Raw genomic sequence first — 461,373 nt, forward strand, 5'->3', positions numbered from 1 at the left:
AAAAGCTCTTTAACAATTTAAACCTATCAATCTGTGTGGGCACTCGTTGATGAAAATCAAAGTTAAGTCTTTGTTCTTGTAACAAAGCAACTTAGGTTTCAATGAACTGAGTGACCAATCAAGACTTCGGTCTTGGCACAGTCAATTCATTACCATTCTGTTGGAATGGTAATAGCTTTAAAATTACGTCTTACTTTCGAGTAAGAGCAGTTTTGAAGTCAGTATTCGTTGAGCCGACAAAATCTTAAATTGAAGAGTTTGATCATGGCTCAGATTGAACGCTGGCGGCAGGCCTAACACATGCAAGTCGAGCGGCAGCACAGAGAAACTTGTTTCTCAGGTGGCGAGCGGCGGACGGGTGAGTAATGCCTGGGAAATTGCCCTGATGTGGGGGATAACCATTGGAAACGATGGCTAATACCGCATAATAGCTTCGGCTCAAAGAGGGGGACCTTCGGGCCTCTCGCGTCAGGATATGCCCAGGTGGGATTAGCTAGTTGGTGAGGTAATGGCTCACCAAGGCGACGATCCCTAGCTGGTCTGAGAGGATGATCAGCCACACTGGAACTGAGACACGGTCCAGACTCCTACGGGAGGCAGCAGTGGGGAATATTGCACAATGGGCGCAAGCCTGATGCAGCCATGCCGCGTGTGTGAAGAAGGCCTTCGGGTTGTAAAGCACTTTCAGTCGTGAGGAAGGTGGTAGTGTTAATAGCACTATCATTTGACGTTAGCGACAGAAGAAGCACCGGCTAACTCCGTGCCAGCAGCCGCGGTAATACGGAGGGTGCGAGCGTTAATCGGAATTACTGGGCGTAAAGCGCATGCAGGTGGTTTGTTAAGTCAGATGTGAAAGCCCGGGGCTCAACCTCGGAATAGCATTTGAAACTGGCAAGCTAGAGTACTGTAGAGGGGGTAGAATTTCAGGTGTAGCGGTGAAATGCGTAGAGATCTGAAGGAATACCGGTGGCGAAGGCGGCCCCCTGGACAGATACTGACACTCAGATGCGAAAGCGTGGGGAGCAAACAGGATTAGATACCCTGGTAGTCCACGCCGTAAACGATGTCTACTTGGAGGTTGTGGCCTTGAGCCGTGGCTTTCGGAGCTAACGCGTTAAGTAGACCGCCTGGGGAGTACGGTCGCAAGATTAAAACTCAAATGAATTGACGGGGGCCCGCACAAGCGGTGGAGCATGTGGTTTAATTCGATGCAACGCGAAGAACCTTACCTACTCTTGACATCTACAGAAGCCAGCGGAGACGCAGGTGTGCCTTCGGGAACTGTAAGACAGGTGCTGCATGGCTGTCGTCAGCTCGTGTTGTGAAATGTTGGGTTAAGTCCCGCAACGAGCGCAACCCTTATCCTTGTTTGCCAGCGAGTCATGTCGGGAACTCCAGGGAGACTGCCGGTGATAAACCGGAGGAAGGTGGGGACGACGTCAAGTCATCATGGCCCTTACGAGTAGGGCTACACACGTGCTACAATGGCGCATACAGAGGGCAGCGAACTTGCGAGAGTAAGCGAATCCCAAAAAGTGCGTCGTAGTCCGGATTGGAGTCTGCAACTCGACTCCATGAAGTCGGAATCGCTAGTAATCGTGAATCAGAATGTCACGGTGAATACGTTCCCGGGCCTTGTACACACCGCCCGTCACACCATGGGAGTGGGCTGCAAAAGAAGCAGGTAGTTTAACCTTCGGGAGGACGCTTGCCACTTTGTGGTTCATGACTGGGGTGAAGTCGTAACAAGGTAGCGCTAGGGGAACCTGGCGCTGGATCACCTCCTTACGTATAGATTCTCTTGGTGAGTGTCCACACAGATTGATTAGGTTTAGAAAGTAAAGAGACGATACTGGGTCTGTAGCTCAGGTGGTTAGAGCGTTCGCCTGATAAGCGAGAGGTCGGTGGTTCAAGTCCACTCAGACCCACCAATCTTTCCTTGTGAAGATTGAACAGTATCGACACCTGATGGGGTTATAGCTCAGCTGGGAGAGCGCCTGCCTTGCACGCAGGAGGTCTGCGGTTCGATCCCGCATAGCTCCACCATCTTTAAGTGTTCTTGAAAAAGAATCTTTAAAAATGGTTCATTTCTTTAAATAGAAAACAGAATCTTGCTCTTTAACAATTTGGAAAGCTGACAAATAACGATTTGATTAATCGTTATTTATTAAAAGTTCTCAAATCCTAGATGACATAGTCATTTAGGTACCAATACACATTCAAGTGTTCTTGGGAATCTTACTTTATAAGTAAGTATTCATATTTGAGTCCGGCAAAATCGAAAATGTCTCTCGCTCATTCAAATAATGAGAGACAACTAAACCTTGGTTGTTTGCCATACATAAGACCTCTTGGGGTTGTATGGTTAAGTGACTAAGCGTACACGGTGGATGCCTTGGCAGTCAGAGGCGATGAAGGACGTATTAACTTGCGATAAGCGTAGATAAGGCAGTAAAAGCCACTTGAGTCTACGATTTCCGAATGGGGAAACCCACTCACATAAGTGAGTATCATTAACTGAATACATAGGTTAATGAGGCGAACCGGGAGAACTGAAACATCTAAGTACCCCGAGGAAAAGAAATCAATTGAGATTCCGAAAGTAGCGGCGAGCGAAATTGGATTAGCCCTTAAGCTTTTAATGACACAGGTGAAGGCTCTGGAAAGTGCCGCGATACCGGGTGATAGCCCCGTAACCGACATGTCATTTTAAGTGAAAACGAGTAAGGCGGGACACGTGATATCCTGTTTGAATATGGGGGGACCATCCTCCAAGGCTAAATACTCCTGACTGACCGATAGTGAACCAGTACCGTGAGGGAAAGGCGAAAAGAACCCCTGTGAGGGGAGTGAAATAGAACCTGAAACCGTGTACGTACAAGCAGTAGGAGCCTCTTCGTGGGGTGACTGCGTACCTTTTGTATAATGGGTCAGCGACTTATATTCAGTGGCAAGGTTAACCGTATAGGGGAGCCGTAGGGAAACCGAGTCTTAACTGGGCGTTCAGTCTCTGGATATAGACCCGAAACCGAGTGATCTAGCCATGGGCAGGTTGAAGATTGAGTAACATCAATTGGAGGACCGAACCGACTAATGTTGAAAAATTAGCGGATGACTTGTGGCTAGGGGTGAAAGGCCAATCAAACTCGGAGATAGCTGGTTCTCCCCGAAAGCTATTTAGGTAGCGCCTCGGACGAATACTACTGGGGGTAGAGCACTGTTAAGGCTAGGGGGTCATCCCGACTTACCAACCCTTTGCAAACTCCGAATACCAGTAAGTACTATCCGGGAGACACACGGCGGGTGCTAACGTCCGTCGTGGAGAGGGAAACAACCCAGACCGCCAGCTAAGGTCCCAAATGATTACTAAGTGGGAAACGATGTGGGAAGGCTCAGACAGCTAGGATGTTGGCTTAGAAGCAGCCATCATTTAAAGAAAGCGTAATAGCTCACTAGTCGAGTCGGCCTGCGCGGAAGATGTAACGGGGCTAAGTAATCAACCGAAGCTGCGGCAATGCAATTTATTGTATTGGGTAGGGGAGCGTTCTGTAAGCCGTTGAAGGTGTGTTGTAAAGCATGCTGGAGGTATCAGAAGTGCGAATGCTGACATGAGTAACGATAAAGGGGTGAAAAACCTCCTCGCCGGAAGACCAAGGGTTCCTGTCCAACGTTAATCGGGGCAGGGTGAGTCGACCCCTAAGGCGAGGCCGAAAGGCGTAGTCGATGGGAAACGGGTTAATATTCCCGTACTTCTTACAATTGCGATGGGGGGACGGAGAAGGCTAGGTGGGCCTGGCGACGGTTGTCCAGGTTCAAGTGCGTAGGCTTGAGAGTTAGGTAAATCCGGCTCTCTTTAAGGCTGAGACACGATGTCGAGCTACTACGGTAGTGAAGTCATTGATGCCATGCTTCCAGGAAAAGCCTCTAAGCTTCAGATTGTAAGGAATCGTACCCCAAACCGACACAGGTGGTCGGGTAGAGAATACCAAGGCGCTTGAGAGAACTCGGGTGAAGGAACTAGGCAAAATGGTACCGTAACTTCGGGAGAAGGTACGCTCTTGACGGTGAAGTCCCTCGCGGATGGAGCTGATGAGAGTCGCAGATACCAGGTGGCTGCAACTGTTTATTAAAAACACAGCACTGTGCAAAATCGTAAGATGACGTATACGGTGTGACGCCTGCCCGGTGCCGGAAGGTTAATTGATGGGGTTAGACTTCGGTCGAAGCTCTTGATCGAAGCCCCGGTAAACGGCGGCCGTAACTATAACGGTCCTAAGGTAGCGAAATTCCTTGTCGGGTAAGTTCCGACCTGCACGAATGGCGTAATGATGGCCACGCTGTCTCCACCCGAGACTCAGTGAAATTGAAATCGCTGTGAAGATGCAGTGTACCCGCGGCTAGACGGAAAGACCCCGTGAACCTTTACTACAGCTTGGCACTGAACATTGAACCTACATGTGTAGGATAGGTGGGAGGCTTTGAAGCGCAGACGCTAGTTTGTGTGGAGCCGTCCTTGAAATACCACCCTTGTATGTTTGATGTTCTAACTCAGACCCGTCATCCGGGTCGAGGACAGTGCCTGGTGGGTAGTTTGACTGGGGCGGTCTCCTCCCAAAGAGTAACGGAGGAGCACGAAGGTGGGCTAAACACGGTTGGACATCGTGTGGTTAGTGCAATGGCATAAGCCCGCTTGACTGCGAGAATGACAATTCGAGCAGGTGCGAAAGCAGGTCATAGTGATCCGGTGGTTCTGAATGGAAGGGCCATCGCTCAACGGATAAAAGGTACTCCGGGGATAACAGGCTGATACCGCCCAAGAGTTCATATCGACGGCGGTGTTTGGCACCTCGATGTCGGCTCATCACATCCTGGGGCTGAAGTCGGTCCCAAGGGTATGGCTGTTCGCCATTTAAAGTGGTACGCGAGCTGGGTTTAGAACGTCGTGAGACAGTTCGGTCCCTATCTGCCGTGGGCGTTGGAGAATTGAAGGGGGCTGCTCCTAGTACGAGAGGACCGGAGTGGACGAACCTCTGGTGTTCGGGTTGTTACGCCAGTAGCATTGCCCGGTAGCTAAGTTCGGAATTGATAACCGCTGAAAGCATCTAAGCGGGAAGCAAGCCCTGAGATGAGTTCTCCCTGGCACTTTAAGTGTCCTAAAGGGTTGTTCGAGACTAGAACGTTGATAGGCAGGGTGTGTAAGTGCTGTGAGGCATTGAGCTAACCTGTACTAATTGCCCGTGAGGCTTAACCATACAACACCCAAGGGGTTTTGTGGGCTCAAAGCAAGAACAGAATTGAATGTGTAGAGAACATTAACAGCTTTCCGAATTTTAAAATTTTGCTTGGCGACCATAGCGATTTGGACCCACCTGATTCCATGCCGAACTCAGAAGTGAAACGAATTAGCGCCGATGGTAGTGTGGGGTCTCCCCATGTGAGAGTAGGACATCGCCAGGCTCATATTCATGACTTGCTTACTTATTAAGCGAGTCAACATAGAGTTCTAAAATGTTTAGAATTTTATGTTGACTTTCAAAGCATGAAGCGTAATATACGCGTCCTGCCCAAGTGCTAAGGCACTGAAAGCAAAGCTCTTTAACAATTTAAACCTATCAATCTGTGTGGGCACTCGTTGATGAAAATCAAAGTTAAGTCTTTGTTCTTGTAACAAAGCAACTTAGGTTTCAATGAACTGAGTGACCAATCAAGACTTCGGTCTTGGCACAGTCAATTCATTACCATTCTGTTGGAATGGTAATAGCTTTAAAATTACTTCTTGCTTTCGAGTAAGAGCAGTTTTGAAGTCAGTATTCGTTGAGCCGACAAAATCTTAAATTGAAGAGTTTGATCATGGCTCAGATTGAACGCTGGCGGCAGGCCTAACACATGCAAGTCGAGCGGCAGCACAGAGAAACTTGTTTCTCGGGTGGCGAGCGGCGGACGGGTGAGTAATGCCTGGGAAATTGCCCTGATGTGGGGGATAACCATTGGAAACGATGGCTAATACCGCATAATAGCTTCGGCTCAAAGAGGGGGACCTTCGGGCCTCTCGCGTCAGGATATGCCCAGGTGGGATTAGCTAGTTGGTGAGGTAATGGCTCACCAAGGCGACGATCCCTAGCTGGTCTGAGAGGATGATCAGCCACACTGGAACTGAGACACGGTCCAGACTCCTACGGGAGGCAGCAGTGGGGAATATTGCACAATGGGCGCAAGCCTGATGCAGCCATGCCGCGTGTGTGAAGAAGGCCTTCGGGTTGTAAAGCACTTTCAGTCGTGAGGAAGGTGGTAGTGTTAATAGCACTATCATTTGACGTTAGCGACAGAAGAAGCACCGGCTAACTCCGTGCCAGCAGCCGCGGTAATACGGAGGGTGCGAGCGTTAATCGGAATTACTGGGCGTAAAGCGCATGCAGGTGGTTTGTTAAGTCAGATGTGAAAGCCCGGGGCTCAACCTCGGAATAGCATTTGAAACTGGCAAGCTAGAGTACTGTAGAGGGGGTAGAATTTCAGGTGTAGCGGTGAAATGCGTAGAGATCTGAAGGAATACCGGTGGCGAAGGCGGCCCCCTGGACAGATACTGACACTCAGATGCGAAAGCGTGGGGAGCAAACAGGATTAGATACCCTGGTAGTCCACGCCGTAAACGATGTCTACTTGGAGGTTGTGGCCTTGAGCCGTGGCTTTCGGAGCTAACGCGTTAAGTAGACCGCCTGGGGAGTACGGTCGCAAGATTAAAACTCAAATGAATTGACGGGGGCCCGCACAAGCGGTGGAGCATGTGGTTTAATTCGATGCAACGCGAAGAACCTTACCTACTCTTGACATCTACAGAAGCCAGCGGAGACGCAGGTGTGCCTTCGGGAACTGTAAGACAGGTGCTGCATGGCTGTCGTCAGCTCGTGTTGTGAAATGTTGGGTTAAGTCCCGCAACGAGCGCAACCCTTATCCTTGTTTGCCAGCGAGTCATGTCGGGAACTCCAGGGAGACTGCCGGTGATAAACCGGAGGAAGGTGGGGACGACGTCAAGTCATCATGGCCCTTACGAGTAGGGCTACACACGTGCTACAATGGCGCATACAGAGGGCAGCGAACTTGCGAGAGTAAGCGAATCCCAAAAAGTGCGTCGTAGTCCGGATTGGAGTCTGCAACTCGACTCCATGAAGTCGGAATCGCTAGTAATCGTGAATCAGAATGTCACGGTGAATACGTTCCCGGGCCTTGTACACACCGCCCGTCACACCATGGGAGTGGGCTGCAAAAGAAGCAGGTAGTTTAACCTTCGGGAGGACGCTTGCCACTTTGTGGTTCATGACTGGGGTGAAGTCGTAACAAGGTAGCGCTAGGGGAACCTGGCGCTGGATCACCTCCTTACGTATAGATTCTCTTGATGAGTGTCCACACAGATTGATTAGGTTTAGAAAGATAAGAGTATCTTAGTGTCCCGTTCGTCTAGAGGCCTAGGACACCGCCCTTTCACGGCGGTAACAGGGGTTCGACTCCCCTACGGGATACCATCTTTAAGCATTCTTACGAGTGTGTTTAAAAATGGTTTTCGTTAGAAAATCTTGCTCTTTAACAATTTGGAAAGCTGACAAATAACGATTTGATTAATCGTTATTTATTAAAAGTTCTCAAATCCTAGATGACATAGTCATTTAGGTACCAATACACATTCAAGTGTTCTTGGGAATCTTACTTTATAAGTAAGTATTCATATTTGAGTCCGGCAAAATCGAAAATGTCTCTCGCTCATTCAAATAATGAGAGACAACTAAACCTTGGTTGTTTGCCATACTAAAGACCTCTTGGGGTTGTATGGTTAAGTGACTAAGCGTACACGGTGGATGCCTTGGCAGTCAGAGGCGATGAAGGACGTATTAACTTGCGATAAGCGTAGATAAGGCAGTAAAAGCCACTTGAGTCTACGATTTCCGAATGGGGAAACCCACTCACATAAGTGAGTATCATTAACTGAATACATAGGTTAATGAGGCGAACCGGGAGAACTGAAACATCTAAGTACCCCGAGGAAAAGAAATCAATTGAGATTCCGAAAGTAGCGGCGAGCGAAATTGGATTAGCCCTTAAGCTTTTAATGACACAGGTGAAGATTCTGGAAAGTATCGCGATACCGGGTGATAGCCCCGTAACCGACATGTCATTTTGAGTGAAAACGAGTAAGGCGGGACACGTGATATCCTGTTTGAATATGGGGGGACCATCCTCCAAGGCTAAATACTCCTGACTGACCGATAGTGAACCAGTACCGTGAGGGAAAGGCGAAAAGAACCCCTGTGAGGGGAGTGAAATAGAACCTGAAACCGTGTACGTACAAGCAGTAGGAGCCTCTTCGTGGGGTGACTGCGTACCTTTTGTATAATGGGTCAGCGACTTATATTCAGTGGCAAGGTTAACCGTATAGGGGAGCCGTAGGGAAACCGAGTCTTAACTGGGCGTTCAGTCTCTGGATATAGACCCGAAACCGAGTGATCTAGCCATGGGCAGGTTGAAGATTGAGTAACATCAATTGGAGGACCGAACCGACTAATGTTGAAAAATTAGCGGATGACTTGTGGCTAGGGGTGAAAGGCCAATCAAACTCGGAGATAGCTGGTTCTCCCCGAAAGCTATTTAGGTAGCGCCTCGGACGAATACTACTGGGGGTAGAGCACTGTTAAGGCTAGGGGGTCATCCCGACTTACCAACCCTTTGCAAACTCCGAATACCAGTAAGTACTATCCGGGAGACACACGGCGGGTGCTAACGTCCGTCGTGGAGAGGGAAACAACCCAGACCGCCAGCTAAGGTCCCAAATGATTACTAAGTGGGAAACGATGTGGGAAGGCTCAGACAGCTAGGATGTTGGCTTAGAAGCAGCCATCATTTAAAGAAAGCGTAATAGCTCACTAGTCGAGTCGGCCTGCGCGGAAGATGTAACGGGGCTAAGTAATCAACCGAAGCTGCGGCAATGCAATTTATTGTATTGGGTAGGGGAGCGTTCTGTAAGCCGTTGAAGGTGTGTTGTAAAGCATGCTGGAGGTATCAGAAGTGCGAATGCTGACATGAGTAACGATAAAGGGGTGAAAAACCTCCTCGCCGGAAGACCAAGGGTTCCTGTCCAACGTTAATCGGGGCAGGGTGAGTCGACCCCTAAGGCGAGGCCGAAAGGCGTAGTCGATGGGAAACGGGTTAATATTCCCGTACTTCTTACAATTGCGATGGGGGGACGGAGAAGGCTAGGTGGGCCTGGCGACGGTTGTCCAGGTTCAAGTGCGTAGGCTTGAGAGTTAGGTAAATCCGGCTCTCTTTAAGGCTGAGACACGATGTCGAGCTACTACGGTAGTGAAGTCATTGATGCCATGCTTCCAGGAAAAGCCTCTAAGCTTCAGATTGTAAGGAATCGTACCCCAAACCGACACAGGTGGTCGGGTAGAGAATACCAAGGCGCTTGAGAGAACTCGGGTGAAGGAACTAGGCAAAATGGTACCGTAACTTCGGGAGAAGGTACGCTCTTGACGGTGAAGTCCCTCGCGGATGGAGCTGATGAGAGTCGCAGATACCAGGTGGCTGCAACTGTTTATTAAAAACACAGCACTGTGCAAAATCGTAAGATGACGTATACGGTGTGACGCCTGCCCGGTGCCGGAAGGTTAATTGATGGGGTTAGACTTCGGTCGAAGCTCTTGATCGAAGCCCCGGTAAACGGCGGCCGTAACTATAACGGTCCTAAGGTAGCGAAATTCCTTGTCGGGTAAGTTCCGACCTGCACGAATGGCGTAATGATGGCCACGCTGTCTCCACCCGAGACTCAGTGAAATTGAAATCGCTGTGAAGATGCAGTGTACCCGCGGCTAGACGGAAAGACCCCGTGAACCTTTACTACAGCTTGGCACTGAACATTGAACCTACATGTGTAGGATAGGTGGGAGGCTTTGAAGCGCAGACGCTAGTTTGTGTGGAGCCGTCCTTGAAATACCACCCTTGTATGTTTGATGTTCTAACTCAGACCCGTCATCCGGGTCGAGGACAGTGCCTGGTGGGTAGTTTGACTGGGGCGGTCTCCTCCCAAAGAGTAACGGAGGAGCACGAAGGTGGGCTAAACACGGTTGGACATCGTGTGGTTAGTGCAATGGCATAAGCCCGCTTGACTGCGAGAATGACAATTCGAGCAGGTGCGAAAGCAGGTCATAGTGATCCGGTGGTTCTGAATGGAAGGGCCATCGCTCAACGGATAAAAGGTACTCCGGGGATAACAGGCTGATACCGCCCAAGAGTTCATATCGACGGCGGTGTTTGGCACCTCGATGTCGGCTCATCACATCCTGGGGCTGAAGTCGGTCCCAAGGGTATGGCTGTTCGCCATTTAAAGTGGTACGCGAGCTGGGTTTAGAACGTCGTGAGACAGTTCGGTCCCTATCTGCCGTGGGCGTTGGAGAATTGAAGGGGGCTGCTCCTAGTACGAGAGGACCGGAGTGGACGAACCTCTGGTGTTCGGGTTGTTACGCCAGTAGCATTGCCCGGTAGCTAAGTTCGGAATTGATAACCGCTGAAAGCATCTAAGCGGGAAGCAAGCCCTGAGATGAGTTCTCCCTGGCACTTTAAGTGTCCTAAAGGGTTGTTCGAGACTAGAACGTTGATAGGCAGGGTGTGTAAGTGCTGTGAGGCATTGAGCTAACCTGTACTAATTGCCCGTGAGGCTTAACCATACAACACCCAAGGGGTTTTGTGGGCTCAAAGCAAGAACAGAATTGAATGTGTAGAGAACATTAGCAGCTTTCCGAATTAACAAATTTGCTTGGCGACCATAGCGATTTGGACCCACCTGATTCCATGCCGAACTCAGAAGTGAAACGAATTAGCGCCGATGGTAGTGTGGGGTCTCCCCATGTGAGAGTAGGACATCGCCAGGCTTTTATTTAGCACCAAGCGCTAACCAATGCGGAGCGGTAGTTCAGTTGGTTAGAATACCGGCCTGTCACGCCGGGGGTCGCGGGTTCGAGTCCCGTCCGCTCCGCCACTATTTGAAGCCTCGTCAGAAATGACGGGGCTTTTTTGCGTCTGAAGGAAAGTGACCAATATGAAGCGGCAGCTCAGTGGGTGGCACTTGTTTAACAAAAAGCCGACCTGTCACACTGGGGAAGTACAATAAGGTGTATAAATTACGGTAGGGTCTTTTGAGGAATCATGAGCTTGTTACGTTTGAAGACATCGTTTTAGCAGGGCTAGTCCATATTGACTGAATTCTTTGTCTCCTTTTCATCCCACTCTTCAAATGTTTTACCATCTCAAAAAAACAGATATAAAAAAGCCGATGCAGATGCATCGGCTTCGAACGTATTACGCTTAAGCTCTTTTGGCTGCTTTTAGTTTAAGCGCTTCTTTTTCTGAGCCAGACAAAAATGCCAGTTCTAATCCGTTTATCTGAGCTTGGCGAATTTGCTCTTGAGACAGACCCGCTTGAGGTGCTGCGACTTCATACTCGTGTGGCAGTTCTATACCCTCTACTGCTGGGTCATCGGTATTTAGGCAAGCAAGCACACCATGCTCTAAGAATTGCTTAAGAGGGTGGCTATGTAAGCTTTCTACCGTACTTGTCTGTATGTTTGATGTTAAGCAAGATTCAATACCAATCTTATGCTCCGCAAGGTAGTCCATCAATTTTGGATCTTGAATAGCTTTCACACCATGTCCAATACGTGTAGCACCAAGATCTTGGATTGCCTGCCACATACTTTCTGGACCAGCCGCTTCACCAGCATGAACTGTGATATTTAAGCCTGAGTCACGAACTTGCTTAAAGTGGCTAGTGAAAAGCTCACCAGGTTGACCCAGTTCGTCACCCGCTAAGTCCACTGCAATAATGTTATCTCGTTGAGATAGGATTGCGTTGAGTTCTTGCTGGCAGGCCTCTGTGCCAAACGTACGGCTCATGATGCCTATAAGGTTAGCCTTGATGCCAAAGTCACGAATACCAGCTTTCACGCCATCAACGACGGCTTCTACGACACCTTCAACCGGTAAGTTGTGCTTCATCGCCATGTAATAAGGAGAGAAGCGAAGTTCAGCGTAGTCAATCTGAGCGTTCAGTGCATCTTCTACGTTTTCATAGGCTACGCGTTTGCACGCATCTAAATCGCCTAATACCGCTACACCCCAATCGAGTTTTGATAGGAATGCGACCAATGAGGGTTCTGCTTCTACTATCTGCACATGAGGTGTTAAATCGATAATGTTATTCGCGGGTAATTTCACACCAAACTTTGTGCCTAAATCTAGGATAGTTTGAGTGCGTATATTGCCATCTAAATGACGGTGTAAATCCGTTAATGGTAAGTTCTTGGTTATCATTATCTATCCCCATTGTTATCTGGGTGAAGTATAAGAACCAATGTCGCAGCTGTCAGTAGCTGATCGAGGCAAAATAAACCTAATTTGCTGTTTTTTGCCTCATGTTAACTAAGTTTGTTGGCCATTCTTGGTAAGGCATTGGTTTACTGAATAGAAAGCCTTGACCTTGTGGGCAGTTTAGCTGATGAAGCAAGTCTACTTGCTCCTGAGTTTCTATCCCTTCTGCGACAAGCTGTACTTTAAAACCTTTCATCATGTTGATAATGGCCGCAACGATACTTTCTTCAAGATGATCATGATTAAGCTGAGTAACAAAGGCTCTATCTATTTTCAAGCAATCAAAGGGCAGCTTATGAAGGTAAGATAATGAGCTGTAGCCAGTACCAAAATCATCGATAGCAATGTGTATCCCAAGCTTTTTCAACGCAAGCATGTTGCTCAAAATGATAGGGTCGTTATCCACGATTTTAGATTCGGTAATCTCTAACGCTAGATTGCTTGGGCTTAATTTGGTGATACGTAGTATTTCTTCAAGTTGCGGTAGGAAGAGATAGCTGGAAAGCTGACTTACAGACAAATTGACGTGCATACGAAAATCGCATGCCCATTTCCCTTCTTCAATCCCTTTTACTGTGTCGATACAAGCTTGAAGGAGTATCTGTTCACCAATAGTGTTGATCAGCCCACTCTCTTCAGCCACAGGAATGAATTCGGTTGGCGGAACCAAGCCAAGTTCAGGTGAAATCCAACGAGCAAGAGCTTCTGCGCCTAGAACTTCACCACTGTTTAAGTCAACGATCGGCTGATAGAACGGAACAAATTCATGCTTCTCGATGGCGACTTTTAACAGGGTAACCATCTGCGTTCTTTTACGAGATATTCCCGCCATTTCCGGTGCGTAGTAACTGATTCGTGTTGAATCAGATTTGGCATTGCTTAAAGCGATACTGCCATTTCTCAGCCAAACGGTCATATTGGTTGAGTCAGAGTTATGCACGATGCCGATAGATACGTTGACGGCTATAGGTTCGTTTGGCATTGAGTAAGGTGTCGCAAATAATTGCAGAATACGGTTCGCTTCATCTTGAATTTCCTGCTCGTCTTTTACGAGAGGAAGATATAGCGCAAATTCGTCGCCGCCAATTCGAGCGATATAGGCATCGGATGCATAAATGTTTTTAAGCCGTTGTGCGATAGCAATAAGCAGTTGGTCTGCCAATTGGTGACCCAAGCTATCGTTGATATCCCTGAATTTATCAATACCAATAAGGAACAAACAGCCGTTGAGTTTTTTTAGGTTACTGCAACTTTCAACTAAACCTTCGCGACTATATAGTTTAGTGAGTGAGTCATACACCAACTGAGTTCGCAGTGCTTTAAACGATGCTTTCAGGTTGTTGGCCATTTCATTAAACGCGTGAACCAGTAAGCTGGTTTCATAGATGTTGCCTGATTTTGGCATTGGCGTTGCCCAGTCACCACGTGCCAAATGTTGAGCGGCGGCGGCTGTTGATGTAATTGGCGCAGTAATACGGTTAAATGCGATGTAGCCGATACCGATACCAAGCATGCTAATTAACAGGCCTATATACCAAGCATTACGTTGATTGTAGGGCATTTCACCTAAGAGCTTGGGTTCAGAAATTGAGACACCAATAAACCAATGCAATCCAAATTCGTCTTCAAAAGGAGTGACTTTGTTGAAATAGCGATCACTGTTGACATATGTGACAAAGTTTTTAGTCGCAATACTTGTAGGCACATCAAGTTGTTTGAAGTGTTCAGCACTAGCTTTAATAACAGGACTGGCGTTCTCTGTAGCCATGAGACGCGTTCCTTTTGGTGATAAGCTGGTTCCCCAAGAAACCACGCCTCCAGCACTTGAGTGAGCAACTAATCGATGCTCATGATCAAAAATATAGACATCAGCTTCAGTCTGAAGCTTCATTTCGCGTAGAAAAGCATTAAAGGTATCGATTTTGACATCGGTAACGGATACACCGACAAACTGTTTATCTTGGAAAACCGGGCTTAATGAAGAAAGAGTGATTTCTTGTCGTTCATCGGCGTTGGTATAAATTGAAGACCACATTGGTTTATGGTGTTCAGCGACAGGAACATACCAAGGTCGCTCTCTTGGATCGTAGTTTTCAATGACAGTTCGAATATTATTGCTGATGATATCATTTTGATAAATAACGAGCTTATTTTGGGTTCTCTTGTCTTGAACCATCAATGTGTAGTTGTGATCGTTCTCTTTCCTGAACCCGACATACTCCGCGTTTATTCCGCCAAAACCAGCAGAATCTATTTGCGGGATAGATTTGTAGATCTGGGAAAAATTGAATCTGAAGAAGTCCTCTATTTTTTGCGTATCACCTTTTTGAAAGAGGTGACTGAAGCCAAGGTTGTGGCTCAGACTTAAGTTGGCTAAAAAAGGTTCTTCAAGAAAATTATAGAGGCGCTGCTCCACATTATTGGTCAGGTAGGTCAGTTGTTTGCTACTGATATCCTGAACCATTTGTTCGTAGTTGGCTTTTTGGACAAAAGCAATGACTCCGAACGTGACCGAGAAGATGATCACGAACGGTAGCAATACAGCGGTTTTTAATTTTATTTGCTTTTTAAAAGGCATATCCCTGATCTTAATAAAAGCACTATCCCTATGCTTACAGGAAAGGATCCTTCAAATGCCTGATAAAAATAAAATCAGTACAGTTCTTTGAGTTTCCTTGTAAGCGTGTTACGACCCCAGCCTAGTACTTTTGCAGCATCTTGTTTATGACCATTCGTATGATGTAGTGCTGCTTCTAGAAGTATACGTTCGAATTCAGGTAATGCGTACGAAAGAATTTCCGTTTCTCCCGATGCCAATGCTGATTTAGCCCACGACTCCAACTGCTTTTGCCAACTGGTGTCATTTTCAAAATCGACACTCTTCTTCTCTGAAATCAATTCTGATGGAAGATCACTTGGCAGAACCTCTGAACCGCTTGCCATGACCGTTAACCAACGACACATGTTTTCTAGTTGGCGAACGTTACCCGGCCAATCTAGACGGTTAAGGATTTCTACAGCTTTAGGATGAAGAGTTTTCATCTCGACACCAAGTTCTTTAGCGGCAAGTGCGAGGAAATGTTGAGTGAGCTTCTCGATATCTTGACGGCGTTCACGTAAAGATGGAATTTGAATACGTATTACATTCAAACGATGGAACAAGTCTTCACGAAACTTACCTTGGTGAACCAGTTTTTCTAAGTTCTGGTGAGTCGCAGCTACGATACGTACATCAACCTTTATCGCTGAGTGACCACCCACACGGTAGAACTGACCATCTGCCAATACCCGTAATAAACGAGTCTGAATATCGAGTGGCATGTCACCGATTTCATCAAGGAACAGTGTACCGCCGTTTGCTTGCTCGAATCGGCCTTGGCGCACGTTGTTTGCCCCTGTAAAGGCACCTTTTTCGTGACCAAAGAGCTCAGATTCAATCAAATCTTTAGGAATCGCAGCCATGTTTAGAGCGATAAATGGTTTTTGAGCGCGAGGACTGTGACGATGCAGAGCATGCGCGACCAGCTCTTTACCCGTACCGGATTCACCGTTAATCAATACAGAGATGGAAGAACGAGACAAGCGACCGATAGCGCGAAACACTTCCTGCATAGCCGGAGCTTCACCAATGATTTCTGGTGAATCATATGACTGCTCTAGTTGTTTTGATTGTTCTTTACGTTGCTCTTGGCCGTGCGCAATGGCTCGTTCAACCAGAGTAAGCGTTTCATCCACATCAAACGGTTTTGGTAAATATTCAAATGCGCCTTTTTGGTAGGCGTTAACCGCCGCGTCCAAATCAGAGTGAGCGGTCATGATGATGACGGGCAGTTCTGGTGAACGTGAATGTACTTGGTTGAGTAACTCGATGCCGTCAATCCCCGGCATACGAATATCGGAAACTAACACATCAGGTGTTTCTCGCTCTAACGCCATTAAAACGCTTTCGGCATCGGAAAAGGTTTCACATTTGATATTGGCTGATGAAAGAGTCTTTTCCATAACCCAGCGGATAGAACTGTCGTCATCGACAACCCATACGTATCCTTTACTCATAGTTTTAATTCCTTAGCAGCAAATCTTGTGACTAATGTGTCTAAATTGGTAAATAAATGGTGAATGTGGTTCTGCCTGGCCAGCTTTCTACTTCGATTTTTCCATTATGCTGGTCGATCAGGTTTTGAGAGATTGATAGCCCTAGACCGGTACCGCCTTCGCGTCCACTGACCATCGGGTAGAACAAGGTGTCTTGCAGTTCCATAGGAATGCCCGGACCATTGTCTGTAATCTCTATTCTGGCCACTAACTTATGTCGTTGGCCTTGAATAGTTGCTTGATGAACGGTTCTGGTACGCAGCGTGATTTGTTGATGTTTTTGATTAGATAAGATTTGTGCTGCATTACTGACGATATTAAGCAGTGCTTGTTCAATTTGGTCTGTGTCCATCACGATGTCAGGTAGGCTTGGGTCATAGTCACGTTCGATGACTAATTCAGGCCCACCTTCGAGTTCAACAAGCTGACGAACCTTTTCCAAAATAAGGTGCAGGTTTTCCGATTTCTTTTTGCCCGGTTTTTGCGGACCCAGTAATCGGTCTACCAGAGCCCTCAGGCGATCAGCTTGTTCAATAATAATTTGGGTATATTCGGTGAGGCTTTGATCGGGCAACATTCGCTCTAAAAGCTGCGCAGCGCCTCGTAACCCGCCTAGAGGGTTCTTAATTTCATGAGCCAATCCGCGAACCAGTAATTTGGCGGCTTGTTGCTGTGCATGTTGGTTGAGTTCTTGAGTTAGGCGTCTTTGCTGACCAATACGGCGCATTTCGACTAACAAATACAACTCTTTTTCCCACGACATTGGGCTAACCGTCACTTCAAGCATCAATGGTTTACCGTCGACAACAAAAGTCACGTCACTATCAGTAATGCTCTGGCCACTTTGCAAAGGTTGAGTCAGTAATGCTAAATCCATTGATGCGTGTTGAATCAGCTTGGAAAGTGGTTGGTTGGTAATACGTTTGGCGCTTTGTGAGAACAGTTGCTCGGCTGCTGGGTTTGCAAAACGTACGCACAACAATTCGTCCAACATTAAAGTGGCCGTAACGACGTTGTTTAAAATGGTGTGACTCAGTTCTGCATTCACAGTTTTTTTCCTTGTCCGTGTTCCAAAATAATGCAACGCACCTTTTTGGTGCATTGAAATGTCAAGTATGGCGCAACGGTATGCAAAGAAAAAGAAAAACTCTTTGTGATATCAGGCTAATTAGTGGCTTATCGACTAATTCACGGACGCCCGATGAAGATACACCGTTACTCCAGAGGTAGATGCAATAACCTTGCCGCTTCCAACTGCCTGAATTGAAAAGTGATGAGTGCCTCGCTCGATGTTTTTTAGATGCCACACTGTTTTGGTGCTAGGTGCACTAATTGGCTGTCCATTCATCAACAATTGTAGCTGTTCGGGGTCAGTTAGTTCTCTGTTTAAGCCGATAGTGATGCTTATGTTGCCTGCATTGCTGCGAATGGTTTCACCATCACTGGGCGACAAGATACTGATACTGAGTGGTGTTAAGGTTTTCTCAATGCTTTGAGGTTTTGGGGGGTTAGCCGCGGTTAATAAGGGGGCGTTATTGGGAGTTTTGAAACTCGATATTGCGAGAGGCGTTGCTTTTGGTTCTGGGGTATCACTGAAATGCTGTACACCGTTGTCGTCTAACCAAGTGTAGATCTCTTGGCTTATTGCTGAGTTACTTATACTCAGCAGAAAAAATAGAAGTAGAGCGTTTTTCAATGTGAACTCCGATACGAAGTGGAATCAAATGGTGCTGATTATGCTAATGAGAAATTCGTATCTGAGAATAGAAAAAAGGCCCGCCTGCGAGGCGAGCCTGATATATCGTGAAAGCGAATTCTTATACTGAGTAGTACAGTTCGAACTCTAGTGGGTGAACGGCTACGTTCACACGTTGTACGTCTTTAGTCTTCAGCTCGATGTAAGAGTTGATGAAGTCATCAGAGAATACACCGCCAGCAGTTAGGAACTCACGGTCTTGATCTAGACATTGCAGAGCTTGTTGTAGAGACTCTGCAACTTTTGGAATCTCTGCTTCTTCTTCTGCTGGTAGGTCGTACAAGTCTTTATCCATAGCTTCGCCTGGGTGGATCTTGTTCTTAATACCGTCAAGACCAGCCATCAGCATTGCTGCGAATGCTAAGTATGGGTTTGCTGCTGGATCTGGGAAGCGAACTTCGATACGACGAGCTTTAGGGCTTGGTACCACTGGGATACGGATAGACGCAGAACGGTTACGTGCTGAGTAAGCAAGCATAACTGGCGCTTCGTAGTGAGGAACCAAACGTTTGTACGAGTTAGTTGCTGGGTTAGTCAACGCGTTCAGTGCACGAGCGTGTTTGATGATACCACCGATATAGTAAAGCGCCATTTCAGATAGGCCGCCGTACTTGTCGCCTGCGAATAGGTTAACACCGTCTTTCGCTAGAGATTGGTGAACGTGCATACCAGAACCGTTGTCGCCAACGAGTGGTTTAGGCATGAAAGTCGCTGTTTTACCAAACGCGTGAGCTACGTTGTGAACAACGTACTTGTAGATTTGAATTTCGTCAGCTTTTGCTGTTAGCGTGTTGAAACGAGTTGCGATTTCGTTCTGACCCGCAGTTGCAACTTCATGGTGGTGAGCTTCAACAACAAGGCCCATTTCTTCCATGATTAGACACATAGCAGAACGAAGATCTTGAGATGAATCCACTGGAGCTACTGGGAAGTAACCACCTTTAACGCCTGGACGGTGACCTTTGTTACCATCTTCGTAATCAGAACCAGTGTTCCACGCAGCTTCTACGTCATCGATCTTGAAGAAAGAACCAGACATGTCAGTTGAGAACTTAACATCGTCAAATAGGAAGAATTCTGGCTCTGGACCAACAAGAACTGTGTCTGCGATACCAGTTGAACGCATGTACTCTTCAGCGCGTTTAGCGATAGAACGAGGGTCGCGGTCGTAACCTTGCATTGTTGCAGGTTCTAGGATGTCACAACGGATGTTTAGCGTTGATTCTTCTGTAAATGGGTCTAACACAGCAGATGCAGCATCAGGCATCATCACCATGTCAGATTCATTGATGCCTTTCCAGCCAGCAACTGATGAACCATCGAACATTTTGCCATCTTCGAAGAAGTCTGCATCGATTTGGTGAGCAGGAATCGAAATGTGTTGCTCTTTACCTTTTGTATCTGTGAAACGTAGGTCCACAAACTTAACTTCGTTTTCTTGAATCAGCGATAGTACGTTTTCTACTGACATCTCGGATAACCTCCAGTGTTAATAAAGCGATTTGGGCTCGAATCAAAATTAGTTTCTTGCATCAATCAGTGCTTAAACCCATCTTAATCGATGTTGGTCACATGCTTGCGATATTCGTGCCAAACATTTTAGCCTATATAAATCAATGCATTACTTGCATTATGTTTTTTTGGTGCTTACTGTTGCACCAAAAAGATCCTTTAATGAACTGAAATGGTGCAACTGCTTGTGCAGTGCACCAATTTCTATCAAAGCGTACACTATTCACACAATGATTCACTCAATTTTTTTAAGTGTAATTAACTATAATTTGTCACTGTTTGTTTTAAATCAGATTAACGACTAGGCTCTATAGAGTGAAAATCAGCGTGATAGATCACATATTCCTAGGTTTTTCGTCAAAATCTGGTACATTATTGCCCGTTTTTTGAACCAAATTAAGGCTACGTTTTTATATCCCATAAAGGCGGGCTATTTTGTGTATATAAGTGAAGCAAACTCCATGGCTACTCCACAGATAGATAAATTAAGAAATATCGCGATCATCGCGCACGTTGACCACGGTAAAACGACTCTTGTTGATAAACTACTCCAACAATCGGGTACGTTAGAATCACGCGGTGACATCGAAGAGCGAGTCATGGACTCGAACGATATCGAAAAAGAACGCGGTATTACAATTCTTGCTAAGAACACAGCAATTAACTGGAACGACTACCGTATCAACATCGTAGATACTCCGGGACACGCGGACTTCGGCGGTGAAGTTGAACGTATTATGTCAATGGTTGACTGCGTATGTTTGATCGTTGACGCTGTTGACGGCCCTATGCCACAAACTCGTTTCGTAACGCAAAAAGCGTTTGCTCACGGTTTGAAGCCAATCGTTGTTATCAACAAAATCGACCGTCCAGGTGCTCGTCCTGATTGGGTAATGGACCAAGTTTTTGACCTATTTGATAACCTAGGTGCAAGTGATGAGCAGCTAGATTTCCAAGTGGTTTACGCTTCAGCTCTTAACGGTTGGGCGACTCTGGAAGAAGGCGTAACTGGCGAGAACATGGAACCATTGTTCCAAGCTATCGTAGACAACGTAGAACCACCACAAGTTGACCCTGCTGGCGCATTGCAAATGCAGATCTCTCAGCTTGATTACAGCTCATACGTAGGTGTAATCGGTGTTGGTCGTGTAACTCGCGGTACGGTAAAACCAAACCAACAAGTAACAGTAGTTGGTGCTGATGGTAAGAAACGTAACGGTAAAGTAGGTACAGTTCTTGGCTACCTAGGTCTACAACGTTCTGAAACTGAGCAAGCAACTGCTGGTGACATCGTTGCGATCACTGGTCTTGGCGAACTTAAGATTTCAGATACCATCTGTGACGTGAACACGGTAGAAGCACTTCCACCGCTAAGCGTTGACGAACCAACGGTAACCATGACTTTCCAAGTAAACACTTCTCCGTTTGCTGGTAAAGAAGGTAAGTTCGTAACTTCACGTAACATTCTTGAGCGTCTTGAAAAAGAATTGGTTCACAACGTAGCACTACGTGTTGAGCAAACAGACGATCCAGATAAATTCCGTGTTTCTGGCCGTGGTGAGCTTCACCTGTCAATTCTTATCGAGAACATGCGTCGTGAAGGTTTTGAGCTTGCTGTATCTCGTCCAGAAGTAATTCTGAAAGAAGAAAATGGTCAGCTAATGGAACCGTTTGAAACTGTGACTATCGACGTTCAAGAAGAACACCAAGGCGGTATCATGGAGAAAATCGGTATGCGTAAAGGCGAACTGAAAGACATGTCTCCAGACGGTAAAGGCCGTGTGCGTCTTGACTTCATGATGCCTTCTCGTGGTCTGATTGGTTTCCAAACAGAGTTTCTAACGCTAACATCTGGTTCAGGTCTTCTTTACCATACGTTTGATCATTACGCACCGCACAAAGGCGGCGAAATTGGTCAGCGTGTAAACGGTGTATTGATTTCAAATGCTACTGGTAAAGCATTGACTTATGCGCTATTTAACCTTCAAGAGCGTGGTCGTCTATTTACAGAGCACGCTGACGAAGTGTACGAAGGTCAAGTAATTGGTATCCATAACCGTTCAAATGACCTGACAGTTAACTGTTTGAAAGGTAAACAGCTAACTAACGTACGTGCATCTGGTACTGATGAAGCTCAAGTTCTGACTCCAGCTATCAAGTTTACTCTAGAACAAGCTCTAGAATTCATTGATGATGATGAACTAGTGGAAGTAACACCAGAGAGCATCCGTATCCGTAAGCGTCACCTAACGGAAAACGATCGTAAACGTGCATCTCGCGGTTAATTAACCCTATTCGGTTAACGTTTTTAAAGGCCCCTAGCTGTGTAAGCTAGGGGTTTTTTGTATCTAAATAGTGAGGCATTTATTATGTTTCCAGTGATTATCACGGGCGGTCCCGGCGCAGGTAAGACAACGCTGATCAACGCTTTGTCAGATAGAGGATTTACAACTTTTCAGGAATCTTCTCGTGATTTGATTGAGCAGCAAAGCCAGTTAAAAGATGGCATTCTTCCATGGGAAAATATGTCTGGGTTCGCCGCTTTATGTTTTGAAGTTATGAAACAGCAAAAGAGTAAAGCGAGTGAACATTCCATCGCCTTCTTGGATAGAGCTATACCGGATATATGTGGATATTTGAAAGGTGCTGGAATAGAGCCTGACAAACAGTATTTATTGGAAAGCAAGGGATACTTCCGTAAGGTTTTTGTTTGTTGCCCTCACCAAGATATCTATGTTCAGGATGAAATTCGTCCTTATCCTTTTGAGGAGGCTTTAGATATTCATTACAGGCTGGTGGACATTTATCAACAGTTTGGTTACAGCTGTATTGAAGTTCCGTTTAAGACGGTCAACGAACGAGTTGAATTTGTCTTGAATAATATTTCAACAACCTGATCAGGGAACATTGTTTGGTTTATCTATCAAAGTTAACCTTGAACTAAGCAAGTTGAGTTCCACTCTATTAAAATTAGTACGTTACAGACATACAAACTCTCACATCGTGAGTTTGTCCGGGTAAAAATAGTCAGGAGAGTGCAATTGGACTTACAGCACTCGGTCAAACAAACCTATGCATTTGGCCGATATTTAGTTTTAAGAATGAAACATGACCGTGTGAATGTTAACGCAGGGTATCTGGCGTATATTACTTTGCTTTCCATCGTGCCGATGTTCACAGTTTCACTCTCTATCATGTCGTCATTTGAGATCTTCTCTAATGTGGGTGAAACTCTGCAAGATTTTGTGATTGAACACTTTGTTCCCGCTGCTGGCTTAGCGGTACGCACTGCGCTATCAGAGTTCATTACCAATACGGCGAAAATGACAGCTGTTGGTGGTGTATTTCTGTTTGTGGCTGCTTTAATGCTGATTTCCAACATAGATAAAAACTTGAACTACATATGGCGGGTGAGAAATAAACGACGTGTCGTTTTTTCTTTTTCTATGTACTGGATGATTTTGACGCTGGGGCCTCTTCTACTGGGCGCGAGTATTGCGATGACGTCTTATATCACTTCGTTGAAAATTATTGATAGCGAGGCTCTGGTTGGCGTTTACAACCTGTTTTTGCGTTGGCTGCCGTTCCTGCTTTCTTTTTCGCTTTTGCTGGCTTGTACTTACTGGTTCCGAATAAAAAGGTCTATATTTATCATTCTCTTGTTGGAGCGCTGGCCGCTGCCATTCTCTTTGAACTGAGTAAGAAAGCCTTTGCCGCCTATATTACCCATTTCCCCTCATATCAGCTTATTTATGGGGCGTTGGCAGCGATACCCATTCTTTTTGTCTGGATATACCTGTGTTGGATGATTGTCTTGATCGGTGCAGAAGTCACGGCAGCTTTGGGTGAGCGTGAGTGCTGGAGTGAGGAAGAAGACGTGATAAACTCGAATGCCCTTTCAAAGAGTGACAAGGAAGAGAATTCCAGTGATAGCGTTGATTCAACGAGTAAGTGAGGCTGCAGTACGCGTCGACGGTGAAGTCGTCGGTGAAATTGAAAAAGGTTTATTGGTATTACTTGGTGTTGAACGTGAAGATGACGAAGCAAAAGCTAAGCGTTTGATGGAGCGCGTGACTTCCTACCGAGTATTCGAAGACCAAGCTGGCAAAATGAATTTAAGTGTGAAAGATGTGGGTGGCAGCGTGTTGGTTGTTTCTCAATTCACTCTGCCCGCTGATACAAAAAAAGGGACGCGAGCGGGGTTTTCTCGTGGTGCTCATCCACAAGATGCAGAGCGTCTGTATAATTACTTTTCTGACTTATGTGAAGAAGTATTGCCAACGGAGCGAGGACGCTTTGCGGCAGACATGAAAGTCTCACTGGTCAACGATGGTCCTGTGACATTCTGGTTGCAGGTATAATGTTTAGGAACGGAATCTATGTTTAAACTTATTACGCCGACTACGGATAATCAGCTCAATAAGTATTACCACTTCCGCTGGCAGATGTTGCGTGAGCCTTGGCGAATGCCTATCGGCTCAGAGCGCGATGAATATGATCCTATGAGTCATCACCGCATGATTGTTGATGGTAGAGGAAGACCTATCGCAATCGGCCGTTTATACATTACTCCAGACAGTGAAGGTCAGATTCGCTATATGGCAGTGAAAGCGAGTCGCCGCAACAAAGGGATGGGCTCACTAGTATTAGTCGCTCTAGAGTCGCTCGCGCGTCAGGAAGGGGCAAAGCGTCTGGTATGTAATGCTCGTGAGGACGCGATTTCATTTTATGAAAGAAACGACTTTGAACGTCGTGGTGAACTGAGTGATGAGCGTGGGCCTGTTCGCCATCAACAGATGGTGAAACATCTTGATCCAATGGCGAATGTGTTACGCAAGCCTGAATGGTGTACAGAGCTACAGGAACGCTGGGCAACGCAAATCCCGATCAGCGATAAAATGGGCATCAAAATTCAGCAATATACTGGCTATCAGTTTCAATGCTGCGCGCAGATAAACCCGAACCTCAATCCACACAATACTATGTTTGCTGGTTCTGCCTTTACGTTAGCAACGCTGACTGGCTGGGGAATGGCGTGGTTGTTGATGCGTGAACGTGGTCTAGAAGGTGATATTGTGCTGGTAGATAGCAATATTCGCTATCGTCACCCCGTGGTGCATAATCCAGTTGCTTCCACATCCTTAGACGGCATCAGTGGTGACTTGGACCGTTTAGCGTCTGGCCGTAAAGCCCGAATCGTGGTGAATGTGAACATATCAAGTGGTGATGTTGACGCTGTAGCTTTCGTTGGAACCTACATGCTTATCCCGAACTATCAAGAGATCCTAACAAAAGCGGGTGCGAGTTAACGCCGTGCTTTAGTTGGGGCAAGGCAGTCGTTGTTGTGTATTTCTGATCAAATCGTAGCTGACTTTCTCACATCCCTGAGTTACATCAATGCTAAATTGCCCTTCTTGAGGTGAAACCAAATCAAGTTGGGCAACAATATCTGCTTTCAGACCAAATCCTTTCAACGGCGTTTTCGCGAGGCTGATACGGCCTCTGTCGGCAGTCAGTTTAAGGTTATCAACGTCAAACGGCTGAACAACCAGTGAGTCTGGAGTTTTCAGAACGATAATGCCGTCACGCATACTACCATTCAGTTCCCCAGTGATAGAGTGGGAAAGCATGGAATAGTCACCTGCCAACCCTTCAGCATTGATGTCAAACTCAGTAATTGCGTCGATTTTTACTGGCAGTTTGACGAAGTGGTTTATAAGAGCAAATGGCAAACCATCAGCATGCGCCGTCAAAGACCAAGGTGCGCTGGGCTGAGTGAAATCCCAATTAGCGTTTGCTTCTAGATATCCTTTTTCAAGCGGAATAAAAGTTCTATCGAGTTGCCATTTACCGTTATCACTGTGCATTTCAATGACACCTTGAGTGCTCACCAGCTCTCCAATGCTTGCGCTATTAGCACTGACAGATAGTTTTCCGTCCCACAAGCCCCACTGAGCGTTTTTAACCAGATGAGTATTTGTTCCTTCAATGGTTAATCCGGACAGTTGCCAGAAAGGTTTGCTGATAAGCTGAATCAGTTGCAGATTATTGATAGCCAAGTTATCTATGGCAAGCTCATTGAGCTGTGGCCATTGTTCTGGTACCCAAGCTAAATCTTGCTGTGTTTCAGCAAACCATTTAATGCCTCTCGCATTAAGCTGTTTCAAGTGGATACTGGTTGGTGTCACGGTGCCTGATAACTGAACACTACCTTGTAAAACTTCGGTTGAAAAATCGCTGATCGAAATGGTTTGGTCAGAAAAATCGAGTTTGATACTTGGTTCGACCCATTGTAGGCCTTTCCATGAAATCGAATCAGCGTTTAATGATAAGTAACCTTTATCTTGTTGCCAGACAGATTGAGTGAGAGAGAAGTTCTCTAACGAAGCGGCAGTGTTTTCAAGTTCAAAGCCAGCGACCGTGATCTGACTGTTAAGAATATCCAGACTGTTGATATGTGTGATGTATTTGATCGCTTGTTGCCACAGTTTATCTGCCGTGCTGCTTAATGATTCTGGTAGCTTTAAGTGGCTGACGGTGGTGTTAATCAATGACCATCCCGAATCAAACTGTTCAGCTTGACCTGAAAAATCCGCGCCTCGCCATTTAAATGATGCGCCATAAACTGTGCTGTCATTCGCTTTGTAATCTGCATCAATCAAAACTTTGTCGAAAGCTTCACCATCCCAATAAAACTGATCTGCGGAAAGCTGAAATTCACCATAAGGCAGTAGCTGTTCGTGGTCTCTCCATTGAGGGTGTTTCACCTGAAGGTTAACACCTCGGGCAATTAGCCCTTGATGCGAGAAGTCCACATTGTGCAGCGCAAGTTGGTTCAACTGTAGGTTTTGAAGGAAGTCTGAAGACGGCAGACCTTGAGAAAAGTTCGCACCATCGAGCAACAAACTATCAATGACGAGCTTGTCTTTTTTGATCAGCTTTTCGTTTAGCCAGATATCAACTTTGGAAAAAGAGAGTGGTTGTTCTTTCGTCTCAATACTGACGTTGTGTAAGGTGAAGTGAGCTGGATATGCGTAATCGAGCTCAGAAAATGAGAGCTTGTCCGGCCATAACTGTTGAGTTAACCATTGCGCTGAAGGGGTAAAATAGCGGGTGTGCATAACACCAAATACCACCAACGTTAACGTAAGTAGTAAGGCTATAACTCCAATCCCTAGTGCTAACAGCTTTTTCATGGTTTGTATCGGCTAAACGGAACAAGCTAACAGCTTTGATCAAATATCGATTCGCTTCAACAAAAAAGCCCCTAAAAATAGGGGCTTGCTAAGTTTTTAAACGTCAAATGCTGAGGTGACCGTTTTAGTCTAGTTGCGGACCCGCTGCGACTAGTGATTTACCTTCTGCATTGTCTGTGTACTTATCGAAGTTGTTGATGAAGCGAGTAGCAAGATCTTTTGCTTTGCTTTCCCATTGTAGAGGGTCAACGTAAGTATCACGCGGATCTAAAATTGAAGGATCAACGCCAGGCAGTGCGGTTGGAATTTCTAAATTGAAAATCGGCACATGTTTAGTTTCTGCCTCTTCAATAGAACCATCCAAAATAGCATCAATAATGCCGCGAGTATCTTGAATTGAGATACGTTTGCCTGAACCGTTCCAACCTGTATTCACGAGGTAAGCTTCAGCGCCTACTGCTTCCATACGTTTTACCAGTACTTCTGCATACTTAGTTGGGTGTAGCGTTAGGAACGCCGCGCCGAAACAAGCAGAGAACGTTGGTGTTGGTTCGGTAATACCACGTTCAGTACCTGCTAGTTTCGCAGTGAAGCCTGACAAGAAGTGGTATTTGGTTTGTTCTGGAGTCAATTTAGATACAGGTGGTAGTACACCGAACGCATCCGCTGACAAGAAGATAACTTTATTCGCGTGGCCGCCTTTTGAAACTGGTTTAACGATGTTATCGATATGATAGATAGGGTAAGAAACACGAGTATTTTCGGTTTTCGAACCGTCATCAAAGTCGATAGAGCCATCGGTACGAACAGTCACGTTTTCTAGTAGAGCGTCACGACGAATTGCGTTGTAGATATCTGGTTCTGCTTCTTTAGAAAGCTTGATAGTTTTCGCGTAGCAGCCGCCTTCGAAGTTGAAAACACCGTCATCATCCCAGCCGTGTTCGTCATCACCAATCAATGCACGTTTAGGGTCGGTAGAAAGCGTGGTTTTACCTGTGCCAGATAGACCAAAGAAAATCGCTACGTCGCCATCTTTACCCATGTTCGCAGAACAGTGCATAGACGCGATGCCTTGAAGAGGAAGGAAATAGTTCATCATTGCGAACATACCTTTCTTCATCTCACCGCCGTACCAAGTACCGCCGATAAGTTGCATTTTTTCAGTTAGGTTAAACACAGTGAAGTTTTCAGAGTTCAGACCATGTTCTTGCCATTTGGTGTTGGTGCACTTAGCACCATTCATGACAACGAAATCAGGTTTGAAGTTCGCTAATTCTTCATCGCTTGGGCGGATGAACATGTTTTTCACGAAGTGTGCTTGCCAAGCTACTTCAGTAATAAAGCGCACACATAAACGCGTATCAGCGTTAGCGCCACAATAACCGTCAAATACGAACAGACGTTTGCCAGAAAGCTGTTGGTTTACTTGAGCTTTCAAGTCATTCCAAATTTCTTGGCTGATTGGTTTGTTATCGTTTTTCGCTTGTTCTGATGTCCACCATAGCGTGTCACGCGTGGTGTCATCTTTAACGATAAACTTATCTTTAGGTGAACGACCAGTAAAGATACCAGTGTCTACTGCGACTGCTCCCAGTTCAGTAACTACGCCTTTCTCGTAGCCTTCTAAATCTGAGCGTGTTTCTTCAGCGAATAACGTTTCATAACTTGGGTTGTGTATGACTTCAGTTACGTTGGTAATTCCGTATTGGGTTAGGTCTAATTGTGCAGCCTTTGTATGTTCCATAACGGTCATAGGTGCTCCTTATAAGGATTTTTGTAGGGATTTTGTAATAATGTTTTTAATTGTTATCTGCTAACCATGCTATCAACGGGCTGGGGGGAAAACAGGGAGATAGTTCAAAAAATACCCACTTATTTCCTATGGTTTTAGGTAACTCGTCACATATCTTAGCCAGAGTATTTTATCTTGTAGTTGGCAAGAGATACCAGAGGAAATCGTTAATAATTTTTAGAAATTAAGTATGCTGTACGGCGCTTGCGAGCCTTGATTTTATTGGGTTTTGATCACAAAAAAAGCCAGCGTTAGGCTGGCTCTTGCGGGAGAATGATGTGCTTGTTAATCCTAGTGAATTAATGCAGCGTTTTTGAGTCACTTTGTGCTTGTGAGTACAACTCAGCGACTTGCGCTGAATCGAAAGAATACGTTGTACCACAGTAATCACAATGTAAAGAAACCGATCCTTCTTCTGCCAAAATGTCGTTTATTTCATCTCGGGAGATAGTCACAATAGCCGCACCGCTACGATCACGCGAACAACCACAAAGGAACTCAACTTCTTGAGGTTCAAACAATTTCACTTGTTCTTGGTTGTATAGGCGGTATAGCAACTCGTTCGCTTCAAGAGTGAAAAGCTCTTCGTTTTTCACTGTATTTGTTAGTTGCTCTAAGTGCTCAAAATCTTCTGGTGAACCAGTGCCGTCTGGAACGACTTGCAGCAGCATACCAGCAGCATGACGTTTGCCTTCATGCTCGCCCGTGCGAATCCACAAACGTGTTTTTAACTGCTCAGAGCGCAAGAAGTAGTTCTCAATCACTTGAGCGATGTTGTCACCTTCAAGACCTACCACACCTTGGTAACGTTCGCCTTTTTTCGGTTCGATGGTAATGACCAGATGACCTTTACCCATCAAATCGTGTAAACCAGCGTCGTCGGCGATGTCGCCTTCCCAGCGCGCAACACCACGGATGCGTTGGTTATTGTCGCCATTGATTACCGCTAAAGATACAGGACCATTACCTTGCAGTTGCATGGTAATTGAGCCTTCAAATTTTAGTGTTGCGGTTAACAGAGTAGTGGCTACCAGTAGCTCGCCCAACAGAGTTTGGATAGGCGCTGGGTATTCCTTGCTAGTGATAATTTGTTGGTACGCTTTATCTAGCTGTACGAGCTCACCGCGTACTGATAAGTCTTCAAATAGGTAGCGATTTAATACGTTGGTCGCCTTTGCGCTTGTAGTCATAAGGAATAATCCGGCTATTTACTGATGTTTAAATTTTAGAAGATCTCGACGCTGTTTTTTATCTGGGCGGCGATCTGGGCTTGGGTTGTGAGCATTTAGCTTGCGTGCTAACGCTTGACGCTCACGTTTTTCTATACTCTCAGGCGTTTCTGAATAGAGGGTTTGCGCTTCCGGTGCACCGCGCCTTTGATCCGAAATCCTGTCAATGGTAACGGTTTTTTCTTCTTGACCTTGGCGCAGGGTTATCACTGCACCAAGCTCGACAATCTTGCTTGGTTTTGAACGTTGGCCATTATAATGAACTTTGCCACCATCGACCATATTTCGTGCAACTGAACGAGTTTTATAAAATCTCGCGGCCCAAAGCCATTTATCGAGCCGAACTTCTTCGTTAGTGGAACTCATTTCGTTTAATGACCTCTAATCAATGCTCTTTACTCTTCGATTGGGAATAAAGTGGTGCTTAAGCATCATATTTTCAACCGAATCGAAAATTTAATAATAGAAAAAAACATGCTCTGTTGTTTAATGTTATATTGTTCGACTGCTGTTTATTCGGCGGTAGCGGGTAGGGATTTAATAAAATCAAATGATTAATCAAGGAAAGCGAGAAGAATGCAGTTAAGCAAATTAAATTTCGACTGCGTGGCAAATTAATATGTTGAAAAATATCTCTCAATGGCAGAACCCAGCCAGTGTCTTCTTCACTCTTGTATTGCTTTCTGCTTCTGCATGGATGCTGGGAAAAATGGTCTGGACGCTTCAAAGCGAGCCAGCTCTTATCTCTGCTTGGAATCCTTCCAATGTCGGTTCCGCTCAAACCAAATCTAGCACTATTGATATTAGCACTTTGCAAACCGGCAGCCTGTTTGGCCTGTATTCAGAATCAACACCTGTGGTTGATACGCCGAAAGTTGTCGATGCACCAAAAACTCGTTTAAACCTAGTCCTTGTTGGTGTTGTGGCAAGCAGCGATGTAAACAAAAATTTGGCTGTTATTGCAAACCGAGGTGCTCAGTCGACCTACGGAATTAACGAGGTTATAGAAGGCACAAGGGCAAAACTAAAAGCAGTATTTGTTGATCGCGTCATTATCGACAATTCAGGTCGAGATGAAACTCTGATGTTGGATGGTATTGATTACTCAGCGAGAAATTCGGCTTCCAGTACTAACCAACCTAGAGCTCAACGTCCGGCAACCAATGATGTAAGACAAAGTGAAGACAAACTGGATGCGATTCGTGAAGCCATTCTCAAGAATCCACAAGAAATTTTCCAATATGTTCGTCTTTCTCAAGTAAAAGAAGACGATACCATCGTCGGGTACCGAGTTAGTCCGGGTAGAGACACGGCGTTATTTGAGTCTGTTGGCTTGCAAGATGGTGATATAGCGATTGAATTTAACGGGTTTGACCTAACCAAACCAGAAGTAATGAATGAATTAGCATCTGCGGTGTCAGAGATGACAGAGATTAATCTGTCAGTTCTTCGTGACGGTCAACAGCATGATATCTATATACAATTGTAAGACTGATGCATCAGCTTCAGCCTAGGGAGTATTTGTGAAACATTGGCTTAAAAAAAGTGCGTGGCTGATTGCCAGCAGCTTATTGATTTCACCTGCAGTATTAGCCAGTGAATTTAGTGCGAGCTTTAAAGGCACTGATATTCAAGAGTTCGTCAACATCGTTGGTCGTAACCTTGAAAAAACCATCATTGTTGATCCTTCGGTGCGAGGGAAAATCGATGTGCGCAGCTATGACACACTCAATGAAGAACAATATTACAGCTTCTTTTTAAATGTCCTTGAGGTGTATGGTTTCGCCGTGATCGAAATGGATAACGGTGTCCTTAAAATTGTCAAAGCAAAAGATGCCAAAACATCGCCAGTTCCGGTTTTAGGGGATAATGACCGAGCATCTGGCGATAGTGTTGTGACTCAAGTGGTAGCGGTTAAAAACGTATCCGTTCGTGAGCTTTCGCCACTTTTACGTCAACTGATTGATAACGCTGGTGCTGGCAACGTAGTGCATTATGATCCTGCGAATATCATTTTGATTACAGGTCGTGCTGCGGTGGTGAATCGTTTGGCTGAGATAGTGCGCCGTGTTGACCAAGCGGGAGATAAAGACATTGAAGTGGTTGAACTCAAAAACGCTTCAGCGGCTGAAATGGTTCGTATTGTCGAAGCGTTGAATAAAACCACCGATGCGAAAAACACACCTGAATTTTTACAGCCTAAGCTGGTGGCTGACGATCGTACCAACTCGATTCTCATTTCTGGCGACCCTAAAGTTCGTCAACGCCTAAGACAATTAATCAAGCAGCTTGATGTTGAGATGGCAACCAAAGGCAACAACCGCGTTGTGTATTTGAAATATGCAAAAGCGGAAGAGTTGGTTGATGTTCTTAAAGGTGTTTCCGATAACCTTCAAGCGAAAGATCAAACTGGCAATAGCAGCAGTTCAAAAAACAAAGATGTTATGATCTCGGCTCATGCTGGCACCAACTCACTCGTTATTACTGCACCGCAAGACATTATGAATGCGATGCTGGATGTGATTGCCCAATTAGATATTCGTCGTGCACAGGTACTCATTGAAGCCTTGATCGTAGAAATGTCAGAAGGTGACGGCATCAACCTTGGTGTTCAGTGGGGTTCGCTGGAAAGCGGTTCTGTTATTCAATATGGCAACACTGGTGCTTCAATCGGTAATGTAATGGTTGGTATAGAAGAAGCGAAAGACCAAACCACTACGGAATATTATTACGATTCAGCGGGTAATCGTCGTCCTTATGACTCAACAACTTCTGGCGATTACAGCACATTGGCGTCAGCTCTGTCGGGAATTAACGGTGCTGCCGTCAGCATTATGATGGGCGACTGGACGGCTTTACTCAGTGCGGTATCAAGCGATTCCAACTCCAACATTCTGTCATCTCCAAGTATTACTGTAATGGATAACGGTGAAGCATCTTTTATCGTTGGTGAAGAAGTGCCGGTATTGACAGGTTCGACATCAAGTTCAAATAACGAAAACCCATTCCAGACGGTTGATCGTAAAGAAGTTGGTATCAAGCTTAAAGTCGTTCCTCAGATTAACGAAGGGGATTCTGTTCAACTGAAGATTGAGCAAGAAGTCTCTAACGTTTTAGGTGCGAATGGTGCGGTAGACGTGCGTTTCGCAAAGCGTCAGCTAAATACCTCAGTAATGGTTCAAGATGGTCAGATGTTGGTACTGGGTGGCCTGATTGACGAAAGAGCCTTGGAAAGTGAATCCAAAGTGCCATTTCTGGGAGATATTCCAGTTCTGGGCTATTTGTTTAAATCAACCAGTACTCAGGTTGAAAAGAAAAACCTGATGGTGTTTATCAAGCCAACCATCATCCGCGATGGCATGACGGCGGATGGTATTACTCAGCGTAAATACAATTACATCCGAGCCGAGCAGCTATTTAAAGCCGAAGAAGGCTTAAAACTGATGGATAACAATAATATTCCGGTATTGCCTAAGTTTGGTGAAGATCGCCGCCACCCAGCGGAAATCCAAGCATTTCTTGATCAAATTAATTCCGGACAGATGGAAGCGAAGCAATGACAGAGGTAGTGGCGTCTATTGTTCGACGATTGCCGTTTAGCTTTGCCAACCGCTTCAAGATGGTTTTGGAGTGGAGCCAGACTTCGGCTTCAGTCTATTACGTCGCGCCAGTTTCGATCTCTGCTCTCGCGGAAGTGAAGCGTGTTGTTCGTGGTCATTTTCAGCTAATAGAACTGAATGCCAGCGAGTTTGAAAGCAAACTCACTCAGGTATATCAACGAGACTCTTCTGAAGCTCGTCAGTTGATGGAAGATATCGGTGCCGACAGTGACGATTTCTTCTCATTGGCGGAAGAGCTTCCTCAAAGTGAAGACTTGCTCGAATCAGACGACGATGCGCCTATCATTAAATTGATTAACGCGATGCTGGGTGAGGCAATCAAGGAAGGCGCATCCGATATCCATATCGAAACGTTTGAAAAATCATTATCGATTCGTTTCCGTGTGGACGGTGTGCTGCGTGAAGTATTAAGTCCGAGCCGTAAATTAGCACCGCTGTTGGTTTCTCGTGTGAAGGTCATGGCGAAACTCGACATTGCCGAAAAACGTGTTCCTCAGGATGGTCGCATTTCCTTACGTATCGGCGGCAGAGCTGTGGATGTTCGTGTTTCGACTATGCCGTCTTCCCACGGAGAACGTGTGGTGATGCGTTTGTTGGATAAGAACGCTACGCGTTTGGATCTGCATAGCTTGGGCATGACACAAACCATCCAAGAGAGTTTCCGCAAACTGATAGAAAGGCCGCATGGCATCTTGCTGGTTACAGGTCCTACAGGTTCTGGTAAATCGACGACCTTGTATGCAGGTTTGCAGGAGATTAACTCAAATGAGCGCAACATCCTTACAGTAGAAGACCCGATTGAATTCGATATTGACGGCATTGGGCAGACACAGGTAAACCCTAGAGTCGATATGACCTTTGCTCGTGGTTTGCGGGCGATTTTACGACAAGACCCTGATGTGGTGATGGTCGGAGAAATTCGTGACTTAGAAACAGCTCAAATCGCTGTTCAAGCCTCGTTAACCGGTCACTTAGTGATGTCCACTTTGCATACCAATACCGCAATCGGTGCTGTTACGCGCTTACGTGATATGGGTATTGAGCCTTTCTTACTCTCTTCTTCGTTGCTTGGCGTAATAGCACAACGTTTGGTGCGTACATTGTGTCCTGACTGTAAACAAGCCTATGAAGCGGATGAGTCGCAGAAAAAGCTGTGTGGTGTGAAGAAAAAGTCTCAACTGACACTCTATCGAGCCACTGGCTGCCCACATTGTAATTACAAGGGATATCGTGGACGAACCGGCATTCACGAGCTGTTGCTGGTGGATGACAAAGTACAGGCACTAATACACGACGAGGTCGGTGAACAAGCGATAGAAAAACACATTCGCGATTACACGCCAAGTATTCGTCAAGATGGTTTGGATAAAGTGATCCAAGGTATCACATCACTGGAAGAAGTGATGAGAGTGACCAAGGAGTCATAATGGCGGCGTTTGAATATAAAGCTCTTGATGAGAAAGGGCGAAACAAAGCCGGAGTCATTGAAGGTGACAGTGCTCGTCAGGTTCGCCAACGTCTGAAAGAACAAAACTTAGTGCCGGTTGAAGTGGTTGAAACCAAAGTGAAATCACAGCGTGCACGAGCCTCTTCTTTCAGCTTTAAAAAAGGTATAAGCACTGCAGATTTAGCGTTGATTACCCGCCAGCTTTCAACTCTGGTTCAGTCAGGAATGCCATTAGCTGAGTGTTTGATGGCTGTGTCTGAGCAAGCCGAAAAGCCGCATATTCGAAACATGCTTTTGGCTGTTCGCTCAAAAGTGACCGAAGGTCACACATTGGCAGACAGTTTCAACGACTATCCTCACGTGTTTGATGATCTGTTCCGCTCTATGGTGGCGGCTGGAGAAAAATCAGGTCATTTAGATTCAGTTCTAGAACGCTTGGCGGACTACGCCGAAAACCGCCAAAAATTGCAGTCGAAACTTCTGCAAGCCATGATTTATCCAATTGTGTTGGTTGTGTTCGCGGTAGGTATTGTTGCCTTCCTTTTAGCGTCGGTAGTACCGAAAATTGTCGGCCAATTTGTTCAGATGAATCAACAGTTGCCAGCGTCGACTCAGTTTTTGCTCTCAGCGAGCGAGTTCGTACAACACTGGGGGCTAGCGGTACTGTTCGGGGGCATTGCGATCTTCTCTCTGTGCAAGTGGATGCTGCGTAAGCCGGATGTACGCATGGGTTGGGACAAAAAACAGATGCATTGGCCAGTGATTGGCAAGATTGTGCGAGGTTTAAATGCCTCCCGTTTTTCTCGCACCTTGTCGATATGCGCTTCCAGTGCCATTCCCATTTTAGACGGTATGAGAATCGCGGTGGATGTGATGCCAAACCACTATGCTAAGCAGCAGGTCACTATTGCGGCAGACAAGGTTCGAGAAGGCATTAGCCTTAGAAGGGCACTAACGGAAAGCAAACTTTTCCCGCCAATGATGCTGCATATGATTGCCAGTGGTGAACAAAGTGGTGAATTGGAGAGCATGCTGACTCGGGCAGCAGATAACCAAGATGCCAATTTTGAATCAACGGTGAACATCGCATTAGGCATATTTACACCGGCGTTGATTGCTGTGATGGCAGGGATGGTGTTGTTTATCGTTATGGCGACATTAATGCCTATCCTAGAAATGAACAATTTAATGACGAGATAACACTTTCTTGGCTTTTGATGAGTAGCTGAGTGTTATTTTTAGCAAATACAAGAATTTCAAATTTGCGAAACGGAGCAGAAATGAAAAAACGTAATAAAACGCAGGCTGGTTTCACCCTTTTAGAAATCATGGTTGTTATTGTGATCTTGGGTATTTTGGCAAGCCTTGTGGTACCCAACTTAATGGGCAATAAAGAAAAAGCGGATCAGCAAAAAGCTGTTACGGATATTGTCGCATTAGAGAATGCTCTGGATATGTATAAGCTCGACAACAGTGTTTATCCAACTACAGACCAAGGTTTAGAGGCGTTGGTGACCAAACCATCTAGCCCTGAGCCTCGTAACTATCGCGATGGTGGCTATATTCGTCGTTTACCAAAAGATGCTTGGGGTAACGATTACCAATATTTAAGCCCAGGTGACAACGGTGCTATTGATATTTTCTCTCTAGGTGCCGACGGTCAGGAAGGCGGAGAAGGCGCAAACGCCGATATTGGTAACTGGAATATTCAGGATTTTCAATAACACCGATAACTAAGGACAGGGGGCGGTAGCCCCCGCTTTTCTTTCATGAAGCAATCTCGCGGCTTTACATTACTGGAAATAATGTTGGTGCTCGTACTGATATCGGTCAGTACCGTTGCCGTTATTGCCACATTTCCAGTTTCGCAGAAAGATGAAGCCAAGCTGGCAGCGCAGAGCCTGTTTCAGCGAATTCAGCTTATCAATGAAGAAGCCATTTTAAGTGGCCGCGATTTTGGTTTGAGAGTGGATGATCTAAACCGTGCTTTTCTCTTTGTTGAGTTATCTGAGGATGGCTGGAAGACGCTTGAAAAACGCCAGTTTGGTTCCGAGTTGAAGCTCCCTTCTGAGCTAGTGATCGATTTTCAGTTGGGTGGTAATGCTTGGGTCAAGGATGAGCGAATGTTTGATCCGGAACCTTTGTTTGATCAAGAGATGTTTGCCGAGAAAAAGCAGCTTCCGCCGCCACAAGTCTTCATTTTATCGAGTGGTGAAGTGACGCCATTTGTTGTGAGTATTCATCCAAAGCAGTCACCTACGGAGAGCTGGCGTATTGTCGTTGAAGAAAATGGGCAAATACGTTTGTTCGCACCGGGAGAGCAAGATGAAAAAGCATAAAGGCTTTACTTTGCTTGAGGTACTGGTGGCGCTAGCCATTTTTGCTACCGCGGCGGTCAGTGTGATACGAGCGGTGAGTCAACACATTAATACGGTTCAATATCTGGAAGAAAAGACGTTTGCTTCCATGGTGATAGACAATCAAATGGCGTTGGTGATGCTGGCTCCAAACGAACTGCGAGCAAAAAAAGGCACAGAGTCACTGGCGGGACGAACTTGGTATTGGAAAGTCACTCCTATCGATACTTCCAGCGGCTACTTACGAGCTTTTGATATCAGTGTATCGGCAAATGAAACCGCAAGCCCTATAACAACGGTGAGAAGTTATGTCGCGAAGTAGAAGAATGCGAAATAACGGTTTTACGCTGATTGAAGTGTTGGTGGCTATCGCTATTTTTGCCAGTTTGAGTGTCGGTGCTTACCAGGTTTTAAATCAGGTACAACGCAGCAATGAGCTTTCACAACAGCGAACAACGCGGCTGAATGAAATCAATCGAGCTGTGGTGCTTATGGATGCAGATTTTCGCCAAATTGCGGCGCGTCAATTTCGTACTCAAGGTGATGAACCAAGTAGGCAGTTTTTGATTTGGCAAGATGCCCTATTGGGATCGGATCAAAAGGGAATCATATTTACCCGTTTAGGTTGGAGTAATCCACAGCAACAGTTTCCCCGTGGTGAAGTAGCTAAAGTTGCTTACCGAATCAGAGACGGAGTTTTGGAAAAAATTTGGTGGCGTTATCCGGATTCGCCAGTAGGACAAGAAGGTATTGTTATGCCAATTCTGACCCAAGTAGATAGCTGGAGCATGCGTTTCTATTACGACGGCAAATGGAGCGATACTTGGGAGCAGAAAATGGTGTTACCGAATGCCATTGCAGTGAAATTGACATTAAAAGATTATGGTGAGATTGAGCGTATCTATTTAGTGGCTGGCGGCGTTGTGCTAGGGGGCGAAGATGCTTCGTAACGGTATGCCGCAAGCCCATGCACCACAAACCCATGTGCAGCTAAATCGAGTGCAACGAGGTTTTTCTAAACATTGTCGCTCTCAACAGGGCGTTGCACTGATTGTTGTATTGCTACTGCTGGTTATTATGGTTTCTATTGCGGCAACCATGTCTGAGAGATTGTTTACTCAGTTTCAACGAGCTAGCCATCAAGTGAATTACCAGAAAGCCTATTGGTATAGTGTAGGCGCTGAAGGTTTGGCGACGGTCGCGATTGAACAAAGTTACAAGGATAGCGATACGATTAACCTGAGTCAGGTATGGGCGTTAGAAGAGCAAACGTATCCGTTGGATTATGGTCAGTTGCGCGGGCGCATTTACGATAAACAAGCCTGCTTCAATCTCAATGTGCTAGGTTCGGTTGAATCCAGCTCAGGTGCCACCAACACTAAGCCCTATCCGCTGCGTGTTTGGCAGACACTGCTTGAGACGCTAGAAGTGGATAATTATTCGGCGGAAGTGATCGCAGATTCTACAAGAGAGTTCATTGACAGCGATAACCGAGTACAAAGCACTTACGGCGCAGAAGACAGCTACTATGAGTCAATGTCACCGGCTTACATGAGTGCCAACAGCTTGATTGCCGATAGCAGCGAGTTACGTGCTATTCAACAAGTCAGTGGAGATGTGATGCTGAAAGTGGCTCCTTATGTGTGCGCATTACCCAGTGATGACTGGCGATTAAATGTGAATACATTGGCTCCTGAACATGCTCAGTTATTAACGGCGATGTTCAGTCCGAATTTATCTGAATCGAATGCGGAAGCGGTGCTGAAAAATCGTCCTTTTGATGGATGGGCCAGTGTTGATGCATTTTTAGCTGAGGCTCAAATCGTTGCGACAGGCGAGAGTGTCATCGATCAGGCTAAAGGTTATTTAACCGTCGATAGTCAGTATTTTGAATTAGATGTACAAGTGTTAGTGGATGAGGCGCGCGTGAGACTTCGCAGCCTGTTTTTTAGTGATAATCGAGAAACTGCAACGGTGGTTCGCCGTCGCTTTGGAGGGATCAGTGAGCGAGTTTCTGACCGTTCGACTGAGTAGTCAAAAAGAAGCCATTATTCCTTGGTTGGTGTGGTCTTCAGTACAGCAAGAAGTGATTGCGAGCGGAGAAATATCAGGTTGGGAACAACTTGAACAACTGAGTTCATATGTTGAACAGCGTTCAATCATTGTCTTGATGTCGGCCAGTGATGTGGTTCTGAGCCAAGTGGAAATTCCCGCTGGTGCAAATCGCAAAATTGAATCCATGCTGCCTTATCTGATTGAAGATGAAGTGGCTCAAGATGTTGACGATATGCACTTTAGTATCCTGAAAAAGACAGGAAATATCGTCGAAGCGGCTGGTATTGACCGCGATTTCTTACAATCTTGCATTGATGAACTTGCTTCGTTGGGCATGACGGTTAAACGCGTGATTCCTGATGTGCTTACCGTGCCTGTCCAGCAAGGGTTAGCGGCAGTTCAGTTGGGAAAAGAGTGGCTGATCCGCAAAGGTGACTCTCAGGGGATTTGCGTTGATAGCGAGTGGCTGGAGTTATTTAGTCAATCTGACTGGGTCAAAGAGGGCGACAACTTTTTACCTTTAACTGCTTACACGCCCCTACCAGAACTTGGCTTAGCTGATGGTCAAGATTGGCATTTCACACCTTCGCCATTAGTCATGCAATTGCTGACTGAGCAGGCTCTGCAAAGCAAAGTGAATATGTTAACGGGCAGCTTCAGAGTGAAATCTTCCTCTATGAAGTATTGGCGCATTTGGCGAAAAGCGGCCTACGCTGCGCTTGTGTTCCTTACTGTGCTTATTGGCTATAAGCTTTTAGAAACTCACCGCCTTGAGCAACAAGTTCAGGCCTATCGTGCGGAAAGTGAACGCATATTCCGTGTTGTGTTTCCTGAACGAGAGAAAATCCCTACGGTGAGCTATTTAAAGCGCCTTATGAATGATGAGCTGAATGCTCTGCAAGGTGGAAGTGCTCAAGGTTCTGTTTTGCAATGGTTGACACCACTGCCAGCAACGCTGAGAAGTATTCAGGGCATGGAACTACAAAGCATTAAGTTCGATAGCAATCGTGGTGAAGTTCGATTAGAAACCACCAGTAAAGATTTCCAAAGCTTTGAACAAGCGAGAGTGAAACTGGCTGAGCAGTTTGTTGTTGAACAAGGTCAAGTGAACAAAAATGGCGATGTGGTTGCGGGTTCATTTGTGTTGAAGCAGAAGTAGGTGTTGGTAATGAGTGAGCAAATAGCGAGTAAAGTAATAGCGGCACTTCAACACTGGTGGCAAAGCATTAATCATCGTGAAAAGGTGATGGTATCGATCTGCGGATTTTTAGTGACCGTTGCGATTATTTTTTGGGGAGTATTACAGCCGCTCAACGAGCGAAGTGTACAAGCCCAAAACCGAATTCAAACTGAGAAGCAACTGCTGACTTGGGTTACTGACAGTGCAGATAAAATAACGGCTTTGCGTAAACAAGGTGGTGTGGTGCGAACTTCTACGCCGCTGAATCAAGTGATCACGACCTCTACTCGTCAATTTAAGATTGAGCTAATTCGCATGCAGCCTCGCGGAGAGATGATGCAGGTGTGGATACAACCTGTTCCGTTTACTCAACTGGTTGCTTGGGTTGCCTACCTTAAAGAGCAACAAGGTGTGGATGTGGACTTTATGGATATCAAACGCGGCAAACAAGCCGGCGTGGTTGAAGTGCAGCGCTTACAGTTAAAACGAGGCGGTTAAGTTGAAAAAAGTTGTTGGCTACGGGATGGTGTTTGTTGCGGTATTCGTCACCAGTGCTTTCGTTCACCTTCCCGCACAGTTTGTGTTTAAGCACCTGCCATTACCTTCGCAATTGCAGGTAACTGGAGTTCAAGGTTCTATATGGCAAGGTCGAGCGGAGCAAGTACGTTGGCAGAATCGCAACTTCGGTGAGGTGAGTTGGCAGTTTAAGCCTTCGGCTTTGCTTGGGGCAAAAGCTGAAGCAGAAGTCCGCTTTGGTCGCGGCAGTGAACTGAGCTTACGTGGCAAAGGTACGATTGGTTACGGCTTAGCAGGTCTTTATGCTGAGAATACTCTGGTTTCTATTCCAGCGGATGTGGCTCTTCAACAAATGCCGATGGCTGTTCCTATTGTCGCTCAAGGCCAGTTGGAACTGTCGATCAAAGAGTACCTTTATCAAGCGCCATTCTGTTCAACTGCTCAGGGCGCAATCGCGTGGAGTTCCGCAAATGTGGAGTCGCCACTAGGCTCGTTAGAGTTGGCACAAGTGATTGCGGATATAGAGTGCAGTGGGAATACGTTGAAGCTCAAGGGCAGTCAAGAGAGTGCTCAAGTGAACAGCGAATTTTCAGCTCAGTTGAATCCTGACCGAACTTATCAGTCTGATGGCTGGTTTAAGGTGGGTGCAGAATTTCCTCAGCAGTTAGCACAGCAACTTAAATGGTTGCCTAAGCCTGATGCACAAGGTCGTTATGCGTTTAAGCGTCAAGGTCGCTTATAGCTAACCTAAAATGTATTGTGGCAAATGTGCAAAAGGCGAGAACTGGGTTCTCGCCTTTTTAACTTCAAACTCGCTTGATTAGCATTTCAATATTTTATCCCAAGGAAGGTCCGCATCGCCTAACACGATGAAATTCGGATTCTCCAAGGTTTCTCTCTCATTGTATGAAAGCGGTTTTAGGTTGGTATTTAAAATACGTCCGCCAGCTTCTTCAACAATACATTGTGTCGCTGCGGTATCCCACTCACCGGTTGGACCCAAGCGTAAGTAACAGTCCACTGCGCCTTCCGCCACTAAGCACGCTTTTAGCGCGGCAGAACCCAAAGGTACTAAATCATAGTTCCAAGCACTGCTGAGTTTGCTGGTGATGCGGTTGATGTCCTGACGACGACTGATAGCAATCGCAATCGACTGGTTAGGCAGTTCATGGGTGTGAGTACGGATGCGCAGGCTTTCAGACATATCAGGAATTTTCCATGCCCCTTTGCCAGCATAAGCGTAATAAGTCACGCCTGAAACCGGGCCATAGACCACACCCATCACTGGTTTGTTGTGTTCAACTAAAGCAATAATCGTAGCGAAATCGCCGCTGCGAGCGATGAACTCTTGAGTACCATCTAACGGATCTACCAGCCAGTATCTCTGCCAAGTCTCACGAGTTTGCAAACTGATATCTGCGTCTTCTTCAGAGAGAATTGGAATATCCGGTGTTAACTCTTTCAAACGTTCCATCACCAGTTTGTGTGCAGCTAGGTCTGCGCTGGTGACAGGGGTTTCGTCTTTCTTCGTAAAGGCTTGGTAAGATTTTTTCTCGTAGATATCGAGGATCAGTTGACCGGCAGAGCGAGCAATTTCGATGACGTCTGGTAATAGATGAGAGAGATCTTTGGCTGTTGGCATAATCTTTCCTATAACTCTGGCGGTAATTATTGTAAGTAACGCAGAGTAAGCATCAGGGCGGTGATACTGCGAGCTTCACAGAAATCTAAATGAGTAAGCAGCTCTTCAGCTTGGGCTAAAGGCCAGCGAACCACTTGAAGAGGCTCGGGTTCATCACCTTCCAATTGTTCAGAGTATAGATCTTGTGCAATAAAGAGCGTCATTTTGCTCGAAAAATAAGAGGGAGCCAGTACCACTTCTTTTAACGCGGTAAGTTTGTGTGCGCCGACGCCAACTTCTTCTTTCATTTCACGGTTTGCTGCTGCTTCGGCAGTTTCTCCCGGATCAATCAGACCTTTTGGAAAGCCTAATTCATAGCGCTCTGTTCCGGCACAGTATTCGCGGACTAATAACAGGTCACCTTGTTCGGTCACAGGAACCATCATCACAGCATTCCGGCCGCTGGGTTTCATTCGTTCGTAAGTGCGTTGTTCTCCATTTGAAAAACGAAGATCGAGTGCTTCGATAGAAAATAGCTTTGACTTAGCCACTACGTTCTTGGCGAGAATCTCCGGTAATTTGGATGACATTCACTTACTCCTTCACTGCATTAGTTTTCTTACTATATGAGAAAATGTCTCAACTTAAAATATCACTTTCATCGCTGACAGAAATAAAACCTGTTGGAAAGAAGAAACCGCTGGAAATAAAAAAAGCTGATGCTTGTTGGCATCAGCTTTTCTGTCGTGACTCATTAGTAGTATGAGTGGTCACCACGGTCATGCTCTGTTGCGTCGCGAACGGCAGTAAGTTCACCTTCGAACTGAGCCAGTAGCTCTTTCTCAATACCTTCTTTTAAGGTGACATCGACCATTGAACAGCCGTTACAGCCGCCACCAAAGGCAACAATTGCAACGCCTTCATCGGTGATTTCAACTAGGCTAACGTGGCCGCCGTGACCTGCAAGTTGTGGGTTCACTTGAGTTTGAATCGCATATTCAACACGCTCAATCAGACTTGCATCGTCAGACACTTTACGCATTTTCGCGTTTGGTGCTTTAAGCGTTAGCTGTGATCCCATTTTGTCGGTAACAAAATCAATCAGCGCATCTTCAAGGAAAGGTAGGCTTAGCTCGTCAACATAAGCAGAGAACTCGCTAAATGGAATCTCAGTATCAGTAGCTTCAACCGCTTCTGGTGGGCAGTAAGAAACGCCACATTCAGCGTTTTGTGTTCCTGGGTTTACGACAAAAACACGAATGTTTGTGCCTTCAGGTTGCTGAGAAAGCAGTTTTGCAAAGTGAGACTGAGCTGATTCAGTGATAGTTATAGTGTTAATATTTGACACGACGAATACCTGAGTGCATTTGTAGGTTATTTGGTCACCATTCTACTCCTGTGATTAGAAGAATCCAGCCCTTTTGATTTCAAGCTAGGGCTTTACCTATGATCTTCTGGCTCTGGAGTGCGGCATATGCAGTAAATATCAATCCTTTCGACGCCCACTTCAAGTAGCAGTTGACATAAATGCTGCACAGTACTCCCTGTGGTGACAACATCGTCTACGATTCCAACATGAAGGCTGTTGGGATGAGAGTTGAGACGAAAGGCCTTAGTTAAATTACGTTTACGTTGAGCCTTGCTTAGTCCCTGCTGTGATTGGGTGTTGAGTTCTCGGCAAAACAGTTTCGTTTGATGTTTAACTCCCAGATATGCTGCCAAGTGCTTGGCAATCAGGTCACTTTGATTAAACCCTCTGCGCAGATATCGCTGCCAATGCAAGGGGACACTGGTTATCACGGGAGCCGGAGTATCAATACATCCAGAGAGACGTTTCGCGAGCGGTTGCGCTTGCCAGAACTGACGCTGATATTTGAGCTGATGGATACTATTGCTTAACGGGAACTGATAATCACCGATACAATATAATCTGTGCCAAGGTGGTGGTTTTGAAAGGCATTGACCACACATGTCTACGGGTGTCAGCGTCGCTAAACCGCAACGTTGGCAGCGAGGTGTAGAGGCATACCAAACCTCACAGGCAGAACAGACACCGTAAGGATCTGCGTTATTTAATGGCAACTTACAAATGGGGCATTGCGGGAATAGCCAATGGGCGGTCTTGCTCTTGAATTTCAACAGCGTAGCTTTTTGAAACCAATCGGATAACATGCTTTTTGCCTCAAAAAGAAGGAATCAATACCTTGTGCCTTCTGTAAAATGGATTGAATGAATAAAGTAGGAGAGAGTGTGACTATGACTTCAGAGTTGTACTGGCAAGTCAGTGGTAGTGGGACAGACATCGTATTAGTGCATGGCTGGGGAATGAATGGCGCAGTTTGGCAACAAACAGTAGATGTTCTTGAGACTCAGTTTCGTGTTCACGTTGTCGATCTACCGGGATATGGTCACAGTGCAAATTGTCATGCTGAAAACCTTGAAGAGATCGCTCAGGCTCTGATGGTTCAGGCACCTAAAAGTGCGATTTGGATTGGTTGGTCACTTGGTGGACTCGTCGCGACCCATATGGCGCTTCATCATAGCGATTACATCAGCAAGCTGGTGACAGTTGCCTCTTCACCAAAGTTTGCAGCAGAAAAACCATGGCGTGGTATTCAACCCAATGTGCTTGCGGCATTTACGGATCAGTTGGTTGAGGATTTTCAGCTCACCATTGAACGCTTTATGGCTTTGCAGGCAATGGGCAGCCCATCCGCAAGACAAGATGTGAAGACTCTGAAGCAAGCGGTGTTGTCACGTCCAACACCGAATCCTAAAGCTCTGTTGGCTGGGCTGAAAATGCTCGCTGATGTCGATTTACGTGAACAACTGCCTCATATTTCTGTTCCTATGTTGCGCTTATACGGGCGTTTAGACGGTCTGGTACCAATTAAAGTCGCGCAAGATTTGCAGCAAGTTGTACCACACAGCGAACAATACATTTTCACCGAATCTTCCCATGCGCCGTTTATGACCGAACTGGATGCTTTCTGTCAGCAGTTGATCACATTTGCCCGTAGTTAATAGTTAAAAAGAAGCTAGCTATCTGATATGAATATGTTTTCTTTTTGTGCTAAATATTTACACGAATTGGTCGATAAATAAGCTAACCCGATGAAACAAAGTAAAGCTCTGTTTTATTGGGCTGGGCGATACTGAGGAGGTTTCGGCTATGATTGTGTCACCGACTAACGTTAGTGTGCCACTTATCGCCCCATCAGTGAACGTTCAGACTGAACAGGTTGCTCGAGATAATAAAGTTCGAGAGCCTGTGATGCCGACCGTTGAGCTGGTTAAAACCAACTCGGAACGTAATGTAAGAGCTGATGATAAAAGGCGAAAGCGGGCGTCGTGGGATCCGTCAGAGCATCCAGATTATGATGTGGTGACTGAACATGAAGCACAATCCTCTTATCAAGAAGAGCGACACAGCGAACTAGATAGGCTATTTGAGCTGTTAGCACTCGCCACATATAGTGAAGAGCAGGGTAAAGGCTATGCAATGCGGTTTCGTTTACCGAAACGTGTCATTGATGATGCGGTAACTGCTGGAAAAATGGCTCGAAGGCGTACTGTAATTAAGTATCACTATGGTCACGCTGTAGCGCCAAATATTCCGTCAGAAGTGATCGCGATATTATGAATATCGTCATTTCTCAGCAGACAAAATAAAATCCCCATAGCAAATGCGATGGGGATTTTTATTTGTAGCGATAAATTCTTTTGTTTTGAAATGAAGGCTCGGGGTTCACTTAGGAGCGTTAGCGCTTCGCTTTAGCAAAAGCGTCTGCAAAGGCGCTATTAAATCCACCACCTTGAGATCTATTTCCTTGGGAAGAACGGTTGTTTCCGCGTGGTTGATTGCCTCTAGGTTGATTCCCCTTAGGTTGATCTCCCCTTGACTGAGCGTTGTCAGAATGTGCTGGACGACTGTCTTGACCCGGTTCATCGTTCAGGCGCATAGAAAGCGCGATACGTTTACGCTGGACATCTACTTCCATCACTTTGACTATAACGATATCGCCAGCTTTCACCACTTCACGTGGATCGGATACATAACGATCGGTCAGCGCAGAGATATGCACTAAGCCATCTTGGTGAACACCAATATCCACAAAGGCACCAAAGTTCGCCACGTTAGACACGACGCCTTCCAGCACCATACCCGGTTCAAGATCAGAAACTTTGGTAACACCATCAGCAAAAGTGGCTGTTTTAAACTCAGGACGAGGGTCGCGTCCCGGCTTATCAAGCTCTTTAATGATGTCGCTAACGGTTGGCACACCAAAGTTTTCATCGGTGTAATCCACGGCACGTAAACGACTGAGGAAATCACTGTTACCAATCAAAGCTTTAATGTCTTGCTTGTTTTTTTCAGCAATGTTTTTCACCACAGGATAGGCTTCAGGGTGAACAGCTGATGCATCAAGCGGGTTTTTGCCATTCATAATGCGCAGGAAGCCAGCACACTGCTCAAAAGCTTTTGGCCCTAAACGCGCGACCTTCTTAAGATCAGTACGAGCATTGAAACGACCATTTTCATCACGGTAGTCGACAATGTTCTGCGCTAGCACAGTTGAAAGGCCAGCAACACGAGTTAACAGAGCTGGAGAAGCGGTATTCACATCCACGCCGACGGCGTTTACACAGTCTTCAACAACCGCGTCCAGACGCTTTGCCAACAGAGATTGGCTCACATCGTGCTGATACTGACCGACACCGATTGATTTCGGATCAATTTTCACCAACTCAGCCAGCGGGTCTTGTAGACGACGAGCAATTGATACTGCACCGCGCAAAGACACATCCATATTCGGAAATTCTTTTGCTGCTAACTCAGAGGCCGAATAAACCGAAGCGCCCGCTTCGCTGACCATGATTTTTTGCACTTTCAGGCCATCACGTTTGATCATCTCAGCCGCAAAGGAATCGGTTTCACGAGAAGCAGTACCGTTACCAATCGCAATCAAATCTACGTTATGTTTTTTGACTAATGCTGATACCGTCTGCATTGCACGGTCATATTGGTTTTGCGGTTGGTGCGGGTAAATGGTATCTGTCGCAAGCACTTTACCGGTTGAATCAACCACCGCCACTTTACAGCCAGTTCGTAAACCCGGGTCTAAACCTAAGGTAGCGCGAGGACCAGCAGGTGCCGCCATGAGCAGGTCTTTCAGGTTAGTTGCGAAAACGTTGATGGCTTCGATTTCAGCACGCTCTTTCATTGTGCCCATTAGCTCGGTTTCCATATGCATAGAAACCTTGATACGCCATGCCCAGCTAATGACTTGCTTGCGCCAAGCGTCTGCTGGTGCTTGGCTTAAGTGAATGCCGTAATGTTCCGCAATAATGGTTTCACAATGAGACTGACGTGCGATTTCCTCAAGCTCTGGATCTGCATTTAGAGTCAGGGTTAAGAAACCTTCGTTACGTCCTCGAAGCATTGCCAACGCGCGGTGAGACGGCACTTTGCTCACAGGTTCTTGGTGCTCAAAGTAGTCTTTGAATTTCTCACCTTCTTGCTCTTTCCCTGCAACCACGCGAGAAACCAGCTCAGCATTACGAGTCAAGTGACGGCGGATTTTCTCCAGCAAGTCTGCATCTTCAGCAATACGTTCCATGATGATGGCGCGAGCACCATCCAGAGCCGCTTTGGTGTCTTCGATACCTTTGTCTGCGGCAATATAGAGCGCAGCTTCAGATTCTGGATCTGTCTGTGGCTCATTCCACAGCTTGTCTGCTAAAGGTTCTAAACCTGCTTCGATCGCGATCTGACCTTTGGTTCGACGTTTTGGTTTGTATGGCAGATACAGGTCTTCAAGGCGGGTTTTGCTGTCAGTTTCAGAAATGGCTTTCTCTAATTCAGGTGTCAGTTTGCCCTGATCCTGAATCGATTTAAGAATGGTTTGACGGCGGTCTTCAAGTTCACGCAAATAAGACAGTCGACTATCCAGAGTACGCAGTTGGGTATCATCCAGACCACCAGTCACTTCCTTACGGTAACGAGCGATAAAAGGAACTGTGTTGCCATCATCAATTAGGTTGACGGCTGCGATGACTTGCTCTGAGCGAACGTTTAGCTCATTGGCAATCAAGTGGCAGATAGCTTTGCTCATCCGTAGATCTCTTTAATTCATTGGTACTAATAGGGCTATATGGGGCTGTGAAACCGAAATTTCCAGTCTTGAACTATATGCGGCTTCACTGTTTGAAAATATTAATCTTGGTATCGAATAGAGTTGACGAACCACTCTTTCGGTCCTTCAGGTGTGTGAACAACAAACTCATCGTCCACCTCTTTTTTCAGCAGTGCACGAGCCATTGGTGAGTCAATGGAAATATAACCTTTCGCATCGCCGTAGATTTCATCAGGACCGACTATACGAAATGCTTTTGAATCGCCATTTTCGTTTTCAATTTCTACCCAAGCGCCAAAGAACACTTTGCCTTCTTGCTGTGGTGAGTAGTCTACGACTTTTACCTGCTCAAGACGTTTGCGCAGGTAACGAACACGACGATCTATTTCACGCAATCGTTTCTTGTTGTACTGGTAGTCAGCGTTCTCGCTGCGGTCACCTAGGCTGGCTGCCCAAGTCACTTTTTTGTTACTTCAGGGCGTTCTTCGCGCCATAATGTATCCAGTTCTTTTTTTAGACGATCAAAGCCTTCACGTGTAATAAGGTTTGTCTTCATGTTCCTGACTTATGGTAATTGCAACTGGCTGCTACATTAGCTAAAAAAGAAATAAACGTTAACAATTCTTTGAATTACTTTCGTCAGAACGGTGTTACATTTCACTATCCCAGAAGTGTATGGGGTCGAATAACGAAATAGGTAGGGCGTAAATGCAAGAAAACTTTAAAGTCTTAGTGGTCGATGACGATGCACGTCTGCGTGCGCTGTTGGAACGTTACTTATCTGAGCAAGGCTTCCAAGTTAGAAGTGTTGCGAACAGTGAGCAAATGGACCGCCTATTAACTCGTGAAACCTTCCATATCATGGTGCTGGATTTGATGTTGCCTGGGGAAGACGGATTATCTATCTGTCGTCGTCTGCGCAATTCAAACAATATGATTCCTATTCTGATGCTGACAGCGAAAGGCGATGAGATCGACCGTATCGTTGGCCTAGAAATCGGCGCGGATGATTACCTGACCAAGCCTTTTAACCCGCGTGAGCTATTAGCGCGTCTTAAAGCGGTATTGCGTCGTCAAACTATTGAAGCACCGGGAGCGCCAAGCTCTGAAGAGTCTTTGGTGGAGTTCGGTGAGTTTCGCCTGAACCTAGGTACTCGTGAAATGTTCCGTGGTGAAGAGCCAATGCCTTTGACCTCAGGTGAATTCGCCGTACTGAAAGCGCTGGTGATGAATGCACGTGAGCCGTTATCTCGTGATAAGTTGATGAACATGGCTCGTGGTCGTGAATACTCGGCAATGGAACGTTCAATCGACGTACAAATTTCTCGTTTACGTCGTATGCTGGAAGTTGACCCAAGTAAACCACGCTACATTCAGACTGTGTGGGGCTTAGGTTATGTATTCGTTCCCGACGGTAAATTAAACTAAGCGTAAGTTTAACTTATGCTGCTGTATCCACGCGTCGGCTGATTAAACTCAATGGCGCGTGTTATCTCTCTTCTCTACGCGCGCCTTTATCTGTAATTTTCATTGACGGTAAACCTCTGTCTGCAACAATCAGTATGTGACTTCGGGCTGTAGGTCACACTGGTCTGTCAAAGCAGTTTGAACAACTCGTCGATAAAAACATAGGCAAAATATGCGTATTCGTAGCTCGTTTACTCAATCCATTCTTCTCTTTTTAAGCCTGCTCATTGCCAGTCAGGTTTACTCGTATTACGCCGTTTTTAATTACGCGCTGATGCCAAGCTTAAAGCAGTTCAACAAAATCCTCAGTCATGAAATCAATCTGATGCTTGATGATACGGTCAATCAAGATACGGGCGTGCCGATGGATGCACTTTTACGTCGTCGTGTTCTCGAACAACTTGGGGTGACCATTCATCCTGAAGACAGCCCGATTGCCAGTGAATTTGAGCATGCAGTTAGTATTGATCTAATGAGCGAAGATATGAGTCTGGAACTGGGTTCGCCCACGGAAGTTCGTATGATGTCTGGTGCAGAAAGTTATGTTTTGTGGATGAAAATCGAGGCGATACCGGGACAATTACTTCGAATTCCTTTATCTGAGTTACGTGAAAAGGATTTTTCTCCTCTATTCCGTAACAGCATTATCATGGCATTAATGATTATTTTTGGCGGCTGGTTGTTTATCCGTATGCAGAACAGGCCGCTAATCGCTTTGGAAAAAGTGGCACAAGCTGTTGGTCGCGGGGAGGTTCCACCGCCATTGCCTGAAAGAGGCGCTTCTGAAATTCGCTCAGTAACACGAGCATTCAATCAGATGTCAAAAGGCATTCAGGCTTTGGAAGAAGACAGAGCCTTGTTGATGGCGGGTATCAGTCACGACTTACGTACGCCACTAACTCGTATTCGTCTTGCCACAGAAATGATGTCACCGGAAGACAGCTATCTGGCAGAAGGGATCATTAGTGACACTGAAGAGTGCAATGAGATCATCAGCCAGTTTATGGATTATTTAAAGCCAGTGAATAAGCAGACCTTCGAAGTCGTCAACGTGAATGATATTGCGCAGGACGTGGCAAGCTCTGAAGGGGGATACGAAGTGCAGATCGAAGTTGAACTGCACAAAGGCAAAGCGAATGCGTTTGGTAACCCCATCGCGATTAAGCGTGCGGTCAGTAACTTGGTGGTGAATGCCGTTCGTTACGGTAACGGCTGGGTGAGAGTCAGCTCTGGCGTGACTGCGGACAACAGTATGGTTTGGGTGTGTGTTGAGGATAACGGTCCCGGTATTGAACCAAGTCAGGTGAATAAGGTGTTTGAACCATTTACTCGTGGTGATACGGCTCGGGGTAGTGAAGGCACAGGTCTGGGGTTAGCCATTGTTAAGCGTATTATCAGTCAGCACAGAGGCTCTGTGGTGGTGAGTAATCGCAGCGAAGGCGGCTTACGAGCTCAGATTAGTTTTCCAACTAAATAGCTAATTAACTGAATATACAAGAAAAAGGCTCGCATAAACGCGAGCCTTTTTCTTATTTCAAGATTACAGATTACTAATCTAAAGCTTGTTCAAGTTCTTGTTCTGGCTGTTCTTTTCTTGCCGGTTTCGTTTCTGGTAGCAAAAGGTTCAACAAAATTGCTGTGATACCGCCAGCGGCAACACCTGTTGAGAAAATGCTTTTCACAAAGTCAGGCATGAACTGCAGAATTTCTGGCTTCTGAGCAATACCAAGACCCATAGAAAATGACAGAGCCATGATCAGAATTGCTCGGCGATCTAAATCCACACGAGCGATGATGCGAATACCCGCTGCGGCGATAGTCCCGAACATTACGATGGTAGCTCCGCCTAATACCGGTTCTGGAATCAGTTGTACAAAGCTAGCCACTCCTGGGAACAAACCTAGCAGCACTAACATACCAGCGATAAAGTAACCTACGTAGCGGCTAGCAACGCCAGTCAGTAGAATCACACCATTGTTCTGACTAAAGGTTGAGTTCGGAAAGCTGTTGAATACCGCAGCAATTGCAGAGTTGAGACCATCTGCCAATACACCACCTTTGATACGCTTCATGTAAACTGGACCTTTTACTGGCTCACCAGAAACTTCAGATGTAGCGGTAATATCTCCGATCGCTTCCAATGCCGTGATGAGGAAAATCAGCACCAATGGAATAAACAGCGACCAGTCGAAACTTAAGCCATATTGCATTGGTACAGGCAGAGCGATAAGTGCTGTCTCACTCATTTTGCTGGTATCAACCATACCCATGAAATAAGCCAAGGCGAGGCCAACAACCATCGCAATCACAATAGACGCTACGCGAATGTATGGGTTGCGAGCGCGATTAAGCAGAACGATGATGGCAAGAACGGTTCCCGCAAGGGCAAGTTTATCTAGGCTGCCAAAAGTGCCGTCACCCATCGCTGCGTAACCACCACCCATAGAGACTAAGCCTACTTGAATCAGTGTCAAACCGATCAATGTCACCACAATGCCTGATACTAGCGGAGTGATAACGCGCTGAGCGAATTCCAATACACGAGAAAGCAGAATTTCAGCAGAGGAAGCAACAAGGATGGTACCGAAAATAGCGGCCATCATAGTTTGAATATCTGCGCCGCCAGCTTTAAGCGCTAAGCCAGCACCAATGATTGGACCTAAGAAGTTAAAGCTGGTGCCTTGAATGGATAACAAGCCAGAGCCGATAGGACCAATGGTTCGAATTTGAATGAAAGAAGACACACCTGAGGCAAACAGTGACATGCTGATGATGGTGTTTGTTTCTGCTGCTGGTACGCCTAAACTTTGGCAAATAATAAGGGATGGCGTGATAACAGCTACAAACATAGCTAGCAGGTGCTGAAGAGCAGCGAATAAAGTGTGTGGCAAAGGTGGTCTGTCATTGAGTTGATAGACAAGATCGGACTTACGAGCCGCGTTTTCGGTTGTCATTTTTATTTTCCTAATTGAGTCGTACACAAAAATGCGCTGAATGGGCATTGCTTGTGGAGCAGAATGGTTGTCTGTGATTGCTGTTAATCAGATTCCGCTCTGGAAATTAGTCTTAAAAAAATAAGGCTAAATTTTGCGGCGATTATAGAGTAATAACTGTAAAAAGCAAACGTTTGCTTTAAGTTGGTGCAAAGGAAAATATGATGAATAAATTCAATGACTAAGCTTTCGCGTAAACGTCTCGTTCGCCAAGCCAACGATCAATAATTGCGGTTGCGTTTGTTGGATAATTGTCGTGAATATGACGAGCTATGCGCTTAACTTCTGGAATTAAGCGTTGATCTCGCACTAAATCTGCAATTTTGAAGTCAGCCAAACCGGTTTGCTTGGTACCGAGTAGTTCACCGGGACCACGAATTTCCAAATCTCGTTGCGCGATAACAAATCCATCGTTACTTTCGCGCAGTACACCTAGGCGTTTTTGCGCTGTTTTTGAAAGTGGCGCGTGGTACAGAAGTACACAATGACTGGCAACAGAGCCTCGGCCAACACGACCACGCAGCTGGTGGAGCTGGGCTAAACCAAGTCTCTCTGGGTTTTCGATGATCATCAAGCTTGAGTTGGGAACATCAACACCCACTTCAATCACAGTGGTGGCGACCAGAAGGTGCAGCTCATTATTTTTGAATGCCTGCATGACCTGTTGCTTCTCGGCTGGTTTCATTCTGCCGTGCACTAAACCGATTTTGACATCAGGCAGTTTGTGTTGCAGCTCTTCCGCAGTGTCTGCTGCGGCTTGCGCTTCTAAGACTTCTGATTCATCAATCAGAGTACATACCCAGTAAGCTTGCTTACCTTCATTCAGACAAGCATTACGTACTCGTTCAACGATATCATCGCGTTTGGTATCCGGAATTGCGACGGTTTGAATCGGTGTTCTGCCCGGAGGAAGTTCATCGATAATTGAGGTTTCCAAATCCGCATACGCTGTCATCGCCAGCGTTCGAGGAATAGGGGTTGCTGTCATGATCAATTGATGCGGATACGCACCTTGTTTAGCGCCTTTTTCGCGTAGTTCCAAACGCTGGTGGACACCAAAACGGTGCTGCTCATCGATAATCACCAAGGCTAAATGATCGAATACCACGTGCTCTTGAAACAGTGCGTGAGTACCCACTACCATTTTTACTTCGCCACTGGCAATACGCGCGAGCTCGGCTTCTTTGGCTTTGCCTTTGAGTTTGCCTGCTAACCAGCCAACCTTGATACCCATAGCTTCAAACCACTGGCTGAAGTTAATGGCGTGCTGCTCTGCGAGCAACTCTGTTGGTGCCATCAAAGCGACTTGGTAGCCGTTTTCAATCGCTCTTGCTGCTGCTAGTGCCGCAACCAGTGTTTTACCTGAACCCACATCCCCTTGGACTAAACGCATCATTGGATGAGGTTTCTCAAGGTCTGCTTCTATCTCGTTAACCACGCGAGTCTGGGCATTGGTTGGTGAAAAAGGTAATTGTTCCAGCAATTGATTTTTCAGCGTGTCTGACGCTTTAAGAGGAAGGGCAACATCTTGCTGTCCTTTACTGCGAACCGCTAGCATTGAAAGGTTCTGTGCCAGTAGTTCTTCCATAATCAAGCGAATCTGTGCTGGGTGGCGACCATCATCAAACAGACTTAAATCGATATCCGATGGCGGACGATGAATGGTATGCAGTGCCTGAGCCAGAGTAATTTGATGATCGTATAAACCGGATGGAAGCAGTTCTTGCACTGCTGCTTTATCAAGTAGAGATAGCGCCTGATCAGTCAGGCTACGTAGAGTGAGCTGACGCAGACCTTCAGTGGTTGGGTAGACTGGCGTCAGGTTTGCTTCAACATCGGGTTTTTGCTCTGGGAAATAGAACTTGTATTCAGGGTGGATGATTTCCAACCCTGTATTGCCACGCTTAATTTCGCCGTAAGCGTGTACTAACTTACCTTCGGTAAAGTTGTTTTTAATCCCTGCGGTAAAGTTGAAGAAGCGCAGAGTCAACGTGCCGTTTCCGTCGCTGATTTTTACTGTCAGCATTTTACGACGGCCAAAGGTAGTATCGACCGCCATCACTTTACCTTGCACCGCCGCCCAAAGGCCAGGATGCAGTTTTACAATCGGGTAGATTCGAGTGCGGTCTTCATAACGCAACGGCAGGTGGAACAGCAAATCCTGTACGGTTATAAGCCCAACTTTCTCCAGTTTTTCGGCCACTTTTGCACCCACTCCGGAAAGTGAGGTTAATGGAATTGCTGATAAAAGCTGAGACATAATCAACCATTTAGCTGTTTGAAATAAGGGTTATTCAAACATTAAGCTGTGTTTTTGTACAGGGAAATTATTTGCTCTGCATCGCTTTCCACCAAGATTCATCCGCCACAATTTGGCCTTCATCATCCAGAGGTGGGTAAGGAAGCTTCTTGCGTTTAGCCACTTTGGCTAATACAGGATGACCACGTTCAAACAGAATTCGGTGAATGGTTTCTTCAGGAAGCGGGCTTTTTTCTTGCTGATACATGCCCGCAGCTTGGCGTTGACGTTGTGCTTCATACAGAATCAGTGCGCTAGCAACAGAAACGTTGAGTGATTGCACCATTCCGACCATAGGGATAACGATGTCTTGATCGGCCAGCTCAAGAGCTTGCTTTGAGATGCCCACTTTTTCGCTACCCACGATAATTGCTGTCGGTTTGGTGTAGTCGATTTCACGAAAATCCACCGCAGTTTCTGAAAGGTTGGTCACTAATACCTGCATGTTCTGCGCTTTTAGTGCTTTTACCGCATCTTGAATATTGTCGTGAGTGTCCACTTCGACCCAGTTACGAGCGCCTGCTGAGGTATGTCCAAGAGTTCGCATTTGCTTACTCGGCCAAACCGCATGGATTTTGTGTAATCCAATTGCATCTGCAGTACGAATGACCGCAGAGACGTTATTCGGCTTGTGTACTTCTTCTAAACATACCGTCAGATCAGGTTGGCGTGCTTTCAGCACCTCTTGAATTCGAGTGTAACGTTCTAAGTTCATAATAAATTTTCTATGCTTTATCCCTTTCCTACTTGAAGCTGCAGTGCTTTATGTTTTTGTATGGGGTCTACGTTCGTTCACCCCAATCACATAGTTTATTATGCTCATGGAGATTCACTCACTTGCCGCCTACCTGCAAATTTAAATAGTTTGGGTATAGTCTGTGGCTGGGAAAGGCTTACCACATTAAATAAAAAAGCCCTTGATAGGCCATATCAAGGGCTACATCGTTAGGTTACTTGAGCATCGGCGCTATTAGTGCCTTCTGCGTCTCACCTTCGGTGCATTTGGCATAGCACGAATCTTCTTCATAATACCAGCAAGATGAACACGATCTTTGGTGGTCAATACCACCGTCACAGTGTACAGACGACCATCACGTTCTTCTGTCGACAGACCATGAATATTGGAGCCTGTCTTGGAAATCACATTAGTCAACTCAGCTAGCGCGCCTTGGCGGTTTTGCATATCGACTTTCAGTTCAGTGATGAAGTCCTGATCGTAATCTTTGGTCCATTCCACTGCCATGTACTTATCAGGCTCTTTCTGATGCCCGCGTACGTTAGGACAGGTTTCACGGTGCACGACAAGGCCACGACCCGGAGAAACGTGTGCAATAATGTGGTCATCCGGAATTGGGTGACAACAGTTCGCAAAGGTTAACAGAATACCTTCTGCACCTCGGATCGGCAGTTTCTTCTTAGGTTGGCCGTCTTTGCTTTCTACTTCTGTTAATTCATCAGCATTGCCTAGCAGACGACGGGCAATCACGATACTCATCAATTCGCCAAGACCAATCGCGGCTAACAAATCATCAACGCTGGACAGTTTCAGATCGCTGAGAACATGCTGAATGCTCTCTTGGCTGATAGTAGTGATCGACTCTTCACCCAAGGCATGATTAAGCAGACGACGACCCAAGCTGACCGATTCTTCACGACGCATGGTCTTCAGAACCTGACGGATCTTAGTACGAGCACGTGAAGTCACTACGTAGTTGAGCCATGCTGCGTTTGGACGAGCACCCGGAGCACTGATAATTTCAACGGTCTGACCGTTTTTCAGAGGCTTACTTAATGGGTACGGGTTGCGATCAACACGAGTACCTACACAGGTGTTACCCACGTCGGTATGTACCGCATACGCGAAGTCTACAGCGGTTGCGCCAACAGGCAGTTCAACGATACGACCTTTAGGAGTGAAGACGTAAATCTCATCCGGGAAGAGATCAGACTTAACGTTTTCGATAAATTCGAACGAGTTACCTGCGCTTTGTTGTAGCTCAAGTAAGCTTTGCATCCAGCGCTGAGCTTTAATCTGTGCAGTGGTGCCAGTGCGGTCACCATTGGCTTTATATGACCAGTGTGCTGCCACACCTTTGTCTGCCATTTGATCCATGTCTTCGGTTCGAATCTGAACTTCAACCGGAACGCCGTGTGGACCTACCATCGAGGTATGCAGAGACTGATAGCCGTTCGCTTTCGGAACCGCAATATAGTCTTTCATGCGACCCGGACGTGGTTTATACAAGCTGTGTACTTGACCGAGTGCTCGGTAACAGGTGTCAGCGCTATCAACCACAACACGAAACGCATAGATATCCATAATTGTGTGGAAACGCTGCTCTTTGGTCTTCATCTTGTTGTAGATGGAGAAGAGGTTTTTCTCACGACCAAACACACGAGCCGGTAAGCCAACTTCTTGTAAGCGGCCTTCGATCTCACTGTGAATACGTTGGATCATCTCTTTACGGTTACCACGTGCCGCTTTTACGACTTCTTTCAGAACCCGATAACGGTTTGGATATAACGCTTCAAAACCCAGTTCTTCTAACTCAGTTTTGATGTTGTGAATACCTAAACGGTGGGCGAGTGGTGCGTAAATCTCTAGGGTTTCTCGGGCAATTCGACGTTTTTTATCCGGACGAAGAGCGCCTAGCGTGCGCATGTTATGCGTGCGGTCGGAGAGCTTAATAAGAATCACGCGGATGTCTTGCACCATAGCAAGAACCATTTTGCGGAAGTTCTCTGCTTGAGCTTCTTTGCGATCGCGGAATTTTAGTTTGTCGAGCTTAGATACACCGTCAACCAGTTCAGCCACGGCTTGACCAAATTGAGCTTCTAAATCTTCTTTGGTGACATCACAGTCTTCGATAACGTCGTGAAGGAGGGCTGCTTGTAGTGTTTCCAAATCCAAGCGCATTTCAGCCAGAATTCGAGCTACTGCCACTGGATGGATAATATAAGGTTCGCCGCTTGAGCGGGTTTGCCCTTCGTGGGCATCTCTTGCCACTATATAAGATTGGCGCAGAGCCTCAAGTTGAGGCTCTGTGAGATATTCCTGGGCAACGTCTTTGAGGCTATCGAATAGATACAAATTATAGGCCCGAGAGTTGTCTATTTTCTTACTTGCAGGGATTAACGGTTGTGAACAATGCTGCTCACTGCTGCTAATTCAGCTGCTTCTTGCTCTTGCTGCTCTTGACGCTCACGAGCGTCAAGTACGTCTTTAGTGATAAGACCTTCTTCGATTTCACGAAGAGCGATAACCGTTGGCTTATCGTTCTCTTCAGGCACAAGTGAATCTTTACCACCAGTTTGCATTTGACGAGCGCGGCGAGCCGCAATCAGAACTAGGTCGAAACGGTTGCCAACTTTTTCAACAGCGTCTTGAACAGTTACGCGTGCCATGAGAACTCCAATATAAACAAAAATGTTGAATGACGAGAAAGTATACAACCTTACGGTAGCGGTTTCTAGCTAGTAGGGTTGTTAATAATACGTTTAATTACTCTGCGAGTAGTGCTTTAAGCATACCTTTGTATTTTTCAGCTTGCTTATCTTGCTTTAATCGCTCTGCACGAATGATCGCTCTAAAATCGGTTAGGGCGGTATCGAAGTCATCATTAATGATGATGTAGTCGTATTCGTGGTAGTGAGAAATTTCAGATTTAGCTTCTGCCATACGCTTAGCAATAACAGCTTCGCTGTCTTGGCCACGTGCATTCAAACGACGTTCTAACTCACCGTTTGAGGGCGGAAGAATAAAGACACTCTTCGCTTTTGGCATTTGCTCACGGATTTGGCGAGCACCTTGCCAGTCGATATCTAAGAAGACATCAATACCTTTATTAAGGGTCTCTTCAATCCAGACACGTGAAGTACCGTAGTAGTTACCAAAGACTTCTGCGTATTCCAGAAATTCGCCTTTTTCGATCAACGCTTCAAAGTGTTCCTTCTGCACAAAATGGTAGTGAACACCATCTTGCTCACCCGGACGCATACCACGAGTAGTGTGCGACACGGATACTTTCATCGCATAGGCTGGGTTGTGTTCCAACATTTCTGCGATCAAGCTTGATTTACCTGCGCCGCTTGGTGCAGAGACAATATACAGAGTACCTTTGCCCATTTATTTGGTTCCACTTTGGTTTGGGATTGCGTGATCGGATTGTGCTCCGACACTCTTAAAGATAGCACTAGCTTAATTATTTCATCGAATTGACGAAATTTAGGCTAGAAAAATGGAGCGGAAGATTAGCATGATCTTGTGGATCTTCTCAAGGAAAAGGTCAAAAGTGGCGCAATTATTGACCCGTCAACGTCATTATTTCTAAGCAAACCAAGCTTATATATTTAACGGCGGTTGGAAAACGTTTGCTATTTTGTGAACTATTGCAGGCAAAATTGATTAATGTATAATCGCCGCCCTTAGCTCGGGAGAGCCAAATCTTCCGAATGACAATCAGTGAGAAGCGCAAGCTTCATTTGGGTTCCCTCGCCCCCAAATCAAACTAAAAAGGTACAATATGAGTAACTTTACCCCTGCGCAACAGCGCAAAGCCCTGACATTTCTGGTTCTGTTCCACTTAGTGATCATTGCATCAAGCAATTATCTGGTACAAATCCCGTTTACCGTATTCGGTTTGCATACCACTTGGGGCGCTTTCACTTTTCCATTTATCTTCTTAGCGACTGACTTAACGGTGCGTATTTTTGGTGCTGGCCTTGCGCGTAAAATCATTTTTTACGTAATGCTGCCTTCACTTGTGGTTTCGTATCTGCTTTCCGTAGTGTTCTATGAAGGTCAGTTCCAAGGTTTAGCCCCATTAAGCGAGTTAAACATGTTTGTCGCGCGTATCGCGATTGCAAGTTTCATGGCTTATCTACTTGGTCAGATCATGGATGTACATGTGTTTAACCGCTTACGTCAAATGAAGCAGTGGTGGGTAGCACCGACCGCATCAACACTATTTGGTAATGCTTTAGATACTGTCGCTTTCTTCGGTATTGCATTCTACCAAAGCCCAGATCCATTTATGGCAGAGCACTGGACGGAAATCGCTTTAGTCGATTACGGCTTTAAACTGGTGATCAGCCTTGGTTTATTTGTGCCTATGTATGGTGTGTTACTGAACTACCTGATCCGCAAACTGACTACAGTAAATCCAAGTTTTACTGCGGTGGATGCTAACGCTTAATTTGCACCGAACGAAAAAGAGAAAGCCCAAAGCAATGCTTTGGGCTTTTTTGTTATCGCTAGAGTTGAGACGCTTTCGCCCAACCTTTTTGCGTATTAATGGTCGTGAGCTGTGCCTGCACCTTTAGGGAAGCGGATTGACTCAACCATGTCTTGTACTTCAGTTGGTACTTCTGCAGTGAATTTATTCACCACGATAGAGACCACAAAGTTCAAACACATACCTAGAGTACCGATACCTTCTGGGCTGATGCCGAAGAACCAGTTGTCAGGTGTACTTGCTGCTGGGTTAATGAACTTGAAGTAGATGATGTACGCCGCTGTGAACACGATACCTGCAACCATACCTGCGATAGCACCTTCTTTGTTCATCTTCTTGTAGAAAATACCTAAGATGATGGCAGGGAAGAAGGATGCCGCGGCCAAGCCGAAGGCGAAGGCGACCACCTGCGCTACGAAGCCCGGAGGGTTGATGCCCAAGTAACCTGCGCCAACGATAGCCACAATTGCAGCCAGACGAGCGGCGAGCAGTTCTTGTTTATCGGTCATGTTTGGCTTGAAGCCTTTCTTCAACAAGTCATGAGAGATAGATGTAGAGATTACTAGTAGTAGACCTGCTGCTGTAGATAGTGCTGCAGCTAGGCCACCTGCTGCTAGTAGACCAACAACCCAGTTAGGAAGTTTAGCCAACTCAGGAGAAGCCAGTACGATGATGTCGCGGTTGATGTTCATCTCGTTACGAGCGTCACCAGAGTAGAACATACGACCATCGGCGTTTTTATCTTCCCATTTAACTAGACCAGTGCTTTCCCAGTTTTTATACCAGCTTGGTGCTTGTTCAGCAGGAACACCTTGCATATCAGAACCGTTAATCGTTTCGATTAGGTTTACGCGAGCAAACGCAGCAACACCCGGTGCAGTAGTATAAAGTAGCGAGATAAACAGTAGTGCCCAACCCGCAGAGATACGCGCATCACGTACTTTTGGTACTGTGAAGAAGCGAATGATTACGTGTGGAAGACCCGCAGTACCCACCATCAGTGCAGCACAGATGAAGAATACATCCACCATGCTCTTACTGCCTTCAGTGTACTGAGTAAAGCCAAGTTCTTGCGTTAGACCATCTAGTTTATCAAGCAGATAAACATCGGTTCCTGCGATGGTTGAACCCATACCAATTTGTGGTAGTGGATTGCCTGTCATCATGATTGACGTAAAGATTGCAGGTACAAGGAAGGCGAAAATGAGAACACAGAACTGAGCTACCTGCGTATAAGTGATGCCTTTCATGCCACCAAGTACAGCGTAGAAGAACACAATCGCCATACCGATAACGATACCAACGTTAATGTCTACTTCTAGGAAGCGAGAGAACACTACGCCTACACCGCGCATTTGGCCTGCAACGTAAGTAAACGAAATGAAGATCGCACAGAATACTGCAACCATACGAGCTGTTTTCGAGTAGTAACGCTCACCAATGAAATCTGGAACAGTGAACTGACCGAACTTACGTAGGTAAGGTGCTAAACATAGTGCCAACAGAACGTAGCCGCCTGTCCAACCCATTAGGTAAACCGTACCATCGTAACCGATGAATGAGATGATACCTGCCATTGAGATGAAAGATGCTGCTGACATCCAGTCTGCGGCTGTCGCCATACCGTTCGCTACAGGGTGTACACCGCCGCCAGCGACATAGAATTCACTGGTTGATCCCGCTCGAGCCCAAATGGCGATGCCAATGTAGAGAGCAAAAGAGAGACCAACAAGAATAAACGTCCAAGTTTGAATATCCATTTCTAAAACCTCTTAGTCTTCATGCACGTTATATTTCTTGTCGAGCGAGTTCATGCGCGCAACGTAAATAAAGATTAAAGCGACGAATGTGTAGATTGAGCCCTGTTGTGCAAACCAGAATCCAAGCTTAAAGCCGCCTAAATGAATGCTATTTAGCGCATCAACGAATAAAACGCCTGCGCCATAAGACACCAAGAACCACACTGCGAGCAGTGATCCCATAATCCCCAAGTTTTCTTTCCAGTAGGCTTGAGCATGTTCTGTAGATTCGAACGCCATGGCCTTCTCCTTCCTGTTAAGTGTTGTGTTAACGTAATGTTACGATTTATACATTAGCAGTGTTGAGGCAAGAGATCTGTGCAACTTTAGTCTGTAAATTTTTATTTATAACTTATTGTATTTATGTGGTTTTGGTTTGTTTCGGTTTGCTTTTTGAATGTTAATTAACTGTTAAATTAGCCGAAAGTATAAGGTCGGAGTGCAGAAGTGGGGAAATAACTGTGTAAGTAACAGGCATTGACGACTAATGATAATGAGGGAGAAAACGTTGCAATTATTTACACAGACTTTTCTGACGTAGGTAATAAAGATGTGCACAATGGAGAGCATAATAAATATGTATCTATAAACGTTTGAGTCAGTTGGAAAGGTGAAAGATTGGATGCGATAACGATAAACGGTTTTTTTCTGGTTGGTGCACTGTTGATCGCGCTGAGTGTACTGCTCAGTCCTGTATCTTCGAAATTGGGTATTCCGATTTTATTGGTGTTTCTTGCCGTTGGCATGCTTGCGGGTGAAGACGGGCCCGGAGGAATACTATTTGATAATTATCCGTTAGCGTATTTAGTCAGCAACTTGGCTCTTGCAATTATCCTCCTTGATGGTGGTATGAGAACGCGAGTGGCGAGTTTTAAAGTTGCTTTCTGGCCCTCGGTTTCGTTAGCGACCTTCGGTGTCGCTTTGACCACTTTAATTACAGGTGCATTAGCCACTTGGTTGTTTGATCTGTCGCTGATGCAGGGCATTCTGGTCGGCGCTATTGTAGGCTCGACCGACGCTGCCGCTGTATTCTCCTTGCTCAAAGGACGCAGTCTTAATGAACGTGTGGGGGCTACTCTAGAAATAGAGTCGGGAACTAACGATCCGATGGCGGTGTTTTTAACCGTGACAATGATTGCCATTCTGGGCAGCGTTAGCGGTGATTTCAGTGTCAGTTTCTTAGCGCTTAACTTCGTTCAGCAGTTTGGTGTGGGAGCGCTATTAGGGCTATCTGGTGGTTGGTTACTATGGAAAGTTATTAACACGACTAAGCTCCCAGAAGGTCTGTATTCCATTCTTACCGTGAGCGGTGGACTGATCATTTTTGCTCTGGCGAATGCACTTGGTGGCAGTGGGATTCTGTCCATTTATCTGGTGGGCTTACTGCTAGGAAACCGACCAACCCGCAGCCGCCATTCAATTTTAAACGTGTTGGATGGCATGACATGGCTGGCACAAATTAGCATGTTCCTTGTGCTTGGTTTGTTGGTTACTCCGACAAACTTGTTAACCATTGCACTGCCGGGCCTCGCATTAGCGTTTGGTATGATTCTGTTTGCTCGACCGATTTCAGTTTGGATAAGTTTGCTGCCGTTTAAAAGCTTCACCTCAAGAGAGAAATGGTTCATTTCATGGGTAGGATTGCGCGGCGCAGTACCGATCATTCTTGCGGTGTTCCCTATGATGGCGGGTTTACCGGATGCTAAGCTTTACTTCAATTTGGCCTTCTTCGTAGTGATGGTATCGCTGATAGTTCAAGGTGGCTCTTTGACTAAGGCAATGAGTCTGGCGAAAGTGGAGCTGCCTTCGAAACCTGAACCCATTTCGCGCTCTGGGCTTGAGATCTTTCCAACCAGTGAGTGGGAGCTGTTTGTTTATCAGCTAAAGAAGGAAAAATGGTGTATCGGCGAGCCAATTCGTAATCTCTTTATGCCTGAGGGGACGCGTATTGCGGCATTGTTCCGCGACAAAGCCTTACTTCATCCTTCCGGTAGTACTCGATTAGAATCCGGCGATATTCTTTGTGTTGTTGCTCAAGAGAAAGATTTGACGGCGTTGAGCCAGCTGTTTAGTGAAGCGCCGATGAAAGAGTCCTTCGCACGCTTCTTTGGTGATTTCTTCCTAGATGTAGACTCGAAACTGGTTGATGTTGCGATGATATACGGTCTGGAATTAGGTCCATTCCGCGCTGATATGACACTAAAGGATTTAGTGACAGAACATTTGGGTACAACCCCAGTACTGGGTGACCACTTTGAGTGGTATGGATTACATTGGGTGGTTGCAGATGTTGTCGACTGGCAAGTAACTAAAGTAGGTTTGCGTTTGCCAGCCGAGGAAGACGTTGTTGAGTCAAGCGAGTAACGTTGGACACGTGATTAGTTGTTCAGCTCTTTGAGTAAAATAACCGCCTGAGTCCTACTTTTTACTCCCAGTTTTCGGAAGATCGCTGTCATATGAGCTTTGATAGTGGCTTCCGAAACATTCAACTCATAGGCAATTTGCTTATTCAGCAGGCCGTCAGAAAGCATACCAAGTACCTTATACTGCTGAGGTGTTAAGGTGGCAATTTTACCCGCCAGATCATCACAGGCTTCGTTGTTGGTAATCAGGCCTTCAGGGAAGTAGGGTTCACCGTTAAGTACCTGATTTAAAGCGCTGATCAAAGCGCGCATGTCACTGGATTTAGGAATAAAACCGAACGCACCATGGCTCTTCACCTGTGATACCACAGAAGACTCTTCGCTGGCAGAGATCACTACAATCGGTAAATCCGGATATTCCGCACGTAATTGAATAAGGCCAGACATGCCGTTAGCGCCGGGCATTTTAAGGTCCAGCAGCAGCAAGTCCGGTTCAGGATCTTTTTCAAGTAGTTTGAGTAAAGCATCTAAAGAGTCTGCTTCAAGCAAATTTGCACCGCTTATCGCCATATGAACGGATTGAAACAATGCGTTTCGAAACAGCGGGTGATCATCAGCGATGATGATGGTGTATGTCGAATCCATGACGTTAAACACTTTTAACAATTACGTTAAATAAATTATTGTCTGGTTTGAGGTTTGGAACAATGTCCATAGACTAAAAGTCTGAACTATATCCAGTTTTTATCTGCATGAAGATGAATACCACAACAAGGTTTGACGTATAGGGTCAAACCTTGTCGCGTGAGGAGATGAAAATTTAGATCTGATGGTCTTTTAGGTGTTGTAAAAAACGCTCTGCTTGCATGAAACCTGTTATTCGCGCATTCGGTACTCTCTCGCCCTTATCGTTCCAAAACTCGATGGTGGGTAAGCCAAGTACATCCATCTGTTTAAGCAATTCAATGTCTTGTGGCTGATTACGTGTGACGTCGGCCTGTAGCAGTACGATGTATTTCAGTTTTTGTTCAACATCTGGCTGGTGGAAGGTGTATTTTTCGAACTCTTTACACGCTACACACCAATCGGCGTAGAAGTCGAGCATCACAGCCTTACCCGCTAATTTGGCTTTTTCCAGTTCAGCGTTCAGTTCATCCACATTCGCAATGCGCTTGAAGCTGATGGTTGATTGCTGCTGCTCTGTCTGAGCACCATTAAACCAGTAATTCAAAGCAGGCTGAGCTGAGGCCAGTAATCCAAGAATCGCAATGATACCGAGCGTACTCTGTTTCCAGCCACCAAAAGGTAAGCTGTTTTTAACATGATATAGCCAAGCAAAAGCTGTGAAGCCCAGAGCAGACCAAAGCGCTGTTGCCCAGATTTCTGGCAGTAATCGTTCCAGTAGGAAGATAGGTGCAGCAAGAAGAATGAAACCAAACGCGGTTTTTACTTTGCCCATCCAAGCGCCAGCTTTCGGCAACAAGCGGTTGCCAAAGACGGCGACCAGAATCAGTGGAATACCCATCCCAATAGCCAGTGCATAAAGCGCGACACCACCGGTAAGTAAATCACCACTTTGCGCCACATAGAGTAAAGCACCAGAGAGCGGTGCAGTTGTGCATGGTGAACACACTAAGCCAGAAATTGCGCCCATAGCAAAAACGCCTGCAAGACGGCCACCTCGTTGTTGATTGCTCAGATTGCTTAACCAAGTTTGCAATGAGCTTGGCAATTGAAGTGTGTACAAGCCAAACATTGACAGTGCGAGTAACACAAACATTACGCTCAGGCCAACCAAAACATAAGGGTGTTGGAGCGCAGCCTGAAACTGCAAACCAGCAGAAGCAACAATCAAACCTAATAGAGTGTAGGTCAGCGCCATACCTTGAACGTAAACCACGCTCAATAACAAGGTTCGCTTATGAGTTAACTGCCCATTACCTAAAACGATACCCGTCAAAATCGGGTACATAGGCAGAACACATGGTGTGAAAGCCAAACCAACGCCTAATGCTAAGAACAGTAATGGTGTCCACCAGTTTTGTGACAGTTTGCCTGCTAACGAGTCTTGTTCTGAAATCGGTGCATTTTTAATGCTCGCAGGCTGTGACTCGTTTTGTGTATTGTTGTTTTGCCCGGCGGCCGTTTTCTCAGAATCAACAGGTTGTGAAAAGTCGAACTTACTGATTTCCACCACTCGTGTTTCTGGTGGATAGCAGAAACCTGCTTTAGCACATCCTTGATATTGAATGATAATACGTGCACCAAGTTGGTAGTCACTCAGTGGCAGCTCAATAGAGAGCGGAGTGGTGTAGATGGTGACATCACCAAAGAATTCATCATGATAAGGCTCGCCATCAACCAGTTCATAGTCACCTAATATGACGTTTTCAGCACTGATTGTGATGCGATCTTGATATAAGTAGTAGCCATCTTTTACTTGCCAGTCAACGAAAAGGCGATCGCCTTGCTGGAAGGTATTAAACGGGAAAGCTTGATCAACAGGAACAAACTTATTGCCGTCATTACTCACCGAAAGTGTATTGTTGTTACCAAATACAGCAAATGCTGAATGGCTAAATACAGATAGTGTCAGTAGCAAAAAATAGAAAAATTTACGTATCATCTAATCAATTTCTGGTTGAGAGTGAATGGCACAGGCGACAACTTATTGTGCCATATTAACTCAATCAGACCGATATGAGAGCGAATAAGTTTCATCGAAGTAAAACAAAACCCGCGAATTCATCCAACTTTAGGTCGTTCGAATCTCGCGGGTTATTTCTTATCTGGCTTTTAATGGATTAATCAGAACTAGATGAATAGTCCGCCAAATAGGAAGCCGAATGTTACTGCTGAAGCAATTGTCGCCACACCTGGAATGAAGAATGGGTGGTTGAACACATATTTACCAATGCGCGTTGAACCCGTGTCATCCATCTCAACCGCAGCAAGTAGCGTTGGGTAAGTCGGCAGAACAAACAGAGCACTAACCGCTGCGAAAGATGCGACGGCTGTAAGAGGAGCCACACCGATTGCTAACGCCGCAGGCATTAGTGCCACTGTGGTTGCACCTTGTGAGTAAAGCAGCATAGAAGCAAAGAACAATACGATAGCCAGCATCCATGGATTTTCAGCCAATAGTGCGCCAGCCACATCTTTGATGTCTGCAACGTGAGCATTTACGAAGGTTGAACCTAACCAAGCCACACCCAGTACACACACACATGCAGTCATACCTGAACGGAATGTTGGTGCACTTGAAATTTTCGCTGCATCAATCTTAGTGACTAATACGATCAGTGCCGCTGCTGCCAGCATTACTGTCATAATTGCTTCGTTACGGCCTAAAGCTGGGTTTTCAATCAAACCAACAGATTTAGAGATTGCTGCTGCGTAGCAAACAACGAAACCAATAGCCGCTAGGAAAATATAAGTCGCTGTTTTCGCTGTTGGCAAAATAGTACGTTGCTGTTTGTCGGCAAGTTTAATCAAGCCTTTCTCTAAACGGTCTTGGTAAACAGGATCATTTTTCAACTCACCGCCCATGAAGTTAGAAACAAGCGCACCAACCATACAAGCCGCAAACGTCGTTGGAATACACACAGCTAAAAGCGTTAAGTAATCAACGCCAAACGGAGTAAGCATTGCTGCAAAAGCAACAACAGCCGCAGAGATTGGTGAAGCTGTGATCGCGATTTGTGATGCAACAACTGCAATAGAAAGAGGGCGTGATGGACGAACCCCTTGTCCTTTTGCAACTTCAGCAATCACTGGAAGAGTTGAGAACGCGGTATGACCTGTACCAGCCATCAAAGTCATGATGAACGTTACAATTGGCGCATAAAACGTAATACGTTGTGGATTTTTGCGCAGGAAGTTTTCTGCAATCTGTACCAGCCAATCCATACCACCAGCCACCTGCATCGCAGCAATCGCTGTGATTACAGACATGATGATAAGAATTACATCAACAGGAATATATGCTTGGCTAGTTGGTACACCAAGACCCAGAGAAAGTGCAATAACACCTGCACCACCTGCTAAGCCAATACCAATGCCGCCAATGCGTGCCCCTACAAAGATGAAGAGAAGAACGACTAATAGCTCGACCCAAACCATAGTGATACCTCGTTTAGTAAATGAAAAAGAAATATTGGTTTGCAGTCCGTTGCAGTTATTTTTATCAATTTGTTTTTACGTTTTTTTACTATAAAAGGTTCTTTATCAGAACCCTTTGTTTGAATCACTGACTCGTAGCGCTTCGCTTTATACTGTGGACGCATCAGGTTTTCAATAAAGAATATGTTATCTAGCTCTTTAACTGTCAGTAATCCGCAATCTAGTACAACTTATTGGGCACTCTTACCTGTTTTGGCGCAGACTTTTCCTACAACACTCTCGTCGCTAAGACGCGGAAAGTAATCCCAAACGTTCTCTAACAACCGTTTCGCATTTCTCTATTTGTGTTACGTCTCTGGGAATAATCAGTACCGTATCGTTTCCACCTATTGTGCCTAGTATTTCGTTATGAGGATCTATATCAACAAGACGAGCGACCAGTTGAGCACTGCCAGGATGCGTTTTGACAATGACGTTAGATTGATTATGTGTAATTAACTCGATTTGCGAGGAGATAGAAGATTCGATGCGAACAGGAGCGGTTTCAACGGTAATACAGTAGACCTTTTTACCGCAGGCGTTTTGTACCTTTACAACACCTAACTGTGATAGCAGACGAGATACCGTAGATTGGCTGATACCTGTGTAACCGATTTCGACAAGCTTCTCACGTAACTCATTCTGGTTGGTGAAGCTTTGTTGATGTAATAAACGCTTACAAGCATTAGCTAATGAGTCATCTTCGGATTCATAAGTAACTAATGGAATGTGTCTATTCACGGGTAACTCCTCATCTAACTACGCTCTCGCGTGAAAAATAGTGGTCATCCCTTTTCTGTTACACACTCAGATCCTTAGAGTGACGATGGCATCTAACGAGAGATTCATTAGGTCCAGATGTATCCTTATTCAAAGAAAATTGCTTTCGCATATTATTTTGAAAACTAATCGATGAGCAGAATAGCATCGATAAATAATTGGGTTTTTGAATAAGATCACCAAATAAAAAACTATTAATTTAATAATATTTTGGATAATTATGTTGATTTTGAAAGATTATGCATATTAGGGAAAAGAGAAAAAACACACAGTGTTTAGCGTCGGACTGAACACTGTGTGGTTGTGGGTACTATTTTGATTCAGTCATTATTTCGCGAGAGAATACTTTTTCACAATAATGGCATTTTAACTGCACATTTTTTCTTTTTTAAAGACGTTAAATTGACTATCGACCGGCTCTCCATGCGAGATACAGTTACTGTTTGGGCAGCTAAATATTCCCGTAATCTGTTCAGGTAGAGTCAACTTTAGTTTATTGACCACCATATAGTTCTCAATTTGATTGACGGTGGCATTAGGGGCATAAAGAGCCAATTGATTTGCCTGACTTTTGCTAAGGTAAACATTTTCAATTTTTATCAGGTCTTTTTGTACAAGCTCTGATGAAGGCAGGTTCAAACCAATGGTAATACGTTGATTTGTTTCATTGATCTTGAACAGAGATAATATTTTGATCCCCAGATTTGCAGGGATATGGTCGATGACAGAGCCGTTGCGAATGGCTTCAACTTGCAATTGATGTTTCTTAGTCATGATGGCGTCTCCTGCATTTAAATCGTTTCGTTGAGAACTAGAGCTAAAAGGGCTTCGCGAGCGTAGACCCCATTTTCTGCTTGCTGAAAGTAGTAGGCGTAAGGTGTTTTATCGACATCGGTAGTAATTTCGTCGACGCGTGGAAGTGGATGCAGAACTTTCAAGTTATCACGAGCTTCTGCTAACGTATCAGCCGTCAAAATAAACGCAGACTTGATGTGTGCGTATTCAGACTCGTCAAAACGTTCTTTTTGCACGCGGGTCATATATAGGATGTCTAACTCCGGAACGACGTCTTCAATACTGTTATGCAAGCTGAACTGTATTCCTTGTTCTTCCAACTCCTGACAGATGTATTCAGGCATCGCAAGTACTTCTGGTGCGATGAAGAAGAACCTTACGTTATTAAACTTCGCTAGGGCTTGGGTTAGAGAGTGAACGGTACGTCCGTACTTTAGGTCCCCAACAAGAGCGATATTTAGGTTGTCCAGATGCCCTTGGGTTTCATAAATAGAAAACAGGTCTAACAGTGTTTGAGTCGGGTGTTGGTTTGCTCCATCACCACCATTTACGATTGGCACACCGTTAGAAAACTCTGCAGCTAAGCGTGCAGCACCCTCCTGGGGATGACGCATAACAAATGCGTCCACATAAGAAGAAATGACTCGTACTGAATCTGCAAGCGTTTCCCCTTTCTTGGCCAAAGAAGTATTCCCTCCATTGTCGAAACCAATCACACTTCCTCCCAAGCGCTCAACGGCTGTCTCAAAAGAGAGGCGTGTACGAGTTGATGGCTCAAAAAAACAGCTCGCGACGACTTTATTCTTTAACAATGTAGGATTGGGCTCAGCTTTTAATCTTGCTGCTGTGTCCACGATGAGTTCCAGTTCACTTCGAGTAAGCTCTGGAATCGAGATGATGTGTCGGTTAAATAACGAATGCGCCATAACGTTTGTTCCTTTTTGTGTTTTATACGCTTCATCATGAGAGCGAAATTTAAGTAAAAAAAAGCCTCCTAAAATAGGAGGCTAGAAATTGGATAAAAACGGAAAAACAAAACAGGATATCCCGTCTGATTCAGACGAGACTTGCAACGCGATGGTAAGAAAAAGTTGCTCATGTCATGCCTCCGATTAAAAATTTTTGAGGATTATACGGACAAAAATAGCGCTTTCAATGTTTTGGCGAAAATATCCAGAAAATGGATTTTTATGCGAAAATGCCTTCATGTTTGAAACATATGAACGCACATTGATGCTACTAGTCTCTATAACAAAAACTTGTATTTAGGCTTTGGAAAATAATGCGAGCTTTATTCAGCTCGCATTGGGATAAGTGAAATGGCTCACTTGGGCATTAATCACCCAAAGTTGAAACCATCACTGCTTTTATGGTGTGCATGCGGTTTTCTGCTTCGTCAAACACAATAGAATGATCAGATTCAATGACCTCGTTGGTGACTTCAACACCATCTTTTAAAACAGGGTATTCACGCGCTAGTTCTTTGCCGACCGTTGTGTCTTCACCGTGAAATGCTGGTAAACAATGCATAAATTTCACATGTGGGTTACCCGTTGCTTTAAGCATTCCCATATTGACCTGATAAGGGAGCATAAGGTCAATACGTTCAGCCCATGCTTCTTTGGCTTCACCCATAGAGACCCAAACATCTGTGTAAAGGAAATCACATCCCATAACGCCTTCATTAACATCGTCTGTTAATGTAATTTTTGCACCGGTGTCTTTAGCAATAGAACGACAGGTTTCAACAAGTTCTTCCGTTGGCCAGAACTGTTTTGGTGCGACAAGGCGAATATCCATACCCATTTTGGCCGCACCAACCATGAGAGAATTACCCATATTGTTTCTAGCATCACCAAGATAAGCGAACTTAATTTCATGAAGCTGTTTACCGCGTCCATGTTCTAGCATGGTCATAAAATCAGCAAGAATTTGGGTAGGATGGAATTCATTAGTTAGCCCGTTCCACACTGGAACACCGGCATATTTGCCAAGTTCTTCCACAATACTTTGGCCAAAGCCTCTGTATTCAATACCGTCGTACATACGGCCCAGTACTCGAGCTGTGTCTTTCATTGACTCTTTATGACCAATTTGTGAGCCTGAAGGACCAAGATAAGAGACTTGCGCGCCTTGATCGAACGCGGCGACTTCGAATGCACATCGTGTTCTGGTTGAGGTTTTTTCAAAGATCAGAGCGATATTTTTTCCTTTTAAACGCGGTTGTTCATAGCCGTTATATTTGGCTTTTTTGAGTTCCACGGCTAAATCCAACATGTGTTGAATTTCGCGTGGAGTGAAGTCGAGTAATTTTAGGAAGTTACGATTGCGTAGGTTAAAAGCCATGATGTTATCCTCTTGTTCGGCTGTTACTTGATTGAAGTAACCGCTCGAATAATCATTAAGTTATCTTGTTAATTTGTTTTTAGTCGCGAGTAATATTGGTTCCCGCTTCACCTTGTAAAATTCGAAGGCCATCTTCTAAAGCGCCAATACCTACGACGGTGCCGCCTTGTTTGATGAATTCACAAGAGGCTTCAATTTTTGGACCCATTGAACCTTCATCAAATTGGTAATGAGATAGCTCACTTGGTGTTGTACTGCGTAAGGCTGTTTGAGTTGGCGTCCCCCAATTCAAATAGACAGCATCTGCATCGGTCAGAATTAACAGCGCATCAGCGCCAATCTGTTTCGCAAGGAATGCAGCAGACATATCTTTATCAATGACGGCCTCTACTCCTATCAGCTTTCCGTTCTCTCGTTTGACCGGAATACCGCCGCCGCCAGTGCAGATGACTAAGTGGCCTTGGTTAATTAATTGAGTGATGGCTTCATGTTCAATGATTCCAGTTGGTTTTGGACTTGGAACCACTCTGCGAAAGTGGCTACCATCAGGTTTCACTGTCCAACAGTATTTTTCTGCTAATTCACGGGCTTCCGCTTCTTGGTAAATAGGGCCAATAGGCTTCGTTGGGTTAATAAATGCAGGATCTTTGGGATCAACTGTCATCTGAGTAAGCATGCAAGTGACATTTCTCTCTGGTAACCGATTTTTGAACTCCTGCATTAGCATGTAGCCAATCATGCCTTGTGTTTCACTACCTAAAACATCAAGTGGATAAGGGTTTACTTTCTTGTATTCCAGTCCCTGTAGCGCTAGGAGCCCAACCTGAGGGCCATTGCCATGCACTAATACCACGTTATATTCCTGAGCTATTTCAGAAATCGTTTTGACGGCGATTTCAATATTGTGGCGTTGAATGTCTGCTTCTAAAGGCTCACCCCGACGGAGTAAGGCATTGCCACCTAAAGCGACGACGACTGTTTGTTTAGTCATGAGTTATTATCCTTGTGCTTAGGTTGTGGTAGGGATAAACGCACCACAACCCGAATTTAATGATTAGATATCGTCACGTTCAATTGGGCAGCTCATACAGCGAGCGCCGCCACGACCACGGCCTAACTCATCTCCAGGAATAGGCAACACTGTGATACCTGCTTTATCGTATTTCTCATTGGTATAGGTATTTCGTTCGTAACCAATCACAACACCAGGACGCACGGTTAGAACATTGTTCGCATCGTTCCACTGTTCGCGTTCTGCTTCAAAACTGTCGCCACCTGTAGTGATCATGTTTAACTTGTCGATGCCTAACGCAATTTCAATGGTGTGAATGTAGGAGTCTTTCTGAGTTGCTTTTACTCTTCCTGATTCATCGCCTGTTAAGCTCCAGCAATTCACATCATCAGGAATTACATTGGGATACACAGAGAATGTATCTTCACGCATGTGTGTCATTACCGTATCCAAGTGCATGCATGAGCGATCTTTTGGCAGTTCTAGAGCAATCACTTCTTTCGCTTGTCCGTGTTTAAATAGGGATGATGCTAGTTGTTCAACCCCTTGAGGTGTCGTGCGTTCTGACATACCAATCAAAACAGCGCCACGACCAATAACGAGAACATCACCGCCTTCAATTGTAGATTTGTCGTAGCTATGTTCTTCATCACCGAAGTACTTAACAAAATCTTGACCTGCGAAAGTTGGATGCCAGCGATAAATTGCGCGTAAGTGATTCGTTTCTCTTTGACGAGCGACTTTAGCCATCGGGTTGATTGAAACACCGCCATAAACCCAGCAAGAGGTATCACGGGTAAACAAGTGATTTGGCAATGGCTTAATAATGAAGTCATTGGTTTTATTCATTTGCTGAATAAAGGAAGATGACTTCATAGGCATCTCACCGAATGAAAGTCCACCCGTGAGTATTTTGGCTAATTCGATAGTTGGAAGATCATTTAGATAACAGCGAAGGTCGTTGGCAAACGTTGGACCGAAGCGATAGTCAGAAATTTGCGTGTTGAGTAGCCATTCTTTGGCTTCAGGAACGTCCAATGTTTCAGCGAGCAAATTAGTGAGTAGCAGTACTTCAACACCTTCGTTACGTAGAGTATTGGCAAAAATATCGTGTTCTTTACCCGCACGTTCGATATCCAATACATCATCAAACAGTAAATCATGGCAGTTTGATGGAGTTAAATGACAGAGCGCACGTCTTGGGCGATGAATTAATACACGACGTAGCTGACCGATTTCTGAACCTACATATAACTTACTCATAATCGTATCTCTCTATATTCTTTGTTTCCAATCCTATTAAATACATAATTATTTAATAGCGTTTATAGGGTGTTTATAATTAGTTTTTTCTTTGTTCTGATATTTATATTACGGTGGGCTTTCTACCTTTCTTGGATATTAATCACAAATTGTTATTTATGGATTTATTGTGGTTGAAAAGTGTTTTTAACAAAAATTATTCATTTTGTTTTTCTATTTTTGTTTGGGTAAATGAAGTGATTTAATGAAAAATAAGTCGATTTACTCATTGGCGAACACATGTATTTATCTATTGTGTATATGCGTGCGGTGAATCAATGGGAATTTTATTCACTGTTCTAGACGTCTTTTGCATGGTTTTTTTATTTTTATATGCAGGAAATCAGAGTAGCTAGTTACTTCTTTAGTCTTTATTTTGTGTTTGTTAACAAAATAAATTGATGAAATTTGATCTAAAGCAAGTTGTTTTTTAGGTGTGTTTTAGAGTGGTTTCTATCTTCGGATTACATTTTGTATTCTATTAATTATAAAAAGTAATCTCACAATTATTGTGATAAATATATTTAGAATAATATTTCCGATATGTGTGCTAATTATCCCGAATATCAAATTTTCTTTTAAAAAAGGATGGAAGTGAATGAGCGACGTTGTTGGGCAGATGGAAGCTGCCTCGTTGGAAAAGGGGCTATCAGCATGATTGATATCTGAACGACAGGAGTCGTATTTATTTGAGCCGCCTTGTTTAAGAGAAATTGCGGCAATAAATATAAGTGGGAGTGTTGGAGGAGGGCGCTAACGCATTGACGTGAAGTCTACATTCGGCAATAAAAAAGCCGCGCTTAGCGCGGCTGATGGGGCAGGAAAGCTCTACAGGAAAACACCAATGCTTAGTGTAGCCATAATTAAAATACACAGAATACCCAATAAAGGTGCAACCCATTTTATCCAACGAACATAAGGAACACGCGCAATTGCTAAACCACCCATAACAACAGCTGAGGTTGGAGTTATGAGGTTCACAATACCCGATGCTGATTGGTAAGCGGTGACTACCAACTCTCTTCCTACTCCAGCAAAATCGGCTAGTGGAGCCATGATTGGCATGGTTAGCACCGCTAAGCCTGATGATGACGGGACGAGGAAAGAGAGTAGAATTTCTAATAAATACATTACGTTGATGAAAATTACTGAAGAAAGCCCTGTCACTGCTTGTTCAGCAGAGTTTAGGATAGTATCGGTAATCATTCCCTGATCCATTACTACGACTATTCCTCGAGCAATCCCAATAATTAATGCAACGCCTAGTAAATCTCGAGCTCCGTCTATAAAGCTACTAGTGAACTCTTCTTCACTCATGCGTGCTACCAAACCAATGATGATAGTTGCACCTAAGAACATGGCTGATATTTCTGCCATCCACCAACCTGCAACGGAAACACCATAAATCATCACACCGAATGCAGCGGCAAATATCGTTAGGATAAGCTTTCGAGTGCCAGTGAATTCGATAGACTCATCGCTTTGGCTCCCGAGGAAGTGCGCTTTGTTTTCCTCAAATTTGTCAAACACAATGGATTTTGTTTGGTCAGCTCGAACCATTTTCGCGTAACGCATAACGTAGAGCACGCAAACAATCCAGCCAATGATAAGCATGGCGGCTCTTAACAAAATGCCATCAGTAAACGGGATTCCTGCCGCATTGGCGGCAATAACCGTTGCAAATGGATTAATGGTTGAACCGAGAGTGCCAATGCCCGCGCCAAGTAGCACTGTTGCTGCAGCGACAACGGGGTCAAATCTTGCAGCCATCATGACAGGTACTAACAGGGTATAAAACGGAAGTGACTCTTCTGCCATGCCATAGACAGTTCCTCCTGTGGCAAATAGGGCCATTAGGATTGGAATCATCAGTTCTTCTCTGCCTTCAAGGCGCGCTGTTACTCGTGCAATGCCCGCATCTATAGCCCCTGTTTTTGTCACAAGGCCTAGAAAACCGCCAATAACCAAAATGAACAGTGATACGTCAATAGCCGCTGCTTCGTAGCTATTATGATTGTAGAAGCCATCAATCGGTGCCATTAAAACATCAATGATTCCTTGAGGGTTTCCTTCGGTAGGTTGATATGTACCAGCAATAGGTACTTCTCGGCCTAAATCTTCGTTCATTGTGCGCTCGTATTGTCCGGCGGGAACAACCCAAGTAAGGGCTGCTACGAGAGCAATTAATAAAAATAAGATTGTATAAGCAGAAGGAAATTTAAAGTTAGAAAAGAATCCACCTTTAGGTTCCGTAGATACTGTTTGGGTTGTCATAGCTATCTCCTTACATTTGGACCTATAATCCCAATGTTTTCAGTGGCTAAAATTATTATTCCCTATTTCAATAAATTGGATATTAAAATCTTATGAAGTAGTGAATTAATTACTACGCATTAGAAAAGTATTATTTTTCATTATAAAAATAATAAGTTTATTTAGTTGTTAGGCTTTCGATTTAATTCTTATTGGGATTTTAATTTGGCTAGATATAACTAACTTTGCATTTCCTCACAAAACAATGGAGGGGGATTTTGGAGAGAATAATTGAAAAATAATTTCGGGGTATTTTGTTATATTTAATGAAATTCTATTCTTTAGTTTTGTTTGCTCTCTTTTTCTTTTGGCTGTTATTGTTTTCTTTTAAGATTTTTATGGAATTTTATTCAAGAGTATGTAGTTAAAGTTATTAGTGATTTTTTTGATATGAATCAATTTAATTGTTATAGAAGAGAAAAAAGGAGCCTAAGCTCCTTTTTTATATCAACAATGAACAGAGAATTACTCGTAGCGTTTAGCTTTATATTGCGGGCGCATTAAGTTCTCTACAGAGAAAATGTCATCAAGCTCATCTTCCGTAAGTAGTCCACGCTCTAAAACCACTTCTCGGACACTCTTACCTGTTTCGGCGCAGATTTTGCCTACAATGTCACCTTCGTGGTGACCGATGTATGGGTTCAAGTAGGTCACGATACCGATAGAGTTAAACACGTAGTTTTCGCAAACTTCTTTATTGACTGTAATACCGTCAATACATTTGTCGCGAAGGTTTACACACGCATTTGAAAGCAGTGAGATTGACTCAAACATCGCTTGAGCAATTACTGGCTCCATTACGTTCAACTGTAATTGACCGCCCTCAGCTGCAAAAGACACAGTGTTGTCGTTACCAAGTACTTTAAAGCACACTTGGTTTACCACTTCTGGAACAACAGGGTTTACTTTCGCTGGCATGATAGAAGAGCCTGCTTGAAGTTCAGGAAGGTTTATCTCATTTAAACCCGCGCGAGGCCCTGAAGAAAGCAAACGTAGGTCATTACAAATCTTAGACAGTTTCACTGCTAGGCGTTTTAACGCACCGTGAGCCATTACGTATGCACCACAGTCTGACGTTGCTTCGATAAGATCTTCAGCCGGTACAACTTCTAAACCTGTTACTTCTGCTAAGTGTTTTACTGCCAAAGCTTGGTAACCCGGTGCTGCGTTTAAGCCAGTACCGATTGCGGTTGCACCTAGGTTAATTTCAAGCAGTAGCTTAGAGGTGTATTCCAGAGCACGAATTTCTTCGTTCAATGTTACCGCCCAAGCGTGAAACTCTTGGCCCACAGTCATTGGTACAGCATCTTGCAGCTGTGTACGACCCATCTTGATTACAGTGGTGAATTCTTGGCTCTTAAGTTCGAACGCGCCTTTCAAATACTCAATCGCTTCAATCAGTTTTAGCACGCTGTTGTATACAGAAATGCGGAACCCCGTTGGGTAAGCACAGTTGGTAGATTGGCTGCGGTTTACGTGGTCATTCGGGTTAATGAACTGGTATTGGCCTTTTTCTTTGCCCATTAGCTCTAGCGCTAAGTTGGCAATGACTTCGTTGGTATTCATGTTGACTGAAGTACCAGCGCCGCCTTGGAATACATCTGTCGGGAATTGATCCATGCACTTACCTGTTTCAAGGATCACATCACACGCTTGAATGATGTAGTTTGCGACATCTTTTGGAATAACGGCTAACTCTTTGTTTGCAAGAGCGGCCGCTTTCTTGGTCATTACCATGCCACGAATGAACTCAGGAACATCAGATATCGTTGCACTGGAAATGTTAAAGTTTTCAATTGCTCGAAGTGTATGGATACCGTAGTAGGCATCAGCAGGGACGTGACGTTGACCTAGTAGATCTTCTTCAATACGATTGGCTGGTTGAGCTGTTTGTGTAGCTTCAAATAGAGTAGCCATAGTTGGATCCTTAGAGAATAATTCTATTGATATTGATTACAGTAAGCCGTATCTGTATTAAGAATCCATTCATCAGAATAATTGGCTGGAAAACCGTCCTGATATAGCAACGTATGATACTTAAGTTGTAATTAAAAAATAGTAACTTCGTCACCTTTTATGTCAGTAAAAATCAAGTTTATGGAGAGTGTGACTCTAAAACGTTCAAAGTTTCTTGGCCGTGAATAGAAACACAGTTCTTTCCTTTGCGTTTAGAGCGGTACATGGCTTGGTCTGCGTTTGAGAAAGTCTGGTTCGCATCGGATGTCACTTCGGCCAACCCAACGCTGATTGTCACATCATAAAGTGTCCAGTTTCTAATATCTGTAGTGACACGCTGCATAAGTGCTTTGGCTTTTTCAAGATCCGTGTGTTGAATCAGAACGGCAAACTCATCGCCACCAATTCGTGCAATAAAATCGGTATCGCGCAGTACCATGCGCAGTTGATTGGCGATATACAAAATGACCTCATCGCCAACGGTGTGTCCAAATGTGTCGTTAATTTGCTTGAACGAATCTATATCCAGCACAGCAAGGCAGCAAGTTGGATGATTGGCATAGCGTTGTTTTAAGCGACTTTGATATTGGATGTTCTGGTCGAATTTCTTCTTGTTCCACAAAGACGTCGCTGGGTCGCGTTCTGTGCGCTCCTTGAGTGTGATAATGGTGTTGTGATGCTCGGAAATGTCTGTAAAGGAATAGACATAGTATTGAATGTTTTTCAGTTTACCCAAAATCGCGTGTATTTCCGTTTGGCAAATGACTTCTTTATTATCAGTCGTGTGTAAGGATAGGTGTCCTTGCCACATCCCGCGAATCGAAAGCTGCCTTTGAATCAGACTTTGTTTCGTTTGAGACTCAAAGAAATCGATGATGTTGCCACCATGCAATAAGCTTACATCGCTGTTTACCAAGTTACAAAAGCCAGTATTAACCCTCAGTATTCTCATATTCTTATCGGTGACCACCACTGCCATACTGTTTTCTATCGCATATTCAGCATAGGTTTGGTCGGCCTTAATGCGTCGAAACGCATCCATAAACATCGCAATTATAATTGAGAGAAGCCCCAGAAATAACCAAATAACCGTGGCTTCAATTTTGAGCTGTTTGGTTCTTTCTGAAAGTAGCCCTGAAATGGCAGACGGTGGATACATGGTCAGCATGGTTAAAGTATTCTGTGAACCAAATAAGGGACTGCTAAAGCGCTGGAAAATATATAACCCTCTGTCTGTTAAGACGCTATTACCGGAACTTTGGTTCTGTTGAATGGCTCGCCAAACCTCTCCGTTTTTTAAGGATAAATTGTTATCTGAGCGAGACTGAATTAGATCACCAAACAATTTATTTTTGTCGCTGCTAATGATGTAGTAACCGTGATTATCGATGAAATCGACATTCAGGTTTTGGGTGTTGCTGGTGATTTGTTCGATGATGGTCATAACATCTAGATTGGCAACGAAGTACCCTTGTCTGACTGAGTTGGCAATAATTGGGTAAATGATTCTGTATCCGGGTTTGTAGGGAATGATGGGTTTATCGTTCTCAAATTCTAAGTCAATACCGAAATGCCCTTGCTCTCCATTCGCCAGTTTTTGGGCGTAAAGGAAATAGTCGCGATTGCTTTTGTTTTGTAGTCGGTCATTGGGTACCACATAGGGATGGGACATGTTGGGCATGTAATCAACCCGAATTACCTCGTAGCCTCGGTTATCGATAAAACGCAATTGGTAAAAAAGCGTTGAGTTGAAGGCTGCCAGATACCACTGGCTTTCAAGATAATGACGAAATTGAGGATTTCTGTTCACGGCAAAATCATTGAGCAGAGACGAATGGCTTAATTCATAAAAAGTCTGTTGAATTTGCGAGTGTGTACGTCGAGCTTTGGAGTCTACATACGAGAGGAACTGCAGCCCTTGTGCTTCTAAGTGAGCGATAAAAAACTGATGAGCTTTGTCTTTAAGATGAAAGTAATAGGCGAGCGGAACGAGTGACAACACAAGCCACAACACAATACCGGTTTTGATAGTGCTGGAAATTCGCTTCATAGTTATAGTTCTGGCTCAAAATCTACTTAAAAGGTAGTTGAGCCTAAGACGCTTTTCCATTGCGCTGGCGAATTGTTGGCGCTAAGGTGTAGCAAAATAAGGAGGAGCCGTGTTTCCGATTTTACTAATTCTATTTATTGCTGTGCCTATTATCGAGATTGGCTTGTTTATTCAAGTCGGCGGTATGTTGGGCTTGTGGCCGACGATTGCTTTGGTTTTGATTACCGCGTTTGTCGGGGCTTCCTTGGTCAGAAGCCAAGGTTTGCAAACGCTGCTTACTGTTCAACAACGCATGCAACGTGGTGAAATGCCAGCACAGCAAATTGTTGAAGGTGTGATGCTTGCTGTTGCGGGTGTTTTACTTCTTACTCCTGGCTTTATGACAGATGCGATGGGTATGTTGGTTCTATTACCAGCGCCGCGCGCGATGATTGCCAAATACCTAATGAGCAAAGTGGTGGTGTCAAATCTGTCAGGTGGTTTTCATTCCAGCCATTTTGAGCGTGATCCGTACCGTCCGCATGATTCCCATCAGGGACAGACCTTTGATGGTGAATTCGAGAAAAAAGACGATGATGATGAGCAGAATTCAAATCATCGCCTTCACTGAGTATTGAATACCCAATAAAAAAGCTCTGGTCTGTGCCAGAGCTTTTTTGATCTATCATTTTTTACCGCTATGAGCAGAGTACACAGAGATTACAACGCTCCTTCAAATCCCATTTGTCGCCACGCTTCAAACGCAATGATGGCAACAGCGTTAGACAGGTTCAGGCTGCGCGCATCTGGCATCATTGGAATACGGATGCGCTGTTCCATCGGTAAGCTCTCGATAACTTCGGCTGGAAGGCCGCGTGTTTCAGGACCGAAAAGTAGCACATCACCTTTTTGGAATTTGGCATCCACATGATGCCCTGTTGTTTTGGTGGTACAGGCGAAAATGCGGTAGTCGCCACGCTCAGCTAGGTAGTTCAGAAAGGCGTTATAGTCTTTATGGCGAGTCACTCGTGCTAAGTCGTGGTAATCCAGACCGGCGCGACGTACCTTTTTTTCTTCTAAATCAAAGCCAAGAGGTTCGATTAAATGAAGGTTCGCACCACAGTTTGCGGATAAACGAATAATGTTTCCTGTGTTAGGGGCGATTTCTGGCTCGTACAGGGCAATATCAAACATAACGGTTAATTTCCTTACTAGGTTTGTGAAGTCACAAGACCTAATCTTTTGTGGTAGGACTGTTAAATAAGGGGCGAGTATAAATCTCTCGCCCCATAAATCACAAGTTACAGTAAATCTTGATTAGATTGGCAAAGTGAACTGAACTTTTAAGCCATTGAGTGAGCTGCGGCTAGCTTCAATCACACCACTGTGCTGACGAATCGCACTTTCGGTGATGGCTAAACCTAAACCTGTGCCGCCACTGTGTCTGTCTCGCGCTGTTGAAACGCGATAAAACGGGCGGAAAATTTGCGACAACTCGTCGTCGGGTACACCATCTCCGTCATCTTCTACCGATACTGTTAACTGATTATCTGTGGCAGAAAAGTGCACAACGATGTTGTCTTTACTGTAATAAATAGCATTGCGAACGATGTTTTCTAAGGCACTCATTAATAGTTTTGGGTTACCAGAAATAGTGACATTAGGAATATCATCAAAATGCAGCTTTTTATTCATTTGCTCTGCTTCAAACTGAGCATCGCTAAGCAATTCTTCCCACAGGCTACGCAGAGGTTGCTCTTCACTACTCAGGTGACTATTCGTCTGCATTCTCGACAGTTCGAGCAATTCACCAATCATCTGTTCTAAGCGCTGAGCTTCGGTGTCTATTCGCTCAAGTTCGCTACTGGTACCTTGTTTGCGGGTTGCCAGTGCGTTAGCCATACGTAAGCGGGTAAGTGGAGAACGCAGCTCGTGGGAGATATCAGACAGTAGTCTCTGCTGGCCAGAGATCATTAGATTTACGGCTTCAACCATTTGGTTGAAGCTACGGCCAGCCTGACGAAATTCCATAGTACCTTTCTCAAGATCTGGGTCTGCTTCAAATTGTCCACGCGCCACGCGCTGAGCGGCTTGTGCCAGACGTTGTGCTGGCTTACTCAGTGCCCAGGCAAGCCATAACAGAAGCGGAGTACTGACTAACATAACGGCTAACAGTAGTTGTACTGGTTTATCAAACAACTGAAGTAACAAAGGTGGTGGTAGATCCCAGCGGAAACCGACATAGAGCAACAGGTCTCGTTTGGCTAAAACAACTGGCACAGGCCCAGCAATCATGTATCGACCATATAGGCGTTGCTGCGGCTTATCGATGGATTCAATACTGGTCGCAAAGTTTTGCAGTGCCTTGTATTTGAAATCTGGGTGCTCGCGGGCGGTTAACACGTTGCCATCCAAGTCAGTGACAAAGAAACGTGGTCGCTCATCTCGGTTTTCATTATGTTTCATCGGCCCGAAACCACGGTTTCCATTTCCCTCAAGGAACATCAGAATACGCGTGAGATTGGTTTCGTCTCTAAAATGCTCTTCAAGCATCTCTTTCTGCACGATGATGCGTTGATGCATCTCTGGCGGTAAGTCGCGAGATTTTCGCGGATCTAAATGGGGAATGGCCAATACTGCCAGCAACACCAAAAACATGGTGAGCCAGAATATGGCAAAGATACGTCCATAGAGATTGTTGAATGTTGGTAAACGCATTAATCCTCCAACACCATTAGGTAACCTCTCCCTCGAAGCGTTTTGATTCTCGCTTTTCCATCTGCGCGTTCAGGCAGTTTTTTACGAAGGTTGGAGACATGCATGTCTATGGCGCGGTCAAAAGCGGCTAACCTTTTGCCCAGTACATCAAGACTCAAATCTTCTTTGGTGATGGTGTTGCCCGGGTTTTGAACAAAGTGGGTTAATAGGGCGAACTCTGTGGACGTGAGATCGAGCAATTCACCTTGGCAGTAAGCTTCTTGCTTACCCGGAAAAACCTGAATGTCTTGGCATTCAATCATGTCTGAATGTTTGTTTTGATGTTGCTGAGTACGGCGCAGTACTGCACGAATTCTTGCCAATAATTCTCGGTCACTAAACGGTTTTGGAAGATAGTCATCAGCCCCCAGTTCTAAACCTATCACGCGATCAATTTCTTCACCTTTGGCGGTGAGCATCAGCACGGGTGTCTGCCATTTTTCGCGTATTTTTTTCAGCGTTTCCATGCCGTTGAGCTTAGGCATCATGACATCGAGCAAAATTAAATCGACACTGTCATTGACCGCGTGTAGCCCTGCTTCTCCATCGTTAGCTTCGGATACGTCAAACCCTTCATAGCTTAAAACTTCTTTCAGCAAGCCGGTTAATTCTGTGTCGTCATCAATCAGTAGGATGTGTGCCATGGTTACCTCAAAACATTACGAACTGCCAATCCATCGTTTACTGCCAACAGTCGTTCAATATAAACCGTTCAATCAAAACGGTGGTTGCTGAATATAGTGTACTGTGAATTAAGCTTTGGGATCATAGCTAAACTCGCCCTTTACGATTATTTACGCTTCTTAAACACTGCTTTACATGCCAAGTCGTATTATAAATTTAAGCGCTGCACAGGCAGCCGATTCAAGTCCCAACGAGAAGGAAAAGATTATGAAACTGGCAAAAAAAATGATCCTTGCAGCTATTGTTCTACCAATTACTTTAGGCTCAGCCGCTGTATTTGCAGCTGGTGGGGGTAAAGGTCCGGGTCGCGATTTTGGTGGTGACTGTGGACGTGGTGGCATGATGAACCCAGAAATGTTTTCTCAATTGAATGTCACTCCTGAGCAGAAAGCAAAAATGGCAGAGCTTCGCCTAAAACAACGTGATGCGATGCATGCACAACGCAGTGGCAAACACTCTGAAATGCGCGCTTTGAAACAGCAAGAACGCGATTTGGTGATGTCATCAAACTTCGATGAAGCCGCAGCGAAAAAACTGGCAGAACAAATGGTTCAACTTCGCGCAGAGCAGCGTGTGGCTATGATGCAGCACCGCAACGAGATGATGAACGTGTTAACTGCAGATCAAAAAACAAAACTGGCATCTATTCAACAAGACCGTATGAACGAATGTGTGTTGTTTGGACAAGGTGGTCCTAACGGTCAAGGTGGAAAAGGTGGTCAAGGTCCACGCGGCCAAGGCATGATGCGTGGAGGCCCTCAAGGCCAATCCATGGCACCTATGATGCAATAAGTCACGTATTGAATGCGTGCAGTGATTCAAAGGCAGCTTAGGCTGCCTTTTCTCTTCTGGTTAAACCTGTGACTAATTTTATTCTCAAACAAGCATCCTGAGAGCTTTTAGGTATAATCAATGCATTGTTTGTTAAGGTAAGACGTTATGAAAAAGGAATACGCACGTTTAGTCACCATTGCTGCGTGGACAGCAACCTGTGTTGCTACCTTACTTTTGATCATTAAAGTTGCGGCTTGGTGGGTAACCGGGTCGGTCAGTTTATTGGCATCTCTCATCGACTCAATGTTGGATATCGCCGCTTCTGTGGTAAACCTTGTGGTGTTGCGCTATTCCCTTCAGCCGGCAGACAGAGAACATGCATTTGGTCATGGCAAGGCGGAGTCTTTGGCTGCGCTTGCTCAAGCTATGTTTATCTCTGGTTCGGCCTGTTTCCTCATTCTTAATGGTGTCGATCGCTTTTTCCGCCCGCATGAGTTGCAAACCCCTGAGTACGGTATTTATGTCAGCTTATTGGCGATCATCGTGACCTTTGGTCTGGTGCTTTTTCAGCGTCATGTGGTTAAGAAGACAGGCAGTCAGGCCATTGCTGCGGATTCACTGCATTATCAGTCAGACTTATACATGAATGGCGCGATTATGATTGCATTAGGCCTAAGCTGGTTTGGTGTGACACAAGCTGATGCGGTGTTTGCAATTGGTATCGGCTGTTTTATCCTATTCAGTGCTTACAAAATGGTGCAAGAAGCTATTCAAACGTTACTCGATAGGCAACTTCCTGAAGAGGAAAGAGAACAGATACGTCAGATTTCTCTATCTGTAGAAGGTGTTATGGGGGTTCATGACCTGCGAACTCGCATGTCAGGGCCAGTGAGATTTATTCAGCTACACTTAGAACTGGATGACAAGATGCCTTTGATTGAAGCGCATCGGATTGCAGACGTTGTCGATGACAAATTATGTAAGGCTTTTCCGGGGGCGGATGTCTTGATTCACCAAGATCCGTACTCGTTAATGTTTGGCCCTGAGAGGAAACAAAAACTTCAACCGTGGTAGCGACAAAGCTTGTCAGATCGACTATATTTTTTTGCGGTATGAATAAAATGCATGAATCTGATGTGAATCAACGATGGGATAGTGCAAAACTGTAATACTGTTTCTGGGTAAAAAGCTTTATAGCAGCGCATGCTAAGCAAGTTAGTTCTTCTAACATACAAACATAATTACAAGATTCTGCTGTTCGAATACAATTTCGGGCAGCGCCAAAAATAGCTATACAAATTTCAAAAAATTGAGGGTGATCATGATAAAAAAGATCGGTGTTTTGACTAGTGGTGGCGATGCTCCGGGTATGAACGCGGCAATTCGCGGTGTAGTACGTACAGCGTTAAGCGCAGGCATTGAAGTCTATGGTATCTATGACGGTTACCACGGTCTATATGAAGACCGCATTAAGAAACTTGACCGTTCAAGTGTTTCTGATGTAATCAACCGTGGTGGTACTTTCTTAGGTTCAGCTCGCTTCCCTGAGTTCAAAGAAGTCGCAGTACGTGAAAAAGCTATCGAAAACTTGAAGAAGCACGGTATCGAAGCGCTTGTTGTTATCGGTGGTGATGGTTCGTACATGGGTGCTAAGAAACTGACTGAAATGGGTTACCCATGTATCGGTCTTCCGGGCACAATTGATAACGATATCGCAGGTACTGATTACACTATCGGTTACTTAACAGCACTTAATACTGTTATCGAATCTATTGACCGTCTACGTGATACTTCTTCATCTCACCAACGTATTTCTATCGTAGAAATCATGGGTCGTCATTGTGGTGATTTAACTCTGACATCTGCAATTGCGGGTGGTTGTGAGTACATCATTACTCCTGAAACAGGCTTAGATATGGATAGCCTGATTTCAAACATTCAAGACGGCATCAAAAAAGGTAAGAAGCACGCAATCATTGCTCTTACTGAGTTGATGGTGGATGCAAATGTACTGGCGAAAGAGATCGAGAAAGCAACTAAGCGTGAAACTCGCGCAACCATTCTTGGTCACATCCAACGTGGTGGTAAACCAACAGCGTTTGACCGTGTATTGGCTTCTCGTATGGGTAACTACGCAGTTCACCTATTAATGGAAGGCCACGGTGGTCGTTGTGTTGGTATCCAAAAAGAAGAATTGGTTCACCATGACATCATCGATGCGATTGAAAACATGCGTCGTCCAGTTCGTACAGATCTTTACAAAGTGGCTGAAGAGTTATTCTAAGCAACGTTTGAAGACAAAGATTAAACACAAAAAGACCGCTAGTGCGGTCTTTTTTTATGCTTAATTTTTAGAGAATAATATCGCGAATTTCTGCGTCTTTACGTTCTAAGTAGTGAATCGATTTGATACGACGAATAGTACGGCAACGCCCACGAACCAACAGAGTTTCGGTTGTTGCAATATGGCCTTTACGCGAAATACCTTCTAGCAGATCACCTTTAGTGATACCTGTCGCTGAGAAGATAATATTGTCACTGCGCGCCATATCTTCCATCTTTAGAACTACGTTTGCTTCAACACCCATTTGTTTGCAGCGTTCAAGCTCGCTTGCGCCCCAAATACGGTTGTCTTCTGTGTCACCTTTCACTTGATGACGAGGAAGCAGACGTCCATGCATATCGCCGTCAAGAGCACGAATAACAGCAGCTGAAACCACACCTTCAGGTGCACCGCCGATGCAGTACATTGCATCCACTTCGCTATCTGGCATACATGTCAAAATAGAAGCTGCTACATCGCCGTCTGGCACAGCAAATACACGAACCCCCATTTGCTGCATTTCCGCTATTACCGCGTCGTGACGAGGTTTTGCAAGCGTTGTAACAACAAGCGTATCAAGTGATTTACCTAAAGCTTGAGCAATGTTTTCTAAGTTTTCTTTTAGCGGTTTATTCAGATCGATACAACCTTTCGCACCCGGACCAACAACCAGTTTTTCCATGTACATATCTGGTGCTTTCAAGAAACTGCCTTTTTCGCCAGCCGCAAGTACCGCTAGTGCATTCGATTGTCCCATCGCCGTCATACGAGTGCCTTCGATTGGGTCAACGGCGATATCGACTTCATCACCACCTAAACCAACTTTTTCACCGATGAACAACATAGGAGCATCGTCGATTTCCCCCTCACCAATAACAATTTCGCCTTGGATTTCTGTTTGATTCAGTAGTGTACGCATGACTTCTACGGCTGCGCCATCAGCAGCGTTTTTATCGCCGCGACCAAGCCATTTATAACCTGCTAGTGCAGCACCTTCTGTGACTCGGGAAAAAGCCATTGCTAAATCACGTTTCATTTTCACTCCAACTCAGAACGATAGGGGATAATTTTGGGCGGCATTCTAACATAATAGTAGGAAAACGTTTGCTAATTAGCCTAGCAGAGAGTTGTATTGGATCAAAAGATAGTGAGATTTAACACGTTACTGGGCGTATTCCGATCGAGCTGTAGTCACTTTCTTAGATGAAAGTTAGCGTTAGGTAAAATTGCGCTGTTTTTTTAAGCGAATAGCGAAAAAGATCGAATATAGTGAGTGTTTCTCTGGGCTGGGCTGAGTAGAATGGGGCAATCAGTGACGTTTTGTCCATTGCAACCGAATCAATAAAGGGTAAGTACCATGTCTTTTGAAGTACTAGAACAACTAGAAGCAAAAATTCAAACTGCGGTTGACACAATCGCTCTACTGCAAATGGAAGTTGAAGAGCTTAAAGAAGAGAAGCAAAAGCTAGTTGAAGAAGCGAATGAGTTAAAAGCAAACCACGAAGCTTCTATTCAAAAAGCACAACAAATTCAACAAGAGCACGACCAATGGCAAGAACGCATCCGTAACCTGCTTGGCAAAATGGATGATGTGGAATAAGCCTGCGCTTTTCACAAACAAAAAAACGCCGAAGATTATCGGCGTTTTTTTATGTTTCGAATATCCAGTTAGAACAGCTTTGTTTGATGTTAGCGAGTAGGGCGAACACCTAAAGTATGGCAAAGCGCATAAGTCATTTCTGCACGGTTTAGCGTATAGAAATGGAAGTCCTTTACGCCTTCGCGTGAAAGAACACGAACCATATCGATTGCCTGACTTGCACCTACTAGCTGGCGTGTCACAGGATCATCTTCCAAACCTTCGAATTGTTTTGCCATCCAGCTTGGTACTTTCACATTGTTTTGTGCAGCAAAGCGAGACGCCTGAGCAAAATTAGATACTGGCAGAATACCCGGTACGATTTCCACATCAATGCCAGCCATGACACAACGATCACGAAAACGCAGGTAGCTTTCTACATCGAAGAAGAACTGAGTGATGGCACGGTTCGCACCTGCATCGACTTTGCGTTTCAGGTTCAGTAAATCCGCTTGAGCACTTTTTGCTTCAGGGTGTACTTCTGGAAAAGCCGCTACTGAGATATCAAAATCGTGGCGAGATTTCAGTAACTCAACCAGATCGGATGCGTACATTTCAGGTTTGCCACCGCCAGGAGGAATGTCACCTCGCAGTGCCACAATGTTTTGGATGCCGTTTGCCCAGTAATCATCAGCGATGTTGATCAGTTCTTCACGAGAAGCGTCAATACAGGTCAAGTGTGGCGCAGAAACAAGGCCAGTTTGTTCCTTGATTGCTTTGATGATCGAGTGGGTACGGTCACGTTCACCAGAGTTTGCACCATAGGTTACAGAGACAAACTTTGGTTGAAGAGTTTTTAGACGGTGTACAGAGTTCCACAAGGTTTCTTCCATTTTTTCTGAACTAGGCGGAAAAAACTCAAAAGACACATTAATGTTAGAAAGTTCAGAAATATTCTGATTTAAAGCGTCGATATGGCCTGCGTGTGTGTATCCCATCTTTTTTCTCCTTGTAGCTTGCACTACAAACGCTGATATTCGTTTAAATTAACGTTTAGACGTCTATATGGCTACAGGATGTATTGAATACGTTTTAATGTCAACTTAACTATTATGAATTTTTCTCATGTTGATCGTGAAGCCAATTCAACTCTTTTAAACTCCAAAAGGTGATATTTCATATCAAAAGCCGACAACTTCGAGTGATATTCTGGCTTGAGATAGTTTGCTAGCTATAAACAATAAAACTCGCCAGTTACGGCGAGTTTTATAAAGTTATAAGAAGCTGGAAAGTAGGTTGAGGTCAGACTGAATCGCTCCAGCAGTCACTTCTCGACCTGCCCCAGGCCCGCGAATGACCAGCGGATTGTCTTTATACCAGCGGCTTTCGATGGCGAAAATGTTGTCACAAGGCAATAAGTTCGCCAGTGGGTGATCTTTTTCCAGAGCTTCAACGCCGACGCTTGCTTTACCGTTTTTTTCCAGACGAGCAACATAGCGAAGCACTTTGTCCTGCTTTTGCGCTTTAGCCAGACGCTCAGCTAATCGTTCATTGAGTAACTGACTGTTGTCGAGGAAATCATCCAACGAGATATCGCGCAGTTCTTCTGGAACCAAAGACTCAACGCGAATGCTCTGAGGCTCAACGTCTAGACCGGATTCTCGGGCAAGGATAACCAGCTTACGCATGACGTCTGAACCGTCTAAGTCGTTACGTGGGTCCGGTTCAGTCAGCCCTTGCTGCCATGCGAGATCAACCAGTTCACTAAACGGAATAGAGCCATCGTATTGTTGAAACAGCCAAGACAAAGTGCCAGAGAAAATACCTGACAAGGCAGTAATGTCATCGCCACTCTCTCGTAAATCACGAACAGTGTGGTTGATAGGTAAACCAGCGCCTACCGTTGCGTTGTACAACCAGTGACGGCTGATTTTTGCAAAGGCATCTTTCACTTGGTTGTAGTATTCAGTCGATGCGGAACCCGCTACTTTATTGGCAGAGATAAGGTGCATGCCTTGTTCTGCGATATCCAGATACTGGTTAGCCAGAACTTTACTTGCAGTCACATCCAGCACAATAGCATCGTCGTAGCCTTGCAGTTTGCCAACTTTGTACAGCCAGCTATTGTCCTCATTCGGGATCGCTTCATCGTGGTAACGATTCAGCACTGTCTCAGGGTCTATGCCTTGTGGGTCAAACCAGTAAGTCTGACTGTCCACGACCGCGACCAGTTCAAAGTTCATTCCGCGACGCTTTTCGAGTTCTTCTTTCTGTTCTGCAAACAGCTTCAGCCAGCTAGAACCGATGTTGCCTTTCCCGCATAGAACAAGTGCTACGCGTTTCTGAGCTTGGAAAATCTGGTTGTGTACACCGACGACGAGTTTCTCTACTGGCGCTTGGCGGAGTACCGCCACTAAGCTCAGTTCTGACTCGGCTTCGCAGATAAATTCAACGGGTGCATTTTTCAACTGTTGGTAGAAACCGTAACTGTGATTAGGATTTTTGGTGACGCCAGCACCGACAGCACCGACTAAGGTGTAGCCTTCTCTCAGTTTTATATCTGCAGCAGTCGCAATGTCTTGCAGGTATGACAAAGCACCCGACGCGATCTCTGCGGTATAAGCCAAACGGAGTTTGTGCTGGTCTGCTTGGGCTTCAAATGCGAGAGGTTCAAGTTGCTCGCGTTTTAGCTTCTCAAGTGTCTCATCGTAAATGCGGGCGAAATCATGTCCGTGACCGAATTCCAGTTCAATCAGCAGCACTTCATCCAATGAGGTGATGATTTTAGCACCACGGCCAGAGGCTAATACACGTTCAATTTTGGTTGAACCGGACTCTGGCTTATGGCTACAGCGCAGTTGAAGATCCATTGCACTTTGAGCTACCGGTTGTAATGTGCGGCTGTGTAGCACAGGAGCGGCAAGGCGAGCCAGTTCATTCGCTTCATCTAAACGCAGCAAAGGCAGCAGACAAGCATTCGCTACGATGCGAGGGTCTGCGCTATAAACACCGGCAACGTCACTCCAAATTGTGACACGAGAAACATCGGCTAAAGCACCAATGACTGTTGCTGAGTAGTCAGAGCCATTACGTCCAAGCAGTACAGTATCGCCATTGTCATTCTGCGCCATAAAACCGGTAATCACGATACGATGATGTGCATGCTGCGCCAGTACTTTCTTAATAAGTGGATAAGAGCGTGAGCGATCCACTTCTGGTTGCGTACCTGCTTCTGCACGAAGAAATTCACGAGCGTCTTGAGAAACTGCAGGTAAGCTGTTCTGGTTGAGTAACGCCGCTAACAGACGAGCAGACCATACTTCACCGTGGCCGAGAACAGCGGCTTGCTCCGCTTTTGACAACGGAGCCGTCAGTTCGCCTAAGCGAATGAATTCGCCATTCACTTGCGTCAACAAGTTATCTGCGACTTCACCTTCCAGTAAGTCTTCAACCAATTTGCATTGAAACTGACGCAGTGATTGCAATGTTTCATGGGCCACACGGCCGTCTTTGTTCAATGCTTCTAAAAATGCAATCAAGCGGTTGGTTGTTTTGCCTGCCGCTGAAACAACCACTAAATCTTCAGGTTGTGAGTACTCTTTAAGAATGTTCGCTACGCGTAAATAACATTCAGGATCCGCTAAGCTACTGCCACCAAATTTATGTAGTTGGCGTGAAACCGTCATTAAAACTTCTCCTTAGCTTTGGTAAAGGCCTGATCCAAATCAGCGATGAGATCAGAAGCATCTTCTAAGCCAACCGATAAACGCAATAACAGATGCGAAATACCTGCTTCAGCAAGAGCAGCTTCGCCCATAGCGCGATGAGTCATACTCGCTGGGTGACAAATCAAACTTTCCACACCACCAAGAGATTCAGCGAGTGAGAAGAGTTTTAATTCTCCCACAAAGAATTTTAGTTGATCGAAGCTACCTGCAAATTCAAAACTGAGCATTGAACCAAAACCAAGCTGCTGTTTCTTCGCAATCTCATGCCCTGGGTGCTCTGGTAGGCTAGGGTGGTATATGGTTTTAATCAATGATTGAGATTTCAAATAATCCAAAATTTGCAGAGAGCTTTCTTCATGCACACGCATGCGTGCACCTAGGGTGCGAATACCACGCAGTGTCATATAGCTGTCAAACGGTGTTCCCGTAGCGCCAATACAGTTCCCCCACCAAGCAAGCTCTTCAGCATGAGCCTTGGTTTTACTGATCACGACACCACCAATCACATCTGAGTGACCATTGATAAATTTAGTCGTAGAGTGAATGACAAAATCAGCGCCCAGTGTCAGGGGCTGTTGGTATATAGGGGTTAAGAAAGTATTGTCTACCGCCACTAAAGCACCAACCGCTTTTGCTTGCTGGCAGATTTGTTCGATATCAACCACTCGCACTAGTGGATTAGAAGGTGTTTCTAACAACACCAGTTTTGGTTTTTTCGCCAATGCTGCTGCAAGTGCTTGCTGATCCGATTGATCAACAAACTGAACTTTGAAGTCGCCTTTATTCGAACGGGTGTTGAATAAACGGTAAGTTCCGCCATAGCAATCATGAGGAGCGATAATTAAGTCGTTAGGACTAAGAAACGTTGACGCAAGCAGGTTTAAAGCTGAAGTGCCGCAGTTGGTCACCACTGCACCTTCACCGCTCTCTAATTCGTATAACGCTTTTTCTAGCAGACCTCTGTTAGGGTTGCCAGAGCGGGTATAGTCATATTGTGGAACTTCGCCAAACGCAGGAAAGCCGTAGTTAGTCGAGAGATAAATGGGTGGAACGACCGCGTGGTATTGAGTATCTGATTCGATTCCGGTACGAACTGCGATGGTAGCTGACTTACGTTTGGTCATGAGTGTTTCCTTTCCTAAGACTCTTAAATATACCCGTCCTATTTGAAGCTGCATTGTTGCTGACTCGCTTGTCACTTAACTGCAACTACAATTAGTTTGTGTATAGACATCCAAATTTACAGTAAGAATACATGTGTTCGTCTATATTGGGGAATTGCATCATACTTTACTTATCTTATTTAAAGACGTCAACACTTCTAGACGTCTATATGTCTTTGCTTATGGCGGTAAATCCCGCTAAAATCTAGCCTTTGGAATTATTACTCGAATTCGAACAATGAAGGTGCGCAATGGCAGACTGGAACGGTGAATATATTAGCCCCTATGCAGAGCATGGGAAGAAAAGTGAGCAGGTGAAAAAAATTACCGTATCAATTCCTCTTAAGGTATTGAAAATTCTCACAGATGAGCGTACTCGCCGCCAAATCAATAACCTGCGTCATGCGACCAACAGTGAGCTTTTATGTGAGGCGTTTTTGCACGCATATACAGGCCAGCCGCTACCAACGGATGAAGACCTGCGTAAAGACCGTCCGGATGATATTCCAGCTGAAGTGAAAGCGTTAATGACTGAAATGGGTATCGAATTCGAGGCTTACGACGACTAATTGTTGTCGATAATCTGTTTTTACGCCTAATTGTGCAGATAGATATAAAAAGCCCTGATACGAATCAGGGCTTTTTTGATGCAATGCATTAGCAAGTGGCATTAGCGAGTAATTAAACCACTAGGCTCAAAACTAGTTCGCCATGTAGTTTTCTGGCATCTCGATACGTGCAACACCAGAATCAATAGCCGCTTGAGCCACAGCTCTTGCCACACGAGGAAGTAAGCGTGGGTCCATTGGTTTAGGAATAATGTATTCTGTGCCAAAACTTAATGTATCAACACCAGCGGCTTTTAACACTTCTTCAGGCACAGGCTCTTTCGCTAACTCGCGAATGGCTGCAACTGCTGCCAGTTTCATTTCATCGTTGATCACTTTCGCGCGCACGTCTAACGCACCACGGAAAATAAATGGGAAACAAAGCACGTTGTTAACTTGGTTTGGATAGTCGCTTCGGCCTGTACCCATAATCAAATCGTCACGCACAGCATGGGCCAGTGCAGGTTTGATTTCTGGATCTGGGTTTGAACAAGCAAACACTACAGGTTTATCCGCCATCAATTTGAGTTCATCAGCCGTCAGTAGGTTAGGGCCTGAAACGCCTAAGAACAGATCAGCGCCTTTAATCACATCTTCCAACGTACGTTTGTCTGTGTTATTGGCAAATAACTGTTTGTATTCATTGATGTCATCGCGACGAGTGTGGATGACACCTTTACGGTCAAGCATGTAGATTTTTTCACGCATAGCACCACATTTAATCAGCAGCTCCATACACGCGACGGCCGCTGCACCTGCGCCTAGACAAACAATAGTACATTCGTTGAGTTCTTTGCCTTGCAGTTCAATAGCGTTAAGCATGCCTGCGGCCGTAACAATCGCAGTACCGTGTTGGTCATCGTGGAAGACGGGCACATCACAACGTTCAATCAGGCGACGTTCAATTTCAAAACAGTCAGGTGCTTTAATATCTTCTAGGTTGATACCGCCAAAGGTATCGGCAATGTTGGCTACGGTATCAACAAACTCATCGATAGTGCGGTGTTTTACTTGGATATCGATGGAATCTAGGTTTGCAAAACGTTTGAAGAGCAAAGCTTTACCTTCCATAACAGGCTTTGAAGCCATCGGTCCAAGATTACCTAAACCAAGAATGGCGGTACCGTTAGAAATAACGGCGACGGTATTGCCTTTTGCTGTGTATTTATAAACGTTATCAACGTTCTGTGCGATTTCGCGAACAGGTTCTGCAACACCAGGGCTGTAGGCTAGTGCTAAGTCTTTTGCTGAATCTGCTGGTTTTGTGAGAGCGATGGCAATTTTGCCTGGAATTGGCAGAGCGTGGTAGTCGAGGGCTTGCTGACGAAAAGCTTCTTCCTCGTTGAGTTCATGGCGATCATTATTGGACATTTGGTGGAGCCTTATTGTTTTTGTTAAGGCCACTCATTCTAGAGTATGTCAATGGATCTTCATAGTTATGATAAGTGAGAAATATAGCTCCTAAGACCAGATTATTGAGTTCGACATGTGTCTGGTTGAAGAAAGCGAAAACTAAAAAGGACGCCGTAGCGTCCTTTTTTAAATCTTTGCGTAAAGTAAAATTACTTCTTGCTAGATAGAGCGCCGAAACGCTTGTTGAAGCGATCAACACGACCACCAGTATCAACGATACGTTGCTTACCAGAGTAGAATGGGTGGCATTTGTCACATACGTCTAGGTGCATTGAATCTTTACCTAGAGTAGATTTGAAAACGAAAGAGTTGCCACAAGAGCAAGTCGCGTTTACTTCTTTGTATTCTGGGTGGATACCAGTTTTCATGGGATAACCTCAAATTAGGCCGTGTCGCTATCCGAATCTGAGCCGGACACCACACGTAAATTAATAAATAATTGGTGACACTTGAAGAGCGTTCTTACAAGCGTCTCGTCAAGGCGCGATATATTAATGAATCCTGAGTTACTGATCAACCGCTTTCGCTGTTATTTTCACCACTTTAGTTGCTCGAATTTAACGGCGTCATCCAGTAGACTGTATTTTCTCTGATTTTTACCCTCTAAAGTAATTATGCGCCCAACGATAGCTCGTGTTGCACTACCTGTACCGTTAGACAAACAGTTTGATTATCTCATTCCAAGTCATCTGTTTCCGATTATTGGTGGGCGAGTATCTGTGCCTTTCGGCCGTCAAACATTGGTGGGGGTTGTAACGGAATTCGCGCAGGAGTCGGGGTTCTCAGCAGATCAGCTTAAATCGATCAAAGAAGTCTTAGATTCTCAACCGCTGTGGTCAGATACACTCTATTCACTCTTAAAGTGGTGTAGTCAGTTTTATCAGTTTCCTCTGGGCGACACTCTTGCTAATGCGATGCCGAGCGCGTTACGAAAAGGAAAGCCCGCAGATTTTGCCAGTAGTAAAGAGTGGCAGATAACCCCTAGCGGTCGAGATCAAATGATGCAAGGCTTTGGCCGAGCCTTCAAACAGGCTCAGGTGATGAATCTTCTTGCATCTGGTCCTGTGTCTCACTCTACACTGCTAGAAGAAGAAGTCAGTGCAACCACGCTTAAAACTTTGCAAGAGAAGGGGTGGATAGAGGTTAGTGAGCATAAGCCGCAATTCAAAGCCTGGCCTAAGCAGATTGAAGCGGATGTTGAAAAGCCGAAATTAAACCAAGAACAAGCTATCGCGATTGCTTCGGTTAATAGCAATAAAGGTTTTGGCTGTTATCTGTTGGAAGGGGTTACTGGTTCAGGTAAAACAGAGGTTTACCTCAATTTGATTAAACCTGTACTGGAACAAGGAAAACAGGCTCTAGTGCTTGTGCCGGAGATCGGTTTAACACCACAAACCATCAACCGCTTTAGAAAGCGTTTTAATGTGCCGGTTGAGGTGGTGCACTCAGGGCTTAATGATACTGAGCGTTTGAATGCGTGGTTATCGGCGCGGGATAAGGTCGCTGGGATTGTGATAGGTACACGCTCAGCGTTGTTAACGCCGTTCGCTTCACTTGGCATTATTATTGTCGATGAAGAGCATGACAGCTCGTATAAGCAGCAGGATAGCCTCCGTTACCATGCTCGCGATGTCGCAGTGATGCGTGCCAACCAAGAACAGATTCCGATTGTATTAGGCTCTGCAACGCCAGCGTTAGAAACATTACATAATGCGTTAACGGGTAAATATCATCATTTGCAACTGACTGAACGAGCAGGGGTGGCTGTACCCACTCGCAACCGTGTACTGGATGTAAAAGGTTTATATTTGGAAAGCGGTTTATCTGCCCCTTTGATTGCAGACATGCGCCGTCATCTGTCGGCAGGTAACCAAGTTCTGCTGTTTCTCAATCGTCGTGGTTTTTCACCCGCTTTGATGTGCCACGAATGCGGCTGGATTGCAGACTGTCAGCGTTGTGACGCTTATTACACCTTCCACCAGTACAGTAATGAAATGCGCTGTCACCATTGCGGCTCACAGCGACCCGTTGTGCATCAGTGTCAAAGTTGTGGTTCAACCCAGTTAGTAACCGTTGGGGTTGGTACGGAGCAGTTAGAGAAGCAACTGGCGGAGCTATTTCCTGATTACAAAACCATTCGTATTGACCGAGACAGTACTCGCCGAAAAGGCAGTTTAGAGTCGGCATTACAGTCGATACGTAAAGGCGAGTATAAGATTTTAATTGGCACTCAAATGCTGGCGAAAGGTCATCACTTTCCGGATGTGACTTTGGTGGCGCTGCTGGATGTGGACGGCTCGCTTTACAGCAGTGATTTTCGAGCGTCTGAGAGACTCGCTCAGTTATTTATTCAGGTAGCAGGACGAGCAGGACGAGCAAGTAAACCCGGTGAAGTGATATTGCAAACGCACCATCCTGAACACAGTCTTTTGCAGGATCTTCTGCAACGTGACTATCACCATTTCGCTTTGACTGCTTTGGCTGAGCGCAAACTGGCAATGCTACCTCCATACACGTATTTAACCTTGTTCCGAGCGGAAGCGAATCAATCGCAAATGGTGGAAGATTTCTTGCGTCAGGTGCGGCAAACGTTGGAAGCACATCCATTGTTTGATCAACACTGTATGGTGTTAGGGCCAACCCCCGCGCCTTTGGCCAAACGTGCAGGGAAATATCGCTGGCAACTTCTTTTGCAAACGGAAGCTCGATCGGTGATGCAAAAATTGTTGATGAGCGCTAAACCTGCTATTTCAATGCTGCCGTTGGCGAGCAAAGTTCGTTGGACTCTGGACATAGAGCCTCAAGATTTAAGCTAATTTCGGCAGTTTATAATGGCTTAAAATAGTGAGCTGAATATGCTGTACTATATAAAGATTCTCTAATGTGATAAAAATCACGCTTGTAGTGCAATATTTGTTAATTTGACCGTAACTTTCTGCTTAGAAATGAATAGACTAACGGTACAATTTCCTCAGTGAATCGTTTTCGTTTTGTGAAATGTATTTTTCTCACTGGAAGGCTAGGTGTGTATCCCACAACTTATACGCCATTAACATAATTACAAAAGGTGTTTTAAGCGTAGTTTGCTTAAGCATCACAAAGGAATAGAAAAGAGGGCTATTTAACATGGCGACAATGAAGGATGTTGCCCAGCTTGCTGGCGTATCGACCGCGACGGTGTCGCGGGCTCTGATGAATCCTGAGAAAGTATCGTCTTCGACTCGCAAACGCGTAGAAGAAGCGGTTTTAGAAGCTGGCTATTCACCGAATTCTTTGGCGAGAAATCTGCGTCGAAATGAGTCGAAAACGATCGTAGCGATTGTCCCGGATATTTGTGATCCTTATTTCACAGAAATTATTCGTGGTATTGAAGATGCGGCAATGGAGCACGGATATCTTGTTTTACTGGGGGATAGTGGTCAGCAAAAGAAACGTGAAAGCTCATTTGTTAATCTAGTTTTCACCAAACAAGCGGACGGAATGCTGTTACTAGGTACAGATTTACCATTTGATGTGAGTAAGCCTGAACAGAAAAATCTTCCACCAATGGTGATGGCTTGTGAATTTGCTCCGGAACTGGAGTTACCAACGGTTCACATTGATAACCTAACCTCTGCATTTGAAGCTGTAAATTATTTGACTCAGCTTGGACATAAGCGAATTGCTCAAATCTCTGGTCCAGAAAGTGCGACACTTTGCCAATTCCGTCATCAAGGTTACCAACAAGCACTGCGTAGAGCGGGTATCACTATGAATCCGACTTATACAACTTATGGTGATTTCACTTTTGAGTCAGGGGTGAAGGCTGTACGTCAGTTACTTTCATTACCAGACGCTCCAACTGCCATCTTCTGTCACAACGACACTATGGCAATTGGTGCCATGCAGGAAGCTAAGCGCTTAGGTTTGCGTATTCCTCGTGACCTTTCTGTGGTCGGATTCGATGACATCCAGTTCTCACAATACTGTGATCCACCGTTGACGACGATTTCTCAGCCTCGTTATGAAATTGGCCGACAAGCCATGTTAATGATGCTGGAGCTATTGCGTGGTCATGACGTGCAAGCGGGTTCTCGCCTATTAGAAACCCATTTGATTGTGCGTGAGAGTGCTGCACCTCCTCGTTCTCACTGAAATTAATAAGATGAATGGCAGTACGAAAGACAGTACTGCCCTGAATACTCTGTTAACTCGCTTTAAACTGCTTTAACATGTGGGCAGATTTTATAACTATTGAACATTTCCAGTGGCTAATAAAGATTATGTAAGACGCGGTCGTAGTCAGAAAAAGCCGGCCCCTAAGAAAACAACATCTCGTCGTAAACCTTGGCGTAGTGGACTTATTGCAATCGTGTTAGTTGGACTTCTCGGTTACGGTTTATATACCTTAAGCAATGATCCTGAGCCGAAGAAACCAGTTGTGGTGAAAACTGAACCTAAGCCAAAACCAAAGAAAACGGAGACCATTCCACCACCTCCAACCGAGAAGTGGGATTATGTGGATACTCTGCCAAAACGCGAAATTGAAGTGATACCGAAAGAACAAGAAGTCTCAGACATTCCATATATCATGCAGTGCGGCGCATATAAGAATATGCAGCAAGCAGAATCACGGAAGCTGGATATCGCATTCCAGGGTATCAACAGTAAAATTCGTAAGAAAGAAGACAGCAGTTGGTTCCGAGTTGTGTTAGGTCCTTACAAGTTTAAGCGTGATGCTGAACGTGATAAACACAAACTGCAGCGAGCGAAAATCGAGCCTTGCGCAATCTGGAAAGAGCGGCAGTAAATTCTTTCACTGAAATTTGACCTGTAAAAATTTAGAAGACGCCCAGTCAGTTAGCGACAAAAGTTAACAATGATCTGGGCGTTTTGCTTTCTCTCTCCCTTGATTTTTTTCCTCTTATCCTCATATAACTTGCATCTCCATCGTGAAAATAATTAAGAGGCCCTCTCGTGACTACCATCGTATCTGTACGTCGTAACAATAAAGTTGTCATCGCAGGTGACGGGCAAGTATCGCTCGGTAATACAGTAATGAAAGGCAACGCGAAGAAAGTTCGTCGTTTGTACAACAATAAAGTATTAGCTGGTTTTGCAGGCGGTACAGCGGATGCGTTTACACTATTTGAACGCTTTGAAAGCAAGCTGCAAATGCACCAAGGTCATTTAACTAAAGCTGCGGTTGAGCTGGCAAAAGATTGGCGTAGCGACCGTGCATTACGTCGTTTAGAAGCCATTTTGGCGGTTGCCGATGAAACGGCATCTTTGATCATTACAGGTAACGGTGATGTGGTTCAGCCTGAGCATGATTTAATTGCTATTGGTTCCGGTGGCAATTTTGCACAAGCCGCCGCGATTGCATTGATTGAGAATACCGATTTAGACGCACGCTCAATTGCGGAAAAAGCGTTAAATATTGCTGGCGATATTTGTGTCTTCACCAACCATCATCACACCATCGAAGAGCTGGAAATTCCACAAGAGCTCATCGCTAAAGACCAAGCATAAAACAGTGTGATTAGAATTAAAGGAATTCATTATGTCTGAAATGACTCCTCGTGAAATTGTTCATGAACTTAACCGCCATATCATCGGTCAAGATAAAGCTAAGCGCGCTGTAGCGATCGCTCTTCGTAACCGCTGGCGTCGTATGCAGCTTGAAGAGAGCTTGCGCGTAGAAGTAACACCAAAAAACATTTTAATGATTGGCCCTACGGGTGTAGGTAAAACAGAGATTGCTCGTCGTTTAGCGAAGCTGGCGAATGCCCCTTTCATTAAAGTAGAAGCCACTAAATTCACAGAAGTGGGTTATGTAGGTAAAGAAGTTGAAACAATTATCCGTGACCTGACGGATGTGGCGGTAAAACTGACTCATCAACAAGCGACTGAAAAAGTAAAATTCCGTGCTGAAGAACTAGCAGAAGAGCGCATTTTGGATGCACTTCTTCCACCTGCCCGTGACGCTTGGGGCAAAGCTGAGCAAAGTGAAGAGAGTTCAAATACTCGTCAGGTATTCCGTAAGAAATTACGCGAAGGTAAGTTAGACGACAAAGAAATTGAGTTAGACGTTGCTGTACCTCAAATGGGCGTGGAAATCATGGCGCCTCCGGGTATGGAAGAGATGACTAACCAGCTACAGGGTATGTTCCAGAACTTAGCGGGTAACACTAAGAAGAAACGTAAACTGAAAATCAAAGATGCCTTTAAAGCGTTAACGGAAGAAGAAGCGTCGAAACTGGTTAACCAAGACGAGTTGAAAGAGCAAGCGATCTACAGCGTTGAAAACAACGGTATCGTGTTTATTGATGAGATCGATAAAATCTGTAAACGCGGTGAAGTGTCTGGTCCAGATGTTTCTCGTGAAGGTGTTCAACGTGACTTACTGCCTCTTATCGAAGGTAGCACGGTCTCTACTAAGCACGGTATGGTGCGAACTGACCACATCCTGTTTATTGCTTCAGGTGCATTCCAAGTGGCAAAACCGTCGGATCTGATCCCAGAGTTGCAAGGTCGTCTGCCAATTCGTGTCGAACTTGAAGCGCTTTCGAGTGATGACTTCAAACGCATACTTACTGAGCCTAAAGCGTCATTGAGCGAACAATACATCGCTCTGATGAAAACGGAAGAGGTGGATGTTGAGTTTACCGAAGACGGTATTAAACAAATCGCTGAAGCTGCGTGGCAAGTGAATGAAACTACCGAGAACATCGGTGCTCGCCGTCTGCATACGGTGATGGAGCGTCTGATGGACGAAATCTCATTCGATGCAACGGATAAGTCGGGGTCATCGCTAACCATTGATTCGACTTACGTGAAGAGCAAACTCGGTGAGTTAGTTGCCGACGAAGATTTAAGTCGCTTCATTCTGTAAACCCCAAAAGCCCGCTGATATCGAAGCGGGCTTTTTTACAACTAGCCATTTCTCGTTCTGAGCCAAGGGTACTGAGCCCGCTGACACCGTATGCGCTTTGGGTATATACTGGCAACATTGTTTGAACTACTTAGCATAATCATGAATAACTCTCTGCAAATATGGTTTGATGCTGCGCGACCGAAAACACTTCCTCTCGCATTAGTATCGATTTTTACCGGAAGTGCTTTAGCTTTTTCTTCTGGACACTTCTCTTTGCCGATCGCTCTTCTGGCGCTGCTGACCGCGACTCTATTGCAGATTTTATCGAACTTAGCCAACGACTATGGTGATGCTGTTAAAGGGACTGATAACGAAAAACGTATCGGCCCGATGCGCGCTATACAGTCTGGTGCTGTGAGTTTGAGTGACATGAAGAAAGCCATTGCTATCAATGTATTTATGACGGTTGTGGCTGGGTTGATGCTGGTTTTTTATGCTCTGGATAGTCTGCAAAGCATCCTTGCATTTATTGGTTTAGGCGTGCTGGCTATGTTGGCAGCGATTGCTTATACCGTCGGAAACAAACCTTATGGTTACCTGGGACTAGGCGATTTATCGGTTTTCCTGTTCTTCGGTTTACTGGGCGTGTCTGGGACATATTTTCTTCACACTGGCAATATAGACTGGAGTCTGTTTTTACCGTCACTCGGTTGTGGTTTGATGGCGGTTGCGGTGCTTAATGTCAACAACATGCGAGACATCGAGAATGATGCTGAGTGTGGCAAACGCACGGTTCCTGTTCGTTTAGGGCAGATGAGAGCAAAGAAATATCACTTCCTGCTTTTATCAGGTGCGGTGATTGCTTTCGGCGCTTATCTCCTTATGCAAGGTAAGCCGCTGTGGATTAGCTTGCCGTTCTTACTCAGCCTGATTTTTGTGGCGAAACATGGACGAGATGTGTGGCAAAGTGAAAAGCCTGCACAGATCGCACCTATGCTACCTGTGATAGTAAAGTGTTCTTTGATTACTAACTTATTGTTTGTTGGCGTGGTTATCGCTCAAACTCTGACAAGTTAATTTGCGCTGTATCATTGCATTGGCTTCATCACCCGATATACTCGTTGGAAGACTTTTCGTAAAGAGAGCAAGGCTATGGAATACAACACCTCTGCACTATGTGATATCTACATCGATCAAGTTGATGTGGTAGAACCTATGTTTAGTAACTTTGGTGGTCGCGCATCGTTTGCAGGCCAAATCACAACAGTGAAGTGTTTTGAAGACAATGGGCTGATTCGTGAAACACTGGAGCAAGATGGTGTGGGACGCGTGCTGCTTATTGACGGTGGCGGTTCACTGCGTCGTGCTTTGATTGATGCTGAGTTAGCAGCGCTTGCGGAAGAAAATGAGTGGGAAGGTATCGTTGTTTACGGTTGTGTCCGCGAAGTGGACGAACTGGAAGACATGAGCATCGGTATTCAAGCTATGGCTGCAATTCCAGTAGGCGCAAATAGCCAAGGTATTGGTGAAGTGGATGTTCCGGTGAATTTCGGCGGTGTAACTTTCCTGCCTGAAGACTACCTGTATGCCGACAATACTGGCGTAATCCTTTCTCAAGAGCCACTAAACGTCGATCTTGATACTGAAGAAGACGTTATTGAAGAAGATGATATTTTGTAATCTTCAACGATAAAAACAACAAAGCCGATGCCCATGCATCGGCTTTGTTGTTTTACCGCTGAGCCTAACGGCGATAAAAGATTTTAAGACGCTGAGTTTTCGCTTGGCGAAGCTTCAACGCAATGCGTTTTTCTCAGCCAAAGCGCGTAGAGATAGCCCAGTAATCCACCCGCAATGTTCCCTGCCGCAATCCCGATAAATAGCCCTTCAATGCCATAAATTTCAGAACCTATCCAAGCTACTGGAAGTGTGAACACAAACAGACGCATAAAACTCCACTGGAATGCTTTAATTGGTAAATGAAGAGCATTGAGGGCAGAGATAAGCATCATAACCACCCCTTGGAAGCCGTAACTGAAAGGGACTACGAGCAGGTAGTGCCAAAGCAAATCCTGAACCGCTGCTTCTTGAGAAAACAGTTTTGAAAGTGGAATGCTTAGCGGCACCATCATGACAAATATCATTAACTGGAAAAGCAGAGAAAACCGCAGACTGATGAATAGTCCAGCGAAACTTCGAGTGGGGTTATTCGCACCTAGATTCTGCGCCATAAAAGGCGTCAGAGAAGAAGTCAGAGACATCAACACCAGAATCAGAATCGATTCAATTCTCTGCGCTGCACCGTAAGCCGCCACAGCCGCTGTACCATGGCTAGAAAGCATCATCATGAGTAATGCCCCAGAGATTGGATTCATCGCTGTTGAGAGCGCAGCAGGCGTCCCTATCTTCAAGATTTGATTCCAATCTTTGTACAAACTCGGGAAGTGCGGAACAGCGAGTAATTTCACTCGCTTAATCAGCACATAGAAAGAGCAAATCAGAGCGCCCAGCCAAGAAAACGCACTTGAAATGGCAGCACCTTGGATTCCTAACTCAGGAAACGGCCCATAACCAAAAATAAGCAGCGGGTCTAATACGCCGTTGATTATGCCCGCCAACATCATGATCTTCGCCGGTGTTTTGGTATCACCTGTTGCTCGAATGACGCTGTTCCCTGTCATAGGAACAACCAAAAGAGGAATCGTGAGATACCACACCTGCATGTATTGCTCGATCAAAGGGATAAGCTCTTGCTTTGCCCCGAGCAATAAGAACAGCGGCTCTATGGTGATAAAACCAATTGAAGAGGCGACGATAACTAAAACGACAGCCAGCAGAATGCCGTGGCTGGAGAAGCGAGCAGCATTGTTTGCAGAGCCTTGGCCGAGTAATCGCCCGATATTGGTGGATAAACCAATACCGATGCCCATGGTAATACAGTTGACGACAAAGGTGACCGGAAAGGTATAACTGATCGCAGCCAGCGCTTCTGTACCCAGTAAGGAGATAAAAAAGGTATCGACTAGGTTGAACATCAGTATCGCAACTAAGCCGAATATCATCGGTACCGTCATTTGACGCAATACAGTGGGAATGGGCGCAGAAAGCAGGCCGTGTTTATCGTGCATAAAGACAACAGGTTGGCGATAAAGTAGTTGCTAGAATACTCTATCTTGGCGTTATGGACTACCCAGTCGGTTGCGTGTTGCGGGGATATGAAAAAGGCCAGCAATGCTGGCCTTAGGTATTTTTAAAGCTTTGATTAAGCTTTTGCTGCCGCTGCTGCTTTAGCAATTGCTGCGAAGCTCTTAGCATCTAGAGATGCACCACCAACTAGAGCACCGTCGATGTCTGGTTGAGAGAAGTAAGCTTCAGCGTTTTCTGGCTTAACAGAACCGCCGTATTGGATGATTACTTGCTCAGCTACTGCTGCATCTTTAGCTGCGATTAGCGCGCGGATAGAAGCGTGGATGCGTTGTGCATCTTCTGCAGTTGCTGCTTTACCAGTACCGATAGCCCAGATTGGTTCGTAAGCGATGATTGCACCGTTTAGCGCTTCAACACCGTATGCATCGATAACAGCATTGATTTGACGAGCACATACAGCCTCAGTTTCACCAGCTTCGTTTTGAGCTTCAGATTCACCGATACAGAAAACAGGTTTTAGACCGTTCTCTTTTAGGAATGCGAATTTCTTAGCAATGAACTCATCAGATTCGTTGTGGTATTCACGACGCTCTGAGTGACCGATGATGATGTGTGTAGCACCGAAATCTTTCAGCATCGCTGGAGACATATCACCAGTGAAAGCACCGCTGTTGTTTAGGTCAGTGTTTTGTGCACCTAGGATGATTTTGTTGCCACCTTCAGCGATTAGACGCTCAGCTAGATCGATGTAAAGCGCTGGTGGAGCGATAGCTACGTCAACACCCGTTACACCTTCAAGTTCAGCATTAAGGCCATTTAGCAGCTCAGTTACCATTGCTTTGCTGCCATTTAGTTTCCAGTTACCCATTACGACAGGACGACGCATAGAAAGATCTCCAATATCTAAAAAATGAAAGTCTATAAAAATATAAACGAAATGTGATTGCGACAGAATATAGCAGATAAAATTTAGCAAATCATGACTAGGGTCATGACTTTCTTGGATCTTGATAACTGCTTAGACCTCATTCGTCGTGATCCCTCTGACATAATCAGCGGTCTATACTCGGTTTTTACCCGTTACCTTGTTATTACTGAGTGTCAATTATAGTGGAAGATAAACAAAGGAAGTGACTATGCCCAATTTAGTGCTGGAGTACTCCAACTCCGCTGAAGAGCGAATAAATGTTCAGGGACTGCTTGAGGATTTACATCAAGTAGCATTAAACAGCGGACTTTTTGAGACAAGCTCAGTAAAATCTCGCACTTTACGATGTCACCATTGGTTGGTGGGTGATGTCGCGGATAGTGAAGATTTTATCCATGTTCAATTTGAGTTGCTTGAGGGGAGAACCCCTGCGCAAAAACGAGAATTATCACAACAGCTCATGGATGTGCTGGTATCTCAGGCGAGTCATATCTACAGTTTGACGGTAGATGTTCGTGATATGGATAAAGACTACTTTATGAAAGTCATTAACGGGTAACACTGATGCCAATAACCACTTTACTTTTTTCCTTCCAAGGCCGAATAGGACGCCAGACTTATTGGATTTGGAACTGTTGCTACTATGCCATGATCCTTGGCTTTGTTGTCGGTGTGAATCGGCTTTTCCCGGGATTGGCTTCGCTGATTTTGCCGGTTTTTTTACTGCTGATATTGATTCCTGATTTAGCGATCACGGCCAAGCGTTGGCATGACAGAGACAAAAACAGTTGGTGGTTACTGCTGAATATTCCTTTGGTTATTGGTCGTATGAGTGTGCCTGTTGGCGCTAACGCTCTGACTGCCAATGAACCCATGTTGTATGAAACCATTATTTCTGTCGCTGCGTTAATCTGTGGCAGTTGGATTCTGATTGAGTGTGGCTTTATGAAAGGCACCAATGGTGACAACCGATTTGGCAAAGAGCCTGTTTAGTTTCAGCTGGAATAAACAACAACAAAAGGGAGCATAGGCTCCCTTTTATATTCTTAGTGTTTGGTTTTTAGCGCCATTCTTCATCACTGTTGCGTCTGAAAGGAATGACAACAGCCTGTTGTTGAGAAACTTCGCCTTCTAAGGCATCACGGAATTTCACCATTTGAATGGTCATTTCCCGCATCAAAATGACGTTAATGTGATTAGGGTTTTTGCACTGGCTTACAACTAAATCAATGTGACTTTGTTGTGCCCGTAATCTCTGTTGCATGTTCAGTGAAGCTGACGAAATCATCTCTTCACACATTTGGCGTTTGAATTGAGAGAAAGCCTCCGGATTTTGCTTTGCCAACGCAACGAGTTCGTCAAATGGAGGAAGTTCTTGTTGATATGGTTGCGACTGAGGTTGGGGCATAAAAGGCTCCTCTTCGATTCCCAACCCATTGAACCGCTGTGATGACCGATATGAGGGCTGGGAGAACAAATTAGTGATGAAATAATCAACACTATAAGCTTAAGTGAGGATTTTTAGCGTGGTGCGGGGAAAATCCCAATTCTCGAATTTAAGACAGATTTGCCAGTGTGAGCAGTCACTATGCTTTTGTGATGAGATACGTACAGCGACGTTCACCTTGGATAATATGTTCTTGGCGATCGACCTGATAATCATGGCCTAACAAGTGCTGGAATATATTGAGTTCAGATTGACACAGATTTGGGCAACGGGTTGCGGCTTTGCAGATAGGGCAATGGTTTTCAATCAGCATAAAACCGTGCTCTGTTGTTTCAAGCTCCGCCATGTAACCTTCTCGCTCGCGTAAGGTGACTAGAGCGTTCAGCTTTTCTTCGATATCCGTGAGATCAGCCAGCGCTTTTTTATACGTTGATAAGGTTTGCGCTTCGCGCTCTGCTGCAACTTTAGCGAGCCCTTCTTTGCCAAAGATATGCTCTACTGCGTCCATCACCTGAATGGTGAGTTCACTGTGCCTGTCGGCAAATTGATCGTGACCTTGTTTGGTTAAGGACCAGTGACGAGTGGGGCGACCGACTTTGACTTTCACATCATGAAACGACAAGATTCCGTCTTCTTCCAAACTTTGCAGATGTTGACGAGCGCCCATTGTGGTAATGGAAAGATCATCGGCAAGCTGTTTGGCAGTAACTGCACCTTCGCGTTTGATGGTGTGTAAAATCCTATCGATAGTTTTCATTATTTCCCTCTCTAGACACTGCTTATTATGAATTCAGTTCTTAATAAAGCAAATTATTTACTATGCTCTCGACTTCGGCTGATTTGGCTGGTCATTGCTCTCCGGTTGTTTTCATCTGCCCGTTTTTATCGAAGGGAATTTTTTATCGGGTGCCAGCACTGAGGTTAATTAGAGTACTTCTCCATTGAATCGTTAATTTCGTCACATTTTTTTCGCGTTTGCCCCTTGGGTTATCATCGAGTATCCCCCACATATCATTCACAAGCTGTTTGGGTCTGGTGACCCATTTATTAACTCAGTGTTTATTAACCAAATGGAAATCTAATCAGGAGAGACGACCGATGAATATTCGTCCATTACATGATCGAGTTATCGTTGAACGCCAAGAAGTTGAATCTAAGTCTGCTGGTGGCATTGTTCTTACTGGTTCTGCTGCGGAAAAATCAACGCGCGGTAAAGTGCTTGCTGTCGGTAAAGGCCGCATTCTAGAAAACGGTACAGTTCTTCCACTGGACGTAAAAGTTGGCGATTCTGTGATTTTTGCTGAAAGCTACGGCACTAAATCAGAAAAGATCGACGGCAAAGAAGTTCTTATTCTGTCTGAAAGCGACATTCTAGCAATCGTTGAGTAATTGCTCTGAGCTCTTATGTTCCCAAAAGAACTAAAAGTTCGCTCTATCATTTATCAATAAACGAATTCTTAAGAGGAAATACAACATGGCTGCTAAAGACGTAAAATTTGGCAATGACGCACGTGTAAAAATGCTGGAAGGTGTAAACATTCTAGCTGACGCTGTAAAAGTAACTCTTGGCCCTAAAGGTCGTAACGTAGTTCTAGACAAATCTTTCGGTGCACCAACTATCACTAAAGATGGTGTATCTGTTGCTCGTGAAATTGAATTGGAAGACAAATTCCAAAACATGGGTGCACAAATGGTTAAAGAAGTTGCATCTCAAGCAAACGATGCAGCGGGTGACGGTACAACAACAGCAACTGTACTAGCACAATCTATCGTTAATGAAGGTCTTAAAGCGGTAGCTGCGGGTATGAACCCAATGGATCTTAAGCGCGGTATTGATAAAGCAGTAGTAGCAGCAGTTGAACAGCTTAAAGCACTATCAGTACCATGTGCTGATACTAAGGCGATTGCACAAGTAGGTACAATCTCTGCTAACTCAGACTCAAGTGTGGGTAACATCATTGCTGAAGCAATGGAAAAAGTAGGCCGCGACGGTGTTATCACTGTTGAAGAAGGTCAAGCTCTTCAAGACGAACTAGACGTTGTTGAAGGCATGCAATTCGACCGTGGTTACCTATCTCCATACTTCATCAACAACCAAGAATCGGGCAGTGTTGACCTAGACAACCCATTTATCCTATTGGTTGATAAGAAAGTATCTAACATCCGTGAACTTCTTCCAGTTCTTGAAGGTGTTGCAAAAGCTTCACGTCCACTGCTAATCGTAGCGGAAGACGTTGAAGGTGAAGCACTAGCAACGCTAGTTGTGAATAACATGCGTGGCATCGTAAAAGTAGCTGCGGTTAAAGCGCCTGGTTTCGGTGACCGTCGTAAAGCTATGCTACAAGACATCGCTATCCTAACTGGCGGTACAGTGATTTCTGAAGAAATCGGTCTTGAGCTAGAGAAAGCGACTCTAGAAGATCTAGGTCAAGCTAAGCGTGTGGCTATCACTAAAGAAAACACAACTATCATCGACGGTGCTGGCGAAGAAGATGCGATTAAAGGTCGTGTATCACAAATTCGTCAACAAATCGAAGAAGCAACTTCAGACTACGACAAAGAGAAACTACAAGAACGCGTTGCTAAGCTAGCAGGCGGTGTTGCAGTAATCAAAGTTGGTGCAGCAACTGAAGTTGAAATGAAAGAGAAGAAAGACCGCGTAGAAGACGCTCTACACGCAACTCGCGCAGCGGTTGAAGAAGGTGTTGTAGCTGGTGGTGGTGTTGCACTTATCCGCGCAGCTTCAATGCTAACTGAGCTTACTGGTGACAACGAAGAACAAAACGTGGGTATCCGCGTAGCACTTCGTGCAATGGAAGCGCCAATTCGTCAAATCGTGAAGAACGCAGGTGATGAAGAGTCTGTGGTTGCGAACAACGTTAAAGGCGGTGAAGGCAACTACGGTTACAACGCGGCAACTGGCGTGTACGGCGATATGATCGAAATGGGTATCCTAGACCCAACGAAAGTAACTCGTAGCGCTCTTCAGTTTGCAGCATCAGTTGCTGGTCTAATGATCACAACAGAAGCTATGGTAACTGATAAACCTAAGTCAGACGCTCCAGCTATGCCAGATATGGGCGGCATGGGCGGTATGGGCGGAATGATGTAATTCCCCCTTATGCTGACGAGACCTCATAGTTAGGTCGAGCATAAACCTCTTAAAGGCAGAACGTGTTTTACATGTTCTGCCTTTTTTATTGGATTAAGTTTATTCAACAGTCGCTTCGGTTTTGCAGTTTCAATTAACTCAGACTATCGGATAGCTAGAAATTAGCCGCTAAGTTATGCACTATGAAGATTGGTTTTCCATGGAAGGTTACTAATGCAAATTCAGCAGCTTAAACATCAAACAGAATCGGTATCTTTGGTTATAGATAACTGGCAGTTACAAGCCGGAGAACATTGGGGCATGTTTTCAACTCATAACCATGCGGCGTCGCTACTGGTGCGAGTATTGAGTGGTGAGTTGCAACCTCAACAAGGTGAGGTCTCTGATCTTCCTGAAAAAATTGCCTGTGTCTCTTTGCATGAGCAGCAACGCTTGCTGGATTTAGAGCTGGAAAAAGATGATACCGATTTTATGGATCGTATTGACTACGGTTCAACGGTGGAAGAGCTGGTGGCAGAAGTGGGTTGTACTGGTGATGAACTTGAGTCGTTATTAGCGACAACGGATTTATTAGCCATCAGAACTCGTGGTTTTCGTCAGCTTTCCACAGGAGAAACACGCCGAGTGATGCTCGCTCGTGCGCTTGCATTAAAACCACAAATGATGATCTTGGATGAGCCTTATTCCGGCTTAGACATTGCGCACCGTCAGCGCCTTTCCGAGCTGTTACAGCAGTGTTCGAACCATATTCAACTGGTCATCATCACATCCCGTGAAGACGAGTTACCATCTTTTATTACGCATGTGGCCTTGTTCGACGAGCAGAAACTTGCTCAAACATTAAGTCGTGAAGAGTGGCTGAACCACCCAGTGATGGCGCAGATGCTGGCGTTATCTGAGCAAAAGAGTGATGCGATGTTCGAGCTGCTGCAAGCTCACCAGTCACAGCATCAGTACCCAAATCCGTTAGTTATTATGAATGACGTCACGGTGGAATATGTGGATGCCAAAATCTTTTCAGGTGTGAATTGGCAGATTGAGCAAGGGCAGCATTGGCAAGTGCGAGGTCCTAACGGCTGTGGTAAAAGTACGCTACTTGGACTAATTCTTGGGGATCATCCTCAGTGTTACAGCAATGATGTAACGGTATTGGGCATGAAACGAGGCAGCGGTGAAACTATCTGGGATGTGAAACGTCACATTGGTGTGGTTTCTTCGGCTTTGCATCTTCAATATCGGGTCAATTGTACCGCTCTCGAAGTGTTGATTTCCGGATTCTACGACTCAATTGGCCTCTATCAGCAGCCGAGTAAGAAAGAGATTATGTATGCGCGCGAGTGGTTGCAGCTGTTAGAAATGAGTCAGTTTGAAAAAGTGGGTTTTCGAAATCTGGATTACGGACAGCAGCGACTGCTGTTAATTGGCCGAGCCTTAATCAAACTGCCCGCACTGCTGATTTTGGATGAACCTTATCAAGGGTTGGATTTCCTCAACCGCAAGTTAGTGTTCAGAGCTCTAAATCGCATAGCTTCTGCAAATATCAGCCAATTGCTATATGTGACTCATCATGAAGAAGACTCGCTAGATGCAATCCATCACTTTGTGGATTTTGTTGCCCAACAAGGTGAGGGATACCGAGTCAACATATACTCGAATCAGCCATAACGCCCAGAAAAAAGCGTTGCCAGAGCAACGCTTTTCAATGGTTAGTGACGACGTCTGAGTTTCTGATGGACGCCTCGACGCAGACTATGGAAGGTGTTTTCTGCCTTATCAACGCCGTAAAGCACACTAAGTGCAAGAAAAGTAATCACGACAGACTGTGTTAAGTAGCCTAAACCGATCATTAGCCCTAACGCTGCCAATACCCAGATAACTGCCGCAGAGGTAACTCCGTGAATTTTACCATCCAGCGTCATCATCACACCCGCACCTAAGAAGCCGACACCCGTGATGATTTGCCCAAGCACACGAGCTTGGTCAAGAGTATTTGGGGACAAAGACACCGCCATCGCCATAAAAAAGTAAGTGCCGGAAATAATCAGTATTGAGGTGCGGATACCCACTGGTTTTCCTCGGGTTTGGCGTTCAATACCGATAAGTAAGCCGTTGATCATACAGCAAAGTAAAGCGGACCATTGGAATGGCCCAAGGTCTAAAATAGAATCCAAAGTTAGCATGGCAGCCTCAATGCATATAGGCGTGAAGAAGCGCAGTATGCAGCGAATCGTACTTACGATCTAACAAAAGCTTTTATGGGCTAGATAATCAATATCTATAGAACTACTCAAGATGCAAATCGAGTGGCGTTTTACTGCTTCTTCCACCAATTTCACGGGTGAGTTTTGGCACCAAATAACCAGATACACGTTCAATGACACCGGCCATGATGGTTTTTGCCGTGTGGTCATCAATAAAGAAGTGAGCCGCGCCCTGCACTTTGTCTAATACATGGATGTAATAAGGCAAGATACCTGCATCAAATAGGCTTTCACTCAGATTTACCTGAGCTTCCACCGAGTCGTTTACCCCTTTTAACATTACTCCCTGATTGAGCAGAGTTACGTTAATCGCACGCAGTCGAGACATTTGCTGCTTTAACTCAAGGTTGATTTCATTCGCATGATTGATGTGAGTGACAAGTACCACTTGTAAGCGGGTCTGTGCCAGTGTGTCTACCAGCTCATCGGTAATACGAGCAGGGATAACTACAGGCAGGCGAGAGTGGATGCGCAGACGCTTGATGTGAGAGATCGCAGTGATCTTGTCGATCAGCCAAGCCAGCTCGTGATCTTTCGCCATCAAAGGGTCTCCGCCAGAGAGAATGACTTCATTCAGTTCAGGATGCTTGGCAATGTAATCCAAGCTTTGTTGCCAAACCGATTTGGTGCCTTTGTTGTCTTCGTAAGGAAAATGACGACGGAAACAGTAACGACAGTTAATAGCACAGCCGCCTTTCACGATCATGAGCGCTCGGTTACGATATTTATGCAGTAACCCGGGGATGTCATTATTCTGCTCAGAAAGAGGGTCGTTTGAATAACCTTGGTGTACTTCAAACTCTTCGCTTAATGGCAAAACTTGTCGCAGCAAAGGATCGTGCGGATTACCTTTCTCCATTCTGCTGACAAAACTTTGCGGTACTCGCTGGGCAAATAATTTGCGCGCAGCAAACCCGTCTTGCCAAGGCGTAGGATCAATACCCAGCTCGTTGAGCAATTGAGTGGGATCTGAGATAGCATTTGCTAGTTGTTTGATCCAGTTTTTCTCAACAGAATCGACTTTTCGGGTTATGATGTGCGGCATTAATTTTAACTCGAAGAATGTAAGAGGAAATATGGCTACTGTTAGCACGAATGAATTTAAAGGCGGTCTTAAAATTATGCTTGATAATGAGCCTTGTGTCATTCTCGAAAACGAGTATGTAAAACCGGGCAAAGGTCAGGCTTTCAACCGTGTAAAAATCCGTAAACTGCTTTCTGGCAAAGTTCTAGAGAAAACTTTTAAGTCTGGTGACTCTGTAGAAACTGCGGATGTAGTAGATATCGACCTAGATTATCTATATTCAGATGGTGAATTCTACCACTTTATGAACAACACAACGTTCGAACAAATTGCAGCAGACGTTGCAGCTGTTGGTGACAACGCTAAGTGGTTGGTAGAAAACAATACTTGTACTCTAACACTTTGGAACGGTAACCCAATTTCTGTTACTCCACCAAACTTCGTAGAGTTAGAAGTGACTGAAACAGATCCAGGTCTGAAAGGCGATACTCAAGGCACTGGCGGTAAACCAGCAACGTTAGCAACAGGTGCTGTTGTACGTGTACCTCTATTCATCCAAATCGGTGAAGTAGTGAAAGTGGATACTCGTAGTGGCGAATACGTAAGCCGCGTGAAATAAGTATTGCTGTAGTTTGTACGGAAATTTCTAGTACAACTTATTGAATACAAAAAAGACCAGCAGAGATAGCTGGTCTTTTTGTATGTGTTATAGCTGGCTCTTGGTTTCAATAAGCCAGCAATATTTCCACTACAGCATTAGCATTCCAATAAACACGACTGCAAGCAGTGTGATGAATCCGGCAAATGCATAACAGGCAATTTTGCCGATAATACCTGTGTGGAATTTTAGGTCGTGCATACCGTGGTGAACACGGTGCATCGCATGCCACATTGGTAGGGCTAGAGTACCAATAATGAACAGCGCGCCAATAATATTGGTCGCAAAACCAGTGACACGCTCGTAGCTCAATGCTTCAGCATCAATAATGCCTAGCGGAACTAAGATACCTAATACGAACACAGTGATTGGGGTAATCATGGCAAACCAAGTACCGCCAGCACCAAACAGTCCCCACCATACAGGTTCATCTGAACGTTTTGGATTGGTATTAATCACAATAAGCTCCTTACACCACAATCAGAACAATGAGAGAGATGAAGGCAACTGCGGCCCACTGACTCAATACGATGATTTTCTTATCCAACAATTTGCCTTTGATGCGGATTGGCATCACTTGAGGCATCATGCTGAAGAAGGTTTGCGCATGAAATAGGCTACCTGCTAGCGCAACAATATTGATTGCGATAACGACCGGATGTGCCATAAATGCAAGCCAAGTATTCCAAGCTTCAGGGCCTTTAACCAATGCCCCCAAACCTACGGTCAGGAACAGGGTAAAAAGAATCAGCGGCAGAACCGTTGCTTCACGTACCATGTAAAAACGATAGAAAGGATGATCTTTCCACCAAGTTCGTTTCATCTGACGAACATAAGGTTTACGGTTACTCATCCTTAGCCCTCCACTTTGTTTGTTGAACCGTCTGGTTTCAACATTGCAATCACGAAGTCCATTGACGATTCCACTTTACCTTGGTTTACCGCCGCCGCAGGGTCGACATGTTTAGGACATACTTCAGAGCAGTAACCGACAAAAGTACAACCCCATGCGCCATTCTCGCCATTGATAAGCTTCATACGTTCTGCTTTACCATTGTCACGAGAATCTAGGTTATAACGATGAGCCAATGTCAGTGCCGCAGGACCGATAAACTCAGGGTTAAGACCAAACTGAGGGCACGCTGCATAACACAGACCACAGTTAATACAGCCAGCGAACTGCTTGTATTTTGCCATTTGCTCAGGTGTTTGGTTGTTTGGACCATCTTCAGGTGTACGGTCATTACCGATGATGTAAGGTTTGATCGCTTCTAGACGTTCGATAAACGGAGTCATATCGACAATCAAATCTTTTTCAATCGGGAAGTTCGCTAGCGGCTCGATTTTTAAGCCATTCGGGTAGTCACGTAGGAAACTCTTACACGCCAGTTTTGGCACGCCGTTAACCATAATGCCGCATGAACCACAAATCGCCATACGACAAGACCAGCGGTATGAAAGTTCTTTATCTAAGTTGTCTTTCACATAACCAATGGCATCGAGTACTGACATGGTTTCGTCAAAAGGCACTTCAAACTTTTGTAGATAAGGTTCAGCATCTCTCGCTGGGTCGTAGCGTAAGATCTCTACTTTTTGAATACGATTCGCCATTATTCTTGATCCTCCGCACTTGCACCTGCTTCTTGCGCCGCTTCTGCAGCTGCGGCTTTTTCTGCAGCTTCACCGTAGAGTCGTGCTTTAGGTTGAGACTTAGTGATGGTCACAGGGCTGTAATCAATTTTCGGCGCATCGCCATTTTGATAGAACGCAAGTGAGTGTTTTAGGAAGTTCTCATCATCACGTTCGGTACAACCGTTATCTAAACGCTGGTGGGCACCACGAGATTCTTTACGCAGCAATGCAGAGTGAACCATCGCTTCTGCTACTTCTAAACCGTAGCCAACTTCAATCGCATAAAGCAGGTCAGTGTTGAATACTTTACCTTTATCTTTGATGCTGATTTTCTTGTAGCGCTCTTTAAGCTCGGTAAGTTTATCGATGGTTTCTTGCATCAAGTCTTCTTGACGGTAGATACCACAACCCGCTTCCATGGTATGCCCCATTTCAGTGCGGATATCCGCCCAGTTTTCATCGCCTTCTTGGTTTAGGAGTGCTTGAATGCGAGCTTCAACGGCTTTCACTTGTTCATCAATAGCTTTGTCGTTCCAGCCTTTGAATTCTTGTGCGCGTTTCACTGCGTGTTCGCCCGCAACGCGACCGAATACCACGAATTCTGCTAGTGAGTTAGAACCCAGACGGTTTGCACCGTGAAGACCTACAGATGCACACTCACCTACGGCAAACAGACCGTTAATACGAGTTTCACATTGACCGTTGGTTTCAATACCACCCATGGTGTAGTGCACTGTTGGGCGAATAGGAATTGGCTCTTTCGCTGGGTCTACGTTTACATAGGCTTTTGCTAGTTCACAAATGAATGGCAGACGCTCTTGCAGGTACTCTTCGCCTAAATGGCGTAAGTCGAGATGCACAACATCACCGAGTGGGTGCTTGATGGTGTTGCCTTTTTGCTGTTCGTGCCAGAATGCTTGTGAAACTTTGTCACGAGGACCCAGTTCCATGTATTTGTTTTTCGGCTGACCCACAGGTGTTTCTGGACCCATGCCGTAATCTTGTAGGTAACGGTAACCGTTCTTATTGACGATAATACCGCCTTCACCACGACAACCTTCGGTCATCAGAATACCAGTGCCTGGCAGACCCGTTGGGTGGTACTGAACGAATTCCATGTCACGCAGTGGCACGCCGTGGCGATACGCCATTGCCATACCGTCGCCAGTTACAATGCCACCGTTAGTGTTACAGTGATAAACACGGCCCGCGCCACCTGTTGCTAATACAACCGATTTCGCTTTGATGAGAACTAATTCACCTTCAGACATATGAATGGCAACAAGTCCTTGAACTTCGCCATCAACAACCAAAAGGTCGACAACAAAATACTCATCAAATCGTTTGATTTGAGGATACTTAATTGAAGTTTGGAAGAGAGTATGTAGCATGTGGAAGCCAGTTTTGTCGGCCGCAAACCAAGTACGCTCGACTTTCATACCACCAAAACGACGAACGTTAACTTCGCCATTTTCTTTACGGCTCCATGGGCAACCCCATTGCTCCATTTGAATCATTTCGCGAGTGGAATTTTTCACAAAATATTCCACAACATCCTGTTCACATAGCCAGTCGCCCCCGCCAACGGTGTCGTTGAAGTGGTTGTCTAGGCTGTCTTCTTCCTTGATAACTGCTGCGGAACCGCCTTCAGCGGCTACCGTGTGAGAACGCATCGGATAAACTTTAGATATCAGGGCAACTTCTAGGTTCGGGTTCGCTTCAGCTGCTGCAATTGCAGTACGAAGACCCGCACCACCTGCGCCGATGACTGCGATATCTGTGGTAATTGTCTGCACAGTTATCCTCCAGTGTATTGTATGTTGATGATGAGCTATGGTGCTCATTCCTCGTTATATTGGGGGGTTGTTCGTTGAACGCTAAAGGATTGCCGCGCCTCCGAATCAAACCAAATCCACTTATAAAGTGGTAGACCCAGTTTAGGAGAGGTCAGAGAGGAAAAAATTGATTCTGTTGGGTTTTTGCTTAGGTAGTGCAAACATAAGCATACAAATTTTATCTTGTGTGATTGGCATCACGTTTGGGTTTTGTATTTTGATCCGAAAAGGTAAAATCTATTCAATCCTGATTAAGTGAATAACCAAATGAATAAGTCCGATTGGATGCCAACAGCATCAATAGAGCAACTTAAGCAACGTGCACAGCTCTTAACGTCAATACGTCATTTCTTTGCGCAAAGAGATGTGCTGGAAGTCGACACCCCTGCAATGAGTCACGCTACGGTGACGGATATCCACTTGCATACCTTTCAAACAGAGTTTGTCGGTCCTGAGTACGCCAACGGAAGCCGCCTGCATCTAATGACAAGCCCTGAATTTCATATGAAGCGACTGTTGGCAGCAGGAAGTGGCTCTATTTATCAAATCAACAAAGCGTTCCGTAACGAAGAGAATGGTCGTTATCACAACCCAGAGTTCACTATGTTGGAGTGGTACCGTGTTGGTTTTAACCATCATGAATTGATGGATGAAATGGATGACCTGTTGCAAATGGTATTAAAAGTGGGCGCTGCAGAGCGTATGACATACCAAAATGCATTTTTAACAGTGTTAAAGGTTTGTCCGCTTGAAGGTTCTATGGTTGAGCTGAAAAAAGTGGCTGCGCGATTAGGCTTAAGTGATATCGCTGAGCCAGAAGACGACAGAGACACTTTATTGCAGCTTCTGTTCAGTATTGGTGTTGAACCGCACATCGGGCAGCAAGTACCGGTATTTGTTTACGACTTCCCTGCATCTCAAGCAGCATTAGCGAAAATTAACCCGCACGATCCTAGAGTTGCAGACCGTTTTGAGGTCTATTTTAAAGGGATTGAACTGGCAAACGGATTCCATGAGCTGGACAACGCGAAAGAACAGTTAGCGCGTTTTGAGCAAGATAACTGTAAGCGATTGCAGATGGGATTAGAGGAACAACCTATCGACTATCATCTGATAGCCGCTCTTGAGTCGGGGCTGCCAGAATGCGCAGGTGTTGCTTTAGGTATTGATCGTTTGATTATGTTGGCATTGGGTGAAGACCATATTGATAAAGTGACAGCATTTCCCTTCCCACGAGCGTAGTTTGCTTCATATTGCCTTAAATGTGGGGAAAGAAGCTGAAACCATGACACATGCCAAGGATTATACGTGGTAACTACTCGCCTCAGGCGTTTAACCTCGTTATACTCCTTGTCTGATTTTGAACCACCATTTTTTGATATACAACGGTAAGAGCGCAGGACATGCAAGAATACATTCAGTTTTTCCAACAAAATATGATCCTATCACTAGCTTGGGTCGGTATTTTAGTTGCATTGATTTTCAATATTTATAAATCAGCAACAGCAACATACAAAGAGCTCACAGCACCACAAGTGACTCAGCTTTTAAACCGCGAGAATGGTGTTGTTGTCGATATTCGTGCGAAAGACGAATTCAAACGTGGTCACATTACTGACGCACTTCACATTTTGCCGACTGATATCAAAGCGAATAACTTTGGTGCGCTTGAAAGTCATAAATCTGACCCAATCATTGTGGTATGTAAGATGGGACAAACTGCTCGTGAAAGTGCAGATTTACTTACTAAAGCTGGTTTTGAGAACGTTAGTGTTCTTAAAAACGGTATTACAGGCTGGGTTGATGCAAAACTTCCGCTTGTTCGTGGTAAGAAATAACGCCCATAACCGATTTGAAATGCTGTCTAAAAAGGCAGCATTTGATTGAAAGAGATGTGATGTTTTCCACGTATTGGTGTCTCAGCCTCGTGATTCAGAACGTTCTCGGTTAGTCTCAGGGTATCAACCTTGACCGGAATTTATCAGTATTAAGGATTCAAAAATGGCTGAAGCAGCAACACAAGACGCACAACAAAACTTCGCAATTCAACGTATTTTCCTAAAAGATGTTTCTTTTGAAGCGCCAAATTCTCCAGTAATGTTCCAAAAAGAGTGGAACCCAGATGTAAAACTGGATCTAGACACTCAAAGCCGTGAACTGGGTGAAGGCGTTTACGAAGTTGTTCTACGTTTAACAGTAACCGTTAAGAATGCTGAAGAAACAGCTTTCCTATGTGAAGTTCAACAGGGTGGTATTTTTACTGTTGAGAATATGGATGCAGGTCAGCTAGCTCATTGTCTAGGTGCATTCTGCCCGAACATTCTATTCCCATATGCGCGTGAAACTATCTCTAGCCTAGTGGTTAAAGGTACGTTCCCACAATTGAACCTAGCACCAGTTAACTTTGATGCATTGTTCATGAACTACCTACAACAGCAAGCCGCTGGTCAAGGTACAGAAAGCGCTGAAGCTTAAGGCGATAGCGGTTTAAATATGTAGCCATTCGTGGCAATGAATGCACAGCGTACTTCATGAGTACGATGTGCATTTTTATTTTGACCCAAACTCAGCCAAATCATTAAGTAGGATTGGCATATTGAACTTTGGGTATAAAATTAGTGTTAACAAACGATTATTCATCGGGCGGAACAATGACAGACGCACAAGTAAATAATGCTTACGGTAAAACGGTATCCATGACAGTTATTGGTGCCGGCTCTTACGGAACCTCGCTAGCAATTTCATTAGCACGTAATGGCGCTAACATTGTTCTTTGGGGGCACGAAGAAGAGCACATGGCTAAATTACAGGCTGATCGCGCTAACCAAGCGTTTTTACCGGGTATTGATTTCCCTGACTCTTTGATTGTTGAATCTGATTTGAAAAAAGCGGTGGAAGCGTGTCGTGATCTACTGGTGGTTGTGCCGAGCCATGTGTTTGGTATCGTACTGAAAAGTCTGAAACCGTATTTGCGTCCTGACACTCGATTGTGTTGGGCAACCAAAGGTTTGGAACCAGAAACAGGCAGACTGCTACAAGATGTCGCTAATGATGTGATTGGTGACTCTCACTCATTGGCAGTGTTATCTGGGCCGACGTTTGCCAAAGAATTGGCAATGGGCATGCCGACAGCAATTTCAGTGGCGTCCCCAGATGCGCAGTTTGTGAAAGATCTGCAAGAGAAAATCCACTGTAGTAAAACTTTCCGAGTCTATGCAAACAGCGACTTTATTGGCATGCAGCTTGGCGGCGCAGTGAAGAACGTTATTGCGATTGGTGCGGGGATGTCTGATGGTATTGGCTTTGGTGCCAATGCGCGTACAGCACTGATTACTCGTGGCCTTGCTGAAATGACTCGCCTAGGTATTGCGTTAGGCGCTGAAGCTGAAACCTTTATGGGTATGGCTGGTTTAGGTGACTTAGTGTTGACCTGCACTGATAACCAGTCACGAAATCGTCGCTTTGGTTTGGCTTTAGGCCAAGGCAAAGATGTCGATACTGCCCAGGTGGAAATAGGTCAAGTTGTTGAAGGTTATAGAAATACCCAAGAAGTGTGGGCGCTAGCTCAGCGTATTGGTATTGAAATGCCTATAGTTGAACAAATTTATCAAGTATTGTATCAAGGGAAGGATGCACGCTTAGCCGCACAAGATTTGCTTGCGCGAGACAAAAAAGCGGAACGTTAACCTTGTATCATAAGTCAGGATCTCACTCGATATTACAATAAATACAGACCTGACTTTGAATGAACGTCCGGGACACATAAACCAATGAAATTGTGCGAAAAAGAGAAAGTTTGGCAGACCATCGTTAAGGAAGCTCGCGAACAGTCTGAACAGGAGCCAATGCTCGCCAGTTTCTATCATGCAACCATTATTAAGCATGATAGTTTGGCTTCTGCATTGAGCTACATTCTTGCGAATAAATTAAACACTGCTTCAATGCCTGCCATGGCAGTGCGTGAAGTGGTTGAAGAAGCCTTTGCGGCGGATCCTAGTATTACGGAAGCAGCTGCGTGTGATATTTGCGCGACGGTTAACCGTGACCCTGCGGTGTCGATGTACTCAATGCCCCTGCTTTACCTCAAAGGTTATCATGCTTTGCAAGGATACCGCGTTGCCAACTGGCTTTGGAAACAAGGCCGTGTGGCGCTGGCTACTTACCTGCAAAACCAAATTTCGGTTGCTTGCCAAGTGGATATCCATCCGGCTGCGCGTATTGGCCGAGGCATCATGCTTGACCACGCAACAGGGATTGTCATTGGTGAAACGGCTGTGGTTGAAAACGACGTTTCTATTCTTCAAGACGTGACCCTTGGTGGTACAGGTAAAGAGTGTGGTGACCGCCATCCGAAAATTCGTGAAGGTGTGATGATTGGTGCTGGTGCCAAGATTCTGGGCAACATTGAAGTGGGCGAAGGGGCGAAAATTGGCTCGTGTTCTGTGGTACTGCAAGCTGTTCCTCCGCATACGACAGTGGCTGGTGTTCCAGCACGAATCGTTGGTCGACCTAAGTCTGAAAAACCGTCCTTCGATATGGATCAGCAGTTTAACGGTCGCGTGCAGACATTTACAGGTGGCGACGGCATTTAGCTCGTGGCGTAAACAGAAAAACAAAAAGGGATAATGCTCAGCATTATCCCTTTTCTTTATCTCGTAAAGCAGATTAAGTATGACGCTGGCGTATTAGCCAATAGCATCAAGCTCAGCCATGACTTCTTCTGCCCACTCAATCCAAGTTTGACGAAGAAGTAGATTACGACGCAGCGTCAAACGCTCTAAACGTTGCTGCTTATCTAATACCGCAGGTGTAGCGTAGTAGGCAGCTTCGATTTCTTGATAGTGTGCAACTAGTTTGCGAGACTCTTCAACCAGTTCACCTAGTTGAGATCTAAAAGGTGCTGATGGTTGAACCGAGCAAGCAATAAGCTTTGCACTAAATTCATCTCGTACCGTAGGGTGAGCTGTTGGTTGCTCAAACCAATCGCCCAATGCGCTACGTCCAGAATCTGTAATTGAATAGACTTTTCTATCTGGTTTACCTTCTTGCGGCTCCAAAACACAAGTGACCAAACCTTGTTGGCCCATTTTGTTTAGTTCGCGGTAAACTTGTTGATGACTGGCTTTCCAGAAGTAACCAATACTTGCTGAAAACTCTTTAGTGATGTCGTATCCCGTCGCATCACGTGTGCTAAGAACAGTGAGAATTACGTGTGGTAATGACATGTCTTTTTATCCAAATTGGTTAAGTAAGTTTAAAAATTGCTTAACTATCGTTTGTGCTTCTGTTGGCACGCTTTTTTTAACTTAAATAGTTAAAAACTTAATAGTTAGAAAACTTAAGCAAATTCAGCACAAGTGTGCTGTTCATGTCACCTTTAAAGCCGTTTATCACCTAGAGGTAGTTATGCGTATGCATACCTCGCTACGATGTATTTTTATTAGTCTCGGTATCGCAGAGGTGCAGTAGTATATCTAAATAATAAGCATAAAGTAGAATACAAGGACGTTTTGATACAAAAAACTGATATTATTCTCAATAAAATCTCCAAGCAAAATAAAAGGTCGCTAAATTGCGACCTTTTGGTGTTTTTATGAAATATTATACTGCTAATTAGCCTGTGTTGCGCATACCTGCTGCGATACCTGCAATGGTTACCATCAGTGCTTCTTCCAGCTCTGTCGCAGGTGTTTCCGTTTGACGAGTACGGTACAGCAGTTCTGCTTGTAGCATGTTCAATGGCTCTACATAGATACTGCGTAGACGAATGGATTCCTGACCCCAAGGATCGCTTTGCATCAGGTTTTCGTTGTTCTCTACATTCAGCACCGTCTTGATGTCTTTTTGTAGCTGATCACGCAGACGTTGACCGAGTGGGCGTAGCTTCTCATCAACCAGACGCTCATCATAGTAACGAGCCAAATCAACACTACATTTGGTGTACACCATTTCAAGCATACCAAGGCGAGTTGAGAAAAATGGCCATTCACGACACATCTCTTCAAGCAGAGCTTGGTGACCTTTATCAATCGAGAACTGAATTGCCTCACCAGCGCCTAACCATGCAGGAAGCATCAAACGGTTTTGACTCCAAGAGAAGATCCAAGGAATCGCACGTAAGCTTTCTACGCCACCATTCGGGTTACGTTTGGCAGGACGAGAGCCCAGAGGTAATTTGCCTAGCTCAAGCTCAGGTGTTGCTTGACGGAAGTAAGGAACAAAATCAGGCTCACCGCGAACCACTTGACGATAGGCTTCACAAGAAACTTCTGAAAGTGCATCCATCAAGTCACGCCAATCTTGTTTTGGCTCTGGTGGTGGCAATAGGTTTGCTTCAAGGATTGCACTTGCGTACATGTTGAAGCTATTCACGGCAATTTCTGGCAGACCAAGTTTAAAGCGAATCATCTCACCTTGCTCGGTTACACGCAGACCACCTTTAAGACTCTTCGGTGGTTGAGAAAGCAGTGCCGCGTGTGCAGGTGCACCACCACGACCGATTGTACCGCCACGACCATGGAACAGAGTCAGTTCAATGCCTTCTTGGTCACACACTTTCACCAGTGAATCCATTGCACGGTATTGCGCCCAGCCAGCAGACATTACGCCCGCATCTTTCGCTGAATCTGAATAGCCGATCATGACCATTTGGTGGTTTTGGATGAAGCCTCGGTAAAGGTCGATACTCATCAGTTGCTTGATCACGTCTTCAGCGTTGTTCAAGTCATCCAATGTTTCGAATAGCGGACACACGTCCATACGGTAAGGACAGCCTGCTTCTTGAAGCAATAGGTGCACTGCCAGTACATCAGACGCTGTACGAGCCATAGAAATAACGTATGCACCAAACGCTGCTCGTGGTTGTGCCGCAATGATCTTACAAGTATCAAGAACTTCTTGAACTTGCTCAGAAGGCTGCCAATCACGAGGAAGAAGAGGGCGCTTAGAGCTCAATTCATTGGTTAAGAATGAAATCTTGTCTTGTTCACTCCAGTGATTGTAATCACCGATACCTAGGTAACGAGTCAGCTCAGACAGAACATCCGCGTGGCGAGTACTTTCCTGACGGATATCAAGACGCACTAAGTGAACGCCAAATGCTTTGATACGGCGTAAAGTGTCTAGCAATGAACCATCAGCGATAACACCCATGCCGCACTCATGCAGTGACTTATAACACGCGTAAAGCGGGTCCCAAAGCTGGCTGATGTCCTGAAGTGGAGCTTTTTTAGGAAGCTTCTCACCGTGCACTTTGGCATCCAGAACTTCGAGAGTTTCTTGGAGCAGTGAGCGTAAGCCTTTTAGAATTGCACGATACGGTTCATGTTCATTTTCACCCGCAAGTTGGCGTAGCTCATCACTGCATTTGGTCATCGATAGCTCGCTAACCAGCTCGTTGATGTCGCCTAGATAAAGGTCAGCCGCTTTCCAGCGAGAAAGTAGCAATACTTCACGAGTGATGGTGTGAGTTACAAATGGGTTACCGTCTCGGTCACCACCCATCCAAGATGAGAAATGAACTGGACGAGCGTCTAGAGGTAGACCTTCACCCAAGTACTCTTTTGCACGTTCATTAAGATCACGTAGGAACTCAGGTACGGCTTGCCATAGAGAATTTTCTACAACAGCGAAGCCCCATTTGGCTTCGTCTAACGGTGTAGGGCGTTGTTGACGAATGACGTCTGAGTGCCAGCTTTGAGCAATTAATTGCTCTAGACGGCGTTCAGTTTTATGACGCTCTTTAGAAGAGAGTTCAGTTAACTCGAGTTTAGATAGACACTCATTTATTTTTACCAACTTGTTGATCATCGTACGACGAGTGATCTCTGTTGGGTGAGCGGTCAATACTAGTTCAATGTTGAGTTCGCGTAGTGCCTGTGCGGTATCGAGTTTACTAATAGAATTTTGGCTGAGTTTTGAAAACAGAGCATGGATTGAATCTGGTTCACACACATTCTCTTCACAATGACGTGAAATGGTGTGGTACTGCTCAGCGATATTGGTCAAATTCAAAAATTGGTTAAAAGCACGAGCCACTGGAGTCAACTGCTCGTTGGGAAGGCTTTTTATCTCTTCAATCAGTAGATTCCGATCCGCTTGATTACCTGCCATTGCAGATTTTGAAAGCTTACGAATGGTTTCCACTTTCTCTAAAATAACGTCGCCATCTGCATCTTGAATGGTTTTACCCAATAGATGCCCAAGCATGCTTACGTTACTTTTGAGTGCAGAGTATTGTTCGTTCATTGTCATCCTGCCTTGTAAAAAAATTACATCCTGTGTTCCTTGTTAGAAAGACAATTTATCTAAGTTTGCCCAGTCTAGTCAAATGATGCTGGTGATATCTTTGCCAGTTTTTACCTGTTTGTGTGCAATGTAAGTTTGCTCAATTTGAGTGATTTGTTGGAATTTTCTTACAAAACAACAAGACGTTAATCACATTGTTATTAATGTGTTACGCCTTGTTGTTTGGCGGTTATAAGTCGTGAACTAGAAGCAGTACTTGTACATCGCCTTAGAAAGGATGTTAATGGTTGGGTCGATAAACTCGAAGGCCAAAAATTCGTCTGGTTGGTGAGCTTGGTCGATAGAACCCGGTCCCATGACCAGTGTCGGACATAACTCTTGTAGGAAAGGAGCTTCAGTACAATAGTTTACCGTTTGAGCTTCAACGCCGGTGATTTCGCTGATCCCTGCAATAAAAGGATGGTCATGCTCACATTCATAGCCAGGAATGGCATCGTGCAGAGGTTCGATCTCAATTCGTCCCGGCCATTTCTCTTGTACTTGAGTCAGTGCGCTACGCAGCATGTTGTCCAAACCATCAAGGCTAATGCCGGGGAGAGGGCGAACATCATAGTGCAGTTCACAGCAACCACAGATACGGTTTGGACTATCGCCTCCGTGGATATGTCCTAAGTTTAAGGTTGGACTTGGGATATCAAAACCGGGGTGGTGATACTCTTTGACTAATTTGTCGCGTAGTTGCATTAGTGCATAAAGCACTTCATGCATAATCTCAATTGCATTCACGCCTAGTGCAGGGTTTGAAGAGTGACCCGATTTCCCCGTAACACGAATGGCATTTGCCACATGTCCTTTATGACCACGAACTGGCACTAAGCTGGTTGGCTCACCAATAATGCAGTAATCAGGTTTGAATGGCGTATTTTGCGTGAAATGACGCGCTCCGAGCATGGTTGTTTCTTCATCACACGTAGCCAATATATAAAGAGGCTTTTTTTGCTTGCTCCAGTCCACTTTCTTCACTGCTTCTAAAATAAAAGCAAAGAAGCCTTTCATATCCGCAGTGCCTAAACCGTAAAAGCGGTTATTTGCTTCAGTCAACGCATGCGGATTAAAGTTCCAGCGACCCTCGTCGAAAGGAACGGTATCACTGTGACCGGATAGTAATAAGCCACCTTCACCTTCGCCTTTTTTAGCAATCAGGTTCTGTTTTCCTGGCGCAACTTGAACCACGTCCACTTGAAAGCCTAAAGCGCTGCACCAGTCTGCCAATTTAGAAATGACTTGTTCGTTGCCTTCATCCCAACGACTATCGGTGGAGCTGATGGATGAGGTTGAAATAAGACCTTCATAAACCTCAAGGAAACTTGGCAATTGCATATATTATTTGCTCCTACTATTGACAGAATTACGTTGAAACTGTAAAACACATATTAAATCACTTTTAGTGAATAAAAAACCGATAAAAGTGCCAATTTTAAAGATTTATAGTCATTTTTAATTGTCGATTTTTTACTCGATTTAGGACGTTTTGAGATGTTAAAAACCACCATCATCGGCGCAAGCGGCTATACCGGAGCAGAACTGGCTCTTATGGTGCACAAACACCCTGAGCTCACGCTATCAGGTTTATACGTTTCAGCCAACAGCGCTGATGCAGGAAAGTCTATTGGTCAGTTACACGGCAAGCTAACAGGTTTGCTCGATTTACCAGTACAACCTTTAGTGGATGTTGAGAAAGTGGCACAAGAGAGTGACGTAGTCTTTCTCGCGACTGCACATGAAGTCAGTCATGATCTTGCTCCTGTTTTTCTGGCCAACAACTGCCAAGTTTTCGATCTTTCTGGCGCTTACCGTGTGGATGGTGAGAGTTTCTATACTCAATACTATGGCTTTGAACATCAGCATGCTGATTGGTTAAAAAAAGCGGCTTATGGCTTGGCTGAGTGGAACCTAGAAAACATCAAACAGAGTCAACTGATTGCTGTAGCTGGTTGTTACCCAACCGCTTCTCAACTAGCGATTAAACCTCTGATTGAAAGTGATTTATTAGATGTACAACAGTGGCCTGTGATCAATGCGACCAGTGGTGTATCGGGTGCTGGCCGTAAAGCCACTCTAACAAACAGCTTCTGTGAAGTGAGCTTGCAGCCTTATGGCGTGTTTACCCACCGTCATCAGCCAGAAATTGCCACTCACCTTGGTCGTGAAGTGATATTTACACCACATTTAGGCAATTTTAAACGCGGTATTTTAGCCACTATCACGATGAAGCTGGCACAAGGTGTAACCGCTGAGCAAGTGAACCAAGCATTCACTCAAGCTTACCAAGGTAAACCTGCTGTACGTCTGCGCTTGGATTCTTTACCACGCATCCAAGATGTTGAATTTACTCCGTTCTGCGATATCGGTTGGAAAGTGCAGGGCGAACATATCATTGTCGTTTCAGCAATCGACAATTTATTAAAAGGTGCATCGAGTCAAGCGATGCAGTGTTTAAACATTCACTACGGTTTCGATGAGCTTACAGCTCTGGTGTAAGGGTTATATATGACGGATACAAAACTAGATCCATTGGTGATTAAGTTAGGCGGCGCAGCTCTGTCTTGTTCAGAGACGCTAAGTAAGCTTTTCAGCGCAATCGCACAGTATCAAGCCCAAGCTCAGCGACGAATTGTTATCGTTCACGGTGGCGGTTACCTTGTGGATGATCTCATGGCGAAGTTGCAGTTACCAACTGTTAAAAAAGACGGTCTACGTGTAACTCCTTACGACCAAATTGGTGTGATTGCTGGTGCGCTAGCGGGCACTGCGAATAAGATGCTACAAGGTCAGGCAATTAAAGATGGCTTAAACGCTGTGGGTTTATGTCTGGCTGATGGTGGTTTATGTGTTGTAGAAGAGCTGGATCCGGAACTGGGTGCTGTAGGTAAATCAACAGCGGGTGATGGCACTGTGATTAAGCTTCTGCTTGAAGCTGGCGTAGTTCCTATTATCAGCTCGATTGGTCTGACAAAAGACGGTCAAATGATGAACGTAAATGCAGACCAAGCAGCAGTATCTGTTGCCAGCGCATTAGGTGCTGAATTAGTTCTTTTATCTGACGTGAGTGGTGTGCTGGATGGTAAAGGTCATCTGATTGCAACCCTTGATGAGTCAAAAGCAAAAAGCTTAATTGAAGGTAAAGTGATTACCGATGGCATGATCGTAAAAGTAAATGCCGCATTGGATGCCGCGAAAGAGCTTGGTCGCCCGATTGAAGTCGCGACATGGCGTTATCCAGAAAAGCTTGCCAAGTTGTTTTCAGGTGAAAGTATCGGTACTCAATTTTTACCTCAGTAATTATTTAGAAATAGCTATTAAAGAGCAACAAATTTAAATCGATTAGTTAACGTTGCTCTTTAAACAAAAGAATTTAAAGGAATCCTGAGCCCTGACCGCCAAGTGCAGAGCCAGAAATTTGGAGATATAAAATGAGCAAAGTTCAAGTCAAAAAAGTTGTCGTAGCCTACTCTGGCGGTCTAGATACATCTGTAATCATTCCATGGTTGAAAGAAAACTATGGTTGTGAAGTAGTGGCATTCGTTGCTGATGTTGGTCAAGGCGCAGAAGAATTAGTTGGTATCGAAGAAAAAGCTATCGCTTCTGGTGCATCAGAGTGTTACGTCGTTGACCTGAAAGAAGAGTTAGTAAAAGACTATATTTACCCAACGCTAAAAACAGGTGCATACTACGAAGGTAAATACCTACTAGGTACTTCTATGGCTCGTCCTGTGATTGCAAAAGCGCAAGTAGAAGTAGCACGTAAAGTAGGTGCAGACGCACTTGCTCACGGCTGTACTGGTAAAGGTAACGATCAAGTTCGTTTCGAAGGTGCATTTGCAGCACTAGCACCAGATCTACATGTTATTGCTCCTTGGCGTGAATGGGATCTTGTTAGCCGTGAAGAGTGTCTTGACTACCTAGCAGAACGCAATATCCCATGTGCAGCATCACTGACTAAAATCTACTCTCGTGATGCAAACGCATGGCACATCTCAACAGAAGGTGGTGTGTTGGAAAGCACTTGGAATGCACCAAACGCAGATTGCTGGGCGTGGACTGTTGACCCAGAGCAAGCGCCAAATGAAGCGGAATACGTCACTCTGAAAGTGCAAAAAGGCGAAGTGGTAGCTGTAGATGGTAAAGAACTTTCTCCATACCAAGCGCTTATTGCTCTGAATGACAAAGGCGTGAAACATGGTATTGGTCGTATCGATATCGTTGAAAACCGTCTGGTAGGTATGAAGTCTCGTGGTTGTTACGAAACTCCGGGAGGCACGATCATGATGGAAGCGCTACGTGCAGTTGAACAACTTGTACTGGATAAAGCTTCATTTGAATTCCGCGAAGAAATCGGTATCAAAGCTTCTCACCTAGTTTATGACGGTCGTTGGTTCACTCCGCTACGTAAATCAGTGTTTGCTGCGGCAGATGCACTAGCAGAAGACGTTAACGGTGAAGTGGTGATCAAACTTTACAAAGGCCAAGCAACTGCAACACAAAAACGTTCTGAAAACAGCTTGTACTCAGAAGAGTTTGCAACCTTCGGTGCTGATGAAGTTTACGACCAAAGCCATGCAGGCGGCTTCATCCGTCTTTACTCTTTGGCTAGCCGTATCAAAGCATTGAACGAAGCTAAGAAGTAATCCCTAAGTTCCCGTCAAAGGGAACTAAAATAGAAACAAAAAAAGGATCGCTCAAGCGCGATCCTTAATTATAAAAAACACTTAAACACTGGCAGAAATGAAGTATTCTTTGGTCAATTAACCAAGGAATTAGATGCAGGAGAAGCACAATGGCATTATGGGGCGGAAGATTTACCCAGGCAGCAGATACGAGATTCAAAGAGTTTAATGATTCATTGCGCTTTGACTACCGACTGGCTGAGCAAGACATTGTGGGTTCTATTGCGTGGTCGAAAGCTCTGCTTTCTGTCAATGTTCTGAGTGAAGACGAACAGCAAAAACTTGAGTTGGCATTGAATGAACTCAAGCTTGAAGTGATGGAAGACCCTGAGCAGATTTTGCGTTCAGATGCTGAAGATATCCACTCATGGGTAGAGCAGCAACTGATCGGTAAAGTCGGTGACTTAGGTAAAAAGCTTCATACTGGCCGTTCACGTAACGACCAAGTAGCGACTGACCTGAAACTTTGGTGCCGTCAGCAAGGTCAACAACTGCTTATCGCTCTTGATCGTTTACAAAGCAAAATGGTTGCAGTAGCAAGAGAACATCAAGGCACCGTGCTTCCTGGTTATACCCACTTGCAACGTGCTCAGCCTGTGACTTTTGCTCACTGGTGTCTAGCTTATGTTGAGATGTTTGAGCGTGATTATTCACGTGTGAGTGATGCAATTAAGCGTCTTGATACTTGTCCGCTAGGCTCTGGTGCTCTTGCTGGTACAGCGTATCCAATGGATCGTGAAAAGCTGGCTCATAACCTTGGCTTCCGTCGTGCAACGCGTAACTCTCTTGATTCAGTATCAGACCGCGATCACGTGATGGAACTGATGTCAGTCGCCTCCATCTCTATGCTTCACCTTTCTCGTCTGGCTGAAGATATGATTTTCTACAATTCAGGTGAGTCTGGTTTTATCGAGTTGGCGGATACTGTGACTTCAGGTTCATCTTTGATGCCACAGAAGAAAAACCCAGATGCGCTTGAACTTATCCGTGGTAAAACCGGCCGTGTTTACGGTTCGTTGGCGGGCATGATGATGACAGTTAAAGCGCTACCGCTGGCGTACAACAAAGATATGCAAGAAGACAAAGAAGGTCTGTTCGACGCTTTGGATACTTGGAATGATTGTATGGAAATGGCGGCACTGTGCTTTGAAGGCATCAAAGTGAACGGTGAACGTACACTAGAAGCGGCGAAACAAGGCTATGCTAACTCAACAGAACTGGCGGACTACTTAGTTGCGAAAGGCATTCCATTCCGTGAAGCACACCATATTGTGGGTGTCACTGTGGTAGCTGCCATAGCGAAAGGATGCGCGTTGGAAGAACTGACTCTAGAAGAGCTGAAAGCCTTCTCACCAGTGATTGAAGACGACGTGTATGCGATTCTGACCATTGAATCCTGTTTAGAAAAACGTAGCGCTCTGGGTGGTGTCGCACCGCATCAAGTCGCTTACGCAGTAGAACAAGCTGAGTCGCGTCTATCTAAACGAGATGCTACATCTGTTAAGGTGCGTCCTGCTCGTCTAACAGACATCGAAGCTTTAGAAGGCATGGTAACTTACTGGGCGAATATGGGTGAAAATCTGCCGCGTTCTCGTAATGAAATTGTGCGTGATATTGGTTCATTTGCGGTAGCGGAACATAATGGCGAAATCACAGGCTGTGCTTCTCTGTATGTCTATGACTCTGGCTTAGCTGAAATTCGTTCACTCGGCGTTGAAGCGGGCTGGCAAGGTCAAGGGCAGGGTACGGCGATTGTTCAATATCTAGTGAGTAAAGCGCGCCAAATGGCGATCAAGAAAGTATTCGTTCTGACTCGTACCCCTGAGTTCTTTATGAAGCTAGACTTTATTCCAACGTCAAAAACTTTGTTGCCTGAGAAAGTTCTTAAAGATTGCGAGAAATGTCCTCGTCAGCATGCTTGTGATGAAGTTGCGCTTGAAGTGAATGTTTCAGAGCAGCTTATTACTAAGATGAAAGTTGCATAAGCTATTGAATCTTAAGTCTGGAAAATAAGATCGAAAAAGATCAAAATTTTCCGGAACCAATCAGAAAAAGCACGGTCTACTTTAATACCACTGCTTTTTCTTAGAAGAATCTAAGAGAGCCCTAAAACAATTATTGATTTTAGGGCTTTTTCTTTTTCTTTTTCTTTTTCTTTTTCTAGAAGCGCCATTTTCTCCTCCGTCACTTTTTTCCTCCGCCGCGATGCCGTGACGAATTAATGTTTCTTCAAGAGTGTTTAATCATCTTTCCCTTGTCGTTTTCGCCAAGGAAGAATGACGAATTTCATCCATAAGTGAAGAAAAAGCAAAGCGTTAAAGGCAAAGCCTGCGATCATCAGCGCGATAGATTCAATACTGCGTGGATTTTGCTTAAAGAAGAAAAACCATACCACCCAGCAAAGTACAGACAAAACAGTGAGTTGATCCATGCAGCGCTGGCATTTACCTATCTTCTTCCAAAACCAATTTTGTTGGCAGTTATTGCAAGCCATCTCTCTTACCTTAAAGAAATCATCGTATCGGGTTTAACCTCATTATCGTCATATAGATTAAATTAGTCATAAAATCTTTGATAGACCCAATCAGTTAATGTTATGGTTTTGATAGTTCAATTCTATCGGGGTGAATAATGAATATTCGGGACTTTGAATATTTGGTTTCGTTGGCTGAGCACAAACATTTTCGCAAAGCAGCGGAAGCGTGTTTTGTCAGTCAGCCAACACTAAGTGGTCAGATTCGTAAATTAGAAGATGAACTGGGCACGGTTTTACTGGAACGAAGCAGTCGACGGGTACTTTTTACTGAGTCTGGTCTGCAATTGGTTGATCAGGCAAAACGCATCTTAAGTGAAGTAAAAACTTTCAAGGACATGGCGAGTAAGCAGACTGGCGCAATGACGGGACCGATGCATATTGGCTTTATTCCAACTCTTGGACCTTATTTGTTGCCTAGGATTGTGCCATCTCTGAAAGAGCATTTCCCTGAACTGGAGCTTTTTCTACACGAAGCTCAAACTCACCAGCTTGTGCAGCAGTTGGAAGATGGTAAGTTGGACTGTTTAGTTCTGGCTGCAGTGGATGAAACCGCTCAGTTTAAAGAGATTGAAGTTTATGACGAACCAATGAGCATCGCTGTTCCATGTGATCATCCTTGGGCTACTCGTGATGAAGTCGACATGTTAGATCTTAATGGCAAGACAGTGTTAGCGCTTGGTGATGGGCACTGCCTGCGAGATCAGGCATTAGGTTTCTGTTTTGCAGCGGGCGCAAAAGATGATGTTCGCTTTAAAGCCACCAGTTTAGAAACGCTGCGCAATATGGTCGCCGCAGGAGCAGGAATTACCTTGTTACCGAAGCTTTCTCTGCCTAAAGAAAAGGTCAAAGACGGTGTTTGCTATATAAAAGCGGTAAACCCTGAGCCTTCACGTCGGCTTGTGGTGGCCTACCGACCGGGTTCACCTTTGCGTCAGCGCTTTGAAACTCTAGCTAAGTTGATGAAAGAAACTTTAGAAGCTCAAGCCTGACAAGAATAACGTGCATAAAAAAGAGGCTGTTAAGCCTCTTTTTTATGTTTTGTGCGGCAGAGTTGTCTAGAACAACTCGTCGCCACCGCTATTTGAGTAAATATCACCAGATAGGCTTTCTTGAACGTACTCTTTTGGTTCCGTACCTTTCAAGAAATACTCGAACATTGAGGTCTCATCCTGTTTGTTCGTCAGTAAGCCTGTATCGCGGTCAATACGCACGCGAACAATGTTGTTTGGCAAAGCTTTCTCTTGTTCTGGTACACCTTCAAGTGCTTGGCTCATAAACTCAATCCATGCTGGTTGAGCCGTTTTTGCACCCGCTTCAGCGCCTGCCACATCATCTTCGATATTTGGATTTGGTATTGTCTTACCTAGGTTTCGGCTGTGTTCATCAAAACCTACCCAAGCAATCGCAACAATGCCCGGAGCATAACCGTTGTACCAAGCATCTTTAGAGTCGTTGGTTGTACCTGTTTTACCGCCGATATCTCTGCGCTTAAGGGCTTGAGCACGCCAACCTGTGCCGTTCCAACCTGTTTTCTCAGCCCAGTTACCGCCACCCCAAATGTTGCTGTACATCATTTCGCGAACAAGGAATGCAGTCTGTTCGGAGATAACTTGCTTAGCAATGTGAGTTTCAGCGTCTTGCTCATCAAACTCGTTTGTAGCTTTTGGACAGTTTTGACGACAAACAATCGTAGGCTCGGCTTCAAATTCTAATTCACCGTATGGGCCTTCTACTTTTTGAATGTAGTATGGCTCAACATAGTAACCACCATTGGCAAATACCGAATAACCTTGCGCCATTTTTACTGGCGTTAAACTGCCTGCACCAAGCGCAATAGTCTCAGATTTTGGTAGTTGGTCGATATCAAAACCAAAGCGAGTCAGGTATTGGCGAGTATCTTCCAAGCCTACTTCACGCAAGACGCGAACGGCCATTACGTTCTTAGATTGCGCCAAACCGATACGTACACGCGTTGGACCTGTGTATGTTGGTGGTGAGTTCTTAGGACGCCATGCTGTGCCTTGGCTTTCGTCCCATTGGTTAATCGGCGCATCGTTGATGAGTGTTGCCAGTGTTAATCCTTTATCTATAGCTGCGGCATAGATAAACGGCTTAATACTTGAACCCACTTGGCGTACAGATTGAGTCGCGCGGTTGAACTTGTTGTGAACAAAGTTAAAACCACCGACAAGCGCTTCTATCGAACCGTTTTCTGGATCCATAGCAACAAAAGCCGTGTTGGCATTCGGAACTTGGCTTAACTGCCAAACCGGATTTTCGGACTCATCTTCAGAGACTTTACGTACCCAGATTTGTTCACCAGCTGTTAGGATTTCTTTGGTACTGGTTGGAAGAGGACCTTGGCGATCGTCAGTAACAAAGCGACGAGCCCAGTTCATGTTATTCCAATCGATAGTGAATTCACCTTGGTTCTTAACCCAAACTGTCGCTGATTTTGCTTCAGTGCTCAGAACAACCGCTGGAGAAAGTTCACCATAAGTCGGTTCGTTTTTAAGATGTTCAACAATTTGTTCTTCAGTCCAAACCGCTTGACCAGATTTCCACAACTCTTTTTCTGCTCCACGGTAGCCGTGGCGTTCATCGTAGGCAATCAGGTTATGAATTGCGGCCAAGTTCGCCGCTTGTTGGCGTTTAGAATCTACCGTGGTGTAAATGTTCATTCCTGAGGTATAAGCATCTTCACCGTAGCGTTCAATCATCCACGCACGTGCAATCTCTGCCACATATGGCGCGTTAAGTTCGATTTCTGCGCCGTGATAATTGGTTGGTAGAACCTCAGCACGAGCTTGTTCATACTGTTCTTGAGTGATGTACTTTTCAGAAAGCATACGAGCCAAAACCACATTACGGCGGTTAGTTGCGCGTTCTAAAGAGTAGATAGGGTTCATCGTTGATGGTGCTTTTGGTAGACCAGCGATAAGCGCGATTTCACCTAAGCTTAAATCTTTTACTTCTTTGCCGAAGTAAGACTGCGCGGCTGCCCCAACACCGTATGAACGATAGCCCAAATAGATTTTGTTCAGATATAGCTCAAGAATTTCTTCTTTTGATAACAGCTGTTCAATATGGATTGCGATAAAAATCTCTTTGATTTTACGCATGATTTTCTTCTCGTTAGACAAGAAGAAGTTACGAGCCAACTGCTGAGTGATGGTACTTGCACCTTGAGAAGCACTGCCAGATGCGACAACCGCAAAGGCCGCACGGGTAATACCAATCGGGTCAAAACCATAATGGTCATAGAAACGAGAGTCTTCGGTTGCAATGATCGCTTCAATCAGCTCTTTTGGCATCTCTTCCAGTTTAAGAGGAATACGACGCTTCTCACCGAACTGAGCGATGAGCTTGCCATCTTTACTAAAGACTTGCATTGGCGTTTGCAGCTTAACGTCACGCAAAGTAGCGACATCAGGCAACTCTGGTTTTACATATAAATAGAAACCAAAAATTGTACTGACTCCAAGAGCTGTGCAAATCAATGAAAAAATTATTAAACGCTTTATGAACTTCACCGGAGAATCCCTGTTTAGTAGAGGCTGCCTTAATGCAAACCCTAGTACTCTAAGCTAAAAATTTAGCTCTCAAAAGTAGTTACCGCTTATTTCCCCATTTAATAGGCGTAATGAGCGGAGCTTTCTTATTGGAGTAGAGCTATATGGTTCAATCATTAGTTATGGGTGTCGATATCGGCCACCATAGTATTAAAGCAGTGGTCCTAAAACCTGCAGGCAATAAGTATACGCTGTTAGGTTATAAGGAAATACGAATTGCTGACGATATTTTCGCTGATAACCATGCCTTGGTTTATCAGAAAATTGTAAAGAAACTCAAAGAACTAAAAAAGGGTTTACCTTTATTTAGTCGAAAAGTTGTTATTGCCATCCCCGATAACACCGTAATTAGTAAAGTATTACAAATAGATAGTGAGCTTGAACCTAATGAACGCGAGTTCGCTATTCATCAAGCGTTTTCTCATCAATCTCCTTACCTGATGGAAGAGGTCAGTCTGGATTTTATTCCAGTCATAAAGCATCCATCGCCTGAGACAAAAACTAGCCAAAATAATATAGCAGCCTACCAAGTGTATGCCACTAAGCGAGACGTTGTAGAGAGCCGTACAGTGGCTTTGGAAAAAGCGGGTTTTAAGCCGATTCTGGCTGAAGTGCAAACTCATGCTTTAGTTCAGTTGTGGCAACTGTTCAGTAAAACTTATGCACGCACTGATTGGTTGCTGGTGGATGTCGGTCATACCCAAACCACCTTGTGCTTAGATTTTGCCAATAAAGCACCTTTTTATAAGCTGATTGCAGAAGGTGTTTCTCAGGTGTCGACTCAATCAGAAAATGAAGATTCTGTTGTAATAAAAGACAACGTCAATGAGCTGGTGGAGAAGATCGCCAAGCAAATTCAGTTGTTCATATCGGTGAACGGTGCGGCAAGTCTTACTGGAATCTGGTTAACCGGTGGTGGGGCAAATATCGACGCGATACAAAGCGCGTTGATAGAGAAGGTCGATCTCATGTGTGGCGTGTTAGACCCATTTTGCGTATTCCATGACAAAGCGAGCAAGCGTTACCGTTCTGAATTGCCTGTAGCGGCTTTTGCCACAGCGGCAGGACTTGCCGCACGCGGCATCAATTGGTTGGAGGTTGAACATGCTGCATAGCATTAACCTTCTTCCGTGGCGAGAGGCTCAAAAGAAAGCTCACAGGCAGCAATTTATTCATATCTCTTTACTGGCGGTTGGTCTCGCTGTCGGTATGCAATGGGCTGCGGGATGGTATATCGATGATCAAGTGACTCAAGAGAGAGGTCGTGTAGAGTTTTTAAATCAGCACATCGCCGAACTGGATAGACAAATCAATTCACTCAAGCAAGTTGAAAAAGAGTATCAGGACCTGATGGTTCGTTTCGATATGGTTGAGTCACTGCAGAAAAAGCGTAACAAAACCACTCAGTTTATGGATCACATCCCTCGACTCATTCCAGAGGGGGTGTACGTAGACCAAATGAGCATGAATGGTCACAACATTGAGCTTCGGGGTATCAGTGACAGCACTGCGCGACTTGCGACGATGTTGGATCTGTTGGAGAACTCTTCTTATATCTCAGATGTTGAAATGCATTCTATCGTGTCTGGCAGTCATCGATTTGGCAAGCAATTTCAGAGCTTTCAAGTGTCGTTTTCGTTCCATATGGAAGCAAGTGACGCAGCACCTTTAAAGGAGGTGACGAATGGGTGATTTTAAAAACCTAGAGCTTGACGAAATATTGGATTGGCCACGATTGCCACAGCTCGTGGTGTTGCTACTTGTCGTGGTGCTGATTCAAGGTGCGGGATATTGGTTTTATCTTGTGCCCAAGCAAGAGCATTTGAGCGCGCTCATTGAAGAAGAACAAACGCTAAAATCCACCATTCGAATTAAAGCGCATAAAGCTGCAACTCTGCCGCAACTCAAAGCTCAACTCGATGAGCTATCAGAACGTTATGACTATTTGTTACAGCAACTACCCGAGCAGAAAGAGCTGGCCAGTATGTTGGCGGCGGTCAATGAACTGGGCATCAAACATCAACTGAGTTTCAATCGGATGGATTGGGGTGAAAAAGAACAACAAGCATTTTTATATCGCTTGCCTTTGAATCTTGAGCTGACAGGTGAATATCACCATATTGGCCAGTTTTCACAAGCGATTGCACAGTTGCCAAGGATTATCTATTTCGAGCACGTAGACTTTCAGCGAGCCAGTCAAGACAGTCAGAAATTGAGCGTCAATGTACGAGCCTTTACCTATCAGTATCAGCCGGATTCGCTAACCTCAGGAGGTCAACAATGAAGAGTAAATCCTGTTGTTGGATCTTGATATGTATCGGATTGATGGGGTGTCAGGCGAATGAAGATTCACTTTCAGATTATATCGAGCAAGTCACGCTTCAAGCGCGAAAGGAGATCGTTCCACGGCAACCAATCGTACCTTTTGAAGCCTTTTTATACGTGAATACCAATGCAAGAGAGCCTTTCGATCTTCCAAGAGAAGCGGTGATTCAAAATCAACCCAAGGCGAAAAAAGATTGTTGGCAACCTGCGCTGCGTAAGCAAAAGGATCCTTTAGAAAGCTTTGCGCTAAGCCAATTGAAGTTTAAAGGCGTAATGAGTAATGGCAAAAGTACGTCAGCACTGATTCAGACTCCAGAAGGAAAGCTGGCTTATGTAGCAAAGGGACAATACATCGGCATCAATCATGGAAAAGTGTATGAGGTCACCAAGCAATACTTGTTAATCAAAGAGACTTTGCCAGATGGCTTAGGGTGTTGGAATCAGCGCAGCATCAAGCTGGCTCTGAAGTAGATTGTGGAGAAAACGATCATGAATAAATGGCTTCAAATAGGGCTTCTAGCTCTCAGGCGTGTGTTGGTAACCACCAGTCTTTGTCTTATTGCACCTGTGGTACTAGCAAATGGCGATAATGCGATTCCAAACCAACTCAACAATATTGATTTCAAAATTAATGCAGATAAAGCGGCGGTGATCATCATTGAGCTAGCCTCTGCATCGTCAGTTGTGGATGTCTCAAAAAACGACAAAGGTTTAAATGTTGAGCTAATTAATACACAAATTTCAGACGATAAATTGTTTGTTCTGGATGTCTCTGATTTCGCTACTGTTGTAGAGACGATTGAAGTATTTCGTCAGCAACCAAATGGTCTTCTTGAGGTGAAAGTGAAAGGGGATTATCAATACGACTACCAGCTAAATAAGAATGTATTAGAGGTGGTGATCCGCAAGTCTGAGCCACAACCTAAACAAAACCAAGAACCATTGTTAGAACAGGACAACAAGCCTATCTCGTTTAATTTTCAAGATATCCCTGTTCGCAATGTATTACAGCTCATTGCGGACTATAACGGCTTTAACCTAGTGGTTTCTGATTCGGTAACAGGCAATATGACACTGCGCTTGGATGGTGTGCCTTGGCAAAAAGCGCTCAATATCATTCTTGAAGCGAGAGGTTTGGACAAACGAATCGATGGTAATGTCATTTTGGTCGCACCAAAGAGCGAGCTTGATTTGCGTGAGCAACAAGAACTTGAGAAAGCGCGTATGGAAGAAGCGTTGGGCGATTTACAGTCCGATATCATTAAAATCAGCTTTGCCAAAGCATCAGATATCGCCGAGATGATTAATGGCGAAGGGACGCTAAGTATGCTTTCTGAAAGAGGCTCAATCAGTATTGACGAAAGAACTAATGCATTATTGATTCGTGAATTGCCAGAGAACATTAGCGTGATTCGAGACATCGTAAAGTCTTTGGATGTACCCGTGAAACAAGTTCAGATTGAAGCCCGAATCGTGACGGTCAATGAAGGTGACCTAGAAGAGCTTGGGGTTCGTTGGGGATTCACGTCAACTAATGGCAGTCATACATCCGGAGGAAGTATTGAAAGTAACCTGTTTGTCTCGGATCTGTATGAATCTGGTGGTGAAGGCGGTGATAGCGGGAAAGGTATGGTTCCGCTAGACGATTTTCTGAATGTAAATTTAGCCGCGACTACTGCGGGCGCATCAAGCATTGCTTTCCAAATCGCTAAGTTGGGTGCAGATACACTGTTGGATTTGGAGCTTTCTGCGTTGCAAAGAGAGTCTAAAGCCGAAATTATTTCCAGCCCGAGACTGATCACTACCAATAAGAAGCCTGCATATATCGAGCAAGGTACGGAATTACCTTATTTAGAAGCCTCTTCCAGCGGTGCGACCACCGTTTCATTTCGTAAGGCGGTGTTGAGCTTAATGGTAACGCCACAAATAACACCCGATAACCGTTTGGTTCTCGACCTCAGTGTGACTCAAGACCGTGTAGGAGATGTCGTAAAAACAGGTACAGGTGAAGCGGTTGCGATTAATACGCAGAGAATCGGTACCCAAGTATTGGTTAACAATGGTGAAACAGTCGTATTGGGTGGTATTTTTCAGCACAGCCTAACCAGCTCGGTTGAGAAAGTGCCTTTATTAGGTGATCTTCCGCTATTAGGTGCTTTATTCCGTCGAAGCTACGAAAAAATGGGCAAAAGTGAACTACTAATATTCGTTACGCCTAAGGTGGTTATTCAATAACTTATCGCCTTTATTCATTATCAAAGAAAATTAAAGTTGCATTAGTGCCACCAGATCTAGATAATTTCGGGTCTTATCACGAAATATCTGTGAGGAATAGGTGCCACAAGCATTCCTATCGTTGACTTATGTCCGGCGAATTTTGTGGCGATGTCATTGAATTAACGTTGTAAATTACTGCTAAACATGGCTGAGAAACGCAATATTTTTCTTGTCGGTCCTATGGGCGCCGGCAAAAGTACAATTGGTCGACACCTAGCTCAACAACTGCATATGGAGTTTTTAGACTCTGATACAGTGATCGAAGAGCGCACTGGTGCAGATATCGCATGGGTATTTGATGTTGAAGGTGAAGAAGGTTTCCGCAAGCGCGAAGAAACTGTGATTAACGATCTCACCGAACAGCAAGGTATCGTTTTAGCGACGGGTGGTGGCTCAGTATTGAGCAAAGAAAACCGTAACCGCCTATCTGCACGTGGTATTGTCGTATATTTAGAAACCACCATTGAAAAGCAACTTGCTCGCACAAACCGCGACAAAAAGCGTCCTTTGCTGCAAACGGATAGCCCGCGAGATGTTTTAGAAAGTCTCGCTGATGATCGTAACCCACTGTATGAAGAAATCGCGGATATTACCGTGCGTACAGATGATCAAAGTGCAAAAGTGGTAGCCAACCAGATCGTAAAAATGCTAGAAGAACATTAATTTGTTCTTTTTATTGGAGTGCAGACCATGGAACGGATCACGGTCAGCTTAGGTGAACGTAGCTACCCAATCTCAATTGGTGCCGGATTATTTAATGATCCGGCTCTTCTTTCTCTTTCCCCAAAACAAAAAGTCGTTGTCATCACTAACCATACAGTGGCGCCATTGTATGCGGATAAGATCACAGCGTTACTTGACCAGAAAGGTTGTATCAGTTCAGTTCTAGAACTGCCTGACGGTGAAAAATACAAAACCTTAGAAACGTTCAATACGGTTTTGAGCTTCCTGCTTGAGCATAATCACAGCCGAGATGTTGTTATTATCGCTTTGGGTGGTGGTGTTATTGGTGACCTTGTTGGTTTTGCTGCGTCTTGTTACCAGCGTGGTGTCGATTTTATTCAGATACCGACTACCTTGCTTTCTCAAGTGGACTCTTCTGTTGGTGGTAAAACCGCAGTTAACCATCCTTTGGGTAAAAACATGATCGGTGCGTTTTACCAACCGAAAGCGGTCATCATTGATACAAACTGTCTTGCCACTCTTCCTGAGCGAGAATTCGCCGCAGGCATGGCTGAAGTGATCAAGTATGGTATCATCTACGACGAAGCTTTTTTCGTTTGGTTAGAACAACATATGGATGAACTCTATGCGTTGGATGAGCAAGCTCTGACGTATGCGATTGCTCGTTGTTGCCAGATTAAAGCAGAAGTTGTTGCTCAAGATGAAAAAGAGTCAGGCATTCGTGCATTGTTGAATTTAGGTCATACATTCGGTCACGCGATTGAAGCGGAACTGGGTTATGGCAACTGGTTACATGGCGAGGCAGTTTCTGCTGGCACTATGATGGCGGCGAAAACTGCCCAACTACAAGGTTTAATTACCGAACAACAAGTTGAACGAATCTTATCTATATTTAAAAGAGCAAAATTGCCGGTACAAACCCCAGAAAGTATGTCTTTCGATGACTTCATGAAACATATGATGCGCGATAAGAAAGTACTCGCGGGTGAGTTACGTTTGGTATTACCAACCAGCATTGGTAGTTCTGACGTAGTGAAAGGCGTGCCGGAAACCATTATTGAGCAGGCGATCGATTATTGCCGCACCTTATAGCGGGGTGCTTACTTTAGGGTAATGCTGTTTCCTTTAGGATGAACGATGAATTTGGCACATGTATTGGAGTTAGATTCTCAGACCGAGTTACTGGAGCGTTTGCAGCTTCTTACTCGTTTTAGCTCAAATTTAATCAATGTTTGTGGTAGCCAAGGTGCAGGTAAATCTTGGCTGGCACAGCGTTACCTTGAAGCGTGGGCAAATGACAAGAATCAGTCTTTGCTCATGTGTCATCCTAATCAAGACGACGAACAACGCCGTACCACCATTCTCTCTCAGCTTAGCTCTGAATCTCTGTTCAATCCCAAAGACTCTCTAGTCGAAAGTTTTTCACACCTGTTCGAGCAGACGCAATGCGACATCGTGGTTGTGATTGATGATGCGCACTTGTTGTCTGAGACTTTGGTCTCTGAATTGTGGATGTGGATCTTAGAATCTCAAACCAATCCATTATGGACAGTGAACGTAGTTTTATTCGCTCAGTCTACCGGTTTAGACGCCGTCCTAACGCGTTTAAGCTACGGACAGGAACACAAACCAGTTGATTTAGAAGTTGAACTTTTAAGCCGCGATGAAGCAGATCGCTTGTTTGAACAACGAGTTATGCGTTATGTTGATGATGAACATGAACGCCGCGTAAGAGCTGCTTATAAAAAAGTGAAAAACTTACCGGGAGAGATTATGGCGCTGGGAGAACAGAAAATGGAAAAACGTATTGTGATTCGTTCAATCATTGGCTCGCCAATGAAAGCCGCGCTACTGGTACTGGCACTGATTCTATTGATTGGTGGTGGTTACTGGTGGTGGTTATCACAACCTTCCCCAGACGACAAAGCGCAGCAACTGACACTGACAAAAGAACAAACGGTTATTCCTACGCTGAATGAAGATAGTCAGACGGTGGACACGAACAACGAAGCCGACAGTAACTCGTCTACTCTAACAAGCAATGGTGCTACTGATGATTCTGGTGCGCTTCCTCCAGATGTTGTTGAGGATAAACAGGGCGTGGGTATGTCTGATGACGAACAACAACGCGTTGTCATCACGTCTGATGTTGTTGATGCGCTGCTAGAAGGCAAACCAGAAAACGTTGATACTTCGAAGATTGATAATCTAGTGGAAGAAAGTGCGGTTCCTCAAACCTCTGGATCTCAAACCACTGAAACATCTACACCAGCGCAGACGGTAGATATCGAACAACCTAAACTAGCTGAGCCTCAAGTCGCACCAGCGGCAGAGAACCCACCTGAAGTGAAAATTACCTTCTCGTTTGCACGTGAAGAGTTAAAAGCAATGTCTCCTCGTAGCTATACCTTGCAATTGGCTGCGGTAAATTCGCTTCCTGATGCGCAGCGCTTTATCAATCAGTATCAGCTACAAGGCAAAGTCAATGTTTACCCGACATTAAGAAATGATGTGGAATGGTACATCATTACTTATAGCAACTATCCAACTATCCAGTTGGCAAGAGATGCGGTGGAAACCTTGTCGAAACCTTTGCAACAACTTGGTCCTTGGGCAAAATCTTTAAGCCAAGTGCATAGAGAGATAGATCGTGCGAAATAAACCTGAGCTCACTGATAAAATGTGTTACATTTCGCAGCCTTATTTTTGTGGTAAAGAATTAGAGCAGTAGATGAAAAAGCAGCGTGCCTTTCTGAAATGGGCTGGTGGTAAATATGGCCTAGTCGAAGACATCCAACGCCACTTACCATCTGCTGAAGAGTTGGTAGAGCCATTTGTTGGTGCAGGCTCTATATTCTTGAACACAGAGTATAAGCACTATCTGTTGGCGGATATCAACCCAGATTTGGTCAATCTCTACAATCTGTTGAAAGAGAGCCCACAGCACTATATTTCAGAAGCCAAACGTTGGTTTGTGGCTGAGAACAACCGCAAAGAGTTCTATCTCGATGTTCGTTCGCAGTTTAATAGTACTGATGATGTTCTGTATCGTTCACTGGCATTCTTATATATGAACCGCTTTGGATTTAACGGTCTTTGCCGTTACAACAAAAAAGGCGGATTCAACGTCCCATTTGGTTCGTATAAAAAACCTTATTTCCCTGAATCAGAGCTGGAATTTTTTGCTCAGAAAGCACAGAGAGCTACCTTTATCTGCGCTGGATACGAAGATACATTCCGTAAAGCAGCTAGTAACAGTGTGATTTACTGTGATCCACCGTATGCGCCATTGTCAAACACGGCGAACTTCACCTCTTATTCAGGTGCCGGTTTTACGTTAGATGACCAAGCTGCTTTGGCGGATATCGCAGAAAAAACCGCGACAGAACGTAATATTCCAGTCTTGATTTCTAACCACGATACGATTTTGACCCGCCGTTTGTACCACGGTGCCCAGCTAAATGTAGTTAAAGTGAAGCGTACCATTAGCCGCAACGGTTCTGGACGTAACAAAGTGGACGAGCTGCTGGCTCTGTTCAAAGCGGGTTCTTAACGGTCGTAATTCGCTGTTAAAAGCAAGGGAAGATTTCCTTAGACAAATCTTCCTTAAGTCTCTTCCTGATACATCTCTTCTTCGATAAACGAAAAAACCTTAACGCTAGGATCTCCAGCCTCCCTTAGGTAGAATGGCGCACACATTGTGTTCAGCTTCCATTCAATAAGCCTAAGAGGTCAGGTATGAAAGATTTTCTCATTGCTCCATCCATTCTTTCCGCAGATTTAGCTCGTCTGGGAGAAGATGTCGAAAAAGCACTCGCAGCGGGTGCTGACGTTGTGCACTTTGATGTGATGGATAATCACTATGTACCTAACCTGACTTTTGGTGCTCCGATTTGTAAAGCTCTGCGTGACTATGGTATTACCGCCCCAATCGACGTGCATTTGATGGTGAAGCCAGTCGACCGCATCATCCCTGATTTTGCTAAAGCGGGCGCATCGATGATTACTTTCCATGTGGAAGCTTCAGAGCACGTTGACCGTACACTGCAACTGATTAAAGAACACGGCTGTAAAGCGGGCGTGGTTTTAAACCCTGCGACATCGTTAAGTCACTTGGATTACCTGATGGATAAAGTGGATATGATTCTGCTTATGTCGGTAAACCCAGGTTTTGGCGGCCAGTCATTCATTCCTCACACTTTGGATAAACTGCGCGCGGTGCGTAAGTTGATTGATGAAAGTGGCCGTGACATTCGCCTAGAAGTGGATGGTGGCGTGAAAGTGGATAACATTCGTGAAATCGCTGAAGCAGGTGCAGATATGTTTGTTGCTGGCTCAGCGATTTTTGACCAACCAGATTACAAAGCAGTCATTGATGACATGCGCGCTGAACTGGCTCGTGTTGAAAAATAATTATTAATACAAAGAGAAAGTTAGGGAAGTAGATAGTGAACCAAATTAAGCTGATAGCTTTTGATTTAGATGGCACTTTATTAGATAGCGTTCCAGATTTAGCCGTTGCAGCTGACCAAGCAGCACAAGCATTAGGTTACCCGGGTGTCACTGAAGTTGAAGTGAGAGATTACGTTGGCAACGGTGCTGATATTCTTATCGGCAGAACTCTGAGCCGCAGCCTGGTGATCGATCCTGAATTGGATAAAGATGTGCATGCAAAAGCTCGTGAGCTGTTTGATGATTTTTACGAAAAAACAGGGCACAAGCTAAGTCACCTTTACAGCAATGTGAAAGAGACGCTAGCCTCTCTGCATCAAGCGGGTTTCACTTTGGCGTTGGTCACCAACAAACCATCAAAGTTTGTTCCTCACGTACTGGAACAACACAACATTGCTCAGTACTTTACTGATGTGATTGGTGGTGACACTTTCCCAAATAAAAAGCCTGACCCTATGGCTTTAAACTGGCTTTTGGAAAAGCACCAAGTTGATGCTAGCCAAATGCTGATGGTAGGCGACTCTAAGAACGACATTCTTGCGGCCAAAAACGCGGGTTGTGCATCGTTTGGTTTAACTTACGGTTACAACCACGGTGAGCCTATTGCGAATGCGAAGCCAGATTTTGTCGCTGATGATATTGCACAATTACTCGATATCGTTGCAGTTTCAGCATAAAAACCATTTTCTAAACTAGAAAAATACTCGTTAATGAGTACACTGCTAAATCGCGCTGAAATAATCAGGTATAGACCGAATCAGCGCATTAGATTGTTAGACCTTTATTCTTATTAGTAACAAGGAAATCATACCCATGAGCAAACCCATCGTATTGAGTGGTGTTCAGCCATCCGGCGAACTAAGTATCGGTAACTACTTGGGTGCTCTACGTCAATGGCAACAAATGCAAGATGACTATGATTGCCAATACTGCGTTGTTGATTTACATGCAATTACGGTTCGCCAAGATCCTAAAGCACTGCATGAAGCGACTCTGGACGCGTTGGCAATTTGTTTAGCAGTTGGTGTTGATCCGAAGAAGAGCACGCTTTTTGTTCAGTCTCACGTACCGGAGCATGCTCAACTTGGTTGGGTATTGAACTGTTACACCCAAATGGGTGAGCTGAGTCGTATGACTCAGTTTAAAGACAAATCAGCACGTTACGCTAATGATGTGAACGCTGGTCTATTTAATTACCCAGTGCTGATGGCTGCTGATATTCTGCTTTATGGTGCGCACCAAGTTCCTGTGGGCAGTGACCAGAAGCAACACTTAGAGTTGGCACGCGACATCGCAACGCGTTTTAACAACATCTATGCGCCAGAAGCGCCAATCTTCACAGTACCAGAGCCTTACATCCCAACGGTCAATGCACGAGTGATGAGCTTGCAGGATGCGACGAAGAAGATGTCTAAATCAGACGATAACCGTAAAAACGTAATTACTCTGCTGGAAGACCCTAAGTCGATCATCAAGAAGATCAACAAAGCACAAACCGATACAGAAACACCGCCACGTATTGCACACGATGTGCAGAACAAAGCGGGTATTTCTAACCTAATGGGTTTGTACTCTGCAGCAACAGGTAAAACTTTTGCTGAGATTGAAGCAGAGTATGCAGGTGTTGAAATGTACGGTCCGTTTAAGAAAGATGTGGGCGAAGCTTTGGTCGCTATGCTTGAACCTGTACAGACGGAATATGCACGTATCCGTAACGATCGCGAATACTTAAACAGTGTTATGCGTGATGGCGCGGAAAAAGCATCGGCTCGTGCACTGCAAACGCTGAAAAAAGTATACAAAGCGGTTGGTTTCGTTGCGCGTCCATACTAATTTCGTGTTGTACCGATAATCGGTTTCAATATCAGAAGGCCAGCATTTGCTGGCCTTTGTTGTATCTGACGTACTTGGATTACTCTTTAGTTCGGGTAATTCCGGCGGCTTTGAGAATGTACTTCTCATAAATAGGCTCGCTGGTGCCTTTTTTCACTTTGTAGAGGAAGTATTTCTCATAGGCAATTTTGGCGATGTGAACCCATTGCCCCATTGAAGTCCAGTTGGTATTGCGTGGCGGGTTCTGTGGCAGAGCAATAAACGCCGCGCCTTTATCCCCCATGTCTGCCAAACACAGCGCATTCAACGTAGGTTTGGTGTGCATTTCTTCGCCTCGTTCTAGGCTAAGAATGTTTTCGACAATCGCAGTGGTCATCGATTCAATCATAAAACCCGTCTTTGGCGCGCCGACTGGAACGGGTGTATCTTCCAATGGTGGAATGGCGACGCAAACTCCAGCGGCAAAAATCTCCGGATAAACAGGACTACGCTGGAACTGGTCTGTAATGACGAAACCTTTCGGATTACAAAGTTCAGGAACAGCCGCTACAGCAGGAGATCCTTTAAATGGCGGTAAGAACATCGCCATGGAGAAGGGGAGGTTATGCTCGAAATCCACTTCGCCTTTGCGGTTGAGTTCTTCGATATGCGCCATACCCGATTCAAATTCTTTGACCCTAGAGTTACATATCCATTTGATTCCGCGTTCACGGAACTCATGCTCCATAAGCGCTTTTGAGTCACCGACACCACCCAATCCCATATGACCAATATAAGGTTCGCTGGTCACAAAGGTAATGGGTATTTGATCTCTGACTTTGAGCTTACGCAGATGAGTTTCCAATGAAAGAATGTATTCGTATGCAGGGCCGAAGCAGCTTGCCCCTTGTAATGCACCAACAAGTACAGGGCCGGGATTTTTAACCAACTCTTCTAATGCCTGATGTGATTTCACGGCATGGTCGACAGTACAGATCGAATGAGTAAATCCGTTGTCCGGTCCGGCACCTGTTACGGCTTCGAATGCCAACTTAGGCCCAGTACAAATAGCCAGATAGTCATAGCTGTATTCGTTCCCGTCAACTGTGATTAAGCGCTTTTCCTTCGGTAAGATCTCAGCAACCCCAGAGGTATTGAATGGGATATTGAATTTATCCACATAAGGTCTGAGATCGAGTACGACCTGTTCTTTTTTTCTTTCGCCTAACGCAACCCAAGGGTTTGATGGAATAAAGTGAAACTCTTCACTTTCATTAATGAGCATAACTTCATGGTCTTTGGGCAGTTTTTGTCTGAGTTCATACACGATTGATACCAATCTAAGTAAAAATGTGATCTAATTGAGGCCATCCAACAATAAAACTGATTCTCTATGGATAGCCTCAATAATATCGACTTTAAAAAGCTCGCAAGCCAGCAGAAATCCATCCAGATGAAAATGAGACTGCTGGCCCTCGCTCATTTCAAAGATGGGCAATCACGCACACAAATCGCCAAGTTTCTCAAGGTAAGTCGAACCAGTGTCAATAAGTGGGTTCAAGCTTTTCTTGAAGAAGGGCTGGAAGGGCTACAAGAAAAGCCAAGAACTGGAAGACCGCCATTCTTAACTTCCGAGCAAAAAGAGCAATTGAGCCAATACATAAAAGATAAAGCCAATGATACACAAGGCGGACGACTGACTGGTGCCGACATCCACGCTTATATTGTGAAAGAATTCGGCCAGCACTACCACCCTGATTCTATCTATTACCTGCTCGACCACATGGGCTTTTCATGGATAACTTCCCGCTCAAAACACCCCAAACAATCTCAACAAACACAAGACGATTTTAAAAAAATTCAAAATCGAAACGATCCTTAAGATCCCGGGACATATAGCTTTAGAGTGTGTCGATGTCTGGTTTCAGGACGAAGCCAGATTTGGGCAACAAAACACGACCACACGTTTATGGGCTGAAAAAGGAACTCGCCCAAGAGCCGTGAAGCAACAACAATTTGAGTATGCCTATCTGTTCGGTTCAGTCTGTCCCAGCAAAGGAATTGGTGAGGCTATCGTTGTCCCTTGGGTTAGTAAAGACATCATGATAGAGCACTTAAAACAAATATCGGCAGTCACGGAGAAGGGACGTCACGCCGTCGTTGTTATGGATGGGGCAGGATGGCATACAGAAGACATTACCAATGACTTTAAGAATGTCAGTGTCATCAAACTTCCCCCTATTCTCCAGAGCTAAACCCTATCGAACAAGTATGGAGTTGGTTGAGGCAACGCTATTTAGCCAACCAATCTTTTACTGATTACGACGATATCATCGCCAAAATCTGCGATGCATGGAATCGTTTTTTGGATAGCCCTAAAAGAGTCACCAAAATGTGCTCAAGAAGATGGATAGACCTGACCAGTTAATTTTCCAGATTGGTATGACATACCGCCTAAACCGGCACCGATAACTATTGTCCTTTTCATTCTCTCGTCCTTTTTGTTAAATTAGAATTATCTAATTTAATGTTAGCTAATTAATGGAAGGTTAGAGAGAATTGTTTAAAAAATGTGCGCAGAGAGCGATTGTCAATGTAACACCAGTAAACTTATTGATTGAATCTTAGCGGTGGATTCGTAGAATGCGGGGTGTTTTCATTGCAACAGATACCTTGGCTTATGCTACTCATCATCGATAACTACGACTCTTTTACGTATAACTTGTACCAATACTTCTGCGAGCTTGGTGCTGACGTGAAAGTTGTGCGCAATGATGAGATCACCTTGCAACAGATTGAGGATTTGAACCCTTCCCATCTCGTTATTTCTCCGGGACCTTGTACACCTAATGAAGCCGGAATCTCTTTAAAAGCGATTGAATACTTTGCCGGAAAATTGCCGATTCTGGGTGTCTGCCTAGGGCACCAAGCGATAGCACAGGTATTTGGTGGAGAAGTGGTTCGTGCGCGCCAAGTGATGCACGGAAAAACTTCGCCAATTACGCACACGGGTAAAAGTGTCTTCGCTGGTTTGAATAATCCTCTCACTGTGACTCGTTATCACTCTTTGGTAGTGAAAACGGATTCTCTACCAGAATGTCTAGAGGTAACCGCATGGACTGAATTACCTGATGGTAGTTTGGATGAAATCATGGGTTATCAACATAAGAGCTTACCGATTGATGCGGTTCAGTTTCATCCTGAATCGATCAAGACAGAACAGGGCCACGAGCTGCTTGCCAACTTTCTGCGCCGCTAGAGTCTTCGGTTGTTAAATATAACTATTTGTCGGAAGTAGAGGCTATTTCTCAGCTCTAATTACTGCATAACTACTATTTGTGGAGTAATTACCGCTGCTGCAATATTTTTCTGTAGCAAATAAGTGAACTTTTCCTGACCGCGATCACTATTCTTCATTTTCCTAATATCAAAAATACGATTTGTCTTTGATGCAATTTTATTCGTGATATTTCCTCTCGATTTAGCTGGACTCCTTGGTTCTAATGGGGTTCGACTAATTATTTTGTGACGGAATAAAGAAAATACTTCATAAAAGCGATGGCTTGTTGCATAAATACTCAACGGTGGTGTCATTTATCAGTCTGAAAATGGCTGACAAAGGATAAATCACTATTGAAATAGTTAATAATTTGTAAATACAATGCTGCATTAACTGAAATGCAATACAAAATTTCAAGCTTATACTTTTGTAGTTAGGTCGACGATCTACAAAGCATGCGGTATCAAGAAAGGGACGAACAATGACAACTGAAATTAATGTAGAACGCGGTCTGTTTGATGAGGTAATGGTACCTTGTTACAACCCGATGGAATTCATCCCGGTTAAGGGACAAGGCTCACGAGTATGGGATCAACAAGGCAATGAGTACATTGACTTTGCTGGTGGTATCGCTGTGAGTTGTTTAGGTCATTGTCACCCTGCGTTGGTTAAAGCGTTGACTGAACAAGGCAACAAGCTTTGGCACTTAAGCAACGTTATGACAAATGAACCTGCACTGCGTTTGGCAAAGAAACTGACACAAGTCAGCTTTGCAGAAAAAGTGTTCTTTTCGAACTCTGGTGCAGAAGCAAACGAAGCAGCACTAAAGCTAGCTCGTCGTTATGCTGCAGATAAATTCGGCCCTGAAAAATCTGAAATCATCGCCTTTAAACAAGGTTTCCACGGTCGTACTTTCTTTACCGTCACTGTCGGTGGCCAAGCGGCTTACTCTGATGGCTTTGGCCCAAAACCGGGTGATATTACTCACCTTGAGTACAACAACGTTGAAGCGTTGCGAGCACACATCTCAGATCGTACTTGTGCTGTGATGATCGAGCCGCTTCAAGGTGAAGGCGGTATTGTGTCTCCAACACCTGAGTTCATTCAAACTGTTCGTGAGTTGTGTGATAAACACAATGCGCTACTGATTTTTGATGAAGTTCAAACAGGTAACGGTCGTACTGGTCACTTCTTCGCTTATCAAGGTCTAGGCATTACTCCTGATATTTTAAGCACTGCTAAGTCTCTTGGTGGTGGTTTCCCTATCGGCGCAATGCTAACCACCACTGAGCTGGCTGAGCACTTTAAGCCAGGTACTCACGGTTCTACATACGGTGGTAACCCACTAGCATGTGCGGTTGCAGAAGCAGTAGTAGACATCATCAGCCAGCCAGAAACTCTAGCGGGTGTTATTGAGCGTGAAGCACTGTTCCGTGAAGGTTTAGAGAAGATCAATGCTAAGTACAATGTGTTCTCTGAAGTTCGTGGTAAAGGTTTGCTTCTTGGCGCAGCTCTAAATGAAGAGTGGCAAGGTCGTGCGCGTGACATTCTTGTTGCCGCTGGTAAACAAGGTCTGATGATTCTGATGGCGGGTGCAAACGTGGTACGTATGACACCATCACTCATTATCGAAAAAGAGGAAATTGAAGAAGGCTTAGCGCGTTTGGATAAAGCAATCGCATCACTTGTGTAAAAACTAAGCTACGAGGCTCACCAAATCGAGTGAGCCTACAAGGGCCTAATGATTAGGCCCTAAATGCATCTGGAGGGAAGTATTGATGCTAGTTGTACGCCCAATTTCTATGTCCGATTACGACGCGTTGCACACTTGTGCTGTCGAATCTGGTCATGGTTTCACTTCATTACCGGTTAACGAAGAACTGTTAACCAACCGTATCAAACACTCTGAATACAGTTTTACTAAACCAGACGTTACTTCACCATCGGATGAAGGCTACCTGATGGTCGGTTTTGATTCAGAAACGGGTGAAGTGGCTGGGACAACGGGAATAGAAGCCGCTGTCGGTTGGGATGTTCCGTTTTATTCCTATCACATCAGCACCATAGTGCATTCATCACCAAAGCTGAATGTAAACAATGTGGTTAAGTTGCTGACTTTTGGTAATAACTACACTGGTTGTTCGGAAATCTGCACACTGTTTTTACGCCCAGAATTCCGTCAAGGTCTCAACGGCAGACTGATGTCTAAATGCCGATTCTTGATGATGGCCGAACACCCACATCGATTCTCTAAGACTATTTTCGCTGAGATGCGTGGTGTCTCCGACGAAGATGGCAATTCGCCATTCTGGCAATGGCTGCAAGAACACTTTTTCTCAATTGATTTCACCATGGCTGACTATCTGACCGGCATTGGTAAGAAAGGCTTTATTGCGGATTTGATGCCTAAACTGCCGATATATATCAATTTGCTCAGCAAAGAAGCACAGGAAGTTATTGGTCAGGTGCATGAAAAGACACGACCTGCTCTTAAATTGTTGGAGAAGGAAGGGTTTACCTGTCGCAATTATGTCGACATTTTTGATGCGGGCCCAAGTGTGGAGTGTGATATCAACAATATCGACTCGGTACGTAACTCAGTTCGAGTGAAGGTCATTATTGCTGAACACTCAAGCTCGCAAGATTTTTTAATCTGTAATACATCGTTTGAAAACTTTCGAGCGACCGCCGCAAAAGCAGCATTCAACCGTGAAAACGGCAGCGCAATTATCTGTCCAAAAGTAGCAAATGCACTGAAAGTAGATAATGGCGACTTTATTCGAATTTTGGCTCAGTAAAAGAATTTAAGGAACACATTATGACTCAGTGGATCGCAGGACAGTGGTTGGAAGGTAAAGGTGAAATGCTTTCATCTTTAAGCCCTTATAACGATGAGGTCATTTGGCAAGGTCAAAGTGCAACACAAGAGCAAGTTGAACAAGCTGTTTCTTCAGCTCGTAAAGCGTTTGTTGAATGGAAAAAGCTTCCATTCTCTGAGCGTGAAAAAGTGGTGCTCGCTTTTGCTGAAAAAATTAAAGAGAACAGTGAGCAAATTGCAGAAGTGATCGCGAAAGAAACGGGTAAACCAATTTGGGAAACTCGCACTGAAGCAGCTGCTATGGCTGGCAAGATTGCTATCTCTATTCGTGCGTACCATGACCGCACTGGTGAAACCGTACGTGAAGCTGCAGGCAACCAAATTGTACTGCGCCACCGCCCACTGGGTGTTATGGCCGTGTTTGGTCCTTACAACTTCCCTGGCCACTTACCGAATGGGCATATTGTTCCTGCTCTACTAGCGGGCAATACCGTTGTGTTCAAACCGTCAGAGCAAACACCATGGACGGCAGAAGTCACTATGAAGCTCTGGGAAGCCGCTGGTTTACCAACGGGTGTTATCAACCTAGTTCAAGGCGGCAAAGAGACTGGTATTGCTTTGGCTCAGTCTAAAGGGATTGATGGCCTGTTGTTTACGGGTAGCGCGAATACAGGGCACATTCTTCATCGCCAGTTTGCTGGTCAGCCAGACAAGATGCTGGCGCTAGAGATGGGTGGTAACAACCCAATGGTGATTTCTGAGAATTTTGGTGATTTGAACGCAACGGTTTACACCATTATTCAGTCTGCATTTATCAGTGCTGGTCAACGTTGTACTTGTGCACGTCGTCTGTATGTTCCTGTTGGTGCGAAAGGCGATGAACTGGTTGCTCGCTTGGTTGAAGCGACGAAGAAGCTGCATATGGATCAGCCATTTGCTGAGCCAGCACCATTTATGGGGCCTCAAATCTCTAAAGCGGCGGCGGACTTCATTCTCAATGCGCAATCTAACCTGCAATCTTTAGGCGGTAAGAGCCTTGTTGAAGCGCAAAGTAAAGGTGCTGCGTTCGTATCACCGGGTATTATTGATGTTACTGCTATCGCAGAGCTTCCAGATGAAGAGTACTTCGGCCCGCTACTGCAATTAGTGCGCTACGAAACTCTAGAGCAAGCGGTTGAGCTGGCTAACGATACTCGCTTTGGTTTGTCTGCTGGCTTAGTTACAACAGAAGATGCGGAGTGGGAATACTTTGTTGACCATATTCGTGCAGGTATCGTGAACCGCAACCGTCAGCTAACGGGTGCGAGTGGTGATGCTCCATTTGGTGGTCCGGGTGCTTCGGGTAACTTACGTCCAAGTGCATTCTACGCAGCGGACTACTGTGCATACCCAATGGCGTCAATGGAAGGCTCTGCAACCGAGCTTCCAGCGACACTAAGCCCAGGTGTAGAGTTATAACAAAGTTATTCAGGCTTCATCGAAAGGTGAAGCCTATTTGTTTAAACCTGAAAACTAATAACAACTTAAATCTATAAAAGAATAGTAACCGGCTTTAGTTAGCCTCTTTTCCAATCCAATACGTCGTGTTCATGAAGCCAAGGAGGCACTATGACGCCAGAAGTTCTGTTTCAATCATTGTGGAATGATTACATCACTCGCCTTTGTCCTTCCGCAGATAAAGTTCATAGCTTGTTAGAAGAAGATGAAGCGCTAATCAATGACCATATTGCACTACGTACTTTCAATGTTGCTCCTCTTGGTCTAGAAACGTTAGCAAAACCTTTCTTAGCCCTTGGCTACAAAGATTGTGGTGACTATGTTTTTGAAAGCAAAAAACTGGTTGCTAAACACTTTGAACATCCGGATCCACTTCAGCCAAAAGTATTCATTAGTGAACTGAAAGTTGAAGAGTGTTCACCACAGCTACAAGAGATTGTTGCCAAGTTGGTTGAGCAAGTAGATGCAACTAAGCTCGAAGGTGATGCATTCCTTTATGGTGGTCGCTTGTGGGATATCAGTTTTGCAGATTACCAGTTGCTGGCAGAAGAGAGCGAGTACGCTTCTTGGTTAGCTGCGCATGGTTATGGAGCGAACCACTTTACGGTTAACGTAAACCAGCTCAAGGCATTTACTGAAGTGAAACAAGTGAATGACCATTTACGTGGTGCAGGCTTCACCATCAATGAGTCTGGCGGTGAAGTGAAAGGAACACCAGAGGTTCTACTTGAGCAGTCTTCAACCATGGCAGATAAAGTTCCAGTAACATTTAGTGATGGCACTGAAACGGTTCCTGGTGGCTTCTACGAGTTTGCGAAGCGCTATCCAATGGTAAACGGAGAGCTATATACAGGATTTGTAGCTGCGTCTGCGGATAAGATTTTTGAAAGTACCGATAGTAAATCTCTTGCCTAGTTAAGAGTGATCACTTACCGAGCTTTATGTGTTAGCGAATAGAGCAGAAAAAAGAAAAGCCACCAGAAGGTGGCTTTTGAATTTTTGTAATAGCGTTAGCTATTAACGAGTTCCGTACACAACGATAGTCTTACCGTGAGCTGAAATTAGATTCTGCTCTTCAAGCATCTTCAGAATACGACCTACTGTCTCACGAGAACAGCCAACGATTTGACCGATTTCTTGACGAGTGATCTTGATCTGCATGCCGTCTGGGTGAGTCATTGCGTCAGGCTGTTTCGCTAGGTTAAGAAGCGTTTGTGCAATGCGGCCTGTTACGTCTAGGAACGCAAGGTCACCAACTTTCTGGCTTGTTACTTGTAGACGACGAGCCATCTGACCAGAAAGACGCATTAAAATATCTGGGTTAACTTGGATAAGCTGACGGAACTTCTTAAATGAAATTTCAGCAACTTCACATGGAGATTTAGCTCGAACCCATGCTGTACGCTCTTGACCTTCTTCAAACAAGCCAAGTTCACCGATGAAGTCACCTTGGTTTAGGTAAGAAAGGATCATTTCCTTTCCTTCTTCATCTTTAATCAGTACCGCAACAGAACCTTTAACAATGTAGTACAAAGTTTCTGCTTTCTCGCCCGCGTGAATCAGCGTGCTTTTTGAAGGGTACTTATGAATGTGACAATGTGAAAGAAACCACTCTAATGTTGGGTCGGTTTGAGGTTTACCTAGAACCATAATATCTCACTTCCTCTGCAGGGTACGCTTGCTGCTATCCATATTTAGCAAAGCTTAAAATAGATTTACTAGAATAAGAGGACTTTATGGTCGCTGCAAGCTATCTTGTGTTTCGGTTAAGAATAGTATCCTTTTTCAGCGACATTTTCTTGATTTTAATCGTGTCCCTACCTTGATTTTTTACGCAAAAATGTGCACATGGTCACGGTATGGAAACTAAACGCAAAAAGCTTGTTTCGATTAGCCGATTTTCCCCGTTTCAATGAGTTGCTGTAGGATTGGTCTTACAATCAATTCCATGGCAAAACTCATTTTTCCTCCCGGAACCACAATGGTGTTGTGGCGAGACATAAAGGAGCCGTCGATCATTGCCAGTAAGTATGGGAAGTCGACATTTTTAATTCCACGTAGGCGAATGACTACAAAACTTTCGTCCAGACTAGGAATGCCTTTGGCATTCAGTGGGTTGGATGTATCTACGGTCGGCACCCGTTGAAAGTTAATATGCGTGCGCGAAAATTGTGGTGTGATGTAGTTGAGATAGTCATCCATTGAGCGAACTATCGAATCCATCACGGCTTCGCGCGAGTGCCCCCGGTCACGGGTGTCACGGACATACTTTTGAATCCACTCAAGGTTAACAATCGGTACCATGCCAATCAGGAAATCGACATGCTGCGCCACATTAACCTCACCGTCTACCACACCACCGTGTAGCCCTTCATAGAAGAGTACGTCTGTACTAGCTGGAAGCTCTTGCCATGGAGTGAATGTTCCGGGCATTTGGTTATAAGGCACGGCCTCATCAAAGGTGTGCAGATAGCGTCGGATTTGGCCTGTTCCTGCTTTACCGTATTGACGGAAAAACTCGCTCAAAGCACCAAAGTCGTTGGCTTCTGGGCCGAAGTAGCTGATATGACGACCCTGTTCGCGGGCTTTACGGATTTCAATATCCATTTCTGGACGAGTGAAACGGTGAAAACTATCACCTTCAACCCAAGCGGGTTTAACACTCATCATGTTGAACATTTTACGGAATGCTTCTGACGTTGTAGTAGTGCCTGCACCTGATGAACCAGTTACGGCAATAATTGGGTGTTTTGCTGACATGACTAACCTTGTCCAAAAATCCTATAATAAGGCGTTGAAATCTGTTCATCGCCCGAGTTGAAGCCACTATAACATGGAATTTCAATTGTCACTGATTATCGATTATTAACTTTGATATCAATACTTTCGTGTAATTCTGAATAGACAATCACCGCATCGCCGCTCCTTAGTAATGCTTTGATTTGGTCGATCTTATGCTCCAGAGAAACTTCAACTTCGCCATAATCTGTGCCTTCTCTGAGCACAAATTCGCTGATGAGGTTTTCTAATGTTTCTGGTGCAATATCTTGCCAAGGTACAATCATAACTTGCTCGTAATTCTACTTAATGTTGTTTCGTCAATATAACGCACGTCAGCCCATTAATGGAGGTGCGAATTTTTTAATGCTGACGAATATTTAATCCTGAGCGTCTTTCAAACTTTCATAATAAGCAGGCAATGCTTTTTCCAGCCAAAATTCAGGCTTTAGGATGCTTCCGGATACAAAGCCAACGTGCCCGCCTTGCTCAAACAAGCGATAGTCGATGTTGTCAGGTAGGATGAATTTGGGAATCACAGATTCATTCATAAATGGATCGTCTTTAGCATGAATGATCTGAGTGGGTACTTTAATTTGCTGTAGTTTGTTAATACCAGAGCATTTCTCGTAGTAGTCTTGCGAATCTTTAAACCCATGCAGGGGCGCTGTGATTAAGTCATCGAAATCACTGAGGTGAGTGACGCGTTTAATGCTCTGATAGGAAAGCCCTAGTTCACCTTTGAGCAGATGATGCTTTTTCATTGCACTGTTTTTCAGTGATGAGACCAGATAACGGCGATAGATTTTTGAAAAACCGTGTTCAATCCGTTGAGCACAAGCCGCTAAGTCCAAAGGCGCAGACACGACAGTAGCAGCTGTGACTATTGGGTCTTGATTGTAATCAGCCAAGTAGTTCACCAGCATGTTGCCTCCAAGAGAAATACCAGTAGCGACGATAGTGCGATTCGGAAACTGTTCTCTCAAATATTCCAGAACTAAACGGGCATCTTCCACCTCACCGGAATGGTATGCGCGAGCCAAATTATTCGGCTTACCGCTACAACCGCGGAAGTGCATCATGACCGATAACCAGCCATCTTTGGCAAAGGCTTGCATTAAGCCATTGGCATAAGGGCTATAGAAGCAGCCTTCCAGACCATGAAATAGGATGAAAATGGGTTTCTTCGCTGCGCTTTCACTATGTGCATCTTCACTCCACGCTAAGTCGAGGAAATCGCCGTCAGGTGTATCGAGCGTTTGCCAGACGGGTTCAAACAGCGCTTTCTTACGAATAAAGCGCGGGACTAATGTCTGTAAATGTGGGTTCTTCAAGCCTGTAGCGGCAACAAATTGGGTCATCGGCTAACCATCAAATTAATTCAATTATTTTTGCCTATTTAATGATGCAGTTTTGGTGACTGCAACTTTAAGTGGTCTGTTTATATTGAGTATATACCCAATTAAATAAGCGGGAAGATTCAGTTCTTGGGTGCAGGTTTGGCAAACTGTTTAGCGAGGTTTTCGGCACCGAGTTGTCGGCAGTAACGTTGAGTAAGAGGTGCGTCTTTATTGTTCATCAAAGTTAGACTATTGATGCAGTCGACTAAATCCGACTGTTGTTGCTTTTCCAGCTGCAATTCGAATTGCAGTGCTTCGCGATATAGGGTGTCCGGCAGAGTGGCTTTTAGTTTACGTCGTAACTCCCGGTAGCTATGCAGCAGTGTTTCTGAGCGTCCGATACATTCAATAACTGTTTGCCAATCTTGCTCGTGAAACGCTACTTGCTGCTCATCAAGCCATTTGAGCAGCAAGAGCAAATTAACGTTGCCGTTATAGTGGTTTTGCAGGTGTAAGCACGCCTCTTTGACTTCTCGAACGCTGTAGTACTGCAAGATGAATTGCCATAGTCGTTCCAACGTGAGTGAAATTCTGACGTGCTCTTGGGTCATTGACTGTTGAACTCCTGTTCCATTTCTTCCAGCGTCTCTTGCTCGCTCATCCACTCCATTTCGATCTCTTCGAGTTCGGATTTCGCCTGAGCTTGTGTAGCGAGAACTTGGTTAAGTTTAGCTTTGTTTTCTGCATCATACAGTGAGGACTCCGATAATTGTTGTTCAGAGTCCGCGACAATTTCGTTCAACTTATCCATTTTCGCTTCGAGTTGTGTCAGCTTTTTGCGAATTGGCGCAGTCAGCTTGCGAAGTTCTGCTTCACGACGTTTTTGATCTTTCTTCGCTGCAGCGCTGTTAGCATTGTCTTTTGGTGCAGCTTGAGCTTGTTGTTCTTTGCGTTCTGCTTTTTGCTGATCCTGAAGCCATTTATAGTAATCTACTAAATCACCATCAAACGGTGCCACTTGGCGGTCATGAACCAGATACAAATCATCGGTTGTAGCGCGCAGTAGGTAGCGGTCGTGACTGACAATAACCATCGCACCTTCGAAGCTTTGCAGTGCAAGAGTCAGGGCTTGACGCATATCCAAATCAAGGTGGTTGGTTGGTTCATCAAGTAATAGCAGGTTTGGTTTTTGCCACACAATAAGAGCCAACACGAGGCGCGCTTTTTCACCGCCCGAGAACGGTCCAACTTTCTCTAGTGCTTTATCACCGTTGAAGCCGAAACTACCCAGATAGTTGCGCAGTTCTAATTCGTTTTTCTCAGGCGCGATTTGCATCATGTGTTGCAAAGGTGTCTCTTCTGGATGAAGCGTTTCAAGCTGATGCTGCGCGAAGTAACCAATTTTCACCCCTTGTGAGTAGGATAGGTCACCACCTTGCGGAGTCAGTTCATTGGATAACAGCTTAATTAGGGTTGATTTACCCGCACCGTTACGACCAAGCAGACCAATACGGCTGCCCGGAACGAGATTAAGACGAATCTTCTCTAGGATAAGGTTATCGTCGTATCCCGCACTCACGTCATCCATCATCAAGATTGGGTTTGGCAGTGCAGACGGTTCGCGAAACTCAAAACTGAATGGGTTATCAAACTGTGCTGGCAACACTTTTTCCATTCGTTCTAAAGCTTTAATCCGGCTTTGCGCCTGACGAGCTTTAGACGCTTTGTAACGGAAACGATCGATGTAGCTCTGCATGTGACTCATCTGCTTTTGTTGCTTCTGATACATAGCTTGCTGTTGCAACATCTTTTGCGCGCGTTGATTTTCAAACGAAGAGTAGTTGCCCGTGTATTCATTCAGCTTCTGATTCTCAATGTGAATGATACGGTTGATGATCGGGTCTAAGAAATCTCGGTCGTGGGAAATCAGAATCAAAGTTCCCGGATAGCTTTGTAACCAGCGCTCTAACCACATCACGGCATCTAAATCTAAGTGGTTAGTTGGTTCATCGAGCAATAGCAAATCAGAGCGGCAAATCAGTGCTTGTGCAAGGTTAAGACGCATACGCCAGCCACCTGAAAACTGAGTCAGGTTCCATGACATCTGTTCTTGGCTAAAGCCTAAACCGTCCAGTAGCTCTGAAGCGCGAGCTCGGATGCTGTAACCGCCAATGGTTTCGATTTTGCCATGCAGCTCAGCTACTAGTGTGCCGTTGTCTGCAATTTCTGCTTCACCAAGCTGACGTTCTAAATCTCTGTATTCTCGGTCGCCATCGATAACGTATTCCAAAGCACTGCGTTCTAAAGCCAGCGTTTCTTGTGCTACCCAAGCCAGTTCCCACTGAGCAGGTTTACTGAATGAGCCAGCATCAATAGACAATTCGTCTTTCAAGAGGGCAAATAGGGTGGATTTACCACAACCGTTTTTACCCACTAGACCCACTTTGTCGCCTGGGTTGATGGTTGCTGATGCTTGGTCGAGCAGAGGTTTTCCGCCACGTAGTAGTTGGATGTCCGAGAAGATAATCATAAATTTGTTTTAGCTATTAATAGAGTTGCCGTTGAGATTTCGCCCAGAATAGTAGGGGCAACGAGGATAAATGTCGATCATTATGCAATTTACGTTATGATGCTAAGCAACAGTTACCAATTTGATAACGTTACGGAGTGCCGTCAAGGAATGACACAAGATACGCCGTCTGCTTTACAAAAGCCTAAAGTATTAGTGATTTATGCTCACCCTGAGCCACATCACTCCATTGCAAACCAAGTGATGATTAAAAAGATCTCTTCACTTGAGCACGTCTCTATTCTTGATCTCTATGCCACATACCCAGACTTTTTTATCGATGTTCAAGCTGAGCGCCAGCGCTTGTTAGAGCATGATGTGATTGTGTTTCAGCACCCTTTGTATATGTATTCCTGTCCGGCGCTACTTAAGGAATGGATGGATAGAATACTGGCAAAAGGATTCGCTTTCGGTAACAAAAGTGCGCTGCAGGGGAAAGTCTGGCGCAGTGTCATCACCACTGGCGGTAACATCGATGCTTTTGGTGAGAAGGGCTATAACCGTTATCCGTTGAAAGACATTTTACAACCCTTTGAGCTGACAGCGGCATTGTGTCGTATGCAATGGTTAGAACCCATGGTGCTGTATTGGTCACGCAATGTTAGCGACATTGAGCGATATCAACATGCAGAAGCCTATAGACAGTGGTTATTGGATCCGTTAGCTGAGCAAGGAGAGCATCATGGCTGAAGTAAGTAGTGATTTTCTACAAAGTACAGCCGTTTTCCTTACCGCTGCTGTGGTGGCTGTGCCTTTAGCACAAAGGGCAGGGCTTGGTTCTGTTCTGGGGTATTTACTTGCGGGTGTGATCATCGGGCCTTGGGGATTGGGTTTAATCAGCGATGTTGAAGCGATTATGCACTTTGCTGAGTTTGGCGTGGTTTTGCTGCTGTTTTTGATTGGTTTAGAGCTAAATCCGAGAAAACTGTGGCAAATGCGTGGGCCAATTTTGGGACTGGGTGGGGCGCAGGTTGTGGTGACGACCGCTGTGATTGCCAGCCTGACTTCGTTGCTGGGTATCGGCTGGCAAAGCAGTTTAGTTATTGGCATGGGGTTAGCGCTCTCTTCAACCGCAATTGCATTACGCGTGATAGAAGAAAGAGGTTTAACTCGAACGGAAACGGGGCAATCCGGTTTTGCTGTTCTGCTATTCCAAGATATCGCGGTCATTCCTATGCTGGCGTTGTTACCCGTACTGGCGGGCAATACTGGCGGAAGCTGGCTTGATGTTGTGTGGATGTTATGTGGCATTGTCGGTTTATTGGTGGGTGGTCATTACCTTCTGAGCCCTCTGTTTCGCTACATCGTATTAAGTGGTGTGCGAGAGTTGTTTACCGTTGCTGCGCTACTGCTGGTGATTGGTATCGCTCTGTTGATGCAGCAATTAGGTTTGTCTATGGCGCTTGGTACCTTCTTGGCAGGGGTGTTGTTAGCCGAAAGTGAGTTCCGTCACGAGCTGGAAATTGCTATCGAGCCCTTCAAAGGCTTGTTGCTTGGCCTGTTCTTTATCTCTGTCGGAATGGCGGTTGATTTAGGGTTGTTGGCTCTTGAACCATTAAGCATATTGCTGGCTGTGATCGCTCTGGTGACAGTCAAAGGTTTACTTCTTTATGTGCTCGCCCGTTTTTCTGGTACTCGGGCTAAAGCTCGCAGCCGAATGGCTGCAATACTGAGCCAAGGCGGTGAGTTTGCTTTTGTTATCTTTACTGCAGCGAGCAGTCAAGGGTTACTCAAATCAGAGCAAGTTGCCTTTTTACTCGTTGTGGTGAGCTTGTCGATGGTGACCACGCCGTTGTTGCTATCGGCTCAAAGCCGTTGGTTTGCGCGTAATTTGAATAGCTCCGATGAAGAAAAGTTGGCATCGGACGTGTTTGATAAAGAACCGAGAGTTATCATCGCTGGATTTGGTCGTTTTGGGCAAATTGTTGGCCGCTTGATGTATGCCAACAAGATCAAAATTACGGTATTAGAAAGTGATGCCAGCCAAATAAAATTACTACGCAAATACGGATATAAAGTATTCTATGGCGACGCCACTCAGCTTGAGTTATTGCGAGCGGCGGGCGCAGATGAAGCAGAGGCAATTGTTATCTGTACCGACGCGCCTGATGAAGTGGTGAAAATTGTTGAGCTTTGCAAACATCACTTCCCTAAATTGAAAATATTGGCTCGTGCACGTAGCCGTGTTGAAGCCTACCAACTAATGAATCACGGTGTTGAGCGTTACTCTCGCGAAACCTTTTTAGGTGCCTTGGATCTTGGTCGACAAACGTTAATCTCGCTGGGTATGCATCCTTATGAAGCTAAAAGAGCCGAAGCTCATTTTCGCAAGTTGGACATGGCAATGCTTAAAGAGTTGCTACCTCAACACAATGAAGGTAAACGGCTTAACTTAAGAGCCAAAGAAGCTCGTAAAGAATTGGAAGAAATTTTTGGCCGCGAGATGGACGGTGATAAACAGTCTCGTAGCTATTGGGAAAAAGACTAAAAGAACAAGTAAGTAGTAGGAACCAATACGTGAATATAAAAAAACGCTTTATTGCAGGGGCGAGTTGTCCGAGTTGTAAAGCTCAAGATACCTTACGCTGGTGGATAGAGAACAACATAGAGCTGGTGGAATGCGTTGAGTGTGATTATTCAGAACAGCGTAAACCAAAAGCTGTAGAGAAAAGTGAACACGGTCAAGAGCAAATGATCGGTATTTTTAAGCCGGAATAATTGAGTTTCTGCTCACGATCCCCATAATATCCACCATTAGATTATTTTTAGGCATGACTTTATGTGTCTAAAAGCACCAAAACCGCCCTGGAGCCGTTATGAAAATTGAAAAGAACGTGGTTGTAAGCCTTGCTTACCAAGTAAAACTGGAAGATGGTATCGTTGTTGACCAATCCACAGTGGAAGCACCACTAGATTACCTACATGGTCACAACAACCTAATCACTGGCCTTGAAAAAGAGCTAGAAGGCAAAGTAGCAGGTGACAAGTTCACTGCAACTATCACACCTGAAGATGCATACGGTGAGCACAGCGATGATCTTGTTCAGCGCGTTCCTGCAAACGTATTCCAAGGTGTTGATGAGATCGAAGTAGGTATGCGCTTCCTAGCGGATACAGACCAAGGTCCAATTCCTGTAGAAATTACAGAAGTTGATGGTGATGAAGTTGTGGTTGACGGTAACCATATGCTTGCTGGTCACACTCTGACTTTCGATGTAGAAGTTGTTGCAGTTCGTGAAGCAACTGCTGAAGAACTTGAGCACGGTCACGTACACCAAGCGGGTGGCTGTGGCGGCCACGGTCACGATCATGATGACCACGAATGTTGTGGTGGTCATGATCACGACCATGACCACAAAGATGGTTGTTGTGGCGGCGGTCACTGCCACTAAACTGTGCGGTGGGCTTGCTATAAGCAGCTCCTAGCCCTATAAAAGAAAGCGTGAGTCGAGCAATCGGTTCACGCTTTTTTTATTTTCGCTTTATCAATATGTAAGGACTTTTTATGCCACAACCTTTTTCTATTGCGATTCATGGTGGTGCCGGAACAATTTTGCGTGAACAAATGAGTGATGAACTCAAAGGTGAAATCGAGGCTGCGTTAGAGAAATCGGTTAAAGCGGGGCATGCCATTCTTGCGCAAGGGGGCGATGCTTTAGATGCTGTGGTCGCAGCGGTAAAAGTGTTGGAAGATGCGCCCCAGTTTAATGCAGGCAAAGGCTCGGTATTAACCAATAAAGAAATGGTTGAGATGGATGCTTCCGTGATGCATGGACGAGAGATGGATGCAGGTGCCGTAACGGGTGTTCGCCATATTAAAAATCCGATTGAACTTGCACGTGATGTGATGTTGAAAAGCGACCATGTTTTGTTGATGGGTGAAGGAGCCGAAGAGTTCGCTTTTAGCTTGGGTTATGAGTATACCGAGCAGGATTACTTCTTTACTGAACGCCGCTATGAACAACTGCAGTCCATGAAAGAGAAAGGCCTGTTTGCACTATCGGAAGCTAAGTACTCGACAGAAAAACAGTATCCAGACGACAAAAAATTTGGCACGGTTGGCGCGGTAGCGCTTGATCAGCAAGGCAATTTAGCAGCAGCTACAAGTACTGGTGGCATCACCAACAAAAAGTTTGGCCGCATTGGTGATTCGCCAATCATAGGTGCAGGTACGATTGCTGAAAATGGCAATGTTGCTGTATCAACAACGGGGATGGGCGAGTTCTTCATTCGCAAAATGGTCGCATCAGATGTAGCGGCGAGAATGCGCTATTTAAAAGAAGATATTCACACCGCCTGTGAACACATTATTCAAGGTGATTTGAAGGCAATTGGCGGTGAGGGCGGCCTTATTGCGGTTGATGCTAATGGTGAAATTCACTTTGCGATGAATAGCTTAGGAATGTATCGAGCAAGTGTTGATACTAAAGGTGATCTGCTCATCAAAATATATGCAGATGATTGAGTTTTAATCTGAAAAACGAGAATGGCTGCGCACGAATTTATTCGACTATTTTTTGCCTAAAAAATGACTGCAACGAATCAAATTCGATGCTAGAATCCATTTTTAACTAGCAATCAGATTTGGAAAGATGGGTAATAACGTAGTCGTTCTTGGCACCCAATGGGGTGATGAAGGTAAAGGTAAAATCGTAGACCTTTTAACTGAAGATGCAAAATATGTGGTTCGCTACCAAGGTGGTCACAACGCTGGCCATACTCTAGTTATTGATGGCGAGAAAACAGTTCTTCACTTGATTCCATCAGGTATCCTTCGCAATAACGTGAAATGCATTATCGGTAACGGTGTTGTACTTTCACCAGATGCACTAATCAAAGAAATGACAGGTCTAGAAGACCGTGGTGTTCCTGTTCAAGAGCGTCTTTTCATTTCTGAAGCTTGTCCTCTAATTCTTCCATACCATATTGCTCTAGACCAAGCGCGTGAAACTGCTCGTGGTAATAAAGCAATTGGTACGACTGGTCGTGGTATCGGTCCTGCTTACGAAGATAAAGTTGCTCGTCGTGGTCTACGTGTTGGTGACCTATTCGATCGCGCAGCATTCGCTGAGAAACTAAAAGAAGTCATGGCTTACCATAACTTCCAACTAGAAAACTTCTACAAAGTTGAGCCAGTAAGCTACGAAGACGTGCTTGAGCAAGCAATGGGTTATGCTGACCTATTAACGTCAATGGTTATCGACGTAACTGACGAACTTGATGCAGCGCGTAAGCGTGGCGATAAGATCATGTTCGAAGGCGCTCAAGGTACTCTGCTTGATATCGACCACGGTACTTACCCATATGTAACTTCTTCTAACACGACAGCTGGTGGTGTTGCTGCAGGTTCTGGTTTTGGTCCTCGTCACCTAGGTTACATTCTAGGTATCGCTAAAGCGTACTGTACTCGTGTAGGTTCTGGTCCTTTCCCGACTGAGCTGTATGATGGTAAAGAGAAGCAAGATCCAGTTGGTAAGCATTTAGGTACTGTAGGTGCTGAATTTGGTGCAACAACGGGTCGTCTACGTCGTACCGGTTGGTTCGATGCTGTTGCAATGCGTCGTGCAATTCAAATCAACTCAATTACAGGTTTCTGTATGACGAAACTAGACGTATTAGACGGTCTAGAAGAAATCAAAATCTGTACTGGTTACCAAATGGCTGATGGCTCAATCGCTGAAGTTTCACCAATGGCAGCAGATGCTTACGATAACGTAACGCCAATCTACGAAACCATGCCTGGTTGGTCTGAAAAAACTTTCGGTGCTAAGTCTATCGACGCTCTTCCTCAAGCTGCACTTGACTATATCAAGCGTATTGAAGAGCTAACAGGCGTTCCAGTAGACATCATTTCTACAGGTCCAGACCGTAACGAAACTATCATCAAAGTACACCCATTCAGCGTGTAAACTAGATATTTGTTTATAGAACCGGCTCAATGAGCCGGTTTTTTTATGCCGCAAGTGATGCTATTTTGTACGTCGGTGGCAATTAATTGCCGATTATTTACAAGATTGACCTAAAGAGATCCACTTAATCGCCGATAAAAAATCAAACCAGCCATTATGCGTAATAACGCTATACTCAAAAAGCGGTGTTGTGTGGCTATCGGAATTAAGTAAGAGTGCATGTATGAAGCTACGAACGGTGGCAGCTTCTCTATTGTTGGCATTGCATTCCTCGTTTAGTCACGCTGCTGTGGCCGATGTGGGGGAGCCTGTACCAATTTATACAGAAGCTGAACTCATAAAATTGATTGAAGAAAACAAGCATTTGGAACGTGTCAAAGCCGACAACTGTCAGTTGGTGGAAGATATCGTTGCACGTGCCACTCGCATCAATTTACCGTCATACGAGTTTTTGTATGGCGATATGCTGGCGTGGGGCGTCTGTGTCGATCAGGATGTCGAGCTCGGTTTGTATTACATGGAAAATGCTGCCCATCAAGGTTTGCCAACCGCACTTGAGCAGCTAGGTCGTTATTACTCGCGCGGAACGTTAGTACAGCAAGATAAAGAGCGCGCTATACCTTATTTGCGTGAAGCCGCTTCTATGGGAAATTTGAACGCCCGTATTCAGTTGGCTGAATTACTGTTGAGAGACTACGGTAGCCCTCTGGATTATGAAGATGCTTATCGTTGGCTCTACAACTCTGCAACCGCAGATCAAAGGGTGCATAGTCGTATTAATATCTTACGACAGGGGTTAGAGATGCGAATGCCAGAGAACATTATTGCGCGCGCTAAGCGTCGTGAAACCTTCTGGTAAAGCTCGTAATTGATTCTGCAAACACATTTATCTGTTCATGTTCAGCCTCTAGGGTTGAACATGAATATCTTGCCTTTCCTCACTGTATTTCACTTTTATTACTTCAAAGATAGTGCAACAGAACTATCTTATTAGTATTACTCACTTTTTATCCTTAAGCTTAACCACGCAGTAGGATATACTTTAATTCCCCTCTTACTTTAAGTAGGTCTGCCTATGTCTGATTCCACCCATATTGATCCGTTTGCGGAGCGCGAAGCCGATAATTACGAAAATCCGATCCCGAGTCGTGAGTTCATCATCGAATTTTTAACTCAAGCTAATGTGCCAATGAATCGCAATGATTTGTTTGAAGCACTAAAACTCACCGGCGAAGATCAGTATGAAGGTCTTCGTCGACGTCTTCGTGCTATGGAGAGAGATGGACAACTCATCTTTACTCGTCGTCAATGCTATGCACTGCCTGAAAAACTAGAACTAATTAAAGGGTATGTAATTGGTCACAAAGATGGCTATGGTTGGGTACGTCCAGAAGGCAACACCAACAAAGACAACGACATTTTATTACCTCACCATCAGATGAGAACCATCATCCATGGTGATTACGTGTTGGTTCAACCAGCAGGTACGGATAAGCGCGGAAGAAAAGAGGGGCGCTTAGTTCGCGTATTGGAAGAACGTAAAACACAAATCGTCGGTCGCTTCTTCTTCGAGCATGGTTACTCGTATGTGGTGCCAGATGACTCACGTATTCATCAGGATATTTTGATCCCTAATGAGCAGCGTAGCGGTGCTCGAATGGGCAATGTAGTGGTGATTGAGATTACAGACCGAGGCTCACGTAGTCGCGGTATGATGGGTAGCGTGGTTGAAGTACTCGGAGAAAACATGGCACCGGGAATGGAAACACAAATTGCCATCCGTACGCATCAAATTCCTCATGTGTGGCCGGACGAAGTTGAAAAACAGGTTGCAGGCTTAGGCGAAGAAGTGCCAGAAGAAGCTAAGGTGGGACGAGTCGATCTGCGTGAACTACCGTTAGTGACCATTGATGGCGAAGATGCGCGAGACTTTGATGATGCGGTTTTCTGTGAAGCGAAAAAAGGAGGCGGCTGGCGTTTATGGGTAGCGATTGCAGATGTAAGTTATTACGTTCGCCCTGATACCGCGCTAGATAAAGAAGCGATTAATCGTGGTAACTCGGTTTACTTCCCGTCACAAGTCGTGCCTATGCTGCCGGAAGTGCTTTCAAATGGCTTATGTTCACTGAACCCACAAGTGGATCGCTTGTGTATGGTGTGTGAAATGACCATTTCTGAAAGTGGTAAGTTATCGAGTTACAAACACTATGAAGCGGTGATGAATTCACATGCTCGCCTGACGTACACTAAAGTGCATGAGATCTTAGAAGGTGATGAAGAGCTACGTGAGCGTTACCGTGATTTAGTACCGCACCTTGAAGAACTGCATAAGATGTATCAGGTATTGAAAGTGGCGCGCGAGCAGCGTGGTGCAATCGAATTTGAAACCGTCGAGACCAAGTTCATTTTCACGCCAGATCGTAAGATCGACAGTATTGAGCCACTTATCCGTAATGATGCCCATAAGCTGATTGAAGAGTGCATGATCATGGCGAACATTGCTTCTGCCTCATTGGTGGAAAAAGCAAAAGAGCCAGCGTTATACCGTATTCATGAAACTCCGGGCGAAGAGCGTCTGATGGGCTTCAGAGATTTCCTTGGTGAATTAGGCTTAGAGCTGTCTGGTGGCCTTGAACCATCCCCAACCGACTATGCACATTTGATGCAACAGATCGGTGAGCGTCCAGACAAAGAACTGATTCAAACTATGCTGCTGCGCTCGATGAAGCAAGCGATATACAGCCCTGACAATGCTGGTCACTTTGGTTTAGCGTTGAAACGTTATGCTCACTTCACTTCGCCGATCCGTCGTTACCCAGATTTGTTGTTGCATCGTGCTATCAAGTATCTAATTGCTAAACATGAAGGTCGTAACCAAGACCGTTGGACTCCAACGGGTGGTTTCCACTATTCATTTGACGATATGAACTACTATGGTGAGCAGTGTTCAATGACTGAACGCCGCGCAGATGATGCTACTCGTGAAGTATCCGATTGGCTGAAATGTGAGTACATGCAAGACCATGTTGGTGAAGAGCTGGAAGGTGTCATTGCCAACGTGACTGGATTTGGCTTCTTCGTTCGTTTAGCTGATTTGCACATTGATGGTTTGGTGCATATTTCTACTTTAGCGAATGACTACTACCGATTTGACCCGATTGGTCAAAGACTTATCGGTGAGTCGTTTGGTAATACCTACCGCTTAGGCGATTCTGTCAAAGTTAAAGTGTTGTCAGTGAACCTTGATGATAGACAAATTGACTTTGAAATCGTTGAAACAAGTCGTAAGCTACGCGGCGCTGGTAAGACTGCTAAGAAACGAGCGACAGAATCGAAAGCAAAAGCGAAAGGCAAAAAAGCGGCTGCAAACCTTGGTAGTAAAGCTGTACCAATGATTGAACCCACTAAACGTCCAGATGACGGTAGTGGTAAGCAAAAAGACAAAACGAGTAAATCCGCTAAGTCTCGTAAACAGAAAGCTCGAGCTCAAGCTGGCAAAGCAAGAGCAAAAAAGAACAAATAGGTAACTCATGAGTAACGAATTAATTTATGGCATCCACGCAGTAAAAGCGGTGTTAGAACGAGATCCTGCTCGTTTTGTGGAAGCTTATGTACTGAAAGGTCGTCAGGGTGATCGATTACTGCCTGTTCTGAATGAACTTGCACGTCTAGGCGTGTCGATTCAGGAAATGAACCGTAAAGTTCTGGATGACAAAGCACAAGGTGCTAACCACCAAGGCGTGATAGCCAAAGTAAAACCAGCTAGACAGCTCAACGAGCACGATTTAGAGCTTATAGTTGACCAAGCTGAGCAACCGCTATTCTTAGTTCTTGATGGTGTCACTGACCCACATAACTTAGGCGCGTGTCTGCGTAATGCTGATGCCGCGGGTGTGGCTGCGGTTATCGTACCAAAAGACAGATCAGCACCATTGACTGCGACGGTAAGTAAAGTGGCATGTGGCGCAGCAGAAACGGTGCCACTTGTTCGCGTTACTAACTTAGCTCGTACCATGCGTGCGATGCAGGAAAAAGGCGTATGGTTTGTCGGTACGGCTGGTGAAGCGACTCACGATATCTACCAAAGCAAATTAACAGGACCGTTAGCCATCGTCATGGGGGCTGAGGGAGACGGTATGCGTCGTTTAACCCGAGAAACTTGTGATGACCTGATAAAGATTCCAATGGCGGGTTCAGTATCAAGTCTGAATGTTTCTGTTGCTTCGGGAATTTGTTTATTTGAAGCCGTGCGTCAGCGTATTGCGGCTAAATAAAAAGCTCATATATCTTATATATAAAGAGGGTTGATAGTCATTATCAACCCTCTTTCATTCCACTTATCCTGTCTTTTGTTTGGTTGAATTTTGTTCGTTTATTTTTCAAACAGCCCTTGCATGTAAAATTGTGATCTGTATAATGCAGCGCACTGGTTAAGCCAGTTGTGAACCAATGAGCAGCGAGGAGCTGATAAATCCTAGGTTTTTTATAAAATTCAGGTTTGTCAGGTAATGTATACTCAGCTTATGTTCGCAGTTAATTAAAATTTAGCTCATAGTTATCTAATTTAGATAACTGAGGTTAATCACCTATTAGCTGACAATGTGCCCAATCTGGGTACTACGGTTTCACATAAATCAATCGGCATTCTCTCGTTTTAACGAGTTTGAGTGGCGATATTGTTTGTGTAATTTTTAATTATTGGAGCTCTGTCTCATGCAGAACCAACGCATCCGTATCCGCCTAAAAGCTTTCGATTACAAACTAATCGACGCTTCTACAGCGGAAATCGTTGAAACAGCTAAGCGTACCGGCGCGCAGGTTCGTGGTCCTATTCCACTACCTACTCGTAAAGAGCGTTTCACTGTTCTTATCTCTCCACACGTAAACAAAGATGCACGTGACCAGTACGAAATTCGTACTCACAAGCGTCTGATCGACATCGTTGAACCAACTGACAAGACTGTAGATGCTCTAATGCGTCTAGACCTTGCTGCTGGTGTTGATGTTCAAATCAGCCTAGGTTAAGGGAGATTAGAAGAATGATTGGTCTAGTCGGACGTAAAGTGGGTATGACCCGCGTATTTACTGAAGAAGGCGTTTCTATCCCAGTAACTGTTGTGGAAGTTGAAGCGAACCGCGTTGCTCAAGTTAAAACTCTTGAGAACGATGGTTACACAGCTATCCAGGTAACTGCTGGTGCTAAGAAAGCTAGCCGTGTTTCAAAGCCAGAAGCTGGTCACTTTGCGAAAGCAGGTGTTGAAGCTGGTCGTGGTCTTTGGGAATTCCGCTTAGAAAGCGGTGAAGAGTTTGAAGTTGGTGCTGAACTAACTGTTGAACTTTTCAACGAAATCAAAAAAGTAGACGTTACTGGTACATCTAAAGGTAAGGGCTTCCAAGGCGTTGTTAAACGTTGGAACTTCCGTACTCAAGATATGACTCACGGTAACTCTTTGTCTCACCGTGCTCCTGGTTCTATCGGTCAATGTCAGACTCCAGGTCGCGTGTTTAAAGGCAAAAAAATGTCTGGTCACATGGGTGCTGAGCGTGTAACGACTCAAAACCTTGAGATCGTACGTGTTGACGCTGAGCGCAATCTGCTTCTTATTAAAGGTGCAGTCCCTGGCTCAATTGGCGGTAACGTTATCGTCAAACCAGCAGTTAAAGCATAACGTCTAGGAGTAAGTAATGGAATTGATGGTTAAAGGTGCTAACGCACTAACTGTTTCCGAAACTACTTTCGGACGTGAGTTCAACGAAGCTCTTGTACACCAAGTAGTTGTTGCGTACGCAGCAGGTGCTCGTCAAGGTACTCGTGCTCAAAAAACACGTTCAGAAGTTTCTGGCGGTGGCGCTAAGCCATGGCGTCAAAAAGGTACTGGCCGTGCGCGTGCTGGTACTATCCGTAGCCCAATCTGGCGTACAGGTGGTGTTACTTTTGCTGCGAAACCACAAGATCACAGCCAAAAAGTAAACAAAAAAATGTACCGTGGTGCTATGAAGAGCATCTTCTCTGAGCTAGTTCGTCAAGAGCGTTTAATCGTTGTTGAAAGCTTCTCAGTTGATGCACCAAAAACTAAAGAGCTAACAGCTAAGCTGAAAGAACTTGAACTTAACGATGTTCTAATCGTTACTGGTGAAGTAGACGAGAATCTATTCTTAGCTGCGCGTAACCTGTACAAAGTTGACGTGCGTGACGTTACTGGTATCGATCCAGTTAGCCTAATCGCATTTGACAAGGTTCTTATGACTGCTGATGCAGTTAAGCAAGTTGAGGAGATGCTGGCATGATCCGTGAAGAGCGTCTACTAAAAGTTCTACGTGCACCGCACATCTCTGAAAAAGCAACTATGGCTGCTGAGAAAGCGAACACTATCGTTTTCAAAGTATCAATGGATGCTACTAAAAAAGAGATCAAAGCAGCTGTAGAAAAGCTATTTGAAGTTGAAGTTAAGTCTGTAAACACTCTTATCACTAAGGGTAAGACCAAGCGTCAAGGGCTACGCCAAGGCCGTCGTTCAGACGTGAAAAAAGCGTACGTTACTTTGAACGAAGGTCAAGATCTTGACTTTGTTGGCGGCGCGGAATAACAGGAGTAGTTGAAAAATGGCTATTGTTAAATGTAAGCCGACTTCGGCTGGTCGCCGTCACGTTGTTAAGGTTGTTAATGCTGACCTACATAAAGGTAAGCCTTACGCGCCACTTCTAGAGAAAAACTCTAAGAACGGCGGTCGTAACAACAACGGTCGTATCACAGTACGTCACATCGGTGGTGGTCACAAACAACACTACCGTCTGATTGACTTTAAACGTACTAAAGATGGTATCCCAGCGAAAGTTGAGCGTCTTGAATACGATCCAAACCGTAGCGCAAACATCGCTCTAGTTCTGTACGCAGACGGTGAGCGTCGTTACATCCTAGCACCTAAAGGTGTTCAAGCTGGTGATGCTATCCAGTCTGGCGTTGATGCGCCAATCAAAGCTGGTAACGCAATGCCAATGCGTAACATCCCAGTAGGTTCAACTGTACACAACGTTGAACTTAAGCCTGGTAAAGGTGGTCAGCTAGCTCGTTCGGCTGGTGCATATGCTCAAATCGTTGCTCGCGACGGTGCATACGTAACTATCCGTCTACGTTCTGGCGAGATGCGCAAAGTATTGTCTGAAGGCCGTGCAACAATCGGTGAAGTAGGCAACGCAGAGCACATGCTACGTGAATTAGGTAAAGCTGGTGCAAGCCGTTGGCGTGGTGTTCGTCCTACCGTTCGCGGTGTGGTAATGAACCCGGTTGACCACCCACATGGTGGTGGTGAAGGCCGTACGTCTGGTGGTCGTCACCCAGTTTCTCCTTGGGGTATGCCAACTAAAGGCTACAAGACTCGTAGCAACAAACGCACTGACAAGTACATCGTACGTCGTCGCAATAAGTAATCTATTTAAGAGGATAAGCCATGCCACGTTCTCTCAAGAAAGGTCCATTTATTGACCTACACTTGCTGAAGAAGGTAGAGAAAGCGGTGGAAAGCGGAGACAAAAAGCCTATTAAGACTTGGTCCCGTCGTTCAATGATCATTCCTACAATGATCGGTTTGACCATCGCTGTCCATAATGGTCGTCAACACGTTCCAGTTTTCGTAACTGACGAGATGATCGGTCACAAACTTGGTGAATTTGCACCAACTCGCACTTACCGCGGCCATGTCGTGGATAAGAAAGCTAAGAAGCGTTAAGGAGTAAATGATGGAAGCATTAGCTAAACATAACTTTGCTCGCATTTCGCCTCAGAAAGCTCGCTTAGTTGCAGATCAAATTCGCGGTAAGAAAGTTGACCAAGCTCTAGAACTTCTAACATTCAGCAACAAGAAAGCTGCTGAGCTAGTTAAGAAAGTTCTTGAGTCAGCAATCGCTAACGCGGAACATAACGAAGGTGCTGACATTGACGATCTACGTGTCGCTAAAATCTTCGTAGATGAGGGCCCTGTCATGAAGCGTATTATGCCTCGTGCTAAAGGCCGTGCGGATCGTATCTTGAAGCGTTCAAGCCACATTACTGTGGTTGTCGCAGATCGCTAAGAGACTAGGAGAGTAAGCAATGGGTCAAAAAGTACATCCTAATGGTATTCGTCTAGGCATCGTTAAGCCTTGGAATGCTACATGGTTTGCTAATACCAAAGATTTCGCTGACAACCTAGACGGCGACTTCAAGGTACGTCAGTTCCTAACTAAAGAACTGTCAAAAGCGTCTCTTTCACGTATCGTTATCGAGCGTCCAGCGAAGAGCATCCGTGTGACTATTCACACTGCTCGTCCTGGCGTTGTTATCGGTAAGAAAGGCGAAGACGTTGAGAAGCTACGCACAGCTGTAGCTAAAATTGCAGGTGTACCAGCGCAAATCAACATCGCTGAAGTACGCAAGCCTGAGCTAGACGGTCAATTAGTGGCTGATAGCATCGCGTCTCAACTAGAGCGTCGCGTTATGTTCCGTCGTGCTATGAAGCGTGCGGTACAAAATGCTATGCGTCTAGGCGCTAAAGGTATCAAAGTGGAAGTAAGTGGCCGTCTAGGCGGTGCTGAAATTGCACGTTCTGAGTGGTACCGTGAAGGCCGTGTGCCTCTACACACTCTACGTGCTGACATTGATTACGCAACTTCTTCAGCTCACACCACATACGGTGTAATCGGCGTTAAAGTTTGGATCTTCAAGGGCGAAATCCTTGGTGGTATGCCAGCTGCAAACGCTGTTGAGCCTAAGGCTGACAAGCCTGCGAAGAAACCGCGTAAAGGCCGTAAGTAAGGAGTCGACAGATGCTACAACCTAAACGTACTAAGTTCCGTAAGGTTCATACTGGTCGTAACCGTGGTCTAGCAAAAGGTACTGAAGTTAGCTTTGGTTCTTTTGGTTTGAAAGCTGTAGGCCGTGGTCGCCTAACTGCTCGTCAAATCGAAGCGGCACGTCGTGCGATGACACGTCACATTAAGCGTCAAGGTAAAATCTGGATCCGTGTGTTCCCAGACAAACCAATCACTGAAAAACCACTTGAAGTTCGTCAAGGTAAGGGTAAAGGTAACGTTGAGTACTGGGTAGCCCAAATCCAACCTGGTAAGGTTATGTACGAAGTTGATGGTGTACCTGAAGAATTGGCACGTGAAGCGTTCCGCCTAGCGGCTCGTAAACTGCCATTCAAGACTACATTTGTAACTAAGCAGGTGATGTGATGAAAGCACAAGATCTACGCGAAAAGAGCGTTGAAGAGCTTAACACTGAGTTATTAGCGTTGCTTAAAGAGCAGTTCAACTTGCGTATGCAAGCTGCGACTGGTCAACTACAGCAAACTCATACTCTGAAAGCTGTCCGCCGTGATATCGCACGTGTGAAAACTGTTTTGACTGAGAAGGCAGGCGCATAATGAGCGACAAAATTCGTACCCAACAAGGTCGTGTTACTAGCGACAAGATGGACAAGTCTATCACTGTTGCTATCGAGCGTTTCGTAAAGCACCCAATCTACGGTAAATTCGTTAAGCGCACGACTAAAATACACGCACATGATGAGAACAACGAATGTGGCCTAGGCGACTTAGTTGAAATCAAAGAGTGTCGTCCACTGTCTAAGACTAAGTCTTGGACTTTGGTTAAAGTTCTAGAGAAAGCTAAGATTTAATTAGTTTTTTCTGACTGAATAAACGGCTCCAAAAATAATTTTGGGGCCGTTTATTTTTTGACTACCCAATGTAAAAAAAGGGTGGTACAATTCGCGTCCCTTTAAAGAGGCAGCCCGACCCGAGATGGGTCTAGTTTTTTAATATTTAGCGGAGCACTAACATGATCCAAATGCAAAGTATGCTGGACGCAGCTGATAACTCAGGCGCTCGCAGCGTAATGTGTATTAAGGTTCTGGGTGGCTCTCACCGTCGTTACGCCCACGTTGGCGACATCATTAAAGTTACTGTTAAGGAAGCAATTCCTCGCGGTAAAGTTAAGAAAGGTGATGTACTGAAGGCGGTGGTAGTTCGCACCCGTAAAGGCGTTCGTCGTCCAGACGGTTCTGTCATTCGCTTCGACCGTAACGCTTGCGTACTGTTAAACAACAACAGTGAGCAACCTATCGGTACACGTATCTTTGGTCCAGTGACACGTGAACTTCGTACTGCGAAATTCATGAAAATTGTCTCACTGGCTCCAGAAGTTCTGTAAGGAGCACGTAAAAAGATGGCAGCTAAAATCCGTCGTAATGACGAAGTAATCGTTCTTGCTGGTAAAGATAAAGGCAAGAAAGGTAAAGTAACTAAGGTACTAGCAACTGGTAAAGTTATCGTAGAAGGTATTAACCTTGTTAAGAAACACCAGAAACCTGTTCCTGCACTAGGCATCCAAGGTGGTGTTGTAGAGCAAGAAGCAGCGATCGACGTTTCTAACGTGGCAATCTTCAACGCAGCTACTGGTAAAGCTGACCGTATCGGTTTCCGTTTCGAAGATGGTAAGAAAGTTCGTTTCTTTAAATCTAACAACGAAATCGTTTCTAACTAATAGAAGTAATTTGGAGTTCTACTATGGCGAAACTGCATGATTACTACAAGTCGTCTGTAGTCGCTGATCTGACCAAACAGTTCAGTTACACAAGCGTCATGCAAGTCCCTAGAATTGAGAAAATCACCCTCAATATGGGCGTTGGTGAAGCAATCAACGATAAGAAACTACTAGAAAACGCAGCTTCTGATATGGCGACCATCTCTGGTCAAAAGCCACTTATCACTAAAGCGCGTAAATCTGTTGCTGGTTTCAAAATCCGTGAAGGCTACCCAATTGGTTGTAAAGTAACCTTGCGTGGCGAGCGCATGTGGGATTTTCTGGAGCGTTTGATTTCTATCGCTCTTCCACGTGTACGAGATTTCCGTGGTGTTAGCGCTAAGTCTTTTGACGGTCGCGGTAACTACAGCATGGGCGTTCGCGAGCAAATCATCTTCCCGGAAATCGACTATGATAAAGTCGATCGAGTACGCGGTCTTGATATCACTATCACGACGTCTGCTGCTACCGATGAGGAAGGCCGAGCTCTGCTGGCTGCCTTTAACTTCCCATTCCGCAAGTAAGGTGACGGGTTACTGTTATGGCTAAAAATTCAATGAAAGCGCGCGAAGCTAAGCGTGCGAAGCTAGTAGCACAGTTCGCTGAAAAGCGTGCAGCGCTTAAAGCTATCATCAGCGATGTAAACGCATCAGAAGAAGATCGTTGGAATGCGGTTCTTAAACTGCAAACTCTTCCACGTGACTCAAGTGCATCACGTCAGCGCAACCGTTGCAACCAAACTGGTCGCCCACACGGTTACCTACGTAAATTCGGTCTAAGCCGTATCAAAGTTCGTGAAGCTTGCATGAAAGGCGAGATTCCTGGACTTCGTAAGGCTAGCTGGTAATTGCCACTTAATCATTTGGAGTAAAGACTATGAGCATGCAAGATCCGATTTCGGATATGCTGACCCGTGTTCGTAACGGTCAGGCAGCAAATAAAGTTGCTGTAAAAATGCCTTCTTCAAAGCTTAAAGTTGCAATTGCTGCACTACTTAAAGCTGAAGGTTACATCGCAGACTTCGCTGTAGAAAGCGGAGCAAAACCTGAGCTAGAAATCACTCTTAAGTATTTCCAAGCTAAACCAGTAATTGAGCAAATCAAACGTGTTTCACGTCCTGGTCTTCGTGTTTACAAGAAGAAAGGCGAACTACCTTCTGTAATGGGTGGTCTTGGTATTGCTGTTGTTTCAACGTCAAAGGGTCTTATGTCTGACCGTGCTGCTCGTAAAGCAGGTCTAGGCGGCGAAATCCTTTGCTACGTAGCATAATTAAGGAGTAGAACATGTCTCGTGTTGCTAAAGCACCTGTCGCTATTCCAGCTGGCGTAGAGGTGAAATTGAACGGTCAAGAGATCACTGTAAAGGGCGCTAAGGGTGAATTAACTCGCGTTCTTAATGATGCAGTTGTGATCGCTCAAGTTGAAAACAACCTAACATTCGGCCCTAAAGAAGGTGTCGTGAATGCTTGGGCACAAGCAGGTACTGCTCGTGCACTAGTAAACAACATGGTTGTTGGTGTTACTGAAGGCTTTACTAAGAAGCTAACTCTTAAGGGTGTTGGTTACCGTGCTGCTATGAAAGGCAACGCTGTAGCATTAACTCTAGGCTTCTCTCACCCAGTTGAGCACGAGTTGCCAGTGGGTATTAAAGCCGAGTGTCCAAGCCAAACTGAAATTGTTCTAACTGGTTGCGATAAGCAAGTAGTTGGTCAAGTTGCGGCTGACATTCGTTCTTACCGCGCGCCTGAACCTTATAAAGGTAAAGGTATTCGTTACGCAGATGAAAATGTGCGTACTAAAGAAGCTAAGAAGAAGTAAGGTAACACTATGGATAAGAAAGCATCTCGCATCCGTCGTGCTACACGTGCACGTCGTAAGATTGCAGAACTGGGTGCAACTCGCCTAGTAGTACACCGTACTCCTCGTCACGTGTACGCACAAGTGATTGCAGCTAACGGCTCTGAGGTTATCGCAGCAGCATCTACTGTAGAAAAAGCGATCCGTGAGCAAGTTAAATACACTGGTAACGTTGATGCAGCTAAGGCAGTTGGTAAAGCTGTTGCTGAGCGCGCTCTTGAAAAAGGCGTAACAGCTGTTGCATTTGATCGTTCTGGTTTCCAATACCACGGTCGAGTAGCGGCGCTAGCAGAATCTGCTCGCGAAGCTGGTCTGAAATTCTAAGGTAGGGTTGGAAGATGGCTAAAGAACAACAAGTTCAAGCGAATGATTTGCAAGAAAAATTAATCGCTGTTAACCGTGTTTCTAAAACGGTTAAAGGTGGTCGAATCATGAGCTTCACTGCACTAACTGTAGTTGGTGACGGTAACGGTCGTGTAGGTTTCGGTTACGGCAAAGCTCGTGAAGTACCTGCTGCGATTCAAAAAGCAATGGAAAAAGCACGTCGTAACATGACTACGATCGCGCTTAACGAAGGCACTCTTCACCACCCGGTGAAAGGTCGTCACTCGGGCTCTAAAGTTTACATGCAGCCAGCTGCTGAAGGTACGGGTGTTATCGCAGGTGGTGCGATGCGTGCAGTACTAGAAGTTGCAGGTGTACACAACGTTCTATCTAAAGCATACGGTTCAACGAACCCTATCAACATCGTTCGTGCAACGATCGATGCTCTAGCTAGCGTTAAGTCACCAGAAATGGTTGCTGCTAAGCGTGGTCTAACTGTTGAATCTATTTCGGAGTAAGAACACGATGGCAACTATTAAAGTAACTCAAACTAAAAGCTCAATTGGTCGCCTACCTAAGCACAAAGCTACTTTGCGCGGATTAGGCCTTCGTAAAATCAACCATACAGTAGAACTTGAAGATACTCCGTGTGTACGCGGTATGATCAACAAGGTTTACTACATGGTTAAAGTTGAGGAGTAATCATAATGTTTTTGAATACTCTAGCACCAGCTGCGGGTTCAAAGCCTTCTAAGAAGCGCGTTGGCCGTGGTATTGGTTCAGGCCTAGGTAAAACTGGTGGCCGTGGCCATAAAGGTCAAAAGTCGCGTTCAGGCGGTAAAGTTCGTCCAGGTTTCGAAGGCGGTCAGATGCCATTGAAACAACGTCTACCAAAATTCGGTTTCACTTCTCGTAAGAGCCTAGTGACAGCTGAAGTTCGTCTAGCTGAGCTAGCGAAAGTAACAGGTGACGTGGTTGATCTAAACAGCTTGAAAGCTGCAAACGTTGTTACAAAGAACATCGAGTTTGTTAAAGTTGTTCTTTCTGGCGAGATCAGCAAGGCAGTGACTGTAAAAGGTCTGCGTGTAACTAAAGGCGCGCAAGCTGCAATCGAAGCTGCAGGCGGTAAAATCGAGGCATAATCTCGAGGATTGAGGTACAGATGGCTAAGAAACCAGGACAAGATTTTCGTAGTGCTCAGGGCGGCTTGGGTGAGTTAAAATCGCGCTTATTATTCGTAATTGGTGCACTTTTAGTATTCCGAGCGGGCTCTTTTGTGCCGATTCCTGGTATTGACGCAGCTGTACTTGCCGATTTGTTCGAACAGCAAAAAGGTACCATCGTTGAAATGTTTAACATGTTCTCCGGTGGTGCTCTTTCGCGTGCATCTATCTTTGCATTGGGCATCATGCCGTATATTTCGGCATCTATTGTTGTTCAATTGCTTACAGTAGTTCATCCAGCGTTAGCGGAACTCAAGAAAGAGGGTGAAGCAGGCCGTCGTAAGATTAGCCAATATACGCGTTATGGCACGCTTGTACTTGCAACATTCCAAGCTATTGGTATCGCAACAGGTCTACCAAACATGGTCAACAATCTGGTTGTTATCGACCAAACCATGTTTACCCTAATTGCTACCGTGAGTTTAGTAACTGGCACCATGTTCTTGATGTGGTTAGGTGAACAAATTACAGAGCGCGGAATTGGTAACGGTATTTCGTTACTTATCTTTGCAGGTATTGTTGCTGGATTGCCTTCAGCAATCGGACATACTATCGAGCAAGCGCGTCAAGGTGAACTGCATGTACTTCTTCTGTTGTTGATTGCGGTAGTTGCTTTTGCTGTTATTTACTTCGTTGTTTTCATGGAGCGTGGTCAGCGTCGAATCGTCGTTAACTATGCGAAACGCCAACAAGGTCGTAAAGTCTTTGCAGCGCAAAGCACGCACTTGCCATTGAAAATTAATATGGCTGGTGTGATACCTGCGATTTTTGCATCAAGTATTATCCTGTTCCCAGGAACACTGGCTCAGTGGTTTGGTCAGAACGGTGAGAGCAGCACATTTGGTTGGTTAACTGATGTGTCTTTGGCTCTTAGCCCAGGTCAACCTCTGTATGTAATGCTTTATGCTGCAGCGATTATATTCTTCTGTTTCTTCTACACAGCGTTGGTATTTAACCCACGTGAAACAGCAGATAACTTGAAGAAGTCAGGTGCATTCGTACCCGGTATCCGCCCAGGAGAACAGACAGCGAAATATATCGATAAAGTGATGACACGTTTAACCTTAGCGGGTGCGTTATACATTACCTTTATCTGTCTGATCCCTGAGTTCATGATGGTCGCATGGAACGTACGTTTCTATTTCGGCGGAACATCACTACTTATCGTAGTTGTTGTAATCATGGACTTTATGGCACAGGTTCAGACACATATGATGTCCAATCAATATGAGTCTGTGTTGAAAAAAGCGAACCTGAAAGGCTACGGTCGATAATTCGACTATACTACCTTCAGGTCAGATTTACGGAGTTTAGCAATGAAAGTTCGTGCTTCCGTTAAAAAAATCTGCCGTAACTGTAAAGTTATCAAGCGTAACGGTGTCGTTCGCGTGATTTGCAGTGAGCCAAAGCACAAGCAACGCCAAGGCTAATTAGCAGAAATTTTTACTTGAAAATTAAAGGTTGGTCGAGTATATTCCTCGGCCTACCTTTTGCGTGCAAAAGAAGTAGTATGCCGCAGCGTATCCTCTACGGGCTTTGCTGCGGATAATTCTTTATATAAAGTACCTAGGAGTGAATAGTGGCCCGTATAGCAGGCATTAACATTCCTGATCAAAAGCATGCTGTTATCGCATTAACTGCGATCTACGGCATCGGTAAAACTCGCTCGCAAGCTATTCTTGCTGAAGTGGGTATTGCTGAAGATGTTAAGATCAGTGAACTAACTGAAGAGCAGATCGATCAACTGCGTGATGGTGTAGCTAAATACACTGTAGAGGGTGATCTACGTCGTGAAGTTTCCATGAACATCAAGCGTCTTATGGACCTTGGTTGTTACCGTGGTCTTCGTCATCGTCGCAGTCTACCACTACGTGGACAGCGTACTAAAACCAATGCTCGCACCCGTAAGGGTCCGCGTAAGCCGATCAAGAAATAATCGGGAAGGGTAAGTACAATGGCTAAACAACCAACACGCGCACGTAAGCGCGTACGCAAGCAAGTTGCTGATGGCGTAGCGCATATCCACGCATCTTTCAACAACACAATCGTGACTATTACTGACCGTCAAGGTAACGCTCTAGCATGGGCTACTGCAGGTGGTTCAGGTTTCCGTGGTTCTCGTAAGTCTACTCCGTTCGCTGCACAGGTTGCTGCAGAACGTTGTGCTGAAATGGCTAAAGAATACGGTCTAAAGAACTTGGAAGTTATGGTTAAGGGTCCTGGTCCAGGTCGTGAATCTACTGTTCGCGCACTGAACGCAGCTGGTTTCCGTATCACTAACATCGTTGATGCGACACCAATCCCTCATAACGGTTGTCGTCCACCTAAGAAACGCCGCGTATAACGTTTCTGGGAACATTGGAGAAAGATCATGGCAAGATATTTGGGTCCTAAGCTTAAGCTTAGCCGTCGCGAAGGCACTGACTTATTTCTTAAGTCTGGTGTACGCGCGATCGATACCAAGTGTAAAATTGAGAACGCACCAGGTGTACACGGCGCTCGTCGCGGTCGTCTATCTGAGTATGGCGTTCAGCTTCGTGAGAAGCAAAAAGTTCGTCGTATCTACGGCGTACTAGAAAAACAATTCCGTAACTACTACAAAGAAGCTGCTCGCCTTAAAGGCAATACGGGTGAAAACCTACTTCAGCTTCTAGAAGGTCGTCTAGACAACGTAGTTTACCGCATGGGCTTTGGCGCAACTCGCGCAGAAGCACGTCAGCTAGTTAGCCACAAAGCTATCCTAGTAAACGGTAAAGTTGTAAACGTTCCTTCTTTCAATGTTGCGGCTAACGACGTTGTTACTATTCGTGAAAAAGCTAAAAAGCAATCACGTATCGCTGCTGCTCTAGAAGTTGCAGAACAACGCGAAAAACCAACTTGGATTGAAGTAGATGCGAGCAAGATGGAAGGTACTTTCAAGCGTTTGCCTGAACGTTCTGATCTATCAGCTGACATCAACGAACAATTGATCGTCGAGCTTTACTCTAAGTAAGGTTTAAACTAAAGAGAGGACACAATGCAGGGTTCTGTAACAGAATTTCTTAAGCCACGTCTTGTTGACATCGAACAGATCAGCACGACACACGCAAAAGTAACTCTTGAGCCATTAGAGCGTGGTTTTGGCCACACTCTTGGTAATGCACTTCGCCGTATTTTACTATCTTCTATGCCGGGTTGTGCCGTAACAGAAGTAGAAATTGAAGGCGTACTTCATGAGTACAGCACTAAAGAAGGCGTTCAGGAAGATATTCTTGAGATCCTACTAAACCTTAAAGGTTTGGCTGTTCGCGTTGCCGAAGGCAAAGATGAAGTGTTCATTACACTAAACAAATCAGGCTCGGGCCCTGTGGTTGCAGGTGACATCACCCATGATGGTGATGTAGAGATCGCTAACCCAGAACACGTTATTTGCCATCTTACAGATAGCAATGCTGAAATCGCTATGCGTATTAAAGTAGAACGTGGTCGTGGTTATGTTCCAGCTTCAGCCCGTATCCATACTGAAGAAGATGAGCGTCCAATCGGTCGTTTGCTTGTAGATGCGACTTTCAGCCCAGTAGACAAAATTGCTTACTCGGTTGATGCAGCTCGTGTTGAACAGCGTACTGACTTAGACAAGCTTGTTATCGATATGGAAACAAACGGAACTTTAGAACCTGAGGAAGCAATCCGTCGTGCAGCAACTATTCTTGCTGAACAATTGGATGCGTTCGTAGATCTACGTGATGTACGTGTACCTGAGGAGAAAGAAGAGAAGCCGGAATTCGATCCGATCCTACTCCGTCCTGTAGACGATCTTGAACTAACAGTTCGCTCTGCTAACTGTCTGAAAGCAGAAGCGATTCACTACATCGGTGATCTAGTACAGCGCACTGAGGTTGAGCTACTTAAAACGCCTAACCTTGGTAAAAAATCTCTTACTGAGATTAAAGACGTGCTTGCATCACGTGGTCTTTCTCTGGGCATGCGCCTAGAAAACTGGCCGCCAGCGTCTATCGCTGAAGATTAATCGATATTAGTTAGAAGGATTAGGTCATGCGCCATCGTAAGAGTGGTCGTCAACTCAACCGCAACAGCTCACATCGTAAAGCGATGTTCAGCAATATGGCTAGCTCTCTTGTACGTCATGAAGTTATCAAGACTACATTGCCAAAAGCAAAAGAGCTACGTCGCGTAGTTGAGCCATTGATTACACTAGCTAAGACTGACAGCGTTGCTAACCGTCGTCTTGCATTTGCTCGCACTCGTGATAACGAAGTTGTAGCAAAATTATTTAACGAACTAGGTCCACGTTTTGCTGCTCGTCAGGGCGGTTACACTCGTATCCTAAAAGCTGGCTTCCGTGCTGGCGATAAAGCTCCAATGGCTTACATTGAGCTTGTAGATCGTCCAGAAGCAGAAGTTGCTGCTGAGTAATCAGTAAGTTCGCTAAACAGAAAGCCGAGCATTTATGCTCGGTTTTTTTGTATCTGAAATTTGAGATGCTTGTTCTTCGTTAATCGCACTAGAATAGCCGTAATTCTCCCATCTACAGGTTTAGATGTTGTCACTGCTGAAAATGTCTGAATCGAATAAACAAGCCTGCGTAAATGAACCGTATCCCCGCTTTCACAGGGATATAGGCTATCTTGCTGTACTTCTGTTAAGCGTTTAACGCTTGTTCCAAATCTTCAAGAATGTCATCAATGTGCTCAATGCCGACCGACAGACGAATCATTTCTGGAGAAACGCCTGCTTGTTTCTGTTCTGCTTCAGATAGCTGACGGTGTGTCGTTGAGGCAGGATGACAAGCCAGTGATTTTGCATCACCGATGTTCACTAAACGTTTAAATATCTTCAGAGCATCGTAAAAGCGAACACCGGCGTCGTATCCATCCTTAAGGCCGAAAGATAAAATTCCGGAAGGTTTGCCTTTCATGTATTTCTGGGCAAGTGGATAGAATTTTGAGTCTTCTAACCCTGCATAGCTCACCCAACTCACTTTGTCGTTGTTTTTCAGATACTGAGCGACTTTGAGGGCGTTTTCACAGTGTCGTTCCATGCGCAGTGATAGTGTTTCCAAGCCCTGCATTAACATAAACGCGTTCATGGGTGACATGGCAGAACCAGTGTTGCGAAGTGGTACGGTACGAGCACGACCAATAAATGCAGCAGGTCCGAAAGCTTCGGTATAAACCACATCATGATATGACGGTTCAGGGCTGTTTAAGGTTGGGAAGCGTTCTTTGTGTTCAGTCCAAGGAAACTTACCTGAATCAACGATCATTCCACCGAGGGTAGTGCCATGACCACCTACATACTTGGTTAATGAATGCACCACGATATCTGCACCAAACTCAATCGGTTTACATACTGCTGGTGAAGCAACGGTGTTATCTACAATAACTGGAACCCCTTGCGCGTGTGCTAGCTCAGCCACTCGTTCTAAATCAACAATATTACCTGCTGGGTTACCAATAGATTCACAATAAACGGCCTTGGTTTTTTCATCAATCAATGCCGCTAGGCTTTCAGGACGGTCATCTTTGGCAAAGAGTACTTCAATGCCCATGTTAGGGAACATGTGGGCAAACAAAGTGTAAGTACCACCATAGAGTTGCGGGGTGGAAACAATATTATCGCCAGCTTGAGCCAAAGTTAGAATTGCGTAATGAATCGCTGCGCTTCCTGCACTAACAGCCAGACCTGCAATGCCACCTTCTAATGCAGCCATACGCTTTTCTAACACATCATTAGTTGGGTTCATGATGCGAGTATAGATGTTACCCGCGACGGCGAGGTTAAACAGGTCAGCGCCGTGCTGAGCATTATCAAACTCGTAGGCGACTGTTTGATATATAGGTGTTGCCACAGATTTAGTGGTGGGATCGGTCTCGTAGCCGAAATGTATAGCTAAAGTCTCGTCTTTCATTACTCTTTTACTCGTCCTTGGAAAAATAAAAGAATTGCACACAGATTAGGCAACAGACAAGAAGAAGTGTGTTTGTTTTTTATGCAGTAATAAACGCGTCACAAATGTGTTTATGTGACGCGCTAGTGCGAAGGGTTATTGCCACAAAGAGCTTAGTGAACCCAACAAATCTGAAGATGCGCCTTGGCTGGTTAAGTACTGCAAGACCAGCGGAGCAAATTGGGAAACCATACTGGAATCTAATCCAAGTTTATTGAACACATTATTCACCGCTTCCATATCGGCAATTTTGGCTATTGCACTGCTTGATTCAGACAGGCTGGTCAGTTGATTTAGCCCGGGTAATAAGGTTTCAAGTTCAGAGCTGTTAGCGTCCGAAAGTTGGTTTTGAGCAAAAGCCAATAAGCTACCAACACCTCCGGCTGCTTGTGTATCAGAAACAGGAAGCTGACTGGTAATTTGTGTCAGTAAAGCAGAGTTAGATTCTGTTTGAGATAAAGTATTGCTAACCATACTTGAGAGATCGTTACTTTCACTGAGTTTGCTCAAGAATGCATAGCTAGGAGCGGTAAAAATGGTGCTAGCAAGCACAGTGACTATGATAGATTTTTTCATTCTGATTCTCGCGGACGAATAAAGTTGAATATCTTAAGTCTAGATAAAAAAAGCGACGCAGAGCGTCGCTTTAATCATCAAATTTCGCAATGTTCTGAATTACAGAATAGCAAGTAGTTCTACTTCGAATACTAGAGCTGCGAATGGAGGAATCGCTGCACCTGCACCACGCTCGCCATATGCAAGGTCGTGTGGGATGTACAGTTTCCACTTAGAACCAACAGGCATCAATTGTAGAGCTTCAACCCAACCTTTGATTACGCCAGTTACAGGGAATTCAGCTGGCTGACCGCGAGATACAGAGCTGTCAAATACAGTACCGTCTACAAGCTCACCGTGGTAGTGAACACGTACAGATTTGTCTGCTGATGGGATTTCACCAGTACCTTCAGTAATCACTTCGTATTGTAGACCTGAATCTAGAACAGTAACTTCTGAACGTAGCGCGTTATCTTGAAGGAACGTTTCGCCTTCAGCTGCAGCTACTTTAGCCGCTTCTTGGCGAGCTTCTTCTGCACGAGAGTGCATCGCTTGTAGAGCTTTGTTGATTTCGTCTACTTCGATAGCTGGCATGTCGCCCACTAGAGCTGTTGCGATACCAGCAGCAATAGCGTCAACGTTAAGACCTTCAAGGCCACTACCTGCTAGTTGCTGGCCCATTTGTAGACCGATACCGTAGCTAGCTTTCTGCTCAACGGTTTCAAATTTAACTTCAGACATAAATGTCACTCTTTTTAAGATAAAACAAAGTCCAAAGGATACCAGTTTCGAGCTAGTGATGAAACGCCAGATAATAATTCCTTTTATAATCATGATAAGGTGTGACTGAGCGCAGAATACAAAGGAAAAATCTTCAAGATTGTGTCAAGCTTTCTTAGATAACAGGGCGATGCTCTATACTCTGAGCTCATGAGTTTTTATACTGAGCCTATAAAGTTAAGGAACGGATAAAAATGAATCGTCGACATAAGAAAAAGCAGCAGACAGATTATCTCGCACAGATTCAGACTAAGTGGAGTGCCATCGATTGGCAGGATTATCTAAATAAAGCGAAGTCTTCTTGGGGACAATTACCCAGATTTCACCAGCGAGCATTAATGGTGTTAGTGCCCATAGTGTTCATTATTACGGTTATCCCATTTCCCAATATGGCGGAATCGGGTTCCAGTGAACCAGCTAATAAGCGAGTTGAGTTAGACATCAATACGCGAGGTCTTAGTGAGCAGAGAGAAACAACTGACTCTTCGACCAACTTGAATGCTTGGCGCGAATACACCGTTCAGAAAGGCGATACGCTTTCTCAGGTATTCCGAGTCAACAATCTACCTATGGCTGACTTAAATGCTTTAGTGAAGATCGAAGGTTCAGATAAGCCCTTAAGCCATATTCAGCAAGGTCAGCTCATTCGCTTTAAAATGGCAGAACAAGGAAGGTTAGATATCCTTCAGTTGGAAAAAAATGGTCAATCCGTGATGTTTTTCCGGCTTTCAGAAGGCGGTTTTGGCCGTAGTAAATAATACCAGTGCCAGCAACGATCTGATTACTGGCACTGATATGTTTTTTTCTTGTCGCGGTTTCCAAATATTTTTATTTTAGGAAGCAGCGGCAACACTATCATCACTATTCCCAACCATGTTAGTGCATCGGGTATTTCATCGAACCAGATAACACCAAAGAACACGACGAACAGTAAACCAGAGTATTCAGCCAGAGCAATCTGGTTTGCTGCCGCTTTCTGATACGCAAATACAGCTAATCCATTGTATGACAAAATTAGTAAAGCGCTGAACGCGATCCAGCCAGCTTGACCGAACGTCATTGGCTGCCAGTTGGATGAAGCGAGTATCGCAGCTATGGGGAGTGAAAACATGCTGGTCCACATCAATGTCGTGACAACGGTTTGTTGAGCAGGAATACGTTTGGCTAAAATATTAAACAGAGCCAACGTAAATGCGGTCACCAAAGCAAACCCTGCAGCCCAATGAAAATGTTGCGGACGCAATACAATCAGTACGCCACAGAAACCAAACAACGTCGCCAATATTTTATTATTAGTGGGCTTTTCTTTTAGTAACCACATAGAAAGCGGCAACATTAAGATTGGTGCTGCATAGAAAACTGCATTCGCTGTCGCCAGAGGCAAATAGGTGATAGCCACTAACATACAGCCACTACCAATCAGTACCAAATGAGCACGCAGTGCCGTTGTTTTTATATTCGATAGTTGTCTTTGTTGCCGAGGTTGCCTAAGCCAAAGTGGAAATATGATGAGCAGTGAAACTAATTGGCGTACAAACATATATTGGAATGGCGATACATTACCATTAAGCATTTTTACTGAAACGTCAGAAAGCGATGCTGCAAGATTGCCAAGAATAAGTGCAACTAAAGCAACCGAGTAAGCTGACATTAAAGTTCACGCTTCATTTCAATGTGCGGGATATCATCTTCTAAATACATTTCGGACATTTGTACAAAGCCATGTTGGAGATAAAAATCGGTCAAATGTTGCTGAGCACTGATTTGTATCTCTTCATTTGGCCAGCGTTGCTGGCACTCTTGCAGAGCTTGTGTCATGAGTCGGTGACCTAAACCGCTACCACGTGCATTTTTTTGGTCACCACTCGGCCGATACTTATCGTGGCGTGACTAACGCCTTTCGGTAATAAGCGCGCACAAGCAACCAGTTCCTGTCCTTGGTACCCAAGTAGGTGAAAAACACCATCAATTCTATCTTTGTTATCCAGTTCGGGATATGGACAAGTCTGCTCTACAACAAACACATCGACACGTAATTTAAGTAATTCATAAAGTTGCGTGGTGGTGAGTTCTGAAAACGAAAGGCACTGCCAGTTGAGCATGACTACTAACTCCTTGTATTTATGGTCGGCAATAATCTATCAGCTGGATACTTATATGGCATTAACAAAAGTTAATTGGATAGCCATTGATGAAATTAATCCAATATTCATTGGTGGTAAGGGGTAAAAGTAACGATAATAGGCGACTATTTTTTTCGTATAGCTAGGGCCATGAGCCTAAAGGACGTCCCCTTGAGTGATACTTCATTTTCGGCTTTAGATTTAAAGCCAGAATTGCTTTCTAACCTTGATACTATCGGTTTTACCAAAATGACTCCGATACAAGCACAATCGTTGCCAGCGATTCTTAAAGGACAGGATGTCATTGGCCAGGGTAAAACCGGTTCAGGTAAAACTGCCGCTTTTGGTCTAGGTGTTTTGCAAAACTTGGACGTGAAACGCTTTCGTGTACAAGCCCTTGTTTTGTGTCCAACACGCGAATTGGCGGATCAGGTAGCGACAGATATTCGAACATTAGCTCGTGCTATTCACAATATTAAAGTGCTAACTCTTTGTGGTGGTATGCCTATGGGGCCTCAAATCGGTTCTTTAGAGCACGGTGCGCATATACTGGTTGGTACTCCGGGCCGGATACTCGATCACTTGGGTAAAGGACGTATTGATCTGAGTGAGATGAATACATTAGTTCTGGATGAAGCCGACCGTATGCTGGATATGGGATTTCAAGATGCGCTTGAAGCCATTATTGATGAGGCACCAACACAGCGTCAGACGCTATTATTTAGCGCGACTTACCCTGCATCAATTCAGCAGATAGCTCAGCGCGTAACAAAAGATGCGTTGATGATTAAAGTGGCAGCGGCTCTCGATACTTCCAGTATTAAGCAGTACTTCTACAAAGTAGAAGGCAGTGAAGCGCGTGATGAAGCACTAGAAACCCTGTTGTTGAAACATCAACCTGAGTCTGCCGTTGTATTTTGCAACACTAAGCGAGAAGTTCAGCATGTTGCTGACGAACTCCATCACCATGGGTTCAGCGTGATTGAATTGCATGGCGATATGGAACAGCGTGAACGAGATCAGGCATTGGTTCAGTTTTCTAACAAGAGTATTTCTATTCTGGTGGCGACCGATGTAGCCGCTCGTGGCTTAGACGTGGATAACCTTGATGCGGTATTTAATTTTGAGTTATCACGGGATCCAGAAGTGCACGTTCATCGTATAGGTCGAACCGGTCGCGCTGGCAGTAAAGGTTTAGCGTTCAGCTTTTTTAGTGACAAAGAAATGCACCGCGTCGCGCAAATCGATGAGTACATGGATATAGCTATAGAGCCTTCGTCTCTGCCCGAAAAGCCAGCAGGTGCTACTCCTTATCAATCATCAATGGTAACGATTCAAATTGATGGTGGTAAGAAGCAAAAAGTACGCGCGGGCGACATTCTGGGCGCTCTCACTTCTGATGGTGAAATTGCCGGCAGCCGTATCGGTAAAATTAACTTATCCGCAATGCGTTCATACGTCGCTGTAGAAAAGAGCATTGCTAAAAAGGCGCTCAATAAGTTGTTAAACGGTAAGATGAAAGGGCGTCAGTTCCGCGCTCGTTTTATAAAATAGTTTGCAGCATTGAACGGGTATCGAGTTTATTTATCGATACCCATTCTTTTTTAGCTCTGGCTAAAAATATCTAAGCATCCCTTATGCGTGCTTTGATACGGCTTAAACTAATAGGGGTTATCCCTAAATAGGCGGCTATATGACTATCACTGAGCCGCTTCATTAAGTCAGGAAACTGCTGACACATAATTTGATAGCGCTGTTCAGGGCGATACAACAACATAAACCTTTCTTTGTTCTCCTTATGCATCAATTGAGTTTCTAGTAACTTGATATAAAGCGGATGCGAAGTCTCTCTCCACTGGTTCAGGTACATTATTGGCAGGCATAGCAGAGTGACTGGGCTGAGTGTTTCAAGCAAATATGGGCATGGCGTTTGTTTTATTAAGCTTTCAAATCCAATGATCCAGTCCTGTTCCCAATAAAATTCTTTACTGAACGTTTTGCCCTCTTCTGTGAGATAGCTGGCGTGACAAATTCCGTGACTGACAAAATAAAGATGGCTGGCCATTTGTCCTTGATTGACCAGAATGTGACGAGTAGGCAGCTCAAGCGGTGAAGAGACTTCAAATAACTGGTGCGCTTCTTCACTACTAAAACCGTATTCCAGCATTTGTTTTATAAAATTATCGTAGATAGCTTGATCCTGTATCGTCATTACTCTTTTGCCTCGAATAAAAAAGCCGCAGCGGATGCTGCGGCTGATACTTTACGGAATCTGGATTTATTTTTGTAGGTCTATACGGTAAATACCGAAACCTACATCATCCGTTCCTATCAGTTCCATTGGGTACTGACCTTTATCTTTGATGAACTTCGCTGCTTTTTCACTTGGTGACGTTTCGAAGCGAATATCCAGTTTGGTCTTAGACTTAATAGGCGCAAATGACCAGTTATTGTCTGCACTTGGTGTCACTTCACCTTGCTCTTTACTTACGCGAGCAATGTAATCTGCGACTACAGTACGGTTTTCATCTGGTGAATCAAACGCGATGAAATCTGAACCAGTGCCCGGGAACTTGTTGCTGTATGCACGGTAGTTATTAGTCGCAATCAGGAACGTCTGCGCAGTATCAATTGGCTTACCTTTGTAAGTCAGGTTAACAATACGCTGAGAATCAGGATTGATAACTTTACAGTCGCCGTCGTATTTCGCTGGTTTAGTGATATCGATTTGGTAGTTTACGCCATCGATAACGTCGAAGTTATAAGTGCGGAAACCATCCCAATCGATAAGCGATTGCGGCTCACTTGAGTTCACATCAATTTGTTTAAACTGACCCGCTGAACATTCCAGCCACTCTTTAACTTCTTTACCTGACACTTTCAAAGTGACTAGCGTATTAGGGTATAGGTATAAGTCCGCTGCGTTACGGAAAGTCAGTTCACCCGATTCCACTTCAGTAAAGTTTGATGGGTCATTCTTACGACCGCCCGCTTTGAACGGCGCTGCTGCTGAAAGCACAGGCAAACCGTCTAGGTTTGGATCGCCTTGAATAAAGCGTTCTACGTAATCTTTTTGTGCCAAGCTTACGATTTGAACTGTTGGGTCATCTTGTACTAACGCTAGGAAGCTGTACATCACGTCATTCGATTTACCAATCGGTTGGTTAACAAACTCACGAGTACCTTTATGGTCTGCTTCAAGCGCTTTTACGATACCCGCATCCGCTTCAACCAGAGCTTTCTTGCTCGCTTTATCAAAGATAGGACGAGCTTCAGATTGACCATTGGTGACTGCCCACTTGCCATCTTTTTGCTCAAGAGTCAGATCCATTACCCCAACGTGGCTACCCCAACGTCCAGGCATAACAGCTGTCACACCATTGATGGTGCCTTTCTCAATGTCTGCACCAGCAACTTTTGCAAATTCTTTACTTGGGAATACCGCGTGCGAGTGACCGAATGCAATAGCGTCAATGCCTGCTACTTTTGTTAAGTAGTAAACCGAGTTTTCCGCACCTGATTGATACTCTTCGGTAGAGATACCTGAGTGTGGAATCGCAACAATGACGTCAGCGCCTTTCGCTTTCATTTCTGGGATCAGCTTTTCAGCTGTCTTCTTTATGTCGCGGGCAATCACACGGCCATCAAGGTTCTTCTTATCCCACACCATGATTTGCGGTGGAACGAAACCGATGTAACCGACTTTAACTTCGTGTGCTTTGCCGTCAGTATCTTTGAAGGTATGCGTTTTAATGATGTAAGGCTGGAATAGGTGCTCACCAGTTGACGCGTTGTAAACGTTGGCATTGACGTAAGGGAACTTCGCATCGTTGATGGTTTCTTGGAGGAAATCCAAACCATAGTTAAATTCGTGGTTACCAATGTTACCTACATCGTAAGAGAGTTGGTTCATTGCTTTATAGACAGGGTGAACTTCGCCAGCTTTAATACCTTTCGCTGCCATGTAGTCACCCATTGGGCTACCTTGGATCAAATCACCGTTATCAACCAGAATACTGTTGGTTGCTTCTTCGCGTGCTTGTTTTACTAATGTTGCTGCACGAGTCAAACCAATTTGTTCTGATGGCTTGTCTTTGTAATAGTCATAATCCATCACGTTAGTGTGAATATCAGTTGTCTCGATAATACGTAGTTTGATCGTATCCGCCATAGAGGGACCGGCCATGGTCAACAAACCACCTAAAATGGCAATCGATAGAGGTTTGACTGCAACTGTCATTGTGTACTCCAATTGATAGGGAAAGTGATAACTCGATAAATGTATCAAGTTATTATGAAACAATGATTTCATATTCTATAAAAGTGTGATGTTAGGCGTTCAAATGGTCCGATTTGGTGCCAGTTGTCACTATTTCGCCCCAAGATGTCACACTCCTAGTTTCTTAATATAGAAGCTCTTTTTCCCTTTGCTGCCTCCCCATGCCAACTACTTATCAGCTTTTCGAATAAAAAATGAAATTTTAGAATTTCAGGTAATAAGAAGAAGACACCATAATGCTTTCATCAATTGGTAAAGGATGACAATCATGGCTGGCTCAGAAAACGTTTCAACGCTGCCAAAGCAGAAAAAAACACGCTTAGTCGCTGTTGATGGCGCTGCACCAGAAAGCAAATGGACGAGTCTTTCTCGCAGCCAGCTTCAGGCGGGTGAAGTTGCATTAGTCGGAGCAGGACCGGGAGACCCAGAACTGCTGACGATTAAAGCGCTTAACTTGCTGCAACAGGCGGATGTGGTTTTGTACGACTACCTCGTCTCTGACGACATCATGGCTCTGGTTCCAACGGACACTATTTTGGTTTGTGTCGGTAAGCGAGCAGGTCACCACAGCGTTCCTCAGGAAAAAACCAATCAACTATTAGTGGATTTTGCTAAGCAAGGTCATCGAGTGGTTCGCATTAAAGGTGGCGATCCATTTATGTTTGGTCGCGGTGGTGAAGAGCTGGAAGTGTTGTTTGATGCGGGTATTAAGTTTCAGGTCATTCCGGGAATTACCGCTGCCGCAGGGGCGACCGCTTATGCTGGTATACCTCTCACTCATCGTGATTTTGCTCAGTCTGCTCTGTTTGTCACTGGTCATCTCAAAGCTGAAGCGGCGGATATGGACTGGTCTACGCTGGCGCGTGGTAATCAGACTTTAGTGATTTATATGGGGTTGATGAAATCGAGCACCATCGCTCAGCAGCTCATTGAACATGGCCGAAATGCATCAACACCGATTGCGATTATTGAACGTGGTACTCAGTCATCCCAGAAGGTGTTCCGTGGTCAGCTTAGCGAATTGCCCCAGCTTGCCGCTCATGCCGAGTCTCCGTCACTGATTGTGATTGGTGAAGTTGTGGCCTTGGCAGACAAACTTCAATGGTTCAACGACAGCTCAACACGTCAAGAACAGTATCAATACGCATAAATACATTTATTGGTTGGGCTTATTAATTTTATAAACCAAAAGCCCGCCAAGCCATAAGGCAGCTAAAAGGAAGCACGCAAAATGGATCAACAACGCTTAACCCATTTAAAACAGCTTGAGGCCGAAAGCATTCACATTATTCGTGAAGTTGCTGCGGAGTTTGCAAACCCAGTGATGATGTATTCCATCGGTAAAGACTCATCCGTGATGCTTCATTTGGCACGTAAAGCGTTTTATCCGGGCAAAATCCCATTTCCTCTTCTCCATGTTGATACTGACTGGAAATTCCGAGACATGATCGCGTTCCGTGACGCGACAGCGAAAAAGTATGGTTTTGAGCTTTTGGTACATAAGAACCCAGAAGGTATTGAAATGGGCATCAGCCCGTTCGTACACGGTTCTTCAAAGCACACTGACATCATGAAAACTCAGGGCTTAAAACAAGCCTTAAACAAGTACGGCTTTGATGCTGCATTTGGTGGTGCCCGCCGTGATGAAGAGAAGTCTCGTGCAAAAGAGCGCGTATATTCGTTCCGCGATAAGAACCATACTTGGGACCCTAAAAATCAGCGCCCAGAGCTTTGGAAAACCTATAACGGCCAGATTAACAAAGGCGAGAGTATTCGTGTGTTCCCGCTTTCAAACTGGACTGAGCTGGATATCTGGCAATACATCTATCTGGAAAATATCGAAATCGTTCCGCTGTATCTCGCTGCGGTTCGCCCAGTCGTGGAAAGAGACGGCATGCTGATCATGGTGGATGACGAGCGTATGGAAATCCAACCTCATGAAGAAGTCCAACATAAGAGTGTTCGATTCCGTACTCTAGGTTGTTACCCACTAACAGGGGCTATCGAATCAGAAGCCAACACGTTGACTGAGATCATCGAAGAGATGTTAGTCGCTACGTCTAGTGAACGTCAGGGACGTGCGATCGACCATGATCAGTCTGGATCAATGGAATTGAAAAAACGCCAAGGTTATTTCTAAGGATCTAAGGAAATAGAATGAATAGTGCAGTTCAAGCAGAGCTTTTAGAGCTCGGTATCGAAGGTTACCTGAGTCAACACCAACACAAATCGCTACTTAGATTCCTAACCTGTGGTTCAGTAGATGATGGCAAAAGTACTTTAATTGGTCGTCTACTACACGACTCAAAACAGATTTATGAAGATCAACTTGCGGCGGTTCACTCTGACAGTCAGCGCGTTGGTACAACCGGTTCCCGTCCTGATCTCGCATTGCTGGTGGATGGTCTGCAAGCAGAACGTGAGCAAGGCATTACCATTGATGTGGCTTACCGTTATTTCTCAACGCAGAAACGTAAGTTCATCATTGCAGATACTCCGGGACATGAGCAATACACCCGCAATATGGCTACAGGTGCTTCAACCTGTGATTTGGCGGTTATCTTGATTGATGCGCGTAAAGGCGTTTTGGATCAGACTCGTCGCCACTCGTTTATCTCTAACCTGCTGGGCTTGAAGCATTTCATCGTTGCAGTAAACAAGATGGATCTCGTGGATTACTCACAGCAACGCTTTGAAGAGATTCGCGCAGAATATCTGGAGTTTTCTAAACATCTGCAAGGCGAGACAGATATTCAAATCATTCCTATCTCTGCTCTAGAGGGAGATAACGTTGTTGAGAAAGGTGAAAACCTCGGCTGGCATAAAGGTCCTGCACTGCTTGAGCTATTGGAAACAGTCGATATCGATCATGAAAAAGGCAGCGGTGAATTTCGTTTCCCTGTGCAGTACGTTAACCGCCCAAATCTCGATTTCCGTGGTTTTGCAGGGACTATTTCGTCTGGCTCAGTCAATGTTGGTGACAAAATCAAAGCGTTGCCATCAGGAAAAACTTCTACCGTTAAGCGCATTGTAACCTTTGATGGTGATTTAGAGACTGCACAGGCAGGTTTAGCGGTCACGCTGACTCTGGCTGATGAAATTGATATCAGCCGAGGTGATTTGATCGTGCTTGAAAACGCGCAGGTTGAATCAACCAACCATCTGCTTGCCGATGTGGTGTGGATGACTGAGCAGCCGCTCAAAGTTGGCCGTGAGTACGACATTAAGATCGCAGGTAAGAAGAGCGTCGGTCAGATTACCTCTATTCGTCATCAGTACGATATCAATAATCTGTCTACTTTCCAGACTGAAGAATTACCACTGAATGGTATTGGTCTGTGTGAATGGACATTTAACGCTCCGATTGCTTTAGACAAATATCTGGATTGTGCGGATACCGGTGGCTTCATCGTGATTGACCGTCTGACTAACGTTACCGTTGGTGCTGGATTAGTTCGTGACAGTTTACAGAATGTAGCGCAACAACAAGGTCAGTTCTCTGCGTTTGAAGTAGAACTCAATGCATTGATTCGCAAACATTTCCCACATTGGGATGCGAAAGATTTAACTCAGCTGCTAAAGTCATAACAGTCAGAAGAATAAGGAAATAGTTATGGATTCTTCATCAAGTGATAAAGATGAGAATATCGTTTGGCATCAGCACTCGGTAGATAAAAACCTGCGTGCAGAGTTAAAGCAGCAAAAGCCCGCTGTACTTTGGTTTACCGGACTTTCTGGCGCGGGTAAATCGACGATTGCGGGCGCACTTGAGACGCGTCTCGCTCAGTTGGGGTACCACACCTACTTACTGGATGGCGACAATGTTCGTCATGGTTTGTGTTCTGATCTTGGCTTTTCTGAGCAAGACCGCCGTGAGAACATTCGTCGCATCGGTGAACTGGCTAAGCTGATGGCGGATGCAGGGCTTATCGTGTTGACGGCGTTTATTTCACCTCATCGGGCAGAGCGTCAAATGGTGCGTGATTTATTGCCTGAAAGTGAATTTATGGAAGTGTATGTGAACACCTCTCTGGAAGTGTGTGAACAGCGTGACCCGAAAGGCTTGTACAAGAAAGCCCGAGCTGGAGAAATTGCCAACTTCACTGGCATTGATTCCGCTTATGAAGCGCCTCTAGACCCAGAAATTGACTTACCCGCAGGTGACGAGAATATCGATACGCTGGTTGATTTATGCATTGCTGAGATGGCGAAACGCAAAATCATCTTTCAATAGAAATCGCATCAAGTAAAAAGTCAGGCCTAGAGCCTGACTTTTTCTTTTATACGGTGTGGTGAATGGAACTTTTCACGTCGGTATGTACTGTAAATTTCTGATTCAACATCGCGACCACTTGATCGTAATACTGGGAGTTTGGTTTGTGGCCGAGCAGTCGACACAGCTCATTACCCGTTGGACTAAAACGGTAATAGAGCAATCTCACGCCTTTAGTTGACGCTTGCAAGGATAAGCTCGTGCCTTGATAAGTGAGTAATAGTGGCGGGTCCAGTTCAATCTCACCGGATTCCAACTCTGTGGAGTGCACAAGTCCCAGCTCGATTAACACCAGTAAACTGGAGTAGGGAAGCTGGTGGTTACCGATATTAATCGTTGTCACTGAGTCTCTTTTACTGAGGCTGAACATACCACTGGGTACCTTCATCCCAAACAGAAGCTTCAAGCTCGAATCCGTACCAAAACTGCATGCAAGTGCCGCTGCTCGCTGAAGAATTTGCGCCTCTTTCGGCGTCATATCTTTGAGTATTTTTAACGCCTTCATTGAGGTGAACCCTGGATTGGTGGTTTCGCGTTTTAGCACTTGAGCCCAAAGACGTTGCATTGAGGAATTGTGGATGTCTTGTGCCATTTCGAAAAAACGGTAGAGCCAATCCTGATCGGGATCGCCAGCGGTTTCGTTTCTACAAGAGACATGCGCCAGCTTTACAATTTGTTCCAGATTATTCTGCTTCTGAGCTTTGATCTCTTGTTCACGCTTCAATGCGCGTTCTAAAGGTGTTTTTTGCGGTGGAACTTTATGTAGCAGAGCATCAATACCATGTTGTTGAGCGATCGCGTATATACGGCTCGCGCTGTCTTTTACATAGTTAGATTTGTTGTCTTGGCTGTTTTCCGTTGTTGCTTCGTGTTCAATAACAACAGGTTGTTTCTGTTCGGCCATGGGGTCCCTGAGGATGCTACTTTCAGACATGGAATAAAATGTACTCTGTAAAAGTAGAGTCGGCTAGTGAAACTATTGAATAATGTGCATAAATTTGCGCTACCACAAATGATAATAAGTTGTTAAAATTGTTATAGCGTTTGTGAGGTGCTTATGAAGTATTGGAAAGATAATAGATTTAAAAAGCACCTGTCGACAGCTTTACTCTTTGCGGTATACATATCAGTATTGGGATACTTGTCTACCTACATTTCCTAGAGTTTAGTCACTAAACAGGTGCTCAATTTTTTAACAAAATTTACATGTCATCGTATTCGGCTATTTCTGTGCCTTCAATGACATAACCTGTGTCCGCCAGTTCAACGCTCATAGATTCTGTCTTGAGCGTTCCTATCACGTATACCACATCCCAAAGTTGTTGGATTGGCGCTCCTTGTGGGAATTTCACGTAAATAATTTGATTTGGCGGCGGCGGTGGCACATGAATACAGGCTCCAAAGTACGGGACCAACAAAAACTCGGTCACTGTATTCTCATCCCCTTCTAAAGGGATCACAAACCCTGGAATTTTTACCGTGCTGCCGTTTAACTCAGGGCGAACCGCCCCTAGCTGAGATTGCTGTGCCGGCGCGTTTCCATCATGATTTGCGGCTGGCATGCCTTGCTGATTGAACTGGTTGCGCTCACTTTCGGGAACCAAGTCAATCCAATCTAAAGTTAGAATATCCTCAGCGCTTTGAGCTGTCGCTGTAAAAGCTGGTAGCAGTACCAGAATAAAACTTAAAAGCAGTTGTTTCATATTTGTTCCTACACTAGAGCCTGATCGTCATACCATCACTGAGTGACTGTCTGTAAGCTCTGATTGCTGGAATAAACCCAATTAAGATGCCAGCGCTCTGTACATAAGCAAGAAGCTGCCATTCGTAGCGAGTAATTCCATTGAGTTCGATCTGAATACCGTATTGGCTTTCAATTAATGGCGCGGCGATACCCAGCAAGCCATATAAACCGACAAGACCAACAGTAATTCCGAGCAAAGTTAAGACACTTGCTTCACTGACTAGCAGGGAGAATACATGTTTTGGCCTTGCGCCCATAGCCCTCAGTATCGACATTTCACGTCTGCGCTCCTGCAAGCTGGTTAACAGGCTGCTGAGCATACCAAGTAAGCCTGCGACAACAACGAAAATCGATACCGCCATCAACGCTTGCTCAGCTACGGACATCATGCCCCATAACTCGTGTAACGCGACACCCGGCATAATCGCGCTAAGCGGCTCTTTACGGTACTCATTGATTTGTCTTTGCAAAGCAAAGGTCTGAATTTTGGATTTTAAACCGATCATCATGGCAGTGATCTGTTTAGGTTCAAACTGGTGATGCTCCAGTTGAGCTTGGTCTGGTGAATGACCTAAGTGTGCGCCAGATTCCCAACCAACATGGATCGCTTCAATGGCTTGCAGAGAAACGTGCACAGTTTTGTCTACCGGAGTGCCGGTTGGCGCAAGAATCCCTACCACTTTAAAAGGCAAGTTGTCGTGACGACTGAAACCGACATCACTGATACCGTGAGCGATAATGATTTCACTGCCTATGTGATACCCCAGTTTCTTGGCAACATCAGAACCCAAAACCGTCTCAAATAAGCCTTTAAACTCTTTACCTTGAGTAAAAGTGAGTGGTTGCTTACTTCCATAACGGAAGTGTTCAAAATAACTCTGGTTAGTTCCCATTACTCGGAAACCTTTGTGCGAGTCACCCAGTGAAATAGGAATCGCCCACTTAACGGATTTATGCTGACTAAATTCTTGGTAGCTTTTCCAGTCAATATTGTTGGTGGCGTTGCCAATGCGGAATACTGAGTAGAGCAGTAAGTTCACCTGACCAGAACGACCACCGACGATAAGATCGGTTCCTGATACGGTATTGGCGAAACTGCTTTTGGCCTGAGTACGAATACGTTCAACACCCATGAGCAGAATAACGGAAATAGCCACCGTCATGATGGTTAGCAGAGCCGTGGTTTTACGATTAAGTAAACTTTTCCACGCTAAACTGGCGATCACTTTCATTGTTGGTCTCCTGCTCGGTTGAGTGTTGGCAGGTGTATAACTCGCTCAAACAGACTCTCCAATGTTGGATCATGGCTGACAAACACCAGCGTTGAACCAACACGGTTAGCTTCTTCCATCAGCAGTTCAATGAAAGCGCTGCGATTATCGTAATCGAGTGCAGACGTTGGCTCGTCAGCAATAACAATTTTAGGCTCACCAATTAATGCTCTTGCCGCTGCAACGCGCTGCTGCTGACCAATACTGAGGTCAATGACCGGCTTTTCTCGTACCGATTTAGGTAAATGAAGTTTGTCTAATAACTCATGGGCTCTTTGAGCGAGGCTGCCGGTGACATTGCTTTTACGTTGGCTGGAAAACTGGCAGGGAAGAACAATGTTTTCCACTACAGAGAGATAAGGCAGTAAATTAAATTGTTGAAAAATATAGCCAATATTATCGGCGCGAAAGCGGTCTCTTTGACTCGAAGAGAGCTGGGTAAGGTTGCTATCAAGTAGCTGCACTTCACCTTGAGTCGCGACATTGATTCCTGTTAACAGGCTGAGCAGAGTGGACTTGCCGCAGCCACTAGGGCCTTTGATAAATACGTGCTCATTTGCTTTTACGCTTAAGTGTTCAATGTCGAGTGTTGCGCTATCGCTATTCGGCCACTGAAAGATCACTTTATTCAGTTCAATTACTGCTTGGTTTGAATCGATTTGAAAACTGGACATCACTGCTCCCTATAAAAATGGGTAAGTGAGTGCTTACCCATAGGTCGAATTTTATAAAGGATTCTTTACAAAGAAATGATGGTGTTACTCGGTTTTAGTTCCAAAGCGGTCTGTGCTTTGTCTGTCAGTAAGTTCACATCAATTTCCTGAGTTGCAGGGAACTGCTTAAACCACTGAGTTTCGATCTGGCTCAGTTTAACAATGTCATCACAGTGGAAGCTGTATTGAACGGTGAATGAACCGTGTGAGCTGCCTTCTTCATGCTCATGACCTTCGTGCGAGTCATGATCATGGTTTGCGTGGTCATCATGGTCTTTATGCTCATGGTCATCATGTGATTTATGATCATCGTGGTCGTGGTCGTGGTCTTCGTGATCGTGACCTTCATGCTCTTCGTGTTCACCACCCAAATTGTGCTTAACGCTGGCACTTTCGATATGACATTTTGCCGCGGCTGATAAAGTGAAAACAGAATCGGCCTGATTTAATGTTTCTAATGCTTTTGAGAGAACTGCCTGTTGCTCATCGTTCTCAGGGGCATGTTCAAAGCCCACAACATCGGCACCCGGTGCGGTGATTTCCATCAGTAGCTCGTGACCATCCTGTGCAATGTTAAATTCAACATGGCCATGAACATGTGCTTCATGTTGGCGAAATTCATCCTGAGCAAATGCAGAAGTGGCGAAAGCAGCAGTAATGCTGAGGGCTAATAGTGGTTTAGTAAACATCGGAAACTCCAAATAAAAATAGTAATACTGGTTATCAATTGATTTGAACGTAAGTGATTACACTGGAGTTGGCGGTGAACGTGCGAGATAAGCCAAGTACAAGGTCGAGATGTTGGCGATTTGAGTTACAGGATCAAGGTAGTTATGCGAAACCCAAATCGGTAACTCAGGAATATGCTGCGCTAACGCTTGGTTGGCACTATAAAAAAGTTGGCAATGATGCTCGCTGTGATGAACTGGAGAGGCGTCGAGCTGATGTTCAATAAATGCAATATTTAGCCACACCATCAACAAGATAGCCGGAATAGCGACTATCTTAGCTTTAGCGCGTAAAGAGTGCAGGGTCGAAAACATTGACATCACAGAGTTAAAATAAAGAATTGTTATAATATAACAGTAAAAAAATCAGGCAAGCGATGATTTAGGTGAGAAGACGATCTTCTCACCTAATTGTAGGGAGGTTTTCAAGTTGAAAGAGAACTAGAGAGAGACTTTTACAAGCTCTAAAACTTGTTGGATCTCTTGTTCATTTAACGCGCCCTCTTTAACGAACAGCACGTTACCTTGCTTGTCCTGAACGATGATAGCGGATGACTCAGGTTGAAGATCCCAACTCTTTGCTACGTTGCCAGATTCGTCTAAAACAATCGACGACCAAGGGAACTCAAGTTTGCTGTCTTGTGCTGACGACTTAACAAAAGAGCCTGTTCCCCAGATAGCGTCATCCTGATTGATGATGGTCGTTGTTTGATACTCCTGCTCTGGAAAATGAGCAGCAGTAATTGCCGCCATAAGATCAGCGTTCATCGCTTTCGCCGAGCTGCGACCCGCGATGGCTTGGATGATTCGAACTTTGCCTTTCATTTGTTCGCTATTCCAAGCTTGGAAAACTGTGTCTTTACCTTCAACCAGTATTTCGCCGTATGTTTCAACCTTCACGTTTGGCACAGAACTATTCATTTGAATGTTGTGCGCGAACGCGATCGCTGGAGAGCAAGCTAGGATAAACGGCAGTAGTGCTTTCATTTTCATGTGTTTGATTCCTTTATAATAAGCACAGAATGTATAGCACAGAATTTTGAGAGTATTTTAAGGATAAGTAAAAATTGCAGGACGGTGCCTGCAATTTTTTGCTCTGAATAGAGTGATTACTCGCTCAAGCTTGGCGGGAAACAAACACCAGTACCACCCAAACCACAGTAGCCTTGAGGGTTTTTAGCTAGGTATTGCTGGTGGTAAGTTTCAGCAAAGTAGTAAGGACCTGCTGGAAGAATTTCGGTGGTGATCTGCGCCTTCTCCTGTTGTGAAAGAAGTGCCTGATATTCTGCTTTGCTCTGTTCAGCGATAGACTTTTGCTGTTCATCGTACACATAGAGTGCTGAACGGTATTGAGTGCCTAAGTCTCCGCCTTGGCGCATACCTTGAGTTGGGTCATGACGCTCCCAGAAATGGTTAAGCAACTGTTTTAGTGGCAGAACACTAGGGTTGTAAATTACACGAACGACTTCAGTGTGACCTGTGTGTCCTGTGCAGACTTCTTCATAGGTTGGGTTTGGAGTGAAACCACCTGAATAGCCCACGGAAGTCGAAACGACACCTTCTAGTCCCCAAAACAGGCGTTCAGCGCCCCAAAAGCAGCCCATACCAATTAAGATTTGCTCTTCACCGTTTTTTGGCGCTGCGCTCAGGCTTGATTGATTGACAAAGTGAGTGTCTTCGATAGCCATTGGAGTATCACGTCCAGGCAGTGCGGAGTCTGCCGTAACCATAGTTTGTTTATCTAACATGGAACTTCCTTTGTTTTAAAAGCTGGGTTTGAAAATACAGGCTTGCGATGATTATTTTTTTAATTAATAGCTATAGACCTGATAATTGACTGATTTCGTACAGACTATTATGAGCATTGGCGTTATGATTTCACTAACGCTCAACAATAAGCCTAGTATAACGACGCCATAATTAAGCATGAGACGAAAATCATTACCAGTGCTATTCGCCGCTTTACTCTTTTCTGCTGCTTCTTTCGCCAAGGTTAGCTTGGAGATTGATGGCCTAGAAAAAGAGCTAAAAGATAACGTCGATGCTTATCTCTCTTCGATTCCCGAATCTGATTATTCCACTCAGTTACGCTTTCAATCGCGTTTGCAAAAAAATATCGTTGAGGCGCTCAATGCACTTGGTTATTACCACCCGCAAATCGATTTTGAAGTTAAAGAGTCAGGCTCTGTGCTGGCTGTTCATGTCGACGCTGGTGAAGTGACGCGACTAGAGCTGGTTGACATTGTGATCACAGGTGAAGCTGAAAATGACCCCGATTTTATCCGAGTGATTGGTCAAAGTGGTCTTAAACAAGGTGAGCCGCTGAATCATGGTAAATACGACAGTTTAAAATCATCGTTACGTAACTTGGCGCTGCAAAAAGGCTATTTCAACGGCAATTATATTACCAGCCGTCTGGAAGTTGCTCCTGAACTCAATCAAGCTTTTATTCGTATTCATTATGACAGTGGCATTCGATATCAATTTGGCGCGACGAGCGTAGAAGGAAGTCAAATTGATGAGAATCGTGTCGCTTCGTTGCAGCCATATAAAGAAGGTGACCCATATTTGGTGTCTAAAGTCGGCGAACATAACCAGAACCTGTCGAGTACCGAATGGTTTTCTTCAGTATTTGTCGAGCCGGACTTAAACAATTTGGACGGTGGTCGTGAGCTGCCGATGAAAGTCTCTGTGGCACCACAGGCGCGCAATAAATTTGAAACGGGTCTTGGCTACTCCACAGACGTTGGGCCCCGAGGCACGTTTAAATGGAAGAAGCCTTGGATCAACTCGCGCGGACACAGCTTTGACAGCAGCTTTTCTATTTCAGAGCCAGAGCAGTACATTACTGCCGGCTATAAAATTCCGTTGGAAGATGTTCTGCATGAGTATTACCGAGTTCAGTATGGCTTGAAGAAGGTCGATAACCGCGATACGCAAAGTCTGGAGTCCAATCTATCTGTAGAAAGACATTGGCTAGTGGACAGTGGTTGGCACCGAACCATGTTTGTTCGTTACCTTATCGAAAGCTATGAACAAGGTGTGCTGGATGATGTTGGGCAATTCGTGTTGCCCGGTTTTACCTTTAGTCGTACCAGAGCCCGCAACAGTGGTTCATTGATTACTTGGGGTGACAAGCAAACCGTTACGATAGAATATGGCTCAGACTCATTTGTGTCAGAAACGAATGTGGTACGGGTTTTAGCGGGAACGTCTTGGATTCGTACCGCTGGTGAAAATCATCGTGGCGTGTTCCGAATGGGTGGGGGGCTAACTTTGTCGAGGACTTCGATAAATTGCCGCCTTCTTTACGTTTTTTCGCTGGTGGTGACAATAACTTACGTGGTTATGAATATGAGTCGATTTCACCTCGGGACTCCAGTGGTGCATTGGCTGGTGCGAAATATATGGCAACTGGCTCGGTGGAATATCAATATCGTCTAGCAGGAAACTGGTGGGGAGCGGTATTCGTCGATGGCGGTGATGCGTTTGATTACACGCCCAGATGGAAAACGGGTACGGGTTTTGGTGTTCGTTGGGTATCTCCAGTGGGGCCACTTCGTCTTGATTTTGCATGGGGACTGGAGTCTGACCCCGGTGAGCGTTTCCGAATTCACTTCTCATTAGGGCCAGAGCTATGATTAAGCTGGCTTTGAAATGGAGCAAATGGATTTCTCTGGGGGTGATAGCACTGCTGGTCGTCTTAGTGCTGTCTGTTGCAGGGCTTTTTTTTACTAATACAGGGCTTAATTTTGCCTTGTGGGGTGTAAATCAATTTGTTCCACAGCTCCAAGTGAAATCAACCCAAGGCTCTTTGTTCCCAAGATTCACTTTAAATGAAGTGAGCTTTGTTGATCCTTCTTTGAATGTTGATATGCAGTTGCAAAGTGCAACTCTGGCGATCAATGGCAACTGCTTTTTAGAACCTTCAGTTTGTATTAATGACATTAGTCTTTCGGGGATGAAGTTCTCTTTGCCGTCTGTTCCAGAAACGTCAACCACAACAGATGAACCAAGTTCGGAGCCACTGACGAGCATTACGACACCAGTGCCTATCCGTCTCAATCGTCTAACGCTAAATGACATTGATCTCGATATCTTAGGCAATCGTGTGGTTTGGCAGCATTTCTCTACTCAAGCTTCGTTTCAAGGCAACAACCTCACCATAGGGAAAACCTTATGGAATAAGATTGATGTCACGTTGGCGCAAAGCCAAGACGAGCCTCAGGCTGAAAAAGCTGAACCCCAACAAAAAGCAGAGCCTACAGCCCAAAGTGAACCTCAGGCGATAGCGTTACCGGATGTATTGATACCGCTGAGAATTAATTTAGCGCGGTTAGACATTAATGACTTCACGCTTCACCAAGAAACACCTGTGGTGGTGAATCATCTCGGCCTCAAAGCTACGGCTTATCAATACGATGTGTCGGTTGATACGTTGGAACTTGATACCCCAGAAGTGGATGCTCAGCTAAAAACCAAAGTAAAACTCAAAGATAACTATCCTCTGTCGTTAGATTTGACCTCGAAAGTCAAGTTAGCTGAAGCAAAGGGGCAAGCTCTTAGTTTGAATGCATCAGGCAGTGTGGCGGATTTAAGTGTACAAGCTGAACTGACCGATCTGGCAAAAGCCAGTATTAAAGCAAAATTGCAACCGTTGGATCCTCAATTGCCGTTTGATATCGACATAAAAGATCTGCACGGACAATGGCCGCTGGTTGGCAAAGGGGATTACTTTATTGATGCTTCCCATTTCTATGGTAAAGGTTCGCTAGAGCACTATCAGTTTGGCCTAGTCGGGCAACTGAAAGGGAAAGATCTGCCAGATGTTGCGATTGACACCAAAGGTGAGGGGAATCTAAGTGAAATCGCCTTAAGTGATATACAGATTGATACACTCGGCGGACGTATTCTCGGAGAGATAAAAGCCAATTGGAACGAGCCGATTAACTGGCAAGCAAAGCTGGACATGAATCTAATTCAGCCCGGTCTGCAATGGCCAGAAGCGGAAGGTATTGTCAGTGGTGAAATCGAAACATCAGGCGAATTGACTAGCCAAGGCGGTTGGATAGTGAAAGTTCCGCAACTCTCCGTCAATGGTTTAGTGCGTGATTATCCGTTGCATTTAAATGGTCAGATTGATGCTTCAGATATTTCAGGTAAAGGGCGATATGAGGTTACTACGCAGGGAATCAATCTTGCCCATGGTCCAAATAAGGTCACGGCTAAGGGTAAGCTAGATAAAGAGTGGCGAATGTCTTTGTCACTTAATTTGCCGGATTTGTCTAAAAGCGTGCCGGATCTTAAAGGCAAAGTGATTGGTGATGTATTACTGCGTGGTGCAATGAGCGAGCCGCAAATCAAACTCTCTTTGGATGCAGACTCTATCGCTTGGCAGCAAGACGCCAAGGTGAAGCACGTTACTTTAACGGGCAGTGTGACGCCATTGCCTAAGCCGCAAGCTGACTTACGCCTAAAGGTGACTCTGGCGTCTTATCAAGATCAATTAATCAATTCCGTAGTGATGCGTTTTAGCGGTGAGCAGAAAGAGCATGAACTCACTCTGGACGTTCAATCTGACATTGTATCGACCAGTTTAAACATTCAAGGCGGTCTTAAAGATAAGCCATCATTGTTGTGGGATGGTCAGTTAAACCGTATGACGCTGGAAACTGAGCAAGGTGTCTGGGCATTGGATAAACCGATGAGCATTAATGTGGATGTTGATAAACAAAACGCCACTCTTGCTGCTCACTGCTGGACTCAGTCTGGCTCGTCGGTATGTCTCGACAAGCCTTCCACCGTGGGTGAAAGCGGTGAAGTTCAGCTTTCTGTAAATCAGTTCGATTTCTCGCAAGTCAAAGCATTCATGCCGCCAGATACCAATATCGATGGCGAGGCGAATGCGACAGTTTGGGCAAAATGGCAAGCAAACCAGCCTCCTCAGGCTAAGCTAGAATTGAATTTACCTAAGGGCTCTGTAAGACAAAATCTAGAACAGCCGTTAACTGTGGGGTGGGATAAAGTCTCTCTACAAGCCTCTCTCATTCGTAATCGTCTGCAAGCTTATTGGAATGTCGATATGACGGACAATGGCGACTTGTCTGGGAAAGTTATCATTGCAGACGTCACCAAAGAAAACAAACGCATGGAAGGGGATCTCAAGCTCTCCACATTTAACTTAGATTTTCTTGCACCTTTGGTGGGAGAATACAGCTCTCTGAAATCGAATATTGAATCTGATCTCAAGTTTAAAGGCGACATGCTTCATCCACAGGTCGACGGTGTGCTAAGCGTTGATGGTATTCAGGTGAAAGGGGATATTTCTCCGGTAGAAGTTGAATCAGGTCTCGTCACTTTGACTTTCAAAGGTTATCAGGCAAGTTTAAATGCCAATGTGCTGACACAAGATGGTGAACTTGAGATCACAGGGGATGCAGACTGGCAAAACATCGATGATTGGAGAGTGAATAGCCACGTATTTGCCAAATCATTGCTGGTGGATTTACCACCGATAGTCAAAGTTAAAGTTGTACCAGATCTGACACTGAACATGCAGCCAAAGTTGGCTAAAGTTACTGGAAATATTGCGTTGCCTTGGGGACGCATAGTTGTCGAAGAATTACCACCAAGTGCGGTGAGTGTATCAAAAGATCAGGTATTACTGAATGAGGACTTAACGCCAGTAAGTGAACAGAATACGCTGCCGTTTGATATTGAAACGGAAGTGTCGATTACTATTGGCGACGACTTCAAGCTAGAGGCGTTTGGTCTGGAAGGCGATTTGGTAGGCCGTGTCAACGTTGTTCAAAAGGATAAGGGGCCACTGGTTAACGGTGAGATCAATATCCAAAACGGTAAATATCGCTCCTTTGGTCAGGATCTGGTTATTCAAGAAGGGAAGATTTTAATGAATGGCCCTGTCGATCAGCCTTATCTGTCGATCAAAGCGATTCGTAATCCAGAAAATACACAAGATGAAGTGATTGCGGGCGTACAGGTTACCGGCCCTGCTAACGAGCCTCTTGTTTCGATATTCTCAGAACCGAGCATGCCTCAAGCAAATGCTTTGTCATACTTACTGCGCGGGCAAGATATCGACAGTGAAACTGGTGGCGATGCTATGACCACCGCATTGATAGGCTTGAGCCTTGCGAAAAGCGGTAAAGTAGTGAGTGAAATCGGAAGTGCTTTTGGTGTACAAGACTTGAAGCTGGACACGGCTGGATCCGGTGATGATTCTCAGGTGACGGTAAGTGGTTACATTCGTCCGGGGCTGCAAGTAAAATACGGCGTAGGTATTTTTAACTCGGTAGGGGAGTTTACAGTCCGCTATCGTTTAATGACAGATTTGTATGTGGAAGCGGTATCTGGCTTAGATAGTGCGGTTGATCTGCTGTATCAATTTGAATTGAATTGAATTGAATTGAGGCTGTTATACCCATTAGTCTTACGCTGACTCGGGTGTATATCTTAAGGAGAAGTAAGTGCAACATTTAGTTTTTGTTTATGGCACTTTACGCCAAGGAGAAAGCAATCATAGCTTTTTGGAAAGTAGTCAATTGCTGGGGCAATACGTTACCAAGCCAGAGTATGCACTTTATGACTTAGGACCTTATCCGGGTTTAATCGAGGGGCACCATACTATTTCTGGAGAAGTGTATTTGGTGGATGAAGAGACGTTGGCTAAGTTGGATATTTTGGAAGACGTTCCAGTGGAGTATCGCCGAGATACTATAGAAACGCCTTTTGGCATTGCATGGATATACATCTATCAAGAATCGACTTCACAAGAGGCTCTCATTGACTCTGGAGACTGGTGTCAACGAGTGTAAAGGATTGCTTTACTCTCTTTTACAGTAACTGTACGGAAAAATGCATTAGTTAACCCTAATATATATACGGTTACTTGATAAAGGAGATATTCCATGAAAACGCAATGGTTAGCAGTGGTAGTAGTCGCGATTCTTGCAGGTTGTAGTGCACAGCCTGATACTGCATCTTTCACATCTGCAGATTGGCAAGCATACGGTTATGAAGAAGGCGCAGCAGGTCGAGTGCAGCTTACATCTGTAAACGGCGATAGTGGCGCATATACACAAGGTTATGAGCTAGGTCTTCAAGAATACTGTGAGCAAGATGCTTTTGAACTAGGTAAATTACAACGTCCTTATCGTGGTGTTTGTGACACTGTGAACCCAGATTTTCGAGCAGCTTACGTTGAAGGAACTTGGTGGGATCACGGTGCAGACATTTCTGATTAATCCATTTTTCAGCCAAAAAAAGCCAGCGAAATGCTGGCTTTTCCATTTGTTCGGTACGCTTATTTTTGCTGTGCGCGTTCGTATGAAGTTTTGATCTCTTCACGAGCTGCAGCTGCGTCTTCCCAACCTTCAACTTTCACCCATTTGCCAGCTTCAAGGTCTTTGTAACGCTCGAAGAAGTGAGTGATTTGTGCTTTTAGAAGCTCTGGAAGGTCGTTCACATCTTGAATGTGGTTGTATTCTTTAGAAAGTTTCTCGTGTGGTACAGCGATAACTTTCGCATCTTCACCAGACTCATCGCTCATTTTTAGTACGCCAACTGGGCGGCAGCGAATTACTGAACCAGGCATTAGAGGGAATGGCGTTGGTACTAATACGTCTACTGGGTCACCGTCTAAAGATAGAGTGTGGTTCACGTAACCGTAGTTACATGGGTAGAACATAGGAGCAGACATGAAACGGTCTACGAATACAGCGCCAGAATCTTTGTCTACTTCGTATTTGATTGGGTCTGCGTTAGCTGGAATTTCGATGATAACGTAGATATCGTCTGGAAGAGATTTGCCTGCTGGCACATTGTTTAAGCTCATTAAAGGTTTCCTTTTCGTTAGCCGGACTTCAAGAATCAAGACTTATTGTTATACATGTTATGTGTGGGCATCAAAGGGCCGCGACATAGCAAAGGCTAGAGTTTACCCGTAAATGAGTCGATCCCCAAGCAAACCTAAGTCTAATTGATGCAATTGTAGGTCAAAAAATGCGTAATTGATTGATGAAAGAGAGATAAAAAAAGCGCCTTTGTAAGGCGCTTTCTCGTCAGTCAGTTATAACTGTTCATAAGAATAGTTCTTAGTCTGGGTAGTTCTCTAAGAACTCTTCGACTTTGTCGACCATAGTTGGGCTACCAACAAAGAAAGGCACACGTTGGTGCAGTTCGGTTGGTTTGATATCAAGAATACGATTCTTACCATCAGAGGCAATACCGCCAGCCTGTTCCATCAAAAATGCCATTGGGTTGCACTCGTACAGAAGGCGTAATTTTCCATTTGGATGGCTCTCTGTGCTCGGGTACATATAGATGCCGCCTTTCAGCAGATTGCGGTGGAAGTCAGCAACCAAAGAGCCAATATAACGTGATGTATAAGGACGATTATCTTCAGGTACATTCTCTTGGCAGAATTTTATGTATTTCTTCACGCCAGTCGGGAAGCGGATGTAGTTACCCTCGTTAATCGAGTAAATCTTACCGCTTTCTGGAATACGCATATTTTCATGCGATAAACAGAAAGAACCAATCGAAGGGTCATAGGTAAAGCCATTGACACCGTTACCTGTGGTGTAAACCAACATGGTCGAAGAGCCGTAAATCACATACCCTGCAGCAACTTGTTTGTGGCCCGGTTGTAAGAAGTCTTCTGCTGTCGGTGGAGCGCCGACCGGAGAAATACGACGATAAATGGAGAAAATTGTGCCAACGGATACGTTAACATCAATGTTTGACGAGCCATCAAGCGGATCCATCAAGACAACGTATTTCGCATTTTTGTTGAGGTCTTTATTAAAGGCTACAGCTTCATCTTCCTCTTCACTGGCTACGCCACAAACTTGGTCACGCGCTTCAAGCGCGGCTTTAAATTTGTCGTTGGCATAAACATCCAGTTTTTGCTGCTCTTCACCTTGCACATTATCCTGACCAGATGCACCTGTGATATCAGCAAGGCCAGCCTTGTTGATTTCACGGTTTACAATCTTCGCGGCAAGACGAATAGAAGCCAGTAGGGACGATAGTTCACCACTTGCATGGGGGAAGTCGTGTTGTTTCTCAACAATGAACTCACCAAGGGTGCGCATCTCAGACATGTTATTTCCTTAACACTATATTTTCGGGGGATTTTTAGTGGGGCTGTGAGGTGTTCTCTGTTGGAACTTTTTTTGACACGCGCGCCCGCAAAGAGTTTAGGTCTTTTATCTTTTTACGGGTACTGAACTAACTGCTTGATATCTCATTTTTTATGTCGACTTATTACAAATTACATTGCTCTGATCTTCGATGCTCGCTTTTACGATGCGAATGAGGATAATGGGAGCCAATACAGTAAAGCGTGAAGAGATTAAGCTCTATGCATATTCATATCTTAGGAATTTGTGGCACATTCATGGGTGGCGTTGCGATGTTGGCGCGTCAGTTGGGTCACAAAGTTACCGGTAGCGATGCCAATGTTTATCCGCCAATGAGCACCATGCTCGAGTCGCAAGGGATCGAAATAATTGAAGGTTTTGACACTACCCAGTTTGAGCCGAAGCCTGACTTGGTGGTGATTGGTAACGCGATGAGTCGTGGTAATCCATGTGTTGAATATGTGCTGAACAACAATTTACGTTATGTTTCAGGACCGCAGTGGTTACAAGAGTTTCTTTTGCATGATCGTTGGGTACTGGCTGTGTCAGGAACACACGGCAAAACGACTACGTCCAGCATGCTGACATGGGTGCTTGAGCACTGTGGCTACCAACCGGGCTTTTTGGTTGGCGGAGTACTGGGTAATTTCGGTGTTTCAGCGCGTTTGGGCGAAAGCATGTTTTTTGTCGTGGAAGCTGATGAATATGACAGTGCTTTTTTCGACAAGCGTTCTAAGTTTGTTCATTACCATCCTAGAACATTGGTGATGAATAATCTGGAGTTCGATCATGCAGATATCTTCGACAATCTTGAAGCGATCAAGCGTCAATTCCATCATTTAGTCAGAACTGTGCCGGGTAACGGTCGTATCTTCGCACCAATGCAAGATGAAGCATTACAAGATGTTTTGCAGCGTGGTTGTTGGAGTGAAACTGAGTTCAGTGGTGATAATGCTGACTGGCAAGCGGAAAAGATCACTAAAGATGGCTCTCAGTTCCATATTCTGTTTAAAAACACACGTGTTGGTACGGTTAAGTGGGATTTAGTGGGTGATCATAACGTCAGCAATGCTCTGATGGCTGTAGCTGCGGCGCGTCATGTAGGAGTCACGCCTGATCTGGCTTGTGAAGCCTTGGGATCTTTTGTCAACACCAAACGCCGCTTAGAGCTCAAAGGTGAAGCAGCGGGGGTGACTGTGTATGACGATTTTGCTCATCATCCAACGGCGATTGAACTGACTTTAGATGGTCTGCGCAATAAAGTTGGTGACAAGAAAATCATCGCGGTATTGGAACCTCGTTCAGCGACAATGAAGCTGGGTGTACATAAAGAAACCTTGGCTCAGTCACTTCACGCGGCAGATTCGGTTTACTTGTTCCAGCCAGCAACGATCCCTTGGTCTGTTCAGGATGTGGCTGAGCAGTGTGCACAGCCGGCTCAGGTCAGCGATAATATTGATGAGTTCGTTGCAATGATCTGTTCTGAAGCACAAGTCGGCGATCAGATTCTGGTGATGAGTAACGGTGGCTTCAATGGTATTCACGATAAGTTACTCACAGCACTCAAAGCTAAACAGTAGAATATGAGAACGATATGAATCAAAGCAAAGCGATTACCTTAGCGTGGACAGGGGCATCAGGTGCTCCTTATGGGCTGCGTCTGTTGCAATGTCTACTCGCTGCAGATTACACCGTGTATCTGTTGATTTCGTCTGCGGCACGCGTGGTGTTGGCGACAGAGCACGATCTGAAACTGCCAAGTGGTCCTGATGCAGCAAAAGCGGCACTGGTCGAACATCTTCAGTGCGATGCTGAGAAGTTGATCGTTTGTGGTAAGGAAGATTGGTTCTCTCCTGTCGCGTCAGGTTCTGCGGCACCAAAACAGATGATCGTTTGTCCTTGCTCTACAGGTAGTGTGGCCGCTATTGCTCATGGCATGTCGGACAATCTTATTGAGCGTGCTGCGGACGTGGTGATGAAAGAGCGTGGTCAGCTTCTGCTGGTGGTGCGAGAAACGCCATTTTCGACATTGCATCTGGAGAACATGCATAAGCTTTCGCAAATGGGCGTCACGATTATGCCTGCTGCTCCGGGTTTCTATCATCAGCCTAAATCGATTGATGATCTGGTTGATTTTATGGTCGCTCGTATATTGGATCATCTGGGCATTGAGCAAACTCTTGTACCGCGCTGGGGGTATGATCAACGTAGTTAACGTAGATACTCAAACTACTTGGAGTTGCAGGTAGGCGGCAAGTAAGTGAATTCCCATGAACATAGATAAACTATGTGGTTGGGGTGAACGAACGCAGCCAACACCGCTGCAGCTTCAAGTAGAAAGAGTATAAGTAGCATCTATTTTCGTTTACATTTACAATCCACTTTACTCACGGGGGCTAACCATTCACCAGATGAATGGCGCTGAGATCAAGCAGAGCTTGGGACCCGCAGTCCATTATTATTTTAATAGTGGTATTTACCTGAACCAGATAATGCTGGCGTAGGAATTGAGTTGGGAATGTGATAATCAAACATCCGATTATTCCTGTCCTCCCTCAAGCCTGTCAGCTCTGAGGAGAGCGAGCCTTGAACACCAAATTTTCTGCCATTGCTTTGGCAACTTTATCGTTTATTGCAACATCATCTAGTACAGCTTTCGCTGCCGATAACACTCTAACTGTCTATACCTATGACTCATTTGCTGCTGAGTGGGGACCTGGTCCTGCTATTGAGAAAGCATTTGAAGCTCAATGTGGCTGTGATTTAAATTTTGTCGCTCTGGATGACGGTGTATCTATTTTGAACCGTCTGCGTCTAGAGGGCGATAAAACCAAAGCAGACATCGTATTGGGTTTAGACAACAACCTTATGGTAGAAGCGAAACAAACCGGCTTGTTGGCACCACACTCTGTTGATACACAGTCTCTTCAAGTGCCGAACGGCTGGAGCGATGATACTTTCGTTCCTTACGACTATGGCTACTTTGCTTTTGTTTACAACAAAGAAAAATTGGCCAATCCACCGAAAAGCCTAAAAGAGCTGGTTGAAAGCCGTGATGATCTGAAAGTGATTTATCAAGACCCACGCACTTCGACACCGGGTCAAGGCCTGTTGCTTTGGATGAAGTCTGTCTATGGCGATAACGCCACAGAAGCATGGAAGAGCTTAGCGAAGAAAACGGTGACTGTGACTAAAGGTTGGTCTGAGTCTTATTCTATGTTCTTGAAAGGCGAGTCTGACCTCGTTCTTTCCTACACCACTTCTCCTGCATACCACCTGATTGCTGAAAATGATGCTCGCTTTGCAACGGCAGACTTCTCTGAAGGCCATTATATGCAAGTTGAAGTGGCTGCGAAGGTGAAAACCAGCCAGCATCAAAAACTTGCTGATGAGTTTATGAGCTTTATTCTTAGCAATGATTTTCAGTCTGTGATTCCAACAGGCAACTGGATGTATCCGGTGACAAACACGGAACTGCCAGAAGGGTTTGATTCACTTTCAGTACCGCAAAAATCGTTAACTTTCACCGCAGACGAAGTGGCAAAAGAGCGTAAGGCTTGGGTTCGTGAATGGCAAAACGCCTTAACTTTTTAACGTCTAAGGTTTAAGCGAGTTTGAACTCTGTACCTAAAATAGGCATTGGGGTCGCGATACTGGTCGCGACCTTTGTCATTTCTGCATTGTGCGCGTTACTTCTCCATGCACCTAGCCTGAACTTTGCTCAGGTCTGGCAGGATCCGTATTATCGTCACGTCACTCAGTTTAGCTTTTATCAAGCCAGCCTCTCGATGTTGCTCAGTGTCGGCTTCGCGGTTCCGGTTGCCCATGCGCTATACAGACGGCGATTCTGGGGGAGAAGCCTGCTGATCAAACTGTTTGCCACAACACTGGTGCTTCCGGTGCTGGTGGGTGTGTTTGGTCTGTTGGCAATATACGGCAACAGTGGATTGCTGGCGGAAGTACTGAGTTGGTTTGAACTGAACCTGCCTTTTTCTATCTACGGATTGAACGGCATTTTGCTGGCACATTTTTTCTTTAACCTTCCCTATGCCAGTCGTTTATTACTGCAAGCATTAGAATCCATTCCTGATGAGCAGCATAAGTTGTGCGCGCATTTGGGGATGAGCCATTGGCATAAGTTTCGTTGGGTGGAGTGGCCACGAATTCGTCAGCAATTACCTCATGTCTGTGGTTTGGTCTTCATGTTGTGTTTCACCAGTTTTGCCACTGTAATGGCACTGGGTGGAGGACCAAAATCGACGACTATTGAACTCGCCATCTATCAAGCGATTAAGTTTGATTTCGACCTGCAAGCTGGTGCTCTATTGGCGTTATGGCAGATCATTCTTTGCAGCGTTTTGTATTTGTCGATTCAGAAACTCGCCAAGCCGCTAGCCGTAACCGCGGGTAATGTGGCAACGCACACCGTGGTTAGCCGAGATTCAACCAAGGCTCGTTGTTGGGACGGGTTCTGGATTCTGTTCGTTATTGTGCTTGTGGTACCGCCGCTATTGATGGTGGTGTTAAGTGGTATTAACTGGCAGGCTCTCTCAGTGTTATCGGATAGCCAGTTCTGGAATGCGTTTTCTGCATCCATGAAGGTGGCGGTTCTAGCGTCTTCATTCGCTTTGGTGGCGGGGATTGCTATTTTGATGACAACCCGTTTTTGGCGTATCCGATATCAAACAGCAAAAGCGACCACGCTTGAACTAACCGGAACCATCATTCTTGTTACTCCGGGATTAGTCGTCAGTACAGGGTTATTTTTGTTGCTGCGCAGTTTTACCGATGCGTTCAGTTTTGCATTTTGGGTTGTAGTGGCTGTTAATGCTCTGATGGCTTTGCCTTACGTGTTAAAAACACTGGCTCAGCCCTTGCTGCATATTGAGCAACAGTATCAGTTTCTTTGCGCGTCGTTGGGTATTCGCGGCTGGTATAGAATCAGATTAATTGAAGGAAAAGCGTTGAGTAAGCCGATGGCGCATGCGTTTGCAATCAGCTTTTTGCTCTCTATGGGTGATCTCAGCGCTATAGCTTTATTTGGCAGTCAAGATTTCCGAACTCTGCCACTGTATTTATTCCAGCTACTCGGCAGTTATCAAATGGAGTCTGCTGCAGTGGTGTCACTCACCTTGTTACTTATGAGTGTCGGCTGTTTTGTTGTGATCGAAAAACTCTTTATTGCTCATTCTTCCAGAGGTCGTGAATGTTAGTTTTAGAAAACGTACGCTATGAATATCAAAATGAGTGGTTTGAGTTTTGTTTGACTATCCCTCAAGGCGCGATTGTTTCTTTGATGGGACCAAGTGGCGCAGGTAAATCGACTTTGCTCAGTTTGGTGGCTGGATTCATCGCGCCGAACAGTGGAAATGTGAGTGTTGCAGGCGAGTCACTTCTGGGTAAAGAACCCTATCAGCGCCCATTCTCAATGTTGTTCCAAGAGCATAACTTGTTTGCCCATTTAACGGTACGAGAAAACATCGCGTTGGGTTTGAATCCAAGTCTGAAGTTAACCGCGCAGCAAAAAGAACAAGTTGATATTGCGGCAAAACAGGTAGGGGTAGAGGAGTTCATGAATCGTCTGCCTCAAAGTCTTTCAGGTGGTCAGCGTCAAAGAGTGGCTCTCGCTCGATGTTTTGTTCAGTCGCATCCTATTTGGTTGCTTGATGAACCGTTTTCAGCGTTGGATCCTCTGCTGCGAGAGGAGATGCTCAGCTTAGTCAAACGCTTAGCAACTGAGCGCAACATTACCGTGGTGATGGTGACTCACCATCTGAGTGATGCTAAAGCGATAGCCTCACATTTTGCGTTTCTGGCTGAGGGACAGGTGCAAGTGTTTGATGAGGTTGATGCGTTGTCATCTTCGCATTCGCATCCATTGCTCAGTGACTTCGTCAGAGCTGGAGAATAATAAAAAGCCTCACATTGGTGAGGCTTTTCTAATGCAAGAAATCGCGTTACAAAATTGATGCGTCGTTATGTTCTTTCAATACTTGGAATATTTCACGAGACGCTTTTGGTGGCTTATTCGCTTCTTTCTCTTTCTTCGCTTGGCGAGCAAGTTGACGTAAGCGTTGGCGATCCATTTCTGGATATAAAACCATTGCGTCGTTAATAGCATCATCACCTTGCTCAACGATACGATCACGCATCTGTTCAAGCTTGTGTAATACCGCTGTATTTTGTGAGTGTTTGTTGCGTAATTTGTCCAGCGCCGCTTGGATTGGCTCAGGATCGATAGTACGCATCATTTTACCGATGTATTGCAGTTGACGACGTCTAGCTTCCATGTTGAAACGTTGCGCATCTTTGATTGCCAGTAGCAAATCTTCAGGCATCGGTATTTTTGATAACTGTGATGATTTCAAACCAACCAGTTCTTCACCGAGCTTTTGCAGCGCAGTCATGTCATTTTTCATTTCGGTTTTACTAACCCAAATGATCTCCTCTTCTTCTTCCCAAGGAGCTTTTTGGTTTTTACGTGCCATTTTCTTCAACTATTGAGGTGTATATGTCAGCTATTTTAGCAAGAATCGTGGGGAGAAAGCGAAATTCTTGTTACTCTATGGCTAAGTAATTATTTCGAAAGCTCAATAGTTGGATGAGATATGGATTTAAAACAGCAAGTCGCTATGCAGCGCACCGAACTTGAAGCCGCAGTTGCGAAAGCGCTAGAGATGGCATCAGCCAGTGCAGATGCAGCTGAAGTTGCCATTACCAAGAGCACTGGTTTAAGTGTTTCTACTCGTATGTGCGAAGTAGAGAATGTTGAATTTAATAGTGATGGTGCTTTAGGTATCACTGTATATCGTGGACAACGTAAAGGCAGCGCCTCAACTTCTGACTTAAGTGAAAAAGCAATTCAGCAGACGGTAATGGCAGCGTTAGACATCGCAAAATACACGTCGGAAGATCCATTCGCTGGACCTGCGCCTAAAGAGCTAATGGTAAAAGAGATCCCTGATTTAGATCTGTTCCACCCAAATGCGATTGATCCAGACAGTGCAGCGAAGATTGCTATAGCCGCTGAACAAGCAGCACTGAATGTTAGCGACAGAATTAAACAAAGTGATGGTGCAAGTTATGACAGCCATTACGGAGTTAAAGTGTACGGAAACAGTCATGGTCTGCTGGGTAGTTATGCGTCCAGTCGTCACAGCATTAGTTGTTGTGTGATTGGTGAAGGCAAAAATGGTGAGATGGAACGCGACTACAGCTACACAGTGGCTCGTCATTGCGATGATTTGTGGTCTCCAGAAGTCGTTGGTAAAGACGCGGCTGAGAAAACCGTAAGCCGACTCGATGCGCAAAAATTGAAAACTGGCAAGTTGCCTGTGATGTTTGCAGCCGATGTGGCTACGGGACTGCTTGGTCACTTAGTGATGGCCATCAGCGGCGGCAATCTATACCGTAAGTCATCATTCTTACTTGATCACTTGGGTAAACAAATTCTTCCTAGCTGGTTTAACGTCTCTGAACGCCCTCATATTCTGCGAGGCCTTGCGTCGAGTCCGTTTGATAGTGAAGGGGTGAGAACCGTTGATACTGAAATCATTACTGACGGTGTACTTTCAACTTATCTTCTTACCAGCTACGCGGCCAGAAAAATGGGTATGACACCGACAGGACATGCTGGTGGCATTCACAACTGCTTTGTGAAATCGACAGGGCAGGATTTTGAGCAAATGTTGAAAGAGCTTGGTACCGGTTTGCTAGTAACAGAAGTCATGGGGCAAGGTGTGAATGTTGTCACTGGTGACTATTCTCGCGGTGCGGCTGGTTTTTGGGTTGAAAACGGTGTGATTCAGTATCCGGTATCGGAAATCACTATTGCTGGCAATCTGAAAGATATGTTCAATCAAATTGTCGCTGTCGGTAGCGATGTAGAAACGCGTTCGCAAATCCAGACAGGTTCTATTTTGCTTGAGTCGATGAAAGTCGCAGGTGAATAAAAATTGAGAGAACAAAAAAGCGCTGATGAAATATCAGCGCTTTTTTTATGTTTGCTTTTAGATAAACAGACCTTTCAGATAAACAGGGTAGCTAAACCTAAAAATACCGATAAGCCAACCACATCGGTAATGGTGGTTAGTGCCATACCGCCAGCCAGTGCTGGGTCGATGTTCATTTTCTTCAGTATGACTGGAATCATTACACCTGCGACGCCAGCTACGAAGAGATTGGTCATCATGGCTGCTGAGATAATGCCTCCCAACATCCATTCACCTTTCCATGCGACTACTATTGCCCCGATGATCAGCGCCCAAAGGATACCGTTTAGAAATCCGATAGAGGCTTCTTTAAGTAACAACTCGCGTTTGTTACTGTCACCGATGTGACCTAAAGCTAAGCCACGAATGACCAGTGCGACGGTCTGGTTACCGGCCACACCGCCCATCGACGGCACAATGGTCATCAACACGGCAATCGCCGCCATTTGGTCCAAAGTGGCTTCAAACATGTTTGATACAGAAGCGGCAGCTAATGCCGCTAATACGTTCGCACCAAGCCATATACTGCGTTTACGAGCGGATTGAACAACTGGGGCGAAGGTATCTTCGTCGTCATCCATACCGGCCATACTCATCATCGAGTGCTCTGCATCTTCACGGATAACGTCAACCACGTCATCGATGGTGATACGGCCAACAAGATGTTGGTTTTCATCAACCACAGGAGCTGAGACCCAGTTACGACGTTCGAACAGGCTTGCAACATCTGAGTCTTTGGTATCGACTTTAATCGCTTCGTCTGCATCTTCCATAATATCGCTGACAGACACATCTAATTGAGCGGTGAGCAGCGCTGTTAACGATAGGTGGCCAATCAGACGGCTTTCCGAGTCGATAACATAAAGAGCATCGGTGGCTTCTGGAAGTTCACCTTTCATTCTCAGGTAACGCAATACAACATCGACATCAACATCACCACGGATGGTGATAACGTCGGTGTTCATCAAGCCGCCAGCGGTATCTTCAGGGTAGGACAGCGCTGTTTCTACACGCAGACGATCTGCGGAGTCCATTTGATCGAGAACTTCACGAGAGAGATCGTCAGGTAAGCTACGAAGAACGTAGGCCACATCATCTGTGTCCATGCCTTCGGTCGCTTCTGCCAGTTTCTCTGGCGCCATTTTCGATACGAGGGCATCTTTGACGTCTTCGTTTAGTTCATCAAGAATTTCACCGTAATCTTCAGGATCGGTCAGTTGCCACAGTACGTTACGTGCTTTGCGAGGCGAGGCTTCAAGTAGATGTGCAATGTCTTCTGGTTCCATGTCTTGTAGTTGTCTACGGACATGGACGAAGCGACCATTTTCTAATGCTTCTGTGATTTCTTGGAGGGTGTTATGTGCTTGGTCAAACTCGATTTGCTCGGCCATGGCTTCCTCCTCGTGAATGAATAGTTACAATGCGCAGCATAGTAACTTAATTCTATGCCTTATTTAATAGTAACTTGCTGGCAAAGATTAATTATTTGTCTCTCTATAACTGAACGCTGACATTGGATAGGGCAATTCTATTCATCGCGCTCATAGAGATGTTTTCACTTATCGATTTTTTGACTAAATATTCCTGAGCATGTGCAGGTAATATTCATTGTGGTGTGCTATTCGTCTTCGTCGAACTTGTCTTCAATCAGATGACAAACCGCATCGAGGGCTTGTTCGGCTTGTGAACCTTCGGCTGAAATGGTTACGTTCTGCCCTTGTGCTGATTCCAGCATTAGTAGACCCATCACACTGTCTGCTGTCGCTTCTTTGCCCTCTTGGCTTTGAATGGTCAGAATTGCATCAAAGGACTGCGCCAACTCTACTAGCTTGACTGCCGCTCGTGCGTGTAAACCAAGGCGATTCTGGATAAGAACAGTACGGCTAGATTGCGGCATAGGGCATCCTCTATGAGTGATTTTTTTCCAGTGAAGTATGGCGAATTTGTACTTGATGACCCAACAGTGAGAAGTATTCTCCCAGTTGTTGCGTCAAATAAACGGAGCGGTGTTTACCGCCAGTACAACCAATGGCAATGGTTAGGTAACTGCGGTTATTTTTCTCTAACAGCGGGAGCCAGTATTCAAAGAAGTGCTGAATCTGTTGTTTTAGTTCAATGACTTCTTTATGGCTCTCTAAAAAAGATTTAATCGGAGCATCTAACCCTGTCAGCGGGCGAAGCTCTGGCTGCCAATGAGGGTTCGGTAAAAAGCGAACGTCGAACACGTAGTCGGCATCACTCGGTAAGCCGTATTTAAAGCCAAAAGACTCAAACACCATCACTAGGTCTTTGCGTCCTCGGCCTTCGATACGCATTCTGACCGTTTCACTCAGATCGTGCAGCGATTTACCTGTGCTGTCTAACAGTAAATCTGCTTGTTCTTTCAGAGGCTCCAACAAGCGCTTTTCAAGCTCGATGGCTTGTTCTAATGTTGGCTTCTTGTCACTGAGTGAAAGGGGATGGATACGGCGAGTTTCGCTATAGCGTTTGAGTAGCGTCTCTTTGCTTGCATCGAGAAACAATACGCTCACATCGTTGTTTTGCTTAAGTTGTTGAAGGATATCTTCAACCAATGTCGGTTCTTTTGGCAGGTTTCGAATGTCGATACTGACGGCAACGTTTTGCTTACTGCCTTGTACCGATTGGATAAATGAATCCAATAGCACCACAGGCAGGTTATCAACGCAGTAATAACCCAAATCTTCCAGAACTCTCAGCGCAACGCTTTTGCCTGCGCCGGATTGACCACTAACAACGATTAAACGCATAAGGCATACCTTAGAGTGGTTATTGAACCATTGGTGGCTGAACCATTATGTTGTAAAGCTCTTCGTCGCTTTGAGCGTTACGAAGCTGCTTTAACGTTTGTTTGTCGTTCAAGCGCTCCGCCATGCAAGAAAGGGTTTTCAAATGCTCTTTGCATTGTTCTTCAGGAACAAGCAGTGCAAATAGAAGGTCAACAGGACGGTTATCGATAGAATCAAATTCGATAGGTTCTTCACATTGAAGTAATACCGCAACAGCGTTATCACTTGATGCCATTCGGGCGTGTGGGATGGCTATGCCATTACCAATACCGGTACTGCCCATCTTTTCACGGCTGAGCATGCATTCGAATAGTTCAGTTGCATTTTGTCCGGTGTATTCTGCAGCGATTTCGCTGATGATTTCGAGGGCTCTTTTTTTACTAGAGCATTGAACTGCACTTTTTGTGCAGCTCAATGAAAGTACTTCGCTTAATTGCATGATTAATGGCTACTTAGCTTTTCTTTATGCTTGTTGAGTTGTCTAACGAGTTTATCCACCAGGCCATCTATCGCTGCGTACATATTTTCGTTGTCCGCAGTGGCGTGGATTTCCCCTTGATTTACGTGGAGCGTAGCTTCGGCGATCTGGTGCAATTTTTCAACACGTAAAATCACTTGAATGCTGTTTATATGATCAAAAAAGCGTTCTAGTTTTTCGAATTTGGAGTGAACATAGTCTTGCATTGAATCGGTAAGATCAATGTGATGGCCTTGGATATTGATTTGCATAGACTTTCCTTCTCTGTTTGGCCTTAAAGCAGGCGTTTACGCTGACTAGAGGGGCTATCCCCAAAGATTCACGGTATTTCGCAATCGTTCGTCTTGCGACCTGAATCCCCTGATCAGCAAGTAGAGCCGCGATCTTACTGTCACTCAACGGTTTTGCTGGGGTTTCCGCAGCAACCAGTTTTTTGATCAGTGCACGAATCGCGGTAGATGAACATTCTCCACCATTGTCAGTGCTGACGTGACTAGAGAAAAAGTACTTCAGTTCAAATATACCTCGTGGGGTATGCATGTATTTCTGTGTCGTAACACGAGAAATGGTTGATTCATGCATTTCCACGGCTAAAGCGACGTCATTTAGGACCATCGGCTTCATGGCTTCTTCGCCATATTCAAAGAAATCACGCTGGTGTTCAACTATGCATTTGGCAACTTTGAGCAAAGTCTCGTTTCGACTTTCTAAGCTTTTGATTAACCATTTTGCCTCTTGCAAATTGGTGCGGATATAGTTGCTGTCTGCACTGTTACCGCGTCCAAGGTTTGCGTACTGCTGGTTCACTTTCAATTTTGGAACGCTGTCTGGATTGATGGTGACAATCCATTTGCCATGCTCTTTGTACACTGAAACGTCTGGAATGACGTACTCTGCGTGCTCAGTGGCAATGCGGCTACCTGGTCGTGGATCCAACTGTTGAATCAGTTGAAGCACTTCGCGTAAGTCCTCTTCTTTGAGTTTAGTCTCTTTCAATATGAGTTTGTAATCGCGATTACCAAGTTGATCGATATGATTAGCCAATATTTGTTTAGCACTGTCTAACCAAGGAGTATCTTTAGGGTAGGTTGCCAATTGTAAGAGTAGGCAATCTTGGAGGTTTAGAGAAGCAACGCCGAGTGGATCAAACTGTTGAATACGCTTTCGTACTGCTTCAATTTCGTCTAGTTCAATTTCTTCGCTGTGGAAGTTCTCTTGGATATCTTCTAAAGAAACGGTGAGATAACCGTAGTCGTCAATGGCATCGATTAACGCGAGAGCAATTGAGTGATCGTTTTCGCTGAAGGGCGTAAGGTCGAGTTGCCACAAAAGATAGTCTTGCAGTGTTTGTGTCGTTTCGCCTTGGTACACAGGCATATCATCATCTAATGCGATACCTGTGCTACCTGTATTCGCGCTGTATACGTCATCCCACGTAGTGTCGATTTCCAATTCTGCGCTGATTTCGGATTTTTCAATCAGTTCAGAGCTATCTTGAGGTTCAATCTCTAAGATGTCGGCACTGTTATCTTTTTCCTCATGACTGTTCGTCAAGCTTTCAACCGATGACAGTTCATCTCCAGGCTCTTCAACATCCAATAGAGGATTAGAATCCAACGCTTCTTGGATCTCTTGCTGCAGATCGAGTGTTGACAGTTGCAATAAGCGAATGGCTTGCTGCAACTGTGGTGTCATAGCTAACTGTTGGCCTAACTTAAGCTGTAATGAGGGTTTCATTCAGTAACGACTACCTTGTTGTTAGAATTGCCCATGATATTAATCATAGACGGAATTGTTCACCGAGATATACCTGCTTAACTTGTTCGTTGTTCAGCACTTCTTGCGGCGTTCCTTCAGCGATGAGCTGCCCTTGACTTACAATATAAGCCTTTTCACATACATCGAGTGTTTCTCGAACGTTGTGGTCAGTGATCAGGACTCCCAGTCCTCGATCTCTTAAGTGTTCAATGATTTTTTTAATGTCGATAACGGAAATAGGGTCAACACCGGCGAAGGGTTCATCCAGCAAAATAAATTGCGGATTCGCAGCCAAAGCACGGGCAATTTCAACACGACGACGCTCACCACCAGACAATGCCATACCTGCACTGCTTCGGATATGCTGAATGTGGAATTCGTCGAGCAGATCTTCAAGCTTGTCTTGACGTTCTTCTCGGCTCAATTCTTCACGTGTTTGCAATACGGCCATGATGTTATCTTCCACTGAAAGTTTGCGGAAGATGGACGCTTCTTGTGGCAAATAACCAATTCCCATACGAGAACGGCTATGCATTGGTAAAATACTGATGTCTTTATCATCAATACTGATGGTACCTTCGTCACGAGCTACCAAGCCTACAATCATGTAGAAAGAGGTTGTTTTTCCGGCACCGTTAGGCCCTAGTAATCCAACAATCTGGCCTGATTCTACTTTTAGGCTTACGTCAGAGACGACTTTTCTTTTTTTGTAGCTTTTCGCTAAATGTTCTGCTTTTAGGATCGCCATAGTTATTCTTTTGGTGCTGCTTGTGGCTGAAGAACAGTGGATACTCGACCACCGCCATTGCCGTCAGCAATAAGTTTTTGCGATGAAATTTGGTAGCGAATTTTGTTACCACGAATTTCACTGTCATCTTGAGACAGTAAGGCTTTATCTACCATGGTCAACTCATCGGCAGCCATTTTGTAATACAGCTCTTTTGCTTCACCGTACAGTGTTTTTCCATCGTCAGTCAGCTGAGAAAAAGTTGCTACATCACCATAGCCTTCTATTTCTTCAATTTGTCCGGTTTTTGCATCACGAATGACGATCAACTTATCAGCGTTGATATTAATGCTGCCCTGTTTCAGCTTTACATCGCCAAGGAAAGTAACTCGGTTACTTTTCATATCTAACTGTTGGCTGTCAGAGTCAATGTACACAGGTTGCTGGCTATCGGTTGATAGAGCAAGAGCCTGACCAGAAGTCAGTAAGCAAGCAATAAGACTAAGGTGTGAGAGTTTCATATCTACCTTGTACATGGTTATAAAGAACAGCCGAATGGTCACCAAAGTTACCTTTCATCGCCTGTCCATTTGTTTCAAATTGCGGACCGTTCAAATCTACTGGATTATCAGCCCAAAAATCACGGTTCTTGAGATGAATGCTCATTCTTGTTGTCGTGAGCTTATCAAAACCAGAATCGTCGAGTAAATTCTTCACGATAACGTCATCATACAGCGTTAAGACGTTATCTTTAGCTAAAATACCGCGCTTTGCTGTGATCTCCCACTCTTGATTACTTCCTTCTCGATAGATTTTTAATATCGGAGTATCAAAAATGGTATTGCCACTCTTGGCATAGTGATCCAAATGTGTCGATGTGATCACATAACTTCTTACGCCACTCTCGTTGTAAGAGACGTTATCTAAATTGATTCCGCTAAACATCGGTAGTTCCAAATTAGGAGCTACTTGGATGTCAGCCGTTTGTTCTTTGTCGAACAGGTAATAAGCAGACCATGAAGCGACAAACAGAAGTATCGTATAAAGAATACGAGACAAACTCATATACTTAAGCCTTTATGAACGTCCAACTCGTTACGTGCTTGTAGAATCAAATCACACACTTCACGTACTGCGCCACGTCCACCGTTAATTGTTGTTACATAGTTAGCGCGTTTAGCAAGCAGTGGATGCCCGTCTGCAACACAGACTTTAAGCGCTACTTTTTCCATTACTGGCCAATCGATTAAGTCATCACCAATATAGCCTGTATGTTGCGGTTCTATGGCTAATTTTTGGCAAATATCGTTGTACGCTTTCACTTTATCGTCTTGGCCTTGGTAAATAAGTTTTATACCAAGCGCATTCATGCGGTTTTCAACGATTTTTGATTGGCGACCAGTGATAATGGCGACTTCAATTCCCGCATTCATCAGTGATTTTACGCCATAGCCATCACGGGTGTGGAATGTCTTCAGTTCTTCGCCGTCATTGCCCATATAGACTAAGCCATCGGAAAACACACCATCGACATCGCAAATTAGCAGTTTTATCTCTTTTGCGATAGCAAGAATAGAAGCGTCAACCTCGCCATAAAGCGTTTCGACAGTCTGAGCCATTACATCACCCCTGCTTTAAGCAAGTCATGCATGTTTAGTGCGCCCACTACTTTACCATCTTCCACCAGCATTAGGCCGTTAATGCGTTTTTCCTGCATCAGGTTTAGGCCTTCAACTGCCAGTAAGTTTGGAGAAGCCACAGTCGGGTTCTTCGTCATTACTTCACTGATGGTTGCAGTATGGATATCAATGCGTTTATCAAGAATTCGACGTAAATCGCCATCAGTAAAAATACCGATCAGATGATCGTCTTCATCGGTTACCGCTGTCATTCCTAAGCCTTTCTGGCTGATTTCTAAAAGTGCTTCTCTGACCAATGCTGTTGGTTTTACTTTTGGCAGAGCTTCACCGAAATGCATGATGTCGGCCAGTTTCATTAGCAGTTTACGGCCTAAGGCACCACCTGGGTGAGAAAGCGCAAAGTCTTCCGCAGTAAATCCACGAGCCTGCAATAATGCGACAGCTAATGCATCACCCATTACCAAGGTTGCTGTGGTGCTGGATGTTGGAGCTAGACCAAGAGGGCAAGCCTCTTTCGGAACCGTAATTTGTAAATGGATATCGGACAGTTTTGCCATGTTTGACTGAGGGTTGCCAGTCATACTGATAATGCGATTGTTTAATCGTTTCAATACTGGAAATAGAGAGAGAATTTCAGCTGATTCTCCTGAGTTCGATATTGCTAAAACGATGTCACCGTGTTCGATCATACCCAAATCGCCGTGAGAAGCTTCCCCGGGATGAACAAAAAATGCTGAAGTGCCAGTACTGGCCAGTGTCGCCGCTATTTTTTTACCAATATGGCCCGATTTACCAATACCCATAACTACAACTTTGCCATTTTTGTTATCCAGCATCATTTCACAGGCGTGGACAAAGTCGTCATTGATATATTGGTCTAGCTGCTGTAATGCTTCGATTTCCGTTGTCAGCACTTGCTGAGCAACACTGCGGTAGTCAAAGTTATTAGACATATTACGCTCCAATTACGCTGCCATATTCATAAATAGATAAGTTTGGTACGCCAAAAAGGTGATGCACAGAATCGCACCTTCAATGCGATTTATGCTGCGCGATTTACCCAACGCCATCACCACTAGCAGAAGAGAGACGCCAAGCATGACCCAAAAGTCTCGTCCCATCGCGTGTTCACTCAGGATCGAAGGGTTCAAAATACCCGGAATACCCATCACGGCTAAGATATTAAATACGTTTGAACCGACAATATTACCAACCGCCATGTCATCTTCACCTTTTAGAACACCAGCAACAGAAGCGGCAAGTTCAGGAAGACTGGTACCGACTGCGATAATCGTCAAACCGATCACAAGATCGCTCATTCCGAAATACTTAGCGATAATGACGGCATTGTCGACAAGCAAACCAGCAGAGACTGGGAGCAGAATCAAACCAACCGCGATCCAAATGGCTGCTTTAGAATTGCTTACGCCATCTGGTATTTCCGACTCTTGCTCTTTCAATAGAAGATCGTCATTTGTCTGTTCGTTGCGGCTGATTTTTAGCATTGCGAGGATAAATACTCCGAATAGAGCGAACAGCAATACGCCTTCATAGAAGCCTAGGTGGTTATTCCACATAATCACACCCGCTAACAGAGTCACAGCGATCATCAGAGGGAACTCTCTGCGAAGCACTGGAGAACTGATAGCAAGTGGTTTAATCAATGCTGTAATACCCAAAATCAGGGCGATGTTCGCAATATTGGAACCCAGTACGTTGCCCACGGCGGTATCTGTTTTGCCATCGAGTGCTGCTGTTGCTGAAACCATCATTTCAGGAGCAGAAGAGCCCATGGCCAGAATTGTCATACCGATAACAAGTGGTGAGATTCCGAAGTTGCGTGCTAAAGCTGCAGAACCGAAGACAAGTTTATCGGCACTCCAAACTAAAATAATGAGACCTACAATTAGAAACGCAACAGCTTCGATCATGGTGATTCCTATACTTAATCAGCGACTAAAATGTTTAACCGCCGATTTTGACGCTTTGATAGGGAAAAGGGAAGTCGAAGTTCCAATTTATTGTTTTTAGTCTTGGGCAAATTTGTATACAAATGTAGAGGTAATGAAAAAATGCGCCTACGCTTGATGTAAAACGTAAAGATGGGCCTTTTATCAATAAATTGACCGATAAAACTGGAACTAAAGTCAGATTTTAGTTTCAATGTGGCTGCAATTGAACAGTGCTTTTAATTTGGGATGAATATGCTTATTATGGCCTATCACATGGATGAGAATCTTACAGCAGCGAATAGCCAGTATGTCTGACACTGACTTAGTCACTATAAATAATCTAACCTTTTCCCGATCTAACCGAATCATTTTTGATGACATCAGCCTTCGTGTCCCTAAAGGTAAAATTACCGCCATCATGGGACCATCTGGAATTGGTAAAACGACGCTTTTACGACTTATTGGTGGTCAACTGTATCCTGAAACAGGAGAGATCTGGTTTGATGGCAGTAATATTCCCGCTTTAAGTCGAAATAAGTTATATAAAGCGCGCAAAAAAATGAGCATGCTTTTTCAGTCTGGTGCTCTGTTTACAGATCTCAACGTATTCGACAACGTCGCTTTTCCTATCCGAGAACACACTGACCTTGATGAGTCTTTGATCCGCACTTTAGTACTTTTGAAGCTTGAAGCTGTAGGACTTCGTGGCGCCGCTTATTTGATGCCTAGTGAACTTTCCGGTGGTATGGCAAGACGAGCAGCACTGGCTCGCGCGATTGCTCTCGATCCTGAACTTATCATGTATGACGAACCTTTTGTTGGTCAGGACCCTATCACTATGGGTGTATTGGTTGAATTGATTCGAAACTTAAACCAAGCACTCGGTGTCACTTCTGTTGTTGTTTCCCATGATGTGCCGGAAGTCATGAGCATTGCAGATTGGGTGTACTTATTGGCAGAAGGTAAAGTGATCGCTCAAGGTACACCACAAGATTTGTATAAGACTGAAGATCCTCGCGTTCAACAATTCTTAAAAGGTGAAGCGGATGGCCCTGTGCCGTTTCGTTATCCTGTTCAACCAATCGAAAAGGATCTTTTCCATGTTGGCTGATTTATTACAACGGGTTAGCCTATTAGGGCGTCGCTTTTTTACCATTTGTGAATCATTTGGCCGAGCGAGCTTAATGGTTTCTGGGGCGCTGTTTGGGCCTCCTCATCCCATCAAAAATTTTCCTCTTCTCGTTAAGCAGCTCTACAGCATTGGTGTCCAATCATTAGCGATCATTATCGTATCAGGGTTGTTTATTGGTATGGTTCTGAGTCTGCAAGGCTACGTGATCCTTGTTGATTACGGGGCCGAAACCAGCTTAGGGCAAATGGTTGCTCTTTCACTATTACGTGAGCTTGGGCCAGTGGTGACCGCTCTTTTATTTGCTGGTCGAGCGGGCTCAGCGCTAACGGCTGAAATCGGATTGATGAAAGCCACAGAACAAATTTCCAGCTTGGAAATGATGGCCGTAGATCCTCTAAAGCGCGTTATTGCGCCAAGATTATGGGCTGGTTTGATTTCTATGCCACTACTCGCCATGATTTTTATGGCTGTAGGCATATGGGGCGGTCAGTTGGTTGGTGTTGACTGGAAAGGCATCGATCACGGTAGCTTCTGGTCCACGATGCAGGCATCGGTGGAACTGGGTGAAGATATTGGTAACAGTTTGATTAAATGCGTGGTGTTTGCCATCACTGTCACTTGGATCTCACTGTTTAATGGTTATGACGCGGTTCCAACTTCGGAAGGGATCAGTCGAGCAACGACAAGAACTGTTGTGCATTCGTCTCTAGCTGTATTGGGGCTAGACTTTGTATTGACTGCATTGATGTTTGGGAACTAATCATGCAACAGACACGTAAACTAGAATTTTGGGTAGGCAGTTTTGTGCTAGCGGGGATTTGCGCAATTCTGGTAATGATTTTTCAAGTCGCTGACGTGAAAGGGTTGGGAACAAACGATACTTACTCACTCCGAGCAGAGTTTGACAACATTGGTAGCTTAAAAGTACGAGCACCAGTCAAAGTGGGGGGAGTTGTGGTAGGACGAGTCTCATCCATCGTTTTGAACAAGAAGAGCTTACTTCCGGTTGTGACTATGGCTATTGATAGCCAATACAATCAGTTTCCTGACAATTCGAGCTTACACATTTTAACTGCTGGATTGATCGGCGAACAGTACATCAGCCTTATTCCTGGCTTTGTATTTGAAGATGAAGAGATGCTGAAAGATGGCGATCTTATTGAAGATACGAAATCTGCACTCATTCTAGAAGATTTGATTGGTCAGGTGCTGTATAGCGTGGGCGGTTCAGAAAGTAAGGCTAGTAAGGAGTAAACCATGTTGAAACGTTATGTCACCATATTGTTGGTATTGCTCTTTTCATGGACAGTGAACGCACAAGAAATTGACCGCACTGACCCGTACAAAATGATGAAGCAAGTTGCAGAGCGATCATTTAAGCGTTTGAAAGCAGAGCAACCCAAAATTCAAGAAAACCCAGATTACTTAAAAGTGATCGTTGAAGAAGAGCTAATGCCTTACGTCAATGATCAATATGCGGCGCTAAAACTGCTTGGCTCAAATTTGAAAGGTGCAAAAAGAGAAGATGTGGGTGAGTTTGTTTCAGCATTCCGTGCTTATTTAGTAACAAACTACGCGCAAGTTTTGACTCAGTACACCAACCAAGAAATCGAGTTTGGTCCAGAGCCTTTGCTTGAAGATGACCGCCGAATTTCGAGCATTAAGGTGGACATCATTGATTCACCTCGTCCAAACATTAAGCTGGAATTTAAGTTACGCAAAGAAAAATCCGGTGATTGGAAAGCGTTCGACATGATAGCCGAAGGCATCAGTTTCCTGACGAGTAAACAATCTGAATGGAATGGCAAAATTCGCCAAGAAGGCATTTTGGCTGTTGCAAAAGAATTGCAGGATTTGTCGAAACAACCGATTAGATTTGAGAGCAAAACCCAATGACGCATCCGCAATGGCAGATGGTTAATTCCGCGATAGCGAAGCTGACCGGAGCGCTGGATCGTGATAAGGTGCCGCTCTTGTGGCAAACGTTGCAGCAATGGCAGCCGGAAACAGAACAGTTTGAAGTCTCTTTACAGAACGTTGAACGTATTGATTCTGCTGGTATGGTGATGTTGATTCACCTAATAGAGCATGCAAAAAAACGAAATTGCCATATAATGCTCAGCTTTGTGCCAGAAGAGCTGCGCACACTAATTCAGTTGAGCAATATTGAAGAGTTGATGTCTCAACATATACAAATTTCCAACGGGGTGAATTGTGGATAGCACACAACTTAAAGAAATCTTAGATCAAGCACTCAACCTTCAAGAGATCCATTGTAAAGGTGAAGGTAGCCACTACGAAGTTATCGCTGTGGATGAATGCTTTGAATCAATGAGCCGTGTGAAGAAACAACAGCTAATATACGGCCCATTAATGGAATATATTAAGCGCAACGATGTTCATGCCGTTTCTATTAAAGCGTTCACGCCTGCAGAGTGGGCTCGCGATAAAAAATTGATGTCACTTTAAGGTTAGTGAATGGATAAGTTTCGAGTAATTGGGTCAGACAAGCCGCTACAAGGTGAAGTGACCATTTCTGGTGCTAAAAACGCAGCACTACCAATTTTATTTGCGTCTATTCTGGCAACTGAGCCAGTAGAGGTGGGCAATGTTCCTCACCTGCGTGATATTGATACCACAATGGAACTGCTTAAGCGCTTAGGTGCAAAGGTAGAACGTAATGGTTCAGTTCACGTTGATCCTAGCCAGATAAATCAATTCTGTGCTCCATACGATTTAGTAAAAACAATGCGAGCTTCTATTTGGGCTTTAGGTCCACTGGTTGCTCGTTTTGGTGAAGGTCAGGTATCGCTGCCTGGCGGTTGTGCTATCGGTGCTCGTCCTGTGGATCTTCATATTCACGGTTTAGAGCAACTGGGTGCAACGATTGTTTTAGAAGACGGTTATGTAAAAGCCAGCGTTGATGGCCGCCTTAAAGGTGCACACATTGTGATGGACAAAGTGAGTGTTGGTGCAACGATCACTATCATGTGTGCAGCAACATTAGCCGAAGGTAAAACTATTCTAGATAACGCAGCGCGTGAGCCTGAAATCGTCGATACCGCTAAGTTCTTAAATCAACTTGGTGCGAAAATTTCGGGCGCAGGTACTGACACTATTACTATCGAAGGCGTTGAGTCTCTTGGTGGTGGTAAGCATACCGTTGTGGCAGACCGAATTGAAACCGGTACTTTCCTAGTGGCTGCTGCGGTTTCTAAAGGCAAAATCGTTTGTCGCAAAACCAACGCCAAATTACTGGAAGCAGTTATCGCTAAGCTTGAAGAAGCGGGTGCAGATATCGAAACTGGTGAAGATTGGATCAGCTTGGATATGACAGAACGTGAGTTGAAAGCGGTATCTATTCGTACGGCTCCGCATCCGGGTTTCCCAACCGATATGCAAGCTCAGTTCACCTTGCTTAATATGATGGCAAAAGGTGGCGGCGTGATTACTGAAACCATTTTTGAAAACCGATTTATGCACGTTCCAGAACTTATGCGTATGGGTGCGAAAGCGGAAATCGAAGGTAATACAGTAATTTGCGGTGATGTAGAGTCATTAAGTGGTGCACAAGTGATGGCTACAGATCTACGCGCGTCTGCAAGCTTAGTGATTGCTGGCTGTATTGCTCAAGGCGAAACCATTGTTGACCGTATTTACCATATTGATCGTGGTTACGAGCGTATTGAAGATAAGCTTTCGGCACTTGGCGCAAATATTCAGCGCGTGCATGCAGCAAGTTAATTTTTAATTTGGTATATAGGCCGAAGTCTCTTGATTTCGGCTTTTTATTTTGACCTGAGTTTTGATTTTTGTCTGAACTAGACTAGGGTTGTAAAGCTCCTTTGGAGAAAACAGATGATTGCATTATTTCGTATCATTGCTGTCGCTATCTTTGCGGTGGTGATGTTTGTATTCGGATGTGGTTACTGCTTGTTAAGCCCGCGTAATCCGAAGCATGTATTCACTTTTGGTCGCATGTTTGCAGCGATGTCGAAAGTGTTTGGCATTAAGTTGGAACTTCGTATTCCAGAAGATGCTTACAAGCGTGGACAGGCTATTTACATTGCGAACCACCAAAACAACTGGGACCTTTTCACTGTGTCGGCAGCAGTGACACCGAAAGTGGTTACTGTAGGTAAGAAAAGCTTAGCGTGGATGCCACTGTTTGGTCAGTTGTACTGGTTGACGGGTAACATTCTGATTGACCGAGCAAACAAAACAAAAGCGAAAGGTACAATCAACCAAGTCGTTGATAGCATTAAAAACAGTGATGTATCAGTGTGGATGTTCCCTGAAGGTACTCGTTCTCGTGGTCGAGGCTTATTACCATTTAAAACCGGCGCTTTCCATGCAGCAATGGGCGCTCAAGTTCCTGTTATTCCTATCGTTTGTAGTTCAACCTATAAGCTACGTTTAAATCGTTGGAATAACGGCCACGTGATTGTTGAAATGCTGCCTCCTGTATCTGTAGAAGAATACAAAGATAAGTCAGTACGTGAACTTTCAAATCAGTGTCATGAAGCGATGAAAGTGAAGCTGGAAGAGCTTGATAAAGAAGTCGCTCAGCGCAACGCGAAAAAATAGCGTTTATTCTTTGGGAATAAAAAAGGGTTGCTGAGGCAACCCTTTTTGTTTGTACAATCATACGCTATAGAACAGATCTGATTGCTCAAATCAAATTATTTACGAACGGCAATCGCTTCGATTTCGATACCTACATCTTTTGGTAGGCGGGCCACTTCCACACATGAACGTGCTGGGTAGTGAGCGACGTTGTGCTCGTCAAAGAATTTACCGTAAACTTCGTTCACTGTACCGAAGTCGTTTAGGTCTTTTACGAATACAGTCATTTTTACGATATCGCCAACAGTTAAGCCAGAAGCTTCAACCACAGCTTTTACGTTGTCTAGAGATTGACGCGCTTGGACTGCGATATCGTCAGAAACTTCACCAGTTACTGGGTTTACTGGGATTTGACCAGAAGTTAAAACCATATTGCCAAGGTCAACACCTTGAATGTATGGACCAATTGCCGCTGGAGCAGATTCTGTGTGCAAAACTTTTGTCATGGTTCTTATTCCATTCATTATTCGAATTAAAAAGGTCTGTTTACTTGCGGTGCGATCAACACTCAAATAACAGACCCTAGCAGTTTGCCTTTTATACCCTAGAACGTAAAGCCTTGATTAGTTCTCGCGTTCGGTCACGATTTCACGGGAGAACACTTTCTCACAGTACTTACATTTCAGGCGAATATCGTTATTTTTTTCGACAATACGGAAGCTGCTTTCTACCGGTTCATTGTGAGAAATACAGTTGCTGTTTGGACAAGCAAACACGCTGTTGATCTTCTCTGGCAGCTCCAGAGCAAGCTTTTTCACCACTTCGTAGTTTTCGATTTGGTTTACCGTTGCGTGTGGAGCGTAAAGTGCAAGCTTGTTCGCTTGTTCTTCGTTGATGAACACGTTTTCAATCTTTAGCAGATCTTTATGCCCAAGAGCAGACGATGGCAAATTTAAACCAATAGTCACTCGCTGCTGGGTATTGTGCATATCAAACAGTTTGAGAACTTTGATGCCCACTTGTGCCGGAATATGGTCTATCACTGTGCCGTTTTTGATGGCTTCGACTTGTAGTTTGGTTTCTTTACTCATGACAGTCTCCGATTACAGTGATTCGTTTAAAACTAGGGCTAACAGTGCTTCACGCGCATAAACACCGTTGTTCGCTTGCTGGAAGAAATAAGCATGAGGTGTTTTATCAACGTCGGTGGTGATTTCGTCAACACGAGGAAGTGGGTGAAGAACCTTCATATTCTCACGGGCATTTTCAAGCATTGCAGCGGTCAGAACGAAAGCTGACTTAATATGTAAGTATTCAGATGGGTCAAAACGTTCTTTCTGTACGCGAGTCATGTACAGGATATCGAGTTCTGGGATCACGCTTTCCATATCACTGTGTAAGCTGTATTCCACACCCGCTTCATCCAGTTCTTCACAGATGTAATCAGGCATTGCTAATGCGTCTGGAGCAACAAAGAAGAAACGGTTGTTATCAAACTTAGCCAAAGCTTGAGCAAGTGAATGCACGGTGCGTCCGTATTTTAAGTCACCGACAAAAGCAACGTTCAGATTGTCTAGTCGACTTTGAGTTTCATACAGAGTAAACAAATCGAGAAGAGTTTGAGTCGGGTGTTGGTTTGAACCGTCGCCCGCATTGATGACAGGAACGCCATTCGAAAACTCAGAAGCAAGACGTGCTGCACCTTCTTGTGGGTGACGCATAACAAATGCATCCACATAAGAGGTAATAATCTGAACGGAATCCGCCAGTGTTTCCCCTTTGTTTGCTAACGAGGTGTTACCGCCATTATCAAAGCCAATGACGCTGCCACCGATACGCTGAATCGCCGTCTCAAATGATAAGCGCGTACGAGTCGACGGCTCAAAGAAACAGCTTGCAACGACTTTGTTCTTTATCAGCTCAGGTTTTGGTTCAGCTTTAAGCTGGCCGGCAGTTTGAACAATCAATTCCAATTCTTGTCTTGAAAGCTCAGAAATGGAGATGATGTGCTTTTTATAAAGCGAGTTAGCCATGATCTTCTTCCCTATCATTTTCTTAAAGTCATAAAAAAGCCCCCCAAGAAGGGAGGCTTTAAAATTCAACAACGGGGGAAAACAGTTTGCCCTGTAAGCGTAATTGCTTACCGAAATTTTTAGCTGCACGATAGTCAATATGCATCAATTTCATTGGGCCCCCTAGACAAATTGCTGGGAATTATACGCTTTGTTTTTAGTGACGCAAGCGATTACGTAATTTATCTCCTCGCTAATCGCCCAGCGTTGCAACCATCACTGCTTTAATGGTGTGCATGCGGTTTTCTGCTTCATCAAACACAATTGAATAGTCGGATTCAAACACATCTTCTGTCACTTCCAAGCCTTTCATACCAAACTTTTCAGCCACTTGCTTACCAATAGTGGTTTCATCGTTATGGAACGCTGGTAAGCAGTGCATGAACTTCACATGTGGGTTACCAGTGGCTTTGATCACATCCATATTGACCTGATAAGGCTTCATTAGAGCAACACGCTCATCCCAAGCTTCTGGTGCTTCACCCATAGAGACCCAAACGTCGGTGTAAAGAAAATCACAACCTGTGACGCCCTCCGCAACATTTTCCGTGAGGGTGATTTTTGCGCCGCTCTCTTTGGCTAATTCTTGGCATGTTTGCACCAACTCGGCATCCGGCCAGTACGCTTTTGGTGCAACCAAGCGGATATCCATACCCATCTTCGCCGCGCCAACCATGAGGGAATTACCCATGTTGTTACGGGCATCTCCTAGGTAAGCGAACTTAACTTCGCTGAGTGGTTTGCCGCGAGAGTATTCTTGCATGGTTAAAAAGTCTGCCAGAATCTGAGTTGGGTGAAACTCATCGGTTAAGCCATTCCAAACCGGAACACCAGCATATTTACCCAATTCTTCTACTATTTCCTGGCCGAAGCCGCGATATTGAATGCCATCGTACATACGGCCCAATACGCGTGCGGTATCTTTCATCGATTCTTTATCGCCAATTTGCGAGCCTGAAGGGCCAAGGTAGCTGACCTGTGCGCCTTGATCAAAAGCGGCCACTTCAAAGGCACAGCGGGTACGAGTAGAGGCTTTTTCAAAAATGAGCGCGATGTTTTTACCGATTAGTTTTTTTGCTCAGTGCCCGCTTTTTTTGCTCGTTTTAAATCAGCAGAGAGATCCAGTAAGAATTGGATTTCTTTCTGCGTAAAATCAAGCAGTTTAAGATAATTGCGGTGACGTAAATTGAAAGCCATGACTCAGTCCTTAAATACAAATAACGAGTAGGACTAGTTAAACATAGAAATGCTATAAAAGTGAATAATTATTTTAAATAAAAGGCGAGATGTGCTTAACATCTCGCCAAATGTGCTTATAAATTCTCTTCGGCGAATTCAGCCAAGCGGCTACGAACGACACCGTTGAGGTGGATGTTGGCGCTGCCTTCAAAATTTTTGAAGCGCTCAACCATATAGGTTAAACCCGAAGTAACAGGGGTTAGGTATGGTGAATCGATCTGTGCAAGGTTACCTGAACACACAATCTTGGTGCCTTCACCACAGCGAGTGATGATGGTTTTGATTTGTGAAGCCGTAAGGTTCTGACACTCATCAAGCAACACAAAGGCGTCTTGTATTGAGCGCCCGCGCATAAAGTTAATTGATTTGAACTGAATATTGGCTTTATCGACAATGTATTTCAAAGAGCCTTCAGTGCAGTGGTCATTCTTATGTAAAGCCTCAAGCGTGTCGGTGACTGCCGCCAGCCAAGGCATCATTTTTTCTTCTTCCGTACCCGGAAGGAAGCCAATAGATTCACCGATATCCGGTGTGTTACGAGTGACGATGATCTTATCAAACATCTTCTTCTCAACGGTTTGCTCTAGTGCTGCCGCCATCGCAAGTAGTGTTTTACCACTACCGGCAGCACCGGTCAGAATCACCAAATCAATTTCAGGATCGAGCAGAGCATCTAACGCCATGGCCTGATATATATTCTTTGGTGTGATATCCCAAGCTTTGCGGTGCATCATGCGCTCTCGGCTCAGGTCTCGCAGAGTAATTTTGTCTTCTGAGATGGTTTCTACTCGCGCAGCAAAATCACTCTCTTCGTCAATCACATATTGGTTGATGTAAGTGGGTTCAAACGGTTCTCGGTCAAGTTTGTGGTAGGTTTTGCCTTCAAGTGCATAACTATCTACATTCTCAATGTCATCCCAGAAGTTTCCCGGTCGAGTTTGGAAACCTTTGGTGAGGTACTGGACGTCATCAATCAGTTGGTCTGTACGATAGTCTTCAACATAACGTACGCCAGCGCCTTTGGCACGCAGACGCATGTTGATGTCTTTGGTGATCAGGACAACCGAGCGAGGAGCACGTTTGTTCTGCAAGTGGAGCACAGCGTTAAGTATACGGTTGTCGCCTTCTTTGTCGGTGAAAGCTTTCACGCTTTCATGAACGTCATAGTCGGCTAAGATTGAAATGGTGCCGGTCGCACTGCTTTGTTTGGTAAAAGGGATCCCTTCTGATATCTCATCTGGTGTCGCATCGTGAAACAAATTCTCTAACGCTCGAATCGCCACGCGAGCATCACGCGCAACGTCGCGTTTGCTGTCTTTGATTCGGTCGAGTTCTTCGAGGACGGTCATGGGGATGACCACATCATGTTCTTGGAAGGAGTAAATGGCTAGAGGTTCATGAAGTAGGATATTGGTATCCAGTACAAACAGTTTCCGATCGGTATCGCCCATAAGCGTCTCCTTGCTATCGCATAGCTTGCTATCAGAGGATGTCTGCAGCCAGAGGTCGCAACGAATCGTACGCTTTGGGTAGGCTTTCGATCTATTGCGACTTACTGCAAACCCGAGTTGATACTCACTGTTTTGATAAGCAGACTTTGTGCCAAATTTTCACTCGGTTTTATCTGTTTATCTGAGTTGAGTATAGCAACGTCTTATCTAAGAAATGCCACTGGTTTCTTACAGTTTGATGTCATCTGACATTTGAAGAAAAAATGCTGGGAATCAACGTGACCTGTATCACGCCATCAAGTAAGATTAGCGACCTTTTTCTGCTGCACCCTCCTAAAGCGATCATAATTAGGAGCTGAATTCTCTATGCGGCAGATTTCTACTTATAATTATCCAATCCAAATTGATGAGGTAGTCGATTAATGACTTTTGCTTTGGGGCAACGCTGGATTAGCGATACGGAAAGCGATTTAGGTTTAGGTACCGTCGTAGCAATGGATGCGCGAACTGTTACTCTTATGTTTGCAGCGTCAGAAGAAAACCGAGTGTATGCTCGCAATGACGCTCCGGTAACACGAGTGACATTTAATGTCGGCGACGTTATTGATAGCCAAGAAGGCTGGTCACTCAAAGTTGAGCAAGTGGTTGAAGATCAGGGCTTGCTTACCTACCTCGGAACTCGTGAAGATTCACAAGAGTCAGGTGTGGCTCTGCGTGAAATCTTCCTGAGCAACCAAATTCGATTCAACAAGCCACAAGACAAGTTGTTCGCAGGTCAGATTGATCGCATGGATAACTTCGTGTTGCGTTACCGTTCTTTGACTAACCAATTTCAGCAACACAAGAGCCCAATGCGTGGCTTGTGTGGTATGCGTGCAGGTTTGATTCCTCACCAGCTTTATATTGCTCATGAAGTGGGTCGCCGCTATGCGCCGCGTGTTTTGCTGGCTGATGAAGTGGGTTTGGGTAAAACCATTGAAGCCGGTATGATCATCCACCAACAGGTTCTTTCTGGTCGCGCGGAACGCATTCTGATTGTGGTTCCTGAAACACTGCAGCACCAATGGCTGGTAGAGATGATGCGCCGCTTTAACCTGCATTTCTCTATCTTTGATGAAGAGCGTTGCGTTGAAGCTTTCGCGGAAGCTGACAACCCATTTGAAACTCAACAATACGTATTATGTTCGCTGGGCTTTTTACGTAAGAGCCGTCAGCGTTTTGAGCAAGCATTAGAAGCTGAGTGGGATTTACTGGTTGTCGATGAAGCACATCACCTTGAGTGGTCTCAGGATAACCCAAGCCGTGAATATCAGGTGATTGAAGGTCTAGCAGAGCGTACACCGGGTGTGCTTCTTCTAACCGCAACACCTGAACAGCTTGGTCGTGAGAGTCACTTTGCGCGTCTACGTCTGCTGGATTCTGACCGTTTCTACGATTACGACGCTTTTGTTCAGGAAGAAGAGCAGTATGCGCCTGTCGCAGATGCTGTGAGCGCTTTGCTTTCTGGACAGAAGCTCAGTGATGAAGCAAAAAACCAAATCACCGAACTGCTCTCTGAACAAGACGTAGAGCCGCTATTCCGCGTTCTGGAAAGTCAGGCAAGCGATGAAGAGAAAGCTTCTGCAAGCCAAGAGTTGGTTGATAACTTAATGGATCGTCACGGAACGGGTCGTGTTCTGTTTAGAAATACACGTGCAGCGGTGAAAGGTTTCCCAACGCGTAATGTGCATTTGATGCCGATGCCAATTCCATCGCAGTATGAAACGTCTATGCGTGTGTCTGGACTGATTGGCGGCAAGATCACTCCTGAAGCTCGTGCGATGAAAATGCTTTATCCAGAAGAGATCTTCCAAGAGTTTGAAGGTGAGAACTCAAGCTGGTGGCAGTTTGATTCACGCGTGAACTGGCTGATTGAAAAAGTAAAAGAAAAACGCAGCGAGAAGATCCTAGTGATTGCTTCGCGCGCGAGTACCGCATTGCAACTAGAGCAAGCGCTTCGTGAACGCGAAGGCATCCGCGCAACCGTATTCCACGAAGGAATGTCGATCATTGAGCGAGATAAAGCGGCTGCGTATTTTGCTCAGGAAGAGGGTGGGGCTCAGGTTCTTATCTGTAGCGAAATCGGCTCAGAAGGTCGTAACTTCCAGTTTGCTAGTCAGCTGGTGATGTTTGATCTGCCATTTAACCCTGACTTGCTTGAGCAACGTATCGGTCGTTTGGATCGTATCGGTCAGCAGCGCGACATTGATATTTTTGTTCCTTATCTTGAAGGCACATCTCAAGGTATTCTGGCTCGTTGGTACGATGAAGGTCTGAATGCTTTCGCTGAAACGTGTCCGACTGGTCGAGCGGTTTATGATGCATTTGTATCACGCTTAGTTCCTGTTTTAGCTGCTGGTGGCGGTGATGATCTGGATGAGATCATTGAAGAGTCAGCGAAAATGAACAAAACGCTGAAATCTCAGTTAGAGCATGGTCGCGATCGTCTGCTGGAAATGCATTCGAATGGCGGTGAAAAAGCGTTGGAAATCGCAGAGAAGATTGCTTCGACAGACGGTGATACTAACCTAGTGACTTTTGCTTTAAGCCTGTTTGATACCATTGGTTTGAACCAAGATGACCACGGTGAAAATGCGCTTGTAGTGACGCCATCCGAACATATGATGGTACCAAGCTATCCGGGCCTACCTTATGAAGGTGCGACGATCACCTTTGATCGCGATACGGCTCTGTCGCGTGAAGATATGCACTTTATCAGTTGGGAACACCCAATGATCCAAGGTGGTATTGATCTGCTGATGAGTGAAGGTGTGGGTACGTCTGCGGTATCTCTGCTGAAGAACAAATCTCTGCCAGTAGGTACGATTTTGTTGGAGTTGGTGTACCTAGTGGATGCTCAGGCACCGAAGCGTAGCGGTATTTCCCGTTTCTTACCGCAAACACCGATTCGTATTCTTTTGGATGCTCGTGGTAATAACCTTTCAAGCCAAGTTGAGTTTGAAGGCTTTAACCGTCAGTTAAGCCCTGTGAATCGTCATTTGGCGAGCAAACTGGTTAGCAGTGTACAAAACGATGTACATCGCCTGATCACAGCAAGTGAAGTTTTTGCTGTTGAAGAAGTGAAAGCGATTCGTGAACAAGCACAGAAAGAGATGGAGCACAGCTTAAACTCTGAACTGGAGCGCTTGCAGGCGCTGAAAGCGGTCAACCCGAACATTCGTGATGAAGAGATTGAAGTCATAGAGCAGCAAATTAGTGAGCTTTCTGGCTACATCACACAAGCGCAATACCAGCTAGATTCGCTTCGTCTGATTGTCGTTGCACACAACTAAGCAGCATTTTCAGTAGTAAAACACTAAATAGTAAAAAGGCCTTCATCTGAAGGCCTTTTGTTTATCTATTGGTACTCTATCCAAACGACTTGAAATTCAAGGCGCTGGCTAAATTACATAATCCACTTCCACCAGATGAACAGTGCTAGGAATCCAAACAGATACACCAGACCTAGGATAGACAGTGCTTTCAGTTTCGGACCAACCGCTAGCTCTTTTGGCAGTACAGTTTTAGTGACTAGGATGTAGTTCAGTAGAGCGAATATTGGTGTCGTCATAAACGCCATGACCATTGCGAAGTCCAGCATTGGTAGTAGCGCTGACGCGTAGAATACAATAATTGCTAACGAAGCTGCAGAAACCACAATCATCCATGTTTGTAGAACTTTCGGGCTTTGCTCTTTGTCTTCTTTGATCAAGCGTTGTGATTCTGCGATAACACGTGAGTAGCCATCAATAACCGTAATCGTACTACCGAAGATACAGAAGAAGGCGATAACCGCGATTAGGTAGCGAGACCATTCACCGATGGTTGACGCGTAAAGTCCAACAAGTTGATGAGAGAAGCCAATTCCTGATTTTGATAGTTCCACACCAGTACCGTTCAATACCAATGCACCGAGTGCTAGGAAAACTATCGCTAGAATTGCTGTACCGATATAACCAACATTGAAGTCAAACAATGCAGATTGAGCTGTTACTTTTTGATGGCGGCATTGAGATTTCAGCCATACAGAAGTCAGGCTTGAAATTTCAATTGGTGCTGGCATCCAGCCCATTGTTACCACGAGGAAACCAATCGCAGCGATCGTCCATGGAGAAGGCGTTTCAGCAGCGACAGCGCTAACCGGCGCAGCGTTTGCCGCTGCAATGACAACAGCCAGCAATGTTGCAATGGTCAGCACTGCCATGATCACTTTAGATAACGTGTCCAAAGCCTTGTAATGACCAGCAAATAGAATCACTAAGCAGGTGACTAATACAATGCCGCATAACACAGGAAGCGAAAGATCAAACGGTACGAAGTAGCCAAGTAAACTCGCGCTGAACATTAGTAGCGCAGCGGTGTTTACCACAGCCGAGAATACAGCAAGGATTGTGAATACCCATAGGTAAGGTTTACCGAGCTTGGCATAACCTTCGACAAGGCTTTCACCTGTGCCCATGGTGTACTGAACACCTGCTTTAAAAAATGGGTATTTAAATAAGTTTACCAGCAGAATCAGTATCGCCAATTGCCAGCCATAAATAGCGCCAGCTTTGGTTGATGCAACGAGATGTGAGCCACCAACAGCCGCGGCAGCCATCATTATCCCTGGCCCTAAAGAGCGTAGTAATTGAGATAAAGATAGCCGTTGTTCTGATGGATATGATACGGCGTTTTCCATTCTTGTTATTCCTTAGAATTATGATGTTGTGTTCAATATATTTTTATAGCCCGCCAGCTGAACTGGTCAGGATGACTTTAATGTCAATACTACACATCAATATCACAGCTGCTTTTTGTGTCAATTTATATTTACAAACCATTGGCATATTTTTTCGTATTCCGTATGGTTGAAACATTTGGCGTGCAAATAGTTACGCCATTTTGCAGCTAACAGTGGGCTGTTTAGCTGTTATAATGCGGCGATTTTTTTATTTGAGATGACTTTCATGGCGATGACTGAATACCACCCACCAACGGATCCGTGGATTGATGTGGTATATGAGGATGACTACATTATTGCGGTTAATAAACCGTCTGGATTGCTGTCTGTTCCCGGTAGACTGGAAGAGCATTATGACAGTATGTGGAGTCGCCTAGTTGAACAATACCCAGACGTGAAAGTCGTGCATCGTTTAGATATGTCGACATCCGGTTTGATGCTGTTTGGCAAAAATACCTATATGGAATCGGCACTGAAAAAGCAGTTCCAATATCGCCTGACGCATAAAATCTATTACGCCCGCGTGTGGGGTATTGTTGAGCAGGACGAAGGCATGATTGACCTTCCATTGATTTGCGACTGGCCAAATCGTCCTAAACAGATGGTTTGCTTTGAAAACGGTAAACCGTCACAAACCATGTTCCATGTGGTTAAGCGTGAAGAAAAAACCACGGTTGTGCGTTTGCTTCCTATCACTGGTCGTTCTCATCAATTGCGCGTTCATATGATGGCATTAGGTCACCCTATTGTTGGCGACGAGTTTTACGCGCCTCAAGAAGCCATTGATTATACCGACCGCTTGGAGCTACACGCTGCTGAGTTGAGTTTCTATCACCCTCGCAGCCACTGGCTACGAAGTATTTTTGTACCTTGTGACTTTTATCCCGAAGCACAGGAAGAAATTTTGCAGCATTTCGATCCTGAGAGAAAATTACCGGATTATAAAACGCTACCTAAAACTTGAATCTAGGTAGCTACCCTAACTCGTTGGCGTTGCAGGCTAAATCGCTGCAAGTTCAACGAGAAAGGGTAATAAAGGAGAAACTATGTCAGCCCCGAAAATTGTCTTCCTAGATCGTGCAACCATTCCCAAGCATATCGAGTTACCTCGCCTTACCGTAGAACATGAGTGGCAAGAATACGACTTTACCAGCCCAGAACAGGTATTTGAGCGCATTTACAACGCAGATATCGTCATAACCAACAAAGTAGTCCTCACTGGTGATGTTTTGGCGCAGCAGCCAAATATTAAGCTGATTGCAGTTTCAGCCACAGGCGTGAATAACGTAGATATTGAGCATTGCCGAGCCAACAACATCGCGGTTAGTAATGTTCAAGGGTATGCCACTCGTTCTGTACCAGAGCATGTCATTGGAATGATGTTTGCCCTTCGTCGTAATCTGATGGGCTATCACCATGATATCGCTGCTGGAGAATGGCAGCGTAATAAGCAGTTCTGTTTCTTCACCCATCCTATTGGTGATATAGCTGGCTCAACAATGGGCATCATTGGCGGTGGAGCCTTAGGTCGAGCAACGGCTGAGTTGGCTAAAGCCTTGGGTATGAATGTTGTATTTGCAGAGCGTAAAGGCGCGGCAGAGTGCCGAGATGGCTACTTGCCATTTGAAACGGTTTTAAAGCAGGCGGATGTGATATCACTACATTGCCCGTTAAGTGAAGAGACGCGCAATATGGTTGCTGAGCAAGAATTTGCTCAGATGAAGCCTAACGCGATTCTTATTAATACTGGTCGTGGTGGATTGGTGGATGAAATTGCGCTGGTGGATGCGCTGAAGAAGCGTCAAATTGCAGGGGCAGGTGTGGATGTGTTTACTCAGGAACCTGCGGATATTGATAATCCGCTGTTAGCGAATATGGATCTGCCAAACTTGCTACTGACCCCTCATGTCGCATGGGGCAGTGATTCCGCAATCAGCCAGCTTGCACAGATTCTGATCAGCAACATTGAGGCGTTTGTGGCTGGCAAAGAGCAAAACAGAGTGGTTTGAAATCGTCACTAGATAAACAAAAGGCAGCCTAGGCTGCCTTTTTAGTTTGGTTGTTAGCTTAGATTAAAGCGCAGCAATTGTTGCTTTCTGTTCTTCTAACTTCGCTAGAGTGTCTTTGTAACCTTCAAGCTTTTCACGCTCTTTCGCGATAACTGCTTCAGGCGCTTTAGCAACGAAGCCTTCGTTACCTAGCTTACCTTCGATACGTTTGATTTCGCCTTCGGTTTTCGCCACTTCTTTCGCTAGACGAGCCAACTCTGCATCTTTATCGATTAGACCAGCCATTGGGATCATCAGCTCAGATTTCGCTACCAGTGCCGTTGCACATGCAGGTGTGGTTTCACCCGCAGCAAGCACGCGAACACTTTCCAGTTTCGCTAGAGAAACCAGTACTTGTTTGTTCGCTTCAAGACGCGCAGCATCTTGCTCGTTGGCAACTTTCAACATCACTTCAAGTGGTTTACCTGGGTTGATGTCGTACTCTGCACGTAGGTTACGAATCGCAGTAATAAAGGTTTTCACCCATTCGATGTCATCTAACGCTTCTTGGTTGAAGTTCGCAGCATCGTACTGAGGTAGAGCCTGAAGCATGATAGTGTCACCTTCAACACCGTCTACTAGCGGCTTGATGCTTTGCCAGATAGTTTCAGTGATGTATGGCAATACTGGGTGAGCCAGACGCAGAGTTTTCTCAAGTACTGTGATTAGCGTGCGACGTGTTGCGCGTTGCTGCGCTTCGGTGCCTTTCCACAATACAGGTTTAGTCAGCTCTAGGTACCAGTCACAGAATTGGTTCCAGATGAACTCGTACAGAGTGTTTGCTGCCATATCCAGACGGTAGTTGTCGATGTGCTCGTTGAATGCTTTCGCTGCAAGTTCAAACTGAGACTCGATCCATTTGTCTGCCAGAGAGTATTCAAGCTCAGCACCCGCTGCGAAACCGCAATCTTGCTCTTCTGTGTTCATCATTACGTAACGGCTAGCGTTCCATAGTTTGTTACAGAAGTTACGGTAACCTTCCAGACGCTTCATATCCCAGTTGATATCACGGCCAGTAGAAGCCATTGCTGCTAGGGTAAAGCGAAGTGCGTCAGTACCGTATGGTTCGATACCGTTTTCGAATGTTTTACGTGTGTTTTTCTCGATCTTCGCAGCAAGTTGCGGCTGCATCATGTTACCAGTACGCTTAGTTACTAGTGACTCAAGATCAATACCATCGATCATATCGATAGGATCCAGCACGTTACCTTTCGATTTCGACATCTTGTCGCCGTTTTCGTCACGAATTAGACCGGTAACGTAAACAGTCTTAAATGGTACTTGTGGTTTGCCGTCTTCATCTTTGATGAAGTGCATGGTCATCATGATCATACGAGCAACCCAGAAGAAGATGATGTCAAAACCTGTCACCAATACTTCTGATGGGTGGAATACTTTCAGTGCGTCTGTTTTTTCTGGCCAGCCAAGAGTGCCGAACGTCCAAAGCGCAGAAGAGAACCAAGTATCCAGAACGTCTTCGTCTTGGTTTAGTGCAACATCAGCAGGAATGTTGTTGTCTGCACGAACTTCTTCTTCAGTACGACCTACGTATACGTTGCCTTCAGCGTCATACCAAGCTGGGATACGGTGACCCCACCATAGTTGGCGAGAGATACACCAGTCTTGAATATCACGCATCCAAGAGAAGTACATGTTTTCGTATTGCTTAGGTACGAACTGAATGTCGCCATTTTCAACAGCTTCAACCGCTGGCTTGGCAAGAATACCTGCGCGCACGTACCATTGGTCTGTCAGCATTGGTTCGATAACCACACCACCACGGTCACCGTAAGGAACGGTTAGATCGTGATCTTTGATTTCGTCTAGTAAGCCAAGCTCTTCAAATTCAGCAACGATAGCTTTACGTGCAGCAAAACGCTCCATACCTTGGTATTTAGCTGGAAGTTCAGTGCTGTATGCTTCGCTCGCTTCACCGTTTGAGTTGAATACTTCCGCAGCATTACGCACGTTAGCATCAAAAGTGAAGATGTTGATCATTGGTAGCTGGTGGCGCTTACCGACTTCATAGTCGTTGAAGTCGTGCGCAGGTGTGATTTTCACACAACCTGTACCTTTTTCCATATCGGCGTGTTCGTCACCCACGATAGGGATGCGACGACCAACGATAGGAAGGATAATTTCTTTACCGATAAGATCTTTGTAACGAGGATCTTCTGGGTTTACCGCAACACCCGTATCACCAAGCATGGTTTCTGGACGAGTGGTTGCAACAACAATGTAGTCTTTACCGTCAGCAGTCTTAACACCATCAGCTAGAGGGTAGCGGAAGTGCCACATGTTGCCTTTAACGTCTTTGTTTTCAACTTCAAGATCAGAGATTGCTGTGTGCAGTTTTGGATCCCAGTTAACCAGACGTTTACCACGATAGATAAGATCATCTTTGTATAGACGAACGAACACTTCCTGAACCGCTTTGTAGAAGCCGTCATCCATAGTGAAACGTTCACGATCCCAGTCAACCGATGCACCTAAGCGACGAAGCTGCTTAGTGATGGTGCCACCAGACTCGTTTTTCCATTCCCAAATTTTATCGATGAATGCATCACGGCCGTAATCGTGCTTAGTTTTGCCTTCTTCAGCAGCGATCTTACGCTCAACAACCATTTGAGTTGCGATACCGGCGTGGTCAGTACCCACTTGCCAAAGGGTGTTTTTGCCCTTCATGCGCTGGCAACGAATAAAGGTATCCATAATGGTATCTTGGAATGCGTGACCCATGTGAAGGCTACCAGTGACGTTCGGTGGCGGGATCATGATGCTGTATGCGTCTTTTGATGTGTCACCGTGAGGCTTAAAGTAGCCTTTTTCTTCCCAAGTCTTATACAGATCTTGTTCGATTGATGTTGGGTTGTATGTCTTTTCCATAGTGCTCTTAAATGGATACTTTGATGGTTAATTTAAGTCTATCGCTATAAGTGAGTTCTCTTTTTCAAGAGAGCTTAACTATAAGGATGAACATGTGTTCTTATCCAGTTGGTGTTAAGGATACTGGATTTCAATTGTCTGCAACTGATAACCGGCTTGGCGGTACATTTTGTAACGTTCACGCGCCAATTGTTTTGCTTTTTCTTCACAGGGGACGAAGTCTACCACCTCTGTGAAGGCGTTCGCAAAGGTTGTATGATTATCGGCCAAATTTATTACCAGTTGGCGGTTCCAAGAAGGTTTCACGCCTACATGACCAATTTCAATGTGAGTGCCGTATTTCGGACCTTCTCCCACTAGATTATGCGCAACAAAATCATTCGCTTCCACTTGCCAAAAACATTCCGCAATTCTTTCGGCATGCGCTTTATCGCCACATTGTAGGTACACTTTTGCGCCTTGACGGGAAAAGTGCTGGCAGAGATAAACCACGTAATCATTGAACCCTTGTGCAGAGCTTTGCTGGCTATCTTCTTTGACGATGTAGAACGTTGCTGTAGACATAGTGTTTCTGTATATCGAACCGTATTACTAAAAAAGGGCCTTTCGGCCCTTTTTATCTATGAGGATTATTCCTCGGTCTCTTGGCCACTGCGGTTTAGCAAGAATTGGACAAGCATTGAGACCGGACGGCCCGTTGAACCTTTCGCTGCGCCTGATTTCCAAGCGGTACCAGCGATATCTAGGTGTGCCCAGTTATATTTCTTAGCGAATTTAGACAGGAAACAACCCGCGGTAATTGCGCCACCAGGGCGACCACCGATGTTTGCCATGTCAGCAAATGGGCTCTTTAGCTGTTCGTGGTATTCGTCAGCCATTGGTAGACGCCATGCACGGTCACTTGCTTGCTCAGAAGCATTAACAAGTTCATGAGCTAGAGGGTTGTGGTTAGATACCACGCCACTGATGTGGTGACCCAATGCAATAACACATGCACCAGTTAGCGTTGCTACATCAACAACACAATCGGGTTCGAAGCGCTCAACATAAGTCAGTGCATCACAAAGAACCAAACGGCCTTCAGCATCTGTGTTCAGTACTTCAACGGTTTGACCCGACATAGTCGTTAAGATGTCACCTGGGCGGTAAGCGTTGCTACCCGGCATGTTTTCACAGCCCGCCAGAACACCGATAACGTTTAGCGGTAGGTTCAGTTTCGCCAATGCTTTCATAGTGCCGAATACTGAAGCTGCACCACACATGTCGTATTTCATCTCATCCATGCCTTCGCCTGGTTTAAGAGAAATACCGCCTGAATCGAAAGTCAGACCTTTACCAACAAGAACGATCGGTTTTGCTTCTGAGTCAGGGTTACCCTTGTACTCAATGATGGACATCATTGATTCGTTTTTCGAACCACGACCAACCGCTAGGTATGAACTCATACCCAGTTTTTCCATCTCTTCTTCACCGATAATCTTGGTGGTTACGGTTTGGTAATCATCCGCAAGGCGACGCGCTTGAGAAGCTAAGTAAGCTGGGTTTGCTACGTTTGGCGGCATGTTACCCAAATCTTTACAAGCTTTAACACCCGATGAAATAGCCAAACCGTGAGAAATTGCGCGCTCACCTAGGCTTAATTCACGACGAGTTGGTACGTTAAATACCAATTTACGCAGTGGACGGCGAGTTTCAGGCTTGATGGTTTTGAACTGATCAAAGGTGTATAGGCCATCTTTGGTTGCTTCAACAGCTTGACGAACTTTCCAGTAAGTATCACGACCTTTTACGTGTAACTCAGTCAAAAAGCACACCGCTTCCATTGAACCTGTTTCGTTCAAAGTACTGATGGTTTTTTGGATGATTTCTTTGTATTGTCGCTCACCTAGTTCGCGCTCTTTACCGCAACCAACTAGTAATACGCGCTCAGAAAGAACACCCGGTACTTGATGCAGAAGAAGCATCTGACCTGGTTTACCTTCTAGGTCACCACGACGAAGTAGTGAACTAATATAGCCGTCGCTGATTTTATCGAGCTGTTCTGCGACTGGAGAAAGGCGACGTGGTTCGAATACCCCAACAACAATACATGCACTGCGTTGTTTTTCAGGGCTACCACTTTTAACACTGAACTCCATGCGTACTCCTACATCTTGAAGACAAATAGAACTAAATGTTAGATAATGCATCTACACTTGTTGAATCCTTATCAGGATTACATCTTTGTTAAGTGTACTAACAGTTAGTCAAAAATTAAAAAAATAAAAGATTCAACGAGAAATTATAGTGATTCCATCAAAAAAACAAGTTTTGTATAGGTAATTTCAGCGTGATTATTGTTAGATATTTGATCCGCGAGACACTAAAGAGCCAATTTGCGATATTTTTCGTACTTTTTTTAGTGTTTTTAAGCCAAAAGTTTATTCGCGTTTTGGCTGATGCTTCCGACGGTGAAATTCCAGCTCGAATGATTTTATCCATTGTTGGTCTAAACATGCCAGCAATGGGTTTATTAATGCTGCCTTTAAGTCTCTATATCGGGATTTTGCTTACTTTTGGCCGTTTATACGCTGAAAGTGAAATAACAGTCATGAATGCAACGGGTATCGGGAATAAGTTCTTGGTACGTGCTGCCTTGTATCTTGCAGTTATTACTGCAAGTGTGGCTGCTTTTAACTCGATGTGGTTATCTCCTTGGAGTCAAGATAGAGAAGCACATTTGATGGAGAAACTGGCGTCTGAAAATAGTGTTGATTTGTTGCAAAAAGGACAGTTTCAACGTTCACCGGACGGTTCTTCGGTCGTTTTCATCGATAATATTGAAAACCGTAAACTCTCAAATGTGTTTGTAGCACAATTGGCGCCGCGTGAGTCGATTCTTCCAAGTGTGATGTTTTCAAATTATGGAAATGTGAAAGAGTTAAGTGATGGTCGACAAGTGATCACTATGTACGAAGGTACCCGTTACGAAGGTGTGCCAACTCGCGTCGATTATATGGTGACCAAGTTTGATGAATACGAAGGTTTGATTGGGCAACGCGAAGTCAAAGATCGTGGTCGAGACTGGGAAGCGATACCGACTCTTGAACTGGTGAAGAATTCAAGCAGACAAGCACAAGCCGAGCTTCAGTGGCGTATTTCTCTGGTTGTCTGTATTCCATTGCTAACTATGTTGGTTGTTCCTTTATCTGCAGTTAACCCGCGCCAAGGACGTTTTGCCAAGATGGGGCCAGCAATATTAATTTATCTCACTTACTTCTTGGCAATCAGTGCAACGAAATCGGCGATTGAAGATGGCAGCATTCCTACCATTGTCGGTATGTGGCCGATAAATGCAGCTCTGTTATTAGCAGCGATTATGGCCAACCTGATGGACAGTGTTGCAGTGAGAAGATTGAAAGACAAATTCAAACAAAAGAAAAGGGTAGCTTAAGTCGTGTTTAAGATTTTAGATTGGTATATCGGACGAACAATCATAGCCACGAGCACCTTGGTACTGATTACTTTTGTCGGTTTGTCTGGAATTATCAAATACGTTGAACAGCTGCGTAAAGTTGGTGAAGGAACGTATGATTTGATTCAGGCACTGATTTTCGTCCTGCTTAGCGTACCTCGCGACATTGAGATGTTCTTCCCGATGGCTGCCTTGCTCGGTGCTTTGATTGGTTTAGGTGCATTAGCGGCAAGTTCGGAGCTTGTAGTTATGCAAGCGGCGGGTTTCTCTAAGCTGGATATCGGTTTATCTGTTCTTAAGACAGCAGTCCCTCTCATGATCATCATTACTCTTTTAGGGGAGTGGGGTGCTCCACAAGCGCAGAAAATGGCTCGTGATTTACGTTCTTTTGCGACGTCAGGTGGACAGATTTTATCTGTTCGAACGGGTGTCTGGGCTAGAGATGCCAATGATTTTATCTTTATTGGTAAGATCAATGACAACCGACTTTACGGTATGAACATGTGGCGTTTTGATGAGAACAAGCATCTGCGTCAGGTGTATAACGCAAAGCAAGTGGACTATATTGGTGAAAATAACTGGTTAATGAAAGATGTTGTTGTGACAGATATGAATGACGACATCGTGATTTCAAAACACTCATTGCCGGAATACCGCTGGAAAACCGCTTTAGCACCGGATAAGTTGGCTGTGGTGACGGTAAAACCAGAAGAGTTAGCGTTAAGTGGGCTTTATGATTATGTTCACTACCTTAAAGCATCAGAACAAGACTCATCCCGTTATGAGCTGGCGTTCTGGCGTAAGATTTCTCAGCCGTTTTCTATTGCAGTAATGATGCTGATGGCGCTCTCATTTATTTTTGGTCCACTACGAAGTGTGACAATGGGGGCTCGAATTTTGTCTGGTGTAATTGCAGGTTTCACCTTCTACATTTCCAGCGAATTCTTTGGACCTCTTAGCTTGGTATACAACATACCGCCTGTGTTTGGCGCTATAGCTCCAAGTTTGGTGTTCTTGACCATTGCTCTGTTGTTGTTAAGAAGAAAACTCTAAATAAAAAGGAAGGCTAAGCCTTCCTTTTTATTGTCTGTAAATCGTGAATTGGTATTAGCGAACCTTTGGTAACACCACCACTTCTGTCTTTGCCCACATATCTTGGAAACTGCGTTTCTGTGGGTCAATTAATACCGTCAGATTGCCTAAACCAAAACATGCCGTCGCTAGACGAATTAGCGCTTGCGTGACCGTGATTCTATTGCCGTCAGTATTTCGAACAACAATTTTCCAAGCTCTCATTCCGAGTGTTTGTCCAGCTCGAGTCCAAAAATAAACAAAGAAAGATAACCAAGCTAGCGCAAGGTAAAGTGTATAAACAGGGCTCCAAATGGGATGGCCTGTTAATAGATCACTGGCATCTTGATAAGGCGCGTAGCTCACTAAACCAGCGGCAACCAAAGCTTCCATCAAGGCCACGACAACGCCACCTGCTATCATTAGAATGGCCAGCACGATCAACGAGTCATAAATTAAAGCGCCTAAACGGCGAAAAAAGCCAGCGGGTGGCAAAGTAGTATTCATAGCGAACGAGTATTCCTTATTAGATAGCCGCAGGATATTGATCCAGCCAGATTGGACACTTCATTAAGCGTCATTTTGTTTTTCAAAGTTAACAGGGCTTGGATATCCAACAGCACTTTGCCTTCTCGTCCGATGATAATCAACCTCAATATACTAAAATATCGTTTGATACATATCGTCTCTGGTCTTCATATCCTCGGCAAGGTCAACGGTAAGTGCAGACTAGTCTAGATTAAAAGGAGTTGGTCAAGAGTATTTAATCATCTAGAGTTCGATACACTTTTGGAGGGAACCCATAAGAGTCTTTAAACTTTTTGCAAAAATACGAGCTACTATTGAACCCGCACTTATCCGATATGGTAGATATAGGTAAATAGCTATGTTTCAATAAATGCGCTGCTTTAGCCATCCTTGCTGTCGTTAGAAGTTGTGAAAGAGAAGTATTTTCTTCCTTTAATCTTCTACATAAAGTTGTTTTAGATAGATAGAGAATACAACATATATCTTCAAGCTCCCAACGCCTACATAAATCCTTTCGAATAACACTAAATACTTTTCCAGAATAAGAACGGTCAGATATCCGGTTTTCATTAGATAGTGAATGATAAATTTTTTCATGTAGAGCATCTATTAAAACTGACTTTGATAATAAATTTGAATTTTCAACCTCAGCTAATGCAGATATGTTTTCAAAGTTTATTTTTAAAAATATGTCTCGTCGGACTCTATGTATTTTATAAATGTTTATATAAAACTCACACCCATTTATAGGTACAATAGCGCAATTAACTAAACTGTTTTTAGGAACAAGTACACATCCATTATTAGGGATTTTTATTACATTCCCTATATAAGAGATATATCCTATAGCACCTTGAATTGACACTATGTGATAATGCTTTGAAAAAAATCTAACTTTAAAATTGCTGTTATATATTTTAATTTTTCTAGTAAGTAGCATTTTTATCTTTTTTCAGCTGAAATGTATTATCTTCGAATGAGTTCAATGTATCAGGATAGGCGTAATAATACCCCTGACCTAAAATATTCTCTCCTTTAACAACATTGTGTTGAAATGAGCTCTCGATCCCTTCAAAAATCAAGCCATCTTTGCAGTATGGCTGCAATACATAGTATATAGAATCGGCCAATAAACTAACGTCTGAGTTATGATGTAAAACACTTTTGTCGATTTTAATTCTATCCCACGTAATTAAACCAAATGTGAGATTTGCACTATTGTACTCATGGTAATAATCATCTAACCATATCTTTATTCCAGATCTCTGTAGTTTAGCGATATTGTTAAGTAGGATGGTACATCTAACATCATGGTTTACGTCATTTATTTCTAAAATGAAGTTCTTCTTTTTGAAACTCAACAAGCTCAATATAAACTGTTCGTCAAGTAGGGTTGACATTGTTAAGTTAATAGAAAATTCTTTGCCTATACCATGTCTCTGAAAGTAATAAATCTGATGAATGGATACTAGCTTTATAAATTCATCATCAATTTCACTAAAGAAGTCTTCGCTATTTAACTGTTCCCCCGAATGTTTACTTACTCGAGATAAAACTTCAAAATATCTAATCTCCGAACTTTCGGTATCAACGATTGGTTGTACTAAAAAATCTAATTCTGCATAAGTAGAGCCTTTTTTTATTATTATTCCACTTTTTACATTTTCAACTGAAAACATGATGAGCTCCATTATCATTAGATGTTATCAGAGTGACCAATACTAACCCTCAAACAAGCGTACATCTACAAAACACAACAAAATTACAATAAATTGGATATTTTTTTATACACACAATAAAAGTGTCAATATTCTGTATTGTTAATACTCCGGTAATTGTATTGCGACTCGAATCCGACTTCGTAGTGTGAGCATGCCTCCATTCTTTTATGAGTTTAGTTTCATACTTAATCAGCTGTGGTCCGATTGAAAACTGAAAACTGCAATGCTTTGTTGAAAATTTTGCGCAGAATATCACGAATATTTTTTTTAAAGCAGTAGAGGATTGTATTAAATGTGATTTTTGTCTCTTTAATTGATTCTTGTATGTTACTGGTGTCGTATCTAACAACTGTATGAAATCTACGGTTCTTTGGTGAGTTCAGAGAAGCGAGTTGGAAGAATTTGGATACTAGCAGCTTCATGAACGCAGAAGACGAGCAGAAATGATATATGGTGTTCTAGCTAACATTGTTAACGGCTAGGCTTCGGATATTACGGTGTATAGCCTTTAAAACTTTCTAGATGGGAGGCTTTTTGGGGATATGAATTTAATTTTCTCTTCTGAGCTTAGCTTTGTCACACTATATGGCGAAATATTCAGCAAACGATTTTGTTTTCAGTATATTGCTATTGCACCCGTTAGTTTCTTCCGTATAATCCAACCATCAAAGGCGATAGCCTAGATGCCGGTATGGTGAAATTGGTATACACGACGGATTCAAAATCCGTTGCCTTCGGGCGTGGCGGTTCAAGTCCGCCTACCGGTACCATAATTCATATGACAAAGCCTCGACGAAAGTCGGGGCTTTGTTGTATCTGGTTTAGAGAAGTCTCATCCCTAATCATTCGCTCTCTACAGGCTAGGTTGGTGCATCCCTTCATTCACTTGCATTAATCTAGTGCAGTATTCCCTCTTCTCACTACTCAATATTTACTCCAAGCTTTATTGGTTCTCGATTGATACTACTTGTCTACTTGGTCGGCTTTTTGCTTATTTGGTTACAAATTAGAAAGTTGCTCGTAGAAGAGAGTTGTCTACAAGGAGAAAGTATGACGCTACCGATTATCGATATTTCCCCACTGAATTCTGACAATAAAAAAGATTGGCAGCCTGTTATTCAACAGATAGACAGTGCTTGCCGTGAACTTGGCTTTTTTTATGTTATTGGTCACGGCATCCCTCAACAGCAGTTCGACCATATTCAATCGATGGCCAATTTATTGTTTAGTTTGCCCGAGGAAGAGAAACAAAAAATTTCTATCGAAAAGAGTTCTAACCACCGTGGTTGGGGAAGGCTGAGTGCAGAAAAACTTGATCCGTTAGGAGAACTGGATTGCAAAGAATCATTTGATATGGCTTTGGATCTTTCCCCATATCATTCTCAAGTAGGCCGTTGTGCCAAATTATATGGTCCAAACCAATATCCTAATATTGAGGGTTTTGCTCAGGCTGTGGGACAGCATTATTCCCTCACTCTTGATGTAGGATTAAAAATCTTGAAAGCGATGGCATTGGCATTAGGTGAAAAGGAAAACTTCTTTTCTCAAAGCTTCAGTTTGCCAATTTCAGTGTTAAGAATGCTCCATTACCCCAGTCAAACTGAGGAGACGAATGGAGCGGGAGCTCATACTGATTACGGATGTATTACGTTGCTGTATCAAGATCAGAGTGGTGGTTTACAAGTCTTGAATAAGCAAGAAAAGTGGGTTGACGCAACTCCTGTTGAGGGATCTTTCGTTGTTAATATCGGTGATTTAATGCAGCGTTGGACGAATGATATATACCGTTCGACAAAACATAGGGTGGCTAGTCCTACTACAGGTAAGACACGCTTTTCTATGCCTTTTTTTGTTGAGCCTAACTATGACACTCCTATTGTAACTTTAGATTCATGTTTGGCTGAAAAACAAGGACAAGGTGGATATCCACCGATTACAGCAGGGGACTGGATATTATCCCGCTTTGAAGATACCTATTCGTATCGTCGACAAGTCGAAGACGGTGTAGTCGAGGTTTGATTTGCAAGCTTCTTTGTTCTTTTGAAGCAGAGTTTAATGTCACGAAATTGAATTTGCTCAATCAATCTAAAGCGCTGGTCAACTATAGTTAAGTAAAGCCACTCAGATTATGAGTGGCTATCTTGGCTGAAGTTTTTGCAACTTAAGGTGAATGTATGCAAGAAGGTCTTGGTTCAGCGGCTGAGCAAAGAAAAGCGGTGCCTTTTAATTGGACTTTAAATATTGCTACTCAGGAGTTTAGTTACAACAGAGAGGCAACTCATCCTTTTTTATTCCCCAATCATTCTATAAATAGTTTTGGTGATTGGCTTGCATTAATGAGTCCTTCTTATCGGCACGATACTGAGCAACTGCTTGAATCTGTGTGTCAAGACCAACACAAACGTACGTGTGTTGTTGCTCTTTGGGAAGATAGGCATCATGGTTTTTATGCCTCGTTTTCTGCTGAAAAACTCTCTCAGTATGTTGTTCAGGGAGAAACGCAACTAATTTTTGAAGTGAAGCAAGATCGGCAGACCATGCATTGGTTTGATTTTATGTTGAGGCAGGATAATTGCGGGGTATTGATTACCAATAGTGAAAACAAGATCTTAGCCTGTAATAAAAAGTTCGAGCAATTATCTGGGTTTGGTTTGGCCGATCTTGTGAGTTTGAATAGTATTCTGCTGTTTGAAGAAGAGCCTAGCTCATTAAAAACACCTAAACCTTCAGCTAGCAGAAATTTCTTAATTAAGCATTCGTCAGGGGAGCTTAGACAGTGCAGAGCTGCATCTATTTCGCTCGCCTTTTTACAGCATCCTGATATTTCTTTTACCATATTCTCATTGTTGCCTAGCATTAAGCACTCAATTGAAAGCAGTATATTGACGAAAAAAGCATTTGGTGATCAATTGGATGTTATTTATCAGCGACAAATCGCCAATACTATCTATGTGGTAATGACGTTGAGTATTGAAAGCCGTATTTCCAATTTCGAAAACACACTTAATGATGTTATGGCTCGACTCAAAGAGTGTCGGATGTTTGGCAAAATAAAAGACAATTTCTATTTGGCTTGTATTGAGTGCTCTGCGCCTGTGAACGAAAAGCCATACCGCTACCTTCATCGACAGATAAACTATTTCTTTCAGGAATTGAAATCGGCACATTCAGAAATTTATCAATCTGTTGCAAAAGGTAGGGTTGGTATTTCTGTTCTTGGCGTAGACGCCAGCAATGCAAAAATGGCTGTTACTCATTCTGTTCAGGCGATACTAGAACAGCATTCAGAGGATCGCGGACAGCATATTCGTTTTTTTGATAGTGATTTACATCGTCAAATAAAGAAAAGGAAGCTACTGGAAGAATTGATCTCTGATCTTATTGAAACAAAGCAAGTAGAAATAAAATATCAACCTATACTAGATACTCAATCATGGAACATCTCCGGATACGAAGCTCTATTTGAACTTCCTTTACCTCCGGCTCTATCTTCAACTCGTTTGGAATTAGAAAGTATTATTCAGGACCTAAATTTGTCGGCAGAGTTAGATGTCATCGTTCAGGAAAAGGTATTTAAAGAACTGGCGTTGCTTCAGTCTTATCATTCGTCACCAATAACGGTAACTTTAAACATTCTGTGCCAGCACGAAGCTAAAAATTTTGTCGATGTCTTGTACTGCTTGGTTCGCCAGATGCGGGATTATAAAGTGGACCCCCATCAGTTTTATTTGCAGGTTGCTCCTGATGCACTTCGTTCTATAGCTACTCAAGATATAAATATGTGGCAGCAGTTAGGAATCAAATTTGTGATGGATAATGTTGAGATAAGTAACACTATCTCAACTAGCCTACCAACCGAACGTTATAATTTGTTCAAAATCAATCCTAACTATCTAGAGTCGCTGGCTCACTCACAAATGATTCATAAAGTCATTAAAACCTTGGTGGATGAATGTCATTCGCTGAATGTATCTGTAGCAATAGACACAGTTGCAGCCATTAATGATGCAAAATTGCTGGCTTATTTGGGGCTTGATTATATGAGTGGTGGATGCTTTTCTTGTCCAGAAAGCGTGGATGCTATTCCGACAGTGATTAAGAAGATTGAATCGTTAAAGCCGTCATTACTTAAGGATGAGGGCGTTGTTGGGAAAAATATCAGCACCTTACAAAACATGTGTCATGCACAGATGCCACACCTCGACCCAAGTGATACCGTAGCTGCAGCACAGCAGTATTTTTTATCATCAGAAATTGAAGTCCTTCCGGTCATTAACCACCGAGAATGTGTCGGTATTATTGACCGGGCCTGTTTGAACCTACACCTTACTCCACGCATGGGGACTGATCTTGAAACTACTCAGGAAAACTTAATGTGGCATCGACCAGTTAGTCAAATTATGCAGCTCTCATTCACCAAATTGGACGCAAAAATAGATATCAGTAATGTCAGTTCTTTGATTGAAGAAGAGGAACTGGCATTTCCATGGGTTCTTACTGAAGGTAAAATCTTTAAAGGTATTGTTACTCCAAACTGTGTTATTCAGCATTTTGCTTCTTCAAAATTAAAGCGTAATTCCTAATGAGTGTTCGTTTTTGCAATGCAATAGCGCATTTACTTGAGTTTTCTATCGCTCAATATTGCATAAAGAGCTCGCAAATTTAGGCAAAAGTAGTCACAAAGGCTGGTAGCACTATCTTGTGACTATTTTCTCTCGCTAAGGATAGTGTCTATAATTGTCGCTAATAAATAGTGTTAAAAGTTGTACCTTTATAGACGTTGTTCAAATATCAACTTCTAAGTAAGAGTACCTGAAGTTATCAGAGGTTTTAGTAAATTGTGGCGAGTATAAAAATTACGGTCGATAGATTACAACCAGGGTTACATATACGCTTGCCAGTAAAGTGGAACGAGCATCCATTTTTATTCAATAGTTTTAAGATTAAAGACCAAGAACAAATTCGCTTGATTAAACACTTGGGAATACAACATGTGTTTCTCAATCCTAGCCAAAGTGATACCCAACCACTTCCACCTGTAACGAATACTGCTCCTGTTGATGATCAAGAAAATGAAGTCGAAAGCGATATCAATAGTGAAGCTGATAAATTGTGGCAAGAAAAACAAAACAGAATTGAAAAACTCAGTGCCTATCGTCGTCGGGTGATCAGTTGTGAAAAAGAATTCGAACGTTCACTTGCTCGTATGCGTGCGGTGATGAACAAGATTCGCAACCGACCAATGGATGCTGTCGATGAGGCTGCTCAGTTGGTCGATGATATTGTTGATAAGCTACTCGGTGATGATAGCGTCACCTTACATTTAATGAATGGTAAAAGTGAGTTTGAAGATATTTACTTCCATTCGTTAAACGTATCAGTAATCGCGATGATGATAGGCAGAGCGAAAGGATATCCTGCAGATAAGATAAAAGAGATAGCTTTTGCCTCTCTCTTTCACGATATCGGTAAAATCCGAATTCCTACAGCTATCGTTCGTAAACAAACGCCTTTAACCGAGCCTGAAAAAAACTACCTAAAAATGCACACCAAATACGGATTGGAAATCTCTCAGAACATTAAAGAGTTTCCTGATAGTGCAAGAAGAGTGATTGAACAGCATCACGAGCTGCTTGATGGCTCTGGGTACCCTCTAGGTTTGAAAGGGGATGATATTGATGAACTCGCTCAAGTTATTGCTGTTGCTAATGCCTTTGATAACTTGTGTCACCCTAATGTACCAAGTGAGCAAAAAATCCCTTATGTCGCTCTTTCTTATCTATATAAGAACTGTAAGCACATTTATAACAATGAGAACTTGAACATTTTAGTTAAGTTTATGGGGGTGTTCCCGCCGGGCACAGTAGTGCAGTTGTCTAATGAAATGGTTGGTCTGGTAATTTCAGTGAATGCGAATAGCCTTTTATATCCTAATGTCCTTATTTACGATCCGTCGGTACCTAGAACTCAAGCACCTATTATTGACTTAGCAGATAAAGATATAAAAATCGTTAATGCTATTCTGCCTCATAAACTTCCCGATAAAGTGAGAGAGTATTTAAATCCACGCTCAAGGATCTCTTACTTCTTTGATAGTGAAGAATAGTTATCCACAGCATTTTGTGAGTAACCTGTTCCTTTATTGAGGGTGAAGAGTACATAAAATGACGTTCGTTGTTTATTTAAACAAACGAACGTTTTTTTTAAATAAATTCACCTTTTTCGCTTGCTAAGTTTATCCATCTCCCTATAATGCCGCCTCACTGACACGGCAGACGTCGCAAGGCTTCAGCAAGTGTTGGTAGAGGGTAAGACTTCTAAAAAGAAAAATTGAAAAAGTGTTTGACACTGACAGTTATCTAGCTAGAATGCACCTCCGCTTTGAGAAGAAAGCTTCTGCAAAGCAACGCTCTTTAACAATTTAAACCTATCAATCTGTGTGGGCACTCGTTGATGAAAATCAAAGTTAAATCTTTGTTCTTGTAGCAAAGCAACTTAGGTTTCAATGAACTGAGTGACCAATCAAGACTTCGGTCTTGGCACAGTCAATTCATTACCATTCTGTTGGAATGGTAATAGCTTTAAAATTACGTCTTACTTTCGAGTAAGAGCAGTTTTGAAGTCAGTATTCGTTGAGCCGACAAAATCTTAAATTGAAGAGTTTGATCATGGCTCAGATTGAACGCTGGCGGCAGGCCTAACACATGCAAGTCGAGCGGCAGCACAGAGAAACTTGTTTCTCGGGTGGCGAGCGGCGGACGGGTGAGTAATGCCTGGGAAATTGCCCTGATGTGGGGGATAACCATTGGAAACGATGGCTAATACCGCATGATAGCTTCGGCTCAAAGAGGGGGACCTTCGGGCCTCTCGCGTCAGGATATGCCCAGGTGGGATTAGCTAGTTGGTGAGGTAATGGCTCACCAAGGCGACGATCCCTAGCTGGTCTGAGAGGATGATCAGCCACACTGGAACTGAGACACGGTCCAGACTCCTACGGGAGGCAGCAGTGGGGAATATTGCACAATGGGCGCAAGCCTGATGCAGCCATGCCGCGTGTGTGAAGAAGGCCTTCGGGTTGTAAAGCACTTTCAGTCGTGAGGAAGGTGGTGTTGTTAATAGCAGCATCATTTGACGTTAGCGACAGAAGAAGCACCGGCTAACTCCGTGCCAGCAGCCGCGGTAATACGGAGGGTGCGAGCGTTAATCGGAATTACTGGGCGTAAAGCGCATGCAGGTGGTTTGTTAAGTCAGATGTGAAAGCCCGGGGCTCAACCTCGGAATAGCATTTGAAACTGGCAAGCTAGAGTACTGTAGAGGGGGGTAGAATTTCAGGTGTAGCGGTGAAATGCGTAGAGATCTGAAGGAATACCGGTGGCGAAGGCGGCCCCCTGGACAGATACTGACACTCAGATGCGAAAGCGTGGGGAGCAAACAGGATTAGATACCCTGGTAGTCCACGCCGTAAACGATGTCTACTTGGAGGTTGTGGCCTTGAGCCGTGGCTTTCGGAGCTAACGCGTTAAGTAGACCGCCTGGGGAGTACGGTCGCAAGATTAAAACTCAAATGAATTGACGGGGGCCCGCACAAGCGGTGGAGCATGTGGTTTAATTCGATGCAACGCGAAGAACCTTACCTACTCTTGACATCCAGAGAATCCTGCGGAGACGCGGGAGTGCCTTCGGGAACTCTGAGACAGGTGCTGCATGGCTGTCGTCAGCTCGTGTTGTGAAATGTTGGGTTAAGTCCCGCAACGAGCGCAACCCTTATCCTTGTTTGCCAGCGAGTAATGTCGGGAACTCCAGGGAGACTGCCGGTGATAAACCGGAGGAAGGTGGGGACGACGTCAAGTCATCATGGCCCTTACGAGTAGGGCTACACACGTGCTACAATGGCGCATACAGAGGGCAGCGAACTAGCGATAGTAAGCGAATCCCAAAAAGTGCGTCGTAGTCCGGATTGGAGTCTGCAACTCGACTCCATGAAGTCGGAATCGCTAGTAATCGTGAATCAGAATGTCACGGTGAATACGTTCCCGGGCCTTGTACACACCGCCCGTCACACCATGGGAGTGGGCTGCAAAAGAAGCAGGTAGTTTAACCTTCGGGAGGACGCTTGCCACTTTGTGGTTCATGACTGGGGTGAAGTCGTAACAAGGTAGCGCTAGGGGAACCTGGCGCTGGATCACCTCCTTACGTAAAGATTCTCTTGATGAGTGTCCACACAGATTGATTAGGTTTAAGTAGTTTAGAGTAGGAAAAACTTTTCCAGATGGGGCTATAGCTCAGCTGGGAGAGCGCCTCGCTGGCAGCGAGGAGGTCTGCGGTTCGATCCCGCATAGCTCCACCATCTTTAAATGTTCTTCCTTAAGAATCTTTAAAAATGGTTCATTTCTTTAAATAGAAAACAGAATCTTGCTCTTTAACAATTTGGAAAGCTGACAGTTAATAATTTGATTAATTATTAACTATTAAAAGTTCTCAAATCCTATGTCTCTTAGAGATGTAGGTACCAATACACATTCAAGTGTTCTTGGGAATCTTACTTTTTAAGTAAGTATTCATATTTGAGTCCGGCAAAATCGAAATGTCTCTCGCTCATTCAAATAATGAGAGACAACTAACCTTGGTTGCTCGTTTGTCTTCACTTTAAAAAGTGAAATCAAATGGTCCATACATAAGACCTCTTGGGGTTGTATGGTTAAGTGACTAAGCGTACACGGTGGATGCCTTGGCAGTCAGAGGCGATGAAGGACGTATTAACTTGCGATAAGCGTAGATAAGGCAGTAAAAGCCACTTGAGTCTACGATTTCCGAATGGGGAAACCCACTCACATAAGTGAGTATCATTAACTGAATACATAGGTTAATGAGGCGAACCGGGAGAACTGAAACATCTAAGTACCCCGAGGAAAAGAAATCAATTGAGATTCCGAAAGTAGCGGCGAGCGAAATTGGATTAGCCCTTAAGCTTTTAATGACACAGGTGAAGGCTCTGGAAAGTGCCGCGATACCGGGTGATAGCCCCGTAACCGACATGTCATTTTAAGTGAAAACGAGTAAGGCGGGACACGTGATATCCTGTTTGAATATGGGGGGACCATCCTCCAAGGCTAAATACTCCTGACTGACCGATAGTGAACCAGTACCGTGAGGGAAAGGCGAAAAGAACCCCTGTGAGGGGAGTGAAATAGAACCTGAAACCGTGTACGTACAAGCAGTAGGAGCCTCTTCGTGGGGTGACTGCGTACCTTTTGTATAATGGGTCAGCGACTTATATTCAGTGGCAAGGTTAACCGTATAGGGGAGCCGTAGGGAAACCGAGTCTTAACTGGGCGTTCAGTCTCTGGATATAGACCCGAAACCGAGTGATCTAGCCATGGGCAGGTTGAAGATTGAGTAACATCAATTGGAGGACCGAACCGACTAATGTTGAAAAATTAGCGGATGACTTGTGGCTAGGGGTGAAAGGCCAATCAAACTCGGAGATAGCTGGTTCTCCCCGAAAGCTATTTAGGTAGCGCCTCGGACGAATACTACTGGGGGTAGAGCACTGTTAAGGCTAGGGGGTCATCCCGACTTACCAACCCTTTGCAAACTCCGAATACCAGTAAGTACTATCCGGGAGACACACGGCGGGTGCTAACGTCCGTCGTGGAGAGGGAAACAACCCAGACCGCCAGCTAAGGTCCCAAATGATTACTAAGTGGGAAACGATGTGGGAAGGCTCAGACAGCTAGGATGTTGGCTTAGAAGCAGCCATCATTTAAAGAAAGCGTAATAGCTCACTAGTCGAGTCGGCCTGCGCGGAAGATGTAACGGGGCTAAGTAATCAACCGAAGCTGCGGCAATGCGATTTATCGCATTGGGTAGGGGAGCGTTCTGTAAGCCGTTGAAGGTGTGTTGTAAAGCATGCTGGAGGTATCAGAAGTGCGAATGCTGACATGAGTAACGATAAGGGGGTGAAAAACCTCCTCGCCGGAAGACCAAGGGTTCCTGTCCAACGTTAATCGGGGCAGGGTGAGTCGACCCCTAAGGCGAGGCCGAAAGGCGTAGTCGATGGGAAACGGGTTAATATTCCCGTACTTCTTACAATTGCGATGGGGGGACGGAGAAGGCTAGGTGGGCCTGGCGACGGTTGTCCAGGTTCAAGTGCGTAGGCTTGAGAGTTAGGTAAATCCGGCTCTCTTTAAGGCTGAGACACGATGTCGAGCTACTACGGTAGTGAAGTCATTGATGCCATGCTTCCAGGAAAAGCCTCTAAGCTTCAGATTGTAAGGAATCGTACCCCAAACCGACACAGGTGGTCGGGTAGAGAATACCAAGGCGCTTGAGAGAACTCGGGTGAAGGAACTAGGCAAAATGGTACCGTAACTTCGGGAGAAGGTACGCTCTTGACGGTGAAGTCCCTCGCGGATGGAGCTGATGAGAGTCGCAGATACCAGGTGGCTGCAACTGTTTATTAAAAACACAGCACTGTGCAAAATCGTAAGATGACGTATACGGTGTGACGCCTGCCCGGTGCCGGAAGGTTAATTGATGGGGTTAGACTTCGGTCGAAGCTCTTGATCGAAGCCCCGGTAAACGGCGGCCGTAACTATAACGGTCCTAAGGTAGCGAAATTCCTTGTCGGGTAAGTTCCGACCTGCACGAATGGCGTAATGATGGCCACGCTGTCTCCACCCGAGACTCAGTGAAATTGAAATCGCTGTGAAGATGCAGTGTACCCGCGGCTAGACGGAAAGACCCCGTGAACCTTTACTACAGCTTGGCACTGAACATTGAACCTACATGTGTAGGATAGGTGGGAGGCTTTGAAGCGCAGACGCTAGTTTGTGTGGAGCCGTCCTTGAAATACCACCCTTGTATGTTTGATGTTCTAACTCAGACCCGTCATCCGGGTCGAGGACAGTGCCTGGTGGGTAGTTTGACTGGGGCGGTCTCCTCCCAAAGAGTAACGGAGGAGCACGAAGGTGGGCTAAACACGGTTGGACATCGTGTGGTTAGTGCAATGGCATAAGCCCGCTTGACTGCGAGAATGACAATTCGAGCAGGTGCGAAAGCAGGTCATAGTGATCCGGTGGTTCTGAATGGAAGGGCCATCGCTCAACGGATAAAAGGTACTCCGGGGATAACAGGCTGATACCGCCCAAGAGTTCATATCGACGGCGGTGTTTGGCACCTCGATGTCGGCTCATCACATCCTGGGGCTGAAGTCGGTCCCAAGGGTATGGCTGTTCGCCATTTAAAGTGGTACGCGAGCTGGGTTTAGAACGTCGTGAGACAGTTCGGTCCCTATCTGCCGTGGGCGTTGGAGAATTGAAGGGGGCTGCTCCTAGTACGAGAGGACCGGAGTGGACGAACCTCTGGTGTTCGGGTTGTTACGCCAGTAGCATTGCCCGGTAGCTAAGTTCGGAATTGATAACCGCTGAAAGCATCTAAGCGGGAAGCAAGCCCTGAGATGAGTTCTCCCTGGCACTTTAAGTGTCCTAAAGGGTTGTTCGAGACTAGAACGTTGATAGGCAGGGTGTGTAAGTGCTGTGAGGCATTGAGCTAACCTGTACTAATTGCCCGTGAGGCTTAACCATACAACACCCAAGGGGTTTTGTGGGCTCAAAGCAAGAACAGAATTGAATGTGTAGAGAACATTAACAGCTTTCCGAATTTTAAAATTTTGCTTGGCGACCATAGCGATTTGGACCCACCTGATTCCATGCCGAACTCAGAAGTGAAACGAATTAGCGCCGATGGTAGTGTGGGGTCTCCCCATGTGAGAGTAGGACATCGCCAGGCTTTTATTTAAAGAGAGCCCGTCTAACAACGGGCTTTTTTAGTCTTATAAGACACAGCTTCTTGCTGATATGGCTCAGTCGGTAGAGCGCATCCTTGGTAAGGATGAGGTCCCCAGTTCGATTCTGGGTATCAGCACCATGCATTCGACACGCACTGTAAGTTTGTCTTCATCTTTGAAAAGATGAAAGTCAAAAGCGGTCACAAAATTTGCTTAGCGACCATAGCATTGTGGACCCACCTGATTCCATGCCGAACTCAGAAGTGAAACACAATAGCGCCGATGGTAGTGTGGGGTCTCCCCATGTGAGAGTAGGACATCGCTAGGCTTTATTTCCAAGCCCCTGTAGTAATACAGGGGCTTTTTCATATCCATTATTCGAATTGTTCGTTATTTCTTCTCATTCAGTTTCCAGTCGTACTCATATTTTATTTTCCCTTCAAAATGGGCTATTCCCTTTCGGTATTTGCTCAGATGATCAAATAATTGAGTTCTGCTACCAAAATCTTCCGCAAACCAATCATAAATAGAAGAAAGGGTCAGATGACCATCTCGATACGAAACACCTTTATGATACCAATCTGGAAAATTAACTGGTCAGGTCTATCCATCTTCTTGAGCACATTTTGGTGACTCTTTTAGGGCTATCCAAAAAACGATTCCATGCATCGCAGATTTTGGCGATGATATCGTCGTAATCAGTAAAAGATTGGTTGGCTAAATAGCGTTGCCTCAACCAACTCCATACTTGTTCGATAGGGTTTAGCTCTGGAGAATAGGGGGAAGTTTGATGACACTGACATTCTTAAAGTCATTGGTAATGTCTTCTGTATGCCATCCTGCCCCATCCATAACAACGACGGCGTGACGTCCCTTCTCCGTGACTGCCGATATTTGTTTTAAGTGCTCTATCATGATGTCTTTACTAACCCAAGGGACAACGATAGCCTCACCAATTCCTTTGCTGGGACAGACTGAACCGAACAGATAGGCATACTCAAATTGTTGTTGCTTCACGGCTCTTGGGCGAGTTCCTTTTTCAGCCCATAAACGTGTGGTCGTGTTTTGTTGCCCAAATCTGGCTTCGTCCTGAAACCAGACATCGACACACTCTAAAGCTATATGTCCCGGGATCTTAAGGATCGTTTCGATTTTGAATTTTTTTAAAATCGTCTTGTGTTTGTTGAGATTGTTTGGGGTGTTTTGAGCGGGAAGTTATCCATGAAAAGCCCATGTGGTCGAGCAGGTAATAGATAGAATCAGGGTGGTAGTGCTGGCCGAATTCTTTCACAATATAAGCGTGGATGTCGGCACCAGTCAGTCGTCCGCCTTGTGTATCATTGGCTTTATCTTTTATGTATTGGCTCAATTGCTCTTTTTGCTCGGAAGTTAAGAATGGCGGTCTTCCAGTTCTTGGCTTTTCTTGTAGCCCTTCCAGCCCTTCTTCAAGAAAAGCTTGAACCCACTTATTGACACTGGTTCGACTTACCTTGAGAAACTTGGCGATTTGTGTGCGTGATTGCCCATCTTTGAAATGAGCGAGGGCCAGCAGTCTCATTTTCATCTGGATGGATTTCTGCTGGCTTGCGAGCTTTTTAAAGTCGATATTATTGAGGCTATCCATAGAGAATCAGTTTTATTGTTGGATGGCCTCAATTAGATCACATTTTTACTTAGATTGGTATGACTATTGATGAAATCACGAGCTGCTTTTTCTAACAGAAGCTCGGTGTTTTCCGCGGTGAATGCTTTCGGTTGCAGGTTAGGGCATCCTAGGCTGGCACAATTGACTACATAATGTGTTCTCGGATCTCTCCAAATCGGTCTTAAAATTCTATGCTCTATATCATTGAGCGTTAGAGGCTTTCCTGCCACATTTGCGATTTCATCATCCCATGGACCAAAACCAAACCAACTCCCGATTTTGGTGATAGAGGCAACAGGGTAATTATCCAATATGAGTTGTACTGTGAGTGCGTTATAGAAGTTTACCCAATATGCATACTGTTCTTTTTTGTTCAGTTCTCTTGGATCAGTATTCGATAAATCAGATAAATATTGCGTGAGCTTCTCTTTATCGGATGGCGTGACTTGGGCGTATTTAAACAAGGTGTATTCACCCTGAGAGATAAGATAAATGTCTAGGATGGCTTGCCATTTGTAGTGAGATAGTGAAGTACTGCTTTGTTGATTGCTGACATCCCAATAAGGCCATAAATCGGATTTAGGTGCCGAAAACGAAAGTGGTGAGAACAGCATAAGTGCATACGCAAGGAGTCTTTTCATAAACAGTGTCAGTTAAATGGTATGTAGACAATAAGACCAAGGTTACTACGCTTTTATTTCAGCGATAAAAAAGGGTTGCTTGTCTGCAACCCTATATTCATTTCGCTATCTTAAGAATGAAGGAATTTTCGCTTCATACTCTGCAATTTTAGCTTCGTGTTGCAGAGTCAGACCAATGTTGTCTAGGCCATTTAGCAAACAGTGGCGACGGAATTCATCGATTTCGAATCCATATTCTTTATCGTTTGCCGTTACGATCATTTTTTCCAGATCAACGGTAACCTGTGCACCTTCGTTTGCTTGAACATATTGGAAAATCTCATCAACTTCTTGCTCCGTTAAACGAACAGGAACCATTTGGTTGTTGATAGAGTTGCCATAGAAAATATCTGCAAAGCTTGGAGCGATCATCACCTGAATACCATAGTCAGCAAGCGCCCATGGTGCGTGTTCACGAGAAGAACCACAGCCGAAGTTCTCACGCGCTAGCAAAATACTTGCACCTTTGTAACGAGGTTGGTTCATGACGAAATCTGGATTTGGTTGCTCACCAGCATCATCAAGGAAGCGCCAGTCATGGAAAAGGTGCTTACCAAAACCAATGCGATTTACTTTTTGTAGAAACTGCTTAGGAATAATTGCATCTGTATCGACGTTCGCTGCATCTAGAGGAACAACTAAGCCTGTATGTTTTTGAAAACCTGCCATTTAAATTTCCTCTATCCTTAGTTGTTACGAATATCGACAAAGTGACCAGCAATCGCTGCTGCTGCTGCCATCGCTGGGCTAACTAGATGGGTTCTACCATCACGACCCTGACGCCCTTCAAAGTTACGGTTTGACGTTGATGCACAACGTTCACCAGCACCTAAACGGTCATTGTTCATCGCCAGACACATAGAACAACCTGGTAAACGCCACTCAAAACCAGCTTCGATGAAGATCTTGTCTAAGCCTTCAGCTTCTGCTTGGGCTTTTACCTGCTCAGATCCCGGAACGATTAGCGCCTGTACATGTGATGCGACTTTCTTACCTTTCGCAACGGCTGCTGCTGCACGCATATCTTCAATGCGAGAGTTAGTACAAGAACCGACAAAGACTTTATCGACTTTGTAATCCGACAGCATTTTGCCAGCTTCTAGGCCCATGTATGCCAAAGCTTTTTCAGCAGACACACGCTCGACAGGATCGCTAAACGATTCTGGTGAAGGAATAGGTGTATCAACCGCAATAACTTGACCTGGGTTGGTTCCCCAAGTGACTTGAGGACGAATACTTGCTGCATCTAGCGTTACAACCGCGTCGAATTTCGCATCTTCGTCTGTTTTCAGTGTTTGCCAGTATTCAACCGCTGCATCCCAATCCGTACCTGTTGGAGCAAACTTACGGCCTTTGATGTAATCAAACGTTGTTTGGTCAGGAGCAATCAAACCGGCTTTTGCACCTAGTTCGATAGCCATGTTACATACCGTCATACGACCTTCCATAGAAAGATCGCGAATCGCTTCACCGCTGAACTCCACTACGTAGCCTGTACCGCCCGCTGCCGTCGTTTTGCCGATAATCGCTAGAACGATATCTTTTGCTGTAATTCCCGGAGCGACTTTGCCTTTGACTTCAATTTTCATGGTTTTAGCGCGAGCTTGTTTTAGCGTTTGAGTTGCCATTACGTGCTCAACTTCAGAAGTACCGATGCCAAATGCCAAAGAACCAAATGCGCCGTGCGTAGCTGTGTGAGAGTCACCACAAACAATAGTCATACCTGGAAGCGTAATGCCTAATTCAGGGCCCATTACGTGAACGATACCTTGGTATTTGTGGTTAATGTCGTAGAGGGTAACGCCAAACTCTTCGCAGTTTTTCGCTAGTGTTTGCATCTGGATTCGAGCCATTTCGCCCGATGCATTGATGTCTTTCGTAGTGGTTGAAACGTTGTGATCCATGGTTGCGAAGGTTTTGCTTACTTGGCGCAATTTGCGTCCTTTCTCGCGTAAGCCATCAAACGCTTGAGGTGAAGTTACCTCATGAACCAAGTGACGGTCGATGTATAGAATTGGGTTTTCGCCTTCCGCGGCAACTACGACGTGGGCGTCGTAGACTTTTTCATATAATGTTTTGCCCATGTGTTTGCTTCCTTGTCTCGCTCTCCTTGAGTAGCCAATGACTGGTAAATCGGTCATTGGCTGGCGAGAGTACTAATTATTATGAATTAAGAATGTATTCTGCGATTTTGTCGCCCATTTGCGAGGTGGTCAGCGCTGGCTTGCTACCCGATAGATCCGCCGTTAATTCGCCAGCGGATAATGCTTTGCCTACCGCGGCTTCAATATCTTGTGCAACGGCTTCTTCACCTAAGCTGTAACGAAGCATGAGTGCTGCAGAAAGGATTTGCGCGACAGGGTTAGCAATGTTTTTACCTGCAATATCAGGAGCACTGCCGCCCGCTGGTTCATACAGACCAAACTTACTTTCATTCATACTTGCAGAAGGAAGCATTCCCATTGAGCCAGTGATCATGGCGCATTCATCAGAAAGGATGTCGCCGAAGATGTTTGAACATAACATGACGTCAAACTGAGAAGGGTCTTTGATCAACTGCATAGTCGCGTTATCAATATACATATGTGATAACTCAACATCTGGGTAATCTTTGGCAATTTCAGTGACGACTTCGCGCCATAGAATCGAGCTTTGAAGTACGTTTGCTTTATCGATAGAACAGACTTTCTTACGGCGTAGACGAGCTGATTCAAAAGCAATCTTAGCGATACGCTCGATTTCAAAACGATGGTAAACCTCAGTATCAAACGCTTTCTCGTTAGCGCCTTCACCTTCACGGCCTTTAGGTTGACCAAAGTAAATGCCGCCCGTTAGCTCACGAACAACAACAATATCAAAACCACGATCAGAGATATCAGCACGCAGAGGTGAGAACGCTTCTAGCCCTTTGTGAATCTGTGCTGGTCGCAAGTTACAGAACAATTGGAAATGTTTACGTAGAGGTAGAAGTGCGCCACGCTCAGGTTGTTCGTTTGGTGGAAGATGTTCCCATTTAGGACCGCCAACAGAGCCGAACAAAACTGCATCAGATTCTTCACATGCGCGAAGTGTGCTGTCAGGAAGTGGGCAGCCGTGGTTATCAATCGCAATACCACCTACGTCATGTTCTTCACGCACGAAAGTTAACTTGTGTTTTTGTTCGATAGCATCAAGTACTTTGTGTGCTTGTTGCATTACTTCTGGTCCGATGCCGTCACCTGGTAATACGGCAATCTTATACGTTTTGTCTGTCATGCGAGTCCTTCACTAATTTTGATAATATTCGTTCAATGTTGTGTTTGCTTTACGTCCTTCCAACTGAAGTTACAGAAGTGGTGTCTGGGTTCATTCAACACTCTGCAACTCCAAGTTTTCTGGAGGCTATGTTAATTAAACGCCAGCAATTACTTTCTTCTTCTGTTTTATTTCTTCAATTTGGTTTGCGCGATGAATGCTGTTGATAACATGCAATAGCGCTTGACCAGAGGCTTCAACGATATCCGTAGATACGCCAGTGCCGTGGTACTTACGTCCTTTGTAGTTGGCAATGATGTCTGCCTGACCTAAACCATCTTCGCCTTCGCCTTTTGCGGTTAAGTCGAATTTGTCTAGCACGATGTCATAACCAGTCACGCGGTAGATACATTGATATAAAGCATCTACTGGACCATTACCGACTGCCGCTTCACATTTCTCTTCGTCACCACAAAGCATTTTGACGCTGGTTGTCGCCATAACACTACCAGATTGAACACTCAAATAGTTCAACTTGTAGTAATCATCTTCATCGCGAAGATTTGAGAAGTGCATTAATGCTTCCAAATCATAGTCGAACACTTGGCCTTTACGGTCAGCAAGCTTCAAGAAGTCTTCATATAGCGCGTTTAGGTTGTATTCGTTTTCGTTGTAACCCATGGAGTCCATATGACTCTTCACAGCTGCACGGCCACTACGACTGGTTAGGTTAAGCGCTTGGTTTTTCAAGCCAATAGACTCTGGCGTCATGATTTCGTAGGTGTTCTTGTTTTTCAACATACCATCTTGGTGAATGCCTGAAGAGTGGCTGAATGCGTTTGCACCAACAATCGCTTTATTGCTCTGAATCGGCATATTACATAGTTGGCTGACCAACTTGCTGGTACGGTGAATCTCTTCGTGCTTGATGCCAGTGTGAACTCCCAAAAACTCCTGACGAGTTTTGATGATCATGGCGATCTCTTCTAAAGCACAGTTACCTGCACGTTCACCAATACCATTAATCGTGCCTTCGATCTGGCGAGCACCAGCTTGAACTGCTGCAATGGAGTTCGCCACAGACATGCCCAAGTCATCGTGACAGTGAACAGAGATGATCGCTTTATCAATGTTTGGCACACGGTTAAATAGGGTTTGGATGATGTCACCAAATTCACTTGGCACTGTGTAACCGACAGTGTCTGGAATATTGATAGTACGAGCACCAGCATTGATAGCAGCTTCAACCATACGGCATAGGTTGTCGATTGGAGTACGACCTGCATCTTCACAAGAAAATTCGACATCATCAGTATATTGGCGAGCATGTTTAACCGCTTTCACCGCCATCTCTACGACATCGTCATAACTACGACGAAGCTTGTCTTGAACGTGAATGGTCGATGTTGCCAAGAAAGTGTGGATTCGGAACTGTTCAGCCACTTTTAACGCTTCAGCAGCCGCATCTATATCTTTCGCAACGGCACGTGAAAGAGCACAGATGCGGCTATTTTTGATATTTTTCGCAATAGTTTGTACAGATTCGAAATCACCCGGTGAGGAAACAGGGAAGCCCGCTTCGATCACGTCAACACCTAAGCGTTCCAGTGCGTATGCGATTTGCAGCTTCTCTTTTACCGTTAGGCTTGCTGACAACGCCTGTTCACCGTCGCGCAAAGTTGTATCGAATATGATGACCTGATCGTTCATGTTTGCTTCCTTACTCGAAGAGTTAATCGTTTACTTCCTGAATTTAGTTATAAAAAAACCCGCATCGTGTGCGGGTTCTTGTAAATCTGTTGTGGTGTCTTCCGTCCACTCATTACCCGCGCGATTGATTCACGATAAGGAGCAGGTTCAGGAGTAGAGAAGAACGAATTGTCATTATTAACATCCACAAATTTGAATTAACAAATTAGTACCGTACTCAACCGAGCGCGTCAACCCTAAAGTTGTTTTTTTGTTCATATCGGAGCAGTTACTTCGTCAACAAGGTAAAAATCAGCAGTTTGTTGTTGAAAGCATGTCGCCAATGTAGCCCTTTTGAACCTGAGTGTAAGGCTAAGGTAAACAAATTTATTGCTGTACTACGACTAACTGTCATCCATTTACAAACAAACAGTCACGGATTTGCAATCTATTGCTTTTAGCTTGGAGGTAGGAACATTTCTATTTGAAGCATTTTCAATTGAAAGTAAGGGGATGCCATGAAAACCATCAAGCCCATTGCAAAGTTTGATTTAGCTTTTTCGATGCTTTGCCTGCAGCATAGATTCAATCAGCCAGTCGCGAGGATCAGTAAAGCGGTCTCTCATACCGGAGATGGACATTTATATGCTCTATTTGGTGTATTAGCTTGGGCGATTGGTGGTAGCCATGGCTCAAATTTCTTAGCAGCGGGTTTAGTGGCATTTGCTATCGAATTACCGCTGTATTGGCTGCTAAAAAACAGCTTCCAACGCCGACGTCCTCAAGAACTCTCGCCGGTATTAACTGCTTTTATTACTCCTTCTGATCGTTATAGCTTGCCTTCAGGCCATACTGCTGCGGCATTTGTGATGGCGACCTTGATAGGTCAGTTCTATCCAGATGGTTATGAAGTTGCCTTTATGTGGGCGGCACTCATTGGTAGTGCGAGAATTCTGCTTGGCGTCCATTTTTTAACGGATGTGATTATTGGCGCCATTCTTGGTGCTAGTTGTGCAACGATTTCAATGCAGTTGTTGGAGATGAATTTTTGAAGATTCTGTATGGTGTTCAAGGTACCGGAAATGGGCATATTGCTCGCGCTCGGGCAATGAGTGAAGCTTTCAAACATACTGATGTGAAAGTCGATTTTTTGTTTTCCGGTCGCGAAGCGCAAAAGTTTTTCTCTATGGAGAGTTTCGGCGACTACCAAGTTCGTCGTGGTTTAACCTTTGTGTTTGAACAAGGGCGGGTAAACTATCTCCAAACAGCGCTGAACAATAGCCCTATGCAATTAATGAACGAAATCCGTACATTGGATCTATCGGGTTATGACCTGATTCTGAATGATTTTGAACCCGTGTCTGCTTGGGCGGCGAAGCGTCAAAAGAAGGATGTGATTGGTATCAGCCATCAAAATGCATTTCGCTACCCAGTACCGTTAAAAGGTGCAAGCTGGCTAGATAAGCAAATTATGCAGCGTTTTGCGCCAGCAAATTATAACTTGGGCCTACATTGGTACCATTTTGATCAACCGATACTGCCACCGATTGTTCATACCACAGCGCAAGACATGCTCAACCAAGATTTCATTTTGGTTTACCTGCCTTTTGAAGATGTTGACCAAGTGTGTGAACTGTTATTCCGCTTCGTGAACAAATCTTTCATCTGTTATCACCCTCAAGTTATTGAGCCGGAGACGGTGGAAAATGTCGAGTTAAGACCTTTATGCCACAGCAGTTTTCAATACCATCTTCATCGCTGTGATGGCGTGATTGCCAATGGAGGTTTTGAGCTGCCTTCTGAAGCTCTTTCATTAGGTAAAAAACTGCTATTGAAGCCTTTGATTGGCCAGTTTGAACAGCAGAGTAATGTCGCTACTTTGGAAACGCTAGGTCTGGCGTCTGCGATGGATTTTCTAGACGTATCGGCTGTGAGTAAATGGCTAGATGAAAAACAGGCTGAAAGGGTCATTTACCCGAATGTTGCCCAAGCAATTGTTGAATGGGTTTTGCAAGGTAATTGGGCTAATCAACAAGCTTTGTGTGATGGTTTATGGCAACAAGTTGATTTTCCAAGTTATGCCTCGGTTAATTAATACCTAGCCGCTAGATATTAAAATTAAAAATTGCAGCGAATACGCTGCAATTTTTAATTCTCGGTACTGTATTTATCCAAATGATTGGAATTAAATATAGTTAATATCAATGTTTTTATATTTATATCCTCTCGTTCAGACGTCGGTTTTTATCTTTTTTTATACTTACGAGAGAGCTTGATAAAGCTCGTGTTTTGTAGGTTTATTCCTCTTTTTGGCATCAAAAAATCTGACTTTTCCTTAATGCTATTGCTATTCGGCAAACGAATGAATCATAGTTGAGCCAGCTTGAAAATATCCAAACAACCAATAATAAAAGTACAGGTTATCTATTCGCTTACGAATGTTTGATATTTGATTGGGTAGATTAATTTAGAGGTATAGCGAATGTTAGATAAAAACGGCGGCATGGGAGCCATTTCTAGTTATCGTATGGAAAGCGTTTTACGTGGTGTCGATTTAAACCTACTGACGGTTTTTGATGCTGTAATGCAAGAGCAAAATATTACTCGTGCAGCTCATAATCTTGGTATGTCGCAGCCTGCGGTAAGTAATGCGGTTGCTCGTCTTAAAGTGATGTTTAATGACGAACTGTTCATGCGCCAAGGTCGCGGTATTCAGCCTACACAACGTGCTCGTCAGTTGTTTGGTCCAATTCGCCAAGCTCTTCAACTTATCCGTAATGAGTTACCAAGTTCTGTATTTGCGCCAGAAACATCAAGTCGCTTATTCAAACTGGCTATTTGCAGCCCGTGTGATATTCGTTTTGCACCGAAGATCATGGAAACCATTCATGAAATCGCGCCAAGTATTCAATTGCACCTAGACGCAGAATTTGACCGCATGTTGGCGGAGCGTATGCGTTATCAAGACACTGATTTTGTTATCGACTATGCGCATTTCGATGGTCAGGGGTTCTCAAGCACAGAGCTTTTCCAAGATGAGTTAGTGGTTGTTGCAGCAAAATCTCACCCACGCATTCAAGGTCGAGTCACTCGCGATGAACTGATGCAAGAGAAGCACGCTAAACTATCAAAAATCCACGGCCAACGTAGTTTTTCAGAGCAGGCTTATCAAGAGCTATACTGCTCTTCAAGTTACGAAGGCACGAGTTTAAGCAACGTATTGTACGTGGTTGGTCAGTCTGAGCTTGTCACTGTTGCTCCGCGCTGGATGGTAGAAAACGTTGCAAATGCTGACATGCTACAAATCCTAGATTTTCCGTTTGATAACGCAAAAATCAGTGGCTACTTAAGCTGGCATGAGTCGAGTGAAAAAGACCGTGGTCACATTTGGTTACGAGACCAATTGATGATGATTTGCCGCGAAGTGATTGCTCGCAAATAAGACGTGATTGCACGTTAACTATTTAAAACAGGACGTTAAGAAAAAGCCTTGGGAGGGGAGACCAACTCAAGGCTTTTTTATTGTTCGTTATGTCTAAAATTATCCATAAGTTTGATGTTTGTCAGTTGCCTTTTGTAGTTCAATCGGTACACTTGTGCGCTCGATTAAGCTTACAGGTGTAAGCTATAGGTAGATAGATGACTAATTTAGATTTTCATATCGTTAAACGTATTCGTGAGCAAGTCTCTCACAACGGTGATCGTAGTGCCCTGAAACACAAACTAGGGGATGCATGGAAAAGCATTAGTTGGACGCAATTTGGGCAGCAGATGGATGCGTTATCGTTAGCGCTTCTTTCTCAACATATTGGCGTTCAGGATAAGGTTGGTATTTTCTCCAACAATATTCCTCAATGGACCATTGCGGATTTTGCAGCATTGCAATTGAGAGCGGTGACTGTCCCTATTTACCCGACCAATACCGCCGATCAGTCTGCTTACATCTTACAAGATGCAGATGTCAAAATTCTCTTTGTTGGTGAGCAGCCACAATACGATATCGCTTTAGACATTTTCGAACAATGTGAACAACTTCAGCTTGTCGTTGCTATGGACGACAGCATTGACCTGAAAGGTTTTGAACATGCCATTCGTTGGTCACAATTTATCGCGATGGGGCAAGAGTCTGATCGTGAAGAGCTGGAAACTCGCGTTGCTCAAGCCAATTTTGAAGATCTGATTACCTTAATCTATACCTCTGGTACAACCGGTCAGCCAAAAGGTGTCATGCTTGATTACCGTAATATCGGTTCACAGTTAGAGGGACACGATCAGCGTCTTAACTTAACTCAAGACGATGTTTCCTTGTGTTTCCTTCCGCTTTCTCACGTGTTTGAGCGAGCTTGGACTTTCTACGTGCTTTATAAAGGTGCGACCAACTGTTACCTGCATGATGTTTCTCACGTTCGTGAAGCATTGAGTGAAGTTCGTCCGACAGTAATGTGTGCGGTTCCTCGTTTCTACGAGAAGATTTTCTCTGCTATCCATGAAAAAGTGGCTAGAGCTTCTTTCATTCGCAAAGTGATATTTACTTGGTCTGTGAACATGGGCGCGAAGATGGCGGTATGTCATCAAGAGCACCGTAAACCGTCTTGGTTGCTTACTCAATGCTACGGCATCGCGGATAAAGCGGTTCTGTCTAAATTGAGAGGATTATTAGGCGGGCGCATCAATTTTATGCCATGTGGCGGTGCCAAGTTAGATGAAACCATTGGCCGATTTTTCCATGCCATCGGAATTAATGTAAAACTTGGCTACGGTATGACCGAAACAACCGCTACGGTTTCTTGTTGGGATGACAAATGCTTCAATCCTGATTCTATTGGTCTGTCTATGCCTGGGGCTCAGGTTAAGATTGGCGAAAATAACGAGATTTTAGTTCGTGGTCCAATGGTGATGCGCGGCTACTACAAAATGCCGGAAGAGACTGCAAAGACATTTGATGAACACGGCTTCTTAAAAACTGGCGATGCTGGTCATATCGATGAGCATGGCAACCTGTTTATTACCGATCGCATCAAAGAACTAATGAAAACTTCAGGTGGTAAATATATTGCTCCTCAGGTTATTGAAGGCGCGATCGGTAAAGATCACTTCATCGAACAAATTGCCGTTATTGCAGATACACGTAAATTTGTGTCGGCGCTGATTGTTCCTTGTTTTGATGCGTTAGAAGAACATGCTAAAGAGCTGAATATCAAATATCACGACCGTTTGGAGCTACTAAAAAACAGTGAAGTGTTAGAGATGTTTGAAAAACGCATTAATGAACTTCAACATGGTTTAGCGAAGTTTGAACAGGTGAAAAAATTCAAGCTGCTACCGAAAGCTTTCTCTATGGATGAAGGTGAGTTAACTCCGACGCAAAAGCTGCGCCGTAAGGTGATCAACTCTCGATATCAAGATGAGATTGAAGAGATGTATCAGGAAAAGAAAAAGTAGTTATTGCTACCGTTTTTTAAACACTGACGATAAACATCGATCCCCAGTGAGATTTTCTCTTACTGGGGATTTTTTATATGTGGCAGAAAGAGGAGAGTAGCGCAGTTCATTGCCCAACAGCTGTTAATATTTTGTTCCGTTTTTTATGTTCGTTATAACACTATCCTCTGTATCGGTGCTTTGAGGTAATCGTTGATACTTGTTGAATAAGCTTCTGCAATATATCGCCGAGATTGCATCAAAATAGTGGTTAGACCTAATGCTAAGAAAGGGTTAAAGTTGTTGCGTTACCTTAGCTTTTGTTATGACAAAAGCGGGACATAGCGGAAAGTTTTCGAATTAGGCTACGAATAAGCCCTAGACTATGTAAAACCAGACCAATTAACCGACCGCGTTAATCGGATTCTGGTAAGGAGAAAATATGGCAATGTTATCCGGCGCAGAGATGGTCGTTCAGTCTCTGATCGAAGAAGGCGTAGAACAAATTTTTGGCTACCCAGGTGGTTCCGTTCTTGATATCTACGACGCCCTCCACGAAAAAACCGAAAAAATAAAGCATGTTCTTGTTCGTCACGAGCAAGCTGCAACTCACATGGCTGACGGCTATGCACGTGCTACGGGTAAACCGGGTGTGGTGCTAGTGTGCTCTGGCCCTGGTGCAACAAATACAGTTACTGGTATCGCAACGGCATATATGGATTCGATCCCGATGATCGTAATCTCAGGTAACGTAGCAACCAATTTGATCGGTAATGATGCTTTCCAAGAGTGTGACATCGTGGGTGTTTCTCGCCCGATCGTTAAGCACAGTTTCCTAGTAAAGAAAGCAGAAGATATTCCAGAAACGATCAAGAAAGCGTTTTACATTGCATCGACCGGTCGCCCAGGTCCAGTGGTGATCGATCTGCCAAAAGACGTAATGAATCCGCAGATTAAGCTTCCATACCATTACCCAGAATCAATTAAGATGCGTTCTTATAACCCGACGACTTCAGGTCATAAAGGTCAAATCAAGAAAGCATTAAAAGCACTGCTAGAAGCGAAAAAACCTGTGCTTTACGTGGGTGGTGGTGCGTCTATCGCTGGTGCTCACGAACAAGTGCAGCAGCTAGCAGAAAAACTGAATTTGCCAGTCGTTAGCACCCTTATGGGGTTAGGCGTGTTCCCGGGAACACATAAGAACGCCCTAGGTATGTTGGGAATGCACGGTGTGTATGAAGCTAATATGGCGATGCACAATTCAGATTTGATCTTCGGTATCGGTGTTCGTTTTGACGATCGAACCACCAACAATCTTGAGAAATATTGTCCGAATGCGAAGATCATGCACATCGATATCGATCCGTCTTCCATTTCCAAAAACGTAAAAGTTGATCTGCCAATCGTAGGTTCTGCGGATCAAGTTTTGGAAACCATGTTGCAGCTTCTTGGTGAACAAGAAGGTGGCAACGATGTGGAAGCCATTGATCAATGGTGGAGCGAAATTCAAGTGTGGCGCGATCGTAAATGTTTGTCTTACGAAACATCAAGCGAACGCATTAAGCCTCAGCAAGTGATTGAAACCCTATTCAGACTGACCAATGGTGATGCGTATGTAGCTTCAGACGTTGGCCAGCATCAGATGTTTGCAGCACTTTACTATCCGTTTAATAAACCACGTCGTTGGATCAACTCAGGTGGCTTAGGCACTATGGGCTTTGGTCTGCCAGCTGGTATGGGCGTTAAGTTCGCCATGCCACAAGAAGAAGTGGTAGTAGTAACCGGTGATGGCAGTATCCAGATGAATATTCAGGAGCTATCAACTGCATTGCAATACGATATTCCGGTGAAAATCATTAACCTGAATAACCGTTTCCTAGGCATGGTAAAACAGTGGCAAGACATTATTTATCAAGGGCGACACTCTAACTCCTACATGAGTTCAGTACCGGATTTTGCAGCGATCGCAGAAGCTTATGGTCACGTTGGTATTCGCATCAACACACCTGATGAGCTAGAAGCTGGCCTGCAAAAAGCATTGGATATGAAAGACCGATTGGTTTTTGTTGATATCAATGTAGATGAAACTGAACACGTGTACCCAATGCAAATCAAAGGCGAGGGTATGGATAAAATGTGGTTGAGCAAAACGGAGAGAACCTAAGATGAGACACATTATTTCAATATTGATGGAAAACCAACCTGGTGCTTTGTCTCGCGTTGTTGGCCTGTTCTCTCAACGTGGCTACAACATTGAGAGCTTGAACGTATCTCCGACCGATGATGGCACTCTATCGCGTTTGAACCTAACCACTACCTCAACTGAAATGCAGCTTGAGCAGATTCAGAAACAACTGCATAAGTTGATTGATGTGCTTAAAGTTCAGGAAGTGACAGAGGGTGATCACATCGAACGTGAGTTGATGTTAATTAAAGTGAAAGCGACAGGTTTTGCTCGCACCGAAGTGAATCGCACAACAGATATTTTCCGTGGTCAAATCGTGGATGTTACGGCTTCTCAGTATACGGTTCAGCTTGCTGGCACCAGTGAAAAACTCGATGCCTTTATTCAGGCAATGGCCGAAGTAACAGAAGTGGTTGAAGTGGCTCGAAGTGGTGTGGTTGGTATTGCACGTGGCGAACGAGCATTACGTAGCTAATATCTTCTCTATATAGTCGAAGAACCATTGAACGAAAAACCAGCCGATTGGCTGGTTTTTTACTTTCTATCACTTAACCACCAGTTTCAGCTGGTGGTCAGTTTTAGAGATTAAAACATTAGTGCAGGATACGTGCGCGAATAGTGCCTTCGATACCTTTTAGTTTATCCAGTGCTTCTAATGAGCGATCTGCTTCAACATCAATAACCACATAACCGATGTTTCCGGTTGTTTGTAGGTACTGAGCAGCGATGTTGATGCCTTCTGATGCAAAAATGGTGTTAATTTGCGTCAAAATACCAGGGCGGTTTTCGTGAATGTGCAGCAGACGTGAACATTGACGATGCTCTGGTAGAGAAACTTCAGGGAAGTTAACACTTGAAAGCGTAGAACCGTTGTCTGAGTATTTCGCTAGCTTGCCTGCAACTTCAATACCGATATTCTCTTGTGCTTCCTGAGTTGAACCACCCACGTGAGGAGTCAGAATAACGTTATCAAATTTCATCAGCGGAGATTCAAACGCTTCTTTGTTTGAACCTGGCTCTGTTGGGAATACGTCGATAGCAGCACCTGCTAGGTGACCAGATTCCATCGCATCACATAGCGCAGGGATATCAACAACAGTGCCACGTGCTGCGTTAATGAAGATTGAACCTGGCTTCATGCGGTCAAATTCGTCTTTACCCATCATGTTCTTTGTTTCTGGTGTTTCAGGAACATGAAGAGAAATAACATCACATTTATTCAGTAGTTCGCTCATGGTGTGAATTTGAGTTGCATTACCCAGTGATAGCTTGTTTTCGATATCGTAGAAGTACACGCGCATACCTAAGTTTTCAGCGATGATACCTAGCTGAGTACCGATGTGGCCATAACCGATGATACCTAGAGCTTTACCACGAGCTTCGTATGAGTTATCTGCGCTCTTCTTCCAAATACCACGGTGCGCAAGTGCATTCTTTTCAGGGATGCCACGTAATAGAAGTAGGATTTCACCCAGAACAAGTTCTGCAACACTACGCGTGTTTGAGAATGGCGCGTTGAACACTGGAACACCGCGCACAGCGGCGGCATCAAGATCTACTTGGTTTGTACCAATACAGAAACAGCCAATCGCTACCAGTTTATCTGCAGCGTTAATCACTTTTTCTGTTAGGTTAGTACGGGAGCGAATACCAATGAAATGAACATCTTTGATTGCTTCAATCAATTGCTCTTCGTCTAGCGAACCCTTGTGGTATTCAATGTTGGTGTAGCCAGCAGCTTGCAGAACTTCTACCGAAGATGGGTGAAGTCCTTCAAGGAGTAGTATCTTAATTTTTTCTTTTTCCAGTGAAACTTTGGCCATTATTCTCGTCCTTAAAATGGAAAGGGAGGGCTGATGCGTGAAACATCAAGCGAACTACACAATTATTAATCTAAATTAAAAAAGCAAACGTTTTCGTTGCGTTTGTTCTGACCATTAAGTTATCAAATTTTTTTGTGATTGGGTAAGAAAATTACGGAATAAGGAATAATTTTCTTAATAGAAAAGCAACAAAAACGGCACCAGAGGTGCCGTTTGTAATCAAATAACGAAAATTGTTCGATTTTTAGAATTATTCTTCGATTTTTAGAATTATTCTTCGATTTTTGCGCCTTCAGGAGTACCTGTGATCACCACATCGGCTCCGCTAATAGCGAACAGACCGTTGGTTACAACACCTGCGATACCGTTAATTTTAGCTTCTAGGTCTTTAGCATGAGTAATGTGTAGTCCGTGAACGTCAAGAATAACGTTACCGTTATCGGTCACAACCCCTTGACGGTAAACTGGATCGCCGCCAAGTTTAACCAGTTCGCGAGCAACGTATGAACGAGCCATCGGGATTACTTCAACTGGAAGTGGGAATGTACCTAGTACATCAACGGCTTTGGTACCATCAACGATACAAACAAATTTATCTGCAATAGCGGCAACAATTTTTTCACGAGTCAGTGCAGCGCCACCACCTTTGATCATCTCACGTTGAGAGTTGATTTCATCAGCACCATCAACATAGATATCTAGGCTCATAACATCGTTACAATCGAAGACTTCAATGCCTAAACCTTTAAGCTTCTCAGTTGAAGCGATAGAGCTTGATACGGCACCTTTAATATCATCTTTGATTGAACCCAAAGCATCGATGAAGTGATTCACTGTTGAACCAGTACCAACGCCGACAATGCTGCCTTTTTCTACATATTTAAGTGCAGCCCAACCGGCAGCTTTTTTCATTTCATCTTGAGTCATGCCCATCTCCTGAGACGATTTTTTGCGAAAACTTGATTTCTAAGTGAAAGCTGTATGTTTTATATAAACGTTAGCGTGCGCGGGATTATATACGCAAAAGATTGAGAGATGTACTTCGGTTTCCGAATAATTGAAGGTAGCGTCACTTCAGTGATGTTTGGTCTTGTAAGTGGTAAATAAGGAGCTTACCACTGCCAAATTTGGCTAGGAGTAACAATTTTTGGCAGGGGAACATCCCACTCTTCTGTAGGCAGTTGCTCTACATGTTGGCAATCATGGGCCAAACCTAATGGAGAAGCTCCTTTACCAGTATTAAACCAAGGTTCGAGAGTTCGGTCGTAATAGCCTCCGCCCATGCCTAATCGATGACCTTGAGAGTCAAAAGCAACTAATGGCGTACAGATGAGATCCAGTTCTTTGACCGGACAAATCAGGGTTTGATTGAGTTTAGGCTCGAGTATGCCAAATTTGTTGTAAGTCATCGGTGTCTCAGGCTGATAATGCAGAAACAGTAAATGACCAGCAGAAAAAGGGTGCAAGACAGGCAGGTAAATACTTTTACCTTGTGACCAAAGCCATTCAATTAACGGTTGGGTATCCAGTTCACCATCGGTTGAGAGATAGAGAGCAATCCTCTGGCATGTTTGCATTTCTGGCAGAGTGGAAAAACGCTCAATAAGATCTTGGCTTGCCTGAAACTGAACATCACTGGCAAGTTGATTACGTTTTTCGCGGATAAGTGTTCTTAGTTCTTGTCGTGAATACAACATTAGGGAACCCCAGAGTGCCGTTGTAGATTGTGGCCCTTGAACCAGCTAGTTCAAGGCGGATCAGCAATGGTAACCGTAGGCTTCTCGGTACGAGCCAAGCTTGCTCAATAGCTACTAAGTACTAATCCTTGGGTATTGCTTATCGGCTCGGGGACTTAAATCCACTGACAAACACCCCAGGGTAAATACTTTTGATGGCGGACGTCTAGATTCGTTCCAGTGTCACCTTATTGAGAGCTTCTTCTAGAGAAACGGTGAGCTTTTCCATGCGTTCACTGATTTCTTGCTGTTGACCATTGTTTTGCTGCTGATAAGTTTGCAACTCATAGCAAATGTTCAACGCCGCAATAGTTAAGAGCTTCACTTCATTGGTTACTTTTGTGCGGTCAGCCATTTCTTTTAATCGTCGGTCTAGATCTTGGGCTGCACTAATCAGAGAGTCTTCCTGACCCGCTGGGCAATTTACCCGTGTCATTTTACCTAAAATTTCAACGTCAACCGCTTGATTACTCATGATAAATGAACTCTATTCATATCGCCAAAGATGATACTTCTCAAGTGACCATCGTGGGGGAAACTATAGGTAAAGCGCTCTCAAGATTCAAGCTTTTCCCGATTATCTATCAAAAATGAGTAACGAAAACTCAGTTCTTAGTCAATTTGCGTAAAAGCTAGCCACAATTGGTAACTTGAGCGTTTTCGCATGAGTGTTGAAGTGGTAGGATTGGGTTTATTTTTCTAATTATGAGCCCGTTATGAGCGACATTACATTTCCGACTTACGACATTTTATCTGGCGAGCTGAAATCAGCTTCGTTAGGCATAAATCCCGCTGAGCTGCACGGTTTATTGACCGGCATGTTAGCTGGTGGGTTAAGTTTGAAAGATGATAGCTGGCAGCCTTTGATTTTCGACTACACAAACGATGGCATGGGCTGGCCTATTAAAGCGCTTGAAATGGCAAAACAGCTTTTATTGGCAACCAATGCTGAGTTGACGGACACCACTTTAGAGTTGAGCCTTGTTCTTCCGGTTGGTGATGGCCCAGAAGCGCTGTTTGATTTTGCAGATGGAGTGGCAGATTGGGTAAACCACTTTATTTCAGGTTTGGGTTTAGCTGGTGCTTCTCTGAACAAAGCGTCATCAGATGCAAAAGAAGCGTTAGAAGACCTTGAAGAAATTACCAAGCTAGGCATTGATGAAGACGATGATCTGGAAGAGCAAGCGCACCTATTAGAACAGGTACTGGAGCATGTTAAAGCTTGTGCTCTGCTTCTGCATGCTGAGCTAGGGATTAAACCAGAGCAAGACAAAGCACCGACCATTCACTAAGGACAAGGACTGTGAGCCAAGTAAAATCGTTTGATGTGATTATTGCTGGTGGTGCTATGGCTGGAGCGACGCTGGCTCTGGCATTGCATCAATTGAGCCAAGGACGCTTATCTGTTGCGGTTGTTGAGCCTTATCAAACCGATCATCAGCAACATCCCGGTTTTGATGCTCGTTCTATTGCTCTGTCTTATGGAACCGTTCAAGTCTTGCAACGTTTTGGACTTTGGGCATCGCTGCGGTCTGTTGCCACACCTATCGAACATATTCATGTCTCTGATCGTTCCCATGCAGGAATGACGGATATTACGAAAGAAGAAGTGGGCGTTAACGCATTAGGCTATGTAGTTGAGTTGGCTGATGTTGGACGAATCTATGCAGATAAAATCGAGAAAACATCCAGTATTACTCTGTATTGCCCGCAAAGTATTCAAAGCATTGAGCGCAACATCAATAAAGTCACAGCGATTTTATCTAATGGTGAACAAATAGAAGCTAAGCTACTAGTAGCGGCTGATGGTGCGGTGTCCACTTGTTGTGAACAAGTAGGATTACCACTGCAAGAACACGATTTTGAACAGGTCGCCATCATTGCCAATGTGGTTGCGAGCGAAGCTCATCAAGGTCGTGCGTTTGAGCGATTTACCTCTCATGGTCCGATAGCGTTATTGCCTATGAGTGATAACCGAATGTCGTTAGTTTGGTGTTTACCGCCAGATAAAGCACAAACCGTTATGGCTTATGATGACGATGTGTTTCTCAATCAACTACAAGCTGAGTTTGGCTGGCGTTTAGGTAAGCTTGAAAAAACGGGTGCAAGAAGCGCGTATCCGTTGTTATTGAGATATCGAGAACAAAATATCTCACATCGTTTTGCCATTGTGGGGAATGCCGCTCAATCACTTCATCCTATTGCTGGGCAAGGTTTTAATCTTGGTATCCGTGATGTTGCCAGTTTGGCTGAAGAGATCGTTCATGCTGAGGATGTGGGAAGTTACGCACTTCTGACAAAATTTAAGCGCAGACGTGACAACGACAGAACGGCAACGATTACGCTAACTTCCAGTCTGGTTCACCTGTTTTCGAATGACTGGCTAACTCTGCGTATTGGAAGAAATTTAGGATTAGCAGTGATGGATAACATTCCGGTGCTAAAAACTCCGCTGTTACGCCGCACCTTGGGTGTGGTTAATCGATAAGGTACTCGAAAATGATGCGAAGTGTAGATATTGCAATTGTCGGTGGCGGAATGGTTGGCCTAGCTTTAGCTGCGGCCTTTAAGCATACCGATTTAAGAATTGCAGTGATTGAAGGAAATCTTCCTCATGAAGGTTTGGGTGAGCAACCTGATACCCGAGTGTCTGCTTTAAGCCGTTCAAGTGAAGTGATCCTAAGAAATTTAGGCGCGTGGCAAGGGATTACCATGCGACGAGTTTCGCCATATCAAGCTATGGAAGTGTGGGAACAAGACAGTTTTGCTCGAATAGAGTTTGATGCGAACAGCCTCACTCAACCTGATTTAGGTCATATCGTCGAAAACCGCGTCATTCAACTGGCATTACTTGACCAAGTGAAGCTGCAAGACAACGTTTCTCTATTTATGCCTGCAAGTTGTGAAAAAATGGCGATCGGAGAAAGCGAAGCGTGGCTAACCCTGAATAATGGACAGACACTTACGGCCAAGCTAGTCGTCGGCGCTGATGGGGCAAACTCTTGGGTTCGCAAGCAACAGGACATTCCATTAACTCATTGGGATTACGGACACAGTGCTGTCGTGGCGAATGTTCACACTCATACGCCGCATCAGCAAGTGGCTCGTCAGGTATTCACACCGTTAGGTCCACTGGCTTTTCTGCCTCTTGGCGATCCGAATATGAGCTCTATTGTTTGGTCGACTGATCCAAACCGAGCTGAACAGTTGGTCGCTATGGGCGATAGTGAGTTTAATAAAACGCTGACCGCCGAGTTCGATTCGAGACTCGGGCTGTGTAAAGTTGTCAGTGAACGAACCGCTTTTCCTTTAAAGATGCGCTATGCGCGAGATTTCGTTGCAGAACGAGTGGCTTTAGTTGGCGATGCTGCGCACACTATTCATCCGCTGGCAGGCCAAGGCGTGAATCTAGGCTTCCTTGATGCCGCCAGTTTAGCGCAAGAGGTCATTGAGCTTTGGAATCGCGGTGAAGATATTGGTAGCAAGCGCAATCTACGCAGTTATGAGCGTTGGCGTAAGGCTGAAGCCGCAAAAATGATTGCAGCTATGCAAGGATTCAAGGACTTATTTGAAGGGAATAATCCAGCCAAGAAGTTGATCCGCGGTATAGGTATGCGTTTAGCGGGTCAGTTACCGGGTGCCAAAGATGAAATCATGAAGCGTGCGCTTGGATTAAAAGGCAACTTGCCTGATTTAGCCAAAGTAAATAACGCTCAACCTATGATTTAAAACTCTTTATGAGTCCGATAAGTCAGAAACGTTAAAGGGTTGGCAATTGCCAACCCTTCTTTAAATTTGATCAGAAACTCATTCGACTTAAGCGTACGCACAGCGCAATTTTTTGATTTCTAGATTCACTTCTTTCACGGTCTGAAAATGTCGATGCTCAGCGCGTTCTGGCAAAATCAACTTACCGTTATCAAATTCGAATGTTCCAATTCCGTAGATATAAATTCTTCCCTTAAAAAGACGACTAACATGTTTAGCAATCATTCCAGGCATGTAGCGCTTAAACAGTCTCATACTTCGATCCTTACGTTGTTCAGCACCTTAATTATATTAAAACCGTCATAAAGTAAGTGTGACTCCAATGGTGCTTTATGCAGTTTTTGCTGACGTATTTATATTAATGTGTGGTTCTATGCAAAATTTTGGATAAATATCCTTATTTGTGTGACCAGGACCTCAAATGAAAATTATCAATTGAACTCAAGATTTTCTGGCGTGCTTATTGAGCCAGATGAATGTGACACTAAAAAGAATAATCCAATTTACATTCCCTTATTCAATATAAATGCGAAATTCGTGCCAGCTTTAGGTAAAAAAGTGCCCGCAAAGATGTGCGGGCAAAAGTCACAGATGCATTACACAAAAAGTGGATGTCCTGAAACAATCAGTGGATTCACTTTTTTGTTGGTGAAGGGTACCCAGAATCACACATTCTGAATGAGCTTTAACCAACGGTTGGAGATTACTTTAAAATTATATAAATGACTATTTATTGATCTTAAATGAGTAAAAATTCAGTTGGTGATTTTTATTTGTGTGATTTTGATCGCTTTAAATTGTAATGCATTGCATCAATTTAGTTCATTCTTCGCGCTGAATGTGTGCAAAGCTCGGGCGACAAAGCTGAATCAGGTCGTGAGTTTGAAGGGCTATACCAGCCATTGAGGAGCCGCTACTAATGGTGACTATAGGTTGTTCAAGAATTTGATGATCAAAAATGACGGGCATTGACGTTTTAAGCAAAAGAGGAGTCACTGTTCCAATTTGATATCCGGTGATTGATTCGACATCTTTCATATTTACGCACGTCATGCGTCGCCATTGCAGAAAGGTTCTAACTTTTTTCGGATCAATACTCTTGTCTCCTGGAGCACAAGCTAGAGCCAGTTGTCCACCCATATCTCTAAGCAGGATGCACTTAACCATTTGATTTGGGGTGATACCACGCTGATTTGCCGCATCTTCAATGGTGGTCGCGGGTATTTGATGATGCAGCAAGCGGAAAGCCACTTGCTGCTGCTCAAGGAATTGAGTGAGTTTTGTCTCGCTAACTTTATTCGTCATCGTTTAATGAATAAGGAAGCGCTTCGATGGTCCAGCGAGTGTCCGGTTGCGAAGACAGTCTGAATTCTGTGTCTTCATCTAAATTGTTTGGCAGTACGACTAAACCAATCGCTGTGTTATTAGCAAATGTGTAATGAACCATAAGTTGGCCTGCTGAACGCCAGTTTTCACCGACAGAACGTTCCAACTGAACGACGTCATCACTGTTCAATGGCGATTCTATGTTGCCTTTGACGATATACATTGCACGCTTGTTAATACCACGATACTTGGCACGAGCTACGGTTTCTTGGCCTGTATAGCAACCTTTGCTAAAGCTGATGCCATTTAGCGCTTGAAGGTTGAGTGCTTGAGGAATGTGCTCATTTTGCTCGGCTTGTGTTACCACAGGGTAAGCTTGCTCTATTTCAAATCGTGTCCAGAGCGCTTCATTAACTTTAGCGGCTTCAATACCATTGACTATCTTTTCTGCTTGCTCGCTATCAACCAATAGTAGCCAGCGTTGCGAATCAATTTTTACAGCACTTCCGCCTTCGATAGAGCGAACATCGTCACGAGTTTCGCTATGAGAATCAATCCAAGCTTGGGCTTGTGCACCCATTAAACCCAGAGCAATATCGCTGCTGTTGGTTATCTCTGCTTTGGAGAAAATTGCATATTTCTTAAGTTCGCGCAGTTCTACGTCGATAGATGAAAGCGGCTGAAACATCGTATAACCACCGTTATGGTGGAAAATGCGAAAGACAGACCAGACTTTTCCTTTTGCGTCGCAATGTGCACCGAAAGTCATTTGTTCAGCTTCCAGAGAAACCACGTTACAGGTAACTTGGCCTTGCAAGTAAGACTTAGCATCTGTACCTACAATTTGAATAGTGCCCCAAGATGCTAGATGTGTGAGCATGAGCTCAGGCAAAGCGTCATCAGCATTGACAGATAGGGGAGAGAAAGTGTTTTTCCAATCCATGATACTCACCATAGTGAACGATATTGATCTATGGTAATCCGGATAAGTTTTTTTGTCAGCTTGATTGGGACTGTGATTGAGACCCTAGTTGATTTTTCTGTCTGTTGGTAGACTTAGCAAAATTACCGTTTGTTAGCCCAAATAACTATAAAGTGAGAAAGGTAGATGTATAACGCTGAAGAAAAAGCTCGAATTAAATGGGCATGTCGTCGTGGTATGTTGGAACTGGACGTCGTTATTATGCCATTTTTTGAAGAGTGCTTTGACTCCTTAACTGAATCCGAGCAGAAGGATTTTGTCTCTTTGTTGGAATGTGATGACCCAGATTTGTTTACTTGGATTATGGGACATGGTCGCTCTGAAAACTTAGGGCACGCAGCTATTGTTGATCAAATTGTCGCTCATAACCTCAGCAAAGTCCGTTAAGCTAGAACTCTGCTATTCCTATACTGCCCAAGTATTCGCTGCCATTTTTTTCATGGTGTTGATATGGGCAGTCATTGTTTCTGCCATTCCTCTTACCGCCTCTGCGTGGTTATTATCTCTTTTCATATTGCGCCCGTTGAGCACTTTTCTGCCGGATTCTTTACACGGTTCTGTTGAGATTGGTTTTGATGGCTATTTAAAAATGAATAATCAAAAACAGTCTTTCCTGTCAGTCAGCGATCTTCATTCTTTTGCTTTCTTATCTTTTCACGCCAGAGGAAAACATTGGTTGCTGTGGAGAGACAGTTGCGAGGAAGTGACTTACCGTCAGTTATTGGTGAGATTGAAAAGAAAACAGGAGCCTTAGCTCCTGTTTTCAATTTTATACATGGTACTTTTGCTTAAAGAAGGGTTACTCTTTTGGCGAAAGAATTGTCGGGCCACTATTTTCTAACTGGTCTGGGTAATCCAAGGTGTAATGCAATCCGCGACTCTCTTTACGTTGCATTGCGCAGCGCACCATCAGTTCAGCCACCTGCAATAGGTTACGCAGTTCAAGCAAGTTGTTGGAAACTCGGAAGTTGCTGTAGTATTCCTGCGTTTCTTGTTGCAGCAACTGGATGCGGCGTAGTGCTCGCTCTAAACGTTTATCTGTACGCACGATACCCATGTAATCCCACATAAACAGGCGCAGTTCGTGCCAGTTGTGCTGGATAACTACTTCCTCGTCAGAGCTGGTTACTTGGCTCTCATCCCAAACAGGAACCGATGGTGGCATGTCGATATTCTTAATGTTTTTAACAATATCTTTGGCCGCAGACCAAGCATAAACCACACATTCCAACAGTGAGTTTGAAGCCATGCGGTTTGCACCATGCAGACCGGTATAGCTAACTTCACCAATTGCATAGAGGTGTTTGAGGTCAGTTTGACCTTGTTGGTTCACCATGACACCACCACAGGTGTAGTGCGCAGCCGGGACAATTGGAATTGGCTCTTTGGTGATATCAATACCCAAATCCATCAGACGGCGATAAATAGTCGGGAAGTGTTTTTCAATAAAATCCGAAGGCTTATGGCTGATGTCGAGATACATACAGTCTGCACCTAGGCGTTTCATTTCAAAGTCGATAGCTCGAGCCACCACATCACGTGGTGCCAGCTCTGCACGCTCATCAAAATCAAGCATAAAGCGAGAACCATCTGGACGTCGCAGGTAAGCGCCTTCGCCACGAAGTGCTTCAGTTAACAGGAAGTTGCGAGCCTCAGGGTGGTACAAACAGGTTGGGTGGAACTGGTTAAATTCCAAGTTCGCCACGCGGCAGCCTGCACGCCAAGCGATAGCAACACCATCACCGGAAGAAACATCAGGATTTGAGGTATATTGATAAACTTTCGAAGAACCACCAGTTGCAAGAACCACGTATTTTGCACGAATGCTTTCAACGTGTTCTTCATTACGGTTCCAAACATACGCACCAATGACTTTATTTTTATCGCCACCGACTTTGTCTTCGGTAATCAGATCTAACGCGTTGTAGCGTTCAAAAATAGAGATGTTTGGATGTTGGTGTGCATTGTCCTGCAATGAAGTTTGCATTGCCATACCGGTTGCATCAGCAGCATGAAGGATTCGACGGTGGCTATGGCCGCCTTCACGGGTCAAGTGATAACGAGGGTTGTCATCGTCGTCATCACTGTCTTCTTCTTTATCGAATGGTACACCACCGTCGATCAGCCACTGCACACACTCTTTTGCATGCTCAGCGATAAAGCGAACGGTCTTTTCCTCACAGATACCATCGCCAGCGATGAGCGTATCCTGAACATGAGAATCAATACTGTCAGATTCATCAAATACAGCGGCAATGCCACCTTGAGCGTAGAAAGTTGCACCTTCACTACGAGGTCCTTTACTCAGTACGATGACTTTGCAATGTTTTGCGATACGCAAAGCTAACGACAAGCCTGCTGCACCGCTCCCTATCACTAATACATCACATTGATGCTCTCGGTTTTCGTTCATAAAACTTTTAAATTCCCGAACTATAGTAGAATCGTCCTACTCTATATTGAAATTTTTCACTTGCTGATTTGATGAGCCTGATTGAAAAAGAGCGTCATACCAATGACTAAACTATAAGATGAATCAAGCAATTAGGAAACCGAGCTACGTGAGTCCCGCATTTATAATGTGTTTAAAAAATAATAGTTTTTAAAAGCTATTGTTTTTATAGATTTGTATCCGCAAAATCGTTTCGGGGTTACAAACCTCGATTACATCACATTGTGCATTATGTTTGGCAATTAAATTAACACATAATTGAACTTTATCTTTTTTACTGAGTCACAATAGTGCTCATGTAAACAGTGGTGTCAATACTACATTCTGGATAATTAAAGCCCATATCTGAGAAGGTAAGGGAGATAACAATAGGAGTAACCGCTCGAATGAACGAGCAGCTAACCGATCAAGTATTGATTGAGCGAGTTCAGAATGGAGATAAGCAAGCATTTAATCTTTTAGTTTTGAAATATCAAAATAAAGTCTGCAATCTTATTTCTAGGTACGTGAGCAATTCAGGAGATGTTGCTGATGTAGCACAAGAGGCTTTTATTAAGGCTTATCGCGCTATACCAACCTTTAGAGGTGAAAGTGCGTTCTACACTTGGCTATATCGTATTGCTGTCAATACCGCGAAAAATCACATCGTAGCGCAAGGGCGCAGGCCTCCAGCCACCGATGTTGATGCTGAAGAAGCTGAATTTTACGAAACAAACAATGCGTTAAAAGAAATATCGAACCCTGAGAACATTACGCTGTCGAAAGAACTGAAGAAGGCAGTGTTTAGTGCGATAGACGCGTTGCCTGAGGATTTAAAAACAGCAATGACTTTACGCGAGCTGGAAGGCTTAAGTTATGAAGACATTGCTGAAATTATGGATTGCCCTGTTGGTACGGTACGTTCTCGTATATTCCGTGCTCGTGAGGCGGTAGAAAAGAGAATCAAATCTCTTTTGTAGCGTTGGAACCAGTAAGACCCCAGTAATTGGAAAATAATGGTGAAAATAATGGCGGACAAACAACAACTTTCAGCTCTCATGGATGGAGAGATGGTCGACAAGTTGCTAATTCAAGAATTAGCCAACGATCGTGAAAGTATCGAAACGTGGAAGAATTACCACCTGATAGGTGATGTAATGCGTGGCGATGCACCCGAAAGACCTGAATGGAATATCGCTGAAAGTGTGGCATTAGCGTTGGAAAATGAACCAGCTCATACCCCATACAATACCAATGTTACCGATTTAGATAGTATGCGAGTGGCAGAGGAACAACCTGCTCCGCATAAAGCGCGCCGACAACTACCAAAATGGTTATCGCCGTTTGGTCAGGTGGCGGTTGCTGCTTGTGTTTCTTTGATTGCTATCATCGGTGTTCAACAATATGGTGCAAGTGGTTCTTCAGCTGCGGATCAACCTTTTCCCGTACTGCAAACAGTTCCTTTATCTGGCAGTGTAGAACCTGTGAGTCTGACTCGTGAGTCAGTAAGACCAAGTATAGAATCAAATGCTCAGGAGCAGCGTCGTCGTGTTAACGCTATGCTTCAGGATTATGAACTGCAACTGAGATTAAACAGTGAGGGCTTGGGACAACACCAAGACTCAATCGAACCGGTAACTGAATGAAAAAACTTCTGATCAGTGTGTTGGCGCTGTTCAGTTTGAGCTCTACTTCAGCCTTTGCAGAGGACGAATCTGCAGAGGCTTTATTGCATCAAATGAACGAGGCCAGTCAACATCTCAATTATGAACTGTCTTATATCCTGATTAAGAAAAACAGTATTGAACCTTTGCTGTATCGTCATGCTCGACACGAGCAGAAGGAATACGCTCATCTTGTTTATTTGAGCGGCCCTATGCGTGAAGTTTTTCAGCGTGATAATGAAGTGAGCTACATTGAACCTGGAGTAGAACCTTTCACTATCGAATCTGGCAACATGGTTGCTCCAACCATACCAATGCTCAATAGCAATGTTACTGAGCTTAGCCAGTTTTACGACTTCGTTAAAATGGGACGAGCGCGTGAAGCGGGAACCCCTTGCCAAGTGGTGCGCATTGTTCCTAAAGACGGTTTAAGATATTCCTACATGCTTTGGGTGGACGAGAAAACACACCTGCCGTTGCGGGCTGATCTTGTTGATCGTTACGGTGAAGTATTAGAGCAATATCGATCGATCTCTTATTCAGTCAGTGACAAACTGGCAGAGTTGATGGCAGGTTTTGATAATGTTCAGTTGCCTGAAGTGCTATCCTTACCTAAAAGTAAGGTAAACGAGACATTTTGGTCGGTAGGATGGAAGCCGGATGGCTTCAAATCTGTCAATCTCAATCGCTACCGAATGATCAATACTGAAAGAGTGGTCGAGAATCAGATGTTCTCAGACGGTTTATTCAGCTTCTCTGTCTATGTTTCTTCCAGTGATGAACACTCACTGCAAGGACAATTGGTAAGGCAGGGGCGTCGTACTTTACAAACGTTTATTAAGGGTGATCGTGAGGTTTCTGTTGTGGGTGATATTCCACCAGAGACGGCTAAACGTATTGCCCAATCGGTTGTATTTGATAATACCAAGGCTACACCACAATGATGACAGCACTTGCCACAGTGATGGCTGTACAAACAAAAGAACAAGGTTTTCATGTTGAGCTCAGTTGCGAACAGAAAACCAGTTGCAGCAGCTGCTCGTCGGCGAAAAGCTGTGGTACAGGCATTGTGTCTAAAGCAATTGGTGGTAAGTCATTACGCTGGCATTTAGATACGGATAAGAGCGTATCTCAAGGTCAGGTGGTTGAAATTGGTTTTCCAGAAAAAAGCCTGTTGCAGTCTGCTGCGTTGGTTTATTTAGTCCCTCTTCTAATGATGATCCTTGGAGCCTGGCTTGCTGACAGCTGGCTTGCCCCGATGCTCGGTATGGGAGAGGGGATCATCATTTTAACTTCACTTGTCTTTATCGGTTTAGGTATACGCCTTGCTAAAATCTGGTCTGGCTCGCTGGAAAAGCGTACAGAGCAAGAAGTTGTTCTGCTAAGAGTGCTTGGAGAGCCAATTGCCTAAATTATGATGCGATCCCAAAGGAAATTGGGTAGAATCGCCCAACTTGAATGAAAGGGCACTTCAAATCGCCTTTCATATGTCCTAATTTGCAAAGAGTTTAGTCATCCCAAACCTATGAAGCACATTCGTAACTTTTCGATTATCGCCCACATTGACCATGGTAAATCGACTTTATCTGACCGTTTAATCCAAGTATGTGGTGGATTAAGTGATCGTGAAATGGCAGAACAAGTTCTTGATTCTATGGATCTAGAACGTGAGCGTGGTATCACCATCAAAGCACAGAGTGTGACACTCGATTACAAAGCAAATGATGGCGAAACATACCAACTTAACTTCATCGACACACCTGGACACGTTGACTTCTCCTACGAAGTATCTCGCTCTCTAGCCGCGTGTGAAGGTGCATTACTTGTTGTTGATGCAGGCCAGGGCGTAGAAGCACAAACCCTAGCTAACTGTTATACGGCTATCGAAATGGATCTGGAAGTAGTGCCAATCTTAAACAAGATTGACCTACCAGCAGCAGAGCCTGAACGTGTAGCCGAAGAAATTGAAGATATTGTCGGTATCGATGCAATCGAAGCGGTACGCTGTTCAGCGAAAACTGGTCTTGGTGTTGACCTTGTTCTTGAAGAAATCGTTGCAAAAATTCCAGCGCCAGTCGGTGATCCAGATGCGCCATTGCAGGCTCTGATTATTGACTCATGGTTTGATAACTACTTAGGTGTTGTTTCACTAGTACGTATCAAACACGGCAGTTTGAAGAAGAACGAAAAGATCAAAGTCATGAGTACTGGTCAGGTTTGGAACATTGACCGTTTAGGCATTTTTACACCTAAGCAGATTGATACGACCGAACTAAACACTGGCGAAGTGGGTTGGGTTGTTTGTGGTATTAAAGACATCCTAGGTGCGCCTGTTGGTGATACGCTGACTTGGGCTAAAAACGGCAGTGAAAAACCGCTACCGGGCTTTAAGAAAGTGAAGCCTCAGGTTTATGCGGGTCTGTTCCCTGTATCATCAGATGACTATGAAAACTTCCGTGATGCGCTAGGTAAACTTAGCCTGAACGATGCCTCTCTGTTCTATGAGCCAGAAACATCAGCAGCACTGGGTTTTGGTTTCCGTTGTGGCTTCTTAGGTATGCTACATATGGAGATCATTCAAGAGCGTCTAGAGCGCGAATATGATCTCGACTTGATCACCACCGCACCGACGGTAGTGTATGAAGTGGAAATGACCAACAAACAAGTCATGTATGTTGATAGCCCAGCGAAGCTACCGGCGATCAACGACATCGAAGAGATTCGTGAACCAATCGCGCGTTGTAATATCTTAGTACCGTCGGAATACCTAGGTAACGTTATTACCTTATGTATCGAAAAACGCGGTATGCAGGTGGACATGGTTTACCACGGTAACCAAGTGGCACTGACTTACGATATTCCAATGGCAGAAGTGGTACTGGACTTCTTTGACCGCTTGAAATCAACGTCTCGTGGTTATGCGTCACTGGATTACGGTTTCCAACGTTTCGAAGCGTCGAAGATGGTTCGTGTAGACGTACTATTGAATGGTGACAAAGTGGATGCATTGGCCATCATTACTCACCATGACAACGCTCAGACTCGTGGCCGTCAGCTAGTTGAGAAAATGAAAGAATTCATTCCTCGCCAAATGTTTGATATTGCGATTCAGGCTGCTATCGGTAACCACATCATCGCGCGCTCAACAGTGAAACAGCTACGTAAGAACGTAATCGCTAAATGTTACGGCGGTGACGTGAGTCGTAAGAAGAAACTATTGAAGAAACAGAAAGAAGGTAAGAAACGTATGAAGCAAATCGGTAACGTTGAGCTTCCACAAGAGGCGTTCCTTGCAATTCTTCACGTAGGTAAAGACTAATCGTTTTGTCTTATCTGCCGATTTGTTACATGTAAACTCGCAAGTGAAAGAGTCTCGGCTCTTTCACTTTCGTATTTTTTAGATAAGGGAAGTCAATGGCTAATACATTCTCACTCATCTTAGTTCTTGTAACCTTGGTTACCGGAATTGTGTGGGCGTTGGAAAAATGGGTTTGGGCGAAGAAGCGCCATGAAAACGTGGCACGTCAGTTAAAAGCCGAACCCGACAGTATTGATACCAGTTTGACGACCAAAGTCGCACCACAGCCGTGGTGGATTGAGAATTCCGTTTCAATTTTCCCAGTGATCGCATTCGTGTTAGTTCTGCGTTCGTTTGTATTTGAGCCGTTCCAAATTCCATCAGGCTCTATGATGCCAACGCTGCTGGTAGGCGATTTCATTCTTGTTGAAAAATACGCATACGGTTTGAAAGATCCAGTATGGCGCACACAGTTAGTGGAAACGGGCAAGCCTGAGCGCGGTGACATTGTGGTGTTCAAGTTCCCGCAAAACCCAAGCATTGACTATATTAAGCGTGTGGTTGGTATGCCGGGTGATATTGTGCGTTATAGCCGTGATAAACAGATTTGTGTGCAAAGTGCAGGAGAGTCAACCTGTAAACCTATTAAGCTATCAAACGTGCAGGAAAGTGAGTTCACTCAGAACAACATTCCAATGGTGCAACTTGATGAACAGCTAGGCGAAGTAAAGCACAATATTTTGATCAACCCTCTACGTATTGATGATGTACGTAGTTATGCGCCACGTAGTGGTGTGAATGAATGGGTTGTTCCACAAGGGCACTATTTTGTGATGGGTGATAACCGTGACAACAGTGCTGACAGCCGTTTTTGGGGCTTTGTTCCAGAAGCCAACTTAGTGGGTAAAGCTGTTGCTATCTGGGTGAGCTTTGAGTTTGACCGAGATCCTAATAGTGTAATTCCTGCTTGGATTCCAACTGGTGTGCGCTTAAGCCGCATCGGTGGCATTAACTAGGGCTGATTTTTCAGCCCCGCAACACATCGAGAGAGTATGACTTCTCCAGTAAGTAGATTAGAAAAAAAGCTCACGTATCAGTTTAAAGATCCTGAGCTTCTTGATTTGGCACTGACTCACCGCAGTGCCAATGGTAAACACAATGAACGTCTTGAATTTCTGGGCGATTCAATTTTAAGTTTTGTCATTGCTGACGACCTGTATCATCGCTTCCCTAAGATCAACGAGGGCGATATGAGTCGTATGCGTGCTACGTTAGTTCGTGGTCACACACTGGCTGAACTAGGTCGTGAATTCGAGCTAGGAGATTACTTAAAATTAGGTCCAGGCGAGTTGAAAAGCGGTGGTTTCCGCCGTGATTCGATCCTAGCTGATGCAGTGGAAGCCATTATAGGTGCTATTTATTTAGATAGTGGTACTGAAGCGGTTCGCGGCATTATTTTAAGCTGGTATCAAACTCGCCTTGACGCGATCAAGCCTGGTGTGTCACAGAAAGATCCCAAAACTCGCCTGCAAGAATTTTTGCAAGGCAGAAGAAAGCCTCTACCTGTTTACACAGTGACTAATATTAAAGGTGAAGCACACAATCAGGAATTTACTGTATCGTGTGATGTAGCAGGTATTGGAATGCCTGTGATTGGTAAAGGTACCAGCCGCCGCAAGGCAGAACAAGCGGCTGCTGAGACTGCACTAGAGCAATTAAGCAATGGCTGATAAAGAATTTGATATTGATGCATTCTTTGCATCAGAAGGTGACGACGCCAAAGTTGAAGCGTCAATACCAGAAAACCAGCACTGTGGTTTTGTTGCGATCGTAGGTCGCCCGAATGTCGGTAAATCTACGTTACTGAACAATATCCTCGGTCAGAAGATTTCGATTACTTCACGTAAGCCGCAAACCACTCGTCACCGCATTATGGGTGTCGACACAGAAGGTGATTATCAGGCAATTTATGTTGATACACCGGGGTTACATATTGAAGAGAAGCGTGCGATCAACCGTTTGATGAACCGTGCGGCGAACAGCTCTCTGAGTGATGTTAACCTAGTTCTGTTCCTCGTTGACGGTACGCATTGGACTGAAGACGATGAAATGGTTCTGACGAAGCTTCAAAAAGCGAATTTCCCTGTGATTCTTTGTGTAAACAAAGTCGACAACGTGAAAGATCGCAACGAAGTGATGCTGCACATGCAGGCAATGTCTGAGCGAATGAACTTTGTTGATGTGGTGCCAATTTCTGCGAAACTAGGTAAAAACGTTGATGTACTGCGTAAGCATGTACGTGAGCATTTACCAAAAGCGGTTCACCATTTCCCTGAAGAGTATGTGACAGACCGTTCGCAACGCTTTATGGCTTCGGAAATCATCCGTGAAAAGTTGATGCGTTTTACTGGTGAAGAACTGCCTTATTCGGTAACGGTTGAAATCGAGCGTTTCGACTACAACCCTGATACCGATGGTTTCCATATTAACGCCTTGATTCTGGTTGAACGTATTGGTCAGAAGAAAATGGTGATTGGTAAGAACGGCGAAAAGATCAAAACCATTGGTCGTGAAGCTCGTTTGGACATGGAAGAACTGTTTGGCCGCAAAGTTTACCTAGAAACTTGGGTCAAAGTGAAATCAGGTTGGGCTGATGATGAACGAGCTCTTCGCTCATTAGGCTATATCGACGACCTATAATCCTGTAATCTGGCTCCATGTATTGGGGCCAGTTTACTATTTCCCCTTGGTATATTTCCGCTTACGGATTTCCACACTATGTCTGACGGTTTACAGCGCTGCTTTGTATTACACCGCCGCCCATACAGCGAGACGAGCTTAATTCTGGACGTATTCAGCGAAGAATATGGCCGTTTAAGCATCATGGCAAAAGGGGCGAGAAGTAAGCGATCTACTACCAAAGGCGCATTGCAGGCATTCACTCCACTACTATTGAAGTGGTCGGGTAATGGCTCAATGAAAACCTTACGTCAGGCAGAAGCCATCAGCCTTGGATTACCGTTAACCGGTATATGTCTGTATTCAGCCATGTACGTGAATGAACTTATTGGCCGAGTCTTGATGCCTGAAGTTCCTTCTCCCGGATTATTCCATGACTATCTTACCGCGCTGACCGAACTCGCGCAGAGTGATAACCCTGAGCCAGCATTGCGCCGTTTTGAGTTAGCTTTGTTGTTTGCCATGGGCTATGGCGTTGATTTTATGCATTGTGCGGGAACCGGAGAACCGGTTGACCCCAATATGACTTATCGATATCGAGAGCAGAAAGGGTTTATTGCATCGGTGAGGCGCGATAATCTAACATTCCTCGGTAACGAATTAATCGCGATCAGTGAGCGGCGCTTTAGCACGAAAGAGCAACTTCAGGCGGCAAAACGCTTTACACGTATCGCTTTAAAGCCGTATCTTGGCGGCAAACCATTAAAAAGCAGAGAGTTGTTTAGACAAGCAACTCCCCTAAAATTAAATTCAAGAGGGACTCTCTCTTGAGCACGGAGTGTAGGAAAATGAGCTCAATTTATTTAGGCGTTAATATTGACCATATCGCGACAGTACGTAATGCACGTGGTACTCAATACCCAGATCCAGTTCATGCAGCGGAAATTGCTGAGCGTGCGGGTGCTGATGGTATTACGATTCACCTTCGCGAAGACCGTCGTCATATCAAAGATCGTGATGTACGTATTCTGAAAGAAACCATTCAGACTCGCATGAATCTGGAAATGGCGGTAACAGATGAGATGGTTGAAATTGCTTTAGAAACAGCGCCTGAGTTTGTTTGTCTTGTTCCTGAAAAACGTGAAGAGCTAACCACTGAAGGTGGCTTGGATGTGATTGGTCAGTTTGAAAAAGTAAAAGCGGCAACGCAAAAACTGACAGAAGCGGGCATCAAAGTGTCTCTGTTTATTGATGCAGACCGTGAGCAGATCGATGCAGCTAAGAAATGTGGCGCACCGTTTATCGAGCTTCACACTGGTCATTACGCAGATGCGAAAACCGAAGCGGATCAACAAGACGAACTGAAAAAGATTGCTGCGGCAGCAAGCTACGCTGCTGACCAAGGCATCACAGTAAACGCAGGTCATGGTCTGACTTACCACAACGTTGCAGCCATTGCTGAAATTCCAGAAATTTATGAGTTGAACATCGGTCACGCAATCATTGGTCGTGCATTGTTTGATGGCTTGCCAAAAGCGGTTGCAGACATGAAAGCCATCATGCTGGACGCGCGTCGCTAATTGGTATGATTGTTGGATTAGGAACAGACATAGCGGAGATTGAGCGCATAGAAAAAGCGCTCAATCGCAGTGGTGACGCTTTTGCGCAGCGAATTCTGACTGAAAGTGAGCTCGAAGTGTTTACTAACCTAAAGCAGAAAGGACGTTATTTGGCTAAGCGTTTTGCGGCTAAGGAAGCGGCTTCAAAAGCGTTAGGAACAGGTATCGCTCATGGTGTAAGTTTTCAGGATTTTGAAATCAGCAATGACGAGAATGGCAAACCGGTTCTTACGCTATCTGGAAAAGCGCAGAAAATCGCTCAAGCCTCTTCGGTGCGTTCTGTACACCTTACTATTTCAGATGAACGTCACTACGCAGTAGCAACGGTGATTCTCGAATCTTAATCCGTATAAGAGTTTTCAAATTCAATAAAAAGAGGTGCTTTAAGCACCTCTTTTTTTCACGCTAAATAAAGCCGTTATAGCGTTTAAACCAAGTATGGGGCAGCGCTTGCTACCACTTTCTCCATTTCATCCTGAAGCTCAAACAGTTCTGGCTCGACATCTTGCACTCGGGCTCCTGAACGTAGGGTGTGCTCTAAGGTCTCACAAACTTTCTTCAGACGAGGTACGCCACTGTATGAGCAGCTACCGTGGAGCTTGTGAATATGATGCAGTAAATCTGTGGCAGGGTATTCATCATCGTTGAGAGCTATCTCAATTACTTGATTGATCTCTTTGAAAGAGGCGAGCAACATCTTGAGCATGTCTTTAGCCAAATCTTCCTTGTTTGCCGCCTGCCTTAATGCTAGCGACCAGTCGATAGCAACCGTCGCATTGACTGGTGCTGGTTTTTCAACTTGAATCTCTTCCAGTTCAATCGGTTCTTGCGGTTCTTGCGGTTCAAGCGTGATGGTTTCATCCGTTTCTGGTTTCGGACTCCAGTGCAGTAACACTTGCTGCAAGATATGCTCTTCAATCGGTTTAGTGAGGTAATCATCCATACCGGCTTTCAGTAATCTTTCACGCTCTCCAACCATCGCATGTGCAGTCACCGCTATAATCGGTGTATTGGTGTTGAGCTTAAGTTTCTTAATTTCGTGGCAAGCAGTGACACCATCCATCTTCGGCATCTGAATATCCATCAGGATGATGTCGAAGTGGCACTCTTTTGCCCGTTCAATCGCATCTTCGCCACTATTGCATGAGACCACCGTTTCCACACATTCTTGCAGCAGTGCGGTGATCAGTTTTAGGTTGGCGGGGTTATCGTCAACGGCCATAACGGTGAGTGGCAATTTTACAATATGAGGAATGAGCTCAACAGTTTTTTCAGTTCGCGTTGGCTGATTGGCGATCAGTGTCTGTAGCAGTTTCTTACGAGACAGTGGCTTGGTAATACATTGCACTGGATATTTCTGCATTAACAGATCCGCCAGTGCCAATTCGGTACTCGGCGTGCCAACAACCACGTTTGCCGCGATAGACAACGCTTTCTCCACCCATTGCTCAACCAGTGATTGATCCGTTTCCTTACTTGGCGCAAGGTTGAGCAAAACATAGTCGTACTGTTCAGATTCGGTTGGAATCGCTGAACGATAAACCACATTTAATCCAGCTTGAACTAAGGTGTGCTGAACAATAGAAGCCGCTTGCATGTTAGGTTCAACAAGCAGTATCTGTTTATTGCGCAGAGCTTGCGGATCAAGCCAGTCGTGCATCGGCAAATCTGTGGTCATCAGACGTAAGTTAAACCAGAAGGTAGAGCCTTGGTGAAGACGGCTGGTTAAACTAATTTCACCGCCCATCTGGCTTACCAGTTTTTGGGTAATAACCAGACCTAGCCCCGTACCACCATAACGACGAGAAATACTGGCATCGGCTTGACTGAAAGCTTGGAAAAGCTGAGCTTGTTGACGCTCTGAAATACCAATACCGGTATCACGAACCATGAATTGCAGCTCAACGAAATCATCGCGCTGAGAACGCAATTCAACACTAATATCAATGTTGCCACGTTCGGTGAACTTGATGGAGTTACCAACCAAGTTAGTGAGTACTTGCTGAATACGCAGCGGATCGCCCACCAAGCCCGCTGGAATTTTAGGATCCACTTTGAGTGTGATTTCCAGCCCTTTCTCATGTGCACTCGCCGCCTGCAAGTTGACCACTTCTTCTAGCGAGTCTTGGAACTCAAATGGGATATTTTCCAGTGCCAATTTGCCTGCTTCAAGTTTCGAGAAGTCGAGAATATCGTTGATGATGGTCAGCAGGTTATTGGCTGATTTCTCGATGGTTTGCAGATAATCCGCTTGGCTGTTGGTTAGCTGAGTTTTCAGCATCTGACGTGTAAAGCCAATCACACCATTCAGTGGGGTACGCAGCTCGTGTGACATGTTGGCTAGGAATTCAGACTTCACGCGTGCGGCTTCTTGCGCTCGTTTTTTCGCAATGTCTAATTCAACGTTTTGAATCTCAAGCTGTTCCAGAGTTTCACGTAAGTCAGAGGTTGCTTGGTCGATACTGTGCTGCATCTCCACATGGTATTCAGATAAAGACACAGCCATGGCGTTGATACCTTTTTTCAGGTCATCCAACTCGCCGTGCATGCGACCTTCAATTCGCACATCCAAATGCCCGCGACGGATGCGGTCAACCACGTTCTTCATATGAATAATTGGGCGGGTAACATCGTGCATCAAGCGGAATGCAAACACGCCAGACAGCACCAAACCAAGAATCAACACCAAACAGGCTGAGAAAATTTCCTGATACTGTTGTAAACGTAGTGAAGACAGATCGAGCTCAATAGCGATATAGCCTAAAACCGGAGCAGACGATGTTTTTGCCGCGCTGTCATTGAACAGAGTTTCCGCAAGAATTGGGGTGCGCAGAATGAGTGTGTTTTCATCGAGCTGAGAACTGCTGAGTACCGGAATCGGTTTATCTTTCGGATACATCAAAGATTCGAAGTTCGGATGGAAGTTCGATGTTACGAAGAGTTCGTGGTTGGCATCAAATACCGCAATACTGCGCACTATGGTCGAATTTTTACGATGTGCGTAGCTGATGATGCGTCTTACCGATTCACGGCTTTGGTTTTTTAACGATTCTTCACTGGCAATTGCCAATGGTTCGATAATACTTGCACCCGAGTTGAGCACTTGTGTCTCTAAATCGTGATATCGGTTGAATGAGAATAACGCACTCAAAAGTAGCCCGATAATCAAGGTTGGAGCCAAAGTGAGTGTAATTACACGTGCGCGTAAGCCGTATCTGGTCATTATTGTCTAAACATCATGGTGTGGATATGGGAAAATAGCCAACTTTGCAGCTAGCCAACTACTCAAATTATGGTTAGCTTAATTCAAGAACCTTAGCTTCGACAATGCTCCCCAAGCAGAATAGTGACGCTGGGGCAAAAACTAATACATTAGGCACAGAACATGGCACGTTTCTTCCAACCGAAAAAGCGCAGCGCTTTAGAGACTAAACATCAAGCAGTGAGCGTTCAGAAACTCGATCATTTAGGCGCAGGTATTGCCTATCTGGATAAGAAACCCGTCTTTATCGATGGCGCATTAGCGGATGAAGAAGTGCTAATTCAGCTGACGGAAAGTAAAAGTAAGTTTGCACGCGCAAAGCTGATTAAAGTGCTTAAGCCAAGCCAGCAGCGCACTGTACCTTTCTGTCCTCATTATGCTCAGTGCGGTGGTTGTGATTTGCAGCATCTGTCGCGTGACGCTCAGATTGAACATAAGCAGCAAACCCTGAGCCAGTTGATGACTAAATTCGCAGGCCAAGAACTTGCGCTTTCCGCTCCGGTTTCTGGTGTCGATAAAGGTTACCGTCGCCGTGCTCGTATCAGCATGATGTGGGATAAGAAAAACCAACAACTGCAGTTCGGTTTTCGCCGTAAGCAGAGTAAAGAAATTGTCACCGTGACGGATTGTGCTGTGTTAGAACCCAGCTTAAATGCGTTGTTACCGGAAATGAAAGCTCTGCTCAGTGGCTTCAAAAAGCCAGAACAGCTTGGTCACGTTGAACTGGTGAAAGGCGACAATACTTCAGTATTGGTACTGCGTCATTTATCGCCTTTAGCGGATAAAGATCTTGCTGCGCTAAAAGAATTCGCGCAGAAGCATCAGTTAACGCTTTATGTTATGCCGAATGCTAATCAACTGGATAAAGTGCTGGGTGAACAGGCTTACTATCAAGAAGTGGGCGTTACTATCCCGTTTCTGCCAAGCAATTTTATTCAGGTAAACCAGCAAGTTAACCAAGAAATGGTTGAACAGGCGCTTGAGTGGTTGGACGTTCAAAAAGACGATCGTGTGTTAGATTTGTTCTGCGGTTTAGGTAACTTCAGCCTGCCGTTAGCAAAGTTAGCCGATAAAGTTGTCGGTATTGAAGGTGTGGATGAAATGGTAGAGATTGCGAAAAGCAATGCTCTGCACAACAAGATTGCGAATGTTGAATTTTATCAGGCAAACCTTGAACAAGAGTTCGCAGGAGAAATCTGGGCACAGCAGCAGTTTAATAAGGTTCTGCTTGATCCGGCACGTGCAGGCGCGGTAGGTATTGTTGACCAACTTGCCAGTTTAGGTGCTGAGCGAGTTGTGTATGTTTCGTGTAATCCTGCTACGCTTGCTCGTGATAGCCAAAGCTTACTTGAGCAGGGATATCAGCTGAAAAAACTCAGTATGTTGGATATGTTCCCACATACCAGCCATTTAGAATCAATGGCTCTATTTGTAAAAATATAGCTATTTGTAAACAGTAAAAAGTAAAAAAGCAAAAGTGTAAAACTTGGTTAGGTAACGGACTTCTGTTGTCTAACCAGAGTAGAATAGCTCGCAAATTATAAGAATTAGGATAAAAAGATGGTCGCGGTACGTAGCGCACACTTAAACCCAGACGAACAGTTTGAGCTAGAAAAGTGGATTTCTAGTTTACGGCAAGACCCCAAAACAGCGGCAAAGCTTACAGAGGTATATCACCAATGTGAGCATTTCTTGGTGGGTAACGCTAAAGGCCCGCTATTGTTATGGCGTGGTCGCGAAATGATCGAAATTTTGATCACTTTATCGATGGATCGTCCAACGCTGGTGGCGGCGTTGCTGTTCCCAATTGCGACCAGTGGCTTAGTGGATCGCGAAGAAGTTGAAGAACATTACGGTAAAGAGATCATTAAATTAATTGCTGGCGTCGAAGAGATGGCAGCGATTGGTCAACTCAATATCACCATGCAAGGCAGTGAAGCGTCAGCACAAGTCGATAACGTACGTCGTATGCTGCTGGCAATGGTGGATGACTTCCGTTGCGTGGTCATCAAGCTTGCAGAGCGAATCTGTAACCTTCGTGAAGTGAAAGATCAACCGGATGAGGTTCGTCGTTCAGCGGCAAAAGAGTGTGCCAACATCTATGCACCACTGGCGAACCGATTAGGTATCGGTCAGCTTAAGTGGGAAATCGAAGACTATGCATTCCGCTACCAACAACCAGATACTTATAAACAGATCGCGAAACAGCTTTCTGAGCGTCGTATCGTTCGCGAACAGTACATCCGTGACTTCGTTGATAACTTGAGCGCGGAAATGAAAGCATCGAACATCAATGCTGAAGTGAGTGGGCGTCCGAAGCACATTTACAGTATCTGGCGCAAAATGCAGAAGAAGAATCTGGCATTTGATGAACTGTTTGATGTGCGCGCCGTGCGTATCATCGCGGATAAGCTGCAAGACTGTTATGCCGCACTTGGTGTGGTTCACACCCAGTTTAAGCATTTACCGAGTGAGTTCGATGATTATGTAGCGAACCCGAAACCCAACGGTTATCAGTCGATTCATACGGTGATTCTTGGTCCTGAAGGCAAAACCATTGAGATTCAGATCCGAACTAAGCAGATGCATGAAGAATCTGAACTTGGGGTGGCTGCGCACTGGAAATATAAAGAAGGTGCTAGCAGTGGTCGCAGTGGTTACGACGAGAAAATTACTTGGCTGCGTAAACTGATTGATTGGCAAGAAGAGATGTCTGACTCCGGCGAGATGTTGGATGAACTTCGCAGCCAAGTATTTGACGACCGAGTTTACGCCTTTACACCGCGTGGTGATGTTGTCGACCTGCCAATGGGAGCAACGCCACTGGATTTCGCATACCACATTCACTCTGAAGTGGGGCATCGCTGTATCGGTGCCAAAGTCGGTGGGCGTATTGTGCCATTCACCCACAAACTTCAAATGGGTGACCAAGTTGAAATTATCACAGCGAAAGAACCTAACCCGTCACGTGACTGGCTAAACCCAGCAACGGGCTTTGTTCATTCTGGCCGAGCTCGTGCGAAGATCAATGCTTGGTTCCGTAAACAGAGCCGTGAGAAAAACCTTGAAGCTGGACGCGAAATTCTAGAAACAGAGTTAGCGAAAATCGGAGCGACGCTGAAAGATGCGGAGCAATATGCTCTGAAACGTTTTAACGTTAACAGTGCTGATGAACTTTATGTCGGTGTTGGCAGTGGCGATTTACGTATTAACCAGATCGTTAATCACATCAATGCACTAGTGAATAAGCCGACTGCGGAAGAAGAAGACAAACTGGTACTTGAGAAGCTCAAGGGAGATGAGTCGAAATCCGCAACTCTTCATCGTCCGCAAAAAGATGCCGTCGTGGTTGAAGGCGTCGATAACCTGATGACTCATCTAGCCCGTTGTTGTCAGCCGATTCCGGGTGATGAAATCAAAGGTTATATCACTCAAGGTCGGGGCATTTCGGTACACAGAAGCGACTGTGAGCAGTTGGAAGAACTGAGTCACCACGCACCAGAACGTATCATTGATACCGTTTGGGGGGCTGGATTTATGGGTTCTTACATCCTGACCTTACGAGTGGAAGCGATGGAGCGCGTGGGCTTGCTAAAAGATATTACTAGTCTGCTGGCGAATGAGAAGGTGAAAGTACTTACCATGAAGAGCCGTAGTGACTACAAACGCCAAATCGTGATCATGGATTTCGAGCTAGAGGTTAACAACATCGAAATTTTGGCTCGTGTGTCTAAGCGACTAGAACAAGTGAAAGACGTTATGCTCGTCAAACGCCTTGGCTAGCTCTAAATAACAGATTGAAATGAAAGGTAAGTGGTTCGCCACTTACCTTTTTCTTTTCTATCTCTAAACCACTGGTTTTTCTGGTGGATATTTATTTATAAGGAAACAGATATGAGTCATCCAATCGAGCAGTTAGTCGACATTATGGCGAAATTGCGTGACCCGGAAACAGGGTGTCCTTGGGATAAGAAGCAGACCTTTGAAAGCGTTGTTCCATATACCATTGAAGAAACCTATGAAGTGGTAGATGCCATTCACAATCAAGACTGGCCCAATTTAAAAGAAGAGCTGGGTGACTTACTGTTTCAGGTGATTTTCTACAGTCAGATGGCTCAGGAACAAGGGTTATTCGATTTTCGCGATGTAGTGGAGACGGTGAATGAAAAGCTGACTCGCCGTCATCCTCATGTTTTTTCAGATGCAAAATTTGCTGATGAAGCAGAACTGAATGCCAATTGGGAAAAGGAAAAATCCCTCGAAAAAGCCCAAGTAGGCAAAAGCGAGCAAAGTATTCTAGACTCTATACCACAATCGCTACCAGCGTTATCGCGAGCGAATAAGATTCAAAAAAAATGCGCAAAATACGGATTCGACTGGGAGACTTTAGGCCCTGTTGTAGAAAAAGTGCATGAAGAAATTGAAGAAGTGGTTGCCGAAGCCATCAATATCGATGTTGATGAGCAAAGAGTCGAAGAGGAGCTGGGGGATTTGCTGTTTGCCACGGTGAATTTAGTCCGTCACCTCAAGAAAGATCCTGAGGTCGCTCTAACTAAGGCGAATCGTAAATTTGTAAAGCGTTTTCAAGGTGTTGAGGCTCAAGTAAGAGAGCAGGATAAAACCTTGACGGACTTTTCATTGCAAGAGTTAGATGGCATGTGGGAGCGAGTAAAAAGACGGGAGAAAGGTCTTGAATGACGTTCTGAATACGGCCTTTTGAGACAAAATTAACCCAATTAAATTACTTTGTTTGCATTCTGCGATAAGGCTATTTGATTTGAAGCAAAAAATTAAAAACTGAGTGTGATAGATTTCACGTTGTGGCGGTAATTGGGTTCTGGTATAGTTTCGTCCCGTCCAGAAGAAATCCATTTCCCTCATTCAACCAATTTCAGGTTAAACATGACGACAAATTATATTTTTGTTACTGGCGGGGTTGTATCCTCACTAGGTAAAGGTATTGCAGCAGCATCGCTTGCGGCTATTTTAGAAGCTCGTGGTCTTAAAGTGACTATGATGAAGCTTGACCCTTACATCAACGTTGATCCAGGCACAATGAGCCCTACTCAACACGGTGAAGTGTTTGTCACGGAAGATGGCGCTGAAACAGACCTTGACCTTGGTCACTACGAACGCTTTATTCGTACTAAGATGACCAAGCGCAATAACTTTACTGCTGGTCGTGTTTATGCTGACGTTTTACGTAAAGAGCGTCGTGGCGATTACCTAGGTGCAACCATTCAGGTTATCCCGCACATCACTAACGCTATCAAAGACCGTGTAATCGCGGGCTCCGAAGGTCACGATGTGGCTATCGTTGAGGTTGGTGGCACAGTTGGTGATATCGAATCTCTACCATTCATGGAAGCGATTCGTCAGTTGGCAATCGAAGTAGGTCGTGAACACGCAATGTTCATGCATTTGACTCTAGTACCTTACCTTGCTGCGGCAGGTGAAGTGAAAACTAAGCCAACTCAACACTCTGTAAAAGAACTGCTATCTATCGGTATTCAGCCAGACATCCTAGTATGTCGTAGCGACCGTATGATCCCAGCAAACGAGCGTAAGAAAATTGCACTTTTCTGTAACGTTTCTGAGAAAGCAGTAATTTCAATGAAGGACGTAGATTCTATCTACAAGATCCCTCAATTGGTTAAATCTCAAGGCTTGGATGATTTAGTTTGTGCTCGTTTCGGTATCAATGCTCCTGAAGCTGATCTGTCAGAATGGGAACAAGTTATTTACGAAGAAGCGAATCCAACGGGTGAAGTCACCATTGGTATGGTTGGTAAGTACATTGAACTACCAGACGCTTACAAATCAGTAAACGAAGCACTGAAACATGCTGGCCTAAAAAATCGTTTGAATGTAACGATTAAATATGTAGATTCTCAAGACGTAGAAACTCGTGGTTTCGAAGTTCTGCACGGTCTTGATGCAATATTGGTTCCGGGTGGCTTTGGTGACCGTGGTATTGAAGGCAAGATTATGGCTGCTCAATATGCACGTGAAAACAAGGTTCCTTACCTAGGTATCTGTCTAGGTATGCAAGTAGCGCTTATTGAGTTCGCTCGTAACGTTGCTGGTATGGAAGGTGCACATTCAACAGAATTTAACAAAAACACTAAGTACCCTGTGGTAGGTTTGATTACTGAATGGGTAGATAGTGAAGGTAACGTTGAAGAGCGTACTGAGACTTCTGATCTTGGCGGCACAATGCGCCTAGGTTCTCAGTTATGCCACCTAGAAAAAGGTACTAAAGCTTACCAACTATATGGTAGCGCGACGATCCATGAACGTCACCGTCACCGTTATGAAGTAAACAACAATCTTCGTCCGCAGATTGAAAAAGCTGGCCTAAAAGTATCAGGCTTATCTGCTGACAAGAAATTGGTTGAAGTGATTGAGAACCCTGCTCACCCATGGTTTGTAGCAGCGCAGTTCCACCCAGAATTCACATCAACCCCTCGTGATGGTCACCCATTATTTGCTGGTTTCGTGAAAGCAGCGGGTGAGTTCCAACGCGGTGAATCTGAGAAGTAACAAGGATACGGACAGTTGCTTTAAGTTGTGCAGCTGTCCTTTATAGTTTTGACATTTAAATTCAACGAGAGGAAACATTAATGTCTAAGATCGTTAAAGTTCTAGGTCGTGAAATCATCGACTCACGTGGTAACCCAACTGTAGAAGCTGAAGTACACCTAGAAGGCGGTTTCGTTGGTATGGCGGCAGCTCCATCTGGCGCATCTACTGGTTCTCGTGAAGCTCTTGAGCTACGCGATGGCGACAAATCACGTTTCCTAGGTAAAGGTGTTCTTAAAGCAATCGCTGCTGTAAATGGTCCTATCGCTGACGCTCTAGTTGGTAAAGATGCTAAAGACCAAGCTGCTATTGACCAAATCATGATCGACCTAGATGGTACTGAAAACAAATCTAACTTCGGTGCTAACGCAATCCTAGCTGTATCTCTAGCAAACGCTAAAGCAGCAGCAGCAGCTAAAGGCATGCCTCTATACGAGCACATCGCTGAGCTAAACGGCACTGCAGGTCAATTCTCTATGCCTCTACCAATGATGAACATCATCAACGGTGGTGAGCACGCAGATAACAACGTTGATATCCAAGAATTCATGATTCAACCAGTTGGTGCTGCAACTCTTAAAGAAGCTGTACGTATGGGTGCGGAAGTATTCCACAACCTAGCTAAAGTTCTTAAGTCTAAAGGTTACAACACTGCAGTTGGTGACGAAGGTGGTTTCGCTCCTAACCTAAAATCTAACGCTGAAGCGCTAGAAGTTATCGCAGAAGCAGTTGCTGCTGCTGGTTACGTTCTAGGTAAAGACATCACTCTAGCTATGGACTGTGCAGCATCTGAGTTCTACGACAAAGACGCTGGCATCTACAACATGAAAGGCGAAGGTAAAACTTTCTCTTCTGAAGAGTTCAACCACTACCTAGCTGGTCTAGTTGAGAAATTCCCTATCGTTTCTATCGAAGATGGTCTAGACGAGTCTGATTGGGATGGTTTCGCACACCAAACTCAACTTCTAGGCGACAAGATCCAACTTGTTGGTGACGATCTATTCGTAACTAACACTAAGATTCTTGCTCAAGGTATCGAGAAAGGCATTGCTAACTCTATCCTTATCAAGTTCAACCAAATCGGTTCTCTAACTGAGACTCTAGCTGCAATCAAGATGGCTAAAGATGCAGGTTACACTGCAGTAATCTCTCACCGTTCTGGCGAAACTGAAGATGCAACTATCGCTGACCTAGCGGTAGGTACAGCTGCAGGTCAAATCAAAACTGGTTCTATGAGCCGTTCTGACCGTGTTGCTAAGTACAACCAACTTATCCGTATCGAAGAAGCACTAGCTGGTCGTGCTCCTTTCAACGGTCTTAAAGAAGTTAAAGGCCAAGCTTAATTCTTAGTTGAGTTAATATTGGTTATATAAACTTTGAAACCCTCGCTTCGGCGGGGGTTTTTGTTTTAATACGGGTGATTAAGAGCGATGAGCCGTTCTGACCGTGTTGCTGCTATACCTAAAAGAAAGCAACCAACTTATCCGTATCGAAGAAGCGCTAGCTGGTCGTGCTCCCCTTTCTTGTTACAAGAAGCGGTCTTAAAGAAGTTAAAGGCCAAGCTTAATTCTTAATTGAGTAAAGTTTAGCTTTAAAGCTTTTAGAAACGCTCCACTTCGGTGGGGCGTTTTTTTGTTTTCTAACCCTAAACCACCTTCTATGAAGGTGGTGATCGTTCCTTTGGGCTATGCCCGAAGAACGCTCATGTTCAATATATCCAGTGTTTGTAACCAGCAAATCAAGGAGATAAAGAACATGAGCAGATATGATTCAAGCTCACACGTTTACTATAGATGTCAGTATCACATAGTTTGGACGCCCAAATACAGGCTGAAAATCCTTAATGGCAACATAGGCAAAGAGTTATACAAAAGTATCTATGTATACAGCAATATGAAAAATTGTAGGGTGGTCGAATTGAATGTGCAGGTAGATCATGTGCATCTAGTCGTAAGGCTCCCTCCAAGCTTAAGTATTTCAAGTTACATGGGGTTTGTGAAAGGACGTACAGCGATACGCTTATTTAATAAATTTCCGTATTTGAGAAAGAAAAAGCTTTGGGGAAATCATTTCTGGCAGCGAGGTTACTTTGTTGATTCGGTAGGAATGAACGAGGAAATTATTCGAAGATATGTCAGGCACCAAGATCGTGTGGGAAAGGAAGAAGAAGCGCGCCAAATGCTTTTAGGGTTAGAGAACTAACAGTGAGCCCCCTTATAGGGGGCTATTCAAAGCCACCTGCTATGCAGGTGGATTTTTACTTGGGGCTCGGGTGATAAGGTAAGTAAGTATCGAACACAAACACGCATTAATTCATCCATGAAGCTCCAATTTGCCATCCATGGCAAATAAGGTTTGTTTATCGATACTTACTGACCTTCCTTATACATTTTCAGAAACTACCTGTTCTGAATTATTTTGCTGAAGGGGGAATAGGTATGCTGGAGCAAACATACAAGGGCATGGATGCCCTTGTTTAAGTGCACATGGATGTCTTGAACGGTTTGCGGAAGTATTCCTATTCCTTCCCGCTAATCAAAGACGAAATCGCCTCAATCCGTCTTTTCTCTAATTCATCACGAATCGCTTTGCCCTGAAAGCCATCGGCAATAATATCCTTCACATCGATACTGAGTGCGGCTTGATACGCAGCTTCAAATATTGCTTTTTGAGGGTAAGGATTCTCTTCACAACCTAAACGACCTGAATGGTCTGCCTGACAACAAAGTAACACTTCTTCTAAACGCTCTGGCTTTCGCCATACGTCGAGTTTATTGAGAATTTTGAGTTTGGTACTGGCTTTCAGCTCTGCCGCTCTGTGGACGTTTGAGTGCTGCTCACAAACCAATAGCGCCAGTTCTTTAAATTCATTCGGCACGCGTACTCGTTCGCACAGTTTCTTGATGATTTTAATGCCTGTATGGCAATGCATTTTATGGCTTGGCCATTCAGACTCTGGTGTGACGCCTTTACCTAAATCATGCACTTGCGCGGCAAATCGCACTGTCAGAGACGAAGAGATCTGAGCAGCTTGCTTCGCTACCATAAGTGTATGAATACCTGTATCAATTTCTGGATGCCACTTTTCCGGTTGAGGAACACCAAACAGACGATCGAGTTCAGGAAGTACTACCTTTAACGCGCCACAATCTCTCAGTACAGAAAGAAATACTTCAGGATTCTGAGTTGAGAGGGATTTATGCCACTCCTGCCATACACGTTCTGCGGTTAAATGCTCAAGCTCGCCACTACTCGTGATTTGAGCCATAAGAGTCATGGTTTCTTCTGCAACCGTAAAGCCAAGATGAGAAAGTTTTGCTGCGAATCGGGCTAAGCGTAGAACACGAAGAGGATCTTCAATAAAGGCGTCGGATACATGACGTAGAATGCGATCATTAAGATCACGCTGTCCGCCATAAGGATCGATAAGTGTGCCATCTTCAGCTTGTGCCATCGCATTAATCGTGAGATCGCGTCTGATCAGATCTTCTTCCAACGTAACATCTGGTGCAAAGTGACATTCGAAGCCTGTGTAGCCGGCACCTGATTTTCGCTCGGTACGGGCAAGCGCATATTCTTGCTTGGTTTTAGGGTGCAAGAAGACAGGAAATTCTTTGCCAACGGCGGTAAAGCCTTGGCTTAACATTTCATCAGGACTACTTCCCACCACAACCCAGTCCTTATCGTAAACCGGAATGTCGAGTAGTTTGTCGCGAACGGCGCCGCCAACTAGGTAAACTTGCACTAAACCGCCTCAAAAATCATTAATGTCATTGGATAATCATCAGTGGCAATGATACTTTGCGCTTAATCACTTTGATAGAGGCAGGGGTATGTATCAACAATTTTTCGGTTTAGCTGAGTTACCTTTCTCAATTGTGCCGAATTCTCGCTATTTGTATTTAAGTCAACGTCACCAAGAGGCTATTTCCCATCTGCAAGAAGGATTGGGTGACGGTGGTGGTTTTGCCATGTTGACTGGCGAGGTTGGTACGGGGAAAACGACCGTAGCGAAAGCGATTCTGGATAATTTGCCTGCCAATACTCAAGCTGGATTTATTCTTAATCCAACCTTTTTAGAGCAAGAGCTACTGGAAGCCATTTGTGATGAATTTTCCGTTAGTTACGGGAAAAAAACGACGCTCAAAAAACTCAGTCAGGCTCTTAACCAATTTCTTTTGGAAAAGCACGCCGACGGTATTCAGGTCCTGCTGATTATCGATGAAGCACAGCACCTTGCACCTGATGTGTTAGAACAACTAAGACTGCTGACCAATCTAGAAACGGACAGCCGAAAGCTGTTGAAGGTGTTACTCATAGGTCAGCCTGAACTGCAACAGAAACTTCAATTGCCTCAGCTTCGCCAGCTAGCACAGCGAATTACTGGTCGATATCATCTGCTACCTCTCGATGAAGTCGAAACGGCTCATTACATACGTTTTCGCCTGCAGCAAGCGGGTGGCGATGGGAATTTGTTCTCTAACAAATGCGCCAAGTGGATTGCTCGTGAAACCCACGGAATTCCGCGGCTTATTAATTTAGTCTGTGACAACAGCTTGAAAGGTGCATTTAAAGCTGGTGAAAAAGAACTCGGTTTAGAGCGAGTAAAATGGGCTTGCCAGCAAGTGATGAGCTTTCAATCAACGGTCTACCAGCGCTCGGATGCAAAACCTTCTTCTCCGCGTTTCCCTTTCGTTGCTGTGACGTGCAGTTTAATCGGCCTTTCTTTAGCTGCCGCAAGTGCGTATTGGTTTTCACCTATCATCAATGAGCAGGTGGCTCATCATTGGCCTCTGCCAGAAGCAAAACCAGCGCTGCAAGAAACGGTATTCCCAAAACAAGTAGAAGAGGTTCTCATTCAATCTGAGGACCTAAGCAGTGCTCTGCGTGCTCTTTATGCGGTATGGGGATATAAGGCATCAGTAACAGATACCTTTTGTCAGTCGGATAGCTCATCGCTTTTGCAATGCATGCCAAGTCAAGGTGACTGGCAGACTCTCTCTCAGCTCAATATGCCGGTGGTGTTAACGCTTGAGGTTGATAACAAGCCGAGTTACGCAGTGTTGTATCGCTTAAATGGAGATGAGCTGGAGCTTCTGGTGAATGGTGAACATATACGTATTGATAAACAGTGGATATCTCCGTTGTGGAATGGTGAGTTTCATCTAACTTGGCAAGCCAGTTTTAAACAAACCTTAAAGAGCGGAATGAAAGGGCAGGAAATAGCTCTTCTTGACCGCAAGTTATCGCAAATTCTGGGCGAGCCTGAACGGGAAACACAAGTGTTTGATGACGAAGTAAAGCGTAAGGTTTCCTTATTCCAGCGTTGGCAGAATATGTATGTGGATGGCATCGCGGGGGAGCAAACTCTGCGTCGTCTAGAACTGCTTACTCAGCAAGATGCACCTAAACTGGACGCTCCTAAACTCGGTTCGTTACACTTGGTAGGAGGTGCATAATGTCGCAAGTAATGAATGCGTTGAAATCGTCACACCAAGGTTACCAGTCTAATAGTATGACTCATGGGTATAGCTCTGCGACTATCTCAGCCGAGAAGCCCCAGCTTTTCCGTTGGTATCACAGCTTATTGCTGATTGTGCCGAGTGCAGTAACTGTATCGCTGCTGAGCTATCAAAGTTATCAACTTCAGCAACAGAATATCAGGCAAGTAATGAACCAGCCTGCGCTAGTGGAACAAATTCCAGCACCTGCTGAGTTTCTGCCTTACCCTGAGTTTACAGAGTTAAAAAGTACCTATCTCATTCCTGCTCAAACTGAACAGGTTTTAGCTGAAACGGAAGACGCTCCATCATTCGATATTAAGCAAACCAATGAAACGACAGCCGATCAAACATCAGCGTCCTCAACTTCAGTGCAGAAAGAGAATGCCCCGTTAAATCTCGAACAACTGGATCTGAGTGGTTTATCTCCTGCGCTTGCGATGAGGGTAGAGTCTGCAATAAAAAGCAGTGGCACAGCTTCGAAAAGCAGTCACTCAAGAGCGATATCCTTGGTGCAAAATGCTGATAAGTACTCAGGTCAATTACCCGCGATGGATTTTCAGACCCACGTTTATGCTAGCTCTGAAAGTAAACGCTGGATAAAAATGAATGGTGTGGAATATCACGAAGGGGATATGTTGTCAGATGGTGTGATGTTGGTAGAAATTAACCCTCAAACAACACTGGTGCAGTTCGAGCAACAGTTGATAGAAATTCCTGCGCTCTACCACTGGCAAGGATAGGTTTTACTGCCTCTCAGTCAGCACTGGTCAGCGTAAACAAAAAAGGTCACTAGCGAGTGACCTTTTTCAATTTGAGAGCGTTTACGCCCAACCTGCAGGGTTGCGCTTACGTCGTGGAATAATGTGCGGAAGAATGAGACCCAGCAGTAAACCGATACCTGCAACACCACCACCATAAGTGAAGTATTTCAGTAGTAAGTCTTCTTTCTGTGTATCCAGTTTTGCACGTAATTCACGAATCTCAGTTTGAGACGCTGTTAGCTGCTTGCTGATTTCACCGTAGTTTTGTTCCAATTGTGCAATTTGTTGGTTGCGAACATCCAAAGATTCAACCAAACCAGCTTTTTCAGAATCTGCACTTTGGCGTGCATTCGCTAGTTGTGATTTTACCTGAGCCAACTCTTTTTCAAGTTGTGGTAAACGCACTGCCATACTGATATCGCGAGTCACAAAACGGCTCTCCACCCAACCCCTTCTACCGCGAGAGTCTACAACTTCGCTATAGTCGGATTCTTTATTGGTTGAAACTAGCTGAACTTTCTCACCTGCGTCAATGCTGCCGATAATACGATATTGGTTGCTTGGACCAGAATGCATATAAGTAAACAGCTTATCGGCGATGTAACGGTCTTGTGCAAACGCTGGGCTTGCTAACATGGAAAATAACACCATGCAGATAAGTTTTTTCACGGTAAATCCCTTAGTTATAAAATGTAGCTTTACACTCATGTGGCAAATAGTAAAAAGTTTCTTATTCGCGTGCAACAAAGAAGGGAGGCAAAGCCTCCCTTTATGTGCGTTTGAGTCAATAATGACATCACCTTAACAAAGCGCTGACTTAATAAATTAAGCGAAAACGCCTTGAATAGCGTAGAAGAACACAACAGCCAATAAAGCACCAGCTGGCAGCGTTACAATCCAAGAAGCTACGATGTTACGTACAACACCTAGGTTAAGTGCTGCGATACCGCGCGCAAAACCTACACCCAGAACCGCACCAACAAGTGTCTGAGTCGTTGAAATCGGCAGACCAGTACCAGACGCTAATACTACTGTAGACGCTGTTGCAAGCTGAGCTGCGAAACCACGGCTAGGTGTTAGTTCTGTAATACCTGTACCAACGGTTGCCATTACTTTGTGACCCATAGTAGCAAGGCCAACAACAATACCGAAACCACCTAGAGGCAGAATCCACCAAGCGATAGTGCTTTTCGCTGCAACTTCACCCATGTGCTCAATAGTAGAAACAACCGCAGACAGTGGGCCGATCGCGTTAGCAACGTCGTTTGAACCGTGAGCAAATGCCATTGCACAAGCTGTGATTACCATCAAGACGCTGAAGATACTCTCTACGCCAGAAAAACTGTGGTCGTCTTCGCGGTTTGCAAATTTCTTCTGAATGTACAGGTAGCCACCAACCATCACTACCGCTGATACGCCAGCAGACCATAGCCAAGCTTCTGTGCTTGAAAGGTGTAAACCAACGTGTTTAAGACCTTTTTTGATCGTTACAAGTGCAATTACCATCGTTGTGATGAACATGTACACAGGAACAAAGCGCTTAGCATTGAGAAGCGGCTTTTCTGTATCGAAAATCAGTCGTTGTGCACTGATGAATATGAAATATGCAAAGATACCGGAAATTAGAGGGGTAACAATCCAGCTACCAACAATACCTTTCACTGATCCCCAATCCACCGCTTCTGTACCGAAAGATACACACGCGAAACCGATGATTGCACCGATGATTGAGTGAGTGGTTGATACTGGCCAGCCCATATAAGAAGCAAGCAGCAACCAAGTGCCCGCAGCTAACAGAGCTGACATCATGCCGTAAATAAGAACGTCAGGATGACTAGCAAATAGCGATGTATCAATCACGCCTTTGCGGATTGTGTCAGTTACTTCACCACCGGCTAAGTAAGCACCTGCAAATTCGAACACCATCGCGATAAGAATCGCTTGTTTAACGGTTAGAGCTTTAGAACCAACTGATGTTCCCATTGCGTTCGCAACGTCGTTTGCACCAATACCGATAGCCATTAAGAAACCAAAAATGGCAGCAACAATAATCAGGACAGTGCCGTAGTTAGCAATGATATCCATCTTTATACCTAGTTGTTTATAACAAGCGGAACTATTTTTTCGTGTTTTTAGGCACGAATTTACACCGTTGGCGATAAAAACTTAACGCTTACTTCAGTTGTATAAAATAGCTCTTAGTTATTTGGTTAACTTTAAATTTATGAGCGAGAAAGCATCACTTCTAGACGTGCACCAACGCGCTGCGCCTGATCAGCGATACCGCCAACCCATTCAAAAATCTTGTATAAGAACATTACGTCAATCGGATTAAGCGAAGATTCTAGGGTTCTCAGCTTTTGACGTAGACGTATCTGAATGGTGTCAGTATCGTCTTCGATTTCATCCAATTGATTAATCATTTCAGCAACGAGTGTTACTTCACGGCCTTTGAAACCAGTCTCTAACAATTCGTCTAGCTCGTTGATAACTTTCTGTGCTTGATCCGCTGCATCTAAGCAACGTTTCACATAGATAATAAAGTCAGCTTGAAGAGGTTCAGGAATAATAAGCTCACGACCAACAACACGACCAGAAATGTCTTTTGCTAGGTTCGCAAGTTTATCTTGCTGAGTAAGAAGTTCGAGCATGTCTGTACGGTCTACAGGCATAAACAAACCACGAGGAAGTTTAAGGCGAATTTCGCGCTTTAACACGTCAGCTTCTTTCTCTAAATGAGAAATCTGTGCGCGGATCTCAGATGCTTTTTCCCAGTCTCCAGTCGCACAAACTTCAAAGAAAGGCACTAGATAAGAACAGCATTCATTCACACACACTACGTGTCGTTGCAAAGGCTTTATAGGGGACTTTGCAAATAACCCCATAATTGTATTTACTGGCATGGTCATTCAACCTAATAACTATAACCTTAAAAAAACATACACCATTGTATGGCTAAATGTTGAGCGATGGCTATAAAGGCGCGCATGTTAACCCATTAACAGTGTCATGAAAACTGTTTTAGATCATCAAACGCTCTATATTTCACTCTTGCTCAGCCGCGTTTTAGGCAATATCCTTTCGGTATCTGCTTTGAAAGGGTTAAATATGGAAACCGAGATAGAACTGAAGTTTTTTGTGTCACCAGAGTTTTCAGAGATTTTACGTCAAAAGATTTCTGATACAAAAGTACTTCAGCACAGTTGTCGAGAGTTAGGTAATACGTATTTTGATACTCCTGATAACTGGTTACGTCAACACGATATTGGGTTAAGAATCCGACGTTTCGATGATGTGTATGTCCAAACAGTCAAGACCGCAGGACGCGTCGTTGCTGGCTTACATCAAAGACCGGAATTCAATGCTGAACATCAGAGCAACGAACCTGAACTATCGCTTCACCCTGCTGATATTTGGCCTCAAGGTAAAGAGGTTGACGTTCTGCAATCTGAGCTTAGCGCGCTCTTCTCTACTAATTTTACTCGTGAACAATGGTTAATCGGCATGCAGGACGGTAGTCAGGTTGAAGTCGCTTTTGACCAAGGTTTAGTGGTCGCGGGTGACAAAGAGTATCCAATTTGCGAAGTGGAGTTAGAACTCAAGTCTGGGCAAACCGATGCGTTGTTTACCTTGGCTCGCCAGTTCTGCGATAACGGTGGTATGCGTCTAGGTAACTTGAGTAAAGCCGCAAGAGGTTATCGTCTGGCCGCCGATTATCAAGGCGATGAAGTTAAACCACTAAGTTTAGTGAATACCAGTAATCAAGACACGGTTGAGTATTGTTTGATTAACTCACTGGAACATGCGCTTTCTCATTGGCACTACCATGAGCAAATCTATACAGAGCGTGATTCCATCCCTGCATTGCATGAAATTAGTAACAGTATTCGTTTTATTCGCCAGATTCTAAGCATCTACGGTGGCGTTGTTCCTCGTCGAGCAAGTGCGATTTTGCGCCAGGAACTGAAGTGGTTGGAAGAAGAGCTGAGCTGGTTGAAGTCTTACGACTATCTTGATGATCTTCTTGAAGACAAAGGTTATGCGCTGCGCAAACTGGATGCCCGTAAGTTTTTAATTGCTGAACTGAAAGAGCAGCAAGATAACTTGCCTCAACGGGAAGAAAACCTACGTTTGCTCAACTCTGCTCGTTATACCGGTTTGTTGCTTGATTTGAGCCGTTGGATCCTGACTCGCGGATGGCAGCCGTTTCTCGATGAAAAAGCGCGTGAAAAAATGGCGACCAACATCCTTCGATTCTCTGCCAAGCAGTTGGATCGAACTTGGGCTGAACTGATCGAGTCGTTCCCGCCAGAGCATCATTTGAGTAGCCAAGAGTATATTGATCAGCAGTATCGTTTGATGAGAAATCTTTATACCGGAATTGGTTTCGCAAGTTTGTACGATGCTGAAGAACGTAATTCTTTCCGCATGCCTTGGGCGGATTTGCTACACGGTATCGACGATTTGTTAACCTTAAGAACGTTAGAACCGTTTGTTGAGAAGCTCGAAGGTGAGGAAAAAGAGCAGCTACAACGTTGGTTGATTCGCCAAGAGAATTCGATTTTACATGCCATGGAGCAGACTCGAATTATAGGCGTAGAAGCTCATCCTTACTGGCGTGACTAGCTAAGACACTGAGTTTTGAAATCAGGGATACTTGTGAGTATCCCTTTTTGTTTTCTATTTCGTTGGTTTACTTTGTGGCGGATTATCTGGTTTGTTTTCCAGCTCTCCAATCCGGCGCAAAATTTCATTTTGCTGAACAACTATCTGATGCAGCATCTGCTGTTCTCTCTGCGCATTTAAGAGCTGCTTTTTATCAGGAGAGGTAAGCAGTGACGTGATCAAACCTGAAATCATACCGAAGATCCCCACGCCGCACAGAATCATTGCTGTCGCGATCAAACGTCCTGCCGTAGTGACTGGATAATGGTCACCATAACCTACGGTTGAAATGGTCACTAATGCCCACCACAAAGCATCACCACCGGATTGAATATTTGCATGCGGATCTTTGGTTTCGAAAAAGAGCATAAAGCTTGAACCCAGCGTTATCATCAAAACTAACAGCAATAATATGGACGCTATAGTGGTTTCTCTTCGATTCGAAAGTAGCTGTTTGGCGATCGCTCTTCCTGAACGAACAACTAAAATAATTCTTAGAATGTGAAAGATGCGCGCGTAACGCAGAGGCTCGATCATAGGAATACTGGCAAGAAAATCGATCCAGTGTCGTTTCATAAATTGCACCCGATCTGTCGAGCGGATCAAATCTACGCTAAGTTGTAGGATGAAAATACTACATATAAGAAAGTCTAGGCCGATAAACAAATGGCGCATTTCTGGCTCTATTGGAAAAAATAGTAAGCCTGAGATCACAAATAGAGCTAAGAAAGACAAAATGAGTGATAACAATCCCATAGGTTTCGTTTCATCTTTGATACTATCTTTTTTCATACGAGGCTCGAAATAATTCAAAGTGCGTGAAGATTTTTTCACTGTATTAGTGATTAATAAGTGATTTTCAATATATAAGACATTGTGGAGGCATGACAATGACAACAATGGCATTTAAGCCATGGGAACGAGTAATAACGAATGTTCGCCTTGTTCCTAAGATGGTAATGCTGATGGTGTTCAGTACTTTTCTGATCATCGGTAAGCAGCTTTGGGATGCTCACACCTTTTATAATGCTCTTTTGGCGGCAACTCAAAATGTAGAAGTCGCACAGAAACATTATGACGACTACATTGTGCAAGTGGTTTGGCAAACCGGTTTGATGATAGCTGTATTTGTCGTATTGCTTCTTTTTGCAGCACGTATCATGCTGCGTCAAACACATTATCTTAGTGACTCGATCAAACAGATGGCACGTCGTGACTTATCTGAAGTTATCGAAATGGACTGTAAAGATGAGTACGGCGAACTAGCGAAAGAGCTGGAAAAAACACGTCTTCAACTGAAAGAATTGATTCTTGCTCAGGTCGATGCTTCACAAGAACTTACGGCTATGACGGAAATCATGACATTGAGCATGTCTGAAACCAAAGAGTCAGCCCAAGAAGAGTTCAATGAAATCGACCAGCTAGCGACAGCTATGAGTGAAATGTCTTCAACGGTGCAAACCGTGGCAGGACATGCGCAAAGTGCTTCTTCGTTAACTGAAGACGCCTCTAAACAAGCTCAGACTGGCCAACGATTTGTAAAAAGCACCGTAGGTAAAATGAGTGAGCTATCTAAAGATATCTCTAAATCTGCTCAGGCTGTAAATCAAGTTGAAGAGCGTGTTGAGTCAATCAGCAGTGTTGTTGGTACTATCCAAAGCATCTCTGAACAAACAAACCTATTGGCACTTAACGCGGCGATTGAAGCGGCTCGTGCTGGTGAAGCTGGACGTGGTTTCGCTGTCGTTGCTGATGAAGTTCGCAATCTAGCCCAGCGTACTCAAACGGCAACGGTAGAAATTCAAGACATGATTTCACAACTGCAAAGCAGTGCGAATTCAGCGGTAGAGTTGATGGAAAAGAGTGTTGTTGAGGTTGCTGAAGGCGTTGAGCTGGTGACTAATGCGGGAACCGAGCTTGACGGTATCGTGGCTCAAGTTCAGCAAATTAACGATATGAACTTCCAAATTGCTACAGCAGCGGGCCAACAAAGCAGTGTTGCAGAAGAGATGGACCAGAACTTAACTAACGTGAGAGAGCTGGTTGAAGCATCGGTTACCGTTGTTACTGAGCTGCTTGAAACCTCGGAAGTGATGCAGGCAAATGCACAAGTATTAGACAGCAAAATCACTGAATTTAAAGTTTAATTCTTTCTGGCATCAAGAAGTCATGCATAAACGCCCACAATTCGATTGTGGGCGTTTTTTATTACACTAATTTTGATATACCCTTCAATGAGTTTGGGTATAGTTACATCATCTTTCTTCGGGCTACCAGCATCAACAAGGACATATCATGCCATTGCCATCTCTTCTTGAAGATTATGCGAGTCAACAGTTCAGCCACTTGCTAGAACAGCAGCCAGTGATTGCTCAATGGAATAGCGATCTACAAGCTCAGCTAAAAACCGTTATCGGGTTGAGCAAGTTTGTCCATGAAACGCTGATGCGTGACGACGCTTTGTGTCGTGCTCTGCCTGAGATACTCAGCGAAAACTCGCGTTGTGAATCGTATCGAGAGCATCTTTTTGAGCAGCTTTCCGCCTGTGAAGATGAAACAAGTGGTTTACGTATTTTGCGTCAGTTCCGCAATCAAGAGATGGTTTATATCGCCTGGCGTGATTTTTTACGTACCTGGACATTGAATGAGAGCCTAGAGCATTTATCGCAATTGGCGGAAGCTCTGATATTCGAAACTTACCAATGGCAATACAAAGCCTGTTGCCAAGAGTGGGGTACGCCATGTAACGCTCAAGGTGAGGCTCAGCCGATGTTGATCATGGGTATGGGTAAACTCGGTGGTGGTGAGCTGAATTTCTCTTCCGACATCGATTTGATTTTCACCTATCCAGAGAATGGAGAGACGCAGGGGCAGCGTCGAAGTATTGCTAATGCTCAGTTTTTCACTCGCCTAGGTCAACGGATCATTAAAATGCTCGATCAACAGACCTTCGATGGTTTCTGTTATCGGGTGGATATGAGATTACGTCCTTTTGGTGAAAGTGGCCCGTTGGTGATGAGTTACGCAGCACTTGAAGATTACTATCAGGAGCAGGGCAGAGACTGGGAACGTTACGCAATGGTCAAAGCGCGCGTTATGGGGCGCGAGATGTATTCTCAGTATCAAGAGCTGCGCCAAATGCTGCGTCCGTTTGTCTTTCGTCGCTACATTGATTTCAGCGCGATTCAATCACTGCGTCGAATGAAGTCGATGATCAGCAGTGAAGTTCGTCGTAGAGGGCTCAGTAACAACATTAAGTTGGGAGCTGGTGGCATTCGAGAAATTGAATTTATTGCCCAAGTATTTCAACTGATTCGGGGCGGAAGAGAGCCGAGCCTGCGTCACCGAGGATTACTCGAAACGTTGCAAGCTATTGATGAGTTGCAATTGTTGGAAAGAAAGGAAGTTGCACAGTTAACCGAAGCGTATTACTTCTTGCGTCGTCTTGAAAATCTTCTTCAAGCATTAGCAGATAAACAAACTCAAACCTTGCCTGACAAAGCGGACGACCAGTTGAGACTGGCTTTTGCTATGGGCTATGAATCTTGGGAGCAACTCAACGCCCAGATAAAACATCAGATGGCGAATGTGCATGTGGTGTTTGCAGCTCTGATTGGTGAAGAGGATGAACAAGACGAAAATACGCTTGCTGCTCACTTCCACGAATTGTGGGACATGAGCCATAACCGCGAGTTGATAGAAAGCATTGTTGAGAATGAACTCGCTATGCAAGATGGAGCCGAAATCGTTGATACCATCATCGGCTTCAAAGAGGACTTAGCGAAACGCACCATAGGTCCTCGCGGAAGAGAGGTGCTTAACCGTTTGATGCCAAAGGTGTATCAAGCGATTTTCAATCACCCTGAGGCAAAGTTTGGATTATCAAGAGTATTGTCTTTGTTGCACAGCATTGCTACTCGTACTACTTATTTAGAACTGCTCGATGAACACCCTGCTGCGCTGGTGCAGTTGGTACGTCTGTGTACCGCGAGTTCGATGATCTCTGAACAACTGGCTCGTTACCCGATTCTTCTTGATGAGTTGATTGATCCACAACATCTCTATAATCCGATTCCTTTGGAAAGTTACAAAACAGAGCTGAGAGATTTTCTCGCACGTATTCCAGAAGATGATATGGAACAGCAGATGGAAGCGCTGCGTCAGTTTAAGCAAATATGTATTTTGAAGATTGCTGCCGCTGATATCGCAGATGTTTTGCCAGTGATGAAAGTGAGTGACCACTTAACTTATCTTGCTGAAGCGATTGTTGACGCTGTGGTCAATCAAGCTTGGTTGCAGGTGACTGCGAAATACGGTGAGCCGACCCATTTAAAAGATCGTGAAGGGAAAGGGTTTGGCGTGATTGGTTATGGCAAAGTCGGTGGTTGGGAACTTGGCTATAACTCTGATCTCGATATTGTTTTTATGCACGACTGTCCAGTTAGTGCCTACACTGATGGTGTTAAAGAGATAGATGGTCGTCAGTTTTATCTGCGTTTAGCTCAACGTATCGTTCATATATTCTCTGTGCGGACCGCTTCTGGAATACTATATGAGGTCGACACACGTTTAAGACCGTCTGGCGCTTCTGGGTTGCTTGTCAGTCCAACAGAAGCTTTTGAAGAGTACCAGCGCAATGATGCGTGGACTTGGGAACATCAGGCGTTGGTCAGAGCTCGCATGATTTATGGTGATGCTCCTTTGCTGCAAGCCTTTGACAAGATTCGCCATGACATTTTGTCTATGCCGAGAGAAGAAGCAAAACTCAAGCAGGAGGTGGTTGATATGCGTATAAAAATGCGCGATCACCTCGGCGGCAAAAAGCCCGGCCGTTTCATGATAAAACAAGATGAAGGCGGTATTACGGATATTGAATTTTTGGCTCAGTACTTGGTCTTACGTTTTAGCCATCAACAGCCTAAGTTGACCCGATGGTCTGATAACGTGCGTATCTTTGAGTCATTGTTGATTCAGGGGGTGCTGGATGAAGAACAAGCGATGGCATTAACTCATGCTTATACGGCGATGCGAGATCAAATCCATCACCGCAATTTAGTAAATCAAGACGCGGATGTGGATGAAAGCAAATTTGTCCACGAGCGTGAAATTGTAAAACATGTTTGGAATCAGTGGCTAGGTTAATAACAGAGTTCTGATATTAGATAACTTTAGCCGCTCATAGGGCTGTGATAAACTTCGCCCAGAAACAGTTATTGGAGATCCATAATGAAACCAATCCTACCTGACTACAGTGATGCAGGGGTATTAATTATTGGCGATGTCATGCTTGATAGATACTGGCATGGCCCTACTGGCCGCATTTCGCCAGAAGCCCCAGTGCCGGTAGTAAAAGTAGAGAAAAACGAAGAGCGTCCGGGCGGTGCTGCCAACGTAGCAATGAACATCGCTTCATTAGGTGGTCATGCGCATCTCGTTGGTTTAACAGGGATTGATGAGCCAGCTCAGGTGCTGAGTGAGAAGTTAACTTCACTGAAAGTGACATGTGATTTTGTTGCTTTACCAGACTATCCAACGATTACAAAACTGCGCGTACTGAGCCGTGGTCAGCAACTTATCCGTTTAGATTTTGAAGATAAGTTTGAGAACACCGATCCTGAATTGATCCTATCGCGTATGGAATCAGCGCTGCCAAATGTGCAGGCGGTGATCTTATCGGATTACGCGAAAGGCGCTCTTGAACATGTACAACAGTTTATTCAAAAAGCACGATCAGCGAATGTACCAGTGTTTATTGATCCTAAAGGCGCAGACTTTGAACGTTACCGTGGTGCAACGTTATTAACTCCAAACCTTTCTGAGTTTGAACACGTAGTGGGCAAAGTGAAGTCTGATCAAGACTTAGTTGAAAAAGGTTTAGGCTTGATTGAAGAGTTCGATCTTGATGCTCTGCTGGTGACTCGCAGTGAGCATGGCATGACACTACTGCGTCGTGGTATGGAACCTTTCCATTTACCAACTCAAGCCAAAGAAGTGTATGACGTAACGGGTGCGGGCGATACGGTGATTTCAGTATTAGCTTCTTCGGTTGCGGCGGGTAAACCTCTAGACGAAGCGTGTGCGTTGGCGAATGCAGCGGCAGGCGTGGTAGTCGGTAAACTCGGTACTTCGACAGTATCGACGATTGAATTGGCTGAAGCTGTTCACGGCAGCAAAGATACTGACTACGGTGTAATTGGTGAACAAGCTCTGATTGAAGCTGTGCGTAAAGCGCAAGCTCGTGGTGAGAAAGTTGTAATGACCAATGGTTGTTTCGATATTCTTCATGCAGGCCATGTTTCTTATCTGAATCATGCTGGTGAGCTAGGCGATCGCCTGATTGTTGCCGTCAATACGGATGAATCTGTAAAACGTTTGAAAGGACCTGGTCGTCCAGTGAACCCGACCGATCGCCGTATGGCAGTATTGGCAGCGCTAGGCGCTGTGGATTGGGTTGTACCGTTTAGTGAAGACACGCCACAACGTTTGATTTCTGAAGTGTTGCCGGATTTATTAGTAAAAGGTGGCGACTACAAACCAGAAGATATTGCTGGTGGTAAAGAAGTGATCGCGGCTGGTGGTCAGGTTAAAGTACTGAACTTTGAAGATGGCTGTTCAACAACAGAAATTATCGAAGCGATTAAAGGTGGCAGAGGTTAATTAGCCTTTGTCGCGTTTAGATATGTCGAGAAAGAAAAAACGCCAGCATGCTGGCGTTTTTTTATGTCCTTAAAAACCAATCTTAAGATTTAGTCTTTGCTGATTTCGCTGCTTTTAGGCCGCTGTTGATATCAAGGATGTCTTGTTCAGACAGAGAACCCACAGCTTGGCGAAGTTGCAACACGCTCAGGATGTATTCGTAACGAGCTGATGATAGGTTTTTGTTCGCGTTGTACAGGCTACGAGTTGAATCAAGTACGTCTACGATTGTACGAGTACCAACATCAAAACCAGCTTCAGTTGCTTCTAGCGCTGATTTAGCTGAAATTACCGACTGTTCGTAAGCACGTAACGCACCGATTGATGCGTTGATGTTGTTGTTGTTTGCACGAACAGCTTTAATCACACTGCGGTAAGACGCTTCTAAATCTTGGCTTGCAGCAACGTACGAAAATTCCGCTTGTTTAGTTTGCGAAGTCACGTTACCACCTGTGTATAGAGGCACAGATAAATTCACGCCGATGTTTAAATCGTTGTAGTCGTGACCGTCAAAACTATAAGCACTCGCGCTGCTATCCATTTGCTTACCATAGCTGTATCCACCATCCAGTGTTAACGATGGTAGGTGGCCTGAACTCGCTAAAGAGATGTTGTCTTTCGCTACATCTTGCGCAATGCGAGATGACAAAAGAGACAAGTTCTTTTGTTGAGCTTCTTCAACCAGTGCATCCATTGATGTCTCTGATGGGCTAGCCGAGAAACGGTTAGTGTCGAGAATGCTTAGATCTTTGTGATCTTGACCAGTGATTTCACGCAGTGACTCATAGCTGTTAACCAGAGTATTTTCAGCTAACACTTCATCTGCCAAAACGCTGTCGTATTGTGCTTGAGCATCATGTACGTCAGTAATTGCAGAAAGACCTACTTCAAAGCGTTGCTTAGTTTGTTCTAACTGACGACCAACCGCCGCTTTTTCTGCGCGGACAAACTCTAGGTTGTCTTGAGCACTGAGCACTGAGAAATAAGCCTGAGCGACACGCAGGATTAATGACTGTTGAACAACCGCGTATTGTGCGTCCGCTTGGCGAGCTTGTTTCTCTGCGGTGTCTAATGAAACCCAGCTTGAACGATTGTAAAGTTCTTGAGAAAAGGAAATTCCTGCTGATAGCAGTTCACTATCGCGAGCTTGTTCATCACTGTTGTTAACGTTGTAACCAGCCGTTAGGTTGATCTGTGGTAGTAAGCTACTACGACTTGAAGTTACTGCTTCAAATGCTGCGTCACGTTGTGCCGCTGCGCTCAGTAATTGAGGGTCATTTTCTTTTGCTTGATCGTAAATTTGAGCAAGATCGTCAGCCGATACTGCAGCACTGAAGCTGCCAAGAGCTACGCTAATAAATACTGGAAGCAGTTTTTTCATTGGTCCTATTCCTGCCTATTATGAAGTTAGGGTGGGCGTTTCAAGAGTTTACCCCATTTTGGTCGTAATTTACTCGAAACTTTGCACTTTTTTACACTTAACTATCCAGGTGTGCAATATATATTTTTCTTTACTTAAAAATATATATAAATTTTGTATAAAAAGTTGAGCAATGTCCTTGGAAGTCACCTGTTACCACGAGTAAACTACGTCGTTTAACCGTCCTTTATTCATGTCGGGAGCTCTCGAATGTCACAAACCGATAAACCATTAGGTCAGTTTTCGTCACAAGACATTGAAATCGTCTCAAAAGAGACACTGTTTCAAGGTTTTTTCCGAATGGTGAAATATCGCTTCAAACATAAGCTATTTCAAGGCGGATGGAGTGAACCTATTGAGCGTGAACTTTTCGAACGTGGGCATGCGGCAGCCTTATTGCCTTATGATGCAGTTCGAGATCAAGTCGTTATCATTGAACAGATTCGAGTTGGAACACTTGAACAACAACGACCTTGGCAACTGGAGATTGTGGCTGGCATCATCGACCGTGATGAAAGCGCTGTTGAAGTGGTACGAAGGGAAGCGGTAGAAGAGGCGGGTGTAGACATCGGCCGAATTGAATCGGTGACTTCATATTATCCTTCTGCTGGCGGATGTTCTGAAAAATTAGACGTTTACGTTGGCGAAGTTGACTCCTCTCAAGCGAAAGGTATTCATGGTTTAGACTATGAAGGAGAGGATATTAAAGTGCATGTAATGAGCCGTGAGCAGGCTTACCAGTTGGTAAAAGACGGCGTCATTGAAAATGGAGCATCGATCATTGCACTACAATGGTTGGAACTGAATTACGAGAATTTGAGAACTCAATGGCTGAAGTAATGGTGAAAAAACCATATCACGTAGATCTAAAAGAATTAATGCGAGTTTATGAAACAAACTACGCCAAGTTAAACGCTTTGTTGCCAACGCAGCCAAGTGTCGATGATTTACGTTGCTACCAAGCTGCTCAAATGACTTACCAACTTCAAGTGCTAGAAGTCACAAAGTACACAACTTTGGTGGAGATTTGTCAAAGTGATGATATTTCAGTGTTTCCATTGCCAACCATGTCTGTCAGGCTGTACCACGATGCTCGTGTAGCAGAAGTGCACACCAGCGATCATCTCAGCAGGATAAAAGCTCGCCATGATTATCCGAATGAGAAAATGGTACAAAAAGACGAAAAGGCACAAATTAATCGCTTTTTAGGTGATTGGCTTACCTTCTGCTTAAAGCATGGTATTAGCCGCCAGCCGATTAATTTTAGTCATCCATAATAGTTAGGTTTATCGAGTTTGAACGTGTCGCCCAGTATAGACAATCCAGATAGCATAAAGCTTGTACAGATAACGGATACTCACTTATTCGCGCCAGATGACGGCTGTTTGCTTAGCGTAAACACCGCTGACAGCTTTCGCGCTGTAGTGAAAGAGATTTGTACTCAGAAAGTTCAGTATGATGCCGTTCTCGCAACGGGCGATATTTCTCAAGATCATAGTGCTGAATCCTATCAACGTTTTTCAGAGAGCATTAAAATGCTGGAGAAAGACTGTTTTTGGCTGCCTGGTAATCACGACTACAAACCTAACATGGGCGCAGTGTTACCATCCCCCCAGATTCGCACTGAGGAACATGTATTGCTTGGCGAGCATTGGCAAATGGTGTTGCTAGATTCGCAGGTTGTTGGTGTTCCTCATGGCCGTTTAAGTGATTATCAGCTGGCTCTGTTGGATGAGAAACTGACTCAGTATCCGGATAGATACACCTTAGTTCTTTTGCATCACCATCCTCTGTTGGTTGGCAGCGCTTGGCTTGATCAACACACGTTAAAAGACAGCGAATCATTTTGGGATGTAGTAAAGCGCCATTCCAATGTTAAAGCGGTCTTGTGCGGCCATGTACATCAGAATATGGACAAGGAACATATGGGCGTGAGAGTCATGGCGACACCTTCGACCTGTATCCAGTTCAAACCTAACTCGAATGATTTTGCGTTAGATAAAACCTCACCAGGTTGGCGTGAACTGGAGTTATGTGCTGATGGCACTGTGAAGTCAGCGGTGAAACGCTTGGCAAATGGCGTGTTTCAGCCTGATTTTGATGCGAGCGGTTACTAATATGTCAAAGCGTCCATCTTTACTTCTTTATATTCATGGTTTTAACAGTTCACCTCTGTCGCATAAGGCGCAGGTCATGAGTGAGTACTGCAAGAATCATCGTCCTGACATCAAAGTGGTTGTTCCCAAATTACCGAGCTTTCCTGCTCAGGCAGCGCAGCATCTTTTGGATGTTGTAAATCAGTATAAAGATGATTATCAAATTGGCTTGGTAGGAAGTTCATTAGGTGGCTACTTTTCCACTTGGTTAAACGCAAAATTTGGCTTTCGTGCGGTGTTGGTCAATCCAGCTGTGAAACCTTTTGAGCTTTTAGCATCGTTTCTTGGTGAACAAGAGAATCCGTACACCCAAGAGCGTTACATTTTAGATGAGTCCCACATTCAAGAACTCATAGCGTTGGATATTCCAGAATTACATTCGCCTCAAGATTTTTGGCTACTGCAGCAAATGGAAGATGAAGTACTCGATTATCGTCAAGCTGTGGAAAAGTATGCAGATTCAAAACAGACGGTGGAAACAGGTGGCGACCACAGTTTTATTGATTTTGAACGTTATCCAGCCCAAATCATCAAATTCTTAGACTTATAGCCTTTTCATTGAGGTTAGAGTCATAATTTTGCTTGCCACTGACTGATGTCTCTTGACATCAGTCGTTCTCTTCCAGACTATGTTCCTCTTAGACTTTTCTCGTTTAGGTGTTAAAAAACACGTTAATTCTTAGCGTATTGTTATAAAAATAAAGCGTTAATAAACGAGATGTAAAGTTTCTAGGGTCTATTGAAGTTTCGAATATTTTTAGTCAACAGACCCTCCGTTATTTATCGATAAAAGCATTACATATTATGACTGAACAATATAATGCTGGAGCCATTGAAGTCCTTAATGGCTTAGAACCAGTGCGTCGCAGGCCTGGGATGTACACGGATACAACGCGCCCGAACCACCTTGGGCAAGAAGTTATCGACAACAGTGTCGATGAAGCGTTGGCCGGACATGCCACAAAGGTTCAGGTAATCCTTCACGCCGATCAATCATTAGAAGTGATTGATGATGGTCGAGGCATGCCTGTAGATATTCACCCAGAAGAAAAAATTTCTGGTGTCGAGCTTATCTTCTGTAAGCTTCATGCTGGCGGTAAGTTTTCGAACAAAAACTATCAATTCTCCGGTGGCCTTCACGGTGTCGGTATTTCAGTAGTAAACGCACTTTCAAAACGCGTTGAAGTTGCTGTACGTCGCGATGGTCAAATTTACGAAATTGCTTTCGAACACGGCAACAAAGTTTCCGATCTTACTGTGACTGGAACCTGTGGTCGTCGCAATCGTGGTACTAGCGTTCACTTCTGGCCTGAAAGTTCTTATTTCGATTACGCGAACTTTTCGGTGTCACGCTTAGTTAATAACTTGCGTGCCAAAGCGGTATTGTGTCCGGGTTTAGAAATCACTTTTAGCGATAAAGTAAACGATAAAGAGTACCGCTGGCTGTATGAAGATGGCTTAAAGGACTATTTAGTCGAAGGTGTTAAAGATTCGATTGTTCTACCTGAAGAACCATTCACTGGAGAATTTAAGGCTGAAACTGAAGCGGCAACTTGGGCGCTTATTTGGCTGCCTGAAGGTGGCGAGTTAATCACAGAGAGTTACGTTAACTTAATTCCGACCGCGCAAGGTGGTACTCACGTTAATGGTTTGCGTCAGGGCTTACTCGAAGCAATGCGTGAGTTCTGTGAATTCCGTAATTTGCTGCCACGTGGCGTTAAGCTAACGGGTGAAGACGTATTTGACCGTTGTGCGTATGTTCTTTCGGTGAAAATGCAGGATCCGCAATTTGCAGGACAAACCAAAGAGCGTCTCTCTTCTCGTCAAACGGCCGCATTTGTTTCTGGTGTGGTGAAAGACTCGTTTAGTCTGTGGCTGAATGAAAAACCGCAACTTGCAGAACAGCTAGCAGAAGTGTGTATTGCTAATGCTCACAGCCGTATGCGTGCAAGTAAGAAAGTGGTCCGTAAGAAAGTGGCTTCTGGCCCGGCTCTACCGGGCAAACTCACCGACTGTTCAGTGCAAGACCTTAGCCGTACTGAAATCTTCTTCGTCGAAGGGGATTCTGCGGGTGGTAGTGCGAAGCAAGCTCGAGATCGCGAATTCCAAGCGGTGATGCCACTACGCGGTAAAATTCTTAATACTTGGGAAGTGTCTGCTGATCAGGTGCTAGCGTCTCAAGAAGTTCACGATATTTCTGTTGCTTTGGGTATTGACCCGGATAGTGATGACTTAAGTGGATTGCGTTACGGCAAGATCTGTATTCTTGCCGATGCGGACTCGGATGGTCTTCATATCGCAACGCTGCTTTGTGCTCTGTTTACAAAGCACTTCCAAGCACTGACCAAAGCGGGTCATATCTATGTTGCTATGCCTCCTCTTTACCGAATCGACTGTGGTAAAGAAGTGTTCTATGCGTTAGATGACGCAGAGAAAGATGGCATTTTGGAAAGACTAAGCCAGAAAAAAGCCAAAATTAACGTTCAGCGATTCAAAGGTTTGGGTGAGATGAACCCACTTCAATTGCGTGAAACGACCATGGATCCAAACACTCGTCGTTTAGTACAGCTCACGATTGATGATGAAACGGCAACGGATGAGATGTTGGACATGCTTTTAGGCAAGAAACGTGCGGATGACCGTCGTACTTGGCTACAAAGCAATGGCGATTTGGCTGAGGTGTAATGAATGAGTACTGAAATTAACTTCGAGGGTGTTGAACAACTTCCGATGCGCAAGTTTACGGAAGATGCTTACCTGAACTACTCGATGTACGTAATCATGGACCGTGCCTTGCCATACATTGGTGATGGTTTAAAGCCGGTTCAACGACGCATTATTTATGCAATGTCGGAGCTGGGGCTTTCGGCTGCGGCAAAATATAAAAAATCAGCACGTACCGTTGGTGACGTGTTGGGTAAATACCATCCGCACGGTGACTCTGCATGTTACGAAGCTATGGTATTGATGGCTCAGCCTTTCTCTTACCGCTACCCTCTGGTGGACGGTCAAGGTAACTGGGGTGCGCCGGATGATCCGAAATCTTTCGCGGCAATGCGTTATACAGAAGCAAAGCTATCTAAATTTGCGGAAGTTCTATTAGGCGAACTTGGCCAAGGTAACGTGGATTGGCAACCAAACTTTGATGGCACGATGAAAGAGCCACAAATGTTGCCCGCGCGTCTACCACATATTCTGCTAAACGGTGTTACTGGTATTGCCGTTGGTATGGCGACTGATATTCCGCCACACAACGTACGCGAAATTGCTGAAGCAACTATTCATCTGATTGATAACCCGAAATCGGAACTGTCAGATGTGATGCAGTTTGTGAAAGGGCCGGATTATCCAACCGAAGCGGAAATTATTTCTCCTCAAGCTGAGTTGGAAAAAATCTATCGCACTGGTCGCGGCAGTATTAAAGCGCGTGCAATTTGGCACAAAGAAGGTTCTGATATCGTTATTTCGGCTCTGCCACATCAGGTTTCAGGTGCAAAACTTCTGGAGCAAATTGCCAACCAGATGCGTGCGAAGAAACTGCCTATGGTTGACGATCTACGAGATGAATCGGATCACGAAAACCCGACTCGAATCGTGATCGTTCCGCGTTCAAATCGTGTCGATTGCGATTTGCTGATGAGTCATCTGTTCGCTTCTACTGATTTAGAGAAAAGCTTCCGTGTAAACCTGAATATGATTGGTTTGGATAACCGTCCTCAGGTTAAAGGTCTAGTTAACATTCTTAATGAATGGATCGAATTCCGTCGCACTAGCGTTCGACGTCGTCTTCAATTCCGTCTTGATAAAGTCATGGCTCGTTTACACATCTTGGAAGGTTTGTTGGTTGCATACCTTAACCTTGATGAAGTGATCGAAATTATCCGTACTGAAGACGATCCGAAAGCAGTATTGATGGCTCGCTTTGGTATCACTGACATTCAAGCTGATGCGATCTTAGACACCAGACTTCGTAACTTAGCGAAACTGGAAGAGATGAAGATTCGCGGTGAGCAAGACGAGTTAGAGAAAGAGCGTAAAAAACTGGAAGATCTTCTAGGCTCTGAACGCCGTCTGAATACATTGCTGAAAAAAGAGATCAAAGCGGATGCTGAGAAATACGGTGATGATCGCCGCTCACCATTAGTAGAGCGTGAAGAAGCGAAAGCGCTGACTGAACGTGATTTGATGCCTAGTGAACTGATCACTGTAGTTTTGTCAGAAAAAGGTTGGATTCGTCATGCGAAAGGTCATGACGTTGATGGCACCAGCTTAAGCTACAAATCAGGCGATGCTTATTTAGCTCAAGCAAGTGGTAAGAGTAACCAGCAAGCCGTGTTCTTTGGTAGTGATGGCCGTAGCTACTCGCTCGAGTCACATACCTTACCTTCGGCTCGTGGCCAGGGTGAACCGATTACAGGACGATTGAACGTTGCTGAAGGAACGACGATCCGACAGGTTATTATGGGTGAAGAAGATCAGCTATGGCTGGTTGGTTCTGATGCCGGTTATGGTTTCGTCTGTAAGGGTACCGATCTGCTTTCGAAAAACCGCAGTGGTAAAGCTCTGGTGAACTTACCTGAAAACGCAGAGATTATGGAACCTCAAGCGGTCAGCAACCTTGAAACTGATGAGATCCTAACCATTACCAACTTGGGACGAATGCTGTTGTTCCCAATTAAAGATTTGCCACAGTTAGGCAAAGGTAAAGGTAATAAGATCATCAATATTCCGGCTGCAAAAGCGAAATCCCGTGATGAAGTTGTGTCACATCTGATTGCGTTACCAAGTGGTGCTTCAGTTACTCTGTATGCTGGTAAGCGTAAGCTTGGTCTCAAACCGAGTGATTTAGATAATTTCCGAGGTGAACGTGGCCGTCGTGGTGGACTTCTACCAAGAGGTTTGCAGCGCGTAACAGAGATCGAGATTGATACTTCAAATATAGAAGCGAGCTCAGAGTCCGAAGAGTAACGCTAACGCTGACGAGTATAAGTAAAAAAGCCCCGAAGATTCGGGGCTTTTTTGTGGTTCAAATTCAATATCGAATTAAGAGTTGTAGTCTTCTGTCCATCCGTCAGAGTCAGACATATCTGGTGCACCAGCAATGGCTTTTTCTTCATCAGCCCATTCACCAAAATCAATCATTTGGCATTTTTTACTACAAAAAGGGCGATAAGGACTTTGCTCATTCCATACAACTTCTTGCTTGCATTGGGGACATTTCACCACAGTAGGCTTTGGGGACGACATCTATATTTCCTATTAATGATGGTTTAGCTGCTAAGAAACGTTTAATCAGCAGCACACAGCAAGGTCAAAGGGTATCTCTTCAGAGCTGGCTTGCCCAGTTTTAAAGTCGATAAATTTAATCGCGAAACGATTTTTATGCCCAGAGATCATTGGGTACACACCATATTCGAGCGGAATGGATAGACGTAAAATATTGGCGTCTTCTGCGTCGCTTTGGAAAAATCCAGATTGGGCGACACGAGGTTTAAAGCTACCTGTTTCACGAGTCAGTTTGAGCCAAAGAGTTAGTGCATCTAACAATGGTTTTAAGGTACTCATCCATTTGTTGGCGTCTTGAGATTTTTTCTCTGGTGACAGGTGAAGCCAGTAATGCAAAGCAGGAAGATCAAAACAGCATGAACCGCCTGGTAGGTTGAAACGCTGTCGGATGGCTGATAAGAAACGATCTTCTTTGAGTGACTGACCAAAACGATCAGCGCTCATTAGATTGCGGTGCACTTCATCCACTTCAGCAAGCAACGTTGAAAGCATCTCTTGGTCTACACCGTCCACGTTTAACCAACTGCGGTAAGTGAGGCGCTGTTTTTCGATATCTTTTGCCAGTTCACTCTTTAGTTGTATTTGTTCAAAAATTTCGAGCAGATCGAATAGAGAACGGAAAAATAACTGGTGCTGAATACTGTCAGCAAAGGCTGATGCTTTTTCCATCTGGTGCAGCAAAGCTTCAACTCGCAAGTAAATACGTGTTTTTTCATTCAGAGGGTGTTCAAACTTGTGTGTCGTCATCAGATTTGCCTTGCGTCCTTTCGGCTTATTCTCACAGATTTTTACGGCTGATGGCTAGGTACTTTTTGTGTAATTCTGTGATTTGAGGCAAAAGTTTCTGGTTTTTCGCGTCATTTTTAATCACATCGTCGGCAATGGCTAAACGTTGTTCACGACTGGCTTGTGCAGCTAAGATCGATTTTGCTTGTTCCATCGGCACCTTGTCTCGACTCATTGTCCTTTCAATTTGCGTTTCTTCATCGACATCAACAACTAAAACTCTGTCCGCCATATGCTGTAGATTGTTTTCCGTAAGCAACGGAACGACCAATAACGCATAAGGCGAAGTGACTCGTTGCAGGTCTCGCTCCATTTGTTGACGAATCATTGGATGAAGCAACTGATTAACCCACGTTTTTTCTTCTTCATTGGCAAATATTCGTGTTCGAAGCTCAGCGCGGTTGAGTTCTCCCTCTGCCGTTAAGATCTCATCGCCAAAATGCTGATGGATGGCGTTGAGGCCGATACTGCCTTTTTCCACCACTCGTCGAGCAATCACGTCAGCATCAACGATTTCAATACCAAAGTGGTCGCGAAACATATTGGCGACAGTGGTCTTTCCGCTTGCGATGCCTCCGGTTAAGCCAATCACTAATGCCATCGTTTAGTACCCCAATAAGTAAGAGTAGTAGCTATCAATGATTTCGTGTCCCCACAGCAGAGCTATCCATCCAGCAATGGCAATATAAGGTCCAAAAGGGAAGGCTTTATCGATACCTTGCTTCTTTAATCGCAATTGAATAATACCGAATACCAAACCAACAAGAGATGAAAGCAGAATAATCAAAGGTAGCTGTTGCCATCCCAACCATGCTCCGAGCGCTGCGAGTAGCTTGAAATCACCGTATCCCATACCTTCTTTGCCAGTAGCAAGTTTAAATAGCCAATACACTGACCATAAAGATAAGTAACCTGCGATAGCGCCTATCACCGCGTCTTGAAGCGTAACAGGACTGACACCCAATAATGACAGTGATAATCCAGCCCAAAGTAAAGGCAGTGTTAACTGATCCGGTAGCAGCATGGTGTCTAAGTCAATAAAGGTTGCTGCGATGAGAACATAGCTGAAAAACAACAAGGCAATAGTGAAATAACTAAAGCCAAAATGTTGTGCGACAAGAAAGCTCATCGCTGCTGTAAGTAGCTCAATCAACGGGTAACGTGCACTTATGGGAGCCTGACAATGGGCACATTTACCACGTAATAGCAGCCAGCTAATCACGGGTACGTTATCAATAATGCGCAGTGGTGTTTGGCAACTCGGGCAAGTTGAGCGTGGTGTGCTAAGGGTCAGCTTGCCTTCTGGCGGTTGAATGTTGGATTCTGGAAAATAGTCCGCACATTCCTGACGCCATTCTCGCTCCATCATTTTCGGTAGCCGATAGATCACCACATTGAGAAAGCTGCCGATAATTAAACCGAGTAGAGAGGCAGATGCTACGAAAAGCCAAGGATAGTATTCAAAAATTTCCATTTGTTCGCTCATTTGCCGCAGTAAAAGGGAGGATATTGATTAAAAAACTAAGCGGTTGAATGCGTTAGTGATGGTTATATTACCCTAACACACTCATTAAGTTAAAGATTGGCAAGTACATTGCCACTACTAACCCGCCGACAACCACGCCAAGAAACACAATAATTAAAGGTTCGAGGATTTTCCCCAGATTATCGACGGTATTATCCACCTCAAACTCGTAGATCGAAGCAATTTTATTCAGCATGTCGTCGAGTTTTCCTGACTCCTCTCCGATCATTACCATTTGCAATACCATCTCAGGAAAAGCTTCCGTATTTCGCATCGCGATATACATAGGCATACCCGACGCGGTATCACGATGAACTTCATCTATGGCGTATTCAAAGTGGACATTGCCAGCGGTTTTAGCAGTGGTTTTTAAACTGGAGAGAATCGGAATACCCGCGCTGAAACTGGTTGCCAGTGTGCGGCTGAACTTGGCGATAGCGGCTTTGGCTAACACGCTGCCAATAACTGGACATTTTAATCCTAGGCGACTGGTTTTCAGGCGAAACAGTGAGGATTTTTTCCTTGAAGCACGAAAGGCGACAATAGACGCAATGGCAACAACAAGGGCAACCAAACTATAAGCCTGGACGCCGTGCGAAAGTTTTAAAACCTGCTGCGTAAACCAAGGAAGTTCAGCGCCAAAGCCACTGAACATGGCTTCGAACTCAGGTATCACCATGGTTAACATCAAGTACGAGACACTTAGGGCAACAAGCACAACCATCGCTGGGTAAATCAATGCTTTGATTACTTTTGCTCTTAGCTCTTCGCTTTTTTCGCGGTACGTGGCTAAACGTTCAAAAACTTCAGCTAAGTTTCCGGACTGTTCACCAGTCTGAATTAAGTCAACATATAAGGAATCAAAGTGGCTGCTGGTGTTACGCATAGCTTTTGAAATGGGAGTACCGGCTTCAACTCCTTTGGATATTTGAGTCAGAATCGATTTCATTTCTGGCTTACGGTGATTGTCACCAACCAGTTTCAGTGCTTGAACAATAGGAACACCCGTCGTCAGCATGGTAGAAAGTTGGCGAGTGAGTATGGTGATATCGTTTCCCTTAACTCGGTGAAACAGTCGAGTAAAGAGTGGAGCACTGCCTTTCTTGAGCTTTTTGACTTTAATGCTCTGTTCACTTAGTTTGTCTCGAACCTCGCTTTCCGTCAGCGCCAGAAGCTGACCAGACACTTTTTTACCTGTGCTGTTTATTCCGCTCCAACGAAAGCTACTGAGTTGAGGGCTAGAGTTCTTTTTCATATAAATACTCACTAATGATTAGAAATACAAAACACGTTGTAACTCGGCAAAACTGGTGACACCTTGCTTTAATTTCTGTACGCCTGAATCCAGCAAAGTGCTCATGCCATTGGCTTTAGCGATGGTTTCGAATTGCGCCACACTTGCCTTATTCATGACGGCTTCAGCAAGAGCTTCATTGAAAGCCATCACTTCGTAGATTCCGACACGTCCAGAATATCCTCCGGTGCACTCGGTACAGCCTAAGTGGTTGGCTTGGTAAATGGTTTCGTCCGCTGACAAGTTAAACTGAGCTTGCAAGGTGACGGATGGCGTGGTGGCTATTTTGCAGTGGCTGCATAAACGACGAGCTAAACGCTGGGCGATGATTAAACTCAGAGATGATGCGAGGTTGAAGGGTTCAACACCCATGTTGGCTAAACGTATGACGGTTTCGGCGGCAGAGTTGGTATGGAATGTTGATAAAACTAAGTGTCCTGTTTGAGCTGCTTTCACCGCTATTTCCGCAGTCTCGAGGTCTCGAATCTCACCCACCATCACCACATCTGGGTCTTGACGAAGAAAGGAACGTAGCGCATCAGAGAAGCCAAAACCTATCTTAGGTTGTACCTGCACCTGATTAACGCCAGAGAGGTTGATTTCTATCGGATCTTCCGCGGTGGAGATATTAATTTCGGAGGTATTGAGTATGCGTAGACCTGTATAAAGAGAAACGGTTTTGCCGCTTCCTGTTGGACCTGTCATCAAGATCATGCCTTGGGGCTTTTTAAGGGCATCTAAATAGTGTTGCTTTTGCACTTCGTCATAGCCGAGTTTGTCGATGTTGAGATTGGCTGCGCTGCTATCAAGCAGACGTAATACAATCTTCTCTCCCCATAAAGTTGGTAGCGATGAAACCCGCATATCAATCGCAGTATCGCGATTTAAGCGAAGTTTAATTCGTCCGTCCTGTGGAAGTCGTCGTTCGGCAATATCCAGCTTTGAAAGTATTTTAATACGCGCTGCAAGCCGCCGACTGAGATGGCTCGCAGGGCGGTGAGTTTCGACTAAAATACCGTCACAACGCAGGCGAATACGATACACATCTTCATAGGGTTCAAAGTGAATATCGGAAGCCCCTTTGCGCACAGCATCAAGCAACACTTGGTTGATAAATCGGCTTACCGGTGATTCGTCTTTACTGAGATCCTCAATCGATTGCAGCTCATCATCAGAAAGTTGAACTAAGCTTGCCAGTTCATCTTGGCTGATCTCTTTGTTCTGCTTAGCTTCGTCGTTGATTGTTTTGCCATATAGGCGACGAATGGCGGCTTGCAATGATTTATGATCGGCGAGTGCCAGTTCAACGTTTAAGCCAGTTGTGAAGCGAAACTCATCTTCTACACTCGGGTGAGTGGGATCAGATACCGCCAGAAGCAGTTGGTTATTTTGGTTTTGGATAGGAAGGGCATTAAAGCGCGTGATCAGTTCTCGTAATCCAAGTTGCTGACAGACATCTGCATAATCAAACTCACTAAGAGCCGTCACAGGCATTCGTAGCTGCTGACTTAAATGGTTCGTAAGATCGGATGATTCTATTATTCCAAGTTGGATCAAAGCTTCCGGCACACTAGCGCCAGAAGCTTCAATATGACTCACCACGCTGTGCTCATGCGCCAAGCTCAATAGCTCCGCTTGGCGCAACAGTGCGATTAGGTTGGTTATCATAGGCTATGGTTTACTGAGCATTACTTGCTTGATTAGCATTACCAGCCTTAGGACAACTTGTCGTTTTTATCACTTCATCACTTACCGCACACTTCCAACCAGCCTCAGCTTCTCGTGTATAGGTGATTTTTGTGTCTTTAGGTACAGCGGAACCTTCTTTGAAGGTGAATGTAAGCTTGTTGTCCGCTTCAACTTCAATTTTACCTAAAGGGCTCGTATCAGATTTAACCCCAAGATTCTTTAAAATTTCTGTCTCGCTATCTTTTTTAAACGAGCCTTTTTCCTGATACCAAAGCTCTGCTGAAGTGATTAGAGACTTCATTGTTGCCAGTGCCGTTGCCCCTTCAGATTTCTTTACGTAATCCTTATAGGCTGGAACTGCAATTGCAGAAAGTACGCCGATGATTGCAACCACAATCATCAATTCAATTAAGGTAAAACCTTTCTGTTTTTTAAGCTGATTTGTTTTCATTGCCTCTCTCCGTTTGTTTTGGCTATTCGGAGCAAGAGGTTATGTGCTTAGTTTGATATTTAGAACGACAGCAGTTCAGTTGCGCGAGTGATGAGATTTATTTATTGAACGACTTTCATCTCCTCAACAAAAGCTTTCGACCAGCTTCGCATTCGTTTGGAATGGAGTATCAAGAAGGAACGAAAAACCCGCCGAAGCGGGTCTTAAAATTGAAACAAATTTGGGCTCAAATCTGCTGATGCTTATTTACAGCGCTTATTTGAAACGCATAGAGAGATCCATGGCTCTTACGTGCTTAGTTAACGCACCCACAGAAATGTAATCAACACCTGTTTCCGCGTATTCGCGCAGTGTTTCTAGGGTGACGTTGCCTGAATTTTCTAACGCCGCACGTCCTGCATTAATCGTAACCGCTTCACGCATCATATCCATAGTGAAGTTGTCGAGCATGATGATATCAGCGCCAGCTTCAATCGCTTCACGCAGTTCTTCTAGGCTTTCTGTTTCAACTTCAACAGGTTTACCCGGATTAAGTTCTTTCGCTGTTTTAATCGTTTGAGTAATACCACCATTGGCGATGATGTGGTTCTCTTTAATTAGGTAAGCATCAAACACACCGATACGATGGTTATAGCCGCCACCACAAGCCACTGCGTATTTCAGAGCACTACGTAAACCCGGAATGGTTTTACGCGTATCCAGTAAGCGGCAGTTAGTACCTTCTAACGCTTTCGCATATTCAGCGGTTGTCGTTGCACAACCTGAAAGTGTCTGAATAAAGTTCATTGCGTTACGCTCGCCTGTAAGAAGGATTCGCGCTGGGCCAGAAAGCGTGCACAGTGTTTGATTTGGTTCGACTTTGTCGCCATCTTCCACATGCCAGTCGATTTTGACTTCTCCACCCAGTTGTTTGAAGACTTCATCCGCCCAAGCTTTACCGCAGAACACACCGTGTTCGCGCGTGATAATGGTGGCCGTGCCTTGCACATCTGCAGGGATAAGATTTGCTGTCAGATCAGCCGCAGGGTCGAGAGTTCCACCTAAATCTTCCTTTAGGGTCGCTTCAACAGTGCGAGCAATTTCCAATGGTAGTTGTTGTTTTAGGTAATCGAGGCGCTCTTGGCTATTGTGAGTATTTTTCATCGCAAATCTTAGTCCGGATTAACAGAGGCAGGCATAATACGATGAGTAGGATTTAAATTCAGCCCTTAATCTCGCATTTCGTTGTTATACTCTTCCTACTTGAAGCTGCAGCGGTGTTGGCTACGTTCGTTCACCCCAATCACATAGTTTATCTATGCTCAGGGGATTCACTTACTTGCCGCCTACCTGCAACTCCAATTAGTTTGAGTATAAGTAGTTAAATTTTATTCATCTGGAGCATTAAGGCTTTTCTTATGATTGATAACCAAGGTTGGTATCACACTGCGCGCAAAGTGCCATCGCCGTATTTTGATGAGAGAAACGACGTTAACGACATCTCATTGCTGGTGGTGCATAACATTAGCCTGCCACCGGGCCAGTTTGGTAGTGATCATATTGAGCAGTTCTTTACTGGTAAGCTGAATCCGGATGAACATCCATTTTTTAAAGTGATCCATAAAATGGGGGTGTCTGCGCATTGCTTGATTCGAAGAGATGGTGAAGTGGTGCAGTTTGTTCCATTTACCGCCAGAGCCTGGCATGCAGGACAGTCTTCTTTTGCGGGCAGAGAGCGTTGTAATGATTATTCGATAGGCATTGAGCTGGAAGGTACAGATTATGTCGCTTATACCGAGGAGCAATATCAGGCACTAGCCAAGCTCAGCCAAGAGTTGATGATTGCGTATCCGCAAATCACGGTGCCAAGAATAACGGGGCACCAATACATTGCCCCGATGCGTAAAACAGACCCAGGTTTGGTCTTTGACTGGATAAAGTACCGCGCTTTGCTTGATTGAGCTTAAAGAGACTCTTGATACTCAGTCAGAACTTGTTCAATCCAAGTGGCAATGCGTTCATCGCTGAGTTCGTATTGAGAGTCTTCATCCAGCGCTAAGCCAACAAACTGAGTCCCATCTTCAGTCAGTGCCTTTGATGCTTCAAAGGTATAGCCTTCAACAGGCCAGTAACCGATGATGTTAGCTCCCGTCTTCTTGATCTCGTCGTGTAGCAGTCCCATCGCATCCAGATACCATTCGCCATAACCTTCTTGATCGCCTAAGCCGAACAATGCGACGGACTTGCCGTTTAACGGTACGCCATCTATTTGATCCCATAATTCGTTCCAGTCCTCTTGGATCTCTCCAAAGTCCCACGTCGAGATGCCTAATATTAGTAGATCATAGTCACTCATTAAGCTGAGCGGTGTTTCTTTTACATTGTGAATGTCGAGCAGATCATCACCGATAATCGCGCGCATTTTTTCGGCGGCCATTTCGGTATAGCAGGTCGTTGAGCCGTAAAATAGACCAATCTTCATACGTTATTTAGTTCTTTCTTTCTCTGGGAAGGTAGATTCTAAACATAAAATGACCGAGAGTGCAGCGAATATCCTGAGCATGCCCGATTTTTATGGTATATCCATGCGATATCTCGTAGCCTTAGTGGCTATTTGGCATATTGTCGATATCTCGCATAATGATAAGAAAAAGAGGAATACGTGTCGGAATTATTTTTGCCTGACCAAGGAATCATGGAGCAGTTCTTAGATACTCTTTGGCTGGAAAGAGGCTTGTCAGAAAATACGGTAGTTTCTTACCGTAATGATTTAACAAAGCTTTTAGGCTGGATGAATAAGAATAACTACCGTCTGAACTACATCAGTTTATCGGGTCTGCAAGAGTATCAAACATGGTTAATTGACCAAGACTACAAGCAGACCTCGCGTGCGCGAATGCTCTCTGCAATACGTCGTTTGTTTCAATATCTGCATCGTGAAAAAATCCGCAGTGATGATCCAACGGCTTTAATGGTCAGTCCGAAACTGCCTAAACGCTTGCCGAAAGATTTGACTGAAGATCAAGTCGAAGCGCTGCTCAATGCCCAAGATCTGAATGACCCCGTTGAACTTCGAGATAAAGCTATGCTGGAGCTGCTTTATGCGACAGGGCTGCGTGTAACAGAACTGGTATCTCTGACCACAGAAAATATCAGCCTGCGCCAAGGGGTTGTGCGTGTAATCGGTAAAGGCGGAAAAGAGCGCCTGGTTCCGATGGGAGAAAACGCCATTGAGTGGATTGAAACTTTTTTCCATCAAGGGCGGTCTGAATTATTAGGTCAACAAACCTCAGACGTGGTCTTCCCGAGTAAACGAGCGCAGCAGATGACCAGACAAACGTTCTGGCACCGAATCAAACATTATGCGGTGATTGCTGGCATTGATGTTGAGAAGCTTTCACCGCACGTTTTGCGTCATGCTTTTGCGACTCATTTGTTGAATCACGGCGCGGATTTACGTGTGGTACAGATGCTTTTGGGGCATAGTGACTTATCGACAACCCAAATTTATACTCATGTTGCAACTGAGCGACTTAAACAAATACATAGTGAGCACCATCCAAGGGCTTAAAGGTGATTTTAATGAGCGTATTACGCCGACTGACTTTATCTCTCTTACCATTATTCGCTTTAGCTGGTTTTTCAGCAGGCTCTTCTGCGGCGACCGATATTGATAAAGAAGCTTTCATCAGCAAATTTGAAAAACTGGGAATGCCTGTAATTGATGTTGTGCCTTCTTCGATTGACGGCTTGGTTGAAGTTAATACCGAAGGCGGTGTGTTATTTGCGTCTCCTGACGCCAAGTACCTGATTGCCGGCACACTTTATGAGCTGAGTGAAGACGGCTCTTATGTTGATGTGATGGCAAAACGCCAAGCACCAATCAATGCTGAAAAAATTGCTCAATTCAGAGACAGCATGATCGAATACAAAGCGGATAATGAAAAATACGCTGTGACTGTGTTTACCGATATCACCTGTGGTTACTGTGTTCGTCTGCATCAAGAGATGAAGGAATACAACAAGCGCGGTATTACCGTTCGCTATCTGGCTTTCCCTCGTCAGGGACCAAGTGGACAAGTCGCTGACAATATGGCGAAAATCTGGTGTGCGGCAGACCCTGCATCAGCGATGCACAGTGCAAAAGTGACCCGTGAGCCCGCCGAAGTCGCGCAAGGTAAAAATCTCGCTCAATGTAAAAAAATGATCACTGACCATTATCAACTAGGCCGTCAGTTAGGTATTAGCGGTACACCAGCCATATTCTTACCTTCGGGCGATATGGTGGGCGGTTACTTGCCTCCTGCACAACTTGAACAACGCCTACAACAGCAATAATTACTGAGGATACAGGCTTGAGGAGACTCAAGCCTGCGCATGTATGACAGAAATCCAGCCATGATCGAAATTCAACGCAGACCAGAACCTGATTTATCTCTTCTTCCTGATTCTATTCCGCCCATCTTAAAACGTGTTTATTTAAACCGTGGCGTTACTGATTTAGAACAATTGAATAAAGCCGCTAAGGCATTGCATTCATACCAAAAGTTGCACGGTATCGAGCAGGCGGTTGAACTTTTATATCAAGCAATTAAAGAGCAAACGCGCATCATCATTGTTGGTGATTTTGATGCCGATGGTGCGACCAGCTCTGCGCTTTCGGTACTGGCTTTGCGTATGCTTGGCAGCCGTAATGTGGATTATCTGGTTCCGAACCGTTTTGAAGATGGATACGGATTAAGCCCCGAAGTGGTTGATCAGGCGATCAGCTTAGGTGCTGAGATGATCATGACTGTCGATAACGGTGTTTCTTCAATCGAAGGCGTCCGTTATGCCAAACAAAAAGGTTTGCAGGTATTGGTAACAGACCACCACTTGCCGGGAAATGAACTTCCTGAAGTGGATGCGATGGTGAACCCAAACCTTCAGCAGTGTGCTTTCCCTTCAAAAGCATTGGCGGGTGTGGGCGTTGCTTTCTACCTGATGATGGCTTTATGTGTACATATGCGCAAAGTCGGCTACTTTACCGAACAAGGTATGCAAGAGCCTAAATTGATGGAACTGATTGATTTAGTCGCTTTAGGTACAGTTGCTGACGTAGTCGCACTCGATGAAAACAACCGCATTCTGGTGCACCAAGGTTTACAGAGAATTCGTGCTGGCTTGGCAAGACCTGGAATTCAGGCGCTTATTGAAGTTGCTAAGCGTGATGCGAGCAAACTGGTGGCATCAGACTTTGGTTTTGCGCTTGGTCCACGTATTAATGCTGCTGGCCGTTTGGATGATATGTCGTTTGGGGTTGAGCTTCTGCTGTGTAACAACATCCATGCTGCGCGCAGAATGGCAAGCGAACTGGATGGTTTAAACCAGACTCGTAAAGATATCGAAGAGGGGATGAAGCAAGAGGCGATGGCCTTTTGTGAGCGCCTAGAGTTTGGTAAAGACAGTGAACTGCCGTATGGCTTAGTGCTGTTCCAAAGAGACTGGCACCAAGGCGTTATCGGTATTCTGGCTTCGCGCATCAAAGAGCAATATCACCGCCCTGTGATTGCTTTTGCTGATGGTGGAAATGGTCTGATTAAAGGTTCTTGCCGTTCTGTTGCTGGGCTGCATATGCGTGATGCGTTGGACAAAATTGATACTCAGAATCCGGGTGTCATCAAAAAGTTCGGTGGACATGCGATGGCAGCAGGCTTGACGATCGCTGAAAAAGACTTCGAGCGCTTTTGTAAATTGTTCGATGAAGTGGTTCGCCAAGAGCTTGATGATGCGATGCTAAAAGGGGTGATTCTGACCGATGGTGAACTCAAACCTGAAGAATTTTCGATGCATACCGCAGAGACACTGCGTGCTGGTGGTCCATGGGGACAAGCATTCCCAGAGCCGATTTTTGACGGTGAATTTAAAGTGTTGCATCAAAAACTAGTGGGAGAAAAGCATCTCAAGTTGATGCTTGAACCGCTACATAAAGGTCATCCAACCAATATTATGATTGATGGAATAGCCTTCAATATTGACCTGCGACGTTGGCCCGACGCTTCAGTGAAAACGGTTCGGTTAGCGTACAAGTTGGACATCAATGAGTTCCGCGGAAATCAGTCTTTACAATTAATGATCGACCATTTAGAAGCTAAATAAACTTAACATTTCAATAACTTTTCTCTTTGGCGGCTTGGTTTAGAGCCGCCTTCAACCCCTCAAGTATTTGTGATTCCAATCTTAAAAAACTCGTTGCGTCATTCATGCAATGAATTGGTAACACTAATTACCCATAACTTCAGTTCTGTATCTATTTTGTAATTGGTCTGACCAATGATGTATTGAAAAATAATTTTTATTGTTAATAAAGTATTTCCAATGTCTGTGTTTTATGATTTGGGTCAATAATTGACTGGACACTAACACGTTGGATATGTTAATTTCTTCGTCAATTTGAAATTGGTATTACCAATTGCCAGCAAGGCATAAAGAGTAGAAGAATAATAAATTATGGCTTATCAAAGGATTCGTCAGCCGAAACTCTCTGATGTTATTGAACAAGAGTTGGAACGACTGATTATTGAAGGAACTCTGTCCCCAGGACAGCAACTGCCACCAGAACGCGAGTTAGCTAAACAGTTTGAAGTTTCTCGTCCATCGGTTCGTGAAGCTATTCAACGCTTAGAAGCTAAACGTCTACTGACCCGTCGCCAAGGTGGCGGTACGTTCGTCAGTGAGCATATTTGGAAAAGTTTCTCTGATCCTCTGCTAAATTTATTGTCAAACCATTCAGAAACTCAGCTGGACTTGCTTGAAGCACGACACGCATTAGAAGGTATTTCAGCCTACTTTGCTGCTTTACGTGGTACAGCAGAAGATTTTGCTCGTATTCAATCAAGTGTATTGAAGATTGGCGAAGCCCAAGAAAAGCACGATTTTGAAGCAGAAGCTTCAACCGTAATGGAGTTTTTAATTGCCATTACCGAAGCGACCCACAATGTGGTCATTCTGCATATCGTTCGTAGCCTTGCGCCTTTGCTAGAGCAAAACATTTTACAGAATTTTAAATTACTCCGTCACCGCCCTGAAGCGGTTGAGAAAGTAAACAAGCACCGAGCTAACATCGTGGATGCGATTGTTTCTGGTAAGCCTGATACGGCGCGCGAGATGTCACATTCTCATTTAGCTTATATTGAAGAAACATTGTTGGAACTGACCCGAGAACAGTCTCGTCGTGAGCGTTCTTTACGTCGTATCCAACAGGGTAATGAGCCGCAGTAAGCGGTTTATTGCGATTATAAATAGAATCCAACCAATAGAAGGATAGATCGCCATGTCCGACATGAAGCATGACGTAGACGCACTGGAAACTCAGGAGTGGTTAGCTGCCCTTGAGTCAGTTGTTCGTGAAGAAGGTGTAGAGCGCGCGCAGTTCATTCTTGAAGAAGTGCTAGAAAAAGCTCGTTTAGATGGTGTTGATATGCCTACTGGCGTTACAACAAATTACATCAACACGATCCCAGCAGCACAAGAGCCAGCATATCCGGGTGACACAACGCTAGAGCGTCGTATTCGCTCTATCATCCGTTGGAACGCAATCATGATCGTTCTACGTGCATCTAAGAAAGATTTAGAGCTAGGCGGCCACATGGCGTCTTTCCAATCTTCGGCTGCATTCTACGAAACTTGTTTCAACCACTTCTTCCGTGCTGCGAACGAGAAAGATGGCGGCGACTTGGTTTATTACCAAGGTCACATTTCTCCAGGGATCTACGCACGTGCATTCGTTGAAGGTCGTCTAACTGCTGAGCAACTAGACAACTTCCGTCAAGAAGTAGACGGTAAAGGTATTCCTTCATACCCACACCCTAAATTGATGCCTGAGTTCTGGCAATTCCCAACGGTTTCTATGGGTCTTGGTCCAATCTCTGCTATCTACCAAGCTCGTTTCCTTAAATACCTAGACGGTCGTGGCCTAAAAGACACTTCTGAGCAACGTGTATATGCGTTCCTAGGTGACGGTGAGATGGATGAGCCAGAATCACGCGGTGCTATCTCTTTCGCTGCTCGTGAAAAACTAGACAACCTATGTTTCCTAATCAACTGTAACCTACAGCGTCTAGACGGCCCTGTTATGGGTAACGGTAAGATCATTCAAGAACTTGAAGGTCTGTTCAAAGGTGCTGGTTGGAACGTAGTGAAAGTTATCTGGGGTAACAACTGGGATTCTCTACTAGCAAAAGACACTAGCGGTAAGCTTCTTCAACTGATGAACGAAACTATCGACGGTGACTACCAAACATTCAAATCTAAAGATGGCGCATACGTACGTGAGCACTTCTTTGGTAAGTACCCAGAAACTGCAGCTCTAGTTGCAGATATGACTGACGACGAAATCTTCGCACTTAAGCGTGGTGGTCACGAGTCTTCTAAACTGTACGCAGCATTCAAAAATGCACAAGACACTAAAGGTCGTCCAACTGTAATCCTAGCGAAAACAGTTAAAGGTTACGGCATGGGTGAAGCGGCAGAAGGTAAGAACATCGCGCACCAAGTTAAGAAGATGGATATGACTCACGTTCTACACCTACGTGATCGTCTAGGTCTTCAAGACATCCTAACTGACGAAGCAGTGAAAGAACTTCCATACCTAACTCTGGAAGAAGGTTCGAAAGAATACGAATACTTACACGCACGTCGTAAGGCTCTTAAAGGTTACACGCCTAAGCGTCTACCTAACTTCACGAAAGAGCTAGTTATTCCGCCTGTTGAAGATTTCCAACCTCTGCTTGAAGAACAGAAGCGTGATATTTCTACAACAATGGCGTTCGTACGTACTCTAAACGTGCTGCTTAAAGATAAAAACATCGGTGAGAACATTGTTCCTATCATCGCTGACGAAGCACGTACATTTGGTATGGAAGGTCTGTTCCGTCAAATCGGTATCTACAACCCGCACGGTCAGAACTACACACCTCAAGACCGCGACATCGTTTCTTACTACAAAGAAGCAACGTCTGGTCAGGTACTACAAGAAGGTATCAACGAACTAGGTGCTATGTCTTCATGGGTTGCTGCTGCAACTTCATACAGCACTAACGATCTACCAATGATCCCGTTCTACATCTACTACTCTATGTTCGGTTTCCAACGTGTTGGTGACATGGCATGGATGGCTGGTGACCAACAAGCTCGTGGTTTCCTACTAGGTGCAACAGCAGGTCGTACAACGCTAAACGGTGAAGGTCTACAACACGAAGACGGTCACTCACACATCATGGCTGGTACTGTACCGAACTGTATCTCTTACGACCCAACATTCGCATACGAAGTTGCGGTAATCATGCAAGACGGTATCCGTCGTATGTATGGTGATCAAGAGAACGTGTTCTACTACCTAACTCTGATGAACGAAAACTACGCAATGCCAGCAATGCCAGAAGGCGCTGAAGAAGGCATCCGTAAAGGTATCTACAAGCTAGAAACTTACGCTGGTAACAAGGCGAAAGTTCAGCTGATGAGCTCTGGTACTATCATGAACGAAGTACGTAAAGCGGCTCAAATCCTAAGCGATGACTACGGTATTGCTTCTGACGTTTACTCTGTAACGTCTTTCAACGAAGTGACTCGTGATGGTCAAGCGGTAGAGCGTTACAACATGCTTCACCCAGAAGCACAAGCACAAGTACCTTACATCCAAACTGTAATGGGTACTGAGCCTGCAATCGCTGCGACTGACTACATGAAGAACTACGCTGAGCAAGTACGAGCGTTTATCCCAGCTGAATCATACAAAGTACTGGGTACTGATGGCTTTGGTCGTTCTGACAGCCGTGAGAACCTACGTCGTCACTTCGAAGTGAACGCAGGTTACGTTGTGGTTGCAGCTCTAAGCGAACTAGCGAAACGTGGTGATGTTGAGAAATCTGTGGTTGTTGAAGCAATCAAGAAATTCGACATCGACACTGAAAAAACAAACCCGCTATACGCTTAATTGAAGGTAGGAAAGAATAATGGCAATCGAAATTAATGTACCAGACATCGGTGCGGATGAGGTTGAAGTTACTGAGATTCTTGTAAGCGTTGGCGACAAGGTTGAAGAAGAACAATCTCTTATTACGGTAGAAGGCGACAAAGCTTCTATGGAAGTACCAGCTTCTCAAGCGGGTATCGTAAAAGAAATCAAAGTTGTTGCTGGCGATAAAGTAACAACTGGTTCACTGATCATGATCTTCGAAGAAGCGGGCGCAGCTGCGCCTGCTCCAGCGGCAGAAGCGGCTCCAGTAGCTGCACTTGCAGCTACTGGAGCAAGTGAACTGAAAGAAGTTTGTGTACCGGATATCGGTGGCGACGAAGTTGAAGTGACTGAAATCCTAGTTGCTGTTGGCGATTCAATCGCTGAAGAGCAATCTCTACTGACAGTAGAAGGTGACAAAGCTTCAATGGAAGTACCTGCACCATTTGCTGGTACTCTAAAAGAAATCAAAGTTGCAGCTGGCGATAAAGTATCAACTGGCTCACTAGTGATGATCTTTGAAGTTGCAGGTTCAGGCGCAGCAGCTCCTGCACCAGTTGCAGCGGCAGCTCCGGCAGCGGCACCAGCAGCATCTGGCGTTAAAGAAGTTAACGTTCCAGATATCGGCGGCGATGAAGTAGAAGTCACTGAAATCATGGTAGCAGTTGGCGACACAGTAACTGAAGAGCAATCTCTGATTACTGTTGAAGGCGACAAAGCTTCTATGGAAGTACCTGCTCCGTTTGCTGGTACGGTTAAAGAAATCAAAGTTGCAGCTGGCGATAAAGTATCAACTGGCTCATTGATCATGGTGTTCGAAGTAGCCGGTGCAGCTCCTGCGCCAGCAGCACCAGCTCAAGCAGCGGCTCCTGCGACAGCTCCAGCTCCTAAAGCTGAAGCAGCAAAACCAGCAGCAGCTCCGGCAGCAACTGAATTTGAAGAGAACAACGACTACGCTCACGCTTCACCTGTTGTTCGCCGCCTAGCACGCGAATTCGGTGTAAACCTAGCGAAAGTGAAAGGTTCAGGCCGTAAGAGCCGTATCCTGAAAGAAGACGTACAGAACTACGTGAAAGAGGCACTTAAGCGTCTTGAATCTGGTGCTGCAGCTTCTGGTAAAGGTGACGGTGCAGCTCTTGGTCTACTTCCTTGGCCGAAAGTTGATTTCAGCAAGTTTGGTGAAACTGAAGTTCAACCTCTATCTCGTATTAAGAAGATTTCTGGTGCGAACCTACATCGTAACTGGGTAATGATCCCTCACGTTACACAGTGGGATAACGCAGACATCACTGAGCTAGAAAACTTCCGTAAAGAGCAAAATGCGATTGAAGCGAAGAAAGACACTGGCATGAAGATCACTCCACTTGTGTTCATCATGAAAGCTGTTGCTAAAGCGCTTGAAGCGTTCCCTGCATTTAACTCTTCTCTTTCTGAAGATGGCGAAAGCTTGATTCTGAAGAAATACGTGAACGTAGGTATCGCGGTTGATACGCCAAACGGTCTAGTTGTTCCAGTATTCAAAGACGTGAACAAGAAAGGCATTTACGAGTTGTCTGAAGAATTAGCAGTAGTGTCTAAGAAAGCTCGTGCAGGTAAGCTGACTGCAGCAGACATGCAAGGCGGCTGTTTCACTATCTCTAGCCTAGGTGGCATTGGTGGCACTGCATTCACGCCAATCGTGAATGCGCCAGAAGTAGGTATCCTTGGTGTATCTAAGTCTGAAATGAAGCCTGTTTGGAACGGTAAAGAGTTCGAAGCTCGCCTACAACTTCCACTATCTCTATCATACGACCACCGTGTGATCGATGGTGCTGAAGGTGCACGCTTCATCACTTACTTGAACAACTGCCTAAGCGACATTCGTCGTCTAGTGCTGTAATCAAAAAGAGACAAGGCGGCAATAGCCGCCTTGATTCAGTATTTATCCAACCGATTTGAAAAGGCAGTTTTCTTGAAAATGGAAAATTTCCTGCATTTGAATTGTTGGCTAGCTCACAGGCTAAATGGATTTACTTTTCACACCATTAACATCTCTGTAAACTGTTGCGGTCTGAAAAATAAACGTATTATACAAAAAGATATCATACCCACTCAGCCTGTTAGGGATATTGACTACAAGAGGTCGAAATGAGCAAAGAAATTAAAGCCCAAGTTGTTGTACTTGGTGCAGGTCCTGCTGGTTACTCCGCTGCATTCCGTTGTGCAGACTTAGGTCTGGAAACTGTACTTGTTGAACGCTACAGCACTCTTGGCGGTGTATGTTTGAACGTGGGTTGTATCCCATCAAAAGCACTGTTACACGTAGCAAAAGTTATCGAAGAAGCAAAAGCACTTGCAGAACACGGTATCGTATTTGGCGAACCTCAAACGGATATCGATAAAATCCGTCTATGGAAAGAAAAAGTAATTAACCAGTTAACTGGCGGTCTTGGTGGAATGGCTAAGATGCGTAAAGTAACGGTTGTTAACGGTTTTGGTAAGTTTACTGGCCCTAACACTATCGAAGTGGAAGGTGAAGACGGTAAAACAACAGTAAACTTCGACAACGCTATTGTTGCTGCAGGTTCTCGCCCAATCAAGCTTCCATTTATTCCACATGAAGATCCACGTATTTGGGACTCGACTGATGCTCTTGAGCTGAAAGAAGTACCTGGAAAACTGTTGATCATGGGTGGCGGTATTATCGGCCTAGAAATGGGTACGGTATACCACGCACTAGGTTCACAAATCGACGTAGTTGAAATGTTCGACCAAGTGATCCCTGCTGCGGATAAAGACATCGTTAAGGTTTACACCAAGCGCATCAAAGACAAGTTCAACCTGATGCTAGAAACGAAAGTAACAGCAGTTGAAGCGAAAGAAGACGGTATCTACGTTTCAATGGAAGGCAAAAAAGCACCAGCGGAAGCTGAGCGTTACGATGCTGTTCTTGTTGCTATCGGTCGTGTACCAAATGGTAAGCTTCTTGATGCAGAGAAAGCGGGTCTTGAAGTTGATGAGCGTGGCTTCATCAATGTAGACAAGCAAATGCGTACTAACGTACCTCACATCTTCGCTATCGGTGACATCGTTGGTCAACCAATGCTTGCTCACAAAGGTGTTCACGAAGGTCACGTTGCTGCAGAAGTTATCTCTGGTAAGAAACACTACTTCGATCCTAAAGTTATTCCTTCAATTGCGTACACTGAGCCAGAAGTTGCCTGGGTTGGTAAGACTGAGAAAGAAGCGAAAGCTGAAGGCATCAACTACGAAGTTGCAACATTCCCTTGGGCAGCATCAGGCCGTGCAATCGCGTCTGACTGTGCAGATGGTATGACTAAGCTAATCTTTGATAAAGAGACTCACCGCGTTATTGGTGGTGCTATCGTTGGTACTAACGGTGGCGAACTACTAGGCGAAATCGGTCTTGCTATCGAGATGGGTTGCGATGCTGAAGATATCGCTCTAACTATCCACGCTCACCCAACTCTACACGAGTCTGTAGGTCTAGCGGCGGAAGTGTTTGAAGGTACAATTACTGACTTACCAAACGCAAAAGCTAAGAAGAAATAATTCTTCTTGAGAGACAAAAAACCGCTGAATATTCAGCGGTTTTTTTATATCTAAACGTTAAGTTTGCTATCAACGGCTAGCTATTTATAGATACACAGCATATCCATGTAGGTGTTCGCTAACTGGTTGATGCTCTCTTTGTCTTCCACTCGGTTTGCCTGAACAAACAATGAGTAGCAAAGACCGTGGAACAGCATAGTTAGTTCTTCTGGATCATGCTTATCGCACACTTCACCACGTTCAATCGCTTTGCTGAAGATGTTCTTCACCAGCATTTGATTGGTTCGGTTGGTCGACATAAAGAGTGGCCATACTTCATCACGAGTTGAAGCACTCCATTCAAACCATACTTTTAGCCAGTAGCAATCCTGATAACTGATTTCTACTAGCTCTTTGGTGATGTTGCTTAGGTTTTCTTTGGCTGGTAAGTCTAAATCAATATTATCGGTTAAGAAGTTAGAGAATTGACGAACCACGTGAGTAAGAACTTCATCCACCAAGTCTTCTCGAGTAGGGAAGTAGTTGAATACCGTAGCTACTGAGACTTGAGCGATTTCAGCGATATCAGCATGTCCGCCACGGCCAATGCCGCGTCTGGCGAAAACCTCTAGCGCGATTTCCATTAGTTGAAGTTTACGTTTCTGGGGAGATAGCCGTGTTCTCGGGCGTTTCTCAATAGATGCGTCCATAGTTGTAAGTCCTGCCATTTTCGTTGTTACGTTGTTAGTTGAGTGTTTTCCACTCTAATGATTATTTTGTTAGTTGCTTAAAGCTCTATGAGTGTACTGGTGCATATATTGAAGGTCAATGTTTGAACTAGGTATTCGCTCCCATTATTAAAAATGAGCTTTATCAACAAGTTCAAATTATATAGATATAGGCTCATCATCTAAGGGGAGAAAAGGTTAACTCTGCCGTCCGGCAGTGTTACTATACGCGCCGAATAAATTCTGCGGCGCATCTATTATTGAAATGTGCCCCAAGCAAACGAGAATGGTATGAAGCATACAGTTGAAGTAATGATTTCTGAGCAAGACGTTCAGGAACGTATCCGTGAACTAGGTAAGCAAATCTCTCAACACTACCAAGGCAGCGAAGATTTGGTGCTGGTTGGTTTGTTGCGTGGTTCTTTTGTTTTCATGGCTGACTTGGCTCGCTCAATTGAGCTGATTCACCAAGTAGACTTTATGACAGCATCTAGCTACGGCAACTCAATGACGAGTTCTCGTGATGTTCGCATCCTGAAAGATTTAGATGATGACATCAAAGGTAAAGATGTTCTGCTTGTTGAAGACATCATTGATACCGGCAACACTCTAAATAAAGTGAAAGAAATCCTATCTCTACGTGAGCCTAAATCAATTCATATTTGTACTCTGCTTGATAAGCCTTCTCGTCGCGAAGTGAACGTAGAAGTTTCTTGGGTAGGTTTTGAAATTCCTGATGAATTCGTCGTCGGTGTGGGCATCGATTATGCTCAAAAATACCGTCACTTGCCTTATATCGGTAAAGTTGTTCCTCAAGAATAATCGCCTTTGTTGTTAAAAATGAAAAAGCCCACATCAGTGGGCTTTTTGTGTTCTTAGCTTTTAGTAAGCAATTAGCGACAAAGCAGTTGGTGTTCTGGATTAAGGATCTTTTCCATGGCTTTGTTGTAGCTGTTATTAATGGTTTTGCGAGAGTTGCAGCGTACACCCAAGTACTCTAACTTGCCGTCTTCGATACCATAAACCACACCATGGAGTTCAACCTCTTGGCCTCGCTCCCATGCATTTTGCAGTATGGTCGAGTTCGCAAGATTATGAACTTGCTCTGCTACGTTGATTTCCGCCAATTTGTCAGAACGATCCGTTTCCGGCATCTGTTCAATGTATTTGCGGTGCTTAAAGTACAAATCACGAATGTGCAGTAGCCAGTTGTTGATCAAGCCCAGTTGCGGGTTGTCGATTGAGGCTGTCACACCACCACATCCATAGTGTCCACAAACAATAATGTGCTTCACTTTAAGTACATCAACTGCATACTGAACAACAGAAAGGCAGTTTAAGTCGGTGTGAATGACTTGGTTGGCAACATTACGATGAACGAACAATTCGCCTGAGTATAGACCAGTTAAACGTTCTGCTGGTACACGGCTGTCTGAACAACCAATCCATAGGAAATCAGGATTCTGTCCTTCAGCGAGCTTTGTAAAGTACTCTGGGCGATCAGCTTTAATCGACTCTGACCACTTTGAGTTGTTTTCGAATAGTTGTTTAATCTCTGGCATGTTACTTCCCTTAATGACTATACCCAAGTGTCCTCTAGATACCTGTTCAGCGAGAATTTATTCGATTTTAGTCAAGGCACTGATTTGAAAACATAGTTTCTCTACGTTAAAAATCAGTAACATAGGATAAAAGCGAATAAAACTCGCCCTTCGGGAGCTCATCAACGAGCTAATTTCTGCGTCAAATAACTTTGAAAGGGGTATCCATTCCTGCAGTTATTTAACTCGAACTAAACTCGTTGATGAAGCTCTGAATCCTGTATCTTGAGGGCACTTGGGTATAAACCAACTATACACAATGTCATTCCTTCTATCTCTGACTATTTCGCCTCGAGATTACTCATCTGAGCAGTGTTGAAAATTATCCATGATTGCTATCAATTAACAACATTCAGTTAGCAAGGATATTTAAATGTACTGTTGTGAAGGTTTATGAAAACTATTTAATGCTTGGGGTTGAAAACAGCCGTTAAAATCGGCACATATACGGTATCTCCAAAAAAAGAGCTCCATTATGTACGCATTAGAAATAGATCAGCTGCGTAAAACCTACGCTGGTGGTTTTGAAGCGCTGAAAGGCATCAGTGTGTCTGTCAAAAAGGGCGACTTCTACGCCTTACTAGGGCCTAACGGTGCAGGTAAATCGACGACTATCGGTATCATTTCTTCACTGGTTAACAAGACGTCAGGCAAGGTGAAGGTGTTTGGCTATGACATTGATACACATCTTGAGCAGGCGAAACAACAACTGGGTCTAGTTCCTCAGGAATTTAACTTTAACCAGTTTGAAACCGTAGAGCAGATTGTCATTCAGCAAGCGGGTTTTTATGGTGTCTCCAAAGCGGTAGCCAAAGAAAGAGCAGAGAAGTATCTCACCCAACTGGATTTGTGGGAGAAGCGCAAAGAGCGTGCTCGTAACCTGTCTGGTGGTATGAAGCGCCGTCTGATGATCGCTCGCGCATTAATGCATGAGCCACAACTGCTGATCCTTGATGAACCTACTGCAGGGGTTGATATCGAATTACGTCGCTCTATGTGGGAGTTTTTGAAGAAGATTAATGCGCAGGGTATTACGATTATTCTGACGACTCACTATCTAGAAGAAGCGGAAATGCTGTGTCGTAATATAGGTATCATCAACCGTGGTGAGGTTATCGAAAATACCACCATGAAAGGCTTGTTATCTAAGCTTCATGTTGAAACTTTTGTCTTGGATATCGAAAACGAAAGCCAGTTAACTGAGCTTGATGGTGTCATTTCACAAACCTTGAAAGACGGTTCGCTGGAAATTGAAATCGAAAAAACTGAAGGGCTAAACCACATTTTTAGCCAGCTTACAGAGCAAGGTGTAAGAGTGTTGTCGATGCGTAATAAAGCTAACCGTTTAGAAGAGCTATTTGTTCGAATTGTTCGCGAACAGAGTTAAGGAACCACTATGTATCAAATTTATTGGACAGCTTTTGTTAGCTTGTTAGGTAAAGAAGTCACTCGATTTACGCGAATTTGGGTGCAAACTCTAGTTCCACCAGTAATTACCATGTGCCTCTATTTCATCATTTTTGGTAACTTGATTGGTTCTCGTATCGGTCAGATGAATGGCTTCAGCTATATGGAGTACATCATTCCCGGCTTGATTATGATGTCGGTGATTACTAACTCCTACTCGAACGTAGCGTCTTCATTTTTTAGTGCCAAGATGCAGAAGAATATTGAAGAGTTGCTGGTGGCACCTGTGCCTAACTACGTCATCATTGCTGGTTATGTCATGGGTGGTGTAACTCGTGGTTTGCTGGTCGGTACGTTGGTAACCTTTGTTTCTTTATTCTTTGTGCATCTGAATGTGGAACACTGGGGTGTGATCTTCCTGACCGTATTTATGACCTCGGTCGTTTTTGCATTGGGCGGCTTAATCAATGCTGTGTTTGCAAAAACTTTTGACGATATCTCAATTGTTCCAACCTTCGTTCTTACTCCGTTGACCTATTTAGGCGGCGTATTTTATTCGATCAGCTTGTTGCCAGAGTTCTGGCAAGGCGTGTCAAAGGTTAACCCAATTGTTTATATGGTGAACGCGTTCCGCTATGGCTTCTTGGGTGTGTCAGATGTGGATATTGTCACTTCTTTCAGTGTACTCAGTGTGTTTGTCGTTGTGCTTTACTGTGTCGCTCACTACTTGGTCACTAAAGGTAAAGGTCTGCGCAGTTAATCATTTATCTTCGCAATAACTTATTTAGATGCTCATTTTAGCTCAATAAAAAAGGTCAACGTAAGTTGACCTTTTTCTTTTTAAACCAAAGTATTATGGAATTTAAATATCAGCTTAGCTTTGTTGTTCTGATACGAAATCGACAACTTTATTGTCGATCAGTCTGACTTTACCCAAGAATGCAGACATCAGAATCACGACTTGCTTGGTTTCTTCAGAAACTGGTAGCAAAGTGCGGGAGTCACGAATAAAGATTTGATCCGGTTCTAGACCCGCCGCGCGCAACTGGTCTTGAGCATCGACAACGATAGAATCGTAATCACGACGACCACCGCGTAAAGCGCTGCTGATCCAGTGCATAGTACGGGCAAGCACTGGTGCACGTTGACGTTCGTTTAGAGACAGCAAGTTGTTGCGAGAACTCATCGCAAGACCATCCATCTCACGTACAGTAGGTACGCCGACAATCTCGATATCCATGCATAGGTCTGCAACCATTTGGCGAATCACAGCTAGCTGTTGGAAATCTTTTTCGCCAAAGCAGGCTACATCAGGTTTAACGATGTTAAACAGCTTTGTTACCACAGTGGCGACACCACGGAAGTGACCTGGACGCGAAGCGCCCTCAAGCATGGTTGATAACCCTGGAACTTCAACGGAAGTCTGCTTATCAAGACCATATGGGTACATGATTTCAGGTGTCGGTGTGAATACAATTTCCACGTTTTCACTGGTCAGTTTGTTATAGTCTTCTTCCAGTGTACGAGGGTAACTATTGAGGTCATCCGCGCGTTCAAACTGCATTGGGTTAACAAAGATACTCACGATAACAACATCGGCTAATTCGCGAGCTTTACGCACGAGAGTCAGGTGACCTTCGTGTAAGTTACCCATAGTTGGAACAAACGCCACTTTTCGACCATCACGCTTATACTGTTGGATCTGCTCGCGAAGAGCTGAGATATCAGCATATGTCTGCATGAACTACTCCTTAGGCAATAGTATGTGCTTCATCAGGGAAGCGTCCGGCTTCTACGTCAGCAATGTAAGCTGCAACAGCTTTATGCATGTCGCCTGTTTCAGCAAGGAAATTCTTTGAGAATTTTGGCATGTAATTGGCTGAAATTCCGAACATATCGTGCATCACCAGAATTTGGCCATCAGTGCTGTTACCCGCACCAATACCGATAACCGGTACATCCAAAATTTGGGTAATACGCTCAGCCAAACCAGCAGGTACACACTCAAGAAGAACGATTTGCGCGCCAGCTTCTTGCAGTGCAATAGCATCTTTCACCATACGATCGGCTTGTTCTTGGTCACGGCCTTGAACTTTGTAACCACCAAAGATGTTCACTGACTGAGGCGTTAAACCTAGGTGCGCACAAACCGGTACAGCACGCTCAGTAAGCATTTTAACGGTATCGACTAGCCAGTCACCGCCTTCGATTTTCACCATGTTCGCGCCAGCACGCATGATTTTTGCTGCATTTTCACAAGCTTGTTCAGGCGTTGCGTAACTCATGAACGGCATGTCCGCCATTAGCAAGCAGTTAGGGCTACCTTTACGTACACAACGCGTGTGGTACGCGATATCGTCAACGCTGACGGGTAGAGTGTCAGTCTCACCTTGCAGAACCATACCCAGTGAATCGCCCACTAAAAGAACAGGCATTTCTTGGCTTTCAAATAGTTGCGCGAAGCTCGCGTCATAGGCAGTAGAAGTAGCAAATTTACGACCTTCTTTTTCCACTTCATTAGGTCGTTGATCGTTATTTTTTTCATTGTATGTCCTTACTAAGTCAATTGGTCAGAGCTTGGCTATCGCCAAATGCTCAGCCCATTGAGCGGAACAGATTTAATTAACTCTTGCAGCGAAGTGCCATCAGGAAGTTGCAGCTCAGGTGCGATTTCTGCAAGTGGATAAAGGACAAATTCTCTGACACGCATACCATAGTGAGGTACGGTTAATCGCTCAGAATCGATGGTTTCATTGCCATAAAGCACGATGTCGAGGTCGAGAGTTCTTGGTCCCCAACGCTCATCTTTACGGACTCGTCCTTGTTCCTGTTCAATCGCCTGAGTGCAATCAAGCAGCTCAAGAGGTGTTAATTCTGTCTCAACTGCAACAACAGCATTGATGTAATCGGGTTGATTTTGCGGACCCATAGGTGTGCTGCTGTACAGTGATGAAGCCGCGATAAAACGCGACTTCGGTAACTTGGTTAGTGCTTCAATAGCATTGTTGGCTTGAGTCACAGGGTCGCTGAGATTACTGCCTACTGCGATATACGCTACTGTCATGATGCTGGTTTGCTCTTTTTCTTGCGTGTCGATGGACGACGGCGACGAGTACCAGAAGGCTTAGCAACGCTGTCTAGATCGGCCACCATTGCTTGTCGCATAGTACGACCCGCAGTTTGGAACGTTTGCCACCAATCTGCCAGTTGCTTCACTTCACCATCTTCGACTTCACCATCTTCGACTTCACCGCGCATTTCTAGGAAATCGAAACCAGCTCGGAATTTATTCAGTTCCATCAAACGGAAAGCACGTTTACCGTTACGACGAGGTAGACGTAACTGTAGCTGCCAGATTTCACGCATAGTGGCGGTGTGACGGCGAGGAATCGCAATCGACTTAACCACTTCATCAAGAATCTTGTTGCTCGCTTCCATTACCGCATCGTAGAAGTTGAGGTTATGGCTTTCCATCATCTCTTCTGCGAGTTTTACCATCGGGTACCAGAAAATTGCAGCAAACATAAAGGCAGGGTTAATGCGTTTGCCTTCTTCAATTCGCAGATCCGTCGAATCAAGCACTAAGTCGAGCATGTGCTCTGCCTGTGATGAGTAATCTTCGGTGAAATGACGCGCTATGGTCGGGAATACTTGCTGGAACAGGTTGTACTCACGCATCAGGTGGTATGTTTCCAAACCGTGCCCTGATTGCAGCATTTTCAGCATCTCTTCATAGAGACGAGCAGCAGGAACATCGCGTAATAGTGGTGCCAAATCTTCAATTGGTGCTGCGGTATCTTCTTCGATATCGAAATCCAGTTTTACAGCAAAACGAACCGCGCGAAGCATACGCACAGGATCTTCGCGGTAACGAGTTTCCGGATCACCGATAAGACGAACTAGCCTATCTTCAAGATCTTCCATGCCACCAGCGTAGTCATGGATAGAGTAGTCAGCGATGTTGTAATACATAGCGTTGATAGTGAAGTCACGGCGTTCTGCATCTTCATCAATGGTGCCGTAGACGTTATCACGCAGCAGCATACCAGCTTCTGACTGCACAGCCAGCTGTTTGTTTGTCTCCTGATGATGACCACGGAAAGTGGCAACTTCAATGATGTCACGTCCAAACATGATATGTGCAAGTCGGAAACGGCGACCAATCAAACGACAGTTGCGGAACAACTGACGAATTTCTTCTGGCGTTGCATTGGTAGCGATATCGAAATCTTTTGGTACTTCTTCGAGTAATAAATCTCGAACACCACCACCGACTAGGTAGGCGTCAAAACCCGCACCCTGAAGACGATACAACACCTTTAACGCGTTATCGCTAATCTGCTTACGCGAAATGTTGTGTTCTTGGCGCGTGACGATATTCAAAGCTAAGCTTGGATATATGTGATGTTCGCTTTCTTTTAAGTCGTTGTTATTCATGTATTTTTTACAATGATTGGTGTTGCCTTTTGTGTTGTTCATCTTTTAGATTACAACCCAAACTGGCTGGATTTGCGGCTAATAATAGCTTACAAGGCGTCATTTGAGAATCTTGGTGTGATCTCGATCTGCTGTGGAAGCTGCTCAATATGCCAATTCTTTGTTCCCCAATGGATGATCTCATCAATTCGACCATCAGCGATTTCCTTGGGGAGTTTAAACCCTAAAAACTGCATCGCTTTTATTAGCGTTGGTTTAGGGGTGTTAGGATCGATCGCTGTTGCATGGTTTTGTTTGGATAACTTATTGCCGTTGATGTCCATTGCAAGCGGCAAATGCAGATAGCTTACCGGTGCTTGGTTGAGCGTTTTATACAAGCTGATTTGACGGCCTGTTGGCTCAATCAGATCTGCGCCTCGTACAACCTCTGTGACGCCTTGGTCAATGTCATCAATCACTACTGCTAAGTTATAAGCGTACAAACCATCTCGACGCTTAATAATGAAATCTTCTCTGCTTAGTGCTTCTGGTATTGTCATCTCACCGTGTTTCAGGTCGATGAATGACGCAACCGGATGATCCATGCGTAGTCGCACTGAGCATTCAGAGCGGTTTGTTAACCCTTTACCTCGGCATGTTCCAAGATAGAAGTCACCCGCTGCTTTAATTTGTTTACGCGTGCATTGGCAAAAATAAGCTTGGCCAGATGCGAGCCATTGATCGATTTGCTGTTGATATAAATGGTGGCGCTGACTCTGATAAACAACCTCTCCATCCCACTCTAATCCATACGCCTCTATTGCTTTTAATATAAGGCTGGCGGCGCCGGGCATTTCTCTTGGCGGATCGAGGTCTTCAATTCTTACTAACCACTGGCCAAGTTTCGATTTGGCTTGGAAGTAACTGCCTAAAGCGGCGACTAATGAACCAAAGTGTAATGGCCCAGAAGGAGAAGGGGCGAAACGACCAACGTAACTCATAATGCCTATATTTGCTTAACAAAATGGATAGAAGAAGTGTAAGTATCAAACTTTATGCTGTTATTGGCTATCTTTAGTGACATTTGTGAAAAAATAGCAAAACAAAAAGGGAGCAATTGCTCCCTTCGTGACATCTGTTGGGGTTAACCCATCATCTGTTTTTCTTTGATTTCTGCAAGCGTTTTACAGTCGATACAAAGATCAGCAGTAGGACGAGCTTCCAAGCGACGAATGCCGATTTCAACACCACAAGACTCACAGAAGCCGAAGTCATCTTCTTTTAGTTTGTCGAGTGTCTTTTCAATCTTCTTAATCAAACGACGTTCACGGTCACGATTGCGAAGTTCTAGGCTAAACTCTTCTTCTTGAGAAGCACGGTCAACAGGGTCTGGAAAGTTTGCCGCTTCGTCCTGCATATGGTGAACAGTGCGATCAACTTCTTCCCTGAGCTGGTTGCGCCAAGCTTGTAAAATTTTCGTAAAATGAGCCACTTGCTCTGGTGACATGTACTCTTCACCGGCTTTTTCTTGGTATGGCTCAACACCTGCAATGGCTAGGATGCCTAGCGTTTTCTTTTTGGATTCTGGCATACAGCATCTCCTACTAACACCTAGTCAACTGCTATCGCAGTCAATTTAAGGCGGGTATCTATAGCAAAAAGAAGTTACTGAGGCAAACACTGTTTTACAAAGTTATCGTCAATGTGGAGGTTTCATCAATTTTTTGACGATTGATGGGAAAATTCGACTGCCGATACAAGTTGTATTTCATTGTCTGAAAGTTCTGCTTTGTAGCACAGAACTTCCACGCCCGCTTCTTGTGCCATTGTTAACAATTGTGAATAGTTCGCGTCTATATGGCGAGCTGGTGAGACTTTTTCAATCCCCGAATGTAAAACAGTGAACAAAAGTATGGCTCTGCTCCCATTTTGTGCCATTTCCGACAACTCTCGTAAATGTTTTTGCCCACGAGTGGTAACGGCATCGGGGAAATAGCCTTGTCCAACCCTTTGATTCTCTTCCCCTGTCTCGATATTGCGCTCATCCAAAAGAGTCACGCTTTTCACTTCTACATAACAGTTTGGTTTAGATTCGCTACAGAGCAAGATATCAATGCGACTATTTTCAGTACCATACTTAACTTCTGTGCGTAACTGCTCATAACCTTGCAGTTCTGTAATTGTGCCGTTTTGGATTGCTTCAACCGCAAGTTGGTTTGCTCGCGCAGTATTGATGCAAATTCGATGGGCTTGCGCTGTTTCTGTTAGTTCCCAGCTATTAGGATACTTGCGCTTAAGATTGTCGGAGGTTGAATACCAAACTTGGTTTCCCGGTTCAGCACACCCCGTCATCGCACCGGTATTGGCACAATGAATAGTGATTTGCTTTCCATCTTTTAACTCAACATCTGCCAGAAATCGTTTGTAGCGTTTAATTAATGTGGCGCGTTCAAGCGCTGGTATAAATTGCATCGAGATCCCTGTACTGTTTTTATGTACAATGCTTTGGTTGTTAATTTGGGATATTTAAACATAAGGACATTCTCTTGTCACAGCTGCCGATTCTCGCAGTAATACCTGATTTGCTTGCAGGTGTTGAGCATTCTCCCCAACTGATTTTAAAAGCGGCTCCCGGTGCGGGTAAGTCGACCTATTTCCCGCTCGCGTTACTGAAATCGGGTTTAGTTGATGGGAAAATTATTATGCTTGAACCCAGACGATTGGCAGCGAGAAACATTGCTCGTTACCTGTCTCAGCAACTGGGTGAATCAGTCGGGAAAACTGTGGGTTATCGGGTGAGAGGAGAAACAAAAGTCAGCAGTGATACCCGCTTGGAAGTGGTGACTGAAGGCATTATGACGCGCATGATTCAAAACGATCCAGAGTTGGATTGCATCGGTGCATTGATCTTTGATGAATTCCACGAGCGGAGCATTCATGCTGATACGGCTTTGGCGCTCAGTTTAGAAGTGCAATCCGTGCTTCGTGACGATCTTAAAATCATCGTGATGTCTGCAACGTTAGATCAAGCGGCTCTGCAACAGTTATTACCTTTAGCTGAATATGTTGAGTCACAAGGTCGCGGTTATCCGATTGATGTTCGTTATCAGCCCATCGGTGTTAATGAGCCTTTGGTTCCTGCAATGGCAAAACAAATCAGAACCTTAATATCTAACGAACAAGGTTCTCTACTCGCTTTTTTACCGGGTGCTGCCAGCATCACGGCTTTAGCTGAGCAACTTAATGACCTTCCAAGTGAAGTCGATGTTTGCCCGATTTACGGACAGATGAGTTTTGCCGAACAGCAAAAGGCGATTTCGCCTGCGCCAGAAGGAAAGCGTAAAGTGGTTCTGGCGACCAACATTGCGGAGACATCACTGACCATTGAAGGTATTCGCATGGTGGTGGATTCTGGTTTGGAACGCGTGGCACGTTTTGATTTGAAAACCGGAATCACCCGCTTAGAACAGATGCGGATTGCTCAATCGTCCGCCGAACAGCGTGCTGGTCGTGCTGGTCGTTTAGAAGCAGGTATTTGCGTACGTTTATACAGTGAAGCTCAGTTTAATCAGCAGCCGAAAGTTTCAGCGCCGGAAATTTTGCAAAGTGACCTTGCACCTCTGATGCTGGAATTGGCTCAATGGGGTGTCAAAAATGCTAATGAACTGCAATGGTTAGATTTACCGCCGACATCAGCGATAAATCAGGCGTCATCTCTGTTGCAATCTTTAGGTCTGATGGACAAGCAAAATCAGTTAACAGCAATGGGTAAAGAGGCGCATCGCTTGGGTGTTGAACCCCGAATTGCAGCCATGTTGCTAAAAGTGGAAAACGAGAATTCCGCACTTTTTAATAGCGCAATAGCATTAGCCGCGCTGCTTGAAGAGCCTGAAAGACAGATACTCGATTTGCAACACAGTTTGCATCGCTGGCAACAGGGAAGTCACCCTAAATCTAAACAAATGACGCAAAGATCGAATACCTTAGCCAATAAGCTGGATGCGGTTTTTTCTCTTAGTCAGGTAAAGAGTTCATTGTTGCCTCTGGTCGCTTGTTTAGCTTTTCCAGACCGTATTGCTCAGAAGCGAGGTCAGGGATACGGTCAGTTTTTGCTGGCAAACGGACATGGTGCTTTTATCGATGAGTCACAACCTCTGGCGGGAAGTGATTATGTGGTCGCTCTTGATCTTATGCGTTCGCTGGGGTCATCAAACCAAATAAGCCAGTCCAGCCGGATCTTTTGCGCACTGGATCTGGATATCGATGCTTTGGAATCTCAGTTTGGCTTTTTATTTGTGACCAGTGAGCAGGTGGATTGGGATGAAAAAGCCGGGCGGCTTGTCGCTGAAGAGCGTTGCTGTTTAGGAGAGCTCGCTATTCGCCGTCGAGCGTTACCTGAGCCAGATAAACAAAAAATGACGCAAGCCTTGCTTAATTATGTCGAGCGTAAAGGCCTTTCGGTTTTAAACTGGAGCGAAGAAACCGTACAGTGGTTGGAACGAGTGCGCTGTGGCATTGAATGGCTAGATGATGAAGAGTGGCCTGCGATGGATGACGCAAGCTTATTAAACGATCTAAGAGAGTGGTTAGAACCTTACTTGATTGGCATTACCTCAGTGAAAGCTTTGCAGAAAGTACCGCTTATTGAAGCACTTAATGCTCGGTTGGGGTGGCCGCTCAATCAGCAGTTAGATGAATGGTTGCCAGTTGCCCATGTATTGCCAACCGGAACATATAAGAGAATACGTTATCAATGTGGTAAAGAGCCGGTGTTATCGGTTCGAATGCAGGAAGTGTTTGGTGAAAAATCGTCACCCGTTATTGCCAAAGGGCGTCAAGCGATCGTGATGGAACTTCTGTCACCAGCGCAAAGACCATTACAGGTGACGCGCGATCTCGCTGGCTTTTGGGCTGGTGCATATAAAGAAGTGCAAAAAGAGATGAAAGGCCGATACCCGAAACATGTTTGGCCAGACGATCCTGCAAATCACGTTGCAACTACTAAAACAAAACGACAATTGAATTCATGACAAATAAACGCAGTAACCCGAAATCGGAAAGTAAAAGAAAAACGTCGGCTAAACCGTCTTCAAGATCTCGCACTCCGTCAAACAAACCGAACCGCCCTAAGTCTTGGTTAAAGCGGTTGTGGGGGATTGGCTGGAAAGTAGGTGTCGCCGTCATCGCTTTGTTGGTCTTTGCCGGTATTTATCTCGATAGTGTGATTAAGCACCGTTTTGAAGGGCAGCTATTTGATTTGCCTACGGTTGTTTACGCGAGAATTCTGGAGATTGCACCCGGAGACAATTTAAGTATTAAAGAGCTTCGTAATGAGCTTGATGTACTGAACTATAGGAAAGTCGCTAACCCGAGATATGCTGGCGAGTATTCCGCGTCTTCAACACGTATTGAGATGATTCGTCGTCCGTTTGAGTTTTCTGACGGACCTGAACCAGATCGTCACGTTATGATCAACTTCGATGAAAACGGTGTACAACGTATTCAGTCATTGGAGCAAAAGGGTGACCTGGGCTATCTGCGCTTAGAACCCAAGATGCTTGGGATGCTTGAGAAAGATGTTCAAGAACAGCGTCTGTTTTTACGTCGCGAGCAGTTCCCTGAAGTGATGATCGATGCTCTGTTAATCACCGAAGACAGACACTTCTATCAACACGATGGCGTCTCTCCACTAGCCATTGCGCGCGCTATGATGGTGAACCTCAAAGCGGGTCGTACAGTACAAGGTGGCAGTACTCTGACTCAGCAATTAGCTAAAAATATCTTCTTGTCCAGCGACAGAACCTTGTGGCGTAAGCTGCGTGAAGCGTACATGGCGCTGATCATTGATTACCGTTACAGCAAAGACCGCATTCTGGAAGCGTATCTGAACGAAGTGTATTTAGGTCAGAATGGTAAAGAAGGCGTGCATGGTTTTGGTCTGGCGTCTCGCCTTTATTTTGGGCAGCCGCTACAAGAACTGCGCATTGATCAACTGGCACTGCTGGTGGGTATGGTTAAAGGTCCTTCCTATTACAACCCAATGCGTTATCCAGAAAGAGCAAAAGAGCGTCGAGACTTAGTTCTGCGTCTGATGATGGATCAAGACATCCTAACCGCCAAGCAGTACGAGCAAGCGGTGACTCGTCCGTTGGACGTACAAAAAGTGGCGCGCATTGCCAGCCGTCAGCCAGCGTATTTCCAGCAGCTTTCTATTGAATTGAATGAAAAACTGGGGCGTGATTTTAAATCAGATTCAGGATTGCGAGTTTTCACTTCTCTTGACCCTGTATCGCAAGCCAAACTGGAACAAGCGATCGCTAATAAAGTTCCAGAGTTAGAAAAAACGGCAGGCAAAGATTTGGAAGCCGCAGCGATTGCGGTTGACCGTCATAGTGGTGAAATTCGCGCTATGGTGGGCGGTAAACGAGCTGGCTATGAAGGGTTCAACCGTGCGCTTAATGCGCGAAGACCGATTGGATCGCTGGTGAAGCCAGCGGTTTATCTCACCGCATTGGCTCAGCCTGAAAAATACAATTTATCGACAACTTTAGTCGATAAGCCGATCTCTTTGAAAAGCAGCGAAGGTAGCGTCTGGAGTCCAAGAAACTTTGACCGCCAGTACCGCGGTGATGTGCCTTTGTACATGGCTCTGGCTAAATCTTTGAACGTGCCAACGGTGCAATTGGGGATGTCACTGGGTATCGATAAGGTTTCAGATACCTTGCAGCAACTGGGTGTCGATAAAAGTGAAATTCGCCCTGTGCCATCGATGTTACTTGGTTCATTCTCGCTCTCACCTTATCAGGTGGCACAGATGTATCAGACGTTAACCAACTCAGGTAAAAGAGCGCCGATGTCTGCGCTACGTTCGGTATTGGATTTAGAAGGCAATGTTCTATACCAGTCGATTCCTAAAGTGTATCAAGCTGTCGATCAACAAGCGGCTTGGCTCACCACATACGCCATGAAACGTGGGGTGTTAGAAGGAACTGGACGTTACCTGCAAAACCAGTTTGCTTGGGCTGCGCTAGCAGGAAAAACAGGTACCAGTAATGACAGCCGAGATAGCTGGTTCGTTGGTGTTGATGGTCGAGAAGTAACGACAATCTGGCTCGGACGAGATGACAACAAACCCACAGCTTTAACTGGCTCAAGTGGTGCTCTGCGTGTTTATGCTCAATATCTGCAATATCGGATTCCAGAGAAACTGATCCTGCCATGGCCGAATGGTGTCACCACGGTGGGCTTCTCGAACAAGAGCAGTGGTGCTCTCGCTCTGGACTGTGGCAACGATTTTAAACTTCCGGTTTGGGATCCGAATGGCGACTGGAAGAAGCAGTGTGAGAATCGCCCAGTGGAATGGATAAAAAAACTCTTCCAGTGGTAGAGACCGAAGTTTATAGTAATTTGAATTTTAAGGGATTGAGGGCGTAGTGTGACTTATAAGTTACTCTGTTTTATCTGCTTGGCGAATGTGGTGGCTCCGTTTAGCGTTTTCGCTAACGCAGCGGATCCACAAACGAAGTCTATTCAAATAGAGCAGCCCCAACCCAAACGCCCTAAAATTGCATTGGTACTCGCAGGCGGCGGTGCTAAAGGTGCGGCACATATCGGTGTGTTAAAGGCGCTGGAAGAAATGCACATTCCTGTCGATATCGTGACAGGCACTAGCATGGGGGCTTATGTTGGTGGTTTGTATGCCACGGGTATGAGCGCCTCTGAAATAGAAAGCCTGATTTATAGCGTTGACTGGAACAGTGGTTATCGCGATCGCGTAAGTCGTAGCCAACGTCTTGTGCGTGATAAAGAGTACGAAGACCGTTATCAACTGACAACGGATTTAGGTATTCACTGGTGGGAAGTGCGCGCTCCAAAAGGCGTGGTTCAAGGGCAGAACATGTTACGCATTCTGCGTGTGACTACTGGCAACCTCTCTCCGTTTGAATCCTTTAATCAGCTGGCCATTCCTTATCGTGCGGTCGCAACCGATATTGTTGAACTTCAACCTGTGGTACTCGATAAAGGCTATTTAGTTGACGCCATGATGGCGAGTATGTCGGTTCCCGGCGCGTTACCTCCTTATGAAGTTGATGGACATCTGCTGGTGGACGGTGGTGTCACCAATAACATGCCTGTTGATGTCGCCAGAGAAATGGGCGCGGACATCGTCATTGCGGTAGATATCAGTACGGATTACAAAGCTCAGGAAGACTTTACCAACTTCTTAACCATGGCCGATCAACTGTCAAACTATCTTGTTCGCCGCAGCACTCAAGACCAAGCTGATATGTTGACGGACGATGATGTTTTTCTGAAGCCTCAAGTGGGGCAGATGGAGACCACGGAATTTGATCGTATGCCAGATGCTTTTGAGAAGGGCTATCAGGCAGCGATGGAAAATCAGCAGGCGTTATCTCATTTATCACTGAGCAGTGCTGAGTATCAGAAATACATTGATGAAAAAGAAGAAAGAAGACGTGAACTGAAACATGGTGATGAAGTTGTTGTCGACAAAGTTATTCTTCATAACAACACTCATTACAGCGATTTGTTACTGCAAAACCTTTTGGATCTTGAAGAAGGTAAAGCATTGACGACCGAAGAAATTGAAGCGCGCGTTGAAAATCTTTATGCATTAGATAGATTTGAACTGGTCAGTTACAAATATCAAGAAAATGAGGGTGATGAAGAGCTGGTCGTCGATGTTAGAGAAAAATCGTGGGGGCCAAACTATGCCAATTTCCGCTTTTTCTTAGAAGACGACTTTACCACTGACAGCCAATATTCGATTGGTATCTCGACTAACTTTACTGATCTGAACTCTAGTGGTGCAGGAGTGATGATTAATTTGGATGGTGGTACGGATAAACGTCTTGAAGCTGAATTTTATTCTCCTTTATTCTCCACTCAAAAAGCATTTACCACTCTGTTAGGTCGCTACACGAACGACAAGCGAAATGTTCCGGTTAGTGGATTTGATGATACTAATTTAGAAGCGAGCAAAAATTATGTACCTGTCTCTTATTTGGAGTGGGTAGCAGAAGCGGCGGTTGGGTATCAGACAGCATTGTGGAATGAAGCGAAAATCGGTATTCGTTACACAGACGGTAGTGCGGAATTGTCAAATTTACCTGATGTTGGTGATGTCTCTTTTAAACGCCAAGGGCTATTTGCTAGTTATCGGGTCGACACCTTAGACAGTTTCAGTTTGCCGACTCAAGGTGTTTATTTTGACTTGGAATTTCTCATTTCTCATGATGATTCCTACTCTAATTCGTCTGTGTTGGAAGAAGATGGCGAAGATACTGTGTATGAAATGTCGTCTAAATTCGTCGCCGCAGAGAGCTATAAACGCCATACTTTGGTCGGAAATGCAGAATACGGAATTGTAAAAAGTAAGAACTCTTCCACACCCATTGATCCTAAAACTATTGGTGGATTCTTGAATTTATCCGGCATTCCACGTAACAGTTTGATTGGACAAAACAAAGCGTATACTAGCCTGATTTACCGTTATCGCTGGTTTGACAACGATTTCGGACTCTTCACGTCACCGGTATATCTTGGGGCGTCGATAGAGTACGGAGGCGTTTGGTCTGACCCTGATTTACGTCTACATTCGGCCCCTTTGTATGGTGCAGCGTCTGTGTTTACAGGTGTTGATTCACCAATAGGGCCAATTATGTTCGGTTATGGACGTACAGAGCGCAATTTTGATTCTTTATATTTGATTCTGGGAACAACATTTAAGTAATGCAGAGCAAAGTTTAATGATGAGAATCGTCAAACTTTAGTCTTAAGTTGCTATGTTGGTCAAAATGATGAGATTTTAATTTATCGTTAAATTTGCTATTCTGTCGCCCACAGTTTGGCCTCTAGGGCGCTGTTTCTCAGTCAAATTTGAATGAAAACAAGGGCAACGGAGAGCCAAGTTTCCAAGGATGTTCACTTACATTTTTATAATTATTTAGGTGAACCGCAATGAGAGGAAAAAGTCGTGCTTGAAGCCTATCGTAAACACGTCGAAGAGCGTGCCGCAGAAGGAGTTGTACCTAAACCCCTAGATGCAGAGCAAGTTGCTGGACTTGTTGAACTGTTAAAGAATCCCCCTCAAGGTGAAGAAGAATTCATCCTTGATCTACTTGAGAATCGTATCCCTCCGGGCGTTGATGAAGCTGCTTATGTAAAAGCGGGTTTCCTAACCGCTATCGTGAAAGGGGATGTAACCTCTCCTCTAGTCAGTCGTGCAAAAGCTGCAAAGCTACTAGGCACCATGCAAGGTGGCTACAACATCGAGCCACTGGTTTCACTTCTTGATGATGCGGAGCTTGCATCAATTGCTGCTGAAGCTCTATCTCATACTCTGCTTATGTTTGATGCTTTCTATGATGTAGAAGAGAAAGCAAAAGCAGGCAATGAATTCGCGAAACAAGTCCTTCAATCTTGGGCTGATGCAGAATGGTTCCTGTCTAAACCTGCGCTACAAGAAAAAATCACTCTGACTGTATTTAAAGTGACAGGTGAGACAAACACGGATGATTTGTCACCAGCACCAGATGCATGGTCTCGTCCTGATATTCCTGTACACGCTTTAGCAATGCTGAAAAACGAACGTGACGGCATTAATCCTGATCAACCAGGCAGCATTGGTCCAATTAAGCAAATCGAAGCGCTTAAAGAGAAAGGCCATCAGCTAGTGTACGTTGGTGACGTTGTAGGTACGGGTTCATCTCGTAAATCAGCGACTAACTCTGTGCTTTGGTTCATGGGTGACGACATCCCATTTGTTCCAAACAAACGCGCTGGTGGTTATGTACTGGGCGGTAAGATTGCTCCGATCTTCTTTAACACTATGGAAGATGCTGGCGCGCTACCAATCGAAGTTGACGTATCGAAAATGAACATGGGTGACGTAATTGACGTTTATCCATTCGAAGGCAAAGTATGTAACCACGAAACAGGTGAAGTACTGGCTACCTTCAAACTAAAAACTGACGTACTGATTGATGAAGTACGTGCTGGCGGTCGTATCCCATTGATCGTTGGTCGTGGTTTAACAGATAAAGCTCGTCAATCTTTAGGCTTGAGCGCATCTGATGTATTCCGTCGCCCAGTACCTGTTGCTGACAGCGGCAAAGGCTTTACGCTTGCTCAGAAAATGGTAGGTAAAGCGTGTGGCGTAGAAGGTATTCGTCCGGGTACTTACTGTGAACCGAAAATGACAACGGTTGGTTCTCAAGATACTACTGGCCCTATGACTCGTGACGAGTTGAAAGACCTTGCGTGTCTTGGCTTCTCTGCTGACCTAGTGATGCAGTCATTCTGTCATACTTCAGCGTATCCAAAACCAGTAGACGTGAATACTCACCATACACTGCCTGATTTCATCATGAACCGTGGTGGCGTATCACTACGTCCGGGTGATGGTGTTATTCACTCATGGCTAAACCGTATGCTGCTTCCTGATACCGTTGGTACTGGTGGCGACTCACATACTCGTTTCCCATTGGGTATCTCGTTCCCTGCGGGTTCTGGTCTGGTTGCGTTTGCAGCAGCAACAGGCGTTATGCCTCTTGATATGCCAGAGTCTATCTTGGTTCGCTTCAAAGGCGAAATGCAGCCAGGTATCACACTACGTGACCTAGTACATGCCATCCCTTACTACGGCATCAAGCAAGGTCTACTGACTGTAGAGAAAGCAGGTAAGATCAATGAATTCTCTGGTCGCGTACTAGAAATCGAAGGTGTTGAGCACCTAACGGTTGAGCAGGCATTCGAACTTTCAGATGCTTCTGCAGAACGTTCTGCAGCAGGTTGTACAGTGAAACTGTCTCAAGCTTCAATCGAAGAATATCTAAACTCAAACATCACTATGCTTAAGTGGATGATCGCTGAAGGTTACGGTGATGTTCGTACCATTGAACGTCGTATTAAAGCGATGCAAGAGTGGGTAGCGAACCCAGAGCTAATGAGTGCAGATAAAGATGCTGAGTACGCTCACGTAATCGAAATCGATCTTGCTGACATCAAAGAACCAATCCTTTGTGCGCCAAACGATCCAGATGACGCTCGTCTTCTATCTGACGTTCAAGGCACTCAAATCGATGAAGTGTTCATTGGTTCATGTATGACAAACATTGGCCACTTCCGTGCGGCAGGTAAACTGCTTGAGAAGTTCAATGGTCAGCTAGAAACGCGTCTATGGGTGGCTCCGCCAACTAAGATGGACCGCGATCAGCTAACTGAAGAAGGTTACTACGGTATCTTTGGCCGTGCTGGGGTTCGTATTGAAACTCCGGGATGTTCACTATGTATGGGTAACCAAGCTCGCGTAGCGGACAAATCAACGGTAATGTCTACGTCAACACGTAACTTCCCGAACCGTCTCGGTACTGGTGCAAACGTGTATCTATCTTCAGCAGAACTGGCAGCTGTTGGTGCAATTCTAGGTCGTATCCCGACTAAAGAAGAGTACCTACAATACGCAGAGCAAATTAATGCAACCGCTGCGGATACATACCGTTACTTAAACTTCCACCGCATGGCGGATTACACCAAGAAAGCTGACACGGTAATTTTCCAAGAGCCAGCATAAGTAACCTTGGTGAAACTATAATGATTAAAACCGCTGATGAAAATCGGCGGTTTTTTTATTATCAATTCAAAGCGGATGGCAGTGATAAAGATGGCCACTTGTTGATGAAAAATAAAAAAGCCACTTGGATAAGTGGCTTTTTAGCTGTTGGAGAAAACTTGCTATTGTTAAGCGAGCTTGAGCAACCTAGCTATGTTGCTTGATGTTTGCAGCAGGTTAAGTTCAGCTTCCTCTAATGCAGTATCAAGATCAACGGAGCGGTTAACAATCGCGAAGACTGCATCTAAACCATGCTCATGAACCACACCATAGTCAGGTGTAAAACATCCTGCAATCGCGATCACTTTTCTACCATAACGTTTGGCTGTGCGTGCGACACCGATAGGAGTTTTCCCATGTATGGTCTGACTATCTATGCGCCCTTCACCTGTGATCACTAGATCGGCATCTTGTACCAAGCTATCAAGCTTTATTGCTTCAATAACGATATCAACGCCCGGTTGTAGCTCCGCGTTCAACACTCCGACTAAAGTGGCGCCCATTCCTCCGGCAGCACCGCCACCAGAAAGAGGCAAAATATCTTTATTAAGATCTTTTTTAACCACGTCAGCAAAGTGCTTCAAAGCCTGATCAAGAGTTTCTACCATCTCTGGTGTAGCCCCTTTTTGCGGGCCGAATACGGCAGAAGCACCATGAGCACCACATAGTGGATTATCCACATCGCAAGCAACCAGTAATTCCACTTGCTGAAGACGAGTATCCAAGGTTGAAAGATCAATGGTGGCAAGCTTGTTTAGCGAAGAACCACCAGCTGGCAAAGCTAAACCCTGCGCATCCAAACACTTAACTCCTAAAGCTTGTAACATGCCTAGACCAGCATCGTTAGTGGCGCTGCCACCGAGCCCAACAATGATACGTTTTACGTTGTGATTCAAAGCAGCCAGAATCAACTCACCTGTACCGTATGAGGTTGTGAACAGTGGATTTCGGCTTGCTTGAGGAACCAAATGTAAACCGGAAGCCGCAGCCATTTCGATGACGGCAGTATCACCGTCACCCAATAGTCCATAAAAACCTTCAACAGGTTGCCCCAGTGGATCGGTTACTTGGCAAGCGATAATGCGGCCACCCGTTGCATCCACCAAGGATTGCACCGTGCCTTCGCCACCGTCTGCCATCGGTACTTTGACGTAGTCTGCGTGAGGAAAGACTTGTTTAAACCCTTGTTCAATAACAGTCGCCACTTCCATTGCGGACAAACTTTCTTTAAAAGAATCAGGTGCAATAACTATCTTCATGAACTCTCTCTTACAGTAAAATCAGGCTTAATAGGTAAACCAGCGCCATGGCTGTAACACCTTGAATCAATGTTGCAGTGGTCTGTGCGCGGTACGCCAAACCCACACTCATGCGGCTGAACTGAGAAACAACCCAGAAGAAACTGTCGTTGGCATGAGACACTGTCATTGCACCTGCACCAATCGCCATAACTGTTAGAACTCGGCCCATTTCAGTATCTAAGCCTAGTTGAGCTAACATCGGAGCGACAAGAGCTGAGGTCGTAACCAGTGCAACTGTTGAAGAGCCTTGTGCGGTTTTCAATGCGGCAGCTACGATAAATGGCATAAAGATACCTACGCCATAGCTTGATAAGGTCTCACCCAAGTAACTGCCTAGCTCTGTTGCTTTCAGTACTGCACCAAATGCACCACCAGCGCCTGTAATTAGCAAAATAGGTGCAGCAGATGTAATGCCTTGGCTGATTCTTTGACCGAACTCTTCTGCCTTGTCGTCTGATTTAAGCAGACGGATAGAAAGTAGCAAACCGATAAACAGTGCAACCAGAGGCTGGCCTAAGAACGCCAAAACATCAAAAACAATTCCCTGACCCAATGGGTAAGATGGGAACTTTGCAATAGATCCTAAACAGATAAACAGAATTGGCACAAAGATCGGAGAGAATGCCTGACCAGCCGTAGGTAGCTTACCGTAAGACTCTTTCAGTGCTTTCCAATCTTGGTTTAGTTCTTGATGTGCTTCGTCGATGTTATCTGGGGCAACGTCTTTGAAGCGATTCGCCCAAAGCATACCTGCAAGAGCAGCAACTGCGGCAACAAAGACACCGACACCAATAACTAATCCAAGATTCGACTCCAGACCTAAGTTACCTGCAGCGGCGATAGGACCTGGTGTTGGTGGGACGAAGGTGTGGGTTGCGTATAAGCCTGTTGCTAACGCTACACTCATTGCAACACTGGAAGTGCGCAGACGTTTAGCGAGTGACTCTTTAAGTGAGTTCAAAATAACAAAGCCAGAATCGCAAAATACAGGAATGGAAACGATGTAGCCGATGATTGTCATTGTTAGGGTAGGGAATCGGTCACCTAAAATACGAATGACGCTATCTGCCATAGTGATAGCAGCACCACTTTTTTCCAAGATAACACCAATAATGGTACCTAAGACGATTACCAAACCGATGTAGCCTAGGATTCCACCAAAACCACTGGTTATGGTTTTAGCGATGCTATCAGCGGGTAAGCCGTAAGCAAATGCAGCGATAAAAGCGGCACTGATTAATGCTAAGAATGGGTGTAACTTGAACTTTGTAGTAGCGATGACGATAAAGCCAATCACCGCCAACAATATGAGTATCAGCTCCATGTGAAAACTCCGAGTAGGGTTAAGGACGGTAAGTTTGTTGGTCGATCTTTCAGGTTCGACGAGTAATTAGCTAACGAGAGATGATGTTTATTTGTATGTTTCTCACTAGCTAGGGGCATTATCGTGGTTTTTAAATGAATTGAATTGTGCAATTGCACAGGATTGAGTTGTTAAATTGAATTTAAATTGTGCATTTGAACATTTTTTACGTTTATTTAGTACAATTTCAATGCCAAATATAAGTGTATTTTGTCTTCTAACTTATTGATATCTAGTGATATGTTCTCATTAATCTTATCAAGCCTATAACGCAGAGTATTTCGGTGAATATGTAGCTCTTGGCAGGTTTTAGCTGGATCACAATTTAATAACAAATATGTTTCGATAGTCTTTTGCAGCATCCCCTGACGGTCATGTTTTTGCAGTTCCAATAATGGAGTGAGCAGTTTTTCTCTCTGCCAGTTTTGATATTGCATCGCACTGAGTAAAACGGGTAATTGATTATCGTGGAAAAAGAAAATCGTACCTTTTAGTTTGCGTGTTACTTGTAACGTAGTTTTCGCGCTTTGATATGAACGAGTGAGCCCATTGATGCCAGGGAAATAGTCTCCCACCGCAACGCGCACGCGAAATCCTGCTTCTTTATTGATACGTTTAAGCAATGATTTTACGCGTTGACGTTCTTTATCCGGATTCCACTCATCACCGATTACCGATGCAGGTTTGAGTACCACCACCTCATGTTCTGAAACCGATAAAATACCGACGAGATTATTACGCTCAGGGTATTCAAGCAGATGAACAAGATGCTGCATATGTTCTAGCGTTAGCGTGTTATCGTCCAGTGCTATCAGCTTGATGATGGTTGCGATTCTGGGCTCATTGATGTCGATATCGAGACGTTGTGCAATGGTGGTGAGTTTTTGCTCGTCGCTCTCTTCTGCAGATATCAGTTGCATCACCAACTCTTCTCTATGACGCTTATCCCACTGCACTTGCTCCATCAGCTCAGCTTGCTCGACGATTAACTCAGCTGTCATCTTCACTAGCTCACCATAATGATGGACTTGCGAAGGCTCGCCAGAAATCCCCACAACACCCAATACTTGTTCGTGGTGCACGATTGGTAAATTGATCCCCGGCTTGACGCCTTTAAGGCGGGCAGAGGTGGCTTGATCGATTTCAACCACGCGGCGCTCAGTACTGGCTAATACCGCTCCTTCGTGTTTTTGTTGCAGGCGAGACGGGTCTCCTGAACCAATGATTCTTCCTTGTTCATCCATAACATTGACGGAATAAGGGATGATTTTCATGGTGCGTTCAACGATTTGGCGAGCGATAGTTTCGTTTAGTTTCATGCTGAGAATGGCGTTAGAATACGAATTTGCCGATAATAGTACCTGATCTCGTTATCAATAGAGAAACCCATGGAATTTGAATTTACGAAAAACACCTTAATGGGTGAGTATTACGTTAGCTGCAATATGGAGCACCAGATAGTGGCTCGTTGGTTGCAGGAAGAGATAGGTAAAGATCGCACAAAGATTGAGCAAGTGTTTTTGTTACTCGACCAAGTGCACCAAAGTCCAGCAAAAGAGTTGAAACTGGCAGGAAAAGAGATCTCTCTTTCGGTGTTAGGGAGTGAAGTGACCGTGCAGGAAAACGCGCTTGGCTACAGTCATGATATTGAGTTTGAAAGCGAATTTGAGCTTTACGATAGTGAAAGCACCGCAGAATGTGGTTTGGAAGATTTTGAATCAATGATGAGACAGTGGAGTGAGTTCATCCAAACCTATTAGTTGACTGACTTTTACAATGTGCACTTAAGTGGTGAAGAATGGCTTTAACGCATTGTTATTGGGAAAGGGTTGCACAATATTTGTGCAACCCTTTCTTTTTTTGGAGTCGATATCACTCTAAATCTATATATATCAATGGCTTGAAAAGTTGGCACGTACCTTGGATTACTAGAATGGGATTAGAGTTAATGGACTACAGCTTCAGAGAGGACGCGATGAAACTCATAAACGCAATCATCAAACCATTCAAACTTGACGATGTACGCGAAGCGCTAGCTGATGTTGGCATCGAAGGGATGACAGTATCAGAAGTAAAAGGCTTCGGTCGTCAGAAAGGTCACACAGAACTTTACCGTGGTGCGGAATACCAAGTGGATTTCCTACCTAAAGTAAAAATCGAAATCGCTACACAGGCAGACAACGTAGACCGTGTTGTTGAAGCAATCATCAAAGCTGCTCATACAGGCAAAATTGGTGACGGTAAAATATTTGTTTATGACTTAAGTCAAGCTGTTCGTATTCGCACTGGCGAAATGGACGTAGAAGCACTTTAAGAATCAGGGATTGGAGACAACTATTATGGAACTGTCAGTAACTGTAGCGGAGTTACGCTACGCACTGGATACTTTCTTCTTCTTAATTTCAGGCGCATTAGTAATGTGGATGGCAGCAGGTTTTGCAATGCTGGAAGCAGGTCTGGTTCGTTCAAAAAACACCACTGAAATTCTGACCAAAAACTTTGTGCTTTACGCTATCGCGTGCACTATGTACTTAATCGTTGGTTACAACATCATGTACGTAGATAACGCAGAAGCGGGTTGGTTACCTTCATTCGGTACACTAATCGGCTCTCAAGCTGAAGGCGCTGACCACTCTCTAGAGTCAGATTTCTTCTTCCAAGTAGTATTCGTTGCAACTTCAATGTCTGTAGTATCAGGTGCCGTTGCTGAACGTATGAAGTTATGGGCATTCCTAATCTTCTCTGTTGTTCTAACAGCATTTATCTACCCAATGGAAGGTTACTGGACTTGGGGCGGCGGTTTCCTATCTGAAGCTGGTTTCAGTGACTTCGCAGGTTCTGGCATTGTACACATGGCTGGTGCAGCAGCAGCTTTGGCTGGTGTTATCCTACTCGGTGCTCGTAAAGGTAAATACGGTAAGAATGGTGAGGTTTACCCAATTCCAGGTTCAAACATGCCACTTGCTACTTTAGGTACATTTATCCTATGGTTCGGTTGGTTCGGTTTTAACGGCGGTTCACAGTTGATGGTTTCTGATTTCGAGAACGCAACTGCAGTCGGTCAAATCTTCCTAAACACTAACGCAGCAGCAGCGGCGGGTGCAATTGCAGCACTACTTGTGTGTAAAACAACTTGGGGCAAAGCTGACCTAACAATGGTTCTAAACGGTGCGTTAGCTGGTCTAGTTGCTATCACTGCAGACCCTCTATCACCATCACCACTTTACTCTGTGGCCATCGGTGTGGTTGCGGGCGCAATCGTAGTGTTCAGCATTATTGCTCTAGATAAACTAAAAATCGATGATCCAGTGGGTGCTATCTCTGTACACGGTGTGTGTGGTTTCTTCGGCCTAATGGTTGTTCCACTAAGCAACTCAGGTGCATCATTTGGTTCTCAGCTTCTAGGAGCAGTGGTTATCTTCGGTTGGGTATTCGCAGCAAGCCTAGTGGTTTGGGCTATCCTGAAGGCGACAATGGGTATCCGAGTATCTGAAGAAGAAGAGTTAGAAGGCATGGACATGCATGACTGTGGTGTTGAAGCCTATCCAGAGTTCTCAGTAATTAAATAATCAATAATTAGAACTTCGTCTAAAAAACCTGCTCATGTAGCAGGTTTTTTTATTATTTACGATTGTGTTCCGGAAAAATGCTCAATATAATTTATGTAAATAAAAAACGTTATCATTATCACTACATATTAGGTTTAATTGATGAAAAAGATGCTTACCCTTTCTGCACTTGCATTAAGCACTTTAGCCCCTTCTGTAATGGCTGCTGAAGAAGTGAATGTTTACTCTTACCGCCAACCTTTCCTTATTGAACCAATGTTTAATGAGTTCACCAAAGAAACTGGTATTAAGGTAAACGTGAAGTTTGCAAAAGAAGGTATTGCAGAGAAGTTGGCGCAAGAAGGTGAATACAGCCCTGCTGATATCGTATTGACTTCTGAGTTTAGCCGTCTGTTTGAACTGTCTGATAAGAAATTAACTCAGCCAGTGAACAGCTCTGTCATTGATGAAAACATTCCTGCTCAATACCGTGATAGCAACGATGAGTGGTTTGCACTCACCATTCGTACTCGTAGTGTGTACTCTTCACGTGATCGCGTTGGTAAATTGGGCGACGACTTTAACTATCTTGATTTAGCAAAGCCTGAGTATAAAGGTAAAATTTGTACTCGTAGCGGTAAGCACCCATACAACATCGCTTTAGTTGCATCTATGGTTGCTAACTACGGTGAAGCAGAAACCAAAACTTGGTTGGAAGGTTTGAAAGCGAACCTTGCTCGTAAACCTCAAGGTAACGACCGTGATCAAGTGCGTGCAATTAAAGAAGGACTATGTGATCTTTCTTTAGGTAATAGCTACTACTTGGGTAAAATGCTTCAAGATAAAGAGCAAAAAACTTGGGCTGAGTCAGTATACATCAACTTCCCAGGTCAAAATGCGCAAGGTACACACGTAAATGTGAGCGGTATGGCTATGGCTAAATACGCTCCAAACCGTGACAATGCTGTGAAACTGATGGAATTCCTGACGGGTGAAACAGCTCAGCATATGTATGCAGAAGTGAACTTCGAATACCCTGTGAAACCAGGCGTGAAGCGTTCTGAACTTGTCGCATCTTGGGGTGATTTTAAGTCTGATTCACTACCTTTAGAAGAAATTGCTGACAACCATACGGTAGCCATCAAGCTGCTGGATGAAGTAAAATTCGATCTTTAGTTTTTTAGGGGAGTATTTCCCCCTTCTTTTAAAAGCGATATGAGATGTCTTTGCACCTGTTTATGCATCTCAAATTGTCTTGTTGTAATAGGCAATGAAAGAAAAACATCTTGTATGGAAAACCAGTAGTGTTGTTTTGGCAGCACTACTGGTTTTGCCGATCTTAGCCATATTTTTTACCGCTGTTGGCCACACGGATGACGTCTTCGCTCATCTGATGGCAACAGTGATGCCCACCTATGCTCAAAATACCATTGTTCTTGTCGTCAGTGTGATGGCTTTATCTCTGCTATTTGGGATACCAAGTGCATGGATTATGGCGATGTGTAAGCTTCCCGGAGAAAAAATTCTTCAATGGGCTTTGGTGCTCCCTTTAGCGATTCCCGGTTATATCGTGGGTTATATTTTTACTGGCTGGTTTGACTATGCTGGCCCAGTACAAGTGTGGTTAAGAGAGTTAACCGGTTGGCAAGCCGGAGAGTATTGGTTTCCTGATATCCGTAGTTTAGCCGGAGCCAGCCTTGTGCTGGCTTTAGTGCTTTATCCTTACGTCTATTTATTGTGCCGAGCAACGTTTATGGAGCAAAACGTTTCTCTGCTACAGTCGGCGCGACTGCTCAAATGCACGCCATGGGAAAGCTTTAGACGCATCTCTCTACCTTTGGCTCGTCCATCTATTGCGGTTGCTTTATCGCTGGTGGCAATGGAGACTATCGGTGATTTCGGTACGGTTAATTATTTTGCGATCAGCACACTGACAACAGCGGTGTATGACACTTGGTTAAATTATTCCAATCTTAATGCCGCCGCTAAAATTTCAGCCATTATGTTGGTAATAGTGCTGCTATTGCTTAGCGCCGAACGTTATAGCCGACGCAAGCAGAAGCTTTACCAGACTCAGTTTAATAGCCATGAAGATTTCCGTTACGATTTGAGTGGATGGAAAAAATGGCTTGCCCTGTTTTGGTGTTGGGGATTAGTCGCAACGGCTTTCATTTTTCCTTTGATGCAGTTGATCAGTTACGCGTACACCTACTTTGAGCAAAGTTGGACAGAAGAATTTCGTCAATATGCGCTTAACAGTTTAAAAGTGTCGCTAACGGCGGCGATTGTCGCTGTTAGCGTTGCTTTGGTTCTTAATTTCTATGCCCGCCTAAAACAGAATCGAACCAGTGTTGCTTTGATGCGTTTATCTTCTATGGGGTATGCAGTTCCGGGAACTGTACTCGCTATCGGCGTAATGGTTCCGGTATTAACGCTAGACCACATTGTCAACGATATCGCTAAAGCGATGCAGTGGGGCAGACCGGGGCTGATATTCTCTGGCACTATGTTTGCGATTATTTTCGCTATGTTAGTGCGTTTCTCTGCGGTTGCGATTGGCAGTATCGAAAGCAATTTAAACAAAGTCTCTCCATCACTGGATATGGCTGCCCGAACAATGGGATGTCAGGCAAACAGTATGCTGTGGCGAGTGCATTTCCCACTGGTGCGTCGCGGTGCTCTGATTGCTGGTTTGCTGGTGTTTATTGAGTCGATGAAAGAACTCAATGCTTCATTGCTGCTACGCCCATTTAATTTTGAAACGCTGGCTACCTACGTCTATAACTATGCTTCTGATGAGCATTTAGAACTTGCCGCTTTGCCAGCCGTATTATTGGTTCTGGTTGGTTTAATCCCGCTTGTAATTGTTAACCGTTCTCTGGAGCAAAATCACTGATGAGCTGCGCACTTTCCATTCAAGACCTCACTTGTCAGTACGACACTCAAACGGTACTGGAGTCTCTATCACTTGAAGTTGATAAAGGTGAGATTGTTTGCTTACTTGGGGCAAGTGGTTGTGGCAAAACAACCCTGCTTAAAGCGATTGCAGGACTACTGCCTTTAACTTCAGGACATATGAGCTTAAATTGCGTCACCATCGATGATGGAGCCAACTGGCTTGCACCGGAAAAACGCAATATCGGTATGATTTTCCAAGATTACGCGCTATTTCCACATCTAACCGTTGAAGAGAATGTTGGCTTTGGCTTGCGAACCTTATCTGCGGCTGAACGTAACAGCAGAGTTCAGGAGATGTTGGAACTGGTTCATCTTAGCTCATTTGGTGATCGTTACCCTCATCAGCTTTCTGGTGGACAACAGCAACGCGTTGCGATTGCACGTTCGCTGGCTTACAAACCGGATCTTCTTTTACTTGATGAACCGTTTTCCAATATCGATACTCAAGTACGTCACGATTTGATCGCAGAGATTCGTAAAATCTTCAAAAAGCAGGGCGTGACAGCGATTTTCGTCACTCACTCTCGGGAAGAAGCATTTGCCTTTGCCGATAAAATGGCCGTGATGAATCACGGTGTCATTGAACAGTTTGGCACTGCCTCAGAGCTCTACTATCAACCATCAAGCAAGTTTGTTGCAGATTTTCTTGGTGGTGGTAGCTATCTGCCAGCGACTCGTAATACACAAGGTCTGTTTGACACGCCTCTTGGAACCTTGGAAGCGCAAGTACAGACTGAAATTGCGGTTGGCGCCTCCTGTGAACTATTGCTACGTCCTCAGCAAGTATTGATTCAGTCTTTAGATAAAGGTGAAGTCACCGTTCTAGAGCAGCAATTTATGGGCGACCACTGTCGTTACGTGATTGATGTGCACGGAACTAAACTTCTGGCGACGTCAGCTCAGGCTATTTTGGTAGGGCAGAAGGTGGTAGTGGAGATTGATGAGCAAGGTATTCTCGCATTCTGATCCTCTTCGTATTTGACGCTGCAGCGTTGTTGGCTGCCTTCGTAAACCCCAATCACATAGCGACCTATGCTCATGGGGATTCACTCACTTGCCGCCTAGCTGCAACGCCAACTACTTTGAGGAATACTAACTAAGTTACCCGATATTTGACGTTGTAGTGTTGTTGACTGTAGTTGTGCGGTGAATGAAAGTGGATATGATTACGCAAACCGCTCAAGACTTCCTGTTCGCTTAGACAAGGGCATCCATGCCTTTGTCTATTTGCTTCATCATAACCACTTTGATTATTTTAAGATTTCTTACAAAGACAAAAACGTCTTCATTTGTAGCAGAACACGCTCAGCGGTAGGTTTGTCTTCCATCTCTGCGAAAATACGCAACAAAGGTTCAGTACCTGAGAAGCGGGCAATGACCCAACCTCCATTTTTGAAGTAAACCTTCGCGCCGTCTTCGTAGCTAACTTTTTCAATTTCAAATTCAAAGTCTGGCAATTGCTTCTCAACATAGATTTTGTTGTACAGTGCTTGCTTCTCTGAAGCTTTAAATTTGCAGTCACCTTCAGCTGTATAGGCGTAGCCATAACGAGCGTAGATTTCGTCCAGCATTTCAGACAGTTTCTTGCCTGTAACACTGATCATCTCAACCAGCAGGCTGGAAGCAAACACGCCATCTTTGCCTTTGATATGACCGCGAATGGTTAAACCGCCAGAGCTTTCTCCGCCTAACAGTGAATCATCGGCTTCCATCTGTGAGCTAATATGCTTAAAGCCTACGGGAACCTCAAAGCTCTTTTCGTTGTGATCCGCGGCGATTTTATCTAACAGATGAGTGGTGGCGATGTTACGTACCACTGAGCCTTTCCAGCCCTTGTATTCAAGCAAGTAGTAGTACAGCAGCATCAATACTTCATTAGGGTGAATGAAATTACCTTTCTCATCGATGATGCCAAGGCGGTCAGCATCACCATCGGTACCGATACCAATATCGTAACCTTCATCTTTGACTAGGTGTTGCAAGCGATACAAGGTCGTTGCATTTGGTGATGGCATCAAACCTCCGAAGTCGGGGTTTTTACCATCATTGATCACATCGACGTCACAGCGGCCATTGATCAATACCGTTTGCAGCGCATTTTTTGCTACGCCAAACATAGGATCGATCAGTACACGTAAGTTGGCTTTTTTGATCGCTTCAATGTCGATAAAGTCGATGATCGAATCGACGAACTCATTCATTGGGTTGATCGCAATAATCTGTTTATCCTGAATCGCTTGATCAAATTCAATGGATGTTACGTCACTTAACATCAGTGTTGCGATCTGCTGTTCGATCTTCTTCGTGATAATTTCATCGGCATCGCGGCCGCCACGAATAAACACTTTTACGCCATTGTAGTCGGCTGGGTTGTGAGAGGCGGTAATACACGCAGAGTAAGCGCAGTCGAGCTGCTTTGCCTTATACATCACTACAGGTGTCGGCACGAATTTGTCGATAAAGCTGACGGTAATTCCGTTGCCAGCCAACACTTCTGCAAACCATTTTGCGGCTTTGTCGGAAAGAAAACGGCGGTCATAGCCAATCACAAAACCTTCATTTGCCACATTTTCACTATTAATGATATTGGCTAACGCTTGGGCGACTAAACGCACGTTGTCTTTGGTGAACTCTTCACCAATGAATGCGCGCCAGCCACCAGTACCAAATTGAATCATGTTCTGTTCTCCTTATTGGACTTGCTTAGAGCGGATATTGAACACAAACACGCATGAATCCTTCCATGGAGCTTCTATGTGCCATCCATGGCACATAGAGTTTGTTTATCAATATCCACTTACGCTGAACGCAAAGCGCGTACTAGCCCATTACCACTGTTATTTGGTTAACGCTGCCTTGTGGTTGAGCGTTGATTGCATCAGCCTGCTCACCATTCACCGTTATTGACTTAACGCCTTTGCTTACACCATTCGGGTTTAGCACTTTGATCTGGTAAGTTGCGCCGCGCCATTGACGAGTCACTTCAAATTCCGGCCAAGAGGTTGGAATACAAGGATCAACGATTATGGTATCAAAGCCAGTACGCACACCTAGGATGTAGTTAGTCGCTGCATAGTAAGCCCAGCCTGATGTTCCGGTTAACCATGGGTGATTTGCTCGACCATGATCCTGATGATCGCGTCCCATGATGAACTGTACATAGGAGTAAGGTTCCGCAACGCGAGTCTCAATCATATCGTTCTGGTTATATGGGTTAAGAGCGTCATAGAACTCCATTGCTCTGTCGCCACGGCCTAATTTCGCCTCTGCTACCCAAGCCCAAGGGTTTGGATGAGAGAAAATCGCGCCATTTTCTTTTACGCCCTGATAAACACGAGTAACAAAACCGATATCATCATTCGGTGTTGCGAATGATGGCGCATTCAGGTGTAAGCCGTATGGCGAGAACAGGTATTTGTAGACCGCATCCATGGCTTTTTCACCGCGCTCTTGAGAAACCGCGCCTGATAAAACGGCCAGAGAGTTGGACTCAAGATGCACTTTGCCTTCCACCTGTTCAAAGGTGCCGATCTTGTCGCCATCTTTGGTGAGACCACGGATATACCACTCGCCTTGTCCATCCCATAAATGGGTTTCACAGGCATCACGTACACCGTCAGCCATTGCTTGGTATTTGCTTAACGCCTCACTATCGTTGCGGTAGTTAGCTAATTCAAGGAATGCTTCCAAAGCCCAGAAATGAAGGAAAGAAACCATTGCGGATTCACCGCCGCCTAAGTTCAGACAGTCGTTCCAGTCAGCGCGCAGGCCTTTACAAATACCCGTTTGTCCGACGTATTCGGCTGAGAAATCCAGAGCTGCCATCATGTGTTGGTAAACTGTTGCGTTACCACCATCAGCATAAGGGATCACTTCATCAATAAAGCCGAAATCGCCCGTCTCTTTTACGTAGTTAAGAATGGTTGGCACTATCCATAGATGATCGTCAGAACAGGTATCTTTAATGCCGTGGATCTTATCTTCGTCAGAAGGTGTTGGAACGACAGTCGGTGATTTTGAAGGTTTTACATCGGCTTTTTCTGGATCAAACCAGTCTGGATCGAACAGGTGTAAACCGTAGCCCGCTTTCACTTGCCCACGCAGAAGATCCACTAAACGTTTACGCGTCATCGCTGGGTTCGTATGCGGTACCGAAATCGCATCTTGCGCAGTATCACGATAGCCAAGACCAGTACGTCCACCTACTTCAATGAAAGAGGCGAAGCGTGACCACACCACACAGGTTTCTGCTTGATAGAGCGTCCAAGCGTTCAACATAGTATCTAAGCCTGCATTCGGAGACTTCACTTGGAACTTACTGCAACGTTCATCCCAGTGTTGTTTGATACCTGCAAAGGCTTTATCCACTTCGTTCAGGTCTTGGTATTTAGCTCTAAGTTTCTCGCCATTACCTTTGCCGACACCGAGTATGACTGCAAAGCGTACTTTCTCGCCCGGTTGTAGTGTGAATTGCTTATGCAAAGCGCCACAGTGGTTGTAACAGGTTTGTGTGCGGTTAGAACACTGTCCCTTTTCAACAGCGATTGGGTTAGCTTCGTCACGGTACATACCTAAGAAGGTATCTCGTTGTCCGTCATAGCTGTCAGCATCGAACGTTGCAGTTAGGTAGTAGTAACCAAGGAAATCGTCAGTGTTGTAGTAAAGATCGTACTCAATGACGCCATCTTTGTAGTCTGTACCCGCAGAATAAAGGGACATCTGATGGTTCTGATTGTCCGAAGCAATATGACTGAAAGAGAACTCAACATAGTTAAATGCACTGATAGTTCTAGCACGGTCAGAGGTGTTTTCAATCACAACATCCCAAACTTCCGCATCTTCACCTTTAGGTACAAACAGCGTTTTGCTTGCGACAATACCGTTGTAATCACATTTAAATTTTGAGTATGACAACCCGTGGCGAACTTCGTAGTTGGCTTGCTCTAAACTTTTTGCTACTGGCTGCCAAGAAACAGACCAGAAATCACCAGTTTCGTCGTCGCGCAGATAAACATAGTGACCCGGACGATCTTGGGTAAAGTTAGGACGGAATTTGGTGACTCGGTTGTACTCAGGTGAGTGATAAAACGAGTAGCCACCTGCGTTGTGAGAGATAACGCTGCAGAATTTCTCCGTTCCCAAATAGTTGGTCCATGGCGCAGGTACGTCTGGACGTGTGATGACGTATTCACGATTATCGTTATCGAAATAGCCGTATTTCATGGTGATTTCCTTTTTCTAAAACTGCGAATAACGCAGTCAATGTCGATGCTAGCGAACTTGAATATGTACTTACTTCCATCTCATGCTTTGGCATGGGAATGGCAAAAATGAATAACGTTACTTCCAAGGAGATCGATAGTGGATCTCCTGTTTATCCAGCAATGGTAAGTGCCCTTTGAGGCGAGCCAGATAATCAGGCCAGTCACGTAATGAATTCTGTGTCCATCCTGCTTCCGCTAATGCGGTGAGGCGAGGGTAGAGCATGTAGTCCATACGAGATTGGTCATTGATAATTTCGCACCACAGTGCGCTTTGCATGCCTAAGATGCGTTTGCGAATCGGGTGGTCGGCGGGAACTTCTGCCAAAGGTTCGTAGCTGTATGCGCGTTCCAATGGTGTGACGCCAGCCCAGGCAACACCGGGTTCTTCTGGTGCATAGTCCTGAACAATATCGAGATAGGTGTACTGACCCGGTTGCAAGATGACATCAAAACCTTGCTTGGCGCAGTCCAGTGCCGCTTGTTCCGAAAGCCAAGAATAGATAACCGTGTCTTTACTGACTTTGTTGCCATGTTGCGCCTCTTCCCAGCCCACCATACGTTTGCCTAAAGAACGTAATTTTTTCTCAACGTAGCGCAGTAAGTGACTTTGCAGCTCTTTGGCATCCTCATAGCCATGTTCTGCCATCAACGCCTGACATTTTGGGCTGTTAATCCATACGCCATCAGGAACTTCATCAGCACCGATATGGATAAAATGACTTGGGAACAGAGCGGCGACTTCTTCCAAAACCAGATCCAAAAAACGATACGTTTCAGGAAGGGCTGGTGATAAAACGTTGTCGCTATAGTTCTGGATACTGCGATATTCAGAGCGATCTTCAGTATCCTCCAGCCATTCGGACAGCGAACGGATCGCAGCGCGACAGTGACCCGGAATATCGATCTCAGGAATAACTGTGATTCCTCGATCTCCGGCATAAGCGATCACTTGCTTGATCTCTTCTTGGGTGTAATAGCCACCGTGTTGATCGGTGACAGTACTGAACTGAGGACCAATCTCTTTGTCTACACCGCGCCAAGCGCCAATATTAGTCAGTTGAGGCAGTGATTTGATCTCAATGCGCCAGCCTTCATCATCGGTGAGATGCCAGTGAAAAGTGCTGAACTTGTAGTGAGCTAACTGATTGATCAGACGCTTTACGCGTTCAACCGGATGAAAATGACGAGCGCAGTCGAGCATCATTCCGCGATATTTGAATCGTGGTGCATCGCTGATTTTGACGCACGGAACAACCAAGCCGTCTTGTGTGCGTTTAATGAGTTGCAACAGTGTCGCCGAAGCGTGCACAAAACCCACGTGACCGCTGGCTTCTAAGAGTATGCCTTTGGTGTTAACGGTCAGGTGATAGTGTTCTTCATCTAATATTGGATTACTTTGATAGACAATGTCCGCATTGCCAATTGGTTGAGGTTCAAACTCATAAAGATATTTGAGTTCTTGTTGCAGCCACGAGGCAGCTTGTTCCGCATTAGTAGAGTGCAGTGTAATCTGGCTGGTGGATGCTAAAACATAATGTCCGGTCTGCTTTTCAACCTTGTTCGGTTTAGGGATCAAACATAACTCTGCCGCTTCTGTCGCAGGGATCTCATTACGTTCTTGATATGGAGAAGCCAGAACAATCGGAGTGACAGCGACATCGTAGCGAACCGTTGCTTCAGTATGATTGAGCTGTACAAACGCCTCTTTAATTCCGTCACTGTAAAAGCGGAACGGTGCTGTTTTTATGCGAAATTCACAGTAATAGTGACCATTAGCTGGCAATACCGCTTGATGCGGTAATAGGCTGCAGAAGCTTCCTACCTGATGGAGTTCGCCGTTGGAGACACTGTCAGGCTGGATAAAGCGATCCATGATGAAATGCAATGACCAATCACTTAGATCTTGCTCACTTAAGTTGTGTAGTGTCAGGCCAAATCGGCAATCATTCTTCTGTTCAGAAAGTACAGCAAAGTCAATTCGATAGTTCATCATTAACCCTTAATAGAAATTCTCTTAATACAACTTCTTCTAATACAAATTGTGTGCTGGTTTGCCAGCAAACATCAGTGCGCCCTCAATAGCGTCGAACTGAGGAGTAACAATCCATTGTTGAACGGGCGGAGATAGCCAATCCAAAATGCGTTCTGCAATACTGCCCATCAGACAAATTTTCTCTGCCCCTTTGCGGTGTAAAGCATTGAGGAACATTTCGATATCTGCAGCGGTTTGTTGAAGAAGTTCAATCGCCAGAGGATCGTGTTGTTGAGCATGAGAAAAAATGGCTGGAGAAAACTGTCCGTAATCACGAGGTAAAGCCGATTTAGACCATTCGACAATCTGGTCTACATCGTTATCAAAATGCTCCATGACATGCTGACTTAGAGGAGAATGAGGACGAATGCCATCTTGAGTCAGAATGACTTTTTGAATCAGTCTCAGTCCCATCATGGCACCGCTGCCTTGGTCTGAAATTGGAAATTCTCTGCCTCCAACCACATGTTGTTGACCGTCTTTGAGTAAAATTCCGCAAGAGCCAGTACCAGCAATCATAATCGCACCGTCATGGCCGTTATGAGCACCGAGACATGCCCCGTAGGCATCGGTGTTCAAGGTTACAGAAGCGAATGGGTGAGGCTGCTGCATAAAGGCAAACCATGCGGACTTTTGTTCCGCTCCCGCTAAAGCAAGGCCGACATGCATTCTGTGTAAATAGGTTTCATCCAAGCCACCTTGTTTTGCGGCAATACGAACGGCTTCAGTGATTGAACGCAACGCAATATCTACGCCCAGCAGGATGTTGGCGCTGCCGCTTTTGCCTTCACCGATGAGGTTGCCGTCAATGTCGCGAATGCGAGCCCGACAAGAGGTACCGCCACCATCAATGCCAACGAAATAATTACTCATGGCTTTGCTCCTGTTGCTGTGCAGAACAGGCTGCTTTGAAGTGCACAAACTGGCTCATAATTGCCATTAAGTACCAAGCACCATGTGGGATCCATTGTTCCCCCCAGCGCCAGTTTTGCATCATGTCGTCTTTCTGTTTTTCAGGATTGAACGCAATGCCCTGCGGATCATCAAAACCTGCGGTGATGCCATTGCAGACACCGCCCTTGGCATTGAAAAAGCCTAGGTGTGGTAAGTAGTCAGGATTGTTGCGTCCATGCCCGTCGAGCATGCACATGTCGTAAGGGTTTAAGCCTGTAACCCAGTTAAGCGAATTTTGTGCAAAGCTGAGCAACTGGTTTTTTAGTTGTTGGTCTTGTAAGTACGGTTGTACTTGATAAGCCATTGCTGCCAGCGAAGCCAGACGGGCATTCTCGCCTTGCCACCAATAGCCTGATTCGTTGTTTTGTGAAATAAAGAATGCGCTGCGCTTTTCTCCATCGACGTCTTTAACGTATTGACGTGGGTAGCCGAACGGGTTGCAAACGGACTGAGTAATCGTGAGTTCAAACTGACATGCTTGAGCCACGACAGTGCGAGCTTTTTCCAAACGTTCTTTGTTCGTTTCAATATCCAGATACTCGCACAAAGCAATGACAGGAAGCCCTGCTTCTGATGCGTGATAGTAAGGACGGCTGCCATCGTTGTTGGCAGACCAGAAACCAAGATGATTGTCATCGTTGTGCTGTCTTGCACATAAGCGTTCAGCCCATGCTTGAGCTTCTTGCAAATACTCTTGTTTTGAACTGCTTGAGCGATACAATTCGCATGCTGCGAGTAGGGCGCAGTATTCATCAATGATGTTCTCTTCACCGTCATTGAGATAGCGGGTATTGCACTCTTTTAAATGCCAATAACCTTTCTCAGCAGCAGCCAGATATTGTTCACGGCTGAATTCGCCATCAATATCGCATCTTGCAGCGGCTGCAAGTGCGGCTATTGCCACACCGCCACCTTGACGAAAGCCGGCTTGATAATCGTTGGATTTGTGACCCTGCTGAGTTTCATAAGCACAGATTTCTCTGCGCTTAATATCCTTACTCCACTGGTCGAAAATCGTCATATAAAAAATCCCTCGGAGTGCTGCATACGAACTAAGAAATCAGCACCAAACAACGCCTCTTCCTTAAGGCGAGTGCGAGAAAATGCAGCAAACTCCGAGCGATGGTCTAAAATCGCTAACCCTTTGAATAGGTTCCATACCACAATGGGGGTTTGTTGTGGATTCAAATAGTTAGCGTAAGAAAGGTGACTTAAATATTTGCTAACGTCACCTGAAGCGTCGTACCAGCCACCATGCACATCGGCAGTGGATGATGTGCCTAACAGAGGTACAGACTTATCTTGCTTGTCAAAAATTCCGCCACAGCGTTGTGACTTGAAATAATGCAGCACGTCTGAAAAAGTGCGCTGCATCAGTAGACCTTGAGCAATAGAAAAAACTTCAGATTGCGTACTTTCAGATTGAGAGTTTTCAACACGTAAGTAAAAACTGCCTTCTCCAGTAAACTGAGAGAAGTCGATACGGTGAAAATATCCGTGATGCCAATTCGCCACTTTACCTTGTTGCTCAATGTGGAGTTGAGCGACAGTCTTATGGCTATAACTGCAAACAAGTTGAGCAAAAGTAGAGGGTAGTTCTGAGGTTCCACTCAAAAGCACTGCCTGCTTTGGTCCCAATGTTTCATAGCCAATGTGGTTGATTAGTAACTGCATTTAGGTCTCCAGTTGCCTTTTGACCAGCACTGCTTAGCAGCGCTGAGCCTTCTTAATACATCAGATTCGCCCAAGACGAAGGCGAGCCTATTAATTGTTATTAAACGCTTAGTTTTCGTATAAATAGCAACGGACAAAGTGGTTATCCGCCAGTTGGGTTATTGCTGGTAATTGCTCGCGGCACTTGCTGGTGGCATGAGTACAGCGTCCAGCAAACGGGCAGCCAACCGAAGCTGGTGTCCACAACGGGATCTCACCTTTGTTGCCTTTCAGTTTTTCGTGGATCGATTTTTTTGGATCCGGAACCGCTGAAACCAGTAACTGGGTGTAAGGGTGCTGCGGATCGTGAATGATCTGCTCGGTATCTCCCCATTCCACCATGTGACCGACATACATCACGGCCAAATCTTCTGCGATGTAACGAGCAGTGGCGATGTCGTGAGTGATGTAAAGAAGTGACATTTTCTTCTCAAACTTCATCTCTTCCATCAGGTTCAAAACACCGGCACGGATTGATACGTCAAGCATTGAAGTCGGTTCGTCAGCCAGCACAACTTCAGCACCTACAGCAATGTTACGTGCTAAGTTGACACGTTGACGCTGACCACCTGAAAGCTGGTGCGGGTATTTCGCTGCCGTCTCTTTTGGTGGAATTAAGCCCACCTGCTCCAACAGGTCATACACACGTTCCTGAAGCTCTTTCTTGTTGCCTGATTTCACTTTTTTATGAATCAAAAGCGGGCGGGCAATATGGTGGAAAATGGTATGAGTCGGGTTTAGCGAGCCAAACGGATCTTGCCAAACCATTTGTATGCCTTCGCGGTAATGCATCAGATCAGAACGAGATTTGATCTCTTGAATGTCACGACCTTTGTACTCAATGTTGCCTGAAGTCGGAGCGTACATTTTGGCGATCATTTTAGCGGTAGTGGATTTACCAGAACCGGATTCGCCAACCACGGAAAGTCCACGACTTTTGTACATCTTGAATGACACGTCGTTGATAGCTCGCATCATTGGTTGCTTTAATGTGTTGCTGTTGATCGGGAAGTCTTTAACCAGATTCTTCCCTTCAATTAATAGATTTTCGTTTTGAATATTCATATTTCTTTCCACCCCTAACTTTTCGAATAGCGTTGCTGTACACGTCTCAAGCTATAGCTTTACCTGAGCAATCGGCTCACCATAGAGGTGGCAATTGGAAAAACGTCCCGGCTCTATTTGACGTAGCAGAGTCGGTACTTTGGTACAGGTTTCATGGACACGGTCACAACGAGCCTGAAAACGACAACCTTGCGGAATTTCAAGTAAGTTCAGAGGGTTACCCGGAATTCCCGTAAGTTTGGTTTTTGGCCCCGTTAGTGGTGGAAATGAGCTTCCCAGACCTTTGGTGTAAGGGTGGAATGGGCTTTGTAGAATTTCTTTTGAAGGCGCAACTTCAATCAGTTCACCGGAATACATGATGCCAATACGATCTGAGAACTCGACCATCAGTGATAAGTCATGAGTGATAAACAAAATAGAGAAGCCGAACTCTTCTTTTAATGCGTAGATCTTTTGCAGAATCTCACGCTGAACCACCACATCAAGTGCAGTGGTTGGCTCATCCATGATGATCATTTTTGGATTAAGCGCTAACGCAATCGCGATCACCAGACGCTGACGCATACCACCTGAAAATTGGTGTGGGTAGTCGTTCAATCGGCTCGGGTGAATATCCACAATTTCCAACAGACCTTCAGCGCGGCGTTTAGCCTGCGCACGAGTCAAATTGGTATGGCGCATAATCACGTCACAGAACTGCTCTTCCATGGTGAGAACAGGGTTAAGAGCATTCATCGCACTTTGGAACACCATCGACATCTGGCTCCAGCGAAATGACTGCATTTTTTCGTCGCTGTATTGAAGAATGTTTTCGCCATTGAAGATCACTTCGCCACCAGTAATAAACGCAGGCGGCTTATGTAGGCGCATCAACGAGAAGGCAACAGTTGATTTACCACAACCAGATTCACCCGCTAAGCCAAACACTTCGCCTGGTGCGATATCAAAGCTGACGTTGTTACAGGCGCGAACATCGCCTGCATCAGTAATGTAGTCCACGCATAAGTTGCGGATTGAGATAAGTGGTGCTGTCATGTTATTTGTCTCCGCTCCATAGTGCATTTTGAGGTGGTAGGTTAGGCTCACGCTGTGATTTGTCTTGTTGAGCGAGTTTCTTCCAACGCTTCATCCCTTTATGAGAACGCAATTGTGGGTTAGCGATTTCGTCTACCGCGAAGTTAAGCAGTGCCAGACCAGTGACGAGTAACGTCAGTGATAAACATGGAGCTAACAGTTCCCACCAAGCGCCAACCAACATAGATGAAGAGGTTTGCACGTTGTAAAGCATGATGCCCCAACTGATGGTGTTCGGATCGCCCAGACCTAGGAAGGAGATAGTGGCTTCCATCATCACGGCGTACATTACTGAGCCGATAAAGCTTGCGCCGACAATTGAGATAAGGTTTGGCAGGATTTCAACGAAGATGATGCGCCATGAACTCTCACCTAATACTTCAGCCGCTTTTACAAACTCTTTTTCACGCAGTGCAAGTGTCTGAGCTCGAACAACACGGGCGCCCCATGCCCAGGAGGTACACCCGATAATAAGGGAGATGGTCAGTGGGCCAGCTTCACCAATGAAAGCGGCAACCACGAACAGCAACGGGTACTGAGGGATAACCAACATGATGTTCATTGCGGCGGTTAAGAAGTCATCGATTTTTCCACCGAAGTAGCCCGCTGAAACACCAATGATGGTTGCTAGGAAACAAACGGTGATACCCGCTCCAAAGCCTACCGCTAAGGATACGCGTGCGCCGTAAGCAACCTGTGACCATACGTCACGACCCATGCGAGTTGTGCCAAGGGTATGATCCGCTTTTTTCGACATCGTCAGAGTTCTTCTGTCTGTCGCCAAATTCTCAGCAACCCAGCCATTCGGGTCACTTTTAGCGGCTTTCACAACAAACGAAGGGTACTCATGCGGATTGCCTGTACGTTTATCTGGTGCGTGTTTGGTAATCAGCGGTGCAGCAAGTGCGATAAATAAGAATACTGAGAGAATCGCGACACCTATCATGGCGACTCGGTTGCCTGATAACAGTTTCCAAAGTGCTTTCATGATTATTTACCTCCCTTACGTAGACGAGGGTCGAGTACGACATACAGCATGTCTGCGAGCAGGTTAAAGAACAGCATAAACAGAGTCATGATAAGAAGTTGGCCTTGTAGAACTTGGTAGTCACGAGCTGTGATTGCGTTAAACAGCACCGTACCAAGACCTGGGTAGTTGAAAATGATTTCGATAATGAGCTGACCACCGATAGCCATACCTAATGACATCGAAAGCGCAGTGACACTTGGCAATAATGCGTTGCGAGCGGCGTAGTTGAATACAACGCGGTTTTCACTCAACCCTTTGCCTTTCGCCATCGTGATGTAGTCTTCAGCAAGTAGGTTAATCATGTTGTTACGCATGTTGACCAAGAAGCCACCGATTTGAACGATAGAGGCACAGATAAGTGGAAGTATTGCGTGGTAACCGACATCTTTAATGAACTCCCAGCTTGTCCAGTCAGGAATGGTACCTGCAGTGTAGGCATAGCCGGTTGGGAACCACTTTAAGCCGATAGCAAAAATGAACATGGCCAGCATGGCGATAACCACTTGTGGAACCGCTTGAATGACGAGCATTCCCGGTGTGATGAATGTGTCGTAACGACTACCGCGTTTCCATGCGGCAAAGATGCCGAGAACTGAGCCGATTGAGAAAGAGATAATGACGGCAGTACCGGCAAGGAAAAGTGACCAGCCAAATGCACCTCCTAAAAGCTCGTTAACGCTCAGAGGATAGAACTTAATTGAAGTACCCAGCTCCCAGCTAAAGATACTTTTCATGTAAACGGCGTATTCTACGTACCAAGGTCCACCAACGAATCCAAGTAACTCCTTCATTGCGGCGATACGTTCAGGCGTGACTTGCACTGTCGCGTTAGCAAACATCATGGTAACTGGGTCACCAGGCATTGCTCGTGGAATAATGAAATTGATCGTTGCCGCTACAAGTAGCGCGGCGAAATAAAATGACAAACGTCTTAAAAAATAACCCATAACTTACACCTTACTCACCCGATATTTGTTTACGTGCTAGCGAAATTTAGAGCGAGAAATCCCCTGACGCATGACGCCATCTGTTTTTCAAATAGAGGGGGATTTAAATAGGCGGCGTACAGAGTACGCCGCAAAGAACTAACGTTTACTTAACTGGTTTTAGGTCCAGTACGTGAAGTAGACGTTCTGGGATACCAGCCCATACACTTGGACGACCTTTCGCGTTGTCTTCGTTCCACCAACCAGTGAATCGAGTAGTGTTGTACTGGTACATCCACGCGCCCGACAATACAGGGATAGTCACTTGGTTTTCAGCGATGATCTTCTGAATACCGTGCGCAATTTCTACTTGCTTGTTCTTATCTGCTGTTTTGTAGAAGCTATCAAGTAGTCCGTCTAGCTTGTCGTTTTTGTAGAAGTGCATCGCAAAGCGAGGCATACCTTCACCAACTTGACGTGCAGAGTTGTAACCATCATTCCAGTAGGTATAAGGATCTGCACCGTGGAAGTAGTTGGTGTACGCTACATCGTAAGTACCTTTCAGCATTGCTTCGTTGTATACAGCAAATTCAGGAGTACGAGCTTTCGCTTGAATACCCACTTCATTTAGCTGTTCAACAGCAAGTTGAACTGTGTTGTTAAAGTCTGTCCAACCGTTTGGTGATTGAACAAGTAACTCGAAAGATTTACCTGAAGGTGTGTCGACAAAACCATCACCGTTCACATCTTTAAAGCCTGCTTTGGCAAGAAGCGCTTTTGCTCCTTCAACATCGTATGTGTTGAAACTTTTGTACTTGTTGTGAACCGTTTCATCAGACCAAGCTTCAAATGCATAACCTAAGCCAGATGCGAAGTCGTTCACTGTACCGCCACCGTAGAATGCGATGTCGATAATGGTTTGACGATCAATCGCCATAGAGAAAGCGCGACGGAAATCTACGTTGGTCAATGCTTCTTGTTTAGCTGGATCTGGGTTTTTGAAGTTAACCACGAACGCTTGAGTACCAGATGCTGGGTACCAGTAGTGGTGGTTAGGACTTGCTGCTGCGTAAGTGCGGTCAATGTCAGGAATGAATGATGAAGTCCAATCCAGTTCAGAGTTCACAACTTTACCCAATAGTTGGTCGTTGTTTGCGATTTGTGGAACACGTAAACAATCAACTTCTAGGTTTGCAGCATCCCAGTAATTAGGGTTACGACACTGAATGTAAAGCTGCGGAGTAAAGGTGTCGATTTCAGTAAACGGACCAGTACCAATAGGGTTTTCATTGGTGAAAGTGGTAGGTTCTTTGACATCTTTCCAGATGTGCTCAGCTACGATCGGAACAAGCGAAATTTCGTATGGTACGTTGGAGTTCGCTTCAGTAAGTTGGAAGCGCACGGTGTAGTCATTTACTTTCTCTACACTCTTAACCCATTTGTTGATACCACGTTGGTCAAGCTCTGGTTTGTTTTTCAGTAGGTTGTAAGAATAAAGGATGTCATCTGCAGTAAACGCTTCGCCATCAGACCATTTTACGCCTTTACGAACGTTAAACGTTACGCTCATAAGGTCGTCAGCCATTTTGTAGCTTTCTGCAAGACGCATCACCGGAGTGTTGCCTTTCATCTCGTTAAAAACCACTAAAGGTTCATAGATGAAATCTGTGGTTGTACGTAGGTTGGTTGCTAGGTACGGGTTGAAGTTACGAACCATAGTTGGGTAGAAATCAGGTACTATGGTTAGCTCACTGCGTGCTAGTGCAGGAGCTGAGACGCTAATTGCTCCAGCGATAACGGCTGTTGCAAGTGCTGTCTTTTTAATATTGGCAAGCATAGCTGTTCCTTACTGTTTGCTTCATTTCACGAATGGATATGAATTTCATCAACGGATGAACTATTTCCAAAGATTTACCTCATATTGAGTTCCACCTGCGGAGGAGCAGGTGGAATATGAGTGGCCTGTAAACCGTTGGCTGAGGTAAGAAAACACTTTGTATGAACATTTAGCAATTCCATTTCTCGTTAAAAACGTCAAAACTCATCCATTCTCCGTCATTAACGTCAAAATCAGTTATGATTGATGGTCTTTTAACCGTTTTATCTCGGTCATAAAAGCTTATAAATTACATGTCTTTTTGTTTGGTGTAAGTGTCTACTTACTTGTAATGCCTTTACTTTATTGGTGTTATTTTGCTTTTCAATAAAGTGAGATTATTGTCACTACCACTTTTCTCCGTTAATTTGTTTTCATGAATTAATTCTGGCGAATTGTTGTGATTCAAATCCCACGGACAAACAATTTGTTCTTTTTATGCTATCTCTAGCTACTTTTTCGGGCTGAAAATGGGGTGATTCTAACGACAATAACTAAAAATAAATGCATTAATTTTCTTCGTAAATTAACTTAAGTGAAACGTGTCTACAGCTTGGTTAAGTTTGAGCTCTCAGTTACTGATATGACGTCAGGAGAGCCTCTAAAGAACGCTAATGGCTGCTTTTGTCGATAAGACTCCTCTTAGCTAAAAAGCCTTACCGAAGAGGGTGAGACGGGGTGGGAAGTGATTTAACTAACACGCATAAAAAAGCCCACGTAAGTGGGCTCTTAGAGTTAATGATTCGCGCAGTTCATGGTGTTACATAGCAGCGATAAGTTTCTGCAACTTGTTACGCAGGGCTTCAAGGTGAATACGTTCTGATCCCGGCTCATTGTGATGCTCAAGGATGTAATCGAGCGAGTTTAGTACGGTACGCCAGCGTGGGGTTTTCGGCAGCGTTTCGATACGCAGATACTTGTCGAGTGTACGTGTTTGCAAAGTGCTTCTGTCCAAGTAAACACGCCACAGTCCGCTTTGTTCTGCAAAAGTGAACTTGGTTTGGCCGGGAGCTTTCTCCCAGTAGTTGAGGGCGCTTGTCATCGCATCAACAAGTACTGCACGCATAAGCTCTTGCTTGGATTGATTATCGCCTTCTGCTTTATCTGCAATTCTGGTGAACTCTCCGCCCAACTCTTTAAGTTGCTGCAGTCTTTCTTTATCGCCACTAAACGCATAACTCGATAGAGCATCAACGGCCGTTTCTAGGTTTTGTATTCTTTGTGCGCTCTGAGCCCCACCAACATTTAAAATGTATATAGCCTGCATTCCAGAGCCTTTAGGAAGCTTTAGAATATCCGCAGGTAAATGAAGGCGTGAATCTCCGACAAAAATATCGACTTCACCACAATAGTGTTGCTGGGTAATGTTGAGATGCTTGTGGGAAAAAAGCTCTTCAGCGCTTGAGCGTTTTAGCTGCTCTTGTGTGCGCTTAAACAGCCTGGATGCTGCTTGGTTTGCGAACAGAACCTTGTTGTTTTCTTTGAGGCACACAATGGCCTCCGGTGCCGATTCTAACTGTTCCAGCAATCGTTCTTGCGTTTCGAGTAAATCGGCTTCGACGACATTTCTTTGCTTGAGTTCGTTTTGTAACTCAAGATTTTCTAGTCGTCTTTGTTCTGCCTGACTTGCAGCCATATGAGCATGAATCCTCGCTGCTAACTCTTTTTTATTGAACGGTTTTGACAGATAGTCATTCGCGCCAGCGGCAAAGCCTCTTAAGCGATCTTCTGTTTGATTCAGCGCAGTAAGCATGATGATAGGTAAATCGGTGAGGCTGTATTTTTCTCGCAGCTTTTCACACACTTGGTAACCGCTCATGCCCGGCATCATAATATCGAGTAGCAGTAGTTCTGGCTTTTCGTTCTCAACGGCCCTGAGCACTTCGTTACCATCAGCAACGGTACGTACGCGATAACCTTCCAAGCGTAAGAAGCTGTCGAGAATTCTCAGGTTTACAGGTTCGTCATCGGCAACCAGAAGTAACGGTCCGTCACTGTTCTCCGGCAAATTGCTGGTATCGGGCAGCTCAACCTCTCCAACTTCAAGTACTTGATAGTGAGGCTGTTCAGTCAGTCTCGCTCGTTCAATATCTTCTGCTGAAGCGATAGGCAGCGTGAAGCTGAATGTTGTACCAACCAGCGGCTGGCTGCTGACATAAAGAGTGCCGTTCATCAGTTCAATCAGTTGTCGGCTAATTGATAAGCCTAATCCTGAACCTTGGCGATAGCGGTTAGTTTCGACGGTTCCTTGAATTAGCGGCTCAAAGATATGTTCCAATTGTTCTGCTGGAATGCCCTGACCAGTATCAACAACTTGGACACGAATCTGATCATCAATTTGAGAGGCTGAGATAACAATTTTGCCTTCCGACGTATATTTGATCGCGTTACCAATCAGGTTATACAGCACTTGCTCTAAACGCTGCGGATCGGCGAAGACCCAGAATTGATTATCTGATATTTGATTGATGATCCGAATTGGCTTCTTACCGAGCAAGTGGTTAGAAAGTTCTAACACTAAACGTGTTGAACTGGACAGATCTACCGCATCACTCTGTATATCGAGATTGCCATAACGCATTTTGTGGTAATCGAGTAAGTTATCAACCAAGCGAGCAAGACGTTGTCCGCTGGTGGCGATGATATCAAGTTGATATTTGTGATCAGAAGTAATTGGACCGTTAGCACCAGATATTAAGGCTTCGGCAATACCAATCATTCCGTGTAATGGAGTTCTCAGCTCGTGAGAGGTGGTGGCTAGAAACTCATCTTTTAGTTTGTTTGCAAGCTGCAGTTCATCGTTTTGCTTGCGAATGATTTGGATGTTTTTTTCTAATTCACTATTTTGCGATTTGATGAGTTGAATTTTTTCGCGTATAGACCGCTGCATGCGTTCAAAACTGACAGCAAGACGGCCAATTTCATCTTTACGCTCGGTATTAATCATACTTTCATCGAGATCGCCTGCCGATGCACGTTCAGCTGCCCACGTTAGCCTTAACAGTGGTGAAGTAATGAAGTTTGAAAGCATGTGTGACGCGATAACCACTAGCACGATGGCGGTAAGCATGGCAAAAATGAACAGTTTTTCTAACTGGTTTACTCGTGCAAACGCCTCTTTTTCTGGCAGCTCTACGACAATAGCCCAATGTGTGCTATTGAGGTTAATTGGAGCATAAGCAGCGATGTTCTTCTCACCAACGGCATCGGTGTAAGTGCCTACATCGTGCTTGCCAGATAAGGCTAAGCTAATGACTTCACGGCTTTTATCTATATCTTCTTGTAGGTAAGAAAGTGTACGCGAGCGGTGATCCTGGCCAACAAGAAGTGTCTGCATTGGTGAGTTTTTGCTATCCGCTATGAGCTTGGTTATCCCTTTGTTTGGCAGGCGGAACATCGCGTAGCTATGTAGATAGCCTTGCTGGATAATTGGTGCGCCAAACCAAGCGTACTGTTGTGCGTTTTCTTCAATAAAATCGGATTGAATGACAGGGGTAAAATCCTCGTTGGTTTCTCGGTGTTCGGAAACGGATTTTTCCAAGCGCTGAAAGGTTTGACCTAAGTTCGCATCTTTGAATTTTCCGCTAAACAGGTTGGTACCGAACTCTTCATTTTTATTGATCGAATAAGTGACGTTACCTTGTAAATCGACCAGTAAAATATCATCGAAATCAGAGCGTTTGAGCAATTCCATGTATGCCCAATGATAGCGTTTATGCAAAAGGCGGTAGCGCTCACTGCCAACATAACTGCTGGATTGCGGTAACACCGACGTTTTAACTTGATCTCCGGAACCTAGTATATAGCGCTGTTGAGCATTCTCTCTGGCTTGCTCAATATTTTCACCCAAACGTGTAAAAGCGTTGACTAGGCCATAAAATCGTCCGCCACTGGCGTAAGCAAGCTCTGAGCGGACAAAACCCATCACCTCAGACTCTTTGGCGTTGAGGTAGTCGATAACTTGTTGTTGTTTGGTATCTCGAACTGACAGTAGGTGAGAGGTACTTTGTTCTTGAAGATCGTCAATATGAGACTTCAAGAAGAAAATGGCTGTGACAGTCAGTGGAGTAATGCTGAGAACCAGAAAGGCCAGCATCAGGGTGTTTTGTAAGCGTTTAAACTTTTGCCTGCGATAAAACCTGAACATATCAAAGAGAATTCTTTCAATGAAACTTGCAGGAAAACCTGCAAGTTGTGTGATTGAGTAAAAACGGGTTACGCAGAAGTTAACAAGTTTTTTTCTTTGACAAGTAAGTCCCACTTAAAGCGTGGACATAGGCTCACTTTTAGTTAATTTGTAACCAAGTGTTAGGATTTTTTTGCGTGATAAATAGCGAATTTGTTGGTCTTATTTAACGTCTCGCAATTACCTAATGATTGTTCAATAATCGGTTGGTATTTCAAGAAACTATTAGCTACAACGAACAGTTCACCTTTATTGGTTAAATTGCTCGGTGCTTTCTCTAATAAGGTTTCTGTTGCGTTATAGCTAGTGTCTAATCCAGCATGAAAAGGAGGGTTAGTGACGATGAAGTTATAGTCTGACGCGGTATCTGAGTAGATATCTGATGCGAATACACGACCGGATAAATGGTTGGCTTTCAGTGTTTCTTCACTTGAGCGCACAGCCAACGCACTAATATCACACATTTCCAGTTGAATATCCTTGTTCAAAGTTGCCATCACGCAGCCAAGAACACCGGCTCCGCAACCAAAATCAAGTACTTTACCACTGAGATTCGGCAAGGTATCGAGCAGTAATCGACTGCCCAGATCAAACTCACCATGGCTGAATACGCCAGGCAAGCTACGAATGGTAAGTTCATGTTCTTGATATTGAACGGTATAAGACTTGAACCAGTCTTCGATCTGGAAAGCTTTTGGCTGTTCTAAACATTGCCCCCAATAGAAAGAGCAACGGCGGGCAGAATCGAACTTTGTCACACTGCCATAATCTGCAAACATCTTCTCGATGCTTTTTACACCAGAGCGGTTTTCGCCGACCACGACGATCTCTGTATTTACTCCAAGTTTTGCCATCAACATAGCAAGCAGATATTCCGCTTCCATCTTTGCTTTTGGCCAGTAGATAAGCACCATATCTGCATCGATATCGCCTTCTAGCTCAGCACCAAAATGGACGCTAATCGCTGATTTCGATTTAAGCTGACGATAGTAGCCATAGTTGGTGGTAAACACAGAAACTGAAACACAGTGCTTGGCAAGTTCGACAGGAAACAGATCTTCAGCTTCACCTGCTACAAGTACTTTTTTATTCTCAAAGTACGCAAGCTGGCGTTGAGCAATTTGGCTTGGGGTAATGTAATTAGACATTTAGAGCCTGTGGTTTATTTAAAATCTAGGGTTTTAGGTTCAATTAAGCTAGGTTCAATTTTGGAGCCGATTCTCGCATAGTCGGCTCCAAGCATGAAGCTTTTTAGCTGTTGTCTTGGTTATCGAGGAAGTTGTGGAACTCTTCTTCGTAAATATTAAACAGTACGATGGCGATCGCGAAGATCAGTGGACCATAAATAAGACCAATCAAACCAAACAGCTGAATACCACCCAGTAGAGAGAAGAAGATCATCAGAGTGTTCATTCCCGCACTGCCTTGCATCAGGAAAGGTCTGAGTAAGTTGTCGATAGAGCCGACAATGGCAACGCTCCATACCGTAAGGAAGATAGCCCAAGTAATCTCACCCGTAAGGAATAGATACGTCGCGGTTGGGATCCAGATGAGCGCGGTACCGACAACAGGAATAAACGACGCAAACCCCATCATGGTTCCCCAGAACAATCCCGGAAAGCCTGCTAACCACATACCAATACCACCAGCAACGCCCTGAGCGATCGCCGTAAGGAAAGATCCCATTACTGCTGATTTGGACACGCTTTCAATCTCATCCAATAAGCGGTCTTCTTGGCTACGAGACAACGGCAATATATGACGAATAGTTGAGATGATTTTTTCTCTGTCTCTTAGCAAGAAGAACAGAACAAATAGCATCAAGAAGAAGCTCATAATAAAACTTGTCGCATCACCTAATATCTTGGCGCTGATGCCAACCAGATTAGTGCCAAAGCTGGTCGCGAATTGTGCAATTTTCTGTGCAATTTGTTGTGGGTTAATACCATCAAAAGGTAAATACTGATTAGCTAAAGCTAATCCTTTTACCACCCAAGGATGGTTAAACAGAGTCTGAATGCCGCCATGGGTTACCCACTGATAAACGTTCTGAGAAAACTTAGATCCTTGCTGAACGATCGCCGCAAATACGAAAAGCAGCGGAATGACAATAATAAATGTCAGAATAATGCAGGAGAGCAATGATGAGATGTTTCTATGTGTGGGCATCATGTTGTCTAATTTTTCATGCAGAGGAATCATAAGCATGGAAATAATGAATGCCATAACAATCGAATTGATATAGGGTTCTACGAGTAAGTAGCAGGCGAAACCAGCGACGAGTAGGGCAATAACAAGAACCCAATGACTGGATGAAATTTTGATTTTTTCTGGCACTTTTGGCTGTCCTTGGAATCAAATAAGTATGTTTATAATGGCTGTAATTCAGTCGGTTAGCAATGAAGAGGGTATTATGGGATGTTGCAATGATGAGAAGTGTTGCGAAACTAAGAATGTAAGACGTCGCAGAATTTCAATGATTGGCGTTGTTGTCGCCGTTCTAGTTGTACTTGTTATTGCCAACTGGAAATAAATTAAGGCTGCCGAAGCAGCCTTATTGTTCAAACTGGTTATGGGTTACTTCGCTTCAGCTGCAATAACAGCTAAACAGTGATCCGCAGCTTCAAGTGTCGCTTCGATTTCTCTTGAACCGTGAGCCAGAGAAGTAAAGCTTGCTTCAAATGCAGACGGAGCAAGGTAAACGCCTTTGTCCAACATTAAGTGGAAGAAGCGCTTAAAGCGTTCGATATCACATTTGGTCACGTCTTCGTAGCAGGTAATGCTTTCCTGCTCAGTGAAGAAGAAGCCAAACATACCGCCCACTTGGTTCACGACCATTGGGACACCATGTTTATCTGCAAGGTATTTAAAACCGTCAGCTAATTGCTTAGTTTTAAATGCAAGACGTTTCTCGTTACCTTCTTCTTTCAGAAGACTCAGACACGCAAGGCCCGCAGCCATCGCTACTGGGTTTCCTGACAATGTACCAGCTTGGTATACAGGGCCTGTTGGTGCGATAAATTGCATGACATCTTTGCGGCCACCAAATGCGCCGACAGGCATACCGCCGCCAATCACTTTACCTAATGTTGTTAAGTCTGGCTTGATATTGTAATGAGCTTGAGCACCGCCTAGTGCAACGCGGAAGCCTGTCATTACTTCATCAAAAATCAACAATGCACCTTCTTGGTCACAGATCTCACGTAGACCTTCGTGAAAGCCTTCCACTGGTGGAATACAGTTCATGTTGCCTGCAACAGGTTCAACGATGATACATGCAATTTCACCTTTATTTGCAGCAAACAGTTCACGTACTGATTCAAGATCATTAAAGCGTGCCGTTAATGTGTGTTTTGCAAAATCAGCAGGTACGCCAGGGGAGCTTGGTTGACCCAGCGTCAAGGCACCTGAACCTGCTTTTACTAATAAGCTGTCAGCATGACCGTGGTAACAACCTTCAAACTTGATGATCTTGTCACGACCAGTGAAACCACGCGCTAGGCGAATTGCACTCATGGTCGCTTCTGTACCAGAGCTCACCATACGTAGCTGTTCCATTGAAGGAACTAACTCAGACACTAGCTCAGCCATCGTGATTTCGATTTCAGTCGGAGCGCCGAAACTCAAACCACGGTTTGCCGCGTTGATCACTGCTTCGCGGATAACGGCGTGGTTATGACCAAGAATCATAGGTCCCCAAGAACCTACATAATCAATGTATGCTTTACCATCAGCATCAAAGATGAATGCGCCGTCTGCTCGCTCAATAAAAATTGGAGAGCCACCAACACCGTTAAACGCACGAACAGGAGAGTTAACGCCGCCAGGAATTTTTGATTGAGCTTTGTTATAGAGATCAGCTGATTTGGTCATGGAATCTTCCTCTTTATTGTGTCTCGGACCAAGTTGCTGTGCATTGTACGCTTGTGAGTGCAGAGGTGAAACGTTTTAACTAAATTTCTGACCCTTCTCACTGAGTTATCTAGTTTAATCAGCAAAAATGGAGCTCATCATTTCTGAAGACTCTGAACTAAGTATCGGTGAATACTTGAACGTATAGGTCAGGTATTAGATAATCGCCGCATTATCAAAAAAGAGTCATGTCCATCAGATTGATCTAGTGAATAATATCTGGTGTACATTTACGCGACTGAGAGAGGTCATTGTGAGTGATGTAAATGTACCGTTATCCTTTTCGGATGCAGCAGCAACACGTGTTAGAGCGTTGATTGCTGAAGAAGAAAACCCGGCACTGAAACTACGTGTGTATATTACAGGTGGTGGTTGTAGTGGCTTCCAATACGGATTCACATTTGACGAGAATGTAAATGATGGAGACACCACAATCGAAAATAGCGGAGTAACCCTAGTGGTTGACCCTATGAGTCTGCAATATCTGATTGGCGGAGTGGTTGATTATACGGAAGGGCTAGAAGGTTCTCGCTTTTTTGTAAACAATCCAAACGCAACAACCACATGTGGTTGCGGTGCATCGTTTAGTGTTTAACTAATGATGTAGAGTGAATTAGCTATCTAAACAGCTGATTCACTCTCCTTGCATATTTGAGTTGTTGTGCAGGGACATATATATAAAGGATTGTCCATGTCTCATGTCTCATTGAGAAGCTTACTTGGCGGGCGACATTTTACACAAAAGCCTTGGCTCGTTTCTTTCATACTGATCATATTGTTAACCCTTTGGCTGAGTCTTGGCTCACTTAACGCACAAGAGCAAGCACCAGAAAAATCTGCAGATACTATCCCACTTGCTAAAGTGATGTATCAAACCTTCCATGCTGAACCTACGGAAAAGAAAATCGATCTTTACGGCCGCACAGCGCCAGATAAGCAAGCTCGCTTATCTGCGGAAATCGCAGGCAAGATCTTACTCACCAAAATCGACAAAGGTGACAAAGTCTCTAAAGGGCAAGTAATTGCGCTTATTGATCAAGGTGATTTGCAATCTCAGCTTGATCGAGCAAAGGCTGTGTTGTCGGTAAAACGTCAAGAGTTCAAAGCGGCAGAGTCGCTTAAAAATCGTGGATTGCAGGGCGAAATCGCTTATACAAACGCTCTTGCAGAACTTACCGATGCCAAATCCAGTGTGAAAACGGTCGAAATGCACCTAGCGCACACTTCAATTGTTGCACCTTTCGATGGCGTAGTTGAAAACTTGTTTATTGAACAGGGCGATTTTGTTGGTGTTGGCGACCCAGTAGCAACCTTGATTGATCTTAATAAATTGGTGATAGAAGCGAACGTGAGTGAACGCCACATTCAGAGCATTACTAAAGGTCAACCAGCAACCATTCACTTTATTCAAGGTTCTCAAACTCAGGGAACCGTGCGTTATTTATCTCAGCTTTCTTCTCCTTCAACCAATACTTTCGCTATTGAGGTGGAAGTGCCTAATCCGAACCAGCAGATCCCAGCAGGGGTAAGCACTCAAGTTGAACTGAATTTAGAAACGCAAATGGCAGTGAAAATTACTCCAGCCATGCTTGCGCTTGATGATCAAGGAAACTTAGGGGTGAAAACCTTGGTTGAAGACAGGGTTCATTTCGTTCCTATTCAACTGGTCAAAGCGGAGCAAGACGGCGTTTGGTTAACTGGATTGGGTGAAGAAGTCGACATCATTACACGCGGACAAGGTTTTGTGCGTGATGGTGATAAAGTCGCAGCGATTAAGCACACAGCAGATAAAGAAACCCAACCGTTACAGGACAGTAAGCCTTAGGAGGCGACATGTTTGCGTTAATTGACGCGGCACTGTCGCGTACTCGAACTATGCTCGTGCTATTGGTGTTTATTCTTGTAGCGGGTGCATTAACTTATGTCACGATTCCTAAAGAATCGAGTCCAGATATTACTATCCCAATCATCTATGTTTCTGTTTCTCACCAAGGTATTTCACCGGGAGATGCGGAGCGTTTGATTGCCCGTCCATTAGAGCAAGAATTGCGTTCCATCGAAGGCATTAAGGAGATGACGTCTAATTCTTCTGAAGGCCATGCTTCTGTTGTTCTTGAATTCAACGTCGGTGTCGATCTTGATAAGGCGATGGCGGATGTGCGAGATGCGGTAGATTTAGCTAAGCCGAAATTGCCAGCCGACAGTGATGAGCCAACCGTAAACGAAGTGACGTTAGCGAATGCACAGCCAGTATTGTCTGTTGTTTTATACGGCACAGTACCTGAACGTGGCATAGTACAAATCGCTCGTCTATTAAGGGATAAGTTGGAAAGTTTCCGTCAAGTTCTAGAAGTGGATATTGCCGGTGACAGAGACGACATCGTTGAGATCATTGTCGATCCACTGCTCATGGAAAGTTATGGATTAGATCAGGGCGATATTTACAACCTGATAGCGTTAAATAACCGTGTCGTCGCTGCAGGCTTTGTAGATACGGGATATGGTCGATTCTCTGTCAAAGTTCCTTCAGTGTTTGACTCGATAAAAGATGTCTTAGAGTTGCCAGTGAAAGTAGATGGTAAGCAAGTTGTCACATTCGGAGACATTGCAACAGTACGACGTGCTTTCAGAGACCCAAGCTCGTTCGCCAGACTGGACGGCAAATCAGCCATCGTTTTGGATGTTAAAAAGCGAGCGGGCGAGAATATCATTGAAACGGTAGAGCTGGTCAAAACTGTTATTAGTGAAGCGCAGAAGCGAGAAGATTGGCCATCCAACTTATTGGTCAAGTACACGTGGGATGAATCTCAAGATGTTGAGATGATGCTTAATGACCTACAGAACAATGTGTTATCAGCCATTATTCTTGTTGTTATCGTTATCATTGCCGTATTGGGAGTGAGAACAGCATTGTTGGTTGGTGTTTCTATCCCAGGTTCATTCTTAATCGGCTTGCTGACACTTTCGGTATTTGGATTAACCGTTAACATCATCGTATTGTTCGCGCTGATTATGGCGGTCGGTATGCTGGTGGATGGCGCGATTGTTGTGACCGAGTTTGCCGATAGGCGAATGCAGGAAGGAATGCCTAGAGGGGAAGCTTATCGCGATGCAGCGAAACGTATGGCATGGCCTATCACGGCTTCTACTGCGACCACTCTCGCGGCGTTTGCCCCTTTGCTGTTCTGGCCGGACGTAACAGGCGAGTTTATGAGGTATTTACCTCTGACTCTGATTGCTACGTTGACCGCTTCATTAATTATGGCGATGCTGTTTGTGCCAGTTTTAGGTAGCGTAATGGGGCGTCCTCAAAACGTAACTCCCGAAGCGAGAGCCAATATGGTGGCTCTACACGAAGGCGAATTTGATAAAGCGACGGGTATCACCAAGCTTTATTACCAGACGCTTTCTGTTGCTTTACATCACCCGCTGAAAATCCTTTTGAGTGCGATTGTCATGTCTGTCGCAATAGGATTTGCCTATGTCAAAGCTGGTAACGGTGTGGAATTTTTCCCAGAAGTTGATCCGCCATATTTCAATGTGAAAGTTCGCTCTTACGGTGATCTGTCGATTAATGAGAAAGACACCATCATGCGCGAAATTGAGCAGGTAATGCTAGGCCATGATGAATTTGAAAGTGTTTACACTCGAACTGGTGGGGATGATGTTATCGGCCAAATTCAAGTTAAACCTGTGGAATGGCAGTATCGTCGTAAAGTCATGGCAATAATTGATGAGCTAAAACTGACCACAGATAAGTTCTCTGGTGTTGAGATCGAATATAAGTTTCCGGATGCGGGGCCGCCAGTCGATCATGACGTGGTTATAGAGCTTTCTGGTAATAATGCTCAAGAACTAGAGTTGGCGGCTAAGACAGTTCGCCACTGGGCTGACAGTAATGCTGCGTTTACCAATATTAGCGATTCATCTTCAAAGCCGGGTATCGACTGGCGGATTGATATTCGTCGCGATGATGCTTCTCGCTTTGCTGCTGATGCAACTTTGGTGGGTAACACAGTTCAGTTTGTTACTAATGGTCTAAAAATTGGTGATTACTTACCCGATGATGCCAACGAAGAAGTGGATATTCTTGTTCGCTACCCAGAAGACAAGCGCGATATTGGGCGGTTTGATCAACTTCGGGTAAAAACACCTGCTGGTTTAGTGCCGATTACCAATTTTGCTGAAATCAAGCCAGATCATAAACAAGATACGATAGAACGTATTGATGGACGTCGAGTTATCAACGTGATGGCTGATTTAAACGAAGGCTACAACTTGGCGCTAGAGTTACCGAAAATCGAACAAGCGTTGGCTGAGTTAGGGTTACCACCAAGCGTTGAGTTTAGAATGAGAGGCCAGAACGAAGAGCAAGAGCATTCGGCGGCTTTCCTAGAAAAGGCGTTTTTAGTTGCATTGGTGGCTATGGCCGTAATTCTGATTACTCAGTTCAACAGCTTCTACCAAGCATTTTTAATCTTGAGTGCGGTACTGTTTTCGACGGTTGGGGTTTTCGCTGGTTTGTTGATTTTCCAGAAACCGTTTGGTGTGATTATGTCCGGCATTGGCGTTATTTCACTGGCAGGTATTGTGGTAAACAATAATATTGTTTTAATCGATACTTATAATCAGCTGATAAAACGCGGTTTGGATAAGAAAGAGGCAATACTCCGAACAGGCGTTCAACGTTTACGTCCGGTATTGCTCACCACCATAACCACGATCCTTGGCTTATTGCCTATGGTTCTGGAAATGAATATTGACTTGATCAACCAAAAGATTGAATTTGGTGCACCAAGTACTCAGTGGTGGTCGCAATTAGCAACAGCCGTCGCTGGCGGCTTAGCATTTGCAACAGTTCTAACTCTGGTATTGACGCCGTGTCTATTGATGTTGGGACGAAATAAGCACCAAAAATAGCGGTTAAAAAAGCTGACAAAACGCATAAAACAAAAGGGCTGAGTTTATATTCAGCCCTTTTTGTCTTCTAGACATCTTCATCTTTGGTTTATATAGATACAGACAACTCGTTATTTTGCGTACAGTAACTGGCTGTATCTGTCTAAACGCTGCAGTCTAATTTCCGCGTTAGCAATGAAAGTTTGCTTTGCTTTGCCTGTTAATGATTGAGATTGAGGCAATGACACTGTTCGTGGATTTTTATGAACACCATTGACCAAGAATTCGTAATGCAGATGAGCACCTGTCACTCGGCCTGTTCTGCCTAAGGTTCCAATCATCTGTCCTTGTTTTACTCTCTGTCCCGTTTTAACGGTTCGCTTAGTCAAATGCAGGTATTTGGTAATGTAGGTATTGCTGTGACGGATAAATACATAGTTACCGTTGAACTGGTTATAGCTCGATTTTTCAACCACGCCATCGCCAGCAGCCCAAATAGGTGTACCGATAGGCGCAACATAATCGGTACCTCTGTGTGCTTTCACTTGTCCAGTTACTGGGTGTAAGCGTCTTGGGTTAAAGTTGGAAGATACCCGACGAAAATCAAGTGGTGAGCGCAAGAAGGCTTTCTTCATAGCTCGACCGCTTGGGTCATAGTAGTTCCCCGTATTGTCATCAAGTACTGCAGTAAAGTTTGTACCTTGGTTGATAAAGCTAGCAGCAATGATGTTTCCGCGATCAACCACTTCCCCTTCAACGATCTTTTCTTGATAGAGCAGTTTGAAGCTGTCACCAGAGCGAATATCCAAAGCGAAATCGATATCCCAACCAAAAATCCCTGCCAACTCCATAATTTGGTTGGCGCTTAAACCTGCAGACATTGCTGCGTTCCAGAAGTTTGACGTAATTTCCGCTTCAGCATAGTTGTATTGGTAGAAGACTTCTTTCTTGTCTATTTCCGAGGTGTAACCATTTTCAGATTGGGTGATGACAAAGGTTTCGTAAGCACTCAGTTTGCGTTTAAGTTGAACCAGTTCATTGTTGTCATCAAAGCCAAACTGCAGTTCATCGCCTGGACGTAGACGGCTTAACTGTTTGTTAATCTCATCGTTACTAGACGTTAAGCTGTATAGCTGTCTGGCACTAAGTCCAATACGTTGGAATAGAACTGCGGCGCTTTCTCCGGAACGAACCTTGTATTGCTCCCAGCGCAGAATCGCAGAAGGAAGAATCGTCGAGCCCGGAGAGAGAGCTTCACTATTAATAGCAAGTGGGTAGTGACGACCTACTTGTAGTTTGTTTGGATTCTTTTGCAAAGACTCTGGGCTAGGCAAAAATAAAAGAGCAAAAACAATCAACGCACTGCATAACGCGATTAAAGTTCGATGAATCCATGGAAGACGAGTGAAAATAGAAAGCATACTCGGAGGTCATTCAGTCAATAATTAATAAAAAATCCAGTTACGTAGTCTAACTGGTTTCAAAATGCATCGCTATTCAAGTAATATGTCGAACTATTAAATTTTTGCCAAATCTGTGGGAGTGAACAAGAATGGCGAGTATTGAAGCGGCTTTAGCTGAAATTAAACGTGGTGTTGAGGAACTGATTCCTGAAGAAGAGCTGATTGCTAAGCTTAAAGAAGGCCGTCCTTTACGTATCAAATTAGGTGCCGATCCAACTGCACCAGATATTCATTTAGGTCACACTGTGATTCTGAATAAGTTACGTACTTTCCAAGACTTAGGGCATGACGTTACTTTCCTTATCGGTGATTTCACCGGTATGGTCGGTGACCCAACGGGTAAAAATACCACTCGTCCACCGCTAACTCGTGAAGACGTTCTACGTAACGCTGAGACGTACAAGCAGCAAGTGTTTAAGATCTTAGACCCAGCGAAAACCAAAATTCAGTTTAACTCTGAATGGTTATCTGAGCTTGGTGCAGAAGGTATGATTCGTCTGGCTGCAAACCAAACGGTTGCTCGCATGTTAGAACGTGATGATTTTAAGAAGCGTTATGCAGGCGGTCAGCCAATTGCTATTCATGAATTCATGTACCCACTCCTGCAAGGTTATGACTCAGTAGCGATGGAAACGGACGTTGAGTTAGGTGGTACTGACCAAAAGTTCAACCTATTGATGGGACGTGAACTGCAAAAATCTAGCGGTCAAAAACCTCAAGTTGTACTAATGATGCCACTATTAGTTGGTTTAGACGGTGAAAAGAAAATGTCTAAATCAGCAAACAACTACATTGGTATTAGTGAAGCTCCAAGTGAGATGTTCGGTAAGATCATGTCTATCTCTGACGATCTGATGTGGAGCTACTACGAGCTACTGTCATTCCGCCCTCTTGCTGAGCTTGAAAAACTGAAATCAGACGTAGCAAATGGCGCAAACCCTCGTGACGCTAAGATTCTTTTGGCTAAAGAGATCATTGCTCGTTTCCACAGTGAAGAAGATGCTGAAGCAGCAGAACAAGAGTTTATCAATCGTTTCCAAAAAGGTGCGATGCCAGATGAGATGCCAGAATTCGAATTTGAAGCTGGTATTGCAATCTCCAACCTACTTAAAGATGCTGGTCTTGTTAATTCAACATCCGATGCAATGCGAATGATCAAGCAAGGCGCGGCTAAGCAAGACGGTGAAAAAATCGAAGATGCTAAGCTAGTTCCAACTGCGGGCACTTATGTTTACCAAGTTGGTAAGCGTAAATTTGCACGAGTAATTGTGAAGTAATTTGCTGCATATCGAACATCAAAAAGCGCCTGTCGGCGCTTTTTGTGTTTTAAGGATACGTATGTTTAATCAACGCGCTTCTTAGCTCTAAAGCTATTTACTGAGCTCAACAACTTGTCGATAAAAGCTTTTTTCAAACGTCACCAGAGGAGCTTCTACAGGGACTTCGTTTTCGACTTCTGGTGGGAAGTAATCCGTAACAAACTGGATGAAGACAGCACTTGGTTTCCCTTTTTCATCTAAACCATATCCAGCCATATTGTGCGTTCCGTAGAGAGAGCCGCTCTTGGCTTTGATTCTTCCTTTAATCATCTCTTCTCGCATGCTACGGCGATACTGCAATGTCCCTGATTCTCCAGAACTCGGTAATAGGTTAATTAAACCTAAGGTTTTGTCGTGTTTCCAAATGTAATGCAGGATTTGAAGCATACTTGATGCTTGAAGCCGGTTATTGCGTGATAAACCAGAGCCATCGACCAGTTGCTCATCTTTAAGAGAAATACCGGTCTGCTTGCTGATCACTTCCTTTATGGCTTCTGTACCGTTGTTAAAGCTACCTGCTTGTTGGTAATAATGTCTGCCTATAGATTTTGTTAACGTATCCGCTATCAGGTTGTCAGAATCTTTGAGCATGGTATCGAGCAGAACGGGCAGAGGTTCTGATTGATGAGTTGCGATGGCTTTTCCTGTCTTTGGCATCTTTCCTATTTTTATCTCACCTTTAAGCTGAAGTCCCAATTGATTGAGCAATTTATACACGACTCTTTGTGCATAAAGATTGGTATTTTGTACCGCAAATTTTAGAGGCAGTGGCTTTGCTCGTTCAGCCAAACATCCAGACAGTTGATAGTGGTTTTCTTGTGTCGGATAGAGTTCTAAATCACAGTATCGTGACTCTTGTTGTTGTTCAGAAACCGTTTCAGCATCGGTCATTACATAAACAGGGTATTGTTCAGGTACGTAAACACGAGTGGTTCCATCTTTCTCCGTATAGATCGAAGATTGAATGCAGTTACCATCGATATTGATCGCACTTGCTGGTGCGCTATAGCAGACCCCTACAATATCCCAAGGCCAACCTACGGCTTTGTCATATCCGGTGAATGCTGTGTTATCTAACCAAATGTCGCCAGAGATTAACCCCGAGTTTGTGGATTTTATATTACCCAGCAGTTGCTTGATGTTTTCTGAAGATAAAGTTGGGTCTCCAGAAAATACCAGAGAATAGCTATTACCTGACTGTGATAAGGCTGTTTGGAAACGAAACTCATCGCCCAACTCCAGTTTTGCGGCAAGCGCGGTTACGATTTTTAACGTACTGGCAGGAGGGAAGTATTGGTTTGTCGACTGAGTGTCTGTTTCAATCTTGTCAGTAAGCTTTTTCGCAATAAGTGCATAACGAGTAGCAGGGGGAGCTGAGCAGCAACTTGATTAGCCTGCGCCTGAAAGGAAAGTAGGGTGATCGTCAATCCAACCACAAAACTAAAAACGATTTTTTCAAAGGTGAGTTTGGCTAAAAAGATACGCTGCATACGGACTACAAAATTGCCTAAAAGTGCAGTCAGTATAATGTGTTAAGCAGCAAGTTTCATTGCTGTTTTGGTTAAACTTTTATGTGCTAAAAACAAAAACGCCTGCAAAGCAGGCGTTTTAAGAAAAGGCATTGTTTACGATTAGAAATCGTAACGCATACCTAGCACAACTTCGTCTTCAGCTTGAGCTTTTGTCGCAGTACCTTGCGAGTAAACACCGTTTGAGTCTGAAGATGTGAATGCATCACCAGCGTCAATTAGGTTGAAGTTGTATGACACATAAGCACGGAAGTTAGGCTTGAAGTAGTATGATGCATCTACAGCAATATTATCTGCTGTAGTATTGTCCCAAGTTTCTTCGTTGTTGTAAGTAGTTGTGAATACTGTTTGACCTAGTTTATAAGCCGCAGCAAATTCGTAACCTGTGTAATCTACGTTTGTATCTTTTTCACCGTCAGTGAAAATACCCGCTAAGTAGAAATCTGAGATTTTGTAAGATACAGCTAGCATATACTCGTTTTGAGTATCTTGGTCTGCATAACCAGCACCTAGTTTCAGGCCTGTATCACCGAGTGCATAGATAGCTGATAGAGAGTAGCCATCTTCACCATTGTCTGCATAGCCACCATCTGCAGCGGCAGTACGGTCAGCAAAACGGTAGCTAGCTTTTAGTGAAAGGTCAGAAAATGCACCTTTGTACGAAATCATGTTGTCAGTACGGTCCGCTACAGCAATTTTGTCTGCCGCTGAGTTACCGTGGAAAGCCATGATATCGGTAAAGTCTGTGATAACGCCTAGTGCACCTTCGTTTTTACCGTAAGTGACTTCACCGAAGTTACCGCCGATACCAGCATAAGCGTAACGGTTCATTAGGCTATCTGAACCTGAACTGTCAGTTTTACCTTGATCCGATGTTGTAAACTCACCTTCGTAGAAACCAACACCGTATAGGCTGTCGGTGATCATGCTTTTACCAAGGAAGTTTAGACGAACGCGAGATAGGTCGTCTGCTTTGCCATCTTTAAGAGATAGACGTGCTTCAGCACGGCCACCCATAGTAAGAGTGTCGCCATCTTTGTTGTATAGTTCGTTAGCATTTGCGCCTGTTGCCACTGCTGCGCCTGCCACTGCTAGAGCAATTAGAGTCTTTTTCATTTTTTAATCCTAATTTACTGTCCATAAATAGAAAATAGAGTGTGAATATACTACAACGCACATATCTATCGTCCTTTGAATACTTAAGCCGATCAAGATTCCTATGTCATGTTTATGTGAAAGTTGCATAAACAAGTTTAGAGACCTTACGGATATTGCGTAGTTAGATTTAAACCGCAAAGTTCCCGTGCTTGTTAGTAAAATGATGTAAAAAACTCAATTGAACGATGTTTTATTGCGCTTAAAAAATATCAAGTGAATGTATTTAAAGGATTTATATGTTTTTCTAATCTTTTTTTAATCGAATGTTAAGTGCAAATATTTATGTTTTTTTATTTTAATGGTGGAAATGTGAACTGGATAAAATGTGACCTAGATCGCTGTGGAATCTAGGTTTGTGCGCGGAAAGCCAATTCTTGTATCTAATTTTTAATTTGGATGATTTCGACAGAAACTTTGTTTACACTTAGACGAAATACATTTATCTAATACAGCCTATCTCTCTAGGGAGGTTAGGCTGTTTCGTTTTGTCCAAAGGCAGCTTTGGCGTAGAGGTATAAAATGGAAAAAGTTCCTATGACAGTACGCGGTGAGAAATTACTGCGTGACGAACTTGAAAGATTATTGAAATTGCGCCCACAAATTTCGCAAGCTATTGCAGAAGCTCGTGAGCTAGGTGACTTGAAAGAGAATGCTGAATATCACGCTGCTCGTGAAGAGCAAGGCATTTGTGAAGCGCAGATCCGTGATATTGAATATAAGCTATCTGTGGCTCAAGTTATCGATGTAACGAAAATGGATAAGACAGGTAAGGTTATTTTTGGTTCTACAGTGACACTGATCGATGTAGATACAGATGAAGAAAAAACTTACCAAATTGTTGGTGATGATGAAGCAGATATCAAAGCAGGTCGAATTTCTGTTAGTTCACCTATTGCTCGCGGATTGATTGCAAAAAGCGAAGGTGACGAAGTGACCATCGTGACGCCTGGTGGCGATAAAGTATTTGAAATTGATAGAGTAGATTACCTTTAACTGTAGAGTTTTAGTTCTCTTAAAATATAAAAGGTCGCTAAGGCGACCTTTTTGTAATCTTAAGTAACACTTTTTACTGCAGAACAGTTATTACTTACGAGGTAGTTCAATCTTACGTTGCTCTGAAGGACGATACAGAACCAGTACTTTACCAATTACTTGTACTTTCTCTGCTTTAGTCTCTCGAACGATCGCGTCAACAATCAGTTGTTTTGTTTCGCGATCTTCAGATACCACTTTCACTTTAATCAGTTCATGGTGGTCAAGCGCAATTTCGATTTCTGCCAGAACAGCTTCGGTCAGCCCGTTAGCGCCCATTAAGACGACTGGGTTTAAATGGTGTGCTAGACCTTTTAGGTGCTGCTTTTGTTTGTTGCTTAGGTTCATTACGCGCCCAAATTTCTTTATTATCAGGGTTGAAAAAAGCTATTTTAGCGCCATCTATCTTTGAAGACTATATTTTCTACCATACTTTCTCAGATAGACGCTGTTTGATTAGGATTAGAATGAGTAAACAAAAACATTCAGCGAGCTCTGGCCGCTGGTTGAAAGAACATTTTGATGACAAGTATGTGAATGAAGCTAAAAAGAAAGGTTATCGTTCACGTGCTATCTTTAAAATTGAAGAAATTCAAGAAAAAGACAAATTGTTGAAGTCCGGAATGACAGTGGTTGACTTGGGGGCCGCTCCTGGTGGATGGTCACAATATGCCGCTGGTATTGTCGGTGATAATGGGCAAGTTATTGCTTGTGATATTTTGCCGATGGATTCAATTGCTGGTGTATCGTTTCTTCAAGGTGATTTTCGTGAAGAGGCGGTTTTGGAAGCGCTTTTAGAGAGAATTCAGCCTGATATGGTCGATGTCGTAATGTCTGACATGGCACCTAATATGGCAGGTAACCTTTCTGTTGACCAACCTAGGGCGATGTATCTGGTGGAATTAGCATTAGATATGTGTCGACAAGTTCTTGCGCCTAATGGTAGTTTTGTTGTCAAAGTGTTTCAGGGCGAAGGATTTGACCAATATGTTAAAGATGTCCGCGACATGTTTAACGTTGTGAAAATTCGTAAACCAGATTCTTCAAGGGCTCGCTCTCGAGAAGTTTATATCGTCGCCACTGGTTACAAAGGTTAACTATTTTACCTTGGTGAGAAAAGTTAACACTATAGCTACAGCCTAGAAACTGTAGTACCCTACCTTTAATTACAACTAGTTATCGAGAGGCTTACACCTTGAGTGACATGGCAAAAAATTTAATTCTGTGGCTTGTAATCGCTGTTGTGTTGATGTCTGTATTCCAAAGTTTTGGTCCAGGTGATAACAACGGTAGAACTATCGATTACACGACCTTTGTACAAGAAGTTGGTCAAGGCCAGATTCAAGAAGCTCAATTCAATAACAGTGAGATAAGCTTTACTCGTAGAGGCAGTAGTGCACGTTACGTGACTTATATGCCTGTATATGATGAAAAATTACTTGATGACTTGATCAATCAAAATGTGAAAGTTCAAGGTACTGCTCCAGAAGAGCAAAGCCTACTTGGAACTATCTTCATTTCTTGGTTCCCAATGATTCTGCTCGTAGGTGTGTGGATTTTCTTCATGCGCCAGATGCAAGGTGGCGGTGGCAAAGGCGCGATGTCCTTTGGTAAGAGCAAAGCCCGCATGATGAGCGAAGAGCAAATCAAAACCACATTCGGCGATGTCGCAGGCTGTGATGAAGCAAAAGAAGATGTAAAAGAGCTGGTTGATTATCTGCGTGATCCAAGCCGTTTCCAAAAACTGGGTGGTAAAATTCCAACGGGTGTGTTGATGGTTGGTCCTCCAGGTACAGGTAAAACATTGCTTGCTAAAGCGATCGCTGGTGAAGCCAAAGTACCTTTCTTTACCATATCTGGTTCTGACTTCGTAGAAATGTTTGTTGGCGTCGGTGCATCTCGTGTTCGTGACATGTTTGAACAAGCTAAGAAAGCGTCGCCTTGTATTATCTTCATTGATGAGATCGATGCAGTAGGTCGCCAACGTGGTGCTGGTGTTGGTGGTGGTCACGATGAACGTGAGCAAACACTAAACCAAATGCTGGTTGAAATGGATGGTTTCGAAGGTAACGAAGGTATCATTGTTATCGCAGCGACTAACCGTCCTGACGTACTTGACCCTGCACTTCTTCGTCCTGGTCGTTTTGACCGCCAAGTGGTTGTAGGTTTACCAGACGTACGCGGACGTGAGCAAATCCTTAAAGTTCACATGCGTAAAGTTCCTCTGGCAGGAGACGTTGAACCTTCGTTAATTGCTCGTGGTACTCCGGGTTTCTCGGGTGCTGACTTAGCGAACCTTGTCAATGAAGCTGCTCTGTTTGCTGCTCGTGGTAACAAGCGAAATGTTTCTATGGTCGAGTTTGAGCTGGCTAAAGACAAAATCATGATGGGCGCAGAGCGTCGTTCGATGGTGATGTCAGAAGAAACAAAAGAATCAACGGCTTACCATGAAGCTGGTCATGCCATCGTCGGTCGTTTAGTGCCTGAACATGATCCAGTTTATAAAGTGTCGATCATTCCTCGAGGCCGAGCTCTTGGTGTGACTATGTACTTACCAGAGCAAGATCGTGTAAGTATGTCAAAACAGCATCTAGAGTCGATGATCTCAAGCTTGTACGGTGGTCGTCTTGCTGAAGAACTGATTTACGGTGTTGAGAAAGTGTCGACTGGTGCATCTAACGATATCGAACGAGCTACTGATATTGCTCGTAAGATGGTCACTCAATGGGGTTTCTCTGAGAAATTAGGTCCAATGCTTTACGCTGAAGAGGAAGGCGAGGTTTTCCTTGGACGTAGCGTAACGCAAACCAAACATATGTCAGATGATACTGCTAAGTTGATAGATGACGAGATTCGTATCATCATTGACCGCAACTACGAACGTGCTCGCAAGATTCTGCTCGAAAATATGGATATCATGCATTCAATGAAAGATGCATTGATGAAATATGAAACGATCGATGCAGGCCAGATTGATGATCTGATGGAGCGTAAATCAGAGATTCGTCAGCCAGCAGGTTGGGGCGATCAAGCTAAGTCTCAGCAAGAAAATGCTGAAGAGGCTTCTAAAGTTTCTGAGCCTGTTGAAGAGAAAAAAGAAGAGTCGAAAGCAGAAGATAATTCTGAAGACTCATCTGCTGAGAAAAAAGATTCAGAGTAATCTTATATCACCTATAAAACCCCGACTTGTTCGGGGTTTTCTGTTTCCGGGTTATGGAAACATGGTTATGGAAACATTCATCGTTTATGAAATTAACAACAGCAACTAAAGAACTCATTCTCGACCGTCCTCATGTTATGGGGATTCTGAACACGACTCCTGATTCATTTTCAGATGGCGGCAGTTATACGTCGATAGATAATGTCATTGCTCGTGCAAAACAAATGATAGAGGCGGGTGTCAGCATTATCGATATTGGTGGAGAATCTACCAGACCGGGTGCTCCTGACGTGAGCCTTGAGGAAGAACTTCGACGTGTCATTCCAGCAATCAAAGCGATTCGAGAGTTTAACCAAGATGTTTGGATATCAGTTGATACCAGTAAAGCTGAAGTGATGCGACAATCGATAGCGGCTGGTGCAGACCTAATCAATGATGTTCGTTCCCTGCAAGAGCCGGGGGCTTTGGAAGTTGCAGCTCAAGCGCAAGTGCCTGTTTGTATCATGCACATGAAAGGACAACCGAAAACGATGCAAATCAATCCGGAATACGATAATGTTCTGGATGAAGTTGAAAGCTTTCTGCTAGATAAATTAGCAGCTTGTGAAAAAGCTGGAATTCCAAGAGAGAACGTCATTTTAGACCCTGGTTTTGGCTTTGGTAAATCAATTGAGCACAACTATCATCTACTCGCCAACTTAGAAAAACTACATCGCTTGGGGTTACCTATTTTGGCTGGAATGTCGCGTAAATCGATGATCTTTAAGCTTCTTGAGAAGAAACCAGCGGAATGTATGGTTGCAAGTGTGACTTGTGCAACGATTGCCGCTATAAAAGGCGCACAGATTATTCGCGTTCATGATGTCGAAGAGACATTGGAAGCGATGAAAATCATCCAAACAATGAACAACAATTTATAAGTAACAATAAGTTATAAAAATTAGTTAAGGATACATTATGTCTGACGAAAGACGTTATTTTGGTACTGACGGCGTGCGTGGCAAGGTAGGTCAATACCCGATTACTCCTGATTTTGTACTTAAGCTTGGCTGGGCAGCAGGGCGCGTACTTGCTAAACAAGGTACTAAGCAAGTGATCATCGGTAAAGATACCCGCATTTCTGGTTACATGTTGGAGTCTGCTCTAGAAGCGGGTCTTGCAGCTGCGGGTTTAAAAGCTGTATTGACTGGCCCAATGCCAACGCCAGCGGTAGCGTATTTGACTCAAACATTTCGTGCAGAAGCGGGGATTGTTATCTCAGCATCACACAACCCGTATTACGACAACGGCATTAAGTTCTTCTCATCGGATGGTACAAAGCTGCCTGATGAAGTGGAGTTGGCTATTGAAGCTGAGTTAGACAAAGAGATCACTTGTGTTGAATCTGCTCTACTAGGTAAAGCTTCACGCTTAGTTGATGCTGCTGGTCGTTATATCGAATTCTGCAAAAGCACTTTTCCAAATAAATTAAGTTTGGCCGGACTGAAAATTGTCGTTGATTGTGCACACGGCGCGACTTACCACATTGCTCCGAATGTGTTTAAAGAACTGGGTGCCGATGTTATTGCTATGGGTATTGAACCTAATGGTACAAATATCAACGATAAAGTAGGTGCAACGGATGTCGCTGCACTACAAAAACGTGTTGTGGAAGAGCAAGCTCATCTAGGTCTGGCTTTTGATGGCGATGGCGACCGTTTAATTATGGTTGATGAGAATGGCAATAAGGTCGACGGCGACCAAATCGCTTATATCATTGCTCGCGATGCGTTGCGTCGAGGAGAATTAAAAGGTGGTGTTGTTGGTACGCTAATGACAAACCTAGGTATGGAAAATGGTCTAAAACAACTGGGTATTCCATTTGTTCGTGCTGCAGTTGGTGACCGCTATGTAATGGAGCAATTACTGGCTAAAGGCTGGAAGATCGGTGCTGAGAACTCTGGGCATATAATCCTGTTGGATAAAGTCACCACTGGTGATGCGATTGTTGCCGCGCTACAAGTTTTAGCTTCAGTTGTAGGTAGTGAAATGTCACTAGGCGAGTTGTCCAAAGGAATGACTCTCTATCCTCAAGTGTTGGAAAATGTGCGTTTTAGTGGTGATACCAATCCGTTAGAAGCAGAAGCTGTGATTGCGAGTGTTAAAGAAGTTGAAGCAAAACTTGGCGCTAAAGGCCGTGTTTTACTACGCAAGTCAGGCACTGAGCCTTTGCTTCGAGTAATGGTAGAAGGTGAAGATGCTGAACTGGTTAAATCTTCCGCTTTAAAAATTGCAGAAGCTGTAAAAGCTAACTGTTAAGTCTTGTTTTTGTTGGTTCCTAAGTTTTTAACCGAGTTAGAAATTTGGAGCCAAGTTTAAACTAATATCACTTTGAGCCTTTTTTGACCGTTTGATAAGCAAACGGGATATTTTTAACAAATATCCCTTGTCAGTCATACTCGCATTCGATAGTATTGCGTCCGCCTTCTGTTAGGAGGTCGCTAGCCTTGTTCTTGTCGATGATTGCAAATGATTAGAACGGCGCTGGCTCAACAATTTGGAACATAGGTGGAAGCGATGTTTACAGTTCTACTTGTGATTTACCTGTTGGCAGCGGTTGGTATCATTGGCCTAGTGTTGATCCAGCAAGGTAAAGGCGCAGATATGGGAGCCTCATTCGGTGCTGGTGCTTCAAACACAGTGTTTGGCGCGAGCGGCTCAGGAAATTTTCTAACCCGAATGACTGCAATTTTTGCAACAATATTTTTTATCTTTAGTCTTGTGCTAGGCAACATGTCTACACATAAAACTGAATCACAATGGGTTGACCCTGCTAAAGGTCAAGTGATTGAGCAAACTACTGAAGGTACATTGAGTGAAACTCCAGCCTCAACAGGCGACGAAATTCCTCAATAATCTTACTTTTAAGTAAGAAAGGTTATGCCGAGATGGTGAAATTGGTAGACACACTAGCATGAGGTGCTAGCGCTTCGGTGTGAGGGTTCGAGTCCCTCTCTCGGCACCATGTTTACAAACTTGTAAAACACCTTGTTGAGCGTATAATTGCTCACAAGTCGGACGCGGGGTGGAGCAGCTTGGTAGCTCGTCGGGCTCATAACCCGAAGGTCGTCGGTTCAAATCCGGCCCCCGCAACCAATTATCTTCTATTTTATAGAGAGTTAATTGTTGCAAGTTTGGCAGTGTTTACCTCACTGCAGTTGAGAAGAAATTCTCAATTTATCAGGGTCCAGCAGCAAAAACCCCGACTTTCGGGGTTTTTTGTTATCTGTGTTTCTTAATGTGAAATACAGGTGCTTTGCTTGGAATTTAAATTGGGCTCTATGCCCTTTTTTTGTTTCTGGAGTGGTTTAAATGACTGGTTTAGAAAGACAATTAACAGAAATGCTTGACGCGCCTGTAGCGGCATCAGGTTATGAGTTAGTTGGATTGGAGTTTGTTCGCGCAGGACAACACTCAACACTACGTATCTACATTGATCATGAAAACGGTATTAACGTTGACGATTGTGCAGAAGTAAGTCACCAAGTGAGTGCTGTATTGGATGTTGAAGATCCAATCACTGTTGCTTACAACTTAGAAGTGTCTTCGCCAGGTATGGAAAGACCACTCTTTAAAGCTGCACATTATGATCAATTTATCGGTCACGAGGTCAGCATCGTTTTGAAAATGGCTGTAGCAAACCGTCGTAAATGGAAAGGCATCATTCACTCAGTTGATGGTGAAACTGTTGCTATAACTGTAGATGGTCAAGAAGAACATTTTGCGATTAGCAACATTTCAAAAGCTAACCTGATCCCTAAATTTTAGTTCTCCTAGAGAAAAGAGCTTAAGAGGCTATAACAATGAGTAAAGAAATTTTAGCGGTTGTAGAGGCTGTTTCGAACGAGAAAGCAGTACCTCGTGAGCGTATCTTTGAAGCGCTTGAAATTGCGCTAGCAACATCGACTAAGAAAAAATACGAAATTGACGTAGATGTTCGCGTTGCTATCGACCGCAAAACGGGTGAGTTTGAAACTTTCCGTCGTTGGTTAGTTGTAGACGAAGTGGAAAACCCAACAAAAGAGATGTCTCTAGACGCTGCATCTTATGATGATGATTCAGTTGAGTTAGGTCATTACTACGAAGAGCAAATCGAATCTGTAACATTTGACCGCATCACAACGCAAACAGCGAAACAAGTTATCGTACAGAAAGTACGTGAAGCCGAACGCGCACAAATCGTTGAGCAGTTCATCGACAACGAAGGTGAGCTAGTAACAGGTGTGGTTAAAAAGGTTAACCGTGAGACTGTTATCCTAGATCTTGGTAACAACGCTGAAGCGGTTATCTTACGTGAAGACCAACTACCACGTGAAAACTTCCGTCCTGGCGATCGTGTTCGTGGCCTACTTTACAAAGTGGCTCCAGAAGCTCGTGGTTTCCAACTATTCGTAACACGTTCTAAGCCTGAAATGTTGGCTGAACTGTTCCGTGTGGAAGTGCCAGAAATTGGCGAAGAGATGATCGAACTGAAAGGTGCGGCTCGTGATCCTGGTTCTCGCGCGAAAATCGCTGTGAAAACAAACGATCGCCGTATTGACCCAGTGGGTGCGTGTGTCGGTATGCGTGGTGCACGTGTACAGGCTGTATCTAGCGAACTTGGTGGTGAGCGCATTGATATCGTGCTTTGGGATGATAACCCTGCACAATTTGTGATCAACGCAATGGCTCCAGCTGACGTTGCTTCTATCATTGTTGATGAAGATGCACACTCAATGGATATCGCTGTTGAAGCAGATAACCTAGCTCAAGCAATTGGCCGTAACGGTCAAAACGTACGTCTAGCGTCTCAACTTTCTGGTTGGGAACTGAACGTAATGACAGTTGCAGATCTAAACAAGAAACACCAAGAAGAATCAATGGCAGCTATCGAGCGCTTCATGAAGTACCTCGATGTTGAGCAAGATTTTGCTGAGCTGTTGGTTGAAGAAGGTTTCTCTACATTAGAAGAAGTTGCGTATGTTCCTGTCAACGAACTACTAGAAGTAGACGGTCTGGATGAAGACCTAGTTGAAGAACTGCGTAACCGTGCGAAAGATGCATTGACAACAATTGCATTGGCACAAGAAGAATCGTTCGAAGGCCTAGAGCCAGCTGAAGACCTACTATCTCTAACTGGTCTTGAGCGTGATATGGCATTTAAACTTGCTGCTAAAGGTGTAGTAACACTAGAAGATTTAGCAGACCAAGGCATCGACGATCTTGAAGGTATTGAAGGTCTAACCGAAGAACGCGCTGGCGAGCTCATTATGGCAGCTCGTAACATTTGTTGGTTCGGTGAAGACGCATAATTTCAGCAAGGGAGGAAGCGGCATGACACAACTTACAGTTAAAGCACTGAGTGAAGAAATTGGTACTCCAGTTGACCGCTTATTAGAACAACTTGCTGATGCTGGCATGAAAAAAACGAGTTCAGACAGCGTATCAGAAGAAGAAAAAAGCAAACTTCTGAATCACTTACGTAAGGAACATGGAGAGGGCTCAGGATCTGAGCCTACTCGTTTAACGCTCCAGCGTAAAACCCGTAGTACACTAAGCGTAAGTGCTGGTGGCGGTAAAAGTAAGGATGTTCAAGTTGAAGTGCGCAAAAAACGAACGTATGTTAAGCGCAGTGCAGTTGAAGATGAAGCAAAACGCGAAGCAGAAGAAGCTGCTAAGCGCGAAGCTGAAGAATTAGCGAAACGTGAAGCTGAAGAAGCTGCGAAACGTGAAGCCGAAGAAAAGGCAAAACGTGAAGCAGAAGAAAAAGCGCAACGAGAAGCAAATGAAAAAGCAAAACGTGAAGCAGAAGAAGCTAATCGTGATGCACAGGGTGGGGCGAAACGTGAACGTTCTGCTGAAGATAAAATGAAGCAAGAAGCAGCGCGAAAAGAAGCCGAAGCACTGAAGCGTCGTCAGGAAGAAGAAGCTAAGCGTAAAGCTGAAGAAGAGAGTCTTCGTCAGCTTGAGAAAGCACGTGAATTGGCTGAACAGAATAATGAGCGTTGGTCTGCTGAAGAAGAGAAAAAGGGTAAAATGGAAGAGAATACAGATTACCATGTGACCACATCGAGCTATGCTCGTGCGGCAGAAGATGAAGCAGACCGTCGTGAAGAAGGTGCTCGTCGCCGTAGTGCTGCTGCTAAGACGAAAAAGACGAAAATGTCTAATCGCGACGATAAGCAAGAGCGCGATACTCGTCGTGGTGGTAAAGGTCGTAAAGCTGGCAAGATTGCTAAGCCATCGTCAATGCAACACGGCTTTGATAAGAGTGCAGTTGTTGCTAAATCCGATGTTGTGATTGGTGAAACTATCGTAGTTTCTGAACTGGCAAGCAAGATGTCAGTAAAAGGGACTGAAGTCATCAAAGTGATGATGAAGATGGGAGCAATGGCGACGATCAACCAAGTGATTGACCAAGAAACAGCACAACTTGTTGCTGAAGAAATGGGTCACAAAGTGGTTCTTCGTAAAGAAAATGAACTTGAAGAAGCGGTAATGCAAGACCGTGACAACGAGTTCGAAAAAGTTGCTCGTGCTCCAGTCGTTACCATTATGGGTCACGTTGACCATGGTAAAACTTCAACGTTGGACTACATTCGTCGTACACACGTTGCTTCTGGCGAAGCAGGTGGTATTACGCAGCACATTGGTGCATACCATGTAGAAACACCAAACGGCATGATTACGTTCCTTGATACTCCTGGACACGCGGCGTTTACGTCAATGCGTGCTCGTGGTGCTCAAGCGACAGATATCGTTGTTCTTGTTGTTGCAGCAGATGATGGCGTAATGCCACAAACAGTTGAAGCTATCCAGCACGCAAAAGCGGCAGGTGTACCTTTGATTATCGCTGTGAACAAGATCGACAAAGAAGATGCTAACCCAGATAACGTTAAGAATGAGCTAGCTCAATACGATGTTATTCCTGAAGAGTGGGGCGGTGAGAACATCTTCGTTCATATCTCTGCAAAACAGGGTACAAACATTGATTCACTACTTGAGTCTATCCTTTTACAAGCTGAAGTTCTTGAACTCACTGCAGTTAAAGATGGTATGGCTTCTGGTGTTGTCATCGAATCACGCCTAGATAAAGGCCGTGGTCCAATTGCAACTGTTCTTGTACAGTCAGGTACTCTGAACAAAGGTGATATCGTACTTTGTGGTCAGGAATATGGCCGTGTTCGCGCAATGCGTGATGAAGTTGGTAACGAAGTTAACGAAGCTGGTCCTTCTATCCCGGTAGAAATTCTAGGTCTTTCTGGTGTTCCTGCGGCAGGTGACGAAGCGACAGTTGTACGTGATGAGCGTAAAGCGCGTGAAGTTGCAAACTATCGTCAAGGTAAGTTCCGTGAAGTGAAACTGGCTCGCCAGCAGAAATCTAAACTAGAGAACATGTTCTCTAATATGACTGCGGGTGACGTTTCTGAACTGAATATCGTACTGAAAGCTGACGTACAAGGTTCTGTTGAAGCAATTTCTGATTCATTAGTGAAACTATCTACTGATGAAGTAAAAGTGAACATTGTAGGTTCAGGTGTTGGTGGTATTACAGAAACAGATGTAGTACTAGCAGCGGCTTCAAACGCTATCGTTGTTGGCTTTAACGTTCGTGCTGATGCATCAGCTCGTCGTGCAGTTGAAAACGAAAATATCGATCTACGTTACTACTCAATCATCTACCAATTGATTGATGAAGTTAAAGCGGCAATGAGCGGTATGCTTGCTCCAGAATTCAAGCAAGAAATCATTGGTCTTGCTGAAGTTCGTGACGTGTTTAAGTCACCGAAACTGGGTGCAATCGCTGGTTGTATGGTTACTGAAGGTACAATCAAGCGTAACAGCCCAATTCGTGTACTACGTGATAACGTGGTTATTTACGAAGGTGAACTTGAATCGCTACGTCGCTTTAAAGACGACATGCAAGAAGTTAAGAACGGTTATGAGTGTGGTATCGGCGTTAAGAACTACAACGATGTTCGCGTAGGCGACCAAATTGAAGTATTCGAAACGGTTGAGATTCAACGTACCATCGATTAATTCGTTAAAATTGATGAGACCTAATGATTATTCGTTAGTCATAATGGCTCATCAACTAGAACAAACGGCAATGTTCGGTTGTTGAATACGCCATGGGGGAGTGGGATTACCATTCCCCCATTCTTTCTATTTAGTGAGAAAATTATGCCAAAAGAATTTAGCCGCACTCAGCGTGTGGCTCAGCAACTACAAAAAGAACTAGCGATGATCCTTCAGCGCGAAGTTCGTGATTCTCGATTAGGAATGGTGACCATTTCTGATGTAGAAGTTTCTCGTGACCTTGCTTACGCTAAAGTGTTCGTCACTTTCTTATGTGTAGGCGAGCAAACACCAGAATCATGTTTAAAAGCATTACGTGAGCATGAAGCTCATATTCGTATGATGCTTGGTAAACGTATTCGCTTACGTCTAACACCTGAAATTCGTTTCCACTATGACAGTACCTTAGTAGAAGGTATGCGTATGTCGAACCTTGTTTCTGAAGTAGTCAGTACCGATAAGCGTAAGCAAAAAGATGCGGGTCGCGAGGACGAAGAGTAATGGCTCGTCGTCGTAAAGGGCGTCCGATAAATGGTGTGGTGCTGATTGATAAACCAACCGGCATCTCATCAAATGATACCCTGCAAAAAGTTAAGCGCCTTTTCTTCGCAGAAAAGGCAGGACATACCGGTGCGCTAGATCCTCTAGCAACGGGTATGCTTCCGATCTGCTTGGGTGAAGCAACTAAGTTTTCTCAGTTTCTGCTCGATTCCGATAAACGTTATCGCGTGATCGCAAAATTGGGTGAGCGTACTGACACATCAGATTCAGATGGTGAAGTAGTTGAAACTCGTGAAGTGAACGTAGACCGCGAAACTCTGATCCGTTGTATCGAAAAATTCAGGGGTGAAACTGACCAAGTACCTTCAATGTTTTCAGCATTGAAATACCAAGGTCGTCCTCTGTATGAATATGCTCGTCAAGGTATCGAAGTTCCTCGTGAATCTCGCAAAATCACCGTTTACGATATTGTTCTGCATCGTTTTGAAAACGATGAAGTTGAGATGGAAGTACACTGCTCAAAAGGTACCTACATCCGCACTATCGTTGATGATTTAGGTGAAATGCTAGGCTGTGGCGCGCACGTCACTATGTTGCGTCGTACTGGTGTTGCTAAATATCCATATGAAAATATGGTGACACTAGAGCAGCTTAACGAGCTTGTTGAACAGGCTCATCGTGAAGAGCGTTCACCTTATGATGCTCTTGATGCTTTGTTGTTACCAATGGATACCGCAGTACAAGATTTGCCTGAAGTAAATCTGGTTGTTGAGCTGGTTGATATGGTTCAGCATGGTCAAGCGGTTCAAGTCTTTGGTGCTCCAACAGACGGTATAGTTCGCATGACGGGTGGTGAAGACAAGCTATTCCTAGGCGTTGCTGAAATCGATAACGATGGGAAAGTAGCGCCGAAGCGTTTAGTGGTTTATCCACCGCGTACTTGAAGCTGAAAGGTCAATGACTGATTTATAGCGCAAAGTTACAGATTCTATTCCGTGAAATAGCGCTTGTGTGATTACAGGATATTCCCTATAATCCGCCCCTCACGTGTCGGCTGAATCAGAGATTGGCTGACACAAATATAAACTTAACTCTTTAGGAGAGAATTATGTCTCTGAATGCAGAAACTAAAGCAGCAATCGTAGCAGAATATGCACGTGCTGAAGGCGACACTGGTTCACCAGAAGTTCAAGTAGCTCTACTTACAGCTTCTATCAACCACCTTCAAGGTCACTTCAAAGAACACAAAGGCGATCACCACAGCCGTCGTGGTCTTCTACGTATGGTTTCTAGCCGTCGTAAACTTCTAGATTACCTAAAAGGTAAAGATCTAGATCGTTACCACGACCTAATCAAACGCCTAGGCCTACGTCGTTAATTCGCGTCTGCCAAGCAGGTTTGAAGAAAAAGGGGCTTTTTAGCCCCTTTTTTGTGTCTGCAATTTGAGAGTGTGACACTCAGTTACTTAACAGTGTCATTTTTGAATTCCGCCACCAAATATCCAGAATCTAATATAATCGCGCGCTGCAGCTAGATTTCAGCCTACGTTTTAATGGTATATAAGGCATCTGGAATACCGGAAAAAGCACACCAATTATCTCCTGAAATTAGCATCTTGAAGCAAGCGGGTATATACTACGCACGGCGAAATCCTCTGTAAGGATTTCCAATCAATACTCACTACATTACAGTCAACCACGTCGACCAAACGGTCGCGGCTATTCAAAGCGTGTTTTGCGGACGTTTCTTGCAATAAAGAACTGAGCACGTTTTTACTAGTCGCGATTCGTAATGTGTGAGATTCATTTAATAAATCTGAGCATCTGCTCAGAGCAAGGAATATTTACATGTTCGAAAAACCAGTTGTTAAAACGTTTCAGTACGGCAACCACACTGTAACGCTAGAAACAGGTGTTATTGCACGTCAAGCGACAGCAGCAGTTATGGTTACTATGGATGACACCGCAGTATTTGTATCTGTTGTTGGTAAAAAAGAAGCGGTAGAAGGTCAAGACTTCTTCCCTCTAACAGTAAACTACCAAGAGCGTACGTACGCTGCAGGTAAAATCCCAGGTGGCTTCTTCAAGCGTGAAGGACGTCCTTCTGAAGGCGAAACACTGACTGCTCGTCTAATCGACCGTCCTATTCGTCCTCTATTCCCAGATGCATTCAAGAACGAAGTTCAAGTTATCGCTACTGTTGTTTCAGTTAACCCTGATGTACAACCAGATATCGTAACTATGATTGGTACTTCAGCAGCGCTTGCTATTTCTGGTATTCCATTCAATGGACCTATCGGTGCAGCTCGTGTCGGTCACATTGATGGTCAATTAGTACTTAACCCAAGCAACACTGAGCTTGCTGCGTCTAAGCTTGACCTTGTTGTTGCTGGTACTTCATCAGCAGTATTGATGGTTGAATCAGAAGCAGACAACCTAACTGAAGAAGAGATGCTTTCTGCTGTTGTATTTGGTCACGACCAACAACAAACAGTTATCAATGCTATCAACGCATTTGCAGCAGAAGTTGCAACTCCAGCATGGTCTTGGGAAGCTCCAGCAGAAAACACAGAGCTTAAAGCGAAAATCGCTGAGCTAGCTGAGACTAAACTTGTTGAAGCTTACCAAATCACTGAAAAAATGGCGCGTTATGACCGTATCCACGAAATCAGTGCTGAAGTGAATGAAAAGTTACTTGCTGAAGATGAAGAGCTGAACCTAAAAGAAGTTCACACTATTTTCCACGATCTAGAAAAAACAGTTGTACGTCGTAGCATCATCGCGGGCAACCCACGTATTGATGGTCGTGAGAAAGACATGGTTCGTGCACTTGATGTACGTACTGGTGTTCTTCCACGTACTCACGGTTCTGCGCTATTCACTCGTGGTGAAACTCAGGCGCTAGTAACGGCAACTCTAGGTACTCAACGTGATGCGCAAATCATTGATGAGCTAACTGGTGAGAAGAAAGATTACTTCCTACTACACTACAACTTCCCTCCATACTGTGTAGGTGAAACTGGTTTTGTAGGTTCTCCTAAGCGTCGCGAAATCGGCCACGGCAAACTTGCTAAGCGCGGTATTGCTGCTGTAATGCCTTCTCCAGAAGAGTTCCCGTACACAGTACGTGTTGTTTCAGAAATCACTGAATCAAACGGTTCTTCTTCAATGGCATCTGTGTGTGGTACTTCACTGGCTCTTATGGACGCAGGTGTTCCAATCAAGTCTTCTGTTGCGGGTATCGCAATGGGTCTTGTTAAAGAAGGCGATGATTTCGTTGTTCTTTCAGACATCCTTGGCGACGAAGACCACCTAGGTGATATGGACTTTAAAGTAGCAGGTACTAACACTGGTATCACTGCTCTTCAAATGGACATCAAGATCGAAGGTATCACTAAAGAGATCATGCAAATTGCACTTAACCAAGCGCAAGGTGCACGTAAGCACATCCTATCTGTGATGGATGAAGCTATCTCTGGTGCTCGTGACGATATTTCACAATTCGCTCCACGTATCCACACAATGAAGATTAGCTCAGATAAGATCAAAGATGTTATCGGTAAAGGCGGCGCAGTTATCCGTCAGCTAACTGAAGAAACGGGTACAACGATCGAAATCGAAGATGACGGCACAATCAAGATTGCAGCAACTTCTGGTGAGCAAGCGCAAGAAGCGATTCGTCGTATTGAGCAAATCACTGCTGAAGTTGAAGTTGGTAAGATCTATACAGGTAAAGTTGCACGTCTCGCTGATTTCGGTGCATTCGTAACCGTTCTTCCTGGTAAAGATGGTCTTGTACACATTTCTCAAATCGCTGACCAGCGTGTAGAGAAAGTATCTGATTTCTTAACTGAAGGCCAAGAAGTTCAAGTTAAAGTACTTGAAATCGACCGCCAAGGCCGTGTTCGTCTGAGCATGAAAGAAGCAGTAGAAAAGCCAGTTGAAGCAGCTGCAACTGATTCTGCTCCAGAAGCGGAATAAGTTTACGCAAAAGATGGAATGCGAACTGTTTTCGCATTTTATCTAGAAAGCGTGTTATAAAGGGAGCGTGATTCGCTCCCTTTTTCATGCGTTTGGGGTATACAGGAGTATCTATTAGTGAAATGGTTCAAAACCGCAGCGGCCAGTGTAGCGTTAATGCTATTAGCTGGATGTGCGAACAATTCATCAGAATCGGATCAATCCTTACCTTGGGTTTATCCACCAATGGCTATTCCTTTACAGGCTAGTGTGCAGCAGGAAGTTCAAATAGCGCGTTTGACTCAGCTATTACAGCGCTCTGATTTAACCGACGAAGTTCGAGCAAAAATGCTTTTTGAACGTGGCAACGCTTATGACAGTGTCGGCTTACGTGATTTAGCTCGTTTAGATTTCACCCAATCGTTAGCGTTAAACCCCGCACAATCAGATATCTTTAATCTGTTAGGTGTTTATTACACTGAAACTGGTGAGTTCGATGCAGCTTACGAGTCTTTTGATTCAACATTAGAGCTTGATCCGAACAATGAATATGCAATGCGTAACCGAGCGGTTGCGCTTTATTACGGTGAGCGCCCACAGCTTGCATTCGATGAAGCGGACAAACATTATCAAATGGATCCTAACGATCCGTTTCGAGCTCTTTGGCGCTACATCATTAAAATGGATCTCGATCCAAATACTGCAAAAGCCGAGCTAAGCCAACAGTTCAAATCTCACAATGAAGAGTGGGGATGGTTGTTGGTTGCTATGATGTTGGACGAAATATCTGAAGAGCAACTATTCAAAGCGATATTAGCGAGTACGCGTGACAACAATGTATTAGCGCAGCGTTTAACAGAAGCCTATTTCTACCTAGGTAAGCGTTATCACATGCAAGGTGATTATGCTCATGCTGTGTCACTTTATAAGTTGGCTATCTCGTTCAATGTGTATGAGTACGTAGAACATCGTTACTCGTTTATTGAGTTGGGGCGAATCTACAAAGATGTGCGCGAAGCTCAGCTAGCGAAAGAGAAAGCTGAGCTTACGGCTAACGAGTAATCTAAATTAAATGAGAATAAAAAATCCAGTGTACTAGCACTGGATTTTTTATTTGCGTAACAAGAAAAGCTTTAGCTCGTTAATTCCAACCGGATAAGAACTTCTTCAGTAATATCGATAATCTCACCATATCCAACAATTGCACCGATTTCTTTCTCTAAGTTTTTGGCTTGATGGAGGCTGATTTGTGCCAGCTCATCAATATCTCGTCTCAACAGTACTGTGAATGGATCAAACACTGGAGCCCCGCAAAGTCTTAGAATGAAAATCTCGCCCATCAATTGTGCTTTTTGAATGAACTTAATGCGTTCTTTTGTATTGGCAAAATCTGATAACAATCGAGTCTCAACAGACTGGATGCGTGAGCCAAATTTGATTGCAGCAATATAGACTTCATTGTGTTGAGCTTCAGCACCATCAATTCGCTTCATTGGTGTCGCCAGTAAGGTGTTGGTGTGACCTTTAAAGATTGGCTCAAGAGATATCTGACCTTCTTGCCCCAATTTGGCCAGCAAAGCCAAGTGAGGTGGAAGAGGGTAATTTACACCAATCACTCTAGGCTTCAGGCTAGGACCGCTCTTCTCGACAAAAATAGGTGCGCTAACAATCTTATCCAACAAAATATTGTGTAAGCCTTCAAGTAACTGTGGGCTAGGCAGAACTTCTTCTTTTGCTTTTAACTTGTCTTGATTGCTTTCGATGATGCTATTGAAAAAAGCGATGGTTTTCATCGTTTGCGCATTTTCATCGATCACAAGATGCAGCCGCTGTCCTTCAGGACTTATTCTAATTACCCGATACGGAACATTATTGAGAGGTAAATTTTTGTCGTACAGCTTCAACTCGAGATAATCGATGTGGATCATGTCCCCCGCTTTCAATTGTAAAGGGGTATTCACAATCACATTCAGTCCGCGTTTGGAAAGATCGACAGTAGCACCTTCTCCAAGAACTTGGTCATTGAAAATGACATTCACAGGGGTTTTCAGTGTGTAGCGAGGCTCTTTACGGCGTGAGCGGGCGTCAAAATAGATACCTGTAGGAGAGCCAATAACCTTACGGGGATGACGAAATGGGTTGAGATCACTGGTTGGCAACTGAGGTTTGTCGACTAGTAAATAGTCCTTCGCCGAGCTGAAATCACTGATTTCTTGTAATACACCGCAGTGAGTGAGTTTTTGCGACTGGTTCGCAAGTTCACTGGAATGATTAGCCAGTTCTTCTCTCTCCGCCTGAGAAAGCTCAAATACCGATAAACGGAAAGCTTTCCAACTCTCTTTACGTGCGCCGACATGCCAGAACAGTTTACGTTGGTCGCTGGTGGCTTCGGGCATCATCATCGAAAAGAAGAACGTCTTATCTTGATGCTCGTGTTTAAAAGCATAAAGGACATTATTACTGCCGCTTACACCTGGTTTGGTGAGCATGTCCATACGAGTCTGATTGAACAGACTACTTAAAGATTGTTGGTTTCGCTCGTCGTGCCAGTATTGCCAAAGCTGATGATTGTGTTCGGTGAGCAGTGCCAATTTCAGTTCGCTGCCACTGAAAAATACAGGCAAGTTACAGGTATGTTTTAAATAGCTGTGTTCGTAACCACGAGTCCGAGCGCGGATAATTTTATCTTGGTTGTCGTGACGGGCTTTCTGGCTGTTATTTTTTAGCGATTCTTCAATCACCTTTTCAATAATTAGGCTCTCTGACAGTTTCAAAGCACGCAAATACTTTATCGCGTCATTATCGTAAGATTCATCAACACCAAGAATACGATATTCAATCGGTTTGTTTAGCTCTTCCAGCTTGCTGCTTTTCGTGAGTTCGGTGAATTGAACCCAAATGGTATCGCCAAGTTTGTAGTTGAATGCTGAAGGAACTTTGAATTTGGCGCCAGATGCTGATAAATCGACACTCAAACCGTGAACCACTTGCTCATTACTTGGCAGATGGATTTTGACCTGAGTATTAATCTTTAAGCGATTTTCTAAGCGTTTAAGGTCATAACCCAATTTAATCGGTTCAACTTCAAAGCTACCATCTACAGTGACACTCTTACCTTTGTTCAATGTGCCTTGCTGATTCATAACGCGAAAGTTGTTGCGAGTATTAATTAAATTCTCCCAAACCCCTTCGGTGTAACCGCCAAACTTCTTAACACTCTTGTGATAGGTATTAAATGCGACATCATCCAGCCAATGTTTTTTGCCGTCTAACTCATATTCTCTGCATTCACCTTGAACTCGCCCGCGTAAATCAATGCTTTTGGAGCATGGAGCCATGACTCGATTCAATTCCATCTTCACCAGAAGTTTGACAGACGGCGGCTGTCCCCCTGTGAATTTATTCAGGAGTTGCTCAAAGTCGGCTGATTTATAAGCGGGAATTAGCCGTTCAGCGAGGGAGAGAATTTCAGATTGCTGCATAGTTTTCTGTTAGAGTAATGTCCACTTAATAAAATCGGCATTGATAATGATTTCTTTAGCAATATGTTGCATTGATTCAACATATTATTAAAGTCTCTATGTCACAACTTAGATGAATTTGAGGAAGCATGGTAAAAGCAAAACGCGCTTACGTATGTAACGATTGCGGCGCAGATTTTCCCCGTTGGCAAGGTCAGTGTAACGCTTGTGGCGCATGGAATACCATATCTGAAGTAAGGCTGGCTGCTTCACCACAGGTTGCGCGTAATGAGCGACTCAGTGGTTATGCGGGAAGTGCTACAGAATCACAGGTTCAAACACTTTCAGAAATCAATCTACAGGAAGTTCCTCGTTTTAGTAGTGGCTTTAAAGAACTGGACCGTGTACTTGGTGGTGGTGTGGTGCCTGGCGCTGCAATTTTAATCGGTGGTAACCCTGGTGCTGGTAAATCTACACTTTTGTTACAAACCATGTGTTTGCTCTCACCTCAAATGCCTACGCTTTATGTCACTGGCGAAGAATCACTTCAACAGGTCGCAATGCGTGCATCTCGACTGGGGTTGCCTAAAGAGCATCTGAAAATGCTCTCTGAAACCAACGTTGATAAAATTTGTCAGGTCGCTGAAAAAGAGCAGCCAAGAATTATGGTGATTGACTCGATTCAGGTGATGCATGTTGCTGATGTTCAGTCATCTCCCGGAACGGTGGCTCAGGTCCGAGAATCAGCAACAACGTTGACTCGCTATGCAAAACAAAACAATGTCGCGGTATTTATTGTTGGTCACGTTACAAAAGATGGATCTTTAGCTGGTCCGAAAGTACTGGAACACATTATTGACTGTTCAGTATTGCTTGATGGTGGTTCAGATACACGATTCCGAACTTTACGCAGTCATAAAAACCGCTTTGGTGCTGTCAATGAGCTTGGCGTATTTGCTATGACAGGCCAAGGGCTGCGCGAAGTAAGTAACCCATCTGCCATTTTCCTTTCTCGTGGAGAAGAAGAGACTTCAGGCAGTTCAGTGATGGTTGTATGGGAAGGTACACGTCCATTGCTTGTTGAAATACAGGCGCTGGTGGATTATTCGCAGTTGGCGAATCCAAGGCGAGTTGCAGTTGGGCTGGAGCAGAACCGTTTGTCACTATTGCTTGCAGTGTTGCACAAGCACGGTGGGCTGCAAATGGCTGACCAAGATGTGTTTGTCAATGTAGTAGGTGGCGTGAAAGTAACGGAAACCAGCGCTGACTTGGCATTATTGATGGCTCTTCTATCCAGTTTTCGTGACAAACCGCTACCGAAAGACGTTGTTATTTTCGGTGAAGTGGGGCTGGCCGGAGAAATTCGCCCGGTACCAAGCGGGCAAGAACGTTTGAATGAAGCGTTCAAACACGGCTTTAAAAGGGCCATTGTTCCTGCTGCAAATATGCCTAAAGGTGGTATTGCAGGAATGCAGATACATGGCGTTAAGAAGCTTTCAGAGGCAATTGAAGCATTTGATGAACTTTAGGTGTGTTATTCCCAAAGATGAAAGTCGAGAAAATATTTTTGATTTAGCTCGCGTCTTGGGATGGAATCGCCTATATTTCACGATCATTAGCTGTAGTTAAATATTTTTTAAGGGCAGCGGTTTGCGGGGGTATCAGTCTTGACAGATTGTGATATACTCTGCGCGCATTTTATATCCTATTAACAGAGTAAGACAATGGCAGATTTATCGAAATACAGAAACATTGGTATTTTCGCGCACGTTGACGCGGGTAAAACCACTACCACTGAGCGTATTCTTAAGCTTACTGGTAAAATCCATAAAACTGGTGAGGTTCACGATGGTGAATCTACTACAGACTTCATGGAGCAAGAAGCTGAGCGCGGTATTACTATCCAGTCAGCAGCTGTAACGTGTGAATGGAAAAATCACCGTCTAAACGTTATCGATACTCCTGGACACGTTGACTTTACAGTTGAAGTATACCGTTCACTTAAAGTTCTAGATGGCGGTATCGGTGTATTCTGTGGTTCTGGCGGTGTTGAACCTCAGTCAGAAACTAACTGGCGTTACGCTAACGAATCTGAAGTATCACGTATCATTTTCGTAAACAAACTAGACCGTATGGGTGCAGACTTCCTTAACGTTGTTGAGCAAGTTAAAAAAGTACTAGGTGCAAACCCACTAGTTATGACTCTACCAATCGGTCGTGAAGACGATTTCGTTGGTGTTGTTGACATCCTAAACCGCCAAGCATATGTGTGGGATGATTCTGGTTTACCAGAGAACTACGAAGTCAAAGAAGTTCCAGCAGACATGGTTGATGATGTAGAAACATACCGTGAAATGTTGATCGAAACTGCTGTTGAGCAAGATGACGAGCTAATGATGGCTTACATGGAAGGCGAAGAACCTTCTATCGAAGACATTAAGCGTTGTATCCGTAAAGGTACTCGTGACCTAGCGTTCTTCCCAACATTCTGTGGTTCTGCATTCAAAAACAAAGGTATGCAACTTGTTCTTGACGCAGTAGTAGATTACCTACCAGCGCCAACAGAAGTTGAGCCACAAGATCTAACTAACCCAGAAACTGGTGAACCAACTGGTGAGAAAGCGATCGTTGACGCTGAACTTCCACTTAAAGCTCTTGCGTTTAAGATCATGGATGACCGTTTCGGTGCTCTAACATTCGTACGTATTTACTCAGGTCGCATTAAGAAGGGTGACACCATTCTTAACTCTGCAACTGGTAAAACTGAGCGTATCGGCCGTATGGTTGAGATGCAAGCGAACGATCGTACAGAGATCACTGAAGCTCAAGCGGGTGACATCATCGCTATCGTAGGTATGAAGAACGTTCAAACTGGTCACACTCTATGTGATCCTAAGCACGAATGTACTCTAGAGCCAATGATTTTCCCTGTACCAGTAATCTCAATCGCTGTAGCACCTAAAGATAAAGGTTCTACTGAGAAAATGGGTATCGCGATCGGTAAAATGGTTGCAGAAGATCCATCTTTCCAAGTTGAAACTGACGAAGACTCAGGTGAAACCATCCTTAAAGGTATGGGCGAACTACACCTAGACATCAAAGTAGACATCCTTAAGCGTACTTACGGTGTTGAACTGACTGTTGGTGCTCCTCAAGTTGCTTACCGTGAAACAATCACTAAAGCGGTTGAAGATAGCTACACGCACAAGAAACAGTCTGGTGGTTCAGGTCAGTTCGGTAAGATCGACTACCGCATCAAACCAGGTGAGCCAAACTCTGGCTTCACGTTCAAATCAACAGTTGTTGGTGGTAACGTACCTAAAGAATTCTGGCCTGCAGTAGAAAAAGGCTTCGAAAGCATGATGGATCACGGTGTTCTTGCTGGCTTCCCTACGCTAGACGTTGAAGTTGAACTGTTCGACGGTGGCTTCCACGCAGTTGACTCATCTGCTATCGCATTTGAAATCGCAGCGAAAGGCGCATTCCGTCAATCTATGCCAAAAGCTGGCGCGCAACTTCTTGAGCCAATCATGAAAGTTGACGTGTTCACTCCAGAAGATCACGTTGGTGACGTAATCGGTGACCTTAACCGTCGTCGTGGTATGATCAAAGACCAACAAGCTGGCGCTACTGGCGTACGTATCAAAGCAGACGTTCCACTATCTGAAATGTTCGGCTACATCGGTACACTACGTACAATGACTTCTGGTCGTGGTCAGTTCTCTATGGAGTTCGCACACTACGCACCATGTCCTGCTAACGTAGCAGAAAAAGTTATCGCTGAAGTTAAAGAGCGTAACGCTAAGAAATAATGCCTAATTAACTAGTCATTAGTTAAATAAGTATTTTAAGCCCTATTCGTGAAAGCGAATGGGGCTTTTGTTTTATTGGTTATTCCAACACAAGTTTAAATCAAATGACGGAGAACAATTTATCTTAGGTGGAGTACGATGCTCTCTCCCAGATAAAGACGACTCATTCACTGGGAGAGAGGATGTTAGCTGTGGGTTAATTGACTTACTTTTCCCAGACGATCAATTGATCTTTAGGCCAGTTTTGTCCAATTTCATGATACTTTTTCTCTAAAACATGGCGCTTAATTTTTAACGTCGGCGTGAGAATACCATTGGCTATTGACCATGGTTCTTTGATCATCAAAACACCTTTAATTTGTTCGTGAGTCTCTACCTCAGAATTAATGCGTTTAATGATTTTCTCGGTCGTCCTTTCGTAACGCGAACGGTCAAAATTTGGAAATGCGTGAGGAACCACCAATAGTATTGGCGCTGGTAAGCCTAAACCAATCATGCACATCATTTCTACACGCGAATATTCAAACAGTTTCTTTTCAATCGGTACGGGTGCAACGAATTTGCCTTTTGCTGTTTTGAAGGTGTCTTTCTTACGTCCTTGAATACTCAGATAACCTTCATTATCTATCGAGCCGATATCACCCGTGTGTAGCCATCCTTCATTATCAAATGACTCTTTAGTTGCAATATCATTTTTGTAGTAACCAGAGAAAAGCCCTTTGCTGAGAACAAGAATTTCACCATCTTGAGCTATTTTTATTTTTACTCCAGGCCCTGCATTACCGACGGTACCAATTTTATCTGCGCGGAAAGGGTAGTTGATAGTGCTGTAGGCAAATGATTCTGTCATTCCCCATGCTTCGGTTATGTTTAATCCCACTTGGTGATACCAACTAAGCAAAGAAGGAGATACAGGTGCAGAACCACAGCCTAATATCCTTGCATTGTCTAACCCTAAACCATCGGCTATCTTGCGTTTGACTATTGAGTTTACAAACGGAATTTTCAGCAATAAGTTGAGCTTTCGCTGAGGAAGTTTATCTAGAATTCTTTGCTGGAACAGTGTCCATAAACGTGGCACCGAAATAAAGAAGGTTGGACGGTGCATTCTGACGTCTTCAATAAACGTATCAAGTGATTCAGGAAAGGCCGTTTGGACCCCACCCTGTATAGAGGTTCCGAAAATGTACACACGTTCGGTGATGTGTGCTAACGGTAGATAAGAGAACAAACGATCGTTGTCTTCGATCTGTATCAGATCTATTAATTGCTGGACAGACCAAGTAAAAGCTCCGTAGGTGAGCATAGCGCCTTTAGGCTGACCTGATGTTCCTGATGTATAGACCAATGACATCAGCTTATCATCGTGATGCTGAGCTCTTTCTGTGCTTGGTGGGTACTGTTTAATTAGCTCTTGATACTCGTATTGGCATTTTGGAGCAGAACTGTAAGGTAAAGCGATACTGACGATGTTCGGCGTTGCCTTCATAGCTTCAATAACCGCTTCATTATCATCCAGCTTACCGATGATTATGTGTTGGCTGCCGCTATGATTCAGGCAGTATTCGATTGTGTCAGAACCTGCGGTTGGAAAAATGGGAACGCTGATATAGTCACCGAGCATCATCGCCAAATCGCAAATAAACCACTCCGCACAGTTTTTAGAAACAAGCGCGACTTTATCGCCGGGCTTGGCTCCTAGGGCTCGCAATGCTGAAACCAAGCGCAAAGCCTTGTCTGCAACATCTGCATAAGTAAATTCGACGAATTTTCGGTTGATTATCTGTTTCAGATAAATGTCATTAGGTCGCTCTTCGGCCCATTTCAAAATCATTTCGTTTGGTGGTGGGAGAGAGCAGTAAGGTTGATGTGACTCATTTGGCAGAATCATGTTCGAACTCCATACAACAGCTTATTATTGTTATAAAAATGTTAATTCAACTTAACATTAGCACGGGTTTGTTGGTTCGAAAAAGATCAAAACGTGAAAATTTGTAAATTTAAGGAGCGTTGATTTGCCTAAACACTCCCGGACTGATACCTGTTTTCTTCTTAAAAATACGGGAAAAATACGATACATCATGATACCCGCACTGATAGGCAACAAAGGCGATTTTCGCATTTGGCTCTTCGAGTAGAAGTCGCTTTGCAAGTGTGATTCTCTTGCTACAAATGTAATCTCTGAAGCTTACCCCCACCATTCTTTTGAACAGCTTGGAAAAATAGGAGATTGAGTAGTGACAATAGCTTGCGACATCTTCTTCCCTAATTTCTTGAGTAAGGTTGAGATCAATATGTCGCAATATGTCTAACATCTCCTTACTCATTGTATGAGGATGTGGCGGAGTATGTTGTAACCTTGGATCCAAGGATCTTCGGCCAGAAGAAAAACTGAGATTTAGCTTTTCACTGATCAAACTCGCTGCGATATGAGGATCTTCTTTTGATATATCAATAATGCCAAAAATCGCTTCGTTTCTATTAATTGAGTTTAGAAAGTTCCCTTCATGAATAACGACCAAATACTTGTTGAGATTCGCACAAATCCTTAGCGCCGTGAGCAATAACTCTTGGCATTTATCTCTGTGCAGAAAAAACACTGCATAGTGGATGTTGGGTTCACTTAAAACAGAGACATCGTTACCGTGTTCAATCACGGTAAAAAAAGAGTTACATGCGTGTTGCGCTCTCAGGGGCAATTGATTCACAGGGCTTCCAAGCCAGTGAGCGACATGTTTTGTTGCCATAAGTGAGTTTTTATCCTTCCGTAGATAATCAACTAGGTTCTTAGCTTCTTTTTGTCAGAATAATGTCAGCATTGTCATTTTGTTGTCATGGTAATGTAAGCGTAGAGTTGTGACTGGAAAGTGCAAGTTGTCATCTAAAAGTTGTAGGTTTTACCTAGAGAAATGGCGTGTTGATGTAAGTATTAATAGTGATATTGCTTCATATTGTTGATGTAATTTTTTTCAATAATTTCAAGAATCAGAAAGTACAAGTATAAATAGTGTGGCTTGTAATCTAGGTAATATGCTCAGCTCTAACTGTTTGTCTCAACTTATTTGAAACTTGTTTTATAAAGGCTTTGCTATGAATTTAACACTTTGTAGTTAGTACAAATCCATCCTAAAGGTTGAGCTGTTTTTCCTATGATGACCGATTTTAAGTATAAAAAAGTGCCAAAAGAGAACAAAAAAGTCCTAACCGCAAACTTAAGAACTCTCTACATTAGAAATGAGCCATTTATTAAGGAGGCCTCTAATGAATAAGTTTATTGAACAAGCCAAAGCCTTTTGGCAAGACGAAGACGGTCTTAGTGCTGTTGAATATGTTGTTGCTGGTGCACTTGTTGTGGGTGTTTTAGTTGTTGGTTTTACTTCATTGGGAGGAAGACTAGACGAAGCTTTAGATGGATTAAATGCTGACTTAAATACAGGTGGATTAACTGATGCAACTGCAGATTAGCAGTTACATATTCATAACTCTGATTGTTAATGTATTTAAACTGATAAGTGGAAGTACTTTTGTAAGTGCTTCCTCTAACTTTATTAGAAAGCGCTAGGCTACGTAATGAAAAAGATACTATCTTTATGGCAAAGCGAATCAGGGTTAAGTGCGGTTGAGTACATTGTTGCTGGTTCGTTGTTAATCGCAGTATTAGTCGCGGGATTCGCAGTATTGGGTCCTGTTATTGATAACCGCTTTTTGTTTCTTCGTAATGCTTTGAATTGGGAATGAACTGGTGAACTGGATTGTGCTTTATCCGTCTATATTTACTTGGGTAATTCTTTTTATTATTGGTGTTTATGATGCCCGTGAACATCGCATTCCGAATTTTTGGGTTTTATTGCTATTAAGTGTGGCTATTGTCGTTTCGTTAGGTTCCCCTATCGATATCAGCGAGCGGTTATACGGCTTTGCCCTATTATTTATATTGATGTTGTTGCTTTACTTAGTTGGTGGTGTTGCTGCAGGCGATGTCAAATTAGCTGCTGTGATTGGATATATATTGGGTTGGGAGGAGTTGGCTAGCTACAGTTGGGCATTTGCTTTTAGTTGTTTGTTTATAGGTGTGATGTTCCAATTGATTAAACGTTTAACAACTGATGTGCAATACGGGTACTTAGGATATCAAGCCGTTTTAGTGAGTGTTAGTTTTAAAAGTATGAAGCCGATGCAAACCAATGCCACTTATATGCCTCTAGCTCCGGTAATGATTGTTGCTTTAGCTATAAACAGTTATTTCTCTCATTTTTCATAAAGCCTATCTTTTATAGAGACAAGGGAGTCTCAAATGGAATCAGAGGTCAATGAAGTTGTAAAGATCAAGCCAAGTGAAAAAGGAGTTTTAACTCCTCAGGCTGCCGCGCCTAAAGTTCCTACTACTTTTGATGAGCTTCATATTCCTCAAGCTGTTCTTGAGAATTTACTACTTAAACAGCTAGCGGCTTACCCTAAATCTGACATTTTGCAGCTCACTCGCTTGATGGCAATCAGCAGCCATATGATCGAAGAGTTGATTGCCGTCTTACGCAAAAAATCATTGGTTGAAGTATATCAAGCTGAATCCAATTCTTATCTTGCCCAATCTTCTGGTCATGTTCGCTATGGTCTATCTGAAACTGGAATGCAGGAAGCGGACAACGCTTTTGCGCGTGATGCCTATTTGGGGCCGGCTCCGGTTTCCTTACAAGACTACACTGCAATGGTTAAGGCTCAGGATGTACGTGCTAAATTGGTCACTCGTCCAGATGTAACTAGGGCAATGAGTGATGTGTTTGGCGCTGAAAGGATGATCTCGGTTTTAGGCCCTGCTATCAATTCTGGCCGTGCATTATTATTGTACGGTGATGCAGGTACTGGTAAAACCTATGTCGCTACTCGGCTACTAAATTCGCTAAATACCTCGGTCTATATTCCTTATGCGGTTTATGCGGCGGGAAATATCATCAAAGTTTTATCTCAGCAGCACCATAAACCAGTAGTGAGTAAAGATTCACAGTTGGTAAGCCTGACTTACAAAGACCAGTATGATGGTCGATGGGTGCTGTGTGAACGCCCTAGCATTCAAGTCGGTGGAGAACTGACCATGGGTATGCTGGAAGTCAATCATTCAGAGCACAATCGGGTTTGGATGGCACCTCTTCAGATGATGGCGAACAATGGAATATTGGTTATCGATGATTTAGGGCGTCAACCTATGCCTGTGGATACCATACTGAACCGTTGGATTGTGCCAATGGAGTATTTTTTTGACCACTTGTCCTTGCCTAACGGACAGCAAATCACCATCCCATTCATTCTTACTCTAGCGTTCTCTACTAACCTAGATCCTGAAAAAATCAGTGATCCTGCTTTTTTACGTCGATTGGGATACAAAATACAATTTCATCCGCTTGAGCGTTCTGAGTATCACGCTCTGTGGGAAAACATGGCGATTAGTAGAGCACTAACTGTTCAACCAGCATCTTTTGATAGTTTGTATGATCTGCACAGAATACATAGTGTGGGTTTTTATCCTTGTCTACCGAAAGACATTATAGGAATCAGTCGAGACATCATTGCATTTGAAGAAGCCACCTCTGTGATTACTCCTGAAATATTGAAACGAGCTTGGGAGGTTTACTTCACTGCTGATGGTAAAGGAGGAGGCGCTCGATGAGTCGCAATCAAATAATCCTGTTATTTTTACTTTCAATTATCTTCGGTTTGGGTGCAGTATTTTTTGCTAAGCAATGGATGGATAGGCAATCACAGCCTCAAACTGAAGTTGAAGTTGTTGAGCGAGAACCCGTTGTGGTGGCCGCCATTGAAGTGCCTGCAGGCACTATTCTTGACGAGCAACACTTTACCACCAAATTACTGGAAAAAGCGTGGCGTTCGGAAAATCAGTTTTCTGATGTTGCGGAGTTGGTTGGTATGGTTGCCGCAGACAACTTATACCCAGATGAAATTATTATTGCTCAACATGTGAATGCTCCAGGGCAAGGCGCAACGCTCGCAACACTCATTCCTGAAGATAAACGAGCTGTGACGATTCGAGTCAATGATGTTATCGGTGTAGCAGGATTTCTTCTTCCGGGAAATCGGGTTGATATTCTTAGCACTGTGAAATACGGACAAAACTCAGCATCTACAACCACCGTTTTGAAAGATATCAAAGTGTTGGCGGTAGACCAGACGGCCAGAACCAAAGAAAACAAACCGATTATTGTTCGTGCTGTAACTCTTGAAGTAACGCCTAAAGAAGCAGAAAAATTACTGAGTGCGAATACCAAAGGGGCTATACAATTGGCTCTGCGTAATCCACAAGCAATAGAACCGAAAGTTGTTCAACCGTATGTTGCTCCACGAGTGACAATCATTAAAGGAACGAATTCATCAAGTGTTCGGGTCAGGGAGTGAGGTGAGTGATGAAAAAAATAATAACGGCACTTACACTGTGTTTTGCACTAAGTCACTGGGTCATAGCGGCTACTCAAAGCGGTAAAACGGTCAATGTTCCACATCATAAATCGACCTTTGTTGAACTTGCTGGCAAAGCGACACGAGTTTCTTTGGGCGATCCTGATGTTCTCGATATTGTGATGTTAAAAGCGGATGAACTGTTTTTAATCGGTAAAAAACTGGGTTCGACCAACTTGATGGCATGGGATAGTCGAGGTCAGTTAATTGAGTCGATCAATATTGAAGTGACTCATGATGTAAACAATCTCAAGGCCAAGCTGTTTGAGATAATGCCGGATGAAACCGTGAGTGTGCAAAGTGCACAAAATCGTCTGATTTTAAGTGGACAGGTAAGCTCACTAGAAAAAATGAACTTAGCATTACGCTTGGCTGAAACTTATGCTGCGGGTCAGGCCGCAGATAGTGAAACTGCAACTCGTAATGAGGAAAGCGGTAGCACTGGTGTGGTTAACCTAATGACTATAGGTGGTGCTCAGCAAGTGATGCTTGAAGTAACCGTAGCAGAAGTGCAACGCAGCTTAGTGCGACGTTTTGGTACCAACTTTAATTTCTTTCAGACCAACGGCAACTTCTCAATTGGTGGTACCTCTGTTGGTGGCGGTTTCCTTGGTGTAAACCCTGTGCTCGGTGTGCCTCTGGCGGAAAGCACAGGCGTCCTATCTTCGTTTATTGATGGGAATACTCTGTTTACTTTAGCTCTTGATGTCGCAAAAGAAACTGGGGTAGCCAAGGTTTTGGCTGAGCCAAATCTAACCGCTTTAAGTGGCGCTAAAGCCGAATTTTTAGCTGGGGGAATTCCCGATTCCTGTACCTGGTGAAGAAGGTATTACCATCGAATATAAAGAGTACGGTGTAGGAGTGAAATTTATACCGACTATTCTCAGTGATAAGAAAATTAACTTAAACTTGGCCGTTGATGTGAGTGAGATAGCGACTTCCACAACTTTGTCTTTAAGTACGGCTGGAACTAATGCCACTTACTATATTCCGCCAATTACCCGTCGAAGTGCTTCTTCTACACTGGAGTTGGCTGACGGGCAAACTATTGGTATTGCAGGTCTTCTTAGTGAAAATGTCCGAGACTCAGCTTCTAAGTTTCCGGGGCTAGGGGATGTGCCAGTTTTGGGGCAGCTATTTGGAAGTCAGTCATATATTTCTGGAGAAACTGAGCTAGTCATTTTGGTTACGCCGAGACTGGCTAAACCTATCGATCGTTCTAGAATTAAATTACCGACTGATGCTTTCGTTGAGCCAAACGATGTTAAATATTACCTATTAGGTCGAGGCGCATATATCGCTAAACCGGATGAGGTACATCGTGCCGAGCCTCAGCAATATGACGAGTTGCAGGACAACTCTCGAGGTGGTGCTGAAGGATCATTTGGTCACGATATGTAAGGAGAAGCTTCAAATGAAATACACATCATTAATATTAGTGTCGTTGAGCTTTTTGCTTACTGGTTGTGCCAATCAACATCGTTTGGGAACACACGTTGCCCAGCTTAGGGTGCAACAAACCTATGACACGTCAGCCACTCTCAATAACTTAGAAGTTATACCATCTGGTAATGGTGAGCGGATGGAAGACGCTTACAGTACATATACTGGCAAAAGTGGTGAAACTCTAG

General features: G+C 44.6%; 388 protein-coding genes, 9 tRNA genes, 10 rRNA genes, 1 other RNA gene and 16 pseudogenes (1 of these 424 only partly in view). 248 read left to right on the plus strand and 176 right to left on the minus strand.

The features are described from left to right. Positions 1-246: 246 nt before the first annotated feature. The 10 genes from P4S58_RS00005 (at position 247) to P4S58_RS00050 (ending at position 11,020) form a co-directional block, all read left to right on the plus strand. Positions 247-1,788 (plus strand): 16S ribosomal RNA (locus tag P4S58_RS00005). Between the two features lie 66 nt (positions 1,789-1,854). After that, a tRNA-Ile gene (locus P4S58_RS00010) sits at positions 1,855-1,931 on the plus strand. A gap of 39 nt (positions 1,932-1,970) precedes the next feature. Further along, positions 1,971-2,046 (plus strand) — tRNA-Ala (locus P4S58_RS00015). 317 nt (positions 2,047-2,363) lie between these two features. Beyond that, a 23S ribosomal RNA gene (locus P4S58_RS00020) occupies positions 2,364-5,252 on the plus strand. An 89-nt stretch (positions 5,253-5,341) separates the two neighbouring features. Next, positions 5,342-5,457, plus strand: a 5S ribosomal RNA gene (gene rrf / locus P4S58_RS00025). 375 nt (positions 5,458-5,832) lie between these two features. After that, positions 5,833-7,374, plus strand: a 16S ribosomal RNA gene (locus P4S58_RS00030). A gap of 67 nt (positions 7,375-7,441) precedes the next feature. Beyond that, positions 7,442-7,517, plus strand: a tRNA-Glu gene (locus tag P4S58_RS00035). A gap of 303 nt (positions 7,518-7,820) precedes the next feature. After that, positions 7,821-10,709 (plus strand): 23S ribosomal RNA (locus P4S58_RS00040). An 88-nt stretch (positions 10,710-10,797) separates the two neighbouring features. Continuing rightward, positions 10,798-10,913, plus strand: a 5S ribosomal RNA gene (gene rrf, locus P4S58_RS00045). Together the 16S, 23S and 5S rRNA genes with 4 tRNA genes alongside form the textbook arrangement of a ribosomal RNA operon. A gap of 30 nt (positions 10,914-10,943) precedes the next feature. Continuing rightward, positions 10,944-11,020: transfer RNA gene (locus P4S58_RS00050), tRNA-Asp, on the plus strand. Positions 11,021-11,346: 326 nt separating this feature from the next. Here P4S58_RS00050 and add read toward each other — a convergent pair. The 6 genes from add to glnA form a co-directional block, all read right to left on the minus strand. Beyond that, on the minus strand, positions 11,347-12,351 hold the full coding sequence (add, locus tag P4S58_RS00055; protein WP_102962798.1) for an adenosine deaminase: 1,005 nt from the start codon (positions 12,349-12,351) through the stop codon (positions 11,347-11,349). A 79-nt stretch (positions 12,352-12,430) separates the two neighbouring features. Further along, positions 12,431-14,986 carry a GGDEF and EAL domain-containing protein gene (locus P4S58_RS00060; RefSeq protein WP_102962799.1) on the minus strand — a complete coding sequence of 852 codons (2,556 nt, stop codon included), beginning with the start codon at positions 14,984-14,986 and terminating at the stop codon, positions 12,431-12,433. Between the two features lie 74 nt (positions 14,987-15,060). Beyond that, complete coding sequence (glnG, locus tag P4S58_RS00065; protein WP_042484779.1) at positions 15,061-16,464, minus strand: nitrogen regulation protein NR(I); 1,404 nt, start codon at positions 16,462-16,464, stop codon at positions 15,061-15,063. Positions 16,465-16,504: 40 nt separating this feature from the next. Continuing rightward, positions 16,505-17,551 carry a nitrogen regulation protein NR(II) gene (gene glnL, locus P4S58_RS00070; protein ID WP_180980127.1) on the minus strand — a complete coding sequence of 349 codons (1,047 nt, stop codon included), beginning with the start codon at positions 17,549-17,551 and terminating at the stop codon, positions 16,505-16,507. Between the two features lie 135 nt (positions 17,552-17,686). Continuing rightward, on the minus strand, positions 17,687-18,199 hold the full coding sequence (locus P4S58_RS00075; protein ID WP_102962801.1) for a DUF4124 domain-containing protein: 513 nt from the start codon (positions 18,197-18,199) through the stop codon (positions 17,687-17,689). A 121-nt stretch (positions 18,200-18,320) separates the two neighbouring features. Next, positions 18,321-19,730, minus strand: coding sequence for a glutamate--ammonia ligase (gene glnA / locus P4S58_RS00080; protein ID WP_102953912.1), 1,410 nt, complete (start codon positions 19,728-19,730; stop codon positions 18,321-18,323). Positions 19,731-20,232: 502 nt separating this feature from the next. Here glnA and typA point away from each other — a divergent pair. From typA to P4S58_RS00105, 5 genes and pseudogenes are all read left to right on the plus strand, one after another. Further along, positions 20,233-22,056 carry a translational GTPase TypA gene (typA, locus tag P4S58_RS00085; protein ID WP_042484791.1) on the plus strand — a complete coding sequence of 608 codons (1,824 nt, stop codon included), beginning with the start codon at positions 20,233-20,235 and terminating at the stop codon, positions 22,054-22,056. 84 nt (positions 22,057-22,140) lie between these two features. Further along, on the plus strand, positions 22,141-22,668 hold the full coding sequence (locus P4S58_RS00090; protein WP_042484793.1) for an AAA family ATPase: 528 nt from the start codon (positions 22,141-22,143) through the stop codon (positions 22,666-22,668). 204 nt (positions 22,669-22,872) lie between these two features. Then, positions 22,873-23,726: pseudogene (locus P4S58_RS00095) on the plus strand (virulence factor BrkB family protein). After that, positions 23,698-24,132, plus strand: coding sequence for a D-aminoacyl-tRNA deacylase (gene dtd / locus P4S58_RS00100; RefSeq protein ID WP_042484802.1), 435 nt, complete (start codon positions 23,698-23,700; stop codon positions 24,130-24,132). Before P4S58_RS00095 ends, dtd begins: the two are co-directional and overlap by 29 nt. Positions 24,133-24,150: 18 nt before the next feature. Beyond that, complete coding sequence (locus tag P4S58_RS00105) at positions 24,151-25,080, plus strand: bifunctional GNAT family N-acetyltransferase/hotdog fold thioesterase (protein WP_102953915.1); 930 nt, start codon at positions 24,151-24,153, stop codon at positions 25,078-25,080. A gap of 9 nt (positions 25,081-25,089) precedes the next feature. On the opposite strand, the gene P4S58_RS00110 is transcribed toward P4S58_RS00105, so the two are convergent. From P4S58_RS00110 to hslR, 4 genes are all read right to left on the minus strand, one after another. Further along, entirely contained in the window at positions 25,090-26,967 is a 1,878-nt protein-coding gene (locus P4S58_RS00110) for an AsmA family protein (RefSeq protein ID WP_102962802.1), read from the minus strand. A gap of 124 nt (positions 26,968-27,091) precedes the next feature. Then, positions 27,092-28,720, minus strand: coding sequence for a phosphoenolpyruvate carboxykinase (ATP) (gene pckA / locus P4S58_RS00115; protein WP_102962803.1), 1,629 nt, complete (start codon positions 28,718-28,720; stop codon positions 27,092-27,094). 338 nt (positions 28,721-29,058) lie between these two features. Next, positions 29,059-29,949, minus strand: coding sequence for an Hsp33 family molecular chaperone HslO (gene hslO, locus P4S58_RS00120; protein WP_042484815.1), 891 nt, complete (start codon positions 29,947-29,949; stop codon positions 29,059-29,061). A gap of 18 nt (positions 29,950-29,967) precedes the next feature. Next, the gene (hslR, locus tag P4S58_RS00125; protein ID WP_042484817.1) at positions 29,968-30,354 is read right to left on the minus strand and encodes a ribosome-associated heat shock protein Hsp15; all 387 of its coding nucleotides are present in this window, start codon (positions 30,352-30,354) and stop codon (positions 29,968-29,970) included. A gap of 253 nt (positions 30,355-30,607) precedes the next feature. Here hslR and gspC point away from each other — a divergent pair, with 253 nt between their 5' ends. The 12 genes from gspC (at position 30,608) to P4S58_RS00185 (ending at position 41,905) form a co-directional block, all read left to right on the plus strand. Then, positions 30,608-31,477: a type II secretion system protein GspC gene (gene gspC, locus P4S58_RS00130; RefSeq protein ID WP_102962804.1), complete on the plus strand. Its 870-nt coding sequence runs from the start codon at positions 30,608-30,610 to the stop codon at positions 31,475-31,477. A 34-nt stretch (positions 31,478-31,511) separates the two neighbouring features. Continuing rightward, positions 31,512-33,548 (plus strand): type II secretion system secretin GspD, encoded by a 2,037-nt coding sequence (gene gspD, locus P4S58_RS00135; protein ID WP_102962805.1) that lies wholly within the window; start codon positions 31,512-31,514, stop codon positions 33,546-33,548. After that, on the plus strand, positions 33,545-35,035 hold the full coding sequence (gene gspE / locus P4S58_RS00140) for a type II secretion system ATPase GspE (protein WP_102962806.1): 1,491 nt from the start codon (positions 33,545-33,547) through the stop codon (positions 35,033-35,035). The genes gspD and gspE overlap by 4 nt, the downstream gene beginning before the upstream one ends. Continuing rightward, positions 35,035-36,255: a type II secretion system inner membrane protein GspF gene (gspF, locus tag P4S58_RS00145; protein WP_102962807.1), complete on the plus strand. Its 1,221-nt coding sequence runs from the start codon at positions 35,035-35,037 to the stop codon at positions 36,253-36,255. The genes gspE and gspF overlap by 1 nt, the downstream gene beginning before the upstream one ends. 80 nt (positions 36,256-36,335) lie before the next feature. After that, positions 36,336-36,779: a type II secretion system major pseudopilin GspG gene (gene gspG / locus P4S58_RS00150; RefSeq protein WP_042484831.1), complete on the plus strand. Its 444-nt coding sequence runs from the start codon at positions 36,336-36,338 to the stop codon at positions 36,777-36,779. A gap of 45 nt (positions 36,780-36,824) precedes the next feature. Then, complete coding sequence (gene gspH / locus P4S58_RS00155; RefSeq protein ID WP_102962808.1) at positions 36,825-37,394, plus strand: type II secretion system minor pseudopilin GspH; 570 nt, start codon at positions 36,825-36,827, stop codon at positions 37,392-37,394. Next, positions 37,381-37,734, plus strand: coding sequence for a type II secretion system minor pseudopilin GspI (gspI, locus tag P4S58_RS00160; protein ID WP_102962809.1), 354 nt, complete (start codon positions 37,381-37,383; stop codon positions 37,732-37,734). The genes gspH and gspI overlap by 14 nt, the downstream gene beginning before the upstream one ends. Continuing rightward, positions 37,721-38,362, plus strand: a complete 642-nt coding sequence (gene gspJ, locus P4S58_RS00165) for a type II secretion system minor pseudopilin GspJ (protein WP_102962810.1) — start codon at positions 37,721-37,723, stop codon at positions 38,360-38,362. Before gspI ends, gspJ begins: the two co-directional genes overlap by 14 nt. Beyond that, complete coding sequence (gene gspK / locus P4S58_RS00170) at positions 38,352-39,446, plus strand: type II secretion system minor pseudopilin GspK (RefSeq protein ID WP_281252069.1); 1,095 nt, start codon at positions 38,352-38,354, stop codon at positions 39,444-39,446. Before gspJ ends, gspK begins: the two co-directional genes overlap by 11 nt. Further along, entirely contained in the window at positions 39,415-40,626 is a 1,212-nt protein-coding gene (gene gspL / locus P4S58_RS00175) for a type II secretion system protein GspL (protein ID WP_102962811.1), read from the plus strand. The genes gspK and gspL overlap by 32 nt, the downstream gene beginning before the upstream one ends. 9 nt (positions 40,627-40,635) lie before the next feature. Next, complete coding sequence (locus P4S58_RS00180; RefSeq protein WP_102962812.1) at positions 40,636-41,145, plus strand: type II secretion system protein M; 510 nt, start codon at positions 40,636-40,638, stop codon at positions 41,143-41,145. Position 41,146: 1 nt separating this feature from the next. After that, positions 41,147-41,905, plus strand: a complete 759-nt coding sequence (locus P4S58_RS00185) for a type II secretion system protein N (RefSeq protein ID WP_102962813.1) — start codon at positions 41,147-41,149, stop codon at positions 41,903-41,905. Between the two features lie 78 nt (positions 41,906-41,983). Here the strand turns inward: P4S58_RS00185 and cysQ are convergent, their stop codons facing one another. The 4 genes from cysQ to P4S58_RS00205 form a co-directional block, all read right to left on the minus strand. After that, entirely contained in the window at positions 41,984-42,805 is an 822-nt protein-coding gene (cysQ, locus tag P4S58_RS00190; protein ID WP_042484848.1) for a 3'(2'),5'-bisphosphate nucleotidase CysQ, read from the minus strand. Positions 42,806-42,831: 26 nt separating this feature from the next. Continuing rightward, entirely contained in the window at positions 42,832-43,374 is a 543-nt protein-coding gene (nudE, locus tag P4S58_RS00195) for an ADP compounds hydrolase NudE (protein WP_102941256.1), read from the minus strand. 164 nt (positions 43,375-43,538) lie between these two features. Then, positions 43,539-44,123, minus strand: coding sequence for a Fe-S biogenesis protein NfuA (nfuA, locus tag P4S58_RS00200; protein ID WP_102954039.1), 585 nt, complete (start codon positions 44,121-44,123; stop codon positions 43,539-43,541). Positions 44,124-44,224: 101 nt separating this feature from the next. Beyond that, a complete protein-coding gene (locus P4S58_RS00205; RefSeq protein WP_102962814.1) occupies positions 44,225-44,956 on the minus strand; it encodes a ComF family protein in 732 nt (243 codons plus the stop codon). A gap of 84 nt (positions 44,957-45,040) precedes the next feature. Here P4S58_RS00205 and bioH point away from each other — a divergent pair, with 84 nt between their 5' ends. Next, complete coding sequence (gene bioH, locus P4S58_RS00210; protein WP_102962815.1) at positions 45,041-45,808, plus strand: pimeloyl-ACP methyl ester esterase BioH; 768 nt, start codon at positions 45,041-45,043, stop codon at positions 45,806-45,808. 148 nt (positions 45,809-45,956) lie between these two features. After that, on the plus strand, positions 45,957-46,427 hold the full coding sequence (locus P4S58_RS00215) for a hypothetical protein (protein WP_042484858.1): 471 nt from the start codon (positions 45,957-45,959) through the stop codon (positions 46,425-46,427). Positions 46,428-46,545: 118 nt separating this feature from the next. On the opposite strand, the gene P4S58_RS00220 is transcribed toward P4S58_RS00215, so the two are convergent. Then, entirely contained in the window at positions 46,546-48,900 is a 2,355-nt protein-coding gene (locus P4S58_RS00220) for a Tex family protein (RefSeq protein WP_102962816.1), read from the minus strand. Positions 48,901-49,001: 101 nt separating this feature from the next. Then, a pseudogene (gene greB, locus P4S58_RS00225) lies at positions 49,002-49,477 on the minus strand (transcription elongation factor GreB). A gap of 152 nt (positions 49,478-49,629) precedes the next feature. Here greB and ompR point away from each other — a divergent pair. Together ompR and envZ are read left to right on the plus strand one after the other, a co-directional pair. After that, on the plus strand, positions 49,630-50,349 hold the full coding sequence (gene ompR, locus P4S58_RS00230; protein ID WP_042484867.1) for an osmolarity response regulator transcription factor OmpR: 720 nt from the start codon (positions 49,630-49,632) through the stop codon (positions 50,347-50,349). 211 nt (positions 50,350-50,560) lie between these two features. Continuing rightward, positions 50,561-51,865: a two-component system sensor histidine kinase EnvZ gene (envZ, locus tag P4S58_RS00235; protein WP_042484870.1), complete on the plus strand. Its 1,305-nt coding sequence runs from the start codon at positions 50,561-50,563 to the stop codon at positions 51,863-51,865. Between the two features lie 73 nt (positions 51,866-51,938). On the opposite strand, the gene P4S58_RS00240 is transcribed toward envZ, so the two are convergent. The 6 genes from P4S58_RS00240 to gmk all read right to left on the minus strand — a co-directional run bounded on the left by P4S58_RS00240 (position 51,939) and on the right by gmk (position 59,806). Further along, a complete protein-coding gene (locus P4S58_RS00240; protein WP_146029076.1) occupies positions 51,939-53,342 on the minus strand; it encodes a uracil-xanthine permease family protein in 1,404 nt (467 codons plus the stop codon). A gap of 220 nt (positions 53,343-53,562) precedes the next feature. Further along, complete coding sequence (gene recG / locus P4S58_RS00245; RefSeq protein WP_102962818.1) at positions 53,563-55,641, minus strand: ATP-dependent DNA helicase RecG; 2,079 nt, start codon at positions 55,639-55,641, stop codon at positions 53,563-53,565. A gap of 67 nt (positions 55,642-55,708) precedes the next feature. Continuing rightward, positions 55,709-56,395 carry a tRNA (guanosine(18)-2'-O)-methyltransferase TrmH gene (trmH, locus tag P4S58_RS00250; protein ID WP_102941250.1) on the minus strand — a complete coding sequence of 229 codons (687 nt, stop codon included), beginning with the start codon at positions 56,393-56,395 and terminating at the stop codon, positions 55,709-55,711. Between the two features lie 255 nt (positions 56,396-56,650). Beyond that, positions 56,651-58,771, minus strand: a complete 2,121-nt coding sequence (gene spoT, locus P4S58_RS00255; protein WP_042484881.1) for a bifunctional GTP diphosphokinase/guanosine-3',5'-bis pyrophosphate 3'-pyrophosphohydrolase — start codon at positions 58,769-58,771, stop codon at positions 56,651-56,653. 41 nt (positions 58,772-58,812) lie between these two features. Then, positions 58,813-59,085 (minus strand): DNA-directed RNA polymerase subunit omega, encoded by a 273-nt coding sequence (rpoZ, locus tag P4S58_RS00260; RefSeq protein ID WP_004728487.1) that lies wholly within the window; start codon positions 59,083-59,085, stop codon positions 58,813-58,815. Between the two features lie 97 nt (positions 59,086-59,182). Continuing rightward, positions 59,183-59,806, minus strand: a complete 624-nt coding sequence (gmk, locus tag P4S58_RS00265) for a guanylate kinase (RefSeq protein WP_042484885.1) — start codon at positions 59,804-59,806, stop codon at positions 59,183-59,185. Positions 59,807-60,203: 397 nt separating this feature from the next. Here gmk and P4S58_RS00270 point away from each other — a divergent pair, with 397 nt between their 5' ends. Next, positions 60,204-60,875, plus strand: coding sequence for a 7-cyano-7-deazaguanine/7-aminomethyl-7-deazaguanine transporter (locus tag P4S58_RS00270; RefSeq protein ID WP_102962819.1), 672 nt, complete (start codon positions 60,204-60,206; stop codon positions 60,873-60,875). A 95-nt stretch (positions 60,876-60,970) separates the two neighbouring features. Here the strand turns inward: P4S58_RS00270 and P4S58_RS00275 are convergent, their stop codons facing one another. Continuing rightward, on the minus strand, positions 60,971-62,674 hold the full coding sequence (locus P4S58_RS00275; RefSeq protein ID WP_102962820.1) for a sodium:solute symporter family protein: 1,704 nt from the start codon (positions 62,672-62,674) through the stop codon (positions 60,971-60,973). Between the two features lie 12 nt (positions 62,675-62,686). Further along, positions 62,687-62,953 (minus strand): DUF4212 domain-containing protein, encoded by a 267-nt coding sequence (locus P4S58_RS00280; RefSeq protein WP_020329362.1) that lies wholly within the window; start codon positions 62,951-62,953, stop codon positions 62,687-62,689. A 378-nt stretch (positions 62,954-63,331) separates the two neighbouring features. Between P4S58_RS00280 and P4S58_RS00285 the strand changes: the two genes are divergently transcribed. Beyond that, a complete protein-coding gene (locus P4S58_RS00285) occupies positions 63,332-65,077 on the plus strand; it encodes a potassium/proton antiporter (protein WP_102962821.1) in 1,746 nt (581 codons plus the stop codon). Between the two features lie 14 nt (positions 65,078-65,091). Here P4S58_RS00285 and P4S58_RS00290 read toward each other — a convergent pair whose 3' ends face one another. From P4S58_RS00290 to P4S58_RS00345, 12 genes and pseudogenes are all read right to left on the minus strand, one after another. Then, complete coding sequence (locus tag P4S58_RS00290; RefSeq protein ID WP_042484894.1) at positions 65,092-65,721, minus strand: response regulator; 630 nt, start codon at positions 65,719-65,721, stop codon at positions 65,092-65,094. Positions 65,722-65,896: 175 nt separating this feature from the next. Next, entirely contained in the window at positions 65,897-67,702 is a 1,806-nt protein-coding gene (locus P4S58_RS00295) for a protein-disulfide reductase DsbD (RefSeq protein WP_102962822.1), read from the minus strand. A 188-nt stretch (positions 67,703-67,890) separates the two neighbouring features. Continuing rightward, entirely contained in the window at positions 67,891-69,198 is a 1,308-nt protein-coding gene (locus P4S58_RS00300) for an anaerobic C4-dicarboxylate transporter (protein WP_042484899.1), read from the minus strand. A 285-nt stretch (positions 69,199-69,483) separates the two neighbouring features. Then, positions 69,484-69,978 (minus strand): arginine repressor, encoded by a 495-nt coding sequence (locus P4S58_RS00305; RefSeq protein ID WP_102953937.1) that lies wholly within the window; start codon positions 69,976-69,978, stop codon positions 69,484-69,486. 349 nt (positions 69,979-70,327) lie between these two features. After that, positions 70,328-70,791 (minus strand): annotated as a pseudogene (gene pyrI, locus P4S58_RS00310) (aspartate carbamoyltransferase regulatory subunit). Positions 70,792-70,808: 17 nt separating this feature from the next. Beyond that, positions 70,809-71,738 (minus strand): aspartate carbamoyltransferase, encoded by a 930-nt coding sequence (gene pyrB, locus P4S58_RS00315; RefSeq protein WP_042484909.1) that lies wholly within the window; start codon positions 71,736-71,738, stop codon positions 70,809-70,811. Between the two features lie 409 nt (positions 71,739-72,147). Beyond that, a complete protein-coding gene (locus P4S58_RS00320; RefSeq protein WP_102962823.1) occupies positions 72,148-73,158 on the minus strand; it encodes an ornithine carbamoyltransferase in 1,011 nt (336 codons plus the stop codon). A gap of 79 nt (positions 73,159-73,237) precedes the next feature. Beyond that, entirely contained in the window at positions 73,238-74,149 is a 912-nt protein-coding gene (gene arcC / locus P4S58_RS00325; RefSeq protein ID WP_042484915.1) for a carbamate kinase, read from the minus strand. 63 nt (positions 74,150-74,212) lie between these two features. Next, positions 74,213-75,433, minus strand: coding sequence for an arginine deiminase (gene arcA, locus P4S58_RS00330; RefSeq protein ID WP_042484918.1), 1,221 nt, complete (start codon positions 75,431-75,433; stop codon positions 74,213-74,215). Between the two features lie 867 nt (positions 75,434-76,300). Beyond that, positions 76,301-77,746: a YfcC family protein gene (locus P4S58_RS00335; protein ID WP_102962824.1), complete on the minus strand. Its 1,446-nt coding sequence runs from the start codon at positions 77,744-77,746 to the stop codon at positions 76,301-76,303. 504 nt (positions 77,747-78,250) lie between these two features. After that, positions 78,251-79,702, minus strand: a complete 1,452-nt coding sequence (aspA, locus tag P4S58_RS00340) for an aspartate ammonia-lyase (protein ID WP_042484923.1) — start codon at positions 79,700-79,702, stop codon at positions 78,251-78,253. 178 nt (positions 79,703-79,880) lie between these two features. Further along, positions 79,881-81,791 (minus strand): sensor domain-containing diguanylate cyclase, encoded by a 1,911-nt coding sequence (locus P4S58_RS00345; protein ID WP_102962825.1) that lies wholly within the window; start codon positions 81,789-81,791, stop codon positions 79,881-79,883. 109 nt (positions 81,792-81,900) lie between these two features. Here P4S58_RS00345 and P4S58_RS00350 point away from each other — a divergent pair, with 109 nt between their 5' ends. Then, complete coding sequence (locus P4S58_RS00350; protein ID WP_102962826.1) at positions 81,901-82,401, plus strand: FxsA family protein; 501 nt, start codon at positions 81,901-81,903, stop codon at positions 82,399-82,401. Between the two features lie 89 nt (positions 82,402-82,490). Here P4S58_RS00350 and P4S58_RS00355 read toward each other — a convergent pair whose 3' ends face one another. The 3 genes from P4S58_RS00355 to P4S58_RS00365 all read right to left on the minus strand — a co-directional run bounded on the left by P4S58_RS00355 (position 82,491) and on the right by P4S58_RS00365 (position 85,171). Further along, complete coding sequence (locus P4S58_RS00355) at positions 82,491-82,964, minus strand: tRNA (cytidine(34)-2'-O)-methyltransferase (protein WP_042484930.1); 474 nt, start codon at positions 82,962-82,964, stop codon at positions 82,491-82,493. A 123-nt stretch (positions 82,965-83,087) separates the two neighbouring features. Further along, entirely contained in the window at positions 83,088-84,488 is a 1,401-nt protein-coding gene (gene cpxA, locus P4S58_RS00360; protein WP_102962827.1) for an envelope stress sensor histidine kinase CpxA, read from the minus strand. Beyond that, complete coding sequence (locus tag P4S58_RS00365; protein ID WP_042484937.1) at positions 84,488-85,171, minus strand: response regulator; 684 nt, start codon at positions 85,169-85,171, stop codon at positions 84,488-84,490. The genes cpxA and P4S58_RS00365 overlap by 1 nt, the downstream gene beginning before the upstream one ends. 247 nt (positions 85,172-85,418) lie before the next feature. Between P4S58_RS00365 and P4S58_RS00370 the strand changes: the two genes are divergently transcribed. The 3 genes from P4S58_RS00370 (at position 85,419) to pfkA (ending at position 88,269) form a co-directional block, all read left to right on the plus strand. Further along, positions 85,419-86,003 (plus strand): CpxP family protein, encoded by a 585-nt coding sequence (locus tag P4S58_RS00370; RefSeq protein WP_180980128.1) that lies wholly within the window; start codon positions 85,419-85,421, stop codon positions 86,001-86,003. Positions 86,004-86,150: 147 nt separating this feature from the next. Then, on the plus strand, positions 86,151-87,059 hold the full coding sequence (fieF, locus tag P4S58_RS00375; RefSeq protein WP_042484942.1) for a CDF family cation-efflux transporter FieF: 909 nt from the start codon (positions 86,151-86,153) through the stop codon (positions 87,057-87,059). A gap of 247 nt (positions 87,060-87,306) precedes the next feature. After that, positions 87,307-88,269: a 6-phosphofructokinase gene (gene pfkA, locus P4S58_RS00380; protein WP_102962829.1), complete on the plus strand. Its 963-nt coding sequence runs from the start codon at positions 87,307-87,309 to the stop codon at positions 88,267-88,269. 67 nt (positions 88,270-88,336) lie between these two features. Here the strand turns inward: pfkA and glpX are convergent, their stop codons facing one another. Then, entirely contained in the window at positions 88,337-89,344 is a 1,008-nt protein-coding gene (gene glpX, locus P4S58_RS00385; RefSeq protein WP_042484947.1) for a class II fructose-bisphosphatase, read from the minus strand. 321 nt (positions 89,345-89,665) lie between these two features. Between glpX and zapB the strand changes: the two genes are divergently transcribed. Then, positions 89,666-89,908, plus strand: a complete 243-nt coding sequence (zapB, locus tag P4S58_RS00390; RefSeq protein ID WP_042484949.1) for a cell division protein ZapB — start codon at positions 89,666-89,668, stop codon at positions 89,906-89,908. Positions 89,909-89,997: 89 nt separating this feature from the next. Here the strand turns inward: zapB and metF are convergent, their stop codons facing one another. The 3 genes from metF to P4S58_RS00405 all read right to left on the minus strand — a co-directional run bounded on the left by metF (position 89,998) and on the right by P4S58_RS00405 (position 94,739). Further along, complete coding sequence (gene metF / locus P4S58_RS00395) at positions 89,998-90,885, minus strand: methylenetetrahydrofolate reductase (RefSeq protein ID WP_102962830.1); 888 nt, start codon at positions 90,883-90,885, stop codon at positions 89,998-90,000. A 276-nt stretch (positions 90,886-91,161) separates the two neighbouring features. Then, positions 91,162-93,573 carry a bifunctional aspartate kinase/homoserine dehydrogenase II gene (locus P4S58_RS00400; protein ID WP_102987287.1) on the minus strand — a complete coding sequence of 804 codons (2,412 nt, stop codon included), beginning with the start codon at positions 93,571-93,573 and terminating at the stop codon, positions 91,162-91,164. Beyond that, positions 93,573-94,739: an O-succinylhomoserine (thiol)-lyase gene (locus tag P4S58_RS00405; RefSeq protein ID WP_102962832.1), complete on the minus strand. Its 1,167-nt coding sequence runs from the start codon at positions 94,737-94,739 to the stop codon at positions 93,573-93,575. Before P4S58_RS00405 ends, P4S58_RS00400 begins: the two co-directional genes overlap by 1 nt. 290 nt (positions 94,740-95,029) lie before the next feature. Between P4S58_RS00405 and metJ the strand changes: the two genes are divergently transcribed. Beyond that, positions 95,030-95,347, plus strand: a complete 318-nt coding sequence (metJ, locus tag P4S58_RS00410; RefSeq protein ID WP_042484962.1) for a met regulon transcriptional regulator MetJ — start codon at positions 95,030-95,032, stop codon at positions 95,345-95,347. A 132-nt stretch (positions 95,348-95,479) separates the two neighbouring features. Here the strand turns inward: metJ and P4S58_RS00415 are convergent, their stop codons facing one another. Continuing rightward, positions 95,480-96,757, minus strand: a complete 1,278-nt coding sequence (locus P4S58_RS00415) for a malic enzyme-like NAD(P)-binding protein (RefSeq protein WP_042484965.1) — start codon at positions 96,755-96,757, stop codon at positions 95,480-95,482. A 191-nt stretch (positions 96,758-96,948) separates the two neighbouring features. Next, entirely contained in the window at positions 96,949-97,167 is a 219-nt protein-coding gene (rpmE, locus tag P4S58_RS00420; protein ID WP_042484967.1) for a 50S ribosomal protein L31, read from the minus strand. 246 nt (positions 97,168-97,413) lie between these two features. On the opposite strand from rpmE, the gene priA reads away from it, so the two are divergent. The 7 genes from priA (at position 97,414) to rraA (ending at position 105,335) form a co-directional block, all read left to right on the plus strand. Then, positions 97,414-99,615, plus strand: coding sequence for a primosomal protein N' (priA, locus tag P4S58_RS00425; protein WP_102962833.1), 2,202 nt, complete (start codon positions 97,414-97,416; stop codon positions 99,613-99,615). A 310-nt stretch (positions 99,616-99,925) separates the two neighbouring features. Next, complete coding sequence (cytR, locus tag P4S58_RS00430) at positions 99,926-100,933, plus strand: DNA-binding transcriptional regulator CytR (RefSeq protein ID WP_042484975.1); 1,008 nt, start codon at positions 99,926-99,928, stop codon at positions 100,931-100,933. A 112-nt stretch (positions 100,934-101,045) separates the two neighbouring features. Beyond that, positions 101,046-101,588 (plus strand): cell division protein FtsN, encoded by a 543-nt coding sequence (gene ftsN, locus P4S58_RS00435; protein WP_102962834.1) that lies wholly within the window; start codon positions 101,046-101,048, stop codon positions 101,586-101,588. 167 nt (positions 101,589-101,755) lie between these two features. Further along, the gene (gene hslV, locus P4S58_RS00440; RefSeq protein ID WP_102941223.1) at positions 101,756-102,310 is read left to right on the plus strand and encodes an ATP-dependent protease subunit HslV; all 555 of its coding nucleotides are present in this window, start codon (positions 101,756-101,758) and stop codon (positions 102,308-102,310) included. A 31-nt stretch (positions 102,311-102,341) separates the two neighbouring features. Continuing rightward, a complete protein-coding gene (gene hslU / locus P4S58_RS00445; RefSeq protein WP_102962835.1) occupies positions 102,342-103,673 on the plus strand; it encodes an HslU--HslV peptidase ATPase subunit in 1,332 nt (443 codons plus the stop codon). Between the two features lie 141 nt (positions 103,674-103,814). Beyond that, positions 103,815-104,732, plus strand: a complete 918-nt coding sequence (locus tag P4S58_RS00450; protein WP_042485422.1) for a 1,4-dihydroxy-2-naphthoate polyprenyltransferase — start codon at positions 103,815-103,817, stop codon at positions 104,730-104,732. 75 nt (positions 104,733-104,807) lie between these two features. Continuing rightward, positions 104,808-105,335 carry a ribonuclease E activity regulator RraA gene (rraA, locus tag P4S58_RS00455; RefSeq protein WP_102953952.1) on the plus strand — a complete coding sequence of 176 codons (528 nt, stop codon included), beginning with the start codon at positions 104,808-104,810 and terminating at the stop codon, positions 105,333-105,335. A gap of 83 nt (positions 105,336-105,418) precedes the next feature. On the opposite strand, the gene P4S58_RS00460 is transcribed toward rraA, so the two are convergent. Then, the gene (locus P4S58_RS00460; protein ID WP_102962836.1) at positions 105,419-106,783 is read right to left on the minus strand and encodes an MATE family efflux transporter; all 1,365 of its coding nucleotides are present in this window, start codon (positions 106,781-106,783) and stop codon (positions 105,419-105,421) included. Positions 106,784-106,917: 134 nt separating this feature from the next. Then, positions 106,918-107,688: a triose-phosphate isomerase gene (gene tpiA, locus P4S58_RS00465; RefSeq protein ID WP_042484993.1), complete on the minus strand. Its 771-nt coding sequence runs from the start codon at positions 107,686-107,688 to the stop codon at positions 106,918-106,920. A gap of 250 nt (positions 107,689-107,938) precedes the next feature. On the opposite strand from tpiA, the gene P4S58_RS00470 reads away from it, so the two are divergent. Together P4S58_RS00470 and P4S58_RS00475 are read left to right on the plus strand one after the other, a co-directional pair. After that, entirely contained in the window at positions 107,939-108,289 is a 351-nt protein-coding gene (locus P4S58_RS00470; RefSeq protein WP_102953954.1) for a 5-carboxymethyl-2-hydroxymuconate Delta-isomerase, read from the plus strand. 5 nt (positions 108,290-108,294) lie between these two features. Continuing rightward, entirely contained in the window at positions 108,295-108,723 is a 429-nt protein-coding gene (locus P4S58_RS00475) for a DUF805 domain-containing protein (RefSeq protein ID WP_102962837.1), read from the plus strand. A gap of 67 nt (positions 108,724-108,790) precedes the next feature. On the opposite strand, the gene P4S58_RS00480 is transcribed toward P4S58_RS00475, so the two are convergent. Together P4S58_RS00480 and P4S58_RS00485 are read right to left on the minus strand one after the other, a co-directional pair. After that, positions 108,791-109,138 carry a DUF3135 domain-containing protein gene (locus P4S58_RS00480; protein ID WP_042485000.1) on the minus strand — a complete coding sequence of 116 codons (348 nt, stop codon included), beginning with the start codon at positions 109,136-109,138 and terminating at the stop codon, positions 108,791-108,793. A gap of 178 nt (positions 109,139-109,316) precedes the next feature. After that, entirely contained in the window at positions 109,317-109,934 is a 618-nt protein-coding gene (locus tag P4S58_RS00485) for a helix-turn-helix transcriptional regulator (protein WP_042485003.1), read from the minus strand. 341 nt (positions 109,935-110,275) lie between these two features. Between P4S58_RS00485 and P4S58_RS00490 the strand changes: the two genes are divergently transcribed. The 3 genes from P4S58_RS00490 to modF all read left to right on the plus strand — a co-directional run bounded on the left by P4S58_RS00490 (position 110,276) and on the right by modF (position 113,954). Further along, a complete protein-coding gene (locus P4S58_RS00490; RefSeq protein ID WP_042485006.1) occupies positions 110,276-110,566 on the plus strand; it encodes a co-chaperone GroES in 291 nt (96 codons plus the stop codon). Positions 110,567-110,651: 85 nt separating this feature from the next. Next, positions 110,652-112,289 carry a chaperonin GroEL gene (gene groL / locus P4S58_RS00495; RefSeq protein ID WP_102962838.1) on the plus strand — a complete coding sequence of 546 codons (1,638 nt, stop codon included), beginning with the start codon at positions 110,652-110,654 and terminating at the stop codon, positions 112,287-112,289. Positions 112,290-112,502: 213 nt separating this feature from the next. Continuing rightward, positions 112,503-113,954: a molybdate ABC transporter ATP-binding protein ModF gene (modF, locus tag P4S58_RS00500; RefSeq protein WP_102962839.1), complete on the plus strand. Its 1,452-nt coding sequence runs from the start codon at positions 112,503-112,505 to the stop codon at positions 113,952-113,954. Between the two features lie 41 nt (positions 113,955-113,995). On the opposite strand, the gene P4S58_RS00505 is transcribed toward modF, so the two are convergent. Beyond that, positions 113,996-114,469 carry an MgtC/SapB family protein gene (locus P4S58_RS00505; protein ID WP_102962840.1) on the minus strand — a complete coding sequence of 158 codons (474 nt, stop codon included), beginning with the start codon at positions 114,467-114,469 and terminating at the stop codon, positions 113,996-113,998. Positions 114,470-114,572: 103 nt separating this feature from the next. Continuing rightward, entirely contained in the window at positions 114,573-115,595 is a 1,023-nt protein-coding gene (gene epmB / locus P4S58_RS00510) for an EF-P beta-lysylation protein EpmB (RefSeq protein ID WP_102962841.1), read from the minus strand. A 31-nt stretch (positions 115,596-115,626) separates the two neighbouring features. Between epmB and efp the strand changes: the two genes are divergently transcribed. Further along, positions 115,627-116,193: an elongation factor P gene (efp, locus tag P4S58_RS00515; RefSeq protein WP_102962842.1), complete on the plus strand. Its 567-nt coding sequence runs from the start codon at positions 115,627-115,629 to the stop codon at positions 116,191-116,193. A gap of 129 nt (positions 116,194-116,322) precedes the next feature. Here efp and frdD read toward each other — a convergent pair whose 3' ends face one another. The 4 genes from frdD to frdA are packed head-to-tail and all read right to left on the minus strand — an operon-like array spanning position 116,323 to position 119,660. Then, entirely contained in the window at positions 116,323-116,691 is a 369-nt protein-coding gene (frdD, locus tag P4S58_RS00520) for a fumarate reductase subunit FrdD (RefSeq protein WP_102962843.1), read from the minus strand. Positions 116,692-116,701: 10 nt separating this feature from the next. Continuing rightward, positions 116,702-117,085, minus strand: a complete 384-nt coding sequence (gene frdC, locus P4S58_RS00525) for a fumarate reductase subunit FrdC (RefSeq protein WP_102962844.1) — start codon at positions 117,083-117,085, stop codon at positions 116,702-116,704. 2 nt (positions 117,086-117,087) lie between these two features. Then, positions 117,088-117,846, minus strand: coding sequence for a succinate dehydrogenase/fumarate reductase iron-sulfur subunit (locus tag P4S58_RS00530; protein ID WP_042485030.1), 759 nt, complete (start codon positions 117,844-117,846; stop codon positions 117,088-117,090). Then, complete coding sequence (frdA, locus tag P4S58_RS00535) at positions 117,843-119,660, minus strand: fumarate reductase (quinol) flavoprotein subunit (protein ID WP_102953960.1); 1,818 nt, start codon at positions 119,658-119,660, stop codon at positions 117,843-117,845. The genes P4S58_RS00530 and frdA overlap by 4 nt, the downstream gene beginning before the upstream one ends. Positions 119,661-119,966: 306 nt before the next feature. On the opposite strand from frdA, the gene epmA reads away from it, so the two are divergent. From epmA to cysE, 5 genes are all read left to right on the plus strand, one after another. Next, entirely contained in the window at positions 119,967-120,941 is a 975-nt protein-coding gene (epmA, locus tag P4S58_RS00540) for an elongation factor P--(R)-beta-lysine ligase (protein WP_102962845.1), read from the plus strand. A gap of 161 nt (positions 120,942-121,102) precedes the next feature. After that, a complete protein-coding gene (locus P4S58_RS00545) occupies positions 121,103-121,537 on the plus strand; it encodes a rhodanese-like domain-containing protein (protein ID WP_042485040.1) in 435 nt (144 codons plus the stop codon). A gap of 163 nt (positions 121,538-121,700) precedes the next feature. Then, positions 121,701-122,174, plus strand: coding sequence for a protein-export chaperone SecB (gene secB, locus P4S58_RS00550; protein ID WP_042485043.1), 474 nt, complete (start codon positions 121,701-121,703; stop codon positions 122,172-122,174). A gap of 176 nt (positions 122,175-122,350) precedes the next feature. Further along, a complete protein-coding gene (gene gpsA / locus P4S58_RS00555; protein ID WP_042485046.1) occupies positions 122,351-123,385 on the plus strand; it encodes an NAD(P)H-dependent glycerol-3-phosphate dehydrogenase in 1,035 nt (344 codons plus the stop codon). An 84-nt stretch (positions 123,386-123,469) separates the two neighbouring features. Next, positions 123,470-124,291, plus strand: a complete 822-nt coding sequence (gene cysE / locus P4S58_RS00560) for a serine O-acetyltransferase (RefSeq protein WP_102962846.1) — start codon at positions 123,470-123,472, stop codon at positions 124,289-124,291. Positions 124,292-124,384: 93 nt separating this feature from the next. Here the strand turns inward: cysE and P4S58_RS00565 are convergent, their stop codons facing one another. From P4S58_RS00565 to argE, 3 genes are all read right to left on the minus strand, one after another. Next, on the minus strand, positions 124,385-124,924 hold the full coding sequence (locus tag P4S58_RS00565; protein ID WP_042485053.1) for a PadR family transcriptional regulator: 540 nt from the start codon (positions 124,922-124,924) through the stop codon (positions 124,385-124,387). Between the two features lie 388 nt (positions 124,925-125,312). Beyond that, on the minus strand, positions 125,313-127,946 hold the full coding sequence (ppc, locus tag P4S58_RS00570; protein WP_102962920.1) for a phosphoenolpyruvate carboxylase: 2,634 nt from the start codon (positions 127,944-127,946) through the stop codon (positions 125,313-125,315). A 243-nt stretch (positions 127,947-128,189) separates the two neighbouring features. Continuing rightward, positions 128,190-129,326, minus strand: coding sequence for an acetylornithine deacetylase (gene argE, locus P4S58_RS00575; RefSeq protein WP_042485055.1), 1,137 nt, complete (start codon positions 129,324-129,326; stop codon positions 128,190-128,192). 156 nt (positions 129,327-129,482) lie between these two features. Here argE and argC point away from each other — a divergent pair, with 156 nt between their 5' ends. The 4 genes from argC to argH all read left to right on the plus strand — a co-directional run bounded on the left by argC (position 129,483) and on the right by argH (position 134,658). Further along, the gene (gene argC / locus P4S58_RS00580; RefSeq protein WP_102962847.1) at positions 129,483-130,487 is read left to right on the plus strand and encodes an N-acetyl-gamma-glutamyl-phosphate reductase; all 1,005 of its coding nucleotides are present in this window, start codon (positions 129,483-129,485) and stop codon (positions 130,485-130,487) included. A gap of 9 nt (positions 130,488-130,496) precedes the next feature. Beyond that, positions 130,497-131,288 carry an acetylglutamate kinase gene (gene argB, locus P4S58_RS00585; protein ID WP_102953965.1) on the plus strand — a complete coding sequence of 264 codons (792 nt, stop codon included), beginning with the start codon at positions 130,497-130,499 and terminating at the stop codon, positions 131,286-131,288. Between the two features lie 131 nt (positions 131,289-131,419). Further along, positions 131,420-132,634 (plus strand): argininosuccinate synthase, encoded by a 1,215-nt coding sequence (locus P4S58_RS00590; RefSeq protein WP_102962848.1) that lies wholly within the window; start codon positions 131,420-131,422, stop codon positions 132,632-132,634. A gap of 149 nt (positions 132,635-132,783) precedes the next feature. Next, on the plus strand, positions 132,784-134,658 hold the full coding sequence (argH, locus tag P4S58_RS00595; RefSeq protein WP_042485068.1) for an argininosuccinate lyase: 1,875 nt from the start codon (positions 132,784-132,786) through the stop codon (positions 134,656-134,658). A 254-nt stretch (positions 134,659-134,912) separates the two neighbouring features. Here the strand turns inward: argH and P4S58_RS00600 are convergent, their stop codons facing one another. Next, complete coding sequence (locus P4S58_RS00600) at positions 134,913-135,167, minus strand: DUF3624 domain-containing protein (protein WP_102962849.1); 255 nt, start codon at positions 135,165-135,167, stop codon at positions 134,913-134,915. 137 nt (positions 135,168-135,304) lie between these two features. On the opposite strand from P4S58_RS00600, the gene oxyR reads away from it, so the two are divergent. Further along, complete coding sequence (gene oxyR / locus P4S58_RS00605) at positions 135,305-136,198, plus strand: DNA-binding transcriptional regulator OxyR (protein ID WP_102962850.1); 894 nt, start codon at positions 135,305-135,307, stop codon at positions 136,196-136,198. A 66-nt stretch (positions 136,199-136,264) separates the two neighbouring features. Here oxyR and P4S58_RS00610 read toward each other — a convergent pair whose 3' ends face one another. After that, positions 136,265-138,742: a penicillin-binding protein 1A gene (locus P4S58_RS00610; protein WP_102962851.1), complete on the minus strand. Its 2,478-nt coding sequence runs from the start codon at positions 138,740-138,742 to the stop codon at positions 136,265-136,267. Positions 138,743-138,885: 143 nt separating this feature from the next. Between P4S58_RS00610 and pilM the strand changes: the two genes are divergently transcribed. The 13 genes and pseudogenes from pilM (at position 138,886) to trpS (ending at position 150,352) form a co-directional block, all read left to right on the plus strand. Then, positions 138,886-139,896 carry a type IV pilus assembly protein PilM gene (gene pilM / locus P4S58_RS00615; protein WP_102962852.1) on the plus strand — a complete coding sequence of 337 codons (1,011 nt, stop codon included), beginning with the start codon at positions 138,886-138,888 and terminating at the stop codon, positions 139,894-139,896. Beyond that, positions 139,886-140,473 (plus strand): PilN domain-containing protein, encoded by a 588-nt coding sequence (locus P4S58_RS00620; protein WP_102962853.1) that lies wholly within the window; start codon positions 139,886-139,888, stop codon positions 140,471-140,473. Before pilM ends, P4S58_RS00620 begins: the two co-directional genes overlap by 11 nt. Continuing rightward, a complete protein-coding gene (locus P4S58_RS00625) occupies positions 140,466-141,065 on the plus strand; it encodes a type 4a pilus biogenesis protein PilO (protein ID WP_042485087.1) in 600 nt (199 codons plus the stop codon). The genes P4S58_RS00620 and P4S58_RS00625 overlap by 8 nt, the downstream gene beginning before the upstream one ends. After that, positions 141,062-141,577 carry a pilus assembly protein PilP gene (locus tag P4S58_RS00630; RefSeq protein WP_102962854.1) on the plus strand — a complete coding sequence of 172 codons (516 nt, stop codon included), beginning with the start codon at positions 141,062-141,064 and terminating at the stop codon, positions 141,575-141,577. The genes P4S58_RS00625 and P4S58_RS00630 overlap by 4 nt, the downstream gene beginning before the upstream one ends. Positions 141,578-141,595: 18 nt before the next feature. Continuing rightward, positions 141,596-143,341, plus strand: a complete 1,746-nt coding sequence (locus P4S58_RS00635) for a type IV pilus secretin PilQ (protein WP_102962855.1) — start codon at positions 141,596-141,598, stop codon at positions 143,339-143,341. A gap of 186 nt (positions 143,342-143,527) precedes the next feature. Next, positions 143,528-144,046 (plus strand): shikimate kinase AroK, encoded by a 519-nt coding sequence (gene aroK / locus P4S58_RS00640; protein ID WP_102962856.1) that lies wholly within the window; start codon positions 143,528-143,530, stop codon positions 144,044-144,046. A gap of 27 nt (positions 144,047-144,073) precedes the next feature. After that, positions 144,074-145,159 (plus strand): 3-dehydroquinate synthase, encoded by a 1,086-nt coding sequence (gene aroB, locus P4S58_RS00645; protein ID WP_102962857.1) that lies wholly within the window; start codon positions 144,074-144,076, stop codon positions 145,157-145,159. A gap of 45 nt (positions 145,160-145,204) precedes the next feature. Next, positions 145,205-146,252, plus strand: a pseudogene (locus P4S58_RS00650) (ATP-binding protein); the annotation flags it as partial. A 170-nt stretch (positions 146,253-146,422) separates the two neighbouring features. Further along, positions 146,423-146,728 (plus strand): annotated as a pseudogene (locus P4S58_RS23665) (SPOR domain-containing protein); the annotation flags it as partial. A 70-nt stretch (positions 146,729-146,798) separates the two neighbouring features. Continuing rightward, positions 146,799-147,620, plus strand: coding sequence for a Dam family site-specific DNA-(adenine-N6)-methyltransferase (locus P4S58_RS00655; RefSeq protein ID WP_102962859.1), 822 nt, complete (start codon positions 146,799-146,801; stop codon positions 147,618-147,620). A gap of 185 nt (positions 147,621-147,805) precedes the next feature. Continuing rightward, positions 147,806-148,480: a ribulose-phosphate 3-epimerase gene (rpe, locus tag P4S58_RS00660; RefSeq protein WP_042485107.1), complete on the plus strand. Its 675-nt coding sequence runs from the start codon at positions 147,806-147,808 to the stop codon at positions 148,478-148,480. 35 nt (positions 148,481-148,515) lie between these two features. Beyond that, positions 148,516-149,196 (plus strand): phosphoglycolate phosphatase, encoded by a 681-nt coding sequence (locus P4S58_RS00665; protein ID WP_102953974.1) that lies wholly within the window; start codon positions 148,516-148,518, stop codon positions 149,194-149,196. Positions 149,197-149,332: 136 nt separating this feature from the next. Continuing rightward, positions 149,333-150,352, plus strand: a complete 1,020-nt coding sequence (gene trpS / locus P4S58_RS00670; protein ID WP_102962860.1) for a tryptophan--tRNA ligase — start codon at positions 149,333-149,335, stop codon at positions 150,350-150,352. Positions 150,353-150,431: 79 nt separating this feature from the next. Here the strand turns inward: trpS and P4S58_RS00675 are convergent, their stop codons facing one another. After that, on the minus strand, positions 150,432-151,658 hold the full coding sequence (locus P4S58_RS00675) for an NAD(P)/FAD-dependent oxidoreductase (RefSeq protein WP_337162760.1): 1,227 nt from the start codon (positions 151,656-151,658) through the stop codon (positions 150,432-150,434). A gap of 66 nt (positions 151,659-151,724) precedes the next feature. Here P4S58_RS00675 and P4S58_RS00680 point away from each other — a divergent pair. Both P4S58_RS00680 and P4S58_RS00685 read left to right on the plus strand, forming a co-directional pair. Further along, positions 151,725-152,759: pseudogene (locus P4S58_RS00680) on the plus strand (IS630 family transposase). A 252-nt stretch (positions 152,760-153,011) separates the two neighbouring features. Next, on the plus strand, positions 153,012-153,590 hold the full coding sequence (locus P4S58_RS00685; RefSeq protein ID WP_102962921.1) for an aminodeoxychorismate/anthranilate synthase component II: 579 nt from the start codon (positions 153,012-153,014) through the stop codon (positions 153,588-153,590). 59 nt (positions 153,591-153,649) lie between these two features. On the opposite strand, the gene P4S58_RS00690 is transcribed toward P4S58_RS00685, so the two are convergent. Next, entirely contained in the window at positions 153,650-153,925 is a 276-nt protein-coding gene (locus P4S58_RS00690) for a hypothetical protein (RefSeq protein WP_146029077.1), read from the minus strand. A 167-nt stretch (positions 153,926-154,092) separates the two neighbouring features. On the opposite strand from P4S58_RS00690, the gene P4S58_RS00695 reads away from it, so the two are divergent. The 4 genes from P4S58_RS00695 (at position 154,093) to P4S58_RS00710 (ending at position 158,841) form a co-directional block, all read left to right on the plus strand. After that, on the plus strand, positions 154,093-155,304 hold the full coding sequence (locus P4S58_RS00695; RefSeq protein ID WP_102962862.1) for an aspartate aminotransferase family protein: 1,212 nt from the start codon (positions 154,093-154,095) through the stop codon (positions 155,302-155,304). Between the two features lie 85 nt (positions 155,305-155,389). Further along, on the plus strand, positions 155,390-156,409 hold the full coding sequence (astA, locus tag P4S58_RS00700; protein ID WP_102962863.1) for an arginine N-succinyltransferase: 1,020 nt from the start codon (positions 155,390-155,392) through the stop codon (positions 156,407-156,409). A 20-nt stretch (positions 156,410-156,429) separates the two neighbouring features. Then, complete coding sequence (gene astD / locus P4S58_RS00705; protein WP_102962864.1) at positions 156,430-157,887, plus strand: succinylglutamate-semialdehyde dehydrogenase; 1,458 nt, start codon at positions 156,430-156,432, stop codon at positions 157,885-157,887. 150 nt (positions 157,888-158,037) lie between these two features. Continuing rightward, entirely contained in the window at positions 158,038-158,841 is an 804-nt protein-coding gene (locus P4S58_RS00710; protein WP_102962865.1) for a DUF1338 domain-containing protein, read from the plus strand. Between the two features lie 102 nt (positions 158,842-158,943). Here the strand turns inward: P4S58_RS00710 and crp are convergent, their stop codons facing one another. From crp to P4S58_RS00740, 6 genes are all read right to left on the minus strand, one after another. Next, the gene (gene crp / locus P4S58_RS00715) at positions 158,944-159,576 is read right to left on the minus strand and encodes a cAMP-activated global transcriptional regulator CRP (RefSeq protein WP_004728582.1); all 633 of its coding nucleotides are present in this window, start codon (positions 159,574-159,576) and stop codon (positions 158,944-158,946) included. 240 nt (positions 159,577-159,816) lie between these two features. Continuing rightward, complete coding sequence (locus tag P4S58_RS00720) at positions 159,817-160,686, minus strand: phosphoribulokinase (protein WP_042485131.1); 870 nt, start codon at positions 160,684-160,686, stop codon at positions 159,817-159,819. A 95-nt stretch (positions 160,687-160,781) separates the two neighbouring features. Next, positions 160,782-160,991, minus strand: a complete 210-nt coding sequence (locus tag P4S58_RS00725; protein ID WP_042485134.1) for a YheU family protein — start codon at positions 160,989-160,991, stop codon at positions 160,782-160,784. Between the two features lie 93 nt (positions 160,992-161,084). Next, on the minus strand, positions 161,085-162,065 hold the full coding sequence (locus P4S58_RS00730) for a hydrolase (RefSeq protein WP_102962866.1): 981 nt from the start codon (positions 162,063-162,065) through the stop codon (positions 161,085-161,087). A 119-nt stretch (positions 162,066-162,184) separates the two neighbouring features. Then, positions 162,185-162,655, minus strand: a complete 471-nt coding sequence (locus tag P4S58_RS00735) for a TIGR02444 family protein (RefSeq protein WP_102962867.1) — start codon at positions 162,653-162,655, stop codon at positions 162,185-162,187. Next, the gene (locus P4S58_RS00740; protein ID WP_102953983.1) at positions 162,652-164,574 is read right to left on the minus strand and encodes an ABC transporter ATP-binding protein; all 1,923 of its coding nucleotides are present in this window, start codon (positions 164,572-164,574) and stop codon (positions 162,652-162,654) included. Before P4S58_RS00740 ends, P4S58_RS00735 begins: the two co-directional genes overlap by 4 nt. A gap of 150 nt (positions 164,575-164,724) precedes the next feature. On the opposite strand from P4S58_RS00740, the gene kefG reads away from it, so the two are divergent. The 37 genes from kefG to rplQ all read left to right on the plus strand — a co-directional run bounded on the left by kefG (position 164,725) and on the right by rplQ (position 188,904). Next, entirely contained in the window at positions 164,725-165,303 is a 579-nt protein-coding gene (gene kefG / locus P4S58_RS00745; RefSeq protein ID WP_102962922.1) for a glutathione-regulated potassium-efflux system ancillary protein KefG, read from the plus strand. Continuing rightward, a complete protein-coding gene (gene kefB, locus P4S58_RS00750; RefSeq protein ID WP_102962869.1) occupies positions 165,296-167,101 on the plus strand; it encodes a glutathione-regulated potassium-efflux system protein KefB in 1,806 nt (601 codons plus the stop codon). The genes kefG and kefB overlap by 8 nt, the downstream gene beginning before the upstream one ends. Before the next feature lie 29 nt (positions 167,102-167,130). Continuing rightward, positions 167,131-167,331, plus strand: a complete 201-nt coding sequence (locus P4S58_RS00755; protein ID WP_102962870.1) for a YheV family putative zinc ribbon protein — start codon at positions 167,131-167,133, stop codon at positions 167,329-167,331. 98 nt (positions 167,332-167,429) lie between these two features. After that, positions 167,430-168,005 (plus strand): peptidylprolyl isomerase, encoded by a 576-nt coding sequence (slyD, locus tag P4S58_RS00760; RefSeq protein ID WP_102962871.1) that lies wholly within the window; start codon positions 167,430-167,432, stop codon positions 168,003-168,005. Between the two features lie 113 nt (positions 168,006-168,118). After that, complete coding sequence (locus P4S58_RS00765) at positions 168,119-169,078, plus strand: isoaspartyl peptidase/L-asparaginase family protein (RefSeq protein ID WP_042485157.1); 960 nt, start codon at positions 168,119-168,121, stop codon at positions 169,076-169,078. Positions 169,079-169,205: 127 nt separating this feature from the next. Then, entirely contained in the window at positions 169,206-170,522 is a 1,317-nt protein-coding gene (locus P4S58_RS00770) for an adenylosuccinate synthase (protein ID WP_102953988.1), read from the plus strand. Positions 170,523-170,745: 223 nt separating this feature from the next. Next, the gene (gene motX, locus P4S58_RS00775) at positions 170,746-171,381 is read left to right on the plus strand and encodes a flagellar protein MotX (RefSeq protein WP_042485162.1); all 636 of its coding nucleotides are present in this window, start codon (positions 170,746-170,748) and stop codon (positions 171,379-171,381) included. A gap of 216 nt (positions 171,382-171,597) precedes the next feature. Continuing rightward, positions 171,598-174,045, plus strand: a complete 2,448-nt coding sequence (gene rnr, locus P4S58_RS00780) for a ribonuclease R (protein ID WP_102962872.1) — start codon at positions 171,598-171,600, stop codon at positions 174,043-174,045. A 7-nt stretch (positions 174,046-174,052) separates the two neighbouring features. Beyond that, a complete protein-coding gene (gene rlmB / locus P4S58_RS00785) occupies positions 174,053-174,796 on the plus strand; it encodes a 23S rRNA (guanosine(2251)-2'-O)-methyltransferase RlmB (protein ID WP_337162765.1) in 744 nt (247 codons plus the stop codon). Between the two features lie 439 nt (positions 174,797-175,235). Further along, the gene (gene rpsJ, locus P4S58_RS00790; protein ID WP_001181007.1) at positions 175,236-175,547 is read left to right on the plus strand and encodes a 30S ribosomal protein S10; all 312 of its coding nucleotides are present in this window, start codon (positions 175,236-175,238) and stop codon (positions 175,545-175,547) included. Positions 175,548-175,561: 14 nt separating this feature from the next. Then, complete coding sequence (gene rplC, locus P4S58_RS00795) at positions 175,562-176,191, plus strand: 50S ribosomal protein L3 (protein WP_042485177.1); 630 nt, start codon at positions 175,562-175,564, stop codon at positions 176,189-176,191. Positions 176,192-176,207: 16 nt separating this feature from the next. After that, complete coding sequence (gene rplD, locus P4S58_RS00800; RefSeq protein ID WP_042485179.1) at positions 176,208-176,810, plus strand: 50S ribosomal protein L4; 603 nt, start codon at positions 176,208-176,210, stop codon at positions 176,808-176,810. Further along, entirely contained in the window at positions 176,807-177,109 is a 303-nt protein-coding gene (rplW, locus tag P4S58_RS00805) for a 50S ribosomal protein L23 (protein ID WP_042485182.1), read from the plus strand. The genes rplD and rplW overlap by 4 nt, the downstream gene beginning before the upstream one ends. A 16-nt stretch (positions 177,110-177,125) precedes the next feature. Next, positions 177,126-177,950, plus strand: coding sequence for a 50S ribosomal protein L2 (rplB, locus tag P4S58_RS00810; RefSeq protein ID WP_042485185.1), 825 nt, complete (start codon positions 177,126-177,128; stop codon positions 177,948-177,950). 20 nt (positions 177,951-177,970) lie between these two features. Continuing rightward, a complete protein-coding gene (rpsS, locus tag P4S58_RS00815; protein ID WP_042485188.1) occupies positions 177,971-178,249 on the plus strand; it encodes a 30S ribosomal protein S19 in 279 nt (92 codons plus the stop codon). Between the two features lie 10 nt (positions 178,250-178,259). Further along, a complete protein-coding gene (gene rplV / locus P4S58_RS00820; RefSeq protein WP_042485189.1) occupies positions 178,260-178,592 on the plus strand; it encodes a 50S ribosomal protein L22 in 333 nt (110 codons plus the stop codon). 19 nt (positions 178,593-178,611) lie between these two features. After that, entirely contained in the window at positions 178,612-179,313 is a 702-nt protein-coding gene (rpsC, locus tag P4S58_RS00825) for a 30S ribosomal protein S3 (RefSeq protein ID WP_042485192.1), read from the plus strand. Positions 179,314-179,324: 11 nt separating this feature from the next. Beyond that, a complete protein-coding gene (gene rplP / locus P4S58_RS00830; protein ID WP_004728605.1) occupies positions 179,325-179,735 on the plus strand; it encodes a 50S ribosomal protein L16 in 411 nt (136 codons plus the stop codon). Next, positions 179,735-179,926, plus strand: a complete 192-nt coding sequence (rpmC, locus tag P4S58_RS00835) for a 50S ribosomal protein L29 (protein ID WP_042485196.1) — start codon at positions 179,735-179,737, stop codon at positions 179,924-179,926. The genes rplP and rpmC overlap by 1 nt, the downstream gene beginning before the upstream one ends. Further along, positions 179,926-180,180: a 30S ribosomal protein S17 gene (gene rpsQ, locus P4S58_RS00840; protein WP_042485199.1), complete on the plus strand. Its 255-nt coding sequence runs from the start codon at positions 179,926-179,928 to the stop codon at positions 180,178-180,180. Before rpmC ends, rpsQ begins: the two co-directional genes overlap by 1 nt. A gap of 161 nt (positions 180,181-180,341) precedes the next feature. Beyond that, positions 180,342-180,713, plus strand: coding sequence for a 50S ribosomal protein L14 (rplN, locus tag P4S58_RS00845; protein WP_042485201.1), 372 nt, complete (start codon positions 180,342-180,344; stop codon positions 180,711-180,713). A gap of 15 nt (positions 180,714-180,728) precedes the next feature. Then, positions 180,729-181,046 (plus strand): 50S ribosomal protein L24, encoded by a 318-nt coding sequence (rplX, locus tag P4S58_RS00850; protein WP_042485205.1) that lies wholly within the window; start codon positions 180,729-180,731, stop codon positions 181,044-181,046. Between the two features lie 23 nt (positions 181,047-181,069). Continuing rightward, complete coding sequence (gene rplE / locus P4S58_RS00855) at positions 181,070-181,609, plus strand: 50S ribosomal protein L5 (protein ID WP_042485207.1); 540 nt, start codon at positions 181,070-181,072, stop codon at positions 181,607-181,609. Positions 181,610-181,626: 17 nt separating this feature from the next. Beyond that, complete coding sequence (gene rpsN / locus P4S58_RS00860; RefSeq protein WP_042485209.1) at positions 181,627-181,932, plus strand: 30S ribosomal protein S14; 306 nt, start codon at positions 181,627-181,629, stop codon at positions 181,930-181,932. Positions 181,933-181,961: 29 nt separating this feature from the next. After that, positions 181,962-182,354 carry a 30S ribosomal protein S8 gene (gene rpsH, locus P4S58_RS00865; RefSeq protein WP_042485211.1) on the plus strand — a complete coding sequence of 131 codons (393 nt, stop codon included), beginning with the start codon at positions 181,962-181,964 and terminating at the stop codon, positions 182,352-182,354. 14 nt (positions 182,355-182,368) lie between these two features. Beyond that, positions 182,369-182,902, plus strand: coding sequence for a 50S ribosomal protein L6 (gene rplF / locus P4S58_RS00870; RefSeq protein ID WP_042485213.1), 534 nt, complete (start codon positions 182,369-182,371; stop codon positions 182,900-182,902). A 9-nt stretch (positions 182,903-182,911) separates the two neighbouring features. Next, entirely contained in the window at positions 182,912-183,265 is a 354-nt protein-coding gene (gene rplR / locus P4S58_RS00875) for a 50S ribosomal protein L18 (RefSeq protein WP_005435088.1), read from the plus strand. A gap of 14 nt (positions 183,266-183,279) precedes the next feature. After that, positions 183,280-183,783 carry a 30S ribosomal protein S5 gene (gene rpsE / locus P4S58_RS00880; RefSeq protein WP_004728614.1) on the plus strand — a complete coding sequence of 168 codons (504 nt, stop codon included), beginning with the start codon at positions 183,280-183,282 and terminating at the stop codon, positions 183,781-183,783. Positions 183,784-183,790: 7 nt separating this feature from the next. Beyond that, positions 183,791-183,967, plus strand: coding sequence for a 50S ribosomal protein L30 (gene rpmD, locus P4S58_RS00885; RefSeq protein WP_000201159.1), 177 nt, complete (start codon positions 183,791-183,793; stop codon positions 183,965-183,967). Between the two features lie 5 nt (positions 183,968-183,972). Continuing rightward, the gene (gene rplO, locus P4S58_RS00890; RefSeq protein ID WP_042485219.1) at positions 183,973-184,407 is read left to right on the plus strand and encodes a 50S ribosomal protein L15; all 435 of its coding nucleotides are present in this window, start codon (positions 183,973-183,975) and stop codon (positions 184,405-184,407) included. Positions 184,408-184,427: 20 nt separating this feature from the next. Continuing rightward, positions 184,428-185,762: a preprotein translocase subunit SecY gene (gene secY / locus P4S58_RS00895; protein ID WP_042485221.1), complete on the plus strand. Its 1,335-nt coding sequence runs from the start codon at positions 184,428-184,430 to the stop codon at positions 185,760-185,762. A 42-nt stretch (positions 185,763-185,804) separates the two neighbouring features. Continuing rightward, entirely contained in the window at positions 185,805-185,918 is a 114-nt protein-coding gene (rpmJ, locus tag P4S58_RS00900) for a 50S ribosomal protein L36 (RefSeq protein WP_000868186.1), read from the plus strand. Positions 185,919-186,067: 149 nt separating this feature from the next. Further along, positions 186,068-186,424 (plus strand): 30S ribosomal protein S13, encoded by a 357-nt coding sequence (gene rpsM / locus P4S58_RS00905; protein ID WP_005450559.1) that lies wholly within the window; start codon positions 186,068-186,070, stop codon positions 186,422-186,424. 18 nt (positions 186,425-186,442) lie between these two features. After that, positions 186,443-186,832, plus strand: a complete 390-nt coding sequence (gene rpsK / locus P4S58_RS00910) for a 30S ribosomal protein S11 (protein WP_001118870.1) — start codon at positions 186,443-186,445, stop codon at positions 186,830-186,832. Between the two features lie 27 nt (positions 186,833-186,859). Continuing rightward, positions 186,860-187,480 carry a 30S ribosomal protein S4 gene (gene rpsD, locus P4S58_RS00915; RefSeq protein ID WP_042485224.1) on the plus strand — a complete coding sequence of 207 codons (621 nt, stop codon included), beginning with the start codon at positions 186,860-186,862 and terminating at the stop codon, positions 187,478-187,480. 24 nt (positions 187,481-187,504) lie between these two features. Further along, positions 187,505-188,497 (plus strand): DNA-directed RNA polymerase subunit alpha, encoded by a 993-nt coding sequence (locus P4S58_RS00920; RefSeq protein ID WP_102941158.1) that lies wholly within the window; start codon positions 187,505-187,507, stop codon positions 188,495-188,497. A 26-nt stretch (positions 188,498-188,523) separates the two neighbouring features. Beyond that, a complete protein-coding gene (rplQ, locus tag P4S58_RS00925; protein WP_042485229.1) occupies positions 188,524-188,904 on the plus strand; it encodes a 50S ribosomal protein L17 in 381 nt (126 codons plus the stop codon). Positions 188,905-189,130: 226 nt separating this feature from the next. On the opposite strand, the gene P4S58_RS00930 is transcribed toward rplQ, so the two are convergent. The 3 genes from P4S58_RS00930 to P4S58_RS00940 all read right to left on the minus strand — a co-directional run bounded on the left by P4S58_RS00930 (position 189,131) and on the right by P4S58_RS00940 (position 191,734). Next, a complete protein-coding gene (locus tag P4S58_RS00930) occupies positions 189,131-190,399 on the minus strand; it encodes an O-acetylhomoserine aminocarboxypropyltransferase/cysteine synthase family protein (protein WP_102962873.1) in 1,269 nt (422 codons plus the stop codon). 135 nt (positions 190,400-190,534) lie between these two features. Then, positions 190,535-191,014 (minus strand): DUF2780 domain-containing protein, encoded by a 480-nt coding sequence (locus P4S58_RS00935; RefSeq protein WP_102962874.1) that lies wholly within the window; start codon positions 191,012-191,014, stop codon positions 190,535-190,537. 99 nt (positions 191,015-191,113) lie between these two features. Beyond that, positions 191,114-191,734 carry an FKBP-type peptidyl-prolyl cis-trans isomerase gene (locus tag P4S58_RS00940; protein ID WP_102962875.1) on the minus strand — a complete coding sequence of 207 codons (621 nt, stop codon included), beginning with the start codon at positions 191,732-191,734 and terminating at the stop codon, positions 191,114-191,116. A gap of 233 nt (positions 191,735-191,967) precedes the next feature. Here P4S58_RS00940 and P4S58_RS00945 point away from each other — a divergent pair, with 233 nt between their 5' ends. Next, positions 191,968-192,531 (plus strand): LysM-like peptidoglycan-binding domain-containing protein, encoded by a 564-nt coding sequence (locus P4S58_RS00945; protein ID WP_102962876.1) that lies wholly within the window; start codon positions 191,968-191,970, stop codon positions 192,529-192,531. Between the two features lie 23 nt (positions 192,532-192,554). Here P4S58_RS00945 and P4S58_RS00950 read toward each other — a convergent pair whose 3' ends face one another. Beyond that, positions 192,555-193,424, minus strand: a complete 870-nt coding sequence (locus P4S58_RS00950) for a DMT family transporter (protein WP_102962877.1) — start codon at positions 193,422-193,424, stop codon at positions 192,555-192,557. Further along, positions 193,424-193,875, minus strand: a pseudogene (locus P4S58_RS00955) (GNAT family N-acetyltransferase). The gene P4S58_RS00950 and the pseudogene P4S58_RS00955 overlap by 1 nt, the downstream one beginning before the upstream one ends. A gap of 171 nt (positions 193,876-194,046) precedes the next feature. On the opposite strand from P4S58_RS00955, the gene dbpA reads away from it, so the two are divergent. Continuing rightward, positions 194,047-195,450, plus strand: coding sequence for an ATP-dependent RNA helicase DbpA (gene dbpA, locus P4S58_RS00960; protein WP_373279099.1), 1,404 nt, complete (start codon positions 194,047-194,049; stop codon positions 195,448-195,450). Positions 195,451-195,520: 70 nt separating this feature from the next. On the opposite strand, the gene P4S58_RS00965 is transcribed toward dbpA, so the two are convergent. Then, positions 195,521-196,087, minus strand: coding sequence for a Crp/Fnr family transcriptional regulator (locus tag P4S58_RS00965; protein ID WP_180980129.1), 567 nt, complete (start codon positions 196,085-196,087; stop codon positions 195,521-195,523). Positions 196,088-196,174: 87 nt separating this feature from the next. Then, positions 196,175-198,136, minus strand: coding sequence for a 2',3'-cyclic-nucleotide 2'-phosphodiesterase (gene cpdB, locus P4S58_RS00970; protein ID WP_102962881.1), 1,962 nt, complete (start codon positions 198,134-198,136; stop codon positions 196,175-196,177). A gap of 307 nt (positions 198,137-198,443) precedes the next feature. On the opposite strand from cpdB, the gene cobA reads away from it, so the two are divergent. The 4 genes from cobA (at position 198,444) to cysC (ending at position 202,409) form a co-directional block, all read left to right on the plus strand. Then, positions 198,444-199,325, plus strand: coding sequence for a uroporphyrinogen-III C-methyltransferase (gene cobA, locus P4S58_RS00975; RefSeq protein ID WP_042485254.1), 882 nt, complete (start codon positions 198,444-198,446; stop codon positions 199,323-199,325). An 81-nt stretch (positions 199,326-199,406) separates the two neighbouring features. Continuing rightward, entirely contained in the window at positions 199,407-200,315 is a 909-nt protein-coding gene (gene cysD, locus P4S58_RS00980) for a sulfate adenylyltransferase subunit CysD (RefSeq protein ID WP_042485256.1), read from the plus strand. Positions 200,316-200,332: 17 nt separating this feature from the next. Continuing rightward, a complete protein-coding gene (gene cysN / locus P4S58_RS00985; protein WP_102962882.1) occupies positions 200,333-201,763 on the plus strand; it encodes a sulfate adenylyltransferase subunit CysN in 1,431 nt (476 codons plus the stop codon). A 25-nt stretch (positions 201,764-201,788) separates the two neighbouring features. Next, complete coding sequence (cysC, locus tag P4S58_RS00990; RefSeq protein WP_102962883.1) at positions 201,789-202,409, plus strand: adenylyl-sulfate kinase; 621 nt, start codon at positions 201,789-201,791, stop codon at positions 202,407-202,409. 46 nt (positions 202,410-202,455) lie between these two features. On the opposite strand, the gene P4S58_RS00995 is transcribed toward cysC, so the two are convergent. The 8 genes from P4S58_RS00995 to msrA form a co-directional block, all read right to left on the minus strand. Next, positions 202,456-203,352, minus strand: coding sequence for a TIGR03899 family protein (locus P4S58_RS00995; RefSeq protein ID WP_102962884.1), 897 nt, complete (start codon positions 203,350-203,352; stop codon positions 202,456-202,458). A gap of 298 nt (positions 203,353-203,650) precedes the next feature. Beyond that, complete coding sequence (locus P4S58_RS01000) at positions 203,651-204,151, minus strand: DUF3299 domain-containing protein (RefSeq protein ID WP_102962885.1); 501 nt, start codon at positions 204,149-204,151, stop codon at positions 203,651-203,653. Between the two features lie 13 nt (positions 204,152-204,164). After that, positions 204,165-205,424: an ABC transporter permease gene (locus P4S58_RS01005; RefSeq protein ID WP_102954003.1), complete on the minus strand. Its 1,260-nt coding sequence runs from the start codon at positions 205,422-205,424 to the stop codon at positions 204,165-204,167. After that, entirely contained in the window at positions 205,421-206,137 is a 717-nt protein-coding gene (locus tag P4S58_RS01010) for an ABC transporter ATP-binding protein (RefSeq protein WP_102962886.1), read from the minus strand. Before P4S58_RS01010 ends, P4S58_RS01005 begins: the two co-directional genes overlap by 4 nt. A gap of 65 nt (positions 206,138-206,202) precedes the next feature. After that, positions 206,203-206,865: a zinc uptake protein ZrgA gene (zrgA, locus tag P4S58_RS01015; protein ID WP_102962887.1), complete on the minus strand. Its 663-nt coding sequence runs from the start codon at positions 206,863-206,865 to the stop codon at positions 206,203-206,205. Positions 206,866-206,922: 57 nt separating this feature from the next. Then, on the minus strand, positions 206,923-207,219 hold the full coding sequence (locus P4S58_RS01020; RefSeq protein ID WP_102962888.1) for a DUF2607 family protein: 297 nt from the start codon (positions 207,217-207,219) through the stop codon (positions 206,923-206,925). 126 nt (positions 207,220-207,345) lie between these two features. After that, positions 207,346-207,897: a YtfJ family protein gene (locus tag P4S58_RS01025; protein WP_102962889.1), complete on the minus strand. Its 552-nt coding sequence runs from the start codon at positions 207,895-207,897 to the stop codon at positions 207,346-207,348. Positions 207,898-208,013: 116 nt separating this feature from the next. Continuing rightward, positions 208,014-208,652 carry a peptide-methionine (S)-S-oxide reductase MsrA gene (gene msrA, locus P4S58_RS01030; RefSeq protein ID WP_102962890.1) on the minus strand — a complete coding sequence of 213 codons (639 nt, stop codon included), beginning with the start codon at positions 208,650-208,652 and terminating at the stop codon, positions 208,014-208,016. 178 nt (positions 208,653-208,830) lie between these two features. Here msrA and tamA point away from each other — a divergent pair. The 4 genes and pseudogenes from tamA to P4S58_RS01050 all read left to right on the plus strand — a co-directional run bounded on the left by tamA (position 208,831) and on the right by P4S58_RS01050 (position 215,168). Further along, positions 208,831-210,545: pseudogene (gene tamA, locus P4S58_RS01035) on the plus strand (autotransporter assembly complex protein TamA). Further along, the gene (tamB, locus tag P4S58_RS01040) at positions 210,542-214,324 is read left to right on the plus strand and encodes an autotransporter assembly complex protein TamB (RefSeq protein WP_102962892.1); all 3,783 of its coding nucleotides are present in this window, start codon (positions 210,542-210,544) and stop codon (positions 214,322-214,324) included. Before tamA ends, tamB begins: the two are co-directional and overlap by 4 nt. Before the next feature lie 67 nt (positions 214,325-214,391). Beyond that, on the plus strand, positions 214,392-214,739 hold the full coding sequence (locus P4S58_RS01045) for a gamma-glutamylcyclotransferase family protein (protein WP_102962893.1): 348 nt from the start codon (positions 214,392-214,394) through the stop codon (positions 214,737-214,739). Between the two features lie 93 nt (positions 214,740-214,832). Continuing rightward, positions 214,833-215,168, plus strand: coding sequence for a DUF2799 domain-containing protein (locus P4S58_RS01050; protein ID WP_102962894.1), 336 nt, complete (start codon positions 214,833-214,835; stop codon positions 215,166-215,168). Positions 215,169-215,227: 59 nt separating this feature from the next. On the opposite strand, the gene ppa is transcribed toward P4S58_RS01050, so the two are convergent. Then, positions 215,228-215,758: an inorganic diphosphatase gene (gene ppa / locus P4S58_RS01055; protein WP_042485295.1), complete on the minus strand. Its 531-nt coding sequence runs from the start codon at positions 215,756-215,758 to the stop codon at positions 215,228-215,230. Positions 215,759-216,017: 259 nt separating this feature from the next. Further along, entirely contained in the window at positions 216,018-217,028 is a 1,011-nt protein-coding gene (gene fbp / locus P4S58_RS01060) for a class 1 fructose-bisphosphatase (RefSeq protein WP_042485297.1), read from the minus strand. A gap of 260 nt (positions 217,029-217,288) precedes the next feature. On the opposite strand from fbp, the gene mpl reads away from it, so the two are divergent. The 5 genes from mpl to thiQ all read left to right on the plus strand — a co-directional run bounded on the left by mpl (position 217,289) and on the right by thiQ (position 222,978). After that, positions 217,289-218,647: a UDP-N-acetylmuramate:L-alanyl-gamma-D-glutamyl-meso-diaminopimelate ligase gene (gene mpl, locus P4S58_RS01065; protein ID WP_102962895.1), complete on the plus strand. Its 1,359-nt coding sequence runs from the start codon at positions 217,289-217,291 to the stop codon at positions 218,645-218,647. A gap of 14 nt (positions 218,648-218,661) precedes the next feature. After that, positions 218,662-219,282, plus strand: coding sequence for a flavin prenyltransferase UbiX (locus tag P4S58_RS01070; protein ID WP_042485303.1), 621 nt, complete (start codon positions 218,662-218,664; stop codon positions 219,280-219,282). Between the two features lie 371 nt (positions 219,283-219,653). Continuing rightward, entirely contained in the window at positions 219,654-220,661 is a 1,008-nt protein-coding gene (gene thiB / locus P4S58_RS01075) for a thiamine ABC transporter substrate binding subunit (RefSeq protein ID WP_042485305.1), read from the plus strand. Between the two features lie 20 nt (positions 220,662-220,681). Then, on the plus strand, positions 220,682-222,280 hold the full coding sequence (thiP, locus tag P4S58_RS01080) for a thiamine/thiamine pyrophosphate ABC transporter permease ThiP (RefSeq protein WP_102962896.1): 1,599 nt from the start codon (positions 220,682-220,684) through the stop codon (positions 222,278-222,280). Beyond that, the gene (gene thiQ / locus P4S58_RS01085; protein ID WP_102962897.1) at positions 222,274-222,978 is read left to right on the plus strand and encodes a thiamine ABC transporter ATP-binding protein; all 705 of its coding nucleotides are present in this window, start codon (positions 222,274-222,276) and stop codon (positions 222,976-222,978) included. Before thiP ends, thiQ begins: the two co-directional genes overlap by 7 nt. A 46-nt stretch (positions 222,979-223,024) precedes the next feature. Here the strand turns inward: thiQ and yjgA are convergent, their stop codons facing one another. Beyond that, the gene (yjgA, locus tag P4S58_RS01090) at positions 223,025-223,555 is read right to left on the minus strand and encodes a ribosome biogenesis factor YjgA (RefSeq protein ID WP_042485309.1); all 531 of its coding nucleotides are present in this window, start codon (positions 223,553-223,555) and stop codon (positions 223,025-223,027) included. Between the two features lie 120 nt (positions 223,556-223,675). Between yjgA and pmbA the strand changes: the two genes are divergently transcribed. Next, positions 223,676-225,019, plus strand: a complete 1,344-nt coding sequence (gene pmbA / locus P4S58_RS01095) for a metalloprotease PmbA (RefSeq protein ID WP_102962898.1) — start codon at positions 223,676-223,678, stop codon at positions 225,017-225,019. Positions 225,020-225,093: 74 nt separating this feature from the next. On the opposite strand, the gene mgtE is transcribed toward pmbA, so the two are convergent. From mgtE to P4S58_RS01155, 12 genes and pseudogenes are all read right to left on the minus strand, one after another. Beyond that, the gene (gene mgtE / locus P4S58_RS01100) at positions 225,094-226,449 is read right to left on the minus strand and encodes a magnesium transporter (RefSeq protein WP_102962899.1); all 1,356 of its coding nucleotides are present in this window, start codon (positions 226,447-226,449) and stop codon (positions 225,094-225,096) included. Between the two features lie 227 nt (positions 226,450-226,676). Further along, a complete protein-coding gene (locus P4S58_RS01105) occupies positions 226,677-226,955 on the minus strand; it encodes an HPr family phosphocarrier protein (protein ID WP_042485320.1) in 279 nt (92 codons plus the stop codon). A 10-nt stretch (positions 226,956-226,965) separates the two neighbouring features. Then, entirely contained in the window at positions 226,966-227,826 is an 861-nt protein-coding gene (gene rapZ / locus P4S58_RS01110) for an RNase adapter RapZ (RefSeq protein ID WP_102962900.1), read from the minus strand. A gap of 19 nt (positions 227,827-227,845) precedes the next feature. Next, the gene (ptsN, locus tag P4S58_RS01115) at positions 227,846-228,304 is read right to left on the minus strand and encodes a PTS IIA-like nitrogen regulatory protein PtsN (RefSeq protein ID WP_042485329.1); all 459 of its coding nucleotides are present in this window, start codon (positions 228,302-228,304) and stop codon (positions 227,846-227,848) included. 2 nt (positions 228,305-228,306) lie between these two features. Then, a complete protein-coding gene (gene hpf / locus P4S58_RS01120; RefSeq protein WP_042485332.1) occupies positions 228,307-228,594 on the minus strand; it encodes a ribosome hibernation promoting factor in 288 nt (95 codons plus the stop codon). 23 nt (positions 228,595-228,617) lie between these two features. After that, positions 228,618-230,080, minus strand: a pseudogene (locus tag P4S58_RS01125) (RNA polymerase factor sigma-54). Between the two features lie 43 nt (positions 230,081-230,123). Further along, the gene (gene lptB / locus P4S58_RS01130) at positions 230,124-230,849 is read right to left on the minus strand and encodes an LPS export ABC transporter ATP-binding protein (protein WP_042485337.1); all 726 of its coding nucleotides are present in this window, start codon (positions 230,847-230,849) and stop codon (positions 230,124-230,126) included. Between the two features lie 2 nt (positions 230,850-230,851). Further along, positions 230,852-231,349: a lipopolysaccharide transport periplasmic protein LptA gene (lptA, locus tag P4S58_RS01135; RefSeq protein WP_042485338.1), complete on the minus strand. Its 498-nt coding sequence runs from the start codon at positions 231,347-231,349 to the stop codon at positions 230,852-230,854. Beyond that, positions 231,330-231,893, minus strand: coding sequence for an LPS export ABC transporter periplasmic protein LptC (lptC, locus tag P4S58_RS01140; RefSeq protein ID WP_042485343.1), 564 nt, complete (start codon positions 231,891-231,893; stop codon positions 231,330-231,332). The genes lptA and lptC overlap by 20 nt, the downstream gene beginning before the upstream one ends. Continuing rightward, positions 231,890-232,447, minus strand: a complete 558-nt coding sequence (kdsC, locus tag P4S58_RS01145) for a 3-deoxy-manno-octulosonate-8-phosphatase KdsC (protein WP_102962901.1) — start codon at positions 232,445-232,447, stop codon at positions 231,890-231,892. The genes lptC and kdsC overlap by 4 nt, the downstream gene beginning before the upstream one ends. Further along, on the minus strand, positions 232,447-233,421 hold the full coding sequence (locus P4S58_RS01150; RefSeq protein ID WP_102962902.1) for a KpsF/GutQ family sugar-phosphate isomerase: 975 nt from the start codon (positions 233,419-233,421) through the stop codon (positions 232,447-232,449). The genes kdsC and P4S58_RS01150 overlap by 1 nt, the downstream gene beginning before the upstream one ends. Positions 233,422-233,433: 12 nt before the next feature. Continuing rightward, positions 233,434-234,399: a calcium/sodium antiporter gene (locus P4S58_RS01155; protein WP_102954019.1), complete on the minus strand. Its 966-nt coding sequence runs from the start codon at positions 234,397-234,399 to the stop codon at positions 233,434-233,436. Between the two features lie 328 nt (positions 234,400-234,727). Between P4S58_RS01155 and mlaF the strand changes: the two genes are divergently transcribed. From mlaF to P4S58_RS01195, 8 genes are all read left to right on the plus strand, one after another. Further along, entirely contained in the window at positions 234,728-235,531 is an 804-nt protein-coding gene (mlaF, locus tag P4S58_RS01160) for a phospholipid ABC transporter ATP-binding protein MlaF (protein WP_042485354.1), read from the plus strand. Continuing rightward, complete coding sequence (gene mlaE, locus P4S58_RS01165) at positions 235,521-236,312, plus strand: lipid asymmetry maintenance ABC transporter permease subunit MlaE (RefSeq protein ID WP_102962903.1); 792 nt, start codon at positions 235,521-235,523, stop codon at positions 236,310-236,312. The genes mlaF and mlaE overlap by 11 nt, the downstream gene beginning before the upstream one ends. Positions 236,313-236,314: 2 nt before the next feature. Next, positions 236,315-236,806, plus strand: coding sequence for an outer membrane lipid asymmetry maintenance protein MlaD (gene mlaD, locus P4S58_RS01170; protein WP_102962904.1), 492 nt, complete (start codon positions 236,315-236,317; stop codon positions 236,804-236,806). Between the two features lie 3 nt (positions 236,807-236,809). Further along, positions 236,810-237,448, plus strand: a complete 639-nt coding sequence (gene mlaC, locus P4S58_RS01175; RefSeq protein WP_102962905.1) for a phospholipid-binding protein MlaC — start codon at positions 236,810-236,812, stop codon at positions 237,446-237,448. Continuing rightward, positions 237,445-237,774, plus strand: a complete 330-nt coding sequence (locus tag P4S58_RS01180) for an STAS domain-containing protein (RefSeq protein ID WP_102962906.1) — start codon at positions 237,445-237,447, stop codon at positions 237,772-237,774. Before mlaC ends, P4S58_RS01180 begins: the two co-directional genes overlap by 4 nt. Then, entirely contained in the window at positions 237,767-238,021 is a 255-nt protein-coding gene (ibaG, locus tag P4S58_RS01185; RefSeq protein ID WP_042485365.1) for a BolA family iron metabolism protein IbaG, read from the plus strand. Before P4S58_RS01180 ends, ibaG begins: the two co-directional genes overlap by 8 nt. Before the next feature lie 9 nt (positions 238,022-238,030). After that, positions 238,031-239,296: a UDP-N-acetylglucosamine 1-carboxyvinyltransferase gene (gene murA / locus P4S58_RS01190; protein WP_102962907.1), complete on the plus strand. Its 1,266-nt coding sequence runs from the start codon at positions 238,031-238,033 to the stop codon at positions 239,294-239,296. A gap of 114 nt (positions 239,297-239,410) precedes the next feature. After that, positions 239,411-240,139: a 1-acylglycerol-3-phosphate O-acyltransferase gene (locus P4S58_RS01195; RefSeq protein WP_102962908.1), complete on the plus strand. Its 729-nt coding sequence runs from the start codon at positions 239,411-239,413 to the stop codon at positions 240,137-240,139. A gap of 95 nt (positions 240,140-240,234) precedes the next feature. Here the strand turns inward: P4S58_RS01195 and P4S58_RS01200 are convergent, their stop codons facing one another. The 5 genes and pseudogenes from P4S58_RS01200 to P4S58_RS01220 all read right to left on the minus strand — a co-directional run bounded on the left by P4S58_RS01200 (position 240,235) and on the right by P4S58_RS01220 (position 244,880). Then, on the minus strand, positions 240,235-240,624 hold the full coding sequence (locus P4S58_RS01200) for a RidA family protein (RefSeq protein ID WP_042485372.1): 390 nt from the start codon (positions 240,622-240,624) through the stop codon (positions 240,235-240,237). Between the two features lie 117 nt (positions 240,625-240,741). After that, complete coding sequence (pyrI, locus tag P4S58_RS01205) at positions 240,742-241,209, minus strand: aspartate carbamoyltransferase regulatory subunit (protein WP_042485375.1); 468 nt, start codon at positions 241,207-241,209, stop codon at positions 240,742-240,744. 12 nt (positions 241,210-241,221) lie between these two features. Beyond that, on the minus strand, positions 241,222-242,151 hold the full coding sequence (pyrB, locus tag P4S58_RS01210) for an aspartate carbamoyltransferase (protein ID WP_102962909.1): 930 nt from the start codon (positions 242,149-242,151) through the stop codon (positions 241,222-241,224). A 232-nt stretch (positions 242,152-242,383) separates the two neighbouring features. Next, positions 242,384-243,387: pseudogene (gene argF / locus P4S58_RS01215) on the minus strand (ornithine carbamoyltransferase). Between the two features lie 116 nt (positions 243,388-243,503). Then, positions 243,504-244,880 (minus strand): PhoH family protein, encoded by a 1,377-nt coding sequence (locus P4S58_RS01220; protein ID WP_042485383.1) that lies wholly within the window; start codon positions 244,878-244,880, stop codon positions 243,504-243,506. Between the two features lie 422 nt (positions 244,881-245,302). On the opposite strand from P4S58_RS01220, the gene rapA reads away from it, so the two are divergent. Further along, positions 245,303-248,212 carry an RNA polymerase-associated protein RapA gene (gene rapA, locus P4S58_RS01225; protein WP_102962910.1) on the plus strand — a complete coding sequence of 970 codons (2,910 nt, stop codon included), beginning with the start codon at positions 245,303-245,305 and terminating at the stop codon, positions 248,210-248,212. Positions 248,213-248,325: 113 nt separating this feature from the next. On the opposite strand, the gene P4S58_RS01230 is transcribed toward rapA, so the two are convergent. Continuing rightward, complete coding sequence (locus tag P4S58_RS01230; RefSeq protein WP_102962911.1) at positions 248,326-249,600, minus strand: Nramp family divalent metal transporter; 1,275 nt, start codon at positions 249,598-249,600, stop codon at positions 248,326-248,328. A gap of 268 nt (positions 249,601-249,868) precedes the next feature. Here P4S58_RS01230 and P4S58_RS01235 point away from each other — a divergent pair, with 268 nt between their 5' ends. Both P4S58_RS01235 and P4S58_RS01240 read left to right on the plus strand, forming a co-directional pair. Further along, entirely contained in the window at positions 249,869-250,606 is a 738-nt protein-coding gene (locus P4S58_RS01235) for a pseudouridine synthase (protein WP_042485391.1), read from the plus strand. Positions 250,607-250,688: 82 nt separating this feature from the next. Beyond that, complete coding sequence (locus P4S58_RS01240; protein WP_102962912.1) at positions 250,689-251,651, plus strand: D-2-hydroxyacid dehydrogenase; 963 nt, start codon at positions 250,689-250,691, stop codon at positions 251,649-251,651. A gap of 63 nt (positions 251,652-251,714) precedes the next feature. Here P4S58_RS01240 and P4S58_RS01245 read toward each other — a convergent pair whose 3' ends face one another. The 3 genes from P4S58_RS01245 to pepA all read right to left on the minus strand — a co-directional run bounded on the left by P4S58_RS01245 (position 251,715) and on the right by pepA (position 256,714). Then, entirely contained in the window at positions 251,715-254,576 is a 2,862-nt protein-coding gene (locus P4S58_RS01245; RefSeq protein WP_102962913.1) for a valine--tRNA ligase, read from the minus strand. A 114-nt stretch (positions 254,577-254,690) separates the two neighbouring features. Continuing rightward, positions 254,691-255,140 (minus strand): DNA polymerase III subunit chi, encoded by a 450-nt coding sequence (locus P4S58_RS01250; RefSeq protein ID WP_102962914.1) that lies wholly within the window; start codon positions 255,138-255,140, stop codon positions 254,691-254,693. Positions 255,141-255,205: 65 nt separating this feature from the next. After that, complete coding sequence (gene pepA, locus P4S58_RS01255; protein ID WP_102962915.1) at positions 255,206-256,714, minus strand: leucyl aminopeptidase; 1,509 nt, start codon at positions 256,712-256,714, stop codon at positions 255,206-255,208. Positions 256,715-256,905: 191 nt separating this feature from the next. Here pepA and lptF point away from each other — a divergent pair, with 191 nt between their 5' ends. Continuing rightward, the gene (gene lptF / locus P4S58_RS01260; protein WP_042485407.1) at positions 256,906-258,009 is read left to right on the plus strand and encodes an LPS export ABC transporter permease LptF; all 1,104 of its coding nucleotides are present in this window, start codon (positions 256,906-256,908) and stop codon (positions 258,007-258,009) included. A 3-nt stretch (positions 258,010-258,012) separates the two neighbouring features. After that, on the plus strand, positions 258,013-259,083 hold the full coding sequence (lptG, locus tag P4S58_RS01265; RefSeq protein ID WP_102962916.1) for an LPS export ABC transporter permease LptG: 1,071 nt from the start codon (positions 258,013-258,015) through the stop codon (positions 259,081-259,083). Positions 259,084-259,137: 54 nt separating this feature from the next. Here lptG and P4S58_RS01270 read toward each other — a convergent pair whose 3' ends face one another. The 4 genes and pseudogenes from P4S58_RS01270 to P4S58_RS01285 form a co-directional block, all read right to left on the minus strand. Beyond that, positions 259,138-259,608 (minus strand): RDD family protein, encoded by a 471-nt coding sequence (locus P4S58_RS01270; RefSeq protein ID WP_042485412.1) that lies wholly within the window; start codon positions 259,606-259,608, stop codon positions 259,138-259,140. 63 nt (positions 259,609-259,671) lie between these two features. After that, positions 259,672-259,794: pseudogene (locus P4S58_RS01275) on the minus strand (IS3 family transposase); the annotation flags it as partial. A 70-nt stretch (positions 259,795-259,864) separates the two neighbouring features. Beyond that, the gene (locus P4S58_RS01280) at positions 259,865-260,569 is read right to left on the minus strand and encodes a helix-turn-helix transcriptional regulator (RefSeq protein WP_102954034.1); all 705 of its coding nucleotides are present in this window, start codon (positions 260,567-260,569) and stop codon (positions 259,865-259,867) included. Then, positions 260,556-261,308 (minus strand): EAL domain-containing protein, encoded by a 753-nt coding sequence (locus P4S58_RS01285; protein ID WP_042490337.1) that lies wholly within the window; start codon positions 261,306-261,308, stop codon positions 260,556-260,558. The genes P4S58_RS01280 and P4S58_RS01285 overlap by 14 nt, the downstream gene beginning before the upstream one ends. A 727-nt stretch (positions 261,309-262,035) precedes the next feature. On the opposite strand from P4S58_RS01285, the gene P4S58_RS01290 reads away from it, so the two are divergent. From P4S58_RS01290 to rrf (P4S58_RS01335), 10 genes are all read left to right on the plus strand, one after another. Then, positions 262,036-262,120: transfer RNA gene (locus P4S58_RS01290), tRNA-Leu, on the plus strand. A gap of 280 nt (positions 262,121-262,400) precedes the next feature. Next, entirely contained in the window at positions 262,401-263,369 is a 969-nt protein-coding gene (locus tag P4S58_RS01295) for an isopenicillin N synthase family dioxygenase (protein ID WP_102962917.1), read from the plus strand. A gap of 155 nt (positions 263,370-263,524) precedes the next feature. After that, on the plus strand, positions 263,525-265,933 hold the full coding sequence (locus P4S58_RS01300) for an EAL domain-containing protein (protein WP_102962918.1): 2,409 nt from the start codon (positions 263,525-263,527) through the stop codon (positions 265,931-265,933). A 257-nt stretch (positions 265,934-266,190) separates the two neighbouring features. Continuing rightward, positions 266,191-267,456, plus strand: coding sequence for an HD-GYP domain-containing protein (locus tag P4S58_RS01305; RefSeq protein ID WP_042490313.1), 1,266 nt, complete (start codon positions 266,191-266,193; stop codon positions 267,454-267,456). A 544-nt stretch (positions 267,457-268,000) separates the two neighbouring features. Beyond that, positions 268,001-269,543: ribosomal RNA gene (locus tag P4S58_RS01310) — 16S ribosomal RNA — on the plus strand. A gap of 78 nt (positions 269,544-269,621) precedes the next feature. After that, positions 269,622-269,697: transfer RNA gene (locus tag P4S58_RS01315), tRNA-Ala, on the plus strand. 349 nt (positions 269,698-270,046) lie between these two features. After that, positions 270,047-272,935 (plus strand): 23S ribosomal RNA (locus P4S58_RS01320). An 89-nt stretch (positions 272,936-273,024) separates the two neighbouring features. After that, a 5S ribosomal RNA gene (gene rrf / locus P4S58_RS01325) occupies positions 273,025-273,140 on the plus strand. A gap of 62 nt (positions 273,141-273,202) precedes the next feature. Then, positions 273,203-273,278 (plus strand) — tRNA-Thr (locus P4S58_RS01330). A 72-nt stretch (positions 273,279-273,350) separates the two neighbouring features. Next, positions 273,351-273,466 (plus strand): 5S ribosomal RNA (gene rrf, locus P4S58_RS01335). A gap of 261 nt (positions 273,467-273,727) precedes the next feature. Here rrf (P4S58_RS01335) and P4S58_RS01340 read toward each other — a convergent pair. From P4S58_RS01340 to leuA, 6 genes and pseudogenes are all read right to left on the minus strand, one after another. After that, positions 273,728-274,762 (minus strand): annotated as a pseudogene (locus P4S58_RS01340) (IS630 family transposase). A gap of 41 nt (positions 274,763-274,803) precedes the next feature. Further along, positions 274,804-275,424: pseudogene (locus P4S58_RS01345) on the minus strand (DUF547 domain-containing protein); the annotation flags it as partial. A gap of 105 nt (positions 275,425-275,529) precedes the next feature. Then, on the minus strand, positions 275,530-276,132 hold the full coding sequence (gene leuD / locus P4S58_RS01350) for a 3-isopropylmalate dehydratase small subunit (protein ID WP_102964620.1): 603 nt from the start codon (positions 276,130-276,132) through the stop codon (positions 275,530-275,532). Positions 276,133-276,149: 17 nt separating this feature from the next. After that, positions 276,150-277,547 carry a 3-isopropylmalate dehydratase large subunit gene (gene leuC, locus P4S58_RS01355; RefSeq protein ID WP_102964619.1) on the minus strand — a complete coding sequence of 466 codons (1,398 nt, stop codon included), beginning with the start codon at positions 277,545-277,547 and terminating at the stop codon, positions 276,150-276,152. Positions 277,548-277,626: 79 nt separating this feature from the next. Next, positions 277,627-278,718, minus strand: a complete 1,092-nt coding sequence (leuB, locus tag P4S58_RS01360) for a 3-isopropylmalate dehydrogenase (RefSeq protein ID WP_102964618.1) — start codon at positions 278,716-278,718, stop codon at positions 277,627-277,629. A gap of 135 nt (positions 278,719-278,853) precedes the next feature. After that, positions 278,854-280,407 carry a 2-isopropylmalate synthase gene (gene leuA, locus P4S58_RS01365; protein ID WP_102964617.1) on the minus strand — a complete coding sequence of 518 codons (1,554 nt, stop codon included), beginning with the start codon at positions 280,405-280,407 and terminating at the stop codon, positions 278,854-278,856. Positions 280,408-280,904: 497 nt separating this feature from the next. Between leuA and P4S58_RS01370 the strand changes: the two genes are divergently transcribed. The 6 genes from P4S58_RS01370 to ilvN all read left to right on the plus strand — a co-directional run bounded on the left by P4S58_RS01370 (position 280,905) and on the right by ilvN (position 288,467). Further along, the gene (locus P4S58_RS01370; protein ID WP_102954049.1) at positions 280,905-281,438 is read left to right on the plus strand and encodes a phosphatase PAP2 family protein; all 534 of its coding nucleotides are present in this window, start codon (positions 280,905-280,907) and stop codon (positions 281,436-281,438) included. Continuing rightward, positions 281,435-282,481 carry an MJ1255/VC2487 family glycosyltransferase gene (locus P4S58_RS01375; protein WP_102964616.1) on the plus strand — a complete coding sequence of 349 codons (1,047 nt, stop codon included), beginning with the start codon at positions 281,435-281,437 and terminating at the stop codon, positions 282,479-282,481. The genes P4S58_RS01370 and P4S58_RS01375 overlap by 4 nt, the downstream gene beginning before the upstream one ends. A gap of 387 nt (positions 282,482-282,868) precedes the next feature. Beyond that, positions 282,869-283,828, plus strand: coding sequence for a transcriptional regulator LeuO (gene leuO / locus P4S58_RS01380; protein ID WP_102954051.1), 960 nt, complete (start codon positions 282,869-282,871; stop codon positions 283,826-283,828). A 197-nt stretch (positions 283,829-284,025) separates the two neighbouring features. Continuing rightward, positions 284,026-285,828 (plus strand): AMP-dependent synthetase/ligase, encoded by a 1,803-nt coding sequence (locus P4S58_RS01385; protein WP_102964615.1) that lies wholly within the window; start codon positions 284,026-284,028, stop codon positions 285,826-285,828. Positions 285,829-286,249: 421 nt separating this feature from the next. Further along, positions 286,250-287,971 carry an acetolactate synthase 3 large subunit gene (locus tag P4S58_RS01390; RefSeq protein WP_102964614.1) on the plus strand — a complete coding sequence of 574 codons (1,722 nt, stop codon included), beginning with the start codon at positions 286,250-286,252 and terminating at the stop codon, positions 287,969-287,971. A 1-nt stretch (position 287,972) separates the two neighbouring features. Then, positions 287,973-288,467 (plus strand): acetolactate synthase small subunit, encoded by a 495-nt coding sequence (gene ilvN, locus P4S58_RS01395; protein WP_102964613.1) that lies wholly within the window; start codon positions 287,973-287,975, stop codon positions 288,465-288,467. A gap of 118 nt (positions 288,468-288,585) precedes the next feature. On the opposite strand, the gene serA is transcribed toward ilvN, so the two are convergent. The 5 genes from serA to zapA all read right to left on the minus strand — a co-directional run bounded on the left by serA (position 288,586) and on the right by zapA (position 292,026). Next, positions 288,586-289,815: a phosphoglycerate dehydrogenase gene (gene serA, locus P4S58_RS01400; protein WP_042484681.1), complete on the minus strand. Its 1,230-nt coding sequence runs from the start codon at positions 289,813-289,815 to the stop codon at positions 288,586-288,588. A 270-nt stretch (positions 289,816-290,085) separates the two neighbouring features. Continuing rightward, the gene (gene rpiA, locus P4S58_RS01405) at positions 290,086-290,742 is read right to left on the minus strand and encodes a ribose-5-phosphate isomerase RpiA (RefSeq protein WP_102954054.1); all 657 of its coding nucleotides are present in this window, start codon (positions 290,740-290,742) and stop codon (positions 290,086-290,088) included. Between the two features lie 185 nt (positions 290,743-290,927). Further along, positions 290,928-291,512, minus strand: coding sequence for a 5-formyltetrahydrofolate cyclo-ligase (locus tag P4S58_RS01410; RefSeq protein ID WP_102964612.1), 585 nt, complete (start codon positions 291,510-291,512; stop codon positions 290,928-290,930). A gap of 2 nt (positions 291,513-291,514) precedes the next feature. Next, a non-coding RNA gene (gene ssrS / locus P4S58_RS01415) (6S RNA) lies at positions 291,515-291,698 on the minus strand. Between the two features lie 19 nt (positions 291,699-291,717). Further along, positions 291,718-292,026 carry a cell division protein ZapA gene (gene zapA / locus P4S58_RS01420; protein ID WP_042484675.1) on the minus strand — a complete coding sequence of 103 codons (309 nt, stop codon included), beginning with the start codon at positions 292,024-292,026 and terminating at the stop codon, positions 291,718-291,720. A gap of 241 nt (positions 292,027-292,267) precedes the next feature. Here zapA and P4S58_RS01425 point away from each other — a divergent pair, with 241 nt between their 5' ends. Genes P4S58_RS01425 through P4S58_RS01435 form a run of 3 tightly spaced genes read left to right on the plus strand, consistent with a single transcriptional unit; the run spans position 292,268 to position 295,280 of the window. Further along, a complete protein-coding gene (locus P4S58_RS01425) occupies positions 292,268-292,843 on the plus strand; it encodes a YecA/YgfB family protein (protein WP_102964611.1) in 576 nt (191 codons plus the stop codon). 56 nt (positions 292,844-292,899) lie between these two features. Then, positions 292,900-294,039 carry a 2-octaprenyl-6-methoxyphenyl hydroxylase gene (ubiH, locus tag P4S58_RS01430; protein WP_245879117.1) on the plus strand — a complete coding sequence of 380 codons (1,140 nt, stop codon included), beginning with the start codon at positions 292,900-292,902 and terminating at the stop codon, positions 294,037-294,039. A gap of 11 nt (positions 294,040-294,050) precedes the next feature. Beyond that, positions 294,051-295,280 (plus strand): FAD-dependent 2-octaprenylphenol hydroxylase, encoded by a 1,230-nt coding sequence (locus P4S58_RS01435; protein WP_102964609.1) that lies wholly within the window; start codon positions 294,051-294,053, stop codon positions 295,278-295,280. A gap of 87 nt (positions 295,281-295,367) precedes the next feature. On the opposite strand, the gene P4S58_RS01440 is transcribed toward P4S58_RS01435, so the two are convergent. The 3 genes from P4S58_RS01440 to ygfZ form a co-directional block, all read right to left on the minus strand. Next, complete coding sequence (locus P4S58_RS01440) at positions 295,368-295,574, minus strand: DUF1107 domain-containing protein (protein WP_042484665.1); 207 nt, start codon at positions 295,572-295,574, stop codon at positions 295,368-295,370. A 567-nt stretch (positions 295,575-296,141) separates the two neighbouring features. Further along, positions 296,142-296,624, minus strand: coding sequence for an aminoacyl-tRNA deacylase (locus tag P4S58_RS01445; protein WP_102964608.1), 483 nt, complete (start codon positions 296,622-296,624; stop codon positions 296,142-296,144). Then, positions 296,614-297,588, minus strand: a complete 975-nt coding sequence (gene ygfZ / locus P4S58_RS01450) for a tRNA-modifying protein YgfZ (RefSeq protein WP_102964607.1) — start codon at positions 297,586-297,588, stop codon at positions 296,614-296,616. The genes P4S58_RS01445 and ygfZ overlap by 11 nt, the downstream gene beginning before the upstream one ends. 165 nt (positions 297,589-297,753) lie before the next feature. Here ygfZ and P4S58_RS01455 point away from each other — a divergent pair, with 165 nt between their 5' ends. Beyond that, positions 297,754-298,014, plus strand: a complete 261-nt coding sequence (locus P4S58_RS01455; protein WP_042484651.1) for an FAD assembly factor SdhE — start codon at positions 297,754-297,756, stop codon at positions 298,012-298,014. 412 nt (positions 298,015-298,426) lie between these two features. Here the strand turns inward: P4S58_RS01455 and nadB are convergent, their stop codons facing one another. Beyond that, the gene (gene nadB, locus P4S58_RS01460) at positions 298,427-300,040 is read right to left on the minus strand and encodes an L-aspartate oxidase (protein WP_102954061.1); all 1,614 of its coding nucleotides are present in this window, start codon (positions 300,038-300,040) and stop codon (positions 298,427-298,429) included. A 425-nt stretch (positions 300,041-300,465) separates the two neighbouring features. Here nadB and rpoE point away from each other — a divergent pair, with 425 nt between their 5' ends. The 11 genes from rpoE (at position 300,466) to acpS (ending at position 309,662) form a co-directional block, all read left to right on the plus strand. Further along, positions 300,466-301,038, plus strand: a complete 573-nt coding sequence (gene rpoE, locus P4S58_RS01465) for an RNA polymerase sigma factor RpoE (RefSeq protein WP_042484645.1) — start codon at positions 300,466-300,468, stop codon at positions 301,036-301,038. 48 nt (positions 301,039-301,086) lie between these two features. Further along, a complete protein-coding gene (locus P4S58_RS01470) occupies positions 301,087-301,704 on the plus strand; it encodes an RseA family anti-sigma factor (protein WP_102954062.1) in 618 nt (205 codons plus the stop codon). After that, on the plus strand, positions 301,701-302,666 hold the full coding sequence (gene rseB / locus P4S58_RS01475; protein WP_102964606.1) for a sigma-E factor regulatory protein RseB: 966 nt from the start codon (positions 301,701-301,703) through the stop codon (positions 302,664-302,666). The genes P4S58_RS01470 and rseB overlap by 4 nt, the downstream gene beginning before the upstream one ends. Beyond that, positions 302,663-303,133: a SoxR reducing system RseC family protein gene (locus P4S58_RS01480; RefSeq protein ID WP_102964605.1), complete on the plus strand. Its 471-nt coding sequence runs from the start codon at positions 302,663-302,665 to the stop codon at positions 303,131-303,133. The genes rseB and P4S58_RS01480 overlap by 4 nt, the downstream gene beginning before the upstream one ends. A gap of 114 nt (positions 303,134-303,247) precedes the next feature. Further along, positions 303,248-305,041: a translation elongation factor 4 gene (lepA, locus tag P4S58_RS01485; protein WP_102954064.1), complete on the plus strand. Its 1,794-nt coding sequence runs from the start codon at positions 303,248-303,250 to the stop codon at positions 305,039-305,041. Positions 305,042-305,136: 95 nt separating this feature from the next. Further along, a complete protein-coding gene (lepB, locus tag P4S58_RS01490) occupies positions 305,137-306,036 on the plus strand; it encodes a signal peptidase I (protein WP_102964604.1) in 900 nt (299 codons plus the stop codon). 36 nt (positions 306,037-306,072) lie between these two features. Then, positions 306,073-306,750, plus strand: a complete 678-nt coding sequence (gene rnc, locus P4S58_RS01495) for a ribonuclease III (protein ID WP_042484626.1) — start codon at positions 306,073-306,075, stop codon at positions 306,748-306,750. Beyond that, positions 306,743-307,720 (plus strand): GTPase Era, encoded by a 978-nt coding sequence (gene era, locus P4S58_RS01500; RefSeq protein WP_102964603.1) that lies wholly within the window; start codon positions 306,743-306,745, stop codon positions 307,718-307,720. The genes rnc and era overlap by 8 nt, the downstream gene beginning before the upstream one ends. A 78-nt stretch (positions 307,721-307,798) precedes the next feature. Then, complete coding sequence (gene recO, locus P4S58_RS01505; RefSeq protein WP_102964602.1) at positions 307,799-308,530, plus strand: DNA repair protein RecO; 732 nt, start codon at positions 307,799-307,801, stop codon at positions 308,528-308,530. Positions 308,531-308,547: 17 nt separating this feature from the next. After that, the gene (gene pdxJ, locus P4S58_RS01510; protein ID WP_042484619.1) at positions 308,548-309,279 is read left to right on the plus strand and encodes a pyridoxine 5'-phosphate synthase; all 732 of its coding nucleotides are present in this window, start codon (positions 308,548-308,550) and stop codon (positions 309,277-309,279) included. 5 nt (positions 309,280-309,284) lie between these two features. After that, a complete protein-coding gene (gene acpS, locus P4S58_RS01515; RefSeq protein WP_102964601.1) occupies positions 309,285-309,662 on the plus strand; it encodes a holo-ACP synthase in 378 nt (125 codons plus the stop codon). Positions 309,663-309,745: 83 nt separating this feature from the next. On the opposite strand, the gene barA is transcribed toward acpS, so the two are convergent. After that, positions 309,746-312,541 (minus strand): two-component sensor histidine kinase BarA, encoded by a 2,796-nt coding sequence (gene barA / locus P4S58_RS01520; RefSeq protein ID WP_180980202.1) that lies wholly within the window; start codon positions 312,539-312,541, stop codon positions 309,746-309,748. Positions 312,542-312,703: 162 nt separating this feature from the next. Here barA and rlmD point away from each other — a divergent pair, with 162 nt between their 5' ends. From rlmD to tnpA, 6 genes are all read left to right on the plus strand, one after another. Beyond that, positions 312,704-314,023 (plus strand): 23S rRNA (uracil(1939)-C(5))-methyltransferase RlmD, encoded by a 1,320-nt coding sequence (gene rlmD / locus P4S58_RS01525; protein ID WP_102964599.1) that lies wholly within the window; start codon positions 312,704-312,706, stop codon positions 314,021-314,023. Between the two features lie 117 nt (positions 314,024-314,140). Then, positions 314,141-316,363: a GTP diphosphokinase gene (gene relA, locus P4S58_RS01530; RefSeq protein WP_102954070.1), complete on the plus strand. Its 2,223-nt coding sequence runs from the start codon at positions 314,141-314,143 to the stop codon at positions 316,361-316,363. Between the two features lie 111 nt (positions 316,364-316,474). Next, a complete protein-coding gene (mazG, locus tag P4S58_RS01535; RefSeq protein ID WP_102954071.1) occupies positions 316,475-317,278 on the plus strand; it encodes a nucleoside triphosphate pyrophosphohydrolase in 804 nt (267 codons plus the stop codon). Between the two features lie 204 nt (positions 317,279-317,482). After that, the gene (locus P4S58_RS01540) at positions 317,483-319,123 is read left to right on the plus strand and encodes a CTP synthase (protein ID WP_042484602.1); all 1,641 of its coding nucleotides are present in this window, start codon (positions 317,483-317,485) and stop codon (positions 319,121-319,123) included. Positions 319,124-319,203: 80 nt separating this feature from the next. Continuing rightward, a complete protein-coding gene (eno, locus tag P4S58_RS01545) occupies positions 319,204-320,505 on the plus strand; it encodes a phosphopyruvate hydratase (RefSeq protein WP_042484599.1) in 1,302 nt (433 codons plus the stop codon). A 412-nt stretch (positions 320,506-320,917) separates the two neighbouring features. Next, on the plus strand, positions 320,918-321,364 hold the full coding sequence (gene tnpA / locus P4S58_RS01550) for an IS200/IS605 family transposase (protein WP_102967760.1): 447 nt from the start codon (positions 320,918-320,920) through the stop codon (positions 321,362-321,364). A 316-nt stretch (positions 321,365-321,680) separates the two neighbouring features. Here the strand turns inward: tnpA and P4S58_RS01555 are convergent, their stop codons facing one another. Continuing rightward, positions 321,681-322,907 carry a multifunctional CCA addition/repair protein gene (locus tag P4S58_RS01555; RefSeq protein WP_102963195.1) on the minus strand — a complete coding sequence of 409 codons (1,227 nt, stop codon included), beginning with the start codon at positions 322,905-322,907 and terminating at the stop codon, positions 321,681-321,683. Positions 322,908-322,995: 88 nt separating this feature from the next. Between P4S58_RS01555 and P4S58_RS01560 the strand changes: the two genes are divergently transcribed. Further along, a complete protein-coding gene (locus P4S58_RS01560) occupies positions 322,996-324,621 on the plus strand; it encodes an ExeA family protein (RefSeq protein WP_102963196.1) in 1,626 nt (541 codons plus the stop codon). Then, a complete protein-coding gene (locus P4S58_RS01565; RefSeq protein ID WP_102963197.1) occupies positions 324,621-325,406 on the plus strand; it encodes a general secretion pathway protein GspB in 786 nt (261 codons plus the stop codon). The genes P4S58_RS01560 and P4S58_RS01565 overlap by 1 nt, the downstream gene beginning before the upstream one ends. A gap of 81 nt (positions 325,407-325,487) precedes the next feature. Here P4S58_RS01565 and P4S58_RS01570 read toward each other — a convergent pair whose 3' ends face one another. The 3 genes from P4S58_RS01570 to P4S58_RS01580 all read right to left on the minus strand — a co-directional run bounded on the left by P4S58_RS01570 (position 325,488) and on the right by P4S58_RS01580 (position 328,330). Continuing rightward, positions 325,488-326,096 carry a TIGR04211 family SH3 domain-containing protein gene (locus P4S58_RS01570; RefSeq protein WP_042484586.1) on the minus strand — a complete coding sequence of 203 codons (609 nt, stop codon included), beginning with the start codon at positions 326,094-326,096 and terminating at the stop codon, positions 325,488-325,490. Between the two features lie 156 nt (positions 326,097-326,252). Continuing rightward, complete coding sequence (locus P4S58_RS01575) at positions 326,253-327,512, minus strand: inorganic phosphate transporter (RefSeq protein ID WP_042484583.1); 1,260 nt, start codon at positions 327,510-327,512, stop codon at positions 326,253-326,255. 137 nt (positions 327,513-327,649) lie between these two features. Beyond that, on the minus strand, positions 327,650-328,330 hold the full coding sequence (locus P4S58_RS01580; protein ID WP_042484580.1) for a TIGR00153 family protein: 681 nt from the start codon (positions 328,328-328,330) through the stop codon (positions 327,650-327,652). Positions 328,331-328,535: 205 nt separating this feature from the next. Between P4S58_RS01580 and P4S58_RS01585 the strand changes: the two genes are divergently transcribed. Beyond that, positions 328,536-330,053, plus strand: a complete 1,518-nt coding sequence (locus tag P4S58_RS01585) for a CYTH and CHAD domain-containing protein (protein WP_102963305.1) — start codon at positions 328,536-328,538, stop codon at positions 330,051-330,053. Positions 330,054-330,107: 54 nt separating this feature from the next. Here the strand turns inward: P4S58_RS01585 and P4S58_RS01590 are convergent, their stop codons facing one another. Further along, positions 330,108-330,884 (minus strand): potassium channel family protein, encoded by a 777-nt coding sequence (locus tag P4S58_RS01590; RefSeq protein ID WP_102954077.1) that lies wholly within the window; start codon positions 330,882-330,884, stop codon positions 330,108-330,110. Between the two features lie 98 nt (positions 330,885-330,982). On the opposite strand from P4S58_RS01590, the gene P4S58_RS01595 reads away from it, so the two are divergent. From P4S58_RS01595 to hldE, 3 genes are all read left to right on the plus strand, one after another. Further along, positions 330,983-332,239 (plus strand): methyl-accepting chemotaxis protein, encoded by a 1,257-nt coding sequence (locus tag P4S58_RS01595; RefSeq protein ID WP_102963198.1) that lies wholly within the window; start codon positions 330,983-330,985, stop codon positions 332,237-332,239. 148 nt (positions 332,240-332,387) lie between these two features. Further along, a complete protein-coding gene (gene glnE, locus P4S58_RS01600; protein ID WP_102963199.1) occupies positions 332,388-335,234 on the plus strand; it encodes a bifunctional [glutamate--ammonia ligase]-adenylyl-L-tyrosine phosphorylase/[glutamate--ammonia-ligase] adenylyltransferase in 2,847 nt (948 codons plus the stop codon). Between the two features lie 84 nt (positions 335,235-335,318). Next, positions 335,319-336,749 carry a bifunctional D-glycero-beta-D-manno-heptose-7-phosphate kinase/D-glycero-beta-D-manno-heptose 1-phosphate adenylyltransferase HldE gene (gene hldE / locus P4S58_RS01605; RefSeq protein WP_102968048.1) on the plus strand — a complete coding sequence of 477 codons (1,431 nt, stop codon included), beginning with the start codon at positions 335,319-335,321 and terminating at the stop codon, positions 336,747-336,749. Positions 336,750-336,831: 82 nt separating this feature from the next. Here hldE and tolC read toward each other — a convergent pair whose 3' ends face one another. After that, entirely contained in the window at positions 336,832-338,169 is a 1,338-nt protein-coding gene (gene tolC / locus P4S58_RS01610; RefSeq protein ID WP_102968049.1) for an outer membrane channel protein TolC, read from the minus strand. A 249-nt stretch (positions 338,170-338,418) separates the two neighbouring features. Here tolC and nudF point away from each other — a divergent pair, with 249 nt between their 5' ends. The 6 genes from nudF (at position 338,419) to parC (ending at position 345,332) form a co-directional block, all read left to right on the plus strand. Beyond that, a complete protein-coding gene (nudF, locus tag P4S58_RS01615; RefSeq protein WP_042484561.1) occupies positions 338,419-339,048 on the plus strand; it encodes an ADP-ribose diphosphatase in 630 nt (209 codons plus the stop codon). Then, positions 339,036-339,485: a DUF1249 family protein gene (locus tag P4S58_RS01620; protein WP_042484558.1), complete on the plus strand. Its 450-nt coding sequence runs from the start codon at positions 339,036-339,038 to the stop codon at positions 339,483-339,485. The genes nudF and P4S58_RS01620 overlap by 13 nt, the downstream gene beginning before the upstream one ends. An 18-nt stretch (positions 339,486-339,503) precedes the next feature. Further along, positions 339,504-340,325, plus strand: a complete 822-nt coding sequence (cpdA, locus tag P4S58_RS01625) for a 3',5'-cyclic-AMP phosphodiesterase (RefSeq protein WP_102968050.1) — start codon at positions 339,504-339,506, stop codon at positions 340,323-340,325. 1 nt (position 340,326) lies between these two features. Then, positions 340,327-340,914 (plus strand): esterase YqiA, encoded by a 588-nt coding sequence (yqiA, locus tag P4S58_RS01630; RefSeq protein ID WP_102968110.1) that lies wholly within the window; start codon positions 340,327-340,329, stop codon positions 340,912-340,914. A 254-nt stretch (positions 340,915-341,168) separates the two neighbouring features. Then, entirely contained in the window at positions 341,169-343,049 is a 1,881-nt protein-coding gene (gene parE / locus P4S58_RS01635; protein WP_042484551.1) for a DNA topoisomerase IV subunit B, read from the plus strand. A gap of 3 nt (positions 343,050-343,052) precedes the next feature. After that, positions 343,053-345,332 carry a DNA topoisomerase IV subunit A gene (gene parC / locus P4S58_RS01640; RefSeq protein WP_102963202.1) on the plus strand — a complete coding sequence of 760 codons (2,280 nt, stop codon included), beginning with the start codon at positions 343,053-343,055 and terminating at the stop codon, positions 345,330-345,332. 75 nt (positions 345,333-345,407) lie between these two features. Here the strand turns inward: parC and yacG are convergent, their stop codons facing one another. The 8 genes from yacG to nadC form a co-directional block, all read right to left on the minus strand. Then, positions 345,408-345,611, minus strand: a complete 204-nt coding sequence (gene yacG / locus P4S58_RS01645; protein WP_042484546.1) for a DNA gyrase inhibitor YacG — start codon at positions 345,609-345,611, stop codon at positions 345,408-345,410. Positions 345,612-345,656: 45 nt separating this feature from the next. Then, positions 345,657-346,397 (minus strand): cell division protein ZapD, encoded by a 741-nt coding sequence (gene zapD / locus P4S58_RS01650; RefSeq protein ID WP_042484545.1) that lies wholly within the window; start codon positions 346,395-346,397, stop codon positions 345,657-345,659. 31 nt (positions 346,398-346,428) lie between these two features. Further along, positions 346,429-347,037: a dephospho-CoA kinase gene (coaE, locus tag P4S58_RS01655; protein ID WP_102968051.1), complete on the minus strand. Its 609-nt coding sequence runs from the start codon at positions 347,035-347,037 to the stop codon at positions 346,429-346,431. 3 nt (positions 347,038-347,040) lie between these two features. After that, complete coding sequence (locus tag P4S58_RS01660; protein ID WP_102968052.1) at positions 347,041-347,910, minus strand: prepilin peptidase; 870 nt, start codon at positions 347,908-347,910, stop codon at positions 347,041-347,043. Positions 347,911-347,989: 79 nt separating this feature from the next. Further along, complete coding sequence (locus tag P4S58_RS01665; RefSeq protein WP_102968053.1) at positions 347,990-349,216, minus strand: type II secretion system F family protein; 1,227 nt, start codon at positions 349,214-349,216, stop codon at positions 347,990-347,992. Positions 349,217-349,234: 18 nt separating this feature from the next. Continuing rightward, complete coding sequence (pilB, locus tag P4S58_RS01670; RefSeq protein ID WP_337162798.1) at positions 349,235-350,923, minus strand: type IV-A pilus assembly ATPase PilB; 1,689 nt, start codon at positions 350,921-350,923, stop codon at positions 349,235-349,237. 10 nt (positions 350,924-350,933) lie between these two features. After that, positions 350,934-351,395: a pilin gene (locus tag P4S58_RS01675; protein ID WP_042484533.1), complete on the minus strand. Its 462-nt coding sequence runs from the start codon at positions 351,393-351,395 to the stop codon at positions 350,934-350,936. Between the two features lie 255 nt (positions 351,396-351,650). Continuing rightward, complete coding sequence (gene nadC / locus P4S58_RS01680; RefSeq protein WP_102968055.1) at positions 351,651-352,538, minus strand: carboxylating nicotinate-nucleotide diphosphorylase; 888 nt, start codon at positions 352,536-352,538, stop codon at positions 351,651-351,653. A 254-nt stretch (positions 352,539-352,792) separates the two neighbouring features. Here nadC and ampD point away from each other — a divergent pair, with 254 nt between their 5' ends. Further along, the gene (gene ampD / locus P4S58_RS01685; RefSeq protein ID WP_102968056.1) at positions 352,793-353,335 is read left to right on the plus strand and encodes a 1,6-anhydro-N-acetylmuramyl-L-alanine amidase AmpD; all 543 of its coding nucleotides are present in this window, start codon (positions 352,793-352,795) and stop codon (positions 353,333-353,335) included. 2 nt (positions 353,336-353,337) lie between these two features. Here the strand turns inward: ampD and fldB are convergent, their stop codons facing one another. Continuing rightward, positions 353,338-353,856, minus strand: a complete 519-nt coding sequence (gene fldB, locus P4S58_RS01690) for a flavodoxin FldB (protein ID WP_042484525.1) — start codon at positions 353,854-353,856, stop codon at positions 353,338-353,340. 180 nt (positions 353,857-354,036) lie between these two features. On the opposite strand from fldB, the gene xerD reads away from it, so the two are divergent. From xerD to lpdA, 7 genes are all read left to right on the plus strand, one after another. Beyond that, positions 354,037-354,945: a site-specific tyrosine recombinase XerD gene (gene xerD, locus P4S58_RS01695; protein WP_102968057.1), complete on the plus strand. Its 909-nt coding sequence runs from the start codon at positions 354,037-354,039 to the stop codon at positions 354,943-354,945. Between the two features lie 11 nt (positions 354,946-354,956). After that, positions 354,957-355,712 (plus strand): bifunctional protein-disulfide isomerase/oxidoreductase DsbC, encoded by a 756-nt coding sequence (gene dsbC / locus P4S58_RS01700; RefSeq protein WP_102968058.1) that lies wholly within the window; start codon positions 354,957-354,959, stop codon positions 355,710-355,712. Positions 355,713-355,772: 60 nt separating this feature from the next. After that, the gene (gene recJ, locus P4S58_RS01705) at positions 355,773-357,512 is read left to right on the plus strand and encodes a single-stranded-DNA-specific exonuclease RecJ (RefSeq protein ID WP_102968111.1); all 1,740 of its coding nucleotides are present in this window, start codon (positions 355,773-355,775) and stop codon (positions 357,510-357,512) included. Between the two features lie 351 nt (positions 357,513-357,863). Continuing rightward, positions 357,864-358,634, plus strand: a complete 771-nt coding sequence (gene pdhR / locus P4S58_RS01710) for a pyruvate dehydrogenase complex transcriptional repressor PdhR (RefSeq protein WP_102968059.1) — start codon at positions 357,864-357,866, stop codon at positions 358,632-358,634. 52 nt (positions 358,635-358,686) lie between these two features. Then, positions 358,687-361,347 (plus strand): pyruvate dehydrogenase (acetyl-transferring), homodimeric type, encoded by a 2,661-nt coding sequence (gene aceE, locus P4S58_RS01715; RefSeq protein ID WP_102968060.1) that lies wholly within the window; start codon positions 358,687-358,689, stop codon positions 361,345-361,347. 19 nt (positions 361,348-361,366) lie between these two features. Then, the gene (gene aceF / locus P4S58_RS01720; protein WP_102968061.1) at positions 361,367-363,247 is read left to right on the plus strand and encodes a pyruvate dehydrogenase complex dihydrolipoyllysine-residue acetyltransferase; all 1,881 of its coding nucleotides are present in this window, start codon (positions 361,367-361,369) and stop codon (positions 363,245-363,247) included. Between the two features lie 248 nt (positions 363,248-363,495). After that, positions 363,496-364,920, plus strand: a complete 1,425-nt coding sequence (gene lpdA, locus P4S58_RS01725) for a dihydrolipoyl dehydrogenase (RefSeq protein WP_102968062.1) — start codon at positions 363,496-363,498, stop codon at positions 364,918-364,920. Positions 364,921-365,000: 80 nt separating this feature from the next. On the opposite strand, the gene P4S58_RS01730 is transcribed toward lpdA, so the two are convergent. Beyond that, positions 365,001-365,609, minus strand: coding sequence for a LuxR/HapR/OpaR family quorum-sensing transcriptional regulator (locus tag P4S58_RS01730; protein WP_102954093.1), 609 nt, complete (start codon positions 365,607-365,609; stop codon positions 365,001-365,003). A gap of 309 nt (positions 365,610-365,918) precedes the next feature. On the opposite strand from P4S58_RS01730, the gene hpt reads away from it, so the two are divergent. Beyond that, positions 365,919-366,449: a hypoxanthine phosphoribosyltransferase gene (gene hpt / locus P4S58_RS01735; protein ID WP_042484511.1), complete on the plus strand. Its 531-nt coding sequence runs from the start codon at positions 365,919-365,921 to the stop codon at positions 366,447-366,449. 71 nt (positions 366,450-366,520) lie between these two features. On the opposite strand, the gene can is transcribed toward hpt, so the two are convergent. Beyond that, entirely contained in the window at positions 366,521-367,189 is a 669-nt protein-coding gene (gene can / locus P4S58_RS01740) for a carbonate dehydratase (protein WP_102954094.1), read from the minus strand. 514 nt (positions 367,190-367,703) lie between these two features. Between can and P4S58_RS01745 the strand changes: the two genes are divergently transcribed. Together P4S58_RS01745 and P4S58_RS01750 are read left to right on the plus strand one after the other, a co-directional pair. Beyond that, positions 367,704-368,615, plus strand: coding sequence for an ABC transporter ATP-binding protein (locus P4S58_RS01745; protein ID WP_042484507.1), 912 nt, complete (start codon positions 367,704-367,706; stop codon positions 368,613-368,615). A 9-nt stretch (positions 368,616-368,624) separates the two neighbouring features. Then, positions 368,625-369,395 (plus strand): ABC transporter permease, encoded by a 771-nt coding sequence (locus P4S58_RS01750; protein WP_042484505.1) that lies wholly within the window; start codon positions 368,625-368,627, stop codon positions 369,393-369,395. 114 nt (positions 369,396-369,509) lie between these two features. On the opposite strand, the gene panC is transcribed toward P4S58_RS01750, so the two are convergent. The 7 genes and pseudogenes from panC to sfsA all read right to left on the minus strand — a co-directional run bounded on the left by panC (position 369,510) and on the right by sfsA (position 375,523). Then, positions 369,510-370,376: a pantoate--beta-alanine ligase gene (panC, locus tag P4S58_RS01755; protein WP_102968063.1), complete on the minus strand. Its 867-nt coding sequence runs from the start codon at positions 370,374-370,376 to the stop codon at positions 369,510-369,512. A gap of 10 nt (positions 370,377-370,386) precedes the next feature. After that, positions 370,387-371,180, minus strand: a pseudogene (gene panB / locus P4S58_RS01760) (3-methyl-2-oxobutanoate hydroxymethyltransferase). Between the two features lie 36 nt (positions 371,181-371,216). Further along, positions 371,217-371,699, minus strand: coding sequence for a 2-amino-4-hydroxy-6-hydroxymethyldihydropteridine diphosphokinase (gene folK, locus P4S58_RS01765; RefSeq protein ID WP_102968064.1), 483 nt, complete (start codon positions 371,697-371,699; stop codon positions 371,217-371,219). Continuing rightward, positions 371,696-373,072 (minus strand): polynucleotide adenylyltransferase PcnB, encoded by a 1,377-nt coding sequence (gene pcnB / locus P4S58_RS01770; RefSeq protein ID WP_337164485.1) that lies wholly within the window; start codon positions 373,070-373,072, stop codon positions 371,696-371,698. The genes folK and pcnB overlap by 4 nt, the downstream gene beginning before the upstream one ends. A gap of 89 nt (positions 373,073-373,161) precedes the next feature. Then, on the minus strand, positions 373,162-374,052 hold the full coding sequence (gluQRS, locus tag P4S58_RS01775; RefSeq protein WP_042484490.1) for a tRNA glutamyl-Q(34) synthetase GluQRS: 891 nt from the start codon (positions 374,050-374,052) through the stop codon (positions 373,162-373,164). Positions 374,053-374,195: 143 nt separating this feature from the next. Continuing rightward, positions 374,196-374,642, minus strand: a complete 447-nt coding sequence (gene dksA / locus P4S58_RS01780; RefSeq protein WP_042484487.1) for an RNA polymerase-binding protein DksA — start codon at positions 374,640-374,642, stop codon at positions 374,196-374,198. A gap of 125 nt (positions 374,643-374,767) precedes the next feature. Beyond that, complete coding sequence (gene sfsA, locus P4S58_RS01785) at positions 374,768-375,523, minus strand: DNA/RNA nuclease SfsA (protein ID WP_102968066.1); 756 nt, start codon at positions 375,521-375,523, stop codon at positions 374,768-374,770. Between the two features lie 74 nt (positions 375,524-375,597). Between sfsA and hrpB the strand changes: the two genes are divergently transcribed. From hrpB to P4S58_RS01810, 5 genes are all read left to right on the plus strand, one after another. Beyond that, a complete protein-coding gene (gene hrpB / locus P4S58_RS01790) occupies positions 375,598-378,081 on the plus strand; it encodes an ATP-dependent helicase HrpB (RefSeq protein WP_102968067.1) in 2,484 nt (827 codons plus the stop codon). Continuing rightward, on the plus strand, positions 378,078-380,438 hold the full coding sequence (gene mrcB / locus P4S58_RS01795) for a penicillin-binding protein 1B (protein ID WP_102968068.1): 2,361 nt from the start codon (positions 378,078-378,080) through the stop codon (positions 380,436-380,438). The genes hrpB and mrcB overlap by 4 nt, the downstream gene beginning before the upstream one ends. 78 nt (positions 380,439-380,516) lie before the next feature. Then, positions 380,517-382,805 carry a patatin-like phospholipase family protein gene (locus tag P4S58_RS01800; RefSeq protein ID WP_373279111.1) on the plus strand — a complete coding sequence of 763 codons (2,289 nt, stop codon included), beginning with the start codon at positions 380,517-380,519 and terminating at the stop codon, positions 382,803-382,805. A 243-nt stretch (positions 382,806-383,048) separates the two neighbouring features. Beyond that, a complete protein-coding gene (gene acnB, locus P4S58_RS01805; protein ID WP_102968070.1) occupies positions 383,049-385,646 on the plus strand; it encodes a bifunctional aconitate hydratase 2/2-methylisocitrate dehydratase in 2,598 nt (865 codons plus the stop codon). Positions 385,647-385,666: 20 nt separating this feature from the next. After that, on the plus strand, positions 385,667-385,849 hold the full coding sequence (locus P4S58_RS01810) for a hypothetical protein (RefSeq protein ID WP_102968071.1): 183 nt from the start codon (positions 385,667-385,669) through the stop codon (positions 385,847-385,849). On the opposite strand, the gene P4S58_RS01815 is transcribed toward P4S58_RS01810, so the two are convergent. From P4S58_RS01815 to P4S58_RS01825, 3 genes are all read right to left on the minus strand, one after another. Beyond that, positions 385,814-386,944, minus strand: coding sequence for a glycerate kinase (locus P4S58_RS01815; protein ID WP_102968072.1), 1,131 nt, complete (start codon positions 386,942-386,944; stop codon positions 385,814-385,816). The genes P4S58_RS01810 and P4S58_RS01815 overlap by 36 nt on opposite strands. Positions 386,945-386,954: 10 nt before the next feature. Next, positions 386,955-388,310 (minus strand): GntP family permease, encoded by a 1,356-nt coding sequence (locus P4S58_RS01820; protein ID WP_102940992.1) that lies wholly within the window; start codon positions 388,308-388,310, stop codon positions 386,955-386,957. A gap of 215 nt (positions 388,311-388,525) precedes the next feature. Beyond that, positions 388,526-389,668: a sugar diacid recognition domain-containing protein gene (locus tag P4S58_RS01825; RefSeq protein WP_102968073.1), complete on the minus strand. Its 1,143-nt coding sequence runs from the start codon at positions 389,666-389,668 to the stop codon at positions 388,526-388,528. Positions 389,669-389,737: 69 nt separating this feature from the next. On the opposite strand from P4S58_RS01825, the gene P4S58_RS01830 reads away from it, so the two are divergent. The 6 genes from P4S58_RS01830 to P4S58_RS01855 all read left to right on the plus strand — a co-directional run bounded on the left by P4S58_RS01830 (position 389,738) and on the right by P4S58_RS01855 (position 395,821). Beyond that, entirely contained in the window at positions 389,738-390,109 is a 372-nt protein-coding gene (locus P4S58_RS01830; RefSeq protein WP_102968074.1) for a YacL family protein, read from the plus strand. Between the two features lie 215 nt (positions 390,110-390,324). Then, positions 390,325-390,663, plus strand: coding sequence for a P-II family nitrogen regulator (locus P4S58_RS01835; protein WP_102954171.1), 339 nt, complete (start codon positions 390,325-390,327; stop codon positions 390,661-390,663). 25 nt (positions 390,664-390,688) lie between these two features. Next, positions 390,689-391,918 carry an ammonium transporter gene (locus tag P4S58_RS01840; RefSeq protein WP_042484470.1) on the plus strand — a complete coding sequence of 410 codons (1,230 nt, stop codon included), beginning with the start codon at positions 390,689-390,691 and terminating at the stop codon, positions 391,916-391,918. A gap of 141 nt (positions 391,919-392,059) precedes the next feature. After that, a complete protein-coding gene (locus P4S58_RS01845) occupies positions 392,060-393,073 on the plus strand; it encodes a Fe(3+) ABC transporter substrate-binding protein (protein ID WP_102963227.1) in 1,014 nt (337 codons plus the stop codon). A 94-nt stretch (positions 393,074-393,167) separates the two neighbouring features. Further along, entirely contained in the window at positions 393,168-394,793 is a 1,626-nt protein-coding gene (locus P4S58_RS01850) for an ABC transporter permease (RefSeq protein WP_102968075.1), read from the plus strand. Then, positions 394,793-395,821 carry an ABC transporter ATP-binding protein gene (locus tag P4S58_RS01855; protein WP_102968076.1) on the plus strand — a complete coding sequence of 343 codons (1,029 nt, stop codon included), beginning with the start codon at positions 394,793-394,795 and terminating at the stop codon, positions 395,819-395,821. Before P4S58_RS01850 ends, P4S58_RS01855 begins: the two co-directional genes overlap by 1 nt. A 299-nt stretch (positions 395,822-396,120) precedes the next feature. Here P4S58_RS01855 and P4S58_RS01860 read toward each other — a convergent pair whose 3' ends face one another. The 13 genes and pseudogenes from P4S58_RS01860 to P4S58_RS01920 all read right to left on the minus strand — a co-directional run bounded on the left by P4S58_RS01860 (position 396,121) and on the right by P4S58_RS01920 (position 417,312). After that, positions 396,121-397,533, minus strand: a complete 1,413-nt coding sequence (locus tag P4S58_RS01860) for a phosphoglucomutase/phosphomannomutase family protein (protein ID WP_112403397.1) — start codon at positions 397,531-397,533, stop codon at positions 396,121-396,123. Between the two features lie 142 nt (positions 397,534-397,675). Further along, a complete protein-coding gene (locus P4S58_RS01865; protein ID WP_337162810.1) occupies positions 397,676-400,078 on the minus strand; it encodes a GH36-type glycosyl hydrolase domain-containing protein in 2,403 nt (800 codons plus the stop codon). Positions 400,079-400,195: 117 nt separating this feature from the next. Beyond that, on the minus strand, positions 400,196-402,109 hold the full coding sequence (locus tag P4S58_RS01870) for a beta-N-acetylhexosaminidase (protein ID WP_102968079.1): 1,914 nt from the start codon (positions 402,107-402,109) through the stop codon (positions 400,196-400,198). Between the two features lie 39 nt (positions 402,110-402,148). Continuing rightward, entirely contained in the window at positions 402,149-403,024 is an 876-nt protein-coding gene (locus P4S58_RS01875) for an N-acetylglucosamine kinase (protein WP_102968080.1), read from the minus strand. Next, a pseudogene (locus P4S58_RS01880) lies at positions 403,017-404,779 on the minus strand (glycoside hydrolase family 9 protein). The gene P4S58_RS01875 and the pseudogene P4S58_RS01880 overlap by 8 nt, the downstream one beginning before the upstream one ends. 108 nt (positions 404,780-404,887) lie before the next feature. Then, positions 404,888-405,883, minus strand: coding sequence for an ABC transporter ATP-binding protein (locus tag P4S58_RS01885; protein WP_042484453.1), 996 nt, complete (start codon positions 405,881-405,883; stop codon positions 404,888-404,890). Positions 405,884-405,934: 51 nt separating this feature from the next. Further along, the gene (locus P4S58_RS01890; protein ID WP_102968082.1) at positions 405,935-406,918 is read right to left on the minus strand and encodes an ABC transporter ATP-binding protein; all 984 of its coding nucleotides are present in this window, start codon (positions 406,916-406,918) and stop codon (positions 405,935-405,937) included. Between the two features lies 1 nt (position 406,919). Next, on the minus strand, positions 406,920-407,945 hold the full coding sequence (locus tag P4S58_RS01895) for an ABC transporter permease (RefSeq protein ID WP_102968083.1): 1,026 nt from the start codon (positions 407,943-407,945) through the stop codon (positions 406,920-406,922). Positions 407,946-407,947: 2 nt separating this feature from the next. Then, positions 407,948-408,934, minus strand: a complete 987-nt coding sequence (locus P4S58_RS01900; protein ID WP_102968084.1) for an ABC transporter permease — start codon at positions 408,932-408,934, stop codon at positions 407,948-407,950. A 145-nt stretch (positions 408,935-409,079) separates the two neighbouring features. Continuing rightward, a complete protein-coding gene (locus P4S58_RS01905) occupies positions 409,080-410,750 on the minus strand; it encodes an ABC transporter substrate-binding protein (RefSeq protein WP_102968085.1) in 1,671 nt (556 codons plus the stop codon). A gap of 799 nt (positions 410,751-411,549) precedes the next feature. After that, the gene (locus P4S58_RS01910; RefSeq protein ID WP_337162814.1) at positions 411,550-414,936 is read right to left on the minus strand and encodes a response regulator; all 3,387 of its coding nucleotides are present in this window, start codon (positions 414,934-414,936) and stop codon (positions 411,550-411,552) included. A 161-nt stretch (positions 414,937-415,097) separates the two neighbouring features. Further along, the gene (rsmC, locus tag P4S58_RS01915) at positions 415,098-416,123 is read right to left on the minus strand and encodes a 16S rRNA (guanine(1207)-N(2))-methyltransferase RsmC (protein WP_112403399.1); all 1,026 of its coding nucleotides are present in this window, start codon (positions 416,121-416,123) and stop codon (positions 415,098-415,100) included. Between the two features lie 103 nt (positions 416,124-416,226). Beyond that, entirely contained in the window at positions 416,227-417,312 is a 1,086-nt protein-coding gene (locus P4S58_RS01920) for an AI-2E family transporter (RefSeq protein WP_102968088.1), read from the minus strand. A 37-nt stretch (positions 417,313-417,349) separates the two neighbouring features. Here P4S58_RS01920 and P4S58_RS01925 point away from each other — a divergent pair, with 37 nt between their 5' ends. Next, the gene (locus P4S58_RS01925; protein ID WP_180980412.1) at positions 417,350-417,508 is read left to right on the plus strand and encodes a hypothetical protein; all 159 of its coding nucleotides are present in this window, start codon (positions 417,350-417,352) and stop codon (positions 417,506-417,508) included. A 44-nt stretch (positions 417,509-417,552) separates the two neighbouring features. On the opposite strand, the gene hemL is transcribed toward P4S58_RS01925, so the two are convergent. Next, on the minus strand, positions 417,553-418,848 hold the full coding sequence (gene hemL, locus P4S58_RS01930) for a glutamate-1-semialdehyde 2,1-aminomutase (protein ID WP_102968089.1): 1,296 nt from the start codon (positions 418,846-418,848) through the stop codon (positions 417,553-417,555). Between the two features lie 292 nt (positions 418,849-419,140). Here hemL and erpA point away from each other — a divergent pair, with 292 nt between their 5' ends. From erpA to P4S58_RS01945, 3 genes are all read left to right on the plus strand, one after another. Continuing rightward, entirely contained in the window at positions 419,141-419,482 is a 342-nt protein-coding gene (gene erpA / locus P4S58_RS01935) for an iron-sulfur cluster insertion protein ErpA (RefSeq protein ID WP_042484430.1), read from the plus strand. 96 nt (positions 419,483-419,578) lie between these two features. After that, the gene (locus tag P4S58_RS01940; protein WP_102968090.1) at positions 419,579-420,712 is read left to right on the plus strand and encodes an efflux RND transporter periplasmic adaptor subunit; all 1,134 of its coding nucleotides are present in this window, start codon (positions 419,579-419,581) and stop codon (positions 420,710-420,712) included. 8 nt (positions 420,713-420,720) lie between these two features. Then, positions 420,721-423,807 (plus strand): efflux RND transporter permease subunit, encoded by a 3,087-nt coding sequence (locus P4S58_RS01945; RefSeq protein WP_102963243.1) that lies wholly within the window; start codon positions 420,721-420,723, stop codon positions 423,805-423,807. 110 nt (positions 423,808-423,917) lie between these two features. Here the strand turns inward: P4S58_RS01945 and P4S58_RS01950 are convergent, their stop codons facing one another. Further along, positions 423,918-425,207, minus strand: coding sequence for a peptidoglycan DD-metalloendopeptidase family protein (locus P4S58_RS01950; protein WP_102963244.1), 1,290 nt, complete (start codon positions 425,205-425,207; stop codon positions 423,918-423,920). 131 nt (positions 425,208-425,338) lie between these two features. Between P4S58_RS01950 and tyrS the strand changes: the two genes are divergently transcribed. Next, entirely contained in the window at positions 425,339-426,526 is a 1,188-nt protein-coding gene (tyrS, locus tag P4S58_RS01955; protein WP_102968091.1) for a tyrosine--tRNA ligase, read from the plus strand. A 93-nt stretch (positions 426,527-426,619) separates the two neighbouring features. Here tyrS and dacB read toward each other — a convergent pair whose 3' ends face one another. From dacB to P4S58_RS01970, 3 genes are all read right to left on the minus strand, one after another. Beyond that, positions 426,620-427,915, minus strand: a complete 1,296-nt coding sequence (dacB, locus tag P4S58_RS01960) for a serine-type D-Ala-D-Ala carboxypeptidase (protein ID WP_337164489.1) — start codon at positions 427,913-427,915, stop codon at positions 426,620-426,622. Beyond that, positions 427,837-428,058, minus strand: coding sequence for a hypothetical protein (locus P4S58_RS01965; RefSeq protein WP_337162819.1), 222 nt, complete (start codon positions 428,056-428,058; stop codon positions 427,837-427,839). Before P4S58_RS01965 ends, dacB begins: the two co-directional genes overlap by 79 nt. A gap of 141 nt (positions 428,059-428,199) precedes the next feature. Then, a complete protein-coding gene (locus P4S58_RS01970) occupies positions 428,200-429,213 on the minus strand; it encodes a porin (RefSeq protein ID WP_102968093.1) in 1,014 nt (337 codons plus the stop codon). Between the two features lie 561 nt (positions 429,214-429,774). Here P4S58_RS01970 and greA point away from each other — a divergent pair. Continuing rightward, positions 429,775-430,248, plus strand: coding sequence for a transcription elongation factor GreA (gene greA / locus P4S58_RS01975; RefSeq protein WP_102954122.1), 474 nt, complete (start codon positions 429,775-429,777; stop codon positions 430,246-430,248). A 90-nt stretch (positions 430,249-430,338) separates the two neighbouring features. Here greA and yhbY read toward each other — a convergent pair whose 3' ends face one another. After that, positions 430,339-430,635: a ribosome assembly RNA-binding protein YhbY gene (gene yhbY / locus P4S58_RS01980; RefSeq protein ID WP_042484407.1), complete on the minus strand. Its 297-nt coding sequence runs from the start codon at positions 430,633-430,635 to the stop codon at positions 430,339-430,341. A 119-nt stretch (positions 430,636-430,754) separates the two neighbouring features. Between yhbY and rlmE the strand changes: the two genes are divergently transcribed. The 15 genes from rlmE to nlpI all read left to right on the plus strand — a co-directional run bounded on the left by rlmE (position 430,755) and on the right by nlpI (position 447,066). Beyond that, positions 430,755-431,384, plus strand: a complete 630-nt coding sequence (gene rlmE, locus P4S58_RS01985; protein WP_042484404.1) for a 23S rRNA (uridine(2552)-2'-O)-methyltransferase RlmE — start codon at positions 430,755-430,757, stop codon at positions 431,382-431,384. 98 nt (positions 431,385-431,482) lie between these two features. Beyond that, entirely contained in the window at positions 431,483-433,447 is a 1,965-nt protein-coding gene (gene ftsH / locus P4S58_RS01990; RefSeq protein WP_102954123.1) for an ATP-dependent zinc metalloprotease FtsH, read from the plus strand. An 86-nt stretch (positions 433,448-433,533) separates the two neighbouring features. After that, on the plus strand, positions 433,534-434,367 hold the full coding sequence (gene folP / locus P4S58_RS01995) for a dihydropteroate synthase (RefSeq protein WP_102968094.1): 834 nt from the start codon (positions 433,534-433,536) through the stop codon (positions 434,365-434,367). A 37-nt stretch (positions 434,368-434,404) separates the two neighbouring features. Continuing rightward, the gene (gene glmM, locus P4S58_RS02000) at positions 434,405-435,745 is read left to right on the plus strand and encodes a phosphoglucosamine mutase (protein WP_102963249.1); all 1,341 of its coding nucleotides are present in this window, start codon (positions 434,405-434,407) and stop codon (positions 435,743-435,745) included. A gap of 258 nt (positions 435,746-436,003) precedes the next feature. Continuing rightward, complete coding sequence (secG, locus tag P4S58_RS02005; RefSeq protein ID WP_042484726.1) at positions 436,004-436,342, plus strand: preprotein translocase subunit SecG; 339 nt, start codon at positions 436,004-436,006, stop codon at positions 436,340-436,342. Positions 436,343-436,368: 26 nt separating this feature from the next. Then, positions 436,369-436,451 (plus strand) — tRNA-Leu (locus P4S58_RS02010). A gap of 54 nt (positions 436,452-436,505) precedes the next feature. Further along, positions 436,506-436,582: transfer RNA gene (locus P4S58_RS02015), tRNA-Met, on the plus strand. A gap of 216 nt (positions 436,583-436,798) precedes the next feature. Further along, the gene (gene rimP / locus P4S58_RS02020) at positions 436,799-437,254 is read left to right on the plus strand and encodes a ribosome maturation factor RimP (protein WP_042484396.1); all 456 of its coding nucleotides are present in this window, start codon (positions 436,799-436,801) and stop codon (positions 437,252-437,254) included. Between the two features lie 35 nt (positions 437,255-437,289). After that, positions 437,290-438,777: a transcription termination factor NusA gene (nusA, locus tag P4S58_RS02025; RefSeq protein WP_102968095.1), complete on the plus strand. Its 1,488-nt coding sequence runs from the start codon at positions 437,290-437,292 to the stop codon at positions 438,775-438,777. Between the two features lie 22 nt (positions 438,778-438,799). Further along, a complete protein-coding gene (gene infB / locus P4S58_RS02030) occupies positions 438,800-441,505 on the plus strand; it encodes a translation initiation factor IF-2 (protein ID WP_042484391.1) in 2,706 nt (901 codons plus the stop codon). 144 nt (positions 441,506-441,649) lie between these two features. After that, positions 441,650-442,045: a 30S ribosome-binding factor RbfA gene (rbfA, locus tag P4S58_RS02035; RefSeq protein ID WP_042484387.1), complete on the plus strand. Its 396-nt coding sequence runs from the start codon at positions 441,650-441,652 to the stop codon at positions 442,043-442,045. Beyond that, positions 442,045-442,989 (plus strand): tRNA pseudouridine(55) synthase TruB, encoded by a 945-nt coding sequence (gene truB, locus P4S58_RS02040; protein ID WP_102968096.1) that lies wholly within the window; start codon positions 442,045-442,047, stop codon positions 442,987-442,989. The genes rbfA and truB overlap by 1 nt, the downstream gene beginning before the upstream one ends. A 164-nt stretch (positions 442,990-443,153) precedes the next feature. Then, the gene (gene rpsO / locus P4S58_RS02045; protein WP_042484382.1) at positions 443,154-443,423 is read left to right on the plus strand and encodes a 30S ribosomal protein S15; all 270 of its coding nucleotides are present in this window, start codon (positions 443,154-443,156) and stop codon (positions 443,421-443,423) included. A gap of 469 nt (positions 443,424-443,892) precedes the next feature. Next, complete coding sequence (gene pnp, locus P4S58_RS02050) at positions 443,893-446,025, plus strand: polyribonucleotide nucleotidyltransferase (protein WP_102968097.1); 2,133 nt, start codon at positions 443,893-443,895, stop codon at positions 446,023-446,025. A gap of 117 nt (positions 446,026-446,142) precedes the next feature. Next, the gene (gene nlpI, locus P4S58_RS02055; RefSeq protein ID WP_042484376.1) at positions 446,143-447,066 is read left to right on the plus strand and encodes a lipoprotein NlpI; all 924 of its coding nucleotides are present in this window, start codon (positions 446,143-446,145) and stop codon (positions 447,064-447,066) included. A gap of 71 nt (positions 447,067-447,137) precedes the next feature. Here the strand turns inward: nlpI and P4S58_RS02060 are convergent, their stop codons facing one another. After that, on the minus strand, positions 447,138-449,486 hold the full coding sequence (locus P4S58_RS02060) for a PilZ domain-containing protein (RefSeq protein ID WP_102968098.1): 2,349 nt from the start codon (positions 449,484-449,486) through the stop codon (positions 447,138-447,140). 128 nt (positions 449,487-449,614) lie between these two features. Between P4S58_RS02060 and radA the strand changes: the two genes are divergently transcribed. Next, a complete protein-coding gene (gene radA, locus P4S58_RS02065) occupies positions 449,615-450,994 on the plus strand; it encodes a DNA repair protein RadA (RefSeq protein WP_042484372.1) in 1,380 nt (459 codons plus the stop codon). A gap of 195 nt (positions 450,995-451,189) precedes the next feature. Continuing rightward, the gene (gene fusA, locus P4S58_RS02070) at positions 451,190-453,277 is read left to right on the plus strand and encodes an elongation factor G (protein ID WP_102963254.1); all 2,088 of its coding nucleotides are present in this window, start codon (positions 451,190-451,192) and stop codon (positions 453,275-453,277) included. A 205-nt stretch (positions 453,278-453,482) separates the two neighbouring features. Here fusA and P4S58_RS02075 read toward each other — a convergent pair whose 3' ends face one another. Beyond that, positions 453,483-455,168 (minus strand): AMP-binding protein, encoded by a 1,686-nt coding sequence (locus P4S58_RS02075; protein ID WP_102968099.1) that lies wholly within the window; start codon positions 455,166-455,168, stop codon positions 453,483-453,485. Between the two features lie 109 nt (positions 455,169-455,277). After that, positions 455,278-456,024, minus strand: coding sequence for a helix-turn-helix transcriptional regulator (locus tag P4S58_RS02080; protein ID WP_102963256.1), 747 nt, complete (start codon positions 456,022-456,024; stop codon positions 455,278-455,280). Positions 456,025-456,538: 514 nt separating this feature from the next. Between P4S58_RS02080 and P4S58_RS02085 the strand changes: the two genes are divergently transcribed. From P4S58_RS02085 to P4S58_RS02115, 7 genes and pseudogenes are all read left to right on the plus strand, one after another. Further along, complete coding sequence (locus P4S58_RS02085) at positions 456,539-456,742, plus strand: Flp family type IVb pilin (protein ID WP_237292414.1); 204 nt, start codon at positions 456,539-456,541, stop codon at positions 456,740-456,742. A gap of 105 nt (positions 456,743-456,847) precedes the next feature. Beyond that, a complete protein-coding gene (locus tag P4S58_RS02090) occupies positions 456,848-457,015 on the plus strand; it encodes a Flp family type IVb pilin (protein ID WP_102966231.1) in 168 nt (55 codons plus the stop codon). 4 nt (positions 457,016-457,019) lie between these two features. Beyond that, the gene (locus P4S58_RS02095) at positions 457,020-457,538 is read left to right on the plus strand and encodes a prepilin peptidase (protein ID WP_180980410.1); all 519 of its coding nucleotides are present in this window, start codon (positions 457,020-457,022) and stop codon (positions 457,536-457,538) included. Positions 457,539-457,571: 33 nt separating this feature from the next. Continuing rightward, a complete protein-coding gene (locus P4S58_RS02100; protein WP_102968104.1) occupies positions 457,572-458,939 on the plus strand; it encodes an ATP-binding protein in 1,368 nt (455 codons plus the stop codon). Continuing rightward, the gene (cpaB, locus tag P4S58_RS02105; RefSeq protein ID WP_102954134.1) at positions 458,936-459,682 is read left to right on the plus strand and encodes a Flp pilus assembly protein CpaB; all 747 of its coding nucleotides are present in this window, start codon (positions 458,936-458,938) and stop codon (positions 459,680-459,682) included. Before P4S58_RS02100 ends, cpaB begins: the two co-directional genes overlap by 4 nt. 8 nt (positions 459,683-459,690) lie before the next feature. After that, positions 459,691-461,143 (plus strand): annotated as a pseudogene (locus P4S58_RS02110) (type II and III secretion system protein family protein). 13 nt (positions 461,144-461,156) lie between these two features. Continuing rightward, positions 461,157-461,373 carry the 5' portion of a hypothetical protein gene (locus tag P4S58_RS02115; protein ID WP_102968106.1) on the plus strand. It continues 41 nt past the right edge of the window, so 217 of the gene's 258 nt are visible here — the first part of the coding sequence; its start codon is at positions 461,157-461,159; its stop codon lies off the right edge, out of view.

It is taken from the genome of Vibrio sp. Hal054 (assembly GCF_037162405.1).
In the GTDB taxonomy this organism is placed as follows: Bacteria; Pseudomonadota; Gammaproteobacteria; order Enterobacterales; family Vibrionaceae; genus Vibrio; species Vibrio diazotrophicus.

Coding starts and splice junctions, on each gene's coding strand:
- P4S58_RS00770 (WP_102953988.1), top strand. CDS start 169,206: ATGGGTAATAACGTAGTCGTTCTTGGCACCCAATGGGGTGATGAAGGT.
- rpmE (WP_042484967.1), bottom strand. CDS start 97,167: ATGAAAACTGGTATCCACCCAGAATACAAAGAAGTAAACGCGACTTGC.
- P4S58_RS00090 (WP_042484793.1), top strand. CDS start 22,141: ATGTTTCCAGTGATTATCACGGGCGGTCCCGGCGCAGGTAAGACAACG.
- rplX (WP_042485205.1), top strand. CDS start 180,729: ATGGCAGCTAAAATCCGTCGTAATGACGAAGTAATCGTTCTTGCTGGT.
- P4S58_RS00300 (WP_042484899.1), bottom strand. CDS start 69,198: ATGGTTTGGGTCGAGCTATTAGTCGTTCTTCTCTTCATCTTTGTAGGG.
- P4S58_RS02080 (WP_102963256.1), bottom strand. CDS start 456,024: ATGGCAACAAAACATGTCGCTCACTGGCTTGGAAGCCCTGTGAATCAA.
- hpt (WP_042484511.1), top strand. CDS start 365,919: ATGAAGCATACAGTTGAAGTAATGATTTCTGAGCAAGACGTTCAGGAA.
- dbpA (WP_373279099.1), top strand. CDS start 194,047: ATGAGCCTAAAGGACGTCCCCTTGAGTGATACTTCATTTTCGGCTTTA.
- cysC (WP_102962883.1), top strand. CDS start 201,789: ATGGATTCTTCATCAAGTGATAAAGATGAGAATATCGTTTGGCATCAG.
- P4S58_RS00730 (WP_102962866.1), bottom strand. CDS start 162,065: ATGACCCAATTTGTTGCCGCTACAGGCTTGAAGAACCCACATTTACAG.
- P4S58_RS00460 (WP_102962836.1), bottom strand. CDS start 106,783: ATGCACGATAAACACGGCCTGCTTTCTGCGCCCATTCCCACTGTATTG.
- P4S58_RS00620 (WP_102962853.1), top strand. CDS start 139,886: ATGCTGCATAGCATTAACCTTCTTCCGTGGCGAGAGGCTCAAAAGAAA.
- lptB (WP_042485337.1), bottom strand. CDS start 230,849: ATGGCGATCCTAAAAGCAGAACATTTAGCGAAAAGCTACAAAAAAAGA.
- ampD (WP_102968056.1), top strand. CDS start 352,793: ATGATTGATAACCAAGGTTGGTATCACACTGCGCGCAAAGTGCCATCG.
- P4S58_RS01270 (WP_042485412.1), bottom strand. CDS start 259,608: ATGAATACTACTTTGCCACCCGCTGGCTTTTTTCGCCGTTTAGGCGCT.
- hpf (WP_042485332.1), bottom strand. CDS start 228,594: ATGCAAATCAATATCCAAGGCCATCACATTGATCTTACCGATTCAATG.
- ptsN (WP_042485329.1), bottom strand. CDS start 228,304: ATGCAATTAAGCGAAGTACTTTCATTGAGCTGCACAAAAAGTGCAGTT.
- P4S58_RS00110 (WP_102962802.1), bottom strand. CDS start 26,967: ATGAAAAAGCTGTTAGCACTAGGGATTGGAGTTATAGCCTTACTACTT.
- fldB (WP_042484525.1), bottom strand. CDS start 353,856: ATGAAGATTGGTCTATTTTACGGCTCAACGACCTGCTATACCGAAATG.
- P4S58_RS00635 (WP_102962855.1), top strand. CDS start 141,596: ATGAATAAATGGCTTCAAATAGGGCTTCTAGCTCTCAGGCGTGTGTTG.
- yjgA (WP_042485309.1), bottom strand. CDS start 223,555: ATGGCACGTAAAAACCAAAAAGCTCCTTGGGAAGAAGAAGAGGAGATC.
- kdsC (WP_102962901.1), bottom strand. CDS start 232,447: ATGGCTCAGACTGTCGAAACGCTTTATGGCGAGGTTGACGCTTCTATT.
- rlmD (WP_102964599.1), top strand. CDS start 312,704: ATGGCACGTTTCTTCCAACCGAAAAAGCGCAGCGCTTTAGAGACTAAA.
- mpl (WP_102962895.1), top strand. CDS start 217,289: ATGCATATTCATATCTTAGGAATTTGTGGCACATTCATGGGTGGCGTT.
- rplC (WP_042485177.1), top strand. CDS start 175,562: ATGATTGGTCTAGTCGGACGTAAAGTGGGTATGACCCGCGTATTTACT.
- P4S58_RS01940 (WP_102968090.1), top strand. CDS start 419,579: ATGTCTCATGTCTCATTGAGAAGCTTACTTGGCGGGCGACATTTTACA.
- P4S58_RS00485 (WP_042485003.1), bottom strand. CDS start 109,934: ATGAAAACTATCGATAGGATTTTACACACCATCAAACGCGAAGGTGCA.
- P4S58_RS01425 (WP_102964611.1), top strand. CDS start 292,268: ATGAGCGACATTACATTTCCGACTTACGACATTTTATCTGGCGAGCTG.
- cysD (WP_042485256.1), top strand. CDS start 199,407: ATGGATCAACAACGCTTAACCCATTTAAAACAGCTTGAGGCCGAAAGC.
- yqiA (WP_102968110.1), top strand. CDS start 340,327: ATGTCAAAGCGTCCATCTTTACTTCTTTATATTCATGGTTTTAACAGT.
- astD (WP_102962864.1), top strand. CDS start 156,430: ATGACTCAGTGGATCGCAGGACAGTGGTTGGAAGGTAAAGGTGAAATG.
- typA (WP_042484791.1), top strand. CDS start 20,233: ATGGCTACTCCACAGATAGATAAATTAAGAAATATCGCGATCATCGCG.
- P4S58_RS01410 (WP_102964612.1), bottom strand. CDS start 291,512: ATGTTGTATTCACGACAAGAACTAAGAACACTTATCCGCGAAAAACGT.
- P4S58_RS01245 (WP_102962913.1), bottom strand. CDS start 254,576: ATGGAAAAGACATACAACCCAACATCAATCGAACAAGATCTGTATAAG.
- P4S58_RS01300 (WP_102962918.1), top strand. CDS start 263,525: ATGCAAGAAGGTCTTGGTTCAGCGGCTGAGCAAAGAAAAGCGGTGCCT.
- cytR (WP_042484975.1), top strand. CDS start 99,926: ATGGCGACAATGAAGGATGTTGCCCAGCTTGCTGGCGTATCGACCGCG.
- gpsA (WP_042485046.1), top strand. CDS start 122,351: ATGACAGACGCACAAGTAAATAATGCTTACGGTAAAACGGTATCCATG.
- groL (WP_102962838.1), top strand. CDS start 110,652: ATGGCTGCTAAAGACGTAAAATTTGGCAATGACGCACGTGTAAAAATG.
- rpsH (WP_042485211.1), top strand. CDS start 181,962: ATGAGCATGCAAGATCCGATTTCGGATATGCTGACCCGTGTTCGTAAC.
- glpX (WP_042484947.1), bottom strand. CDS start 89,344: ATGAAACGTGATTTAGCAATGGCTTTTTCCCGAGTCACAGAAGGTGCT.
- arcC (WP_042484915.1), bottom strand. CDS start 74,149: ATGACTAAACAAACAGTCGTCGTCGCTTTAGGTGGCAATGCCTTACTC.
- P4S58_RS00600 (WP_102962849.1), bottom strand. CDS start 135,167: ATGGCTTGCAATAACTGCCAACAAAATTGGTTTTGGAAGAAGATAGGT.
- glnA (WP_102953912.1), bottom strand. CDS start 19,730: ATGTCAGTAGAAAACGTACTATCGCTGATTCAAGAAAACGAAGTTAAG.
- P4S58_RS02090 (WP_102966231.1), top strand. CDS start 456,848: ATGAAAAAGATACTATCTTTATGGCAAAGCGAATCAGGGTTAAGTGCG.
- P4S58_RS00060 (WP_102962799.1), bottom strand. CDS start 14,986: ATGCCTTTTAAAAAGCAAATAAAATTAAAAACCGCTGTATTGCTACCG.
- cpaB (WP_102954134.1), top strand. CDS start 458,936: ATGAGTCGCAATCAAATAATCCTGTTATTTTTACTTTCAATTATCTTC.
- murA (WP_102962907.1), top strand. CDS start 238,031: ATGGATAAGTTTCGAGTAATTGGGTCAGACAAGCCGCTACAAGGTGAA.
- zapA (WP_042484675.1), bottom strand. CDS start 292,026: ATGAGTAATCAAGCGGTTGACGTTGAAATTTTAGGTAAAATGACACGG.
- P4S58_RS00655 (WP_102962859.1), top strand. CDS start 146,799: ATGAAAAAGCAGCGTGCCTTTCTGAAATGGGCTGGTGGTAAATATGGC.
- P4S58_RS01750 (WP_042484505.1), top strand. CDS start 368,625: ATGTATCAAATTTATTGGACAGCTTTTGTTAGCTTGTTAGGTAAAGAA.
- recO (WP_102964602.1), top strand. CDS start 307,799: ATGTCTGACGGTTTACAGCGCTGCTTTGTATTACACCGCCGCCCATAC.
- P4S58_RS01970 (WP_102968093.1), bottom strand. CDS start 429,213: ATGAAAAAGACTCTAATTGCTCTAGCAGTGGCAGGCGCAGCAGTGGCA.
- lptA (WP_042485338.1), bottom strand. CDS start 231,349: ATGAAACTCTCACACCTTAGTCTTATTGCTTGCTTACTGACTTCTGGT.
- P4S58_RS00290 (WP_042484894.1), bottom strand. CDS start 65,721: ATGGATTCGACATACACCATCATCATCGCTGATGATCACCCGCTGTTT.
- acpS (WP_102964601.1), top strand. CDS start 309,285: ATGATTGTTGGATTAGGAACAGACATAGCGGAGATTGAGCGCATAGAA.
- rpiA (WP_102954054.1), bottom strand. CDS start 290,742: ATGACTCAAGATGAAATGAAAAAAGCTGCCGGTTGGGCTGCACTTAAA.
- P4S58_RS01575 (WP_042484583.1), bottom strand. CDS start 327,512: ATGGATATCATTGCTAACTACGGCACTGTCCTGATTATTGTTGCTGCC.
- cysN (WP_102962882.1), top strand. CDS start 200,333: ATGAATAGTGCAGTTCAAGCAGAGCTTTTAGAGCTCGGTATCGAAGGT.
- rimP (WP_042484396.1), top strand. CDS start 436,799: ATGACTGGTTTAGAAAGACAATTAACAGAAATGCTTGACGCGCCTGTA.
- P4S58_RS01910 (WP_337162814.1), bottom strand. CDS start 414,936: ATGTTCAGGTTTTATCGCAGGCAAAAGTTTAAACGCTTACAAAACACC.
- gspF (WP_102962807.1), top strand. CDS start 35,035: ATGGCGGCGTTTGAATATAAAGCTCTTGATGAGAAAGGGCGAAACAAA.
- bioH (WP_102962815.1), top strand. CDS start 45,041: ATGACTTCAGAGTTGTACTGGCAAGTCAGTGGTAGTGGGACAGACATC.
- kefG (WP_102962922.1), top strand. CDS start 164,725: ATGACACAAGATACGCCGTCTGCTTTACAAAAGCCTAAAGTATTAGTG.
- kefB (WP_102962869.1), top strand. CDS start 165,296: ATGGCTGAAGTAAGTAGTGATTTTCTACAAAGTACAGCCGTTTTCCTT.
- ygfZ (WP_102964607.1), bottom strand. CDS start 297,588: ATGGATTGGAAAAACACTTTCTCTCCCCTATCTGTCAATGCTGATGAC.
- P4S58_RS01180 (WP_102962906.1), top strand. CDS start 237,445: ATGACGCATCCGCAATGGCAGATGGTTAATTCCGCGATAGCGAAGCTG.
- lptC (WP_042485343.1), bottom strand. CDS start 231,893: ATGAGTTTGTCTCGTATTCTTTATACGATACTTCTGTTTGTCGCTTCA.
- P4S58_RS01820 (WP_102940992.1), bottom strand. CDS start 388,310: ATGGAGCTGATACTCATATTGTTGGCGGTGATTGGCTTTATCGTCATC.
- rpoZ (WP_004728487.1), bottom strand. CDS start 59,085: ATGGCACGCGTAACTGTTCAAGACGCTGTTGAAAAAGTTGGCAACCGT.
- P4S58_RS01840 (WP_042484470.1), top strand. CDS start 390,689: ATGGAACTGTCAGTAACTGTAGCGGAGTTACGCTACGCACTGGATACT.
- P4S58_RS00270 (WP_102962819.1), top strand. CDS start 60,204: ATGAGTAACTTTACCCCTGCGCAACAGCGCAAAGCCCTGACATTTCTG.
- P4S58_RS01025 (WP_102962889.1), bottom strand. CDS start 207,897: ATGAAAATGAAAGCACTACTGCCGTTTATCCTAGCTTGCTCTCCAGCG.
- P4S58_RS00280 (WP_020329362.1), bottom strand. CDS start 62,953: ATGGCGTTCGAATCTACAGAACATGCTCAAGCCTACTGGAAAGAAAAC.
- hldE (WP_102968048.1), top strand. CDS start 335,319: ATGAAACCAATCCTACCTGACTACAGTGATGCAGGGGTATTAATTATT.
- fieF (WP_042484942.1), top strand. CDS start 86,151: ATGAAAAAGGAATACGCACGTTTAGTCACCATTGCTGCGTGGACAGCA.
- P4S58_RS00725 (WP_042485134.1), bottom strand. CDS start 160,991: ATGATTGTACCTTGGCAAGATATTGCACCAGAAACATTAGAAAACCTC.
- envZ (WP_042484870.1), top strand. CDS start 50,561: ATGCGTATTCGTAGCTCGTTTACTCAATCCATTCTTCTCTTTTTAAGC.
- P4S58_RS01675 (WP_042484533.1), bottom strand. CDS start 351,395: ATGAAAACAAATCAGCTTAAAAAACAGAAAGGTTTTACCTTAATTGAA.
- rpmJ (WP_000868186.1), top strand. CDS start 185,805: ATGAAAGTTCGTGCTTCCGTTAAAAAAATCTGCCGTAACTGTAAAGTT.
- glmM (WP_102963249.1), top strand. CDS start 434,405: ATGTCTGACGAAAGACGTTATTTTGGTACTGACGGCGTGCGTGGCAAG.
- rapZ (WP_102962900.1), bottom strand. CDS start 227,826: ATGCGTTTAATCGTTGTTAGTGGTCAATCCGGCGCAGGCAAAAGCGTT.
- pmbA (WP_102962898.1), top strand. CDS start 223,676: ATGGATTTAAAACAGCAAGTCGCTATGCAGCGCACCGAACTTGAAGCC.
- modF (WP_102962839.1), top strand. CDS start 112,503: ATGCAAATTCAGCAGCTTAAACATCAAACAGAATCGGTATCTTTGGTT.
- trmH (WP_102941250.1), bottom strand. CDS start 56,395: ATGAACTTAGAACGTTACACTCGAATTCAAGAGGTGCTGAAAGCACGC.
- gspK (WP_281252069.1), top strand. CDS start 38,352: ATGCTTCGTAACGGTATGCCGCAAGCCCATGCACCACAAACCCATGTG.
- tnpA (WP_102967760.1), top strand. CDS start 320,918: ATGAGCAGATATGATTCAAGCTCACACGTTTACTATAGATGTCAGTAT.
- pckA (WP_102962803.1), bottom strand. CDS start 28,720: ATGACCGTTATGGAACATACAAAGGCTGCACAATTAGACCTAACCCAA.
- nudF (WP_042484561.1), top strand. CDS start 338,419: ATGTCACAAACCGATAAACCATTAGGTCAGTTTTCGTCACAAGACATT.
- P4S58_RS01250 (WP_102962914.1), bottom strand. CDS start 255,140: ATGTCTACAGCAACGTTCTACATCGTCAAAGAAGATAGCCAGCAAAGC.
- P4S58_RS01905 (WP_102968085.1), bottom strand. CDS start 410,750: ATGCTTGCCAATATTAAAAAGACAGCACTTGCAACAGCCGTTATCGCT.
- yhbY (WP_042484407.1), bottom strand. CDS start 430,635: ATGAACCTAAGCAACAAACAAAAGCAGCACCTAAAAGGTCTAGCACAC.
- lepA (WP_102954064.1), top strand. CDS start 303,248: ATGAAGCACATTCGTAACTTTTCGATTATCGCCCACATTGACCATGGT.
- P4S58_RS00450 (WP_042485422.1), top strand. CDS start 103,815: ATGAATAACTCTCTGCAAATATGGTTTGATGCTGCGCGACCGAAAACA.
- rplO (WP_042485219.1), top strand. CDS start 183,973: ATGTTTTTGAATACTCTAGCACCAGCTGCGGGTTCAAAGCCTTCTAAG.
- P4S58_RS00695 (WP_102962862.1), top strand. CDS start 154,093: ATGACAACTGAAATTAATGTAGAACGCGGTCTGTTTGATGAGGTAATG.
- rseB (WP_102964606.1), top strand. CDS start 301,701: ATGAAAAAACTTCTGATCAGTGTGTTGGCGCTGTTCAGTTTGAGCTCT.
- rpsD (WP_042485224.1), top strand. CDS start 186,860: ATGGCAAGATATTTGGGTCCTAAGCTTAAGCTTAGCCGTCGCGAAGGC.
- hslU (WP_102962835.1), top strand. CDS start 102,342: ATGTCTGAAATGACTCCTCGTGAAATTGTTCATGAACTTAACCGCCAT.
- P4S58_RS01660 (WP_102968052.1), bottom strand. CDS start 347,910: ATGGAAATTTTTGAATACTATCCTTGGCTTTTCGTAGCATCTGCCTCT.
- serA (WP_042484681.1), bottom strand. CDS start 289,815: ATGGCCAAAGTTTCACTGGAAAAAGAAAAAATTAAGATACTACTCCTT.
- dksA (WP_042484487.1), bottom strand. CDS start 374,642: ATGCCAGAATCCAAAAAGAAAACGCTAGGCATCCTAGCCATTGCAGGT.
- rplF (WP_042485213.1), top strand. CDS start 182,369: ATGTCTCGTGTTGCTAAAGCACCTGTCGCTATTCCAGCTGGCGTAGAG.
- secG (WP_042484726.1), top strand. CDS start 436,004: ATGTTTACAGTTCTACTTGTGATTTACCTGTTGGCAGCGGTTGGTATC.
- P4S58_RS00590 (WP_102962848.1), top strand. CDS start 131,420: ATGAGCAAAGTTCAAGTCAAAAAAGTTGTCGTAGCCTACTCTGGCGGT.
- folP (WP_102968094.1), top strand. CDS start 433,534: ATGAAATTAACAACAGCAACTAAAGAACTCATTCTCGACCGTCCTCAT.
- rplE (WP_042485207.1), top strand. CDS start 181,070: ATGGCGAAACTGCATGATTACTACAAGTCGTCTGTAGTCGCTGATCTG.
- P4S58_RS01000 (WP_102962885.1), bottom strand. CDS start 204,151: ATGAAACAACTGCTTTTAAGTTTTATTCTGGTACTGCTACCAGCTTTT.
- P4S58_RS00345 (WP_102962825.1), bottom strand. CDS start 81,791: ATGAAGCGAATTTCCAGCACTATCAAAACCGGTATTGTGTTGTGGCTT.
- era (WP_102964603.1), top strand. CDS start 306,743: ATGGCTGATAAAGAATTTGATATTGATGCATTCTTTGCATCAGAAGGT.
- metF (WP_102962830.1), bottom strand. CDS start 90,885: ATGGGATACACACACGCAGGCCATATCGACGCTTTAAATCAGAATATT.
- add (WP_102962798.1), bottom strand. CDS start 12,351: ATGATAACCAAGAACTTACCATTAACGGATTTACACCGTCATTTAGAT.
- P4S58_RS00335 (WP_102962824.1), bottom strand. CDS start 77,746: ATGACAACCCAAACAGTATCTACGGAACCTAAAGGTGGATTCTTTTCT.
- recJ (WP_102968111.1), top strand. CDS start 355,773: ATGATCGAAATTCAACGCAGACCAGAACCTGATTTATCTCTTCTTCCT.
- P4S58_RS01280 (WP_102954034.1), bottom strand. CDS start 260,569: ATGCTACTTACTAGAAAAATTAAAATATATAACAGCAATTTTAAAGTT.
- metJ (WP_042484962.1), top strand. CDS start 95,030: ATGGCAGACTGGAACGGTGAATATATTAGCCCCTATGCAGAGCATGGG.
- P4S58_RS00690 (WP_146029077.1), bottom strand. CDS start 153,925: ATGACACCACCGTTGAGTATTTATGCAACAAGCCATCGCTTTTATGAA.
- P4S58_RS01020 (WP_102962888.1), bottom strand. CDS start 207,219: ATGTTTTCGACCCTGCACTCTTTACGCGCTAAAGCTAAGATAGTCGCT.
- P4S58_RS01885 (WP_042484453.1), bottom strand. CDS start 405,883: ATGAATATTCAAAACGAAAATCTATTAATTGAAGGGAAGAATCTGGTT.
- pilM (WP_102962852.1), top strand. CDS start 138,886: ATGGTTCAATCATTAGTTATGGGTGTCGATATCGGCCACCATAGTATT.
- P4S58_RS00405 (WP_102962832.1), bottom strand. CDS start 94,739: ATGACCAAACGTAAGTCAGCTACCATCGCAGTTCGTACCGGAATCGAA.
- rplD (WP_042485179.1), top strand. CDS start 176,208: ATGGAATTGATGGTTAAAGGTGCTAACGCACTAACTGTTTCCGAAACT.
- hslO (WP_042484815.1), bottom strand. CDS start 29,949: ATGACTACAAGCGCAAAGGCGACCAACGTATTAAATCGCTACCTATTT.
- nadC (WP_102968055.1), bottom strand. CDS start 352,538: ATGAAAAATACTCACAATAGCCAAGAGCGCCTCGATTACCTAAAACAA.
- slyD (WP_102962871.1), top strand. CDS start 167,430: ATGAAAATTGAAAAGAACGTGGTTGTAAGCCTTGCTTACCAAGTAAAA.
- P4S58_RS00400 (WP_102987287.1), bottom strand. CDS start 93,573: ATGACGGTTTCACGCCAACTACATAAATTTGGTGGCAGTAGCTTAGCG.
- aceE (WP_102968060.1), top strand. CDS start 358,687: ATGTCCGACATGAAGCATGACGTAGACGCACTGGAAACTCAGGAGTGG.
- P4S58_RS00240 (WP_146029076.1), bottom strand. CDS start 53,342: ATGACAACCGAAAACGCGGCTCGTAAGTCCGATCTTGTCTATCAACTC.
- cobA (WP_042485254.1), top strand. CDS start 198,444: ATGGCTGGCTCAGAAAACGTTTCAACGCTGCCAAAGCAGAAAAAAACA.
- P4S58_RS01540 (WP_042484602.1), top strand. CDS start 317,483: ATGACGACAAATTATATTTTTGTTACTGGCGGGGTTGTATCCTCACTA.
- P4S58_RS01585 (WP_102963305.1), top strand. CDS start 328,536: ATGGAAACCGAGATAGAACTGAAGTTTTTTGTGTCACCAGAGTTTTCA.
- P4S58_RS00355 (WP_042484930.1), bottom strand. CDS start 82,964: ATGTTTGATATTGCCCTGTACGAGCCAGAAATCGCCCCTAACACAGGA.
- argC (WP_102962847.1), top strand. CDS start 129,483: ATGTTAAAAACCACCATCATCGGCGCAAGCGGCTATACCGGAGCAGAA.
- leuB (WP_102964618.1), bottom strand. CDS start 278,718: ATGACAGACAAAACGTATAAGATTGCCGTATTACCAGGTGACGGCATC.
- hslR (WP_042484817.1), bottom strand. CDS start 30,354: ATGAGTTCCACTAACGAAGAAGTTCGGCTCGATAAATGGCTTTGGGCC.
- trpS (WP_102962860.1), top strand. CDS start 149,333: ATGAGCAAACCCATCGTATTGAGTGGTGTTCAGCCATCCGGCGAACTA.
- P4S58_RS01595 (WP_102963198.1), top strand. CDS start 330,983: ATGACAACAATGGCATTTAAGCCATGGGAACGAGTAATAACGAATGTT.
- P4S58_RS01830 (WP_102968074.1), top strand. CDS start 389,738: ATGGAATTTGAATTTACGAAAAACACCTTAATGGGTGAGTATTACGTT.
- P4S58_RS01825 (WP_102968073.1), bottom strand. CDS start 389,668: ATGAAACTAAACGAAACTATCGCTCGCCAAATCGTTGAACGCACCATG.
- pnp (WP_102968097.1), top strand. CDS start 443,893: ATGTTCGAAAAACCAGTTGTTAAAACGTTTCAGTACGGCAACCACACT.
- secY (WP_042485221.1), top strand. CDS start 184,428: ATGGCTAAGAAACCAGGACAAGATTTTCGTAGTGCTCAGGGCGGCTTG.
- rpsC (WP_042485192.1), top strand. CDS start 178,612: ATGGGTCAAAAAGTACATCCTAATGGTATTCGTCTAGGCATCGTTAAG.
- P4S58_RS01860 (WP_112403397.1), bottom strand. CDS start 397,533: ATGATTCAATTTGGTACTGGTGGCTGGCGCGCATTCATTGGTGAAGAG.
- rpmD (WP_000201159.1), top strand. CDS start 183,791: ATGGCAACTATTAAAGTAACTCAAACTAAAAGCTCAATTGGTCGCCTA.
- ppa (WP_042485295.1), bottom strand. CDS start 215,758: ATGAGCTTAAACAATGTGCCAGCAGGCAAATCTCTTCCAGACGATATC.
- cysQ (WP_042484848.1), bottom strand. CDS start 42,805: ATGCCAACAGCCAAAGATCTCTCTCATCTATTACCAGACGTCATCGAA.
- tolC (WP_102968049.1), bottom strand. CDS start 338,169: ATGAAAAAACTGCTTCCAGTATTTATTAGCGTAGCTCTTGGCAGCTTC.
- P4S58_RS00940 (WP_102962875.1), bottom strand. CDS start 191,734: ATGTCTGAAGTTAAATTTGAAACCGTTGAGCAGAAAGCTAGCTACGGT.
- P4S58_RS01845 (WP_102963227.1), top strand. CDS start 392,060: ATGAAAAAGATGCTTACCCTTTCTGCACTTGCATTAAGCACTTTAGCC.
- rpe (WP_042485107.1), top strand. CDS start 147,806: ATGAAAGATTTTCTCATTGCTCCATCCATTCTTTCCGCAGATTTAGCT.
- astA (WP_102962863.1), top strand. CDS start 155,390: ATGCTAGTTGTACGCCCAATTTCTATGTCCGATTACGACGCGTTGCAC.
- P4S58_RS00710 (WP_102962865.1), top strand. CDS start 158,038: ATGACGCCAGAAGTTCTGTTTCAATCATTGTGGAATGATTACATCACT.
- arcA (WP_042484918.1), bottom strand. CDS start 75,433: ATGAGTAAGTTATATGTAGGTTCAGAAATCGGTCAGCTACGTCGTGTA.
- efp (WP_102962842.1), top strand. CDS start 115,627: ATGGCTACTGTTAGCACGAATGAATTTAAAGGCGGTCTTAAAATTATG.
- P4S58_RS01150 (WP_102962902.1), bottom strand. CDS start 233,421: ATGTCTAATAACTTTGACTACCGCAGTGTTGCTCAGCAAGTGCTGACA.
- P4S58_RS00765 (WP_042485157.1), top strand. CDS start 168,119: ATGCCACAACCTTTTTCTATTGCGATTCATGGTGGTGCCGGAACAATT.
- motX (WP_042485162.1), top strand. CDS start 170,746: ATGAAGCTACGAACGGTGGCAGCTTCTCTATTGTTGGCATTGCATTCC.
- glnE (WP_102963199.1), top strand. CDS start 332,388: ATGCCATTGCCATCTCTTCTTGAAGATTATGCGAGTCAACAGTTCAGC.
- glnG (WP_042484779.1), bottom strand. CDS start 16,464: ATGAGTAAAGGATACGTATGGGTTGTCGATGACGACAGTTCTATCCGC.
- P4S58_RS01155 (WP_102954019.1), bottom strand. CDS start 234,399: ATGATCGAAGCTGTTGCGTTTCTAATTGTAGGTCTCATTATTTTAGTT.
- rplV (WP_042485189.1), top strand. CDS start 178,260: ATGGAAGCATTAGCTAAACATAACTTTGCTCGCATTTCGCCTCAGAAA.
- rpmC (WP_042485196.1), top strand. CDS start 179,735: ATGAAAGCACAAGATCTACGCGAAAAGAGCGTTGAAGAGCTTAACACT.
- rpoE (WP_042484645.1), top strand. CDS start 300,466: ATGAACGAGCAGCTAACCGATCAAGTATTGATTGAGCGAGTTCAGAAT.
- P4S58_RS01965 (WP_337162819.1), bottom strand. CDS start 428,058: ATGCAGCGTATCTTTTTAGCCAAACTCACCTTTGAAAAAATCGTTTTT.
- P4S58_RS01945 (WP_102963243.1), top strand. CDS start 420,721: ATGTTTGCGTTAATTGACGCGGCACTGTCGCGTACTCGAACTATGCTC.
- mazG (WP_102954071.1), top strand. CDS start 316,475: ATGAGTCATCCAATCGAGCAGTTAGTCGACATTATGGCGAAATTGCGT.
- P4S58_RS01665 (WP_102968053.1), bottom strand. CDS start 349,216: ATGAAAAAGAACTCTAGCCCTCAACTCAGTAGCTTTCGTTGGAGCGGA.
- rpsK (WP_001118870.1), top strand. CDS start 186,443: ATGGCTAAACAACCAACACGCGCACGTAAGCGCGTACGCAAGCAAGTT.
- P4S58_RS00475 (WP_102962837.1), top strand. CDS start 108,295: ATGCCAATAACCACTTTACTTTTTTCCTTCCAAGGCCGAATAGGACGC.
- P4S58_RS01010 (WP_102962886.1), bottom strand. CDS start 206,137: ATGTCCAGTTTTCAAATCGATTCAAACCAAGCAGTAATTGAACTGAAT.
- P4S58_RS01865 (WP_337162810.1), bottom strand. CDS start 400,078: ATGAAATACGGCTATTTCGATAACGATAATCGTGAATACGTCATCACA.
- aroK (WP_102962856.1), top strand. CDS start 143,528: ATGGCTGAGAAACGCAATATTTTTCTTGTCGGTCCTATGGGCGCCGGC.
- P4S58_RS00205 (WP_102962814.1), bottom strand. CDS start 44,956: ATGTTATCCGATTGGTTTCAAAAAGCTACGCTGTTGAAATTCAAGAGC.
- P4S58_RS00105 (WP_102953915.1), top strand. CDS start 24,151: ATGTTTAAACTTATTACGCCGACTACGGATAATCAGCTCAATAAGTAT.
- P4S58_RS00505 (WP_102962840.1), bottom strand. CDS start 114,469: ATGCTAACTTTGGATTCTATTTTAGACCTTGGGCCATTCCAATGGTCC.
- P4S58_RS01870 (WP_102968079.1), bottom strand. CDS start 402,109: ATGAACTATCGAATTGACTTTGCTGTACTTTCTGAACAGAAGAATGAT.
- rapA (WP_102962910.1), top strand. CDS start 245,303: ATGACTTTTGCTTTGGGGCAACGCTGGATTAGCGATACGGAAAGCGAT.
- gmk (WP_042484885.1), bottom strand. CDS start 59,806: ATGGGCAAAGGTACTCTGTATATTGTCTCTGCACCAAGCGGCGCAGGT.
- P4S58_RS00930 (WP_102962873.1), bottom strand. CDS start 190,399: ATGAAAGACGAGACTTTAGCTATACATTTCGGCTACGAGACCGATCCC.
- P4S58_RS00630 (WP_102962854.1), top strand. CDS start 141,062: ATGAAGAGTAAATCCTGTTGTTGGATCTTGATATGTATCGGATTGATG.
- P4S58_RS00365 (WP_042484937.1), bottom strand. CDS start 85,171: ATGGCACACATCCTACTGATTGATGACGACACAGAATTAACCGGCTTG.
- ilvN (WP_102964613.1), top strand. CDS start 287,973: ATGAGACACATTATTTCAATATTGATGGAAAACCAACCTGGTGCTTTG.
- relA (WP_102954070.1), top strand. CDS start 314,141: ATGGTCGCGGTACGTAGCGCACACTTAAACCCAGACGAACAGTTTGAG.
- ubiH (WP_245879117.1), top strand. CDS start 292,900: ATGGCTGGAGCGACGCTGGCTCTGGCATTGCATCAATTGAGCCAAGGA.
- rpsS (WP_042485188.1), top strand. CDS start 177,971: ATGCCACGTTCTCTCAAGAAAGGTCCATTTATTGACCTACACTTGCTG.
- nusA (WP_102968095.1), top strand. CDS start 437,290: ATGAGTAAAGAAATTTTAGCGGTTGTAGAGGCTGTTTCGAACGAGAAA.
- folK (WP_102968064.1), bottom strand. CDS start 371,699: ATGACAGTAGCGTATATCGCAGTAGGCAGTAATCTCAGCGACCCTGTG.
- lpdA (WP_102968062.1), top strand. CDS start 363,496: ATGAGCAAAGAAATTAAAGCCCAAGTTGTTGTACTTGGTGCAGGTCCT.
- mrcB (WP_102968068.1), top strand. CDS start 378,078: ATGACAAATAAACGCAGTAACCCGAAATCGGAAAGTAAAAGAAAAACG.
- rplW (WP_042485182.1), top strand. CDS start 176,807: ATGATCCGTGAAGAGCGTCTACTAAAAGTTCTACGTGCACCGCACATC.
- P4S58_RS01620 (WP_042484558.1), top strand. CDS start 339,036: ATGGCTGAAGTAATGGTGAAAAAACCATATCACGTAGATCTAAAAGAA.
- ompR (WP_042484867.1), top strand. CDS start 49,630: ATGCAAGAAAACTTTAAAGTCTTAGTGGTCGATGACGATGCACGTCTG.
- eno (WP_042484599.1), top strand. CDS start 319,204: ATGTCTAAGATCGTTAAAGTTCTAGGTCGTGAAATCATCGACTCACGT.
- pcnB (WP_337164485.1), bottom strand. CDS start 373,072: ATGAATAACAACGACTTAAAAGAAAGCGAACATCACATATATCCAAGC.
- tyrS (WP_102968091.1), top strand. CDS start 425,339: ATGGCGAGTATTGAAGCGGCTTTAGCTGAAATTAAACGTGGTGTTGAG.
- P4S58_RS00685 (WP_102962921.1), top strand. CDS start 153,012: ATGCTACTCATCATCGATAACTACGACTCTTTTACGTATAACTTGTAC.
- coaE (WP_102968051.1), bottom strand. CDS start 347,037: ATGGCATTAGTGATTGGCTTAACCGGAGGCATCGCAAGCGGAAAGACC.
- aroB (WP_102962857.1), top strand. CDS start 144,074: ATGGAACGGATCACGGTCAGCTTAGGTGAACGTAGCTACCCAATCTCA.
- secB (WP_042485043.1), top strand. CDS start 121,701: ATGGCTGAAGCAGCAACACAAGACGCACAACAAAACTTCGCAATTCAA.
- P4S58_RS01235 (WP_042485391.1), top strand. CDS start 249,869: ATGGCGATGACTGAATACCACCCACCAACGGATCCGTGGATTGATGTG.
- P4S58_RS01565 (WP_102963197.1), top strand. CDS start 324,621: ATGTCGCAAGTAATGAATGCGTTGAAATCGTCACACCAAGGTTACCAG.
- P4S58_RS01855 (WP_102968076.1), top strand. CDS start 394,793: ATGAGCTGCGCACTTTCCATTCAAGACCTCACTTGTCAGTACGACACT.
- rnr (WP_102962872.1), top strand. CDS start 171,598: ATGTCTGATTCCACCCATATTGATCCGTTTGCGGAGCGCGAAGCCGAT.
- P4S58_RS01815 (WP_102968072.1), bottom strand. CDS start 386,944: ATGAAGATAGTTATTGCACCTGATTCTTTTAAAGAAAGTTTGTCCGCA.
- gspH (WP_102962808.1), top strand. CDS start 36,825: ATGAAGCAATCTCGCGGCTTTACATTACTGGAAATAATGTTGGTGCTC.
- P4S58_RS01195 (WP_102962908.1), top strand. CDS start 239,411: ATGATTGCATTATTTCGTATCATTGCTGTCGCTATCTTTGCGGTGGTG.
- P4S58_RS02100 (WP_102968104.1), top strand. CDS start 457,572: ATGGAATCAGAGGTCAATGAAGTTGTAAAGATCAAGCCAAGTGAAAAA.
- parC (WP_102963202.1), top strand. CDS start 343,053: ATGAGTACTGAAATTAACTTCGAGGGTGTTGAACAACTTCCGATGCGC.
- P4S58_RS00945 (WP_102962876.1), top strand. CDS start 191,968: ATGAATCGTCGACATAAGAAAAAGCAGCAGACAGATTATCTCGCACAG.
- rraA (WP_102953952.1), top strand. CDS start 104,808: ATGGAATACAACACCTCTGCACTATGTGATATCTACATCGATCAAGTT.
- P4S58_RS01230 (WP_102962911.1), bottom strand. CDS start 249,600: ATGGAAAACGCCGTATCATATCCATCAGAACAACGGCTATCTTTATCT.
- P4S58_RS01835 (WP_102954171.1), top strand. CDS start 390,325: ATGAAACTCATAAACGCAATCATCAAACCATTCAAACTTGACGATGTA.
- P4S58_RS01370 (WP_102954049.1), top strand. CDS start 280,905: ATGAAAACCATCAAGCCCATTGCAAAGTTTGATTTAGCTTTTTCGATG.
- msrA (WP_102962890.1), bottom strand. CDS start 208,652: ATGTTAGATAAACAAACTATGGTTACGGCAGACTCCGCACTGCCTGGA.
- P4S58_RS00215 (WP_042484858.1), top strand. CDS start 45,957: ATGATTGTGTCACCGACTAACGTTAGTGTGCCACTTATCGCCCCATCA.
- greA (WP_102954122.1), top strand. CDS start 429,775: ATGGAAAAAGTTCCTATGACAGTACGCGGTGAGAAATTACTGCGTGAC.
- rlmB (WP_337162765.1), top strand. CDS start 174,053: ATGAGTAACGAATTAATTTATGGCATCCACGCAGTAAAAGCGGTGTTA.
- P4S58_RS01200 (WP_042485372.1), bottom strand. CDS start 240,624: ATGACAAAAGTTTTGCACACAGAATCTGCTCCAGCGGCAATTGGTCCA.
- P4S58_RS00180 (WP_102962812.1), top strand. CDS start 40,636: ATGAGTGAGCAAATAGCGAGTAAAGTAATAGCGGCACTTCAACACTGG.
- mgtE (WP_102962899.1), bottom strand. CDS start 226,449: ATGGCCGAGCAAATCGAGTTTGACCAAGCACATAACACCCTCCAAGAA.
- P4S58_RS00545 (WP_042485040.1), top strand. CDS start 121,103: ATGCAAGAATACATTCAGTTTTTCCAACAAAATATGATCCTATCACTA.
- P4S58_RS00740 (WP_102953983.1), bottom strand. CDS start 164,574: ATGATTATCTTCTCGGACATCCAACTACTACGTGGCGGAAAACCTCTG.
- P4S58_RS01240 (WP_102962912.1), top strand. CDS start 250,689: ATGTCAGCCCCGAAAATTGTCTTCCTAGATCGTGCAACCATTCCCAAG.
- P4S58_RS01050 (WP_102962894.1), top strand. CDS start 214,833: ATGAAAACGCAATGGTTAGCAGTGGTAGTAGTCGCGATTCTTGCAGGT.
- rplB (WP_042485185.1), top strand. CDS start 177,126: ATGGCTATTGTTAAATGTAAGCCGACTTCGGCTGGTCGCCGTCACGTT.
- yacG (WP_042484546.1), bottom strand. CDS start 345,611: ATGTCGTCCCCAAAGCCTACTGTGGTGAAATGTCCCCAATGCAAGCAA.
- cpdB (WP_102962881.1), bottom strand. CDS start 198,136: ATGACAGTTGCAGTCAAACCTCTATCGATTGCCATTTTAGGTGGTTTG.
- rplN (WP_042485201.1), top strand. CDS start 180,342: ATGATCCAAATGCAAAGTATGCTGGACGCAGCTGATAACTCAGGCGCT.
- P4S58_RS01295 (WP_102962917.1), top strand. CDS start 262,401: ATGACGCTACCGATTATCGATATTTCCCCACTGAATTCTGACAATAAA.
- nudE (WP_102941256.1), bottom strand. CDS start 43,374: ATGTCATCCAAATTACCGGAGATTCTCGCCAAGAACGTAGTGGCTAAG.
- can (WP_102954094.1), bottom strand. CDS start 367,189: ATGCCAGAGATTAAACAACTATTCGAAAACAACTCAAAGTGGTCAGAG.
- panC (WP_102968063.1), bottom strand. CDS start 370,376: ATGCAGACATATGCTGATATCTCAGCTCTTCGCGAGCAGATCCAACAG.
- P4S58_RS01470 (WP_102954062.1), top strand. CDS start 301,087: ATGGCGGACAAACAACAACTTTCAGCTCTCATGGATGGAGAGATGGTC.
- oxyR (WP_102962850.1), top strand. CDS start 135,305: ATGAATATTCGGGACTTTGAATATTTGGTTTCGTTGGCTGAGCACAAA.
- gspC (WP_102962804.1), top strand. CDS start 30,608: ATGTTGAAAAATATCTCTCAATGGCAGAACCCAGCCAGTGTCTTCTTC.
- rsmC (WP_112403399.1), bottom strand. CDS start 416,123: ATGTCTAATTACATTACCCCAAGCCAAATTGCTCAACGCCAGCTTGCG.
- leuA (WP_102964617.1), bottom strand. CDS start 280,407: ATGAACGATCAGGTCATCATATTCGATACAACTTTGCGCGACGGTGAA.
- nadB (WP_102954061.1), bottom strand. CDS start 300,040: ATGAACGAAAACCGAGAGCATCAATGTGATGTATTAGTGATAGGGAGC.
- P4S58_RS00470 (WP_102953954.1), top strand. CDS start 107,939: ATGCCCAATTTAGTGCTGGAGTACTCCAACTCCGCTGAAGAGCGAATA.
- frdC (WP_102962844.1), bottom strand. CDS start 117,085: ATGAGTAACCGTAAACCTTATGTTCGTCAGATGAAACGAACTTGGTGG.
- rbfA (WP_042484387.1), top strand. CDS start 441,650: ATGCCAAAAGAATTTAGCCGCACTCAGCGTGTGGCTCAGCAACTACAA.
- rpsQ (WP_042485199.1), top strand. CDS start 179,926: ATGAGCGACAAAATTCGTACCCAACAAGGTCGTGTTACTAGCGACAAG.
- gspE (WP_102962806.1), top strand. CDS start 33,545: ATGACAGAGGTAGTGGCGTCTATTGTTCGACGATTGCCGTTTAGCTTT.
- epmB (WP_102962841.1), bottom strand. CDS start 115,595: ATGCCGCACATCATAACCCGAAAAGTCGATTCTGTTGAGAAAAACTGG.
- mlaD (WP_102962904.1), top strand. CDS start 236,315: ATGCAACAGACACGTAAACTAGAATTTTGGGTAGGCAGTTTTGTGCTA.
- parE (WP_042484551.1), top strand. CDS start 341,169: ATGACTGAACAATATAATGCTGGAGCCATTGAAGTCCTTAATGGCTTA.
- P4S58_RS01435 (WP_102964609.1), top strand. CDS start 294,051: ATGATGCGAAGTGTAGATATTGCAATTGTCGGTGGCGGAATGGTTGGC.
- mlaE (WP_102962903.1), top strand. CDS start 235,521: ATGTTGGCTGATTTATTACAACGGGTTAGCCTATTAGGGCGTCGCTTT.
- rplP (WP_004728605.1), top strand. CDS start 179,325: ATGCTACAACCTAAACGTACTAAGTTCCGTAAGGTTCATACTGGTCGT.
- P4S58_RS01070 (WP_042485303.1), top strand. CDS start 218,662: ATGAATCAAAGCAAAGCGATTACCTTAGCGTGGACAGGGGCATCAGGT.
- P4S58_RS01440 (WP_042484665.1), bottom strand. CDS start 295,574: ATGAGACTGTTTAAGCGCTACATGCCTGGAATGATTGCTAAACATGTT.
- P4S58_RS01390 (WP_102964614.1), top strand. CDS start 286,250: ATGGCAATGTTATCCGGCGCAGAGATGGTCGTTCAGTCTCTGATCGAA.
- P4S58_RS00490 (WP_042485006.1), top strand. CDS start 110,276: ATGAATATTCGTCCATTACATGATCGAGTTATCGTTGAACGCCAAGAA.
- P4S58_RS01810 (WP_102968071.1), top strand. CDS start 385,667: ATGATTAAAACCGCTGATGAAAATCGGCGGTTTTTTTATTATCAATTC.
- radA (WP_042484372.1), top strand. CDS start 449,615: ATGGTAAAAGCAAAACGCGCTTACGTATGTAACGATTGCGGCGCAGAT.
- priA (WP_102962833.1), top strand. CDS start 97,414: ATGCGCCCAACGATAGCTCGTGTTGCACTACCTGTACCGTTAGACAAA.
- rnc (WP_042484626.1), top strand. CDS start 306,073: ATGACTTCTCCAGTAAGTAGATTAGAAAAAAAGCTCACGTATCAGTTT.
- P4S58_RS01285 (WP_042490337.1), bottom strand. CDS start 261,308: ATGTTTTCAGTTGAAAATGTAAAAAGTGGAATAATAATAAAAAAAGGC.
- tpiA (WP_042484993.1), bottom strand. CDS start 107,688: ATGCGTCGTCCTGTCGTAATGGGTAACTGGAAACTAAATGGCAGCAAA.
- pfkA (WP_102962829.1), top strand. CDS start 87,307: ATGATAAAAAAGATCGGTGTTTTGACTAGTGGTGGCGATGCTCCGGGT.
- rpsE (WP_004728614.1), top strand. CDS start 183,280: ATGGCTAAAGAACAACAAGTTCAAGCGAATGATTTGCAAGAAAAATTA.
- mlaF (WP_042485354.1), top strand. CDS start 234,728: ATGTCTGACACTGACTTAGTCACTATAAATAATCTAACCTTTTCCCGA.
- P4S58_RS01105 (WP_042485320.1), bottom strand. CDS start 226,955: ATGCCGCAATCTAGCCGTACTGTTCTTATCCAGAATCGCCTTGGTTTA.
- argE (WP_042485055.1), bottom strand. CDS start 129,326: ATGCAATTGCCAAGTTTCCTTGAGGTTTATGAAGGTCTTATTTCAACC.
- P4S58_RS02075 (WP_102968099.1), bottom strand. CDS start 455,168: ATGATTCTGCCAAATGAGTCACATCAACCTTACTGCTCTCTCCCACCA.
- zrgA (WP_102962887.1), bottom strand. CDS start 206,865: ATGTTTACTAAACCACTATTAGCCCTCAGCATTACTGCTGCTTTCGCC.
- aspA (WP_042484923.1), bottom strand. CDS start 79,702: ATGGCTACTCTATTTGAAGCTACACAAACAGCTCAACCAGCCAATCGT.
- leuO (WP_102954051.1), top strand. CDS start 282,869: ATGTTAGATAAAAACGGCGGCATGGGAGCCATTTCTAGTTATCGTATG.
- barA (WP_180980202.1), bottom strand. CDS start 312,541: ATGACCAGATACGGCTTACGCGCACGTGTAATTACACTCACTTTGGCT.
- zapB (WP_042484949.1), top strand. CDS start 89,666: ATGTCTTTTGAAGTACTAGAACAACTAGAAGCAAAAATTCAAACTGCG.
- P4S58_RS01900 (WP_102968084.1), bottom strand. CDS start 408,934: ATGGGTTATTTTTTAAGACGTTTGTCATTTTATTTCGCCGCGCTACTT.
- aceF (WP_102968061.1), top strand. CDS start 361,367: ATGGCAATCGAAATTAATGTACCAGACATCGGTGCGGATGAGGTTGAA.
- ppc (WP_102962920.1), bottom strand. CDS start 127,946: ATGAACGAACAATACTCTGCACTCAAAAGTAACGTAAGCATGCTTGGG.
- P4S58_RS01005 (WP_102954003.1), bottom strand. CDS start 205,424: ATGAAAGTGATCGCCAGTTTAGCGTGGAAAAGTTTACTTAATCGTAAA.
- pilB (WP_337162798.1), bottom strand. CDS start 350,923: ATGATAACCAACCTAATCGCACTGTTGCGCCAAGCGGAGCTATTGAGC.
- P4S58_RS01730 (WP_102954093.1), bottom strand. CDS start 365,609: ATGGACGCATCTATTGAGAAACGCCCGAGAACACGGCTATCTCCCCAG.
- rplR (WP_005435088.1), top strand. CDS start 182,912: ATGGATAAGAAAGCATCTCGCATCCGTCGTGCTACACGTGCACGTCGT.
- rpsJ (WP_001181007.1), top strand. CDS start 175,236: ATGCAGAACCAACGCATCCGTATCCGCCTAAAAGCTTTCGATTACAAA.
- P4S58_RS01455 (WP_042484651.1), top strand. CDS start 297,754: ATGTATAACGCTGAAGAAAAAGCTCGAATTAAATGGGCATGTCGTCGT.
- infB (WP_042484391.1), top strand. CDS start 438,800: ATGACACAACTTACAGTTAAAGCACTGAGTGAAGAAATTGGTACTCCA.
- P4S58_RS01385 (WP_102964615.1), top strand. CDS start 284,026: ATGACTAATTTAGATTTTCATATCGTTAAACGTATTCGTGAGCAAGTC.
- P4S58_RS01580 (WP_042484580.1), bottom strand. CDS start 328,330: ATGCCAGTAAATACAATTATGGGGTTATTTGCAAAGTCCCCTATAAAG.
- P4S58_RS01480 (WP_102964605.1), top strand. CDS start 302,663: ATGATGACAGCACTTGCCACAGTGATGGCTGTACAAACAAAAGAACAA.
- P4S58_RS01220 (WP_042485383.1), bottom strand. CDS start 244,880: ATGGGCGATACCGATCGGAAACTGTTTGTACTGGATACCAATATCCTA.
- P4S58_RS01745 (WP_042484507.1), top strand. CDS start 367,704: ATGTACGCATTAGAAATAGATCAGCTGCGTAAAACCTACGCTGGTGGT.
- P4S58_RS01590 (WP_102954077.1), bottom strand. CDS start 330,884: ATGAAAAAAGATAGTATCAAAGATGAAACGAAACCTATGGGATTGTTA.
- gluQRS (WP_042484490.1), bottom strand. CDS start 374,052: ATGAGTTACGTTGGTCGTTTCGCCCCTTCTCCTTCTGGGCCATTACAC.
- P4S58_RS01560 (WP_102963196.1), top strand. CDS start 322,996: ATGTATCAACAATTTTTCGGTTTAGCTGAGTTACCTTTCTCAATTGTG.
- P4S58_RS00950 (WP_102962877.1), bottom strand. CDS start 193,424: ATGTCAGCTTACTCGGTTGCTTTAGTTGCACTTATTCTTGGCAATCTT.
- P4S58_RS01925 (WP_180980412.1), top strand. CDS start 417,350: ATGGCTGTAATTCAGTCGGTTAGCAATGAAGAGGGTATTATGGGATGT.
- P4S58_RS02085 (WP_237292414.1), top strand. CDS start 456,539: ATGAATAAGTTTATTGAACAAGCCAAAGCCTTTTGGCAAGACGAAGAC.
- argH (WP_042485068.1), top strand. CDS start 132,784: ATGGCATTATGGGGCGGAAGATTTACCCAGGCAGCAGATACGAGATTC.
- thiQ (WP_102962897.1), top strand. CDS start 222,274: ATGTTAGTTTTAGAAAACGTACGCTATGAATATCAAAATGAGTGGTTT.
- P4S58_RS01895 (WP_102968083.1), bottom strand. CDS start 407,945: ATGAAAGCACTTTGGAAACTGTTATCAGGCAACCGAGTCGCCATGATA.
- P4S58_RS00275 (WP_102962820.1), bottom strand. CDS start 62,674: ATGGATATTCAAACTTGGACGTTTATTCTTGTTGGTCTCTCTTTTGCT.
- P4S58_RS01950 (WP_102963244.1), bottom strand. CDS start 425,207: ATGCTTTCTATTTTCACTCGTCTTCCATGGATTCATCGAACTTTAATC.
- pdhR (WP_102968059.1), top strand. CDS start 357,864: ATGGCTTATCAAAGGATTCGTCAGCCGAAACTCTCTGATGTTATTGAA.
- pyrI (WP_042485375.1), bottom strand. CDS start 241,209: ATGAGTAAAGAAACCAAACTACAAGTCGAAGCCATCAAAAACGGCACA.
- mlaC (WP_102962905.1), top strand. CDS start 236,810: ATGTTGAAACGTTATGTCACCATATTGTTGGTATTGCTCTTTTCATGG.
- P4S58_RS01890 (WP_102968082.1), bottom strand. CDS start 406,918: ATGACAGCACCACTTATCTCAATCCGCAACTTATGCGTGGACTACATT.
- rplQ (WP_042485229.1), top strand. CDS start 188,524: ATGCGCCATCGTAAGAGTGGTCGTCAACTCAACCGCAACAGCTCACAT.
- P4S58_RS00370 (WP_180980128.1), top strand. CDS start 85,419: ATGAAACTGGCAAAAAAAATGATCCTTGCAGCTATTGTTCTACCAATT.
- P4S58_RS00415 (WP_042484965.1), bottom strand. CDS start 96,757: ATGTCCAATAATGATCGCCATGAACTCAACGAGGAAGAAGCTTTTCGT.
- dsbC (WP_102968058.1), top strand. CDS start 354,957: ATGAGCGTATTACGCCGACTGACTTTATCTCTCTTACCATTATTCGCT.
- P4S58_RS02060 (WP_102968098.1), bottom strand. CDS start 449,486: ATGCAGCAATCTGAAATTCTCTCCCTCGCTGAACGGCTAATTCCCGCT.
- rpsN (WP_042485209.1), top strand. CDS start 181,627: ATGGCTAAAAATTCAATGAAAGCGCGCGAAGCTAAGCGTGCGAAGCTA.
- pyrB (WP_102962909.1), bottom strand. CDS start 242,151: ATGGCTAACTCGCTTTATAAAAAGCACATCATCTCCATTTCTGAGCTT.
- hemL (WP_102968089.1), bottom strand. CDS start 418,848: ATGACCAAATCAGCTGATCTCTATAACAAAGCTCAATCAAAAATTCCT.
- P4S58_RS00480 (WP_042485000.1), bottom strand. CDS start 109,138: ATGCCCCAACCTCAGTCGCAACCATATCAACAAGAACTTCCTCCATTT.
- P4S58_RS00995 (WP_102962884.1), bottom strand. CDS start 203,352: ATGGCCGAACAGAAACAACCTGTTGTTATTGAACACGAAGCAACAACG.
- epmA (WP_102962845.1), top strand. CDS start 119,967: ATGAATAAGTCCGATTGGATGCCAACAGCATCAATAGAGCAACTTAAG.
- truB (WP_102968096.1), top strand. CDS start 442,045: ATGGCTCGTCGTCGTAAAGGGCGTCCGATAAATGGTGTGGTGCTGATT.
- cpxA (WP_102962827.1), bottom strand. CDS start 84,488: ATGCGTTTACCAACATTCAACAATCTCTATGGACGTATCTTTGCCATA.
- pdxJ (WP_042484619.1), top strand. CDS start 308,548: ATGAGCTCAATTTATTTAGGCGTTAATATTGACCATATCGCGACAGTA.
- argB (WP_102953965.1), top strand. CDS start 130,497: ATGACGGATACAAAACTAGATCCATTGGTGATTAAGTTAGGCGGCGCA.
- P4S58_RS01850 (WP_102968075.1), top strand. CDS start 393,168: ATGAAAGAAAAACATCTTGTATGGAAAACCAGTAGTGTTGTTTTGGCA.
- gspI (WP_102962809.1), top strand. CDS start 37,381: ATGAAAAAGCATAAAGGCTTTACTTTGCTTGAGGTACTGGTGGCGCTA.
- leuC (WP_102964619.1), bottom strand. CDS start 277,547: ATGGGCAAAACATTATATGAAAAAGTCTACGACGCCCACGTCGTAGTT.
- P4S58_RS00625 (WP_042485087.1), top strand. CDS start 140,466: ATGGGTGATTTTAAAAACCTAGAGCTTGACGAAATATTGGATTGGCCA.
- P4S58_RS00220 (WP_102962816.1), bottom strand. CDS start 48,900: ATGAGCAAAGCTATCTGCCACTTGATTGCCAATGAGCTAAACGTTCGC.
- P4S58_RS01875 (WP_102968080.1), bottom strand. CDS start 403,024: ATGAGTAATTATTTCGTTGGCATTGATGGTGGCGGTACCTCTTGTCGG.
- pepA (WP_102962915.1), bottom strand. CDS start 256,714: ATGGAGTTCAGTGTTAAAAGTGGTAGCCCTGAAAAACAACGCAGTGCA.
- rlmE (WP_042484404.1), top strand. CDS start 430,755: ATGAGTAAACAAAAACATTCAGCGAGCTCTGGCCGCTGGTTGAAAGAA.
- sfsA (WP_102968066.1), bottom strand. CDS start 375,523: ATGCAATTTATACCAGCGCTTGAACGCGCCACATTAATTAAACGCTAC.
- P4S58_RS01445 (WP_102964608.1), bottom strand. CDS start 296,624: ATGACGAATAAAGTTAGCGAGACAAAACTCACTCAATTCCTTGAGCAG.
- tamB (WP_102962892.1), top strand. CDS start 210,542: ATGATTAAGCTGGCTTTGAAATGGAGCAAATGGATTTCTCTGGGGGTG.
- gspG (WP_042484831.1), top strand. CDS start 36,336: ATGAAAAAACGTAATAAAACGCAGGCTGGTTTCACCCTTTTAGAAATC.
- P4S58_RS00720 (WP_042485131.1), bottom strand. CDS start 160,686: ATGTCAGCAAAACACCCAATTATTGCCGTAACTGGTTCATCAGGTGCA.
- P4S58_RS00565 (WP_042485053.1), bottom strand. CDS start 124,924: ATGTCATTACCACACGTAATTCTCACTGTTCTTAGCACACGTGATGCG.
- gspJ (WP_102962810.1), top strand. CDS start 37,721: ATGTCGCGAAGTAGAAGAATGCGAAATAACGGTTTTACGCTGATTGAA.
- P4S58_RS00295 (WP_102962822.1), bottom strand. CDS start 67,702: ATGATACGTAAATTTTTCTATTTTTTGCTACTGACACTATCTGTATTT.
- P4S58_RS00920 (WP_102941158.1), top strand. CDS start 187,505: ATGCAGGGTTCTGTAACAGAATTTCTTAAGCCACGTCTTGTTGACATC.
- P4S58_RS00320 (WP_102962823.1), bottom strand. CDS start 73,158: ATGGCTTTTAACCTACGCAATCGTAACTTCCTAAAATTACTCGACTTC.
- zapD (WP_042484545.1), bottom strand. CDS start 346,397: ATGACGACACACAAGTTTGAACACCCTCTGAATGAAAAAACACGTATT.
- recG (WP_102962818.1), bottom strand. CDS start 55,641: ATGTCTCAGCTTTTATCAGCAATTCCATTAACCTCACTTTCCGGAGTG.
- rpsO (WP_042484382.1), top strand. CDS start 443,154: ATGTCTCTGAATGCAGAAACTAAAGCAGCAATCGTAGCAGAATATGCA.
- P4S58_RS00935 (WP_102962874.1), bottom strand. CDS start 191,014: ATGAAAAAATCTATCATAGTCACTGTGCTTGCTAGCACCATTTTTACC.
- crp (WP_004728582.1), bottom strand. CDS start 159,576: ATGGTTCTAGGTAAACCTCAAACCGACCCAACATTAGAGTGGTTTCTT.
- cysE (WP_102962846.1), top strand. CDS start 123,470: ATGAAATTGTGCGAAAAAGAGAAAGTTTGGCAGACCATCGTTAAGGAA.
- fbp (WP_042485297.1), bottom strand. CDS start 217,028: ATGTCTGAGATGCGCACCCTTGGTGAGTTCATTGTTGAGAAACAACAC.
- leuD (WP_102964620.1), bottom strand. CDS start 276,132: ATGGCAGGTTTTCAAAAACATACAGGCTTAGTTGTTCCTCTAGATGCA.
- lepB (WP_102964604.1), top strand. CDS start 305,137: ATGGCTAATACATTCTCACTCATCTTAGTTCTTGTAACCTTGGTTACC.
- pyrB (WP_042484909.1), bottom strand. CDS start 71,738: ATGGCGCATTCGTTATTTAACCGACACATCATCTCGATTCCAGAGCTT.
- P4S58_RS00735 (WP_102962867.1), bottom strand. CDS start 162,655: ATGACCCAAGAGCACGTCAGAATTTCACTCACGTTGGAACGACTATGG.
- fusA (WP_102963254.1), top strand. CDS start 451,190: ATGGCAGATTTATCGAAATACAGAAACATTGGTATTTTCGCGCACGTT.